We start from the raw sequence: 461,373 nt of genomic DNA, 5'->3' as shown, positions 1-461,373 counted from the left end.
CACCCCCCGGTGGGGAGGCCGGGACCACTCCCGCGCCCCCGGCTTCCCCGCCTGCTCGGCCCGGCGTACCCCAGGCGCCGCCGCCGGCCCCGTCGCCCGGAGACCGCCCCCAGGGTCTCCGGGCCCCAGGGCGTGTTCCCGGCGACGACGAACGGGCCGACGCAACCGACCGAACCGACCAGCCCGCAGGACGCCCCGACTCCGCGACAGCCCCGCCGACCCGCCACAGGAGACATCATGCGAACGAGACACCGGATCGCGCTCGTCGCGACAATCCTGCTCACCCTGTCGGCCTGCTCCGCCACGGATCAGACCGCCGAGACGCCCCCCGACCGAGCGGACTCGGCCGGCGCCTCCGCCGGGGCCGACGGCCCGCCGCCCACGGCGGAGGAACGCGCCGAAGCCGAGGAGGTGGCCGTGCGATTCCTCGACGCCGCGAACGCCGGTGACGAGGAGGCCGTGGCCGAGGTCTTCGCCGAGGACGCCCGATTCGACAGCGTGGGGCGGATCTACCCCTCGCGTGCCGACATCATGGACAGGTTCCTGGTCCCCGAGGTGCTCGACGTCGGCGGCAGCTACGAGGTCGTCGAGACCCGCTGGGAGGGCGATCGGCACGTCGTCCACTACGACTTCGAGACCGGCCGAGGCGGCCGGGAGTCCTTCACCTACGCCTATCTCGTCCGCGACGGCCTGATCCAGGACGTCGTCGGCCGTTACCTCTGATCGACATCTCTGATCGACGACAGGAGAGTTCAGTGACACAGCAGCGCAGACTGGGCACCGACGGGCCCGCCGTGTCCCCCATCGGATACGGGGCCATGGTCCTGCTGGACGGCATGTACGGGACCAACGACGACGCGAACTCCGCGAAGGTGCTCGCGCACGTGCTGGACCAGGACGGGCCGGTGCTCCTCGACACCGCCGACGCCTACGGGGCGAACGGCGAGAACGAACAGGTCCTCGGGCTGGCCCTGGCGGGCAGGCGGGACCGGGCCGTCGTCGGCACCAAGTGGGGGATCGTCTACGAGCCCTCCGCCACCGCGAACAAGGTCACGGCCACTTACGCCAACTCCATCACGGTGGACGCCCGGCCCGAGCGGGCGGGCGCGGCGATCGACGCCAGCCTGCGCAGGCTCGGCATCGACGCCGTCGATCTCTGGTACCTGCACTTCCCGGACCCCGGCGTGCCGGTGGTGGAGACCGTGGCCGCGATGGCGGAGCAGGTCACGGCGGGCAAGGCCGCGCATCTGGGGCTGTGCAACGTGACCGGCGAGCAGCTCAGGGCCGCCCACGCCGTGCACCCGATCGCCGCCGTGCAGGTCGAGTGGTCGCTGTGGACCCGCGACGTCGAGGCCGATCTGATCCCGGTGGCACGGGAACTGGGCGTCGGCATCGTGCCGTGGGGCCCGCTGGGCACCGGCTTCCTCGCGGGCAGCGCGGACACCATCGGCGCGGGCGACTTCCGCAACAACGCGCCGAGGTTCGCCCAGGACAACCTCACGGCGAACCGCGACCGGTTCGCGCCGTTGGCGGCCTTCGCCGAGCGCAAGGGGATCAGCCGGGCGCAGCTCGCGCTGGCCTGGCTGCTCGCCCAGGGCGAGGACGTCGTCCCGATCCCCGGCACGACCAAGCCCCACCACATCGACGACAACCTGGGCGCCGCGCACGTCAGCCTGAGTGCGGCCGAGCTGGCCGAGCTGGACGGGCTGGCGCCGAAGGGGCTCGCATCGGGCCCCTCCCTGCTGGACTTCGAGTCCGCAGCGCACTGAGGAATCGGCGGACGCGGGGCGAGGGCTTCCCTCGCCCCGCGTCCGTCTGCTCGCCCCCCGGGTTCCGATCGAATGATCGCCCGAGCACCGGCCGGGACACGCTCCGCCGCGGCGACGTCTCCCGTCGCGTCGAGCCGACGACACCCGCGAGTCGCCGAGTCGGCAGGTGCGCATTCTCTTTTCTGAGCTGATTCTCGCAGTACACGCAGTCGCCTCGAATCAGTGGTCTCACGCTTCTCCGGCTGCCATTCTTGATGAGGAGGAATCGCGATATCTGCGCATTCGAGCGCATCGTCGAGATCAGTTGAGAGGACCGTGAATGGACACTCGTCGAGTACGCGAGATCGTCACCGACTGGTATTCGGCCATCGGGGCGGGCGACACCGATCGAATCATGGCGGGACTGTCGCCGTCGATCGTTCTGGAACTGCCGCTGGATCAGTGGAACGCGGTGGTGCCCTATCTGGGCGTCCACGTCGGACGGCAGGAGGTCGCCGAGGCCTTCCGCATTCGGGCCGAGACCACGGAGGTGCTCGACTACGGCCTGCGCGGTCTGTTCGTCGACGGCGACACCGCCTGCGCCGTGGTGTACACCAAGGCCCGCCACACCAGGACCAAGGTGCTGTTCGAGATCGAGGACATGCACCGGCTCGTGGTCAACGACGCCGGGCTGATCAGCAGTTGGAAGGTCTACTTCGATGCCAACGGCGAGGTCGCGGCATTCAACGCCGACCGGGAGGCCCGGCTCGTCCAGGCCGTGCGGGACCGCGATGTGGCCCTCGTCGGCGAGCTGTTGCGGTTCGGGGGCGACACCGGCATCCGAGACGACCGAGGCCTGTCGCCCTTGATGATCGCGGCGGGTCAGGGCGATCTGACGGTCGTCCGCGCGCTGCTGGCGGGCGGTGCCGACGTGCTGGCCACCGACCCGGTCGGCCAGACGGCGCTGCATCGCGCCGCCGAGCACGGCGACGCCGACGTGGTCCGCGAGCTGCTGCGGTCCGGGGCGGTGCTCGACGCGGTCGTGGCCACCACCGGGCAGACGCCGCTGCACATCGCCGTCCGACACGGCAACCCCGACGCGGGCCAGGCTCTGCTCCGCCAGGGCGCCCGGCCGGGCCAGACCGACCACCTCGGACGTACGCCGCAGGATCTGGCCCTGGAGCTGCTCGGACCGGACAACGCGCTGACCAGAGACATGGTCGTCGCCCGCTGAGGTCGCGCTGTCACTGAGGTCGCGCCCGTCGGGCAGGCGGTCTGGGCCGTCGTCCAGGGCGGCGGCAGGCCCCGGCCGCGCCGCCCTCGGCCCGGTACAGCGGTGTCAGGCGTACTGGAGGTCGGCCACCGCGATCCGGTCGCTCTCGAAGGTGAAGCGGTACCGCGCCTGCCAGCCGTCGGAGCCAGCGGGCGCCCAGTGCACCAGGAGCTCCTGGCCGTCGGAGGTGGGCATGACCTCCAGAACCGCGAGGCTGCCGCCGATCACCTCCCGGTCCGCCCAGGCCCGGATGGCGTCGTGACCGGCGATGCGCCGAGTCACGTCGATCACCTCGCCGTCCGGGTCGAAGGCGTCGACGAGCCCGTCCAGGTCGCCCTCGGCCACCGCCGTGACATACGCGGCGGCGGGCGCGGCCACGTCGGCCGCGGCGCCGTCATCGGGGGATTCACTAGCGTCACCCGGCCCCGACTCCGCTGAGCCGCCTCGGTCGGGCGCGGCGTCGGTGGCGCCCGTGCAGCCCGCGAGCGTTCCCGCCGCGAGCAGCAGGGTCAGGGGCAGGGTCCACATCGGTCGTCCGGTCATCGCGGCCTCCGGCTGCTCGGTCGTCCTCGACTGCGCGCGCCACGACGGGCCCGTCGATCGCGGCAGGTGATCGGCCCAGGCTTGCATCGGCGATCCGCTGCGGTCCAAGACCTGTTGCCATGCGCGCGAGGCATCGCCGAGCCGCCCGCGCGGGCGAATCACACCGTCGCCGTCTCGCTCGATCCCGAGTCGCCTCGGCGCTCGGCGTCGCCCGATCCGAGCTGGGCGACCTACCAGATCGACGGTGCGGAGAAACCGCCGACAAGCCGCCGACCGCTTCGTCAAGTCGGCTTAATGGAAACCGACTATTGGCCTGTTCAGACCGTATCAGGTCACCATTGAAGAACAGTACATCGGCCGCAAGGAAAGGATGGTCGTGAGCGGAAGAATTGTCGTAGAAGACGTGTCACCGGCGATCGACGAAGGCCGTCATCCGAGTAAGGGAGTGGTCGGCGAACACATTCCGGTGCACGCGACGGTGTGGCGCGAAGGGCACGACGCCGCCGCCGCGACCATCGTCTGGGGCCGCCAGGGCGATCGGCTGTCCCGCCGCACGCGCATGCGGCTGGCCAACGCGGGCGAGGACCGCTGGAGCGGGACCGTCGTCCCCGACGAGCCGGGCCGGTGGAGCTTCCGGGTGGAGGGCTGGTCTGATCCGTGGTCGACCTGGCGCGCGGGGATCGAGGCGAAGCTGGCCGCCGGGCAGTCCGCCGAGGAACTGGCCAATGACCTGGAGATCGGCGCGCGGCTGGTGGATCGAGCGGCTCGGCGGCCGGACAGCGCGGCGGATCGCGTGGTCCTGCGGGCCGCGGCGATCCGGCTGCGACAGAGCGGGGCCTCGCCCGAGGAGCGGATCGCGCTCGCGCTGTCGGATGCGGTGGTGCGGGTGATGACGGAACAGCCCGTGCGGGACCTGGTGACCTCGGGCCGCGTGCACCACATCTGGGTGGACCGACCGCGCGCGGCAGTGGGTTCCTGGTACGAGTTCTTCCCTCGGTCGACCGGCGGGCACGATGCCGAGGGCAGGCCCGTCCACGGGACCTGGCAGACCGCGACCACCGAACTCGACCGCATCGCGGCCATGGGCTTCGACGTCGTCTACCTGCCGCCGATCCACCCCATCGGCCACGTACACCGCAAAGGACGCAACAACACCCTCACCCCCGAACCGACCGACGTCGGCTCGCCCTGGGCCATCGGATCACCCGACGGCGGACACGACACCATCCACCCCGACCTCGGCACGCTGGACGACTTCGATCAATTCGTAGCCCGCGCCACCGAACTGAACCTCGAAGTCGCCCTCGACCTCGCCCTCCAATGCGCCCCCGACCACCCCTGGGTCCGCGACCACCCCGAATGGTTCACCACCCGACCCGACGGCACCATCGCCTACGCCGAGAACCCACCCAAGAAATACCAGGACATCTACCCCCTCAACTTCGACAACGACCCCACCGGGCTATACCAAGAAATCCGCCGCGTCGTCATCCACTGGATCGACCACGGCATCCGCATCTTCCGGGTCGACAACCCCCACACCAAACCACCGGACTTCTGGAAACACCTCATCGCGGAACTCAAGACGACCCACCCCGACGTCCTGTTCCTCTCCGAAGCCTTCACCAAACCCGCCCGCATGTACGGACTCTCCCGACTCGGCTTCACCCAGCACTACACCTACTTCACCTGGCGCACCACCAAACACGAACTCACCGAATTCGGCAGCGATCTCGTCGCCCACGCCCACGAGGCGCGGCCCAACCTCTTCGTCAACACCCCCGACATCCTGCCTGCGGCCCTGCAGAGTGGTGAGCCCGCGATGTTCGCGCTGCGGGCCGCGCTGGCGGCGACGCTCGGCCCCAGCTGGGGCGTCTACGCAGGCTACGAGCTGTACGAGCACGAGCCGCTGCGGCCGGGCGCCGAGGAGTACCTGGACTCCGAGAAGTTCGAGCTCCGGCCACGCGACCATGCGGCGGCCGTCGAGCGGGGCCGCTCGCTAGAGCCGTGGCTGACAAGGCTCAACGAGATCCGACGGGCGCATCCGGCACTGGGCAGCCTGCGCACCCTGCATTTCCACGAGGTCGACAACGACGACCTGATCGCCTTCTCCAAGCGTGACCCGGCCAGTGGGGACACGGTCATCGTCGTGGTCAACCTCGATCCGACCGCAGCCCAGAAGGGCACGGTCCGGCTCGACCTCGCGGCGCTGGGTCTGGCTGCGGGCGCCGCCGAGGAGACCCGGTTCACCTGTCACGACGAGGTGAGCGGCGAGGTCTTCGACTGGGGCACGACCAACTTCGTCACGCTCGACCCGCCTCGCGGCGTCGCGCACATCCTGTCTGTGGGGGACCGATGAGCACCCGAGTGGCACCACGCATCATCACCGAGCCGAGCGCGGACGACTTCGCCTCGGCGCGAGTGCTGACGGTCGAGCCGGACTGGCACAAGCGGGCCGTGTTCTACGAGGTCCTGGTCCGGGCGTTCTCGGACTCCGACGGTGACGGCACCGGCGACCTGCGCGGTCTGGCCGACCGGCTCGACTACCTGGAATGGCTCGGGGTGGACTGCCTCTGGCTCCCCCCGTTCTACGCCTCACCGCTGCGCGACGGCGGCTACGACATCAGCGACTTCCGCGCGGTGCTCCCCGAATTCGGGACCGTGGAGGACTTCGTCCATCTCCTGGACGAGGCCCACCGCCGAGGGATCCGGGTGATCACCGACCTGGTCATGAACCACACCTCCGACCAGCATCCGTGGTTCCAGGAGTCCCGCCGCGATCCCGACGGGCCGTACGGGGACTTCTACGTGTGGAATGACGACGATCAGCGATACCCGGACGCGCGGGTCATCTTCGTCGACACCGAGGCCTCGAACTGGACCTACGACCCGGTCCGAGGCCAGTACTACTGGCACCGCTTCTTCCACCACCAGCCCGACCTCAACTACGACAACCCCGCCGTCGCCGAGGCGATGCTCGACGTGCTGCGGTTCTGGTTGGATCTGGGCATCGACGGATTCCGACTCGACGCGGTGCCGTATCTGTTCGAGCGGGACGGGACCAACGGCGAGAACCTGCCGGAGACGCACGACTTCCTCCGCCGCTGCCGCAAGGTCGTCGACGACGAATACCCGGGCCGGGTGTTACTGGCCGAGGCGAACCAGTGGCCCAGCGACGTCGTCGAGTACTTCGGCGACCCCGACGTGGGCGGGGACGAATGCCACATGGCCTTCCACTTCCCCCTCATGCCCCGCATCTTCATGGCCGTCCGCCGCGAGAGCCGCTTCCCCATCTCCGAGATCCTGGCGCAGACGCCCCCGATTCCCGAGGGAGCGCAATGGGGGATCTTCCTGCGCAATCATGACGAGCTGACCCTGGAGATGGTCAGCGACGAGGAACGCGACTACATGTACGCCGAGTACGCCACCGATCCTCGGATGAAGGCCAACATCGGCATCCGCCGCAGGCTGGCCCCGCTGCTCGACAACGACCGCAACCAGCTCGAGCTCTTCACCGCCATGCTCCTCTCCCTGCCCGGCTCCCCCGTCCTCTACTACGGCGACGAGATCGGCATGGGCGACAACATCTGGCTCGGCGACCGGGACGCGGTGCGCACGCCGATGCAGTGGGCGCCGGACCGCAATGCGGCCTTCTCCACCTCCGATCCGGCCCGGCTGTATCTGCCCACGATCGCCGACCCGGTGTACGGCTACCAGGCCGTCAACGTCGAGGCGCAGCAGAAGACGCCCTCCTCGCTGCTGCACTGGACGCGACACGTCATCGCGGTGCGCAAGGCGCATCCGGCGTTCGGCGTGGGTGACTTCACCGAGTTGAGCTGCTCGAATCCCACCGTGTTGGCGTATCGGCGTCGTGCGGTGGCCGCCGACGGCACCGAGGATCTGTTGGTGTGCGTCAACAACCTCTCCCGCTTCCCGCAGCCGGTGGAACTCGATCTGTCGGAGTACGCGGGGGCGCAGCCGATCGAGTTGACCGGCGGGGTGACGTTCCCGACGGTGGGTGAGCTGCCCTACATGCTCACGCTGCCGGGCCACGGTTTCTACTGGTTCGCCCTGCACCGGACGGAGGCGTCGCGATGAGCGAGACCACGAGTACGCCGTGGCCGCAGCACCTGGAGCAGGCGTTGGCGGGCTGGCTGCCCTGGCAGCGGTGGTTCGCGAGCAAGGGCACGCCGATCGAGCGGATCTCGGTGGCGAGCTGTGTGGAGCTGGTCGACGATCTCGACGAGGGCGGTCCGCGCGGTCTGCTGCTGGTCGCGGCCGTCCACTTCGTCGACGCCGAGGCGCCGGAGCTGTATCAGGTGCCGCTGGGCATCCGGCGGAGTCTGCCCGCCGAGCTGGAGTCCTCGGTGATCGCCGCGCTCGACGACGTCGTCGTCTATGACGCGCTGGACGACGCGAGTCTGTGCCGGGTGCTGCTGACGCTGATCGGTCGGGGCGCCGAGGTGGCGGGGGTGCGCTTCGTCGCCGAGCCGATCGCCGGGTTCAGCGCCGCGAACCGCAGCGGCCTGACCGCCCGGCGGATGACCTCGGAACAGTCCAACACCTCGGTGGTCTTCGCCGATCGCTACATCCTCAAGGTGTTCCGCAGGCTCGCCGAAGGCGTCAATCCCGATCTGGAGCTGCATCGGGCGCTGCGGCAGGTCCGGTCCTCACACCTCGCGACACTGCTCGGCTCGATCGAGGGCTCGATCGGGGGCAGGCCGGTGACCTATGCGATGTTGCAGACCTTCGCGGCGAACTCGGCGGAGGGCTGGTCGATGGCCACGGCCAGCGTGCGGGACCTGCTCGCCGTGCAGCCGTGCGCCCCGCCCGCCGCGGGCGGCGACTTCACCCCGGAGGCGTTCCGACTGGGCGCCGCTGTGGCCGAGGTGCACGCCGATCTGGCGACGGCGTTCGGCACCACCACCCTGCGCGGCGCCGAGCTGCGTGCGCTGAGCGAGGGCATGTCGACACGGCTGGCGGCGGCGTTGCCGCAGGTGCCCGCGCTGGCGCCCTATGCGGCCCTGCTGCGCCGCCGGTTCGCCGAGGTCGCCGACCTGCCCGGGGGCGTGCAGGTGCAGCGGGTGCACGGCGATCTGCATCTCGGGCAGGTGCTGCGGGCACCGACGCGCTGGCTGCTCATCGACTTCGAGGGCGAGCCGTCGGCGTCCATCGCGCAGCGGACGGAGACGCACTCTCCGCTGCGGGACGTCGCGGGCATGATGCGGTCCTTCGACTACGCCGCCCAGCATCACCTGCGGTCGGCGACCCCACAGCCGGGCACGTCGATCGAGGCGTTGCGCGATCGGGCCGCCGAGTGGGCCGCGCACAATCGCGCGGCGTTCTGTCGGGGCTACGCGGACGTCGCGGGCTTCGATCCGATCGATCAGCATGTGCTGCTCACCGCCTACGAGTTGGAGAAGGCCGTCTACGAGGCGGTGTACGAGACGCGGAGCAGGCCGGACTGGCTGGACATCCCGTTGCGGGCGGTCCGCGAGCTGACCGGGCTGATCGAGGCGCCGCGGTGATCGAGGGCTCGATGACCGACTGCCCGACCCCCCGAGACGCGCTGCTCGACGCGGGCGTCCCGAATGCGGATCGGCTCGATGAGCTGCTCGCCGGGACGCTGCGTGATCCCCGGCTGCTGCTGGGCGCGCATCCTCGGCCGGACGGCACGCTGGTGCGCAGCTGGCAGCCGGGTGCCGAGGAGGTGACGGTGGTCGGCGCCGACGGCAGGCGGACCGTCCTGGCGATGGCGCATCCGGCGGGCCTGTTCTCCGGGGTCGTCCCGGCCGGGTTCTTCCCCGGCCTGCGACGGGGCGGCTTCGGCAGCGGGCCGCCGGACTATCGGATCGAGGTCCGCCGGGCCGGTCGCACGGAGCTGCGCGAGGAGCCGTACCTGTTCGACACCGGCATCGGCGCGTTCGATCTGCACCTGATCAGCGAGGGCAGTCACGAGGGCCTGTGGCGGGTGCTCGGCGCGCACCCGCAGGCCCGCGTCGTCGGCGATCGATCCGTGCCGGGCACGTCGTTTGCGGTGTGGGCGCCCGGCGCCCGAGGCATCCGGGTGCGCGGCGACGTCGACCGCTGCGCAGGCCGGGCGACGCCAATGCGGGCGCTGGACGGCTCGGGCGTCTGGGAGCTGTTCGTGCCCGGTGTGGCCGAGGGCGCGGGCTACGACTTCGAGGTGCTGGGCGCCGACGGGGTCTGGCGGGCCAAGGCCGACCCGCTGGCCTTCTCGGCCGCGCCCCCGCCGGGGACGACCTCGGTGGTGCATCGGTCGCGCTTCACCTGGTCGGACGACGAGTGGCTGGCCCGGCGGGCGAGCAGGCCGTGGTGGCAGCAGCCGCTGAGCGTCTACGAGGTGCATCTGGGCTCGTGGCGGCCGGGGCTGGGCTATCGCGAGCTGGCCGCCCGGCTCGCCGACCATGTCACCGAGCTGGGCTTCACCCACGTCGAACTGCTGCCGATCGCCGAACACCCGTACGGCGGCTCGTGGGGCTATCAGGTCACCTCCTACTACGCCCCCACTGCCCGCTTCGGCGGCCCGGACGACTTCCGCTGGTTCGTCGACCACCTGCACTCCCGAGGCATCGGCGTGCTGCTGGACTGGGTGCCCGCCCACTTCCCCCGCGACGAGTGGGCGCTGGCCGGTTTCGACGGCACACCGCTGTACGAGCACGCCGATCCCCGGCGCGGCGAGCATCCGGACTGGGGAACGCTCATCTTCGACCACGGGCGGCCGCAGGTGCGGAACTTCCTCGTCGCCAACGCCCTGTACTGGGTGGAGGAGTTCCACGTCGACGGGCTCCGCGTCGACGCGGTGGCCTCCCTGCTGCACCTGGACTTCTCCCGCGAGGACGGCGAATGGGAGCCCAACGTGCACGGTGGGCGGGAGAATCTGGAGGCGGTGGCACTGCTGCGGGAGCTGACCGAGCGGATGGGCCGGGCCCATCCCGACGTGCTGCTCGCCGCCGAGGACTCCACCACCTGGCCGGGTGTCACCCGCCGCACCGACGAGGGCGGGCTGGGGTTCGGGCTGAAGTGGAATCTCGGCTGGATGCACGACACCCTGGACTATCTCGGCCTCGATCCGGTGGAACGGGCCGCGCAGCACGGCAGGCTGGCCTTCTCGTTGAGCTATGCCGACACCGAGAACTTCCTGTTGCCGCTCTCGCATGACGAGGTGGTGCACGGCAAGGGCTCGCTGTGGTCGAGGATGCCCGGCGACGACGCGGCGAAGGCGGCGGGCGTGCGGGCGCTGTTCGGCCTGATGTGGGCGCACCCCGGCCGCAAGCTGCTCTTCATGGGCGGCGAGTTCGGCCAGGTCCGCGAGTGGTCGGAGGCGGCGGGTCTGGACTGGGAGCTGCTCGACGACCCGAGGCACGAGGGGCTGCGGCGGCTGGTCGCCGAGTGCAACCGGCTGTACCGGGCGCTGCCCGCCCTCTACACCGGGGAGGACGCGGGGGCAGGCTTCAGCTGGCTGGACGCGACCGACGCGGTGAGCAACGTGCTCGCCTTCCTCCGCCACGGCGCCGACGGCTCGACGCTGGCGTGTGTGGCGAACCTGGCGGGCGTGGCGCATCGCGAGCATCGGGTGGGCCTGCCCGCCGCCGGGATCTGGCGGGAGCGGCTGAACACCGACGCCCGCGAGTTCGGCGGCGCGGGCACGGGCAACCGGGGCGCGGTGACGGCCGAGCCGATTCCCTGGCAGGGCAGACCAGCCTCGGCGGTGCTGCACCTGCCGGCCTCCGGGGTGGTGTGGCTGACGCCGGAGTGAGCGGGCGACGTCCCGGCCGGGCTGAAGCGGGCCGCAGGCCGGGGCGGGGCCGCAGCACGGGGCCGATCGGGCGTGGGCTGCCGATTCGGCTCGCGGAGATTCGGTCGGTGACCGGCGGCTGGAATTACTCGGCGAGCCGGAACGGCCCACGTCGCCGATGATCTGTGGCTGCACACGGTGCCGAATCCGGACTTCCGGACTGGAGCATCAATCCCACCAACGAGGTGCTACACGGCGGGCGGCGCGGGCCCGGTCGGGACGTACCAGGGCACCGTGTCTGACCCGCTACCCCGTTCAGCAGGTCGGCGGGGAGACGATCCTCGAACTGTGGGTTCCCGCCGAGGAGCTCGACGAGTTCAACGCCCACTTCGTGGGTGACGTTCAGGTGGTCCACGAGTTCCGTTGAGCGCGCGCCGCCTGCCGCGTCACGACGAGGCGGCCCGACGGGCGTTCGCCCCGGAACCGACGGTGCGCTGTGGCACCATCCCGAGTGTGAGCAGCACACCCGCCACCGCGCGGCACCTGCGCGAACTCGCCCGCCTCCGCCGTGTCCGCGACCGGATCGACCGGGAGTACGCGCAGCCGCTGGACGTCGAGGCGCTCGCCCGAGGCGTGCACATGTCGGCGGGGCACCTGAGCCGCCGGTTCCGGCTCGCCTACGGGGAGTCGCCGTACGGCTACCTCATGACGCGGCGCATCGAACGCGCCATGGCGCTGCTGCGGCGGGGCGACCGCAGCGTCACCGAGGTCTGTTTCGAGGTCGGCTGCTCCTCGCTGGGCACGTTCAGCAGTCGATTCACCGAACTGGTCGGCATGCCGCCCAGCGCCTACCGCCTCCACGCGGCGCGCGCGACGGCGGGAATGCCGTCGTGCGTGGTGCGGCAGGTGACCAGGCCGGTCAGGAATCGAGAAGCGCCGTCACCGAGCCGCACCTAGCCTGACCACCATGAACGTCACCATTCACGCAAGCTTCCTCCCGCACGACGACGCGGAGGCCGCGCTGGGCTTCTACCGCGACCTCCTCGGCTTCGAGGTGCGCAACGACGTCGGCTACGCCGGGATGCGCTGGCTCACCGTCGGCCCCGCCGACCAGCCCGACACGTCCATCGTGCTGACGCCGCCCGCGGTCGACCCCGGCATCACCGAGGAGGAGCGCCGCACCATCACCGAGATGATGGCCAAGGGCACCTACGCGGGCATCCTGTTGGCCACCGCCGACCTCGACGCGACCTTCACCCGGTTGCAGGAGAACGACGCCGACGTCGTCCAGGAGCCGACCGAACAGCCCTACGGCGTGCGTGACTGCGCCGTCCGCGACCCGGCGGGAAACCTGATCCGCATCCAGCAGCGGCAGTGAGCCTGCCGACGATCGCGGCCACGAACTGCACCGTCGGCGGCGGCAGGCGCAGAGAAGGAGACACGATGAGCACGGCCAAGCGGGCGACGGCGCAGTCTGCGCTGCACGTCGCCGACACCCACGAGGAGATCCGGGTGCACGGCGCGCGGGAGAACAACCTCGCCGACATCAGCGTCGAGATCCCGAAGCGCAGGCTGACGGTGTTCACCGGCGTGTCCGGCTCCGGCAAGAGCTCGCTGGTGTTCAACACGATCGCCGCGGAGTCGCAGCGGATGATCAACGAGACCTACAGCAGCTTCGTCCAGGGCTTCATGCCGACGCTGGCCCGGCCCGACGTCGACGTCCTCGAGGGGCTGACCACCGCAATCATCGTGGATCAGCAGCGGATGGGCGCCGACCCCCGCTCCACGGTTGGCACCGCCACCGACACGGGTGCGATGCTGCGCATCCTCTTCAGCAGGCTCGGTCAGCCGCACATCGGCTCGCCGCAAGCGTTCTCCTTCAACGTCGCCTCGGTCAGCGGCGCGGGAGCGGTCTCCTTCGAGCGCGGCGGCAAGACCGTCAAGGAACGGCGGGAGTTCAGCGTCCTGGGCGGCATGTGTCCGCGCTGCGAGGGCCGGGGCACGGTCTCCGACATCGACCTCACCGAGCTGTACGACGACTCGAAGTCGATCTCCGAGGGCGCGTTCACCATCCCCGGCTGGAAGTCGGACAGCTGGTGGACCGTGCGGACCTATGCCGAGTCGGGGCTGCTCGATCCGGACAAGCCGATCCGGGAGTACACGAAGAAGGAGCTGGCCGACTTCCTCTACCGGGAGCCGACCAAGGTGAAGGTCGAGGGCACGAACCTCACCTTCGAGGGCCTGATCCCCAAGATCCAGAAGTCCTTCCTGTCCAAGGACAAGGAGGCGATGCAGCCGCACATCAGGGCGTTCGTGGAGCGGGCCGTCACCTTCACCACCTGCCCCGAGTGCGACGGCACCCGGCTCACCGCGATCGCCCGATCGTCGAAGATCAAGGGCGTCGACATCGCCGAGCTGTGCGCGATGCAGATCAGCGACCTGGCCGACTGGGTCCGGGACCTCGACGAGCCGTCGGTGGCGCCGCTGCTCGTGACGCTGGGCGAGACGCTCGATTCGTTCGTGGAGATCGGACTGGGCTATCTCTCGCTCGATCGACCGGCGGGCACGCTCTCGGGCGGCGAGTCGCAGCGCGTGAAGATGATCCGACACCTCGGCTCCGCACTGACCGACGTGACCTACGTCTTCGACGAGCCCACCATCGGCCTGCACCCGCATGACATCCAGCGGATGAACGACCTGCTGCTGCGGCTGCGCGACAAGGGCAACACGGTGCTCGTCGTGGAGCACAAGCCGGAGACGATCGCGATCGCCGATCACGTCGTCGATCTCGGCCCCGGCGCGGGCACGGCGGGCGGCACCATCTGTTTCGAGGGCACCGTCGAGGACCTGCGGGCGTCCGACACCGTCACCGGCCGCCATCTCGACGACCGGGCCGCGCTCAAGGAGACCGTCCGCACCCCCACCGGCGCCCTGGAGATTCGAGGCGCGACGGCGAACAACCTGCGTGACGTCGACGTGGACATCCCGCTCGGCGTCCTGGTGGTCATCACCGGCGTCGCGGGTTCCGGCAAGAGTTCGCTGGTGCACGGGTCGCTGCCGAGGACGGCAGGCCCGGACGGCGCGGAGGTGGTGTCGATCGACCAGAGCCCGATCCGGGGCTCTCGGCGCAGCAATCCGGCGACCTACACCGGACTGCTCGACCCGATTCGCAAGGCCTTCGCGAAGGCCAACGACGTCAAGCCCGCACTGTTCAGCGCCAACTCCGAGGGCGCCTGCCCGAACTGCAACGGCGCGGGCGTGATCTACCTGGATCTGGGGATGATGGCGGGCGTCGCCACCACCTGCGAGGAGTGCGGCGGGAAGCGGTTCCAGGCGTCGGTGCTGGAGTACCACTTCGGCGGGCGGGACATCAGCGAGGTCCTGGCGATGCCGGTCACCGAGGCCGAGGAGTTCTTCGGCTCCGGGGAGGCGAGCATTCCTGCCGCGCACCGCATCCTGACGCGGCTGGTCGATGTCGGGCTGGGCTACCTCCGGCTCGGCCAGCCGCTGACCACGCTGTCCGGTGGCGAACGGCAGCGGCTCAAGCTGGCCACCCGACTGACCGAGAAGGGCGGCGTCTACGTCCTGGACGAGCCGACCACCGGCCTGCACCTGGCCGACGTCGAGCAGCTGCTCGCCCTGCTGGATCGGCTGGTCGACGCGGGCAAGTCGGTCATCGTCATCGAGCATCACCAGGCGGTCATGGCGCACGCCGACTGGATCATCGACCTCGGCCCCGGCGCGGGCCACGACGGCGGGCGGATCGTCTTCGAGGGCACGCCCGCCGACCTCGTCGCCGACCGCTCCACCCTCACCGGCGAGCACCTCGCGGCGTACGTGAGCGGTTGAGCCCGGGCCGCCTGTGGCGCGGCAGTGTCGTCTCCTCCGCCGTCTCGGCTCGTCGACTCGATCGCGAGCCGAGACGCGGTCGGCGACCGGCCGTGAGGCACCGCCCCACCAGCGACTCTGCCCGCGAGAACCGCGCGCCGTGATCGCGGGCGCTCGTCATTATGCTGACTTCGTGACATCACCAGCCGACCGAGCACACGCACTGCGGGCCGATGCCGCGCGCAATCGCGCTCGGGTGTTGCAGGTCGCCAGGGAGCAGTTGGCCGCAGGCGACGACTCCCTCCAGCTGAACACCATCGCCCGGCTCGCCGGAGTCGGCGTCGGAACCGTCTATCGGCACTTCTCCGACCGGCACGCCCTGGTGGAGGCGCTGTCGGCGGAGCGATTCCACGAGCTGGTGGCCGAGGCGCAGGCTGCGGCGGCCGAGGCGGATGCCGTCGCGGGCCTGCACCGCCTGCTGCGGTTCACGCTCGGCCGTCTCCCCACGAACCCCGGCTTCGCGGCCGTGCTCGAATCCGCCGACGACGTCGATCCGCAGACCTCGGCGATGAAGGCCGAGCTGGACCGCGCGGTCACGGAACTGCTCGATCGCGCCCGCCGCGTCGGCGCCGTGCGGCACGACATCGAGGCGGACGACGTGCGACGACTGGTGTGCGGCGTCGACCATGCCGTGCGTTCCGGCGGCGGCGATCCCCGGCACGCCGAGCTCTACCTCGACGTCCTGCTCGAGGGCCTGCGTCCCCCGCGCTGACGCGGCGGCCTCGTTCCGAGACCCGGACACTCGACCATAAGCGGATAGATATCCGATTGTGCTACCGTCGGCGACCGTAACCGGATAACTATCCGGACAGGCGTGCGACGGAAGGCGACACCATGGACCGAGGACGGGCAGTAGTGACGGCAGGCACCGGAGGAATCGGTCTCGAGACCGCGATGGGCCTGGCGGCAGCCGGGCACGCCGTCACCGTGGTCGGCCGAGACGCCAGACGCGGTGCTCTCGCGCTGGAGCGGATCGGCTCGGTCGCCACCTCGGCGAAGCCTCGCTTCGAAACGACCGACCTCGCCTCGCTCGACGACGTCCGAGCGCTGGCCGCCCGGCTCGCGGCAGCAGGTCCCTTAACGCTGCTGGTCAACAATGTCGGCGGGATGTTCACCGACCATCGGCAGACCGTCGACGGCATCGAGGCCTCGTTCGCCGTCAACCACCTCTCCCCATACCTGTTGACCGAACTCCTGCTGGAGCCACTGCACGCCGGCGGACCGAGCCGGATCGTGAACGTCAGCTCCGGCGCCATCCAGGCCGCCAAGCCCGTCTTCGACGCCGTCGAGCCGCCCGGCGCCTACTACGCCTTCCACTGGTACGGCCGGGCGAAGCTCGCCAATCTCGCCTACACCTGGGAACTGGCCGAACGCCTGCGCGGCACCGGAGTCTCGGTGTTCGCGGCCGACCCCGGCGGCGCCGCCACCGAGATGACCGACGGCACCCTGCTCTCCCCCGAGATCGTCTCTCCGGGACTGCGTCTGATGTGGCCGCTGGTCCGGCGGGTCTTCGAGCGCTCCACCTCCGGGCCTGCATCCGAGGCGTCGAGATCGTCCGTCTTCGCCGCCACCGACGCGTCCCTGGCCGGCCGGACCGGCCTGCTGATCGGGTCTCGATCTCGCCCCGTCCCGCCCGCGCGCAGGAGCACCGACCAGCGACTGATCAAGGACGTCCGCCTGCTCAGCAGACGGCTGGCGCCGCTGCGTCCCGCCTGACACCGAGTCGCCGGGCGAGGGCCTGTCCCCCGAGAGAGCTACGCGCAGGTGTCCTCCGGATGGTGACGATTCCGGGCCCCGGAATCCGTACCGTTTTCATCACTAGCAGTGCGGTACCGGAATTCACCGGGATACCGCCTGATTCTCCGTTCTCTCTTCTCAGGAGTGGCTTGATGATCCGCAATGGCAGGGCCTCCGCTCTGATCGCGCTGTTCGCCGTGGCCGGGGTAGGACTGGCCGGCTGCGGAGACTCCGCTCCCGAGGAAGCCGCGCCCGCCACGAACTCGTCCAGTTCGGACACCACGGAGCAGGCCGACGACGCGGCCCCGTTCACCGGCGTCCAGCAGATCGACGTCGACGGCAGTTCGGTGAACGTGTCCTGTTCCGGCACCCCGACCGACGGCAGGCCGGTCATCGTCCTGCTGCACGGGGGCGGTCACTCGCTGGACATGCTGGCCGATCTCCAGGACACCCTCGGCGAGACCGACCGAGCCTGCTCCTACGACCGGCTCGGCGCGGGTGCGAGCGATGCACCGAGCGAGCCACAGACCATCGAGAGCAGCGGCGTGGTCCTGACCGGCGTGCTCGACGAGGTCGCAGGCGACGCGCCCGTCGTGCTGGCCGGACATTCACTGGGCGGGCTGCTTTCCGCCAGGTACGCGCCCGATCACCAGGACCGGGTCGCCGGCCTCGTCCTGATGGACGCCACCTCGCCGACCCAGGCAGCCGACCTCGCCAGGGACGTCCCCGAATCCGCCGGCGGACCGGCCGCCGACCTTCGCGACCAGACCTTGGCCGTCATCGACGGCGAGAACCCGGAGATGCTCGCGTTCCCCGACGCAGACGTCCGGTCCGCAGGGGACATCCCGGTGGAGGTCGTCCAGCACGGCGTGCCGTATCTGGAGGAGGTGCCCGAGTACGGGGCGGCCATGGAGCAGGCCTGGGCCGAGGGCCAGGAGAAGTGGCTCGCCGTCTCCAGCAACAGCACCCTGAGCACGGCCGAGAACAGCGGGCACGAGATCTATCTCGACGAGCCCGAGGTCGCCGTCGAGGCGATCCGGCGGGTGGTCGAGGCCGCCGGGCAGCGCTGAGCCACGCACGGACGATCAGCACGAAGAGGGGGTCCGCACCGGACGGGGGATGCGGACGGCGGCGCCGGGTTCGATCCGGCGCCGCCGTCCCTTTCGTCGTGGCAGGGTGTCCGCGACGGACATCCGTGGCGGGTGTCGAGCGCGGTCGATCGGATGCGGTCCTCGCCCACGCAGCGGACAGGCGTCTGGAGCAGGCCGGGTTCCGCGAAGCCGAGCGACGCCCGCAGACCGACAGCCTCGACGGGAAGGCAGCCGAGAGACGGGGCTTGCAGGCGGCAGCGGTGGTGCGGAGACGGCCGCAGGCAGGAATCCGCCCGACACGCAGGCTTCGTCTGCCGGACAGTGCTGCCGCGTCAGGCGACCATGCCGTGGCGGTAGGCGTAGACGACCGCCTGGACCCGGTCTCGAAGTCCGAGTTTAGCGAGGATGCGGGAGACGAAGGTCTTGACGGTCTCCTGGCTGATCACCAGCGTCGCGGCGACCTCGCCGTTGGAGAGTCCGTCGGCGATGAGGCGCAGGACCTCCTGTTCGCGGGGCGTCAACGGGATGTCGGACGAGGTGTCGTCGACGGGGCGGATGCGCGCGGCGTACCGGCCGACGAGTTGTCGAGTCACCTCCGGGTCCAGCAGCGCCGCGCCCGTCGCCACGGTGCGGATGCCGTGCAGCAGTTGCGCAGGCGGCGCGTCCTTGAGCAGGAACCCGCTCGCCCCGCTGCGCAGCGCCTCGTAGACGTACTCGTCGAGGTTGAAGGTCGTCACCACGAGCACCTTGGCCGGTCGCTCCACACCGGCACCGGCCAGTAGGCGGGTCGCCGCAATGCCGTCGAGCACCGGCATCCGCACGTCCATCACGACGACGTCCGGGTGAAGCCGGTTCGCCAGTTCGACCGCGGCCTGCCCGTCCCCGCACTCGCCCACGATCTCCAGATCCGGCTGCGCGTCGATGATCGTCACCAGCCCGGTGCGGATCAACACCTGGTCGTCGCAGACCAGGACCCGGATCGGGGCGGTCACGACGGGCTCCCGGCGGGGATGCGGGCCCGCACGAGGAAGCCGCCCCCGGTCTGCGGCTCCGCATGGAAGTCGCCGCCGAGGACGTCGACCCGGTCGCGGAGACCCGCCAGACCCCGCCCGCTCCCGCCGGGGGACCCGGCCTGCGAGCCGGAACCGTCCGTGCCGACCTCCACGGTGATCTCGCCTTCTCCGTGGTGCAGCTGGACGGAGGTCCGGCTGCCGTGGGCGTACTTGAGGGCGTTGGTGAGGGCCTCCTGCACGACCCGATAGGCGACGAGGTCGGCACTGCCGGTCGAGACGGGCGGCGTGCCCTGCTCGAAGAACTCCACCGGCTGCCCGGCCCGGCGCGTCTGCTCCACGAGAGTGAGGACTCGGCCGACGGCAGGCGCCCTGGTCTCGGGGCCGTGGTCGGGATTGAGCAGGTCGAGCAGGTGCCGCAGATCCGTGATGGCGCGGCGGCCGGTGTCGGTGACAGCGGTCAGCGACTCGTCGAGGCGATCCGGCGCGGCGGTCAGATACCGCGCCGCCTCGGCCTGCACGACCATCGCCGTCACGTGATGGGTCACGACGTCGTGGAGTTCGCGAGCGATGCGGGTGCGTTCGGCGGTGCGGGTGTCCTCGGCGACACGGCGCCGCCGCTCGGCCTCCATGGCGCGGGTGGAGCGCAGCCACGCCCCGATACACCAGACGAAGACCAGCGCCAGGTAGAACGTCACGAACCCGGCCACCGACTCCCCGGTTCCGAGCTGGGAGAGCACGATCGCCAGCGGCAGATACCCCGCCACCGAGAAGAGGAGCGCGGTGGCGCGGCGTCGTCGTTCCAGGTGGACGCCCGTGCTCAGCACCGCGATGGCGAACGCGGTGCCCGCAAGCGTGTGGTAGCCGCCGAGCTGATCGACGGCGAAGCCCGCCGACACCAACAGCAGGCAGACTGCGGGCCGCTTCCGACGAATCGCGAGCGGAAGGCACTGAAGGGCGATCGCCACGACGGCCAGCGCGTCGAAGGGTCGGTCGGGCATTCCGCCGAGCTGGGTGCCGTGGTTGTGGAAGGAGGGCACGAACGACGTGGCGAGGAACAGTAGTCCCAGCGGGAGATCCCGAACCGAGACGTCGAGGCTGCGCCAGGATTCCAGGGCACGCCGGCGGTGATTCACGGACAGAGTGTAATCGGTAGCCACCCTCGTCCGGGTGAGCCTGCGGCGCCGCAGGGGGAGGGTGACAGACCGAGCAGGCCGGAGCGCTGAATGATCGCGATCTGCGACTGAGCATGCGGGCCGGCCGAGAAACCGTTGGGCCGGCCGGCACGGCAGTGTTTGAATCACGCTGTGTCGATCGTTCTGAGCACTCCGGAATCCGACGAGCTGGCCGAGGCCGTTCGTGTGCTGCGCGAGTGGCAGCACGACGGGGCGTCGGTGCCGTTGCATCCCGGCGACCTGGGCTGGTACTGGCGATTCGGAGCGGAGGCGACGGCCAAGGCGGTCCGAATCTGGCGTCGCGACGGGCGGATTCGCGCCCTCGGGCTGCTGGACGGTTCCGGTCTGGCGCGGTTGGGGATCGCACCGGGCGCAGCAGGCGACGAGGACCTGGCCCGCAGGCTGGCCGCCGACGTGTCGCAGCCCGAGCGCGGTGTCCTGCCGCAGGGAACCGCCTCCGTCGAGGCGCGCTGGCGAGGCGTGTTCCACGAGCTGCTGCTCGACGGCGGGTGGGAACTCAGCAAGCCGTGGACACCGCTCGTGCGTGACCTCGCGGAGCCGGTGGCGGACTGCGGCGTGCGCATCGAGACGACCGGCCCGGAGCAGGCCTCGGTGCGGGCCGCCGTGCAGCGCGCGGCGTTCAGCAGATCGACGTTCACCTCAGAGCGATGGCACGCGATGACCACCGGACCGCCGTACGCCGACGCCCGCTGCCTCATCGCGTACGACGATCACGGCGTCGCGGTGGCCACCGCAACGGTGTGGTCGGCCGGTGCGGGAAGGCCGGGTCTGCTCGAGCCGATGGGCGTGCACCGTGACCATCGGGGGCACGGCTACGGCAGGGCGATCACCGTGGCCTCGGCGGCCGCGCTGCGGGAGCTGGGCTCGTCGAGCGCGACCGTGTGCACGGCGACTGCCAACGTCGGCGGCGTCGCCACCTACCGCTCGGCAGGCTTTCGCCCGCTCCCCGACGTGCGGGACCTGCGCCGGAACGCCTAGGACGGCATTCGGCTGGCGCAGGTCGGCGGCGATGCGGAATCCGACATCGTGTCGCCGAGGACGGGGAGGCGGGCGGCGTCTCCGAATTTCGATTCCGCTACCAGGAGTCGGGCTAGGCGCGGATTGGGGCGCATTGGTGCGACTGACGTCGTTTCTCGTCATCGTCTCGCACCGAGGGGGATCGACGCCCTAGAACACACAGGTGCCGTCCTTGTAGCAGCCGTCAGCCTGGTAATCCACACTGGCCACCAGCGGCGACTCCCGCTTGATCCGCGCGGCCAACTCCTTGCCCCGCTCGATCCACGCCCGCTGGGCCTCCGGAGTCGGAAACTTTGAATCGGGCGGGTAGGACCTGTCGAGGATGGCCTGATACTCGTTGTCCCATGCGATGAGGTCTGCGACAAGATCGGGACCCAGCCGTAGATGTTCAGCCGCTTCCTCAACAGACCAGTTCGTTCCCGCACCTTTCCTCACATGGTAATAGAACGGCCCTTCGTAGAAGCCCGCAAGAAGAGCTACCTCGAATCCCATCCCCACTCCATTTCAGCAGTCTGGCCCCACTCAGAACACGCATGTTCCGTCCTCGAATGTTCCGTCAGCCTGGTAATCCACACTGGCCACCAGCGGCGACTCCCGCTTGATCCGCGCGGCCAACTCCTTGCCCCGCTCGATCCAAGCCCGCTCGGCCTCCGGAGTGGGAAACTTCGAATCAGGCGGATAGCTGTCATCGTAGATGGCTTGGAACTCGTCATCCCAAGCCCGCAGCGCAGTGACGAGCTCAGCGCTCAGCGCGAGGTCTTCGCCAGCCACCTCTACCGGGTGATTAATCCAATCACCATCGGGATCGACATAGAAGAATAGTCCCTCGAAGAACCCCGCGAGCATGACGATCTCGATAGCCATCGAGCACTCCCTTCCACACTCCACTCGGCAGCACTACTTGCTCAGAACACACATGTTGCTTCCTCGTAGTAGCCATCGACCTGGTAGTCCACATTCACCGCCAGCCGCGACTCCCCCTTGACCCTCGCCCCCAGATCTTTGCCATGCTCAACCAAGCATGTTCTGCCGACGGCGTGCGGAACTCGGAGTCCGACGGGTAACTGTCGTCGTAGATTGTTTGATATTCTGCATCCCAGGCCGTTAGATCGGCACCGAGCATCGCACTGGGGCCGAGATATCCACCCGCCTCCGCTACCGAATGGTTAGATCGAAGACCCCGCGCAACTAAGTAGCAGAACGGTCCTGCACTAAACCCTGCGATCAACCCTACTTGGATAGCCACAATGCCCCCTCCGTTTAGCTGCACCTTAAAAAACGCAGGTTCCCCTTTCGTAGTGACCGTGGGCCTGGTAGTCCACGCTCGCCACCAGCGGTGACTCCTGCTTGATTCGCGCGGCCAACACCTTGCCCCGCTCAATCCAAGCCCACTCGGCCTCCGGCGTGGAAAACTTTGAATCCGGAGGGTAATTGTCGTCGTAGATGGCCTGGTACTCCTCATCCCAGGCTGTGAGGTCCGCAACGAGCTGCGGACTGAGACTGAGGTCCTCGCCTGCTAGCTCGACGTCATGACTTGCCCATCGATCTTCTTCCGGATCATGATAGAAAAGCGGACCTTGAAAGAATCCAGCAAGAAGCGATACCTTGAGCGACACAATATCCATCCTTCAACCAGTCAAGGTGCAATTCATCCACGTCGACGCCCCATTGGATGAGACGTGACAATATATCCGTTGGAGGCAATGACGATCTTTATCAGCCGAGGACCCACCTCGGTGGGCACTTCATAGACTTCACCTCCATTTCCAGAGGTTCGAACGAGAGAACCGTTCTCAATCTCATTGAATATTACATCAAGCACACGCCTCTCCGGAATCCCCGACCCGGCGAATTCATCAATTCGCTCAGGCCTCAAGATGTGCGCCCTACCTGACGAATTCTCGTGACCTTCTTCCAGCCACACTAATCTGCCGTCGCGATGTCGTGTCATCCGGATAACCCTCTCTGGGCTGATCTTCGCCCCGCTCCGGCGGAGTTCGGCGATCCAGCCCGCGTAACGTACTTCGGGCGGCTCGGTCTCGTCAGTCGTCGCGCTCGCTGGCGGGTGGGACGGTACCGCCTCTTCCGTTGCCCGGCCTCGGAAATCTGCCGCAGTGGGTTCGCCAGCCCCGACCCCGGCGATGTCGTGGCAGTACGTATCGATGAGGGCCTGGGTCTGGGCGAAGAGGGCGTCGGCCGTGCGGACGTCCTCGCTGGACAGTCGGGCGAGGTCGGCGATGCCTGCGACCTCGGGTTGGGTCGAGCCGGCGGTGGCGGCGGCGAAGATCATGGCGCCGTCGACGATCGCGGCATCGGCCTGGGCGGTGGCAAGGCGGGCCGCAGTAAGTAAGGCATGGGCTTGCCGAAGCTGTGCGACCACGTCGGTGACGGACACGAATCGACCCCCTACTCTTCGTGACTGTCCCTATGGTGCCGCAGAGGCGAGACACGGGGAAAGCAGGGGTCGATCGACGATCCACGGCTCTGGCTGAGCGGAACGCCGAAGGCAGTCCGCCAAGGAACACGCTGAACCCGCCATCTGCGGCGGTTCAGCTCGTCCGGTTGCCCTTCGCCCTGGCCAGGAAGGCGTCGAAGGCAGCACGGTCTACCACCAGCGTCCCGCCCCCACGGTTCTTCGTGTCCCGGATGCCGACTAACCCGGGGGCATGGCCGACCTCGATGCAATCAGTTTGCTGACCGCTGCGACTGGACTTCCGCCAGCCGTCAAGATGCAGCGTCATCGCGTTGCCTTTCTCGGTGGTAGGGCAGGTACACGTCCCGGATGAGCCCGAGAGAGTCCTCCGAGCTCATCGCCTCCTTCAGCACGGTGTCGCGCGCCACGACGAAGTCCTCCACGTCCCGAACGTCGTCCACGAACGTGCTCGCCGACAAGTGTTCGAGATGGACGACAGGGGCGGAATCGGCGAACTCATACACCGAGAAGTTGCCGTTGAACGCGCCACTCGATCCCAGCGATGCAGGCAGCACGCGCACATCGACGTTGTCGCGGCTGCCCCATTCCAGCAGCCGACTCATCTGCTCTTCCATGATCGAATGACTGCCAGTGGGCATCCGGAGTGCCCACTCGGTGCAGACTGCAGTGAGGTGGAGCGGCAGCCCACCTGACCGAAGGATTTCCTGACGGCCCATCCGATACATGACCCGTGCTTCGATGATCTCGGCGGAGGCACCGCCGGCGCTGATGATCGCGCGAGCGTAGCCCATCGTCTGAAGTAGGCCAGGAACGATGAGTGGGGTGCTCACCATCAGCGTGACCGCTTCGCGTTCATAGTCCACGAGCGTCGCCAGTTGTCCGGGAACGCCCGCAGCACCCACGACCGTCCAGGGTGATCGGCCGATGTCCCGCGCCATGGTGAGGAGCTTGTCCCGCCGCGCCCCCGTGACGTTGAGGACCGCGAGCAGACTCGCCACGTCCTCCGCATCGGGCGGTTGTGCGCCAGTCTCGGCCCGAGCTAGTCGCGTGTGATGCCAGCCGACGAGTTGGGCTGCTGCCCGTTGCGACAGCTCAGCGGCCTTGCGTGCTTCCGCGATAGCGGTCCCGAGCGCTCGGGCGCGCGGTGATCGAGCCGCCTTCTTGGTGCGGGTCATGCGGCAAAGGCTAGATCAGCTCGCACAGCACCAACTACGCCTGATCAGGTGATTGACCCATGTGAGTCTGTGTCGAAATTATGAGTCTGTGCCAGAACAGGTCCTTGTGTTCACCGGAGAGGTTCCCATGCCCCATCTCTTCATGATCATCGGCCCACTCCTGATCGGTGCCGTCCTCGTCGCGTTCCGCTGGGCCGTGGCCGAGTCCCGTCGTGATCCGGCTCCGCCGCTCGGAACACGGCAGGTGCTGCGCGCGGCACGCCGTGGCGGGCCGTCGCGATCCGCAGTCCCCGTACGCGTGGCGGCGTGCGGCGCGGAGACGGTTCGCCGCGCCTCGGCATCGCAGCGGAATCTCGGCGGTGCGTCGTGATCGCGCTGCTCGTCCTCGGATCGGTGTTGGTGGCGGCGGGTGCCGCGCTGACGTGGTTCGGACATCGCCCCGCTCGCACCAGCCCGCGACCGGCCCATTCCGCTGAACGCACCCGGACCGGCGGGGTCTCGGCCGCCAGCATCCTCGCGCGGTGCGCGGCGGAGGCGGCCTCGGCGCAGCTGGCCTCGGGGTTTCGTCCGGGGTGGGCCTCTCCCGCTCTGGGAGTCGGGCGGTGATCGGCTCACGGTCGGTGGCCGCGCAGTGGATCGTCCACTGCGTCCGCCAGTCGACGTTCCTGACGGTGTCCCCGGCGGGCCGTTTCCTCCTGCTGACGGGCGATCGAGGCGACCGGCCCTCGATCACGGCGGAGCTCAGCCGCGCCGACGCGCGCAGTCTGCTCGCCGCGTTGGACGGCGGTCACGACGTCTCGCTGTCGGCGATGCACTACGGCGAGTCTCGGCAGGTCCGCGTGCTGCACGCCGCCGAGATCGTCGAGCTGTCCATCCTGGACTTCCACGATCTGCTCGGCCGTTGGCTGGTGGACGCGGCCCGCGTCGCCGACCTCGCCGAGCTGGTGCGCGCCGCGCTGACCGAGGCGGTGGCCTCATGACCGGCGGCCCGCTCGCCTCGGTGACGCAGCTGCGCCCCCGCCGACCCGGCCGACCGGCGAACCGCCTCGTCCCCCTCTCTACCGGGCCGGTGGAGTGGTTCGTCCGCTCGGTCTGTCAAGGCGACACCCATCACGGGCAGGTCGAATACCGAGTCGGCTCGATCCTGGTGCGGCCCGCCTGCGGCGAGCGGAGCTTCGCGGCGCTCAACTCGATCCCGATCCGCCAGTGCTACTACGACGACCAGGAATGTCGTCGCTGCCTGGCCCTGATCGACGTGCGCGGGCTGCGGTCGGCGGCCGCGCCATGACCGCCGCGAGCCTGCGGCGCAGTCGAAGCCGGCTCCGCCTCATCACCTCGTGGCCCGCCCGGCGCGCGGCGCGGGTGCGGCCGTATGTCCTCGCCGTCACCGGGGGTTCCGCCCCGACTCGTCCGTTCGGAGACCGAGCTTGACCGAGACCCCAGAGCCGCCCGACGCCCCAGAACAGCCCGACAGCCCCGAGCACCCCGCGACCTCGCCGAACTCGGCAGACGCAGCAGGCCCCACACCCTCCCGGCCTCCGACGCAGCACCACGAGGCCTGCCCCGCCCGCGCCACCGAGCCGATGCTCATCGAGCAGATCACGCTGCCGACCGTGGGCCTGATCTGCCAGCGGCACGCCGTGTTCGTCAACGCGGGCGAACCGGTCCCGGCCGAGGGCGCACGAGCCCTCGCGCTCTGCGGGGTTCCGCTCACTCTCGGCCCCGCGCCGCAGGAGATGCTGCCGGGCGTGCCTGCCGAGGTCGTGGACTGCGCGGACTGCCAGGCGATCATCTGGAACAAGCCCGACGCGCGCCCGGTGGACGTCCGGCAACGGCTGTGCATCCGCCGAGTCGGCACCGTGGACGTCCACCTCGTCGACGCCGCAGGCCTGACCGCCGTCACCATGACCGCCCTGTGCGGCGCCGTCTTCCACCTCGGCGACGCACTCGAACAGCTCGCACCGGGGGCGGGCGCCCCCTGCACCCGCTGCCTGCTCGCCTCGTAATCGACCGCGCATCGCCGACGACGTCCTCTTGTGTCAGCCGTCGCCCTGCGGTGACACGTCGGCTCAGCGCACCTGACATCGGCAGGCAGGCACCGGGACCCGGTGGGGCTTCGGGGGCTGCACGGAACGGGGCCGGGCAACACGCGGGCATGGGCCGAGCAGCGAGCCTCTCCGACTTGCTCAACGCGTAAGTCTCTGCTTACATATCTCCCCGTGGATCGATTCGAGGCACTCGGCGAGCCCAACCGACGCCGCATCGTCGAACTCGTCGCCGCGCAGGCCCGCAGCGCGGGCGAGATCGCCGCGCACTTCTCGATCAGCAGGCCCGCCGTCTCCCAACACCTCCGGGTGCTGGCCGAGACCGGCGTCCTCACCGTGACCGCTCAAGGGAGACAGCGGGTCTACTCGCTCGACCCGACCTCCCTCGACGAAGTCGAGAACTGGCTCGACGACCAGCGAGAACGCTGGGAACGGGCCCTCGACTCGCTGGAGGAGGCCATGGAAGAGGCCATGGACGCCGAACACCGAACCCCAGGAGGGACCGAGACATGACCACTCGACACACCGCCCGACGCGGCACCCTCGGCATCAGCGAGGACGGCACCTTCCGCATCCACCTCGAACGGCGGCTCCCGTACGCCCCCGCCCTGGTCTGGGAGTGGATCGTCGACCCGGATCGGCTCGCCCGCTGGCTGCCCGGCTGTCGGATCGACCCGGTGGTGGGCGGCGAGGTGCACTTCGACTTCGGCGAGGAGGGCGCCGCGACCGGCACGGTCCTGGAGGTCACCCCGCCAGGAGCCGAGGGCGGCCTCACCCACACCTGGGTGTGGGAGGGTGTTCCGGACTCGACGGTGCGCTGGACGGTGGCGGCAGGCGACGCAGGCGAGGGAAGCGTGCTGAGGCTCGTCCACAGCGAGGTGCTCCGTGAACCCGCCGCGGACTTCGCCGTGGGCTGGCACGTCATGCTCGACGCGCTGGAACTGATCATGGCAGGCGAACCCACCGACGCGGCATGGGGCGCGATGGAGGAGATCGCGGGTCTTTACCAGTCGAGTTGACCGTGCGACGGTAGATCATCGGCGTCGTCTCCGGGTTCGCCGGTGCGGGCGCGATGCCCAGGCATGGCGGTCCCCGCCGAGCGCTCCTGGAGGGTGCGCTCGGCGTCGTCGAGTCCGGGCGCCCTGGCGCGCTGTTCGACGCACCGGGAGTTCGGGGGCGCCGAGGTGCACGACGTGGTGCACCGGCCGACGAGTCCATCGGTCGGTGCGACGGCGCAGCGTCGGCGTCGGCGAGGGTCCGTTGTTCGCAGACAGGCGAGGCGCCTGTCCAGGAAGATCTGAGGTGTCGCGGTGCGGGTACTGGTGTACGGGGCGGGCGGAATCGGTCTGTACTTCGCGGCTCGGCTGTCCCTCGCGGGCATCCCGGTCACGCTCAAGGGCCGCACCGCCACCGTCGCCGCCGTGCGGCGGACGCCGATCACGATCCGCCACGGATCAGGTGTCGCCGTGGCGCCCGCCGTGCGGGTCGTCGACCGCCTCGAATCCGAGGAGAGCTTCGACGCGGTGATCCTGGCGGTCAAGGCCTGGCAGGTCGACGAGGCAGCCCACGAGATCGCGCCCGTGCTGGCCTCGGGCGGCCGGGTGATCACGACGCAGAACGGCGTCGACTCGCCCGCGCACGCCGGAGCCCACGTCGGCGAGGACAACGTCATCGCGGGCACCTGCGTGGTGATCGCGCAACGGCTGGACGCCTCCACCGTCGAGTACGTCGGCTCGGACGCGACCATGACCCTCGGCTACCTCGCAGGCGGCGAGGCCGACCAGCCCGCGCGGCAGACGATCGCCGCGCTCACCCAGGCGGGGATCACGGCGGGCTGGACCGAGGACATCCGACGGGCACTGTGGAAGAAGCTGGCGCTGATCTCCTCCTACGGCGGCGTCGGCGCGATCAGCGGCGCCACCGCAGGCGAGACCCGGGCCGTGCCGGAGTCCCGCGAACTGGTGACGACGGCGATGCGCGAGGCGTTCGCCGTGGCGCAGAGTCTCGGCGTGGCGCTGACGGACACCGATCTCGCCGACATCCTGCACACCTACCTGCACGTGTTCTCCCCGGAGACCACGGCCTCCATGCAGCGCGATCTCGCATCGGGCCTGCCCTCGGAACTGGCCGACCAGAACGGCGCGGTGGTCCGACACGGCAGGGAACAGGGCGTGGCGACGCCGGTCCAGGCGACCATCTACGCCAGCCAGCTCCCCCGCGAGACGGCGGCGCGGGGGCGGTGAGCGATGCGGACGGGTGCGGCGTGATCGCGGAATCGCCACGGCAGCTCGCATCCGCCCGTCAGCCCGCACCACACCTCCCGGGGCGCCCGGCCGATCGACACGCCTGATCAGTCAGACAGGCGAAGGAGGGCCGAGCCGTCGGGATCGTCGAGCCACAGCGTGTGTGCCGTGGGCGTGACGGTGAAGCCGAGTCGGGTGATCTCGGGTCGGCCGTGGCGGTTCCACCAGTCGACGACGTCGAGGTGTTCGGTCCACAGGGAGCGGGGGCCGTGCTCGACGACGTCGGCGGTCTGCCTGTCAGGGCTGGGCGAGACACGGGCCCACGAGCCGGATGCGGTGTGGCCAAGAAGGAGGCGGTCGCCGTCCCGGCGGTGCTGAACGACCTTCTGCACGCCGGGCAGGACAACCGATACAAGAAGGTCGACGGGGCGTTCGTCGAGGTCGCGGGTGAAGCGACCAGGATGACCGGGACGGTCGGGCGTCGCCGAGGCGACGAGGTCGCGGGCTGTCGGTGCGGTGTGGTCCGCAGCAGGGCGGATGTGCATGAAGGCTGCGTAGTCGAGAACCCGACCAGTGGCGGTGTGCTGCTCGTCGAGGCGGAGCAGGATCAGGCCGAGACCGAGGTTCGCGAGTATGAGGCCGCCTGCGCGGACCTGATCGAGCCAGGGCGGTGGGATGCGGTGCAGCCCGCAGGTCGTGATCAGCCGATCGAAGGGCGCGTGGTCGGGTGCGCCTGCTGCACCGTCCCCACAGAGCACCGTGGGGCGAAATCCTGCCGTGTCCAGTGCTTGCCGGGCGCCCGCGATGAGTCCGGGGTCGATGTCGATCGTGGTCACGGCGTCCTCGCCCAGTGCATGGCTGAGCAGGGCGGCGTTGTAGCCGGTGCCGGTGCCGATCTCGAGTACTCGGTGGCCGGGATGGGCGTCGAGAGCTTCGAGCATCAACGCCATCAACGAGGGCACGCTGCTGGACGAGGTCGGGGTCCCGCCGTCGTCGTGCTGGGTGAGCAGTGAGGCATCGGAGTAGGCGAGCCGCAAAGCGGCTCCCTCGGGATCGGCGTCGAGCACATAGTGGACGGTCGCGGAACCGGGCAAGGTGAACCGCTGAACGAATTCATGGCGGGGAACGGCTTCGAAAGCGGCAACCCATCGCGGAGAGGACAGCCTCTCTCGACTGACCAGCTCGGCGGTGAGCTGCCTGCGCAGCGTCGTGGCATCGGCGGGCGGGGCGGTCGTCACGGTGGGTCTCCCATGGTGAGTGCATCGGCCAGGGCCGACGGGATAGGAAGGCCGAGGGCGGTATGCAACCAGCCCCACTGGCCGTTCGGATTGATTTCGAGGAACACCCACTCATCGGCAGGGGTGACCACGAAATCCAGTGCGCCGAAGATCAGGTCGAAGTGCTGCATCAGCTCATGTATCCGCGTAGTGACGTCCCCTGGCGGGGTGATCACCGTGTAGGTATGTCCGGCGTGATCGGCCCGCCAGTCCTGCCGACCGATCTCGGAGTCCACGTCGATCCGCACCGCGAACAGCCGATCGCCGACCACGGTCACCCGTACCTCGAACGCCTTGGGCACCCGGGCCTGGAACAGATGAGCGGCCCGCTGGACGCCGTCGGTGATCTCCGCGGCGTTGACAGGCGTCGTGTAAAGGGCGGTCATGCGGCCTGACTCGGTCCCGGTGCCTCCGTGAAACGATTTGTAGACGGCCCCGTCAGGCTGGGCCGCGACGAACTCACGAGCCTCGATCGGATCATTGGTCACCAGCGATTCCGGCACGGTCAGCCCGAGCGCCGCCGCCACGACGAGCTGACCGGGCTTCACCCCGGCGACTGCGTTGCGATGCGGGTGATTGATCCAGCGGCACGGCAGCGCTGCGAGCAGGCCGCCGAACCCCATGCGGGACTCGACGACCGCCCACTGCTGCTCGGTATCGGTCATCCCCTTGTGCGGTGCGAAGCGACTCGGCTTGCGGTACCAGACACCACGCACCGCATCAAGGTCACAGACCCCTCCGCCCGTTCGTAACCGTCCGTCCCACCGGCCGTCGACGAGACGCGCATCGAGGGACAGCGACTCCGGGAAGTCTGCGAGATCGAATCGAAAAGCGAGCTCGCGACGCCGGTCCAACTCACGAAGCACGAGATCCACGGTCACGTCGAACTCGCGACTGATCACCATAACCGGCACGGTATTGCCACTTTCAATCAATCGACGGGCTCGACGTCAGTGAATTCCTGATTGTCTACCTTGGTGATCGTGGTGTTGTTCGTCGTTGCGGTCAACGGGGAGTCCACGAGCAGGCTGCCGTCGGAGAGCACGGCCATCTGGCGGTCCTGGTCGTAGCGGTGGTTCTCCACGACGGTGATCTCCTCGTCCAGCACGACAGTGGAGCACGCCAGGCCGAACGGCCGCAGGGCGCCTTCCGACGGCGTGTCCTGCGATACCGGAGGACGGAGCCGAGAAGCGGGCAACAGATCAGGCATCAGCAAATCCGAGTCGGTTGTGATCGACATTCTTCCTTCTCCTCCACTCGGGTGCGACAAGGAAGGCATCCGTATGGCCATGTCGCTGTCACGCGATCGTCAATGGGATGGGCGATGCCCACTTGATGCCATCGCCTCGACGCAGCACCTCTGTCATTGGAGGCGACGTTACGGGTGACGACACGCGCGATTTTGCCAAGAAGGCAAAACATATCCCGTTCACCCGAATGAGAATCACTGAGTGGGCGCGACTCCCATCCGCCACGCCAGACCACGTAGTTCCCGGCGGCCTGCTTCGCTCCGGGAAGATCGGAGCAGGCCGCTTACCGCCTCGCGGACGAACGGGTTGTTGCGCACCCGCTGCGGCGCGATCTCCTCGGCCCGTCGCAGCGCGCGGATCCCCTCGTCGCGGGTGGCCCGTTCCGTGATCAGCGCTCGTCCCAGGTCGGTCCAGTACATGCACTGACGTGCTCTGGCGGGCAGCGCCGCCGGATGCACCCCCCGAGCCAGTTCGGCGACCTTCCCGCCTGCCCCGAGCTCGGTCATCAGCGACACCCGCCAGATCCCGACGTTGTCGGACCCGAAGTACAGGAAACCGAAGTTCTCCGCTCCCTCAGGGAGTCGACCTGCCAACGCGGCAGCCTCATCGAGATGCGTCGAGACGACATCGGCCTTCTGCTGCGCGGCGGCCGCCAAGGCGGCGTTGAGGTGCAGCATTCCCGAGATCTGCACGGCGTTCGCATCTCTGACCACCACCGCGTCGACCGCCCGCACGCTCATCTCGTACTGGCGAGCCCTCCCCAGCGAGCCCGCCGCATGGCTTCGCAGCCAGCTCGCGAAAGCGGTCCACTCCGGTCTTCCCAGCTCGCGGGCACAGCCCTCGGCCAGCCTCGCGGCCAGTATCGGCAGGCCCCGCACACCGAGATTCTTCGTCAGCACCGCAGCCGAGTGGTAAGCGTGCAGCAGTCCGACGAGAATGTCACCACGATGCTCTGGTTGTTGCACGTAGGCAGCGTGCAACTCCGTCAGCAGCCCGGGAACGAGTTGCCCCTGGCCTGCATAGTCGGCGTCGCGCCGCAACACCGTGTTCAGATGATCGACAGACTTCTCGATCTGAGCCCATGGACGGGCTCGAACTCCCGGATCGGTACCCAGATCCAGTTCTCCGAGCACGATCTCCATCCTGGCGAGCGCTGCATGCGCCTCTGAGCTGACGGGGTCCGTCGGCTCGTACGGCTGTCCCGTGAGATCGGTGGGCGATACACGCAAGGCTTGAGCCAACGCCTCCAGGATCGACCGGCGATTCACCGTCCGCTCGCCCCGCTCCAGGCGAGAGAGATACCCGGCGGACATCCCTGCCAGTTCGGCGGTCACGGTGAGGTTGAGCCGTCGCCAACGCCGCACCTCACGAATGCGATGACCGATCAGCGCGTCCTGAACGTCCACGTCAGGCTCCTTCAATTCCCTTGAAGTCGAGACATCGGCGGGGTGGACGCACCGATGGTGGCGCTGTCGTCGAGTGTATCGCCGCAGGCAAAGCACCAAATCTGCGCAGAAGTCTTCGCCGTGCACCCGCATCAACGGATGCTCCTCGCTCGACCGGATTCGCCCGCCGACTGCCTACCTGCCCCCTACTCCCCCACCAACGCCAGCACCCCGAACCCCGCCAGCTCCGTCCGACCCGCACACCGCCCGCCGCGCAACAGATCGACGCAGGCAGGCAACTCCACCGATGCGGGGTCCGGACCGTGGTTGATCACGAACAGCACCCGGCCGCGGCGGGTCGCCGTCACCCCGGCGGGCAACCCGTCCAGGACTCCGGTCACCCCCGCATCGGTGCACACCTGCCGGGTCAACGCGGCCAAGGCGGTGGGATCGGGCTCCGTCGCCACATACCAGGCCGTGCCCGTGCCGAACTCGTGGCGCAGCACCACCGGCCTGCCCGCCCGGCGTCCCTCCGCGACCTCGGCCACCACCTCGGCGCCCTCCGGTCGTAGCTCCTCCAGCCAGTCGCGGGCCTCGAATCCGCCGAGCAGCGTCGAGGAGCACCGCACCGTCTCGCCCTCGGGAAGCGGATCAAACTCCTCGATCCGCAGCCCCAGCGCCTCCCGGAACGGCGCGGGATAACCGCCGAGGCGGATGTGGTCGTGTTCGTCGACGATGCCGGAGAAGTACCCGAGGACCAGGGTGCCGCCGCGCGCCACGAAGGACGTCAGGTTCGCCGCCGCGTCGTCGGTGACCAGGTAGAGGCTCGGCGCGATCACCAGCCGATAAGCGGACAGGTCGGCGTCGGGGGCCACCACGTCCACCGCGACGCCGAGCCGGGTCAGCGCCGCGTGGAAGCCTCGGAGTCGGCCGAGCACGTCGATGTCGGCCGTCGGGTGGGCGTCGAGCCGCACCGCCCACCAGCTGTCCCAGTCCAGCACCAGGGCCGCCTCGCACTCGACCTCGGCGTCCACCACCTCGTGCAGCTCCGCCAGCTCGGCCCCCAGCTCGCAGACCTCGCGGAAGATCCGACTGTCGGGGCCCGCATGGGGAACCATCCCCGAGTGGTACTTCTCCGCCCCGGCGCGGGAGGCCCGCCACTGGAAGAAGCAGACGGCGTCGGCGCCCCTGGCCACCGCGTGCAGCGACTCGGCCCGCAGCTGTCCCGGCGCCTTGGCGGCGTTGCGGCGCCGCCAGTTGACCGCGCTGGTCGCACCCTCCATCAGGAACCACGGGCCGCCCGCCAGGGAGCGCATCAGGTCGAAGCCCAGTCCCGACATCTCGTGCGCGGCCGGATTGGTCGGGTCCGGGTACCAGTCGTGAGAGACGACGTCCTCCCGCTCGGCCAGCGCCCGGTAGTCCAGCGGGGCGTCCAGGCCGAGGAAGTTCGTGGTGATCGGGATGTCCGGCGTCGCGGCGCGCAGCACGTCGCGCTGCACCTCGAAGCACTCCAGCAGCGCGGCGGAGGAGAAACGGCGGAAGTCCAGCTGCTGGGCCGGATTGATCAGGTACGGCGCCCGTCGCGGCGGCATGATCTCCGCCCAGTCCGAATAGCGCTGGCTCCAGAACACCGTGTGCCAGGCCTCGTTGAGCGCGGCCAGGTCATCGCCGTAGCGACTGCGCAGCCAGTGCCGGAAATGTGCTGCGCTGACGTCGCAGTGGCAGACCTCGCACAGCTCGTTGTCCACATGCCACATCGCCAGCGCCGGATGGCCACCGTACCGCTCGGCGAGGTCGGTCGCCAGTGACAGGGCATGCCTGCGGTAGATCGGCGAGGACGGGCAGAACTGGTTGCGGGAGCCGTACAGCAGCCGTCGGCCGTCGGCGTCGACCGGCAGCGTCTCCGGATGTCGATGGCCGAGCCAGGGCGGCGGGCTCGCGGTCGGCGTGGCCAGGTCCACCGCGATCCCGCCCGCGTGCAGCAGGTCCAACACCTCGTCGAGCCAGCCGAAGTCCCGCGCGCCCGGCGTCGGTTCCAGCCTGGCCCAGGAGAAGACGCCCACCGTCACCAGATTCACGCCGGCCCGGCGCATCAGCTCGACGTCCTCGCGCCACACCTCGCGCGGCCACTGCTCCGGGTTGTAGTCGCCCCCGAAGACCAGGCGTCCCCGGGTCACGTCCGCGATGTCGCTCATGCCACGCACTCCCTCTCGTCGCACCGTCGGTCTCGGCCGGGAGCCGCATGGTCGGCGCCCGCAGCCGGGTGGAGCCCGGCCACCGGCCGCGCCCCGGCGGCGTCACCGCCCGAAGCGCGACCGGCCCGGCGTCTCGGACCTCGTGGTCGAGAGGCTGGATTCGACCCGTGCCCGCTGCTGTCCGTCCGCCGCCTGGTCGTCGGCCCGTTCGCGGCGCCCCGGTCTGCTGCGATCGGTGCGGCAGGCAGCGGGTTCAGCAGCCGAGTTCGGCGGCCGCCTTCTGAGTGCCCGACACCCGCGCCTCGATCTTGGCGAACGCCGTGTCTCGCGAGGTCGAGACATCGTCGGCGTACGGCGCGAACCCGCAGTCGTCGCACGTGCCGAGCCGGTCGGGTGAGATGTACTGCGCGGCGCGCAACACTCGATCACGCACCTCCTCCGCCGTCTCCACCCGAGGGTCGATCGGGTCGACGACACCGACGAACACGCGCTGATCCGGTGACGATGCCTCGGCGACCGCGGCGAGCACCCGATCCGGGTCCGGCTCGCTCGCCAGCTGGAGGTAGAAGCGGCCCGCACGCAGCGAGAACAACTGCGGCAGCAGCTCGGCGTAGTCGACGTCGAGGCTGTGCGTGGAGTCCTGGTCGCCGCCGGGAGAGGTGTGCACGCCGATCCTGGCCCGTTCCTCGGGAGTGAACCGGTCGAGCACCGTGTTGTTCAGCGCCACGAAGTCGCGCAGCACCCCGCCGGACGGATCGAGTTTGAGCGAGAGCCTGCCCTCGGTGAAGTCCAGCTGCACGGAGTCCGCGCCCGCGTCGAGGCACTGACGGATGTCGCGCTCGGCCTCGTCCGCGAGGTCGGCGAGGAACTGCTCGCGCGGGTAGCCGTCGATGCCGTCGGCCGGGTAGAGCAGGCTCAGCGCGGACGGCGCGATCAACGACTGCTTGACCGGCACCGAGGCGACCTTCCGCGCCGCCTGGAGGTACCGCACGGCGTGGACGCCGTAGCGGAACGGGCCCGTGGTCAGCCGAGGCAGCATCCGCACGTGACCGTCGGCGAAGGGGATCACCACGCCGTCGGGCGCGAGTCCGTCGACGCCGTCCAGCGGGTACGTCATGAAGCTGGACTTGGTCTGCTCTCCGTCGGTCACCACGGGCGAGCCGATGGCGGCGAGGCGCTCGACGGTCTCCCGGACCGCGCGATCGGCCAGCGCGTCGAATTCAGCCTGGTCGATCGTCCCGGCGGCCAGATCACCTCTTCCACGCAACAGATAGTCGGGACGCGGGATGCTGCCGATCGGCTCGGTGGGCAGAGACAAGAGGTACTCCTCGGCTGACATGGTTCACGACGAACAGGAAGAGAGGCCCGCGTACGACGCGGACCTCACCTGTCCAGTCAATGGGCAGCCGGACTTCGCCGTCAAGGCGATACCGGGTGATGTCGTTAGCCCGTTCAGGACGATCAGGAAAGGATTCACCACGATGAAAACCTCAGTCTCAGCAACGGATTTCCTCGATCGGAGTAAGCCGCCACGGGCGTCCCTTTCGGACGCCTGTCACGTCGCCGCGCCGTCGACCGGCGGCTCGCCGTCGATCGGGCAACCGACGGGGCGGCGTCCCTCAATCCCACGTCGACCCCGCGTTCCAGGCCGGTCGGCACCGCTCTGCGGCGGACCCGCTCCGCGTCGCCGCCGCACGCGAACCCCATGCACCACACCGAGATCCCGAGCAGACGCGCTTCTCCCACCCAGTCGCGGGCACCTCGACATACCGGCCCCGTCTCACCCCTTGACCGCGCCGATGATGACGCCCTTGGTGAAGTGCCGCTGCACGAAGGGATAGACGAACAACACCGGCAGCACAGCCAGCACGACGACGGCCATCTTCACCGCCAGCGTCGGCAGCGGCCCGCCTGCCACCGAATCGATCGGCCCGGCGCCCGGAATAGGAATTCCCTCCAGGACATAGGTCCGCAGCACCAGCTGCAAGGGCCACTTGTCGTTGTCGCTGAGATACAGGAAGGCGTTGAAGAACGCGTTCCAGTAGCCGACGCCGTAGAACAGGGCGATCACCGCCGTGACCGCCTTGGACAGCGGCAGCACCAGCGAGACCAGAATGCGGAACTCGCCAGCCCCGTCGATGCGGGCGCTGTCGGTCAGCTCCTGCGGGATGCTCATGAAGAACGAGCGCATCACCACCAGGTTGAACGCGGCGACGGCGGTGGGCAGCACCAGAGAGGCGTAGGTGTCGAGCAGTCCGAAGGTCTGCACCGTCAGATAGGTCGGGATGAGTCCGGGGCCGAACAGGAAGGTCAGCAGCACGGCGAACAGCAGCGGTCGATGGGCGAAGGAGCCGCGCCGCGACAGCCCATAGGCCGCCAGCACCGTCAGCGTGGTGCTGAACAGCGTGCCGAAGAGGGTCAGTCCGGTGCTGACCAGCACCGATCTGGTCACCACTCCCCCGGAGAGGATCTCCTCGTACGCGGCGAAGGTGAAGCCGTCGGGCACCGCCACCAGCCCGCCCGCCCGCGTGATCGCCTCCTGCGGCGAGAGGCTGGTCAGCACGACGACGTACAGCGGGAACGCCACGGCGAGCACCACGAGGGTGATCACCACGGCCTTCGCCGTCCGCCCCAGCGGCGTGGGCTCCTCCTCCCAGGCGGGCCGCAGCGGATGGCGGCGACGACGCGGCGTGGTCGTCTCTGGTCTCTCGGCCATCGTGGTCATGAGCGCGAATACACCCCCTGCTGACCGAGCAGATGCGCGGCCTTGTTCGCCCCGAGGACCAGCAGCAGGCCGACGACTCCCTTGAACAGGCCCGCCGCGCCCGCGTAGGCGAAGTCGCCGTTGACCACGCCCTCGTAGTAGACGTAGGTGTCGAGCACCTCCGAGGCATTGACCCCGACGGCGCCGCGTTGCAGCAGGAACTGTTCGAAGCCGACCGACAGCGCATCGCCGAGGCGCATGATCAACAGCAGCACGATCACCGGTACCAGCGCGGGCAGCGTGACGTGCCACAGCCTGCGCCAGCGGTTCGCCCCGTCCACGGCCGCCGCCTCGTACAGATCGGCGTTCACCGTGCTCAGCGCGGCCAGGAAGATGATCATTCCCCAGCCCGCGTCCTTCCAGATCCCCTCGGCGGTGACCAGCAGGATGAAGGTGTCCGGATTGGTCATCAGGTCGATGACGCCGAGGTCGTTGCGCCGCAGGAAGTTGTTCACCACCCCGGCGCCGCCGAGCATCTGCTGGAACAGCGTGATGACCAGTACCCAGGAGAAGAAGTGCGGCAGGTACACCACGCTCTGGATGAACAGTTTCAGCCGGGCGCTGAGCAGGCTGTTGATCAGCAGCGCCAGCACGATCGGCACCGGGAAGAAGAAGACGAGCTGGAACGCGGTGATGCCCAGCGTGTTCGCCGTCGCCCGCCAGAAATCCGGGTCGCCGAACAGCCGCTCGAAATTGGCGAAGCCGACGAACGGACTCTCCAGGATGCCCACGAACGGCGAGTAGTCCTGGAAGGCGATCACGTTGCCGAGCAGCGGAAGGTAGTGGAACGCGCCCAGCACCAGGATCGTCGGTGCGACCATCAGCAGCAACGGCCAGTCGCGGCGGAATCGACGACGCCGGTCCGCCCGGCGCAGCGCGGCACGAGACGGTGGGACGGGCTCGCGGGGGCCTGCCTGCGTGGAGGCCCCCGCAGCGGGTTCTGCGGCGTGGAGGGTCATCGAGGCGCCGTTCTCAGCGTCCGGCGTCGTCGAGCGCCTGGGCGTAGAACTCGCGCATCTCGTCGCCGCCGTCGCGCCGCCAGCCCTCGATGACCGAGGGGAGTTCGCTCACCGGCCTGCGCCCGCGCAGCAGGTCCTGGAGCTGGTCGTCGAGCTGCTGGACCAGTCCGGTCAGGCGCGGCGGCTCTTCGATGCGCAGCCCGTCGGTGAGCTTGTCCACCTGGAACGGAGCGACTTCGGCCTCCCAGGCGTGCATCGCCTCGACGTAGCCGGGGTACTGCGACTGGTCGACGATGTAGGGCGGCTTGGCCAGGAAGCCGTAGGTGATGGTGATCTCGCGGGAGCCGAGGTCGGTGAGCGCGGGTGCACCGTCGGCGCCGCGTTCGCTGTGTTCGCCCTCGATGCCGTAGTTGACCAGGTAGTTCTCCTCCGAGCCGATCGGCGCGGCACAGAAGTCGAGGATGCGCAGCAGCTCCTCCACCCGCTCCCGAGGAAGGTCGGACCGGATGAAGGTCATCAGGTTGGCCGCCTCCTGGGTGTAGTAGACGGGTTCGCTGCCGTCGTGGGAGAACGCCGGGAACGGCCGCATGTCGAAGTTCGGATTGGCGGGAAGCTGCCGGGCCAGCGCCTCCTGCCAGGCGCCCATGCCGTCGCTGAACAGCCACAGCGCACCGCTCTCGAACAGCTCCTTCTCCTGTCCGGTGGTGCTCCCCGCGACGGTGGGGTGCACGTGGCCCTCCTCGAAGAGCCGGGCCATGAAGGCGACCGCCTCGGCGAAGGCCTCGGTCTCGGCCTCGTTGACGAGGTTGCCCGCCGAGTCCCGGCTCCACTCGGCCGGGACGCTGAACATGCGCTTGACCTCTAAGAAGATGTTGCCGCAGGCCCACCGCCCCGCGTCGGGATCGGTGATCTCGGTGCACAGCCGGTAGAGGTCGTCGGCGCTCTGCGGCGGCGCCAGTCCGGCCTGCTGGAAGAGGTCGTGGCGGTGATAGAGGGCCAGCGGGAACAGACCCGCCGGAGTCGGGACCGCGCGCAGTCCCTCGTTCCAGACGCAGTACGCCCAGGAACGGGTCGGCAGATTGGCCAGCCGCGGGTACGCGGCGACCGCATCGCCCTGGAGGTACTCGGTGAGGTCGGTGAAGGAACCGCCGACCGCCTCACCGAACCGCGCGGGCACGTCCCAGTCCGGGATCACGGTCAGCTCGGGCATCTCGCCGCCCGCCAGCTGCGCGTTGAGCCGGGCCGCGTAGTCGCTGCCGTTGACGACGCTGAAGTTCACCTCGGCGCCGAGTCGCTCGTTGACCGCCCGGTAGTAGGCGTTGTCCGACGGTGCCAGCGGCCAGTAGGCCGGGGTCATCGCCGTCACCTCGCCGCCCGTGCCCGGCGTCTCGGTGACCGCCCGGATCAACTCGCCCGGATAGCTGGTGTAACCGGGGACCGAGCCCTGCACGCCGGGCAGGTCGGGCGCGGCGTACTCGATCGGCGAGTACGAGGGCAGCAGTGCGGTCAGCCGGTCCTCGCTGGTGACCGAGCCGCCGGAGGTCGACCCGCCGCCGCCCGAGGAGCAGGCGCTCAACAACGGACCCGCCGCGGTGACGGCGGCGCCCGCGCCGAGGGCGGACAACAAGGTTCTCCGACTGATCCTGGCTTCGCTGAAGGCGTTCACGGAATCTCTCTCTCGTGTGGCGGCGGGGCGGAGGCGCAGGCAGCTCGCGGGCCGCCTGCGCCGGATGACGCCGAGATCACCCGTGAATCGGCACCTGCGCGCCCGCGCGCAGATACACCGGGATGCGGTGCAGCGGGGCGTCGGCAGTCAGGGTCTGCCCGCCCTCATGAACCTCGCCCGTCCAGGCGTCGGTCCAGGTATCGCCCGCCGGGAGGTAGACCGGCCTGGCCCGCTCGCCGAGCGCGTAGACCGGGGCCACCAGGACGTCGGGGCCGAAGAGGAACTGGTCGTCCACCGACCAGGCGGCCGGGTCGTCGGGGAAGTCGACGAACACCGGGCGCATCGGGGGCAGCCCGGTCTCGTGGGCGACGCGCATCTGGTCGAGCACGTAGGGCCGCAGGCGCTCCCGCAGGTCCAACGACGTCTTGATGAGTTCGTAGGCCTCGTCGCCGAAGCTCCACACCTCGTTGGGACCGCCGCTCATGGTCGGACCGAGGCCCATCCTCGGCGCGCGGTCGCCGTGCAGGCGGAACAGCGGGCAGAAGACGCCGTACTGGAACCAGCGGACCACCAGCTCCCGGAAGTACTCCGACTCGGGGTCGCCGCCGTGGAAGCCGCCGATGTCGGTGGTCCACCACGGGATGCCGCTGACCGCGACGTTCAACCCCGCCCGGATCTGCTCACCGAGGGACTCGAAGGTCGCCGCGATGTCGCCGGACCAGAGTGCGGCGCCGTACCGCTGGCTGCCTGCCCAGGCCGACCGACACAGCGAGACGATCTCGGTCTCGCCCTCGGCCCGCATGCCCTCGTAGAAGGCCCTGGCGTTCTCGGTCGGATAGCTGTTGAGCACCTCGAGGCCCGGCCCGGCGTGCAGGCGCAGGTTACCGGGCGTGCCGGGCTTGATCTCCGGTTCACAGGCGTCCAGCCACCAGACCCGGATGCCGTGCTCGTAGTAGTTCTCCCGCACCCGGTTCCACACGTACTCCCTGGCCTCGGGGTTGGTGGAGTCGTAGAACGACACCCCGATGCCGACGGGGGACTCCACGCCCTTGTCCGGCCAGTCCGCATGCACCGGCGGCCCCTGGTCGGTGGCGATGAACAGGCCCTTGTCGAGCATCTCCGGGTAGTTCTCGGCCAGCGGACTCACCGACGGCCAGATGGACACCATCAGCTTGACGCCGAGTTCGGACAGCTCGCGGACGGCGGCGGCGGGGTCCGGCCACTCCACCGGATCGAAGCGCCACTCGCCGAGGTGGGTCCAGTGGAAGAAGTCGCAGACGATCACCGAGAGCGGCAGGCCCCGCGTGTGGTACTCCCTCGCGATCGTGAGCAGCTCCTCCTGGCTGCGATAACGCAGCTTGCTCTGCCAGAATCCGGCGGCCCAGTCCGGCAGCATGGGTGACCTGCCGGTGGCCGCCGCGTAGTTGCGGAGCACGTCGGCGGGGCCGGGCCCGGTGGTGATCCAGTAGTCGATCTGCCGCGCGGAGTCCGCCACCCAGCGCGTGCCGGTGACGCCGAGCTCGACCCGTCCGACGGCCGGGTTGTTCCACAGCAGCCCGTAACCCCGATCGGACAGCAGGAACGGGATGGTGACCTCGGAGTTGCGCTGGATCAGCTCGACGACGGCGCCCTTCTGATCCAGCAGGCCGTGCTGGTGCTGGCCGAGGCCGAAGAGCCGTTCGCCCTGGTAGGCACGGAAGTTCTGCTCGATGCGGTGGTAGCCGTTGCCGACGCCTGCGAAGAGCCGAGGCCCCGGCCACCAGAAGTGGATCGGCTCCTCGGCGAGCAGCTCCTCCTCGGTGTCGGTGCGCAGGAATCGAAGCCTGCCCTTGACGTCGACGTCGACCCGGATGCCGCCGTTGATCAGGCTCGCGCCCTCGGCGTCGATCTTGCACTCCGTCTCGGCGGTCGGCCGTTCACCGAGCGCGCCGGGCAGATCGGAGTGCAGCACCGTGTGGCCGACCCGCACGCGGACGCTGTCCGCACCCCACGGCTCGATCCGCACCACCTGGTGGTCACCACGCCACTCCAGGCCGTCCGGGATCTCGCGAAACTCGCTCACGCGGCTCTCCTCCATCGTGTCGCGATCGGTTGTCGAAGCGATTCGACCGACGGCGCATGCGGGTCCTTCGCATACGGCGGGGTCGCACCGTCCATCGGTGCTCGGTGAGGTCCGGGGTGTCAGTCGACGCGCGGCCGACCGGTGCTGCGCCGCCCGGTGAGTCGAGGCGGCAGCAGGGTGACGGCAGGCGCCCGGTCGCCCGCGGTCTTGGTCATCAGCAGTTCCACGGCGTGCCGTCCGACGTCTGCCGAGGGGATCTGCACCGAGGTCAGCGGCGGGAACGGCAGTTCGGCGGCCTCGTCGGGGCAGATCGCCACCACCGACACGTCCTCGGGAACCCGGCGGTCGAGCCTGCGCAGCACGTCGAGCAGCGGTCCTAAGGCCGATTCGTTGTGCACCACGAGGCCGGTCAGTCCCGGCTGCTCGGCGAACAGCTCGCCGACGGTGGCGGCGACGGAGTCACGGTCGAGCTCGCAGGACCGCGTCGTGCTGGCGACGCCCCGACGCAGGGCGGCGCTGGTGAACCCGGCCATGGTGCGGTGCGCGTAGCCGGTGTCTCTCTCGTAGACGACCTTCGGCGCGCCCAGCAGCGCGACCTCGGTATGGCCCAGGTCGGCGAGGTGATCGACGCAGAGCGCCCCCGCCGCGACGAAGTCCAGGTCCACACAGGTCAGTCCGGTGGAGTCGGCGGGGAAGCCGATGAGCACCGAGGGCTGGTTCAGCTCGCGCAGCAGCGGCACCCGCTCGTCGTGCATCTCGACGTCCATCACGATCAACGCGTCGGCCATGGCGCTGCCCGCGACGCGACTGATGCCCTTGGCGCCCTGATCCGCCGTCACCAACAGGACGTCCTGATCGTGTTCGCGCGCCGAGGTCACCACCGACAGCACGAACTGCATGACGACGGGGACGTTCACCCCGGTGCGCAGCGGCAGGACGAGCGCGATCACGTTGGTCCGGTTGCTCGCCAGTGCTCTGGCCCCGGCGTGCGGGTGATAACCGAGCGCCCGGATGCTGTCCTGAACCCGCGACCGGGTGCCCGCCGAGATGGCCCGCCGTCCGGTGAGGACGTAGGACACCGTGCTGGGAGCCACTCCGGCGTGGCGGGCGACGTCAGCGATGGTGACCACGGTGGACCCCTGACTCTTGTCGTGAGTTACGTCACGCGAAACGGTTCGATTGCCAGGACGTTACGCCCGCGATTCGACACCGGGCAATACGCCGTTCAGCCGCAGACGATCATCCGCTAAACCGGCGTTGACCAGGCACGACACAGCGCACCGACCGGGCGGTCTCCCCGCCCGGTCGGTGTGGCCCGCTCGCCCGACTAGTCGATGGGTCGCTCCAGCGGTTCGATGCGCAGACCGGTCACCGTCGTGCCCTCGTCGACGAGGACCAGGTACAGATCGACGGGCTCCGGCGGTGCGGAGTCGGGTTCTCTGCCGGGGTGTCGGCCCTGACCCGCGAGCCGCCGGGACGGCAGCTCGGCGATCACGGCGGCGGCCCCGAGGCCGGTCGCCCCGGCGGCGACGGGCTGCGGGCCGCGCACCGGCCATTCCGCGTCGGCGACGACGTCGCGGAAGACCCGACGGTCTCCCTCGCCCGTCACGACGAGCTCGGCGAGCACCGCGCCGCCCACCGGATCGCCGATCCGCAGTTGGATCACCGAGGACTTCGTGTCGTCCCTGGCGGCGGACACCGTGCAGCGCAGCGGCCCCACCGGCAGCACCACCCGGTGGAACGCGGCCCAGGCACCGGACTCGGCGGCGTGCACGGCCGTGCCCTCGGTCCTGGTCTCGTCGACGAGGCGGATGCCGTGCACGGCATCGAAGTCGACGGCCCGCACCCGACGGCCCGCGAGGATCAGCGGCCCGACGACCTCGCCGAGCACGTCCAGTTCGGCGTGCGAGCGCAGGTCGGCGGAGGAGGCGCCGACGGAGAGTCGATGTCGGGAGGTCTCCACCACCATCCGGGAGCTGGTGACGTCGAAGAGTGCCAGGTCGCGGACGGACACGGGGAACTCGACCGTCTCGCTCTCGCCCGTCGCCAGGTGGAGCCGCTGGAACGCCCGCAGCGCCAGCACGGGCTGCACGGCGCGGGACTCCTCCTGTCGGGAGTAGAGCTGGACGACCTCGTCCCCCGACCGACGACCCACATTGGTCACCGTGACCCTGGCGGTGACCGTGTCGTCCGGGCAGGCCTGTGCCGCGTCGAGTTCCAGCGGTCCGTAGTGGAACTCGGTGTAGCTCAGCCCGTGCCCGAAGGGATAGAGCGGCCTGCCCCGGTAGTAGAGATAGGTGCTGCCCGAGGTGATGATGTCGTAGTCGAGTAGGTCGGGCAGGTCCGTCGTGGCCCGATACCAGGTCTGGGGCAGCCGACCGGCGGGCGAGTAGTCCCCGAAGAGCACCTCCGCCAGCGCCGTGCCCGCCTCCTGGCCGCCGTGGGCGGTCCAGAGCACGGCGGCCAGATTCCGATCCGCCCAGGGAATCGCCACCGGATAGCTGCTGACGATCACCAGCACGGTGCGGGGATTCGCGGCGCCGACCCGGCGCACCAGCTCCTCCTGCGCCGCGGGCAGCTCCAGCCGAACCCGATCCTCGGTCTCCCGGCCGTTGATGTGCGGATCGTTGCCGATGACGATCACCGCGACGTCGGCTCCCGAGGCCGTCTCCACGGCCGTCTCGACGCCGCGCCGGTCGACGTGGATCGTGAACGGCGTCGCGGCGGTCTGCTGGTCGCCCGCGCTCTGCCGGTCCTCGGTGTCCGGACGCCCCTCGGCGACGTCGGCCCGCAGCACCCCGTCGGCGTCGACCCGCACCCAGCGCGCGAGCGCTCGGTTGAACAGCCGGACCCGTCCCGAGCCCGCCTGCTGGATCTCGAAGGTCTCGTGCACCACCCATTCGCCGGGCATCACGCGGTCGTTGACCAGGCTGCCGTCCGCGCGCGCCGAGACGTACCGCCCGTTGGCCGCCGACCGCAGGGTCTGCACCCCCTCGCCCCAGTCGATCAGATCGAAGCGACAACGGTCGCCGTCGACGCCGGTCGCCTCGACCGCGTCGAGAAGCCGCAGCGCACCGCCCTCGGCGGCCGGGCCCGCGCCGACCAGCCTGCCGTCGGCCGCGACCAGGCTGATGCGGTCGACGCCCTCGTCGGTGACCACGTCGGCATCCGAGGCGGCGGCCAGCCCGCCCGCGGGCGTGACCTGATAGGGCAGGGTTCCGCTGTACCAGTCCTCGTAGAGCACGTCGGCGTGCGTGCCGATCACCGCGATCCGGCGGATGTCGGCCCGACGCAGCGGAAGCAGCTCGTCCTCGTTGCGCAGCAGGACGACGGCCTCCCTGGCCGCCTCCCTCGCCAGCTCCCGATGCGCGGGCGAGTCGATCACCGCATCGGTGATCAGGGCATAGGGGTTGATCGCGTCGGCCGCCCCGGCGCCTCCCCCGGCTCCAGAGTCCGATCCCGTCGTCACCGCCGCCGGTGCCGGATCGAACTCGCCGAGCCGCAGCCGCAGCAGCAGCAGGCGGCGCAAGGCCCGGTCCACGTCGGCCTCGGTGATGAGCCCGCGCCGCAGCGCCTCGCGCAGCTGCCCGGCGGTGAACTCGGAGTCGGTGTCATGGTCGGTGAAGCTGTCCACCCCGGCGAGCAGCGCCGCCGCGTGGCCGGTGGGCTGATCGGGGTGATAGCCCTGGACACCGGCGATGTTCGACGGCGCGTGCGCGTCACTGCACACCACGATCTCGTCGTCGGCCCAGCTGCGCAGCACCCCGAGCAGCTCGCCGTCGGTGTGCGCGGGCCTGCCGTTGACCAGGTTGTAGGACGGCATCACGCCGACGGCGGCTCCCGAGGCGATCGCGGCCCGGAACGCGGGCAGCTCGTATTCGTGCAGTACCCGGGCGCGCAGGTCGGAGGAGGTGGTGTCCCGATCGGTCTCGTTGTTGTAGCCGAGGAAGTGCTTCAGCGTCGGGGCGGTCTTCAGATAACGCGGATGATCGCCGCGCAGTCCGCTCGCGTAGGCCACCGAGAGGACGCCGGTGAGCAGCGGGTCTTCTGCGTAGCCCTCCTCGTTGCGTCCCCAGCGCGGATCGCGCAGCAGGTTGACCACCGGCGCCCACACGTTGAGGCCGCCGTTGACCGGGTCCCGGTGATGGAAGCCCCGGACCTCGTCGCCGGTCGCGGAACCGACCCGACGCAGCAACTCGGGATTCCAGGTGGCACCCAGCCCGACGGCCTGCGGGAAGACCGTCGCCGGGCCGACCCAGGCCAGGCCGTGCAGGGCCTCCATCCCCGTGTGGAAGGACGCCAGTCCCGCCGAGGGCACGGCGGGCTGGAACTGGTGGAGCATGAGCAGTCTCGTGTCGAGATCCAGCAGCGACAGCAGTGCGGCGATGCGGCGATCGGGGGGCAGCGCGGGGTCGAGGTGAGGTGGTGCGGCTGGCCTGCCTTCGGTCGAGTCGTCGGGCTGATCCGGGCTCACGGACGGACCTCCTCATTCGCCGACAGACGCCGGGGCGACTATCCGAGGCCCGTTCGACGATCGGTCGATCGCCCATCGAATATGGCGTCGAACAATTCGCGAGAATTCATCGAATTCCGATGTCGAAGCGCTTCGATTACACCCTCAAGTCAGCATCGGCTCATCATCGTTCTGCTTATAGAATGATCGGGATTCCGAAGTTCGCAGATCGGAACCCGACCGTCAAGATGTGAATCAGCGATGGAGCGGCAGGAGTCAGCCCAGGCGGGACACTGCGGCAGCCGCCGCCTGCGCCGCACCGTCGGTGTCGAGATGCCCGTCGGAGACGACGATCAGCAGTCGGCGCGCGAGCGTGTCGGCGGGGGCCAGTCGAATCGGCTCGTCGATGGCCAGTGAGGAGCCGATCCCCGGATAGTCGGCGATCCGGACGAACCAGGGATCGGCGGCGGTGCGGGCGTCGCCCGCCAGGAAGACCAGCGTGTAGCCCGCACCGTGGAGTCCGTGTCCGTGCACCGCCAGCCAGTCGGCCGTCGACTCGTGCACGCCGTTCTCCCCCGACGCCTCGGCGGTGAACACCGTGGGAGCGATGGTCGAGGCGGGCAGCCGCCAGAAGAAGCCGCCGTAGCCGCCGCCTGCCTTGCCGTTGGTCGCGGGACTGCCGAGTTCGATCTCGGCCTCGGTGGCGTTGGTCAGTGTGAAGGCGAAGTCGAGCACCCAGGCGTTCGACGTGTCCGCAGGCCGGACGGCGATCCGCCGCCGCTCGACGAGCTGGAGTCCGCCGGTCGGGCTCCGCCAGTGCAGCTCTTCCTCGATCTCTTCGGGGCGTCGGAGATCGGGCCTGGCGGCCAGCAGTCGACTGCGGTCGATGCGGCCGTGATCGGCCTGCCAGGTCGGACCGCCCTCGCGGAGGAAGGTCCGGCCGCCCCAGAAGTTCGTCTTCGCGACGTCCTGCAGGGCCACCGAGACCCCCAGGTGCCACGGGTGATCCTCGGGCGCCGAGTCGGTCACCACGACGCCTGCGGCGGTGCGCACGGGGTGCAGATACGGCCGAGGCCCCTGGGTCGTGCGCAGGCTCGGGTCGGACACCACGGAGCGGACGACCGGATCGGCGCCGAGCCACAGCTCGATCTCGGTGCTCGCCTCGGCGGGCGTTGCCTGCATGGACATCATCGACCTCACCTGGACGGAGCGGGCGGTGCCCGGTCCCTCGGAAAGCGCTTGCCGAAGGTAGGAGAAGACGCGCCGCACTGTCAACCGCGACGATCGTCGTCGTCGACGCGGCGAGCCCCGGCCGTTCGACCAGCTCAGGACGGCGACACCGCTGGACGGACCACGGCCGCGCGGACCCCGGCACGCCACGCCCGCCCGACACCGACCGGCGCCCACTGGCCTCACCAGGGGTGATGACCTGCACGATCAGCCGGGAGCGCTCCCACATCAACACCGCACCCTCCCGTCGTCCGACGCCACCGACGTCGTCGCCCCCGTCAGACAATGATCTACGCTCGTCTCGATTCGACGTCGAAACGCTGTCACCAGCATCGACGCCGAACGGTGAGATGGGAGTCACAACTCGATATTGACACCGGGGCAACGTGGGCGCAACCATCTCCCTAGCCGCGAGCGCTCGAAAATGGGAGCGCTCCCGGAATTCGGTCAGCGCCGATCGATTCGATGACGAGGGCCGAGCGCGTCGCCGGAGTACCTCCCCGCGAGGAAGGAACGAGCTAGTGCGCCGACCAGTCAGACGCCGTGGTGTCCCGCTTCTCGTCGCCGCCGTGACGATCCCGTTACTCGGGACGGCCGTGCCGCAGGCAGCAGCTCAGGAAGAGACAGAGCAGATCAGCAACGGCGACTTCGCCGAGGGAACAGCCCCCTGGTGGTGGACTCCCACCGCGCCCGCCGCCGTCGTCGACGGCGCGCTGTGTGCGGAGGTCGAGGGCGACACGATCAATCCGTGGGACGCCATCGTCGGCCACAGCGGAATCCACCTCCAGCCGGGCGAGTCCTACGCCCTGTCCTTCACCGCCTCCGCATCGGCTCCCGTCATCATCAACACCAACGTCCAGCTCTCCGTCGAGCCCTACACCCAGGAGCTGAGCGAACGGACCACGCTGGGCGCCGAACCCGTCGAGTTCTCCTACGCCTTCACCTCCGGCGCCGACACCGAGAACGCGCAGGTCGCCTTCCAGCTGGGCGGGGCCGCCGAGCCGTGGACCTTCTGCCTGGACGACGTGTCGCTGCGCGGCGGTGAGGCTCCGCCGCCGTATGAGCCGGACACCGGGCCGAGGGTCCGGGTGAATCAGGTCGGCTACCTGCCGTCGGGACCCAAGCAGGCCACGGTCGTGACCGATGCCGCCGAGGCACTGCCGTGGGAGCTGACCGACGCGGCCGGAGCGGTGGTCGCCGAGGGGCAGACCGTCCCGCAGGGCGTCGATCCCAGCTCCGATGAGGCCACCCACGGAATCGACTTCAGCGAGGTCACGGCGGAGGCCACCGGCCTGACGCTGAGCGCCGACGGCGAGACCAGCCATCCCTTCGACATCGACGCGGGCCTGTACGACACGTTGCGGACCGACGCACTGGCGTTCTTCTATCACCAGCGCAGCGGCATCGAGATCGAGGCGGAGCACGTCGGCGAGGACTACGCCCGCCCGGCGGGACATCTGGGCGTCGCCCCGAACCTCGGCGACATCGAGGTGCCGTGCCAGCCGGGAGTCTGCGACTACACACTGGACGTCAGCGGCGGCTGGTACGACGCGGGCGACCACGGCAAGTACGTGGTCAACGGCGGCATCTCGGCGGCGCAGGTGATGGGCGTCTACGAGCGGGCGCTGGTCGAGGGCGACACCGAGGCCGTCGCCGACGGCACCCTGTCGATCCCCGAGCAGGCCAACGGCGTGCCCGACGTACTGGACGAGGCGCGCTGGCAGCTGGAGTTCCTGCTGAGCATGCAGGTCCCGGCGGGTGAGGAACAGGCGGGCCTGGTCCACCACAAGATCCACGACGCGGCCTGGACCGGACTGCCGCTGCTGCCGCACCGCGACCCGCAGACCCGCGAGCTGCATCCCGTCTCCACCGCCGCCACCCTCAATCTGGCGGCGGCGGGCGCCCAGTGCGCCCGACTGTTCGCCGACTTCGATCAGGCCTTCGCGGATCGCTGCCTCGCCTCGGCCGAGACGGCCTGGGACGCGGCCAACGCCCACCCGATCCACTACGCCGACCCGCTCGACGGGATCGGCGGCGGCGCCTACAGCGACAGCGACGTCACCGACGAGTTCTACTGGGCGGCGGCCGAGCTGTACCTGACCACCGGCGCGGCGGACTACCTCGACGCGGTCACCTCCTCGGAGCACCACGGCGCGCAGGCCTTCACCGACTGGGGCTTCGGCTGGGCGGTGACCGGCCCGCTGGGACTGCTCAACCTGGCCACCGTGCCGAGTGATCTGCCCGCCGACCAGCTCGCCCTCGTGCGTGCGGCCGTCGTCGACGGCGCGAGCCGCTACGCCGAGACGGCGGCGAACGAGGTCTACGGCCTGCCGTACGCCCCGGAGGATCACGCCTACGTGTGGGGCTCCAACAGCCAGGTGCTCAACAACATGGTGGTGCTCGGGGTCGCCTACGACCTCACCGGCGACGCCGAGTTCCGCGACGCGGTCCTGACGGGCTGGGACTACCTGCTCGGCGGCAACCCGCTGAACGTCTCTTACGTGACCGGTTACGGCGAGTACGACGCCCGCAATCAGCACCACCGGTTCTGGGCGAACCAGCTCGACCCGTCGCTGCCCAACCCGCCCGCGGGCTCGGTGGCGGGTGGTCCGAACGTGAGCCTGGACGACCCGGTGGCCGCCGAGGCGCTGGCGGGCTGCGCGCCCGCGTTCTGCTACATCGACGACATCGAGTCGTGGTCGACCAACGAGGTGACCATCAACTGGAACGCCCCGCTCGCCTGGGTGGCGGCGTTCACCGCCGACGTGGCGGGCGCCGACGGCCCGCCCACCGAGCCGCCCGCCGGGACCTGCGACGTGTCCTACCTGGTGCAGAGCCAGTGGAACAACGGATTCACCACCCAGGTCTCCATCACCAACACCGGCGATGAGCCGGTGCAGGGCTGGGCACTGGACTGGACCTTCGACGGCGACCAGCGGGTGACGCACTCCTGGAACACCCAGCTAGTCCAGCGCGGCGCGGCGGTCTCGGCCGCCGACATCGGCTGGAACGCCACGATCGCCCCCGGCCGATCCGTGACCTTCGGCTTCAACGGCTCGTTCAGCGGCACCAACGGCACCCCCGGAGCGTTCACGCTTAACGGGGACGCCTGTGCCTGAGTACCGCTGACCACGACGGCGGGGTCCGGCGAACCAGGACGCCGGGCCCCGCCCCCCTTTACTTCTCTGGGTGCCTCGGTGCAGGACCGCCCGAGGCGTCGACGCCCGCAGAGTGCTCGGTCCACTCCGGGCGATCTCTTCCGAGAATCGGTCCCGGTCTCCGCAGACCTGCCCGGCCGGGTCGAAGATGCTCGCGGCGCCCCCGCAGTCTCGGCCGCCGGACCTCTCCTCCTCGGCGATCTCGGCTCGACGCGATGTCAACCGCCGACGGCCCACGGCCCGGCCGGCCTCAGGCCAGCAGGCCCTGCTCGTGCAGGTGGTCGAAGACGATCTTGTCCACGGCCGAGACCCGCTCGCGGTCGGCGTAGGACAGCAGCGCGATCTCCTCGATCTCCATGGACGCCGTCGGCGTGCCGACCGCCTCGGCCGTGTAGCAGGTGAGCCGCACCAGCACTCCGGCAGGCTTGCCGTGTGCCTGCGTTTCGAAGGTGCCGAGGCGTCGGGCGGTGTCCGGCACGATCTCGACGGCCAGCTCCTCCCGGACCTCGCGAACGAGGGTCTCGACGTCGGACTCGCCGGGCTCGCGTTTGCCGCCGGGGAAGTAGAAGACGTCCCGGCCCCTGGTCCTGGCGCTGAGGATCCGTCGGTCCGTCAGCCGAACCCACGCCACCTTGTCCACGGTCACGACTCGGCCCGCCCCGCAGACGCTCTCTCGGTCATCCTCATGGGTTCATCCTGCCCGGTGATGCACGGCGTCCACGGACCCGGCGGCAGCCGAGGTCGGACACTGTGCGGGGAGCCGCTGGAGAAGCCGAGAATGCCGGCCTGTTCAGCGCGGCGCGGCCATGCCGGGGTGCGCGATGGGGAGGCCTGCCAGTGTCGCCGAGCCGAGCAGCCGTCGATCGTAGGTGACGAAGGCCGTGAGTCTGTCGCCGAAGACGGCCTGCGCCGTCGCCAGATGGATCGCATCCAGAGATCGGAGTCCCGGGTCCGAATACGCGGCGGCCGTTGCCCGAACGACTTCGTCGATCTCATACACGGCGATCCTTCCGAGGACCGCTGGAACCGAACTCAGCAGTTGCGGCGCACGTCGCAGCAGTGCTCGTGGGATTTCGATCTCGGCGAGGGCCGACGAGACCAACACATCGCCCTGCCTCTCGGAAAGCCACGCCGTGAGATCCGCGCTCTCCTGCTCGCGATGAATGAGCTTGACCAGAGCCGCGGTATCCAGGTAGATCATCAGTAGCGCTCTTCGTCACGGAGTGAGCCGATGAGTTCACCTGCTTCGAAATCACCTTGTACCGGCCCGGGCGGCAGCGGGATAGGGCCGGCGAGACGAGGAGCACGCAGCCTCCCCAGCGCGAGAAGATCCTCATACCGTGACGCGAGGGCAGGAACTATGCGCGCGATCACCGTTCCGCGCTCGGTGACGTCCAAGGCCTCGCCGCGCTTGACCCGCGCCAGCACGCCTGCGGTGTCCTGATTCAACGTGCGAACGGGAATTTCAGCCATGACGACATGGTAGTACATCTCGTAGTACGAGCGTCGCGATCAAGCATCACCCGATAGTGCGGGATACCCCCTGGGCCTATGCTGCACGTTCGCAGGCCAGGGCCACGCCGCCTCGCCGTTCGCGCGGTTGCCATGCATACCCCTCGGGGGTAGGGTTCCGTGAGGATGGCAGGGGCGAGACGACCCCGTCGCACTGATCCACGCCGCACCGGTTCAGGCGACGCTCCGCCCGCGACCACCAGACGAGACGACACACCACACCCAGGCCGAGGAGACCGCGATGACCACCGAGCAGTTGAACACCAGCACCTACACCGTCACCGGCATGACCTGCGGGCACTGCGTCAGCTCGGTGCAGGAGGAGGTCGGGGAGCTGGCCGGGGTCACCGACGTCGCCGTCGACCTGCCCAGCGGCCAGGTCACCGTCACCAGTGTGACCGCGCTCGACGCCGAGGCCGTGCGGGCAGCCGTGCAGGAAGCCGGATATGAGGTGACCGCCTGAGATGAACGTCGCCACGCGCCTGGGCGCGTTCCTACTGGCCGTGGCCGCTGCGTTCGGCCTCGCCTACGCGGCGGGGCAGTTCGCTGGCCCCGTGGGCGAGGCCCCGCCGCCCGCCCACGAGGTCCCCGGCGGCGCGCCGCACGAAGTCCACGATCCCGGCCGCTGACGGCCGTCGAACCGCCGATTCACGGCACCGAGAGACTCCAGGGGAATGGTGATGGCCGCAGTCGCGCACGGCGAGCAGCAGACGACGGACGTCGAGAACGCGGGTGAAGAGCAGGACGCGCAGATCGAGCTGATCATCGGCGGCATGACCTGTGCCTCCTGCGCCGCCCGGATCGAGCGCAAGCTCAACCGGATGACGGGTGTGCAGGCCAGCGTGAACTACGCGACTGAGAAGGCACGGGTCCACTTCCCGGTCTCGCTCTCCCCTGACGAACTGATCGCGACCGTCGAGCAGGCGGGCTATACGGCCGCCGTCCCGCCGCCGCCCGCTCCCGCCGCCGCTGCGACCTCCCCCGATGAGCAGGAACCGAGGGCCGAGGATGCCAGGCTCGCGGTCCTGCGGCAGCGGATGCTGGTGAGCGCAGCGCTGTCGGTGCCGGTCATTCTGCTGGCGATGGTGCCTGCGCTGCAGTTCACCTACTGGCAGTGGGCCTCGCTGACGCTGGCCGCGCCGGTGGTCGCCTGGGGCGCGCTGCCGTTCCACCGGGCCGCCTGGACGAACCTGCGCCACGGCGCCGCCACCATGGACACGCTCATCTCGATGGGCACACTGGCGGCTCTCGCCTGGTCGGTGTACGCGCTGTTCTTCGGCACGGCGGGCGTGCCGGGCATGATCCACCCGTTCGAGCTGACCATCGAGCGCACCTCCGGCGCGGGGAACATCTACCTGGAGGTCGCCGCCGGGGTCACCACCTTCATCCTGATGGGTCGCTACTTCGAGGCCAGGGCGAAGCGACGCAGCGGAGCGGCCCTTCGGGCGCTGCTGGAGCTCGGCGCGAAGGACGTCGCGGTCCTGCGGGACGGCAGCGAGCTGCGGATTCCCGTCGATCAGCTCGCGGTCGGGGACCACTTCGTGGTGCGGCCGGGCGACAAGATCGCCACCGACGGCGTGATCACCGAGGGCTCCTCTGCCGTCGACCTCTCCATGATCACCGGCGAGTCCGTACCGGTGGAGGTCGTCGCGGGCGATGCCGTGACCGGCGCCACCGTCAACGCCGCAGGCAGGCTGGTCGTCCGGGCCGCCCGTGTCGGCGCGGACACGAAGCTCGCGCAGATGGCGCGGCTCGTCGAGGACGCTCAGACCGGCAAGGCCGAGGTGCAGCGGCTGGCCGACCGGATCTCCGCCGTCTTCGTGCCGATCGTGATCGTGCTGGCCGCCGCGACGCTGGGCTTCTGGCTGGGCGCGGGAGCGGGCGCGGCCGGGGCGTTCACCGCCGCCGTCGCCGTGCTGATCATCGCCTGCCCGTGCGCGCTCGGGCTGGCCACTCCGACGGCGCTGCTCGTGGGCACCGGCCGGGGCGCCCAGCTGGGCATCCTGATCAAGGGTCCGCAGATCCTGGAGTCGACCCGCCGGGTGGACACCGTGGTGATCGACAAGACCGGGACCGTCACGACCGGCCGGATGACCCTGGTCGACGTCGTCGCCGCGCCTGGTGAGGACGCGGACGAGGTGCTGGGGCTGGCGGGCGCGCTGGAGGACGCCTCCGAGCACCCGATCGCCGTGGCGATCACCGCAGGCGCCCGCGAGAAGACGGCCACGCTCCCCCCGGTCGCCGAGTTCGCCAACTCCGCAGGGCTGGGCGTGACCGGCCGGGTCGACGACCGCTCGGTCGTGGTCGGTCGGCCCGCGCTGCTCGCGGAGCGGTCGATGCCGCTGCCCGCCGAGCTGGTCGCCGCACAGGACGCCGCACAGCAGCGGGGACGCACCACGGTCGCCATCGGCTGGGACGGCCGGGCCCGGGGCCTGCTCATGGTGGCCGACACCGTCAAGCCGAACAGCGCGGCGGCCGTCCGAGAGCTGCGTGCCCTCGGGCTGACCCCGGTGCTGTTGACCGGCGACAACGAGACCTCGGCTCGGGCCGTCGCCGACGAGGTCGGCATCGAGCAGGTGCACGCCGAGGTGCTGCCCGCCGAGAAGGTCGAGGTGATCGCCCGCTTGCAGGCCGAGGGACGCGTGGTCGCCATGGTCGGCGACGGAGTCAACGACGCGGCAGCCCTGGCTAAGGCCGACCTCGGACTGGCGATGGGCACCGGAACGGACGTGGCCATCGAGGCGAGCGACCTGACCCTGGTCGGCGGCGACCTGATGTCGGCCGCCGACGCCATCCGCCTGGCCCGCCGCACCCTGAGCACCATCAAGGGCAATCTGTTCTGGGCCTTCGTCTACAACCTCGCCGCGCTGCCGCTGGCGGCAGCCGGGCTGCTGAACCCGATGATCGCGGGGGCGGCGATGGCCGTCAGCTCGGTGTTCGTGGTCAGCAACAGTCTCCGGTTGCGCGGCTTCAGCACGCTGCGGCCTACGGCGGACTCGCCCGCCGCGACGCGGCCGCGCTCCACGGCGTCGGCGGTCCGCTGACGCCGGAGTCCGGGTCGCCGACGCGGTGCAGATCCGATCACCGGCACCGCGGGCGGCGCGACTCGGACGAACCTCGTCGATCCGGTGGACCAGGGACGTCCGCCGAGGCAGCCCCGGGAGCCTCCGGCGGGTCGAAGCGGGCTTCTGCGAGGCCGTCAGCTCGGGTCGCCGCCCGACTGCTCGCCGCCATGGCGCGGATCGACTTGGGCCGGATCAGCCGTCCCCGGAACGGACCGACACCGGCTGTGCGGCGAGGCGTCCGCTCGCGGGCCGACGTCGATCCAGTTCCAGGGCGATGCCGACGAGTTCGAAACAGTCGAGCGCGTCCACCTCGGCGACGTCGAACCAGCGGGCCTGATCCGTGGAGCCGCCGACCTCGTGCCGCAGTTCGCCGCCGACGATGTGCACGGCGTAGAAGACCTGGAAGGCGTGGTGATCGACCGGCGCACCGCCGCGGACCACCTGCCGCCGTTGACTGTTCACGCCCAGTAGCGCGTCGACCTCGACCTGGTAGCCGGTCTCCTCCTCGACCTCCCGTCGAACCGCGTCGAGCGGGTCCTCGGCGTGGTCCAGCCCACCACCCGGCAGCGTCCACCGAACGCCGCTGCGCCCCACCCACCTGGCAAGCAGGATCCGATCACCCTGACGGCACACCGCGTAGGACCCGACTCGCACCTCGCGCGTCGCGGCGGAGTCATTCTCGACGACATCCATACGCACCCCCACTCTCGGCCGCGTTCGGTCGGTGGTCGCACGGCACCGTCCGCCCACGCCCGCTTCGGACGCTATCGAGGCGCGCCCTGCCGGACGTGACGATCCGCACCCGGCCCACCGGATCGGGGTAGGCCTGCGCCGATCCCGGCCGTCGGCGCCCGTGTTCGCGATCACGGTAGACCTCCGGAAGCCGACCTGCCGTGTCCTTGGTCACTCTGACTCGGCCGGGTGACGGAGAACACGAGGGCCGTGGCAGCCGGCTCAGGCTGCCATCGGCGGGATCGGGCGAACTTCGGGCCGGTAGAGTATGGGGACGACCGCGTCACGGACGTCCCGGACACGTCTCGACCCCGCAGTCCGCCTGCGGGAAGCACCGCCGAAGTGCTTCACTCCCTCGGCCGATGCCGCGTCCGGAATCGGGTTCATGAACGGTCTTGACGGCGCACACGACGACCGTCCGACGGCCGCTCACAACGCGGGCGAAGCACACGTTCCCGTAGGGCTGCTGGTCCGATCATCGGGTGACAGACCAACACCTTCTGTCAGGCATCCGAGGTGACGACGAGGAGACGACACGCGTATGACGGTCGGCGAGAACGGCGAGAACGGCAAGAACACTGCCACGAAGAACAGCACGTCGCGACCCGGGACCCGCCGGGCGAGCTGGGACGTGCTGCGGGCCGTCGCCATCGCGCTCGTGGTGGTGCAGCACGCCACCTGGGGCGGCCCGTTCCTCGTGCCGGAGCTGGAGGAACGCCCGGTCTTCCTGAGCCTCCAGGCGGGCGCCTCGATCCTGATGATCATCTCCGGGTACTTCATCTGCCAGACGCTCAGCTCCAGCGGCCCGAGGGCACTGTTGCAGAACCGGCTGGTCCGGGTGATCCCGCCGATGGTCGCCGCCGCCGTCCTCACTCACGTGATCGTCCATCTCTGGGGTCCGGAGTCGCTGGAGCGCAGCTTCGCCTCGCTGATCGGCACGATCCTGGTGTATCCGCCGGGCCTGATCGAGGGCATCAGCCGCACCGACGGCAGTTACTGGACCATTCCACTCCAGGTCACCGCGTTCCTGGTCACGGCACTGCTGTGGCCGCGCCGCTGGCGCCACGGCCTCCGGCTGCGGATGACGCTGGCCATCGCGGCGGTGGTGCCCGTCGCGCTGGAACTCGTCAAGAGCGCCGGGCCGGGACCGACCCTCACCCGAGGCATCGAGATCGCCGAGACCGTGGGCGCCGGGCGGGTGCACCTGCTGGCGGCGGGTGCGGCGTTGTGGCTGTGGGGCACGCATCGCTCCGGCAACGGCGTGCTCACCATCGTCGCGGCTGCGATCATGACTCAGTTCCTCACCTCGTCCGACGTCGCGGGCGCGGTCGCCATGGCCGTGGCGACCGTGGCCATCGGCGCGGCGGCGCGGGGACCGGACTGGGATCACCCGGTCCTGCGGCCGGTGGTCTGGCTGGCAGGCATCTCCTACGGCGTCTACCTGGTCAACCACAACATCGGTTACAGCGTGATGTACCGGCTGTCGGAGGCCGGGGTGCCGCCGATGGCGCAGTCCGCCGCGATGATCGTGTGCTCGGTGATGCTGGGCTGGCTGCTGACCAGGCTCGTAGAGGAGCCGATCGCCCGGCGATTCCGGTATCGCCGCAAGAAGGCGGCGGCCCCGGCGACGATCGAGACGAACAGTTCCGAAGCGCATCGGATCGACCCGCACGGCACGTCGATCGCGCACGACACCGTGGAGTCGGGAGCACGGTCCGATCCCGCCACGCGGCTCGTCGAGTCCGGCACGACCGCGCCCGCACACACCGTCTCGACGACAAGGGACGAGGCCGTCGACGCCGGCTCGCGGCAGGCTCCCGAGACCGAGGCGCTGCGGCAGGCAGGCGGCCGGGACTACGCCGCAGGCCCGGAGGACGGCTGCTCGGAGGATGAGCTGCCGTCGTCGGAGCGGGCGGCGCGTCGAGCCGACTCGGAGGCGGCGCTGTACCGCTGACCGGGGCGTCGGGCCGGGACGAACCGCAGCTCACGCACGACCGTCCACGCTGGGAAACCGCTGGTCCCGCCGCCGGACGGGTGCTCGGCGTACCGGTGATCTCGGATCGACCGACCGCCGAACGCCGCCACCTTTACCCACGACCAGCCCCGGAATCGGTCCAGCTCCCGAGGAGCCGCTGGTCGAACACACCCGCTCGTCGAGCATCGGTGCCCCGCCCGGCCCCCTGCCCCCACGATCGGCCACCACGTCGAGACGCACTGTGTAGGAGCGGTCAGACCACCCGCAGCGAGATCGTCGTGGTGTTTCGGGTGCCGAGCAGACTCTGCAGGCTGTGATGCAGCCATTGCATGGTCTCCAGCGCTCTCGCGTGATGCAGCGGACCGGCGTCGATCGGCACGCAGCCGATGCTCTGCACGAGCCGCACCATCGTCATCCGCGCCTCGGGATCGTCGGTGGCGATGAAGACGTCGAGCGACTCGTCCCCCGCGAGGGTGCCTGCGAAGGTGGTGTTGAAGGCCTTGACCACCGAGGTGCCCATCGGCGCGAGTGCGGCGATCCGCTCCGCCATCGAGAACCCGGCGGGACTGTGCAGCTCCACCAGCGGTCCGGCCGGATTGGTCGCGTCGACGACGATCTGTCCCGGCAGCTGCTCACCGTACTGCTCCATCAGGTCGGGCACGGCGGCGCCGGGCACGGCCAGGATCACGAGGTCGACCGCAGGCAGCGGATCGCCGATGGTGCTCGCGGTCACGACGCCCGCCCCCGCCGCGCCGAGCAGGGCTGCGAGGCGTTCGGCCCGGTCAGTCGTCCTGCCGAACACGACGACCTCGTGCTGACCGCGCAGCAGCCGATCACCGAGCCCACCCGCCAGGGCACCGGTTCCGACGATCGCGATCCGCATCGCCGACCTCCCGCTCCTGAGCCTTGTCGAGGGGCGCTTTCGCGCCATGCCAGCCAACCCTTGACGGCCGGAGCGCGCCCGACGAGCATCGAGAGTGCACCGCGTGGTTCACACCGTCTGTGAGCCGTGGGCGACGGTGCCGTGCCACGGGTGTGCCTGAAACTCATGCCGATGGCGGATGTCCGACAACGCATTCGCCACAGCGGCGCGGCCGTCGTCCACCGACTCAGTGGTTTTCAGTTCAACAGGCAGAAGACAGCCGGTTGACGCAGGATTGATCACCGGTGAGGCGACCGGTCGGCGCGGCCCCGTTGCGATCACCACGATCTCCAGCAGGCAGGATGAGACCGTCAACCCACCACGGAAGGGACGTCGCGGTGAGCGGACGACTGGTCGTCGACGAGGTGTCGCCAGTGATCAGCCTCGGTCGGTATCCGGCCAAGGCGGTGGTCGGCGAGCATGTTCCGGTGCAGGCCACCCTGTGGCGGGACGGGCACGATCGACAGGCCGCGAACGTCTCCTGGCGAGGTCCGGCCGACCGCGTCGCACGGCAGACCCGCATGGTGTTGACCGATCCCGGCTTGGACCGCTGGTCGGCGGTGATCCGACCCGATCAACCGGGCATGTGGACGTTCCGAGTGGACACCTGGTCTGATCCATGGGCGACCTGGCGCCATGCGGTGGAGACGAAGATCGGCGCTGGTCAGGGCGCCGCCGAGCTGGCCAACGACCTGGAGACCGGCGCCCGGCTGCTGGAACGGGTGGCCAGGAGACCGGGCAGTAGAGCCGTGCGCGCGGCGCTGACCACGGCGGTGTCGGCCCTGCGCGACGCGGGCAGACCGCTGCCGCAGCGGGTGGCACCCGCGTTCGACGAGCCCGCCGACACCGTGATGACCGAGCAGCCGGTGCGCGAACTGGTCACCAAGGGGGTCGTGCACCAGCTCTGGGTGGATCGGGAGCGGGCGCTGGTCGGTTCCTGGTATGAGTTCTTTCCTCGGTCGACCGGCGGGCACGACGAGCTGGGCAGACCGGTGCACGGAACGTTCCGCACCGCCGCCGCCGAGCTGGAGCGAGTCGCGGACCTCGGCTTCGACGTCGTCTATCTGCCGCCGATCCACCCCATCGGCCACGTACACCGCAAAGGACGCAACAACACCCTCACACCGGGACCCGACGACGTCGGATCGCCGTGGGCCATCGGATCACCCGACGGCGGACACGACGCCGTCCACCCCGACCTCGGCACGCTGGACGACTTCGATCGATTCGTGGCCCGCGCCACCGAATTGAACCTCGAGGTCGCCCTCGACCTCGCCCTCCAATGCGCCCCCGACCACCCCTGGGTCCGCGACCACCCCGAATGGTTCACCACCCGACCCGACGGCACCATCGCCTACGCCGAGAACCCACCCAAGAAATACCAGGACATCTACCCCCTCAACTTCGACAACGACCCCACCGGGCTATACCAGGAGATCCGTCGCGTCGTCATCCACTGGATCGACCACGGCATCCGCATCTTCCGGGTGGACAACCCCCACACCAAACCACCGGACTTCTGGGAACACCTCATCGCGGAACTCAAGACGACCCACCCCGACGTCCTGTTCCTCTCCGAAGCCTTCACCAGACCCGCCCGCATGTACGGACTCTCCCGACTCGGCTTCACCCAGCACTACACCTACTTCACCTGGCGCACCACCAAACACGAACTCACCGAATTCGGCAGCGATCTCGTCGCCCACGCCCACGAGGCGCGGCCCAACCTCTTCGTCAACACCCCCGACATCCTGCCGACCTCCCTGGCCCACGCGAGTTCGGCCGCGTTCGCGATCCGCGCGGCCCTCGCCGCCACGCTGGCGCCCACCTGGGGCGTCTACGCAGGCTTCGAACTCTTCGAGAACGAACCCGTCCGGCCCGGCTCCGAGGAATATCTGAACTCGGAGAAGTACGAACTGCGGCCCCGCGATCACACCAGGGCGCTGAGGGAGGGTCGATCGCTCGAACCCTGGCTGCACACCCTCAACGAGATCCGACGCCGGAATCGCGCGCTGGCAACACTGCGCACCCTGCGCTTCCATCACGTCGACAACGACGCGCTGATCGTCTACTCCAAGACCGATCCGGCCACCGGGGACGCCGTGATCGTGGTCGTCACCCTCGATCCCGCCGTGCCCCAGGAGGGCACCGTGTGGCTCGACCTGCCCGAGCTGGGCCTGGCATGGGACGACCGGTTCACCGCCCATGAGGAGGTCACCGGGGCACGCTGGGAATGGGGCCAGGCGAACTACGTGCGGCTCGACCCGCACAGCGCCGTCGCACACATCGTCTCGGTGCGACGACCGTGACCATCCCGGTCGTGCGGCCTCGATACCCTACGAGCGACGGCGGCGAGCGGCGGTCCGACGGTAGGGAGCCATGGTGACCGACGACAACGCCGCAGATCGCCGCGCCGGCCCCGCGCAACAGGAAGCAGGGATCGAAGACAGGCCCCGAAGAGTCTGTCTTCGATCCCTCTCCGTCGTGAGCGGGGATCGGCGTGGATGAGCTGCCAGGCGGAGGAGGGAGCCATGGCGGAGCCATGGTGACCGACGACAACGCCGCAGATCGCCGCGCCGGCCCCGCGCAACAGGAAGCAGGGATCGAAGACAGGCTCTAAGATCGTCGACACGCCACGAACTACCGGTGAGGCCGCTCGGTGTCGTTCGGTCGATCAGCAACCAGCGCGGGCCCGCCGCTCGCGCCGACACGACGGCCGTTCTTCCAGTGACCGAGGTGACGCCTGATGCCGACCACGCAGTCCTGTCCACCGCACCCGGAGGAGACCGGCCGACTGCTGTCGGGGGCCCACCACGATCCGCACTCGATCCTCGGCGCCCACCCGCATCCCGACGGGACGCTGATCCGCACGCTGCGGCCGCATGCCGACTCGGTGACCGTGGTGACGGCTGGCGAGCGCCACGTGCTGGCCTCCGTCCACGAGGACGGCCTCTTCTCCGGTGTGATCCCGGAGCCGCCCGGCGACTACCGGCTCGAGGTCGGCTACGGCACGCACACCGAGGTGGTCGACGACCCCTACCGCTGGATGCCGACCGTCGGTGAGCTGGATCTGCACCTCCTGGCCGAGGGCAGACACGAACGGCTCTGGGATGTGCTCGGCGCTCATCTCCAAAGCTATGAGACGTCGCTGGGCGTGGTGGAGGGCACCGCCTTCACCGTGTGGGCGCCCCGGGCCCAGGGCGTGCGGGTCTGCGGCGACTTCGACGGCTGGCACGGGGTGCGCACCCCGCTGCGCTCGCTGGGCTCGACCGGCGTGTGGGAGGTGTTCGTCCCCGGCGTCGAGCCGGGCACGCGGTACAAGTTCCGGCTGCTCGACGCCGACGGCCGCTGGCATGAGAAGGCCGACCCGATGGCCTTCGCCACCGAGGTGCCGCCCGCCACGGCGTCCATCGTGACGGTGTCCGACCACATCTGGCAGGACGACGACTGGGTGGCCCGGCGCGACGCCGCAGACCTGTCCCGAAGCCCGATCAGCGTCTACGAGGTGCATCTCGGCTCATGGCGGCGCGGGCTGGGGTACCGCGAGCTCGCCGAACAGCTCGCCGACCACGTCGTCGAACTGGGCTTCACCCACATCGAACTGCTACCCATCGCCGAACATCCCTACGGCGGATCCTGGGGCTACCAGGTCACGTCCTACTACGCCCCCACCGCCCGCTTCGGCTCGCCGGACGACCTCCGCCATCTGATCGACGTGCTTCATCAGCGGGGCATCGGCGTGATCGTCGACTGGGTGCCCGCGCACTTCCCCCGCGACGAGTGGGCGCTGGCCCGGTTCGACGGGACCCCCACCTACGAGCATCCCGATCCCCATCGGGGCGAGCATCCGGACTGGGGGACCTACGTCTTCGACTTCGGCAGGCCCGAGGTTCGGAACTTCCTCATCGCCAACGCGCTCTACTGGGCCGAGGAGTTCCACATCGACGGGCTCCGTGTCGACGCCGTCGCCTCGATGCTCTACCTCGACTACTCGCGGGAAGACGGCCAGTGGACGGCCAACGAGCACGGCGGCCGGGAGAACCTCGACGCCGTCCGGTTCCTTCAGGAACTCAACGCCACCGTCTACAAGCACCATCCGGGGATCATGATGGCGGCCGAGGAGTCCACCGCCTGGCCGGGCGTCACCCGCCGCACCGATCTCGACGGCCTCGGCTTCGGTTTCAAGTGGAACATGGGCTGGATGCACGACTCGCTGCGCTACGTCGCGCTCGATCCGGTGCACCGCGCGCATCACCACGACGAGCTGACGTTCTCCCTGATGTACGCCTGGAGCGAGAACTACCTGCTGCCGCTCTCGCATGACGAGGTGGTGCACGGCAAGGGCTCGCTGTGGTCGCGGATGCCCGGCGATGACTGGAACAAGGCGGCCAACCTGCGCAGCCTCTACACCTACATGTGGGCGCATCCCGGCAAGCAGCTGCTCTTCATGGGCGGCGAGTTCGGTCAGATCGCCGAGTGGTCCGAGTCGGACTCGCTGGACTGGCAGCTGCTGGACCAGCCCTTGCACGCCGGACTGCGGCGGCTGATCGGCGATCTCAACGCCGCCTACCGCGCGCACCCGGCCCTGTTCACCCGCGACACCTCGTCGACGGGCTTCTCCTGGCTGATCGCCGACGACGCGGCGAACAACGTGCTCGCCTTCCTCCGCCACGGCGAGGACGAGCAGGGCAGGCCCGTCGAACTGGCCTGCGTGGTGAACTTCGCGGGCATCCCTCGACACGACTACCGACTCGGCCTGCCGAAGGCGGGGCGATGGCGGGAGATCCTCAACACCGACGCCACGGCGTACGGCGGTTCCGGCGTCGGCAACGCGGGCGAGGTCGTCGCGGAGCCGGTGTCCTCGCACGGCAGGCCCGCCTCGGCGGTCTTGCAGCTGCCGCCCGCCGGGGCGATCTGGCTGGTGCCCGAACAGTGACGCCGAGTCGGGCGACGTGAGCCGCTCGGCGACCCTCGGCGGCCGACTTCCGGCGGCCGTGCTGGTGCTGCTCCTGGCGCTCGCGCTGGTCGCCGACGGCTCGGTGCAGTGGGGCACTGACCCCGAAGACCTCGCCGCCGGCGGCCTCGGGGCCGGCAGCGTTGCCGCCGAGGGCAACGACACCGGGTCAGGCTCAGCGGGACCCGGCACGACGGCGGCAGAAGCAGCAGGCGCCGAGGTAGATCGGCTGGCGGACGCTGCCGTCGAGGATCTGCTGGCGTACTGGGCGGAGACCTTCGAACCCGCCTTCGCTCTTCCCTGGGTGCCGCCGACCGGCGGGCTGCACGCCGCCGACGGCATCGCCGACGTCGGCCGGAAGGCGCCGCCGTGCCTCGCGAGGACCACCGAGATCGCGGGCTCCGCCTACTACTGTGAGTCGGCCGACGCGCTGGTCTGGGATCGCGGCGTCCTGCTGCCGGTGCTGGCCGAGGATCACGGCCCGGCCGGGGTGACCGTCGTCCTGGCCCACGAACTCGGGCACCGCGTGCACACCAGGCTCGGGGTGGACGACGCCGCGCGCCGCACCATGCCGGAGCGCTACCCCGTGCTGTTGAGCGAGGCGATGGCCGACTGCTACGCGGGGACGTACTTCCGCTGGGCGGTCGACGGCGGCGGCGCATCGGGCTTCACGACGGCCGAGGTAGATGACGCGTTGGCGGCGCTGGTGCGATTCCGGGACCCGATCGTCGTCGGCGAGCCTCCCGAGCGCACCCACGGCGGCGCGCTGGACCGGGTCCTGGCCTTCCACGAGGGATATTCACAGGGGGCGCGGCGCTGCGCCGCGTTGACGACGCAGGACCTCGCCCCACCGCCGCCCCGCCAGGATCGACCGTTGCGCAATCGGCCGCTCGCCGAGCTGAGTACCGAGGACCTCGGCACCTACTTCGCCGACCTGGCGATCCGGCACGGCGGCCACGGCCCAGCTCCCGTGGTCCGCACGGTGGCGGGCGATCCGGACTGCGGCACAGGCCAGGGCCCGGTGGCCTTCTGTCCGGCGGAGCCCGCCGTGGTGATCGGGATCGGAGCCGACGGCGACCTGGCCGAGGTGAACAGCAGGATCGGCGATCACGCCGCCGCCACGATGGTGGCGGGCAGGCACGCCCTGGCCGCCACGACCCGACTGGGACTGCCGATCGACGACCCGACGGCAGGTAGGCGGGCGGTGTGCCTGGTAGGCGCGTGGTCGGCGGCCGGGCCTGCGCAGGCAGACCGGACCGAAGCGGCGGCGGACGACGGGCAGGGTCGGCGGAGTGCGCATGTCGAGGAGCAGTGGTGGGGCGTGGGCGATCTCGACGAGGCCGTGCTCCTGCTGCTGGCCGACGACCAGCCCGCGCGCGATGTCACCGGGTTCGCGGGGGACGGCAGTGGTCTGCAACGGGTGCTCGATTTCGCGGCCGGCCGCCGCGACGGCGCCGCAGACTGTCTCCGACGCTGATCAGCGCATCGCGCGTCGGACCGCGCCGGGCGCCCTGTCCCAGGCACGGGATCGACGTCCACCGGCCGCCTCGAACGGAGCAGACGGATTACCTCACACGAGATTCTCCGGGCCAGTATGGTGCTCTCCGGGTGAGGTGTCTGGTCCGGTTCATCCCGTGCGGACGTCATCCAATCCGTGATGGTTCACGATCGGTCAGGACGTAGCGTGCGAGTGGCCCTCTCCCGACGAAACACCTCGGCACTGACGACGGGCGTCGCGTTGATCGCCGCCGTCAGTCTCCTGATCGGCTGCGGTCCGCAACGGGTGGCGGGTACCGCCGTCCCGTTCGGCGGGCTGGACCCGGCCACCGTCGCCGGGCTTCCGGTGACACACGGCCCCAGCGGCCCTCGCGAAGGCGCGCCCCGCATCGATCTCACCTACGAGAACGGTAACGGCGGCGAGATGGATCGGCTCGCGATGAGCGCGGTCGCCGACCTGTACGACTACTGGGCGACCGAGTACCCGGACACGTTCGACGGCCTGGCGTTCGAACCGGTGGCGAGGCTCGCGTCGTACGACGCCGAGCAGTCGCCCATCGTGATCTGCGGGATGGACACCAGCGGCGTGCCCAACGCGTTCTACTGTCCGCCGGAGGACGCCATCGCCTGGGATCGCGGTGTGCTGATGCCGATGCTCGATCAGCAGTTCGGCCCGATGGCGGTGGTCACCGTGCTCGCCCACGAGATGGGGCACGCGGTGCAGTACAAGTCCGGCAACATGACGGCGGACATGCCGACGATCCTGGCCGAGCAGCAGGCCGACTGCTACGCGGGCGGCTACTTCCGCTACATCGCCGACGGGGACTCGCCGTATTTCGAGGTGTCGACCGGTGAGGGACTCAATGCCATCCTCGCCGCGCTGTTCTCCATTCGCGACCAGGCAGGCACCGACTTCCGAGGTCCCCAGGCACACGGCAACGCCTTCGATCGCACCACCGCCTTCATCTTCGGCTTCAGCGACGGCGCGAGCCGCTGCGCGGAGATGGACGTCGAGGAGATGCAGCAGCGGATCACCCAGCTCGAATTCGCCGAGAGCGACGCGACCGGCCAGCTCGAGGTGAACGAACAGCACGTCGCGCTCGTGGAGCAGAGTCTCGCCGAGGTCTTCGCCGAGGAACTCGACCAGGCGCCCACGCTGGACCTCTCCGGGACGAACTGCGGCGAGACCGAGCCCGCCGCCTACTGCGTCGAGGGCAACAGCATCGGACTGGACATGCCGGAACTCGCGGCCATCGGCACCCCGCCGACCCCCGGCGGCGACCCCTCGGCGGCGGGCATCGGCGACTTCGCCGCGTTCGCCGAGATCGCCTCGCGATACACGATGGCCGTGCAGGAACAGGCCGGACTGTCGTTGGAGGGCCAGTCGGCCGGGCTGCGGACGGCGTGTCTGACCGGTTCCTGGGCGGGCATGCTGATGCCGAACCGCTCGCCCGACGCCACATCCTACGCAGGCCTGCGCATCTCCCCCGGCGACCTCGACGAGGCGGTGGCCGAGCTGCTCAGCCAGGACAGTCTCATCGCCGCCGACGTCGACGGCGCCAGCGTGCCCTCCGGCTTCGCCCGCGTCGAGGCCTTCCAGGTCGGCTTCGAAGAGGGCAACGACCCCTGCACGGAGCAGTTCGGCGACTGATCGGCCGAGCCCCTGCCCGGTTCTCCGACGGCGGCGAGGTCGCTGACGGGGCGATGTCGGATCATGAGCTCGGCAGCGGCCTGCCTCGGACGTCGCGGCCCCATGCGACAAGCCGGGCGAGTGTGGTCGATCAGCGGCGTGATCCACCGTGGGCTCGGCGGCAGGCGAGGCAGGCGCAGGCACGTCCGGCCCGTCACCGCCGGAGCCGCAGGCAGCCTCAGCCGGTCTCGGGGGCCCGCCGCTGCCGGGCGGCCTCGTACAGGGCGATGGAGGCCGAGGCGGCGGCGTTGAGAGAACTGGCCGAGCCGACCATCGGGATGCGGACCAGCTCGTCACAGCGGGCGGCCCATGCGGTGCTCATCCCGGTGGTCTCGTTGCCGATGACCAGCATCGTCGGGCCGCGCAGCTCCGCGTCGGCGATCTCGTGTGCACCGTCCTCGCTCGTCCCGATCACGCGCAGCTCAATGCCGCCCGCCCGCACCTGGTCCACCCAGGCTGCGGCGTGTTCGCCTGCGGCGACCCGCACGGCGGGCATCGCGAAGAAGGAGCCCGTGGTGGCCCGGATGGTCTTCGGGTCGTAGAGGTCCGCGGCATGCCCGGTGATCAGCACCCCGCAGGCACCCAGCGCGTCGGCGGAGCGGATCACCGTGCCGAGGTTGCCGGGACTGGTCGGCCGGTCGAAGGCGACGACGAGCATGTCCGGTCGGACGGGGATTCGCGTCAGGTCGTCGGCGGGGATCTCGGCCACCGCGATGAGCTCCGGCGGCTTGTCGTCCTTCTGCCCCAGCTCGGCCATCAGCTCCGGGGAGAGTTCTTGGACCAGCGCGACGGGGGCGGTGGCCAGGATCTCCGTCGCCCAGGCGGACAGTCGTCCCGAGACCCGCAGCAGCGATCGCAGCGGCCACTGCTGCTGCACGGCGATGCTGATCGGCCGCACGCCTTGAACGAGGAACTCCCCCAGCCGCTGACGCTTGTTCCGATTCGTCACCAGGGCCTGCCACTGCTGGAAGGCGGCGTTGCGCGTGGTGATGCGAAGCGTCTTGGTGGGCCGGGCCGTCACGCGGTCGACCCTAACAGCGCTGATCGACCGGAGCCCGCGCGGCGACCCCGCGCCGTGGAAAGGGGCGCGGGGCCTCGCGGCGACACCCGACTCAGGTCAGTACAGCGCGTTGGCCAGCGCACGGCGGGCGGCGATCACTCGCTCGTCGCCGACCGGATACAGCTCGAACAGCTCCACCAGGTGGCTGCGCACTCGGTTGCGGTCGTCTCCTGCGGAGCGACGCACCGTCTCGATCAGGCGTTTGAAGGCCGCCTCCGCGTCCTGGTCGGCCACCTCGGCATCCGCGGCGGCAAGCTGGGCGTCGATGTCGTCCGGTGCGGCATCGGCCCTGGCCACCGCAGATCGGTCGACGTTCTCGGCCCTCGCCAGGAAGCGCACCTGGATCAGCGCGGCCTTGACGTCCTCGTTCGCGGGTTCCACGTCGAGGATGCGCTGATAGGCGGCTTCTGCCTCGGCGTAGTCGCCGCGCTCGACCGCGTCCTCCGCCTCGACGATCCTCGGGTCCTCGGCGGGCTCCTCCGGTTCGGCGGCGTCCGGGCCCGCGGCCTCGGCGGCGGCGATCCCGGGCAGCTTGTCCCGCAGCGCGTCGAGCAGCTGGCTGATCCACTGGCGCAGCTGCGGCTCCGGCTGAACACCCGAGAAGGCGTCGACCGGCTGGCCGCCCGCGATGGCCACCACGGTGGGCACGGACTGGACGCCGAACACCTGGGCGATCCGCGGATTGGCGTCCACGTCGACCTTGGCCAGGATGAACGTGCCCTTGCCCTCGGCGGCCAGCTTCTCCAGGACCGGCGACAGCTGCTTGCACGGCTCACACCAGGTGGCCCACAGGTCGACGATGACCGGAACCTGCATCGACCGATCGACGACCTGTGCCTGGAACTCGGCCTCGGTGACATGGACGACGTACGGAGAGTCGGTGGCATCGCCGCCGTTTCCTGCGACACCCGCTCCACTGCCCGCACCGGGCGTCGCCGCAGGTGCGGCGCCTGCGGGCCGGGCGCCGGGACGCGTGGACTCGGCCCTGGCCTTGAGCGCGGAGAGATCCAGCGCGCCGGACAGGGCGGCGGACAGGGCGGCGGTCTTACGTGGGTCTGGCCTCGTCACATTCACCATCCTGACACGAACGGCCGCAGCCTCGCCGAGCCGGTGGCAGAGATCGCGAAGAAGCTCGCAGCACACCGGCTCGACGAGCGTGGTCAGAAGCGTGCGGGCTCGGTGTAGACGCCCCATTCGGCGCGCAGCGCGTCACAGATCTCGCCGAGCGTGGCCTCCACCCGGACGGCGGCCAGCATCGGTTCGATCATGTTCCCCGTCCCGCGCGCGGCCTGCACGAGATCGGCCAGCGCGCGGTCGACGGCGGGCGTGTCCCTGGCCGCGCGGCGCTCGCCGAGAATCCGGTTCTGCTCGCGCTCCACCTCGTGGCTGACCCGCAGGATCTCCAACTCGTCAGAGATGGAGCCGGTATGCCGGTTGACGCCGACCACCTGCTTCTCGCCCTTCTCGACGGCCTGCTGGTAGGCGAACGCCGAGTCGGCGATCTCGCCGGTGAACCAGCCGTCCTCGATGCCACGCAGGATGCCGGAGGTCATCTTGCCGATGGGATGCCGTCCCGAGGGCACCGCGATCGCTGCGAGGTCGCCGATGTGCTCGAACACCCGCTCGGCCTCGGCCTCGATGCGGTCGGTGAGCGCCTCGACGTACCAGGAACCGCCCAGCGGGTCGGCGACGTTCATGACCCCGGTCTCCTCGGCGATCACCTGTTGGGTGCGCAGCGCGATCTGCGCCGACTTCTCGCTCGGCAGGGCGAGCACTTCGTCCAGCGCGTTGGTGTGCAGGGAGTTCGTGCCGCCGAGCACGGCCGCCATGGCCTCCACTGCGGTGCGCACGATGTTGTTGTCCGGCTGCTGCGCGGTCAGCGACACCCCCGCCGTCTGGGTGTGGAATCGCAGCGACTGCGCCTTCGCCGTCTTCGCGCCGTAGACGTCGCGCAACCAGCGCGCCCAGATCCGGCGGGCGGCCCGGAACTTCGCGATCTCCTCGAAGAAGTCGATGTGGGCGTCGAAGAAGAAGCTCAGGCCGGGGGCGAAGGCATCGACGTCCAGGCCTCGGGACAGGCCCAGCTCGACGTAGCCGAACCCGTCCGCGAGGGTGAACGCGAGCTCCTGCGCGGCCGTCGCCCCGGCCTCGCGGATGTGGTAGCCCGAGACCGACAGGGGCTTGTAGGCGGGGATGTTCCCGGCGCAGTACTCCATGAGGTCGCCGATGAGCCGCAGGTGCGGCTCCGGGGAGAACAGCCACTCCTTCTGGGCGATGTACTCCTTGAAGATGTCGGTCTGAAGCGTGCCGTTGAGCCTGCGGATGTCGGCGCCCTGCCGCTCGGCCGACACCAGATACATGCAGAACACCGGCACGGCGGGCCCGGAGATGGTCATCGAGGTCGTGACCTCGTCGAGCGGGATGTCGGCGAAGAGGAGGTCCGTGTCGGCGGCGGAGTCGACGGCGACCCCGCAGTGTCCGACCTCGCCGAGCGACTTGGCGTCGTCGGAGTCGTGTCCCATCAGCGTGGGCATGTCGAAGGCGACCGACAGGCCGCCGCCGCCCTGCGCCAGGATCATCTTGTAGCGCTCGTTGGTCTGGGTGGCGTTGCCGAACCCCGCGAACTGGCGGATGGTCCACGGCTTGCCGCGATAGCCCGTCGGGTGCAGGCCCCGGGTGAAGGGGAACTCCCCCGGCCAGCCGATCCGCTCGAAGCCGGTCGGCTCCTCACCCGGCGCAGGCCCGTACAGCGGCTCGACCGGTGAGCCGGAGAGGGTGGTGAAGTCGGCGTCGCGCACGCGGCCCGCCGCCTCGGCCTCGGCGTAGCGCTTCTCCCACCGCTCACGGCCCGCCTCGGCCTCCCGGTGTCGGGCCTCGGTCCCGGTGTCCGCTCCCTGGCTGCCGGCAGCAGCGCCCGCCACGGGGCTGCCTGCCGCAGAACCCACGAGGGGGCTGCCCGCCACAGCGCGCTCCGCAGGGCTGCCCGCCGCAGTGTCCGCTGCTCGGCTGCCCGCCTCGGTGTCCTCTGCCTGGCTGCCCGCCTCGGTCCCCCTGCGACGCGACGTGCCGTCCTGCTCCATGACTGTCTCCCCGAAAGTGGCCGACGGTCGGCGGTGGCCGACGACCCCATAGTAGGACGTCCTACTATCGGATGGCCATCGAGACCTCGGCGCCCCGTCACCGCCTTCGATGCTGCGGTCTGAGGAGAGACGTCGCCTGCCGAGACGCGGCCCTGCCGAGAGACCCTCCCGAAGGCCGCCGCCCGGCGGACGCCTGCAAGGAGCCGTCAGTCCTGAGCGAGCCGCGCCTCCACCCGCTCCACCTTGGCCCGCAGCTGACCGACGTGCCCTGGTCGGATGTCGGCCTTGATGACCAGGCTCGCTCTCGGCGCAGCGGCCAGCACCGCGTCCGTCGCCCGGCGCACCACGTCCATCACCTCGTCCCACTCCCCCTCGATCAGCGTGAACATCGCGTTCGTCTCGTTGGGCAGACCCGACTCGCGGACGATCCGCACGGCGTCGGCGACGGCGTCGCTGACGCTCTCCGAACCACTGCCCGCCGGGCTGACACTGAATGCGATCAACATGTGACTCTCCTTCTCCGCACCGCGCTGCGGCGCTCACCGCCGGGACTCGACCCGTCGCCACCATCCGGTGACGCCCGTACCCGGACTGCCCGAGTAGATCGCGTCGCACCCGCCCGAGTACACCCGCACCGGACGATGATCTCGCCGGGCGCCCGTGGCGTGAACGGGTGCGACACCGGACACGCCGTGCCTGACCACCCCGAACGACACGCCGTGGCTCGGCGTGTCGAGTTCGCGAGTCGCCGAGCCAGGGCCTACACCGCCACTAGAGCTACCCGTCGGTACGGCCGTCACGCTGGCAGGGTTCGGACGCTGCTAGCGTCGATCCTCATGACCGGCCACCGACCACTTCCGTTCGACCCCATCGCCCGTGCGGCTCGACTCTGGTCCGACCGCATCGGCTCGTCGAGCACGATGGCCGCGGTGACCAGCGTGATGCGGGTCCAGCAGATCCTTCAGTCCGCCGCCGACGCGGCGCTGCGCCCGCTCAACCTGACCTTCGCGCGGTACGAGGCCCTCGTGCTGCTGTCGTTCTCCCGCCAGGGAGCGCTGCCCATGCGCGTCATGGGCGAGCGACTCCAACTACACCCCACCAGCGTGACCAACATCGTGGACCGACTGGAGAAGGACGACCTGGTCAAACGAACCCCGCACCCCACCGATCGCCGTACCACGCTGGTCGCCATCACCGAGACCGGCCGTGAGCGGATGCAGGCGGCCACCAGCGCCGTCACCGAGGTGCACTTCGGTCTGACCGGGTTGGACGACGCCGAACTGACGCAGCTCACCGGGCTGCTCGCCAAGGTCCGGCTGGCCGCGGGCGACTTCGACGCCGACGGCGAGGCCTGAGCCGCGAGCAGGCGCCCTGCCGACGTGGTCGGCGGGGCGCCACCGGCGCCGGGTGACGCCTTGACTCAGCTCGCGACCGAGGCCGCCTGCTGCGGAGTCTGCTCACCGAGGCGCCCGGTCCGTCGCGCCCACCGCTCGAAGACGACCGTGCCCAGAGGCGGCACACTGGCGATCAGCGCCCACACCGTCGTCTTCGTGTCCCACTTCAGCTCACGTCGGACCAGCACCACGGAGGCGACGTAGAGGACGAAGAACGCGCCATGGATCGGGCCGAAGACCTCCACGCCGATCTCGGTGTTGACCACGACGTACTTGAAGAACATGCCGATCAGCAGACCCGTCCACGACAGTGCCTCCGCGACGGCGACGAGGCGGAATCGGGCGGCTATCGTGGCGAACACGGTCTTCCTCCATCGATCGGCGGATCTCGAGCGGCGGATCTCGAGGCGTCGTCCGAGCCGCGCCGCGAAGACGACCGCCGAGCGTGCCCGGCTGCGGACGTCCGTCGCACCTGCGCACCTCGACGCGCTCGCCACTGTAGAACGGCACTCACCCCGCCGAGCGACCCCCTCTCGAAGGGGTCCGTCCGGTCCGGGACGGGAAGTCACCCGCAGGACGGGAGCGTGCTGACCGCGACCGTCAGCCCGACGGGCTTGAATGACCGGGTGACGCGGTGGGTGCTGCATATCGACATGGACGCGTTCTTCGCCGCCGTCGAACAGCTCACCCGACCCACCCTGCGCGGCCGGGCCGTGCTGGTCGGCGGGCCGGGCCCGCGCGGCACGGTCGCCGGGGCGAGCTACGAGTCGCGGCGGTACGGCGCGCGCTCGGCGATGCCGATGGCCCAGGCTCGCAGACTCTGCCCGGTCGCCACGGTGCTGCCGCCGAGGTTCGCGGTGTACAGCGCCGCCAGCGAACGCGTCTTCGCGCTGCTCCGCGACTTCTCCCCGGTGCTGGAGCGGATCTCGCTCGACGAGGCCTTCACCGAGCCGCCGGACCTCCAGGGAGCGACGGCGGCCGAGGTTGAGGCGGCCGTGCGCGCGCTGCGAGACCGCATCCGAGGCGAGTTGGGGCTCGTCGCCTCGGTCGGCGCGGCGAGCGGCAAGACCATGGCCAAGATCGCCTCCGATCTCGCCAAGCCGGACGGACTGCTGGTCGTCCCGCCCGGCGGGGAGCGCGCCACGCTGCGGGACCTGCCGGTGCGTGCGCTATGGGGCATCGGCCCGGTCTCCGAGGCGAAGCTGCACCGCATCGGCGTGCGGACACTCGGCGAGTTCGCCGCGCTGGACCTCGGGGACGTCACCGCCCTGCTCGGTCAGGCGATTGGCACCGAGTTGCACGCGCTCGCCCAGGGGCGGGACAGTCGCCCGGTCGCGGAGCGGGCGGAGACCAAGCAGGTCAGCGCGGAGACGACGTTCGACGAGAACCTGACCGATCCGGCACAGCTCGCGGACGAGGCGCGGTCGATGGCCGAGGCGGCGCACACCCGGCTGGTCAAGGCGCACCGCGCCGCCCGCACCGTGACGGTGAAGGTGCGCGACGCCGACTTCACAACCATCAGCCGCTCCGAGACGATCAACGCCGCCACGACCGATCGAGGGACGCTGACCGCGATGGCGCTGCGGCTGATCCGACTCGCGGTGCCGTTCGGGACCCAGGTGCGGCTGGTGGGCGTCTCCCTGTCCGGACTCAGCGCGGGAGAGCAGGAGCCGCTGTTCGAGCCGGTCAGCCCGACGACACGTCGGACCTTCGGCGGCTCGGCGGTGCCTGCGCCGTCGGGGGTGGAATGGGAGCCGGGACCCGACGATGCCGAGCCGCCCGACGTGACCGTCGCCGACGTGTCCGCCAGGGCCGAGCCCGTCCGGCCTGCCGGGCAGGCGGACCGTCATGACTCGACAGAGACGGGCGCGACGTCGGAGGTCGTCACCCAGGACTCGGCGGCGTCGGGCGACCACCATCCGGGCGGCAGGCCGGTCGCCGTCCCGCCGGGAGCGGCCGTCACCCGGCGGGCAGGCGACGACGTGTCGCATCCCGAGTTCGGGCACGGCTGGGTGCAGGGAGCGGGCGTGGGTCGGGTGACGGTCCGGTTCGAGACCCAGGCGACCGGCCCTGGGCCGGCCCGGACTTTCGCGCTGACCGATCCGCTGATCACGACGGCAGACCCACTGGACAGCCTCGGCCCCGCCTTCCGACCGGGATCGGCCTCAGCCCGGCCGTCACCGGAGGAGGAGTGAGGCAGGCGCTGTCCACCACCGTCCTGACCGCGGCGAGCCGTGCCGATCGCAGGCTGAACCGTCGACAGCCGCGCTACGCGGCCGAGCTGCCGAGGGCACCGCTCAGCCCCGCAGCTCCGTGATCAGCTCCTCGGCGGCCGAATAGGGATCGCTGCGGCCGTCGACGACCCGCCTGGCCAGCTTCTCCAGGGCGACTCCGCCCCGCAGTTCGCCCATCTCGGCGCGCAGCCGGGCAGCCGTGACGGCCTGGATCTCGTTCTCCGCCCGGCGCACCCGCCGCGCGTCCAGCTCGCCGTGCTCGACCATCCAGTCCCGATGGTCGGTGATGGCCGCGACGACCTCGTCCACACCCTCGCTCTTGGCCGCGACGGTGCGCACGATCGGGGTCCGCCAGCTCGGCCCCTCCTTCTCCCGCCTGCCCAGCGAGATCATGTACTTCAACTCGCGCACCGTCTGGTCGGCGCCCTCCCGATCGGCCTTGTTCACCACGAACACGTCGGCGACCTCGAGGATGCCCGCCTTGGCCGCCTGGATGCCGTCGCCCATGCCGGGAGCCAGCAGTACCAACGTCGTGTCGGCCAGCGAGACGACGTCCACCTCCGACTGCCCGACGCCGACCGTCTCGATGAGCACCACGTCGAAGCCCGCCGCGTCGAGCACCCGAAGGGCCTGCGGGGTCGACCACGCCAGCCCGCCCAGATGTCCTCGGGTGGCCATCGACCGGATGAAGACGCCGTCGTCGGTCGCATGCTCCTGCATCCGCACCCGGTCGCCGAGCAACGCACCTCCGGAGAACGGCGACGAGGGGTCGACCGCGAGCACCCCGACCCGCCGTCCCGAGGCGCGCAGCGCCTTGACCAGTGCCGATGTCGAGGTGGACTTGCCCACTCCCGGCGGCCCGGTCAGTCCGACGACCTGCGCCCCGCCGGTGTGGGGGGCGAGGGCGGCAGCCACCTCGGCCAGCGCGGGACTCCCGTCCTCCACCAGCGAGATCAGTCTGCCCAACGCTCGAGGCTGTCCGTCCCTGGCCCGCCGTACCAGCTCGGACACCGTCATTCCGCGCACCATGAGACGCCTACGCCTTCGGCACGCGCAGGAGCAGCGCGTCGCCCTGGCCGCCGCCACCGCACAGGCCCGCCGCACCGACGCCGCCCCCGCGCCTGCGCAGTTCCAAGGCGAGATGCAGGACGAGCCGCGCCCCGGACATCCCGATCGGATGGCCGAGCGCGATGGCACCGCCGTTGACGTTGACGCGGTCGGCAGGCACTCCCAGCGCCCGGCTCGACACGACGCCGACGGCCGCGAAGGCCTCGTTGATCTCCACCAGGTCGAGGTCGTTCGGGGCGATGCCCGCCTTCGAGCACGCCGCCGCGATGGCGTTCGACGGCTGTTCCTGGAGGCTGGTGTCCGGACCGGCGACCATGCCGTGCGCGCCGATCTCGGCGATCCACTCCAGTCCGAGTTCCTCAGCCTTGGCCTTGCTCATCACCACGACGGCGGCGGCGCCGTCGGAGATCTGCGACGAGGAGCCTGCGGTGATGGTGCCGTCGGCGGCGAACGCAGGTCGGAGCCGCGCCAGCGTGTCGACGGTGGTGTCGCCCCGAATGCCCTCGTCGGCGTCGAAGACCACCGCGCCGCCCTTACGCTGCGGGATCTCCACCGGAACGATCTCCTCGGCGAACACCCCGCGCCGCGCGGCGGCCTCGGCGGTCTGGTGGGACCGGGCGGCGAAGGCGTCCTGCTCGTCCCTGGTCAGCTCGTGGCGAGCGTTGTGCTTCTCGGTGGAGAGACCCATCGCGACCTGGTCGAACGCGCAGAACAACCCGTCGTGCGCCATGTGGTCGACGAGCTGGACGTCACCGAACTTGAAGCCCGACCGCGATCCCGGCAGCAGGTGGGGCGCCTGGCTCATCGACTCCTGGCCGCCCGCCACGATCACGTCACATTCACCCGCCCGGATGAGCTGGTCGGCCAGGGCGATGGCGTTCAGACCGGACAGGCAGACCTTGTTCACGGTCAGCGCGGGCACGGTCATCGGGATGCCCGCTGCTGCGGCGGCCTGCCGCGCCGGGATCTGTCCCGCACCGGCGGTGAGGACCTGGCCCATGATGACGTACTGCACCTGGTCGGGAGTCACCCGCGCCCGGTCGAGGGCCGCCTTCACGGCGACGCCGCCGAGTTCGGCGGCGGAGAAGTCCTTGAGCGATCCGAGCAGGCGGCCGATCGGCGTCCTAGCCCCGGCGACGATGACGGAACCGGTCACGACTGTCTCCTTGCGTGTGGGGGAGAGTTCGGCGAGCGGGATGCGGTGACATCGGCTCTGCTCGGACCCTACCCGGCTCTACCAGATCATCGGAGTCCCTGTCCGCGAGATCGTCCCGATGCCGCATTCGATCCGCCGTACCACTGCGCAGGTGCCCGTCGGGCAGCGGGCTGCGATGCGACGACGGCCGCCGAATCGACGCTGCCCAGGTCCTACGGTCGGGCCGAGCGGCAGGCGTTCTCGGCGCGAAGCCGGATCACACGGAAGGCGCAGTTCGGGGTATCGGCTCGGTTCGGTCGCAGACCAACGGCAGCGCGCCCCAGGCAGGACCGGCCGCCCCAGACAGGACCGACGCAGCCAGATCCGGGCGCGCGATCGCCCGCCATCCGACGGAGATCACACCGACCGTGCCGGAACCGGCAGGCAGGCGGGCGGCTCCGGTGGCGACGACGCGACCGGGTGCAGCCGACGCGACCGGGTGCGTGCGGGCGGCCGACGTGGCTGCCGAGCCCGGCGGCTCGCGACGTCAGCCGACGGCGCCGAGGCTCCGCCAGGCAGGAGTCAGCGGCCCGCCGAGCGAGGCCTGGTGTGCGCACCAGGCGGGAAAGGTGGGCGAGAGCAGATCCGCCGCCGCAGCCAGGATCGGGGCCTCCGCGAAGTCGTGGGTCACCGCCCCGACCGCAGCCCAGCCGGTGAGCAGCGCATCGCCGGGTATGCGTTCGGCCGCCTCGACGAGCCGCCGCGCCAGATCGGCGTCCTCGTGCAGCCGGTTGGCGTTGGAGGCGAGCAGATCGTGGGCGCGATGCACGTCGAGCAGCCTGCTCAGTTCGCGCAGCGGGTCCCGGTGATCGTCGACTCGCAGGTCCAGCGGGAGCACCTCGGCGCCGTCCGCGCTGCGGACCACCAGGCCCGCCGACTGCTGGCCTCGGACGTCGCCGCCTGCCTGCTGCCCGGCGCGCAGGGCGGCCAGCAGCCGCCGCGCCAGCGGACCGGTGGTGTCCAGGAACGTCTCGGACATCGCCTCGCACACGCTCGGCAACGCCAAGAGGTTGCCCTGCACGGCGTAGTGCTCCTCCGCGAGGCCGGTCGCGTGAGCGGGCGTCTCTCCGCCGGTCCAGCTGCCTGCGCCGTCCTTGCCGACAGCGCCACACTGCACCTCGGGACCCGGTTCGACGATCGTGACGGCCTGCTCCGGGTTCACCCCGGCCGCGATCTGGTCGATGATCAGCCGCTGCTCGGCGGTGCCGCCCGCCGCCAGCACCGCGACGGCCGCCACCCCCGGTTCCACGACGATCGCCCTGGCCCCGATCGCGAGCACGCAGCCCGCCACCGCGGCGCCCAGCTCACCGGTCGTCGAGTCTCTGGCAACGATCGAGAAGGTCACGGCGGAACCGTAGTTCACTCGCGCCCGTGGTGCGGGTGCGACAGGTACACCTCGGCCCGATCTCCAGGTCACGATCGGATCGACCCCGGCCGACGCCGAGTTCGCCTGCTCACCCGCGACACGAGCGCGAGCCGCCGCGAGGAGCGGGACGCGAAATCGACCGGCGGTCGCAGGACGGCGCGGCCGAACGGTGGGCCGTCCTGCCGACATCCCGATCCGCCCCCCTGAGCAGCAGACGACACCCCCTTCGCGGGCTCGGTTCCCCGGTCGGGCGTCATTAAGCTGGGTGACCATGCACAGCGAGATCTCGTCCTACGTCACGGCGATCGATCACGTCGGGATCGCGGTCCCCGATCTGGACGTCGCCATCGCCTTCCATCGAGAGCATTTCGGCCTCACTTCGGTGCACCAGGAGGTCAACGAGGCCCAGGGCGTGCGGGAGGCGATGCTGCGGGCTCCCGGCGACGACGGCGAGGGCACTGCGGTGCAGCTTCTCGCCCCGCTGACGGCGGAGTCGCCCATCGCGAAGTTCCTCGAACGCAGCGGTCCCGGGCTCCAGCAGTTGGCCTACCGGGTGACCGACGTCGCCGCCGTCGCGGAGCTCCTGCGCGCGAAGGGGCTCCGAGTCCTCTACGAGACGGCGCGCCGAGGGACGTCGAACAGCCTGGTCAACTTCGTGCATCCCAAGGACGCGGGAGGCGTGCTCGTCGAACTCGTCCAGCCCGCGGACCAGGTCGAGGCGGCCCACGATCCCGAGGCCTGACGCGCCCTTTCGAGATCCGCGCCGCTCCGCGCGACCGAAGGAGACGCCGGGACGACGACCGGCGGCGAGGAACGGACCGCCGCCCGGTTGACGCATTCCTGCGTGCGCCGCCGGGACGCTGTGGCTAGTCGTACCCACGCGGCTCGCCGCCACGGGGGTCGCCGCCGCCAGCAGGGGTTGACGCTGCGCAGATCAACGTCACCACATCGGGCGGTTCACTCCCACGATCGTGGAAGGCGGGGTGGCCGCTACCTCGGGGCGCAGGCGGCGGGCCGCAGCCGCAGATCGCCGTCTCGCGCCGCCAAGCCTTGTCCACACTCGCCGTCGTCGCCTCGTCCCGACCGCACCCCGAACGAAGGGTCACCGACGGCAGACGGGGCCGGTACGCCCGAAAGGATCACTCTCTGCATCCACTGTGGACCGTATCGTGCGATCGCGTCGAGTTCGACTAACGCGCGAGCGCCGAAACGGCAACCCGAACCGCGTCTCGTCAACAGGTCGGCGGACATGGTGAGCAGAATCGCGAAATCCGGGTAGACATTGACCAAGAGTCAACCCTGATTCACCGTACTGGGCAGGTAGCGTGACAACCATGGGCCTCGCTGACGACCGTGATCTTCTCCCGTTGGGCTCCGGCTTCGAGACAGTCCGGCGCGGCGGCTACAACCGTGCCCAGGTCGACGAACATCTGGAGCGACTAGACACCGACCTGCGCATCCTGGCAGCCGACCGCAACGCGGCTCTCTCGCAGGCCACCGACCTGGCCAGGCAGCTGGAGGGCACCCGCGCCGAGGTCGAGACGCTGCACGCTCAGGTGGAGCGACTGAGCCAGCCTCCGACCAGCCTCGAGGGAATGAGCGAACGGCTGCAGCGGATGCTGCGCCTCGCTCAGGAGGAGGCCAACGACATCCGCGCCCGCGCGGAGTCCGACGTCGCCGAGGTCAAGGCCAAGTCCGAGGCCGAGATCGCCGAGCTTCGCAATCATTACGATCGCCTGATCACCGAGAATGAGAATCGGCGTCAGGAGATGGAGTCGGAGCACCGCACCGTCCTGGAGAACGCGAACCGCGAGGCGGAACGCACAGTGACGGAGGCGAGGAACGAGGCGACCAGGCTGGTCGCCGACGCCGACCGCGCCAGGAAGGCCGCAGACGACGAGGCGGACGCCCGCCGGGTCAAGGTCGACGAGGACTTCGAGATCGCGATGTCCGCCCGCCGGACCGACGCGATGCGGGCACTGGCCGAGCAGGAGGCGCACAGCAAGGCCGAGGCGGAGCGCCGCGTGCGCGAGGCGACCCATGAGGCGAACCGGCGACTTCAGGAGGCCACGGGCGAGTCGCATCGCCGCGTCCGCGAGGCCACCGAGGAGTCCAACCGTCGGGTCAGCAAGGCACAGAACCAGGTCGAGACCCTGCGCAAGCACCGCGCCCGGCTCTCCGATCAGGTCAGGGCGATCAACGGCCTGCTCGCCGAGTCGCTGCCGCTGATCCAGCGGTTCGAGGAGGAGGCGGACGCACCGTGGCCGCACTTCGCCCCACCGCCGCCCGCCCCGCAGCAGCAGCCGCAGAACCAGCAGGCCGCCCAACAGCAGCCGAGCCAGGCTCCCTCGGCCCCGCCCGCCGCGGCGCCCGGCTTCGACCCGCCCACCCAGCAGCTCAGGCTGCCCGACGGCCCGCTCTCCGCGAGCTCCGGGCGCCCTAGCAAGGGTGCCGACTCCGAGCCGAGTGCGGGCGGGTACACGACCATCCTCGCGAAGCCGACGGTGAACGCGGAGTCCACCGAGATACTGCGCACCGACGGCGCGGCGTCGTCGAACGAGACCGAGCTGTCGGACGCCGCGGCGACGCCGGCGCCGGGCCCGCCCGCAGGTCAGGAGATCACGCTTCGCTGGTCGGAGTCCTCGGTCGGCGGCGGCACCCGGATTCAGGAGCCGGTGGGCGTCGAACCCGAGCGGACCGGCGAGCCCGCCGCCGAGTCGTCGGGACGAACCGACGAGAACGGGTCGGCTGCCGCCCCCTTCAGTCAGCATCAGGAAGAGCAGGCAACCGCCACGCTGCCTCGTCCCGACCGCAGCCAGACCTGAGAGCCTGTCTTTAATCCCCACTTTCCTGTTGCGCAGGGCCAGCGCGGCGATCTGCGGCGTAGTCGTCGGTCACCATGACACCGCCGTGGCTTCCTCCGGTCGCCGTGCAGCACAGCCACGCCGATCCCCGCGCACGACGGCGCGGGACCGAAGACCGGCACTGAGGCGTCTGCGGCGGGGCCGAGTCATCGGCCCCGCCGCTCGGCCAGCCACGGGAGCACTGCGGCGAGGAACGCGGTCGGGGCCTCCATCGGCACCAGATGCCCCGCATCCGGAACGATCTCCAACCGCCCGTGCGGGAGCAGCTCCACCAACCGCCGCGCCCCGTCGGGCGGGGAGAGTTCGTCCTGCTCGCCGACCACGATCAGCGTCGGCAGCCCGGAGTCCCGCAGCACTGCGGTGGAGTCCGGGCGGACGGCCATCGCACGCTGCGCCCAGGCGACCCCGGCGGCAGGCTGCTCCTCGATCAGCCTCCGGAGCCGGTCGACGACCGCCGGGCGGGTCTGATGGGTCGAGGCGGCCGCGAGTTTGGGCAGCATCGCGGCGGCGATCCAGTCGGCGGTTCCCTCGGTCTCCGCCCGCGCGGCCGCGTCGAGGCGTGCCGCGCGCGGCGCCTCCTGGTCGGCCTCCGACTTCGTGTCGACCAGCAGCAGACCCGCGACCCGTTCCGGTGCCAGTCGCAGGAGCGCCATCGCGGCGTAGCCGCCCATCGAGGCCCCGCCGACGATCGCTCGCTCGATCCCAAGCCGGTCCAGCAGGGCGACCACGTCGGCGGCGACGACCGCGAGGTCGGGAGCGGGCGTCTCGGCGTCCTCCTCGGCGAGCGGTGCGGTCCCCAGCCCGCGTTGGTCCGGGGTGATCAGTCGGACCTCCGCCGACAACGCGGCACGGACGTCGTCCCACATCCGCGAGTCGAGCGGGTAGGCGTGCAGAAGGACCAAGGGCAGGCGGTGATCGGCAGCTGTGGACATGAGAGCCATCCTGCCGGCGGGCTCGCCTGCGTCTCATCGAGAAAGACCGGCAGCACGCTGCAACGACACGACCGAGACCTCATACCGTGTGTCGGCGAGGTCCGGGTGGGGTGCGTCGGTTTCGCCGTCCCGGTGTCGTGATCGGACGGCCCGGACACGGCAGGCGCGCCCCGGTGGCCCGAGCAGGTTCGGTGATGGCACTTGGTTCCACTGTCGTCGTGCCATCGCGACGTACCGGGCGAGGGCGCGGGGTGAAGACCGACGGGCACCGACGACCGGCGGGTGGCCTCGGGCGGCCGGTCGCAACGCCGGAAGGAGGCCGGTTCGGCGGTGGCGGGCCGACGGCGAGTCCTGCCCCGGTGCCTGTGCTCACCAGACGGCCCGTCGCCACGGGCAGGCACGGCGATCACCTGATCGGACACCGTGGGACTCCGGCGATGCGTCCGCCGCAGACCGGGCCGCCGAGCGGCGTCGAGTGAGTCGGCCTGCGCCGCAGGCCCCCGGCACCGCCCCAGTGGGCTCAGCCCCGGTGGACGGCGAAGTGCACCGACTCGCACGGACCGTCCCAGCTGCGCGGCAGCGGTGTCGGTACCGTCGGCGCCACGATCGAGACGACTCCGTCGAGAACCTCATCCGCGCGGCCGACCCAGAGGTGGCGGGCGCCCGGATACGCGGTCACCTCGGCCTGGGGTACGACCGCAAGTCGTTCCCGTGCCTCGGCGGGCCGCAGATAATCGTCCAGCTCGGGCACCAGGGCGTGCAGGGGCCTGCCCCAGCTCGCCCAGGCCTGGAGATGCTCCGGACCGCTGAAGCGCAACGGCGGCGACAGCAGCACGGCGCCGCGTACTGCCGGATCGAGGCCGTACATCAGGGCGAGATCCGCGCCGAACGACCAGCCCAGTGCCCAGATGTCGGGCAGCTCGTGGCGGAGGGCCCAGGCCACGGCTGCGGCGACGTCGAGGCCTTCCCGTCTGCCGTGATCGAACTCGCCCTCGCTGCGCCCCGCTGCACTCGCGGTCCCGCGCGTGTTGAAGCGCAGCACGGCCAGATCGGCCAGTGCGGGCAGTCGCCAGGCGGCCTTGCGGTAGAGCTGCGAATCCATCATCCCGCCGTGGGTGGGCAGCGGATGCAGGCATAACAGCGTCGCCCGCGGGGGTCGATCCGCAGGCAGCGCCAGCTCGCCGACGAGGCTGAGGCCGTCGGCGGTGCGCAGAGTGATCGCCGTCCGCCTGCCGGGCAGCACGGTGCTCGATCGAATGGGAGTACTCATCGCCGTCGATACTGCCCGACGCCGCAGGCCAGGCAGCCTCACCCGGCCCCCGCCGGTCGCCGGAGCCGTTGCGCACGCACCGGGCGGCGACGGCCCTCCCGACGACGTGAGCAGGGGACGGCGGCAGTGACGTGTGTCTCGCCGAATCGCGTGCCCCCGGCGCGCTGGTCACCGACCTCATCGGCGGAACGGCTAGCCTGTGCCCCCGTGCCACGCCGTAACCAACCCCGCCGTGCGGGCTCCGCCGCAGCATCGAGCGAGTCCCGCACCATCGGGGCGACCCTCGGATCCGCCCATCGGGTGGCGGCACCCGACGGCGACTGGCTGGTCCGCACCGTTCCGGGCGCTCAGGCGGCCAAGATATATCGGTGCCCCGGCTGCGATCACGAGATCAGAGCGGGCATCTCACACGTCGTCGCCTGGCCCGCCGAGGATCACGGCGGCGTCGAGGATCGTCGGCACTGGCACACCGGGTGTTGGAACGCGCGGGGCAGGCGCGGCCCCACGGCGCGACGCCGCTGACTCCGGCCACCGTCTCCTCCCGAACCGGAACCGAGGCACCGGCACGAGGCCGGGCATCGCACCGGGCGAGCGGGACGAACCGATGGCGCGGACGAGTCGCCCGGCTCGGCAGCCGACGTGCGTACGCCGGTCGGGTCCTCGAACCGACGGCGACGCGAGATCAGCCCTCGAAGCGACGTGCCGCCAGGTCCGCCACGCGACGCAGTGCCTCGGCCGCATCCGGACCGACGGCCAGGACCCGCACGGTCGATCCGCCGCCCGCACCGAGGCCCATCAGCGCGAGCACGCTGGCGGCATCGGCGAGCCGCTCCCCGTACTGCACGGTCACCCGCGCGTCCAGCCCCGCCACGCGGCGCGCGAGCAGGGCAGCAGGTCGGGCATGCAGGCCGACGTCGTTGCGCAGCTCGACCTCGATCTCGCCGCCGGGAGTCTCCGAGGCGAGTACCGAATCCGAGCCGAGCGCGAGCGCCGACTCGGCCGATCCCGGCGACGACCCAGCCGCGTGCGCGAGCGCCTCGTCGCCTGCGGGCACCGCCGTCGTCTCGGCAACCCCCGTCGTCGCGACCGCCGTCGTCGCGACCGCCGGGTCGGCGGCGCCGAAGCCGGGATCGGCCAGCGGCCATTCCGCGTCCGCTGCGGCGGAGGACGCGGTCAACGCCACCGACTCCAGGTCCGCGCCGCCCTGGGCGGCGACGGCCGCCGCGACGGCGCCCTCGACGAAGGGTGCGTCGGCGACATAGGCCCGGCCTGGGTCGTCGAGCGCCTCCACGGCCAGTTCGGCCGTCATCTGGGCACTGCCGATGTCATAGAGGAGCACCACGCCTCGCCCCTGTTCGGCCCGGTCCACCGCAGCGGAGACCAGTTCGAGGTCGGAGCCCAGTTCGCCGCCGGGCAGGCCGCCCGCCGCCTCGATGCGGACGTCCGGTGCCATCTGGCCCGCCAGTTCGGCGAGGCCTGCGGCAAGCTGCCTGCTGTGCGAGACCAGCACCAGCCCGACGAGGGTCATGCGTCCTCCCCCGGTGCGATGCTCGGCCCGGTGGGCCCGCCTTGGTCGGTGCCCTCGGCCTGCCCGGCCGGGCGCCAGGACGCGGCGGAGGCGGCCAACGACGCCAGGATCAGCGCGGTCGACCGGGCGCCGGGGTCCAGATGTCCCGCGCTGCGCTCTCCCAGGTAGGAGGCGCGGCCCTTGCGAGCGATCAGCGGGACGGTGGCGTGCGCGCCGGCATCGGCAGCGGCCGAGGCCTCGGCGAGCACCTCGGCGATCGTCGCGCCGCGTTCACTCGCCGCCACGGCGGCCGACGCGGCGGGCTGCAACGCGTCCACCATCGTCTTGTCGCCGGGCTCGGCCCGGCCCCGCGCCACGACGCCCTCCACTGCGGCCGTCAGCGCGGCCGCGACGGCCGCCGCGTCCAGCACGGGACGGTCGCCGATCGCATTGCCCGCCCGCAGCAACGCCGTGCCGTACAAGGGTCCGGCCGCACCGCCGACAGTGGAGATCAGAGTGGAGGCGACCAGCCGTAGGACGGCGCGGGGAGTGTCGTCCTCCGCCGAGGTCAGCCGGTCGGCGACCATGTCGAAGCCGCGTCGCAGGTTCTCGCCGTGGTCACCGTCGCCGATCTCGCGATCCAGCATGACGAGTTCGTCTCGGTGTTCGCGCACGACCTCGGCCACTCGAAGCCATGCCGCCGCCGTGCCCGCCCCGTCGCAGCTCATCAACGCCCCCATCGCAGTGCAGGAGTGCTGACGGGTGCATCCCACCACTCGATCAGCTCATCGGTCAGGCGTAGCAGCGTCAGGCTGATGCCCTGCATCTCCAGGCTTGTCACGTACGGCCCGACCAGGCTGCGCTCCACGAGCAGGCCGCGCTCGGTCAGCAATGCGGCGGCGCTGCCATGGGCCAGGTACAGCTCGATGAGCGGGGTGCCGCCCATCGAGTTGCTGAACAGCAGCACCCGGTCGCCCTGCTGCCACTCCAGGTCGTCGAGCACCGGCTGCAACAGCTTCCGGACGAGGTCCTGAGCGGGAGCGAGCCGGGTCTTCTCTCGGCCGGGTTCGCCGTGGATGCCGATGCCGATCTCGATCTCGTCCTCGCCCAGGGTGAAGCTCGGCTCGCCCGCGTGCGGGACAGTGCAGGGAGTCAACGCCAGACCCATGGTCCGCACGCTCGCCACCACGGTCCTGGCCAGCCGTTCACAGGTGTCGAGGTCGGCGCCGGACTCGGCGGCGGCGCCCACGATCTTCTCGACCGGCAACGTGCCCGCGACGCCCCGACGACCTGCGGTGAACAGCGAGTCCCGCACCGCCACGTCGTCGTCGACGATCACGGTGCGGACGTCGACGCCGTCGGCCGCCAGCAACTCGGCAGCGGTCTCGAAGTTCAACACGTCGCCCGTGTAGTTCTTCACCAGCAGCAGTACGCCCGCACCGCCGTCGGCGGAGGCGACCGCCGCCTGGACCTGATCCGGCGTCGGCGAGGTGAACACGGGGCCGGGGCAGGCGGCGGTCAACATGCCCGGCCCGACGAATCCGCAGTGCAGGGGTTCGTGCCCGGAACCGCCGCCGGAGATCACGGCGACCCGGCCTCGGATCGGAGCATCGGCCCGGACGACATAGGCGGGGTCGGTGTGCACCCGCAGGTCGGGATGCGCCGCGGCCATGCCGTGCAGCGCCTCGGTCACGACGGTGGCAGGATCATTGATGATCTTCTTCACTGCCGTGCTCCCCCCAGACAGCCCGCCGAGTCGTCGGCCGCCCGTGCACCGCGAGCGAACCGCCGTCCGACGGCCGTGACACGCGACTTCGGGTGACCTGCCAGGACTCAGCGACCGTAACGCATCCGGACCAGGCGCAACAGCCGGCGGACGGTGCCGGACCTCCTGCCGAAGGTCAGAGCATTGATCAGCGGCCTGCCTCGTCGCCTGGTCACCGACTTGACCGTGGCGAACTCCCGCAGCCCGTCCGCGCCACGTACCCGACCGTAGCCGGAGGCGCCGACGCCGCCGAGCGGCAATGCGGGCACGGCGCCTGCGGTCCCGGCGCTGTTCACCGCGATCACACCCGCCCGCAGGCTCGCCGCGACCTCCTCCCCCCGGCTTCGGGAGAACACCGAGGCGCCGAGGCCGAACCGGGAGGCGTTGGCCAGCCGCACGGCCGTGTCCAGGTCGGGGACGCGGTTGATCACCAGCATCGGACCCCTGGTCGGCTCGGTGAGCACGGTGGAGTCCTCCGGCACGTCCAGCAGGACCACCGGTTCGACATAGGGCGGACGGAGCGACTCCAGTCCGCCCACCAGGCAGCGCGCGCCCTGGTCGATCGCCTCGGCGAGCTGTTCCCGGATGACGTCCACCTGGCTGGACTGCTGCACGGGCCCTAAGTCGGCGCCCGGCTGACCGCCGGGCCGCAGCCGGCGTGCCCGCTGCTCGACCAGGTCGACGAACCGGTCCGCGACCTCGTCGACCACGTACACCCGTTCCAGGGAGGTGCTGCTCTGCCCGGCATTGGACATCGCGCCCCACACGGCGGACTCGGCCGCGTCGACGAGATCCGCGTCGGAGTCGACCAGCATCACGTCCTTGCCGCCGCATTCCACGACCACCGGCGTCAGCGTCTGGGCACAGTCGATCAGCACCCGTCGGGCCGTGTCGGCCTTGCCGGTGAAGGAGATCTTGTCGACGCCTGCCGAACACAGGTTCGCACCGGTACTCCCGTCCCCCGTGATCACGCTGAGCACCGGGTGCTCCGGCACGATCTCCGCGAAGGCGACCGCGAGGGCGACCGCAACTCCCGGCGTCAGTTCGCTCGGCTTGAGCACCACGGTGTTGCCTGCCGAGAGCGCGCCCACCACCGAGCTCATCGGAGCGAACGCGGGCTGGCTCGCGGGACCGATGACGCCGACCACCCCCAGCGGCTGATATTCGACGGTGGAGGCGTGGTTGGTCATCAGCCTGCCGGTGGCCACTCGCCTGCGCCGCAGGATTCCCTCGGCGTTCTCCGCCGCCCACCGCAGGTGTTCGAGCACCATCAGCAGTTCCAGTCGGGCATCGTCCAGCGGCTTGCCGGTCTCGGCACAGATCAGGGCGGCCAGCTGCTCGATCTGTCCGAACAGAGCGACCCGCCAGCGGTCCAGCCGGGCTCGCCTGCCCGCGAACCCCAGCTCCCGCCACCAGGCCGAGGCGGTGCGGGCCTCGGCCACCACCGTGACGACCTCGGCGGGCGAGGTGAGTCGATGCCCGCCGACGACCTCTCCGGTGCGCGGGTCATAGGAGGTGAACTCGGCGGGTTCGGCGCACGCCCGGCGGTCACCGTCCTCGTGGGCCCGGCCGGGATCGGGGTCTGTTCCCCCCGATGAGGGGGGTGTGGGACCGGCGGGCTGATCGGTGTCGCTCTGTCGCATAAGCGTCCTCCCACCGGTGACGAAGTCGGATCAGAGCGAAGATTACGCCGCACGGTCGAGGCGATGCTCCCCCGACCAGCGCGGGTCGATGTCCGCCCGGCGATGCCTGCCGATGATCAGGCCGGGATGCGGTCCTTGACCACGCCTGCGATCTCGGTGGCCAGTGCGCAGGTGTCGACGCCCTCTTCCAGGATGTCGGACATCGACACCGTCACCACCTCGAAGTCGATGGTGTCGCCGAAGGGCGCGTGAGCCCAGGACACGTCGCACTCCGGGTACACGTTCTCATCGAGGACCCGGTAGGCGGTGGTGCCGTCCAGGTCGATCTCCTCGGCGTCGTCGCTGCCTGCCGGGTCGTAGTAGGTGTTGAAGTCGACCTCGAGTTCGACGCCGCCGCGCGACCAGGTGCAGTCGTGCAGGCCGTTGGAGTACTCCCGGTATCCCTCGCCGACCCAGCCGATGACCTCGTCGTCCTCGGCCGTCTCACACGCGTCCAGGCCTGCCAGCAGACCGGTGCCCTCGGCGTTGTGCGGCGGATCCTCACGGAGGAGTTCCACCGCGTGCTCGGCGAACTCCTTGCCGGTGGCGCAGACGTCGTCGACCTTGGCGTTCAGCTGGATCGTCAGCGACTTCGCGTTCTCCCCGTCGGTGGTGATGACGCGGACGAAGCAGACCCCGCCACCGTCACCGTCAACGGACTGGATGTGGGTCTTGAGGCCGCCGATCTCCTGGGTGGCCTGCTCGGCCTCGGAGAACACCGAGTCGCCGACGGTGAAGGTCAGCCCGACCGACTCGCCCTGCGCGTCGGAGCTGTAGAAGCCGCATCTGCTGTAGCCGCTGCGGAGGGCCTCGGGGGCCTCGCCGATGCCCGCGAACTCCTCCTCGTCGAGCAGCCCGCAGGGATCGACCGAGCGAAGAGCCGCCGGGCTGAACGCCTCGTCCTGGGTCTGTGGCTCGCCGCCGCCCTGATCAGTCTCGGTGTCGGGAGGGGGTAGGGCCACGTTCTCCCGCTCCCCAGCGGGCACGGTGGTCCGCTCGAAGGTGACCTTGGCGAGATCGGTGCTGCCCGCACAGCCCGCCGCCAGCAGCAGCACGGCCGGGATCAGGGCGAGTCGTAGACGGCGAAGACGGCGCACGGACAGCACGGTAGCGCCAGTCACCGGTCAGTGAGGTAGCAACAGACAATCCCTCAGACGGTCGTCGCCCTGCGGAGCGCAACCCTCACGGATTGTCGTCATCTCCGCGATCAATCAACCGAGGGTCCACCACGACGGGACGCAGTCTGGCCCACAGGGCGAAGAGCGCGGCCACCAACAGCATCGCCAGGCCTGCCCACAGATTGATGGCGACCCCCGCCGCCTTCGCCAGGTCCTCGTCCGTCGTGAAGCCGACGCCGAGCACGGTGAGCACCCCGCCGTAGAGGACGAACAGCAAGGCCAGGATCCACCGGAGGTCGAACAGCCCGGCGCCCCGATGGGCCTGTGCCGACCGCGCGTGGTGCTCGGCCATGGGCGTCCTCCTCACGAATAGTCGTCCGCTCGACGGACGCCGACGGTCAGCCGAAGATGACGTTCAGGATCGCGACCAGCACCAGGGCGCCGCCGCCCAGCAGCGCGGGAGAGCGGTACCAGCCCGCGTCCCGCCCGGTCGTGGAGTGCGTGCGATCGGCCTTGGGCGTCAGGCTCCAGACCAGCCCCACCAGCTCCGTCTCCGGCTTTGGGCGGGTCAGCATCGTGACGACCACGCTGACGACGACGTCGACGACGAACGCGGCACCCGCCCCGAGGAAGCTCGCGCCCTGACCCGGCAGGTCCCACACCCCCGTCTCCGCCAGGACCGAGACCGTGATGGCGGCTGCGGTGCCCGAGACGAGGCCGATCCAGCCTGCGGCCGGTGTCATCCGCTTCCAGAACATGGCCAAGATGAAGGTGGCGAACAATGGTGCGTTGAAGAAGGAGAAGAGCTGCTGAATGTAATCCATGATGTTGCTGTAGCCCGCTGCGATGAATGCAGTTCCGATCGCGATGATCGTACCCATCACCGTTGCTCGACGGCCGATCTTGAGATAGTAGCCGTCGGGTCGATCACGACGAATATAGGTCTGCCAGAGGTCATAGGTGAACACCGTGTTGAACGCGCTGATGTTGGCCGCCATGCCCGCCATGAACGCGGCGAGCAGACCGGTGATCGCCACCCCGAGGATGCCGTTGGGCAGGAGATCACGCATCAGGACCGACAGCGTGTCGTTATAGGTCAACTCGCTCTCGCCGCCCGCCTTCAACGTGGCGAGCTGCGGGGAGAGCACACCGGCGATCATGCCGGGGATCACCACCACGAACGGAATGAACATCTTCGGATACGCGCCGATCAACGGCGTACGACGGGCCGCCGACATGCTGGATGCCGACATGGCTCGCTGTACCTCGACGAAGTTCGTCGTCCAGTATCCGAAGGAGAGCACGAAACCGAGGCCGAACACGATTCCCAACGTGCTGAGGAAGGAGCTGCCGAAGCCCGTCAGCTCGGTTCCCGGCCAGGCGGCGAGCTGTTGCCGCCCCGCCTCGGCCGCGACCCGATCGGTCAACCCCTGCCAGCCGCCGACCTGGATGAGACCGACGATGGTCAGTGGCAACAGGGCGGCGACGATCACGAAGAACTGGAGGACCTCGTTGTAGACGGCCGCCGACAGGCCGCCGAGGGTGGTGTAGCTGAGCACCACCGCCGCCGCGACGACGACCGACACCCAGATGGGCCAGCCGAGCAACACGTTGATCACGAGCGCCAGGGCGAAGAGATTGACGCCCGCGATCAGCACCTGGGCGGCGGCGAAGCTGAGCGCGTTGACCAGATGAGCACCCTTGCCGAAACGACGGCGCAGATACTCGGGAACACTGCGCACCTTGGAGCCGTAGTAGAACGGCATCATGACGATGCCGAGGAACACCATCGCCGGAATGGCGCCGATCCAGTAGTAGTGCATCGTCGGCATCCCGTACTGGGCGCCGTTGGCCGACATTCCGATGATCTCGATCGCGCCGAGGTTCGCCGAGATGAACGCAAGTCCTGTCACCCACGCGGGTAGTGACCGACCGGAGAGGAAGAAGTCCAGACTGGTCGACACCGAACGCCGTGCGAGATAACCGATCAACAAGACGAGTACGAAGTAGACGGCGATCAGCGCGTAGTCCACCGGACCCGCATTCAGGCGCAGCGTCTCTTGCGCAAGAATCACCGAAGCCACCTCTCGACGGGTGAACACTCGACGCGCCCGGAACGTCGCAGGGCTGTCTCGCAGAAGACTAACCCGGAGCGAGATGAACCGCTCTGCCATCGGACGCGGCCGAGACCGGCTCGAGCGGAGCCGGTCTCGCACGCGCGCGTGCGACGTCAGTCTGGGTGTCGGTGGCGGCCGGAGAAGGCCGGTGTCAGAAGAGGCGGAACTCGTCCGGCTCGATGCCCCGCAGGGCGTCGTAGTCCAGGACGACGCAACGAATGCCTCGGTCCTCGGCCAGCGTCCTGGCCTGTGGCCGGATCTGCTGCGCCGCGAAGATGCCCCGCACCGGGGCGAGCAGTGGGTCGCGATTGAGCAGTTCGAGGTAGCGCGTGAGCTGTTCGACGCCGTCGATCTCGCCCCGCCGCTTGATCTCGACGGCCACCGAGGCGCCGCCCGCGTCGCGGCACATCAGGTCGACGGGACCGATCGCCGTCGGGAACTCCCGACGCACCAGGGTCCAGCCGTCGCCCAGGGTGGCGACGTGCTCGGCCAGCAACTCCTGGAGGTGGGCCTCCACGCCGTCCTTGACCAGCCCCGGTTCGACGCCCAGTTCGTGCCTGCTGTCGTGCAGCACCTCGTCGATGGTGATCACGACCCGCTCGCCCGCCTTGTTCTGCACGGTCCAGATGTCCGGGTCCTCGATCAGCCAGCAGGGCGGACTCATCCAGTTGAGCGGCTTGTAGGCCCGGTCGTCGGAGTGCACCGACACCGACCCGTCTGCCTTGATCAGAAGCAGCCGATTGGCCATCGGAAGATGGGCGGTGAGCCTGCCGACGTAGTCGACCTGACAGCGAGCGATGACGAGACGCACGCGGCACAGCGTAGAGAAGGCGATCGTTCGTCGGCCGACGCCCCGTCACACGGCGGCGACGCCAGCCGACGTGCGCTGGTCAGCCGCCGGTGTAGAGCAGCCGGTTCGGCGTGCCCTCGCCCGCGTCCGTGATCACGTCGCTGGTGGTCCACGAGAGGGTCACGGCGGCGACCTCGCCCGGCGTCGCGTCCGGGTCGGCCTCCAGATAGAGCGCCACCGCGCCCGCGACGTGCGGCGAGGCCATCGAGGTTCCGTTGATCGTGTTGATCGCGTCATCGGCGCCGATCCACGCCGAGGTGATGTCCACGCCGGGGGCGAACAGGTCGACGCACTCGCCGAGGTTGGAGAAGCTCGCCCGGACGTCCGCGTCGTCGGAGGCGGCCACGGTCAGCGCGGTAGGCGTCCTCGCGGGCGAGGCGTTGCAGGCGTCCTCATTGTCGTTGCCCGCCGCGACCACGTAGGTGATGCCGCTGGCGATCGACTCGGCGACCGCCGCGTCCAGCGCCTCCGAGACGCCGCCGCCCAGGCTCATGTTCGCCACCGAGGGCGCCTCGGCGTTCGCGGTGACCCACTCGATGCCCTGGAGCACGCCCTCGATGGTGCCCGAGCCCCCGCAGTCGAGGACCCGCACGCCCTGAATGGCGACCTCCTTGGCGACGCCGTATTCGGTGCCGCCGATCGTGCCCGCCACATGGGTGCCGTGGCCGTTGCAGTCCGCCCCGTCCCGACCGTCGCCGATCGCGTCGAAGGCGGCGACGGCCCGGCCGTCGAACTCGACGTGCGTCGGCTGGACACCGGTGTCGATCACGTAGGCGTTCACCGAGAGGGCCGTGTTGCCATAGGTGTAGGACTGGTCGAGCGGCAGCTCCCGCTGATCGATCCGGTCGAGACCCCACGTGGGGTCGAGCTGGGTGTCGGTGAGGGAGACGGTCTGGTTCTGTTCGACGAAGGCGACGGCCGGATCGGCGGCGAGCAGGCGGGCGGCGACCTGGTCGAGCTCGACGGAGAAGCCGCGCACGGAGTGCTCGAAGGTGTGCCGCAGCTTCCCGCCGTAGACGGCGATCAGGGAGTCGACGGCGGTGCGCACCGATTCGGGCGCCAGCGTGTCGGGCAGCACCACCAGGTAGCTGCCTCGGATCGCCGTCGGGCTGGCCGCCGCGCGGATACCGCCCCGCTCCTCGTCGAGGCCGGTGCCCGACCCGCCTGCCTCGGCCGCTGCGCCCGTCCCGGTCGGGATCGCCGACGCCGACGTCGTCCCCCCGCCTCCAGTGTCCGGGGCCGCCGTGCCGACCGACGCCGTGCCGATCATCAGCCCGACCGTCACCGCGCTCACACAGGCGGCCCAGCGCCGCCGATCGTGGTGCACCATCTGTCGTCTCCTCCCGAGCTGATCAACACGTCACCTCCTGCGTACCGGCAGCCGATCGCGACCACCAGCAACATCACGCCATGGCGACGATCGATCACCCGCCCGTGGAAACCCCGCCGGGGAACCACTCCCGGGTGCGGCATCATCTGTCGGCATGGAGACGGTGAGTTCCCGGCAGGTGTACGCCAATCCGTGGATGACGGTCCGCGAGGATGCGATCCGGCGACAGGACGGCTCGGCGGGCACGTACGGCGTCGTGGACAAGCCGAACTACGCGTTGATCATCCCGGCGGACGGGGACCGGCTGCACCTGGTCGAGCAGTTCCGCTATCCGCTCGGCCTCCGACGCTGGGAGTTCCCGCAGGGCACGGCGCCGGACCGTGCAGTGGTGGAGCAGGCGGTGCTCGCCGAGCGGGAGCTGCGGGAGGAGACGGGGCTTCGCGCGGCCAGCATGGTGGAGATCGGCCTGCTCGACGTGGCGCCGGGCCACTCCAGTCAGCGCGGGCGGGTGTATCTCGCGACCGAGCTGACCGAGGGCGAGGCGCAGCGCGAGCACGAGGAACAGGACATGCGAGGCGGGTGGTTCACCCGGACGGAGTTCGAACAGATGATCGCCGAAGGGCTGATCACCGATGCGCAATCGATCGCGGCGTACGCGCTGCTGCTGCTGCACGACCGGCGGGCAGGCGTAATGCCCGCATCGAGCGACGGGCTGCCGGTGAGCCGCACCGATCGACCGGAGTGAGCCGTCCCGACAACCGGTCAGAACACGGCGGTCGGGCACGGCACGCCTGCGGCAGCAGGCCGCGACGCGGTAGCGGACGCCGGACGCCGGACGCCGGACGCCGGACGCCGGACGCCGGACGCCGGACGCCGGACGCCGGGAAGAGTGTGTTCTCCCCGGCATCCGATCGGTCCGTCGACCGTCGTCTGATCAGCTCTCGGCGAGCACCGACTGGAGGAACTTCTGGGTCCGCTCCTGCTTGGGCTCGTCGAAGATCTCGGCAGGCGGCGCCGCTTCGATGATCCGGCCCGCGTCGAACATCAGCACGCGGTTGGAGACGTCCCTGGCGAACTTCATCGCGTGCGTCACGCACAGCATGGTGATGTCGCTGGACCTGGCGACGTCACGCAGCACGTCCAGCACCTCGGCCGCCAGCTCCGGGTCCAGCGCCGAGGTGACCTCGTCCAGCAGCAGGATGTCCGGGTCCATCGCCAGCGCACGGGCGATGGCCACCCGCTGCTGCTGCCCGCCGGAGAGCTGCGAGGGGTAGGCGGAGACCTTGTCGCCCAGCCCCACCATGTCCAGCAGTTCCCTGGCCCGCTCCTCGGCCTCGTCCTTGGACTTGCCCAGGACGTGCACCGGAGCCTCGGTGACGTTGCGCAGCACCCGCATGTTCGGAAACAGGTTGTACTGCTGGAACACCATGGTGATCCGGCCGCGCACCTTGCGGATGTGCGCCTCGCTCGCCGGGGCGAGGCTGCCGTTGCGCTCCTCGTGGAAGAGGTAGTCCTCGCCGACCTTGATGGTGCCGCTGTCCGGCTTGAGCAGGGTCATCAACATCCGCAGGATCGTCGTCTTGCCCGATCCGCTCGGCCCGATCAGCGTGACCCGCTCGCCCGCTCCCACGGAGAACGAGAGGTCGTCGAGCACCACGTTCTTGCCGAAGCGCTTGCTGATGTCGTCGAACCGGATGAAGTCGGCCTGCTTCGGGCCCTTCTCGGCCACGGCGCTGGTCGCCTCGGTCATCGGCTTGCTCCCCTTCTCATTCTTTCCGCCGGTCACGCGGCTCGGACCTGACCGAATCGGCGTTCCAGGATCCTGGCGAGCCAGGACATCACGAGTGCGGTCACCAGGTAGAGGATTCCGGCCATGGTGATCGGCTCCGCGTAGAGGAACGTCTCGGAGCCGATCGCACGGGCCACGGTCAGCATCTCGACCACGGTGATGGCGACGAGCGTCGGCGTGTCCTTGAACATCGCGATCACGTAGTTGGCCAGCGCAGGCATCGCCCGAGGCAGGGCCTGCGGCAGGATCACGCTGGTCCAGGTCCGCCTGACCGGCAGGTTCAGTGCTCGCGCCGCCTCCCACTGGCCGACGGGCACGCCGTCGATGCCCGAGCGGTAGACCTCCGACACGTACGTGGCGTAGTGCACGCCGAGTCCGATCGCGGCGGTCGTCAGGGTGGAGAAGCTGATGCCCACCTCGGGCAGCACGTAGAACAGGAAGAAGAGCTGCACCAGCAACGGGGTGGAGCGGATGAACTCGATGACGATCGACGCGGGAACACTGATCCACAGCTTCGTGCTGCGTCGCAGCAGAGCGAACCCGAGGCCGAGGACGAGCGCGATCAGATACCCGAGCACCGTCGCCTGCAACGCCACGACGAGCCCGTCCAACAGGGCAGGGACCGAGTCCCAGAACACGTCCCAGTTCCATCCGGTCATGCCGAGGCCTCCGTCCTGCGGAAGATGCGGGCGATCATGCCGGGCGGAACCGTCCGGCCGAGCGATGCGGCGGCCCGTCGTTCCAGAAAGCGCATCAACACGGTGAAGATCAACGCGATGACCCCGTAGGCGACCAGCAGGCCGCCGAACACGCCTGCGGTGTTCTGCGTCGAGGCCCGGACGAGCTGCGCGCCGAAGGTCAGGTCGGAGAGGTAGACGATCGACACCAGCGCGCTGGCCTTGAGCAGTTCGATGAGGTTGTTGCTGAAGGCGGGGATCATCGCGACGATCGCCTGCGGCAGCACGACCTTGCGGGTCCGCTGCCACGGGGTGAAGTTCAGGGCCGTGGCGGCCTCGAGCTGGCTCTGCGGGATCGCGCGGATCGCACCGCGCACCACCTCAGCGCCGTAGGCGCCGATGTTCAGTGCCAGGGCGAGGACGCCTGCGAACAACGGTGCCAGCTGGTAGCCGAACCGAGGCATCACGAAGATCAGCCAGAACAACACGATCAGGGCCGACATCCCGCGGAAGGTCTCGGTGTAGAGGAAACCCAGCGCGCGGAGGAACTTCTTCCTGCTCACCCGAGCGAGCCCGGCGGCGAACGCGAAGACGAGGCCGAGCAGGGCACCGAAGACCGTGAGCTGGAGGGTGACCACCAGCCCCTCGATCATGTATTGCCAGAGTCCCGGAGACAACGGGGCAACTCCTTCCGGTCAGGCCAACGGTGCCTGGCACAGTTCTTCGGCGGTCAGGTCCGTCATCTCGTCCTCGGTGAAGCCGAAGGGCTCCACGATCGGCAGGAGCAGACCCTCGCTCTTGAGGGTCGCCAGCTCACTGTTGAAGGACTCGACGATGTTCGCCTCGCCCAGCCGGAAGCCGAACCCGCCCGCACCGTTCTGGTCGACGCCGTCGACCGTCGGAATGAAGGGCGGCTCGGACAGCTCCAGCCCGGAGTCGGGTCTGCCGCCCAACGCCGAGCGCAACGAGAGGGTGGAGAGAAGGAAGGCGTCGGCCCGCCCGGCGGCGACGCCGTCGATGCCGGAGACCTGATCGGGGAAGACCACGATCTGATCCGAGGGGACGCCCACGCCGGTGGCGACCGACTCCTCCACGCCGCCGACGATCACGCCGAGCACGACGTCGGGATTGGCCACGACGTCCTCCAGCGTGGTGAGGCCCAAGGGATTGCCCTCGGGGACCAGGAAGGCGTAAGGCGCGTTGTAGTCGGGGTTGGTGAACAAGATCTGTTCACAGCGGGCGGGCGTGATGTACATGCCTGCGGAGATGACGTCGAACAGCCCGGCGTTGAGGCCGGGAATCAGCGAACTGAAGTCGGCGAGCTTCGGAACGAAGCTGTCGACCCCGAGTCGACGGAAGATCTCCTTGCCGACCTCGGCGGCCTGACCGGTCAGGTCGCCCTCGGAATCGATGTAGGCGAAGGGCGTCTCGTTGGCGAATCCCATCCGGACGTTGCCGCGATCACGCAACTGATCGAGCAGATCGCCACCACCGCCCGCAGTGGAGAGGTCGATCGAGCTGCACCCGGCGACGCCGACGCCGAGCCCGACCGCCAGAAGGCCGCCGGTGGCACCTCGTATGAAGTTTCGTCGGGTGACGTTCGCAGCTAGCACGGAAGGCCGCTCCCCCACTCGGTGACAGGACGATGCGAGTCGTCACGCTGCGGCGACTCGGCGTGTCGAACGTAGGCGGGACACCTGGTGCGGTCAAAGGTAGGCGCTGACCGTAACGCGTGGCGTTATACGAACGAGATAGGAAGTGACGGCGGTCATTCGGCCATCGGATCAAGTCGCAAACTGTGGGTTACCAGCGATTTCACCCGTTTGCCTGACACGATCGCCACCACTGTGCTATATGGGTCACTATTAGGTCACGATCGGCCGCGCGCTCGCCCCCGTGTCGGACCTCACGATTTCGTCCGGCGCCCCGAGCAGTGTGCGAGGAAGGCCGTTCACCAGCCGTAAAGCAGTATTAACACGATCGGGAAAGATCGGCGGGAATGTCGACAACGCTGCGCCGTCGAGTGATTAACCGACTACTGCGTGTTCGCAACAAAAACGGACGTTCCGGACCGCGAGACCGCCTTTTCCCGGAAATGCGCGCGAACCGCCGAGCAGGCGTGGCTTCGGGCTCACCCGAGCGAGTGAGCGGCCAGGGATGATCGGGGACACCGGATTCGAGCCGTGCCGAACGGGACGCTCTGCGGCCGCAGCACCACGGCCGTCGACGCCTGCGCCGAAAAGGCAGACCGCCGCTCCGGAGGCGGAGAGCACGAGAGAGCGCACGACGCCCGGCCCCGCACGACGAAGGGGCCGGGCGTGGACGGGCGTGGGCGGGCAGCGCAGCAGCAGGCAGCGCCCCGGTCGGGTCGCTGCCGCTGACTTCGACGGCGCGAGCGGCTCCGCTCGGGCTCAGCGCTCCGGCGGGGCCGACACTCGTTCCACCGAGGCGCCCAGCGCGACGAGGTTCTCGACGAACCTCGGGTAGCCCCGGTCGATGTGGAAGACGTCCCAGACCTCGGTGACGCCGTCGGCGCACAGTCCGGCGAGCACCAGGCCTGCCCCGGCCCGGATGTCCGAGGCCCATACCGGAGCGCTGGAGAGGCGTTCGACGCCCCGCACGACCGCGTGATGGCCGTCGGTCCGCGCGTCTGCCCCGAGCCGGACCATCTCTTCGACGAACCGGAACCGGGCCTCGAAGACGTTCTCGGTGATCATCGAGGTGCCCTCGGAGACCGCAGACAACACGATGGCCATCGGCTGGAGGTCGGTGGGGAAGCCGGGATAGGGCAGCGTCACGAAGTCCACCGACTGCGGCCGGGTGGCCATGACCACCCGGAAGCCGTCGGTCCTGGTCGTCACCTCGGCGCCCGCCGTGCGCAGCTTGTCCAGCACCAGTTCGAGATGCTGCGGGTTCACCCCGTGCACGTCGACGTCACCGCAGGTGGCGACGGCGGCGATGGCCCAGGTCGCTCCCACGATGCGGTCGCCGATGACCCGGTGCTCGGTGGGCTGCAACGCACTGACGCCGTGCACGGTCAGCGTCGAGGTGCCCGCACCCTCGATCTTGGCGCCCATCTGCTGGAGCATCAGGCAGAGGTCGACGATGTCCGGTTCCCTGGCGGCGTTGTCGATCACCGTCGTCCCGTCGGCCAGCACCGCAGCCATCAGGATGTTCTCGGTGGCGCCCACGCTCGGGAAGTCCAGCCAGATCTGCGCCCCGTGCAGGCCCTCGGCCTCGGCCACCACACAACCGTGCTCGATCTCGCTGGTGGCGCCGAGCTGACGCAGGCCGTTCTGATGCATGTCGAGCGGGCGCGATCCGATCGCGTCCCCGCCCGGCAGCGCCACCACGGCACGCCTGCACCGCCCGACCAGCGGCCCCAGGACGCACACCGATGCCCGCAGCTTGCTCATCGACGCGAAGTCGGCTCGATGGCTCGGCTCGGCGGGGGTGGTGATGGACACCGTGTCGCCCTCGATGGACACCTCACAGCCCAGCCCCCGGAGCACATCCGCCATCAGGGGGACGTCCAGGATCTCGGGACAGTTGGTGATGGTCGTGGTGCCCTCGGCCAACAGCGCAGCCGCCATCAGCTTCAACACGCTGTTCTTGGCTCCGACGACGTCGACCCTGCCGACTAGCCGGGCACCGCCCCGGACCTGGAAGTGCTCGCTCACAGACAAGCAGGGTAGAGGTCGACTCCTCGCCGTCGCCCCACGGGTTCGCTAGGCTGCCCGCATGTCGGTGCACCTGACCAAGATCTACACGCGAACGGGCGATGGCGGTATGACTCGCCTGGGCGATGCCTCCCAGGTGCACAAGACCGACGTGCGGCTGGCCGCCTACGCCGACGTCGACGAGGCGAACTCCGCCATCGGCGTGGCGTTGGCGCTGGGCAGTCCGAGCGAGTCGGTGGTGGCGGTGCTCCGCCAGGTCCAGAACGACCTGTTCGACGTCGGAGCCGACCTCTGCGCGCCGATCGTGCCCGATCCGAAGTATCCCCCGCTGCGGATCACGCAGGCCTACATCGATCGGCTGGAGGGCTGGTGCGACGAGTTCAACGCGGACCTGCCCAAGCTCGACTCCTTCATCCTGCCCGGCGGCACCCCGGCGGCGGCCCTGCTGCACGTGGCCCGCACCGTGACCCGGCGGGCGGAGCGCACGACCTGGGCACTGCTCGCGAGTGATGCGGCCGAGCAGACCAACGCCCTCACCGCCAAGTACCTGAACCGCCTCTCGGACCTGCTGTTCATCCTCTGTCGGGTGGCCAACCCCGACGGCGACGTGAAGTGGAAGCCGGGCGGCGACCAGTAACGGCGACGCCGCGCCCATGCGATCCGCCTGCTGGTGGACCTCGGGCTGCCCGGCAGCGGCGATGCCCGTCCCCAGCGGCAGGCGCGTCGGCGCAGTGGTCTCGTTCGGTGTCGCATCGGTCGCCACCGGCCGTGCCCGACGAGCGTCCGACCACGAAAGCCGCAGCCGTCTCGGACCTGTCGGTCGGACGGGCAGCACAGCCGGCTCACCAGAGGCGGCTACGACGACGGCAGCCGTCCTCATCCAGTCCCGCGCGAGTCAGACGGTGTGTCGCTGGACTGCCTCTCGCCCGTGCCGTCGGCCCGGGGATGCGGCGGCACGGCGCGGGCAGGGGTCACGGCGAGGGCAAGGGTGCCGAGGCGACTGCTCGGCTGACCGGACTTCGGAGCGACTCGGTGACGGCACGCCCACGCCCGACGGCGCACGCGGCTGCGGCGTCAGGTGAGTGCACGGCCTGCCGGTGGTGAGTGTCGACCATGCAGGCGAAAAGGTGGATCACACCGGACGGCTGATTCGCGGCTTGCTGCCCGACATGATCGGAGACACGAGAACGGGGCCGTGGTCGGACACGTGCCGGGTCGCGGGAGTCGACACTCGGCATCAGGCGGCGGGAGAGGCCGCCATACCGGGGTGATGCACCGCAGGCCTCGGACCGAGGCGAGGCGGAAGGCGGCGAGTCTCAGCCGGGAGACGTCAAGAGCGGGACGCTGCTCGGCAGTCAGGAAGCCCAGGGGACGCTGTGGCCGGGCGGCGCCGACTCCAGCCAGGACAGGAATCCGGTCAACGCGTCCTGCGTCATGGCCAGTTCGATCTCGCGCTCGTTGCCCGCACACCGCAGCACCGTCGAGCCGACGGGCATCGCGTAGGCCTCCGGCGCGGAGGGCGCCCGGCGGCTGGAGATCTCCAGGCCGGTGCGCTGGACCACCTGGTCCGGGCCGGAGCGCAGGCTCAGAACCCGGAACCAGAGGAAGTCGTCACCGCGATAGTGGCCCACCCCGAGGTGCCAGCCCCGAGGGCTGTCCTCCAGGCGCGTCCGCAACGCCACGTCGATCCCGCCCGCGCGCCGCAGCAGTCTGATTCTGCGGAGCACGAGTAAGCCCAGTACCAGTGCGGCAGCGAACAGGCCCACTCCGACGGCCTCGACGACCCACACGGCTCGGCCCCCGTCCCCGTCGCGCTGGGCTCAGGCTGCCTGTCCGGCTGCCCGCAGCCTCGCCTTGGCTCGACCCCGGATGTCGGCGTCCTCGCTCTCCAGATCGGCGCGAGCCTGCTCCACGTTCACCTCGGCGGCCAGGTCGGCGTCCTCGGCGAGCACGCTCACCCCGTCGCCGGTGACCGACAGGAAGCCCCCGTGCACCGCGGCGCGGAGGACGTCGCCGGAGGTGGTGGTGATGCGGACCAGGCCGCCCTCGGCAAGCTGGGCCAGCAGCGGTTCGTGATTGGGCAGGATGCCGATCTCGCCCTCGATGGTCTGGGCCACGACGAAGCTCGCCGTACCCGACCAGAGACGACGCTCTACCGCGACAAGCTGGACGGACATCTCTGCCACACGCATCTCCTTCGTCGGCTGCCTCCCCGCAGTCTAGACAACGGACTTCCAACCTTCTCCCCCCTCCCGGTGTCTCTACCTGTGACGTTCACTGAACGAACGAGGGAGTGATGAGTGAGACGACCCGAGGCGGAGTTCGAGGACTTCGTCAGGAGCAGATCGACCGCCCTGTTACGCACGGCATACCTGCTGTGCGGCGGTGACCGGGGCGCCGCCGAGGACCTCCTCCAGGACGTGTTGGAACGCATGTTTGTGCGCTGGTCACGGGTCACGGGCTCGCCGGAGGCCTACGCCAGGGCGGCTCTGGCCAACACCGCCGCCAACCGCTGGCGGCGGCTGTCCCGACGGGTCGCGGAGGTGCCCCTGTCGGAACGCGCCGATGAGGACGAGCACGCCGGGGCCGACGAGACGGTGTCCGACCGAGACGCGGTCTTGCAGGCGCTGCGGGAGCTGCCGCCGAGGATGCGTGCGGTGATCGTCCTGCGGTATTTCGAGGACCTCACCGAGGCCGAGACGGCCCGTGCGCTGGGCTGCGCGGTCGGAACGGTGAAGAGCCAGACCTCGCTCGGGTTGACGAGGCTGCGGCGGGTCTACGCCGAGAACGACCGGGAAGAGAACGACCCGCACGAGAACGACGCGGAATCACTGCGAGCGACACCGTTGAGGGGGGCATTCCGATGACCGAACCGACCAGGCTCACCGAACGGCTGGAGGAGATCGTCTCGGACGTCGAGGCCGACCCGAGCCTCGCGCACCGGGTGCTCTCTCGTGGCAGAGAACGCAGGAGGAAGCGACGGACCATCTTCGGCGCGGCGACGGCCCTCACGGTGGTGCTGGCGGCGGGCACGGCCCTGACGGGCTGGCTGCGCGAGCAAGAGGACGGTGCCGACCCGGTCATTCCCGCCCAGGGGAGGTTCGGCGAACCATCGCCGGTGCTCACCGAACGGCTGACCGGCGAGCCCCGAGGCGATCTCGCCGAGGATGCGGCATTCCTCGCCGAGGCGGAGGCGCTCTGGCGGGAGCAGGCAGCGGACGCGATCACCTGGCTCCGGTACCCCGACGGGCTCGTGCTGACCGGTGAGCCGAACGTCCATGCCGCCTTCGAGACCCCGGCGGGGCCGGTCGCCGTCATCACGCAGGCCATCACGAGAAACGACGTGGAGGCGATCAGCGGCGTGGTGGGGCCGGATGCCCAGGGCCGGACACGAGTGCTCAGCGCCAACCCGGACGGCGGGCGACTCCTGTCGAATTTCGTCGGGCCAGACTCGCGAGTACTCGTCGTCGTCGATGCCGACTGGGGACATGTCTCGCTGTCGGAACACATCGACATCGACCCCGCCACCGGCCTGCCCTCCCGCCACTGGCGGGAGGTCCCGCTCGACGATCACATCGGGATCGCGGAGCTGGACTCACCGAGCCCTCCAGAAGGTCTTGATCTGTCCCCGACGCCGGAGGGCAGCATGTTCGACGGCGGGCCCGCAGGCAGGGCCGTCCAACCCATGTTTCCCGAGGGCCGTCGTGGCGACCACGATGAGCCGATAGGTCACCAGACCACGTATCCCGGCCCGCTGCTCGCGGGCACCTCATCCGACGAGGACGGTCGCCCGCAGGCGATTATCGAGGTCGGCCAGATCGCCGATCGATCCCTGATCAGGAATCCGAGTAGGCGCCTCTTCGGTGCACTCACCGAGGCTGGCGTGATCGCCCCCCTAACTTCTAGCTTTTCCGAACTGGCCGCATTGGCGCTGCCCGACGGGCGAACTGCGCTGATCACCAACGTGAGCTATGGCCCCACCGCACCGCACCTCTACGCCGTGATCGTCGATGGAGCGGAGCACGAAGTCGTCTACGGCGGCCCGATCGACGTCGAGTCGCCGCTGCCGGTCGCCCTGCGGTTGCCCGATGACCAGGGCTGGGCGGTGTTCGACCATGAGTCGGAGCTGCGCTACCGCGACAGCCCCGACGCCGAGTGGCGGGACGCCCGGGCCGAACAGGGTGCGGCGCTGCTGCCGCCCACCGCCGTCCAGGTCGAGGTACGCGACGCCGACGGCGGCAGCGTGGTCGTCGATCTCGACGACTGACGCATCCGCCGGGCATCACCGACAGAACGAACGGGCCGGACCCCCATTGGGAGTCCGGCCCGTCTCGCGTGCTGTGCGGCTTACTTGGAGAGCTCCTGGTGCCTGCGCTCCAGGTCCTCCAGACCACCGATGGAGAGGAAGGCCTGCTCCGGAACGTGGTCGTACTCGCCCTTGGCGATCTTGTCGAAGGCCTCGATGGTGTCCTTCGTGTCGACGAAGGACCCCTCCTGGCCGGTGAACTTCTGCGCCACGAAGAAGTTCTGCGACAGGAACCGCTCGATGCGCCGCGCCCGGTTCACCGTCAGGCGGTCTTCCTCGGACAGCTCGTCGAGACCGAGGATCGCGATGATGTCCTGCAGCTCCTTGTTCTTCTGCAGAATCCGCTTGACCTCCTGGGCCACCCGGTAGTGCTCGTCGCCGACCACCGAAGGGTCCAGAATCCGCGAGGAGGACGTCAGAGGGTCGACCGCCGGGTAGATGCCCTTCTGCGAGATCGGCCGGGACAGCTCCGTGGTCGCGTCCAGGTGGGCGAAGGTCGTCGCCGGGGCCGGGTCGGTGTAGTCGTCCGCGGGCACGTAGATCGCCTGCATCGAGGTGATCGAGCGACCCCGCGTCGAGGTGATCCGCTCCTGGAGTTCACCCATCTCGTCGGCCAGCGTCGGCTGGTAACCCACGGCCGAGGGCATCCGGCCCAGCAGGGTGGACACCTCCGAACCCGCCTGGGTGAACCGGAAGATGTTGTCGATGAACAGCAGCACGTCCTGGTTCTGGACGTCCCGGAAGTACTCGGCCATGGTCAGCGCGGACAGCGCGACCCGCATACGCGTGCCGGGCGGCTCGTCCATCTGACCGAACACCAGCGCGGTGTCCGGGAGAACGCCCATCTCCTCCATCTCGAGGAAGAGGTCGGTGCCCTCACGGGTCCGCTCGCCGACGCCTGCGAACACCGAGGTGCCGCCGAAGTTGCGGGCGATACGGGTGATCATCTCCTGGATGAGCACCGTCTTGCCGACACCGGCACCGCCGAACAGGCCGATCTTACCGCCCTTGACGTACGGGGTCAGCAGGTCGATCACCTTCACGCCGGTGACCAGCACCTCGGTCTTGCCCTCGAGCTGGTCGAATGCCGGGGGCTTGCGGTGAATGCCCCAGCGCTCGACGTCGTCGGCGTGGCCGGGCTTGTCCAGGCACTCGCCGAGCGCGTTGAACACGTGACCCTTGACCGCGTCGCCGACCGGCACCGAGATGGCCGCGCCGGTGTCGCGCACCGGAGCGCCTCGGACCAGACCGTCGGCCTGCTGCATCGAGATCGTGCGAACCATGTTGTCGCCGAGGTGCTGTGCGACCTCGAGCGTCACGGTCTTCTTCATCTGCTCGAAGGTGATCTCCACCTTCAGAGCGTTGAACAGGGCGGGCACCTCGCCACGGGGGAACTCGACGTCGACGACCGGGCCGATCACCCGGACGACGCGACCGGTGCCAACAGCGGTAGCAGCCGTCATCTCACTCATCACTTCCTGCCGCGGCGAGCGCGTCAACGCCACCGACGATCTCGCTGATCTCCTGGGTGATCTGGGCCTGGCGGGCCTGGTTGGCCTGCGTCGACAACGCTGTGATCAGCTCGTTGGCGTTGTCGGTCGCCGCCTTCATCGCCGTCCGGCGTGATGCCGACTCCGATGCCGCCGCCTCCAGCATCGCGGCGAACAGCCGCGTGTTGATGTACTTCGGCAGCAGCGCGTCCATCAGCGTCTCGGCATCCGGCTCGAACTCGTACGAGGGAGGCGGGGCGGTCGAGGTCTCGCCCTCCTCGACGTACTCGACCTCCAGCGGCGCCAGCCGGTGGGCCACCGGCCGCTGGGTGAGCATCGACCGGAACTCGGTGTAGACGATGTGCAGCTCGTCCACGCCGAGGACGCCGTCGGAGCCCGCCGAGTCGTCCTCGTCGTCCGCGCCTGCCAAGAATGCCTCGACCAGCGTGTTGCCGACCTTGGCCGCGTCCGTGTACTCGGGACGCTCGGAGAAGCCGGTCCACGAGTCGGCGACCTCACGGCCCCGGAAGCTGAAGTACTTCAGCCCCTTGCGGCCGACCACGTAGAGCACCGGGGTCTTGCCCTGTTCCCGGAGCAGAGACTGCAGCTCCTCCGCCGCCCGGATCACGTTGGCGTTGTACCCGCCGCACAGACCCCGATCGCTGGTGACCACCAGCACGCCCGCGCGCTTGGGCTGCTTGCGCTCGACCAGCATCGGGTGGTCGAGCGTCGCGGCCCCCGCGAGGGCGGACAACACGCTGGTGATCTCGTCGGAGTAGGGACGGGCCGCCTGGACTCTCGCCTGGGCCTTGCTGATCCGTGAAGTGGCGATCAGCTCCTGCGCCTTGGTGATCTTCCTCATCGCCTGCGTCGAGCGAATCCGCTGACGCAGCTCACGTATCTGGGCAGCCATCCGTCACCACGTCACTTCTTGGCCGGAGCCGGTCGGTGAACCTTCACGGACTCCTGACCGACGTTCTCGGCTTCCATCGCCTCGGCCTCGGCCTCGCGCACCACGACCGACGAGCCGTCGGAGGCGGTGAACTGCTCCTTGAACTCGTTGATCGCCGCCGTGAGCCGCTCCTCGTTGTCCGAGGAGAGCTTCTTGGTCTCGACGATCTCGCCCAGGATGCCCTCGTGCTTGCGACGGAGGAAGTCGTGCAGCTCCGACTCGAAGCGACGCACGTCCGCGATCGGCACCGAGTCCAGGTAACCCTTGGTACCCGCGTAGATCGAGACGATCTGCTCCGCCACCGGCACCGGGGAGTAGGCGTCCTGCCGCAGCAGCTCCATGAGGCGGGAGCCTCGGTCGAGCTGTGCCTTGGAGGAGGCGTCCAGGTCGGAGGCGAAGGCCGAGAACGCCTCCAGCTCGCGGAACTGCGACAGGTCGATCCGCAGCGTTCCGACGACCGTCTTCATCGCCTTGGTCTGCGCGGCGCCGCCGACTCGGGAGACCGAGACACCCACGTTGATGGCGGGACGCTGACCGGCGTTGAACAGGTCGGACTCGAGGAAGACCTGACCGTCGGTGATGGAGATGACGTTGGTCGGGATGTAGGCCGACACGTCGTTGGCCTTGGTCTCGATGATCGGCAGACCGGTCATCGAGCCTGCGCCGAGCTCGTCGGAGAGCTTCGCGCACCGCTCCAGCAGCCGCGAGTGCAGGTAGAACACGTCACCGGGGTAGGCCTCACGGCCCGGCGGGCGACGCAGCAGCAGCGAGATGGCGCGGTAGGCCTCCGCCTGCTTGGTCAGGTCGTCGAACACGATCAGGACGTGCTTGCCCTGGTACATCCAGTGCTGGCCGAGGGCCGAGCCGACGTACGGGGCGATCCACTTGAAGCCCGCCGAGTCCGATGCCGGGGCGGCGACGATGGTGGTGTACTCTAGCGCGCCCGCCTCCTCCAGCGCGGCCTTGACGCCCGCGATGGTGGAGCCCTTCTGCCCGATCGCGACGTAGATGCAGCGCACCTGCTGCGTCGGGTCGCCGGTCGCCCAGTTGGCCTTCTGGTTGATGATCGTGTCGACGCAGACCGTGGTCTTGCCGGTCTTACGGTCGCCGATGATCAACTGTCGCTGGCCACGACCGATCGGGGTGATCGCGTCGATGGCCTTGATACCGGTCTGCATCGGCTCGCCGACCGGCTGCCGCTGCACGACCGAGGCGGCCTGCAGCTCCAGCGGGCGGGTGGTCTCGGCGACGATCTCGCCGAGTCCGTCGATGGGCGCACCCAGCGGGTCGATCACCCGGCCGAGGAAGTTGTCGCCCACGGGCACGGACAGCACCTGTCCGGTCCGCTTGACCTCCTGGCCTTCCTCGATGGTGTCGTAGTCACCGAGGATGACCGCGCCGATCTCCCTGGCCTCCAGGTTCAGCGCCACGCCGAGCACGCCGCCGGGGAACTCCAGCAGCTCGTTGGTCATCGCCGAGGGCAGGCCCTCGACATGGGCGATGCCATCGCTGGTGTCGACGACGACGCCGACCTCTTCCCGGTTGACCTCCGGGGAGTAGCTGGAGACGTACTTCTCGATCGCACTGCGGATCTCGTCCGACGAGATCGTCAGCTCCGCCATGTCGTTCCTGCTCTCGCTTCGTTCTCAGGCATTGTCGGGTTTGCGGTGGGTCGTGATCGAGGCGTCGTGGTCAGCCCGCGAGCCGACGACCGAGCGCGGCCAGCCGCCCTGCGGCGGTGCCGTCGATCACCTCGTCGCCGACTCGGATCAGCAGTCCACCGCCCACCGTCGGGTCCACCTCCAGGTGCAAAGCCACCTGACGTGCATAGATTCGGCTCAGCGTCGCGATCAGCCTGGTCTGCTGCGCCTCGGTGAGGGGCACGGCAGTCCGTACGTGGGCGACCGAGCGCTCTCGCCGGGCGGCAGCCGCACCGGCGAGCTCGTCGATCTCCTCGACCACGTCACCGCCGCGCAGGCGGTGCAACAGGTCTTCCACCAGCGCCAGGGTCACCGACTCGACCTTGTCGGCCAGCAGACCGCGCACCAGCGCGGTCTTGCCGCCGACGTTCCCAGCCGGATCGGCGAGCAGCTGTTCGAGATCGGACCTGCTCGCCACGATGCGACCGAGCCGGAACAGCTCGTCCTCCACCGCGTCGAGGCGTCCGTTCTTCTCCGCGCTGATCAGCAACGCGGTCCGGCCGAGCAGCACGATGCCGTGGACCAGCTCACGCGGGCTGGACCAGCGAGCGCCGACCGCAGCGGCCAGCACCGCGAACGACCGCTCGCCGACCTTCTCGCCGAGCACTGCCCGGATGAGGCCCTCGCGGGTGGCGGACTCGGCGGAGGCGTCCGCCACGGCCCGCCGCAGTCCGGCCTCGCGGCCGAGCAGGCGAGCCACCGCGCTCAGGTCCTCGCCCAGCCCGGCCGCCGCCTCGGCGGTCGCGCCGTCGAGTTCGGCGAACAGCCGTCGCTCGGCTTCGGCGAAGGCGTCTCGACTCGCGGCGTTGAGTATGGTCACCGCAATCTCACCGTCCTCATCTCTGGCTGGCCCGTGCGCTGTTCACGGCATTCGTTCACGACTTGGCCGGCGCCGACACGGAGTCCAGCTCGTCGAGGAACCGGTCCACGGTCCCCCGCTGCCGGGCCTCGTCCTCCAGGGACTCGCCGACCACTCGTCCGGCCAGGTCGACCGCGATGCGCCCCAGATCGCCCCGGAGCTCCGTGACGATCTGCGCCCGCTGCGCGTCGAGCTGAAGCTGACCCTGCGCGAGGATGCGCGCGGACTCCTCCTGAGCACGCTGCCGCATCTCCTCGACGATCTGCTCGCCCTCGGCCCGAGCGTCGTCCCGAATCCGGGCCGCCTCGGAACGCGCCTCGGCGAGCTGGGCCTTGTACTGCTCCAGCAGCTCCGCGGCCTCGGCCTGCGCGGCCTCCGCCTTGGCGATGCCGCCTTCGATCTTCGCCGAACGCTCGTCGAGCAGGGCGCCGAAGCGGGGCATCACGAACTTCCAGAAGAGGAAGGCGATGATGACGAAGCAGACCAGGGACCAGATGATGTCGTACGAGGCAGGCAGGAGCGGGTTCTGTGCCTCCGCCAACACTGCGTCAATAGCCACGTTGGTCACCTAACTCGTTGAGTGTCGGCTCAGCCGAGGCCGCCGAAGAGGATGCCCGCGACCAGGCCGAGCAGGCCGAGCAGCTCGACGAAGGCGATACCGAGGATCATGGTGGTACGCAGCTGGCCCGCGATCTCGGGCTGACGGGCCATGCTCTCGACGGTCTTCCCGACCAGGATGCCGATACCGAGGGCCGGGCCGAGCGTCGCGAGGCCGTAGCCGATGGTCGCGATGTTTCCGGTGATGCCGGCCTGACCTTCGGTCGTCTGGGCGAGGATGTCGACCGACTGCGCGAGGATGTCCACTTTCCTGTCTTCCCTTTCCTTTGGCCCCTCGACAGTCCTGCCGAGAGGTCGTTCCTGACTCCGCTCTGACGCTGCCCGCTCTTAGTGCTCGGCGTGCTGCGAGAGATCGATGTAGACCGCGGCGAGCAGAGTGAAGATGTAGGCCTGCAGGACGGCGACCATGATCTCAAAGAGGGTGAATGCGAAACCCATGGTCAGGGTGAGCAGGCCAGCAGGCGCGATCAAGGCGGAGCCCGCCTCGAAGAACAAAAAATGGGTGGCTGAGAAGAACAGCACCAGGATGATGTGACCGGCGAGCATGTTCGCCAGGAGTCGCACCGTGAGCGAGAACGGCCGGACCACGAAGGCCGAGGCGAACTCGATCGGGATCATGATCGGCGCCATCCACCCGGGGACCCCCGGCGGCATCACGGTGTTCTTCAGGAACGCTCCGCCGCCCTGGGCCTTGATGCCCGCGACGATGAAGACCACCCAGACGAAGAGGGCCATCACCAGTGGGAAGCCGATGAGACTGGTGGCGCCGATGTTGAGGAACGGGATGACTCCGGTGATGTTCATCCCGACGATGCCGAAGAACAAGATCATCAGCACCGGAAGGAACCGGCGTCCCTGGACCTTGCCGAGGATCTCCTCGGCGATCTGCAACCGGACGAAGTCCAGGCACCACTCGGCGAAGTTCTGCAGGCCACGCGGCACCAGCCTGGTGCGACGCAGCGCGAAGATGAAGAACAACGACAACGCCAGCACCACGAGCAGGCGGATCAGCATGATGCGGTTGATCTCGAAGATGGTGCCTTCGAACAGGACCGCAGCGGGGTAGAACTCCTCCAGGCCCGGCGCGTGGAACTCGGGCGCTCCGCCTGCGGCCAGCGTGGCGGCCAACACTTGCGCGTTCAGTGTGGTCTCCCTGGTCGGAGCCGGCTGTCGATCCAGCCCGGCCGAAACGGACGTCGATGATGGGGCACACCGGGGCCATGCTCAAGCAGAGTTACGAAGTGTCGGCCTGGAGCGTGTCCACAGTGAACCTGCGTGATCCGGACATCGCGGCTGCGATACGGACGTAGGTGACAGACCGAACAGGTGCCCTCACCCATTTGGGGAGAATGTCCGTTCGATCTCATCCTGAGGCGAACACTACCAATCGCCGGTCAGAACCTCGAACACCAGGGTCATCACGCTCACCTAACCTCCGTGGTCAGGCGCTCCTGTCACCCATTGGCGAGACGCCGGTCACATCCATTTCGTCACCTTCGGTGGCCTTTGCGGCACTCGATGGGTTCGGATCGACATACAGGGTCTTCGCTCGGAGCAACGCCCGCGTCTGCACGGCGAGGATGCCGACCACCGTCACCACGAGGACGGCGAACAGCACGCCCCGCGAGTAGAAGTCCTGGTCACGGATCAGGAAGAGCACCACGAAGAGGACCACCATCTTGCCGCCCCAGGAACCGAGGACGGCGGCGGCCATGGCCACCGGGGAGGCATTGGCGGTCGCGAGGGTGGCCACCAGCGTGACCAGCAGGAAGCCTGCGGCTATCGCGACACCCAGCACCGCGCCCCAGACACCCGACAGGTCGGCGACCAACCAGCCGATGCCCACTGCGGGCAGGGCGAGGATCAGCGCCGCGAACGAGGCCTGCCGCAGGGCCGAGCGCAGCGCTTCCGTCGTGGAGACAGCGGTCACCGGGGACTCCTCTTTCGTGCGGTCATTCACCCATTGTGCCCAATACGCCCACCGGCCCACACCACCGGCGGCCGGGAGCGGCCCGGCTTCGGCATCACCCGCCCGACGCCGACGACGTGGCGGGCGCTCGGGAATGGCGGATTCCGGTCGTCGTCACTGAACACGCCCTTCGGCGGCGAGTCGGCGCTGACCAGCGCCGACTCCATCAACCTTGCGTCGGGCCGCCGCGCGGCTGCCTGTGTCGAGGGGACGACTCCGACGACGTGACTCGCCCGCCGAGTCCGGCGCGGAGTGGAACATTCGGCGAACTCTTGTCGAACATCGACTCGCCCGCGTCACCCGCCGGAGCATCACACGGGCGTCGACCGACGGCCGGGCGGATAGGCAGCCGAGCGGTTCTCGGACGGCCGCCTGCGCCCGAACGAGACCCGGTGCGGTGCGCCGTCGACCGGGCTACCCGCAGGTGCACCGGCCGGGATTCCCGCGACCAGGCGTGGCCCGACCGGCCGCCGCCGGATCGGGCCCGATCCCCGCCTGGGCGCGTCCCGGCCGGACGCGCCACACGCCTCGCTCAGCTCGGCTGAGCCCGATCCCGACGCCGAGCCCGCAGCCTCGGGATCGCCGAGGTGATGACCACGATGATCAGCGCCGCGCCCATGCCCCAGCCGACCACGACGGGTTCGAACAGGGTCAACGCCACGGCGCCGAAGGCCAGCACGCCTGCCCACAAGTAGATGAGCAGCACCGCGCGCCGCTGCGAGTGACCGATCTCCAGCAGCCGATGATGCAGGTGCATCTTGTCGGCGCTGAACGGACTCTGGCCGCGTCGAGTCCGCCGGACCACGGCCATGATGAGGTCGAGCATCGGCAGGAAGAGCACCGCCGCCACCACCACCAGCGGCGAGAGCAGCGCCAGCGCGTCGGAGCCGCCGTACCGGGAGTAGTCGATCCGTCCCGAGGCCGTCGTGCTGGCCGCCACCAGCATCAGGCCGATCAGCATCGACCCGGAGTCGCCCATGAACAGCTTCGCGGGCTGGAAGTTGTAGGGCAGGAACCCGAGACACCCGCCCGCCAGCGTCGCGGCGATCAACGCGGGCGGATAGGCCACGACATCCTCGAGCAGGGTCATCGAGAAGGCCCAGATCGCCAGGGCGGAGATCAGGCCGATCCCCGCCGCGAGCCCGTCGAGGCCGTCGACGAAGTTCATCGCGTTGATCATCGCCACCGCGAGCAGGACGGTCAGGACGCCGCCCTGGTTGTCGCTGAGCGAGAGCAGCGATCCGACGCCGCCGTCGACCCCGCCCCAGGGCACCCAGAAGAAGAACCACTGGACACCGTAGAGCACCAGAATCCCCGCCGCGGTGACCTGGCCTGCGAGTTTCGTCAGCGAGTCGAGTTCGAAACGGTCGTCGAGTCCGCCGATCATCACGATCACCGCACCCGCGACGATCACCGCGATGATGTCGTTGGAGTACTCGAACGCTCGGCTGAGCACCGGCAGCCGGAAGGCGAGCAGCATCCCGGCGAGAACGCCGATGAAGATGGCGATCCCGCCCATCCTCGGCATCGGCTTGACGTGCACGTCACGTTGCCGAGGATGGGCGACCGCGCCGACCTTGATGGCGAAGAGCCGGATCACCCCGGTGATCAGGAAGGTCACCGCCGCCGCCGTCAGGCAGACCAGCAGGTATTCCCGAACAGGCAGTCCCACTGGGACGAAAGCGGACGGAACGCCCACGGAACTTCCTTGTCAGCTCAGGCGGGGCGCGGGTAGGCGGGGTGGGCGGCGACGAGTTCACCGACGGCGGAGGCGACCTCGGCCAGCTCGGCGTCTCCCGCCTGCGTGCCGGGCTCGGCCCGCATCGCGCGGGCGATCAGCGAGCCGATCTGGGCCATGTCGGCCTCGACCATGCCCTGGGTGGTGACCGACGGGGAGCCGACCCGGATGCCGGAGGCGGTCATCGGCTTCTCGGGGTCGTACGGAATGGCGTTCTTGTTCAGGGTGATGTTCGCGGCGTCGGCCCGCTGTTCGGCCTGGGCGCCGGTCACGCCGAGCCCTCGGAGGTCGATCAGGGCCAGGTGGGTGTCGGTGCCGCCGGAGACGGCCCGCATGCCCTCGGCCTCCAACGACTTGGCCAGCGCGCCCGCGTTGGTGACGACCTGCGCGGCGTAGGCCTCGAACTCCGGGGTGGCCGCCTCCTTGAGCGCCACCGCCTTGCCTGCGATGGAGTGCATCAGCGGCCCGCCCTGGTTGAACGGGAAGATGGCCTTGTCGATGGCCTTCGCGTGCTCCTCGCGGCTGAGGATCATGCCGCCGCGCGGTCCCCGCAGGACCTTGTGCGTGCTGAAGGTGACGACGTCGGCGTAGGGCACGGGCGACGGGATCGCCTTGCCTGCCACCAGTCCGATGAAGTGCGCCGCGTCGACCATCAGGATGGCGCCGACCTCGTCGGCGATCTCCCGGAACGCGGCGAAGTCGATCAGCCGGGCGTACGCGGTGGCGCCCGCGATGATGATCTTCGGCTGATGCTCCCTCGCCAGGTCGCGGACCTGGTCGTAGTCGATCAGCTCGGTGTCCTTGCGGACGCTGTAGGAGACCGGGTTGAACCACTTGCCCGAGAAGTTGACCTTCGAGCCGTGCGTCAGGTGCCCGCCCTGCTTGAGGTCCATCGCGAGGATGGTGTCGCCCGGCTTGGCGAAGGCCGCGTAGGCGGCGATGTTCGCGCTGGCACCGGAGTGCGGCTGCATGTTGACGTGCTCGGCGCCGAAGAGCTCCTTCGCGCGCTCGATGCCGATCAGCTCGGCCTTGTCGACCTCCGCGCAGCCGCCGTAGTAACGACGACCGGGGTAGCCCTCCGCGTACTTGTTCGACAGTGTCGAACCCAGTGCGGCCAGCACGGCCGGACTGGTCAGGTTCTCACTGGCGATGAGCTGGAGGCCGCCGCGCAGCCGGCCCAACTCACCCAGGACGACGTCGGCGATCTCCGGATCGGATGACTGGAGGGCACCGAAGTCCGGGCCCCAGAACGGCGTGCTCACTTCTGCTTGCTCCTCGCGCCTGGCTCAACGACGTGCGAATGCTTCGGCAACGCTACTCGGAGCGGCCGGCGCTGGGGAAACCGGCCGTTCAAGATCATTCGACCGCGATGTCGACGCCGAGTGCCTCGGAGATCTCCGCCGTCGAGACGGCGCCCTCCCGCAGCACCCTCGGCGATCCGCCGGTGAGATCGACGATCGTGGAGGCGACCGCGTGCTCGGCCGCTCCGCCGTCGAGATAGACCCGGACGTCGTCGCCGAGCTGATCGCGGGCGGCCTCCGCCGTCGTCGCGGGCGGGCGACCCGAGCGGTTCGCGCTGGAGACGGCCATCGGGCCGACGTCGCGAAGCAGTTCGAGCGCGACCGGGTGCAGCGGCATCCGCAGCATCACCGTGCCGCGAGTCCGGCCCAGGTCCCAGGCCAGTGACGGCGCGTGCGGCAACACCAGCGACAACCCGCCGGGCCAGAAGGCCTCGATCAGGGTGCGGGCCGAGCGCGGAACGGTCAGCACGAGGCCGTCGATGGTCGACCAGGAGCCGACCAGCACCGGGACGGGCATGTCCGGGCCCCGGCCCTTCGTACTGAGCAGGGAGCGCACGGCGTCCGCGTCGAAGGCGTCGCAGCCGATGCCGTAGAGCGTGTCGGTGGGCAGCACCACCAGTTGACCGGCGCGCACCGCGTCGGCGGCGGCGGCCAGCCCTGCCTGCCGGGTGTCCGAGCTGTTGCAGTCGTAGCTGATGCTCACCGGACGATCCTGGCACTCACCGGTCCGGGCGCGGTCAGGGGGCCGGAGCGAAGGGGTTCGGCGCGGCGCGGGGCCGGCGTGAGTCCGGTGTGGGGAACGGGTCCGGCAGCGCGGCGAGTCGGGCGTCGACGGTGCGCAGCGCGTGTCCGCGGAGGCCGGAGTCAGGTGCGGGTCGCCGGTTCGTGAATCCCGCGATCGCCGGGGTCGGCCGCGGTGAACCGACTCGCCTGCGGCCCGCCGCACGGGCTCACCGGAGAGCGGCAGCCGACGGGTGCGGACGAGGTGACGTCCGAGACCGAGGCGGGCCGAACACGCTGCCCGGGGGCGGCGGGTCCGTCTCGGTCTCGGACGTCTGCGATGCGGGTAAGACTCAGTCGTCGTCCCCGCCCCGGAGGAAGCGGCGTGCCGCACGCCTGCCTGCTCGGCGTTCATCGCGGTTGGCGGTCTTGTTCATCCGCTGTCGCTCATTGCGGCAGAAGCGATGCGGACAACCGGAACAACACGTGCGGCCGAACGGCGAGAAGCTGTCGGTCTCCCATCGGCAACGGGTGTCGGTCTCCTCCCGCGTCGGACGTGGCGGGAGGTCACAGGTGCCGAAGCGGTGATCATGAATCGGAGGGGCGGCGTGCTCGATGCAGCGCACCCACATCGGTTTCGTCCTGTCCGAACGGGACATCTCGTTCTTTCTCAGACCCGCCGCCCGTGCTCCCGGAGTCTCCAGGCGGGCGGCCAGGTATGGCATCGCACGGCGTCACGCTCCTTTCGGCTGTCGTGCGGTCTTCTACTGAGTCATCGCCTGCTGCGCATCCGTCGGCTCCGCCACGATCGGACGTCGCGTTCGATGTCCGATCGAGCGGCACCACCGCCCGACCCACCCGCCAGAGCCGTCTCCTCGGGCCCGGCCCCGACTGCGCAGAGCCGGTCAGGGTATCGAAGACGGGCGGACCAGGGCAAGATCGAGGCGCGAAGAACCGTCGAGATCGATCACCGCGTGCCGGTGCGGCGGGCCGTGGCGAAGCGCGGTCGCCCGGCGAGATCCGAGTGGGCGGCGACGTCGGTGAGCACCTTGCGCGCCGCGAGCAGCGCGGGAACGGACTCGCCATGGGTGTCGTCGTGCTCGATCGCCACTCCCCCGCCCGGCCGCAGCAGCCGCGCGGCCGTACTCACGACCGGCCGGATCACGTCCAGCCCGTCCGGGCCGCCGAACACCGCCTCGAAGGGATCGTGCTCGGAGACCTCCGGCTCGACCTGGGCCGCCAGCGGCACGTACGGCGGGTTGCACAACACCAGGTCGACCGTTCCGTCCAGATCGGCCAGCGTCGCGCGGTCGGTCACGTCGCCCGCGTGGAGCCGGATCGGGGTGTCCCCCTCGGCGGCCCGCGCATCGGCGTTCTTGCGCACCCAGGCCAACGCGCGCGGCTCCCGCTCCACCGCGTGCACGATCGCATCGGGCCGGGCGTTCGCCACGCCGAGCGCCAGTACGCCGGAACCGGTGCACAGATCGACCACGACCGGCCTGCTGACCCCGGCCAGCGCGGCGAGCCCCCATTCGAGCAGCAGCTCCGTCTCCGGGCGGGGAATGAAGACGCCCGGCCCGACACTCACGGTGATCGCGCCCGCCGGGGCCCAGCCGAGGAGATGCTGGAGCGGGATGCGCTCCGCCCGCCTGCGGACGAGTTCGTGCAGGTTCTCGATCACGTCCTCGTCGACCAGGGTCACCAACGCCAGCCTGCCTCGCGACACGCCCAGCACCTCCGAGGCCAACAGTTCCGCGTCGGTTCGCGGGCTGCCCACCCCCGCCGCTCGGAGAATCCGCTCGGCCTCCATCAACGCCATCCGCAACGGCTGTCTGCTCACAGTCCGTCAGCTTGCCATGTCGTGGCCGTCACGCATCTCACTCGTCTCCCGACGAGCAGGCCGGCCCGCGAAGCAGTCGAGGAACTCGCGATTCCATCCGGTCGTTCGGAAGCGGATCGAGCGGGGCTCGGCGCGGTGATGCGGGTCGGTGGCGGCGGCCGGTGGCGGCGCGACGATGCGGCGCCCTCTCGTCGCCGACATCGGGTCGTGCCCGGCCCGCACGTCGATGAACGTCTCGCCCCCTTCCGTTCAGGCAGGCCATCCGTCGGGCCGCCGCGATCCGGGCAGGCGACGAAGCCGGTGGCAGGGCGTCGACAGCTCAGGAATCAACGGCGTGGCCGGGTCAGCGAGCCTGCCCCGCCTGTTCCATCCGCTCTCGGCGATCAGCCTCGCCGAGGGCGTCCAGCACCTGGTCCAGCTCCCCCGCCAGCACCTGATCGAGATTGTGTGCCTTGAATCCCACCCGGTGATCGGAGATCCGGTTCTCGGGGAAGTTGTAGGTGCGCACCCGCTCCGAGCGGTCCACCGTGCGGACCTGGCTGCGCCGAGCCGCCGACGCGGAGGCGGCGGCCTCCTCCTCGGCCAACGCGAGCAGGCGGGCCCGCAGCACGTGCAGCGCGCGAGCCCTGTTCTGCAGCTGACTGCGCTCGTTCTGACACGAGGCGACCAGTCCGGTCGGCAGGTGGGTGATCCGCACCGCCGAGTCGGTGGTGTTCACGCTCTGCCCCCCGTGGCCGGAGGCCCGGAACACGTCGATCCGCAGATCCTTCTCCTCGATGTCGATCTCGATGTCCTCGACCTCGGGGAAGACCAGGACCCCGGCGGCCGAGGTGTGGATCCGCCCCTGCGACTCGGTCACGGGCACCCGCTGGACCCGGTGCACCCCGCCCTCGAACTTCAGTCGCGACCAGACGCCGTCCGGGCCGGTGCTCCCGCCCTTCACCGTGACCGTGACGTCCTTGTAGCCGCCGAGGTCGGAGATGTTGGCGTCGAGCACGTCGGTCCGCCAGCCCTGGCGTTCGGCGTAGCGCTGATACATGCGCAGCAGGTCGGCGGCGAAGAGCGCCGACTCCTCGCCGCCCTCCCCCGCTTTGATCTCCAGGACGATGTCGGAGGCGTCGTGCGGGTCGCGCGGCAGCAGCAGCTCGGTGAGGCGTTCGGCCAGGATCGGGATGCGGGCGGCCAGCTCCTCGGCTTCGGCGGCGAACGCCGGGTCCTCGAGGATCAGTTCGCGGGCGGCCGTCAGATCGACGCGGGTCTGCTCCAGCTCACGTGCCGTGCGGATCACCGGAGCGAGTTCGGCATGTCGTCTGCTCAGCCTGCGCAGCAGGGCGTGATCGGAATGCACCGCAGGGTCGGCGAGCCGCTCCTCCAGGTCGCCGAACTCGAAGGACAAGGCCTCCAGCGCCGAGGTGTCCATCCACCGATCCCTTTCGTTGGGCAGCCGACACGACAACGGCGCCCGACCACTGCTTCAGGCAGCGGTGCGGGCGCCGAAGGAGCGGCTACTTGGCGCGCTTTCCGTAACGAGCCTCGAACCGGGCGACGCGGCCGCCGGTGTCCAGGATCTTCTGCTTGCCCGTGTAGAACGGGTGGCAGTTGGAGCAGACCTCGACGGTGATCGAGTTGTTGGTGCTGCTGCTCCGCGTGGTGAAGCTGTTCCCACAACCACAGTTGACCTGGGTGGTGGAGTACTCGGGGTGGATGCCGCTCTTCACGTCTTGTCCCTTTCATCGTGGCCGCCGGGTCCCCGCTGCGGCGCTTCGCGCACAGCCTTCTCGACCAGGGGTGAACCGGTGCCGGACTCGACTGTTCAGTCTGCCAGATGTGCCGACCGCCCCCTGCAACGCCATCAGATGCGGACTTGTTCCGCGATCCCGGCGTCCCTGGTCGCCACGGGTGCCATCCAACGCGCGAGGACGACCGCCCGCCGAGACTCGGCGCCGCCAGGCATGCGGATTCGAGATCGAACCAGCATCCTGTCTCGGTGTTGTGTCGCGTGGCCGATCTGGTGACCGTGCGGTCGTGGCTTCTCCTGCCGCCGCTGTTCTTGGCGACGGTCGTCGGACTGGCCGGAGCGATCTGCGCGGTCGCAGGCACCGACGTCGCCCTGTCCAGCCCGATCCTGTTCGGGTCTGCGGCCGCGATAGCCATGGTGACCAGCGTCGACGTCGACTGGCACGGCATCCGTGCTCTGCGCTGGGCGGGGTGGGCGTACGTCGGAGTACTGCTGCTGCCCGCGTTGATGATCGACGGCATCGAGCTGCCCGTGCCGATCGCGCTGGCGATCGGGCTGGTCGGGGCGGGCTGCTGGGGTGCCTTCCGGGTCGGGTGTCGCTGATCGGACGGCCCGCGCGGAACCCGATCGCAGGCATCTCGACGGCCTGGCAGGTCAGGCGGCAGCCGATCCGCCGAAGCGCGCCCCGTCAGGCCTGCTCCGCCGCTCGTCATCGAGACGAAGGCCACGGACCGGGGTCCGGCCTCGGCCTGCGGGGGCGGTGAACGAGACGGCCCGGCCTCGTTGTCGAGACCGGGCCTGCTCGGCTAGCGGCAGGCGATCACTGATCGCCGTTGCCCGGTGTGCTCTTGGCCACCTGCATGAGGAACTCGATGTTGGTACGGGTCTTGCGGAGCTGCGTGAGCACCAGGTCGAGCGCCTGCTGGTCGTCCAGCGCGGCCAGCACCCGACGCAGCTTGTGCGTCACGGCCAGCTCGTCCGGCGAGAGCAGCAGCTCCTCCTTCCGCGTGCTCGACGCGTCGACGTCCACGGCCGGGAAGGTCCGCTTGTCGGCGAGCTTGCGGTCGAGCTTCAGCTCGGCGTTGCCGGTGCCCTTGAACTCCTCGAAGATCACCGTGTCACCGGTCGATCCCGTCTCCACGAGAGCGGTGGCGAAGATGGTGAGCGAGCCGCCGTTCTCGATGTTGCGCGCCGCACCCAGGAACCGCTTGGGCGGGTACAGCGCGGTGGAGTCGACACCACCGGAGAGGATCCGGCCCGAGGCGGGCGCGGCCAGGTTGTAGGCCCGGCCCAGTCGGGTGATCGAGTCCAGCAGCACGACGACGTCGAAGCCCAGCTCCACCAGCCGCTTGGCCCGCTCGATCGCCAGCTCCGCGACGGTGGTCTGGTCTGCGGGCGGCCGGTCGAACGTGGCCGCGATGACCTCGCCCTTGACCGAGCGCTGCATGTCGGTGACCTCTTCAGGCCGCTCGTCGACGAGCACGACCATCAGATGGCATTCGGGGTTGTTCGTGGTGATGGCGTTCGCGATGGCCTGAAGCACCATCGTCTTACCCGCCTTGGGCGGCGAGACGATGAGCGCCCGCTGGCCCTTGCCGACCGGCATCACCAGGTCGATCACCCGAGTCGTGAGCACGTGCGGCTCAGTCTCCAGCCGCAGCCGCTCGTTCGGGTACAGCGGCGTCATCTTGGTGAACTCGGGCCGGTTGCGGACCGCGTCCGGCTCCAGGCCGTTGATCGTGTCGACCCGGACCATCGGGTTGAACTTCTGCCGCTGCTGCTCGTTGTCGCGCGGCTGGCGCACCGCGCCGGTGATCGCGTCACCGCGACGCAGGCCGTACTTGCGCACCAGCGACAGCGAGACGTAGACGTCGTTCGATCCGGCCAGGTATCCCGAGGTGCGGACGAACGCGTAGTTCTCCAGCACGTCCAGGATTCCGGCGACCGGGAGCAGCACGTCGTCCTCGCGGACCTCGGGCTCGTTCGCGACACCGCCGCCGCCGCCGCTGCCACCCTCGGTGCGGGTGCGGCCACGCCTGCGGTCGCGGAAGCGCCTGCCGCGCCGCCTGCCGCCGCCTGCCTCGTCATCGTCGTCGTCGCGGTTGTCCCGCGAGTCCCTCGGCTCGCCACGGTCCCGGCCCTCGCCACGGTCGCGGCCCTCGCCGCGCTCCTGACGCTCGCCACGGTCCCGGTTCTCGCCGCGCTCGCGGCCCTCGCCACGGTCCCGACCCTCACCGCGGTCGCGGCCCTCGCCGCGCTCCTGACGCTCGCCACGGCCTCGGCCCTCGCCGCGCTCCTGGCGCTCGCCGCCACGGTCGTCGCGACCGTTGCGCTCGGCACGGTCCTCGCCCGTGGAACGGTCGCCTCGACCGTCGGTCTGCTCCTGGCTGCCTGCCGAGCGGGTCGACGAGCGACGACGGCGCCCGCGACGACCGCCCTCCTCCTCGGCCTCTCCGCCGGACTGGGCAGGGGCGTCCTCGGTCTTGGTCGGCTGCGGAGTCTCTGCCTTGGGAGTGGCAGGCTTCTCCGGGATCTCGACCGCCAACTGCGCAGGCGCCTCGGCCTGCGGCGCGGAAGTCCGCCGAGTGGAACCGCCCTGGCGTTCCCGGATTGCGGCGATCAGATCCCCCTTGCGCATTCCGGTCGTGTCGGAGATGCCCAGCTCGCCCGCGAGCTGGCGCAGCTCGGCCAGCACCATCCCGGACAGGCCGCCCCTACGACGGGCAGGCGTGCCATTCGACTGAGTCACGACATCCCCCTGACCTGCGACGTCCTGGCGTGAACTCGGCTCACCCGTCTCTGTCTGGCCCGCGGCTGATCCGGCGGTGGCCGCCTCGCCGCTCAACAATTCGGTGTTGCTCACTAATGTCCTTCCTGACCGGTCCGCGCCTCTCTACGCGGGCCAGCGGACCTGTCGCACTGCGGATGCAGGGCGACAGTGTGGGCGAAGGCGAAGATTCCTGACAGCGACCTGCCCTGGAGGTTCCGTACCTACGCGCACCCTGCTCGCTCGCTACCGGCGATTCCTGACGCTGACACCCCGTATCCACGAGGACGACGGGACCGCTTTCGCGGGCTCCCTCTGCCACCAGGGCGTTCGGGTACTCACCAGCGTTGACCTCGTATGAAGAGTGAAGAGACCAGCGTGAGGTGAGAGATGCGGCCCGAATACTGATGACTCGGGCACTGCACCGGCGCCCGTGCGCCCGGTGACTGATCTCCTTCGAGGGTAGACCGCTGACCAACCACATGCAACAACGGAACCGCCAGCGTGTCCCCCCGTAGTGTCCCCAACCCTACGGCACGTCGGAGTCCGTCCTGGTCGGGGGCCGGCTGCCGGGTCATTCGATCACGACCCGGACCCCGGTCGGATCGACCGCCACCGGGTGCACCGCAAAGCCTGCGACCTCGACCGACTCCGGCAGCACACCCGCCTCGGGAAACGCGAGCACCGACGGCCCCGCACCCGAGACGGCGGCGGGCACCCCCGCCGCTCGCAGCGCCGTCACCACGGCCATCGTGGCAGGCCAGGCCGCAGCCCGATAGGGCTGGTGCAGGCGGTCGTCGATGGCGGGCAGCAGCAGGTCCGGTCTGCTGGTCAGCGCCGTGACCGCCAGGGCGGCACGACCCAGCGCGAAGGCGGCGTCCGACAGCGGCACTCGCTCCGGGAGCAGACCCCGCGTCACCGCCGTCGTCGACTCGGTCGCAGGCACCAGGACGACAGGACTCAGGGTGTCGTGCGGCTCCAGCCGCGCAGCCCGGAACGGCCCCGTGTCCCCGTCGCGCCACGCGACCACCAGCCCGCCGAACAGGCTCGCCGCAGCGTTGTCGGCATGTCCCTCGAAGCGGGCGGCCAGGTCGAGCGCCCGCTCGTCCAATGGTCGGCCGACCAGCGCACAGCCCGCCGCCACCCCGGCCACCACCGCAGCGGCCGACGAACCCAGCCCCCTGGAGTGCGGGATCGTGTTGGCACAGCGGATGACCAGGCCGGGCACCGACTCGCCCGCCGCCTCCACCGCAGCGCGTAACGCCCGGAACAGCAGGTGACCGTCATCGGTGGGCACCTCGCCCGCCCCGGCCCCCTCGACCTCGATCACCAGACCGGCGGGTGCCGTCTCGACCGTCACGACGTCATGCCAGTCCAGGGCCAGCCCCAGCGCGTCGAAGCCGGACCCGAGGTTGGCAGTCGAGGCGGGCACCGTGACCCGCAGGCGCGTCACACCAGCTCCAAGGCCCTCGCCACGGCCGCCGGGTCCACCGGCAGGGGCTCGACCCGCACCGGCGTGCCCAGGGCCGTGTCCGGGTCCTTCAGTCCGTGTCCGGTCACCGTGCACACGACGACCGAGCCGGGCGGCACGCGCCCCTCGGCCACGCTGGCGAACAGCCCCGCCACCCCTGCCGCCGAGGCGGGCTCCACGAAGACGCCCTCCCGCCGCGCCAGCAGGTGATACGCCTCCAGGATCTGCTCGTCGGTCACCGCGCCGAACCGGCCGTTCGAGGCATCCCGCGCCGCCACCGCGCCCGCCCACGACGCCGGGCTGCCCACCCGGATGGCGGTGGCGATGGTCTCGGGCCTGGCGACCGGCTCGCCAGAGACCAGCGGGGCCGCGCCCGCCGCCTGGAAGCCGAACATCCTCGGCGTGGAGTCCACGACGCCGTCCTCGGCGTACTCGGCGTATCCCCGCCAGTAGGCCGTGATGTTGCCCGCGTTGCCCACGGGCAGGAAGTGCAGGTCGGGGGCGCGCCCCAGCTCGTCGCAGATCTCGAAGGCCGCCGTCTTCTGGCCCTCGATCCGCACCGGGTTCACGGAGTTGACCAGCGTGATCGGATGCTCGGAGGAGGTCTTGCGCGCGAGCTCAAGACAGTCGTCGAAGTTGCCGTCCACCTGGAGGATGCGGGCGCCGTAGGCGACGGCCTGCGCCATCTTGCCCAGGGCGATCTTGCCGCTGGGGACCAGCACCGCGCAGGTCAGGCCCGCCCGGGCGGAGTAGGCGGCGGCCGAGGCCGAGGTGTTCCCGGTGGAGGCGCAGATCACCGCCTTGCTGCCCTCGTGCAGCGCGTGGGTCATCGCCACCGTCATGCCTCGGTCCTTGAAGGAGCCGGTGGGGTTGGCCCCCTCGACCTTCAGGTAGACCGTCGCGCCGGAGCGCTCGCTCAGGTACGGCGCGGGCAGCAGCGGCGTCCCACCCTCGTGCAGGGTCACCGCCCGCGCACCCGCCGGGATCGAGACGCGGTCCCGGTAGGCCTCGATCACTCCGGGCCAGCCCGATCGCGCAGACTGCCGGGCCGCCACGGGATCGACCACCGAGGCGTCGTTGCCGCTCACGCTTCCTCACCCTCCACTCGCATCACGCTGACCACCTCGCGCACGGCGGGGAGACCGGCAAGCTTGTCCACTGTCGACCGCAGGGCCGCGTCGCTCGCGGTGTGCGTCACGAGCACCAGGCTGGCATCGTCGCTACGGCCCTCCTGCCGCACGACGGCGATGCTGACCTCGTGCTCGGCGAAGACCGTCGCGACCTGCGAGAGCACCCCGGTCTTGTCCGCCACGTCCAGGCTGACGTGGTATCTCGTCGGCGTCTGCCCCATCGGCCGTACCGGCAGGTCCGCATAGGCCGACTCGCGGGGGCCTCGACCGCCCGCCACCCGATTGCGGGCCACCGCGACCACGTCGCCGAGCACCGCGCTGGCGGTCTGCGCGCCGCCAGCGCCCTGCCCGTAGAACATGAGCTGTCCGGCCGCGTCCGCCTCGACGAAGACCGCGTTGAACGCGCCGCCGACCGAGGCGAGCGGGTGGTCCCGAGGGATCATCGCCGGGTGCACGCGCACCGAGACCGACTCGGTGCCCGTGCTGTCGACCACTCGTTCGCAGATGGCCAGCAGTTTCACCGTGCGACCCAGCGTCCGCGCCGCAGCGACGTCGGCGGCGCTGAGCCCGCTGATGCCCTCCCGGTGCACGTCCTCGGCTCGCACTCGGGTGTGGAAGGCGAGGGACGCCAGGATCGCGGCCTTCGCCGCCGCGTCGAACCCGTCGACGTCGGCGGTCGGGTCCGCCTCGGCGTAGCCGAGCCGACCCGCCTCGTCGAGCGTCTCGGCATAGCCCGCGCCGGTGGCGTCCATGGCGGAGAGCACGTAGTTGGTGGTGCCGTTGACGATGCCCATCACCCTGGCGATCCGATCGCCCGCCAGCGACTCGCGCAGCGGGCGCAGCAGCGGGATCGCCCCGGCCACCGAGGCCTCGAAGTAGAGGTCGGCGCCGGAGGCGTCGGCCGCCGCATACAGCTCGGGCCCGTGCTCGGCGAGCAGCGCCTTGTTCGCGGTGACCACCGAGGTGCCCGCCTTCAGCGCCCGCAGCAGGAGGCTGCGGGCGGGCTCGATCCCGCCGATGACCTCCACGACCAGGTCGGGACCGCTGTCCACCAGCGCCTCGGCGTCGGTCGTCAGCAGTTCGGGGGCGACGTCGGGATGCCGGTGCGGCCTGCGCACCGCGACGCCGGTCACCACCAGCGGTCGGCCCACCCGCGCCGTCAGGTCCGCCGCCTGGTCGGCCAGCAGCCTGACGACCTCGCTGCCCACCGTTCCGCAGCCCAGCATCGCGATGGTGATCGGAGCACCGTTCTGATCGTGCACGTCAGGACACCTCCAGCCGCAGCAGATCGTCCTCGGTCTCCCGACGCAACAGCACCCGGTCGGTGCCGTCGAGCACGGCGACCACCGGCGGACGAAGCACCCGGTTGTAGCCGTTGGCCATCACATAGCAGTACGCGCCGGTGGCACCCAGCGCGATCAGGTCGCCGGGGGCGAGGTCGTCGGGCAGCCAGCAGTCGCGGACCACCACGTCGCCGGACTCGCAGTGCTTGCCGACCACCCGGCAGAGCGTGCCGGGGCCCTCCGCGCCGCGCGAGACCAGCCTGCAGTCGTAGACCGCGTCGTAGAGGGCGGTACGGATGTTGTCGCTCATCCCGCCGTCGACGCTCACGTACCGCCTGCGGGTGTCGTGTCCCAGCTCGACGTCCTTGATCGTGCCGACCTCGTAGACCGTCACGGTGCCCGGCCCGACGATGGCCCGCCCCGGCTCCACCGCGATCTTGGGCACCCGCAGGCCTGCCTGGACGCACTCCCGCGCGACGATGTCCCGTAGCTGACGAGCCACCTCGGCGATGGGCGGCGGGTCGTCGTCGACGGTGTAGGCGATGCCGAGCCCGCCGCCGAGGTCGATGGTCTCCACCGAGGCCAGTGCCGCCGCGCCGTGCTCGGCCACCAGGTCGGCGAGCAGGCCCACCACCCGATGGGCGGCCACCTCGAAGCCCGCGACGTCGAAGATCTGCGAGCCGATGTGACTGTGCAGTCCGATTAGTCGAAGCGTGTCGCCCTTGAGGATGCGGCGCACCGCCTCCGCCGCATGGCCCGCCGCCACCGAGAAGCCGAACTTCTGGTCCTCGTGGGCGGTGGCGATGAACTCGTGGGTGTGCGCCTCGACGCCGACGGTGACCCGCACCATGACCGGCTGGACGCGACCGAGCCGACGGGCGATCTCCTGAAGTCGGACGATCTCGTGGAAGGAGTCGACCACGACGACGCCGACGCCCGCGCGGACCGCCGCCTCCAGCTCCGCGACGGACTTGTTGTTGCCGTGCAGGGCGATCCGCTCCGCCGGGAAGTCGGCGCGCAGGGCGACGGCCAGTTCTCCGCCGCTGCACACGTCGAGGCTGAGCCCCTCCTCGTCGACCCAGCGGGCGACGGTGGTGGAGAGGAAGGCCTTGGAGGCGTAGTGCACGAGTGTCGCGTCGCCGAACGCCGAGGCGTACTCGGCGCAGCGAGACCGGAAGTCGGCCTCGTCCATCACGAACAGCGGGGTGCCGTGCCGGGCGACGAGGTCGCGGACGTCCACGCCCGCGAACCGCACGGCGCCGTCGGCCCCTCGTGCCGCGTGACGCGGCCACACCAGGGGGTGCAGCTCGTCGAGCTGCGTGTTCCCCTCGGGGCGGGGGCCCGCCGTGTTCGTGGGAAGCAGCACGTCGGCGTGCCGGGGGCCAGCGGGGTGCGCTCGCATCATCACATCCGTTCCGGAGCGCTCATGCGCAAGAGGGCAAGACCGTTGTTCAGCACCTGGCGACTCGCCGCGCAGAGCAGCGCGCAGGCGGCGTGCTCTGCCGAGGGCCGCTCGTCGCCGCTGGGCAGCAGTCGCCCGGCGTCGGCGAGGCGTCGGACGTCGTCGGCCAGGTCCTCCAGGTATCGGGCCACCCGGTCGGGTCGGGCAGGCAGGGCATCGGCCACGACCGAGGGGAACTCGCTCAGCCTACGGGTGAGGGTGACGTCCTCCGGCCGACCGTCGGCGTGCTCGGCGTGCCCGGCGGCCCGCTCGGCCGAGCCGGGCAGGGCGACGCCCAGCAGGGCCGCGCCGCGCAGCAGCATCGTCAGCCGCGCGTGGGCATACTGCACCCGAAAGAGTGGATTCCGGTCGGTGCGGCCACGCCATCGCTCGGGGTCGAACCGCACCGAGGTGTGCGGCCGAGCCCGCGCGACCAGGTACCGGGCGGCGGCCGCGCCGACCATCGTCGAGCGCTCGGCCGCGCCCACCGACACGCCCGCCTGATCCACGACGCGCACGGTGTCGGCATGGGCGTCGAGGTCGAGACCGCCGTCGGCGGGAAGACCGTGCCCGGCGCCCGCCAGCAGGACGTGATGCAGCACGTCGGGGCCGGTCGGCTGCTCGATGGCGATGTTCACGAAGCCGGGACCAGCGGCGGCCGCCCCGCGCACGCCCGGTGCCCGGGCGAGTCCGTCCGCGAGCAGTCCGGCGAGTTCGCGGGCAGGCAGCCCCACCGGACCGGCCGCGCGCAACGCGAACGTGGTCGCGTACTCGCCGTCCGTGTCCGACACGGCGTCTCGGCGGCGGACCACGACCGGAGCGGGCAGCAGCGAGACGTCCAGGCCCCGGTCGGACAGCACGTCCGCCGCGACGACCCGGACCAGCTCGGCCAGCTCCTCGGCGCTCACCTGGTGGATTCTAGAGTCGGGTATTCCCTGCTCATCATGCCCTTACCCTGCTCCCAGTCCGTGGGATGGGCGCAGGAGGAGTCCCCGCCCCGCGTGACGCAGATCGCTCCCGCCGACGGCATTGGTCCATCTAGCTGACTCTGTGCTGACGAGACATCCCTACACTGGCGCCCGGCAACGTCAGCATTGTGCGCGGTACGGAGACGAGGTCCGGCAGGGATGGCCAGCGGAAAGAGTGCGAAGGCACTACGAAACGCCCGAGCAGCAGTGGTGACCCAGAAGCAGCGGCCGTGGGGCACCGTGGCAGCGGTCTTCGCCGTCGTCGTCTTCGCGGCGGGTGTCTTCTTCTACGTCTACAACCGGTACGACGCCACGGCGGACATCCGGGCGTTCACCCCGACGGCGGAGAATCAAGATCCGTCCACCGACATCGAGGGCATCGTGGTGGAGGAGTTCGAGGCACAGCAGCACGTGCTCTCGCCCCAGCGCGTCGCCTACGAGTCGTCGCCGCCCTTCGGCGGACCGCACGACCAGATCTGGGCGGGCTGCGACGGGGTCGTCTACGAGGAGGCCGTGCGCACCGAGCACATGGTCCACTCGCTCGAGCACGGCGCGGTGTGGATCGCCTACAACCCTGACCAGGTGGAGGGCGAGCAGCTCGACCTGCTCGTCGACCGGGTCGAGAACCAGCCCGCGATGATGCTGTCGCCGTACCCGGACCTCGACAGCCCGATCTCCCTCCAGGCGTGGGGCCACCAGCTCAAGCTGGACGACGCCGAGGACGAGCGGATCGATCAGTTCATCATGGCGCTGCAGCTCAACGCCTACACGTACCCGGAGGTCGGCGCGACCTGCCAGGCCAACCCCGGCGCCTTCGACATCGACGCCCCGCCCGCCTTCGACGCGAGCGAGCCCGGCCCCGACTCGATGCCGATGAACGGCAACCCCGAGGACTTCGGCGGCTTCACCGGCGAGGGCGACCAGGACATGGGCGACATCGACCCGAACGCCCCCGTCGACCCGGACGCTCCGGTGGACCCGGACGCGCCCGCGCAGGACGGTGAGAACGGTGCCGACGCCGAGGAGACCGAGGGCGATCAGCCCGAGGACGCCGAGGAGCCTGCCGGCGACGGCTCCAGCAGCGACTGAGGGCCGTCCGCACCGTGACCGAACGCATCCCAGAGGGTGACGAGTCGTCCGCCGAGACCGGATCTCGGCGGACGACCGACCCCGAGTCGACCGGTTCCGCAGCCGTCGGCGAGTCCGACGCGCAGGCGGGTGTCGGTGCCGCCGCGGCCGCTGCGGGCACCGAGTCCGTAGGAGCGGGCGCCGAGGACACCGGACCGGCCGAGACCGGGCAGGCAGGGGAGGACACGGGGGAATCCGCCTCCTCGACGAACTGGGTGCGTGTCCTCGTCGCTTCGGCGGCGGTGCTCACCCTGCTGCTGCTCGGTGCCGCAGCGGGCATGCTCATCGGCCTGCCCGGCTCGGGGAACAGCGCGGCGCCGCCGGAGAACTCGGTGGACGTCGGCTTCGCCCAGGACATGACGGTGCACCATCGCCAGGCCACCACGATGGCGACCCTGTACCGCGTCAACGGCGAGGACATCGGCATCGACACGCTCGCCTTCGACATCGACACCAATCAGCGGACGCAGATCGGCTGGATGCAGGGCTGGCTCAACCTGTGGGACCGACCGTTGACCCCCACCGAGGGCTACATGGCCTGGATGCGCGACGACGCGGGCCACGGACACGGCGGTGACGCAGGGGCCTCGGCCGAACAGGCGATGCCGGGCATGGCGAGCCCGGACGAGCTGGAGCGCCTGCGCTCACTGCGCGGCGCCGAACTGGACGTCTACTTCCTCCAGCTGATGCTGCGGCACCACGAGGGCGGCGTGGAGATGGCGGCCTATGCTGCCGAACGGGCCGCGATACCCCAGGTGCGCAATCTGGCAAGCAACATCCTGAACCATCAGACGGCGGAGACGCAGAAGATGGTCGGCATGCTGGCCGAACTCGGGGCCGAACCGCTGCCCTTCGAAGGCTGAGCCGACCGCGTCCCGCTGTTCACAGACGGTGACGCGGCCAGGCGTCGGGCGGACCGTCCTCGTCGAACCCCTGCCGCCTCGCGGGCCGTGAATCGTGCGGTCTGCCGTGTGGTGTGGCCGGCCACCCCACCCGTCGACCACACGCCGCGCTTCGCCCCGGCGGAGGCTCGACGCACGGGCTCGGACTCAGCGGCCTGCCGGTTCGACGGCGGCGGGCCTGAGCGGCGCGAGCGGCCGCAGCGGCCCGCCGAGGCCGCCGACCGCCGACCTTCCGTCGGCGCCCGGCCTCGCTTCGTGAGACCGAGAAGGCCTGGGAACGCCTCCGCCGGGCCGGTCGCTGCCGCGCCGGGCGCGCCTGCGCTCGCGACCTGGCATCGCGCCTGCACCGGCCGTCGGTGCCCTCGTGTTCACCCGCACCCGGGTCTCCGCCGATCTCCTCGACTCCGGACGCGCGCCGACCCTCCCGCGACCGCTGCCACCGGGTCCCCGGCATCCGCTCCACAGCCGTCTCTCGTATCCGCGGACCCAGAGCTGTCACAGCCGGGCTCGCCGTCCTGTCAAGAAGGGTGCAGACATTCCCCGACGAGGCGGTCGTCGCCTCCCTAGGAGACCAGGATGAAGATCGTGGTGATCGGTGCGGGCTACTCGGGCACGGCTGCGGCGAACCGGCTGGCCAAGAAGCTGCCGAAGGCCGAGGTCACGGTGATCAACCCTCGACCTGACTTCGTCGAGCGAGTCCGGCTTCATCAGCGGGTCGCGGGGACGGCCGCCGCCGCGACGCCCCTGACGACGATGCTCCGGACGGGGATCACGTCGCTGGTCGGCGCGGTCGACAAGGTCGGTGCAGGCAGCGTGACCCTCGATGACGGCAGGAGTCTCGACTACGACTACGCGGTCCTCGCCGTCGGCAGCACGGTGCAGCCGTTGCCGGGAACGGTTCCGGTCGGTACCTGGGAGGGGGCGGAGCGGGCACGTGAGGCGCTGGCCACGCTGGGCGCCGGCAGCACGGTCGCGGTGGTCGGCGGCGGCCCGACGGGCATCGAGACGGCGGCGGAGATCGCGGCCGCGCGGCCTGATCTCCGGGTGCGGCTCGTCGGGTCGTCGGTCGCCGGGTCCTTCTCGCCAGGGCCGCAAGCACGAGTCCGTGCCGGACTGGAGCGGCTGACCGTCGAGATCGTGGACGACGAGGTCACGAAGGTGACCGACGGCGTCGTGCACCTGCGGTCGGGCGAGACCTTCGCCGCCGATCTGACCCTGTGGGCGATCGTGAGCGGCGTACCCGATCTGGCGGCCCGCAGCGGTCTCGCGGTCGACGAATCGGGCCGGGCGATCGTGGACGAGTCCCTGCGCAGCGTCACCGACGAGCGGATTCTCGTGGTGGGCGACTGCGCGGCGGCGACGGGCGGCCGGATGGCCTGTCAGGTCGCCGGACCGCAGGGTGCGCACGCGGCCGACACCGTGGCGCTCCTGGCAGGCGGGCGCGCGCCCGCTCCGTACTCGGCGCGCTACCTCGGGCGGGGCGTCTCCCTGGGCCGGAAGGACGCGGTCGGCCAGTTCACCCGGCGCGACGACACTCTCTTGCGCGCCTATGTCGCCGGGGGTCCCGCCGTGGTGATCAAGGAGATGGGGACTCGAGGCGCGAAGTTCTCGGCCCGCGCGGGGATCGGCTCCTGAATGGGCGGCGACCGACGGCAGCCGATGCCGGACGAGCGAGGGCCGCGACCGGTGATCGCGGGGCATCGTCTGGCCGGGAAGCGGCTGCGGCATCAGATCCGACGGCTCGGCACCGCGCGAGCGCCGCGTGTGCCGAGGTTCCGACGGCGGCCGGTCACCGAGGGCCGCTCTGCCGCCGCGCGCGGTGCGGCGCGGCAGGCGATCCTGCCCAGGCCCGCCGGTCCGGCCGACTCGTCGAACAGTGAGCAGGAGGTCACGGCATGACCGATCACGAGCGACTGCTCGACGAGCTGCGGCCCGGCGCATTCGCGATCGCCTACCGGATGCTCGGCAGCGTCTCCGAGGCTGAAGACGTGGTGCAGGAGGCGCTGCTGCGGGTGCATCAGGCGCTGGAGGGGGGCGAGTCGATCGCGGTGCCTCGGGCCTTCGTGGCGACCGTGACCACCCGGCTGGCGATCAACGAGCTGCGCTCGGCGCGGGCCCGTCGGGAGCGCTATGTCGGCGAATGGCTGCCAGAGCCGATCATCACCGACGGCCGGGACGACCCGGCTCGGCACGCCGAGACGGCCGACTCCCTGTCGCTGGCCCTGCTGGTGCTGTTGGAGAGTCTCTCCCCGGAGCAGCGCGCCGTGCTGCTGCTGCACGACGTGTTCGGCTACGGCTACCCGGAGATCGCGGTGATCGTCGGGAAGAGCGAGGGCAACGTGCGGCAGCTCGCCAGCCGCGCCAGGCGCCACGTCCGGCAGCGCAGTCCTCGGTTCCAGCCGACGCGGGAGCAGCGCGAGGAACTGGCCCGACGATTCTTCGCGGCGGTCGAACAGGGCGACCTCGCAGGCCTGGAGACGTTGCTGGCTCACGACGTGGAGCTGACGGGCGACGGCGGCGGCAAGGTCCCGAGCCTCGCGCGGTCGTTGCGTGGACGCGCCCGCGTCGCACGCACGCTGGTGGTCAACTGGGGCCGGCTGGGTGCCCTGATTCCCGAGGTGTCCCTGCACCCCGTCGAGGTGAACGGCGGGGCGGGCGCCCGGCTGCACCGGGGGCGGGAACTGCTCGGGGTCTGGGCGCTCGACATCGCCGACGGGCAGATCACCGGCATCCGCTCGATCGCCAACCCCGACAAGCTGGCGCACCTCGGGCCGGTCGCCGACCTCAACTCGATTCTGCGACCGGGGAGAACCCGGCAGGAGAGCTGACGGCGCTCTCCTCGGTCCATGACCGACGGCCGAAGCCGGGCGGCGATTCCTGGCTTCGGCCTCGGCGGGCGGCTACCAGGTCAGTTCCTGGCAGCGGACGGCGCTGGCGGTGGACTCGATCTGCAGGGTGGCGTGCTCGATCCGATACGTCTCGGCCAGCATCCGCTGTGCCGAGGTCAGCACGGCGTCGGGATCGGAGCCCGCCGTGCCCTCCGCCACGATCAGATGGGCGGCGAGCACCTCCATCCCGGAGGTGAGCGTCCAGACGTGCAGGTCGTGCACTTCGGCGACCCCCGGCAGGTCCTTCAGCCGCCGCGTCAACTCGGCGACGTCGAGGCCCTCCGGAGCCTGCTGGACGAGGATGCGCAGCGCCTGGGCGGCCAGCCGCAGCGTGCGGGGCACGACGAAGAGCGCGATCCCGATGGCCACGATCGGGTCGGCCAGCGCCCAGCCGAAGAGCACCGTCACCGCGCCGCCGAGGAGGACGCCGATGGAGGCGACCGTGTCCGCGAGGACCTCGAGGTAGGCGCCCCGCATGTTGATGCTCTCCGATGCCCCCGAGCGCAGGAGCTGGAAGGCGATCAGGTTGGCGACGAGTCCGGCGCCCGCCGCCATCATCACGGGGCCGCCCGCCACCTCCGGCGGATCGGCGAAGCGACCGACGGCCTCCACGAGGATGAAACAGGCGACGACCAGCAGCAGGACGGCGTTCGCCAACGCGGCGAGCACCTCCAGCCGATAGAGCCCGAAGGTGCGGGAGGAGCCTGCGGCCTTGCGTGCCGAGGCTCGCGATGCCGCGATCGCGGCCAGCGCCATCCCGATGCCCAGGACGTCGGTGAGCATGTGGCCCGCGTCGGAGAGCAGCGCCAACGAGGACGTCGCCAGGCCCACCACCACCTCGACGACGAGGAAGACGAGCAGGACGAAGAACGCCAGGGCGAGCCGTTTCATCTGCCGTCCCGATGCGCTGACTGCCGGCACTCCGTGCCCGTGACCGTGTCCCATGACCACCTCCGCCCAGAACATATAGTGACATGCGCATGAATGCAAAGATCCTCGATTCGACTCCCAGTCCGTGGACCGATGCGGCCGGGCGCCACGGGTGGGCGGGCGCTCACTCGGCGACTCGATCGCAGCCCGACGGCAGCGGCGCCGCCCCTCGTCACCGACCAGGGGGCGACTCGGCACCCTCGCCGAGATCAGCGCCCACGAGCAGGCCGCCGCGATCGACGAGGACGCCGACTCCGCGAACCGGCCGTCTCCGCCCGCCGGCGCAGCGCGGCCGCCGCCGAAGCCGTCCGACCGGCACTGACCAGCGCGATCATCGACCCGCCCCGTCGACCATGGGCCCGGGAAAATCGCCTGTCGGCGTGCGCTAGGATTACTCCCGTCGCCACGGCGACACGCCGTCGTAGCTCAGGGGATAGAGCACTGCCCTCCGGAGGCAGGTGTCGCAGGTTCGAATCCTGCCGACGGCACACTCGTCACATCCGATGAAGGCCCGCGAGCAGCGAAGTCACGCTCGCGGGCCTTTGTCGTGTTCGCTGCGAATCCTCGGGGCTCAAGCAGGTCGTCTGCCCGACGATCCGATCGGCCGCCTGCTCGCCGGGCGTGTCGCCTGCGGCCCGCCGGACGGCCGGGTGCGCGACGGCAGAGCAGATCTCGTCGCAGCAGGTCGGCAGGGTGGGCGCCGATCAAGGCGGCGGCTCGACCGGCGCCAGAACGCACGGCGCGGGCGGCCTCGCCTGCCGTCGCTCGCGACGCGGCACCCACGCGGGATCGGCTCGCAGGCCTGAGACCGACGCGGCCCGGCGGACTCAGCGAATCTCGCGCCCGCCGAGGATCACCCTCGTCGGGGTCCGCAGGAGTTCGACGTCCTCGCGGGGATCATGCTCCAGCCAGATGAGGTCGGCACGATCCCCGGCACGCAGCCGGGGAAGATCGAACACCTCGCGCGCGGTCCAGGACGCGGCACCGATGGCGTCCGCCACCGGCAGTCCCGCCTCGATCAGCCAGCGGATCTCGTCGACGAGCGCCCCGACCGGCAGGTCGGTGCCCGCGAGCACGGTGACGCCCTCCTCCCGCGCCCGGCGGACGAGACCGGGATGTGCGGCGAAGCCATCGGCGTACCAGCGCCGCATCGCCGAGGGGACGGCGTCGTCGGTCATCGCCGAGGCCAAGGCGGCGAAGACGCCGCCGGTCGGCACGAGCGCCCCGCCGCGTGCCGCCAGATCGGGCAGGACCGACCACGGGAGATGCATTCCGTGCTCGATCGTGTCGGCCCCGGCGTCCACGGCGTCGCGGCCGGCTGCGGCGCTCTGGGCATGCACCGCGACCCGTGCTCCTCGACCGTGGACGGCGACGACGGCTGCCGTCAGCGCCGTCGCCGAGAAGGTCGGTCCGTACCCTCCCTCGTCGTCGAACCAGTCAGCGATGATCTTGCTCCAGCCGTGGCCCGCCTCGGCGACGCACGCGGCAGGCAGTTCCTCGTCGGAGACACGGCGTCCCCAGCCGGGTATGAAGCGATCCGGTGCGGCGACCGGCACCCCGGCCGTGAGGACCAGCGGACCGCCGGGCCTCGCGAGTGCGTCGGCGGGAAGCGGCTGCGGGCTCCCCAGCACCCGGACGGCGCCGACGCCCGTCCTGGCCAGCTCTTGCAGGTCACGCTCGAGCACGTCGAGGTCCAAGGGCCCGCCGACCTCGGCCACCCCGATGTGGAGGTGGGAGTCCATGAGCGCGGGGAGCATCCAGCCGCCTGTGGCGACCGTCCGAGCGTCGTCGACCGGCTCCCGGCTGATCGCCCCGTTGTCGATCCACAGATCGGTCTCCCGGTCTTCCGGGAGCAGGCGGGCGCGCAGATGCAGCGCCGCCGTGTCCGCAGAGAGATGCCCCGTGCTCGTCACCATCGTCCTCTCGCCGCGTGCATCGTCGGCAAGCGTGACATAAGGGTCGTCTCCCGCCGGGGGTGCTCCCATGCCGCCCGTTCCGGCGCGGATGCCCCGACGAGGCGAGGTGGTACACCGCCCCGCACCCGACCGCGAACCCGGGAACCCGGGAACCCGGGAACCCGGGAACAGGACGGTCTCCCGATGGGCATTGCCGAGCCGGCCTGCACCGGGTCGATCTGCCGAGGCGGTGCCTTGATGTCGTCGCGACGATGCGGGCGGCGGCCGAGGTGTCGGTGGGCGGCGGCATCCGCAGCGAGGTCGACATCCTGCGGGTGGCGACCCCCGGCGCGAGCCGTGCGCCGATCGGCAGGCGATCCAGCCGGGGACGGGCTGGTCGACGACGAGCCGGGTAGCCCCGGTCCGCGATCCGGCGCCTCGATGGAGCAGGCCGCCCTGGCGACGGACCTCCGCCAGGCGGCCGCCGTTCGTGACGTGGACGTCGACGAACGGCGGCCGCTCTTCGGCAGGAGCCCTGCACCGGCTGAGCCGGTGGTGGATGCGGAGCCGAGGCCGTCTCGTCAGGCACCCGGCCGGGGCGACGCGCCGACGAACCGGTCTCGGCGGCGGGCGGTCGCCCGCCTGCGGTCAGCCCCGCCTCGGCCGGCCCGCCAGCGATCAGCCCGCCGCGGCCGGTTCGTCCGCCGGGTCGCGAACCTCCTCGACGATCAACGGGTAGACCCCGTTCTCGTCATGGACCTCGGCACCGGTCACCGGCGGGTTGAACACGCAGACCGTGCGCATCAACGTCGTCGGACGAAGCTGATGGCGTTCGTTGCCGTCCAGCAGATAGAGCGTGCCCGGGGCCAACTGGTGGACGATGCCGGTCTCCTTGTCGAGCAGTTCGCCCTCGCCTTCGACAACGAACACGGCCTCGATGTGGTTCGCGTACCAGAAGTCGTTCACCGTCCCCGGATACAGCGTGGTCTCGTGGACCGAGAAGCCCACGCCCTCCTTGGCCAGCACGATGCGCTTGCTCCGCCAGTTCGGCGTCTTGACGTCTCGGTCGCCGTCCTCGATCTCGGCCACGGAACGCACGATCACGACTGCCTCCACTCTCGTCCACCGGACTCGTCCGCCGGTCGTCTCACGGGATCGTCACCAGCCGCAGCCCGTCGGCCTCGGCAGCCCGGTGCCGCTCCACCTGCAGGTCGGCCAGCGCCAGCGCCGTGACCCTCGGCGGCACCCGGCCGTGATCCCAGTCGGCCACCAACGGGGCGATCCTGGCAAGCATCTCCTGTCGCAGCACCGAGAACGACAACGCGGCGTCCGCGTCCACTCGCCCAAGGAGCAGCCACCACGCCCAGGCCGCCGCACCGGCGTTCGCCACGAAGTCCGGCATGACGGGGATGCCCCGCTCGGTGAGCCTGTGCTCGGCGGCGGGCGTGGTGGCGACGTTGGCCGCCTCCACGACGACCCCGGCGGCCACCGCGTCGGCCGTCTCCTCGGTGATGGCGTAGGACACGGCCGCCGGGACGAGCAGGTCGACCTCGGCGCTCAACACGGCCTCCCTCGGAAGCCGGGTCACGCTCTCGGGCACCTTGGTCCGGTCGATCTCGCCGAAGCGGTCGCGGGCGTCGAGCAGGGCGGGGACGTCCAGCCCGGCCGGGTCGAGCAGCGCCCCGACCGCGTCGGCGACCATCACGACCCGCATTCCGGCCTCGTGCAGGTACCAGGCGGCACCGCCGCCCATCGTTCCCACGCCCTGGACGGCCACCGTCGTGTCGGAGTTGTGCCAGCCGCGCGCCGCCGCCACGCCGAGACAGCTCTGCGCGACGCCGTAACCGCCCACCACGTCGCCGAGCAGATAGCCGCCCGGCACCGGCGAGTTCAGTCCCGCCCGGACCCGGCGCAGGGTCAGCTCGGGATTGGCGGACCGGCGGATCGCGGCGTGATAGGACTGGTCCAGCCCGACCTCGCCGAACACCTCGTCGATCAGGTGCTGCGGGACGCCGAGGTCCTCCGCAGTGACCCAGTGGTCGTCGAGCCAGGGGCGCATGGCCTGGACGAAACGGCGCAGCACGCCCTTGGCCCTGGGGTCCTTCGGGTCGCAGTCGATCCCGCCCTTCGCACCGCCCACCGGCAGGTCGAACACCGCGGCCTTGATCGCCATGCCCCTGGCCAGGTCCTCCACCTCGGACAGGGTGCAGCCCGCGCGCATCCTGGTGCCGCCGGTGGCCAGGCCGGACACCAGCGTGTGCACCACCAGGTATCCGCGAACCCCGGTATCGCGGTCTGTCCATGTCACCCGAACCAGCGGGTCGTCGTCGATGAGAGCCACCAGCCGAACCTCCTCCCGTGTGCCGTGCAGCCGCCGAACGCCGTCGGGCGTCCGGCTGAGGCCGATGAGGGATGCGTGCACCGGCGGCGCCATCCGCGCCGCCGCACGCCGCTGCGCCCGAAACGGGCTGTCACAGCCTGAATGAGAAGACCCGAAGCAGACAGAGCCAGGCACGCAGACCACCACTGATCGTCATGGAACGCACCTCCACACTCCGCCGCCGGGACGTCACCGAAAGCTAGCTCCGGTAGCGATTTATTGTCAACAATCTGACGATCCTTCGACCGGTAGTGGCGAGATCGGCCGAGCCGGAGTCGCACGTCACGGGCTCGGCCGAGCCGTCTGCCGCGCGGAGATCACCCACTCGGCCGTATGAGAACCTGCGGCTGCGACCGGGCTGACGCGGCGCCCGGCCCGGCACCCGAGGCCCGACGAGTCGTCGCGCACGCCGCCACCGCTTCGGCGCAGCCACTCAGTCCATCGGAATCGCCGATGGCATTCATCCCGATTCATCGTTTGTCTCGATGATGACGGGTCCGCAGAATGGCCGCATGACGAGAGACATCCAGCGCTACGTCGCATTCAGTCGGCAGCCCGACGGCGGGAACCCGGCCGGGGTGCTCCTCGACGCCGACGGACTCGACGAGCAGGACATGCTGCGCATCGCCGCCGAGATCGGCTACTCGGAGACGGCGTTCCTGACCCGCCGGGGCGACCGTCGTCATCTGATCCGCTACTTCAGCCCGCTTGCCGAGGTCGCCTTCTGCGGGCACGCGACGATCGCGTCGGCCGTCGCGCTCGGCGAGTCGATCGGGCCGGGCCCGCTGGTGTTCGACACGCAGGCAGGCGAGATTCCCGTGGAGGTCCGCAGCGAGTCGGACGGCGGCCTCCTGGCCACGCTGACCAGCGTCCCGACCTTCGCGGAGCCGCTCGAACCCGAGCCGGTGACGCGGGCACTGGACCTGCTCGGCTGGGCAGCGTCGGATCTGGACCCCGACTTCCCGCCGACGGCGGCCTTCGGCGGCAACCGACATCTGATGCTCGCCGCCGGGAGCAGGCAGCGGCTCGCCGACCTGGACTACGACTTCGACGGCCTCGCCGAGCTGATGCACGAGCACGGCTGGACCACGGTGAACCTGTTCTGGGCGGAGTCGCCGACCCGCTTCCACGCCCGGAACCCCTTCCCGATCGGGGGCGTCGTGGAGGACCCGGCGACCGGCGCCGCCGCAGCCGCGTTCGGCGGACTGCTGCATGCCCTGGGTCGAGTGCGGGAGCCGCTACAGGTCCGCATCCGCCAGGGCGAGGACATGGGGAGGCCGAGCGAGCTGCTCCTCGACCTCGAACCGGGCGACCGGCGGGTGCGGATCTCCGGCACGGCGACGTCGATCGGCTGACTCGGCCGACGCCGCCGCCCGAGACGCTGCGCCCGGCCGGGTTCGGCCGACCAGGACACGGGAGCGAACACGGCCGAGGCGAGGCTCCGCAGGCGTCAGACGGACGCCGACGGCCTGCCGCGCCCCGAGTCGATGACCCCGGCCGGTCTACGGCCGGGGGTCGTCGGCGGCTCGCTCAGTGCCCGATCAGGTCGAGTCGTCGTAGCGGTTCTGGCTCGGCGGCGTCTCGCTGGGTCGCAGATCCACCTCGGAGGGAGTGTCCGGGTCCAGTTCGGCGAGGCCCGCCGCAGCCAGCTTGCGTGCCTTGCGTTTGTCGTGCACGCGGGCGAGCTGGCTGGCGATGCCGAACAGCAGCACCAGCGCGGAGGCCAGGACCACCATCGACAGCGGGTCCTGGCCCGGCGTCGCGAAGGCCGCGAAGACGAACAGGCCGAAGACGATGCCCCGCCACCACTTCTTGAGCTTGGCGTAGGGCAGCACGCCCGCCCGGTTGAGCATGACGACCAGCAGCGGCAGCTCGAAGCTGATACCGAAGATCATCAGCAGCAGCAGGATGAAGCCGACGTAGGCGCCGCCGGTGAGGGCGGTGAAGAAGTTCCCGGCGCCGAAGCTGGCCATGAAGTACAGGCCTTCCGGCGCGACCAGGTAGGCCAGGACCGCGCCGGTGATGAACAGGACGCTCGCGCAGGCGACGAAGATGCCCGCGAACTTGCGTTCCTTGGCATAGAGGCCCGGCGTGATGAACGCCCAGATCTGGTAGAGCCAGACCGGCGAGGACAGCACGGCACCGGAGGCGAACGCGAGTTGGAAACGCAGCCCGACGACCTCGAAGGCCGTGGTCTGCATCAGCTGACAGGTGCCGTCGTTGGCCTCGAACCGCATGTCCGTCGGCAGCGAGCAGTACGGCCCGGTGATCAGCGAGGACAGCGTCGGGATCGGCCCCGGCCCGAAGTCGAACCAGATGAAGCCGATGATCGCGCCCACCAGCACTGCGGCGAAGGCCAGCGCCAGCCGATATCGCAGCTCGTAGAGGTGCTCGATGAGCGGCATCGTGCCGTCGGGGTTGCTTCGCCCACGGCTTCCACGTCGGCCGAACCGAAGCACCTTCAACCAGCGCAGCGACCGAATCCATCGGACCACGACCAGGCGACCTGCCTTCTCTCTGATGTGCAGCAGCCGGTCTGGAGCGACCGACGGTTTCCCGCTCCGGCGTCACTGCCGGGCGAGACGACTCAGCGCTTGTCGTCCTGGACGGGCTGAGCCGCCTGGAGGGGCTGGGCCGCCGGGACGGGCTGGGCCGCCTGCACCTGCTGCACGGGGGCATTCTCGACGGCGGGCGTCTCGGCCGTGCCGTCGTTGCGGAATCCCTTCGTCTCGGCCTTGAGGATTCGGGCCGACTGGCCGAGCGACCGTGCCATCTGCGGCAGCTTCGTCGCGCCGAACAGCAGCACCAGTACTCCGGCGATGATCAACAACTCGGTTGCGCCCAGACCGAACATTCGCGGGCCTCCCATCAGTGGCTGGGGCCGATCGTACGCAGCCGACCCCGGCGATAGCGAGAGCGGTGGCCCATCGTTGTCCGTGACTTCTTCTCGGGTCCACCGCCTCGTCGGCCCGTCCGGACCACGCGACCGTCGGGCACCGAGCCCGACGCCGGGTCATCGGTGCCCGCCGACGGGGCGGGGCCGGGGCGATCCGGGTCCGAGACGATCGACGGCAGCGCATCGATGCAGATCGGCGGCGAGCCGATGAGCACCTCGTGCCGGACGCCGACCTGCCCCGTCATGACGGGCGGAGATCCGCGATGCGGCGGGCCCTCGGCGCGGGTCCGGCGAACCGTCGGTCGGCGGGCCCGGCACCTGCTCACCGCGATCTTGACCGTGTACCACCCCGATTCACCGGGTACCGCAGTAAAAGACCCCTTCTCACGTTCGTCAGGAGAGCACCGATGAGCACCGCAGCACGGCCCGCCGCGTCACCGACCACCCGGCTGGGCAAGAAATCGCCCGCCGGCGACGTCGTCCTCGATTACCTGCGCAGACAGGAGGCCGCGTTGCTCGAGAACGAACAGGCCTTCCACCGGGGCGAGCCGGACGCCGTGCACCGGATGCGAGTCGCGACCCGACGGATGCGCAGCGCATTCCAGTCCTTCGGCGCGGTCGTCGATCGCGCCGAGACCAGGAAGCTGACCGACGAGCTGAAGTGGCTGGCCGGTGTCCTGGGGCAGTCGCGCGACGCCGAGGTGGTGACCGCGAGGCTGCGCACCCGGCTCGAAGACACCGCCCCGGAGCTGCTGTTGGGCGAGATCGACCGACAGCTCACCCGGCGGACGGCCCGCAGACAGGCCACGGCGGACGAGACGGTGACGGCGGTGCTGGCAGGCTCGCGGTACCGGGCGCTGACCGAGTCGGCGCGGCTGCTGCTCGAACGGCCGCCGCTCACCCCGGCCGCCGAGCAGTGGGCGGCCGAGGTGCTGCCCGCGCTGGTGGCCCGCAGCTGGCGCAAGCTCGACCGCGCCGCGCGCACGGCACTCGCGACGCCGGTCGAGCCGTCGGAATCGGCCGGGGCGGCCGCCGCCGGTTCGAGCGGTGCTCCCTCGACGGTGCCCGTGTCGAACGGCGCGCGGGCTGCGGCGCTGCACGAGGTCCGCAAGCTCGCCAAGCGCACGCGCTACGCGGCCGAGGTGGCCCGCCCCGCCGCAAGGCGGAAGGCCCGCAGACTGGGCAAGGCCCTGCACCGACTCCAGCACACACTGGGCGCCCACCAGGACACCGTGCTCAGCCGCGCGATGCTGCGGGATCTGGGAGCACAGGCACAGACGCAGGGACGGAACGGATTCACCTTCGGCCTCTGGTACGGCCGGGACCAGGAGATCGCCCGGCGCATCGAGGAGGACTTCCCCGGGCACTGGCAGCACGCCGCGCGCCCCCGGCTGCGGCGGTGGACGAGCTGACCCGCGCCACCCGGCGACGCGACGGGACCGACGGGCCCCGCCGTGGCGGCGGGACCGATGCCGCACTACGCCCGGCGCCGCCGGCTCGCCGTGATCCGATGAGATACCGACGGGCTCGGCGCCTCGGTCATCGCACCGCGAGGCGGTAGTCCCCGGTGGCACAGCCGGTGATCCGCCAGCCGCCTGCGACCGCCCGTATCAGCACGTCCCGCACGCCGTCGGCCTGCACGACCGGCTCGGCGCGACCCGGCACCCAGACGTCGAGGACGCAGCTCGACGCCGTCTGCTGATTGCTGCCCGCCAACTCCATCGTGCGTCGGGCCGGATCGGAGACCAGCCGATGCAGCCTGCCCGGCGCCGCCCGCGGATAGCTTCTGCCCAGTACCTCCGCGACCTCGGTGTCGGTCTCGGCGCCGCCGGAGTCGCAGCCTGCCGCGCCAGCGGTCGCGCTCCTCGGCGGCACGGGTCCCGACTGCTGCCCGCAGTCGGGGGCGGCCCGCCAGAAGGCGCCGCCGAGTCGATGCCGATCCGCGACGACGGCCTGACCACGCAGGAGGTCCCCGTCCCCCGCCGCATCCGCCGCCGCGCCCCACTCGCTGATCCAGAGTGCGGCGCCGTGGTCGGCGACCAGCCGTTCGGCCAAGGCCAGTCCTCGTCCGAGCCGGAGAGCCCCGGCCTCAGCGCTGCGGCCCGGCCCGGCCGCCGCCCGTGACGGCGGAGCGAACACCAGCCGAGGATCGTCGGTGAAACCGGGCGGCGGCGGGACGTCGACCCCGACGGCGGCCCAGCCGGCGCTCGGCTCGACGAACACCGGGTGCGGGAAGCCGCCCGCCACCGACTCCTCCGCCGTCCGCACCGCCCGCACCGCGCGGTCGTAGAAGCGGCCGAGCAGGAGACCCGAGGTCAGTGGGGGTCCGTCGCCGATCCGGGGATCGTCGAGCAGGTGGAATCCCGCCACCGCCGAGTTCGTCGCGAACTCGCCTGCGAGGCGGCCCCACAGGTTCACCAGTCGCGTCTGGCTGCCGTCGTCGTCGTAGGCGAAGTCGGTCGGGTCGACGAGCCGGGCGCCTGCGGGATCGGGGGATGCGCAGGGCCCGACGTCCGCCGAGGACACGCCGGGACCCGTGGGTTCGCGATCGGGCTCGCCGGGGCAGGGCGTGGCAGGCCGAATCAGGTCGGCGTGCAGCGCGAGGACTGTGTAGACCTCATGCCGCGCGGCCTGATCCACCAGCGCGCGGATCTCGGCGAGATACGCCTCGTCGACGTGCCCCGGCTCCGGCTCCAGGCGATGCCAGGAGACCCCGACGCGGATGACGCCTGCGCCCCGGGCCGCCAGCGCCGCCAGGCTGCCCTCGCCGACACCTGCCGCGCCTGCGAGCAGATCCGAGACGTTGACACCGCGCAGAAGCACCGCCCTGCCGTCGGCGGTGCCGAGCACGGCGGGCTCGCCGGGGTGGACGGTGAGCCGGGGCAGGCCGGTGCCCTGCGGCAGTCCCGGCTCGGCCAGCAGCAGGTCGTCTCGGCCGATCCGACTCGGCTCGGTCGGACTCAGTGCCAGCGGCGCGGCGAGGATCAGGACGAAGGCCAGCGATGCCAGGGTGGGCAGGCCTCGGACGCGTCGCAGGGCGATCAGCCTGCCCGCCGAGGTCGGCCTGCCCGAGATCGGCCGCCAGAAGGCGCTGAGCACCACCGCACCTGCGGCCACCCCGCCGACGACGAGCCCGTAGGAGAGGCCGTCGGCCTGCCGGATCAGCACCAGCGAGATCCACCACCGATCACCGCCGAGGCGGTCCGCCGGACTCGGCGTGCCGAGCAACGCCAGAAGCTGAGCCAGCCCGAGCACCGAGGCCCCAAGCGTCGTGGCGATCCAGCCGGCCAGGAATGCCGACCTCGCACGCCGCCTCGCACCGATGTGCCGGACGAGCACCGCGAACACCGCGACCGAGGCGGCGGTGAGGATCGTCAGCCCGACGAGATAGCCCACGACGCCCGCTGCCCGGCTCGGCGCAAGGAGCCGCAGGCCGTGGTCATAGGTGAATCCGAGGGAGGAACCCGCCCACCAGTGGCCGCCCAGCCACGGGCCGACCAGGCCGGTGAAGCCGACGAGAGCGAGTCCGTAGACGATCACCATCCGCCGGTCGGCCCGCCGGACCACCGGGTTCTCGGTGTCCGCCGTTCGGCCGTTCTTCCGCCTGCGATGGAGCAGGGCTGCGGTCAACGCCGAAGGCCAGCAGCACAGCAGGGCCGTGACCCCGGTGAATCCGCTCGCCCAGGCGAGGTGCCCGAGCGTCTCGGCGAAGGACAACGCACCCATGCCTGCCGGTGAGGCGAGCAGCGGTGCGACGGCGAGCAGATCGGCGGCGGTCCTGCCGATCATCGCGGCGAGCACCGTGGCGCCCCAGACGAGCAGGAAGATCCACCACCACGGCGCGCGGGGTCCGGCGTCGCGTAAGACGATCGAGGTCGACGCCGCCGTGCCCAGCAGGAGCACGGGTAGCAGGAGCAGGAACGGGGCGACGTCGCGCAGCCCGCCGACGGCGAGCGGACCGCCCTGCGGCGGAGTGTGCAGCGCGATCAGTCCGGTCGGGTCGATGATCACGCCCGCGCCGATGATCAGCATGAGGACCGCGACCGACGCGAGGACCGGAGTGCGGTTCATCCGGCCGAGTCCCGACATGCGCATGCTGTGTGCCTCCACGGCGCCGATGTCGGCAGGGCGCACAGCGAGCAGTGGCTCGTGCCGCCCCGCCGACGAGCCCTCGGGCGAACCGGCGGGCGCCGCCCCGTGTCGACCTCGGGTGTCGACCGCCCCGCGCCGACCGACACGAACGGTCCCGACAGGTCGACGGTCCGCCATCGGACCCTACGGCCACACCGAGCTCGACAGCGCCGAAGTCACCGGATCGTTGGCAGACCGGGGTAGGGCGACCGGTCTGCGTCCGGTGCGCTGCGGCAAGGGCTGGGCGGCGGTCCTCGCCGTGCTGCTGCGGCGTCGACGCTGGCATTCCGCCGTCGGGGAGTCCGCCCCGCGCGGTGCCTCGCTCCGGTTCGACTGCGTCATCCTCGGCGCCGCGGGCCCTGCTGCGGGCCCCATGACCGGGATGGACGCCTCGAGCATCGACTGCGAGTCCCTCCCCGGACCGACGCAGGCGGGTGCTCGTGGTCGCCGACCTCGGCACGCCGGGGCGAGGGCTCCGGTTCGACCGACTCCCCCGGCCCGGCTATGACCGGGTGGCCGATCAGGCCGGACCGCCGACACCGAATGAACCGCCCGACCGCCACACCGCCGGCGGAGCGCCGGCCAGCACCCGCCGGTCGAGCGGACCATCCCTCGAAACGGCGGAACGCATCTCACCAGGCGGAACAGTGTGGCGTCCTTATGGGTTAGCTGCATCACGTTCGAGATGAACGCGAGTCAAGGTCGTGTTGGACCGCCGGGGGTATGCGCTCTCCCCAGACCCCCTGTACTCGTCTGGAGAATTCGTTGAGCTTCACCGGTCAACTCACCGACACGACTCGAACCGCCCCGTCCGTGCCGTCGCGCTGGCGACTCGCCCTCATCCTCGGCGCGATCACCGCCGTCGGACCGTTGTCCATCGACATGTACCTGCCCGCGTTCCCGGACATCAGCGTCGAGTTCGACTCGACCGCGGCCCAGGTGCAGTTGACCCTCACCGCCTGTCTGATCGGCCTGGCGTTCGGCCAGCTGCTGGCCGGTCCGCTCAGCGACGCGCTGGGCCGACGCAGGCCGCTGCTGGTCGGCGTCGCCGTCTACCTGATCGCCTCCCTGCTCTGCGCCTTCGCGCCCTCGACCACGGTGCTCGTGGTGCTCCGCTTCGTGCAGGGCATGGCGGGGGCGGCCGGGCTCGTCATCGCCAGGGCGATCATCCGCGACCTGTACACCGGCGTGGCCGCAGCGAAGTTCTTCTCGATGCTGATGCTGGTCACCGGCGCCGCACCGATCCTGGCTCCGATGATCGGCAGTCAGCTGCTGAGCTTCACGTCCTGGCGCGGCGTCTTCATCATCCTCGCCGTGTACGGCGTGGTGATGGGCATCGCCGCACTGGTCAGCCTGCCCGACACCCTGCCGAGGGAGCAGCGGCGCCGAGGCGGAGTGAAGGACACCCTCGGCAGCTTCGGCCGCCTGTTCCAGGACCGCTCCTTCGTCGGCTACGCGCTGGCGGGCGGCCTGAGCTTCGCAACGATCTTCGCCTACGTGTCGGCGTCCCCGTTCGTCCTTCAGGTGGTCTACGAGGTCTCGCCGCAGGTCTACGGCCTGCTGTTCGCGCTGAACTCGGTGGGCATCCTGATCTTCGGACAGATCAACGGCTGGCTCGTCGGCCGGGTCGCGCCCCGCACCCTGCTCAACATCGGCATGGCCGCCTCGGTCACGGCCAGCCTCGCGCTGCTGTTCCTGGTGAGCACCGGCCTGTTCGGCCTGCCCGGGGTGATGGTCGCGCTGTTCGTCGGCGTCTCCAGCCTCGGCCTGGTCATGCCCAACGCGACGACGCTCGCCCTCGCGGAGTACCCCAACGCCGCAGGCGCGGCATCGGCGCTGCTGGGGACGTTGCAGTTCCTGCTCGGCGCGCTGGCGGCTCCGCTGGTCAGCCTCGGCGGCGAGAACACTGCGCTGCCGATGGCGGTGGTCATGGCAGCGGTCTCACTCGGCGCGCTGGTCATCTACCGCACGATGACCCGTCCCATCCCGGCCGAGGAGCAGGAACTCGCGGCCGTGATCAACGAGGAGACCGGGGCGGAGGCCGCCGCCACCAGCGTCCGCTGATTCGCTCGCTCGTGTCACCGCGTCCCTGATCGGGTTCTCCCGGTCAGGGGCGCGCTGTCGATACAGTCGGCTCCGTGCGGATTTGTGTGTTCTGCGGATCGTCTGACGGCCGAGGCCGGGTCTATCTCGACGCGGCGCGCACGCTGGGACGGCTGATCTCCCGACGTGGCGACGTACTCGTCTACGGCGGGGCCGCCGTCGGCGTGATGGGCGCCGTCGCCGATGCGAGCCTGGACGCGGGCGGCCGAGTGGTCGGGGTGATCCCCCGTCAGCTCGTGGAACGCGAGATCGCCCATCCGAGACTGACGACGCTCCATGTCGTCGCCGACATGCATGAGCGCAAGGCCATGATGGCCGCGAACGCGGATGCCTTCATCGCGATGCCGGGCGGGGCGGGCACGCTGGAGGAACTGTTCGAGATCTGGACCTGGGCACAGCTCGGCCTGCACGCCAAGCCGATCGGCCTGCTCGACGTGAACGGCTATTACGAGCCGCTGCGGGCGATGATCGATCACATGACCACCGAGGGCTTCCTCCAGGAGCGGCACAGCAGGGCGCTGCTGATCGACTCCGACGCCGAGCGGCTGCTCGACAGGTTCGCCGACTACCGGGCGCCGGGCCCGAAATGGGCTCCCCACGAAGCCGCGGAGGCCGCCGACTTGTTCGGGATCACCGAGAAGTGACCCTCACGGGGTGAGCGGGATACGCTCGGTGATCATTCCCGCAGGCGATGCGTGAGGTGATCCGATGGCGAGCGACGACGGGCTCGACACGACGTCGATGCCGCACCACTCCGACGACCACGCTTCCGACCGACCGGGCTCCGGCGGGGCGGACTCGGCGGGACCGGACGCCGAACCCGACGGGGTGCTGTCCCTCCCCTTCCCCGACGCCTTCGGGCTGGACCCGTCCCCGACCTGGGCCGCCCTGCGCTCGAACCGGCCGATCGTCCGAGTCCGGACACTGACCGGCGACGAGGTCTGGCTGGTGACCCGCTATGCCGACGTCCGCACCGTGCTCGGCGACCCGCGGTTCTCCCGCGCGCTGACGGTGCGGCCGGGGGCGCCTCGGACCGCCGTGGCCACGCCGAGGCCGCAGGCCATGACGGCGATGGACCCGCCGGAGCACACCAGGCTGCGCAAGCTGGTCACCAAGGCCTTCACCCATCGGCGCATGCAGCAGATGCGGCCCTGGATCGCCGAGACCGCCGAGAGACTGGCCGACCGGTTGGCGGATCAGCCGCAGCCGGTGGACGCCAGAGCGCATTTCGCGCTCCCGCTCCCCATCGCGGTCATCTGCGAGTTGCTCGGCGTCCCTGCCGACGACCGGCCGCTGTTCCAACGCTGGTCCGAGCAGGTCTACAGCATGGAACTCGCGCAGCGGAGTCAGGTGGAGGCGGACTACGGCAGCCTGGAGGCCTACATCGGCGAGCTGGTCGCCACGAAGCGCCGGGCCCTCACCACCGATCAGGCTCCCGCCGACCTGCTGGCGGAGCTGATCCTCGTGCGGGACGAACGAGACGCGCTCTCCGAGGACGAACTCGTCTCGCTCGGCCTCACGCTGTTGGTCGCCGGGCACGAGACGACGGCGAACCAGATCGGCAGCTTCCTGATCACGCTGCTGCGCGAGCCCGCCCGATGGCAGCGGCTCGTGTCGGCTCCGGAGGACATCCCGACCGCCGTCGAGGAGCTGCTGCGGTTCAACCGGCTCGGCGAGACCGGGCAGTACCGCGTGGCGGCCGAGGACGTCGAGCTGGCCGGGGTGCGGATTCGCGCGGGCGACGGGGTGATCGCGGCCATCGGCTCGGCCGATCGCGACGCTGCGGCCTTCGACGCGCCGGACGAGCTGCGGCTGGCACGGACGGACAATCCACACCTGGCATTCGGGCACGGCGTGCACCACTGCCTCGGTGCGCCGCTCGCCCGTGTCGAACTCCAGGAGAGCCTGCGAGTGCTCACCGCGCGGTTCCCGACGATGCGCCTCGCGGTGGCGCCGGAGGAGCTGCGCTGGCGACGCGTCTTGATCAGCGGAGTCGCCGAACTACCGGTGTCGCTGTGACTCTCCGGATTTACTACCGGACGGGAATGATGCAAATACTCCTTTCGGGTGAAACCGTGGCGGCCAGAAGTCGGTAGTCGGTTGGTGCGTTCACTCGTCGCAACAATGCCTACCAGGCCGTACCGTGAAATCACTCTCCTTCCTGGAGTCGAAGTCGGACGTCGGTTCTCGACGTCCGAATCCCCAAGGCGGGACAGGGACCGCGCCCTTCCCTGTCCCGCCCGTTCACCGCAGGCGGCGGCCGAACCCCGGGCAGGCCGACGACCGAGGTCACTCGCCCCGAGCTCCTCCCGGCCCGTCGTCAGCCGGTCGCGAACCGATAGCCGGCATCAGCCGGGTGAGCACCCCGGGCCGCGCCGTCGCCGCCGTACCCCGCACCGGATCCTTCGCTCGCGGCATGCGACCTCGTATCGCGCCTGGTCATCGCGGGCGGCGCAGCCCGGCCAGCACGAGGGTGATGACATCGTCGGCCTCGGCCCGCCAGTTCGGGCGGTCATGGGCCGCACCGATGCCGTGCAGCGCCATCATCACGGCACCGGCGTCCACGTCGTCGCGAACGGCGCCGTCCTGCACGGCGGCGGCCACCAGGTCGGTGACCGCCTGCTCCAGCGCCCGGCTGCCCTCGGCGAGGGCGCCCGAGCGATCGGCCATGATCGTGGCCAGCGTCCGAGCCAGGCCCTCGTGGGTGTCTATGTGGTCGACCATGCCGCGTAGGAAGGTCGCCAAGGCCTCCGTCGCGGGCAGCGTGGTCTGTAGCAGGCGGGCGCGGTCGCACAGCACGGCGACCTCCCCTCGGTAGACCGCCTCGGCCAGGGCCTCCCTTGTGGGGAAGTGGCGGTACAGCGTGCCGGTGCCCACCCCGGCCAGGCGGGCGAAGTCATCGAAGCGCAGGTCGAAGAAGTCGCCTGCGTCGAAGACCTCTCGCGCCTTGGCGATCAGGACATCGCGGTTGCGTCGGGCGTCGGCCCGCAGCGGCTTGTCGGCGGTCATGCGCTACCTCGCGGTTGACAAATGGAGATAATCTCCATATTTTGGAAAGTGGAGATCGTCTCCAATTCGATCGTACCCCACGAGGTGCAGCGTGAAGATCCTGATGTTCGGCCGAGGCGTGATCGCCACCCTCTACGGCTGGGCCCTGGAACAGGCGGGACATGACGTCGAGTTCTACGTCCGGCCGGGCCGCGCGGCGACGTACGGAGACGCAGTGGACCTCGACCTGCTCGATGCGCGGCGCCGGGTGTGGGGGCAGCGCGTCGTCGAGAAGTGGCCGGTGCGCTACCGCGAGGCACTGGAGCCGGACCACTCCTTCGACCTGATCGTGCTCAGCGTGCCGCACCACCGCCTCGCAGAGGCGACGGCCTTCTTGTCCCCACGTGTCGGCCACGCCACGGTGCTGGTCTTCGGCAACATCTGGACCGAGCCGCCTGCCGCGATCGGCACACTCCCTGTCGACCAGATCGCCTGGGGCTTTCCCCAGGCCGGTGGCGGTTTCGACGCGGACGGCGTGCTCCGTGGGGCGCTGCGGCCGTCGGTCGTCTTCGGCACCCTCGGCCGACCCCCGACCGACCGGGAGCGGGCCGTGCGCCAGGCCTTTCGCGAGGCCGGGCTCCGGATTCAGGAGCAGCCTGACTTCCGAGACTGGCTCTGGGTCCATTTCGCATTGGGTGCAGGCCTGCTCTCGCAAGGCCTGCGGCGGGGTTCCCTGTCCAGACTGGTCGGGGCGACGAGCGACCTGCGCGAGGGGCTGCTGGCCGGCCGCGAGCTGCTGCCGCTCCTCCAGGCGCGCGGCCTCGACCTGCGACGTCACCGGGGCAGTGTGCTGCTGTTCCGGGCGCCCACCTGGCTGACGGCCCCCGCGCTCGCCTGGCTGACTGCTCATGTCGCGCTCGTGCGCGTGAGTTTCTCGGCTCAGTCCGCCCCCGACGCCGAGGAGCCGCGTGCGGTCTGCCGGGACACCCTGGCCGAAGCACGACGGTTGAACATCTCGGTACCGCGCCTGGAAGCGGTGGAGCCGAGCTTCGCGCGGGAGGGGACGGGGCAGGTTTGAAATACCGATGTCCCGGTGGTCCTTTGCGGCTCCTCGGTCCGCCGAGTCCCAGAACCGAACCCGGTCGCACTGGTCGACCAGCTGCCGTTCACACACGGCTTTTCGCTGTCCAGCCTCTCTCGCCTGTCCGTGACGTCGTGGAAGGAAAAAGTCATGACCACCGCCGAGAAGCACGAGTTCCCCATGGCCCGTACGTGCCCGTTCGCGCCGCCGCCTGCGTACGAGGAGATCCGCGAAGAAGAGCCGGTCTCGCGGGTTCGCCTGCCCGACGGCGGGTGGGCCTGGGTGGTCAGCAGGCACGAAGACGTGCGAACCGTGTTGAACGACCGGCGGTTCAGCGCCGACCGGCAGCATCCGGACTTCCCAGCGCTGGTCGAGGGCGAGGCGGCGTCCCGGCGGCCGGACGAGGAGCGCTTCCTGATCGCCATGGACCCGCCAGAGCACGGGCCTGCGCGCAAGGCCGTACTCGGCGAGTTCACGGTGCGCCGGTTGGAGGCGCTGCGGCCGAGGATCCAGGAGATCGTCGACGAGCGGATCGACATGCTGCTGGCCGGGCCGCAGCCCGGTGACCTGGTGGACGCGCTGTCGCTGCCGGTCCCGTCGCTGGTGATCTGCGAGATGCTGGGTGTGCCCTACGCCGACCATGAGTTCTTCCAGGAGAACACGGTGAAGGTGATCAAGCAGTCGACGCCGCCCGAGGAGCGGTGGGCGGCGATGGGGGCCATCCAGGGCTATATGGCCGACCTCATCGCGGAGAAGGAGAAGAACCCGCCGGACGACCTGCTCGGGCGGCAGATCGTCACGTTGCGCGCGAACGGCACCTACCGGCGGACGGCACTGACAAGCATGGGCTTGCTGCTGCTCGTGGCAGGCCACGAGACGACGGCGAACATGATCTCGCTGTCGACCCTGGCGTTCCTGCGCAACCCGGAGCAGCTCGCGATGATCAAGGCCGACCCGAGCAGAACGCTCAGCGCGGTCGAGGAGATGCTGCGGTACTTCACGATCATCGACGTGGCGACGGCCCGGCTGTGCGTCGAGGACGTCGAGGTCGGCGGGCAGCTGATCCGCGCAGGCGAAGGCGTGCTGGCGCTCGGCTATTCGGCCAACCGGGACCCGAGGGCGTTCGAGAATCCGGACGAACTCGACATCGAGCGCGGCGCCCGCCACCACGTCGCGTTCGGGTTCGGGCCGCACCAGTGCCTGGGCCAGAACCTGGCCCGGATGGAACTCCAGATCGTGTTCGACACGCTGTTCCGCCGTGTCCCCACGCTGGAGCAGGCGATGGACATCGACGAGCTGCCGTTCAAGGACGACGCGAACATCTATGGCCTGTACCAGCTCCCGGTGACCTGGTAGCGGACGAACTGCCATCCCCGTCGCAGGAGGCGAGGGCCATGAAGATCATCGTGGACACCAGCAGGTGCGTCGGTGCCGGACAGTGTGTGCTCACGGAGCCCGCGCTGTTCGACCAGAGCGAGGACGACGGCACCATCATCGTGCTGAACGAGACGCCGGAGGGCGAGCTGGTCGAGAAGGCCCGCGAAGCGGCGCACGTGTGCCCTGGCCAGGCCCTCTCCCTGGAGGAGTGAGTCGATCCGTGGATGGCCTCACAGCCTGAACGGATCACGCTGATCGGGGTGGGACGCCGAACGGCGCGTCGTCGCTCGAACAGGGCGAACTCGCACGATGCGGCACCAGGCCGTCACTGCCGTGTGACAGTGTGCCTCGGCCGACCGGGATCACGCCGGCGTCGTGGCAGGCGTGTCGGCGGAACTGGTCGTCCAGTTCGGCATTTCGCCGGGCACGTTCGAGGCTCACCGCCGGATGGGCGCCCGCGCAGGCGAACACCTCGGCAAGGCCGCGGAATCGGGAGCGACGACAGGCGACCCTGCCGCCGCATCCCGACCACACCCCACAGGCGCGCTCCTACCGCGAACACGCGGGCGCGTCTCGCGTGATCAGCCTGCGGTGATCCCGTAGGACCGCAGCATCGTCTGCTCCACGGTGTTGCCCGCCGCGTCGGCCGCGCTCGCCCGCAGCGAGACGAAGCCGTCCTCGGCCGGGTGGGTGAGCAGCGCCGTCGCGCCGTCCTCGGTCGAGGTCACCTCGACGGCCGTCCAGGTGGCACCGTCGTCGTAGGAGACCTCCAGGCTCAGCTCGGTCAGCTGGTCGTCCGCCACGCCGTTCACGGTCAGCTCCAGCGGATACTCGACGCCCGCGGGCGCCTGCCCGAGCTCGTCGACCTCGCCGCTGAAGCCGACGCCCAGCAGCGGCAGGCCTTCGGGCAGCTCGCCGTCGACCGTGCCGGAGGCGAAGGTCCACGACGCGTCGATCTCGGTGCCGTACACCGACCAGGGCAGCGCGCGAGTACCGGTGACGTCCAGGGTGAACACCTCGTCGCCCGAGGGCACCGCGAACAGTGCATTGCCGATCCCCGGCTGGGTCCCGATGACCTCACTGCCGTGCGACAGCGTGGTGGTGCCGACGATGGAGGTCTCCGCCATCGAGAAGTAGCTCACGGGATCGCCGCTGGGATCGAACACTCCGGGGTTGACGAGGATCTCGTCACCGAACCGCTGCCCGGCGGGCACCGTCTCGGTTCCGACCCCGACGCCCAGCGGTGCGCTGTTCCACGTCGCCGTGCTGTCCCCCGGCTCGTACCTGTTCTCCTTGGAGTAGTCCTCGATCGCCTCGACATCCGAGAAGGTGAGGAACTCGGTCCAGTCGATGTCGCCGGTGCTGAAGAGTTCGAGCCGCTGGGTGGGCACCTCGATCGGGAAGCTCAGCCCGAAGGTGAAGCCGTCCTGCGGAAGAATTCCCATCGCGCCTCGAGAACCCGACGCCGGGACGCCCTGCGCGTGGTAGTCGGTCTGTACGCGAGCCAGATCGGCATCGCTCACCGCGAAGGTCGGCGACTCCGGAATCCCCGACTCCTCCAGAACGAGGTTGTACCCGTAGGGCTCGGCCGTACCCTCCGGTGAGCCGAGCGACGGGCGGTAGACGAAGCGCAGCCCGCTGTCGCCGGGGTCGGTCGGCACCGCGAACGGGTCCAGAACGCCACCGAAGCCGGCCATGCCGATGCTGGTCTGTCCGACGAACAGTTCAGTGACGGTGCCTTCGATGACGGTCTCTCGGTCGGTCTCCACGGCCACCGGGACGCCCTGGGTGCCGTCGAGGGTGATCGACGCGTCCGAGGTGAGATCGATGTCCAGCTCGGCCACGGCGGTCATCGAGCCGCCGACGACCTCGCCGTCCTCCTCCACGTACTCGTCGAGGACCGCGACCACGTCGTACTCGCCTGCCGGAAGGCGGGCGGTGATGTTGCCCTCGGCGTCGGAGTCGACCAGGGTGCTGTCGCCGGTCTCGCGGTTGGCGGCGACGATGAAGGGGAACTCGACTGGGGTGCCGGACTGGGTCGTGGCCTCGATGGACAGGTCGTAGCTTTCGGGCTCGAGGAAGGCGCCCGCCGCCGTTGAGACCGTGGTGTCGCCGTCGGTGCTGGTGGCCAGGACCGAGCCGCTGAGGAAGCCGAGCTGTGCATTGGCCGAGGGGTCTACGGTCAGCTCGACGGTGGTCTCGCCGCCTGCGGGCACGGTGATCTGCTCGGCGCTCAGGCTGAACAGCCCGTCCGGCGCGGGTGTGCCGTCGGCTCCCGCCGCGTCGAACGTCAGGTCGAAGGCGGCGTCTTCGGTTCCGGTGTTGGTGTAGGTGAGTTCCCGAGTCGCCGGCTCCTGGTCATGCGGGTACGGGAACGCCCCCAGGCTGAGTGAGGAGGGCGAGGCGAGGACCTCGGCCGACACCGCAGCGGCGAGGTCGAGCCTGCCGGAGCCTTGTCCGGTGACGCCGATGCCGTCCAACGGAACGGAGGAGCCCGTCAGGGCGGCCTTCAACTCGTCGGCCTGCCACTCGGGGTGTTGGGCGGCGAGCACGGCGGCAGCACCCGCGACGTGCGGAGACGCCATCGAGGTGCCGCTCAACGACGTGTAAGGATCGTTATCGGTCGTGCCGCCCGCACGGGCGGAGATGATGTCCGAGCCGGGCGCGGCGATATCGGGCTTGATCGCCTTGTCACCGAACCTCGGGCCCCGACTGGAGAAATCGCTGAGCTCGTCGGTCTTGGTGACGCTGGCGACGGCCAGCGCGGCATCAGCCGCAGCCGGCGAGCTCACCGACTCCTCGGCGCCGAAGTTGCCCGCCGCGATCACATACAGCGTGCCACTCTGCTCGGTGAGGGCGTTCACCGCGACCGACAACGGGTCAGTGCCATCAGTCGGCCCGCCCCCGAGACTGAGGTTCGCCGCGTCCACGCCCTGCTCGGCCGCCCACTCCATACCCGCGATGATCGCGTCATCGGCGCAGAAGCCGTCGTCAGTACAGACCTTGCCCACCAACAGGCTCGCGTCCGGGGCCACACCCCGGTGCGCACCGTCAGAAGCCGCACCAGTGCCCGCGACCGTGGCCGCGACATGCGTGCCGTGGCCGTTGCCATCGTGCGGACCGTCAGGGTTGCCGGTGAAGTCCTCCGCCTCGACCACCACACCTTGAAGGTCCGGATGCTCGGCGTCATAACCACTGTCGAGCACCGCCACCGTCGCACCCGCACCGGAGTAACCGGCCTCCCACGCCTCCGGAGCACCGATCTGCGCGTTGCTCTCCTCGTCGAAGACCTCAGCCCGACCGTTCAACCACACCCGGTCAACCCCGCCCGCGAACGTGGTCTGCTCCGCACCGAGCACCTCCCAGACCTCCGCAGCGGAACCCGACTCGGTCTCCACCACCACGCCGCCCACACTCGGCAACTCCCGCACGACCTCCGCACCCACCGCAGACAACGGATCGGCAAGCGGACGATCGACACCCGACTCGTACGACACGATCAACGGAAGCGGACCCGCATCACCGAAACCCTGCTCGAGAAGACCGGTGACATCGAAGAGTCGTTCGTCGAGCCTGCCCGTCTGGACCAGACCGAGCGCGTCCGCCGGAATGACGGAGAGTGTGTCGCCGCTCGCGATCCGGTGGAAGGCGATGTTCTCCCGTCCATCACCGGGCAGCACCGTGACGGACGGCAGGCCGTCCGACGTCCTGGCGACCCGAAGCTGGTCGCCGGTGATCAGCGTGAGGACCTCGGACTCCGCATTCGCGAGGGGGCTCGTGTCCGCTCCCCCGCCGCCCGCGACCTCCTCGGCCCCCGCCTGCACCGCGCCCGCGGCAAGACTGGAAGTCAAGGCAAGTCCTAACACCACTGCGGGTACTTTTCTGCGCCTCATCGCCACCGTCCTCTCAATCGACCGTTCGGCCGCCGCTACTTGGCCCTTTCGGCGGAGAACCGTTCCCGACGGACTCGACCGATAATCGGAAATTAACGAACCGATCACAAATATAGTCGCCATTTCGTATGCCGAAGCAAACCAGTGATTCAGATCACTTCTGATATGAGATAAGCAACCGGCAGCCCGGAAAGGAGTCGGAACAACCCTGAAACAGCACAGTGCCCGGCCGACGAGGTCGACCGGGCACTGATTGCGACGGGGTCGGCTCAGGCGCCGGCGACCTCCGGCGACGAGCCGGTGGACTCGGCGTCCGCCTCGGCGTCGACGGCGTCGGCGGTCTGCTCGCCCGCCTCCGACTCGGCCTGCGGCGCAGGCTCGTCGAGGTCGCCCAGCAGTCGGCGGGCCTCCTCCAACTCGGCTTGAAGCTGCTCCACCTTGGCACGCTGCTGCTCACGCGCGGCGTCGAGCACCGGCTGCACCGCAGCGTCGGCCTCGGGGTGCAGGATCTTCACGGCCTGCGCCACGGCGCCCATGCTGACCGTCGTCGGCTTGAGCGCCTTCTTCGTGCCGACGGTCACCTCTGCCGTCCACAGCCCTTCGGCGGTGGAATTGAGGACGATCGTCGCCGCGGCACCCGGCTTCGCTCGCTTGCCTGCGGCAGGCTTACGAGTCGCGGTCGGCTCGGTCACTGAATCTCCGTTCTCCGTACTGGGTCGAGGCTTGGCACCCCGGCTCGTCGGCGCAGGCGGGGGCTCGGGCGTCCAGACCGGTTCGATCGGGCCGGGGACCGAAGGCTGTTCGGCCTGCGGGGTCTCCGGCGAGTCCGGCTTGCGCGGCTTGCGGGCGGGCTTGGTGAGCGTCACCTCGCCTGCGGAGAACGAGAGCACGTCCTGTGACCCGGTGGGACGAACCTGGATGAACTCCCCCTCGGCAGGCTCGTCGAGAGCCGTCACCTTGCCGGATCGCCCGGACTCGACGCCGACGGCGCGGGAGGTGAACCACACCATGGGTGGGCGCCCCGCCGCGAGTTCCGTCGCTAAGTATTCAAGGTCCTGCTCGGACAGCACTCGGGGCATCGCCTCTCCTTGATCAACAATTAGCCCTATCAGGTTGCCTTATCGCACCGACAGGAACGTCACGTGGTCCGCCGGAGACAGCGATGCTCCGTCCAGACCAGTGACTGATGGACCGTTCAGCCCACACCCCGCCGTGCGAACGGGGCATCGCCGTCGGACGATAGGCCCATGCGGAAAGCGAGCCATCAGGCCGACGGGGTGCAGGCCTCCTCTCATCTCGTCGCCGAGTACACATCGGACGGCGAGGACTGGACCATCACCGTCTCGAACGGGGTCGAGACCCGCAGCGCACACGCAGCAGGCATCCTCGCCGCACGGGAGGCCACCGACCGACTTGCCGGGGAGCTCCACGCAGGCGAAGGAAGCCCCACCATCGTGCATCTGCTGGACGGAGACGCACTGGCGTTCACCTCCGCGTATCTCACCGCCCGACACGTCTCCCCCAGACCCGACCAGCCACGGGCCGCCGAGGCCTCGCCCGAGAACTCGGTCGCGGCAGACGCCGGGGCCGACGTCGCAGGCGAGGAGAAGACCGCCGACGAGGCACCGCGCAAGAAGAAGAGCACCGCATCGCGGCGACGTCGCGGCACCCGCACCGCCACCGTATCCACCGAGGACACGGAACAGGGCTCAGCGACCGGCAGCGCCGCCGATACCTCGGGGTCGGACGACGTCGAGCGACCGGAGGCCGACTCGGCGTGAGGAGACGATGGCGTTCGGGGGCCGCTGCACCCCCGAACGCCGCTCATCCGATGTCAGCGAAAGAGCCTGCGCAGAATGGCGAACACGACCAGGGCCGCGATCACCATCAGCGAGATGCGGACCTTGGGATTGTCGAACTTCGCGAGCACGCTGGTCTGCGCGGTCTCGACGAACCGCTTGGGATGGGCACGGGTGCCCAGCTCGTCCAGGGTCTCGGCCAGCGCGTCGCGGGCCTGCTCGATGTCGCGTTCGATCTCTTGGGGATGGCGGGCCACGTCTCCTCCTCGCGCTGATGCGGTGCGGACAACGTTAGATCACCAGCTCGCATGCCACGACGGGGCGGTTGACAGCCTCATCCGCACGGTGTTTTATAACGCCGTTACCAAATGTGGGCGGGTACGCCTCGATCACCAGAGGGAATGACGACCATGACTGCGACACTCCAGCCGCACACCCGGATCATCGCGGGTCTGGTGCTGCTCACCGTGGTCGGCATCGCCGTCGGCGGCTGGTTCATGACCCGCATCGCCCAGGGGCGGGTCCCGATGACCGACTTCCAGAAGTCCTTCGCCCACGCCGGACACGGCCACGCGGGCGTGCTGGTGATCCTGAGCCTGGTCGGCCTGCTCTACGCGGACATGATGACCGGCGCACTCGGCTGGGCCGCCCGACTCGGCCTTCCCCTCGCCGCGGCACTGATGTCCGGCGGCTTCTTCGCCTCCTCGGCGGGACGGGGTCGCACCAGCCCGAACAAGGCCGTCGTGCTGCTCTGGGCCGGAGCGCTCTGTCTGGTCGTCGGAGTCGTCAGCCTCGGCATCGGGCTGCCGACCGGATCGAGCTCCTGATCAGGGCGAGCGTCGCGGGGGCATCGGGCGCGGGTAGGCTCGAACCGCTGCATGAGCCGTTCGGCGGCCCATGCTTCGGGGCCGTGGCCCAATTGGCAGAGGCACACGGTTTAGGTCCGTGCCAGTGTGGGTTCGAGTCCCACCGGCCCCACCGATGCAGTCATGGTGCGAACCACTCCTTTCGGGGCCGTTTCCGCTGTAGAGCGGTTACGGCCTCGTTTGCACTGCGGAGTGGTGGGATGCGGAACACGGGCTTGAGCGTGTCGGGTCCGGTGATGGTGACCTTGGCGACGAGGGCTTCGATGAGGGCTCTGGTCTGGTGATGGCCGCCTTCGGTGATCACGCCGCCGAGGTGATCGGCGACCTCGGCCGGCGCGGCGGCGTCGGGTCCGTCGTCATTCTGGCGGCTCGGTACCCGACTCCGATCGCAGATTCAGTTCCGGGATCGTCTGTTGAAAGTACTGGCCGACACTGGTGCGGACCTACTGGCGCTGGAAGCGGTGCCAGATATGGACGGGGAGAGGCGGCGGCCGTCGCCGGGCTCGGTTGACCGGCACCACCCGGCCCGGCAGGGATGCGCGCCGCGAGGAGATCGCCTCAGCTCGAACACGGGAGGAAAGCCCGCTACAGCTCGTGGTTGGCAGACAGTGCCATTCGCTCGGGCTCTCCACAGCTCCTGTCGGGTGGGCGGGGTGCGCCTGCGCGCCTCAGACCTGGGCGGAGCCGCCGTCCACGGCAAGCTCGGAGCCGTTGACATAGCTGGACGCATCCGAGGCGAGGAAGACGGCTGCCGCGGCGATCTCTTCGGGCTCGGCCAACCGGCCGAGTGGAACCGACGCCCCAGCGGCGGCGACCGCCTCAGCTGAGATCAGGTCGACCAAACCCTGCGTGCGGGTACCGCCGGGGGAGAGCATGTTGATCCGGTACCGACGTTCCCCGGCCTCGTGGGCGAACCCGCGAACCAGGTTACGGATCGCGGCCTTGGTCGCCCCGTACACGGGCAGGAACGGCTGGGGCCGCGAGACCGCCGTCGATCCAGTGAGGATGATCGACGCCCCCGACGAGAGCAGCGGCAGCGCCTTCTGCACGGTGAACAGCGAACCCTTGACGTTGGTGGTGAACATGGCGTCGAACTGCTCCTCGGTGATCTCGCCCAAGGGCGCCACGATCCCGATCCCGGCGTTGGCGACCAGAACATCGATTCGACCCGCCTGCTCGGCGACCGTCGCATAGAGCGCGTCGAGGTCCTCGAGCCTGCCCACGTCACAGCGGACCCCGGTCACCCCGGGACCGAGTTCGGCCTCGACCTCGTCGAGCTGCGGCTGGCGACGGCCTGCGACGAACACCCGGGCACCCTCGTCGAGGTAAGCCCGCGCAATCGCCCGTCCGATACCCGCGTTCCCCCCGGTCACGACCGCGACCTTGCCCTCCAGGACCTTCATGGCAGCTTCCCACTTCCCTGTTATTGACCGACCAGTCCATAAAACTTCATGTGGACTGATCGGTCAAGAACTCGGTCGGTGATCTACCTCATGCCATTCCGAGAACACTCAAGACTGAGGCAGTAGACCGTCGAGCAGGGTGTCGGCCATGATCAACAAAGCGGCCGGATCCTGACCCACTCGGCCGAGGACGATCAGTCCGAGCTGACCCGACAGCACCGCATGGGCGGCGCCGTCCGGGTCGACATGAGGCGCGATGTCGCCCTCGCGCTGCGCTCGCCGTATCGCGTCGACCAGCACAGAAGTGGTCGCGGCGTAGCTGCGCCGAGCCTCGGCCGCCACCTCGGAGGTGCTCACGGAGAGCTCCATCGCGGTATTGGCGAGCAGGCAACCCCGACGTGCCTGTTCGCCGCCAGGATCACGTACGGGGCCGGTCACGAAACCGCGAATCACATCGATGGCGTGGTCGGCCTGCTCCAGCCACGTACGCAGCATCCGATCATTGGCCTCGTCGTACTCGCGCAGCACGCGCAGGAACAAGCTCCGCTTGTCTCCGAACGCCCCGTACAGACTCCCCTTGCCCAGTCCGCTGGCTGCCAGGAGATCTTCGAGTGATGTGCCTGCGTACCCGTTGTCCCAGAACGTCGCCTGCACGGCCGCCAAGACGCGCTCTTCATCGAACTGGCGTGGACGCGGCATGCGCCCAGGCTACCTATAGTGGACCGCCCGGTCCATCATTGCGCCACGAGGCGACATCAGCCACGCTGCCCACCGGCCACCGCTCACCGCGCGCGCCCGGTGGTCTTCCACAGTTCCCGGTGGCCGTCGTGAGTAGTCCGTCCACGATCAGCGACCAGACTGCCGCCGTCGTCGCGTCCGCACCGAACCGGGAGTGGATCGGCTCGGAGGTACTGGACGTACTCCGGTGCGGCATAGCGTGGCGAGATGAGTCAGCAAGAGCCGATCGGCGTCCTGGTGCGTCGCTGGAGAGAACGACGCAGACGTTCCCAGCTGGATCTCTCGATTGCGGCGGACGTCTCCACCAGGCACCTGAGCTTCATCGAGGCCGGCCGGTCACAGCCGAGCCGCGCCATGATCGAGCGGTTGTGCGACGAGTTGGACGTGCCGCTTCGCGAACGCAATGGCTTCTCCACGATGCCTCGCGCGTTCCCCGCACAACGAAGGCAGACGTACTCGAGCTCGGAGGCAGACTTCCCATGACATCGTTCGGTCGCGTGGCGCAGGTGCGGGCTTCGGACAGCCTGGCTGACTGGATTCGCACCCACGGGCATTCGGTGTCCACGCTCGACCTCGACGCTCCGCTGGAGGACCTCGGCCCGTTGGCGGAGATCGTCGGATCGGCGCGCGTGGTGGGGCTGGGCGAGAGCTCCCACCACGTCGAGGAGTTCTACCAGTGCGCCATCGGATGCTGCGCTTCCTCGTCGAGCGGTGCGGCTTCACCGTCGTCGCGGTGGAAGCGCCGCACGCGCTGGTCACGCCGGGGTCGCCTCTGGCGACTTCACCTCAGCCGGCGATTTCCCCTTTCAGGAGGCGCCGCTCGCAGCGCTGGAACATGACACGATCGAATCGGCCTTCCCTGCCTCGCAGGCATGGACGCTCGTCGATCTGCCCCCGTCCACCGCAGTCTCGGATGCCGAGGCCTATCCCCGGATGCGCACGGCGGACTATTTCTGCGACCAACCTGCCTTCCACTGTTTCGACGCGCTGGTCTGCGTCGCCGAGACTCACGGAACGCGGCACACCCGCCCGGTCTGACCGGGAGTCCTCGCCGTCGTGTCGCAGGCTTCGGCACTGCTGCCGCGAGGAGCCCGCGCCGAGGTCGGCGCGTCCCACTTGATCGTCACCCGGCGGCTTGGCCGACCGGTGCTACGGTGAGCGGTCACTCACCTTGACGACAGGACCCGATCCCGATGGAGACCACAGAGCGAATCCTCGACGCCGCAGCGCGAGTCATGCGAGAGGAAGGCCTCGCGAAGACGACCACGAAGGAGATCGCACGGGCGGCGGGATGTTCGGAGGCGCTGCTGTATAAGCACTTCGCCGACAAGCAGGAGATCTTCGTGCGGGTGCTCACCGAACGGATGCCGCCCATCGCCATGGACCCGGGCATGGTGGGGCAGGGCAGCGTCACCGGCAATCTCCGGGTGATCGTCGAGGGGCTGCTCCGCTTCTATGCGCAGAGCTTCCCGATCGCCGCGTCGATCTTCAGCAGTCCCAGCCTGCTCGCCGCGCACCGGGAGAGCATGAACGCGCGTCAGAAGGGGCCGCACCTGGCCGCCGCAGCGGTGCGGTCCTATCTCGACGCCGAGATCGCCGCCGGTCGGGTGTCGTCCACGGTCGACACCGACGCCGTCGCGGTGACGCTCACCGGAGCGGCGATGTTCGAGGCCTTCCTCGCGGCGTTCGCCGGCCACGACGAGCCTGCCGAGGTTCCCGCGCTCGCCCGCCGGGTGGTCGCGGTCGTCGCCCCGGCCCTCGCAGGCTGACGCACGACGCCCTCGGCCTCCGCACGCCGCAGTCCCGAGTCCTTCGGCCGGCAGCAGTCCCGAGTCCGTCGGCCCGCAGCAGCATCGGCGGCGCCGCCCGAGGAGCGATGCCGGGTCGCATACTCGACTTCCGGCCTGCACCTGTGCCCGGCGCAGCCGCCGTCCGACGACAGACCGACCGCACCGACCGTGAGGAAGACACCATGCCCGCTGGCCAGGAGTCGCGCGCGTCCGCAGAGGCCGTGCCGTTTCGCATCCACATCGAGGAGGACGTCCTCCACGATCTGCACACTCGGCTGGCCATGGTCCGCTGGCCGAGGATGACGCCGTCGACCGACTGGGCGGACGGTGTCGACTCCGCCTACCTGCGTCGGCTGGTCGACTACTGGCGCTCCGGCTACGACTGGCGGTCTCAGGAGAGCTTACTGAACCGCTATCAGCAGTACACGATGCTGATCGACGGCCTCCGGGTCCACTACGTCCACCACCGCGCGCGCAACGGGTCCGGGATCCCCCTGCTCCTCGGGCACGGGTGGCCCAGCACCTTCGCCGAGTACCTCCCGCTCGTCCGCATCCTCACGGAGCCGAAGTCGGTCGGCCTGCCCGGTCCGGCCTTCGACGTCATCGTGCCGTCGCTCCCGGGATACGGATTCTCGGACCGACCCGACCGCCGGGACGTGAACTATCGCTTCGTCGCCGACCTCTGGCATCGACTCATGCGCAATCTCGGCTATCAGCGCTTCGGGGTGGGCGGGGATGACTTCGGCGCCGGCGTCGCAACGCTGCTCGCCCTCGAGCATCCCGAGTCGGTCATCGGGGTGCATCTCACCCATCCGGAGATCACGCCCTACCTCGGCCCCGGTGCGCCGCCGCTCACCGATGCCGAGACGGCCTACCGCGAGGAGGCGCGACTGTTCTACCAGACCGACAGCGGATTCCACGCCATCCAGGCCACCAGACCGACCACGCTTGCCTACGGCCTTGACGACTCCCCGGTGGGGCTGGCCGCGTGGATCGTCGACAAGTGGCATGCGTGGACCGATCACCGCGAGAACTTCGAGAGCTACCTCTCGCGTGATCTGTTGCTGACCACGATCATGATCTACTGGGCCACCGGAACGCTGAGCACCTCGATCCGGGACTACTCCGACAACACCGCGTTCCCACCGGCCCTGACGCAGACCAGCAGGGTGACGACGCCGACTGCCTTCGCCCTCTTTCGCAACTACCGCCGCTCCCCCGGCGTCCCGCCGCGCGAGTGGCTCGAGCGGCTGTACGACGTCACCCGCTATCAGGTGTTCGATCGCGGTGGCCATTTCGCCCCGGTGGAGGTTCCGAAACCGGTTGCCGAGGACATCGTCCGGTTCTTCGCGGAGCTGTAGACGTCGGCGCGACCCCGCCCGCGCATCGGGGAGTCGGGGAGAGCCCTGTTCACCGTGGAGACGTCGCGACGCCGTACGGCCGTCTCCTGCCTGAGGCGCCGAACGGGTCGGGCCAGCTGCGCCGCTGAGGTCGGCCTCCCCAGCATCGACGCGGTCCTGAGCAGAACGCCGACTTCCTCAGGTGGCGCATTCGGGCCCGGTCGTCGGCTCAGTGCGCTGCCGGTCCACCCGGTGCAGAGGTCCGCGGCATAGGGCCGATCAACGAAGGCTGGGTTCCAGGACGTCCAGCAACGCGTCGGCAAGGGCGTCGATCTGCGCGGCGGCGGCCACATAGGCCGGGTCGCCCCGGCCTGCCGGATCTGCCAGATCGATCTCCGATGCGGACAACGGCAGGGGCGGCGACGCGAGCAGGCCCGCCAGGTCGGTCCCCGGCGACGCGGTCTGCGCCCTGGCGATGAACTCGGCCCACACGACGATGCGTCCCGCGATGTCGGGGTCGGCGGCGGACTCGGCACCGCCGTCGGGTCCCGACGCCACGAACTCGGCGAACACCAGGTCTCGATGGGCGACGGTGGCGCAGAGGATCAGATCCGCTGCCCGCACCAGTTCCGCCGTCGCCTGGACGGCCGGGCGGTCGCCGACCACGATTCCCCTGGCTCCAAGCACCGCCACGGCGGGCGGGGCGATCGTCGACTCGGCACGGACACCGGCGGAGGACACCTCGAGGGGGACTCCTCTGGCGTGGGCCTTGGCCGAGGTGATCGCCTCCGCCATCGGAGATCGACAGGTGTTTCCGGTGCAGAGGAAGAGGATGTGCATCCTCGGAACGATATTCGAGCAGGTCCGAAGGGCGAATGACCGTCAACGACCGAGGGATTCGCCGAAGGGCGGGCCGTCGGTGGGCTGCACCGTCTGCCGAGCGGCTCGGGCGGCGCTCCGCCTATCGGAGTCGACCTACGGTGGGCTCCGATAGGCGGGGACGTCGTTCTCGACGAGCCGAGCAGGAGGGTGGCTCGCCGCCGTGCAGCACGGTCGTAGCAGGGTGGTGACCGGGTGGTCAGGGACCGGCAGTGCGGGGTCCGCGATCAGCGGACTCGGCAGACGTCGGGTGCAGGGACACCGCAGTGCCAAGACACCGCAGTTCGGCGACTCGGCACGACCGTGCCTGCGCAACGGCGGGCCTACACGATCACGGCCCGGGCGGAACCGAACCTCAGCAGTACAGGGCCTCACCTGGCGTGGTGCCCAGGATCGCGGTGAAGTTCCGATAGGCGCTGACCCTGGCCTCCACCTGAGCGGGGTTGCCGCCGTTGCACTCGATGCTGCCGTTGATGCTGCGAATGGTCTCGCCGAAGCCGTGACCGTTCACGATGGACTCATGGGCGGGCCGGTGACCCGCGCCGCTCTGGGTGTTCCAGAACCAGAGGCCGGTCTGCCAGGCCACCGCAGGGTCGTTCTGGACCAGCCAGGGATTGTTGAGCAGATCGAGGCCGAGCGCGTCGCCCGCCGCCTTGTAGTTGTAGTTCCAGCTGAGCTGGATCGGCCCCTTGCCGTAGTAGGCCGCCTGGCCTGCCGGGCAGCCGAACGGCTGGCTCCAGTCGCAGTAGTGCGGGTAGTTGGCCTCGTTCTGCTCGACGATGTGGACGAGTCCGCCCGTCTCGTGATTGACGTTGGCCAGGAACGCCGCAGCCTCCCGTCGCCGGGTCGTCTCGTCGCCGGTGTTGGTGAATCCGGGATAAGAGCCGAGGGCGGCGGTCAGCCCGCTGTAGGTGTAGAAGGGATTCCGGTTCGGGAACATCTGATTGAACTGAGCCTCGCTCACCACGAACGACTGCTCCACCGTCGTCGAACTCGTCTCGGGCGACGGCGCCGCCGCGGAGGCGACGACCGTCGGCACGGCGACGGTCAGCGCACCCGCGAGGGCTAAGGAGGCCAGTGAGGCCATGAGGCGCTTCCTCGGCATGTGATCGCTCCTTCGTTGGACTGCGAAGCACACCCGGTGGGCGCCGATGCGAACCGCCATGCCGAGTGCGTCGCTGGAGGTAGCCGGATGGAACGACTACCAGGGAACCGGATTGGTCTACACCAGTCAAGGAAAGAACGAGATTAAACCGAATCCGGTGATCTCTTCACCGCCGGGCGGTCCTGCTGCCGGGTCGAGCGGTGCAGGCGATCCGTCGCGCCCGCCGCGGCGTCGCCTGGGCTGTGCTGATTCACCGTCAGTCGACGAGCGCGACGTAGAGCGGGCTGCCCAGCAACACGGTTGCGGCGCCCTGCCCGGCTGCCGTCCGCTGCGTGCTTGGGCCGTGCAACAGCCGTTTCGCAACGAATTCGACGTGTTGGGTGGGACCGTCGAGCAGCGCGTTCGCCCGCTCGACAAGCTCCAACGCCGCCCGATTGCCCGCCGGCAGAGGATCGCCTGCCGCCGTGTCCAGTGAGTCGTCTGCCACTGTGACGCCGAGGTCGTCGACAAGGGTCCTGGCACGCCGGGTGCCGTACCGCACGACCTTCCCGAGCGCGTCCAACATGGTCGGTCCGCTGGAGTCCGAGAATCCGGCGTCGTTCGGGGCGGAGGCGGAGCCGAGCACGTGGCCGATCGAGCCGCCCAGCCCGAGGACCGTGTGCTGAGTGCGCCCGCCGAAATAGACCAACGGCGTCCCGTTCTCGGTGAAGTGCGCTCCCCACTGCATGGGCAGCAGGCCCCAGAGAAACTGGCCGGGTTCGTCGACCGTGCCGAGGTCGCCGTGTTCCTGCAGGTGCCGAACCACCCGCTCCACCCGTGCCACGCGATCCGAGCCCGCCGATTCGGAACTGCGCTTGGCGCCGAGCACGGTGAGATTCATGCTGAACTCGGCCGTCCGGCGCCCGGTGAATCTCGGGTCGATCTGCGACAGCAGCATGTCCACCTTGGTGTCGCTGATGTAGAGGTAGTAGCGCAGGGACATGCGAGCTCCTTCATCGCGACTCCCGGACCGACGCCGCCTGCCGCGTGCACGCCCGTGACCGGGGTCCGAGCGAGAACGGAACTCGACACGGTCGGCCGTGCCGTGTTCCATCGGGCTGCACCTCGCCGGCGAGACGTCGTGATCAAGGCTAACGGCCGACGACCGACGGCGAGGACGTCCTCGATGCGACGGCGCCAGACCGGGGAGCACGACCTCGGCTGTCGCCGCAGAACGGCGGCAGCCGGGCGGCACGACCCGGCCCGCACAGCGAGGTGCGGACACCCGCCGGTGAGTCCAGCCGACTGATTCTGTCTCTCGGTAGCTCCTTGTGACCCAAGATCACCCGTCCGGCGGAACTGCGATGCTTCTTTTCGGCCCTATTGTGATCTCCTTCAGTCCGGGGGGAACGCGAAGAATGCCGAACGAGGGGGACTCGGCCGAGCAGACCGCAGCAGGCGTGGGCAAGCACGACCCCACAGCACCCGACCCGAGTGCGCCGCAGCCGGTCGAGCCGCCGACGACCGAACGTGCGCACGAAGTCGGGTCCCGTGGCCTCGCGTCACCTGGTGCCGAGCAGGCTTCCGCCGCCGACCCGCGCTCCACCATGGACGAGAATGCTGCGGCCCTGTCACCGGACGGGTCGCCACCTGCAGTGCCTCGGCCGCCCGTGTCCCCACCGGACGGGTCTACGCCGACCACCGCGACAGGCACCCCCGCCGAGCTGGCCTCCGCCGAGGACGACGCCGCCGACGCCGCCGACGCCGACGCCGCCAAGACGACCCTCCGACACCGCGCGGCGCGTGGCGCGTGGCGTCCGATCGTGGATTCACGGCGCCGGACGCGGACTCCGCAAGGCCACCCCGTACGGGATCATCGCGTTCCTCGCGGCCTCCGCCGTCGCACCGATCGCGGCGCCCGCGTTGGAGACGACCGAGGAGTTCTCCGCCGCGCTGGATCAGCTCGGCAGCATGGGCAGCGGCTACCTCGGCGATGTCCTCGCCGACACCGCAGGAAAGATGCGTGACCGGGGCGGAGTGAGCGGAGACGAGGAACCGCCGCCGTCGGAGGCTGCCTGGCGCGAGGCCATCGCCGAAGCCGTCGCCCCGTTGCTCGCCGCCACCGACGACCAGGGCCGGGCGATCCGCGCGGAGATCACCGGCCTGCTGCGCTCGGTGGACGCCGTGCCGGTCGCCTTGGCCGAGGCCACCGGCGACCTGCATCGCGAGCTGACCACCGCGATGACCCTGGTCGGCGGACGATTCGATGAGCTGAGCTGGCTGCTCACCGAGACACAGCGACTGCTCGCCGAGCTGGTCGTCGCCCAACGCCAGCAGACCGACCTCGCGATGCGCACGCTCTTCGAGGTGACCGAGAGCCGCCGACGCGCGCTCGCGCCCCGCCGCCGATCGACGACGGCGGGCTCCCCAGCATCAGAGCCGAGCGCCCGTCCCTCGGTGCCGATCGGACCCGAGGCGTCTGACACCGACGGCGACGAGCCTCCGAGCCCGACGCGACCAGAACACCCGCCCGACACGAGCACCGACGGTCCGGCGCCGTTCCCCGGCCTGAACAGCTTCCGTACCGAGGACGCCGATTGGTTCTTCGGTCGCGACGAGCTGGTCACGCTGCTGTTGAGCAGGCTGGCCGAGCAGCTGGACGGCGGCGGACCGCTGCTGGTGGTCGGCGACTCCGGCGCGGGAAAGTCCTCGCTGCTCGCCGCCGGGCTGCTGCCTGCGGTTGCCGACGGCGGGCTTCCGACCGAGGGCGCGGAGAGCTGGCCGTGGCTCCGGATGACGCCGGGCCGGTCACCGCTGACCGAGCTGGTCGGCCGGACGGCGGCGCTGGCGCAGGTCTCAGCGGTGCAGGCGATCGGCGATGTACGGGCGGCACCGACGGCGTTCGGCGCACTGGCCGTGCAGGCCGCCGCGACGTCGGGTCGAGCGGACGCCAGGCTGGTGATCGTGGTCGATCAGCTCGAAGAGCTGTTCACCCAGTGCACCGATCAAGCCGAGCGCTCGGCCTTCGTCACCGCGCTGACCAGCGCGGGCTCGGCACTGGTCGTGACGGCCGTCCGGGCCGACTTCCTCCCGGACTGCCTGCGGATCGACCGCCTGGCCACGCTGCTCAGCGAGGGCCACGTCTCGGTCTCGGCCATGCGGCCCGCCGGACTTCGCAGCGCGATCGTCGAGCCCGCCGCCCGCGCCGACATCACGCTGGAACCGGGACTGGTCGAGCTGCTGCTCACCGAACTCGTCGGCGACCACGGCACGCAGCCTGCGGCGGGCGCGCTGCCGCTCCTGGCACACAGCCTGCGCACGACCTGGCTTCGCGGCGGCGGTCGCCGGATGACCGTTGCGGACTATCAGGCCGCAGGCGGTATTCACGGGGCGGTGGCCGAGACTGCCGAACGCATCCATCAGGATCTCGACGAGACGGGCCGCCGCACGCTGCGCACGACCATGCTCGGCCTGGTCTCCCTCGCCGAAGGCGACCGGCCGGTCCGTCGTCGGGCGCCGCGCGCCGCCGTTCCCGAGTGGCTGCTGAGCCGACTGGTCGCCGCGCGACTGGTCACCGCAGGCGACGAGAGCGTGGAGTTCGCCCACGAGATCCTGCTCTGGGCATGGCCGCGCCTGGCGGGCTGGGTCCGGGAGGATCGGGCCGGGCTGGTGATCCGCCGCAGACTCGACGACTCGGCGCGGTACTGGGCAGAGTCCGGTGAGGACCCGAGCGGGCTCTACCGCGCGGGCAGGCTGGCTGCCGCCCGCGAGTGGGCCGAGGGTCGGGACGACCTCACCGAGGAGGAACGTCGCTTCCTCGATGCAAGCACGGCCGGGGAGCAGGCCGAGCGCCTCGCCGAGCTGCGCGTCACACGCAGGCTTCGAGGTCTGGTCACCGGACTCGCCGTGCTGTTGGTGATCGCGGTGGCCGCCGGTGGGATCGCCTGGCGGTCGAACCTGGAGAGCGAGGCGCAGCGGCGGATCGGGCTGTCCCGACAGTTCGCAGCGCAGACCATGGCGGCCCTGGAGACCAATCCTCGCCAGTCGATGCTGTTCGCACTGGCCGCCCTACGGGCCGCCCCGACGGTGGAGGCGCGGGGCGCGCTGCTCGCCGCGCGGCGGACCGACTACGCGGGACGCTACGGCGCCGATGAGGCGGAGTCCGCCCGGACGGTGGCGGTGTCCGCAGAGAGCCGGCGGATCGCCGTCGGCGGGCAAGGCGGATTCGACGTCTATGACGCCGACACCAGGGAACGGGTCGACGCGGACTGGGACTGTCACACCGCCGACGTCTACGGCACGGCCTTCTCGGCGGACGGGGGCCTGTTGGCCACCGGATCGCTGGAGCCGGACGGCATCTGCCTCTGGGACACGACGACGAACACCCTGCTGCGTCGACTCCCCGGTTACGGCGTGCTGGACGTGCGCCTCGACGGTGCAGTGATCGCCTCGGCAGGCGGCGAGGCAGGCGACCGGCTGACGGTCTGGGACGCGCAGTCCGGCGAGGTGCTGGCCGAACTGCCGATCAGCGCGCCGCCCGCGAGCATCGCGTTCTCCCCCGACGGTCAGCGGCTCGCGGTGGGCTTCGGTGACGGAACGGCACTGTTATGGGAGATGGAAACGGGTGTCGACCCCGTTCTACTCGACGGTCACGCCCCGCCAGAGGGCACTCAGGACCCGGTCGGGCACATGGTGACCGTCGACTACGCCCGCAATACGGGAATGTTGGCCACGATGGGACCGGACGGCCTGATCCTGCTGCGGGACGGAATGACCGGCGAGGTGGTCGACGAGCTGCGCGAGTCCTCGGGAACCGGTGGACCGTTCGCCTTCAGCCCGGACGGCTCGACGCTGGCCACGGCCGTCGGCAGCACCGTGCGGCTCTGGTCGATCCGGTCGCGGACCTGGGAGCCGGTGGAGCTACAGTTCGCCACCGCCTGGGACGTCGGCTGGTTGAGTGACAGCGATCTGATTGTCACTACCCTCGATCAGGGGACGTTCCGGCGTAACGTCACGCCACGAGTGCTGAGCGGCGGCGATGAGCCGCTGACCGTCGGCGACTTCTCCCCCGACGGCGATCTCCTGGCGGCCGGGGACGCGGCGGGCACCGTGCGGTTCTGGAATCCGGACGACGGAACGCTCGTGCACGAGTCGGCGGCGGAGGGCGGCCCGGCCGTCGTCGCCTACGACCCGAGCGGGGGCGGCCACGCGGTGGGCCGGGCCGACGGAACGATCGCGCTGCACGGGCCCGACGGTGTCGAGTACGACCGCTGGAGCACCGAACCGGCCCAGCCGGTGGCCGAACTCCGCTTCTCGCCGGACGGAACGCGCCTCGTCGCGATCACCGACGACCGGTCCACCCCGGATCTGACCGACGACACGCCGAGACTGTGGATGTGGCGGGTCGGGGACGAGGACCCCGAGCCGCAGGTTCGCGAGCTGTCGTGGGTCGCCGCCGTCCGGTTCAATCGCGACGGCACCGAGCTGATCGTCTCCGATGACGTCACCTTCGACGAGGACAGAGCCGACGGTCCGCCGATGCGGATCGACGTGCTGTGGGCAGCCGACCTCACTCCCCGACACACCGTCATGGCGGACGAGTCGTCCGTCAGCGACCTCGCCGTCTCCCCGACAACGGACTCGGTGATCAGCACCCACAGCGACGGCAGGCTGCGGGAGTGGTCACTGGACGACGGCACGCTGCTGCGCACCTTCGCCGAGCACCCCGTCCCCGTCCGAGGCCTCGCGATCTCGGCGACCACCGAACTGATCGCGACGATCTCACCCGACGACCGGGCGATCCGACTGTGGGACCTGACCTCGGGTGACCTGTTCGCCACCCTGACCGGTCATCAGAACGGCATCAATCAGGTGATCCTCGTCGAGGACGGCATCGGCGGGGTGACCCTGGCGGGCCTGGGCGAGGCAGGCGCGGTGAGCCTCTGGCGGCTGGACGTCGACGACGCGGTGGCCGAGGTCTGCGCCGCGCTCGCGGGCCCGGACCTGGCCGAGGAGTGGGCGGCTCTCGACGTCCCCGAACCGCCCTGCCCCTGATCGCAAGGCCTGCCCTCGGGCCTGCAACCGGGCGTCCCGACACCGGCCGGGTGGCTGCTCGCCACCGGCCTGCGAAGCCGAGCCGGATCGGCCCGCGCGTCGTCACGGACACGCGGGCCGGGGCCGCCGCCTCAGTCCATCGACGACGCCGCCGTCGGCACCGCGTTGTCCGCGATCACCGAGGCGTACCGCCGTCCGCTGCCCTTCACGATGCGCTGCTGGGTTTGATAGTCCACATAGACCAGCCCGAACCGCTGGCTGTACCCCGCCGCCCACTCGAAGTTGTCCAGCAGCGACCAGGCCAGATAGCCCCGCACGTCCGCGCCCGCCTCGATGGCGGCGTGCACGGCACGCAGGTGCTCCAGCAGATAGTGCTCGCGGTCGGGGTCGACCACGCTGCCGTCGGCCTCGATCCGGTCCGGCCAGGCCGAGCCGTTCTCGGTGACCATCAACGGCACCTCGGGATAGTCCCTGCTCAGCCGCACCAGCAGGTCGGTGAGCGCGGCGGGCTCCTGCTCCCAGTCGAACCCGGTGAGTGCGCCGCGCGGCGGCAGGTGGCGCACGCCGCGCAGGCCCGGCATTCCGCCGGAGACCACCGCGGGATCGGCCGGGGCAACCCGACTGGGGCTGTAGTAGTTGATGCCGAGCAGGTCCAGCGGCGCGGCGATCAACTCCGCGTCGCCCGGCTGCACCACCGTGTCCCAGTCCCCGAGCCAGCTCACGTCGGCGAGCACGTCCGACGGGTAGGAGCCGCGCAGCAGCGGGTCGAGGAAGAACCGGTTCTGGAGCCCGTCGACCCGCCGGACCGCCTCCCGATGCGCCTCGTCGTCCTCGTCGACGCGGACGGCCGCGAGGTTGAGCACGATGGACAGGCGATGCCGCTCACTCATCGAGGCCCGCAGCGTCGACGCGGCCAGGCCGTGCCCGAGCAGCAGATGATGGGCGGCGGTCAGCGCGCCCCTGGCGTCGGTCCGCCCCGGCGCGTGCAGCCCGGTGAAGTGTCCGAGATAGGCGGAGCACCACGGCTCGTTGAGCGTCGTCCAGTCCTGGATTCGATCCCCGAGCCGGGCGAAGACCTGGCCTGCGTAGTCGGCGAAGCGGTAGGCGGTGTCGCGATTCTCCCAGCCCCCGGTCTCCTGCAACGCCTGCGGCAGGTCCCAGTGGTAGAGGGTGAGCATCGGGTCGATGCCCGCCCCCAGCAGCTCGTCCACCAGTCGGTCGTAGAAGTCGAGTCCGCGCGGCTCCAGCGTGCGACCGTCCGGCTGCACCCTCGGCCAGGCGACGGAGAAGCGGTAGACGTCGATGCCCAGCTCCCGCATCAACGCCACGTCCTGGGGATACCGGTGGTAGTGATCGCAGGCCCGCGCGCCGCTGTCGCCCGCGTGGACCCGCCCCGGCTCGGCGGCGAAGACGTCCCAGATGGACGGGCCCCTACCGTCCTCGGTCGCGGCGCCCTCGACCTGGTAGGAGGCGGTCGCGGTTCCCCAGCGGAAGTCCGAGGGAAAGATCAGCGATCCGGCGGTCGTGACGGCACCGGAGGTCTCGACTCGGCCCGCTGAGTCCGTTACGGCCATGTTCTTCCTCATCCCTTCACAGCGCCTTGCATGACTCCGCCGACGATGTAGCGGGCCAGCAGGATGAACAGCACGACGACCGGGAGGACGCCCAGCGTCGCCCCGGTCAGCATCAGCGAATAGTCGGTGAAGTACCCGCTGGCCAGATTGGACAGCACGATCTGCACCGTCGGACTCTCGTTCGGATCGAGCACGACCAGCGGCCAGAAGAAGTCGTTCCAGGCCGTCATGAACGTCAACATCGCCAGCACGGCGGCCTGCGGACGCACGGCGGGCAGCGCCACCGTCCAGAAGGTCCGCAGCACCGAGCAGCCGTCGACCCTGGCCGCCTCGATCAGCTCGTACGGCACGGTCTCCTCGCAGGCCTGGCGCATCCAGAAGACACCGAAAGCGCTGACCAGCGCCGGGACGATCACCGCTTCGAGCCTGCCGTACCAGCCCAGCTCGCTCATCAGCATGTACAGCGGGATGATGCCCAGCTGCGTGGGCACCATCATCGTTCCGACGACGAGCACGAACAGCCAGCGGCTGCCGGGGAAGCGCAGCCGGGCGAAGGCGAAGCCCGCCAACGCGGACAGGAACACGTTCGACGCCGCGACCGTGGTCGCCACGATCAGCGAGTTCTGAATCGCCAGCCAGAAGTCCACCGTGTCGAAGACCCGGCTGATGTTCGCCAGCAGGTTGCCGCCCGGCAGCATCGGCGGCGCGGCCTGGGCGACCGCGCTGTTGTCCCGGCTCGCCACGACGAACGACCAGTACAACGGGAAAATCGAGGCCACCGCCACGGCGGACAGCACGCCGTAGACGAGCAGGCCCGGCCTGCCGCTGCGCCGCCGAGAGTCCCCGGGGCGCGGCCGCGCACGGCGTACGGGCGGGGTGGGGGTCATCGTCGACATCGTCACGCCCCTTCAGTCCTTGGACGCGATGCGTCGACTCAGTCGGTAGTTGAACACTGCGAAGACCAGCACGATCAGGAACAGCGCCCAAGCGATGGTGGAGCCGTAGCCCGCGTCGCCCAGTCGGACGCCCTCCTCGTAGAGGTACATGGTCACCGTCTGGAACTCGCGGGAGTTGCCGCCGACGCCCGCCGTCCCCTTCGGGTCGAAGAGCTGCGGCTCGGCGAAGAGCTGCAGCCCGTAGATGGTGGACACCAGCACCGTGAAGATGATCGTGGGGCGGATGCTGGGCACGGTGATCGCCCAGAAGGTCCGCCACCGGGACGCCCCGTCGATCTCGGCCTGCTCGTACAGCTCGCGCGGGACCGACTGCATCGCGGCGAGGTAGATCAACGCGTTGTAGCCGGTCCACCGCCACATGACCATCACGCTGATCGCCAGATGGGAGGCCCAGGTGCCGGAGCGCCAGTTGATCGGCTCGATGCCGACCCAGCCGAGCACGTGGTTGATCACGCCGTAATCGCGCCCGAAGAGCTGCGCGAAGACCAGCGCTACTGCCACCACCGACACCACGTTGGGCAGCAGGACCCCGGCCCGCCAGAAAGTCCGGCCCCGCAGGCGCCGATCCAGCAGCGCGGCCAGGCCGAGCGCGGCCAACAGCTGCGGCACCGTGGAGATCACGAAGATGCTCAGCGTGTTGAACAGCGCGTTCCAGAAGTTCGGGTCGGCGAGCAGCCGGGTGAAGTTGCCGAACCCGACGAAGCCCTGATCACCCAGGACCACGTGCCAGTCGTGCAGCGACACCCAGCCGGTGTAGAGCAGCGGGAACAGCCCGAAGCCGAGGAACACCGCGAAGAAGGGCAGGATCAACAGGTACGGCGTGCCCTTGAGGTCCCAGCGGGCGAGCCGGGTCCGCCACGACTCCCGCTCCCGGCCGGGCTCGCCGCCCGCCGGGGACGGCGTGTCCGGCGGCGAGGTCGACGCAACCACCATCAGTTCTCCCGATCAGCGTGTTGGAGAGGTGTCTCAGCCCAGGTCTCGCTCGGACTGCTCCACCGCGTCGGCGAAGGCCTCGTCGGCGCTCTGCACGCCTTCCTCGACCCGGCCGAGCGCCTCCTGGAATCGGCTGCGCACCGAGAAGTCCTGGGTGCCCCGGTAGTTGGGCTGGAGGCTGTCGGCGGAGGACGCGAAGATCTCGCCGACCGGGGCCTCGTTGAAGTACTCGTTCACGTCGCCGAGCACCTCGGGGTCGTGGTAGACCTCGGGCTGGCTGGGCAGGATGCCCTTCTCCAGGAACAGCGTCTTCTGCTGCTCGGGGGCCGTCAGCCACTCGGCGACCCGGTAGGCCAGCTCGGTGTTCTCGCCCTGCGCCGGGATGGTCAGGATCGAGCCGCCCCAGTTGCCGCCGCCGCCGGGCACCGAGGCGATGTCCCAGACTCCGGCGTTCTGCTCGCCCGCCGCGCTCTCGATCTGGGCGAGCATCCAGGCCGGGCACGCCATCGTCGCGAAGCCGCCCTGCGCCAGGCCGACGTTCCACTCCTGGGTGAACGGCTTGATCTGCGCGGTCTGACCGTCCTCGGCCAGGCTGCCCGCCAGGGCGAAGGCGTCGCGGATCACGGGGTTCTCATCGGCGATGTAGCTGTCGTCGGCGGCGGCGAAGTAGCCCTCCGGCGCCTGGTTGATCATGCTGCCGTAGACGTTCTCTGCCGAGTCGGCGAAGGCGACGTCGGGGGTCGCCGCGCTGAAGTCGTCGGCGACCGAGGCGAAGTCCGCCCAGGTCGGCCAGAGCGCGGAGACCTCGTCGCGGTCGGTCGGCAGGCCTGCCGCCTCGAACAGGTCGGTGCGATAACACATCGCGAGCGGGCCTGCGTCGGTGCCGAGTCCCAGCACGAACTCGCCGCCGTCGGCGACGCCCTGCTCCCACTTCCACTCGGCCCAGCGGTCCTGGATGTCGGAGGCGCCGAGCGCGCCGAGTTCGACGAACAGCTCATGGGACTCCCGGTACTGGGGGATCCAGCCCTCCTCGATGGCGACGATGTCCGCCGCACCGCGACCGCCCGCGAGCTGGGTCTGCAGCTGCTGGTGGTGGGCGTCGAACTCGGACACCCTCGTCTCCAGCGTGATGTCGGGGAACGCCTCGGCGAAGTCGGCCTGGAGCGCGTCGTAGCCGAAGTCCCCGAACGTCGCGACGACGATCGTGTCCGCGTCACCCGCTGCCTGACCTCCGCCGCAGCCCGCGAGCAGGGTCGCCGCCGCAGCGGTCAACGCCGTCGCCGCGACCCGAGCCGGTCGAATGCCTCCCATGACGTCCTCCTTGACGTGTGTGACCGCTCACCCAGGGGTGAGAGCGCTCTCACAGTCATGCATCGGGGGATCACTGTCAAGAGTCGAGGAGGTCGTCGAATTCGATCCGTGATCTGTTCCGGGCGCGACGTGGTCCGGGGGCGGGAGCCCGTGGTGCGGCGACGCTCGACGGGGCGTGCTGCGGGGGCGACCGACGCGGCGGACTGCCCTGCGGCGCGCGACGACGGACCGGCATCCGGCATCCGGCATCCGGCATCCGGCATCCGGCGAGCGTCGGGGATGGCGGGGCGATCTGGTCGCCCCGCCCTGCGGCCTGCTACAACTCGGTCAGCAGCCGCCGCATCGTCTCGATCTCGTCGACCTGCGTGACGAGGACGTCTTGGGCCATCGCGACCACCAGCACGTCCGCTCCCTCGGCGAGGACCTCCTCGGCCATCGTCACCGCGCCCTCGTGATGCACGATCATCAGCTCGAAGAACAGCCGGTCGAACGCGGTGCCGTCGGACGCGGCCAGTTCCGCGATCTCCTCCTCGGTGGCCATGCCCGGCATGTCGGCATGGTCCGAGGACTCCGGGTCGACGCCGTCGGCAGCCTCGTCGGCGGACCCGCCGTGACCGTCCCCGTGTCCCTCGTGTCCGTCCGAGGTGGGATGCGCCGCAGCATCGGAGTCGCCCTGCTGATCCAGCCAGCCCTCGAGCGCCCCGATCTCCGCACCCTGGGCGTCGGAGATCCGGCTTGCGAGGCTGCGCAGCTGCTCGTGATCGCTGCGATCGGGCACCAGTGCGGTCAGCTCTCCCGCCTGCTCGTGGTGCGGGATCATCATCCGCACGAAATGCTCGTCGGCCGCGTTGGCCGCAGGCTGCCCGCCTGCGTCGGCCAGGTCCGCATCGGACGCGTCTCGGGGCTCGTCACCGGGGGCGCCGGGCATGATCACCGGCGCGCCGTCGCCCGTCGATGCCGTCTCCGCCTGCGGATCGGCCGTGCAGCCCGTCAGGCCGACGACGATCAACCCCGCCACCGACAGTCGCGACAGGACGTGTGAGAGACGCACTGTTCACCCCTTCCGACCGATCTCGACACCGATCCCGACTCCGGGCCGTCGCGATCTCCGCCAGCGTCCCAGAGCCTGAAAACCGACTCCGAGTAACTATTGCCACCGATCCCGTGACGGCCATACTGCAAGGACCCATGTTTTCTCCAGGCCACGCGCAGCACAAGTGAGGGAGCAGCTGGTGAGACCAGTCCTACGAAGAAACTCCCGCCGCCACGCACGCAGAGCCGGTGTTCTCGTCGGGGCGATCGCCCTACTGGCGACGTCCGTCCTGACGGTCCCCGGGGCCGCCGCACAGTCCACCGAGGACCCCTCGCCCGACGGCCCGCCCACGCCTGCCGTGGCCGAGCAGATCGAGCAGGCCCCCGGCGACGGCGTCTCGCACAGCAGCAACATCCGCAGGCTGGCATCCCTGCCCAAGGAGCCGCCGTTCGACAACACGGCGGCCTTCAACTCAGACATCGCCTTCCAGGACAGGTACGCATACGTCGGGAACTATGACGGCTTCGTCGTCTACGACATCCGCAATCCCCGGAAGCCCAGGATCGCCACCCAGGTCTACTGCCCCGGCGGCCAGGGTGACGTGTCGGTGAGCGGCGACCTGCTCTACTACTCGGTCGACTATCCCCGCAGCAACAACACCTGCGACAGCGAGCCGAGCAACGCAGCGAACCCCGACGCCTGGGAGGGCATCCGGGTCTTCGACATCAGCAAGCCGACCCGGCCGAAGTACGTCGCCGACGTGGCGACCGACTGCGGTTCGCACACCCACACGCTGGTCCCCGACCACGAGGGCGACGCCGACTACCTGTACATCTCCTCGTACGCGCCGTCGGTGAACTTCCCGAACTGCGCCCCGCCCCACGACAAGATCTCCATCGTGAAGGTGCCGCTGGACGACCCGTCGGCGACCGAGGTCGTCGCCGAGCCCGTGCTGTTCCCGGAGGGCGGGAACCCCGGCCCGCCCGAGGGAGCCCGCGCCACCACCGGCTGCCACGACATCACCGCCTACCCGGAGAAGGACCTCGCGGCGGGCGCCTGCATGGGTGACGGCATCCTGCTCGACATCTCCGATCGGGAGGCTCCCGTCGTCATCGAGCAGGTTCGCGACGACGTCAACTTCGCGTTCTGGCACTCGGCGACGTTCAACAACGAGGGCACCAAGGTCGTGTTCACCGACGAGCTGGGCGGTGGCGGCGCCGCCACCTGCAACGCCGAGATCGGCGAGACGCGCGGCGCGAACGGCATCTACGACGTCACCGGGTCCGGCACCGATCTGAGCCTGGAGTTCCGCAGCTACTACAAGATCCCCCGGCACCAGGGCGCGACGGAGAACTGCGTGGCGCACAACGGCTCGCTGATCCCGACGCGCAACGGCGACTACATGGTGCAGGCCTGGTACCAGGGCGGGGTCTCCGTGTGGGACTTCACCGACTCGGCCAACCCGGAGGAGATCGGCTACTTCGACCGCGAGGCCTTCGACCCGGAGACCCTCCGGACGGCGGGCTCCTGGTCGGCGTACTACTACAACGGCTACATCTACTCCAGCGACATCCAGATGGGACTGGACGTGCTGGAGGTCAAGGACCGCAGGCTCAACGACGCCAAGCGGGTCCGCTACGACGAGTTCAACCCGCAGACCCAGCCGAGCTACCGGCGCTGAGTCCGCCCGGCGGCGTGGCCTCGACCCGAGGGCTCGGGTCGAGGCCACGCCGTCTCTCGTCCGGCGTGGGCTCACGGGCGCGCTCCTCGGCGACGGCCGCGTCGACGAGGTGATGGCCGCCGCCGCAGCAGGCCGGGCAGGCAGCAGGCCGACGACCCAGCGGCGCCGAGGATCGCTGCTGCTCGCGGCCGACGTCGCTGAAGCCCCGGCTTGGACGGCATCCTGCGGCAGCGTTCCTGCGTCGACGCGGGCGAACGTGATCGCAGGTCAGGGCGGCGTGATCCCCGGCCGAGGCGCCGGGCCGTCCCTGCGTCGGACCACCGAGTGTGCGCGGCGGTCGACGTCGGCGTTCGACGCGCAGGCAGCAGGCTAGCCAGTACCGATCGGCATCGTCGTCGGCACTCGCCGCAGCCGCCAGGACCCGCCGCGTCGGACCACCCCCGATCAGCGCCGCCGAATCCCGGTGAGCAGGCTGAGGATCGCGCCCAGGGCGGTGCACCCCATCGCCAGGCTCAGCGGCGACAGCGTGCCAGGACTGATCAACACCGACACCGCCCACCAGAGGAGCAGCAGCAGGCCCGCCGCCAACGGCGTCCCGACGAGCAGGACGCGCGCGTCCCGCACCATGACCCGCGACGAGGACGCCGCCGCGCGTCCGTCCAGCACGATCGGCCAGGCCACGACGACGATCGCCCCCGCGAGCAGGAGTCCGAGCACCCCGTCGAACCGGCTCGAATCCGGGCTGGACTGGATCATCAGCGCCAGCGTGCCGAGCCCTTGGACCAGCCAGACCCGCCGCAGCAGGGTCGGCACGCCCGCCGTCCGAGTCGGTCGTGCCGGTCGAGTCGACGAGGGGGACGCGGCGGGTCCTGTCCGGCCCGGCGCGGTTCGGCCTGCCTCGCCACGGGTCGCCCCATCCCGAGGACCGGCGGCCGTCCCGCCGCTCGACGGTCCGTCCGCCGCCTGCCGGTCCTGATCGCGACGGTCGCCGCGCAGGGTCGAGAGCACACGCCGCCAGCCGGTGCCGCCGTCGGCCGCATCGGCGGGCGGCTCGGCGGCGGTGCTCGTCGCAGCGTCGTCCCGAGCGGGCCGCCTGCCCACCGGTTTCGCGCCCCGGCGCGGACCGCCGCCGCGTCCCGCAGGCCCGCGACGCTCCTCGGCGATCCGGAGGTTCGCCTCGATGTCGGCCTGCTGATCGGGATCGAGCGGAAAGCCGAGGGCGCGCCGATAGGCCGCGGCGGCACCGGGCCGGTCGCCGCCTCGCAGCAGGGCGTCGCCGAGCACCTCGTGCGTCCTGGGCTCTTCCGGGGCGAGATCCACCGCCCGCGCGGCCGAGGTCGCCGCCTGCTCGTACAGGCCCCGATCCCCGCCCCAGATCAGCGCCTCGGCCAACGCCACGTGACACCGCCACTGCGAGGGCTCGCGCCGGACGGCCTTGCGGGCGGCCTCGGCGGCCTCCGCGTGCCTGCCGAGATCGCAGAGCGCGAGGGAGCCCAGCAGATGCGGCCAGTGGTGGGTCGGGTCGACCACCGAGGCACGCCGCGCGAACTGCTCGGCCTCATCGGCATTCCCCGAATGCAGGCAGGCCGCCGAGAGTTGACACAGGGCCGACGCGTGGTTGGGAGCGGCCGCGACCACCGGCCGCAGTAGTCGAATCGCGGCCGTGTGTCTGCCCGCCTCGCTGAGAACGGCGGCACGGCGAACGGTCGCGTCCGCGTCCACGTCAGACATCGATCCCGCCACCCGCAGCCCCAGTCCGGTCCAGAATGCGATGACCCCTCATACCCAGGGGCGGGGCCTCACCGATGGTCACACCCCGTTATTACCACGTCACCATGATCACGTGACAGCGCCGCAGGACACGAGGCGTTCTCGTCTCGATGAAAAAAGCGGTTGCCGTCGCACGGCGGTGCTCCCACACTCACCGCGTGATCCTCAGCCCGCAACGGGCCGCCTGCCCGGACCGCACTCCCGTCTCCCCTCGGCCACGACGATGTCGGGGCGGCACCCGGCACGGCATCGCATCCGTCGGAACCACACCGGACGGAGCCGCGCAGTGAGCGACGAGATCGTGCGACCGATGCTGGCGAGCGACGTGCCCATGCTGGTCGCGGTCAGCACGGCGGCGGGCCGGCTGTTCGCCGAACACGGCATCGTCCTGCCCGAGGACGATCCGGCGGCGACCATCGCCGAGGCCGACGACGTCCTGGTGGCCGACCTGCCGTCGGCCGGGCCGGTCGGCTTCGCCGCAACGACCGTGCTCGACGGCGACTGGCATCTCGCGGAGCTGGCCGTGCATCCCGCCTACGGCCGACGCGGGATCGGCGGCTCGCTGCTCCGGGCCACGGTCGACCGGGCTCGACGGCGCGGCTTCGACCGGGTCAGCCTCACCACCTTCGCCGACCTGGCGTTCAACGCGCCCTGGTACGCGCATCGCGGCTTCCGCGTGCTCGCCGAGCGCGACCACGGCCCCGAACTCGCCGCCCAACGGCAGCTGGAGATCGAAGCGGGGATCACGGTGGCCCCGAGGGTGGTCATGGTTCACGACCTGCGCTGACGCGACGGCGCCGCAGAACCCCGCTCAGCTCGACGCGGCAGACGAGGCGGGCGGACTCGGCAGCTCCGCCGAGGCGGCGGGCTCGGACGGCTCCACCACCGACACGGCCTGCGCGGCCGGGGCACCAGCGGCCGGGGCACCAACGGCGGGGGCACCAACGGCAGGGGCAGGCGTCGGCGCGAGGACCTCTTCCGGCGTCGACGTCGCGGCGACCGGGCGAGCCTCCCGCCCGGCGGCCGCTCCCGCGCCGACTCCCTCCGCTGCCGTCGCACCCGTCCCCGCTCCCCCGGCGGCCCGAGGCGCGGGCGGTATGCCGAGCAGCACGCCGACCACCACGACCACTCCGGCGATCAGCTCCACCGTCGTGGGGACCTCCCGCAGGACCAGCCAGGCCGTGGCGATCCCCACCACCGGCACCAGCAGCGAGAAGGGCGCGACCACCCCGGCGGGATGTCTGCTCATCAGGGTCGTCCAGATCCCGGTGCCCACCACCGTCGCCAGTCCCACGACGTAGGCCAGGCCCGCCAGCGCGAGCAGCCCGCCGGGCTCGCCGACGGTGCGCAGGGCGTCCCAGCCCGCGGTCGGGCCCTCGAACAGCAGCGACAGCGTGAACATCGGAATCGGCGGCACCACCGACATCCAGAGGGTCAGCCGCAGCGGGCTCTCCGGGCGGGCCTGCCTGCTGCACAGATTGCCGAACGCCCAGCCCAGTGCACCGCAGAGGGTCAGCAGCACGGGCAGCAGGGCGGCGAACTGCGCCCGCTGCCAGCCGATCACCGCCATCCCGGCGACGGCGAGCAGGATGCCGCCGACCTGGCGAGCGGTGATCCGCTCCCGCAACAGCAGGCCGCCGAGCAGGACGGTGAACGGGGCCGACGCCTGAAGCACCAGGGACGCCAGCCCCGTCGGCATCCCGACGTCCATGCCGATGAACAGGAAGGCGAACTGCACGGTGCCGAAGCCGAGCCCGTACCCGACCAGCCAGTACCAGCGAACCCCCGGCCTACGGACGAACAGCATCGTCGGCACCGCCAGCACCGCGAAGCGCAGCCCGCCGAAGAACAGCGGCGGGAAGTGATCAAGGCCGTAGCGGATGGCGAGGAAGTTGAGCCCCCACAGCAGGGCCACGATCAAGGCCAGTCCCCGGTCACGCATCGGCATGGCACCCAGCCTGCTTTCCCGACGGCGGGAATACCACCGAGAAAGCCGCTGTCACCTGTGTCTTTGCCGACACGGGCCGGTGCCCCGGCCGGCCGCAGTGCCGTCTCGACCGAGTCCATCAGCCGCTGCTTCGCCGAGGCCGTCACGGCGAGCCGGTCGATCACGACCTCGATGTCGCGCTTCTCCTGCTTCTCCAGCTTGGGCGGATCGGTGAGCGAGCGCACCGCGCCGTCGACCCGGACTGGCGACCGCAGGCAGCACCCCGCCAGAAGCGCCCGATCGGGACATCGGGAGCCAGCCTCGTCGCGCGGGCGAACGCCCGTTCTCAGAGCCTGTCTTTGATCCCCCTGGAGTCGTGAGCGGGGATCAGCGTGGCTGAGCTGCCAGGCGGAGGAAAGAGACATAACGGAGTGTCGACTGACGACAACGCCGCAGATCGCCGCGCCGGCCCCGCGCAACTCCGAAAGTGGGGATTGAAGACAGGCTCTCAGCCCGGCCGGTCGCGACGCAGGAGCGTGGCGGCGGCGCGGACCCTGGGATCGGCCAGCAGTTCCTCGATCGTCACCGGCAGCGGCAGGCGCCAGTTCGGGTACTCGTCGACCGTGCCCGGCAGGTTCGGCTGCCTCGGCTCGCCGATCAGGTCATACGGCGCGGCGAGCAGCAGCCTGGCCGGTGTCCTGGCGAGCAGGGCATGCATCGCCAGGATGATCTCCGCCTCGCTCCGCTCATCGTCGCGCAGGCCCTCGCCGGGCGCTCCGGCCGAACCGAGGCCCGCCCCGGTCGAGACCGAGCCACGCGCGGGCAGCACGCCCTCGTCGGTCAGATAGGCCACGAACTCGGCCCGTTCGGCGGCAGCCCGGACGCGCTCGGTCTCGACATCGGAGGTGAGGACCCCGAGTTCGGCCCGCACCCGCACGTGCTCCCCCCGCAGGAAGCCCGCCGCCGTCGGGAGATCGTGGGTGGAGACGCTGGCAGCGGCGAACTCGCCCCAACGGTTCACCGGGAGCAGCGTTCCGGTCGGCAGGTCGGGATCGTCCTCATCCGCTCGTTGGAACCACAGCACCGAGGAGGACAGGATCTCGCGCTCGTGCAGGGCCTCGGTGACGCCGTCGGGGACGGTGCCGAGGTCCTCGCCGATCACCACCGCACCCGCGCGGGTGGCCTCCAGGGCGAGGATGCCCAGCATCGCGTCGGCGTCGTAGCGGACGTAGGTCCCCCGATCAGCGGTCTCGCCCGGCGGGACCCACCACAGTCGCCAGAGCCCGAGGACGTGATCGATGCGGATGCCGTCGGCCCGACTCAGCACGGCGCGCAGCATGTCGCGGTAGGGGGCGTAGCCCTGTTCCGCCAGCCGGTCCGGACGCCACGGCGGCAGTCCCCACCGCTGTCCCTGTTGATTGAAGTCGTCCGGCGGAGCGCCGACCGAGACCTCGGTGGCGAGCACGTCTTGGAGCGCCCAGGAATCCGCCCCGTCCGGCGTGACGCCGACGGCGAGGTCGGCGATCACGCCCACCCGCATCCCCGCGTCCCGGCCCGCCCGATGGGCCGCGTCGAGCTGATCGACGCAGCAACGCTGCAACCAGGCGTGAAAGCCCACTCGGTCGGCCAGTGCACGCCGTGCGTCGTCGACGGCGGGCGAGCGAGGATCGCGTAGGTCGGCGGGCCAGTCGCGCCAGTCGGCGCCGTGTCGTTCCGCCAGTGCCGCGAAGGTGGCGAAGTCCCGGAGCGCGGGCTGCTCGGTGAGGTCGAGCGGCGCGGCCGATGGCCACAGCAGCTCCAAGGCGGCCTGTTTGGCCTGCCAGACTGCGTCGTAGTCGATGCGCTCGCCGCCCGCCGGGATCGCGAGTGCGTCGATCACCTCGCGTAGCCCCTGCCCGGCAGCCTGGTACTCGGGCAGTTCGGCGATCCGCAGGTAGAGCGGGTTGGCGAAGCGCCTGCTCGACGGCGAATAGGGCGAGGCCTGGACGGGCGTGGTCAGCGCGGGGGCGTGCAGCGGGTTGAGCAGCACCACGTCGGCGCCCAGCTCGGTCGCGGACCGGCCCAACAGCTCCCGCAGGTCGCCGTAGTCGCCGATGCCCCAGGACTCGGCGGAGTGCAGGGCGTAGAGCTGGACCATCCAGCCCCACGCGCGCGGCACCTGCGGAACCGAGCGGGGCGCGACGACCAGCGTGGTGAGTTCGTCCCCGGTGCGCAGCCGGTGCCAGCCGATCGGCAGGTCCGTGGGCAGTCGATCGACGACCGCCCTGGCCCCGCCGTCCTCGAGCTCGATCACGGCGGGGCCGGTGAGTCCAGCCGACTCGCCCTGTCGCAGCACGATGGTGGCGGGCATCCGGGAGCGCCGCTCGGCCGCCGCCGCGAGTGCGGCACGCACCGCGACCGGGGTGCTCGCATCCACCCCGAGCCTGCCGAGCACCGCGACGACCACCTCGGTGGGGACGTCGATGCGCTGGTGCCGCCAGTCCTCGTACCAGGTGGCGACGCCGTGTTCCTCGGCCAAGGCGGCCAGTTCCTCGTTCACCCGTGCACCACCGATTCCGCTTCCGCCGCTCGACCCGACACGGGCGAGTCGTCCCGCCTGCCCGCACGATCGCCGGGCCGTCTTCTTGATCGTCGCCCACCAGGTCCGGAGCCCACAAGCTCATCGGTGTGGAACCACTCCATGCGAGGATGTTCCCGCGGAGGGGCCCGGCACCGCTGCGGCTCAGGTGGGCGAGGGCTCGGCCTGCGGTCGGGAGAAGAACGTCGCGCCGCCGCTGGCCACGATGACCAGGCCGATGGCCACCACTTCCAGGATCGAGAGCCGCTGGCCCAGCACGAGGAAGCCGGCCAGCGCCGCCATCGCGGGCCCGAGGCTCATCAAGACGCCGAAGACGCGCGCCGGGATTCGGCGCAGCGCGTGCATCTCCACCGAGTACGGCAGCACGGAGGACAGCAGCGCGACGGCGAGTGCGACGGCCAAGGTCGACGGGACGAACAGCGCCGTCCCCGCCGAGGCGATGCCCAGCGGCAGTGCGATCACCGCGGCGACGCACATGGCCAGTGCCAACCCCTGCACACCGGGGAATCGTCGGCCCGCCTGCGCGCTCAGCAGGATGTAGCACGCCCAGCCCGCGCCTGCCCCGAGCGAGAAGAGGACGCCGACCGGATCGAGTCGGTCGAAGCCGCCGCTGCTCAGCAGGATGACGCCCGCACCCGCCAGCAGCACCCAGGCCACGTCGCGGAGACGCCGCGAGAGCACGACCGCGAGACCGAGCGGGCCGAGGAACTCCAGCGTGACGGCCGGGCCGAGCGGCATCCGCGCCATGGCCTCGTAGATGCCGATGTTCATCGTGGCGAGGGCGAGGCCCAGTCCGACGACCGAGATCAGGTCACCTCGGGTGCGACCCCGAAGTCTCGGTCGGGTGATCGCCAACAGGACCAGGGCGGCCAGCGTCAGTCGGAGCGCCACCGTGCCCACCGGGCCGAGAAGGACGAACAGCGAGACGGCCACCGCCGCGCCGAACTGGACGGAGAAGCCACCGGTCATCACCAGCAGCAGGGCGGCGGGCCTGCCGCCCGCCGGAGATCCCGAACCGCCCGATGCCCCCGCCGTCGGTGTTCCGTTCGTCAGCTCGCCCACGGGCGAGACGGTAGCCCTACCCGCGCCGGGGGCAGGGAGCGCGACGTCGGCGGTCACGCGGCGGAAATGGCGGATCACCCCGAGGGACGGCCTCGCTACCGTCCCCCGCTCGGGTGATTTCGCTTGATCCGATCGGGGCGTCCCGAGGCCCGACCGGATCGACGATCGCCACCGACCCCACCCGGTGACCTCCGTGCAGGGCGCAGGCGGTCGACGACGGAAGACGACACGCCTGTGACGACGTCCCGCGACCTCGTCCGCCTGCGCAGGCAGGTCGTCCGGTGCAGGCGGGAGAGGGCATGGGCGGCCCGACTCCGGTCGGTCCGGTGCGCCGCCGCTCCCGCGACCCCGAAGGTCGAGCCAGCCGCCCAGAGATCATCAGTCGACGAGCCTTGCCACTTCCGTGGCGGAAAAACTCACACAGAGCAAACATTCGGGCCGCCGTCAGGCGACGAATACGCGAAAACGAGTGAGTCATACGTCACAACCGACGCCTGGCATCGCTGTTCGGTGCGTCGACTCAATGAGAAGGTCGACAGCGCCCCGAGCAACTGTCGTCACAGGATCGGGCTCGTGGAGTCTCCCTCGGGAGAGCCTGCGAAGGCACAACAGCGAAGACATAGCCGGTGACGGCGGAATGTGGGGTCGTGGTGGTCCGCAACCAATGGTCGGTGAACTGCCGAGATGTGGCGGGCAGAAAGCGGGATCTGACCGTTTTCGTCAATGACGGCCAGATCGTCATCGTGGCGCCCCCCGGCGAGACGGCGGTTCTGGCGCCGTTAGAGGTCGGCAGGCTCAGAGCCGCGTTGCGTGACGCGGTGGTCACCGCGTCCGTAGCCTCTAGGGAATGAGCGGAACCGACACCGACGACCGGCCCGTCCGGTCTATCAGGATCGCCGACACCGCGGACATCGCGGGCTTCTTGGCGCTGTTGGACGACGCCGTCAAGTGGCTGTGCGAACACGGTTCCGAGGGGCAGTGGGGCTCGACGCCGTTCTCCGCACGGGAGAGCGCGGTAGACCGCGTCACGACGTGGGTACGCAGCGGCCGAGTACACCTCGCCGAGCAGGACGGGACTCTGCTCGGCGCCATCGCGCTCGGCCCGGCTCCCGACTACGTTCCGCCGACGACGGTGCCCGAGGTCTACGTGGTCGCTCTCGTGTCCGGACGTGACCCGGCCGCCAGAGGCATCGGCGGCCGACTGCTGGAACTGGCGCGGGAGTTCGCCGTCGAGCAGGGTGTCGACCGCGTACGCCTGGACTGCTGGGCGGGCGGCGAGGGACGCCTGATCAAGTACTACCAGGATCGCGGATTCGAGCCGGTGGAGACCTTCGACCACCACGGCTGGCCCGGCCAGATCCTCGAACAGCGTCTGGTCAGTCGATGACGAGCGCTCCGGCGGGCGGCGGGCGGCCGCGATGAGCCGGTCGGACACCCCGAACAGCGTCTGGACCGGCCTGCGCGGCATCCGCACTCTGATCGACAACGGAGTGCTCCGCCCGATGCGCCCCGATCGACTGATCCGGATGCTCGCCGCCATGTGGCGGTGGAACACCAGTCTGCCGCTCGGCTATGCGACGGGCGCCGTTCGGCACCCGGACCGGCCTGCGGTGATCGACGAGCACGGCGCCGTCAGCTATGCGGAGCTGAGCGAGCGCACCACCCGGCTGGCCAACGGGCTGGCGGGCCAGGGAGTGCGGGAGGGCTCCTGGCTGGGCGTGCTGTGCGGCAATCACCGCGCACTGGTCGAGACACTGGTGGCGGGCAGCAAGCTCGGGGCGAAGATCCTCCTGCTCACCGATGCCCTGTCCCCGGCCCAGGTCGCGCGGTTCCTCGATGACCAGCAGGTCGACACCGTCGTCATCGATCATGAGTTCCGCCCGAGGCTACGGGCCGTCGACCGTGCGCTGACGACGATCATCGCGTGGTCGGAGACACCGGTCTCGGCGATCACCATCGAGCAGCTGATCATCGACTCGACGTCGACACCGCGAGCGCGGCGACAGGACCCGGAGGACGTCGTCGTCCTCACCTCCACCAGCCACGGACTGGCCACCGCCGTCCCGAGCCGAACACCCTCACGCATCACGCCCGCCGCGACGGTGTTCGGCCGCATCCCGCTGGAGGCGGGCGAGCGGACCCTCATGGCGGCGCCGCTCTCCCATACCTGGGGCATGTCGGCGCTGCACTTGACCGTGGTCCTCGGCGCGACGCTGATCCTGCTGCGCGAGCCCGACGCCGCCTCGATGCTGTCCACGCTGCGCCGCTATCGCTGCACCTCGATGTTCACCCGGCCCTCGATGCTGCACGGGCTGGTCGAGGCCGGTCCGCCGCCGGAGGGCCTGCCCGCCCTGCGCGCGGTCGTCTCCACCGGGGCGCAGCTGCCCGGCGAGCTCGCGGCCCGGTTCCGGGACGAGTTCGGCCCGGTGCTGCACAACCTCTACGGCACGACCGAGCTGTCCTGGGTCAGCATCGCCACCCCCGCCGACCTGCGCCGCGCCCCCGGCACCGTCGGACGGCCGCCGCGCGACATCCGGGTGACGATCCGCGACGAACAGGGGACGCTGCTGCCGCCGGGCGAGTCCGGACGAATCTTCGTCGAGGGCGCGGGATGGGAATTGCAGCGCGAGCAGGACACCATCGCCCAGTCGTTCGGCCCGGCGGGCCGGGCGTTCACCGGCGACCTCGGGCATCTTGACGCGACGGGACTGCTGTTCGTCGACGGCAGCGCCTCCGACACTCATTCGACGGATCATGAGTGAGCCGCGCGGCGATAAGGCAGGGTGAGGCCGTGACTTCGACAGAGACGGGCGCCGGGAACGCGACACCGCTGCGTGAGGTGCGGCTGCGCCCACCCGAGCACCGCGTCAGCAGCAAGGCGATCATCTGGTGGACGCTGCGTTGCGTCTTCGGTTGGATCGTCGTGATCGCGCCGCTGCTCGTCGGCCACTTCCTGTGGACGGACCCGCCGATCCCGCTGGACCTGACCTCGGCTGTCGCGGGTGCGGTCGCCGTGCTGCACGTCGCCGTCATGCCGACGTGGCGGTATCGGGTGCACCGCTGGGAGCTCAGCGAGCACGCCGTCTACACGCAGAGCGGCTGGCTGAACCAGGAGTGGCGGGTCGCCCCCGCCTCACGGATCCAGACCGTCGACACCGAACGCGGGCCGCTCCAACAGCTCCTCGGCCTCTCGACCGTCACCGTGACCACCGCCTCGGCGGCCGGACCGCTCCAGATCACCGGGCTGGACCGGGACCAGGGCATCCGCATCGTCGAAGAGCTGACCGCCACCACCGAGGCGAATCCGGGTGACGCGACGTGACCAGCGGTGACACCGAAGGCCCTGTCGTCCGCGCAGGCCGTGAACCCGAGTCCCCGACGAACGGCGGCGTTCCGAGTCCGCCGACACCGACACCGACCCCGCAGAACGGCAGCCAGGTCGAACCGCGCGTCGGGGCGGGACAGGACAGCGGCGATCCGGACCCCGAATCGGCGACCCCCGCAGCCGGCAGCCGCTCGGCGGGCCCGCAGGCAGCCGAGACGCCGAGGGACCAGTTGGTGCCCGCGGCCGAACCTCCGCTCGCCCCCGCAGGCGGAGCGTTCTCCTTCGCGCCGTACCCGTACCCGGCAGGCGAGTTCGCGGGCCACCCCGGCTCCGCTGCGCCGCCCCCGCCCGAGGCGGAGCTGATCGCGGCGGAGCAGTCGGATCAGCGGCTCGACGCGCGCGTGATCGCGGTCAAGCCCCTCAACGAGGCGTTGGGTCTGCTTCCCGTGCTGCTGCTGGCCCTGGTGGTCCAGGGCGCCGATCGCTGGCAGTTCCGGGTCGCCGCGGTGATCGCGGGTCTGCTGCTGGTCAACGGTCTGATCCGCTGGCTCACCACGCGGTACCGGATCAGTGAGGACCAGGTGCTGCTGCGCACCGGCTGGCTCTTCCGCACACGTCGCGCAGTTCCCCGCGACCGCATCCGCACCGTCGACCTCACCGCGAAGCTGATGCACCGCATCTTCGGCCTCACCACGGTGAAGATCGGCACCGGCGGCCGTAAGGGTGCGGGGCTGAGCGACGAGATGACGTTGGACTCGGTGTCGCGGGCCGAGGCGGAGCGGCTGCGTCAGGTGCTGCTGCACCGTGCGCCCGCACCCGTCACCGCCGATGCGGACGCAGGCGCGGAGCCCGGCGACACCGGGGCAGGCCTCGCAGGCCGGGTCCAGGCCGAGCAGCCCGGCACCGTGCTGTCCCGCCTCGACCCGCGCTGGCTGCGCTTCGCCCCGCTCACCCTCGCGGGTCTCACCGCCGTCGGCGTGCTGGCAGGCCTGAGCATGCAGTGGATCCAGGAGCTGTCCCTCGACGAGGTCGGGCTGATCCGCGACGGGTTGACCTGGCTGGACGACCTGCCCGTCGGGCTGCTCGTCGGCGGGATCATCCTCGCGCTGCTGTTGATCAGCACGATCCTCTCGCTGGTCGTCTACGCCATCCGTTATTGGAACTACGTCCTCACCCGCGAGACGGACGGCACCATCCGCGTGCGACGCGGGCTGTTGACCACGCGCGCGGTCTCCCTGGAGGAGAAGCGGCTGCGCGGCGTGGAGCTACAGGAGCCGCTGCTGCTTCGAGGCGCGCACGCCGGGCAGGTCAACGCAGTCGCCGTCGGCATCAGCGCGGTCTCCCCGGACAGCAGCCAGCTGCTCCCGCCCGCGCCGGTGAGCGAGGCCCACCGAGTCGCGGCCGGGGTGTCTCGTCAGGACCGTTCCCCCACGCAGACCGCGCTGAGCAGGCACCCCGCCGCCGCACTCTCCCGCCGCCTGGTCCGCGCCGTGGTCCCCGCGCTGCTGCTGGCCTGCGGCCTGTGGGCGCTGACGCTGCTCGGCTCCTGGCCGTCCTGGCCCGCCTGGGTCGCCACGGCGCTGGTGCCGGTGGCGGTGTTCCTCGGCGTGGATCGCTACCGAAGCCTGGGGCACTCGCTGGACTCGCGTTACCTCGTCACGCGCCACGGCTCGCTGAGCCGCAACACCGTGGCGCTGGAACGCGACGGCATCATCGGCTGGAACATCAGCCGGTCGGTGTTCCAACGCTCCGCAGGCCTGGTCACCCTCACCGCGACCACGGCGGCGGGCGGCAACGCCTACTCGGTGATCGACGTCGGCGAACCCGTGGCGCTCGGCGTCGCCGACGAGGCGGTCCCCGATCTGCTGCAGCCGTTCCTGATCGGCGCGAAGTCGCCGGGCGGCGGCGCCGCGACACACCAGCAGCCCGTCGGGACGGCGCAGGTCGAGCACCTAAACTCGTCGTCGTGAATGACCGGTTGGTATGGATCGACTGCGAGATGACCGGCCTCGACCTGAAGTCCGACGCACTGATAGAGATCGCCGCGCTCGTCACGGACGCCGATCTGAACGTGCTCGGCGAGGGCGTGGACATCGTGATCAGGACCGAGGAGTCCGCACTGGACGGGATGCCGGAGGTGGTCCGGCAGATGCACTCCCGCTCCGGTCTCACCGAGGAGGTCCGACGCTCCACCGTGACGATGGCCGAGGCGGAACGCCGGGTGCTGGAGTTCGTCCGCGAGTACGTCCCGGATGCCCGCACCGCGCCGCTCGCGGGCAACTCGATCGGCACCGACCGAGGCTTCATCGCCCGCGACATGCCCGAGCTGGACGCCCACCTGCACTACCGGATGGTGGACGTCTCCTCGGTCAAGGAGCTGTGCAGACGCTGGTACCCGCGCATCTACTTCGCGCAGCCGGAGAAGGGCCTGGCGCACCGGGCGCTGGCCGACATCAGAGAGTCGATCCGCGAGCTGCGGTACTACCGGCAGACGGCGTTCGTCGCCCAGCCGGGGCCGACGACCGAGCAGGTGCAGGCCGTCGCCACCCGGCTGCTCGGCGAGACCGCCGAGGTCGGCGGCACGGCGCTCGCGCAGGAGAAGGCGAGCGGAGACGCCTGATCACCGGCGCGAACGACGGGTCGAGCCGCTAAAGGGGAACCCGTTTCCGATGCCGAGTACGGACACGCTAAGCTGTGCCACGTCACGGCGGCTGCGACCGTCGGATCGTGGTGGGTGTAGCTCAGCTGGTAGAGCACCGGGTTGTGGTCCCGGGGGCCGCGGGTTCAAGTCCCGTCACTCACCCCAGCCGGACGAGGTCCGAGCCTGTCGATTGAGGGATTCTCCTTGATCGAGGCTCGGGCCTCGTTCTCGTTTCGGGGCGTTCTCCGTTCCGGCGCGCGTGCGTGTCGGCTTTGGATCCCGGCACCGCATCGGGTGTCGACCGGCCGGGCCGTCCGCGTCGTCGTCCTGGCGACAGGGTGCCGTTCTCCGCTGGACGGCACGCTGTCCGGCACGGGCGGGCACACTCCCCGCATCCCGCGCGGCGCAGGCGGGCAGGCAGCCGTTTCAACGATGTTCTCCTGGTCCGGTTCGACCAGTCGGGCCCGATCCCCGCCGCGATGCGTGGTGCCTGCGGTCGGCTCCCGGCCCACGCGATCAGCGGCATCGGCGCCAGCAAGGGCGGCTCACCGAGCCTGCGGAGGTCCACCGGCCGGACCGACGATCGTGACGTCTCGAGCTCAGGCACTCCGCCCGAACAGCAGGTCCAACTGCGCATCGAACACGGCCAGCGCCGTCTCCGGCGAACAGTCGCCGCTGAGCGCCTGCATCCCGAGCCCTTCGACCAACGCCGTCAATGCCCTGGCCGCGTGGGCTGGCTCGAGGTCCGCCCGCACCTGCCCTGCCGCCTGCGCGGCACGGAGATGATCGGCAACCAGCAGCTGAAGGCGGGCGTTGTCCGTCCGCACGGCGGCCCCGATCTCCGGGCGGCCTGCGGCATACGCCAAGAACGCCAACGCCACCCGCCCCTCGGTCCGCCGTGCTTCGTCGAGCGGCAGCAGCTGCACCAGGAGTCGTCTGACCAACTCGGTGACCGGCGCGTCGCCGCCGGGGGCGTCAGCGGTGAGACGAACGGCGACCTTCTCCCGGATCACCTCCATGGCGAAGGTCATCATCTCGTCCTTGCTCCGGAAGTAGTGCTGAACCATGCCGGAGGTCACGCCCGCCTCCGCCGCCACGTGCCGAAGGCTCACCGCCTCGACCCCCCGTTCGGCCGCGACGCGCATCAGCGCGTCGGCGATCAGCGTGCGCCGCTGGTGATGGTCGACCTGCTTGGGCACGGGCACATGGTGCCACATTGACAACGGTCGTCGCCGCTTTTACATTGCAGTCGAAATGCAAAAATCACAGTGAGGCGACCACCATGCCGCTGCCGACCCTGCCCTTCGACCGCCTCCACCCGCTGGCTCCCCCGCCCGCCTACGCCGACCTCCGTGACCGGGCACCGATCGCCGCCGTCACCGCAGAAGACGGGCAGCCTGCCTGGCTCGTCACGTCATACGACGCGGCGTCCACGGTCCTCGGGGATCCCCGATTCGGCGTCTCCCGACCCGGCGATCCCCGGTCGGAGGACGCCACCCTGCTGACCGACGGAGAACCGCACGCCCGACTCCGTCGCCTCGTCGGAAAGACCTTCACCCGACGTCGGATCGCCGCCCTCCGCCCGCGCGTCGAGGCGCACGCCGCCGCACTGGCCGACCGACTCGCCCACGGCGACCAGCCTGCCGACCTCGTCGCCGACTTCGCCGCGCCGCTGTCGATCACCGTCATCAGCGAACTCCTCGGCGTCGACATCGCCGAGCGGGACCGCTTCCGCAGGCTCGCCGATGCGGCAGGCGCCGCAGACTTCCTCTCCGCCGAAGGCGACCGGGAGGCCGCACAGCAGGCCTGGCGCGAGTTCGGCGAGTACGTCGGGGGCCTCGTCGCCGCGAAACGCGAGGAGCAGGCGGACGATCTGCTGAGCGCTCTGATCACCGCGCACGAACGCGACGACGACCAGCTCACCGATGGCGAGCTGACCACGCTGGCCCTCACGATTCTGGCCTCCGGGTATCTGACCGCGACGAACTCCGTCTCGGTCGGTGCGCTCGTGTTGATCGACGAAGGACGGCTCGCGGCGTTCCCCATCGAGCCTGCGGCGATCGACGCGGTGGTCGAGGAGGTCGTGCGGCTTCAGATCGCCCTGATCGGCGAGGTCTTTCCGCGCTGGGCGCACGAGGCCGTCGAGTTGGGCGGCGTGACGATCCGAGCGGGTGACCGAGTCCTCGTCCGGTTGGGGGCGGCCAACCGCGACCCCGCCAGGTTCGACCAGCCCGACAGCTTCCGCCCCGGCCGGAGCGCAGGTCACCTCGCCTTCGGCCGTGGACCGCATCACTGCCTCGGCGCAGCCCTCGCCCGGCTTGAGATCGGCGCCGCGCTCCACGCGCTCGCGCAGCGCCTCCCCACGCTCGCGCTCCGGGGCAGCATCGACGATGTCAGCTGGTCACGCAGTCATGCCGATGCAGGCCCGACGGCCGTCCACGTCATCTGGTGAGGAGGCTCGTGCCCCGCCGACGCGGCCGGTGCCCCTGGCGACGGACGGCCTGATTCTCAGGTCGGGTCGTCCGGTCCGGATCGGTCGGCCCGTCCGCCGCCGAGCCCGCCGAGGGATGGCACCCACGGCGCGGGCGAACAACTCGTCGTCGAAGCGGGCCTCGTCCAGGTGTCCTGAGGCGTCCAGCGTCGGGTACCGCGACGCGGCCCACGAGGAGGCGCTGCGCCTCGGCTGCCCCCGGCAGGCAGGCCCGCCTCCGTCGGCATCACCGCACCGACGGCGAGCCCGCCCGGCTGATCTACGACGTCGGCGCTGCACTCCGACTCGGGACGCTGGGTTCGCGCCCGCGCCTCGGGCAATCGGGCAGGGTCGGCGCCGGGTGGGCAGGCAGACGCCGACGGCGGGCCCGAAGCGCCTCAGCAGAGACGTCGGACCCGCCGTCCGGGAAGGGTCGAGACGATCGGGTCAGCGGCGGCCGCCCGCGCTCCACTCGTCCCAGGAGATCTGCCAGTCGTTGTAACCGCCACGTCCCCCGTCGCCGGGCAGCTCCTGCCCGCCGGAGTTCTCGATGATCACCACGTCACCGCTCTTGACGTTGTCGTAGAACCACTTGGCGTCCTCGGTGGAGAGGTTGATGCAGCCGTGGCTGTCGTTGGCCTGACCCAACAGGCCGTTCCACGGCGCCGCGTGCACGAACTCGCCGTTGTTGGCGATCCGGGTGGCCCACTGGACGTCGGTGACGTAGCCGCCCGAGGCGACGTCGAGGCCGTAGGTCGAGGAGTCCATCGTGTACTGCGCGTGCTTCGAGGTGGCGACGTGCACGCCGTCCCAGGACTGGAACGGCGCCTTGCCCAGCGAGGTGGGCATCGTCCGGACGACCTCGCCGTTGATCTCGACGGTGAGCTGATGGGTGGCGCCGTCGGCGCGGGCGATGAAGGAGTCGCCGACGGTCAGCGTCGACTGGCGGCTCTCCTTGCCGTAGACGCCGTTGCCGAAGTGCTTGCCGTAGACGTCGGCGTCGATGGTGATGACCGTGCCGGGCTCCCAGTACTCCTGGGGACGCCAGTGCACCCGCGTGTCCTCGAACCAGTAGAAGGCGCCCTCGACCTCGGGTTCCGTGGTGATGGAGATCGCCGCCTCCACCGCGGCCTTGTCCTGGATCGGCGTCCCGTCGAAGTAGAAGGCCAGCGGATGTCCAACCCCGATGGTCGCCCCCGGCAGCGGCGAGAAGCCGACGTAGGCCTCGGCGCTCGGCGTGGCGGTGGTGAACTCCGAGGTCTCGGTGACGGTCTCGCCGTCGGCGTTCTCCCCCGTGGCGGTGAGCGTGTAGGCCCGGCCGTACCCGAGCGGCTCGGCCAGGGACCAGCTCAGCCCGTCCTCGGCGAGTTCCCCCGCGACGGCATCGCCGTCCGGATTGGTCATGACGACCTCGGTGAGGACCCCGTCCTCGGCGGTCACCTCGATCGGATCCCCCGGCGCGACGTCGGTGCCCGCATCAGCGGGCAGGGAGAGCGTCACCGGCGGAGCAGGCGGCGCACTGGACGACTCCGGGCTCCCCGCGCCACCGGCACTCCCACCGGCCTCCGAGGTGCATGCCGTGACCAACAGCGCGACGAGTCCGGCGGCGACGGCTAACGCAGGCCTCCGCACCGCACGCAGCCCGCCCTGGTCGCCGGAACGAAGCGTTCTACTCACTGTTTCCCCCATGCCGCCATCGGGCGGCTCGATCCCTAGCCTGAACGGGGGTATGAGTCACAACCGCCCCCAGTCGGACCGGTGCCCCCCGAAACCTCTTTGCCCAGATAGACGCCGCAACACCACGCCTGGTTGCATCCCCAAGCCAATCGATGCCAAGGCTCTCCTGTCAGCCTAATGGGGGAGCCCGTCAACCTCGATCGACTTCGCTCGTCCGAGCCGGCGGCCACCCCGCACGGCACCCGGTCGTCCGACCGGCCTCCTCGTGTCGCCACCTGTGTCGAGCCGTCGGGCCGGGGGTCGGATTTCAGGGTCCGACGGGGCCTGTGTTACTGTTCTGCCGCGCCGCACGGAGAGCATCCTGCGGGGCGAAGAGAGATGAATACGCGGCATTAGCTCAATTGGCAGAGCAGCTGACTCTTAATCAGCGGGTTCGGGGTTCAAGTCCCTGATGCCGCACTAAGGTCAAGATCCCGTTGACCAGTGCGTATGTCGTAAATCTAGATCACCTTAGCGCCGGTCTGCCGGGCACCTGTCCAATAGGGTGTCCAATAGGTCGGCGCTAACGTGCGTCTATGGCCAGAACGAAGCGCGTCAAGGACCTGACCGGCATCCGGGCGCGAGGCTCGCGGTACCAGGTGCGAGTGTTCACCGGCTACGACCCGAACATCGGCAAGGCGATCATGGTCACCCGGTCCGCCAAGACCGAAGACGAGGCGATCAAGATCCGGGACCGCTTCCTGGGCGCGAGGCGCGGGACCACAAGAGATCCAACCCCGGGGCAACGTTCGATCAGTTCTTAGACGAGTGGCTGCGCAGTCACGAGGTGGAGAAGACCACCGCGAGCGCCTACACGCTGCTGGCGACCCGCCCCACGTTGGGCCGGACGACGCTCCCGCGAATGATGCAGCTCGGCCCTAAGGTGTTCGAGGACCTCTCGGCGGAGTTGAAGCGCTGCCGCCACCGATGCAACAAGACCAAGGGGGATGTCCAGGATCCGAAAAGAACACTCGTCAGCCGAGCCTGGTCACGACCGACGTTGTCGTCACCCCGCCTGAACCCTCGCCTACCGCGAGAAGCGTGAAGATGGCCACGCCGCCGAGTATCACGCAGAAGACGCCGACCGCCGCGACCGTCTGATACAGCGGACGATGCCGCCTCGCGCCGTTGCGAATGCCCAGGAAGCCGATCAGCACAGCGGCCAGACCAGGAATCGGCGACAGCGGAAACGCGACCACCAGCAGAATCACGGCGAAGAGGGCGGAGAGTGCGCCCACCACGGCCAGCCACGGGCCCACGGTGCTTGCGGATTCGGGACCCGCCGAAGCCGACATGTCGACAAAGCTAGCAGAGGACGATCGATGAGATCGATCTTCGACGGCCCTACTCACCCGCTCGCACCACCGCCTGCCGGTACCGGCACACCGACCCGCTCGGCCCCGCCCACCGCCTAAAATCCAGTGGTGAGCCCTTCGCCGCTTCGGATCGTCGCCCTGTTGTTCCCGGACGTCACCCAGCTCGACCTCACTGGACCCGCGCAGGTCTTCTCCCGACTGCCGGACACCGAGGTGCATCTCGCCTGGCATGACACCCGGCCGGTGGTCACCGACTGCGGCTGGTCGATCGTGCCGACGACAACCTTGGCGGACTGCCCGCAGGCCGACGTCCTCTTCGTGCCCGGCGGCAAGGGCGCCTTCGACCTCTTCGACGACAAGGTCGCGCTGGACTTCCTGCGCAGGCAGGCTGCGGGCGCGTCCTGGGTCACCTCGGTGTGCACCGGCTCTTTCACCTTGGCGGCGGCGGGGCTGCTCACGGGTCGCCGCGCGACCAGCCACTGGTCGGCGCTGCCGATGCTCGCCGAACTCGGGGCGATCCCGACCAGCGAGCGGGTGGTGATCGACGGGAATCGGATCACCGGTGCAGGCGTCACCTCCGGGATCGACTTCGCGCTCGTGCTGGCGGCGAGGATCTTCGGGGACGACGTGGCGAAGCGGGTCCAACTGCGGTTGGAGTACGACCCGGCGCCGCCGTTCGACGCGGGTTCGCCCGCGACGGCGGACCCGGAGTTGGTGGCGGCGACCATCGGCAGGGTGGACGAGGCACGGCTGCAGGCAGTCCGCCGGGCGGCGGCCCGACTCGGCGAGTCAGCTCGGTGACGAGACCGCCTCGGCATCCGTCTCCGCGCCGAGACAGAACTCGTTGTCCTCGGGATCACCGAGGACGATCCAGTCGTCCGTCCTGCTCAGCACACGCGCCCCGAGTTTGATCAGTCGATCGGCCCCGGCACTCAGGTCGTCACACCGCAGGTCCAGGTGCAGTCGATTCTTCGCGATCTTGGGCTCGGGAACGAGTTGAAAAAACAGCCTCGGTCCCCCGTCGGCCCTCGGCTCGACGAGGACCAGCGGATCGTCCTCCGGGTCGTCGATGCCCTCGGCGCGCAGGCGCGCGAGTTCCTCCTCGTCGTAGGGGGCGACCTCGTAGTCGTCCAGAGCGGCGGCCCAGAATCGGGCCAGCGCGGCCGGACGAGCGCAGTCGACGACGATGTCATGCAGTCGGATCACGTCGGCGATTCTGCTACATGGAATCGACGCCGCCCACTGCATTTCGCCGGTCCCCTGCCGCCCGGTCCCCTACAGTCCGACGCATGTCACAGTCGGAGATCAGGCCACCACTGTCGGTGCGGCGCCCACGCCTGTTCCTGTGGCTCGGTCTGGGCGGCCTGTTGGCGACCGGAATCCTGCTGCTGTACGTGAACCTGCTGTTCGTGGTGGCCGCCGCAATGTCCTGTGCCGAGCCTGCGAACTGCTCGGTGCCGCGGAACGTCTTCCTGCTCTACGGGCCGACTGCGACGCTGCTGGCAGGCCTCATCACCGGTGGGATCGGCGGGGAACGCGCGATCCGCGCGGGCAGGCCCGTCGTAGGCTGGGTCGGGTGGCCCTGGCTGTTCTACGCGGCGGTCTTCCTGGTGGCCCTGATGGTCTCGTTGTGACCAGGCGCTGATCGTCGCCCGTGAACGGCGAAGCAGGCAACCCGCCGACCCCGCCGCCGCGAGCCCGTGGCTACAGGTTCTTCTCGATGTTCTCCAGGTACCGGTCCATCGGGTGATCTTTGAGCGCGTCGCTGCCCGGCAGCAGCAGCTCGTCGGTGTGACCCCCCACCTTGTCCGCGATGCCGCCCCACAACGACAGCTGCTCGTGCAGCGCCCCGGTTCGATCGAAGTATCGGGCGGCCTTGACGTGCCGGAACACCGGCTCGGGCGGCAGCTGGGGGACGATGTCGTTGTTGTTGACGAAGCGGAAGGTTCGTCCCTCCAGCGCCTCGTCGTAGGCATGCGCGAGCCGCGGATCACAGGTGCGGGGCTGGCCGAAGGTATAGACGCCGTCGGGGGTCAGGTTGGGGTCCTCGAAGTACAGGGTCGCCGCCGCCAGCATCGCCAGCGCACCGCCGAGGCTGTGGCCGGTCAGCCAGATGCTCTGGTCGTTGGTGCGGAGTTCCTTGATGCCTTGGCACACCAGGGGAAGAACCGTCGCCAAGGCCTGGTCGAAGCCCAGGTGCACCAGGCCCCGGTCGGCAGGCCCAGGAGCGACGGGAGTGGTCGCGTCGGTGAGCCAGTCCTTGATCTGCGTGATCTCGGTGCCCCGAAAGGCGAGGATGATCATGTGATCGCTGGCGGCCAGGTACGCCTGTGTGTCGTCGAGCGGCACCGGCAGATCCCGCACGACGTGCAGGAAGCGGAACCGGTCGAAGCCCCAGCGCGCCGTCTCCGCCCGGATCTCCTCCTCCCCCGAATAGGCGAGCTTCGCGGCCTTGCCCAGCCAGTAGGCGTGGTCGAGCTGGTAGCCGGTCACGCGGTGATCGAGAGCGGAGACAGTCATCGGTCGCCTCTTCCGTGGGGGCGTGAGTTCCGCTGCCGCACGGGCGAAGGCGACATACGGGCCGGGCGCGAGCCGCTGGTCACCGAAGCCGGCCCGGACTCGATCGCGAGCGATCACGATCTCCCCGTGGCGCACAGCCGAGATCAGGTCCGTCGGGCGGCAGGGGTTCTGGACAGTGCGACGGTAAGACCGCCGCCGGTCATGATCCAGTTCGACCACCTCATCCAGCGACATCCGGTCGAGTGAGGATGCCGAGGGCGGCGATGCGGTGCGCGGCGATCATCGCGAGGTCGCAGGCGTGCTGCGCAGGTCGGCCCGTCGACACGAGGCCGTCACCCGGCAGGACGGCGATCCGACCGGCCTGACACGACCGGGTGGGGAGAGCCCGGTCAGGCTCTCCCCACCCGTGGTGGTGCGATCGGACGCCGAAGCGTCAGCTACACGCGGAGTTGTTCAACGAGAACGCGGCCGGTGCGACGTGCGCCCCGCTCAGCGTGCCCTGGAAGCCGAAGCTCACCGAGCCGCCTGCCGGGATGCTCCCGTTCCACCCGCTTCCGCTGGCGGTGACCTGACTGCCCTGCTGGGTGACCGAGGCGTTCCAGGCGCTGGTCACCTGCTGACCGCTCGGGTTCGTCCAGACCAGCGACCAGCTCGGCAGCGCGGTGCTGCTGGTGTTGGTCACGGTCACCTGGGCGACGTAGCCCGCGTTCCACTGCGACTGGACGCTGTAGCTCACGCTGCAGCCGGTGACCGGGCCGGGGTCACCGGGGTCACCGGGGTCGCCGGGGTCGCCCGGGTCGCCGGGGCCGGAGCCGAGCGGCGGGTGGGCATTGGCCAGCAGCTCCTGGAACTGAGCGGAGAACCAGTGTCCGGAGATCGGCGCGTCGGGCAGTGCACCCGAGGGGTTGTTCTGGTTACGCGGGTTCCCCTCGTAAGTGGGGTCGCACATCCGGTCGAAGCCCTTGCCCTCGTCGTTCGGGATCTCCTCGCTGGAGCCGTCGGACTCTCCCGGTGGCTTGGCCCAGACGTAGGCGTCGATGCCTGCGGCGGGCGAGGCGGTGGGCCGCTCGCCGAGGCCCGCACCGGCCTGGTTGCACCAGTTCCCGGGGTTGATCCGGCGGTCGTAGCGTCCGCCGTCGACGTAGGCGTCGGCGCTGGTCTCGGGGCCAGGTCCGGTCGGTCGCTCGCTGCCGCCCCAGCCGTTGCGGGAGGTGTCGATCAGCATGCCGATGTCGGAGTTGAAGCCCGCCGAGATCGCCTCCTGCCGGAATGCCTGAGCGAAGCTCAGCTCATCGACGTAGTTGTTCCAGTCGATCCAGCTGGACTCACCCCGGATCGGCTGACCGTTGATGGTGTCGCCGATGGAGAAGTTCTCCTCCTCCAGTGCCGAGAAGTTGGCGGTGTTGGCGATGAAGCCGTGCACGTCGTCGGGGGTGGCGCCATTGGCGTTCGCCGCCTCGAAGAACAGGTCGGCGGAAGCCCCGAAGTTGTCCTCCCAGCCGATCCAGCCGTGGTGGCCCGCGTCGACGTAGTTGTAGACGTTCGGGATCGCGCCGAGCTGGGCCAGGGCGTAGCCGACGCCGTTGACATAATTGCCGTTGGCGAGCATCTCGTCGCACTCGGGCGTCGCGGTCTCACGTCCGCCGACGTTGGTGACCAGGTTCGGCAGCGAGTCGATCTCGATGATCGTCGCGATGCGCAGGCTCGAGTAGGCCGGGTCGGCCAGGATCTCCGCGATCGGGTCGATGTACTCCGACTCGTATCGGGGCAGCTCGTCGGGGCCCAGCTCGCCGTTGGAGGCGAGCGCGGCGCAGTCTCGCCCCGGCAGGTTGTAGATGATGACCTGGAACAGGTCCGCGCCCTGGGAGACGGCCTCGTCCAGGTGGTCGCGCAGCCCGTAGTCACCCGTCGTCGGGCTGCCGTTGCCCTCGATGGCGCTGATCCGGTCCATCCACACGGCGGTGGGCTGGTCAGCGACGGCCGAGCCGCCGGGCTCGGCGGCGGCGTTGGCCGCCCAGATCGGGTTCACATAGACCTGAGCGCCGTCGTACGGATTGTCGACCCGCTGCTGCGCAGGTGCCGGATCGTTCTCCGCACCGATGGCCGTCTGACCGACGGCGAGTAAGAGTCCAGAGGCGAGAACCATCGCCGACGCTGCGGCGGTGCCGCGACGGCGACGTGATTCCCTCGCCTTGCTTGGGGAGTCATATCTCATTTCGGCTCCTTGCTTGTTACCTCACGACACCCTTGTCCGAGGCGGTAAGCGCTTCGCGACGGACCATTGGGAGCGCTCCCAGAACGGACTGTACCAATGCGGTAACAGGCTGAAAAGAGGGCGTAACGCGAAAACTGTGTTCTGGATCACCGATGCGACTCCGACCACGTTCGCTTCGACGAAGGAAACACCAGGTAGGGACGCCGGGAACTCGCCGAGAGGTCGGCCGAGAAATTCGTTCAAGGATCACGCAGATCACCGGACGGCGACACGGGGCATCGGCGGCGCCCTTGTCCAGGACGGGCGGGAACACTCTCGATCACGCTCCGACCGCCGGAGCTTCCCCGTCGATACGTGCGCTGACCTGCATTGAGAGCGTCGGATGTCGAGAATCAGGCCCCGCTGTGCATGATCACCATTCGGGGCCGTCGAACCCCGTCGACCGAGGCCCCTTTTCGCGCGAGCGGTCTTCGATCCGATATCGACGTCCCGCATTCCCCCGACGAGGAACGCCCAGGCAGCGGGGTTGTCGAATCGTCGATTCGAAGCGATTCACCCCACGCGGCGGGCGGCGAGGACCTCGGTGCGCACCCCCGACGGGCCACGATCATCGCGTCCTCGCACCGCCTGAACATGGGAACGCTCCCATGTAATTCGGCGAGCTGCGGATGCCGGGGCCGGATCGGCTCGCCCCGCTTCGATCAGGTCCGCGAGGCCAGCGCGGCGGCGACCGCGTCGAGGATGTGCGCCCACGGCAGATCCCGCTCCGGCTCCTCGGCGGGCTCGGCCAGGGGGAACACCTTCGGGCCCTCGACCAAACCGACGCCCGCGTTGCGCAGTGCGGCCAGATGCCCAGGCCAGGCCGGGTGTCTGGCGTGCGCGGCGTTGACGCGTGGGAAGACCACCACCGGCACCCGAGGATCACCCACGGCCTCGCCGACCTGCGTGAGCGCCTGGTTGTCGCCGATGCCCAGCGCGAGTTTGGCGACCGTGTTGGCGGAGGCGGGCGCCAGCACGTAGCAGTCGACCGGCGGATGCGGTCTGGCCGTGCCGGGCAGCCGGGACTCCGATCGCACCGGGAGTCCGGTCACGGCGGCCATGGCCTCGACCTCGCCGACGGCATTCAGCCAGCGGGCTGCGGTGGGGGTGAGCGTGACGCCGACCCGCCAGCCGCTGGCCAGCGCGGGCTCGACGAGTCCGGCGCGCAGTCGCTCCAGGCCGCCCGCCGCCGAGGCCACGATGCCGATCATCGGCGGTCGGGCTGCGCCGGGCGAGGTCGTCACGCCTGTCGTCATCGCCTGCCGCTCCGATCTCGATCAGCCGGGATTCCGCCGCCGTTCGCCGAGAAGTGCGCCCGGCAACCGCTGGCCGGTCGGCCCCGGCCGGGGTGACGCGAGGACGCGCCGCCTGGCGGGAGGCTAGCAGCAGTCGACACCGCGAATGCCGTCGAGATCAGCCGAGGCTCGGTCCGAGCGCGGGGCCTCGCCTAGGGCAGCACAGCCGCCCTGACCAGGCAGGACACCGACACCGGTCGCGCTCCATCGAGGCCGCGTCCGTCAGCCCGACGAGACGATGCGGCCCCCGCGCCACGTCGTCGCCGACGGCAGCCGCCGCAGCCGTCCGTCCGCTGGAGGTCATCGATCGGGCACGCCGTCCTGTTCGCTCCTCTCGCCTAACCGGTCGAGAAGCCAGTCATGGAAGCCCCCGATGTGGTGTTCGACCGGGACGAGCACCCCGCCTCGGGCATAGGCCCTGGAGGCCATCGCGGGCTGACAGCGTTCGCAGGCCTCGAAGTCCTGCCGGTTGACCCGGTCGAACAGCTCCACCGACGCCGAGGTGTCCGCGCCGGCGGCCACCACGTCGGGGGCGTAGAGCCAGTCGCACTCCACCAGGGTGCGATCCACGGCCAGCGGATACATCCGATGCAGGATCACGTGATCCGGCACCAGATTCAGGAACACCTGCGGCCGCACCGTCGCGGCGTAGTAGCGGCGGTCCTGGTCCGCCGCGATCCCCGGCAGCCGCGCGAAGCCCGGCCTGCCGTCGATGGTGAAGCCCTCGGCCTCCTCGGCGAACGCGGCGCCGTGTCCCACGTAGTACTGCGCGGCGTAGCCCTCCGCGAACTCCGGGAGGACGTCGGTCAGCTCGGGGTGAATCGTGGCGCAGTGATAGCACTCCATGAAGTTCTCGACGATCAGCTTCCAGTTCGCCCGCACGTCGTAGGAGATCCGCCTGCCCAGCGACAGGCTCTCCACCTGGTACCGCTCCACCGCTGCCGGGTCGCCGAGTCGCTCGGTCACGGCGTCGATCACCGTGTCCTCGAAGGACGGCGGCGCCGAGCCCAGGCACACCCACAGGTAGCCGAGCCAGTGCCGCAGGGCGACCGAGATCAGGCCGTACTCCGTGCGATCCACCGCGCCGAGCGAACTCAGGTTGGGCGCGGCCGTCAGTCGTCCGTCCAGCCCGTAGGTCCAGGCGTGATAGGGACACTGGAGGCTGCGCCGGACCGTTCCCGACTCCTCGACGCACAACCGGGCGCCCCGGTGCCGACAGATGTTGAGGAAGGCGCGCTGCACACCGTCGCGTCCCAGCACGAGGAGCACGCTCTCCCTGCCGACCTGCACGGTGCGGAAGTCGCCGGGAGCACGCAGGTCGGCCGCGCGGGCGGCGCAGATCCACCCGGCCTCGAAGATGCGCTGCTGTTCTCGTTCGAAGACGGCGGGATCGGTGTAGTAGCGGCCGGGCAGGGTGGCGACGAGTCCGGTGGGGCCGTCGGTGGTCGTCATGATCGTTCACCTCTCGGATGCCGAGTCGAGCCGGATGCCTGGGCGGCGCAGGCCGGGCCTGCGGCGGGGAGGTCGATGTCTGGCTGCGGAGTGCGATCGCAGGGCAGGCCTCGGTGCCTGCGGGGCCGGGGCCCGCATCGCGACGGGCGCGTGGGCGAGATCGGCCGGTTCTCGGTATGGGCGCGCGGTCGGTCACACCGAGGAACCGAGGCTCGACGTCGCACCGCAGGCTCGGATCACGAACCCGCTGCTGACGCGCGCCGCAGGCGGCGGACTGCTCACCCCCTGGCGGTCATCGGCGCATCCGGGTGCCCTCCGGGTCGAAGAGGGGTTCGGCGGCGACCTCGTAGGGGAGTCGCTCGCCGAAGTACTCGACGTCGACCGGCAGTCCGGGCTTCGCGTGCTCGGCGGGCAGCCAGGCGTAGGCGATGCCCAGCCCCAGCGTGTGGCCGTAGCCTGCGCTGGTGACGTGGCCGACCGGCCTGCCGTCGACGAACACCGGTTCGGCACCCAGGACGGTGGCCGCCGGGTCCGGGGTGACCAGCGCGCAGAGTCGACGGACAGGCGGCGAATCCCGCCGAGCCTCGATGACGTCGCGACCGACGAAGTAGCCCTTGTCCAGGCGTACCGCGAAGTCGACGCCTGCCTCATACGGGTCGTGCTCGCCTGTCATGTCCAGCCCCCAGGACCGGTAGCCCTTCTCCAGTCGCATGCTGTCGAAGGCGCCTCGGCCCGCAGCGATCAGTCCGTGCGGACGGCCCGCCTCCCACAGCGTGTCCCAGAGCAGCCTGCCCAGATCGGCCGTGGTGTACAGCTCCCAACCGAGTTCGCCCACATAGGACAGTCGCATCGCCGTGACGGGCACTCCGCCGACGTGGATCTCCCGTGCCCGGTAGTAGCGCAGACCCCGGTGCGAGACGTCGTCGTCGGTGAGCCCGCTCAACACCTCTCGCGCGCTCGGGCCCCACAGGCCGAGACAGCAGGTACCGGGGGTGATGTCGCGGACCTGCACCGAACCGTCGCCGGGCAGGTGACGTCGTAGCCAGTCGAGGTCCAGCGGGCCGTTGGCGCCGAGTTGGAAACGTTCTTCGCCCAGCCGGGCCACCGTGAGGTCGCTGCGAATGCCGCCGTCGTCGCCGAGCAGCAGCGTGTAGGTGATCGAGCCGATCCGCCGGATGACGTCGTTGCTGGTCATGGTCTGGAGGAAGTCGGCAGCACCAGGGCCGGTCACCTCGAGACGAGTCAGCGGCGTCATGTCGAACAGCGCCGCCCGACGTCGGGCGTGCCGGGCCTCGGCGCCGACGATCGGCGACCAGTGCCGCGCCGCCCACTCTCCCGGCGCGGCGACCTCGGCGAGTTCGGGAAGATTCTCGTTCTCGGCGTACCACTGCGGCCGTTCCCAGCCTCTGACCTCGGTGAATCGGGCGCCGAGTCGTTCCTGTCGTTCGTAGAACGGGCTGGCGCGCAGGGTGCGCGGCACCTCGATCGGCCGGTGCGGATGAACGATGTCGTAGACCTCGCCGAAGCTCTGCGCGCTGCGCACCCGGACGTACTCGGGCGTGGTCTGCACCCGCTCGAAGCGGTTGAGATCGCAGCCGTGCAGGTCCAGGGCGGGTTGTCCGTCCACCAGCCATTCCGCCATGGCCCGCGCGACGCCCGCCGAATGCGTGATCCACACCGCCTCGGCGAACCAGCAGCCTTCCAGCGAGGGATGCTCGCCGAGCAGCGGCATCCCGTCGGCGGTGAAGGAGAACAGCCCGTTGATGCCCTCGTCCACCTTGGCATCGCCCAGGACGGGAAGCAGTTCCTGCGCGGCCGACCACGAGGGTTCGAAGTCCTCGGAGGTGAACTCCAGCACCGAGGGCATCCGCGTGACGGCCTCGCCGACGTGCAGGATCGCGGCGGCATCGCCGTGGCCAGGCGGGGCAGAGCCGCCGTGGCCATTCGCGGCAGAGCCGCCGTCGCCACTCGCGGTAGCACCGCCGATGTCCCACGCCGAGATCGGCATGGGTCGATGGCCGTAGGCCCCGATGCCGAGCCGGTCGCCGTGCGTACGGAAGTAGAGCCCGGCCCCCTGATGTCGCAGCATCGGCAGCTCCGCACTGTCGATCTGCCGACCGGCGGTTCGCCGGAGCGCGGGCAGCGTCGTGGTCTTGGCGTACTGGTGGGCCATCGGCGTGAGCGGGATCGACAGGTCGACCAACGCGCCGATCCTCGGGCCCCACATTCCCGCGCAGCACACCACGACGTCGGCGCGGAATCGCTCGTCCTCGGTGCGCACCGCGCTGACCCGACCGCCTACGCGGTCGATCCCGATCACGCGCCTGCCTGCCAGGAAGCGGGCCCCTCGCTCCGCGGCTCGGTCGGCCTGCGCGCGGGCCGCTGCGACCGGGACGGCGAGTCCGTCGGAGGGGATGTGCAGTCCGCCGAGGAGCCGTTGCGCGTCGAGCAGCGGGTGCAGTCGGGCGGCCTCCTCGGGGTCGACCAGCATCGAGGGAACTCCCCAGGAGGTCGCCCACCCGTGTCGACGGTGCAGGTCGGCCCAGCGCTGTGGGGTGCGGGCCACCTCCAGGCCGCCCACCGATCGGAAACAGGGCGCATCCCCCGCCGACCTCGCCGTCGGATCGGTCAGTGCGCGGTACTTCTCGACGGTGTACCGCGCGAACCGGGTCATCGTCTGGTTCCCGGTGGTCTGGAACACCAGGCCGGGAGCGTGGGACGACGACCCGCCGGTCTCGAACAGCGGGCCCTGCTCGAGCACGGTGACATCGGTCCAGCCACGTTCGGTGAGCTCGTCGGCGAGCGCGCAGCCGACGATTCCCGCGCCGATGACGACCACCCTCGGGGATGCGGCCACCTCGGAACCTCCTACGGATTCGACAACGAGACGCCTACGGTCTCCAGCGGAGCGAGGCGAGAGGGACGAGACCCCGACCGGGGTCGCCGAGACGGGGGATCAGCGCGGCAGGAGAGTCCACACTGGCCGGACGGGCCGAATCACCGCTGCTCCGCGGTGGGCCGGGCGGCTGGCGGGCGTGTCCGGACCGAGCGAGCCATCGTTCATCCGACCCCGTCCTTCCACACCGCAACCGCCCCATCTGTTGCACAGCACGAAGTGTGTCGCTCAATACGCAACAAAATCCTCGCCCCGTCGGGCAGTGTCAATAGGCCGTTTCGGCGTCGCCGAGGGTGCATGCCGAACAGGCCAGGTCCGCGTGTCGAGCGGGTGAGGAGGGCGTCGAGACTCCGGTGGGTATGCGCGGTTCTCGCCCGAAGTCGCCTGCGGCGGAAACGGCCTCGCCGCTCGCGGGAAGCCTCGGCCGCTCGATCGGCGGCGCGCTGGTTCTAGTCGCCGAGGTAGCCGAGCCGGTGGGACAGCTCCCCGGCGGCGGCGATGAGCTGCGGCGCGACCTGCCGGATACGCCTGCGCGACAGCCGGTAGGAGGGCCCGGAGGCGCTGATCGCGGCGAGCACCGCGCCGTCGGGTCCTCGAACCGGTGCGGCCAGCGCGTTGAGGCCCAGTTCCAGTTCCTCGAAACAGGCGGTGTAGCCGTCGCGAAGCACCTGGTCCAGCTCGGCCCGGAGATCGGCGACGTCGGTGACGGTCCTGGGCGTGTAGCTCTCCAGCTCCTCCCCCAGCAGTGCCTCGCGCTGCCGGTCGGGCAGGTGCGCGAGGAGCACCTTCCCGCTGGAGGTGGCGTGCAGCGGGGTGCGCTGGCCGACCCAGTTGTGCGTGGTGACCGACGCGGCGCCGCGCACCTGGCTGATGTTGATGGCCACTCCGCTGTCGGGCACGGCGACGTTCACCGTCTCGCCGAGCTGTTCGGCCAGCGACTGGCACACCGTCTGGCCGAGCTGGGCGAGGTCCATCCGGCCGGTGGCGGCGCCCGCCAGTCGGACGATGCCGAAGCCGATCACGTACTTGCCGCGCTGCCCGAGCTGCTCGACGAGGCCGCGCTGCTCCAGGACGGTGAGCAGTCGGGAGGCCGTCGACTTGTGGACACCGAGTTCGGCGGCGATCTCGGTGATGCCGGACTCGCCGTTCTTCGCGAGCAGTTCCAGCACGCTGATCGCCCGATCCACCGACTGCACCAGGTTTCCGCCGGTCTTGGCCGATGCCCTGTCCCGTCCGTTCACCGCCGTGTCATCGCCCATGGCGCCAACCGTAGCCGCCGGGAACAGCCCCCTCGGACAACCCGAGCGGCGTATTGACGACGCCGGAACACGCGCCGCACAGTGTTGCGTACTCCACACCATGTTCCGCTCTGCGCAACTGGAGGCCGCCGTGATCCCCGTCTGCACTCTGGCCGAACTCCCGCCCGGCGAATCCGTCCGCGTCCTCGCGCCCCGACCCGTCGCGGTCTTCAACGCCGACGGCGAGTTGTACGCGATCGACGACACCTGCTCCCATCAGGACGCCGCCCTGTCCGACGGCTGGTTGGAGGGCTGCCTCATCGAGTGTCCGCTCCATGCCGCGATGTTCGACCTGCGCACCGGAATGCCGACGGGTCCGCCCGCCCGGCGGCCGGTGCGAACCTACCCGGTGGTCCTCGTCGGCGACATGATCCACGTCGACACCTCGGTGCGGGAGCCGGTCGCATGAGAGCCGTGACGGTCGTCGGCGCGGGGCTGGCAGGCTGGCACGCCGTCCGGGAGCTGCGCGACCAGGGCTTCGACGGGACGATCACCGTGATCGGCGCGGAGCCGCAGCGGCCCTACGACCGGCCGCCGCTGTCCAAGCGGTTCCTGCGCGGCGAGATCGACGAGGCGGAACTGGCGCTGGCCGACGAGGCGGAGCTGGCCGAGGTCGACGCGCACTGGCGCACCGGTCGCCGGGCCGTGCGACTCGACCGACACACCAGGACGGTCGAGTTGGACGACGGCACGCTGATCGCCTCCGACGGCGTGGTGATCGCGACCGGTGCGCTGGCCAGGACGCTGCCAGGACTGACCGACGTCGCCGGGGTGCACACCCTGCGCACGCTGGCCGATGCGCGGGCGCTGCGTACGGCGTTGACCGAGGGCACGCCGAGGACGGTGGTGATCGGCGCGGGCTTCGTCGGCGCCGAGGTGGCGGCCACCTGCCACGCGCTCGGCCTGCCGGTCACGGTGGTGGAGGCGCTGGACGTGCCGCTGGCGCGGGTGCTCGGTCCGACGGTGGGCGCGATCTGCGGTGAGCTGCATCGGGATCACGGGGTGACGATGCACTGCGGCTTCGGCGTCGCCGGGCTGCGGACCGAGCCGAACCGGGGCGACGGCGCCGGCGGAGACACGGACCGAACGGGCTCGACGCGGGTCACGGCCGTCCTGGGCCGCGACGGCCGGGAGCTGGCCGCCGACGTGGTCGTGATCGGGATCGGTTCCCGGCCTGCGGTCGACTGGCTGGCGGGCTCCGGGGTGGACATCGCCGACGGGGTCGGCTGCGATGCCGGAGGCGCCACCGCGCTGCCCGGCGTGGTCGCGCTCGGCGACGTCGCGCGCTACGCCGATCCGGCGGGCGGCTCGCGGCGGCACGAGCACTGGACGGCGGCCGTGGAACAGGCGCCCGTCGCGGTGCGGACGCTGCTGACCGGTCGGTCGCGCGGCGAGAGCGGCACCGATCCGGTGCCCAACCGGGTGCCGTACTTCTGGTCCGACCAGTACTCGACCCGCATCCAGCTCGCCGGGCACCCCGACGCCGACGACGATCTGGCGGTGGTCGAGGGCTCGTTCGCCGACCGGGACTTCGTCTCCGTCTATCGCAGGCAGGGCAGGCTCACCGGCGTCGTCGCGATGAACCGGGGCCGATGCTTTACTCGGCTGCGGCGCGAGTTGCGGGCCGAGGTCGAGCGGGCCGTCGAGTCGTCGCCTGCGGCCTCGACGTGACGGCCCGCTCCTGATCGCGCGTCGGGTGTGCCGGGCGCGATCGGGATCGACGGCCGCCGCCCCGGCCGGACCGCACTCGGCAGCGCCCGCACTCACGGCAGATGTTGGATTCTCCATGCCCGGATTACGTCGAAGACCAGAATGTGCCGTCCGAATATCGCGAGCCTGCGCGCCCTGGGCGGGCGACTATAGGTGCCGAGCTGTCACCTGTGTTCGTTCGATCTGAGGATGAGAATGTCGTCTCGGTTAGACTCCAAGGTCATCATCATCACCGGTGCCACGTCGGGGATGGGGAAGGCGGTGGCGGAACGCGTCGCGACCGAGGGCGCCACCGTCGTACTCGCCGCTCGCGGTGCGGACGTAGGCGAACATTTCGCCGCCGAGATCCGATCCCGGGGCGGGAAGGCCCTGTTCGTGCCGACCGATGTGACGGTGGAGGATTCGGTCGCCGCTCTGGTCAGGACGACGGTCGAGCGATTCGGTCGAGTGGACGGCGCGTTCAACAATGCGGGCGGAATCACCGTGATGGCACCGGTGCAGGACCTCGACGAGGCCGCCTGGCGAGCCGAACTCGACCTCAATCTGACGAGCGTGTTCTACGGAATCAAGCATGAGGTGCCTGCCATCCTCGCCTCGGGTGGTGGGGCCATCCTGAACAACGCCTCCAACCTCGGGGTGGTCGGGATGGCCGCCCTCGCGCCCTATGTCGCGGCCAAGCACGGGATCGTCGGTCTGACCAGGGCCGCCGCATTGGAGAACGCCGCACACGGTCTCCGGGTGAACGCGCTGCTCACCGGCGGTGTGGACACCCCGGCCTACCGCAGTAGCACTGGTGCGACGCAGCAGGGTCGGGAGATGATCGCCGGTCTGCACCCGGTCGGTCGCGTCGCCCAGCCCGAGGAGATCGCCGCCTTCGCCGCCTTCCTGCTGAGCGATGAGGCGAGCTTCGTCACGGGCGCGGCGCTTGCCGTCGACGGCGGCTTCACCACTCGCTGATCCCGGAATCGCCCGTCAGGACTGCGCTGTCCGGCCCTGACCGGCGATCACCACCGCAGCGCCGGAGACGTCGTCAACGACGTGGACCGGCGGCGGGCGCGGTCCGCTGCTTCCGGCCGCGCCTATTCCCGCCCGGACATTACCAGTAGGGCTCATCACTATTCGGAACACCGTCGCCGGAACGGGGCCGATCACGACGGCATGAAGAAGCCGCCACGGATGGTTCGGCATCCGGTCGGACGGGTGAGCGGCAGGCAGCTCTCGAATCGAAGATCGCCGATTCTGCTTCGGCCGTTCGGGATCAGAAACGTGCCAATGAATGCAATGAGCCGTTCGGCCGGATAGCCGTCGACTGGTTTCGCGACGACCAGGAGAATACCTGTCGCGAAACAGTCGGGCGTCCCATTCTGCAGACTGCCTCCGGGACCGCGCCCCGTTCCCGGCAGGACAGACGCCTGCTGACCGGCCGCCCCTGCATGCCCCACGCGGGCGAGCGATCAGACTCCGCGCGGGAGAAAACCACTGGACGCCGTCGGTATGGTGGACCACATGACATGCTCCGGCGCTCGCACGTTGCGCTTGTACTTCCACTGAAGCTCCTCGTCGGAGCTGTGACGTCGCCTGATCAGCCGCCGCGTCCCGGGCCTTGACGGTCCCGGCGCCGTGCCGGGCGACGTCCTCGGTGCAGCCGACCCGAGTCGGCACGACAAGCACACCCCGCAGGCCGCTCCCCGCTGAGCTGTTGCCCGCCCGGCTGCTCTCTCGCCGGACCGTTCTCCGCTGATCCGCAGCCGTTTGCGCTGCGTACGGCGGGTCGTCCCGTGCTGAGCAAGCCGTCCGCGCCGCGTCCCGCGCCGGTCACGGTGCCACGCGGCCGGATTCGTCGTGCCGCCCGCAGCTCCCCTCGGTGATCTCGTCTCTTCTCGCACCGAAGGTGGATTCACCATGCGCACCAACCGCCAGAGAACCACTGTGCTGACCAGCACCGATCCCGGAGAAGCCGCCGAGGCGGCAGCCGGGGAGATCCCAGCGACCCCCACCGCCGCCAACGGGCGGGTCTTCCAACTCGCGCTGCGCGACGCCGTGCGGGCGCCGGGCGGGCGAACGCTGCTCGACGGCGTCACCGTGTCCGTCGCCGCAGGCGAGCGAGCGGGCGTGATCGGCGAGAACGGCTCCGGGAAGTCCACGCTGCTGCGCCTGATCGCGGGGCTGGACCGGCCGGATGGTGGGGAGGTGACCGTCACCGCGCCCGGCGGCCTCGGCTACCTCGGTCAGGTCCCGGACCTGCCGCCGTCCGACACCGTGCAGAACGCGATCGACCATGCCCTGGCCGACATCCGCGACCTGGAACGCCGGATGCGGGATGCCGAACGGGCCCTCTCCGACGCCCCGGCGGAGGAACTGCCCGACCGACTCGTCCGCTACGGCGATCTCGTCGAGGCCTTCGAGCTGCGGGACGGCTACGCCGCCGACGCCCGCGTCGACGCCGCGATGGACGGGCTCGGGCTCGCAGGAATCGGCAGGCACAGGCTGCTCGGCTCGCTCTCCGGCGGCGAGCAGTCCCGGCTGGGCCTGGCCTGTCTGCTGGCGGCATCGCCGGAGCTGCTGCTGCTCGACGAGCCGACCAACCATCTCGACGCGGGCGCGCTCACCTGGTTGGAAGACCGGCTGCGCGGGCATCGGGGAACCGTCGTCGTGGTCTCCCACGACCGGGTCTTCCTCGATCGGGTGGTCACGACACTGCTTGCCGTGGACGCCGAACGGCACGTCGTCGAGCGACACGGCGGCGGCTATGCGGGCTACCTGCGGGACAAGCAGGCCGAACGCGATCGGTGGGAGCAGGCCCATCGCGACTGGCTGGCGGAGATCGAACGACAGACGGCGTTGGCGTCGTCGGCGGCGAACGTCCTGGCGGCGGGACCTCGGCGCGACACGGAGAAGTCGTCGCAGCGGCATCAGCGCTCGGTGGAGAAGCAGATCTCCGCGCGGGTGCGGCAGGCGAAGGAGCGGGTGCGACGACTCAAGGAGTCACCGGTCCCGCGTCCGCCCGCGCCGCTGCGCTTCCGCGCCACACTGCGCGGCGGCGGCGAGGACGGCTCGCGATCTCCGCTGGTCACGGCCGATCAGGTCCTGGTCGGGGACCGACTCGACGTGGCGTCCTTCGACGTGCGCGGCGGAGATCGGGTACTCATCACCGGCCCGAACGGCGCGGGCAAGAGCACGCTGCTCCGGGTGCTCGCCGGTGACCTCGAACCGGATCGGGGACGGGTGCGCAGGCCGAAGCGGCTGGGCTGGCTTCCGCAGGACGACCCGATCGGCGACCCCGATCGCACGCTGGCGGAGGCCTTCGCGGCCGGGCTGCCGGGCCCGTCGACGGAGCATCGGGGCGGGCTGACGGCCTCCGGTCTGTTCCGTTCCGGCGAACTCGACACACCGCTGAGCGGGCTCTCCATCGGGCAGCGCAGGCGGCTGTCACTGGCGAGGCTGTTCCGCCGCGAGGTGGACCTGCTGTTGCTGGACGAGCCGACCAACCACCTCTCCCCCGCGCTGGTCGAGCAGCTGGAGGAGGCGCTGGCCCAGTACGCGGGTGCCGTGGTGATCGTCTCGCACGACCGGATGCTGCGCTCCCGCTTCACCGGTCGCGTCGTCACGATGCGGGCGGGCAGGCTGGTCGACTGAGCTAAGAGCCTGCCTTTGATCCCCACTTTCGGAGTTGCGCGGGGCCAACGCGGCGATCTGCGGCGTTGTCGTCAGCTGATCCCCGCTCACGACTCCAGGAGGATCAAAGACAGGCTCTCAGGGTGCGGGGTCGGCGGCGGTGGTTCGTGGATCTCGGGTGCTCTGCCGGAGTCGGGCCACGGCAGAGCACCCGAGAGGTTCGGGCTGCGGCCCGAGCCACCGGGTGGGCGCCGGTGTCCGGGGATGCCCGGGCCGCCTGTCGACTGCGGACGGATACACAGCCGACAGCCTCGGCAGCGGCGCGGGCGCCAGGCGGGATGGCCGCCCGCGCCGCCGGTGGTCCGAACCGCGCGGGGTCCGCGTCGGGGGAGGTTCGGACCGCCCCGGCCGGGCGGGCGACGCCCGGATCGGGGAGTTCACGGCTCTGCTGCTTCTAGGTGATCCCTGCGTCGCATCTGAAGCGCTGCCACCGTGCGAGACTCGGCCGTGGCCACGCCGTCCGGTCGCTCATCGCGGGGCCGCCGATGCCAGGTGCGGGATCGGTGCGGCGGGGGTGGTGGTGAGTCCGAGGCAGAGCGGGCAGCGTTGCTCGTCGTAGTAACAGACGCGCAAGGGCCGCCGGTTCATCGCGCGAAACTCGACCGCCGGCGCGCACACCGGCCGGATCAGATCGGAGCCGTTCCAGTCGGCCGGGGCCAGATGGGTGTCCCCGGTGCGCACGCTCCGCACGAACCAGGCCGTCGCCGTCACGACGGAACCGCCGGAAAGCAGACGGCGCAACGCAACAAGCGAAGCCACTCGGCCACCGACACGATCGCCGCCCCGCAGACCGCGACGTCGAGTGAGCTGTAGTCCTCGTCCCGCCGATGCTCCAGGCGGCGGAACCGCCCGCCCCACCTCGGCGGATGGTCCGCCGAGGGTTCCTTCGGCCGAGGCGCGGCCGGGTCGGCGGCGGGAGAATCGGAAGAAGAGGAGCCGCCCCGTTCGGCGGGTTCCCCGCTCCGAATCGGTGCCGTCGGGGAGCCGAGGTCGGGCCTGCACCCCTCGGTGCGAGGCGGCCGGCAGGCCTGGACGGTGGCGGAGGCACCTGCGCCGCCCGTCATCGGTGCACCAGCTGAAGGCGGCGGCGATCGTGGATGAAGTAGCGGACCCGCGAGGCACGGGAGTACACCGCAGGCTGCGGCGCCCGCAGCTCGACACCGCCGAGCACCACCGAGATCAAGGCACAGCACGGCACCGGCCGAGGACGGCGAAGCAGCCCGTGCAGCCACTGACCCACCGCGCGCCTCACGTGAGGCTCCCCGAGAAGGCGTGCACCCAACCCGCAGGCACGGCGGGGACCGGAGTGGAGAGCCGGATCTGCGTCGAGTCGACGGCCACGGTCCGGCTCGACGGGATCGGCGGCGCCGAGTACTGCGCGGCTCGGCGCCGGGACGGCGACTCGCGCCGGGCGGGGGCCTCGGCCTCGACTTCAGCAGACGCCGCCTCCGCCCGGACCCTGGCGATCACGTGAGCAGCGCGCAGCCGCTCCTCGACGGCGCGAATCCGCCGCCAGTCCTTTCGCGACGGTGGACGTCGACGCGGATGCGACTCCCGCCACCGCCGCCAGGCGAGGTCGAAGACGCCGAAGACGAGCAGGGACGCACCGACGGCGGTCAACGTGGCGAACAGATGATCATCGATGAACCTCACCGCGCCGATCCCAACGCACCCACCGGGCCAGCAGATAGATCTTGTGTTGGACGATCCGCCGTTAGGCTCTCGGCGGGATGAGTCACGACGGTTGCCACGTCGTAGCTCCTCTCGTTGTGGAGGGGCCGGAGGCTTGGAGGTGTCCGGCCCCTTCGCTGTTCCTGGAGTTCCGCCAGCATGGACGACCCATATCCGAGGATCAAGGTAGCCGAAGGGAAAATTTTCGATTTAGCCCAGACGGACTAACCTGGTCGAGTCACGCCTACCCCGTAGAGTCAGGCGGCCAAGGGCCGAGCGACGTCGAGAACAGGAGGACAGATGGCAGAGGACTTCCGCGCAGGGGTCCGCATGCGCCGGATCGGCCGTGAGCTGCGGAAGTGGCGGAACGAAGGCGACCTCAAGCTTGCCGACGTGACCAAGCGACTCCGCTGGTCAACGTCGAAACTGAGCAAGATCGAAAACGCTGCGCAGACGATCACTGTCATCGACGTGCTCGCGTTGGCGCTCGTGTACTCGGTGCCCGAGGCCGAGCGCGACCGCCTCAGCAACGCAGTGCTGACAGCCCAAGAGCCTGGGTGGTGGCAGCAATACGGTGACGACGTCCTGTACGAGGCAACCCAAGACTTCGTAGAACTCGAAGCCGACGCAGCAGCAGAGCGCACCTTTACCGCGCAGCTCGTCCCCGGCTTGTTCCAGACCGAGAGCTACGTTGCCGCGCTCGGCCGCGCATGGGTACCCCAACCATCTGCAACGACGGTCGCCAACCGCACTGAAGTGCGACGAACACGACAGTCACGGCTGACCGGAGATCGCAGTCTGTCCGTGGAGGCCGTCATCTGGGAACCCGCGCTGCGTCAAGGCGTCGGCGGACCGGACGTGATGCGCGAGCAGCTCACCCATCTCGGCAAGCTGTCGCAACTGCCGAACGTCTCCATCCAGGTTCTACCACTTGGAACGGGTGCGTTTCCAGCGATGGGTAGTGGCTTCGAACTCCTGTCGTTCACCGAGCCGCATCTCGATGACGTGGTCTATGAAGAACACCTCACACACGGCATCTACCTGGAAGAACCCGAAGAGGTAAGTGCGTATAGCCTGAACTTCGAGGGGTTGAAGGCGACAGCACTTGACCCTGAGCGGAGCCGGCGGCTGATCGCCGATGCGGCCCGCGCATGAACCATCAGACAAGGGGACCGATGATGACCGCTACCTCGGACCTGTCACACGCAAGGTGGCGCAAGAGCAGCCGCAGCAACAACGGCGGAGGCGGCTGCGTCGAGGTCGCTCATGCATTAAGCCTGGTCGGCATCCGTGACACCAAGAACCGCGAGGGCGGAACACTCGCCGTCGCGCCGGCAGCCTTCGGCTCGCTAGTGACCGCGATCAAAGACGGCCGACTGCGCTGATCACCTGCCTCCAGGACCCCGGCCGCACACAGCGACCGGGGTTCCTGCGCCTCACCGTGCCGAGTCTCGCGGTCCCGTCACCAGTCGAGTCCAAGTCCACAGTGGACTGAATCGGCATCCCGCCGGCCCCAAACCCGCTTGACGACCCGACCCCCTCCTGCGGCACCATGGCCGGACACACACAGTGAGGAGTCGAGCATTGTCGGTCACCGACGTCGTCGCCCGGCTTCGCCAGGCACACGCGCTGCTCACCGAAGCCCGCCACGCCACCACCCAAGCCGACGCAGCCATCACCGACGGCGCCACCCTCTTCGCCAACGCCACGGCCGGCTCCACCCAGCCCGAAGTCGGACACATCAACCACCTCGCCACCGCCTCCAGCACCGAAGTCCGAGCCGCCAACGCCCTCTTCGCACAAGCCCAAGACCTCATCGACGCCTACTGCCACGACATCGCCGGCCACGGCATCGGCGATCACGGCAACACATCCTCCACCTCACCCCGCAACGGACCCAGTGCACACGTCGAAGCGCAGGCGACTCCATCGCTCAACACAGCGACCGAGGACCCAGAGACCAGCTACGCCGGCTGGATCGCCGAACTCCGCCGTACCGGAACAAAAATCAGCCCAGAACGCATCATCCGGATGGCGCGCCATAGAGACGGGCACCTGGTATGGCTAGAGGAGGGGACCGAGGGTTCGTCTGGCTTAGCACACATACTTCGGCCGAAACGTCAGAACGATTTCGAAGAAACGGGGACACCGGCGAAACAAGTGGCTGACCTGATAATATCTGCAATAGAACGGGGATCACTGGCGGGGTACTGCGGAAAAGACGCCGAAGTCTACGACGTAGACTTCGGCGGCAAAAAACGACGGGTTGCGATTGTCATATCCAAGAATGGATATATCGTCACCTCCTATCCAATGAACCTAGAAGACAGGGTTCGACCGAATAAACGAAGGGCATGAATTTCATGACTGTCGACGTTGCACTACTCGCAGGATACGACGAAGGCCCGTTCTATTATTTCTCCGGAAAAGGTAGGCGATCTAACCATTCCATTGAAGAGGCCGCCGCTGAGCTGTCACTCGGCATCGACATAGTTGCCGACCTCACCGCCTGGAACGACGAATATCAGGACACTCTTGATCAAGATTACCCGCCCGACTCCAAATTCCCCACCCCCGAGGCCGAGCAAGCCTGGCGAGAAAAAGGAAAGGAACTAGCGGTCCGCATCAAGCAAGAGTCCCCAGTCGTCGCCAGCGTGGACTACCAGGCGAATGGATTCTACAAAGACGGTACGTGCGTGTTCTAGACAAGACCCGCGACCGAACCCCTGCCAGCATCGTCAATCCGGGATTCTCCCAGCGTAAGCCGTGCTGACACAGAAGAGAAGGGCAAGACACCTGACTAATGAACATCGTGAGAACCAAGCCGCCAAACAAGAGTGCAAGCTACAAGAAAGCAGCTTACTAGCTGCCGGAAGCATCTCCATGCTAGCAGGCTTCTTCGAAGGACCGCTGTTCTACCTCGACGGCGACGGCGATTGGATGAACCATTCACCGAAACAAGCCGGGAAGGACCTGCGCCTCAGCGCAGAACTCATTTCCGACATCACTACCTGGGACGATGAATACCAAGCAATCTACGACGACAACTACCCGCCGGATTCGAGATTCCCCACCCCGGCGACCAAAGCCGCCTGGATCGAGAAGGGCAGGCAACTCGCAGTCCGAATCAAACAGGAATCCCCGCTCGTCACCAGTGTGGACTACCAAGCCAACGGATCGATCAAGAACGGCGAATGCATGATCTGAACAACGTATGGACCGCGTCAAGGAAAGCCGATCAGCCTCAGCCATCAGCTTCGACACCAGAAGGGGCACGTCCGAGACCACCCACCGCGGCGTCTCAAGCCCGTCAACCGAGCCGAGGCCGGGCCCGAGCCCGGCCTCGCCCCTCACCTCACCCCAATCCCCACCACGCCTGCGCCGCCGCCTCCAGGGTCGGCTCGGCCGGGGCGGGCAGGCGCCGTAGATACCAGGGCAGCGTTCCGGAGCAGTGCAGCAGCGCATAGGCGAGCAGTCGCCGCGAGGTCTCCGGCGTCAGCCGGTCCGCGCCATAGCCGTAGGCCGTGAGCAGGGTGCGTAACGCGGTGGAGTCGCCCGCGGTGACGAACAGGCCCACCGAGGCGAAGTCGTACTCCGACGCGCCGCGCATCGCGGGCTCGAAGTCGAACAGTCCCGACAGCTCCCAGCCCTCGTCCCCCGGCGTCACCAGCAGGTGCTCGCCCATCACCTCGCAGTGCAGCAGAGCCGACGTCGCCTCGGTGTGCAGGTCGACCGAGTCCAGGAACTCCGGGATCTGCTCGGCCCACGCGGGTGCGAGCCCGGATTCGAGCTGCCGCTCCAGGCAGTTCGCGCGCTGATCCTCGATGAACTCCGCCCAGTCGGCCGGGCCGAGTTCGTCGACGGCCGGGGTGTTGACGGCGTGCAGCTCGGCGAGGGCGGTGCCCAGATTCTCGGCCACCGACGCCCGGTTGTCCGGCGGCAGCCGTCGCCACACTCGCGCCAGGCTGGTGCCGCGCAGCCTGCTCATCAGGAGGTACGTCCAGCCCTCGAACTCGCCCACCCATTCCGGGACGGGCGTGGGGATCGACAGTCTGCCGTCGATCGCGTCGAGCACCGAACTCTCGATGCCCGCCTCCTCGGCGTAGACGCCGGGGTAGAGCTTGAGGACTCGGTTCGCCCCGATCGCATAGACGGGCAGCGAGCCGTCGTCGAAGCGGTCGACCTCCTCCCCGTCCAGTCCGAGTTCGGCGCACAGGGCGTCGACACCTGGGCGAATGAGGTCGTCGTCGTCCGCGATCGCGTCGTACTGATCTTCGGTCTCGGCGACGGGCAGGAGCGTTCCCGGGGGCATGTCGCAGACCGTAAGCCATCCGCCCCACATTCCCGGATGAATTCTTGAACTCGCCATCGGACGACGGGCCCGCAGCGGAGTGGGCTCGACGCCCCAAAACGGTCTTCCCGAGCCGGTAGCGGCCGTGACCAGGCCCGCCGCCCGGCGGGGAAGAGCGGACGGACACTGCGGGTTGAAGCAGGGGTGAGGACCGAGGAAGCGGCTGCCGACGTCGACGTGGTGGTGATCGGCGCGGGTCAGGCCGGGCTGTCCACCGGCTTCCACCTGCGCCGGACCGGCCATCGGCCCGAAACCGGTTACGTGCTGCTGGACGCGCCGCCCGGTCCTGGCGGCGCCTGGCAGTTCCGGTGGCCGACGCTGCGGATGGCCACCGTGCATGGCGTCCACGACCTGCCCGGCCTGCCCATGGGGCCGGTGGACGAGACCGCGCGCGCCGCGACGGTGGTGCCTGCCTACTTCGCGGACTACGAGAAGCACTTCGCGCTGCCCGTGCATCGCCCGGTGCAGGTCCGCTCGGTGCGTCCAGAAGACGACGATCCGCAGGGCAGGCTGCGGGTGGAGACCGACCGGGGCGAGTACTCGGCACGGGCGGTGATCAACGCGACGGGCACCTGGACCCGCCCGTTCTGGCCGAGCGTGCCCGGTCAGGCCGACTTCCGTGGTCGACAGCTGCACACCGTGGACTACCAGGGCCCCGCCGAGTTCGCCGGAGCGCGGGTGGTCGTCGTCGGCGGCGGCTCCTCCGCGATCCAGCTGCTGGCCGAGATCGCAGGCGTCGCCGAGACGACCTGGGTGACGCGTCGACCGCCGGTCTTCCACGAGGGCCCCTTCACCCACGAGCACGGCCGGGCGGCGGTCGCGCTGGTCGACGAGGCCGTGCGGGCGGGCCGTCCGCCGGAGAGCGTGGTGGGTGTGACCGGTCTGCTGCTGACCCCGGAGGTGCGGCAGATGCAGGAGGCAGGCCTGTTGAATCGGCTGCCGATGTTCGACAGTCTGTCGCAGGACGGCCCGGTGTGGGACGACGGGCGGGCGGTGTCCGCCGACGTGATCCTGTATGCCACCGGATTCCGGGCCGCGCTGGACCACCTGCGTCCTTTGCGACTACGGGAGCCCGGCGGCGGCATCGTCGTGGAGAACACCCGCGTCCCCGCCGAGCCGCGCGTCCAACTGGTGGGATACGGCCCCTCCGCCTCCACCGTCGGGGCGACGCGCGCCGGTCGGTTCGCCGTCCGCGACGTCAACCGGCTGCTGGGCCGGGCCCCGCTGGGCAGCTCGGCGGTGCGCTGAGGCGCCGCAGCCGAGGCCCGGCATCGGAGCTCGGATCGGCGGAGCAGGTCGGGCCGTCGAACGACGTCGGGGTCGGCTGACATCGGCCGGCGTGTCGGCGACGACGGCGGCCCGGCGTGGCAATGCTCGGATGGGCAGAACGCGCCTGACGAGCCCGCTGTTCGGCTGATCCACTGCCGCTGAACGGGGGAACAAAGCCGTCCGGCAGATCACGAATCATCGAAATTGCGGATCGCGCCGCCGTTCTTGGCGTCGTGATCAGTGTTTCCTATTCCGCCCGTCGGCGTTATCGTCGGCCGATCCGCGGGCCTGCCATATCGGGCCTGTCGAGAATGCACCGAGTTTGACAGGATCGGCGGCGCCGGGGCCGCGACAGACACGATGCCCGCACGCGATCGACCCGGTTCGGCAGGCATGAGGAGGCACGATGTCGGAGCCGATCAGGCACCGTGGCCGTGGCCGCCTGCCCTGGCTGCTGCTCGCCACCGTCCTCGTCACCGCGCTGCTCGCGTGGGCGGCCGTCGACCGCTTCCCGAGTCTGCTCGGCGGACCGGACTGCTCGGACTCGGTGACGCTGACCGTGATGGCCGCGCCGTCCGTGGCGCCGCTGCTCGACGAGGTGACGACCGAGCCGAGGACGGACGAGAACGACGACTGCTATCACGTCGACGTGCGCTCCGTCGACTCCGCCGAGGCCGTGGAGGTGCTCGCCGATCCTCGGGAGGCGGCCGAGTACGCGGCCTGGCTCCCGGAGTCCAGCATGTGGTTGCGGCGGGCACGGGCGAACGGTGCCACCGAGGTGCCCGACTCCGGCGGCTCGATCGCGTCCTCGCCGGTGGTTCTCGCGCTGCCGCCCGACGCGGCGGCCGAGCATGGCGACGACCCCTCGTGGTCGGCGCTGCTGGGTCCGGAGGCGGGCGAGCCGAGCGTCTGGACGGCCGATCCCTCGCGCAGTGCCACCGCGACCTCGATGTTGTGGAGCGTGCGCAGACTGGCGAGGGACGCCGAGGACCCGGTGGCGGCGGCGACCGGCCGCTTCCGGCTGCTCGCCGAAGAGCTGGCCGCCGACGAGGACGAGCTGTACCAGCGGCTCGCCGACACCGACGAGCTGCCCGCCGCACTCACGACGAGCGAGCAGCGGCTCCTCCAGTACCGGGCCGACGCACCCGAGGTCGAGCTGCGGGCCGCCTACCCCGAGCGGGACGCGCCCTCCCTGGACTTCCCGTTCGTCCCGCTGCTCGACGCCACCCAGCGCGAATGGACGGCGGCGGGCGCGCTGGGCTCGGTGCTGCGGTCCGCCGAGACCGTGCGGCTGCTGGGCGACCACCGACTGCGCACGCCGGGCGGCGAGGCCATCGGCGAGCAGGACGCGCCGGAGTCGATCCCGCCCGTCTCACAGCCGGACACATCGGACGTCAACGAGACGCTCGGCATGTGGGCGGGTGCCTCCCGCAGCGGTCGGCTCCTGGCCGCACTGGACGTGTCCGGCTCGATGAACGACGACGTCCCCGGCACCGGTCGGACCAGGATGGAACTGGCGATCGGCGCAACGGAGCAGGGCATCGGGATGCTGCTGCCCACGACCCGACTCGGCCTGTGGACCTTCTCGACCCGGCTCGACGGCGACCTGGACTACCGCGAGGTCCTGCCCGTGCTGCCGGTTCGGGAGCACACCGAGGGCAGTGGGCTGGACGACCTGCGGTCGATCACCGCGCAGCCCGGCGGCGGCACCGGGCTCTACGACACGACACTGGCCGCCTACGAGGCGGCCAGACAGGGTTGGGAGCCCGGGCGGACCAACACCGTCGTCGTCCTCACCGACGGCCGCGACGAGGACTCCGAGAGCATCGGACTTCCCCGGCTGCTCTCCTCGCTGCGCGATCTGCAAGACCCGACCGCGCCGCTGCCGATCGTGCTGATCGGCATCGGGCCGGACATCGACGTCGATGCGCTGCAACAGATCGCCGACGTCACGGGCGGCCGGGTCTTCACCGCCGACGACCCGGCCGACATGGGCGAGATCTTCCTCGGCGCCCTGGGCAGCCAGCTCTGTCAGCCGCCGGGATGTGAACCGGGCTGAGCGGGGGGCAGCGCGGAGCCTGCGGCGGGCAGGCCGAGGACCGTTGATCACGACTGCGCGGAGTCGACGCCTCGGCGCGATCGGCGAGACGGGTGCGCCGAGGGAAGGCAACGGAACCGGGCGGGCCGGACGCCCGGCCCGTCAGCAGGGCTCCGAGGCGCGCTGCCCCGCTGTGCTCCGGCCTGCGCGCACCGACCCGGCGACGTGTTCGGCCTCCACTGCGCAGGTCTGGTTCGAGAGGCCCGAGACTCGCCGAGTACTCGACGTCGCGCGAGGAGAGCATCGCCCCTCGTCCTCGCCTGCCCGGTTCCACCAGCTCGGCAGGCCCGGAGCCTCCGCCCGCGACAGCCCCGCGACGACCTGCGGGCAGCCGAACAGTCCGGTGCTGCGACGGACCGTCTCCACAGCCGAGGCGGGAGACCGCCTGCGGCGCGGCACGAGTCGGCGGCGACTCGTCGCGCGGCAGGCGAGACCGCTCATTCGACGCCGCAGCGCTGCGCGTCGCTGATCCCTGCGTTCCTGCTGCGCGGGCCCGCACGGCGATCCGCGGCGTCGTCGGTCGCCATGCCCCCACCGTGGCTGCCTCCTGCCGCCGGGCGGTTCCTCCACGTTGGCCCCGCTCACGACTCCAGCGCCGATCAGCGACCGGCGCTAAGCAGTCCGGCTCGCAGGCATCGATCCCGGCATTGATCGCACTTTCGAGTAGAAAATTGCCGTCCACCCGAACTAGCGCCGAATGGTCGCTATAGTCCGGCCGTCAATCAGCCGAGACCATGAGGTTTCTTCGTGACCATTCCCGTTGTACCGGCGGAGGTATTGTGGTTCCGCCGTTTCCTGCCGATCACCGCGCCCCGCGTCCGGCTTTTCTGTTTCGCGCATGCGGGCGGCGCCGCCAGTGCTTTCCGAGGCTGGCCGCAGGGCCTTTCCCGAGACGTCGAGATGCTCGCCGTCCGCTATCCCGGCAGACAGGACCGGCTCGGTGAGCCCGGCGCCGAGCGGATGGACGATCTCGTCGAGCCGATCGTCGCCGCGATGGCGCCGTTCCGGACGGAGCCGATCGCCCTGTTCGGTCACAGCATGGGCGCCGCCGTGGCCTACGAGGTCGCCGTGCGGCTGGAACAGCTCGGCACGCCCGCCCTCGTGTTGTTCGTGTCCGGATACCCCGCACCGCTGCATCACGACGCCCGGCCCTTCGCGCCGCAGGACGACCGGACGATGCTCGCCGAGATCCGGGCCATCGGGGGGCCGCAGCTGGCCGACCTCGATCCGACCCTGTTGGAGTTGATGCTGCCCGCGCTGCGCGCCGACTGGAACGTGTTGACCACCTATCGCCCCACGCGGGGCCGACCGCTGTCCACCCCGGTCGTGGCCTACGCCGCATCGGACGACGCGCTGGCGCCGATCGACAGGGTCGTGGACTGGGCGGAGGTCACCACCGCGATGTTCGCGCACCGCACGTTCGTCGGCGGACACTTCTACCTGGTCGATCAGGAGTCGGAGCTGACGAGCGACCTCACCCGACATCTCGCCTCGACGGGCCGGTCGGCCCGACGCTAGCGGGGCGCAGGCGTCACCGATCCGCCCCGTCCTCTCCAGCGGGGTGGACGGGCGCCTTCGTCCAGGAAGGCCTAGACCGGCCCGGCCGTGTCGGCCGGGTCGTCGACGCCGAACACCGGTCCCGGCCAGTGCGCGATCACATGATCGCGGCACTCGGCCGGGGTACCCTCCGCCATGCTGACCAGCCAGCCCGGCGGCGTCGGCGCGCGGACCGGCCAGAGCGCATGCCTGCCCTCGTCGTCCACCAGCACCCGGACCCGCGACGCCGGATCGGCGAAGAAGTCGGTCATCGTCTGAACACCTCATTCGTTCTCGGCCCGGCCCTCGCACGCAGCTGCTCCGTACTCGATCCGCCCGTACTCGGCCCGCGCACACATCGGCTCACTCAGTCTCGGCTCGGCAACGGCTGCTCGGCCGCCGCGATGGCCGCGATCACCCCGGCGACCGTCGGCAGGTCGAACACCATGCGCACCACCAACCGCACCCCGAGCCGGTCGCGGACCGAAGACGCCATCCGCAGCACCAGCAGCGAGTCGCCGCCGAGCTCGAAGAAGCCGTCGTCGACGCCGATCTGGTCGATGCCGAGCACCGTTCGCCAGCATTCGGCCACCGCTCGTTCCAGCTCGGTGGCGGGCTCGCGGAACGGCGTGGTCAGCATCGGACGCGGCTGGAGACTGCTGCGGCCGAGCGCGCACGGCATTCCCGAGTCGTTCCCAGCCACTCCGCCGTCCCGAGGATCGGAGGTCGGCCGTAGATCGCCGAGGTCCCGGCCGTTCCCGTCCTTCGCCGAGCCGTTCACCGTCGTCCGGCGCTCCGCTCGATCCACGGCGGCGGAGGCGCCGGTGCCGTTCGACCCGTCCCGGCGATCCGGTGCCGCGAGGGGCGCATCCACCGAATCGCCGGTCAGGGCCTCGCCCGTCGCGTGACGGACGACCCGGTCCAGCCAGTGTCGTCGCCGTGCGAACGGGTAGCGGGTGAGGGGGACTCGCCTGCCAGGCGGCAGCACGCCCGCCCAGTCGACCGCCACTCCCTCGGTCCACAGTCGTCCGAGTGCGCCCAGCAGCACGGCCGAGTCCGGGCGCTCCTCCTCGCGGCTCTTCGCGGCCTGGACGACGACCGTCTCCGATCCGAGGCACTCCGTGGCCAGCCTGCCCAGCCCTCGGCCGGGGCCGACCTCGATCAGGATCGGGTCGTCCTGCCCGGCCAACGTGGCCAGACCGTCGGCGAAGCGCACCGTGCCGCGCAGGTGGCCGAGCCAGTAGCCCACGTCGGTCGCCTGCTCCTCGGTGATCCACTCGCCCGTCACGTTGGAGACGTACGGCACGGTCGGGGCGCCCAGCGTCACCCGGCCCAATGCCGCCTCGTAGTCGGGCAGGATCGCGTCGAGCAGCCAGGAGTGCGCGGCGCCCGCCACGTCGAGCCGCCGATTCCCGACGCCCGCCAGGTCGAGCCTGGCGCGCAGATCGGCGACGTCCTCGGCGGGACCGGACACCGAGCAGACCTGTGGCGCGTTGATCGCCGCCAACGACAGTCGCTCGGTGAGATACGGCGTCAGCTCCGCCTCGCCGAGGAACACGCTGAGGGTGGCGCCGCCCGCCCGCCTGATCAGTCGTTCGCGCTCCACCATCAGCGGCAGGACGTCCTCCAGCGAGATCACCCCGCTCAGGCACGCGGCGGTGTACTCGCCGAGCGAGTGTCCGAGCAGGGCGGTCGGGGTGATGCCGGCGGCCATGAGCAGCCGCGCGACCGCGTACTGGGTGCTCAGCAGCCCGGCCAGCACGCCGGGCACGAGGCCCCGCTCGCCTCGGTGGAGTACGGCGCGGAGATCCCGGTCGAGCACCGGCCGCAGGATCTCCGCACAGCGGTCCAACTCGGCGCGGAAGACCGGCTGCGTCTCGTAGAGCTCTCGTCCCATCCCGTCGTACTGGGCGCCGCCGCCGCCGAAGAGCAGGACGACGGGGCGGGCGCCTGCCGGGGCGAGCTGCGGTGCGAGGGGCAGTCGGAGGCGATGGACCGCGCTGTCCCGGTCGTGACACACCACCGTCCGCCGGTAGGGCAGGGCACGCCTGCCGACGCGCAGGGTGTGCCCGACGTCGTGGACGTCGAGTCCGGGCCGGGCGGCCAGATGGTCCGCGAGGTCGGCGCTCATCCGCTCCAGATCGCCTCGGGTCCGGGCCGACAGGGGTAGCACCGTCCATTCCGGAGCCGCCTCGCCCGTGCTGCTCGGCGGGGCTTGTTCCAGGATGACATGCGCGTTCGTGCCGCCGACGCCGAAGGAGCTGACGGCCGCCCGGCGCGGCCCGGTGCCCGGCCAGTCGATCGGCTCGGTGTTGACGTGGAAGGGACTGCTCTCGAAGTCGATCGTCGGGTTGGGCTGGGTGAAGTTCGGATGCGGCGGGATCAGGCCGTGCTCCAGCGTGAGCACCGTCTTGATCAGCCCGGTGACTCCGGCGGCGGCGTCCAGGTGACCGACGTTGGCCTTCACCGAGCCCAGCGCACAGAAGCCTCGGCGATCGGTGCCCCGTCGGAAGGCCTCGCTCAGCGCGGCGACCTCGATGGGGTCGCCGACGAACGTGCCGGTGCCGTGCGCCTCCACATAGCCGATGTCGGCGGCGTCGATCTCGGCGTTCGCCTGCGCGGCCAGGATCGCGGCGGTCTGGCCCGCCCGACTCGGCGCGGTGAAGCTCGCCTTGCCGGAACCATCGTTGTTGATCGCGGTGCCCTTGATCACGGCGCGGATGTGGTCGCCGTCGGCGAGCGCGTCGGTCAGGCGCCGCAGCACCACGACGCCGACGCCGTCGCCGCCGATGAAGCCCGCGGCATCCCGGTCGAACGGTCTGCATCGGCCGTCCGGCGAGTAGGCGCCCTGCTCGACGTACCGATAGCCCAGCTTGTCGGGGATCACGGTGACGCCGCCCGCCAGCGCCGTGTCGCACTGAAGGTTCAGCAGGTCCTGGCAGGCGAGGTGGACGGCGACGAGCGAGGTGGAGCACGCCGTCTGCACGGCGAAGGCGGGCCCGGTCAGGTTCAGCGCGTAGGAGACGCGGTTCGCCAGCGTGTCGGGCAGGTTGGCGACCTTGGCCACCATGCTGGTCATCGAGAACTCGCCGCCGTAACGCGGGTAGACATGCGACAGGTAGTACTCGTTCTGGCTGGAGCCGGCGTAGACGCCGATCGGGCCTGCCGGGCGGTCCGGGTCGTGGCCTGCGTCCTCCAAGGCGTGCTGGCAGGTCTCCAGGAAGACGCGCTGCTGCGGATCGAGCATCGCCGCGTCGGTGGGCAGGAAGCCGAAGAACTCGGCGTCGAAGCGATCGGCGTCCGGCATGGACAGCGCGACCCGGACATGGGTGTCGTCGGTCAGCAGCGCCGGATCGCCCCCGGCGGCGAGGAACTCCTCGTCGCTGATCGGGCGCACGGCCTCGCGGCCCGCGACGAGATTCGCCCAGAACTCGTCCAGGTCCTGCGCGCCGGGGAACCGGCCCGCCATCCCGATGATCGCGACGTCCCATTCGCGAGCGCCTGCGAAACCATCAGCCATCGTGCGGTGCTCCTCTTCGTGTCCTGACCGAGTTCCTCGCGGCGATGGTGTGACGGCGGCGGGCCGCCACATCGGATTCCGGGCGGGCCGCCACATCGGATTCCGGGCGGGCCGCCACATCAGACTCCTGGCCAGCCGCCACCTCGCACTCCGCGGCCGCAGCAGGCTCCGCGCCGTCTGCAACCGGCTCCGACTCCGGGCAGACCGCCATGAAGCCCGCGAAACCCGCCCCCGGCCCCGGCTCCGGACCGGGCGCCGACTCCGCGCCTGCCCGGGCCGCCGGGCCTGCCGGGCTCGTGGGCCGCCCTCGCCCGTCCCACGGCGCCGCTTGCCTCGGGGTCGAGTGCCCCGGGGCGGACTCCGCCCCGTCGGCAAGGAGTCGGGCCTGCTCGGCCACCGTCGGATGCGCGTACAGATCGGCGAGCGGGATGTCACGGCCTACGAGGTCGACGAGGGCCGTGTGCAGTCGGGTCATCGACAGCGAGTGCCCGCCGAGGTCGAAGAAGTTGTCCTGCGAGCCGATCATCGAGCGGCCGAGCACCTCCCGCCACACCGAGGCGACCCGCTTCTCCAGCCCGCCGCGTGGCGGGACGAATCGCGTCGAGACCGGCTCGGCGGGCAGGCTCCTGGCGGCCAGTGCACGTCGATCGACCTTCCCCGAGGTGGTGCGCGGCAGGTCAACGAGGAATTCGCAGCGCCAGGGCACCAGATGTCGGGGCAGCGTCCTGGCACAGTGTTCGCGCACGGCGTCCGAGGTGGGCGACGCCCCCGCCACCGGCCGCAGGTAGGCGTGCAGCCGGGGATCGCCGGGATGGTCCTCGCGGACGACGACGGCGGCCGAGGCGACCTCGGGATGGTCGACGAGCACCGACTCGATCTCACCGAGTTCGATGCGGACGCCCCGGATCTTGACCTGCGAGTCCGTCCGCCCCGTCACGTGCAGCCTGCCGTCGGCATCCCAACAGGCCAGGTCACCGGTCCGGTACATCCGGGCGCCGACCGGGCCGAACGGATCGGGCAGGAAGCGCAGCGACGTCAACGAGGGCTGGTTCAGATAGCCCCTGGCCACGCCGGGGCCAGCGAGATACACCTCGCCCACCGTTCCCGGCGGCACCAGCCGCAGCGAGGCGTCCAGGACCAGCACTCGCATTCCCGGCACGGGGCGGCCCACCGCAGGCCGGTCCGTCTCGGCCAGCGGATCGCTCATCGTCGCGCACACCGTGACCTCGGTCGGGCCGTAGGCGTTGATCAGCACGCGAGTGCCTGCCCACTGCCGTACCAGGTCCGGCGGACACGCCTCACCGCCGACCACCAGCGTCCGGACGTCGGCGAGGCCGTCGGGAGGCAGCGCCGCCACCGTCGACGGCGACAGCACCACGTGGGTGACGCGCTGCTCGGCGAGGAGCCGGGTCAGTTCCGGTCCCGGCCGCAGCCGGTGCGCGGGCGCGCAGACCAGTGCGGCGCCGTTGGTGATCGCCTGGAGCAGCTCCCAGACGGCGGCGTCGAATCCCGGCGAGGCGAACCGCAGGACCCGATCCCCCGGCTCCACCGTCCAGCCGATGCGCCGGGTGGCGGCGAGCGCGGCGAGGCCTCGATGCTCGACGACGACGCCCTTGGGGACGCCGGTCGAGCCCGAGGTGTAGATCAGATAGGCGGCATCGGCCGGGGCCGACGGCGCGAGGCGGTCGGCGTCCTCCAGCGGCTCGGCGGTCAGCGCCGCAAGCTCGGACCGCACTTCGGCCGAGTCCTGATCGAGCAGCGTCCAGCTTCGGTCCACGTCGTCGCGCCGAGCGGTGGCGCCCGCCTGATCGGTGATCAGCAGCATCGGCCTCGCATCGGACAACATGGTGCGGATTCGATCGGGGGGCAGCTCGCCGTCGATCGGCAGGAAGGCACCGCCCGCCACGATCACCGCGAGCGTCGCGACCACCGAGTCGGGCGTGCGAGGCAGCGCGACAGCCACGACTCGTTCCGGTCCGACGCCTCGGGACACCAGCAGCCTGGCGAGTCGGTTGACTCGCGCGCTCAGCTCGGTGTAGCTCCATTCCCGATTCTCGAAGACGACGGCGGGCGCGGCGGGCGTGGCGGCGGTCTGCTCGGCGAACAGCGCGGCAAGGGTTCGCTCCGGCGGAGGCGGGCTGCCCGCGCCCCAGCGCAGCAGCGTCGTTCGCTCATCGTCCCGGACCCGAGGAATCGCCGCGATCGGCCGGGCGGCGTCGAGAGCGACGAACTCGGCCAGGTAGTCCGCCAGCCGACGGCCCAGCGCGGCGAGGTCCGGTTCGGCACCGTGGCCGGGGTCGCCGAGAAGATCGATGTCGATGCCGCCGTCGGGGCCGTCGTGGACGTCGATGCTCAGGCCTGCCTGGCGCCCGCCGGACTCGAACTGATGCAGGCTCGCGACTTCACCGGCGAAACGGAGCGGCCTGCCGACCCGGTTGATGTTCACCGTCACGCCGTAGAGCGGTCGATGGTCGGCGGAATCACGCATCGCCCGCAGCTCGCGTTGCGGAAGCCGCTGATGCAGCACCACGTCCCTGGCCTCGGCGGCCACCTGGCGGATGAGTTCGGCGGGGGTCTGCCACGGCGGCATCGGAATCCGCAGCGGCAGGATGTCGGCCGTCATGCCCGGCACGCTCAGGGCCAGACCGCCGGTACGGCCCTTGACGGCCAGGCCGAGCGTCACCTCCTGCGGACCGTTCGGCGGCGTCAGGAAGCCCGCGAGTGCGGAGAGCAGGAACACGCTCCACCCGGTGCCGGATCGACGCGCCGCCGCCGACAACCGGGCGGTGTCCTCGGGAGACCACCGCAGCCGCCATCGGCTCCGTGACGCGGAATCCGGCAGCGCGGAGCAGGCTGCCGACGCCGCCGGGAGGGCGGGCGGGGTGATGGGCGGAGGTCCGGCAAGGACCGAGGTGCGGTGCTGGGCCGACGAGCACGAGTCGGACGGTGCCCGTTCGCTCCGATCGGTCTCCTCGGCGTCGACCGGGACCGACGCCGTGGAGACCGACGCCGTCGAGGTCGGCACGACGGGCACGGTGTCGGCAGGCACGGTGAACGGGACGACGGGTGCGAACAGCGGGAAGTCGGTGATCGGGTTCGATCCGGGCAGGGTCGACCCTGGCAGGGAGACCGATCCCCGGGATGTCCCGGGCACCTGCGGCGCAGGCTGAAGGGGGATGACGGCGGCCTCCCCCGCACCGGCTTCGACGACGACCGCCGAGGGCAGGATGCGCTCCGGCGTCGCCCCGTCCGACGAGCGCGGACCCGTCGCGCGATGCGGCACCACCGCGGAAGCACCGGGAGCGACCCCCTCCGCGCCGCGTCCGCGCCGCGCGGCGCCGAAGACGACGGCCTCGCCGCCCGTCTCGGCGGCCTTGGCAAGCCGATCCGTCCAGAACTCGTGATCGCGCCCCGCCGCAGCGGAGCCTCGGTAGGCGGTCTCCTCGGCGAGCAGGGCGGCCAGCGGTCCGAACGGCGTCGCGGGCAGCGGCGTGCCCGCGACCAAGGCCGAGTACACCGAGGCGACCCGCCGCAGCAGCAGGGCGCTGCTGTAGCCGTCGAGCAGCAGGTGATGCACGTTCTGGTACCAGAGCACCCGATCGGCGGACAGGATGAACACCGCGAACCCGAACAGCCGGTCGCGCAGCGGATCACGCGGCACCGCCAGGTCCTCGTGCATCCACCGCACCGCCGTGGCCGCCGGATCGGGCTCGCCGCTGGAGCCGTATCGCGGCTCGCCGCTGGGACCACGTAGCGGCTCGCCGCTGACGTCCCTGATCACCAGCCACTCCCGCACGACGCGGTCGAGCTCGTCCGCGTCGCCGACCATCTGTCGGATCTCGCCGTCCTGCTCGGTGAAACGGACCCGCAGGCACTCCGTCTCACGCACCGCCGTCCGCAGCGCCGTCACGAACTCCGCGAGACGCAGCCGACCGGGGATCTCCAGACATCCGCCGGTGTTGTAGGCCGGATCGGCGGGATTCAGTCGCTGTGCCAGCCAGATCTCGTTCTGGGCGACGGTGAGGGGAAGCGCCTGCTCGGCAGGCGTTCCTGCTTCGGCCGCCGATGCATCGAGTGACGAACCGTCCTGTCTGGTCAGGCAGCCGAGAGCCGAGGCAGGATGCGCCGCGTCGGCGGGTGGTGCGGCCCGCGATGTCGCACCGACGGACTGGGGCGGGTCGATCGCGTCAGTCATGCCGATCGACCATCCGCCGGGCCGAGCACCAGGCCTGCGGGCCCGGACTGCAGAAAGGCGGGCGTCGGGCCCACCGGCACCTCGTCGACCGGGAACAGCGCCGGGTTGAAAGCCTCGTGCACGAACAACACGGGCTGGTCGTCCAGCAGGATCAGGTACTCACGGAAGGCACAGCGTCCTGTGGCCCGGCCGGGCCAGCGCGTGCGACCACGCGCCCTGAACTCGCGTCGTTGGGCGAGGCCCAGACCGTCAAGCCCGATCCCGATCGGAGTCTGCGCACTGGTCAGCGCCGTCGCCACGTCCTCCGGCAGACCGACCGGCGCGACGGTGCAGTTCAGCGAGAGCAACCGCTCCCCCACGTCGAACAGGGCGGAGCGGCGCAGGATCACCTCGGCCCGTTCGGCGGTGGCACGCAGCACCGAGGCGACGTCGGCGGGCACCAGCAACCGATCGACGATCCGCTGCTCCAGCAGCCGTAGCGAGATGGTCGCGCCCGAAAGCTCCGTCAGAAGTGCCGTCGTCGAACCGCGATGCTCCAGTATTCGCCTGGTGATCGCGGCGCCGAAGGCCCCGGACACACCGTCGACGGGATCGTCGATCAGGTCGTCCGCCGAGACGATCGGCGTCCCGCCTGCTGCCTGCCGCTGTGGAGTTCCAGCGGCTCGCCGCTCCGGCGTTCCAGCGGCTCGCCGCTCCGGCGTTGCAGCGGCTCGCCGCTGTGGAGCCCCAGCGGCCTGCCGCTCCGGAGCCCCAGCGGCCTGCCGCTGTGGGGTCATCGCATCGCTACCCGTCGCTGCGGACACGGTGGCACTCCCTGCTGGTCACGAGTGAGGACGGAAATCGGACGTGGATCTCACCAGCAGCGAGCCGGTGAGATCCGAGGCACGGACCCGGTCCAGGGCCGAGCAGACGGCGACGAGCCCGGCGAGGTGTCCCAGCAGCTCGCGCTCCGAGTCGCCGGGTGCGGGCAGCAGGCCGGTGGTGTTCCCCGCCGGACGGGGCCGACGGCCGGGAAGAGCGGTGGCCTGCTCGTCGTCGGGAACGGCACCGTCGGTGACCACGGCATCGTGATCGCGTGGTCGACGGAGCAGCAACGCGACGCCGACATCGTCCGCAGGCAGCGATTCACCTCGGTCCGCAGCCGCCCACTGCCGGTGGACGGCGCGCGTGCGCTCGGTCGGCGCCAACTCGACGCCGATCAGCAGAACCTGTTCGACTCCGTCGTCGTCCAGCTGCAGATCGGCACTCGCCAGCGCCTCCGCGGTGAAATCGCGGCGCAGCGAGAGACAGGAGACCGGGCCGCTGATGCCGTGTTCGATGCCGACCATGCCGACGCCCGCGCTGTGCACCGACTCGTAGAAGAACAACGGATTATGCGGCAGGCCGCGAAGCTGGCGGCGGGTGTGCTGGTCGACGGTGGTCGAGTCGCCGAACAAGGTGGCGAGCACGATCCCGGTGGCACCGCCGTCGATCGGCGCCCGAGCAGCCGCCGCCCTGAGGAGCCGCCGGGCGGTCTCGGCCACCAGCGGGGAGAACCGGGACATCGCGAAGCCGGGCAACGGCGGCAGCGCCCGTTCGGCCGCACCGGGCAGACCGGCGGCGGCCGCCCCCCAGGGCAGCAGGCAGGCGGCCTCGACGACCTCGAGAACTCCCTGCGGGACAGGCGCATCGGTGACCGGTGCGGAGCTGGCGGGACCGGAGCCCGTCGCGGCGGTCACGGCCTGCCCACCAGGATCGCGGTGTTCAGCCCGCCGACCGCCGAGTTCACCGTGAGCACCCGGCGAAGCGCGATCCGGCGGGGTCCCTCCGGCACGTAGTCCAGGTCGCACGCCGGATCGGGATCGCCGTAGCCCACGGTCGGCGGCACCATGCCCTCCCGCAACGCCAGCAGCGCGATGACCAGCTCGACCGCTCCGGTGGCCTCCAGCAGGTGACCCGTGCTGCCCTTGGTGGAGCTGACCGGGACCGAGGAGGCGTGTGATCCCAGCACTCGATGCAGGGCGGCCGTCTCCGCAACGTCGTTGGACCGGGTCGCGGTGCCGTGGGCGTTGACATAGTCGACCTGTTCGGGGCCGACGCCTGCGAGACACAACGCCGAGGCCGCTGAGGCCGCCGCCCCTCCCCCGGTCGGATCGGGCCGGACCAGATGATGCGCGTCGGCGGACATCCCCCAGCCCTCCAGGCGTCCCAACGGCTCCGCGCCCCGACGTCGAGCCCTGGTCTCGGACTCCAGCACGAGCATGGCGGCGCCGTCTCCCAGCAGCAGACCGGCGCGGTCCGTGGAGAAGGGGTGCATCCGAGGAGCTTTCGTCAGGGCCTTGGCGGCGTCGAAGTTCCGGAAGGCGTGCGGGCCGACGAGGGAGGCGCCGCCGCAGACCACGGTGTGGGCTCGACCGCTGCGGATCAGGGCAGCGCCGTGGACGATCGCATTGGTCGACGCGACGCAGGCGTTGACGAAGGCACGGGTCGGCCCGGTCAGGCCCAGGCGGCGGGCGACGTCCTCGGCGAGATGCGCGGGCACGCAGTCGGACAGGCCGAGGGCGCCGCCCTCGTCGGTCGTCTCGCCGTCGGTGTCCCAAGGGCAGGTGGCGGTCTCCTGCGAGGCCCGGGCCTCGGCCTTGTCGAAGCCGGACCAGAAGTCGGTGTGTGCGACGTCGTCGCCTGCCGTTCCGAGCAGCAACGCGGCATCCAGCGGACCCTGCAGACCCGCACCGGCCAGGGCGTCCCGTGCACAGGCGAGCACCACGGACCGCTGTCCGGGGGAGCCGCCCGACCACGCCGCGAGTCGCGTCGAGTCCGGCCCGTCCGCCGGGTAGATCGCGGCGTGGCTCGCTCGAGACCGACTGACGTCGAACCGCCGGACGGGGCCGAAGGCGGCTCGACCGGCGAAGACGCCGCCCAGCAGCGCATCGAGACCGAACCCGAAGGCGGTGAAGACGCCTAAGCCGGTCACCACGACCTTCTCACCAGACACTCCGTGCCTCCGAGACTGATCGCCCGGCCCGGTTGAGGTACTCGTGCAGCCCCGCGACGGAGGTGAACTCGGTCAGCTCCTCATCGCGCGGATCGATCCAGACTCCGTGCCGTTCCTCCAGCACGTATAGGAACCAGACCAGCGAGAACGAGTCGAGCACCAGCTCGTGGGCGTTCGCGTCGACGTCCTCCGTCGCACCGGGCACGCCCGCCTCCGTCAGCAGTGCACGCAGGACCTCCATGCTGATCACGTGACGGCCCCGGAAGGCTGCGCCGCCGAGCGCCGGTCGACGATGAACTGGACGAGGGCGCCGATGGTGCCGGGCGGGTCCTGATAGAACTCCTCGTCGTCCAGCCCGACGCCGAACCGCGCCTCGGCCTGCACGACCAGCTCGACCAGGAACAAGGACTCCAGTTCCAGCGGAGTGTCGTCGGTGACGTCCTGCCCGATCTCCAGGTGCAGCACGTCACGCAGCACCTCGACGACGAAGTCACGTACCTCTGTCTTCACTCACTTCTCCTGTCGGTTCAGTCAACGACCCTGGGGCGGGCGGCATGCAGCAGGTCACGGTCACGAATGAGCTTTCCGGTGGCGGTGCGCGGCAGCGCCGGACCGAGGTGCACGCGTTTGGGCACCTTCACGTGGCTCAGGCGCTCTCGGCACCAGGACAACAGGTCCGCCGTGCTCAACACGCCCGAGACGCCGACGTGAGCCTCGATCACCTCGTGGTAGGTCACGACGGCCTCGTTGACCTGCTCGTGCTCGTGCAGAACCGCCTCGATCTCGGTCAGGTCGACCTTGAGTCCGCCGATGGCGATCACCGAGTCGGTCCGGCCGAGGATGCGCAGCGCGCCCGTCTCGGCGTCCTGATCGGCGCGGTCGAAGGTGCGCAGCCAGCCGTCGACGACCCGCACGATGCCGTCGGACCGCACATAGGGGGTCTCGTCGATGGCGATGAACAACTCGCCGCCCGAGCAGCGCACCGTGATCCCCGGCAGCGGGACACCGACGGCCTGCGGGCCGAGCCGCCCGGTCAGGTCGGCGGCGATGACGCCGACCTCGGTCATTCCGTAGACCTGACCCAGCCGGATGCCGAGCCTGCGCTCGACCAGATCGAAGACGCCGCGATCGAGCACGTCGCCCGCGCACACCGCACCCCGCAGGCTCGGCAGCGGGGGCGGGTCGAACACCGAGGCGAGGAGTTCGAAGTGGGTGGGGACGCCGAGGATCATCGCGACGTCCTGCCGGGCGGCCAGATCCAGCAGCTCGCGCGGTCGGACGCTGAAGGTGAGCACGAGCGTCGCGTTCACCCGCAGCGAGTGCAGCACCCCGACGATCAGCCCGAAGGAGTGCGACATCGATCCGAGCAACAGGACTCGTTCGCCCGCAGCGGGCGCGCCTGCCAGCAGGGCGATGCGGTCCAGCTCGGTCTGGAGCGACGCCGCGGTCCTGCCGATGATCTTGGGTCGTCCGGTGGACCCGGAACTGCTCTGCACCAGACAGTGCGGCCCCTGCGCAGGCCGACCGCCGCCGGTCGATCGGGTCAGCACCTCGCGGGTCGCCCGGAACACCGCCCTAATCTCGCCTGCGGTGTCCGAGTGCAGTTCGAACTGCGGTTCGTACCGACGGAACAGGCGATCGACCTCGGCGGGTTTGGCGCGTGAATCGACCAACAGGACCTGGGCGCCGCAGCGCCAGAGCCCGAACAGAACGTAGAACAACGTGCAACTGGGCCCGATGCGCAGGGCCACCGTAGTGCCGGGGCCGATTCCGTCCCGCTGAAAGAGATCCGTGAATTCCTCGACCCGGGCGATCAGATCGCCCCTGGTCACGTTCTCATCGCCGTGAATCCACACCACGTCGTCGGCCGCGCCGTCGATCAGTTCGGCAATCCAGGTGGACAGGGCCTCCCAGTCCGCCGGTCTGTCGTCTATCGTCACGATCATCCGATCTCGCCACACGGTGACCCGACCGAGTCGATCGAGTCTTGAATAATCGTCATGCTGATTTCAGGATCGGCACGGCAGCCGATCCGACACGATTTCTCGGATCGAGCAGATTTCGCCGTCGAATACGGCCAGGTGACGTCCCGCCGGTTCGACGGCGGCAGCTCCAGTGGCGACCAGGACGTCAGCAGACCACGGCGCGGCGCGGCGAGAGCAGGAAGATCAGGTCCGGCCTGCCGCCACCGACAGTCGCCTCGCCTCGTCGCGCTCGGCGGTCACGGGATCGACGACGAATTCGAGCAGCCCCAGCTCTCCGACGTCCCCTCGGGACCGCAGGCTCAGCCCTGCCTCGGCGGCGAGCCGCGCGAACTGATCGGCAGACCGCTCCAGACTGCCGAAGAGCAGCAGCATACGGAGGTCCATCGCGGCGAACGCGGCGTCGGCCGCCCGGCTCGGCGACTCGTCCGACCTGATCCGCTCGACCACCAGCAGCCTGCCGCCCCGGCCCGCCGCCTCGGCACAGCGACGCAGGATGGCGACCGCCTCGGCGTCCGGCCAGTCGTGCAGGACCTGCGCGAGGACGTACAGGTCACCGCCGTCGGGCAGCCGTTCGAAGAAGCTGCCCTCGACCACCGTGCAGCGATCGACGAGCCCGGCCGCCGCGAGTCGCTGCCGCGCGGCCAGCGCGGTGGCGGGCAGATCGACGAGCACGCCGCGCATCGTGGGATGGATCCGCAGCAACGTGCTGATCAGCGTCCCGTCGCCGCCGCCGACGTCGACGACCTTCGACACGCCGGACCAGTCATGCCGTTCCGCCAGCTCCTGACCCCACTCGCCTGCCAGTTCGGCGAGATAGGAGCCGAACGACTCCGACAGCGCAGGACTCGATTCGAAGTCACGCCACACGGAACAGCCGAAAGTCTTCGGATAGGCGGCCTCACCGGTGCGGATCGACTCCAGCAGACCGGAGTAGGCCGTCTCCATCCGCCCACCCGCGCCGTCCAGGTCGAGCCACTTTCGTGCGGCCCCGCCCATCATCTCGCGAGCGACCTCGGTGAGCGCGAGATCGCCTGCGGCCGATTCCACGAACACACCGCGGCACACGAGCAGACGGAGCAGCCGGGCCAACGCCACCTCGTCCGCAGAGACCCGCGCCGCCAACTCGCTCACGGTGGTGACGCCCTGGTCGACGAGTTCGGGAAGCCGCAGCGTGACGGCCACCCGAATTGCCCAAGGAGTGAGCAGATCGGCCAGGTCCGACAGGGTCTTCGGCCGATCGTGTTCGAAATCGATCACAGACAAGACTCTAACAGCGGGCTCGACACCCAAATGGCCGTATTACCTGAAGGTGTCGGAAATGATTGCCCCGCCGTGGGAATTACACCCTAAGTGAGGATTCAATGGAGCATTTTCCCATCAAGAGACAGACGGCTTAGCGCCGCTCACTCAGGCAGCCGTTCACTCGATAAGAGGGATAAACAAGCACACACGGCGACGAGTCGGGGATGCCGTTCCGCGCGGCGCCACCCGACGGCGAGATCGCGACGGAACGCCGGGCCACTCTCGACCTCGGCGTTCCCCGTCCGGCGGCGTCTTCGGCCCGCGAACCCGAGGGCGGGCGATCGGGCGCGGCCGAACCTGCCCGCGAAACCCGACCCGAGCGGCAGCGCAGCCGGACGCGACCACCGCCGGTGGTCCGCTCCGACTCCGCTTGTGCCGTCTTCGATTCAGCGCGTGGAACTGATCCGGGCGGCGCCGAGCACCAGATCACCCGAGTCGGCGTCCGGGCGGTACAGGACGGCGACCTGGCCCGGCGCCACGCCGCGCACACCCTCGTTCAGCCGCAGCCGCAGCGCATCGCCCTCTTGGTCGACGACGGCCGAGGCCGTGCCACCGTGGGCCCGGATCTGCACCACGCACTCGGCGGGGCCGCCCTCGGGGCGTCCGCCCGGCCAGACCGGCGCGTCGGTGATGATCTCCCGGACCTCCAGCCGCTCGGCGGCGCCGACCCGCACGGTGCGCGAGACCGGCTCGACCGACAGCACGTACCGAGCGCGGCCGTCCGACGCAGGCGTGCGCAGGCCGAGGCCCTTGCGCTGACCGACGGTGAAGCCGTGCACCCCGCCGTGCGTGCCGAGCACCTCGCCCGTCTCGTCATCGACCAGTGCCCCGTCGGTCGAGCCGATCCGCGAGTCGAGGAACCGGCGCGTGTCGCCGTCGGGGATGAAACAGATGTCATGGCTGTCGGGCTTCTTGGCCACCGTCAGGCCGCGCCGCTCCGCCTCGGCGCGGATCTCCGACTTGGGCGTGTCGCCGACCGGGAACATCGCGTGCCGAAGCTGGTCGCCGGTGAGCGAGGCGAGCACATAGGACTGATCCTTGTCCGCGTCCACCGCGCGCCGCAGCTCCACCCGGCCGTCGTCGTCGACGGCGAGCCGTGCGTAGTGCCCGGTGCACACGGCGTCGAAGCCGAGTCCGAGCGCCTTCTCCAGCAGTGCCTCGAACTTGATGCGCTCGTTGCAGCGCATGCACGGGTTCGGCGTGCGACCTGCCGCGTACTCGGCGACGAAGTCCTCGATGACGTCCTCGGTGAACCGCTCGGCGAAGTCCCAGACGTAGAACGGGATGCCCAGCAGGTCGGCCGCGCGGCGCGCGTCGTGCGCGTCCTCGATGGTGCAGCAGCCGCGTGAGCCGGTCCGCAGCGTCCCCGGCTTCGCCGACAACGCCAGATGTACGCCGACGACGTCGTGTCCCGCCTCGACCGCCCTGGCCGCCGCCACGGCGGAGTCGACGCCGCCGCTCATCGCCGCGAGTATCCGCGCCACCTCACACCTCCGCCGACACGGTACGTGCCGAATAAGTCGAGTCTGTGGAATCGGTCGAGCCGACGGCACTGCCGTTGCCCGCCGGTCTCCCGTTGCCTGCCGGGGCGCCCGCCGAAGCAGGCGAGTCGCCGCGGCCCCCCTCGGGCCTGCGCCGCCGGAGCGCACCGCTGCCCCTCGCCCTGTCGACCACCGAGCCGATCACCGCGCCGAGTTCCAGGACGTCGTCGAGCGTGGAGGCGTGCCCGAGCGAGAAGCGCAGCGACCCCCTGGCCGCCGCACGATCCGCACCCATCGCGAGCAGCACGTGACTCGCCTCCGCGACGCCTGCGGTGCAGGCCGAGCCGGTCGAGCACTCGATCCCCTTGGCGTCCAGCAGCATCAGCAGGCCGTCGCCCTCGCAGCCGGGGAAGGTGAAGTGCGCGATGCCCGGCAGCGCCGCCGCCGACGGCGCCCCGGCGGCCGTCCGCACGCCTGCGGCCCCGTTGACCACCGCGTCGGGCACGGCGTCGAGGACCCTGGTGACGAGTTCGTCCCGCAGTCCGGTGATCCGGGCCGCCGTCTCCGTCTGCTGCGCCGCCGACTCCTCGACCGCCGCGCTCAGCGCGATCACGGCGGGCACGTCCAGCGTTCCGGAGCGGACGTCGCGTTCCTGCCCGCCGCCGTGGAGTAAGGGGGTGCAGGAGACGTCTCGGCGCAGCAGGAGCGCTCCGACACCGATCGGCCCGCCGAGCTTGTGCCCGGTGAGTGTCAACGCGCCGGCACCGCTGGCGCCGAAGTCGACCGGCAGCATCCCGACCGCCTGCACGGCGTCGGTGTGCAGCGGGACGTCGTACTCGGCCGCGATCTCGGCGAGCTGCTCGATCGGGTTGATCGTGCCGACCTCGTTGTTCGCCCACATCACCGTGACGAGGGCGACGGTCTCGGGCTCCGAGCCGATCGCGGCGCGCAGCGCGGCAGGCTCGACGCGACCCGTCTCGTCGACGGGGAGCCAGTCGACCTCGGCGCCCTCGTGATCGGCCAGCCACTGCACGGCGTCCAGCACCGCATGATGTTCGGTCGGCGAGGCGAGCACCCGGCGGCGGCGGGCATCCTGATCACGCCGCGCCCAGTAGATCCCCTTGACGGCCAGGTTGTCGCTCTCGGTGCCGCTGGCGGTGAGGATGATCTCCGAAGGGCGGGCGCCGAGGGCGGCGGCGAGCCGCTCCCGGCACTCCTCCACTCGCCGTCTGGCACGTCGTCCGGACGCATGCAACGAGGACGCGTTGCCCAGCACGGTCAACGCCTCGGTCATCGCGAGAACGGCCGATCGCCGCATCGGAGTGGTGGCCGCGTGGTCGAGGTAAGCCATGGTCTCACCAGCGTAACCGCGAGGGTCGGAAGGCGTGGCGCCGCCAGACTCTCCGTGGTTCGGCTGTGAACGGCGTCTCACTTCGTCGGCGGCGGGCATGGGCGGACGGCCCGGCCACGCCTCGGCCGAACCGTCTCGCCCAGAACCAGGCCTGGCGGGTGGATCAGCTCCGCCAGGCGTCATCCCCAGCCTGCGGGCCTGGTCAGGCCTTGCGCCGGGTGACCTCTTCCGTCAGCTGCGGCGCGACCGAGAAGAGGTCGCCCACCACACCGAAGTCGGCGATCTCGAAGATCGGCGCCTCGGCGTCCTTGTTGACCGCCACGATGGTCTTCGACGTCTGCATCCCGGCCCGGTGCTGGATGGCACCGGAGATGCCCAGCGCGATGTAGAGCTGCGGGGACACCGACTTGCCGGTCTGGCCGACCTGGAACTGACCGGGGTAGTACCCGGAGTCCACGGCGGCACGCGAGGCGCCGACCGCGGCACCGAGGACGTCGGCGAGCTGCTCGACGACGGCGAAGCTCTCGGCACTGCCGACACCGCGACCGCCTGCGACGACCACCGACGCATCGGTCAGCTCGGGGCGGTCGCCACCCACGACCGGCTCCTGGCCGGTGATGCGGGTGATGAGCCTGGCGTCTCGCTCGGGGACCTCGACGGACTCCTCGGCCGCAGCACCCTCGGCGGCCTCGGCCTCCACCGCGCCGGGACGGACGCTGAGCACGGGGACGCCGGTGGTGACCTTGGACTTCACCACGTAGGCGCCGCCGAAGGCCGCCTGAGTGGCGACGCCGTCCGCATCGACGCCGTCGATCTCCACCAGCACACCGGAGCCGGTGCGCACGGCCAGCCGACCGGCGATCTCCTTACCGGTGATCGACGCGCTGACCAGTACCGCAGCAGGTGCGGACCGCTCGATGAGCACCGCCAGCGCATCCACCGAGGGGGTGATGAGCTGGGTGTCGGCGGCGCCCGACTCGGCGGCGTAGACCTTCGCCGCGCCGTAGCCTGCCAGCGCCTGACCGGCCTTGGCGGCGACGCCGGGAGCGCCGACCACGACGGCGGAGGGCTCACCGAGCCCGCGCGCCAGGGTCAGCAGCTCGAAGGTGCTCTTCTTGACCTCGCCGTCGGCGTGGTCGACGAGGACCAGGACCTCGGACATGACGTTGCCTTCCTCTCGTCGTCAGCCGTCAGATGAGCTTCTGGCCGACCAGGTACTCGGCGATCTGCGTGCCGCCTTGTCCCTCGTCCTCCACGCGCTCGCCCGCGCCGCGCGGCGGCTTGGGTGCGGACTCCACGACGGTGGTCCAGGAGCCGCCCAGGCCCACCTCGGCCGGGTCGATGCCGAGATCGGCCAGCGTCAGCGTGGTCGTCGGCTTCTTCTTCGCCGCCATGATCCCCTTGAACGAGGGGTAGCGAGGCTCGTTGATCTTCTCGCCGACGCTCACCAGCGCGGGCAGCTCCGCCTCGAGGTGCGTGATGCCCTCGTCGGTCTCCCGCTCCACCCGGATGGTCTGCCCGTCGATCTCGACCTTCCGGGCGTGGGTGAGCTGCGGCAGGCCGAGCAGCTCGGCCAGCATCGCGGGCACGGCGCCGCCACGGCCGTCGGTGGCCTCGTTGCCCGCCACGACCAGGTCGACGTCGGCCACGGTGCCGATCGCCTTGGCCAGCACCGTCGCGGTCCGGATCATGTCCGTCCCGTGCAGGGCTGCATCCGAGACGTGCACGGCCTTGTGCGCGCCCATCGCCAAGCCCTTGCGCAGTGCCTCGGTGGCGCGGTCCGGTCCCATGGACAGGACGGTGACCTCCCCGCCGTGGGCCTCCTGGAGGAGCAGCGCCTCCTCGACGGCACGTTCGTTGATCTCGTCGATCACCGCGTCCGCCGAGTCACGGTCCAACGTGTGGTCGGCGTCGTTGAGCTTGCGCTCGGAGTAGGTGTCGGGCACCTGCTTTACCAGCACGACAATGTTCATGGGTCCTCGTCGACCTCCTGCGGAATCGGGGTTCGCCCGGCGGATCATCGCCATGACCCTGCCAGGTCCATGCCCCAGCGGCACGGTGGTGTCAGCCACAACCGACACCAATGTTACTTGCGAGTAGCCTCTCCCGACCCGCAGCGGACGACAACCGCCGGGTGACCGTCGTCACCCGGCGATCGAAGAACCGCCCACGGCGGGAAGACCTGCTCGAGAGAGGATCGCGCACTCCGACCGACGCCCGCGCGGCGCACCCGAGGAGCGGCGGCGCCCGGCGCCCTTCCGGCGACGCGAGGCAACCGCTTGCCGACGCTGAGTAGCCGAGATCGGCGGCCTCTTCTAATCTCGGACGTGCTCGATTCCGCTTGTCGAAGCCCAGCCGAAAGGCAGTCGATCACATGCTTGTGTGCGCCACCTGCAACGGGACCGGGACCGTGATCGACAGAGATCGCAGGCCGGTCGAATGCCCGTTCTGCCAGGGGACGGGCAGCAACTGACTCAGTAGAAGTCCGCATCGCCCTCGTCGCCGTTCCACGGCGCCTGCGGCGGGGTCTCGTAGACGTGATCCCTGGCCCATTGGGCACATCGACCGCAGCGCGCCACGATCGGGTCAAGATCGCTGGCCGCGGGGACCATCACCCGACCACAGACCGGGACGTAACCCGCAGGATTAGCGGGCTGGCCGATCTGCGAGGCCTTGATCCCGTGCTGAACCGGTTGGTCGAGTGCACGCACCCACCACAACGGATACTCGGTCTGGCTCGGGCGAGCTCGACGTTGCCATTCCACGGTCTCGCCCGACCGCCCGAGCCATCGTCGAAGCCCATCGAACATCGCGGCCATCATCCCCCCGATCTGTGAGCAGGCTAACAAGCGGGATTCCTCGGGGAGACGGGAACCGAGGCGCCCGACGATCTCGATCGAGTGTCATTCGGGCGACGAAAGAGTGGGTGGGAATCGGAAAGCGACCAGTGCTCGCCGATCTCGGCGCTTCTTCTCGGGACGAGGACCGCCTCTTCCGGATTCGTCGCTCTCCCGCCGCCTCAGGTCTGCGATGTTCCGCTGCGGGCGCCGTCCGGAACGACCGCCTGCCGTGGTCGCCTGCCGGGGCCGGCTCGCAGGCGACGGGCGGGCGAGGGAGTTCGCCCACCTGGGACCGGCGTCCGGCGCCGTCTCGACGCGGCGCGGGACCGACTTCGCTGCGGCTCAGGGCGGCGGCGGGTCGGCGGCGGTGACCATCCGGCCGGGCGACTACTCGGCCTCGGCGACGTCCGGGCCGTAGGCATGGAGGAAGGTGCGGACCGCCGTCCGCGCAACGGCCGACAGCTCCGCGTCGGGGAGACGACGAGTACCCAGCCTGGCCCGGCCCTCCAACGGCCCGGTGAGCAGTGCGCTGAACTGCTCGGCGGCCTCGACGGGGTCGCATCGGCGCAGCCTGCCTGCAAGGGAGAGCCTGGCCAGCCGATCGGCCAGCGCATCGGTCACTCGGTCGGTGGCACGGCCCCGGACGATGTCGATCAGGTCGGGGAACTGGGCGAGTTCGGCGTAGAGCAGCCTGCGCAGCGCCCAGGAACGATCGTCGCAGTAGCAGCGGACCAGGTGTTCGCCGACGTCCTCCAACAGCACGCGGACGTCGTCACCGTGGTCGAGCAGTCGCTCGACGGCGGCAAGGTTCTGTGCCATCGCTCGATCGGCGTCGGCGGCGATCGCCGCCCGGAAGAGGCTCTCCTTGTCGCCGAAGTGGTTGTAGACGGTCGGCTTCGCCACCCCCGCCTCGGCCGCGATCACACTCACGCCTGCGTGGGCATACCCCTCACGGGCGAACACCGTGAACGCGGCCGCCAGGATCGCCTGCCGCTTGTCGATGCGTCCCCGTGCGGCGCCGTGCCCCGACGCGGCCGAGGTCGTCGCTCCGGTCACGCCGAAACCTTAGCGTCGGCGACGACTGACTGAACCATCGAGTTCATCCTGATGAACCGCCGCACGCCCTCCGCGCCTCAATCCGGCTATAGTGAACTCGTGAGTTCATTTTTACAAACCGACGGGTACATTGGTGCCTCGGCCGCCAAGACGCTCGTCGTCACCGGCGGCACGGACGGCCTCGGCAGGGCGGTCGCACTCCACTACCTGGCCAGGGGAGCGGAGGTCGTGATCATCGGCCGGGACGCGGCGAAGGGCGCGGCGCTGCTCGCCGAGGCCGCGCGGCGCGGCGCACCGGGTCGTGCGCACTTCATCGCCGCAGACCTGAGCCTCATCGCGGAGACCAGGAGCGCGATCGAGGAGGTCCGCTCGCTGGTCGACTCGATCGACGCGCTGGTGTTGTGCGCGCGGCACTTCCACTCGACGAGGACGGTCACCACAGAGGGCTTCGAGAGCAACCTCGCCCTGTTCTATCTGAGCCGGTTCGTGGCGAGCCACGACATGGTCGACCTGCTCGACGCGGCGCCCGAACCGGTGATCCTCAACGTGGCGGGCCCGACCGGCACCGGCGCCGCCGAGATCCGCTGGGACGACCTCGGTCTGGAACACGGTTACGACGGCAGGACGGCGATGCAGCACGGCGGCCCGCTCAACGACCTGCTCGGCGTCGGATTCACGCTGCGCCAGCCGACGTCGAAGGTGCGCTACGTACTCCTGCACCCCGGCATCGTCGACACTGGATTCTCCGGGCAGTACGACGCGGCGGACGCGGCCCACGTCGCCGCGATCCGCGACATCGCCGCGCCGGTCGAGCAAGCCGTCCAACCGATCCTCGCCGTCCTGGACCAGCCGCCCGCCGCGCCGCTCAGCGCCGTCGTCCAGGGCGTGCCGATCAGCATCGAAGGACCGGCGTTCGACGTCGAGGACGCGAAACGGCTCTACGCCGAGACCGAGCGGCTGCTGTCGCGATGACCGCCGCCTTCGTAGCAGCGGGCCGCCGTTCGGTGCAGGCAGTCGCACCCGACGCGCCGCCCTCCCCCCGTCTCGGACCGTTCCCCCGAACGCCCGCCCGCCCCGCCCGGTCGCGTAGGCCGCGGCTCCCCCGATCTGGAGAACCGACATGATGCAGCCCGTGACGCAGGAGAGCCTGCGCCGCCTGCTGGACACGCCCGTCTTCGGGATCGTCGCGACGATCCAGCCCGACGGCACCGCGCAGCAGTCCGTGGTCTGGGTCGGCCGTGACGGCGACGACGTGCTCTTCTTTCTCGCCGTCGACAGCCGCAAGGCGAAGAACCTCCGTCACGATCCTCGGGTGAGCGTGCTGCTGAACCCCGCCGACGCCCCGCACACCTACGCGGTGATCCGAGGCATCGCGACCTTCGAACCGGACCGCACCCGCGCGCTGCGCGACGAGCTGGCGACGAAGTACGTCGGCGTCCCCTACGCGGAGCACGTCGCGCGGACGCCGACGGCCTCCTACGAGGGCGCGATGACGACCGTGCGGGTGACTCCGGACAAGATCCTCGGGCGTCTCTGAGTCACTCACTCGGCACCCTGCCGGGCCGCGCCCCGCGTCGCACCGAGGGCGGCCCGGCAGGCCGACGGAAAGGTGTCGTCTGGGTCCGGCCCGGGCCCGCCACCCGGCCAGGCGACCCGCGATGACGAGCGAACCGACGACCTCGCGCTGTTCCGCTCGACGTATCTGCCGTCCCTCGTCTCGGAAGAGGTGCTCGCGGACAACCACCGGCCGCTGTCCTACCGAAGCCTGATACCGCTGGCACACGATGCGCGCAGGCCGATGTTCGATCTGCGCGCCGCCGACGGAGCCATCGGCAGCACGCAGAGCTATGTGCAGAAGTGCCTCCGCGACGTCAATCAGCTGGCCAGGACCCTCGTCGCGCGGGTGGAGGAGGTCACCGGACGGCCCGTCGGCATCCAGAGCGAATGACGTTTCCACGACAGGACATGGCCGACCCGGAGTCTCACTCACCGCCGACGGAACTGCCCGCCCTCGCCCCCACCGCAGCCGGATAGGGTGCGTCGATGTCCGCCGATCACGCCCTCGTGTCGCTGCCGCTCACCGGGGAGCGCACTCTGCCGGGCATCGCCAGGGAGAACTACTGGTTCCGCCGTCATGAGGCGGCGTATCTCGCTCTGCTGCCGCACTGTCGTGGAGCCCGGGTGCTGGACGCGGGCTGCGGCGAGGGTTATGGCGCCGCGATGCTGGCCTCGGTGGCCGAGGTGGTCGTGGCGGTGGACCTCGACGCCCCGGCGGTCGCGCACGTCGGGCGGGCCTATCCCGGGGTCGGTGCCGTCCGGGCGGAGCTGACCACGCTGCCCGCCGCGACGGCGAGTGTGGACGTCGTGGCGAACCTCCAGGTCATCGAGCATCTGTGGGATCAGCCCGCGTTCATGGCCGAGTGTCGCCGGGTGCTGCGACCGGGCGGACTGCTGCTGCTCACCACGCCGAACCGCCTGACGTTCTCCCCGGACGGCACCACGAACCCCTTCCACACCCGCGAGCTCGACCCTGCCGAGCTGGCCGAACTGCTGTCGGACGCCGGTCTCGTCGTGGACCGGCTCGCGGGCCTGCGACACGGCCCCGCTCTACACGAGCGGGAGCGACGCCGGGGCGGCTCGCTGATCGAGGAGCAGATCCGGCTGGCGGTCGAGGGGCGGGACTGGCCTGCCGAGCTGGCCGCCGAGGTCGACGCCGTGCGCGCCGAGGACTTCGTCATCACCGACACCGACGTGGACACCAGCCTGGATCTCGTGGCCGTGGGACGGCGACCGTGACCGGCATCCGGTCCGGCGAACCACTCGGCGAGTTCAGTCTCGTCCTGCACACCCACCTGCCGTGGCTGGCCCGGCACGGCAGCTGGCCGGTCGGCGAGGAATGGCTCTACCAGGCGTGGGCCGACTCCTATCTGCCGCTGGTGGAGCTGCTGGAGCGGCTGGCCACAGCGGGGCTCCGCGACCAGCTCGCGCTCGGCCTCACCCCGGTGCTCGCCGCCCAGCTGGACGATCCGTACAGCCTGCGCGGGCTGCACGACTGGCTCGGCAACCGGGTGCTGCGCACCAGACACGCGGCCGTCCGCTGGCAGCAGGGCAGGCCCGAGCTGCGCGAACTGGCCGCCGCCGAGCATCGACGCGCGACCCGAGCCCTGGAGCTGTTCGAGACCCGCTGGCGGCACGGCGCCTCGCCGTTGCTGCGGCCGCTGGTCGACGCAGGCGTGCTCGAGCTGCTGGGCGGTCCCGCGACGCATCCGTTCCAACCACTCCTGCACCCCCGACTGCGGGCCGAGGCCCTGCGGGTGGGGCTGGCCGACGGGGCACTGCGCCTCGGCAGTCGGAGCACTGGGATCTGGGCGCCGGAATGCGGCTTCGACCCCGGTATGGAGACCGGCTACGCCGACGCCGGGGTGACGCACTTCCTCGTCGACTCCCCCGCGCTGGCGGGCCGCACCTCGGCGGCGCGGCCGGTGTGGGGCTCCGACGTCGTCTGCTTCGGCCGGGACGGCGAGATCGCCGAGCGGGTGTGGTCGCCGAAGGTCGGTTATCCGGGTCACCCCGCCTATCGGGACTTCCACACCTACGACCATCCGACCGGGCTCAAGCCCGCCAGGGTCACCGGCCGCACCGTCGCACCGGAGGACAAGCAGCCCTATCGGCCCGATCTCGCGGCGGCGGCGGTGGCGGAGCATGTCGCGGACTTCGTCGACGCGGTCGTCACGCGGCTGCGGGAGCACCGCGACTCGGACGGCCGACCCGGCCTGGTGGTCGCGGCCTTCGACACCGAGCTGTTCGGTCACTGGTGGCACGAGGGCCCTGCCTGGCTGGCGGGCGTCCTGCGTGCTCTGCCCGAGGCCGGGGTCACGGTGACCACGCCCCGCCGCGTGCTCGCCGCAGGCCGGGTCGGCACTCCGGTGGAGCTGCCCGCCTCGTCCTGGGGCGCGGGCAAGGACTGGCGGGTGTGGAACGGCCCCGCCGTGGCGGACCTGGTGGCGACCAATGAGCGCCTCCAGCATCGGCTGCTCGCCGTGGTCGACGGGCACCGCTTCGGCGCGGGGCGGGATCGGGTGCTCGACCAGCTCTGGCAGGAGGCCCTGCTGGCCTGCTCCAGCGACTGGGCCTTCATGGTCACCCGCGACTCGGCGGCCGACTACGCGCGGGCCCGTGCGGCCGAGCACACCGCCGCGTTCGACCGGCTGGCCGACCTGCTGGCGGCGGGCGACCGTGCCGCGGCCGAGACGGAGGCGGGCAGGCTGCGGGTGATCGACGCGCCCTTCGGCGGACTGGACGCGCGCGGTCTGCTTCGCGGGCGCGGCACGGCGCGCTGATCAGGCGGTTTCCGAATGAACCCGACCCGACCACGGTTCCTGCCCGCATCGCCACGCGGGCAGGAACCGTGGTCGGCAGGCTCGATGCCCGGCCGCGATCACAAAACGCCGGTGCCCTGGGTGGACTGATCCACGCTGTAGTGCGAGCCCTCGGCCTGCCTGGCCGCGCGCATCCCCTTGACGTCGACGGGGCGGACGGCCGCCGGAGTGTCCGGCGCGGACCGTGCTCGCAACCGGTCCTTGACGACGATGCCCACCACGCTGACGACCAGGAAGACCGCCAGCGCCAGCAGCACCCATCCGAACGGCTCCATGTCGACTCCCCCAGTCAAGTCAGCTCGCTACCACCGTGGTTCCACCGTACCGACCGGGTGATCCTGAACGTGGGTTTGCGAGGATCTGTGGATGCGGGTCCTGATGTTGTCCTGGGAGTACCCACCGGTGGTGGTCGGCGGGCTCGGCAGGCACGTCCATGCCCTGGCGGAGCAGCTGGCCGCGCAGGGACACGAGGTGATCCTGCTGTGCAGACAGCCCACCGGCACCGACGCGAGCACTCATCCGACCGAGGTGGAGAACAGGGCGAAGGTGCGGGTAGTGCGCGTCGCCGAGGACCCGGCCCACCTGTCCTTCGAACACGACCTGGTGGCCTGGACCCTGGCGATGGGCCACGCGATGGTCCGGGCCGGACACGCGCTGCTGCGCGGCTGGCGACCCGACGTGGTGCACGCGCATGACTGGCTGGTGGCTCATCCCGCCATCGCGCTGGCCGAGGCCGCCGAGGTGCCGCTGGTCACGACGCTGCACGCGACCGAGGCCGGTCGCCACAGCGGCTGGCTGTCTCAGCCGCTCAACCAGCAGATCCACTCCATCGAGTGGTGGCTGGCCAATCGGGCCGATCAGCTGATCACCTGCTCCGTCGCGATGCGCCACGAGACCGCCCAGCTCTTCGATGTCGAGCCTGCCGAGATCGCCGTGCTGCACAACGGGATCAGCCCGAACCCCTGGCGAGTGTCACCCGCCAAGGTGGCCGAGGCGCGGGCCTCGGTGCAGGCGAAGGACGCCCCGCTGCTGTTGTTCTTCGGCCGGATCGAATGGGAGAAGGGCGCGCAGGACGCCGTGGCCGCGCTGCCCGCGATCCGCCGCAGTCATCCCGGAGCAGTGTTGGCAATCGCCGGTCAGGGCGGCTACCAGGACCGACTCGTCGACGAGGCTCGCAGACACCGGGTACGCCGGGCCGTGCGACTCACCGGCCAGCTGCCCGATCAGGAGCTGGCCGCGCTGCTGGCCGCCGCCGACGTCGTGGTGCTGCCCAGCCGATACGAGCCCTTCGGCATCGTGGCGCTGGAGGCGGCGGCAGCGGGTGCCCCGCTGGTGGCGTCCACTGCGGGCGGCCTCGGCGAGGTGGTTCGCGACGGCGAGACGGGGTTGTCCTTCGCACCCGGCGACGTCGCGGGGCTGACGGCCGGGGTGCGTCGAGTGCTGGCCGATCCCGCGAGTGCGGCCCGGCGGGCCTCGGCCGCACGAGACCGGCTGAGCACCGACTTCGCCTGGCCCGCCATCGCCGCCGCGACGGCGGACGTCTACGCCGCCAGCGCGCTCACCCTCGCGGCCGCACGCCCCAGGCCTGCCTCGCCGCCGCAGGTCGATCATCCGGGGGCGGATCGGGGACGGGACCTGCCCCGACCCAAGATTCCCTCTGGCAACCTGTTGCTCGGGTGACGCACGGCCGTAGACCAACACCCTGCGTCACGACGGTTACGCGGCCGATGGTCGTCGATCGACGACGGTGCGAGGATGAGCCGTGCGCTACCGACTGCTCGGCCCGCTGGAGTTCCGCACGGGCGTCGAGTGGGTCAGTCCTGGCTCACCCCAGCAGCGACTGACTCTCGCCGTCCTGTTGCTGCACGCACCCCACACCGTCTCCTCCGCAGCCCTGCTCGGCGAGCTGTGGCCGGAGCAGCCACCCCAGGACGGCGCGGCGGCCGTACGGCGCGACGTCGACGAGGTCCGCGGGCTCCTCGCCGAGCACGGCGGCGATCCGATCCGCCAGGACCAGGACGGATACCGCATCGACCTCGGTCCCGACGACGTGGACGTCACCGTGTTCACCGCCGACGTCGACGCGGGCGTTCAGGCGATGCGCTCCGGGCATTTCCGGGAGGCGATCGACTCCTTCGATCGGGCGAGGACCCTGTGGCGCGACACCCCGTTCTCCGACGTGCCCGCCTCGCCGCTGATCCTCGCCGAGCGCCCCCGCGTGCTGGCGACGATGCGACGATGCCAGCTCGGCCTGATCGACGCGCGGCTGGCCACCGGCGATCTCGGCGAACTCGGCGGTGAGATCGACGCCGAGCTGACGAGGCACCCGCTCAGCGAGGACCTGTGGATTCGCAAGGCACTGCTGTGCAACCAGCTCGGCAGCCGCGCCGACGCGATGGACGTCTTTCATCAGGCGCACGCGACCCTGGCCACCGAGCTCGGGATCGAGCCTGGCGAGGAGATGCGGCGGGTCTATGTCGGCGTCCTCGACGGCGAGCCGCCCGCCGCGCTGCTGCGCATCCTGGGGGTGAGCGCCCCGACGTCGGCGGTGAGCGCTGCGCCTGCCGTGCCGCCGCGTCCCGACGCCTTCCTCTCCGAGCTGCCGCCCGTCTCGCCCTATTTCGAAGGGCGGGCCGAGGAGATCGCCGTCCTCGGCGACCTGTTGGACACCACCGATCCTCGGGCCGCCACGGTGGTGACGGTCAACGGAATGGCAGGCTCGGGGAAGACCACACTGGCCGTGCGCGGATGTCGAGCCGCGGCCGAGCAGTATCCGGACGGGCAGCTCTTCATCGACCTGCGTGGGCATTCCGGCGACGAGCCGTTGAGCCCGCTCGCCGCCGTGGGCCGGGTCCTGTACGCGCTGGGCGTGTCGGGCGAGGAGATACCCGGTGAACTCCACGCGGCGACCGCCCGCTACCGCGCGATCTCGGCGGGCCGACGGCTGCTGATCCTCGCCGACGACGCCAGGGACGCGGCGCAGGTGAGCCCGCTGGTGCCGGACAGTGCGGGCCCCCGGCTGGTCGTCACCAGTCGAGGCAGACTCGACGGGCTCGCGGCGCCGAACGGTGTCCGGACCGTGCCGCTAGACCCGCTGGCCGAACCCGATGCGCGGACCCTGCTGACCGAGGTCATCGGGCCGGAGTCGGCGGATCGCCCTGATCTGCTGGACACACTGGTCCGGCTCGGGGGCGGGCTGCCGTTGTCGCTGCGCATCCTGGGGGCGCAGCTGCGGCAGGCCCCGGAACGACGCTTCGCGGAACTGACGGATCGACTGGCGTCCGGCAGGCTGCTGACGGCCCTGGAGATCCAGGGTGATCCAGCAGCGTCCGTCCGCACCGTCCTGGATCAGTCGTATGCGACGCTCCCCGAGGAGACCCGTCGGTCGTTTCGGTGGTTGAGCTGGCTGCCAGGCCCGGAGATCGACGCCCGAGCGGCGGCCGTGGTCCTCGACGGGGACGTCGAGAGCGCCGACCGACTGCTGGCCCGGCTCGACGCAGATCAGCTTCTCCAGCAGCACGGCGCCGGGCGCTATCGCCTGCATGACGCGGTCCGCGAGTTCGCGGAGGAACGCAGCGACCACGAGGACTCGGAGCGGGATCGGTCGGTCGCGGTGCGCCGGGTGCTGCGCTGGCAGCTGGGCCGGGCCTGGACGGCGATCGGACAGGACCGCGCGTTCTGCCCGACAGGCCTCGACGAGGAGCTGGCCGACTTCGACCCGGCCGCCTTCGCCCTGCCTGCGGGCTGGACCACGCTGCGGTGGTGGGACCTCGAACGCGCCACCATCGCCGCAGCGGCCAGAACCGCGATGCATCGGGGCCTCCACCGGGTCTGTTGGATGCTCAGCTACTGCCTCACCAGCTATCTCCAGCAGCGGCTTCGCCTCACCGAGTGGCAGGAGACCTCGGAACTGGGCACCTCGGCGGCGCAGGCCGCCGACGATCGGGAGGGCCGGGCCTGGCTGAAGAACGCCGAGGGCAAGCTGCTCGCCCAGCTCCATCGGCTGCCCGAGTCGATCGAGGCCCTGACCGAGAGCGTGCGGACCTTCGGCGAACTGGGCCATGTCGAGGCGGAGCTGATGGTCGTCGGCAACCTCGGGATCGTGCACTCGCTGCACGGAGACGACGCGCTCGGCGTGGAGCTGCTGGAACGGGCGGTGGCGCAGAGCGAACAGCTCGACGCACCACAGCGCCTGCACGTCGGACTGAACAACCTGACCATGGGCTATCTCCAGACGGGTCGCGCCGACGAGGCCGTCGCCACCGGCAGGCGCAGCCTGGAGGTGCTGGTCGGCCTGGACTACCCCCTGTTGAACGATGACCGCGGGCGGGCCCTGGACTCGCTCGGGCAGGCCTATCGACGCGCGGGACTGCTCCATGAGGCGGTGCGGGCGCATGCGGCGGCGCTGCGGGACTTCGAGATCGCGGACAACTCCGTCGACCGGATCGTGTGCCTGCACAACCTCGGCGAATGCCAACGACTGCTCGGCAACCACGACAGCGCGGTGGCGATGTTCTCCCTCGCGCTGGACTACCAGCGCATCGCCGACGACGACTGGAGCATCGCCCGCGCCCTCGGCAGGCTCGGCACGGAGCTGATCGAGGCGGGCCGGGCCTGGGAGGCTCGCGCGCCCCTCACCGAGGCGGCCGAACTGCTGCGCAGGCTCGACGTCGGCCGCGCCGACGAGCTCACCAGGCTGGTGAGCACCGGCGATCTCGCGGGCCGGGCGGACGCCCTCGCCGAACTGTTCGCGGTCCGGCGGTCCTGATCGGGGCCGGCCGGCCGGTTCAGGGCGCAGGCCCGCGATTCGAGAGGTCGGTTCACGATCTCGCCGGTCGCCTCGGGGCTGCTCGCGCACGGCGCCGACGGCGGGCGCTCGTCCGTACCTGCCGCACGCCTGGTCGGCAGGCTACGAGTGGGCGGCGAGGCGTTCGGGCCTGCGGGGCCGTGTCCTGGTCACCAGGAGCGGCTGTTCGTGCCGAGCCGGGCGGCAGGACACGCGGCCGATCCCGACGGGTCCGCCCCCGACCGGGCCTCGCCCATCGGGTTTCCCCGTGATCAGCCGACGAGGACCCGCACCGGATCTTCGAGAACGTCGCGAGAGCGGCACGAGATCCGTGACCGGTCTGCGGTGCGTTCAGCGCTGGTCAGCGGTGCTCTCGGCGGTGCCTGCCGAGTCGGAGGCACCCGCCGACGTCGGGTCCTCCGAGGACATCGGGCTCATCGACGCAGGCGCGGATGCGGTGGCGGGCACGGCGGCGGTGCTCGTCGCAGGCGCGGCGGCGGCCGGCTCCGCGGCGGGAGGCTCCTCGGCGTCATGGCGAACGGCGACGGGCCGCCGTCCGGCGGCCGCCTCCGCCTTGCGGGTGATGTCGGCCAGCGCGGCGGCCTGGCGGGCGCGGGCATCGGCGTTGGCGACGAAGTCGGCGTGGCGGTCCCGGACGACCCTGGCGGGCGCCCCGACGGCGACCGCGAAGTCCGGAACCTCGCCCCGCACCACGGCATGAGCCCCCAGCACCACGCCCCGGCCGACTCGGCTGCCGCGCAGCACCGTCACCTTGGTGCCCAGCCAGCAGTCCGGTCCGATGCGCACCGGGGTCTTGACGATGCCCTGGTCCTTGATCGGTCGGTCGACGTCAGAGATGACATGGTCGAAGTCGCACACGTAGACCCAGTCCGCGACCAGCGTCGCCCCGCCGATCTCGACGTCCAGGTAGCAGTTCACCGTGTTCTGTCTGCCGAAGACCGCCTTGTCCCCGATCCGGAGCGAGCCCTCGTGGCAGCGGATGGCGTTGCCGTCGCCGATGTGCACCCAGCGGCCGATCTCCAACCTGCCGAGACCGGGCTCGCAGTCGATCTCGACGTTCCTGCCGAGGAACACCATGCCGCGCAGGACGATGTGCGGCCGGGTCAGGCGCAGCCGCAGCAGCCGCCAGTATCGCACCAGGTACCAGGGGGTGTAGGCGCGATTCCGCAGCACCCAGCGCAGCGATTCCCTGGTGAGGAAGCGAGCCTGCCTCGGGTCCGGGCGCAGCCAGGACCGCAGGCCGATCAGCAGATTCGACATACCGCTCACCGGTCCAGAAGCTAGCACCCGAGGCGGAGCGGGACGAGGAACGATCAATTCGACGGCGTTCCGCCCGGCCCGCCGCCCGAGCACCCCGCCGCCCGATCGCCTCGGCCACGGCGCGGTCGGGATCGGCGCGGTCGGGATCGGCGCGGTCGGGATCGGCGCGGTCGGGATCGGCGCGGTCGGGATCGGCGCGGTCGGGATCGGCGCGGTCGGGATCGGCGCGGTCGGGATCGGCGCGGTCGGGATCGGCGCGGTCGGGATCGGCGCGGTCGGGATCGGCGCGGTCGGGATCGGCGGGAGTTCACCCGACGCCGCGCCGCCGGTCGCCCCTGTCGGCGGCGACCGGCGGCGCGGCGACTTCAGCGGGGCAGAGTCGGCGTCCGAGGCCTCAGGCCCGGTCTGATCGAGCGGCCTTCCGACCGGTGATCAGGACGTTGTAGAAGACGTCGCGCGGCAGCAGGCCTGCCAGCCGTTGGTCCAACCAGGACAGTCGTTGCCAGGTGCGATAGGCGAACATCGCCCAGCCGAAGCCCAGCTTGCCCTGCGGAACCGCCGCTTCGAAGGTCCGCACCGGCCAGCCGAACAGCGCTGCGGCGAACTCCTCCGTCCTGGCGTGCACGCGCACCGCGCCCGCCGCCCGAGCGGTCTGCTCCAGCTCGGACGGGACGAAGGTGTGCAGGTCGACGACCGCCTCCAGGGCTGCGGCGCGGGAGGACTCGTCGAGCTCCTGCTGCGGGCGCCGCCAGGCCGCCAGCGCGGGCAGCCGGGTGATCCTGGTCGTCAGCCACCAGGTGGCCCGGCCGAGCCTGCGCGCGTAGTAGTCACCGATCCGGGTGGGGTCGCCCGCGAAGACGAACCGGCCGCCGGGCTTGAGCACCCGCAGCACCTCCCGCATCGCCGCCTCGACGTCGGGGATGTGGTGCAGGACCGCATGCCCCACCACCAGGTCGAATGTGTCGTCCGGGTAGGGGATGCGCTCCGCGTCGCCGACCCGCCCGTCCACGTCGAGGCCGAGGTTCTCCGCGTTGCGCAGCGCCGCCTTCACCATGCCGGGCGACAGGTCCGTCACCGAGCCCTTCTCGACGATCCCGCCCTGCATCAGGTTGAGCAGGAAGAAGCCCGTGCCGGAGCCCAGTTCCAGCGCTCGACCGTAGGGCTTCGCAGGCACGCCCGCCGCGTAGTGGAACCGGCCGACGGCGTAGTCGACGCAGCGATCGTCATAGGAGATCGACCACTTCTCGTCGTAGGTCTCGGCCTCCCAGTCGTGATAGAGGACGTTCGCCAGCTTCGGATCGGCGTAGGCGGCCTTGACCTCGGCCTCGGTGGCGTGCGGGTTGGGCGCTGGATCGGTCGGGACGCGACCGTCGGTGCCCGTCGGCTCGTGGCGCGGGACGTCGTGCGCCGTGACGTCGTCGACCTCGTCGAGACGAGTGGTGCCCTGCCGTTTGATGCCGGGTCGTCGCATCGGTGTCTCGCTCATCTCAACGGCCCTCGAACTTCGCCTTGCCGGGGCCGTTCTCGACGAACGAGCGCATCCCGGTCTTCTGGTCCTCGGTGGCGAACATCGCCGCGAACAGCCTGCTCTCCAGCGCGAGTCCGCTGGCCAGGTCGGTCTGCAACCCGGTGTCGATGGCGGTCTTCGCTGCGGAGAGCGCCTGCGCGGCACCATGAGTGAAGCGATCCGCCCAGCTCAACGCGGTGGCGTAGACGTCGTCCGGTGCCACGACCTCGTCGACGACGCCGAGCGTCAGCGCCTCGGCGGCCTCGACGAACCGACCGGTGAAGATGATGTCCTTGGCCTTGGCCGGGCCGACGAGCCTGGCCAGTCGCTGTGTGCCGCCCGCACCCGGCAGCACGCCGAGCAGGACCTCGGGCTGACCGACCTTGACGTTGTCGCCCGCGATGCGGCGATCCGCGCACAATGCCAGTTCGAGGCCGCCGCCCAGCGCGTAGCCGGTGACGGCGGCGACCACGGGCTTGGGGATCTCCGCCACCGCGCGGAACGCGGAGGAGAGCTGCGGCGCGCGGTCGGCCATCTGCGCGTAGGTGAGATCGGCCATCTCCTTGATGTCCGCCCCGGCGGCGAACACCTTGGGTCCGCCGTAGATCACCACGGCCCGGATGTCGGCGCGGACCGACGCCTCGGTGGCGACGGCGCGGATCTCCTCCTGCATCTGGATGTTCAAGGCGTTCATCGGCGGCCGGTCCAATCGGATCGTGCCGATTCCCGCGTCCACTTCCAGCCTGACGAACTCGCCCACGCCCGCGTCCTCCTCGACATCATCGTGGCGCTCCGGCGGCGCCGCCGACAGTCGAAGATCGACCGTCGCGCACGCAGGTTACCGCGCGGTAGACCGCCCAGGCGGTCAGCTGCCGGGGCGTCGCCAGGCGAAGAAGCGATCACCGGAGCGCTGGAGGACGAGGTCCTGGCCGAAGGTCGCCGACAGGTTCTCCTCGGTGATGACGTCCGCCAGCAGTCCCTGCGCGACGACCCCGCCCTCGCGCAGCAGCAGCGCGTGGGTGAAGCCGGGCGGGATCTCCTCGACGTGGTGGGTGACCAGCACGAGAGCGGGCGAGTCCGGATCGGAGGCCAGCATCGTCAGCCGAGCGACCAGGTCCTCTCGTCCGCCGAGGTCCAGACCGGCGGCGGGCTCGTCGAGGAGCAGCATCTCGGGGTCGGTCATCAATGCCCTGGCGATGAGGGTCCGCTTGCGCTCCCCCTCCGACAAGGTGCCGAATCTGCGGTCGGCCAACGCGCCCATGCCCAGCGAGCCGAGCAGCTCGGTCGCCCGGTCGAGATCGAGGGCGTCGTAGTCCTCTCGCCACCGGCCGAGCACCGCGTAGCCTGCACTGACCACGACGTCGCGCACCACCTCGTCCGGCGGGATGCGGGCGGCCTGCGCGGCCGAGCACAGCCCGATCCTCGGCCGGAGCTCGAAGACGTCGACGCCGCCGAGCCGCTCACCGAGCAGGTGCACCGTGCCGCTGCTGGGATGCAGCTCCGCTCCTGCCAGCCGCAGCATGGTGGTCTTGCCCGCGCCATTGGGCCCGAGGATCACCCACCGCTCGTCGACCTCGACGCGCCAGTCGATGTCCCGGACCAGATTCGTCGGTCCGCGCCGAACTCCGACTCCGTCCATGCGGATCACCAGGTCCGTGGTGTCCGCCGCCTCGTGGCCGCCGCTGTGCGGCCGTCCGTCTGTCGTGCCCTGCAAGCCCCGGTCGGTCACCAGGCCATTCTGACCGTCGCCGCCGGTCGGGCCTGCACCGGGAGTGTCGTCGTGCGTTAATCGTGTGGTTTTCGTCAAGACGGCCCCGGTGTCCAGCGGAGTTGTCTACTGTCCGCCCTGGCAGCTGCTCAACGACGCTGAGGGGACGGGATGAGCGAACAGACTGACCGGCGTGCCGCGCTGGAGGCACGCAACGCGGCGATGCGGGAGCAGGTGGCGAATCTGACCACCCAGTTCCAGCAGCAGATGTCGGATCTGAAGGACGCGCAGTCCAGGGCCATGGCCGTGACCGGCGAAGCGGTGTCGCCCGACGGACTGGTCACCGCCGTCGTCGACGCAGCGGGCACGATCACCCGCCTGGACTTCGCGGTGACGGCGTTCAACCGCAGCACCCCGGAGAAGCTCTCGCGCACCGTGGTGGAGACGATCGTCCGCGCCACCGCGCGCGCCAGGACCGAGGTCAACGAGGCGATGACGGCGACCCAGCAGGGGCCGAGCATGGATCTCGGCGACCTGATCGAGGGCGCGCCCGCCCTGCGGGATCTGCTGCCCACCATGCCGCCGCCGCCCACCCCGCCCAGCGCGGCGCCGCCCGCGCCGCCGCGCAGGCCGCGTCCGCCGGAAGACGACGACGAGGACTTCGGCGGCGGCTCGTTCATGCGCTGAGCCGTCGCGTCGGTGCGACCACACGGACCAGGGTCCGCGTGCGCCACGACATCGGTGATTCGCGCGGCCGTGACTCACCGAGACCCGCAGCACCGAGTCATGCCGTCCCCCAGCCGGGCGTCCCCAGTCGGACGTCCTTAGTCCGGACGTCGACCGGTGCACCGCTATCCGTCTCATCGAGAAGGACACCGCCATGGGAAATGACAACATGGAAGTCGATCCGCCTGCGCTGCGCGCACGGTCGCCGCAGTTCGACGCGGCCGCGGACCAGTTGGAGGGCGCCGGAACGTCCATTGACGGCATCGTCTCGACAGAGGGAGAGTGTTGGGGCGGTGACGAGTCCGGCATGACCTTCGCCACCGACTATGTCCCCGCTGCGCAGGCCGCCCAGGAGAACATCTCCGCGTTGGTGGAGGCGCTGCGCGGAATCAAGCTCCAGCTCGACGCCGCCGCCGACACCTGGGAGTCGATCGACCAGGACGCGGCCGACGGCTTCAGCCAGATGGCGTGAGGGGTTGACATGGGCATCGAGATTCCCGAATGGGTGCAGTGGCTGACCCCCATCGTGGTGGGCGCGAGTTGGCCGGAGGGCGACGAGACGGCGCTGCGCAGGCTCGGCGAGGGCTGGACGAGCACGGCCGCCGAGGTCGGCTCGGTCGCGGAGGCGGCGGAGGCGGCCGGACAGGCCGCGCTGTCCACGATGGAGGGCGACACGGCCGACGCCTTCCGCGAGTTCTGGGGCCAGTACGTCGTCAATGATCCGCAGTTCCTGCCGAAACTTCAGGAGCTGTGCGACGAACTCGGCGCGGCGTGTGACAACGCGGCCTTGGAAGTCGAGTACACGAAGCTGAGCATCATCGCCGCGCTGGTAATGCTGGCCGCCTCGATCGCCAGCATGGTCGCGGCCGCGTTCGTAACCCTCGGCGCAAGTTCGGCCGGAATTCCGATCGCACAGGCCGCGACGCGGTCGGTGGTTCAGATTCTCTTCCGAGAACTCGTCAGGCAACTGGCAATCAACCTGGGCGTCGACATCGCAATCCAGGGCAGCCAGATGCTCGCTGGGAACCGAGATTCCTGGGATACCGGCAAGACGGTGAGCGCAGGTATCACCGGGCTGGCTTCGGGGATCGCTGGCGGCCTCGGCGACGCATTCCTACCGACAGCAGCAGTCGGCAGCTTCACCGACGCGGCCATCCAGGGCGCCACGAACGGAGCGATCACCGGCGCCGGTGCAAACCTCCTCGACCGAGGAATCAACGATTTTCGCAACGGGGAGGCCTCCTCCTTCGGCGACTACTTGCAATCGGGTGCCCAGGGCGCAACTGTCGGCGGTACGAACGGAGCCGTCTCCGGTGCGAACGGCCACGCTCAGAACCTCTGGGACGGCAACCCAGGCGGCCGCACTGGAGACCGTCCACTCGACGTCACCCCGCCGAACTACCCCGTCTCACCCGGTGATTACAACGACCAGCAGTTCTCGAGCCAGCCGGCACCGAGTGACGTGCCATGGTTCGGGCCGCCCGGAACGGCTCCGCCCACCATGCCTGAGATGCAGAACGACGGAGGCTCCGTCCCGATGCCGGAGGTACAAGAGCCAGGCACTTCCGGCACGCAACACGCCTGAGCGGAACGAGGACGCCGCTCGCATTCACATCCCGCGATGCGGTGTTCCTCTTCACACTTGGGTTTTTACTGTTCACCGTGTGACGAGTCATCATCCCGCTCCGTAGACAGGAGAGGACATCACCCCGGTGCCGTTGTTTCCCCGTACGGTCCCGAGCGAGGCCGCCGAGCGTGATCAGGCGACGTTGCAACGGCGTTGGGACCAAATACGTCCGCGACTCATGCTCGCCCTTCTCATACTGCCGATCGGCCAGGTCGTGTTGTTCGGTGGCCTGATGATCGGCTGGGTCGTGCTGCCTGGCGTATTGCTGACCCTCGTTCCGACGGCAGGCGTGATACTGGTGGTCCGACAACTGAGGCGTGGACCGAAGCTGATCACACCGTCGGAGTGGACGGCGAGCGTTGCTCTCAATGCCATCTTGTCCATCCCGATCGTCCTCCTGCCCTTGACCGGCACAGCGGCACAGCAGTACTCCGCAGGGTTCCGAGGAGCACTCGTCCTCGCCATCGTCTTGATTCCCGTCATCTGCCGGCTACTCGTCTGGCAGGCACGCCGCATCCTCATGGCTGAACCGCTGCGGCTTGTCGCGGCCAGTGACTTCGTCTTGGACTACCGACTGCGCTCCAATCGGTGGTTCGCCACCATCACCCTGGACAAGGACCGGCTGCACTGGGAGGCATGGCGAAACTCACTCGCGCGAAGTTACGGGGTCGCGGTCAACAAGGTCGACGTGAGCAGTTCCATCCCCTTGGCCGCGGTGCGAGATGTGAGTCTCCGCATCGTGCACGACACCGAGGGGGGACGTGTCTGGATGCGTGGCCATCTGTGGCGATTGAGGATTCGTCCCGGCCCTGCGCTGGTTCTGCACACCCACTCCGGTGAATGGGTACTGCCGATGACTCGACCCGAAGCGCTGAAGCCGGTACTGCTGGCACGAGCCGAGCACATCCGCGCCAGGATCAAGCAGGGGACGTCACGACCGGAGTTCCGTCCGCATAGGCCTGAACCGGAAGCGAGCTCGTAGGCGAGTCCGGTGTGCCGGCGACCTCGACGATCTTGTTGATCCATCCCGCAGAGACACGCGCACCTGTAACGCGCAGGCCCTGCCAGACCAGCCGAAGAGAGGTCGTCAGCTCGGTGTCACTGATTCCCAGCACGGTGCCCGGCGCCGTGCCAGAAGCCAACCGGGCCGCGCTGCGACGGCGCTGGAACCAGGTGCGCCCGATGTTGATCCTCGGGCTGCTCGTACTGCCCGTCGGTCAGCTGACGATATTCGGCTGGGTGTTCATCGACGGCATGGGTCTCGGCTCCATCTTCCTCATGATCTTGCCTGGGTTCTCGACAGCGTTCGTACTCTGGCAGCTCGCACGCAAGAACACCCTGCTGACGCCGTCCGAGTGGAAATACAGCACGCTGATCAACGCAATCCTGTCCATTCCCTTCCTGCTGATCCCCCTGCTAGGCCCGGCCCGTGTCGAGTACATTGCGGGCATCCGAGGTCCGCTCATTCTCACGGCAGTCCTACTTCCTCCGGTGTGCCTGCTGCTCGTCCTGCAGGCCAGACGCATCCTCGTCGCGGCGCCCGTCTCCGTCGTCGCAGGCAGCGACTTCGTACTGACCTATCCGCTCCGTTCCGAGCGGTGGTCCGCCTCGGTCATCCTCGACAAGGATCGGCTGCGCTGGGAAGCGACCACCAACGAAGTGGGCAACGGGTATGGATCACACGGCTCCCGAGTCGACGTCACCGGAGCGTTTCCGCTCTCCGCCGTCCTCGACACCAGCGTCCGCATCGTCCGCGAGGACGACGACCACCGATCCTGGATGCGCGGTCAACTCTGGAAACTGCACTGTCCATTGGGCCCGGCGCTGGTACTCCACGCCAAGGACGGCGAGTGGTTGATGCCGATGAACGCACCCGATCGGCTCGCACCCATCGTCCTCGCCCGAGCCGAGCACCTCCGCGCCGAACGCGCCCGCGCCAGAAGAGAGGGCGGGACCAAGGCCTTCTGACGAGGCGGATACTCGACCATCAGAAGCACGTGGACCGCCCCGACCGAAGAGAGGTCGTCACCGCAGTGTCGCTGATCCCCCGCACGACTCCCGGCGCCGTCCCCGAGCACAACCGCGAAGCGCTGCAACAGCGCTGGGATCGCATCCGCCCGATGCTGCTGCTCGGGCTCCTCGTGCTGCCCGCCGGTCAACTGGTCGTCTTCGTGGGAATCTTCCTCGATCACCTGGGACCACGAGGTGCTGCCACCGCGCTCCTGCCCGGCGTCCCGCTGGCGATCGTGCTGACGCAGCTCATCCGGAACAGGCTGCTGCTGTCGCCGTCCGAGTGGCGGTCCAGCACCGTGCTGACCGGTGTGTTCACCGTCCCCTTCCTGGCGTTCCCCGTCTTCGGCGGAGATCCTGTCGACTACCTCGCAGGCTTCCGAGGCGCGCTCGTCGTCATCGCGGTGCTGCTTCCCGTGGTGTGTCTGATTCTCATGGTCCGCGCGGGCCGAATCCTGATCGAGTCGCCCGCGACCGTCGTCGGAGCCTCCGACTTTCACCTGGTCCATCGGATTCGATGCAGGCGGTGGTCTGCGGACGTCACGCTGGATGAGGGCCTGCTGCGCTGGCAGGCGCTGCGCGGCTCGCTGAGCAAGCGGAATCACCGCAGGCAGATCGACGTGGAGGGTTCGCTGCCCCTCACCGAGGTACTGGACACCGGTGTCCGCATCGTTCGCGACACCGACCGCGGCCGGGTCTGGATGCGCGGCCGGTTCGAGAGTCTGCGGTGTCCGGCGGGCGCGGCCCTCGTCCTGCACACCGGCGACGGCGAATGGCTCCTGCCGATCACCGAGGCCGACAAGCTCGGGCCGATCCTGCTCGCCCGCGCGAATCACCTCCGCGCCACGGCGGCTTCCGGTGATCCGGCTGTCCCCGGTCGACCGCCTGAACAGCTCGCCTGAGGCTGCCGCCGGACCGACAGCGAGCCTGAGCCCCGCCGCCTGCCACGCCCGCAGGCCGTTCAACGGTCGCCGACCTCGCGCCCGACGTACCCCTACCCCTTCCTCACCGCGACAGGCCGCCCGCCCGTCGCCCGCCCGCGCGAACTCGGTTACCTCGCCCCCGCCGCCCCGGCTACCCTCACCGACGACCGGGACCGAGGCGAAGGAGTCGACGTGACGCAGACCAGGCACGTCGAGCTGCCGACGCGGTCGGGCGGGCCCTTCCCGCTGGGCGCGCACCTGACCCCCGACGGAGTACGGTTCGCGCTGGCCTCCGCTGTCGCCGATGCCGTCGAGGTGTGCCTGGTCGACTCCGACGACGCGGGCGGGCTGGTCGAACGCCGGGTCGAGCTGACGCAGCGGACCTACGGCGTGTGGCACGGCATCGTCCCCGGTGTGGCCCCCGGCAGCCGCTACGGATTCCGCGTGCACGGCCCGTACGAGCCTGCCAGGGGCCTGCGCTGCAATCCGAGGAAGCTGCTGGTCGACCCGTACGCCCGACAGATCAGCGGCAGCCTGACCGACGTCGATGTCGCACTGGGCTACCGCGACGATCCGATGACGGGCAGGCCGGACCACGTCGACTCGTTGGGCAGTGTGCCGCTCTCGGTGGTCACGGCTCCGACGGCACCGCTGCGGGACGTGCGGCCGGAGGTGCCCTGGGAGGAGACGGTCGTCTACGAGCTGCACGTTCGCGGATTCACTCGCAGCCATCCCGACATTCCGGAGCACCTGCGCGGCACCTACCTCGGCGTGGCCCACCCGGCCGCGCTGGATCACCTGTCCCGACTCGGCGTCACGGCGGTCGAACTGCTTCCGGTGCACGCCGCGTCCTCGGAGGCGGGCCTGCTGCGCCGAGGCGCGCAGAACTACTGGGGCTACTCGACTCTCGGGTTCCATGCGCCGCATGCAGGCTATGCGAGCGTGCCGGGCCGTGAGGTCGCGGAGTTCCGCACGATGGTGACGGCCCTGCACGCGGCAGGGATCGAGGTGCTGCTCGACGTCGTCTACAACCACACCTGCGAGGGCGGCCTCGACGGGCCGACACTGAGCTTCCGGGGCATCGACGCCCCTGCCTACTACCTTCAAGACGCCGAAGGCCGGCCGGTGGACATCACCGGTTGCGGCAACACGATCGACGCGGCATCGCCGACGGTGATCCGGCTGGTGACGGACTCGCTGCGGTACTGGGCGGAGGACCTCGGCGTGGACGGGTTCCGCTTCGACCTGGCCAGCGCGCTCGGCCGGGGTCGGGGCGGTCCGTTCGACCCGGACGGCGGACTGTTGACGGCCATCGCCTGTGATCCGGTGCTGTCTCGGCGCAAGCTCATCGCCGAGCCGTGGGACGCGACCGGCGAGGGTTACCGGGTCGGCGGCTTCGGCGTGCAGTGGTCGGAGTGGAACGGCCGCTACCGCGACACCGTCCGCGACTTCTGGCGCGGCGCCACGGGCGTGGCAGACCTGGCCTACCGGCTCGCGGGCTCTTCTGACCTGTATCACGACGGCGGGCGCAGGCCGTGGGCCTCGGTCAATCTGATCACCGCCCACGACGGCTTCACCCTGCGCGACCTGGTCTCCTATGAGCGCAAGCACAACGAGGCCAACGGCGAGGACAACCGGGACGGCACCGACGACAACCGGTCGTGGAACTGCGGAGTCGAAGGCGAGACGACGGACCCGTCGGTGACGACGCTGCGAGCCCGCCAGGCACGCAACCTGCTGGCCACCCTGCTGCTGTCCACCGGGACGCCGATGCTGACCGCGGGCGACGAGCTGTGGCGGACGCAGGGCGGCAACAACAACGCCTACTGCCTCGACGACGAGACGTCCTGGCTCGCCTGGCCGGGTGCCCGGACCGGGTCGATGAACGGCGAAGCCGTCGCCGTGGGCGGCCCGCAGGAACGCACGGCGCGGGAGCTGCTCGACTTCACCCGCACGCTGATCGCCGTGCGCCGCGAGTGCCCCGCCCTGCGGCAGGCCGAGTTCTTCGAGGGCCGCACCACGCCCAGCGGAGCGCCCGATCTGGCCTGGCTGCGTGCCGACGGCGAGGAGATGACCGAGATCGACTGGTTCGACCCCGATCGCCGCACCCTGGGGATGTGGATCGACGGCGGCGACTGCCGATCACACACCAGGTCGGGACTGCCGGTGAACGACCATTCGTGGCTGCTCGTGCTGCACGCGGGCGGCGACGAGGTCCGGCTCACCCTGCCCGGTCTCGTCTTCGGTGCCCGGTACACGCCCGTGTTGACCACCGGCACCCCCGACGGAAGGCCCTCGGACGCCACGTCGCTGCCGGCAGGCGACTCCCTCGCCCTCCCCGGCCACACGCTGCTGCTCTTCCGCGCCGACGCCGTGCGCGCCGACGGCTGAGGCGGCAGACCAGGGCTCGGCGTCCCACCCGGTGGGCAGCTGCGCCGGTTCGCCCCCGGGAAGCTCGGCCCGTCCTGGTGGATCGGTCATCCACCTGTCGTTCGAAGAACAGCAGGAAGCTCCGCGGTCGCTTCAATCAACGGCAGGCCTGATCCTCCTCATGCCGGGCTCCCGCAGCCTGCCGTCTCACCCAGTGAGCAGTGCGTGACCACGGCGTCCGGGCGTGCCACCATCAACGTCATGTTCCGCTCGCTGTTGACGTGGTCCGACCGCCCGGTCGACCTCCAGCGAGTCTCTTCGAGCACCTGTAGTCGGGGAGAGGACGAGACCTCCCGCTGACCGGCGTGTCCCAGGCATCCACGACCGCCCCTGCCGTCGCGTGCGCCCTGCCGAGGTCCGTTCGCCTCCCCCGCCGCCGTGTCCCGAGCGCGGGAGTCCGTCTGAGGCGGCCCCGTCTCGGCAGCCCGTCACCACGCCGAGGAGCATCCGATGACCAGCACGCTGCCCGAACTGTCTCCGCTGCCGACGCTGTCCGACTCCCCCGCCGCGCCGGAGTCGCTCGCGCTGCCCGAGTTCGACGTGCATCCGGGTTTCGACCATCAGGAACTGCGCGCGCACATCCCGGCCGCACGTCTGTTGTGGACGCCCACCGAGCTGCGCGATCTCACCATCACGGTGGCTCGCGAACTCGCGACACCGCTGCATGAGCTGGCCGAGTACGTCCCAGAGCAACGCTGGTGGGCGCGGCTGGCGCTGACCAGGGGCGTCGAGCTGTGGTTGTTGACCTGGCTGCCCGCGCAGGGGACGGAGCCGCACGACCATGCAGGCGCGGCGGGCTCGTTCACCGTGCTCAGCGGCGAGCTGACCGAGCACTACGTCTATGCGCCCGGCCCGGTCCGCACCCGTACACACCACAGCGGGGCGGGGATCGGCTTCGGCCCGCGCCGCGCCCATCAGGTGCTCAACCTCAGCGCGGGGCCTGCGGCCACCGTGCACGCCTACTCCCCGCCGCTGCTGCCCACCCGCGAGTACGCCGAGCTCAGCCAGGTCCCGGCCGAGCTGCCCAGCGTGGCCAGGGCGACGTCGTGAGCATCGACGATCGACTGGCCGCCGCCAGGACGGGCCTGCGCAGGCACGATCCGCAGGAGGCCGCCGCATTGCAGCGCGACGGCGCCCTGTTGATCGACATCCGGCCGAGGGACGATCGGGCGGCCGACGGCGAGATCCCCGACTCCATCCCGGTGGAGCGGATCGTGCTGGAGTGGCGGCTCGATCCGGCGAGTGCGCACCGGCTGCCGCAGGTGGACGCCGAGCGGCCGGTGGTCCTGCTCTGCAATGAGGGATATGCCTCCAGCCTGGCGGCACGGGATCTGAGCGAACTGGGGCTGCGGCACGTCGGGGACCTGATCGGCGGCTTCCGCGCCTGGCGGGCGGCGGGACTGCCGGTCGTCGACGGGGGCGGGCCCGCCGTGCCCTGACGCAGGCACGAACGGCACCGGCCCGGGCCGATGCGGCCTGGAGTCGGTGTCGGCGGGAGCCTTCACCCACGCAGGCCCGTGCCGACCAGACGCAGCACCGATTCCTGGCGCACTGACGGCGGGCGCGCGGGCTCGTCTCGGCGCCGACGGTGTGCCGAGCGGCATGGTCCGGGCGGCGGCGGAGCGGGTGGGGCTCGCCGCCGCCGGACCTGCTCGGCCTGTCTTCGGCCGGGCGGGCCGCCGGGAGCCCGCGCGCGGCGGGAAGGTCGGCCGGCCTTCTTGCAGTCGGTGATCTCGATGCGCGCGTAGCGGCACGGGTCCCCGGCGGGGCTCCACGAGATCAGTCCCGGTCGAGGGCGGCGCAGCGGCGTCGGGCATCGTGTGTGCGTGCGACTCCTGCGGTTTCTGCGACGCCCGGCGCTGCTCCTGCTCGTCGCGAGCGTGCTCGCGGTGATCGTGATCGAGACGAGCCTGACCGGTCTGCCCATGGCCCTGCTCGGCATCCTGACGGCGCTGCTCGGTGCGGCGGCGGGCGTGATCGTCGCGCAGCTCGTGCTTCAGCTTGGGATGCTCACCGGCGGCCTGCTCACCAGGGCGGCGATCACCCGCGTGATCATCGGGGTCGGCCCTCGGCTGCACGCGTGGACCGCGGCTCGCCGGACGGTGGTGCTGCGCGCGGTCCCGCTCTTCCTCTCGGTGAGCGTGGCCGCAGGCCGGGAACCGGTCCGCCTGCGCATGTGGGGCACCGGAGCCTGGGCCGCGCTGCTGGGCCTGGCGAGCACCGCCGCCTCCTGGCTGGTGTTGTCGGCGGATTCCCTCGGTCGCGGGGTGGCCGTCGGTGTGACGGCGACGGTGCTGGCGTCGCTGGTGCCGCGCCGGGACAGCAGCGTGACGTCCATCGGCTGGCTAGTGCTCAGCCTGCCCAGGATCGGTGCCGCCGAGGTCGCGGAGATGTCCGCGAGCGTCTTGGCCGGGCAGATCACCGAGGCCCTGAACGCGGGCAGGCTGGCCGACGCACGGGCCGCGCTGGCCGAGATGACCGACCGACACGGCGACAGCTGGGCCACCGCCGCCTGCCGGATCGCAGTGTGGGAGGCGGAGGGGAACTACCGCGAGGCGGTCGGCCTGGCCATGCGGCTGAGCGCCGACGAGTCCATCGAGCTGCGCCGTCGGACCGCGACACTGGTGGGCCTCGCGGGTCTGGTGGTCTCGGCGGTCGAGGCGGACCAGCTGCCCGCCGCAGCGGCACTGCCCGCAGGCGGCCATGCCCTGGAGCAGGCCGAGAAGCTGGGCTTCCCCGCGTACAAGCTGCACGGAACGAAGGCCGCCTTCGCCCTGCTCGAAGGCAAGACCGCCGAGGCCATCCGGCTCGCGCTCCTCGCCGAGGACTTCAGCCACGGGCCGCTGGCCCGCGCCGACAACTTCGCCACCCTCGCCCGCGCCAGGATGGCCGCAGGCGACAACCGATCCGCCCGCGAGGCCTTGGCGCAGGCGGAGGAGCACGCCGCCTGGTGGCCGCGAGTGGTCGCCTTGCGGACTCGGCTGGACATCGCCTGAGCAGCGGCCGCGCCTGCGCCTGCACGTCCGTCCCCGTCTACCGACGCGATCGGTCTTCGCGGAACGCTCAGCGCCGCAGTCGATTGAGGAGCGCGACCAGCACGGCCCGTTCCCGAGGCGGCAGCGAGGCCGCGCCGTGGCCGTCGGCCGTCGCCGTGCGCAGGGTGTCGATGGCCGCTTCGAGGAATTCGATGCCGTAGTCGGTGAGTGCCAGTCGTTTCTCGTTGCCTCGGCCGGTGACGGTGAGGTAGCCGCGGTCGGCGAGGCGGATCACGCTGTGGTCGAGGCTGCGGGGTGGCAGGTCGAGTGCGGTGTTGGCGATGGCCTTGCGCATCGGTCGGGGTGAGCGGGCCAGCAGGCGGAGAAGTCGGTAGTCGTAGACGGAGATGCCGTGGCAGTTCCGGAGCGCGTCGGCGGGTTGCACGGTCCAGCGTTGGACGGCGGCGATCAGCGTCTCCCACATCACCCAGGGTTCGGCGGCCACCGTGCCCGCGCCGACGGCGACGTCGAGCGGGACGGGGCGCGGAGTGGGCATCGGCGGGCGCGCGTCGCACGGCCTTCCCGGCGGCGCGGCCACTGACGCGGCCGCCGACGAACCGCCGCCCTGGGCGCCGAGCGCCCGCCTGCCGGACAGGGTGGAATCAGTCGAACTGGTGGCGGACATTCGCCGTTCTCTCCTCGGGATGGTCGGGTGCAGGGGTGGTCGGTGTCGGCTCGTTCTCAGCCTGCTGGCGCGAGCCCTTCCGCAGAAGGTCCGGTCATCCGGGTCGGGTGTCCGGCAGGCAGGCAGAAGGCCGGCGGCAGAGCATTCGGGTCATCAGCAGGTGCACGGGAGTCAGCACTGGTCGGGACGACCGGCCTCACCGGAGTCGCCCGGCTGTCGCGGTCCCGGAGCTGCGAGGGGTCGTGCGTCCCCGAGGCGATCGAAGGACGAGACTGCGGGATGGCCGCCGATCGGCGCCGCGTCCACATCGCGGGCCGCCGCGACCCGTGAGCCGATCGACGTCCGACGTGCGGAGGGTGGACCGGCGTCGGCAGGTCGGTCGGGGCGGGATCGTCCGGAGCCGCAGGGTCCCGGAGCGGAGCCGACGTACCGATCCGTCGCCCGCTCGGCACATGACCAGCACGGGCGGAGCCCGATCAGCCGAAGACCGTCCACATCGCACTGCTGGGCAGGCCCCACCCGCAGCCGCTCCCCACATGCCGCCGTCACAGCGGTGCCGTCCACGGGCCGGGCGCCGAGGACCAGATGGCGGTCAAGCCACAGCCCGGCCGAGGGCGCCGCGTCCAGGGTGAACCATGTCGGGTCGTCGGCGCTCACGCGGACACCGCCGTCAGCGGTCGCGGGGCAGGCGTCCGGGTGGTGCTGTGTCCCAGGCACAGCGGGCAGCGTTGGTCGTCGTAGAAGCACACCCGCATCGGTCGCCGGTTCATCGCCCGGAACTCCACTTCTGGCGCGCAGACGGGGCGGATCAGGTCGTAGCCGTTCCAGGCTGCGCTCCAGAGGTGCGTGTCGCCGGAGCGCACTGTGCGGACGAACCAGGCCATGCCGGTCACGGTCCCTCCACCGGGAAGCACGTCGGGCACCGCAGCAGGCGTACCCACTCCTCCACCGACACCAGCACTGCCCCGCACACCGCCACGTCGACCGTCTGGTACGACTCGTCCCGGCGGTGCTCCAGCCGACGGAACCGTCCCGCCCACCGCTGCGGCGGCTGAGGGAGCGGCCGACGTCCTTCGCTCGGCGACATCGAGTCGCCGCCCCGCTGCGGTCCCGCGTTCGTCGCCCACACGACGAGCCCGGTCACGTCAGAGTCCCGGTGAGCACCCGCGTCCATCCCGGCGGCGGATCGACAGGCCGACAGGCATTCCCGAAGGCAGCCTGCCGACATTGACGGGCGACCACGTCGAGCCGACAGCGCACGGCGGCTCGCCTCGCCCGCAGCTCGGCATCAGCCCGATCGCGCGACCGCCCAGCCACGGTTCGCGCGTCGGCGGCCCGCTGTTCGGCGGCCCGAACGCGTGCCCAGTCACGACGGGACGGCGGCCGCCGAGCGGGATGCGCCGCCCGCCACCAGCGCCAGACCACGTCCACTGTCGGCAGGCCGATGCACAGGACGAGGAGCACGGGCGTAGAGGGCGTCGGCGGCGGGGGTTGTCATGAGGACCATCCCGAGGACCCCGTGAGGAGCGTCCGAAGCTCGCTTTCGTCGGCAGAAGTCCTTCGGCAGGCGGCGTCTTCGGCAAGCCCAGCAAATTCCGGACTGTCAGGCATTCCCTTGGTCATCGCACCTCACATCGAAGTCATGGATCAATCAGGAGTCGGGATGCGGACTGTTCTCGCCTTATCGGCTGAATGTCACTTTCAGCGATCTACTCGTCACGTCTACTATCGAGTTCGATACCCGAAGATTCGAGGAGATCCGGGAACCACGCATGACATGCGCATGACCATGCATCGGAGGTCGGTCAGACATGGAGCGTTTCGGGGACGTACTGGCCCGACTACGTAGGCAGGCAGGCCTTACACAGGCCGAGCTGGCCGACGCAGCACACTGGAGTCAAAGTCAGATCAGCCGAGCCGAGTCCCACAAGTGCACGCCCGATGCACGGACGGTTCAACGGCTGGACGAGATCCTTGCCGGCAACGGTGCGCTAACCGCCTTCTTCGTCGCCACCGAGACAAAGAAGGGGCAGATGCCGATGTCCATCAAGCCGTGGGGAATCACCGATATCGTGCGGAGACTTCATCGCAGCGATGTCGGCGTCCACACGCTCGACCAGCTCGCGCTCGCCACGGAGCAGATGTGCTGCGACTACGCCTGGCGCGACGCGCGGGAACTTCATAGCGAGGCCATAGGGTGGCTCTCCTACGCGAGTTCGCTGCTGGACGGGCCGACCAGCCTGCGGGAACATCGCGAGGTCCTGCTCATCAGTGGCTGGCTGATGCTCCTCCTCGGCTGCCTCGAGTACGACCTCGGCCTGGCTCGGCAGGCCGACCTCACCCGCGCGGCGGCGCTGGAGATCGGCAGGGAGATCGGGCACGGCGAGATCATCGCCTGGTCGTTCGAACTCAGTGCCTGGTTCGCCCTAACTCAGGGCAGGCTGCGGACGGTGTCCGATTACGCGGCGGCGGGCACCCGCGCAGCACCGAACTCCTCGGTCGCCGTCCAGCTCGCCGCTCAGTCGGCCAAGGCTCAGGCCCGCATGGGCGACATCCAGGCCGTGCGTCGCGAACTCGACGACGGCTTCCGGCTCCTCGGCAGGCACGATCACCCCACTCGACCGGAGAATCACTTCGTCATCGACCCGACGAAATGGGACTTCTACGCCATGGACTGCTATCGCCTCGTCGGCGACGACACCCGTGCGGCCGACCATGCCCACGAGGTTCTCCGGCTCTCGCGGCTGCCCCATGGGGCAGAGCGCAGTCCCATGCGCGCCACAGAAGCCCGGTTCACCCTCGGCATCGGCTCGCTGCGCGACGGCGACCTCGACGGCGCCCACGCCTGGACCCGAGCCGCCGTCGAGGTAGATCGACGTTCACTGCTGCCCTTCACGATGCTCGCGCAGGAGATGCATGCCGAGACCCGCCGCCTCTACCCACGAGATCCCGCCGCCGCAGAACTCCGGGACTATCTGACCGATACCCGGGCCGCGCTGCCGAGCTGACTACCCAGCACGAAGAAGGCCCGTGGTACGGGATCGGAACGATTTGATCGCCGTCGCCGATGAGGCGGATCATCACCGCATGGGAGCTGTGAACTCGTGAGAGAGACGATCCCTAATCCAGCCTGCACGGGATGGCGGACCTGCCAACGCTGTTCAACTGCCCCCTGAGAATGGGAACCGTGTGACGCCTCCGTCCCGCCGATCACGCTCCGGCCCGACTGTGCACTGTGGCAGAGTCCGCCGAACGCAGGTCGATGACGGCCCGCCCAGACGAGACGAGGTGTCGGACGTGCACGAGCAGTCAGAGTGGGACCTGAGCTTCTTCCCGCCGCCGGTGGACTTCGACGAGCTTCGCACCGAGTCGGATTTTGCCGTGGTGACCGTCAGCGGCGCCGAGATCGTGGAATGCGAGCGCAGCATGACCGACGGGATCGTGTCCGCGATCAGCCTGCGCCTCTCGCTTCCTGACCAGGAGATTCTGGTGCAGTCCTGCGCGGACGACCGGAGCGAGTCGGACATCGGTGCAGTGGCGGCGAGCTTCCTCAGCGGCCCCGGCCGCGCCAGAGTGCGGCCGTCGCGGACCGCTGTCGAGGAGAGGTCGCACGCGTCGCCACGAGTCAACGGCAAGCCGAAGAAGGCGACGCTGCTGCACTCGCGCGCCGCCACCTGCCTCACGTTCCACCACTCCGGACTGTTCGTGATCGTCGCCGCCGCCCGGTCCACACCGGTCCCCGTGCAGGACCTGCCCTTCACCGTCGCCACCGGCCAGGCCCCCGGCATCGATCTATCAATAGGCTGACGCCGAGCCGGGCATGCGCCGTCCGGGACTGCATCAGCCCTGCCCGTGCACCGTCGCGAGCGAGTTCGGTGCGCCGCCACGCACGACGTTCGACGACGGCCGGGAATCCCGGAGTTGCCGGGACGACGACCGGCAGGCCGCCGAGACCCCGGCGAAGTCGTCACCGAGAAACTCGCTGGCCTCGCCGACGAGCAGCCGACTACGTTGCCGCGCATGATCGAATTCGGTGATCCGGCATTCTTCGATCGTTATGCGGCCGACTACGACCAGGGAACGAATCCCGACCCGACTCTAGGCCGTGGAGTTCCTGGCCGGTCTCGTTCCCGACGGCGGGCGGGTCCTGGAACTGGCCGTCGGCACCGGGCGGATCGCGCTTCCGCTGGCGGCGCGGGGCATCGCCGTGGAGGGCATCGAGGGCTCGCCCGCGATGGTCGAGCGCCTGCGGGCGAAGCCGGGCGGCGCGGCCGTCCCGACGACCGTCGGCGACATGGCCGAGGTCGCGGTGACCGGCCCGTTCCAGCTGTCCTATCTGGTGTTCAACACGCTGTTCAACCTGGTCACCCAACAACGTCAGCTCGACTGTTTCCATAATGTCGCGAAGGTCCTGGCACCCGGCGGCCTCTTCGTCCTCGAGTGCTTCATCCAGGACGTGAGCGAGTTCGACCGAGGCCAGCGCGTCGCCACCCGCGCACTGACCGAGGACTCGGTGAAGCTGGAGTACCAGCTGCACGACCCGGTGGAGCAGACCGTCACCTATCAGCGCGTCCGCATCGGCGCCGACGGCATCACGCTGAGCCCGTTGCGGCTGCGCTACTGCTGGCCGAGCGAGCTCGACCTGATGGCCCGCCTCGCCGGAATGCGACTCCGCGAGCGATACGACCACTGGGACCGCAGCCCGTTCACCACGGCCAGCAGGCGGCACGTCTCGGTCTACGAGCGGATCTGACGGCGGCGCCGAGCCACACACCCGGAGTTCGCCGCCGTCGTCCAGATCAGTCCGCCAGCACCACGCGCCCGAATTCGGCCGGGGTGGACAGCAGGCGATGCCGGGGCAGCACCCGCACCGTGTAGCCGGACGGGCCCGCGTGGGGCAGCGGGACCTCGGCGCGGTAGTCGACGCCGCCGAGGTGATCCATGGAGCGGGTGACGACGTCACTCAACTCGCCCGCCTCGTCGGCGCGGCCCACCACCGCCTGCACGTCCACCTCGGCCGGGTCCAGGCCGCCCAACTCCACCCGCGCTCGCACGGTTGCAGGCGTGCCCAGCGAGGGCGCGGGCTCGCCGTCGGCGGTCAGTGTGCTGTCGACGATCCTGATGTGCGGCCAGGCGGCCTGGAGCCGAGCGCGATAGCCCGCCAGCTCCCTGGCGCCCTGGTATCCGTCGGCTCGCATCGCCGAGGCAGCCCGCGCCGCAGGCAGGTAGCAGGACTCGACGTACTCGCGGACCATCCGGGAGGCCTGCACCTTGGAGCCCAGACCCGCCAGCGTGTGCCGCACCATCGACATCCAGCGCTGCGGGACGCCGTCGGTGCCGCGCTCGTAGAACAGCGGGGTGACCCCGGACTCGAGCAGCCCGTACAGCGCCTGCGACTCCAGGTCGTCGCGCCGCACCGGGTCGGTGACGCCGTCGGCGGTGGGGATCGCCCAGCCGTTGCGGCCGTCGTAGAACTCGTCCCACCAGCCGTCGCGGATCGACAGGTTGAGTCCGCCGTTGAGCGCGGACTTCATCCCGGAGGTCCCGCAGGCCTCCAGCGGGCGCAGCGGGTTGTTCAGCCACACGTCGCAGCCCCAGTAGAGGTAGCGGGCCATCGACATGTCGTAGTCGGGCAGGAAGACGATGCGATGCCGGACATCGGCCTCGTCGGCGAAGCGGACGATCTGCTGGATCAACGCCTTGCCGCCGTCGTCGGCCGGGTGGGACTTGCCTGCGACGACGAGTTGCACGGGGCGCTTCGGGTCGAGCAGCAGTTTCCGCAGGCGGTCCTGATCGCGCAGCATCAGGGTCAGCCGCTTGTAGGTGGGCACCCGGCGGGCGAAGCCGATGGTGAGGATCTCGGGATCGAAGACCGAGTCGGTCCAGTCGAGTTCCAACTCGGCGGCGCCGCGCTCGATCCAGGCCGCGCGCACCCGGCGGCGGACCTCGTCGACGAGCCGACCGCGCAACGTGGAGCGCAGCTCCCACAGTCGGGCGTCGCTGACCGGCTCGAACCCGTGGGCGCCCTCGCCGTGCTCGACGCCCTGCTCCGGGTCGCCCAGCAGGTCGATCATCTCGCGGGACGACCAGGTGGGCCCGTGGACGCCGTTGGTGACCGAGGTGATCGGCACCTCCGCGGAGTCGAAGCCCGGCCACAGGCCGCGGAACATCTTCCGGCTGACCTCGCCGTGCAGGGCGGAGACGCCGTTGGCCCGCTGCGCCAGGCGCAGGCCCATGTTCGCCATGTTGAACATGTTGGCGTTGTCCTCGGCACCGAGCGCCAGCACGCGGTGGGTGGGGACGCCGGGCAGGAGGTCCTGTTCGTGACCGTCGCCGAAGTAGTGACGCACCAGGTCGACGGGAAAGCGGTCGATTCCCGCGGGCACCGGGGTGTGGGTGGTGAAGACCGTGCCCGCCCGCACGGAGGCCAGGGCCTGATCGAAGTCCAGGCCGTCGCCCGCGACCAGTTCGCGAACCCGTTCCAGGCCGAGGAAGCCCGCGTGGCCCTCGTTGGTGTGGAACACCTCCGGCTGCGTCGTGCCGACGAGTCCGCAGTAGGCGCGCACGGCGCGGACCCCGCCGACGCCCGCGAGGATCTCCTGCTTGATGCGGTGGTCCTGGTCGCCGCCGTAGAGCCGGTCGGTGATCCCGCGCAGGTCGGGATCGTTGCCCTCGACGTCGGAATCAAGCAGCAGCAACGGGATGCGACCCACCTGCGCACGCCAGATCTTGGCCCGCAGCACCCGGCCGCGCGGCATTCCGACGTGGACGAGGATCGGCGCCCCGGAGGGATCGGTGACCAGGTCCAGTGGCAGACCGCGCGGGTCGATCACCGGATAGTGCTCCAGCTGCCAGCCGTCCCGCGAGAGTGCCTGGCCGAAGTAACCGGCCCGGTAGAGCAGACCGACCGCGACCAGCGGCAGGCCGAGGTCCGATGCCGCCTTCAGGTGGTCGCCCGCCAGCACGCCGAGGCCGCCCGAGTAGTTGGGCAGCGCCTCGGTGACACCGAACTCCATGGAGAAGTAGCCGATGCCTGCGGGCAGCCCCTCGATCTCGCCCGCTCTGCGCTGGTACCAGCGGTCGTCGTCGCAGTAGCGCGCGAGGTCGTCCTCGGCGGCGGCGACCCGCGCCAGGAAGTCGTCGTCCTCGGCGAGGACGTTCCAGCGTTCGACCGACACCTCCCCCAGCAGCCGCAGCGGGTCGCCCTTGACGCGGGCCCACGCCTGCGGATCGACCTCGGCGAAGAGGTCCTGAGTCGGCGGGTGCCAGGTCCACCGCAGATTGGTGGCCAGGGTGCTCAGGGCGGCGAGCGGCCGGGGCAACTGGGCCCGCACGGTGAAGCGGCGCACTGCTCTCACGCCAGCGGACCTTACGGGACACGCGGCACGCGGCGGGAGGTCGGACACGCGCCGGGAGCGCCGTGTCGATCACGCCGGAAACAGGAAAGCGTTTACCAACCGTGATGATGTCAATCCGTTACCTGCATCGTCACCTTCTCGACACATTCGCGTGAGTGACGTCCCCCGAAAATCACTCTTCTCGGCTAATCAGTCGCCGTCCGCTCGCATGACCCACCGAACGGGGAAACGATGGTGTCTTCGGCCCGGCTCGGAGTGGGGGAAGGCACGAGTAGTCAGGATGTAAAGCGATGGGTCTGAGATTCTTCCTGGTCAGCGCGATCGCGATGATCGCCTCCGCGATCGTGGGGATACTGCTGGGGGCGGTGCTGTCGACGCTGCACGCCGATGTCCAAGGTTCCAATCGGTCACTCGGTCCACCGTCCGCATGGTCGGTCAGCGACTCCCTCGGCAGCGACGTCCGGGATTCGAACGACGCCGGTTCCGCAGGCCACCGCACGACCCCGACGAACGGCCTCGGCCGGACGGGCTAGCGTCGGCGGCCATGAGCGAACAGACACGCCTGGCCGAGGGAGACGAGGCCCCGGACTTCACCCTCACCGACTCCGAGGGCAACCCGGTCTCACTGCGCGACCATCGAGGCTCCTCGGTGATCGTCTACTTCTACCCGGCGGCCAACACGCCGGGCTGCACCAAGCAGGCCTGCGACTTCCGCGACAACCTCGGTGACCTGAACGAGGCCGGTCTGACGGTGCTGGGCATCTCGCCGGACCCGGTCGCGAAGCTGCACGGCTTCCGCGAGGACCAGGGCCTGACCTTCCCGCTGCTGTCCGACCCGGACAAGACCGTCCTGACCAGGTGGGGCGCCTTCGGCGAGAAGAAGCTGTACGGCAAGACCGTGACCGGGGTGATCCGCTCGACCTTCGTCGTCGACGAGTCCGGCCGGATCACCAAGGCCATGTACAACGTCAAGGCCACCGGTCACGTCGCCAAGCTGCGTCGCGACCTGGGCCTGGCCGCGTCGGCCTGACGCCCGAGCACGCCGCCTTTCGGGCGGGAGCGCGTCGGTGTGCCGGGGACGCTGCCCCGGCACACCGGATCGGCGGCACGGCGCCGAAGCGTTCTACTCGCCCTGATCGGTGGTGAGAGACCGCAGGCGCGGCAGCAGGGCGCGCAGCGCGCGGCCCCGATGCGAGGCCGCGTCCTTCTCCTCGGGCGTCAGCTCGGCCGAGGTCCGGGACTCCCCGGCGGGCAGGAAGACCGGGTCGTAACCGAAGCCGTTCTCCCCGCGCGGCGCCCGCGCGATGCGGCCTGCCCACTCCCCTCGGACGAGGTACTCCGAGTCGGCCCCGTCGCCGGGCAGGGCCAGCGCGGCCACCGCGACGAAGGCCGCGCCACGGCGCTCGTCGGGCAGGTCGGCCAGCTGCGCGAGGACCAGTTCGAGGTTCGCGGCGTCCTCGCCGTGGCCGCCGCTCCAGCGAGCCGACAGCACACCGGGCATTCCGTTGAGCGCGTCGACCGCCAGTCCGGAGTCGTCGGCCACCGTCGGCAGCCCGCTGGCCTCGGCCCCCGCCCTCGCCTTGATCAGCGCGTTCTCCTCGAAGGTCGCGCCGGTCTCCGGCACCTCCGGGTACTCGGGAACATCGCCGAGGCCGACGACCTCGATGCCCGCCACTCCTTCGGCGAGCAGGATGCGCCGCAGCTCACGCAGCTTCTTCTCGTTGCGCGAGGCGAGCAGCAGCCGCACCGACCGGGCCGTCATCGGTTGACCTTCGGCGGGAGTTCGCCGGGGTAGGGCGCGGCGAGCGCCTCGTTCTGCAGATCGTTCAGCCGGGCGCAGCCCGCCAGCGCGACGTCGAGCATCGTGTCCAGGGTCGTGCGGGCGAACGTGCCGCCCTCGCCGGTGCCCTGCACCTCGATCAGGGTGCCCGCGTCGGTGGCGACGACGTTCATGTCCACCTCGGCCCTGGAGTCCTCCTCATAGGGCAGGTCCAGGCGCACCTGCCCGTCCACCACCCCGACGCTGACCGCGGCGACCGCACAGGACAGGGGCTTGGGATCGGCCAGCAGCCCGCCCGCCTCCAGCCAGGTGATCGCGTCGGCCAAGGCGACGTAGGCGCCGCTGATCGCTGCGGTGCGGGTGCCGCCGTCGGCCTGGATGACGTCGCAGTCCAACGCGATCGTGTTCTCCCCGAGCGCGGCGAGGTCGACGCAGGCCCGCAGGGACCGCCCGATCAGCCTGCTGATCTCGTGGGTGCGGCCGCCGACCCGACCCTTCACCGACTCACGGCCGGAGCGGGTGTGTGTGGCCGAGGGGAGCATCGCGTACTCCGCGGTCACCCACCCGAGGCCGGAGCCCGCTCGCCACCTCGGCACACCCGCCTGGACGCTGGCCGCGCACAGGACCTTGGTACGGCCGAACTCGACCAGCACCGATCCGGCGGGCCACTCCTGGTAGCCACGGGTGAAACGGACATCCCTGAGCGCGTCGTTCTCTCGACCATCTGCACGTACCACCCGGTCACCCTACCCATCGAGCGGTCCCGATTCGATCGGCGTGTCGCCGGGCTTCACTCGACGGCACCGCGTCCGGTCCAGGGCGCCGCTCGGCCGCACGCACCGACCGCCATCGAACTGACCGGCCATGACGGGGGCCGCGACGGTAAGCCGAGCCGACGTCGCGGCTCAGTCGCGCCGGGTCTGCCACGCCGAGACCGGTGGCGGCGCCCCGGCCCAACTCGTCACCCGATCGACGAGCTCACGGTCCGCACTCGGACGGACACCGCGAGCTAGCCTCGGTGACCATGGCGGAGTTCACCCTGTTCCAGAACGGCGAGCGGGTGACGGAGCCCCTCACGGAAGGCGATCTCGGCGCCCGGCTGGCCGACCCGGGCATGGCGGACTGGCTGGACCTGCCCGCGCCCGATCCCGCGCTGATCGATCGCATCGGCGAGGCTCTGGGGCTGCATGAGCTGGCCGTGGAGGACGCGGGCGACGAGCGGCAGCGGCCGAAGCTGGACCGCTACGACTCCCATCTCTTCCTCACCGTGCACCGCGTGGTGCTCGACGAGCAGGACGACCTGCTGGTGTCGGAGCTGGCCGTGTTCGTGACCCCGCACGCGCTGGTGACCGTGCACAAGGACACGAACCTCCACCCGACCGACGTGGCGCGGCGGTGGGCGGCGGCAGGCCGAGAACGGGGCATCGCCTACCTGCTGTACGCGCTGCTGGACGCCGTCGTGGACAGCCACTTCGACGCGGCGCAGGCGTTGGAGGACGAGGTCGAGGAGCTGGAGGACCTCCTCTTCGCGGAGCCTGCTCAGCTGCACACCGTGCAGCGGCGATCACTGCGGCTGCGCAAGAACCTCCTGCGGCTGAGCCGGGTGGCGGCGCCGATGCGGGAGGTGCTGCTCGGGCTGATGCACCGCGACATCGGGCTGATCGACGAGCGGCTGATGCCCTACTACCAGGACGTCTACGACCACGTGCTGCGGGTGACGGAGTGGGTCGAGGGGATGCGCGAGCTTGCCTCCGGAGTGCGGGAGACCCAGCTCGCCCTCCAGGGCAATCGGCTCAACGTGGTGATGAAGAAGGTCACCAGCTGGGCGGCGATCATCGCCGTCCCGACGGCGATCACCAGCTACTTCGGCCAGAATCTGCCCTATCCCGGTTACGGCGATCATGCCGGGCTCATCGGCTCCTACGTCGCGATCCTCGGCTCCTCAGTCGTCCTGTACCTGCTGTTCCGACGCCGAGGCTGGCTGTGATCGGCAGGCGGAACAGCCCGAGACAGGGAGACACGGGCCGCGCCCGGCCTTCGGCGAATTCGAGGCGAGTCCGCCGCGGCGGTCAGACCTCGTGTCGATGTCCCGCGACGGCCCGCAACGTCGGGCCCGCGAACGCCTCGGCCGCCTCCCCCACGACCTCGTCGGCGTCGAACCAGCTCGCCACGTGGGTGACCAGCAGCCGCCGAGACCCGGCTGCGCGAGCCAGCTCCCCCGCCTGTCTGCCGGACAGGTGGAGGTCGGGCACCGCGTCGGGGTGGTCGGGCCAGGTGGCCTCGGCGAGGACCAGGTCGGCGTCGGCGGCCAGTTCGCGCAGCTGCGGGCACGGCCCGGTGTCGCCGGTGTAGGCCAGCACCCGCCCCTCATGTCGGATGCGGAAGCCGTAGGCCTCGCACGGGTGCGCGACCGGGAACGCGGTCACCTCGAAGGGCCCGATGCGCCGGGTTCCCTCGCTGAGCGGCTCGAAGTCGTAGACGTCGGAGAGATCGGTCTCGGCCCGTTCGGCCGCCGAGGGGGCGTACGCCGCACCGAGCCGGTCGGCCGCCTCCGAGGGAGCGTGCAGGGGCAGCCGGTGCAGGCGGGGGTCGTACGGCGGGCGTGGGTGATAACGCCGCAGCACCGTGAGCGCGCTGACGTCCGCGCAGTGGTCCGGGTGCAGGTGCGAGAGGAGCAGCGCGTCGAGGGTGAAGGGATCCCGGTGGCCCTGGAGCGCGGCGAACGTGCCGTTGCCGAGGTCGACGACGAGACTCGCGCCCTCGGCCTCGATCAGGTAGCCGGAGGAGGCGGCGCCGGGGCCGGGTGTGCTGCCGGAGCAGCCGAGGATGGTCAACAACACCCGTCCAGCCTGCCCGTCCCGGCGCCGGGACACCAGAGCGAAACGAGTCGCGGCGGCCGCCGAGGAACAGCGGGCCGGGTTCGCGAACGAACTCCCGGCCCTGCTCAGACCGTCGTTGGACCGGCCCCGGCCGCCTGCCCTCGGCTCGGGCTCTGGGTTCGGGCGCCGGGTTCAGGCGAAGGCGGGCCCCAGGAAGCGGCGGGCCAGCCGTTGGAAGGAGATCGCGTCGCCGGTCGCCGCGAACTCGCGATCTACGGGCTCGTCCGGGTCGGCCTCGCGCAGCAGATCGGTCTCGGTGAGCACCCGCACCACGTCCTTGGCGGTCTCCTCCGCGCTGGACACCAGGGTGACGTCCGGCCCCATCGCGATCTGGAGCACGCCGGTGAGCAGCGGATAGTGCGTGCAGCCGAGCACCAGGGTGTCGACGTCGGCGGCCTGCAACGGCTCCAGATACCCCTGCGCAAGACCGAGCACCTGCCTGCCCGAGGTGATGCCGCGCTCCACGAAGTCGACGAAACGGGGACACGCGACGCCGTGCACCGTGATGTCGCGGGCGGCGGCGAAGGCGTCCGGGTAGGCGCCGGACCGGATGGTGGCCGCCGTGCCGATCACGCCGACCCGCCCCGACCTGGTGGTGGCGACCGCGCGCCGAACCGCCGGGAGCACGACCTCCACGACCGGGACGGGGTATCGCTCCCTCGCGTCGCGCAGGCAGGCCGCCGAGGCGGTGTTGCAGGCCACGACCAGGATCTTCACCCCGTCCGCCACCAGCCTGTCCGCGACCGCCAACGCGTGTTCGCGCACCTCGTCGATCCGCAACGGGCCGTACGGGCTGTTGGCCGTGTCGCCCACATAGCGAAGCCGCTCGGCAGGCAGCTGATCGGCGATGGCCCGCGCCACGGTCAAGCCGCCGACGCCGGAGTCGAAGACCCCGATGGGCGCATCGCGGTCGGGCATCTCAGCTCAGCCCGGGAGTCAGGGTCGGCCTGCTCTGCTGCTTGGCCAGGGACTTCGCCACCAGCCAGGCCGCCAACGCACCGCCGAGGGCGCCGAACAGGTGGCCCTGCCAGGAGATGCCGGGCTGGCCGGGCAGGACGCCCCAGAGGATTCCGCCGTAGAAGAAGAACAAGACGATGGCTACGCCGATCTGCGGCAGGCTTCTGCTGAACACGCCGCGCACCAGCAGGAAGGCCAGCCAGCCGAACACGACGCCGGAGGCGCCGATGTGCAGGGTTCCCATGCCGCCCGCCAGCCAGACGCCCATGCCGCCGACCAGCCAGATCAGCGAGGTCACCGCGAGCCACTGACCGACGCCGCCGGACATCGCCAGGAAACCGAAGATCAGGAAGGGCAGCGAGTTGCCCATCAGGTGCGCCCAGTCGCCGTGCAGGAACGGCGCCCACAGCACCCCGCCCAGGCCGGAGAAGTCCAGGGGCCTGATGCCGTGGCCGTTGAGTCCGCCGGGCGACAGCGGGGTGCTCGTCAGCACGTTGATCAGGTGTACCACCCACAACGTCGCCGTGAACCCGACCATGACGATCGCCGCCTGCTTCGGCTGCGGCGGGAGGACCCGCTTGGCAGGCGGGCGAGGCGGCTTGGCATGAGCGAGAGCATCCACGAGAACGAGCCTACGCACGATCGCGACCCCTGCATCGGGGTCGGCCCTGAGAAGCCCCGGATCGTCTCCGATCCGTTTCCTGCCTGCAGCGGCTCGTCTCCGGACGGATCGGCGGCTGGACCGACGCGGTCAGTGCGGGGCGTCACAGGCCTCCGTCGACGCCTTCCGCAGCGCGCACCGCAGGCGACCAGGACGGCTCCCCGCGCGCCGTGACGACGAGCACGTCTCTCGAGCGACGTCGTCCGATGCCGCGACGTGTGGGCGCAGGCAGCCCATGATCGGCCCCCATCGTCGGCGCCGACGGGGCGACTGATATCGATTGCGGGTGAACAGTCGATCCGGTCGACGGCGGAAGCCCCCGTGCAGGGGGTCCGCACCGACCAGCCGACCCCGGCCGGCCGTCAGGACATCCCAAAGGAGCCAGTCGCCGTGGTGAATCATGCGAGCTGCGAGGTGGCCGTCGAGCAGGCCGCCGCCGAGGGCGCCTGCCCGACCTGGGACATCACCGCCGAGTCGCTGCTCTGGGTGGACACGCCGAACGCCCGCGTGCACCGCTATCAGCCCATCACCGGCGTCGACGTCACCATGGACCTGCCGCAGCGGGTCGGCGCCGTGCGCCCGAGGGTGCGGGGCGGTCTGGTGGCGAGTCTGCGAGACGGCATCGCCCTGATCGACTCGGACGACACCCGACGCTGGCTCGTCTACTGGGCCCGTCCGGATGCCGAACCCGGGATGGCATCGGTCGACCCGGCGGGCAGGCTGTGGGCGGGCAGCCACGCCGCAGCGGCCGATGCGACCCGGTGGCCCGCGACGGCACGGTCCGCGAACGACGAGGCCCCCGCGCCGATGTCCGCTCTCGACCCCGCCACCGCACCGGCCGGGGCCGCAGGCCGGGGCTGGCTGGCCAGGATCGAGCCCGACGGGGCCGCGTCCACGCCGCTGAATCCGGCCGCCGAGATCACCGGGCTCGGCTGGAGTCCCGACGAGCGGTCGATGTACGTCGTCGAGCGCGGCACGCGGCGCGTCGACGTGCTCACCTTCGATCGGCCGACGGGCGCAGGCACGGACCGGCGGCCGTTATTCGAGGTCGCGGACGGTCCTGGCGAGCCGAGCGGGCTCTGCGTCGACGCCGCAGGCTGTCTGTGGGTGACGATCCGAGGCGGCGCGGCGATCCACCGTTACACGCCTGCGGGAGCCCTGGACCGTCGGATCGAGCTGCCCGCCGTCGAGCCGACCGGCTGCTGCTTCGGCGGGTTCGGCTTCACCGACCTCTACGTCACCACCGCGACGCCCGCGACGGATTCCGGGCTCGAGCAGGACGGCAGGCTGCTGGTGCTGCCGGACCTCGACGTCGGGCTGCCCGACACCCTGTTCCTCGGCTGAGCCCCTTCGGCGACGGAGTGAGCGGTGGGAGCCGAGGCCCGTGACGGGTCAGGCCGACGAGGCCGGTCGCCTGCTGTCGCCCGGCACGCAGGCCGCCATGCGATCCCGGTCGGGCCCGCGCGGGATCGGGTCGCGGTTCGTTTCGACGATCCGCCGCTCAGCGGAGGCGGTGCCGTCCCGAGTCGAGGCGTCGCCGTCCCGACTCGGGCTCCGTCAGGCCCAGAGCTGGCTGTCGAGGCGCTCGGCCGCGTCCTCGAGATCCCCCGTGTAGACGCCGGTGGAGAGGTACTTCCAGCCCGCGTCGGCCACCACGAACACCACGTCCGCGGTCTGACCCGCCCCGGCGGCCTTCTCCGCGACGCCCAGCGCGGCGTGCAGGACGGCCCCGGTGGAGATGCCCGCGAAGATGCCCTCGGTCGAGAGCAGCTCGCGGGTGCGGCGCAGCGCGTCGAAGGAGCCGACCGAGTAGCGGCCGGTCAGCACGTCGGGGTCGTACAGCTCCGGCACGAAGCCCTCGTCGAGGTTGCGCAGTCCGTAGACCAGCTCCCCGTAGCGCGGCTCGGCGGCGATGATCTGCACGTCCGGCTTGTGCTCCCGCAGGTAACGGCCGACGCCGACCAGCGTCCCGGTGGTGCCGAGGCCTGCCACGAAGTGCGTCACCTCGGGCAGATCGCGCAAGATCTCCGGCCCGGTGCCCCGGTAGTGCGCCTCGGCGTTGGCCGGATTCCCGTACTGGTAGAGCATCACCCAGTCCGGGTGCTCCTCGGCGATCTTGCGCGCGGTGGCCACGGCCTGATTGGAGCCGCCCGCCGCCGCCGAGAAGATGATCTCCGCGCCGTAGGCCTTGAGCAGCTGCCTGCGCTCCACCGACGTGTTCTCCGGCAGCACGCAGACCAGTCGGTATCCCTTGAGCGAGGCCGCCATGGCCAGCGCGATCCCGGTGTTGCCCGAGGTCGGCTCCAGCACGGTGTCACCGGGCCGCAGCCTGCCGTCCCGCTCCGCCGCCTCGATCATGGCCAGCGCGGGCCGGTCCTTGATCGAGCCGGTCGGATTGCGGTCCTCCAGCTTCGCCCAGAGGCGGACCGACGGCCCCGGCGACAGGTGCGGCAGCCCGACCAGCGGGGTGTCGCCGAGCGCGTCGAGCAGCGAGTCGTACCGAGCCATCAGTCAGTCCTCACCGGGCCCCTTCTCGACAGCGTGATCAGCGCATCCCGCCTGCGACGGCGGGCAGGATCGTGATGTTGTCGCCGTCCTTGACCGCCGCGCCGAGCCCGCCGGAGAACCGGACGTCCTCGTCGTTGACGTAGACGTTGACGAAGCGGTGCAGGGCCCCCTCCTTGACCAGGCGGCCCTTGAGTCCCGAGTAGCGGTTGTCCAGGTCGTCGATGATCTCCTGAAGCGTGGCGCCGTCGGCAGGCACCGACTTCTCACCCTCGGTGTGGGTGCGCAGGATGGTGGGGATGGACACGGTCACTGCCATGGTGAGACTCCTGTCGTGGCGGAAGGAAGGTTCCAGCGTGATCCGGGCACACGCCGTAGGCGGCGTGGCGCGAGGAGATCAGCGACAGTCGGGCACGTCGTCGGCGCCCGTGTGCGAGAACATGTAGGACTCGACGACCTCGACCGGCTCTTCGGTGATCTGACCGTCGACGATCCGGTAGGAGCGCAGCTCGTGCTCCTCGGGGTGCCTGGTCGACACCAGCACGTAGTGCGCCTCGGGTTCGCCCGCGTAGGACACGTCGGTGCGCGACGGGTAGGCCTCGGTGGCGGTGTGCGAGTGGTAGATGACCACCGGCTCCTCATCCGCCTGATCCATGGCCCGCCAGACCTGGAAGTGCTCCGTGGAGTCGAAGCGGTAGAAGGTGGGCGAACGCTCGGCGTTGACCATCTCCACCAGCCGCTCGGGCCGATCCGAGCCCGCCGGGCCCACGATGACGCCGCATGCCTCGTCGGGATGGTCCCGCCGAGCATGCGCGACCATCGCGTCCACGAGGTCGCGTCGGATCACCAGCACGCCGCCAATCCTACGTGTCACGTCCAGCAGGTCCAGTGGCCTGGGCTGTGACGTCGGCGGCGAGGGGGCGGCGGGCCGGGCGCTCGCACGGCACCGTGCCGTCGGGGCGCGGAGCGGCCGCCGAGGCGGGTTCGCCGATGCCGGTTCACCGAGGCTGGTTCAGCCGAGGCGCTGCGGAGCGAGGCGGATGAGTTCGGCCAGTTCCGGGGCAGTCGAACGACGATCGACGGCGCAGCGGATCAGCGAGCGACGGCGGACGGGTAACGCTCCCGATAGGCCTGACGACCGGCGAGCCCGGTGGCCGTCAGCACGCCGCGCACCACCGCCCTCGCGAAGACGTCGGCCGCGGCCTGGGCGAGTTCGTCCACCGCGACGACCCGCGCCGCCGGTGCGGCTGCGGGCCTGTCTCCGGTGGCCAGGACGAAGACGGCATCGCCGTCGAAGATCGAGTGCGCGGGCCGGATCGCCCTGGCGATGCCGTCGTGCGACACCGTGGCCACCCGCCTGCACTCGGCCTTGGTCAGCTCCGCGTCGGTGGCGACCACGCCGATGACGGTGTTGAGCGGACGACGGCCCTGCTGCGGCGCGGCCCGCCGCACCTCTCCCCTGTCCGGGTCCATCAGCCCGAGCCCGCTGCGGGTGCCGGAGTCGTCGTACCAGGGCAGCCCGGTGGCCGGATCGATCACCTCGCCCATCGGATTGACCGCGACGAGCGCACCGACGGTCGTCCCGTCGGCGAGGACGGTGCTGGCGGTGCCGATACCGCCTTTCAGCGTCCCGGCGCTCGCCCCGGTGCCCGCGCCGACGGAACCCTCGGCAGGCCGATCGCCGGTCGCCCGTGCACAGGCCTGGTAGCCGAAATCGGCCGTTGGCCGCAGCCCCCACTCACCGAGATCGAGATCGAAGAGCACGGCGGCGGGCACGATCGGCACCACCCGGCCCGGCTCGGCCGACACCGACAGCCCGTGCCCGCGTTCGGCCAACCAGCTCAGCACGCCGTCGGCCGAGGCGAGGCCGAACGCGCTGCCTCCGCTGAGGCACACGCCCTGCACCTCGTTGACCAGGTTCGACGGGTCGAGCAGGTCGGTCTCCCTGGTGCCGGGACCACCGCCGCGCACGTCCACGCCGCCCACCGCTCCATTCGGAACCAGCACGACGGAGCAACCGGTGGCCCAGCCGTCGTCCGAGCGGCCGTACTGCCCGACGAGCAGCCCGCCGACGTCGGTGATCGCGTCCAGCGGGCCGGGGTTCGGGTCGGGGCGCATGCGGCTTTAGTCGACGGTGAGGCCGTGGACGAGGGTGTCCTGAACGACGGTCAGCCAGTGATAGACGCTCAGATGCGGCTGGCGGGGGTCGTCCTCCGGCAACTCCTCCGGCATGTCGTCACTGACCTCGAGCACGGTGCCCAGCGCGAGGCGGACGTCGTTCAGCGCGGCCAGCCAGGCCGAGGCCTGCTCGTCGTCGAGCCTGATCCGACCCCCGTCGGGCGGGCAGGTGGCCAGGACCACTCCGGCGACGCCCGTCTTGAGGTCGACGACCTCCGGCTCGTGCATCGAGCGCAGCGCGGCGGCCGAGTCGGCCTCGCCGGGCGTCAGCTCCTCGCCCTCTGGCGGTCGGTGGAAGTCCGGCAGCAGCCTGCGCAGCACCCGTTCGTCCGGGGGCGTGCTGGGGCCGGTGCGAATCCCGGTCAGCGCGGACAGCTCGTCCTGCGGGGCTTCTTCGGCGCGCGCGGTCAGCATCTCGCGCAGCTGGCCGACCAGGCCGCGCAGAATGGCCGCCTCCTGCTGGGAGAACTCGGCCACGATGGCGTCGCCTCGACGCCACCAGCCGTTCACGAGTCCCGCTGCATGGTCGCCCAGAGGCCTGCGGCGTGCAGCTTCGCCACATCACCCTCGACTTTCTCCTTGGACCCGGAGGAGACCACCGCACGGCCCTTCTGGTGCACGTCCAGCATCAGCTTGGTGGCCTTGTCGCGGTTGTAGCCGAAAAGCTTCTGAAAGACGTAGGTCACATACGACATGAGGTTGACCGGATCGTTCCAGACTATGGTCATCCAGGGCTTGTCCTCCGCGCCGAGCGTCTCGGCGCTCGGGTCGACCTGGGTCTGTTCCAGTTCGACTGGCGTGCTCATTCCTCCATGGTGTCACGTCCGAAAAGAGGTCGAGCGCGTACCTGCGCTCGCGCGCGAGTACATCCCTCGTGTAGTGCACTCGCAACGTACGCTCCGCCCATGAACGCTGGCCTGGGGAAACCGAGCACCGGAATGCTCACCGACCGTTACGAGCTGACGATGCTCGCGGGTGCACTACACGACGGCACGGCCGCACGACGCTGTTCCTTCGAGGTCTTCGCCAGGAGTCTGCCCGGCGGGCGCCGTTACGGCGTGGTCGCGGGGGTCGGCAGGCTGCTGGACGCCCTCGCCGAGTTCCGGTTCGGGCCCGACGAGCTGCGGGTCCTCCGGGAGAACGCCCTGGTGGACGAGGACACGCTGGCCTGGCTGGCCGACTACCGCTTCCAGGGCGAGATCGACGGCTATCCGGAGGGCGAGCTGTACTTTCCTGGTTCGCCGGTACTCACCGTCACCTCCGACTTCGCGGACGCGGTGCTGCTGGAGACGCTGGCCCTCTCCGTGCTGAACCACGACTGCGCGGTGGCCTCGGCCGCCGCCAGGATGGCCAGTGCGGCGAACGGGCGCAGGCTCATCGAGATGGGTTCTCGACGCACCCACGAAGAGTCGGCGGTGGCCGCCGCCCGCGCCGCCTACCTGGCTGGCTTCACCGCGACCTCCAACCTCGAGGCGGGCAGGCGGTACGGCATTCCGACCGCCGGGACCTCGGCGCACGCCTTCATGCTGCTGCACGACTCGGAGGCGGCGGCGTTCCGGACGCAGGTCGACGTCCTGGGCGTCGACACCACGCTGCTGGTGGACACCTACGACATCACCGAGGGCATCGCGACGGCCATCGAGGTCGCGGGGCCGGGGCTCGGCGCGATCCGCATCGACTCCGGGGAGGTCGGCGTGCTGGCCAGGCAGGCCCGTGAGCAGCTCGACTCACTCGGCGCGACGGGGACTCGCATCCTGGTGTCCGGCGACCTCGACGAGTACGCCATCGCGGCACTGCGGGCCGACCCGGTGGACGGCTACGGAGTAGGCACCTCGGTGGTCACCGGCTCGGGGGCGCCTGCGGCGGGCATGGTCTACAAGCTGGTCGAGGTCGACGGCAGGCCGGTCGCCAAGCGCAGTCAGAACAAGGCTTCGATCGGCGGGCGCAAGGCCGCGCTGCGCAGGCATCGGCCCACCGGGACGGCCGTGGAGGAGGTCGTCTACCGGGTGCACCCGGACGCCGAGGTCCCCGCGCTGGGTGAGCACGACCGCAGGCTCCAGATCCCGCTGTGGCGTGAGGGGGCCCGCGTGCCGGGACTGCCGACGCTGGAGGAAGGGCGCGAGCGGCTACGCCAGGCGCTCGTCAGCGTCCCGTGGGAGGGCCTGACCCTGTCGCGCGGCGAGCCGGTGCTGCCGACGACGTTCGTGGGGTGACCGTCCCGGCCGGTCGCCGGCCGGAGCGCCACGTCGGTGCCGTGCACAGCGTGCCCCCGGAGTGCCGTGCGCAGTGTGCTCATCCAGACCGTCACCGACGTTGAAGTCACGGTGGTGGGCGACGACGGCGGGCTCGGCGTCCCTGCCGCCCGAGGGCTGCCGGCCGGGTGAGTGGCGGGCAGGCGTGGTCGGCGGCCTGGTGCGGCCGGTAGGGCCGGCATGCCCGGTCGGCATGCCCGGTCGGCATGCCCGGTCGGCATGAAGAAACCCGGCCGATCGGCGTGATCTGCGCAGGCCGGTCTCGTTCGTCGGGCGTGACGGCGCGGACGTCGACGCTCGCGCCGGACTCCGGCACCGATCCACGTGGAGCCGCCGGGCACCGGACGTCGACGACGGGCTGAGCTGTGGACTGCGGTACAGAGCTAGCCGCGCCGGGTCGCCGAGGCCACCAGCGAGGCGGCTACCGAGCGGGCCCGGCGCGGCGCGTCGGGGACGCTGCCGGTGGCGTGGCTGACCAGCGCACCCTCGTGCAGGAGCAGGATCAGACCGGCGAGGTCCTCGGGCTCGGCGAGATCGGCGGCGACGGCGAGATCCGTCAGGAAGTCCAGCAGCCAGCGCTTGTGCTCCAGAACCGCGAGGTGGCCGGGGTGATCGGCCGAGGGCAGCTCGGCGAGCGCATTGACGAAGGCGCAACCGCGCGGATCCGCGCGGTCCATCCACTCCTGGAGGGCGTCGAAGCTCGCGAGCAGCGCCTCCTTGGGCGAATCGGCGTGCTCGGCGACTCGCGCGGTCAGGAATTCACGCCACCGCCGATCCCGTTCTCGCAGGTAACGGGCCACTAGGGCGTCCTTGGAGCCGAAGCAGGCATAGAGGGTCTTCTTCGTGACGCCTGCAGCCGAGGCGAGCATGTCGACGCCGACGGCGTGGATGCCACGCCGATAGAAGAGGTTCGAGGCGACTTCGAGGAGCAGTCGACCGGCCGGGGTCAGAGGCTCGTCTGCGCTTCTCATACTCGCCATGCCGTGACTATACCGACCGGTGAGTTGACAGGGAGACCACAGCATGATGCCGTGGGTATACCCACCGATCGGTATACCAAGGAGGAATCATGCGTGCAGTGCAGCTCACCGGCTTCGGCGGACCGGAGCGACTCGTCTACCGCGAAGATGTCCCCGACCCGGTGGCGGGCGCAGGCGAGGTCCGCGTGCGCGTCGGCGCCGCCGCGATCAACAACACCGACATCTGGACCCGCGAGGGTGCCTACGGCACGGCGGACGACCCAGCCGCCACGACGGGCTGGCGACGCGAGCCGCTGGTCTTCCCCCGCATCCAGGGTGCCGATGTCGTGGGCCGGATCGACCAGGTGGGGCCGGATGTCGACGCGGGCCGGATCGGGGAGCGAGTCCTGATCGATCCGATGCTCTACGAGGGCGACGAGCGGGCGCTGGTCACCACCGACTACCTCGGGTCCGAGCGCGACGGCGGCTTCGCGGAGCTGGTCACCGTGCCCGCGACCAACGCCCACCCGGTGGAGAGCCCGCTCAGCGACGTCGAGCTGGCCTCCTTCCCGACGTCCTCCGTCACGGCCCTGCGCATGCTCGACCGGGCCGGGGTGACCGGAGCGGACACCGTGCTGATCACCGGCGCCTCCGGCGGAGTCGGCGTCGCCGCCGTCCAGCTCGTGAAGGCCAGGGGCGGCCGGGTGATCGCGGTGGTCGGCGCGGGCAAGGAGCAGCAGGCACGCGACCTCGGCGCCGATGAGGTCATCGTCCGGGGCCATGCCGACCTCGACGAGGAGGTCAGGTCCCTCGACCAGGGCGGCGACGGGCAGGTCGACGTGGTCGTCGACGTCGTCGGCGGCGCGGCGTTCTCCGCGCTGCTGCGGAGCCTGCGGCCGCTCGGGAGATACGTCGTGGCGGGCGCCATGGCGGGACCGGTCGTCGAGGCGGATCTGCGCACCATCTACCTGCGGCAGCTCCAGATCGTCGGCTCGTCCTTCGGCACCCACGATCAGTTCCGCGCCCTGCTGGGCCACATCACCGCAGGCGAGATCCGCCCGTCGGTCGCCGCGACCTACCCGCTCCGCGAGCTTCGGCGGGCACAGGCCGACTTCGTCGCCAAGCGGCACGTCGGCAAGCTCGTGATCCTGCCGCAGGCGGAGTGACCGGCCACGCCGAGTCGGCCGCGACCGTCGAGAACGGTCGCGGCCGACGAGGCCGGCTCCGATCCGCTGCGGTATCCGCCCACGGCGAATCGTCCCCGCGCACGCGGGGACGGCTCCGCAATGTCGATGTCTGCACCCCACCGGCCGTCGGCTCCGCAGGCGGCGACCGCTCCCCCGCAGGACGCGGGCAAAACGGCAGCTGGTGTGGGCCAGGCGGGCGCACCGCAGGCAGCCCCCTGCGCGTCCATCCGGCCGAATCGTCCGGCCCTGATCAGCCGATCATGATGCGGCCGAGCAGAGTAATCGACGTCAATTCGCTGCACTCGAACGCGGCCCGACGCACGATGATCCACGGCAGCGGGGCGGCGCGGTCACCGCGCACGGGGCAGGGGGCCCCGGACGTCGACCGCTGTCCGACTGAAGGGATCACGGGGGACATGCGAAAGATCGCGCGATCAATGGGTTCGATGCTGGCCGTGGTGGGCGTTCTGCTGACGACGGGCGGCGTCGCTGCGGCATCGGCGAGTGAGCCGAGCGAGGGGCCGAGCCTTGCCGCGGCCTCCTGCTCGGGAACGGTCAGCTACTCCGAGACGCTGCCCAGCGGCCTCGGGGAGTTGACGATCTACTACAACAGCTCCGAGGGCGGGACCAACAGCGCCTGCTTCTACCACCGGGGCTCGACCTATGGCGTGGCGGCGCCGACCTCCGTGCAGATCCACCGGTGCATGGAGAGCAGCGGCGAAGGACGGCCCTGCACGATCGACGTCTCCTCTCGCACGGACTCCGGTAATTTCCAGTACTACGCGGGGCCCGTCGGGGTCAACAAGACGTCGAACCGCTGTGTCTCCGCCGTCGGCCACATCGCCCTGGGCGGCCGGGTCTACGGGCTCGACAGCGGCAGGCAGGGCTGCTGAGGTCCGGCTGAGGACGGCGCGGGGAGGCAGGGAGGCTCCGTCCGACCCGGCCTCCCCGCGCGCCGCCTGGCCCTTCGGCAGGATCGGCACGGTCGTCGAACACGCAGGTCTCGCACCGTGCTCTCGCGCGTCGTCGCTGGTCGAGTGACGACGGGTGTGCCTCCGACGTTCCGCGTCGCGTGGTGCGGGACGTCGGTCCACCATCCGGGTGTCCTGCGTCCCCTACTCACGTGACAGGCCCCCGACAGAGGACTGAATGGATACAGCGGACGGGCCGTCGCGCCGAAGGGTGCGACTATCCTTCTGGCTTAGGCCGACTCGGGGGTGGACGTGACCAGAGCACTGATCGTGGTGGACGTGCAGAACGACTTCTGTGAGGGCGGATCACTCGGGGTGGCAGGCGGGGCCTCGGTGGCGGCGGCGATCTCCCGGCACATCGCAGGCTCGGAGTACGACCACGTGATCGCCACTCGGGACTACCACGTCGACCCCGGCGACCACTTCTCCGACGAGCCGGACTTCGTGAACTCCTGGCCCGTGCACTGCGTGGCGGGCACCCCCGGCGCGTCCTTCCATCCCTCGCTCGACATCGCCGCCGTGGAGGCGGTGTTCTCGAAGGGTGCCCACGCGGCGGCGTACTCCGGCTTCGAGGGCTTCGACCCGGACGGCCGCACGCTGGCGGCATGGCTGCGGGAGCGATCGGTCGACACCGTCGAGGTGGTGGGCCTGGCGACCGACCATTGCGTCCGGGCCACCGCGCTGGACGCCCACGACGAGGGCCTGCACACCACCGTCCTGCTCGACCTCACCGCAGGCGTCACCGTCCCGTCCGTGCAGCGGGCGATCGAACAGCTGCGCGGCGCGGGCGTCGGCCTCGTCGGCACCCCGGCGGGTCCGGCCGCCTGATCTCCGGTCGGGCCGAAGAGGTCGCCGCGCCACTCGCGAGATCAGCAGCGGTCGGCCCGTCAGCCGCGAGGGAGAGACGTCTCGCAGTCGGCGACCCGGCGTCGCGGAAGGAGGCCTGCGGCTCGACGCCCGGACTCCCGCGTGCCCGGCACCGTCGATCGACGGCCTGACGAAGGCCACCGGACCCGTCGGAATCGTTGCGCCTTCGGCAGTTCAGGCCGCCGGGGATCGGCCGCCCAGGACGACGACCAGAGTCCTCGGCGGGCCCGCCAGAACCGGCTCGCGCCGCCGCGCGTGCTCCGGGCTCGAGACGATCTCGACCTCGGTCGAGACCTCGCGGCAGCGCGCTCGAGGCCGGGTCGAGCCGACACGTGTCCGTCACCACAGGGGTATGGCGCGGGCGGCCTGCCCGATTAGGGTCGGCAGTCGATCTGTCCAATGCCTGGTCAGTCGCTGGGAGGTTCACGTGTCCACTGTCGCAACGTCCGCATCGATCGCTCGGCCGCGAGTACTCGCTGATCTGGTGCCCGGTGCACTGGCCCGCGATCTCGCCCTGGTCGCGGCAGGCGCGGCACTGATCGGGCTCAGCGCCCAGGTGGTGCTGCCGATCCCCGGAACGCCGGTCCCCTTCACCGGCCAGACCTTCGGCGCGCTGCTGGTGGGCTCCGCGCTCGGCTGGCAGCGCGGCGCGTTGACGATGCTGCTGTACCTGGTCGTCGGCGCGATGGGCATGCCGTGGTTCGAGGGCGGCTCGTCCGGGCTGAGCGGAGTGACCGTCGGCTACCTGTTCGGCATGCTGCTGGCCGCCACGCTGGTCGGCGCGCTCGCGGGCCGAGGCGGTGACCGCACGGTGCTGCGGACCACCGGGACGATGGCGCTCGGAAACCTCGTCATCTACGCGGTCGGCGTGCCGGGCCTGATGATCATCGGCGGCATGAGCCTGCCCGCGGCCCTGGCCGCAGGTGTGGTGCCCTTCCTGATCGGCGATGCGATCAAGATCGCGCTAGCGGCGGGCGTGCTGCCCGCGAGCTGGGCACTGGTGAACCGTTTCCAGCGCTAGACCGACACGGGCCTCGGTGCCTGGGCTGTGCCGATGAGCGCTGCGGCGCACGGCGCGGCGAGACAGGCATCGAGGTCTGCGCTGCCGACGTCCCGGATCGTTCCGAGGCGTCGGCGTCGGCGTGGCGAACGGCCGGCCCACCGCTCCCCCTGGCCGTGGCAGGCTCACCTCGGCGGAACGCAGGTCGGCGCACCGGGAGCCGACCAGGAGTCCCGAGCGGCCCCATGGTCGGCCCGCCGCCAAGGCCCGCAGCCCGCGCGCCCCCGTCAGATCGCGGAGTCTCGACATCGCCCGAGTCCGGCAGGCCGGGCGCCACCGGAACCGCTCGACGCAGGTCAGGGCGGGACGTCGACCGGAGGCCGGTCGGCGACACAGCGGATCGTCTTCCCGCAGCGTCACCTGACGGTACGACCATCGAGGGAAATGCACCGGGCGCCCTCACCGTTTCATGATCACGGCGAGTACGGTCCGGTTACATGTCCACCCTGTCGCCGGACGCCCGGTCGATTGTCGCCGCCGCTCGCGAGGCCGCCCTCGCCCACCTCGCCCGCCTCGAAGCCGCCGAGAGTCTCCTGGTGGCCGCGCATGTGACCGGTTCGGCCGTCCTCGCCGACTACTATCCCGGCCGCTCTGACCTCGATCTCCTCGTAGAGGTGTCCCGCACGCCCACCGAGGCCGATCTCGACGTGATCAACACCGCCCACCAGGGCCTCGGTCTCTCCGTCCAGGCGACCTACCTGCCCGCAGGCGGCCTGACGAGCACCCCCGACGCGGCGGGCGACGGCCCCTGGGTCAAGGAAGGCGAACTGCACACCGACGAACGGTGCTTCCAGCTCAACCCGGTGACCTGGCTGGAACTCGCCCGCTACAGCGTCACCGTGCACGGCGAGGCGCCGACCCCGACCGTCGACGTCCCCGCCGCCGCCGAGTTCTGCCGGACCAATCTCCGGGAATACTGGGCGCCGCTGCTGGACCAGGCCGAGGCGCTGATCGAGGGCCGCGAGCCCGACGAGCCCGCCGTGCCGGAACCGGTCATCTGGCTGGCCTTCGGTCCGCCCCGGCTGCTGCACACCATCCGCACGGGCGAGGTGATCAGCAAGACCGAGGCGGGCAACACGGCCGCGGCGGAGTGGCCGGACCTCGCCGAACCGCTACTCGAGCTGGTCGCGGCGCGAGCCGGGACGCCGATCGCCGTCACCGTCGCGCACGGCCGAGCCGTCGTCGAGTCCGGCAGGCGGGTCCTCGCCGAGGTGTGATCGCGTCCGCGAGCCGGGGCGCGGCCGGGTAAGGCACCCGTCTCGGCCGCACCCCGGCGCCGCCTGCCTCGCCACGCGGCGGAGCAGGCACGATCACGGCCGATTCCGACTCCCGCCCGGCCGCCCGCGACAACCCTCACCTGCGCCCGGCCGCGACGGCATAGCCGGGTACCGTCCTGATCCGTGCCCGACGCCGTCACCACCACCGCGCTACCCGATGTCGCCACCCTGCTGGCCGAGGCCGTCGGATCACTCGGCGGCAGCGAACGCCCTGGTCAGGTACGGATGGCCGAGGCGGTGGCGGAGAGCATTCGCGGCGGCGCGCATCTGGCCGTGCAGGCGGGCACCGGCACCGGAAAGTCGCTGGCCTACCTGGTCCCCGCGATCAGGCATGCCATCGAGGCCGACTCGACGGTGGTGATCTCCACCGCGACGATCGCCCTACAGCGACAGCTCGTCGACCGCGACCTGCCCCGACTGGCGAAGGTCCTGACGCCGCTGGTGAACCGCGAGCCGAGCTTCGCCATCCTCAAAGGACGCCGCAACTACCTCTGCCTGCATCGCATCCACTCCGGAGCGCCGGAGGACCCGCAGGACACCGCCTTGTTCGACCCCTTCGAGGTCTCCGCGATGGGCAGGCAGGTCAAGCGCCTGCACGAGTGGTCGTCGGAGACGGAGACCGGCGACCGCGACGAACTGGTGCCCGGCGTCACCGATCAGGCCTGGCGGCAGGTCTCGGTGACGGCCAAGGAATGCCTCGGGATGTCCCGCTGCCCGGTCGGCGTCGACTGCTTCGCCGAGCGCGCCAGGGCACAGGCGGGCCGGGCGGACGTCGTCGTCACCAACCACGCGCTGCTCGCGATCGACGCCATGGGCGACGCACCGGTGCTGCCAGAGCATGACGTGGTGATCGTCGACGAGGCGCACGACCTGGTGGACCGAGTCACCTCGGCAGCCACCGCCGAGATCACCTCGGCCTCGGTGGTCGCCGCCGCGCGACGCTGCGGCAGGCAGGTCGACCAGCAGGTGGTGGATCGGCTCATCGAGGCGGGCGAGGGCCTCTCGATGGTGTTCGAGGACTCGCAGCACGGCAGGCTGGAGGCGCTGCCGCCCGCGCTGGGGGCCGCGCTGGCGACGGTGCGGGACGGGGCACACGCGTGCATCACCGCGCTGGGCACCGAACGGCGCGAGGACGTGGACGGCGCCACCGAGCGCAGGCTCGCACTGGCCCTGCTCGACGACGTCCACGACACCGCCGAACGTCTTCTGGAGGCCTTCGACGGTGCGGAGGCCGAGCGGCACGACGTCGTCTGGCTGGCCGGGGGGCCACGTGATCCACACGACGCGACGCCCACCACGGTCCGGGTGGCGCCGCTGGGCGTCGGCGGCCTGCTGCGGGAACGACTCTTCGGGCCGCGCACGGTGGTGCTGACCTCCGCGACCCTCGCACTGGGCGGCTCCTTCGACACCCTGGCCCGCCAGTGGGGCCTGCCGCCCACCGGACCGCAGGCCGCGCGCGCCGCCGGAACGGCGACGTCGACCCCGCCGCCGTCCGACGCCGCCGACACGCCCTGGCAGGGCATGGACGTCGGTTCGCCGTTCCAGCACTCCAAGAGCGGCATCCTCTACATCGCCCGTCACCTGCCCCCGCCGGGACGGACCGGCCTCCACGAGGACTACCTGACCGAACTCGCGGAGCTGGTCGAGGCCGCAGGCGGCCGAACCCTCGGGCTGTTCTCCTCCATGCGGGCCGCCAAACAGGCCACCGAGGCGCTGCGGGACCGACTAGACGTCCCGCTGCTGTGCCAGGGTGAGGACAGCACCTCGCTACTCGTGTCGAAGTTCGCCGAGGACGCGAGCACCTGTCTGTTCGGCACGCTCTCGCTCTGGCAGGGCGTCGACGTGCCCGGCTCGGCCCTGCAACTGGTCGTGATGGACCGGATTCCCTTCCCCCGCCCGGACGATCCGTTGGCCTCGGCACGACAGCGCGCGGTCGCGGCGAGCGGCGGCAACGGGTTCATCACCGTCGCGGGCACGCACGCGGCCCTGCTGCTCGCCCAGGGCGCGGGCAGGCTGCTGCGCTCGGCGAACGATCGCGGCGTGATCGCGATCCTGGACCCCCGGCTGATGACGGCCCGCTACGGCAGCTTCCTGCGGGCGTCGCTGCCGCCGTTCTGGACGACCACCGACCCCGAGGTCGTCCGCGCCGCCCTGCGTCGCATCGACGACTGACCCCGGTCGGCGGACGACGAACGACTCGGCGGCGGGGAGGCCCACCCGGACCCCCGGCCGCCGTGATCGCTGCCCGGCTCAGTAGTCGAGCGGGACCCGGCGCAGCACGCCCTCGGCGGCGTCGGCCTCCTCCACCTCGGCCCTGGTGACGCCCAAGACGAACAGCACCGCGTCCAGGAACGGCGCGGACAGCGCCGTGTCGGCCACCGCCCGCAGGGCGGGCTTGGCGTTGAACGCGATGCCGAGCCCGGCGGCGGAGAGCATGTCGATGTCGTTGGCCCCGTCGCCGACCGCGACGCACTGCGCGAGCGGAATGCCGAAGGAGTCCGCGAACCGGCGCAGCGCGGTCTCCTTGCCCGCCCGGTCGACCACCTCGCCCAGCACCCGGCCGGTGAGCCGACCGTCGACGATCTCCAGCTCGTTGGCGGCATGGAAGTCGAGTCCGAGATCGTCGACGAGATACTGCACTACCTGCGAGAAGCCGCCGGAGACCACGCCGCAGCGGAAGCCGAGCCGCTTGAGGGTGCGCACGGTGGTGCGCGCGCCGGGCGTCAGCTCCAGCAGCTCCGCCACCTCGGCGAGCACGGTGGCGGGCAGGCCTTCGAGCGCGGCGACGCGACGATGCAACGACTCGGTGAAGTCGACCTCGCCGCGCATCGCCGCCTCGGTGACCGCACGCACCTCGGCCTCCCGGCCTGCCTTGGCCGCGAGCATCTCGATGACCTCACCCTGGATCAGGGTCGAGTCGACGTCGAAGACCACCAGCCGCTTGGCCCGCCGCGCCAGCCCCGCGCGCTCCACCGCGATGTCGACCCCGGCCTTGGTCGCCACCCGGGTCATCGCCGAGACCAGCCGGGCGTCGGACTGCGCATCGCCGCCGTCCGCCGCGACGAGCAGTTCCAGACCGGTGACGGGGTAGTCGGCGACGCGCCGGATCGAGTCGATGTTCACGCCCTCGGCGGCCAGTCCCCTCGCGACCATGGTGAAGGCTCGGGCGCTCAGCGGACTGCCCAGCACGACCAGCGCGTGGGTGGGGACATGGCGGGCATGTTCCGCCTGTGCGCCGCCGATCACCACCTCGACCTGCATTCCTACGCTGGCCATCGCCTGTTCGACGGACTCCTGTAGGCCCTCCGGATCGTGCTGGGTGTCCACCAGCACTCCCAGCACCAGCCTGCCTCGGATGACGACCTGGTCGACGTCCAGGACGTCGACGCCGTGCCGGGTCAACGCGGCGAAGAGCACCGAGGTGACCCCCGGCTTGTCCAGGCCGGTCACGGTCATCAGCACTGAGGTCGATCCTGTCGCTGTCACTGTCGTTCCCGCTCCTCCTGGCCGACGTCAGAACCGGCCGCTGAAATCGATCGAGCCCCGTGCCCGGCGGGAAGGCCGGAACACGGGGCTCGACGAAGAGACTGCTCGACGCGGTACGCGAGAGCCGACGGGACTACTTGTCCCGAGGGTCGTCGGTCTTCTGGTCTTCCGGCTCCAGAGCATGGGTGAGCCGTTCAGAAGGCGCGGGCGAGCCGTCGATCTCCCCAGGGGGGCCGTGCTTGCCGCCGGTATGCGCCTCGATGCGCATCCGCTCCACCATATGTGGATAGTGCAGCTCGAAGGCAGGGCGTTCGGACCGAATCCTTGGCAGTTCGGTGAAGTTGTGCCGAGGCGGCGGGCAGCTCGTCGCCCATTCCAGCGAGTTGCCGTAACCCCACGGGTCGTCGACGGTGACGATCTCGCCGTAGCGGTAGCTCTTGAACACGTTCCACAGGAACGGCAGCGTCGAGGCGCCCAGGACGAACGCGGCCACCGTCGAGATGATGTTCAGCGTGGTGAAGCCGTCTTCCGGCAGGTAGTCGCCGTACCGGCGGACCATGCCCTCGTTGCCCAGCCAGTGCTGCACCAGGAAGGTGCCGTGGAAGCCGAGGAAGGTCAGCCAGAAGTGCAGCTTGCCCAGCGGCTCGTCCATCATCCGGCCCACCATCTTCGGGAACCAGAAGTAGATGCCCGCGAAGACGGCGAACACGATCGTGCCGTAGAGGACGTAGTGGAAGTGCGCCACCACGAAGTACGTGTCCGAGACGTGGAAGTCGATCGGCGGGGAGGCCAGCAGCACGCCGGACAGACCGCCGAAGAGGAAGGTCACCAGGAAGCCGACGCTGAACAGCATCGGAGTCTCGAAGGTGAGCTGGCCTCGCCACATCGTGCCGATCCAGTTGAAGAACTTGACTCCGGTCGGCACGGCGATCAGGAACGTGGTGAAGGCGAAGAAGGGCAGCAGCACCGCGCCGGTGGCGTACATGTGGTGTGCCCACACCGTCACCGACAGGGCCGCGATCGCCAGCGTCGCGAAGACCAGGCCCTTGTAACCGAACAGCGGCTTGCGGCTGAACACCGGGAAGATCTCGGAGACGATGCCGAAGAACGGCAGCGCCACGATGTAGACCTCTGGATGGCCGAAGAACCAGAAGAGGTGCTGCCAGAGGATCACGCCGCCGTTGGCCGGGTCGAAGACGTGGGCGCCCAGATGCCGATCGGCCATCAGCCCCAACAGAGCTGCGGTCAGGATCGGGAACGCCATCAGCACCAGGAGACTGGTGACCAGGATGTTCCACGTGAAGATCGGCATCCGGAACATCGTCATGCCGGGCGCACGCAGACAGACCACCGTGGTGATCATGTTGACCGCGCCGAGGATGGTGCCCAGACCACTCACCAGCAGCCCGGCGATCCACAGGTCGGCACCGAGGCCGGGCGAGTGGATGGCACTGGACAGCGGCGTGTAGGCGAACCAGCCGAAGTCGGCGGCGCCACCGGGGGTCAGGAACCCGCCGATCACGATCAATCCGCCGAACAGGTACAGCCAGTAGGAGAAGGCGTTGAGTCGAGGGAACGCCACGTCCGGCGAACCGATCTGCAGCGGCAGGATGAAGTTCGCGAAGCCGAAGAGGATCGGCGTGGCGAACAGCAGCAGCATGATCGTGCCGTGCATGGTGAAAAGCTGGTTGTACTGCTCCAACGAGAGGAACTGCATACCGGGAACCGCAAGCTCGGTACGCATCAACATCGCCATCGCGCCGCCGACCATGAAGAAGCCGAACGAGGTGACGAGGTAGTAGATGCCGATCTGCTTGTGGTCGGTGGTACGCAACGACCTCAGCAGGAAGGAGCCCTTCGGCGCCTTGCGCGCCGGATACGGGCGTGTCGCAATCGGCTGGGGAGCGACGGCCGTCACGGTGCCTCCTGCACTGGCCTGGTAGACCTGTCTTCACCTGCGTCAGCGGACCGGATGGACCGCACACGCTCGTGTCGGATCGTAAACCGCTGCCTCACGGCCGGCGCACTCGGGCCGTAGCCGGCCTAGTCATCGGCGTCCGTTCCCGCCCGGATCACCCGCCGCCGTCCCCTCTCGCCTGCCCGCCGCGTGGTGTCGATCACCGGTCCGACGAGCCGTGCAGGACAACCGGGCCCGGCTACGGCGGCGGATCGACGTCGGGGCCTCGCTCCCCCGGGGGGGGCGGCTTCGCCGGAACGGCCGCGGCGAGCCTCGGTCGAAGAACCGTCATCGCGTTGCGCGCCGGACTCGGTCCCGCCTTGCCTGTATCGTTCCCGCCCGGCGGAATCCAGGTACGGGCTCGCGTTAAACATCGGCCGAATGCCGGGGCAATACCGACGAACGGGTGATTTAGCTCCTTCGGCGCGGACTCTCGACACGTCGTTCAAGATCGGTATGCTGATCAATCGTTTTCATCGTGAATCGAGGTGTTCGATGACTTCCTTACCTGGTGGCCTGCCGAAAGTCGTGGACGTGGAGAAGCCCAGCGCGGCGCGGGTCTACGACTACTACCTCGGCGGCAACTGCAATTTCGCGGCCGACCGCGAGCTGGCCAAGAAGGTGGCCACCGCGCTGCCCGGTGTCAACGAGGTGGCCAGAATCAACCGGGCCTTCCTGGGCCGAGTGGTGCGATACTGCGTCAAAGCGGGCATCCGACAGTTCCTGGACATCGGCTCCGGGGTGCCGACGGTCGGCAACGTGCACGAGGTCGCGCAGCAGGTGGAGCCGCGCAGCAGGGTCGTCTACGTCGACAACGAGCCGGTCGCGGTCGCACACAGCGAGATGATCCTGGAGGACGTCGACCTCGCCGAGGTCGTGCACGCCGATCTCCGAGATCCCGCGAGCATCCTCGAGTCCCCCCACACACCAGAGCGTTGATCGACTTCGATCAGCCGGTGGCGGTGTTGATGGTGGCGCTGCTGCACTTCATTCCCGACTCGGATCGGCCGCTGGACGTCATCGCGGCGTATCGGGATCGGATGGCGCCCGGCAGCATGCTCGCGATCTCGCACGTCACAGACGAGTCGCTCACCGAGGGAATGCACCGCCTGGTGGAATACTACGCGAGCAGCACGAATCCGGTCACGATGCGAAAGCATGATCAGGTGAAATCGCTGTTCTCGGGCTTGGAACTCGTGGCGCCCGGCCTCGTCTGGGCACCCGAGTGGCAGCCGGAAGACCCGACGTCCGTCGGCCCGCACCCGGAGAACTCCGGTATACACGCTGGTGTCGGATTGAAGACCTGACGAGCAGAACAGCACCGCCTCGCCTGTCGCCCGACGAGTCGGCATCAACCGCATGTTCACGGTGGAGAAGCAACCAGGTGGATTCCCCACAGGCTCTTGATTTCGTCCGGCGTTGGGCCTCCGCCATGACGCGGACGACCTATGTCCCGCTGGAACGCGCGGACATCGAGCGGCAGCTCCACACGTTCTTGAACCGGCTCGTCGGGGCGCTGGCAGCGGAGCCCTTCAGCACGGTCGTCGCGACCGACATGGGTCGTCTGCTGGTGGAGGGACACTTCACCGGCCCGGACAGTCTCGGCAGCACCACCGCGCTGCTCGGCCCGCAGCTGTTGGACGAGCCTCGGCTGCGCGGGGTCGATCGACTGCCGCACAAGGTGGTGGCACTCCTCGGCGAACTCGCCGCCGGGTACTCCGTCGCCCTGCGCGATCAGGTGCTCGACCGGCAGGAGCAGCTCAACCGTGCCCTGCTCAGCGCGAAGAACAAGGCAGAGCGGGACCTGCGGGCCAGCGAGACCAGGCTGCGGGAGATCTTCGCAGGCTCCGCGCTGGGCATCGTCATCAGCGACGTGCACAACGAGATCGAAGAGGTCAACGAGGCCTTCGCGACCATGCTGGGTTCTCCGCAGGAGGCGCTGACCGAGCTGAACCTGCTGGACCTGATCCATCCGGAAGAGATCGACACCGTGCGCGAGTACTACGCACGGCTGCTCGCGGGCGAGGTCCCTCGGATTCAGGAGTACGCCAGGTTCACCGATCCCTCTGGCGAGCCGGTGTGGGGCCGGATCTCGGCCACACTTCTGTTCGACTTCCAGGGCGGCCCGCGCGGCCTGGTCACCATGGTCGAGGACGTGACCGATCAGAACCTCCTCCAGGAGGAGTTCAGTCGCCAGACCCTGCACGACGTGCTGACCGCGCTGCCCAACCGGCAGTACCTGGTGAGCCATCTGGAGCGGGTCCTGGCGCGCGCGAAACCGGACGCGCTGATCACGCTATGCCATGTCGGACTCGACGGACTGACCGTGATCAACCACGGCCTCGGCCACACCGCGGGCGACTTCCTGCTGCGGGAGGTGGGCAGCCGCCTGACCTCGGCGGTCCGCGGGGAACGCGCGATGGTGGCACGACTGGGCGGCGACGAGTTCGCGATCCTGATCGAGAACACCGACGAGACGCCGGACGCGGGCGCGCTGAGCGCGGCGATCTCCTCGGAGCTGACCGAGCCCGCCTACTACCGCGAGAACGGCCTGGCCGTGTCGGCCTGCATCGGCATCGTCCAGCGGATCGCCAGACAGATCGTGACCACCGAACTGCTGCGCGACGCGGACATCACGCTGCATCGCACGAAGTCCGTCGGCAACGGGCAGTGGAGCCTGTTCGACTCCCGGCAGGACGAGGTGCATCGCGAGCACTACCGACTCGCGGCCTCGATGCCGGGCGCGTTGGAGATGGGCGAGGTCCGCGTCGAGTACCAGCCGATGGCGCGGGTGGCCGACGGTGAGGTGGTCGGCGTCGAGGCGCTGGTCACCTGGGACCATCCCGAGGTCGGCACGCTGGACCACGCGCAGTGCCTCAGCCTCGCCAACGAGACGGGACTGATCGGACAGCTCGGCGGCTGGCTGCTCGACGAGGCATGCAGGCAGGGACTCCGCTGGCAGCGGGAGTTCGATGACGCGCCGCCGCTGGTGATCAACCTCACCACCGACCAGGCCTGCGATCCCGATCTGCTGCGCCGGGTGCGGCGGCTGCTCGACGAGACGCAGTACGAACCGGCGAAGCTCTGGCTCGGCTTCCCGGCGGGCGCCGTCTCCCGGAGTGATCGCGAGGGCGGGGAGAACGCCGCGCTGCTGCGCGAACTGGGCATCGTGATCCTGATCAGCGACTTCGGCACAAGCTATCTCGACCTGCACTGTCTCAGGCTGCTTCCCGACGCGCCGGTGCGGATCTCCAATCGCCTGCTGGCCGAGCTGACCGCCGACCCGTGCGAGGACTCCGTGACCAGCGAGGCCGTCACCGCAGTGGTCAAGCTGGTGCATCGCGCGGGCCGCACGGCCATGGTCGGCGAGATCCGCACCGCAGAGCAGGCCGAATGGATCATCGAGCTGAAGGCCGACGTCGCCCAGGGTCCATACCTGGTGGCCTGCACCGATGCTGAGACGCTCACGCAGGCGCTGCGCGACCAACGGCGCGGCTGAGTTCGCAGGACGCGGCGGCAGCGACGGAAAGGCCGCGATCGAGGCCGAGGACCCCGCTGCACCGGGCAGGCGCGCCGACGCCTGTCCGATCCCCCGACCCCGACACCGCTCCCTGCGGACGACGGACGAGCGCTCGGAGGCTGCCTCTCGGCGTTCGAGCAGCGTTGCGGTGGAGTGCTCCCCTGGCTCGCCGGTGTCGACGCGGACGGCCGACCACGGTTCAGGCAGCCGAGTCGACGAGGTGCCTGCCGAACCACCGCACGCACGACAACGGCCCCCAGGACGATGTCCTGGGGGCCGCGTCTGCTGGTAGCGGGGACAGGATTCGAACCTGCGACCTCTGGGTTATGAGCCCAGCGAGCTACCGAGCTGCTCCACCCCGCGCCGTGTCAGATCCGGTTCCATTTTCTCGAACCGCTTCTCTCTGACAGGGAGAAAGTTAGCACGCCGGGAGAACCCCGAAATCAGGGGGGTCCCTTAAGCCGATCTCCGGGAGGATCGGCGCGCTCCTCAGCCCGCTGATCAGCCGTTATTCCACTCCGCGCCGAAGACGGCGCGTCGAGCGGCGGCCGGGCCGTCACTCTCGCACTCGGCGACGCGGAGGCCGCGGAGGCGTCGACGGCCGCTCGGCCCGCCGACTGAACGGAACGGGCCTGCTCGTACGGTGCCGTCATCGAACTAGTCGAGGGGGACACCGCCGTGACCGACGCCCTGACCGATCGACTGACGACCGGAGTGGGCGTGATCACGCTCGCCCTCGGCGCGGCCCTCACCGTCGCGCCCGAGCGGACCGCCGCGATCCTGCGGCTGGGCGGCAGCCGGACGGCGGCCCGGTCCATCGGCGTGGCAGACCTGGCGATCGGCTGGGGGTTGCTGCGATCCCGCCGCCGCGCCCCCTGGATGGCCGCCAGAGCGGCGCTCAACCTCGTGCTTGCCACCCGGTACCGCGCGGAGGCGAACCGGCAGGACGGCCTCGCAGGAGCGCAGGCCGGGGCGGTCGGCATGAGCGCGCTGACCGTCTTCGACGGCACGCTGGCCCTCCGGCTGGCGCGCGCGTCCGTCGACCGTTCCGCCTCGTCTGAGCGCCCCTCTCGGCCGCGCTGAGGCAGGACGGGCGCAGCCGGGTCGGGCCACACCGGCCTCGGAGGCCCGGCCGGGCACCGGACGACACCGCCCCCGCCGCGCCCGAGGCCTGCCAGACGGGCAGACCGGGCACGACGGGGGCAGTGGTTCGGCTCTGGCGCGGTGGAGCCACCGCGACGAACTCACATGTTGATCATGTGACCGGCCAGGCCGTGGACGGCCTCCTTGACCGCCTCGCCGAGGGTCGGGTGCGCGTGCACGTTGCGGGAGATCTCATGCACGGTGAGGTCCCACTGCTGAGCCAGGGTCAGCTCCGGCAGCAGCTCGGTGGCCTCCGGGCCGATGATGTGAGCGCCCAGCAGCTCGCCGTGGGTCGCGTCGCTGAGGATCTTGACGAAGCCCGCGGTCTCGCCGAGGCCGTGCGACTTGCCGTTGGCGGTGAAGGGGAACTTCGCCACCTGGACGTCGAAGCCCTTCTCCCTGGCCTGCGCCTCGGTCCAGCCGAAGCTGGCGATCTGCGGCTGGCAGTAGGTGGCCCTCGGGATCATCACGAAGTCGAGTTCCATCGTCTCGGCGCCGCCGATGGTCTCCGCCGCGATGACGCCCATCGACTCGGCGGCGTGCGCCAGCATCAGCTTGGCGGTGACGTCGCCGATCGCGAAGATGTGCGGCACGTTGGTCCGGCCCCGGCCGTCGATGTCGATGGCCCCGCGCTCGGTCAGCGCCACACCGGTGTTCTCCAGGCCGTAGCCGCCTGTCCTCGGCTGGAAGCCGATGGCCTGCATGACCTTGTCGGCCTCCAGGGTGCGCTGCTCCCCGTTGGTGGAGACGACGACCTTGACCGAGTCGCCGGAGTCGTCGATCGACTCCACTCGGGTGGAGGTCAGCACCTCGATGCCCAGCCGCTTGTAGCGCTTGCCCAGCTCGGTGGAGACCTCGACGTCCTCCAACGGAACCACGCGATCGAGGAACTCCACGATCGTGACCTTGACGCCGTAGTTGTGCAGCACATACGCGAACTCGACGCCGATGGCGCCCGCGCCCGCGATGATGATGCTCGCCGGCAGGGTGTCGCTGAGGATCTGCTCCTCGTAGGTCACGACCCGCTCGCTCAGCGAGGTGCCGGGCAGCAGCCGGGTGGTGGCGCCCGCCGCGATGATGCAGTTGTCGAAGGTGACCGTCTCGGTGCCGCCGTCGGTCAGACTCACCTCGAGGGTGTTCGCGTCGGTGAAGCTGCCCCGACCCTTGAACTGGGTGATCGAGTTCTTCTTCATCAGGAAGTGGACGCCCTTGACGCGCCCGTCCGCGACCTTGCGGCTCCGCGTGTAGGCGGCGCCGTAGTCGAAGTCGACCTCACCGGTCGTGGTGATGCCGAACGTCTTGGCCTCGTGCTTGAAGATGTGCGCGAGCTCGGCGTTGCGCAGCAGGGCCTTCGACGGGATGCAGCCGACGTTGAGGCAGACCCCGCCCCAGTAGCGCTCCTCGATGATCGCCGTCTTGAGTCCCAGCTGAGCAGCCCGGATCGCGGCGACGTAACCGCCTGGCCCCGCGCCCAGGACCACAACGTCAAAGTGCGTGCTCATGCCTACGACCCTCTCCTGTCCACCGATTCGCCGGCTGCCCTGGCACCCTCGTCGACTCTCGTCGACGCTCGGCTCAGCCGGAAACGACGTGGTCGCGACGGTCTCGGACTTCTCCTCGCACCTCGCGCCCTCCGTCTTCTTACCCCTACCGCCGAGGCGGCCGAGGTGAACTCCTCGACCGTCGTCCCGGTGCGTCCACCCTATGAAGCCTCCGCCGGGCACGCCGGGCCGGGTGGACTCAAGGGACACCGCCGCCCGGCACGCGCCCCGGCGAGCGCCTGTTCACGCGAGCGCCTGACTGCACAACGCACGACAGACCCGCCGTCATCCCGCCGCCGCGCACCGTGCGGCGGCGGCGACCATGGGTGACGGGCGGCGACTGCGCGCGGGCACCGCCGCCGAGTCCGGCCAGGTGTCGGGGGCGAAGGACACGGCAGACCTGCGCGGTGCGCGGGTGCGATCTGTCGGTCGGTCGGCGCACGATCGGGGCCGGACGGCTCCTCGATCAGCTGCGAGGCCCGCCGGCCGGTCGCCGATCCCGCCGGACCGCACGATGGTTGCACGGTCGACCATCCACCCGAATGGACGTAGGAACCCGAGATCTCCGATTCGATACTGAGCCGATGAGGAGACCGATGACACACCTGCGGTCGAGATTTCCGACGATGATGCTCTCCGCCGCCGTGGTGACCTCCGCCGCCCTCGGATCGACGGCCCTCGGCCCGGAGGCACTAGCCGCTCCGACGACGCCGGACCCACGAACGGAGGTGCTCGCGCCCGACGACTCGCCTGCCTCGGAACAGGTCGCCACAGGCCGGGCCGCCGACCCGGTCCGAACAACCGGCCGGGGACCCCACCTCGACCCCGTGCTGGTCGACGGGGTGACGGCGCCGGTGTACTCCTACGCGGACGCGATCCGCGAGACCGTGTGGGTAGACCTCGGCATGGACCTCGATCGCGACGGCAGGAACGACCGGGTGGCCGCCGACGTGATCCGCCCCGCCGAGCCTGCGGCCCTCGGCGAGCAGATCCCGTCGATCGTGAACGTCAGCCCGTACTTCACCTGCTGCGGTCGAGGCAACGAGGCCCAGTTCAAGACCTACGACTCCGACGGCGTTCCCATCGGCTTCCCGCTCTACTACGACAACTACTTCGTGCCGCGCGGCTACGCCGTCGTCCTGGTCGACGACACCGGCAGCAACCGCTCCTCCGGCTGTCCGGACACCGGCGGAGAAGCCTCGATCTCCGCGGGCGCGGCCGTCGTCGACTGGCTGAACGGCCGGGCGGCAGGCTTCGAGGCTCCCTTCGGCGGCGCCGAGGTGACCGCGTCCTGGTCCGGCGGCGCGGTCGGCATGATCGGCAAGTCCGCCGACGGGGCGGCGGCCAACGGCGCGGCCACGACCGGAGTCGACGGACTGCGCACCGTCGTGCCGATCGGCGGGGTCAGCTCGTACTACCCGATCTGGAACTCCCACGGCACCTGGTCCGGGTACCCGCAGTCCAGCGGGCCGCCCGATCGGCTCAACCCGCGCGCCCAGGTGTTGTGCGCACCGCTGACCGAGGAACTGGAGGAGTTGGGCGGCACCGACGGCGACTGGAACGACTTCTGGATCGAGCGGGACTACACGCTGGCCGCCGATCAAGTGCGGGCGAGCGTGTTCGCGGTGCACGGCTTCCACGACGTCAACGTGGCGCCCAGCCAGTTCGGCCGCTGGTGGGACGCCCTCGCCGAGGCAGGCGTCGAGCGGAAGGCCTGGCTCAATCAGGCCGGGCACGTCGACGGGTTCGACCTCGACCGCGCCGAGTTCGTGGCCACCCTGCACCGCTGGTTCGACCACCATCTCTTCGACGTGGACAACGGCATCGACACCGAGCCGATGATCCGCATCGAGCACGCCCCGGACGAGTGGGCCGACGAGGCGGACTGGCCGCCCGCGAGCACGCGGCTGCACACGCTGTGGCCCGCGCTCGGCGACGGGACCGGCGCGGACTCGCTGGTGACGACCGGTCCCGAGCCTGCGGCGATCCGGACCTTCGTGGACGACCCCGAGCGGAGCAGGCACGATCGGGCGCTCGACCCGGAGGAGCAGGCGGGCGACCGGCTGGTGTTCCTCGGCGAGCCGCTGGCCGAGGAGACCCGGGTGTCCGGAACGGCGTCGGTGACCGTGCGGGTGCGCTCCTCCACGCCGCTGGCCAGGGTGAGCGCCGCGCTGGTCGACTACGGCCCGGCGACGATCCGGGATCACGCGGGGCCTGGGCAGGGCATCCGCACCCTGGAGACCAGGTCGTGCTGGGGAGAGGGCACCGAGGCCGACAGCGCCTGCTATCTCGACACCGAGACCACGACGACGCGGGTCGATCACCAGATCATCGCGTCGGCCGCCGCCGACGTCGGTCGCTTCGAGAGTCCTCGCTACCGGGTGCCGCTGCGTCCGGACCGGTCCTACTCGCGGACCTTCGAACTGTCCACCACCGACCACGTGATCCCCGCCGGACATCGGCTGGCACTGATCATCGCGGGCACCGACGCCGCCGACACGATCCTGCCCGGCGAACGGCCGGAGATGACGCTGGAGCTGGCGGGCACCTCGGTGTCGATCCCGGTCGTCCAGGACTGGGCAACCGGGGGCGGCGGCACCGAGGGCAGCCGAATCGAGAAACGAGACACCGGGCGGTGAACCCGGTCAGACAGCGCGCGCAGAGCCGAGTCGGCGCGCACCGACCGGTCGACGCCCCGATACAGGGCTGAAACCCTGCGTCGAGCGTGACGTCGGCGCCCCGAATGCACCGACGTCACGCTCGACGTGCCGCCTGGGTCCGTCCGCCGGACCCGTTCGCAGGTGATCGACGATCAGCCGACCGCCAGGGCGGTGATACGGGTGGACTGTGCTGAGGAGAAGTTGTCGTCGCTGACCAGCAGCAACGTCCGCTCTCCCCCGGGCAGGATGGGGCCCCAGGTGATGCCCTCGATGTTGTCCAGCGTCGCGCCCACCTCGCCGAGGTCGACGAGCAGGCGCTTCGACGCGGGCCGGAAGTCGCCGTCCGCGAGCGAGTGTCGATTCAGGACGTCGGTGGCCCAGGCCGTGGAGAACTCGTAGACGCGGACGCTGGTCCCCGCGTCGCTGACGTAGGCGCGTTCCACCGCCAGGAACCGGGTGGGGTCGACGGCGTCGTACGCGAGGAGTGAGGAGAGGCCGTTGCTTCCCCTGGCTCCCGGCCCCGGCTCGGTGAACACCGGGTCGAGCGGATAGGCGTACTGGGCCCGCGCGGGCCCGCTCCGGTCGTGCACGGTGATCCGGGTGACGGCGCCCTGGTCGGGCGTGGGAGGCGGGCCGTCCTGCTCCAGCGGAGACTCCAGGGCCGAGACGAGCAGGCCGCCGCCCGCCGCGAAGGTCAGGCCTTCGAAGGTGTCGTTCACCCGAGGACCCGACTCGCCGAAGGTCATCTTCTCCTGCGGGGCCGTCGGCACGTCCCGGAGGTAATCGCCGTCGGCGGTGGACAGCCGGATCGCCGGGTCCATCAGCACTGTCGCCGGGTCCTGGGGGGTCTGCCCCGGCAGCACGTTGCGCTGTCCCTCGGAGGTCCAGGCGACGTCACCGGTCCACGGGTCGATGCGCAGTTCCTCCGGATCGACCGTGCCCAGGGCGTTGCGCTCGGCCACCGGGTGCTCGTGCTGCTCGACGCGCCATTCGTCGATCGTCGGGTAGAACCGACCATCAGGGCGACGGAAGGACGTGACGTCGATCAGCTCGACGCCGTGCAGGCCGTCGGCGTCCAGCTCGATCTCGGCGGTGTAGTAGCGAGCCGGGCTGTGGTCCGACCAGTCGTCACTCAGCAAGGCGTACTGCCCGGTGCGACGGTCGTGGTCGATCGAGGAGAGTCCGCCGACGACGGTGTCCTGGAAGATCAGCCGATGGGCGATCGTCTGTTCGCCGAGCAGTCGGACCGTCGGCTCCTGTGCGACGGCGGCGGACTGCGGCACGAGCAGAGTCGTCGCCACGATCGCCGCGAGGATCGAGGCCGACATACGAGAGGACATGGCGAGCATAGGACTCGATCGAAGTTGATCTCGTCCAGCTCAGCCGCCGATCTTGACCCGTTCGAGCTAAGCCAATCGCCCGATCGAAGCTACTCGACCCCCTGCGCGCGGCGGGCGAGGAAGTCGCCGACGAGCCGCGTGCCCGGTGCGACGCGGGCACCGCCGCCGGGGACCGGATCGACGTCGTCGGCCTTGATCTCGGCTCCGCATTCCGAGCAGCGGACGGTGGGAATGAAGGCGTGTCCGCAGTCGTGGTGTCGGAAGGTGATCGGCGGTTCGGTCAGCCCCGCCCATCGATCGCCCCAGGCGGTGAGCGCCAGCAGGATCGGCACGAGGTCGCGCCCCGCCTCGGTGAGGCTGTAGCCGTGACGCACCGGTCGCTCCTGGTAGGGCGTGCGCTCGACCACTCCGGCGTCGACCAGCGCGGTCAGTCGCATGGTGAGCAGGTTGCGGGAGATCCCGAGGTCGCCGACCAGCTCGTCGAAGCGGCGCGCGCCCAGGAAGAGATCCCGCAGGATCAGCGGCGACCACCAGTCGCCGACGAGGTCCAGCGACCGGGCGAGAGAACAGTGCATCTCGGCGAAGCTTGTCTGACGCATCCTCGACATCCTAGTCAGTTGTTCTATTGAACTTTATCTGTCTACGGTGGGCTCGCACGGTGAACAGACTGGAGGTGTCCTGGTGTACCACCGCTTCGTGGCACGTCGCGTACGTCGGATCTTCGCCATGATCAGCGCCGGTGACTGGCAGCCGATGGTCGACGGGATGGCGCCGAGCTTCACCTACCGATTCCACGGCGAGCACGCCCTCGCCGGCAGCCGCCATACCACTGGGGCGCTGCGCGCCTGGTGGGAGCGATGCTTCCGGCTGATGCCGGACCCGACGTTCCGGGTCGAGGAGGTGCTCGTGACGGGTCCGCCCTGGTCGACCCGTGTCGCGACGGTGCTCACCGTCACGGCCGACCTCGCCGACGGCTCGCGCTATGAGAACGTCGTCCATCAGTTCGTCCGGATGCGCTGGGGCCGGATCACCGAGGTCCGCACGCTGGAGGACACCCTCGTCCTGCAACGGGCGCTCGATCGGCTGGCCGCCTCGGGATTCGCGGAGGCGCACGCCGCACCGATCACCGACTGACGATCCGAACAGCCGCCTGCGGCACCGACAGGCAGCCGGATCGGAAGCCGCACGGCATCGACCAGAGACTCTCGCCGCCCCGACGGCGATACGCCCGATCCCTGCCCCCGACTCGGCTTCCGATCCGGACCTCCCCCGCCCCCTACCCTCGGACGGCGTGCCCGCCCGGCGCTCCCACCGCCGGATCGGTCACCACCATCCGCTCCGGCTCGTCGTCGGCGGCCTCCATCGCCAGCACGACGAGCACGGCGTCCAACAGGACGATCACCTGGTCACCGACCCGACGGCCCCGCTCCTCCACGGCCAGGCCGATCAGGGCCAGCGTGCCCGCCCGCTGACGCTGCCGCCGCTGCTCACGGTCCTCCCCGCCCAGCGGGCCCTCACGCTCGTCGAGCGCCCGCCAGGCCGCGACGGCTCGATCCGCCGAGGCGCGGGGCAGCCGGACCTCGATCCTGGGCAGCGTGGTCCCGACCAGGCCCGCCCCGAGCTCCGCGAGAGCCAGCGAGTCCCGGCGATACCGCCTGCGCCGTGGCGTGTCGTCCTCCACTGTCGTCTCCCTTCTCGTGCGACGAGCCCGGTGCGGGCCCGAGTCGTCGTCAGTCGTCAGTCGTCAGCGAGCGCGTGCATGGGCGAGCTCTTGGCCGCCTTGGCCGCCGGGATCAGCGCCGAGAGCAGTGCCATCCCCAACATCGCCACCAGCACAAGCCCGAGCTGGTCGAACGGAATGCTCGGCTCGGCACCCAACTGCGGGTCCGCAAGCGTGATCAACATCGCGTAGCCGGTGCCCAGGAGGATGCCGAGGACGGTGGCGTAGCCGCCGAGGATCGCGGCCTCCCAGCTGAGCATCGCCCGCAGGCCGCCGCCACGAAGGCCGAGCGCCCGGAGGAGTCCGTGCTCCTGAGTCCGTTCCACCACCGACAGCGACAGCGTGGTGGCGACCCCGACCATGGCGACCAGGACCGTGATGCCCACCAGCCCGAGGGCGACCAGGCGCAGGGTGTCGATGATCTCCTGGAACATCTCCCTCTCGTCGCCTGGGAAGGACAAGTGGATCATCGGGTCCACCGGTACCAGGCCCTCGACGGCGGCGCGGAAGTCCGCCTGCTCGACGCCGGGTGCCGGATTCGCCAACAGCACCACCGGCGATGCGTCCGGATCGATCCTGGCGATGTCGTCCGGGTGCACCACGACGACGCCCATCGTGCCGGTGTTCTCGTAGAGCGCGGCCACCTCGACGGTGACGTCCCCGCCGTCGGTGGTGATGGTCATGCTGTCACCGACGGTGAGTCCCAGATCAGCCGCCGTCTCGGTGTACAGCCCGACCTGACCCGCGCCCCAGCCGTCGAAGCTGCCCTCGGCGGGAGCACGCACCACATCCGGCAGGCTCGTGAGGTCCAGGCCTCGGACCGTCAGGTCCGTCGCCGTCGTACCTCCGACGGTGAGGTCGCTCAGCGTCTGGGTGACCTCGACGAGCTCCCCCACCGCCGGATCGTTCCGCAGCGACTCGACCACCTCTGACGTGATCGCCGACGGCTCCTCATAGTCGGTGTAGCTGGAGATCGTCACGTCGGCGGGGCGAGCAGCCGCGAGGCTGTTCTCCGCGCCCGTCTGCATATTGGACAGCGAGACCAGGACTGCCGTGACCAACGTGACGCCCAGGGCGAAGACCGCGGCCGTGGTGGCGGAGCGGCGCGGGACCCGCAGCGTATTGCGGACCGCCAGCCGGCCCGAGATGCCGCCGATTTTGGTCAGCGGCTTCTCCAGCAGACCGACCACGCCACGCAACACGGCGGGGCCGAAGGCGAGGAAGCCCACGAACAGGGCGCAGCCAGAGGCTGCCGCTGCGAGGATGCCGAGCTGGGCGGCATCCGGCATCACGATCGGCACCGCCGCGAACCCGGCCGCCCCGAGGACCGCGAGTACGGCGAACACCATGCGGAGCCTGCCGATGCCCGTTCCGCTGTCGCTGAGCGCGGCGACGTTCATCGCCGCGACCGGAGGAATGCGGGAACCCCGGATCGCGGGCACGGCGGCGGCGGTGACCGCGACCGCGACGGCCAGCACCAGGCACCACACCAGGCCGATCGGCGAGACCACGAGGGAGATCTGATTGCCGGTGAGAGCCCCGGCGATCGCCAGACCCCCGTAGCCGAGTCCGACCGCCGCCGCGACACCGGCCGCGCCTGCGACCAGGCCCGACAACGCGGCCTCCACCAGCAGGGCGCGCAGGATGTGGCCGGGCTGGGCGCCGACGCAACGCAGCAGCGCGGTGCGCCGACGGTTACGGACCAGCAGGATGCGGAACGTCGAGGCGACGATGATCGCTGCGGCGAACAACGCGATGAACAGGAACACCGACAGCAGCATGAACACCTGGTCGGCGCCCGCGTCGGCGTTGGCCAGGTCACTGGCGCGGCGCTCGGCGCCGCTCTGAACGCTCGCGGCGTCCCCGAGAACCTCGCTCATGGCCGCCACTGCGGTGGCCGGGTCGGTGCTTGCGACGAGGATCTCGTCCCAGAACTGGGAACCGAGCCATTCCCGGACGGAATCCGGGTCACCGATCGCGACGAGGTCAAAGGCGTTGGCGGACTCGGCAATGCCGCTGACGGTGAGCGTCAGCTCCTGAGTGGACTGGTTCCCATCGAGCGTCTCCAGGGTGAAGATCAGGGGGACGGTGTCACCCACCCCGGCCGACATCGTCTCGGCACTGGCCGAGGAGAGAACGACCTCACCGGGTCCGGCAGGCGCCTGCCCGTCGACGATCTCGGTGTCGGCGAGCGGACCGTCGAAGATGCCGCTGGTCGCGATGATCATCTGCCTGTTGGGAGCGGTGGCGAACCCGGTTATCGCAGGCACGGTCTCGGTCACCTCGGGCAGGGCCTGGACCTGGTCGAAGTGTTCGCTCGTCAGTCCGTCCGCGTATTGGAAGTCCGGGCTGGCGATGGCGTCGACGTTCTCGGACACCGAGGTGAATCCCGAGGTGAACTCGGTGCGCAGCGTGTCGGTGAATAACACGGTCCCGGCGGTGAACAACGTCGCGACGCCGATCGCGACGCCGGTCAACAGGATGCGCGACGGCCGATGCCGGATCTGGGCGATGGATGCCTTGATCAGTCCCATTCGTCTCACCGGCTCACGTCGTCGAGAGCGGCGAGGACCTGCTGGCGGCTGGGCTCGCGGAGTTCGCCCGCGATCCGGCCGTCGGCCAGCAGCACCACCCGGTCGGCCTCGGCGGCGGCGGCCGGGTCGTGCGTGACCATCACCACGGTCTGACCGAACTCCTTGGTGGAGCGGCGGAGGAAGGCGAGCACCTCACGACCGGTGGAGGTGTCGAGGTTGCCCGTCGGCTCGTCGGCGAAGACGACGTCGGGACGGTTGGCCAGCGCGCGGGCGATGGCGACCCGCTGCTGCTGGCCGCCGGACAGCTCCGACGGGTGGTGACGCAGTCGATCCTGGATGCCGAGGACCTTGATCACCGTGTCGACCCACTCCCGGTCGGGCTTGCGGCCCGCGATGCTCAGCGGCAGCAGGATGTTGTCCTGGGCCGACAGCTCGTTGAGCAGGTTGAACTTCTGGAACACGAAGCCGATGCGGTCGCGGCGCAGGTCGGTGAGCTGGCGCTCGGACAACGCGGTGATGTCGGTGCCCCCCAGGACGATCGTGCCCGAGGTGGGCCGGTCCAGACCCGCCATGCAGTGCATGAGAGTCGACTTGCCCGAACCGGACGGGCCCATCACGGCGGTGAACTCGCCCTGGTTGATGCCCGTGCTCACCGCGCGCAGTGCATGGACCTGGTTGTCCTGGGTGCCATAGACCTTGCTGACGGCATGGGTCGTCACGATGGTCGCGGTGGCGGTCGTCGTCGTCGACATGTCGGTATGCCTGTGTCCTCTCTTGGTTCGGGGCAGTTCGTGGGTGTTCGTCAGTGCCGGAATGTCAGTCGTCCTGGTTGTTCGCGAAGCAGTCGATGCTGCCGTCTTCGCCCGCGGTCTGCTCGTCGATCACCTCGTCGTCGACGAGGATGCGGCAGACCGTGCCGGGCTCGGCGTCGGAGACCCGGAGATCGTTGAAGCCGAATCCGACGGACTCCGCCATGGACCAGGGCAGGTCCTGCTCGGTGAGCGTCGGATCCTCGCCACCGGCGAAGCCGTGGCCGATCATCGCCGTGCCGGAGCCCTGAACCTCCATCTGGACGTCGTAGGTCGCGCCGACCAGCCCGCAGCCCGCGAGCAGCAGCCCGGTCGAAGCGAGCGCGGCTCCCCACGCGGCTGTGGTGAGGCGGCTCCGCACGTGGTCCTCCTTGATCAGAAGTGCTCTGTCTCGGAAAGCAGCATGCGGGGCGCGGCCCGGTGCGTAGATCGGCCGATCGGCCGGGATGTGCGCGTCGGGTCAGCCGAAAGTCCTAGCCGATCGGCGGGGGCTCATCGCCGTGGCGACAGGACCCGGCGGCCGGACCGAGCGGACGACACGGCACGGCGGCGCACTCGAGGCGCAGGTCAGCATGGGTGCTTGTCTACGGGAGCCGCCCAGGAAGCCCTGACGCGTGGGGTCGCATCGCCACCCCGCGCATCGCGGTCCTCGACCGCCACTGTTCCTGCCGCCGCCGCACCGCGCAACATCCTCGGCTGATCGGCGGCCGCTCCGGGCGAAGGCGCTCGATCACCCCGGAGCCCGCCGCTCGGTTCGAGGCTCGGGCGCAGGCTTCCGCGATCAGTCCGTGCTCTGCGCGTTGGCCCCACACCAGAGTTCCTCGTCCCCGGCGGCGGCCACGGCGCGGTCGACTTCGACGCCGTTGACGGAGATCGTGCACTCCATGCCCTCGGCGGGATCGGTCACCCGCAGATCGCTCTGGCCGAATCCGATGTTCGCGGCCTTCCGCCACGACGCGGCCGGTTGGTACTCGTACACCCACTCGGTCCCGGCGAAGTGGTAGTAGATCGCCGACGGCTGGTCGGGCCCGTCGACGTGCATCTCGATGGTGAAGACCTGCCCGGAGAGCCCGCAGCCGCTCAGCAGCCCGACGAGCGGGGCCCCGAGCAGCAGCGCGGCGAGCATCGGCACGAGGCGGCGCCTGCCACGGCGATCGGCGGGCGACGGGCGAGCGGACATGACGCTCCCGGAGGTGTTCGGGGACGGCGGTCGTCGACGATGCTCGCAGCAGGCCCGTGCCGCGCGCACGCCGGCCCGGCGCGGTCTGCCCTCCCCTGCGGGCGCGGGCCGTTCTTCGTCGCGGCGATGCCGACGGAGCGACGCGCGCCGCCTCGGCCGAAGGTCTGATTCGCCGGGCCTGCCTGAGCATTAGGGTCGGCGCCCATGAGGCTCCCGCGCCCGCAGGACAGGTGGTTGCGCCGTCGCACGATCGCGATATCGGTGTTCGCAGCCATGATGTACGCGATCGAGGTGTCCCTGCTGGCGCCGGACGTCTCCAGCGTGGCGCTGGCCGCGATGCCGGTGGTGCTGCTCGGCCTGATCGTCTTCGCGGCCCGGTCTGGGAGGCACCCGCAGGCGGCTCTCGTCGGCGCGGGCCTGTCGCTGGCGGCCACTGCGGTGATCCACTCGACGATCCTGCAACGCACCTTCGGCACCGTGGAACTGCTGTTGCTGCTGGTGCTCGTCGTCGGCGCCGCCCGGCACGGCTCCCGACGGTCGGCGATGGCGGTCGCCTTGGCGGCCTCGGTCGCCTCGGCCGTGCTGCTGCTGCGCTCGGTGGCCTTGTGGTGGAACACGGCCGAGCTGGGACTGCTGCTGATCCTGGTGACAGTGGCCGCGATGTTCCTCGGCCTGCACCTGCGGGAGGAGGATCTGCGCCGGACGGCCACCGCCGAGCAGGTCCGCCGCGCCGAACGACTCGACCTCGCGGGTGACCTGCACGATCACGTCGCGCATTACGTGACCGCGATGGTGGTGCAGGCACAGGCGGGCCACGAGATCGTCGAAGGCGACCCGGCGACCGGCAGGCAGCTCTTCGCCAACATCGAATCCATCGGACAGGAGGGGCTGACCGCGATGAGTCGCATGGTGGGGCTGCTGCGCGAGGGCGCGGCGGCCGAGGAGACCCGCACCGTGCCGCAGGGCCTGACCGCCGTGCACGAACTCGCCGCCCGGAACTCCGCCACCGGCCCGCAGACGAGCGTGGAGGTGCGGCCCGGCGTCGATCCGGGAAACTGGTCCGCCGAGCTGAGCCGGTCGGTGCAGCGACTGGTGCAGGAGGGCCTGACCAACGTCCGCAAGCACGCCCACCACGCCACCTCGGTGCGGGTGGTGGTCGACGCCGAGGGTGACGACGTCGTCGTCCGGGTGCGCGACGACGGGACGAAGTCCGGCCGCGTCCGCTTTCGTTCCAGCGGCTTCGGGCTGATCGGGCTCCAGGAACGGGTCTCGATGCTCGGCGGGACGCTGTCCAGCGCGGCCCAGCCGGAGGGCGGCTGGGAACTGCGCGCGACCCTGCCTCGCACGGCCAAGGCGGTCCGATGAGCATTCGCGTGGTGATCGCCGACGATCAGGCCATGATCAGGACCGGCTTCCGACTCATCATGGAGGCGCAGGAGGACATCACTGTGGTCGGGGAGGCTGCCGACGGGGTGGAGGCGCTCACCCTCGTACGCGAGCTGCGGCCCGACGTCTGCCTGATGGACGTGCGCATGCCCGGCCTCGACGGCATCGACGCGACCCGGCGCATCGCCGCGGAACCGGGCACGCGAGACACGAAGGTCGTCGTGGTCACGACCTTCGACCTCGACGAATACGTCTACGGGGCGCTGCGGGCGGGCGCGGTGGGGTTCGTGCTGAAGAAGTCCGGGCCTCGGGTGCTGGTGGACGCGGTGCGCGCGGCGGTGGACGGCGCGGCGCTGCTGTCGCCGACGGTGACGGTGCGACTGCTGGACGCCTTCGCGCGGCCCGGCCCGGACCGGACGCCCGAGTTGATCGAGCCGCTGACCCCACGGGAGCGGGAGGTGGTGCTGCTGGTCGCACGGGGCGCGACGAACACCGAGATCGCTGAGGGACTGTTCATCTCGATGGGGACCGTGAAGAGCCATCTGACGCGCATCCAGCAGAAGCTGTCCGCCCGCAACCGGGTGGAGATCGCGGCGTGGGCCTGGGAGCACGGGCTGGTGGCGTGAGCGGGCGTCAGCCCGCGAACCGAAGACACAGTGCGGGCGCCAGCCCCCGGAACCGAACACACAGCGCGGGCGCCAGCCCCCGGAACCGAACACACAGCGCGGGCGCCAGCCCCCGGAACCGAACACACAGCGCGGGCGCCAGCCCCCGGAACCGAACACACAGCGCGGGCGCCAGCCCCCGGAACCGAACACACAGCGCGGGCGCCAGCCCCCGAACCGACCAACAGCGGCGCAGGACGCCGAGAGCGAAGACGCGCTCTTCGTGGCCCGGCGACGAGCGGTGCGCCTCGCGGTCTGCCGCGCCGACCTCGCGCGGTGCCTGCCCGCCTCCTCAGCTGACGACCTGGGCGAGGACGGTGCGGAACAGCTCGCGGTCCACTGTCGCGGCGTCCTCGGCGAGCCAGCCGCCGATCTCCTCCAGGAACCACTCCGGGTTCATCGGCGCGGCGGTGTCGTCCAGCGGTTCGTCGGTGGTGATCCGGCCGGTTCGGCTGGGGTAGAGCAGCAACGCCCCCCGCACCTCGACGTCGGGGAGCATCGTGCGGTACGCCGCCACCGCCTCGGGTAACCGGATCGAGCCGCCCCGGAAGACGTGGCCGTTACGCCAGAGCGTGCCGTCCTCGTCGGCGACGTAGTGGCCGGGCAGCCACTTCTTCGACTCGATGAGCACCAGCCTTCGTCCACAGAGGACTGCGTGATCGACGTCGGCGAACACCGATCCCGGCCAGGCCAGCCCGTGGAAGATCCGCGCGCCGGGCAGCCGGGTCAGGTATCGGTCGAGCAGGTCCGCGGTCAGCTGTCGGCCGATGTCCTCCCGCTCGTCGCCGGTCTTGCCGAACACGCGCTCGGTGCCGAACTCCGAGACGAAGTCCTCGTCGAGGCGGTTGGCGGCGACCTGCCTGCGGACGGCGCGGATCGTCATGGTCACGGCGCCGGACACCAGCAGCAGCCAGGCCACCAGGGTCACCGGAGCGCCGAGCAGCATCGGAGCGACCGTCACCAGGACGAGCACACAGGACAGCGGCAGCAGCAGCGGTGCATGGCCGAGTCCGGTGGACGGCAGGTACCGCACGGCCCGACGGACGTCGAGCGTGTCCCACCAGGGGATGCCGCGCGGATCGATTCTCGGCGACGGCGGCACGTAGTCGGGGTCCTCGCCGAGGTCCCACTTCCGGGTGCTCCGGTTGCGCCCCAGCCACGGCGTTCGCCGCAGCGGAGCCGCGTGCTCGGTGGCGACGTGCGGCCGGGAGGCCGGCAGGCGGCGCAGGGTGGACGACCGGTCATACTCGGCTCGCAGCACCGGGTCGTACAGCGTCTCGTAGGCCTCGGTGAGCAGCCGGAAGGCGCCGGAGGTGCCGCCCGCGTCGGGGTGCATGGTCTTGGCCAGCTGCCGATAGGCCGTCTTGATGTCCGCAGCCGACGCGCTGCGGCGCACGCCGAGCAGCTCGTAGTGGTCGACCATGTACCCGACTCCGATCGCCGTCGATACCCGCACGAATCCGCCCCGCGCGCCCGCCGACTCCACCGAGGATGCCGCCGACGAGACGCCGGGGGCCGTCGTGTCACGACGATGATCACATCACCGCCGTTCGGGTGACGAGCGCGGTCAGCCGAGCCTGCTGGGGACTCGGGATCAGCCCAGGCCAGGTCGGGTCGGCCGCCTCGACTGCCCCGAGCGAGCGCTAAGCGACGGTCTGGGTACCGATTCTCCTGTACCGGGTGGAGATTCTGTCACTTTCGGGGCCGCCCCGACTACGGTAGGCGCATGAGTCAGCGGATCGGTTCGCGCGAGCTGCGCCGAGACGAGGCCGAGATCATCCGTCGGGTCGAAGCGGGCGAAAGCTTCACCGTCACACAGGCAGGCAGACCGGTGGCCGATCTCGTTCCGCATCGCCCCGGCGGACGGCCCGCGACGACGGACCGGACGCTGGGCGCGGTACAGGCCGAGTTCCGCAGCCTGCCGCCCGTGGACGCGTCCCGCTGGGACCGGGATCGACGACGCTCCGACTCCCGATTCGGCGCGGACGACCCGCTGGAGAACCCCTGGGATCGCGGGACGAGGCACGGCTCCGCCGTCACCGCCCGGCCCGCCCGACACCCCGGCGAGGGCTCCGGCGAGCGTGCCGACGCGGGGAGCGCCGAGGGATCGCCTGCCGACACCGTCGCCCCTGCGACGGGTCTCGCCGCCGTGGTCGGCCGAGGGACTGCCGACTCCGCCGGTCGCCGGAACGACCGCAGCGCGCCGGGCGGCTCGTACCCCCGATGACGACTCCGACGACGCCTGCACGAGTGCTGCTCGACACCTCGGTGATCATCGACCTGGACCGCATCGAGCTCGGCGAGCTGGCCTCGGCACGGCCGCTGGTCAGCTCGGTCAGCGTCGCGGAACTGGCCTACGCGTTGGGCACCACCGACCTGGTGGAGCGACACGCGCGGGTCGAGCGCTACCACGCCGCGCTGCGGCGGATCGACGTGCTGCCCTTCGACACGGCCGCCGCCAAGCTGTACGGCGTGCTGGCCACTCTGGTGCGCGAGACCGGCCGGAAGTCCGTCCCCCGTCGGGTCGACCTCCAGATCGCGGCCACCGCAGCGGCCCGCTCCCTGCCGCTGCTCACCCGCAACCCGAAGGACTTCGCGGCTCTGCACCGACTGATCCGGGTCATCCCGATCTGACCGGCGGCCCGCCTCGCGGCACCGCGACGGGACACCCGGACCGCCTGCCGCCTGCCGCGTCGCCGTGGCACTGCACCGCCCGCCACGACGAACTCCGGCGATCAGCCCGCCGGAGCAGCCAGCCACGCGTCGATCTCCCGGTGCAGGCGTGTCCTGGTGGTCGTCGGGGCGAACGAGGCGTCCACCCCGGCCCGCGCCAGCTCGGCCAGCGTCGCGTCGTCGTAGCCGAAGGCGTCCCGCACCCGCCGGTACTCCTGCGTCAGGTCCGCGCCGGTGACGTCGGGGATGTCGGTGTTGAGCGTGACCGCCAGGCCCGCCGCCCGCAGGCGATCAGGGCACGGGCAGCATCGGAGGCATGGGGTTCGGGCACCTCGGCGAGGCTAGGTCGCACCCGAGCCACCGGCAATCGATTTCCGGGCTGATCGGCTGCCACGGGTCGGCACAGGTCGACGCCGCCGACGAGCCGCCCCCGAAGCCTCGACACCACGAGCACCGTCGCCACGACGAACCTCGGGATGCTCGCCGTCCTCCCGGCCCCACCGTCCTCGGGACGAACTCACGCTGCCCGTCTCCGCCGAGGCCCTTGGACACCCGACCCGCCGACAGCCGCACCGCCGCGCGCGAACGCCGCCGGGGCACCGAGATCGCCTGCCTCGGCGCCGATCCGCCCGGCCGTGATCGACGACGGGATGTCCGATTCGCCGCGCTTACACTGTGCCGATGGCGGTGTGGGAGACGACGAGGGCGGTGCGACGCGCCAAGGACGTCATCGACCGGGACTTCGCGGCCCCGCTCGACCTCGATCGGCTCGCTGCGGTCGCCGGGTACTCGCGGCACCATCTCTCCCGACGGTTCCGGGCGATCTTCGGCGAGACGCCGATCGCCTATCTCACCCGCAGGCGCATCGAGCGGGCCGCCTACCTGCTTCGGGCGGCGAACCTGACCGTCACCGAGGTCTGCTTCCACGTCGGCTTCGCGAGCCTCGGCTCGTTCAGTTCCCGCTTCCACCAGCTGATGGGTCGGTCGCCCAGCGAGTACCAGCGGCATCATCGGGCGCGATCAACCGACATCGTCATCCCCGGCTGCTTCGTGCTGGCCTGGTCGCGGCCCGGCCCGGACGCCTGATCACTCTGGGAGAAGCACCGCAGGCCGGGCCTGCCTACGGTCGAGTGACACCGATCGAAACAAGGAGCGAAGACGATGTCGCAACGCCTGACCCACACCTGCCTCTACGTGCTCGACCAGGATTCCGCGAAGAAGTTCTACACCGAGCGGCTGGGATTCGAGGTGCGCGCCGACGTCGTCATGGGTGGCGAGTTCGAGGGCGCGGGCCAGGGGTTCCGCTGGTTGACCGTCGGGCCGCACGATCAGCCCGACGTCGAGATCATCCTCGCGGACGCAGGCATGGGACACGACGATCAGACCCGGGATCAGCTGCGCGACCTCATCGCCAAGGGCGCGTTGTCGGCGGGATCGCTGGCGACGGACGACTGCCGAGGCGACTTCGAACGCCTGCGCGCGAACGGCGTCGAATTCCTTCAGGAGCCTGCCGACCGCCCCTACGGCATCGAGGCGGTCTTCCGGGACGACTCGGGGAACTGGTTCAGCTTGAATCAGACGTTCGGCTGACTCCGCTCTCCCGTCCCGGCCGACCGCGCCCACCGGTGGTTGCGAGACCGACCCGCCCGTCGCGGCGGGTCGCCTCGCGGCCTTCTTCGCGGCCGACCCTGACCAGGCAGGCCTGCCACACCCGGTATCTCCACGACCGCACCGAGGGCAGCCGCGAGTCCTGACGATCACCCTGCCATCGGCCGCACGGGGCGAACCGGCTCCCGCAGGTTTGGCACGGGAATACGCTGTGGCCGTGGCGGCACCTCGATCGCACGAAGCGACGACGACGGCTCCCTGCCCGGCGTCCATGGTCGGACGGCCGGGATCGATCTCGGGCGGGGGCAGCGCGGGCGGACCGGGTGCCAGACGGGCAGCCGGGACGGGGTCGGGCGACGGCTCGACGACCGCCGAGAAGGTCGGGGCAGGCGGCGCGACACCGCAGGTCGACGGGACTCGACTCGGCCCCGAGCCCGTCCCTCCACGCCACCCGTCCGACGACGGTGTGGACCCGGCCGCCGTGGAGGTCTGGGAACGTCATCTCGCGACGCTTCCGGTGCGCCGCTCCCGGCAGGACGCCCTGCGGGCGCGGCGCCGCCGGGGCTACGAACGCGCGGCCCTCGGCTGGGGGCTCGGCACCGTCCCCCGTCAGTCCGTCGGGCCGGTCTCCTTCGAGTCGGAGGCCGTCCGCATCGTGGAGATCGCCCTGGTCCTGGCTCCGGTGCTGCTCCAGACCAGCGCGTACGCGCGGGAGCTGTTCATCGCCGACGGAGTCCGCCAACAACAGGAACTGGATCGGCGGATCGCCCTGCGCATCGAACGGCAGGCGGTCCTCACTCGGGAGACCGCACCCGTGCAGTTCGAGGCGTTCATCGACGAGCCCGTCCTGCTGCGTCCGGTCGGCGGTCTGCGGATCATGGCGGAGCAGCTGCGACACGTCGTCGCGATGGCCCGTCGTCCCAACGTCCGCGTGCGGGTCGTCCCGTCGGCGGCGGGCGGCCCGGTGCGGCTGGACGGCGGCCTCCTCATCCTGGACTTCCCGCTGCGCTCCACCGTCGTGCACCTCGAGCACGGCAGGCTGCACGGCCTGCTGGACCGTGCCGAGGACACCGCCGTGTTCAGCGCCATACTGCCCGTCCTGGCCGCGACGGCGCTGGCCCCGGCGGAGTCCCTCGCGCTGCTGACCCGGCTGGCCGAGGAGCTGGAGGATCGATCGTCCTGAGCGCCGGCGTCGCCTGCGTCGCGGGCCGGAGTTCGCGACGCGCCGGGACGATCGACGTCCGGTCCTCCTCGCAGGTCCGGTGTTCCGGCGCCGATCGCTCGGAGCCGCCGGATCAGGGCGCGAGCGCCGAGCCGATGTCGACGCCGAGCTCAGGTGCACAGTGCGCGAGGAAGGCAGGCCAGATGCTGCCGGTACGGGCGCGCACCCAGGCCATGATCACCCCGGCGATCCCGGTGGCCAGGACGGCCGCGATGTCCACGCTGAGCCCCTCGGCCGGATCGAAGAGCACGCCGTGCCCCAGCCCGAAGCCCAGGCTGGTCAGCACCAGGCCCCAGCCGACCTGCGCACCGAAGAGCCGCCACGGCGTGCCGAGCACGCGATCCAGGACGGCGAGCATGGCGCCGCGCCAGATCAGCTCCTCGGTCAGGTTCGGCACGGTCGCGTCGAACAGCACCCGTTCCACGCTCGGACTCGGCACCGAGCCCGGCTCCGTGAACCCGCCGAGCACCATCAGACCTGCGGGCAGCAGGAAAGCGGCGATGATCAGGATCGACACCGGGCGCAGCGAACCGGGTTCCAGCCGCCATCGGAGCCCCGCCTCGGTCGTGGCCCAGCGACGCAGCACGAGGAACAGCAGGCAGACCCAGGCCAGATCCAGGAGCTTGCCCTGCCAGTTCCACTCCAGATCGGCGAAGAAACCGATCCTCGGCAGAGCGGTCGACAGCGCGGTGAGCGCCAGGAACGCGCCTGCGACCGCCGACGCGAGCAGGGCACCCGGCGCACGCCTGCCCACGAGATAGGCGACCGGCGCCAACAGGGCCAGCAGGATGACGGCCCACAGGACGGCGGCCGACATCTCCTGCCAGACCTCGCCCGGCCCGACCAGCACGACCGCCAGCGCGGCCACGAGCACCACGGGGGCGAGCACGGGCAGCACCCAGCGGGCGGTCTCTGTGGGACGCGGCAGCGGTTCCTCGAGAGACTTCGACCCGGTCATTCCGGCATCCAAGCAGGTCCGACCGCCGGCCCGGCGCTGACGGTTCCTCGACCGGCAGCCGAGGACACCGCGGCCGGTGGGGCGGGCGCCGGGTTCGGGGGGCCGCCGACCGCAGGCGGGCGCTCGGCCGTCGGCGGGAGGCCGTCGGAGCCTCGGGCGGCGGCCCGCCCAAGGCCAGACTGTGCCGAGTCCACTGTCGGCCGGGAATCCTGCGGCTGAGCCGCTCCCTGCGGGCCGCTCCCGGTGAGCCGCTCCCCGAGAACGAGGCCGCTCCCGACGAGGCTGCTCCGCAGGAGCTTCTCCACCTGGTGTCGCTGCACGTGGCTGCTGCTGCCGGGCCTGCGCCCGCTCCGATTCGCACTCACGCGGCGGGTCGGGACGGCACGACCCCCGTCCCACCACCGCGTTCACACGATGGAGTCAGAAAGCGACCAGCCCGCGCCGCCTGCGGACCCAAGGGCATCCCCGCCACGAAGATCATCACGGTGATCGACGCATCACGCCGGCGGACGTGATCGAAGGAGAGGAGTCAGGCTGTGAATCCCCGCACTCGTGACCTCGCGGTGCCGCACTCGTTGGCGGCCACCGCCGCCGACCGCACGGACGGAGAACTGGTCCTGAAGGGAATCCAGCTGGAGTGGACGGTCGGTGGGAACAGCGGCGGAGACTGGCCGCCGCCCGTCGACTGGAACGACGGCCGGGCCCCCTATCCGCACCTCTACGAGGTGTGGCTCAACGGCGGCGCGATCAAGCAGACGGCGGTCCTGTTCTGGGCCGACTGGGCACCGAGCTGGCAGGCCGCCCGGACACACTGGGTCTGCCTGGGCACCGATCCCGATCCGGAGTACCGCGTGACGATCCGCGCCAGGCTGGCCGACGGCACCTGGAGCCCGTTCACCGACGAGGTCGTCGTCACCACGGGCGACGCCCGCGCCTACTCCGCCGTGGCTCCCGCCGTGATCCTCGTCCAGGCACCGGTCCCCGCACCGGATCGGCACGGCAGCCTGGACCACCCCGTGAGCCGCGCCGTCCTTCTCGTCCGCAAGGACGACTCGGCGGCGGCCCGTCGGCGCGCGCGCGAGCTGAACACCGCCGCCGGACAGGCGGTGACGCCCCCGGCAACGGCGATGCTGGCTGATCCGCCGTGGAACGGCTCCTATCTGGAATATCGGAAGTTCTTCCGGGGTGGGGACGTGGCCTCGGCGGGCAACCCGCTGTACACCGGCCTGGACGAGGCGGGCGAGCGGCCGAGGACGATCCTGTCCGCCGCCGACGCCGAGCACTCCTTCACCTACCGCCGCAGCGCGCACCACGTCGACCCGACCTGGACGCACCAGTGGTTCATCACCAGAGACGACTGGAACCCGGAGGGGGCGGTGTCCTGGGACGATCTGGAGCCTGTGCCGTTCATGACCGAGGTCCACGGCGACCCCGGCACCACCCACCACGCCACCGAGGCGGTGCCCGAGAAGAAGACCGGCAGGCATGTGATCGTCACCGTCTGGGGCGGCCACGGCGGGCCCGGCCTTCCGGACGGCAGGCTCGCGGGCGAGTTCTTCGTGTCCTGTTCCGACGTCGAGTTCGTCTAGTCCCGCCGCACGGCATCCGGCCGTGACATGGCGAGCGAGGACGCGATCCGGCCCAGCGTGGTGCCGGTCGCAGCGGCCCCGCTCCGCCACGGCCCCGCCCGCAGGTGCGGAGCGAACCACCGAACCCGGCCCGCCCCGCAGCAGCCGCAGCCCCCGCTCAGCTCATCGGTAACCGGCCGGGTCCACGGTCACGCCCTTGTTCTCGGGCTGCTGCGTCTCGGCGTAGTAGGCGGCGAAGTCGGGACGAGAGCCGTCGACATCGGTGAATCCGTAGATCTTCGCCAGCTGCCAGCTGGCCAACGACTGCCCCGCCCACCGTGCGACGTCCGGGTCCGCGGCCAGCGCGGCGGCCGCCCGCCCCACGTACGCCGGGCTCTCCGACAACGCGAAGAAGGGATCCTTGGCGATGGCGTCGCGCCAGGTCCGTTCGGTGACGCCGAAGTGGTCGAGCATGAACTCCGAACGCAGGAAGCCGGGGGTGAGAGCCAGCGCGGTGACGCCGTGCGGGCGCAGCTCGGCTGCTTGCGCCTGCGCGATGCGGATCACCGAGGACTTGACCAGGTCGTAGAAGAACGAGCCGCGATACTCGGAGTCGGCAAGCCCGTCGGTGATCTCGATGACGAGGCCCCGGCCCCGGGCGACCAGCAGCGGCAGCGCGTGCCAGCTGGTGATGACATGGGTGTCCACCGCGAGCCGCTGGAGCCGGAGACCGGTCTCCAGGGACTGCTCCCACAGCGGCTTTCCCCAGACGGTGAGCGGGTCGCCGCCCCAGACGTTGTTCACCAGGACGTCCAGCCTGCCGTCGTTCTCGGTCTCGATCCTGGCGACGAGGTCCCGGACCTGATCCGACTCCAGGTGGTCCACCGGCACGGCGATGCCCCGGCCGCCCGCCGCGGTGACCAGCTCGGCGGTCTCCTCGATGGTCTCGGGCCGCGCCATCGGCGAGTTGCCCGGCGCGGTGGTGCGACCGGTGACGTACACCGTGGCGCCCGCCGCGCCGAGCTGAGTCGCGATCCCACGCCCGCCGCCTCGGGTGGCCCCGGCGACCAGGGCGATCTGTCCTTCGAGCGGTTTGATCACTGCTTCGTCTCCTCGGCACGTCGTCGGTACGGGTCGAGCAGCATGGTCAGGTCGCGGCGCACGGCATCGGCGAGACGGCCCGTCCTGGTCATCGCCCAGGTGATCTGCGTGCCGTTGCGGACGGAGTCCAGCGCAGCCGCCAGCGCATCGACGTCGATGTCCTCGCTGATCGCCCCCGCCGCGACGGCGGTGCGCAACAGCCGGGCCAGCTCCGCCTGTACCGCGCGGGCGTAGTCCCCGAGCAGCGTGCGGAACTCCTCGTCGGCCAGCTCCAGATGCAGGAACGCCAGGTGGTTGGCGAACTCGTCCGGACTGCGATCCGGCCCGACGGTGGCCGCCACCGCCCGGATGACGCCCTCCACCGGATCGTCCGGTGCCTCGGCGAAGGCCGCACGCATCGGCACGTGAAATGCCCGCTGGGCCAGCCCCGAGCCGATGAACGCCAGCAGCAGGCCGCGCTTGCTGCCGTACCGCTGCACCAGCACCCCGGTGGACACCTCGGCGTCGCGCGCGACCTCGGCCAGCGTCAGCCGCACGGGACCCACCCGCCCGACCGCCGAGGCCACCGCCGCCATGATCCGTTCCTCGCTCACCGTGCGCGGCCTGCCCGCCATCTGCCCTCCCCAATTAATAACTGCTCGTTCATTATTAAATGGAGCGGGCGGAGCGGTCAAGCCGGAGCGCAGCACGACACGACGAGCGAGCAGCGTCGTTCCGATGCGTGATCGATCCGATACTCGACGTCACAATCGCCGGGCGCTAAGTTCGAGTGCGGGGAAGGTCGAGCGGGAGGGGGCGCAGTGGGGGCGATGGTGCCGGTGCAACGCATCTACGCGAAGATGAGATTTCGGCAAGTCGTCGAGGAGCTCCACACCGCCGAGTTCGAGAAGTTCTTCCATCGCCTCATGGAGCTGAGTGCACCGGACTATGTGCCGGTCCGAACGCACGGCAACATCGGCGACCGAGGTGCTGATGGCCTCAGTCTGCACGAGGGAAGTCTCTACGCCTGCTACGGTCCCGAGGTGTTCAACGCGGAGGAGGTCAGGTCGAAGTTTCGCAAGGACCTGAACAGTGCCGTCACACACCGATCAGGCCAGTTCTCCACCTTCGTCTTCGTGCACAACGATCGCCGACGAGGAATACATCCCGAGATCAGCAAGATGATTCAGCAGGCGCAGCTCGACCACCACCCGGTCAAATTCCAGCAACTAGGACCGGACAAACTGTGGTACAAAGCCATGGTCCTCGATGTCGTCGCGATCGAAGAGCTGCTCGACTGCCAGATCCCGATCGAGAACCTCGTCTTCGGCATCAGCGACCTCGCACCACTGATCGAGCATCTTCGGAGCAACCGACCACAACCGGATCAGTTTCGCCGAGTCGAGCCGCCGCCTGCCGCGAAGATCGAATTCAACGAACTCGGCGATGAGGTCCGCGAATTCCTCGTGATAGGGCTGCGAAGCACCCACCTGATCAGCGCATACTTTCAGGGCCGCCTTGACGCCTACGCAGAGGACCAGGTAGCCGCAGGCTTCACCGCCTACTACGACGAGGCCCGCCGCGAGCTCGAGCACCGCGACTCCGAGAAAATCATCGCGCGCCTTCAGGAACACATCCACGGGAACAAGATTCCCACGCCGAGTACCTCGCTGGCAGGCTGGGGAATACTCGCGTACTTCTTCGAACGCTGCCACATCTTCGAGACGCCGCCTGCAGACTGGTCAGGTTCGACCGCAGAACAGGCAGCCACATGATCCTGCCGACCAAGGGAATAGCGCCGGATCGGGCATTGGTCACCGTCGGTGCCCAGATCCTCCGCCAGCTCGACGCCCCGCTCACCGTCAGCCAGACCTGGAGCAGGCTGCGCGAGTGGCGGGCGGCCAACCATCACCCCGCTCCGATCTCCTTCGGTTGGTTCGTCCTCTCGCTCGACGTGCTCTTCGCCCTGGGTGTAGTCGAGTTCCGGGACGATCTACTCACCAAGAGGAGGGTCGACGATGCTGCGGCACCTCAGCGCCGACTATCCTGAGTTCAAGTCGCTACGCTTCCAGCCTGGTCTGAACCTGCTGGTAGCCGATACCACCCCGCAGTCGACAGAGACCGACAGCAGGAACGGCGCAGGCAAGTCCAGCATGGTGGAACTGTTGCACTTTCTCCTCGGGTCGCGAACCGATCGCAACCACGTTGCGCTGCACAAGAGGCTGAGTGGCGTCATCTTCGAGTTGGGCATCGACTGGCCGCATCTGAATTCACCGCTCGTCGTCCGCCGCACCGGAAGTCAGCCGGACCATGTACTCCTCGAACCAGACATATCCAGCGCTCGCGCGGGCCAGCTGTTCGATCTCACCACCGGCCGAATCAAAATTGCGGAGTGGAATCAGCTGATCGAGGCCGAACTGTTCCACCTGCCTGCCGAGCACCCCGGCGTGAGCGGGCGAACGCTACTATCCTTTCTCATTCGCCGGGTCTCCACGCACGGCTTCAACGATCCGATCAAGGCGGTCTCCCGCCAGAGTGACACCGAGGCAAGCACCAACCTCTCCTACCTGCTCGGACTCGACTGGAGACTCGCGAGCCGGTATCACGAGCTCAAGGATCGGGAGACGACGCGGACGCAGCTCAAGAAGGCCGTCGACGATCCGGTCTGGGGCCGAATCGTCGGGAAGCCCGCAGAACTGCGCGGTCAGATCACCGTCACCGAATCCCGCATCCGCGATCTGGAACAGCAGATCCGAGATTTCCGGGTGGTCCCGCAGTACGAGGAGTTGAAGAAGTCGGCAGACGCGCTGACTCGCCGAATCCAACAGATCGGCATCGATGACGCCATCGATCAGCAGAACCTGGATCAACTCGAAGCGGCGCTCACCGAGGACGTCGATGTCGAGATCGACTACCTGGAGACCGTCTATTCGGAGGTGGGCATCGTCTTCGACGGCCAGATCCGCGAGCGGTTCTCCGACGTCCGGAGCTTCCACGAAGCGGTGGTCCGGAATCGCAGAACGTATCTGAGTCAGGAACTGGGGACGATTCGGGCCCGGCTGGCGAGCAGGCGAGCGGAGCGTGCTGCCCTGGGCGAGGAACAGCGCCACATCCTGCGGAGACTGAACGAGGGTGGCGCATTGGAGGCGTTGAACCTGCTCCAACAGGCCTCGGCCAAGGAAGAGGCCGACCTAGGTTCGCTCCGACACCGGCTGGCGGCTGCGGAGACGCTGGAGGCAAGTAAACGGGAGATCACAGCGCAACGCGACGCGCTCACTCAGGAGATCGCGGATGACCTCGCTGAGCGCAGCGAGCAGACCACCCAGGCGACGCTGCTGTTCTACGAATACGCCCAGCGGCTCTACAGCGACGTCCGAGGCGCGTACCTCGTGATCGAGCCAGGGCGCAGCAGCCTGAAGATCAACCCGAGGATCGATGACGACGCGAGCCGCGCCATCCTCAACATGAAGATCTTCTGTTTTGATCTCGCCGTCGCCGTGGTAGCACACCGAGCAGGCCGGGGGCCTGATTTCCTCGTTCACGACAGCCACCTGTTCGACGGCGTCGACGATCGACAGATCGCCGCAGCCCTGGGCCTCGCCGCAGAAGTCGCCCGACACGAAGGCATGCAGTACGTGGCGAGCATCAATTCGGACGACCTGGCGAAGGCGGAGAATCGCGGATTCGCGCCGGCGGCCTACGTGGTCGATCCGAGGCTCCGGGACTCCTACGAGGACGGCGGGCTCTTCGGCTTCCGCTTCTGAACGTGGTCGTCCGGCACCCAGGGGCATCGACCAGGCGGACTGATGCCAGGACCTCGGACAAGTGCGGGCTACTCTCTCGCCGACTCGACCCGACCGATGGCCGGGACAGCGGGACCGGGCTCGCACCACCGCCCGCCATCGGCCTGGGAGGAGCCATACGCTCTATCAGCCCGCTCCACTCTAGTTGAAATGACAACTAAATTTGATCGACACTGAAACGATCACGCCGACAAGATCGTCCGGTGCGGTGCGTCTGTCTCTCGCGGGTGGCTCGGCGGGGCCGGGTCAGGCCCGGTAACGACCGCAGCAGGCAGCGAAAACATGGGGCGCCGTCCCCCAGCGACAGCCTGTCGAGCGGCTCCCCCGCCGGGAAGACCTGTCCGCAGAGCGCAACCAGGACCTCCGGCGCATCCTGGGCGGAGTCGAGTTCGACGATGTGCACCGCTACGGCACCGACCCGCCGAACGAAGGCCCGCACCACGGATTCGGCGCCGACCGATGCCGTCGCCGGTTCGAGGTCGGCCCGGCATCCTGCATCGGCGACGGCCTGACAGTCCGCACAATCGGCCACGTGGGTGGCCGGAATGCCCGGCAGCACCTCGGCGGGCGCCGGGCCGATGGTCACTCGTGCCCGACACAGGGTCTCGGCCACGTCGCCGTCGAGGGGGACCGAGTCGCCGACGTCCAGGAACACCAGATGTCGATCCAGGATCAATCCGACGACGGGAAGCGCGTCCTGGCTGCGCAGCATCGGCTGGTCAGTCACCTCCCGCTCGCCCGTCATCCCCTGCCCCCGGTGACCGCGCGGACATAGGGCCGCACCCGCGCCGCCCGCAACCGATGCACGACCGCCACGGCGGTCCACGTCGTGAGGGTCCTCATCGGACGACCGCCAGGTGGCGTGGCCGGGTGGTGCGGGGCTCCGGTGCGGCGGCCAGGCAGACCGGGCACCGCTGCTCGTCGTAGTAGGGCACGGCGACGGGCTCGCGGTTCAGCGCGGTGAACACCGTCGTCGAATCACACACCGGACGGATACGGACGCGGCCGTCGGCGGTCCAGTATTCGGCCTCGGCGCGATGGGTCCCCCCGTCCTCGACGGCACGGACGAACCAGGGGCCGCCCGTCATCGTCGGCCGCCGCAGGCGGTCTCGGCGGCGGGCGCGACATGGCCGGACAGGGCAGTCGCCCTACGCGGGGCGTCGGCAGCCGAGCCGAGCCCGACGAGGACATCGGCAGCACCTCGGACGGCGGTGTCGGACCTGTTCGGGGTGTCGATGCCGTTCGGGGTGTCCATGCCGTTCGTAGCGCGGGCGGCGGTCAGCGCCCGGCGCAGTGCGTCGGCCAGCTCGGCGACACGATCGGCGTAGACGAACCAGCGGCCCAGCACCGCGGCTCGGCTGCGGATGGAGATCTCCACCCCGTCCGGACGGGGCCGGACCTGAAGCCGCCGGGTGCCGGTGACGCCGTTGATCGCGGGCAGGTCGATCGTCCGCCCGGACTTCAGGGAGTCGAGCACGTCGACCGCGTCCGTCGCGCTGATCGCGGCCCGCACGGGGTCGGCCCCCGGGCGGACTCCTTCGACGAGCACGCCGTGCCCGCCCGTGGTGACGAACATGTTGCCACTCCGAGTATCGGTATCAAGAAACGATGCATCCAGCCGGGTCATAACCGCACCGCCATCGCCAGTCGCTCCTCGGTCAACCGGGCCAGGATCGACGCGAGAGCGACGCTGCGGACGTGTGCGCTTCGAACAGGCGGCGGGCGATATCCCCAGAATGCGAGGGGAAATCCTGCGGCGAGCAGGAGTACGCCGAGGGCGATCAGGCCGATCACGCGGTGTCACCTCCCTGCGGCGAAAGGCGGTCAGAGGAGGCGGAACCGAAGAGGAGCCGCTCGGTCTTCCCCCCGCGCATGCCGGGCGCACTACGAAGCAGACGCGGCGGCCCCGGCTCGTCGTCCCTCCTGCGGCCAGTGTCGATGACGCCCCGCGCCACGAAGGCCACGAGGGAGTGCAGGTCGCCGCTCAAGGCTTGTCGCGGCATGAGTAGCCTCCTTTCCAGTCTGGCCGGAGCCAACTCCGACCAGCGAAAACGCTATCTTTGCCAAAATATCGCTTATTTGCCAAAGTTTTTCAACGGCTCAACCGGGTGAAAGTCGACCGCTGGAGGCGGACATGGCGTCCAAAGCACTTGCTCGCGCGATCGGCGCTGAGCTACGCGAGCTTCGCAAGAAGCACAGCCTCACCCTGGCCGAAGTAGGGAGGGCGATCGGGTACTCGCCGACCACCATGAGTCACACCGAGACCGGCAAACGTCTCGCCAGCCCCGAGGACGTCGCATCGATCCTCACCGTTTTCAGCGTCACCGGCCGCGAACGCGAGCGCATCGTGCAGATGGCACGAGACGCCCTGCAACCCCGCTGGCTGGAGGTCGGTATCGACGGCCTGCTGCCGCAGATCACGGCGATGGCCGAGTTCGAGTCGACAGCTGAGCGGATCACTACGGTCACACCGCTGTTGGTGCCTGGGCTGCTCCAGACCGCCGATTACGCCCGCGCCATCATGCGTGGAGCCCGGGTGCCGAAATCACAGGTCGAGGGCCGCGTGGCATTGCGGATGGGCAGGCAGGCCATCTTGGACAGGACGGCGATCACCTATCACGCGATCATCGACGAGGGTGTCCTGCTACGTCGGCTGGGAGGCTTCGAGGTCATGGCCGCGCAGCTCCAACACCTGCTGACGATGGCCGACCGGCCGAACATCACCATTCAGGTGGTCCGGCTCGACGTCGAATGGCACGACGGGTTGGAAGGTTCCTTTGTGGTGCTGGAGTTTCCGAAGACACATCCGGTCGTGCACCTCGAACACCGCGCGTCGGGGCTGTTCCTCGACGAAGACGACGCCGAGGATGTGGCCGAGTACATCGAGGCCGCAGCTAAAGTTCGTGATGTGGCGCTCAGCGCCACCGCCTCAGCAGAGCTGATCAGGCATCGCCTCACGGAGATGGAGCACGGACATGACGACGGTACGCCTCACGGCGTGGCGTAAGGCGTCGCGTAGTGGCAGCACATCCGATTGCGTCGAAATCGGCTATGCCCCCGGCTTAGTCGGCATCCGCGACACCAAGAACCGCGACGGCGGCACCCTGCTCGTCGATCACTCCGCCTTCACGACGTTCCTCGGCGCGGTCAAGACCAGCAGAATCGGCTGAGAAGTACCCCGGCGTCGAGTGACGGCCACCGCATTCGGCGCCGCCCGTTCCGACCCGGAGCAGGCCGGCGGACCCCGGCAGCCGAGATCGTCAGCCTGGTGTTCGCCCAGGGACAGGCCCCTGCCCGACTGCACGGCGGCGAAGGTCCGGTCTCTCCGGGGCCAAGGCGATGGCGCGCGCCGTGCAGCCGGGTTCGGCGCCGAAGGCCCGCCCCGGCCGAGGACCGTGCCGGGGAAGGCGCTGCGCACCGAAGTCCTGTCTCGCCCAGTAGCACCGCACCGACCACGCCGCCGATCACGGATTCGCCGCGCGAACCCGCTCGAACCGCCGTCGCCGCGCAGGCGAACGGGAACCGTCCGCGAACCGCTCTCAGGCCCGCCGCATCGCCCGCACGCCGACCACCAGGCCGACTGCGGCCACCGACCCGGCCGCGACCGCGCCCGCGCCCACCGTCGTGGAGAGGATCTCGCCGCCGAACAGGGCCCGCTGCGCCTCGACGACGTAGGACAGCGGGTTGAAGCCTGCGACGGCCTGTAGCCAGCCGGGACCGTCGTCGACCGGCAGCAGCATCCCGCCGAGCAGCATCAACGGGAACAGCAGCGTCTGCTGCACGGTCCAGAACATCCACTCCTGATTCCGCGCGGCCAGGGCCAGTGCGAACGACAGCGCACCGAGCCCGACGCAGAAGACCCCGAGGATCACCAGGCCGACCAGCACGCCCAGCAGGTTCGGCCGGAAGCCGAGTGGGAACGCGACGAGGAGGATGATCGCCGCCTGCGCGAAGACCGGCACGATCTCCTTGAGCGACCGGCCGATGATCAGCGCGGGCCTGCGCAGCGGCGAGACGAGCAGTCGCTCGTGCGAGCCGGTCTGGATCTCGAACTGGAGGTTCGATCCGGTGGTGGAGGTGCCAAACAAACAGGACATCACGATGACGCCGGGGACGAACCAGGCGAGGGCCGCCACGTCGCCGCCGACGTCCTCCGGGAGCAGCGGCATGAACAGCGCCAGGAAGAACAGCGGCTGCACGAGAGAGACGAGGATCGAGAAGGGACTGCGCAGCACGGGACGCAGTTCGCGGCTGAAGACGGTGACGACGTCACCGAGCAGAGTGGTGTTCATGCCGCACTTCCCTGTCGGGCCGGGACGTCGGTGGCCTCGACGGACGAGCCGTCCTCCCGGAGGCTGCGACCGGTCAGATTGAGGAACACGTCGTCGAGGGTGGGGCGCGCGACCTCCACGGCGGACACCGTCAGCCCCGCGTCATTCATGCCGCGCAGCAGCATCGGGGCCAGCCCCGTTCCGCCCACGGCCTCGACGACGAGCAACGGGCCGAGACATTCGATGCGCGCCGGGCCCAGGAGACGTCGGGCGTGCGCGGCGGCCTGCGCGGCCGTCGGAGCGTCGGCGAACTCGAGGGTGATCCGATCGCCCGCGTGCTCCGCCTTGAGCCGCGCGGGAGTGTCGTCGGCGATGACCAGGCCGTGGTCGATGACGATGATTCGATCGGCGAGTTGATCCGCCTCCTCCAGGTAGTGCGTGGTGAGCACGACGGTGGTGCCGTGCCGGGCTCGCAGATCGAGGATGTGCTGTCGGAGATTCGCCCGATTCTGCGGGTCGAGTCCGGTGGAGGGCTCGTCCAGGAACAACAGCGTGGGCGAGTGGATCAGACCCAGCGCGATGTCCAGCCGCCGCCGCTGACCACCGGACAGCGAGGAGACCACCCGGTCGGCGACCGCCGAGAGATCGAGGGAGTCGATGAGTTCCGCGGCGCGGCGGCGGGCCGCCGGGATCGGCAGGCCATACGCCCGGCCCTGGCTGATCAGCTCGTCGCGGCCCCGCTGACTGTGCGCGGCACCGTTGCCCTGCCCGATGTAACCGATCCGCCTGCGCACCGCCCGTGGCTCGGCGGCCACGTCGAACCCGGCGACCTCGGCGTGTCCCGAGGTGGGCGGCAACAGGGAGGTGAGCATCCGCAGAGTGGTCGACTTGCCCGCACCGTTGGGGCCGAGCAGCGCGACCGTCTCACCCGCCTCGATGTGGAGGTCCACGCCGCGCACCGCTTCGACGGTCTGCTTGTTGACGCTGAAATGCCTGGTCAAGCCCCGTGTTCGGACCATCGTGCTGTTCATGCGGCCAGATTAGGATCGACTGCGGTCAGCTTCTGGCCTCGGTGCGCCCCGGCGTCGATGTCGATTCGGACCACGGGCTCGACCACCCGGCCGAGCAGGCGGTGATCATCGACGACTCGATGTTCGAGCAGCAGGCCTGCCACGCACCGGAAGGCGTTTCCGGCACCGCCCGCTCGCCTGCTCCAGGAGCGCGGGCCGCTTCTCCCCGGAGCGCCCGCTAGGGTCGTCCATTCGCCTTGCCGCCGTCGTCCCACGGTGGACTCTCGGTTCGTTCCGCAGGTCGGCTCCGCCGTCCGAACCCGCTGCGGGCTCCCCGGCCACGACGTCCGCAGCCTCCGCCCACTCCCGTCCAGAGATCGGAGCCCGCCACGATGTCCGTGCCCTCTCCCGCCGCCGACGCCGCGCCTCCGATGGCGAGCGACGAACGCATCCCGATCTCGGCCTTCGACCAGCCGGATCGAACCATGCTCATCGCGGCGATCCGAGACCACTGCGCCCCGCTGCTCGGCCGTCACAAGGTCGTCGCCGATCGCTCGATGCCCCATGGCGAGGCGGTGGTCGTCGAGCTGGCGGCCGAGGACGAACGACGCTGGATCGCGAAGAGCATCCTGCGTCCGTCGCGGTATCGGAAGGAACTGGCGGCCCTGCGGACGCTGGCGCCGATCCTCGGGGAGCACGCCCCGCAACTCATCCACCAGGACGACGCCCTGCGGCTGATCGTGATGACGCGCGTGCCCGGCGAACCGATGCCCGCCGATCCGGCGCACCAGGACCCGGCGTCCTACGAGCAGGCGGGCAGGCTCAGCAGGCTGTTGCACGACAGCGCCCCGCCGGTCGCCGCCCCGGCCTACGCGGCCGAACTCACCGCGAGCCTCGACCGCTGGGCGGGGGCAGGCTCCCGAGCAGGCCTGCTGAGCCGGGCCGAGATCGACTTCGTCGCCGACCGGATCGCTGAACTGGCCCGACTGCCACCACCGATGACGGTGCCCTGTCACCTCGACTACCAGCCGAGGAACTGGCTGGTAGACGCGGCAGGCGTCCTGCGCGTGATCGACTTCGGCGCCGTCGGTCTCGACCGGTGGCTCCAGGAAACCAGCCGCATGACGCATCGCCAGTGGCGGGAGCGCCCCGAGCTGGGGGATGCGTTCTACGCGGGCTACGGCAGGCGGCCCACCGAGGAGGAACTGCACGTCCAACGCTGCCGGGACGCCCACGGCGCGTTGACCACCATCGTCTGGGCGCACGAACACGACGATCCCGGCTTCGAGGCCGAGGGCAGGCGGCTGCTCGACGAGCTCCGCGCCGAGGGCTGAGACCGAAGACGTCGGGCGGCACCGCTTTCTACCCTGGCGACATCGGTGCACCGGTGCTGTTCCTGCGCAGCACGCCGTGGCACCTCTCGGACTTCGACGTCATCCTTCGGATCGGTCGCGCATGCTGCACGAGGAGATGCGGCGGGGTCGCCCGCTGTCGGTCTAGCTGTCACCGCTTCGTCCTGCTCGCTCGGTCGCCCTGAGCGGCGCGGCGGAGGCGTGGGACGCCGCGCCCTCGCGCCGTCACGGAGGATCGAGTGGCGTTCCGGTCGGCGGCAGACCAGCCTGAGAAGTCACCCGAACCGGTCGGGCAGGCCGCCCCTCGCCGACGGCGGCCGTACTCCGGCGAGCCGTCGCACTGAAGCACCTCGCGCACTGACACGGGCAGGCCGCTCGCCTATCGACCGCTGCGCGGGCAGGCGGGAGGCCGCGTCAGACGTCCGCGCGCAACGCCTGCTCGACGAAGCCGTGCACGTTGCCCATCATCCGCGCGAGGAGTTCGTCCTCGGTAAGACTCTCCCTGGTCTGGCGCATGTCGGGTTTGCGCTTGCCGCGCAGATAAAGCGGGCAGGCCAGGTCGGCGCAGACGTAGGTGCCGACGGTGTTCCCCAGCCTGCCTGCCGCGCCTGCCCGCCGCGCCGAGAAGAGCGCGATGTCGCTCAGACTGTGCACGGTGAGACAGAAGGCGCACATGTTGGACCGGAGTCCGCTGCGGCGGGCAGGCGCCGCCCGCAGTGCCAGCCCGATCGTCTCCTCGCCCTGCGGCACCACGAGATACGCGCGTTCCCTCGCCTTGGCGTCCCGCCAGCCGAGGAAGTCCTGAACCTCCCAGGCGATCTCGTCGAACCGCGACGGCAGGGACAGCGACTTCGCCTCCCCCTTCGAGCAGTTCACGAACGACTTCCTGATCTCGTCCTGGGAGAGGGCCTTCATCACCGTGTCCTCATTGCGCAGCCGTTCGCCGCGACGGCCGTGCGGAGTCGCCGCAGGGCAGCCGCAGGCGGACGAGGCCGGGTGCCCCGTCTGTCTTCTAGCGGACCGTAGGCCGGCAGCGTCGGCCGTGCCCACCGGTTTTCCGCCTGCCGCCCGCTGTCGGCCTTGCTCGGGTGTGGTGGCCGCTCACCCTCGGTCGCCGACCCCGGAACGCGCGGCGACAGGCCTGCGGGCTGGTGCCGCCTGGCTGGCCGACACCCCCACCGGGATCGACAGATCGACCGGCACGACGCCGTCCATCGCCAGAACCGCGACGGTGTGCATGACAGCAAGATAGTCATCCGCCGGGATTCGGCCAAGGCGTGGCGGCGGCATCATCCGGCGGCGGACAGGTCTGCGCGGGGCTGCGTCGGGCTGATCGACGTCCCCCTCCGTGCTGGTGGCGCAATCGTGCGACGGCCGGCGCGGGGATCGGGCAGGAGCGGCGTGGTCTGCGGTCCCGGAGCGCGTCGACGACAGAACCACGTCGGCAACGGATCACCGCTGCACCGCGCGATGTCGAGGCGTGGTGGCGGCCGAGGCCTTGCTCGTGTCGATGGCGCATCGTCGTCTGAACGGCCGAGCCTCGGCCGCGGACAGTCGAGGCTCAGCTCACAAAAGAGCCGGACGGGTGAAATTGCGGCGCCGTCGCTGGTCAATCGACCGTCACTGCCCCGAACGGCGGCACCACTACACCATCCGGCCTATTGATCGGCAGCGGTGAGAGCGTTCTCATAGGGGCGCCGGCAGGTCCGATGCGGTTCCGTGACCGAGGAGTGATCGCGACTTGATGAGCACAGGAGGCGGTTCGGCGGCGCGCCCTCCCCAGCGCGCCCCCGCCCGAGCCGCCCGCACCACGCGGAGACCCCGCAGCTCGGCGCCCGGCGGAAGACCGGCACCAAGACCGGATCTCGCCCGCGACCTCGACACGGCGTGATCACCGCGAGAAGACCTGCCCGGCAGCCCCGGCAAGTCCAGCACAGCTCCCCCGCCCGCCGTCCCCCTGACGTCGGCGGGCGGGGAGACCCGGCCTCAGGGCCGGAGATCAGGAGAGATTCGCATGGCGACCAGGAGACTGTTCCTCGGCGGCCTCGCCGCGTCAGCGCTCGGCGGAATCGCCCTCGCCTCCGAACTGCGACCCCGCAGCACCGAACCGACCACCGCAGGCGTGCGCAGACTCGCCGTCGACGCCCACACGCTGCCGCTCACGATCGTCAACAACACCGGCAACTGGGACAACGCCTCGATCCACATCTACATCGTCGGCGTCGACCGCATCACCGGCAGGCAGTCCCGCATCACGCCAGAGGGCGCGATCGTTCCCGTCTCCCTCGCCGACAACGGCCCGGACGGCTACGCCGACTACTCGATCCCCCTGGAGAGCAGCGGAAACACCACGATCAACCTGTCCAGCATGTCCGGCCGGGTCTACTTCTCCCTCGGCGAGAAGCTGAAGTTCCGCGTCAATCCCGGCGACGCACTCGTCTACCCGGCAGGCTGGGTCTCGGCCGACCCGAACTACGAGGTCATGCACGACTGCATGGAGTTCACGTTCGACGACACCGGGATGTACTGCAACACCACCATGGTCGACATGTTCAGCGTCCCGCTGGCCATCGACCTCACCGGCGAGCAGTCGCAGACCACCGGCACGCTCGTCGACGGCGGCCGCGCCGGAATCTTCTCGGGCGTGGGACAGGACCCCGACTTCGCCCAGCTGGTCGTCGACGACCTCCGGGTGATCGCGCCGGGCCACGGCATCAACTCGGGCCTGTTCGACGCGAACTACTTCGACCCCTACATCGACCAGGTGTGGAGCAAATACTCATCGGAGAACCTGACCGTCAACGCCAACAACCGCACCTTCACCGGCCGGGTCAACGGCGACGTCTTCGAGTTCGACGGCGGCGTCTCCGCATTCAGCAGGCCGACGACCTCCGACGTGCTGTACTGCAACGGCGCACTGGACGCCCCGAACGACGGCGTCACCGGCCCGGTGGCCGCCGTCCTCGGCTCCGGCCTCAACCGCTCGACGCTGCACGACAACCCGGTGGCCCCCAGCACCGATGCGTCGTCGTTCTACCGCACGCCCGTGTCCAACCACTATTCGCGGGTTCTGCACGAGAACGCCGTGGACGGCCGCTCCTACGGCTTCCCCTTCGACGACGTCGCGGAGTTCGCCTCCTACGTCCAAGACCACGCCCCGACCGGCATCACGGTGACGCTGACGCCGTTCTGATCGGCGCGGGCGCCGCCGCAATCGGGCTCTGATCCGATGCCGATGCTCCGCCTGGGGAGTCCGACGCTCCCCGGGCGGGGTCGCATCGCTCGCGGCGTGGGACGTCGGTGGAACGTTTTAGTGAACGATGCTGAAATGATGCGCTGGCAGCGGCTTCGAGGATCATCGTCACATTTTATGTTCGACTTGGAGGACTATTAGACATTCTTATCTGAGATCTCCCAGGACAGGCACTCACCTGACCACAGGACAAGACGCGCGGTGCGGAAATCTAACGTGATCCCATTCCACTCGTCAACAGAATTGACAACTATCGAAATTTTCAGTATTTCGCCGAGGCCGCATTCTCCGATTCCGATTATGGGTTCATAGCTCCACTTATCGTCAGGCCAGCACCACCCAGGCAGCAGCGGCCATCGACCTTCCGATATGCCCATCTGCCAATCTGTACCACAATAAAGGAGAACCGAATCCTCCTGGTCAAGCAAGAACTCCACAGCCTCGAACGACGAAGATATGCCACACCTAGCGAGATACGTGATACCGAACGCCGACGTAATACGTTGCCCAACCCTCAGAAAATCAGAAACCCGCTGCTCAATCATTTGCCGACCATCCCCGATAATCCTCGGCCTGCTCAAACCACCTATTTGGCTTACTCATGGGAAACATCGTGACAAACTGCCCGCTGCTCTTTGTCACGAGAAGATCACTTCCTCGACGATAGAAGAAATAATCACTTCCCCCACCAATAAATGGATTCCAATCGCCTTGCCGCACCTCATCGCAAGACCCGCGAACCTCCGTGATCTTATTACGGAACCACTGCCGCGAAGAACTATCACCGGGGTTAAGTCCGTAGTCCTGAGCATGTTTTCCCCACTTCTTACCGAACTGACCCTCGTCGATCGAAAGCTCAGGTCCGCATTCCGAATTATGAACAAGAGCCGAGGATCTTCCTGCCAGCACATAGTACGTGTGCAGCCTGTCGACAGTGAGGTTATGCACCTGCCGTGGCGCGCTGTAGGTGTCGACGGCGGTGACCGCTGCATCCCGGTGGTCGGCCGTCTCGAAGCGGTGGCCCGGCTCCAGGTCCTCGGCGTTGACCCAGGCGTTCAGGTCCGCGACCCAGAACGGGTGCTCGGCCGTCGCGGTGATCGTGTCCGTGCTGCCGTCTTCGGTGACGATGGTGACGTCGACCAGCTGCTTGACGCCGTCACCGACGATCGTCGCGGTCACCAGCTGAGGACTGGTTTCACCTGTGGTCGGGTCCGTCGCCAGGACCTCGTCGCCGACCCCGACCTCCTCGATCGGCTTCGTCGACCCGTCCGCCATGAGCACCCCCCGTGTCCAATCACTACTCGCGGGTGCTGCACGAAAACGCCGTGGACGGCCGCTCCTACGGCTTCCCCTTCGACGACGTCGCGGAGTTCGCCTCCTATGTCCAGGACCACGCCCCGACCGGCATCACGGTGACACTGACGCCGTTCTGATCGGCGCGGGCGCCGCCGCAATCGGGCTCTGATCCGATGCCGATGCTCCGCCTGGGGAGTCCGAAGCTCCCCGAGCGGGGTCGCATCGCTCGCGGTGTGGGACGTCGTCGTCCAGTCTGAGCCCAACGGCTCGGAATCACACCGTCCGCCCCGATGCCATCCGGCGTGGCGAGTCTTGCCCTCGAAGCGGCTATCAGCCCTTATTCGAGATCAAGACAGACCATAGATCTTCGGCTGCGAGAAGATGACTACCCGGCGGAGTCTCAGCGACGACGTAAAGGTTCACGTGAGATCCGGCCACGCGATAACGCCGATACCCATGCTGCGATTGACATTCCTCCAACGAGTAGCCCCCACCTCGCTCGATTTCGTTGCGCACTGGGCCGAGATGAACAGCGCCCTCAACCTCTCGAAACGATACGTCCAGAGCGGCGGGAATCAATCCATCGCTGCCGTGCACTAGCCGATGAACCTGTATACCGATCGTCTCGCAGGATCCGGATAAGAAGTTGAACTCGAGAATACCGTAGTCCAACCGCAGAGACTTTTTCGTCCGGCCCGCGACGCTCTCGTTCCCCAGCACATCACGTATCCGCTCCGCTGAGACGCCGAGGCCAAGGCCGGCAACCTTCCCCGTCAGCGCCGCCTCTGCGAGGAACTCGACTACCCTCACTCAACCCTCCCCGCGGCCTTGATGACATGGGTCCTGGAGAACCCAATCACGAGCAGTCGCTAGGCAGGATTCGAGATCACCAGGCGACGCCAGGTGGCCACCTCGCGTCCGAACTTGACCCGTTTCCGCGTTCGCCAGATCCTCCTCGAATTCCCCGGTATCCCATAGCACCACCTGGGCCATGAAGTTACCGCCATCAAGGATCCAGCTCACCGACGTCAGCTCACCCTCATTAGGGAATGTCTCAATCTCTGAAATATCCCGCAGAGCCTCTATCTTATGGATTTCCTCTCGGATCCACTCCTGTGCCCGTTGCAACAGCGCACCACCTAGGAACATCCCCATCCTCCCAGCTTGATGTTCTTCGCCTCAGGGAGTTGAGGAACAGGGTTCCCCTTCTTCTGCGCCAGACGAGCAAATATGGTATCAGAATCTGACATCTTGAAGTCCCCCGGCCTGCCGCCAGGAATAAGTGAAGATTGTGGCACGTCGAATTCTGCGTAAACGGATCCCGGACGTGCTGATATGTATGCGTCACGACTTGCCGGATACACAACGTAGGTGAAACCACCCCCACCACGTTGAACCATTCCGGTCTCCATCATCGCCTGATGCTCTGCCCCAGACATCCAACGTCCAACAGTCACCATCCCGTCGTCTGGGGAGTGGCCACCGCTGTTGTGAACGAGGACTGGTGTCTGCCCAGCGAGTAGATAGTACGTGTGCAGTCGACCGACGGTGAGGTTGTGTACCTGCCGTGGCGCGTCGTAGGCATCGACGACAGAGACCGAGGCATCCCGGTGATCCGCCGTCTCGAAGCGGTGGCCCGGCTCCAGGTCCTCGGCGTTGACCCAGGCGTCCAGGTCCGCGACCCAGAACGGGTGCTCGGCCGTCGCGGTGATCGTGTCCGTGCTGCCGTCTTCGGTGACGATGGTGACGTCGACCAGCTGCTTGACGCCGTCGCCGACGATCGTTGCCGTCACCAGCTGAACGCTGGTCTCGCCCGTGGTCGGGTCCGTTGCCAGGACCTCGTCACCGACCCCGACGTCCTCGATCGGCTTCGTCGACCCGTCCGCCATGAGCACCTCGGTGCCCGCAGCGAAGCTGTTCGACGTATCGCAGGAGCCGGCATCGGTGAGGTTCGTCGGATCGGTGTAGGAGACCTCCGACGGAGCCTGATCGTGCACGGAGATGTTCGTGATCACCGGCCCCGAGGAATCGAGAAGATCACGCTGCAACTGCTCGTAGGACGCAGCCACGTCCTCCACTCGGTCCGACAGATCCCCGACCGCCCACGCAGGTAACGACGGCGACGTCGACACCGACGGTTCAGGACCGTCGCCGTACCACGGGTCGTCCCAGCCGTCCGGCAACGCCACCGGGTTCTCGATTGCGTTCTCGCGGTTCAGTCGGCGTGCCTCGATTGCCGGGTCCGGGGGCGGCGGTACATAGTAGGTCCAGGTCCCACCGCCGGAGCCGGAACCAGGCCCGGAGAGGTACCAGAATCCAGATCCGCCGCCGCTGCCGGAACTCCAGTTCATCCCAGCCCAGAAACTCGTGAACCAGTGTCCCCACCCGCCACCATTGTTGCCAGACGCTGCACACGTCGGGAAGCAGTTGTTGTTCGCCTGGTCATACCACCCGTTGGTTGAAGGCGGAGCCGCGCTGGCCGAACCGGGAACCTTCCGGTTCGTCATTGAATCCCAGGCGTTACTGATCCCGTCCACAATCGAATTTCCTGCGTCGGCACACTTCCTGGGATTCCTCGCGCAGTACTTCGCCGCTTGTTTCGCGGCTTCGATGGCAAGCCACACAGCCCAAGGTAGGTGCCCATCCGGGTCAACGAAGTTCGTCGGCGCCCCCGCCCCGTAGGTGTACCGGTTCGTCAGGATCGACGGGCTGCTCGGGAGGTCGATGTCGTCCCGAGACAGGAACGCGGCACTCGCGGGGTCGTACCAGCGGGCGCCCATGTTGGTCATGCCGGTGTCAGGGTCGGTCCAGTCGCCCTGGAACCCGATGATCCCGGTCGATCCGGCCGTGTCGACGACCTGACCGAAGGGGTCGTAGGCGCGGGAGCCGGTCAGGGCAGCGCCGGTGACCGGCAGTCCGCCGATCACGTCCCCGTGCCGGTCCGAGACCGCCAACGCCACCGCGTCCGCATCAGACCAGGCCAACAACTCGTCGTCTGGGCCCCGGCCGAAGACCGAAGCGCCGTCGGACACCGGCTCGATGCTGAGCCCGGCATAGGAGAACCCGCCCACGCCGTTGCGGGCGACCACCCGGTCCAGCGCGTCGTAGTCGTACGTCGTGCCGCCTCGGGCGATCAGCCGGTCGAAGGCGTCGAAGGAGAACTCCTCCACCAACCCGGAGCTGTCCCGACCGGCCACGGTGCCTCGGGCGGTGTGCTCATAGGTGTAGTCGCCGTCGGAGAGCAGGCGGTTGCGCTCGTCATAAGCGGCCGTCTTGTCCCCGACCGCGATCCGGTTCCCAGCGCCATCCCAGTCGTACTCGGTCGTCTCGCCCGCAGGCGAAGCCCACGACGTCAACCGCCCTGCCAGGTCGTAGCCGTAGGTGTTCTCCCCCGCCCCTGCGGTCCCCGAGGTCGTCTTCGACGTCAGCCGGTCGGCCAGATCGAAGCCGTACTCGATCGCGGTGATCTCCGCCCCGCCCGCGTCGGTGAGGACGTCCCCGGTCTGCCTGCCGAACTCGTCATAGATCAGCGCACGAACCCGGCCGTCGCCGTAGTCGATGCTCGACAGCTGCCCGGCCTCGTCATAACCCAGTTCCTGCCCCACGCCGGTGAGCCCGTCGGCCACCGATGCCAGCCTGCCGTCGTCGTAGGAGAACGTCGCCTGCCCGGCATCGTCGATCCGAGACACCGGCCTGCCCGAGGCGTCGTAGCCGAACTGCGCCACCCCGCCCGGCCCGCCCGCCGTGACCAGGTTCCCTCGGTCGTCGTAGCCGTAGGTGTTCAACCCCGCAGGCGTTCCCGCTGCGGTCACGCGCCCCAGCGCGTCGTAGTCCAGGACTCGCTCACCGGTCGGCGCTTCCGCTCCAGAGCCGTTCTCCCGCACCAGGTTGCCCAGGGCGTCGAACACCCGATCACGAGTCACCCCACCCGGCGAGACCATCCGCACCGGATCACCCACGACGTCGTACGCCGTGGTCCAGGTGCGATCCGCCGCCGCCGGATGAGCCTCGGTGGCAGGCTCGATCACCGACTCCACCAGCCCGAGACTGTTGTAACCGGTGTAGGTGGCATGACCCCGGCCGTCGGTGAACCGCGTCGGATTCCCCGCCGCGTCATAACCCAACGACGTCGTGATCGACTCGCCCTCGGCGACCGGCTCGGTCTGCTCGACCACCCGACCCAACGCGTCGTAGACAAACGTGCTCGTCGCCCCCACCGGATCGGTCACACCGGTCTGGTTGCCCGCCGCGTCATGGGTGAAGGAGGTCTCGCGCAGCCGCGCGTTGCTCTCCGGGTCCCGGCTCGTCTCGGTCAGGATCCGCCCCGCCTGGTCGTAGCGGGCCAGGGTGACCCGGCCTGCTCCGTCCACGGCCCGCAGCGGCCGTCCGAGTGCGTCGTACCCGGTCTCGGTGCGCACGCCTGCCGCGTCGATCGTGCGGATCGGCTGATACAGGACGTCGTACTCGTAAGTCGTGGTGTCGCCGCTCGGATCGGTGGTGCTGAGCAGGTTGCCGACGTCGTCGTAGCGAAGGTCGGTGGTGAAGGCCCCGGTGGTCGGATGCCGTTCCAAGGCGGTGTGCGTGATCTGCCTGCCGAGATCGTCGTAGGTCGCCTCGACCCTCGCCCCGGTCGGGTCGGTGGCCGAGAGGAGCTCGCCGACGCGGGTGTAGGTGTACTGCCACACCCCCGGCTCCGCGCCGTCGACGCGGGGCGGGTCGTGCACCTCGGTCAGTCGGGACAGCTGGTCGTAGACGAACCTGGTCGAGTTCCCCGCCCCGTCCGTCACGGACAGCACGTTGGACAGCGCGTCGTAGCTGGTCTCGGTCGACAACCGGATCGGCTCGTCGGAACCCGGCGGAAGGTAGGACGGCGACGAAAGCCGGATCTCCCGGCCTAGATCGTCATAGTCGAACTCGGTGATCTCCCCGTTGGGATCGCGCTGGGCGACGACCTCGCCGAAGGCGTTGTACCCGGTGACCGCCGTCGGCCTGATCGTCTCTGCGGGCGCCCCCGGCTTCTCGACCGGGACCGGCGGCGCCGTCACCGACACCAGCCTGCCCACCTCGTCGTAGGCGAGATCGGTGGTGAATGCGGCCGGATCGGCGTCCTGGACCGCGCCACGCGGGTCCGTCTCGGTGATGAGGAGACCGCGTTGGTCGAACGCCCGCCGAGTGGTCAGCCGTTCGCCGTCGTTGACGACGGTCTCGGTGACCGGCCTGCCCGCCTCGTCGTACTCGAACTCGGTGACGTGCGGCGAGGCCGCCCCGAGGCCGGGAACGTTGGAGTTGACGCCTGCGTGGGTCACGGAGGTGACGTTGCCGACGGGGTCATGGGTGAAGGCCGAGGAACGGCGGGGGCCTGCGGTATCGGTCCGGGTGATCCGGCCGACCGCGTCCACGGTGATCTCGGTGTCGAGGCCTTCGGCGTCGACCTGCCCGATCAGGTTTCCGGCCGCGTCATAGGTGTTCTCCTGGGCGACGATGTCCCGCTCGCCGCCGTCGGGGTCGGCGACGTCCAGGTGCGTGACGCGGCGTAGGAGACCGTCGTAGAAGTACTCGAAGTGGGTGAGCCTGCCCATGGCATCGCTGTGGTAGGCACGGCGGCCGCTCCGGTCGTAGGTGTTCGCCTCCAGGACCAGGTAGTCCTGGGGCTGCTCCTCGACGTCCTCGGGGTCGCCGTTCCATCCGCGCAGGCGCACCTCGGCGATCTGGTTCGTCGGCGTGTAGGCGTATTCGAAGCGGTTGCCTGCGGCGTCGACGGTCCAGGTGTTGTTGCCGAAGTGGTCGTACCCATAGCTGGTCTCGCCGCCCTCGGGGTCGGTGACCCGCTCCGCGCGGCCCTGCTCGTTGAAGTCGACCGTGCTGACGCGCGGATCGCCCTCGGGGCCGTCCTGGGTCGCGACGCGAACCGTGTTGCCGTCGGCGTCGTAGGCCGTGGTGGTGTGCAGCAGGTGACCGGTGTCGTGCACCGCATTCGTGGTCGCAGGCGCGATCGTCTCCACCGGGCGCGACAGCGCGTCGTAGGCCGTCGTGGTGGTGACCCCGTCGGGGAACGAGTCGGAGAACTCCGTCTCCACGACCGTCCGGCCCAGGGCGTCGTAGGTATAGCGGGTGCGCAGACCGCTCGGCAGCGTGACCTCGGCCAGGTCGCCCGAGGAGTAGTACGCCCGGCTGGTGACCGCTCCGTTCGCATCGGTGCTGGCGAGCAGCATTCCGGCCGGGACGTTGCCGCCGCCGATCGCGGCCTCGCCGCCTTCGCTGTAGGTGTGGCGGGTGGTTCCGCCGTCCGGGGCGACCTCGGTGATCAGCTCGCCGTCGTTGTCGTAGGTGTAGGTGGTGCGGAAGCGGTCGTCGTCCGCGCCGCTGGATCGCCCGTCACGAACGGCGATGAGCCGGTCGTTGCGCGGGTCCATCATCTGCCCCGGATTGAGGAAGTAGCTGTACCGCGTCGTGTGGCAGTCCGCGTTGGAGGTCCGACAGGTGCGGGTGGACAGCCGGTTTCCTCGTTCGTCGTTGGTGAAGGTGACCTGCTGGCCGAGTTCGTCGGTGATGGTCTGTTGGAAACCGGACTCGTCGTAGGTCAGCGTGCGCACGCCCTGGCCCTGGACGGGCTGGGCGTTGCCCCAGTCGTCTCCCGGACGCACCGGGATGCTGCAGAACCCCTCCTCGGTGAGGTCGCAGTCCGGCGGGTCCACCGGTTCCGCGTCCGGCGGCAGGTCCTCCTCGCGGACGGTCAGGCCGACCGGCGAGACGTAGCGCAGTGCTCGGCCGTGGAGCGGGTCGAAGTCGTAGTGGTGCTGACGACCGGCGGGATCGGCCAGGTCGGTGCTGCGGATCGGATTGTCAGTGCTGCCGCCGTAGTGGGGCACCCCGAGACGCCAGGTCCCGCCGTCCCGATCGGTGTACTCGGAGACCCGCTCGTTGACGTCGTCATAGGTGATCTGTCCGGCGATCCGGCCGCTCGGCAGCGTCAGTTCGACGAGCTGGGCCGAGGTGGCTGCGGCGGCGTAGTGCGCCTGGACGGCGGGCAGGCCGAGCGGGCGCTGGTAGAGGGCGACCTCGTCGATGTCGCCCTCGAAATACCACGGTGACTGCCCGGGCCAGCCGGGCCAGTCGTCGTCGCCGACCTGGTAGGAGACGCCGAGCTGGCCGTGGGTGTGGAACATGTCGATCTCGCCGTCGCGGCTGCCGACCTCCGCCCCGTCCAGGTAGAGGGTCTGCGTCGCCAGCGAACCGGAGAGCACCGCGTGATGCCATTCGCCGTCGTTCACCGTCTCGGTGGTGCCGATGGGCTCGGCCTCGCCCTGCCACCACTGCCCGTACAGGCGCCCGTCGGTGCCGACGTACAGCGCAGGCAGCGATCCACCGGGGGAGCTGCCGAACTCCCTGGTCTGGAAGCCGACCAGCGGTCCGCTGTCGGTGGTCCGGAACCACAGTTCGATCGCGAGGTCTCGACTCTTCCTCACCGCGCCCGCCGGGAGCGCCACCCGGGAGGCGGTGCCGTCGAAGCGCGCGGCCGTCTCGCCGGTGCCGCTCAACGCTCCTGGCACCCCGAGTTCGACGCCGTGGTGCGTTCCGTCGTCCTCCCCGAGGTGCAGGCCGACCTGGCTCGTCGCCACCGCTCCGCCCGGTTCGCCCAGCCGCCAGTACGAGTCTGGTCTGGAGTCCAGCACGGTGGTCCGGTAGTGGGAGCCTTCGGTGTAGTCGTAGCGGGTGCAGCCGTCGGTGGGATCGCAGACCTCGACCAGCCGGTCACCGTCGTAGGCGTAGGTCCATCGGAGTGCCTCGCCGTCGACCGCGTCGGTCGTCACCGAGGTCACATGCCCGTCTGCCCAGGTGAAGTGCAGGGAGCGGCCGCCCGGCCTGCTCGATGCCGTCTGGAGTAGACCGGCCGAGTCGTAACCGAGGTTCATTGCGCGGAAGTGCGCGTCGAGGATGCTGGTCAGCCGACCGGCGTCGTTGAACCGATAGGTGGTCCGAGACTTGTCGAACAGCGCCCAGCCGCCCTCCGGCACGGCGCTGAGGCTGGCGTATCTGCCCTGTGGCGCGGAGAAGGTCCCGGTCGGGTTCCGACCGAACCGCACCTGCTGGCCGTCGGGGTAGGTGACGACGACGTTGCCCGAGCCGTCCGCGTCGGGCACCACCCGCATGTCATAGGTGCTCGCCCAGCCGGAACCGAAGGCCAGGTCCCGACGCGGATCGAGACTGTTGTACGTCCGCAGCACATTGAGCGCAGGCCCGGCGGTGCGGACCGACACGTCCATCGCGGAGGAGAAGTAGTTGCCGACCTGCGCGTCGAAGTCGCGGACGTTCGCGCTGTACGGGGCGTTGCCCAGGTGCGCGGTGATCTCCGGCTGCGGCACGGCCGTGATCAGCGTGCTGTCCCCGACGGCCTCGCTCTCCGTCGCGCCGTCGCCTGCGAAGGCCTTCCAGGTGTACTCCTGCGACCAGCGCAGCAGTCCCTCGGGCACCGTCCAGGTCTGGCTGTCCTGCCAGCCCGAGTCGTGGCACGCGCCGTCTCCGCAGATCTCGAACTTGAAGTCCAGCGACGCGTCCGGGGGCGCGTCAACGTCGATCGCCGCCGCCCACAGCTGCGGCGTCAGCGTCGGCGCGAGATGGCCGTTGTGCGGATACTGCGCGGTCAACACCGGGGGGATCTCGAAGGTGCGCAGCGCCAGCCGGGCCGGGGGCACCTGGTGATCGGTGAAGAAGGTACTGCCGGTCCGGCGCATCGTGAAGTCGAGCCAGTAATCCCCCGGTTCTAGGGGATTGATGTTCGCCTCCAGCGTCACCGACGATCCGCGCGGCACGTCGCCCGTCAACCTGGCGGCGGGCCGGGTGCTGATGATCGAGCCGTTGGCCCGGAAGAGCCGGTATTCGAGTGCATAGGTCGACGGGGTCCAGGTCTGGGCGCCTCGGTTGGTGACCTCGAGCTGGATCGTCCCGCCCTGGGTCCGCGTCACCGGCGGCTCGGGAACGGCCTCGACGAAGCGATAGTCGGCGTCGTACGGGCTGTGGGTGATCGACAGCCGAGGCGGGTTCGCGGTGCGATGCGAGGTGAAGCGCTTCCAGCCGAACACATCGGACTCGGAGGCCCGCACCGTCAGACCGTGATTCGGTCGAGAACCCGACACCCAGCCCTGGATCAGGTCCGTCCCGCCGGAGCCGAGACTGATTCCCGCCCAGCTGTTCGGGCAGTTGGAGGTGGTCGACCCGCTGACGATATGGCCGTAGGCGAAGTTCGCGCTGCCCAACGACGAGCCGTGCGCCGGGCCGGGATAGCCGAGGGAGTCTCCCGAGGACCACGGTGCCGTCACGCCGTGCACCGTCACCCGTCGAGGCTGGCAGGAGTACGAGTGGAAGTTGTGCAGGTTGAGCCGGGCGCCCAGGATGCGGTGATTCCGCAGCCGTGTCTCCACGCCACCGAACTTGAGGTATCCGGCGCTCTGGATTCGGTCCACGCCAGAGCCGACCGTGCCGACCTTGATCTCGTCGTTCGCCTCTTTCCAGGTGGACCCGCTGCCGTCGCGCATCACCGACACACTGTCGGTGCTGCCCGCTCCGTCGTGGTCGGCCAGCGTCTCGACGGACGCGGTCACGATCACGGGGAACTCGCGGGCCGGATCAGCCAGCCACTCAGAGTCGACGACGACCCGAAGAGCCTGCTCCCCCGCCTCGCCCTCGACGAGTTCGATCTCCGAGGTGCCGGGGTCCCGATAGTCGCCGGAGCGGTCGTCCCGGTTCGCATCCGTGGTGGTCGGCACGGCGATGAGCGCCTGCTCAGCACCAGCCTCATCGGCGAGCACGGCCGATCCGTCGACGAGCGAGGCCGTCAGGTCCGAGGTGCGCAGGGGCAGCACCACGTCCTGTGCCGCCTCGGCACTGTGGAGGATCAGCCGTTGAGTCACCCCGCCGGGCCGGGACTCGATCTCGACGTCGACACCCGGCCGGACCTCGGCATAGGCGACCAGATCGCCGTCGGCCACGCCTGCGACCGCGTCGGCCTGCTCGAGCGCCAGCCCGACCGTGCCGCCGTCCGCGACGGTGAACTCCGAGATCGTTCCCGACGCCTCCGGAGCGATCCGGATGTCGACCGAGTCGGCGGAGTTGCGCCAGCCGCCGCCCTCGACCTCCACCAACGTCGGATCGACGGGCTGCCATGAGCCCTGCTCGTCGAGGAAGTTCACCGGCTCCTGGCTGAACTCGGTGGTCAAGGTCCCGTCGGCGTTGGCGAAGGTGCGCTCCAGCTCGGCCCGTTCGTCGGGGAGCTCCCGGCTCGTCTCCGGATCGAAACCGGCGGCCTCGGGCGCGGTGGCCGCCACCGGTTCCGCGGTGTTGGGCTCGGCTTCGGGAGTCGGAGGCATCTCGAGCTGCGGATGGTCGGCCAACGCCGATCGAGGCCAGAGGTCGTCGTCGTCCCGCTCGCCCTCCTGAGTCGGCAGGTCCGCCGCCATGCCCCAGGCCTGCTCCGGAGACGGGATGGACGCCGGGTCCACCATCGACCGCAGCAGCTCCTGCTGCTCGCGGAGCGCCAGCTCCGACGCGGCAGGGCCGATCAGCCCGGCGAACAGTCCGACCGCCGTCGCCATCGCGATACCGATGACGACAGGCGACCGCCGCCGCGTCGTAGGAGCCGAACGCGCAGCGTCGAACCCAGACAAGATTACCCCCGCACAGCCGTGACCGAACGATCATCGAGCCCACCTCGAGATCGCCGCAGCAAACAATGCGGGAGCGCTGGACGGAGCACAAGACTCACCTCGACACCAACGGCACCGATCACTCTTTCGGCCCATCCGGGACATTTCCTACGTGATCGAGGTCACGGAAGCTGGATCTTTCGGCATGGTGGCGCATTTGATACCGGAAATAACTCTTCGACTTCGCCAGCCATCGTGTGAACAGAAAACATCGACCAGAGTTCGGCGACCCCGTAGTAGCGTCTGACACAGACCGAATCTCAGGATTCTCAATGGCCATGACGATGCAGCCACAGCAGCCAAGGGGATACGACAGGGTGACCAGAACCAGGACAAGAAAGAATGCACTTCTCGGCACTGGACTTGCGGCAGCATTACTTGTCGTCAGCGTGCCAATCACCGGCAAACAGGCAGTCGCGCAGGACGAGCCCGTACTTCGCTGTTCATCGAGCGTGCCCGTATTCGACATCAACCAAGCCGGGCAGCTTCGACTCAACGGCCATCGCGACGCGATCGCAGGCGCGGAGGACTGGGACGCCGCTCGACACATCGGCAACGAGTGGCTGGGAAACACACTGGCCGGTCCGGACGGCCGCATGTTCGAGATCGAGGGCGACGGCCTGCTCCGCGTCTACCAGTGGTTGGGCAACGGCTGGGAGCGCTATGGGGAAGACCAGGCCTACTCGCGAGACGTCCAGACCGATCTCGGCGGCTACATCGGCGAAGAATGGCGGGACAGGATCACCGTCGACTCGCAGGGCGCCTTCTATTTCATCCGAAGCGACAATACACTGCATCGGATGACGCTGGACGAGAATCTCAATCGCAGCCTGGAGATCATCGACACCGGCTGGCTCGAGTTCGATCTGATCGCCGCCGCAGGCGACGGAGTGATCTACGCTCGAACCGAAGTCGGAAATCTTTACCGATACCATTATGACGCGGACTCACAACGCTGGTTGCAACGACGCCAATACATGGGACCCGGCTGGGAACGGTATCAGCGGGTGGTCTCCCCAGGCGGAGACGTCCTTTATGGAACGGATGTCAACACAGGAAATCTTCGGTGGCGCCGATACCTCCCGCACTCAGGGGGCGCCATCGACCATCGCACCGTCCACACCGGAATCGCGTGGACGAGCAATCTCGACACCGCCATCACCAGTAACGCCTGTGAATGGTCGGTGACGCCCAGCGTCAACCGACCTGTGGTGACCCCGATCGAACAACCACGCAGCACCCTCTTCGAAAGCTCGGACGGTCACCTCCAGTTCTCTTTCGTGGATCGCGAGCGGCGACTGCATCATGGCGACATGCCGGACCCGACGAGCGGCACTGCACGGTGGACGTCGTTCCTCGGGAATACGTCCTTCAACGGTGTCCCGGCCATCGGGCAGAAGGGAGCCAACAGCAGGCTCTTCATCCTGGGACAGCAGCTCGACAGCAGCTTCCGCAGCGTTTCGGAGATCGGCAGGGGCGCGGGCTGGACCGAGCCTGCACCCGAGGGAGGTCTCACTCCAGCTGCCGCGACGATCGCGCACGACTCGGACGGCAACCCCGTTGCCTTCGCCGTCGACGACACCGGCAGGCTGTGGAGTTCGACCCTGACCGGCCTGACCTATCTCAGCGGCTGGCGAGAGATTCCGGTAACGCCCGCACTCGCTGCGGAGCCCCCGACGATCACCCAGCTCGGCGCGGATCTGCACTTCGTCGTGCGCACCGACACCGGTGAACTCGTCGAGAATCGCAGGCGGGGCGACACGTGGCAGAACGCGACCTGGACCGCGCTGGGCAAGACCACCAGCAGCCCGCCTGCGGCGGTCGCCAGGACCGACGGCAGCGTCACCGTCTTCGCCGTCGAGGACGACGGCCAGTTGTCCATGCGGGAGGCAGGAGGCGACTGGAGGGTTCTGTCCGGTATTCACGTCACCGGGCCGCCCGCCGCGACCATCAGTCCCTGGGGAACGTTGGAGCTCCTGGCTCGCGGCACCGACGGTTACATCCACGCCACCGGACAGGTGGCGCCCGGCAGCACCGATTTCCGCCCCTGGTGGGAGACGTCCCCAGTGGAGTCCGCGACAGATCCGAGTCTGATCTCCATGTCGGGCGGGCTGCTCGTCGGTTCCTTCCGCGACCGGACGGGCACCTTCTATACCTTGGCCGCCGCAGCGATGGCACGGACCGCGACCGACGACGACCGCGTGCCGAACTACGTCAGCACGCCCGTTCACCGGCCCTGAACACGGCGGTCTCAGCCGACGAAGAACCACCCGACGGTTGCGCTGACGGCGGCTGCGTCGGCAGGGAGTGATCGGGGAGAACAGCGCGGCCGCTGATCTCTCGGCAACGGCAGCCGACCTGCGCCGCCGAGGGCACCCCTTCCCTGGTCGGGAGGGGTGCCCTTCAGTCGTTCATCGAACAGCGTGGTCGGCGCCGACGGGGTGAGCGGCACCCTCCCGGGCAGGCTGACGGCGTGAGTGACCACGACGTCAGGTCGGACATCCACTCCGCCGTCAAGGCGACGCCCGGCACGCCCACCGTTCGGCCGTACCGAAACGAGAACTCGGCGCGGCGACGTCCCCGGCTGCCCCGCTCGGCTGGTGCGACGATGTCGCCAGAACGCGACCGGCCACGCCACCCGCAGGACAAGCTCCGGGCGCAGGACTCGCCGAAACTCCGCCTCGCCGCAGCCCGCCCGCTCAACCCTGGTGGTCCGACACCCATCGCTCGACGTCGGCGGAGCGGATCGGCAGCTCCGCCGACAGGATGTCGGGCGCGTCGGCGGTGACCAGCAGGTCGTCCTCCACCCGCACGCCGATGCCGCGCAGCTCCGGCGGCACTGCGGTGTCGTCGGGGTGGAAGTACAAGCCGGGTTCGACCGTCAGCACCATCCGTTCCGCCAGCGTGCCGTCGTGGTAGGCCGAGGGCCGGGCGTTCGGGGAGTCGTGAACGTCGATCCCCAGGTAGTGGCCGATCCCGCAGACGATGAAGCGGCGATGCTGCTGTCCGGCCGGGTCCAGGGCCTCGTCGACGGACACCGACAGCAGTCCCCAGTCGTGCAGGCCCTCGGCGAGCACCCGCAGCGCCGTGTCGTGGAAGGCCAGGTAGTCCCGCCCGGGTCGGACCTCCTCGATCGCCGCGAGGTGCGAGGCCACGACCAGGTCGTACACCTGTCGCTGCGCAGCAGTGAAGCGGCCCGCCGCCGGGAAGGTCCTGGTGACGTCGGCGGTGTAGCAGGACCGCACCTCCACGCCCGCGTCCAGCAGCACCAGGTGATCCGGCCGGACCTCCCCGTCGCAGCGGACCCAGTGCAGCACCGGGGCGTGCGGGCCTGCAGCGACGATGGTGGCGTAGCCGGGTCCGTTGCCCGCGCTGCGGGCGCTGCGATCGAAGGTGCCCTGCAGCCAGCGTTCGCCGCCGCCTTCGATCGCCCTGGGCAGCTCCGCCGCCACGTCGCCGAACGCGGCGATGGTGGCGTCCACGGCCCCGCGAAGCTGTTCGATCTCCCAGTCGTCCTTGATCCGACGCAGCTCCGAACAGGCCCGGCGCAGCTCGCCGCCGCCGCGCCCGTCGGCGAGGGCGTCGAGCAGTGGATCGACGCCCGTGGCGACCAGCGTGGGCGGGCTCATGCCGCGCAGGGCGCTCGCCAGCCGGTCCAGCGGCAGGCAGGTCAGGCCCAGCGCCTCGCTCCACTCGGCCAGACCCGGCTGCGGGCCGTTCCACAGCGCACCGTGGTGCGGGTCAGCGAAGAAGTCCGCCGCCTCGGGCCCGGCAGGCTCGTTCAGGTACAGCACCGCGTCGTGTCCGCCCGCGGTCGGTGTGATCACCAGCACCGCGCCCTCGGCGTCGCAGCCGGTCAGCCAGACGAAGTCACTATCCGGGCGGAACTCGTGGTAGGTGTCGTTGGCCCGCAACGGCGCCCGGCCCGCCGCCAGCGCCAGCCGCCTGCTGGGCAGCTCCTCGGCCAGTCGGCGCCGATGCTCGGCCGAGGCCGCCGCCGTCCCGGCAGGGAGGTCGGGCCGGGTGGGCTGGGCGGACCAGCCCTTCTTGATGTCGCCGAGGAACCCCGCTGCCTCGCTGAGTCGCACCCGCTTGCGCGCCATGATCCACCTTTCTGCCATGCGATACCGGGATTCTGCGGGTCCGCAGCCGCCCGCGAGCCCGTCCCGGCGATGTCGCCGCACCCGAGTCTGACCGACGCGGCGCCGACAAGCGTCTCGCGTGGGGAATCGAGCACCGACGCGACGGGCCTGTCTCCGGCGACGAGGAGCGGCGGAGCCATGAGACGCCCGGCCGGCGTCCGTCGATGACGAGTCCCAAGACTCCCGGAGTCATGGTGCGCGTGGTTGCGGACCGAGCTTCCGGACTCGGCCGGCGCGAGCATCGCGGCCCCGACCGGCAGCCCGTCCTCGACTCATCCCGGAATCCCTTCGGCCGCACCTGCGACCGCCGCCGACCCGGGTACCACGGCCGGATGGGCAGCACGGCGGGCAGGCTGCGTACGCCACCGTCCTCGACGGCCTGCCGCGAGCCCGGGTCCGAGGGCGGTGGACGGCGACCTCGTGGTGGCGGTGTTCACGGAAGGGCTGTTCGTCTCACGAACGGATGCGGACGATCAGGCGGCAGTCCGCGCGGGCCCACGGAGGAGCTCACCCTCGTGGTGCTTGCCCCGGTACGGCAGGCGCAACGCGGTGGACAGCTCGTTCACGGGACTGCCGCTGCATCGGTGACGCGGCAGAGGGTCGACGGGCTGGGCCTGCGCCGCGCTCGAATCGTGATCCACGAACTCCGTCGCCCGCACGGTGGGGATGGACACTTCCGGCGGCAGGCGGGCGTTGTTCGGCCTGCGGCCATCTGCGGGTCACTCGGGCGAGGCAGTGTGCGGGACGCTCGCTCGACCCTGGGAGACGGACGTGAACGACCCGCACAGCACCGCAGGCCTCGACTCTGCTCGCACAAACCCCGACGCGAACTCCCCCGCAGCCCAGGACGCAGGCGGCAGGCAGTCAGCCGCGACCGGTGCACCTGACCGGCAGCCCGGCCTCGGCAGGCGGGCCCTCCTCCAGGCTGCGGTGGCCGTCCCCGTCGCGGGTGCGGCCGTGGGACTTCCCACCGCCTGGCAGCCCGCAGCCGCACATGCCGAGGACGGCCCTGACCGAGACGTGACCACGAGCCGAGCAGGCGGTTCCGAGAATCCACGCTTCCGCATCGCCGTCATGCCCGACACCCAGTACCTCTTCGACGAAGACAGCTCGGATCCGACTCCGATGCGCGAGGCCTTCCGGCATCTGGTGAAGCGCAGGCGCGAGGACGACATCGTCTTCGTCGCTCATCTCGGCGACGTCACCGAGCACGGCAGCGAGCACGAGATCGACCTGGCCGACCGGGCGTTCCGCGAGCTCGACCGTAAGCTGCCCTACAGCGTGCTGGCGGGAAACCACGACGTGGACGGCAGCACCGACGACCAGCGCGGCGATTCGCCGTATCTCGACGCGTTCGGCCCGCATCGCCTCCGCCGGACGTCGACCTTCCTCGGTGCCTCCCCCGGCGGCTACAACCATGCCCACGTGCTGCGGGCCGGTGACCGGGAGTGGCTGATCCTCGCGCTGGACTGGCGAGTCTCCGATGCGGGGCTGGCCTGGGCACGCACCCTGCTGGACGAGCACCCCACGCTGCCCACGATCCTCACCACCCACGACCTCGCCTCGGCGGGCGAGGACGGCGTCGCGCGCCTGTCCGATCACGGCACGCGGCTGTGGGAGGGACTGATCCGGGACCACGACCAGGTGTTCCTCACCCTCAACGGGCATTACTGGCCGTCGGGGCGCACCGTGCTGCGCAATGACGCGGGCAACGACGTGCACGTGCACATCGCCAACTACCAGGACGTCTACTACGGCGGAGCCGGCCTGCTGCGGCTCTACACGTTCGACCTGGTCCGCAACACGATCGACGTCGAGACGTTCTCGCCGTGGCTGCTCGGGATCGACGCGGACGAGCGGACCCCGCTGGAGGCCGAGACGGTCGAGCGGACCGGCGAGGTCGACCGGTTCAGTCTGTCGATCGACTTCGAGGCGCGGTTCGCGGGCTTCGCCCCGGTTCCGCCGCCCGCGTCGCGTCCGGCGGAGGCGGTGATGCCGAGAGGCACCGTCGCGTACTGGCGGTTCGACGAGCCTGGACTGGCAGGCGCGGGCGCGGCGGCCGACGGGGAGCCGGTCGACCGTGACACGGTGGCGCGCGACCTCACCGGCAACGGAAACGACCTGGTGGCGACGCGACTGCACGACGGCCCCGCCGAGGTCCTGACCTTCTCCGGCGAGCACCACCCGAACCAGCCCGCCCACGCGAGTCTGCGCTTCGACGGCGGGAAGAACCCGGATCGCGGGGCGGTGCTGCGGGCCGTGGCGGACGCGCCGATCAACGGCATGACCTTCGAATCCGGCTACACCATCGAACTCTTCGCCAGGCTGCCCGATCCGTTCGAGGGCGATCACTCGTTCATGGGTCTGCTGAGCTGGGAGGGTCGCGCCGGGGACGCAGGCAAGACCAGTGGCTGGTCACAGGACGAGCCAACGTGCAGCCTGAATCTGTCCGGTGAGCGGTTCCTCCAGTACGTCGTCTACCCGACCGATCGGGACGCCGACCCGACCTCGTGGAGCCATGCCCTGCCGGTGGGCCGGTGGATGCACATCGCCGTCGTCAACGACGGACGACAGACCGTGGTGTACGTGGACGGGTCGCGGATCGCCCGCAACCCCACCCAGCGGTCGAAGGGCATCGCCACGCTGGGCAGACCGTTCGCCATCGGCGGCACCCAGTTCGCCGAGCAGTACAGCCACGGCTTCTACGGCTGGATCGGCGACGTCCGCATCTCCTCCCGCGCCCTGCGCAGCAAGGAGTTCCTCACCGCAGAGGGTCGGTGACGCCGATCGGCGCTGCGTCGCCCGCACGGTTCGGGGGCCGCTGCGGGCGACGCCGCCGTCGGCGCCCGCTGCGGGCGGCGGTATCGCCCCACGGGCATCGGGATCGGCCGTCACTGACGGTACGGCAGGCATCCCCCGTTCTCGGGACGACGTCGGCCCCGCCGATGTCTACGCTGACGGACATGACGCAGGCGGAGTCCCAGGGCGTTGCGGACACCCGGTCCAATCGCGAACGCATGGCTGCGGGTGATCCGTACGTCTTCGACGACGAGCTGGCGGAATTGAGCGATCGGGCGATCAGCCTGGTCGCTCGCTTCAGCGAGGTCTGCCCGCACGATCCGGGCGCCGGGCAGGAGATCCTCGTCGAGCTGCTCGGCGCGATCGGCGAGGGCACCGGCATCCGGGCGCCGCTGTACTGCGACTACGGCTTCAACCTGCGTATCGGGGCGCGCAGCTTCGCGAACTTCGGGCTCGTCGCCCTGGACGTCGCCACGATCACCATCGGCGACGACGTGCAGCTCGGCCCGAACGTGCAGCTCCTCACGCCGACGCACCCCGTCGCCCCGGAGCCGCGACGGCAGAAGATCGAGGCCGCCAAGCCGATCACCATCGGCGACAACGTGTGGCTCGGCGGCGGCGTCATCGTGCTGGCGGGTGTGACCATCGGGGAGAACACCGTCGTCGGCGCGGGTGCGGTCGTCACCAAGGACCTGCCCCCGAACGTGGTCGCGGTCGGCAACCCGGCGAAGGTGATCCGCTCAGTGTGAGAGGACTCTGCGGCGGCTTCCCCGCCCGTCGCCGACGCCGCGATGCCTTCGCCTGCACGTACGGGGCTGCTCGGCGGTGCAGCGCCCGTCAACGCCACGGCCCCCGGAGCGAGGACCGGCCGTCGCAGCAGCCTGAGTGATCGGTCTCGAGACCACGGCGCGGCGGTCATGACGGCTCCGGCCGACACGGGCCGAGACATCGCATTCGAATCACGGTGGGGGTTTCTCCCGCGAACCAGCCCCGCGAGAACCCGGTCCGGGGCAGAATCCCTCGCAACGCGGCGCCACGGCAGTAGGCGCCCGCACCACCGCGACATCGGCTGTGCCCGGCCACGGGTCATCACCCGTCGGCACGCACCCGCCCCGGTTGAGCACTGTCGCGATTCACTTCCCTTCTCCTAGGAGGCCGAGATGCGTGGCTCTGTACGCGCGTTCCTCGCCGTGCTGTTACTGGCGTTGTTCCCCGTCTTCGTCGTCGCGCTCGGCGTCGGCGGCGTCGTCGCGGGCATCGTCGTCGGCGGACGCGGCGGGATCTACCTGGCTATCGTGAGCCTCGGGCTCATGGTGGCGCTGGGCTTCGCCCTGGTCCAGGCACTACGCACGCGACTCACACCGCCGGACGGACCGAGGATGACCCGTCAGGAGCAGCCCGCGCTCTGGCAGGTGGTCGACGAACTCGCCGCGCGCGCCCAGACCCGCCCGCCGGACGAGATCATCCTGGTTCCGGAGATCAACGCTGCCGTGCAGGAGGACGCGCGCGGTCTCGGTCTGCGTGCCGGCAGGCGGTACATGATGATCGGGCTGCCGCTGCTGGCCGGGCTGAACGTCTCCGAGCTGCGGTCGGTGCTCGCCCACGAACTCGGCCATTACGGCGGCGGCCACACCAGGATGCTCGCGATCAGCTACCGGGGCGCCGAGACGCTGAGCAGGACGGTGTCTCGTCTCGACTCCGGACCGGCCCGGTGGGTGCTCAACGGGTACGCGTGGCTGTACCGGGTGATCTCGCAGTCGGCTCGACGCACTCAGGAACTCCAGGCGGACGCCTACTCGGTGGCGGCGGCGGGGCAGCGAACGGCGATCGACGCCCTGCGCAAGATCGCGACGATGAGCCTGTTCTGGAACGCCTTCGGCGAGCGATTCCTCCACCTGCCCGTCCTCTCGAAGCGCACTCCCGACATCCTGCTCGGCTTCCGCACCTTCCTGGATCATCCCGAGCAGCAGCGGATCATGGCCGAGGTCGAGCCGCAGGTTCTGGACACCGAGCCGAGTTCCGTGTTCGACAGTCACCCGACGATCCGCCGCCGGATCGCCGCGATCCAGGCGCTGCCGGACAATCCGGCGCCGCCCGACGCGCGTCCGGCATGGGCGATCGTGCTGAACCCGGCGCAGGTGCTGCCCGCCGCCGAGGGAGCGCTGTACATCAACGGGGAGATCGGCCCGCGCGCGAGCTGGGCGGACATCGTCCGGGTCGGTGCGGCCGAGTCGGCGTTCAAGGGCGCCGAGACGCTCGCGCGGGCGGCCCACGAATCCGGCGCAGCGCCCAGCGGCACCCTCGGCGAGATTCTGCAGGCGGTGGGACGCGGCGAGACGCCTCGCCTGCTCGGGCCGCTGCTGCGGGACGGCGTCGATCCTCATGAGGCCGCCGATGCCATGCGCAGCGCGATGACGGAGCTGCTCGGTGACGTCGTCGTGGCGGCGCTGGTCAGTCAGGGCCGGGCCCGACACGAGTTGAACTGGGGCGGTCCGTGGCGGGTCATCGGCCCGGCGGGCGAGCTGTCGCCGGACGATCTCATCGGTCCGGCCGTCGCCAACCCCGCACTGGTCGGGCAGCTCGTCGCGAAGCTGAACCAGCTGGGCGTTCCGCTGGACTTCGTGCGCAGGCCCGCACCGCCGGACCCCGCCCGACAGGCGCAGGCAGGCGTGCCTCGGTTGACGGCCGTGGCACCCGCGATCATGGCGTTCAAGAAGATGTGGGACGGCTTCGTGACCGACGCCGGCCTGCTGCTGATCCCGTTGAAGGCAGGCGGGTTGGCCAGTCAGAGTCTCGCCGGAGCCATGGGACAGGCGGGGCAGGCGGGGCGCAAGCGACTCAACGATCTGCTGGCGAACGGCCCGGAGGCGTTGTTCGCCAGGCCGGACGCGCGGTGGCTCCGGACGCAGGACATCCTCGGGGGCGAACGGAAGTCGCTCATGACCGGCGGCGGCAAGTTCGTAATACAGCTCACCGACGGCACCTCCGTCACCGTGCGCACCGACGTCGACGAGGTGTACGAGGTGCTCACGGAGTTCGTAGAGTCGCTTCCGCAGCACACCCAGGAGCCTGCCGGGCGCTGAGAACGAATCCCGGCTCGCCGCCTGCGCGTGACTCGAAGCGGGCTCGGACGCTGGCCAGGGTCCGCTCGGATGAGCGGGTCGGCTGCCGCAGGCGGCGAGCTCGGTCCGGGGCCCTCAGCCGGTGAGGTCGAGTGCGGCGAGGGACTCGGCCGACAGCGCGACCTCGTCGCCCTCCCGGGCCACCGCGCTGGAGCCTTCGACCTCGTAGTAGCCCTGGGTGGTGTCGACCAGGACGTGGCGTCCGTCCTCGAAAGCCGTCAGCAGGAGGACGTACTCCTCCCCTTCGACGAGGTCGGCGGACATCGGGGTGCCGCCGTCCGGGCAGAGGAAACAGTCATCGGGCGGCGCGACGGAACCCGAGGTCGCTCGGCGACGTCTCTTTCGTAGCCCGAGACTCGAGACCCCAGGAGGTCGCGCGGCCCATGACCGGCGTCGACGTCGTCTCCGCACGCCGATGAGGCTGCCGATCAGGGTGCACCGGGCCCGGTCGGGACCGGAGGAGATCCGCGTCATCCGGCCCGCGTCGCCGCCGACCCGCACCGTGCTCGTCGATCACGACCGACATCTGCACGTCTACCTCGATCAGGCGGGCGCCCGACTGCTCGGCGGGCTGTGGCTGCTCGCCGCGCGCTCGGCCCGCTCGCTGATCCACCTGCCGCTCCGGGGTGGTCCCCGGCCTGCGGCGCACGGCGAGCCGGGCAGACGGCTCGATCTGGTGCTGCTGCATCACTCGCGACAGTTCCGGCCGTCCCGTTGGCGGCGGGTGCGGGCGAAGCTCGACACCGGCCTGCCGCAGACCGCGAGCCTGCCGGAGGCAGCGCGGCTCGGCGAGGTCGCGGTCGATCATGCGGCGCGGCACCATCGGGAGAACCGGGACCGGTTCCGCCAACGGATTCATGCCGAGACGTTGTTCCTCATCGGAAGCGCACCGGTGTTCCGGGAGACCGCCGGACGCTTTCTCGATGTCGCCGAACACGGGCCGCGCCACGCCTCGACGCATCCAGGGCGGCCAGGCCTGCGCACCGCGTTCCACTCGACGGACGGCACGCTGGCCGACGGCCGCGAGATCCACGTCGAGTACTGCGCGGAGTGGGAGCCGTCCGGCTCGACCGGGTGAGGACACCGAAGTCAGCCAGGCCGGGTGTCGGCCTCGCCGGTACGCCAGGAGCGGCGGAGCCGACGAGGTGCGCCACGAACAACGTGAAGCCTCGATCCACCCGACGTCGATCCCCGCGCGCGGCGAGGTGCTCGAGCTGGCAGCCTTGGATCTGCGCCGCGATCTGCTTCCGCCAGGCCTCGACACGCTGATGCCCTGCCCTCGGCGCGGCTACCGTCCGGCCGCCGCCTCCGTCAACCGGACCCGCCGCAGGAGCTGGGCGTTCAACGCCACCACGATCGTCGACAGGCTCATCGCCACCGCACCGAGGGCGGGTGGCAGCACGAAGCCGACGCCCGCGAGGACGCCCGCGGCCAGCGGCACCGTGATCAGGTTGTACGCGGTGGCCCAGGCGAGGTTCTGCCACATCTTGCGGTAGCTCGCCATGGACAGTCTGCGCACGGCGAGCACCGCACGCGGATCGTCGGAGGCGAGCACCACCCCGGCCGACTCGACGGCCACGTCCGTGCCCGCCCCGATGGCGATGCCGACATCGGCCCTGGCCAGTGCGGGCGCGTCGTTGACACCGTCGCCGACCATCGCCACCCGATGCCCGCGTTGCTGCAACTCCACGACGGCGCCGTCCTTGTCGGCGGGCAGCACCTCGGCGAACACCTCGTCGACGCCCAGTTCGCCCGCGACCGCCTCCGCGACGCCGCGTGTGTCCCCGGTGATCATCACGACCCGGACGCCCTCGGCATGCAGGGCCGCGACGGCCTCCCGTGACTCGGGTCGGATCTCGTCGGCCAGCGCCACCGCACCGATCACCACACCGTCTCGGAGCACGTGCAGGACGCCTGCGCCGCGCCCGGTCCACTCGTCGGTCGCCGCAGTCAGGTCGGGGGGCGGCTCGATGTCGTGTTCCCGCAGCAGGGCCGGGCCGCCGACGGCGATGGTCGCGCCGTCCACCACGGCCTGCACACCTCGGCCGGTGAGCGAGCGGAAGTCCTGCGCGGCGGGCACCTCGCCCGACTCACGAGCCGCCGCGACGACGGCCCTGGCCAGGGGATGCTCGGAGTCCAGCTCCGCCGACGCAGCCAGGGCGAGCAGCTCCGCCCGCGAGACGCCCGCGACCGGGACGACCTCCGTGACGGCGGGACTCCCCTTGGTCAGGGTGCCCGTCTTGTCGAACAGCACCGCGTCCACGGTCCGCATCCGCTCCAGCGCCAGTCGGTCCTTGACCAGGATGCCCGCCTTGGCCGACATCGCCGTGGAGATCGCGATCACCAGCGGAATGGCCAGGCCGAGGGCATGCGGGCAGGCGATGACCAGGACCGTGACGGTGCGCTCCACGGCCGTGGTCGCCTCGCCGATCAGCGACCACACCACGAAGGTGAGGATGCCCGCGCCGAGCGCGAACCAGAACAACGCCGCCGCGGCGCGATCGGCCAGCGCCTGCGCGCGGGACCGCGAGGACTGCGCCTGTTCGACCAGCCGCGCGATGCCCGCCAACGCCGTGTCCTCGCCGACGGCGGAGACCCGGACGCGCAGGGCGGAGTCCGTCGCCACCGTGCCCGCGACCACCCGCTCCCCGGCCGCCCGACGCACGGTCGCGGACTCGCCGGTGATCATCGACTCGTCGACGTCGGCGGCGCCGTCGATCACCACGCCGTCGGCGGGTACCCGGCCGCCGGAGCGCACCAGCACCAGATCTCCGACGGCCAGGTCGGTCAGCGCGACGGGGTGCATCGTGCCGTCTGCCTCGATGCGCTCCGCGCTGTCGGGGAGGAGTTCCGCGAGGGCTCCCAGCGCCCCGGTGGCCTGGCCCAGCGCCCGCATCTCCAGCCAGTGTCCGAGCAGCATGATCACCACCAGCAGGACCAGCTCCCACCAGAAGTCCAGGTCGAGACCGCCGATGCCCAGGGTGGTCAGCCCGCTGGCCACGAAGGCGACGGAGATCGCCAGGGCGACGAGCGTCATCATCCCCGGCTGCCGAGCCCGCAGCTCGGTGACGGCGCCGGTCAGGAACGGGCTGCCTCCATAGACGAAGACGAGCGTGCCGAGCACCGGCGGCATCCAGGTCGCGCCCGGCGCGACCTCATAACCCAGCAGCTCGGCCACCAGGTGGCTGGCGAAGACCACCGGCACCGAGAGGACCAGACTCAGCCAGAACCGGTCGCGGAAGGCGGCGGCGTGGTCGCCGTGGCCGGAGCCGCCGTGATCGGAGCCGTGCTGACCCGAGCCGTGGTGGCCGTCAGCGGCGCGATGGTCCGTGGCGACGCCGCGCATCCCGCCGTCGTCAGGTTCCGCATCGCCTACTCGTCGGCTCGCCGCGCCGCCCCGGTGCTCGCTCACGTCGTCGCGCGCTGCCGGACGTCGATCGCTCTGGTGACGCTCGCTCATCACTGCCTCCCTCGCCCCAGACCAACATACCCCCTAGGGGTATGTTGGGCTTACGCCTGACGCGGATCTCTCACTCTGGCGGCACCGCCCGGCCGCCTGGCGCAGACACGGCAGCCAGGCGACCGGGGACGAATCACACCCGTCATCACGGTCAGCCTGACGGCCTGGGGCGATTCGCGCAGCCCGAGATCGTCTTCGTCGCGCCGCCGGACGACGATCCGGGCACCGACTCTGCGTCCCGGTCCGCCGCGTCGGCGCGGCACGGCGCAGGCCCGAGCAGCGACACCGGGCCGGAGTGCTCAGCGGCGCGAACACAGGAGCACGGTCACGTCAGATCGGCAGTCTCGTGCGGGCAGGTCGGACGCCGCTCACGCAGGCCGACCCGGCGCCGCTCGACGACCGAGCAGCGGCCGCCGAACCGGGCCGGGAACGAGAGCACCCGGTGGCGGGATTCGGCGTCATCGCGGTACCCGCCACTTCGCGGCGAATCGACCGGCAGGCCGGTGCCGAGCGCGCCTGTGCGAGGAACGGCACGCCTGCGGCAGGCGCGGACCTCACTCCGGACGCGGCCGATCGCGGATGAGACCCGTTCGATCACGGGCAGGGACCGGCGAGCCCCGATACGCCGGTGACCTGCGGATTCGACCAGGAAGAAGAGTCAGGAACGCACCAGCCGGGCAACGGCCTCGCTGGCCTCACGGACCTTCTCGGTGGCCGTGTCGCCGCCCTCGGCAATCGCCTCGGCGACGCAGTGCTTGAGATGCTCGTCGATCAGGCCGATGGACACCGATTGAAGCGCCTTGGTGGCGGCGGAGATCTGGGTGAGCACGTCGATGCAGTACTCGTCGGCCTCCACCATTCGCTGTAGCCCGCGAATCTGACCCTCGATCCGACGCAGTCGCTTGAGGTAGCCGTCCTTACCTTCGGTGTATCCACGCATGTCCATCTCCTCGTTCGGGGCACCTCGATCCGAGGATACCCCGTACCGGTACTTTGAGGCCGCGACTTCCACCCCCGTCACCAGCGACGATGTACCCAAGGGGGGTACCGCATCGGACGGCGTTCCCGGCGGCGCACAGGCTGGGACCGCCTTCGTGGCCGACGGGGCAGGAGAGCCTCGGCCCTGCGACGGGGAATACCGCTCCGGGGTACCGCAGGCTGCGGACGGCGACGAGGACGAGGCCGGACCGTCGACCTGCTGCGACCGGTCGACCACTGTCCGCAGCGGTCCGCCCGGGTGCCTCGGTCAGGAAGGCGCATCCGCCCGCGAAGGGCCTGCCGACGGCACCGGACCGCGAACCGGTTCCCGCCGCGCTCGCTCAGGCGATCGTGGCGCAGGCATGTCGGAACAGCTGGTTGTCGTCGGTTGGTTGTCGTCGGTCTGCCGCCCCGATCACGGGGCAGGCAGGAGCGACGACGGCTGTCCTCGTCCACGGCACGGGCGGCGATCGCGCGCGGTTGCGCGCCGGGACGCTGCCGTCACGCAGGTTCCGGAGGCGGCCCCGACCCACCGGCGGAGCTGCTGCCTCGACAGGCAGGCCGCCGAGTCCGTTCCACGTCGCGGACCACCTCGCCTCTCGGCGCGGGAGGCGAGGCCCATACCGGACCTGCTCAGTCCCAGGTCCGCGTGGTCGAGGCAGGCGGCAGGGTGGTGGGCGCGGGACGCAGACCGTCGGTGAGCAGGGTCAGGTAGCGCCTGCGATCGGCGCCGTCCACGTCGTCGGGGTGCACCACGGCGAGAATCATGACGATGACGGCGGCCACGTCTCTGGCCTCCAGCTCCGGCCGGACGAGCCCGGCCGCCACGGCACGCTGCACGAGCCTGCTGATCAACCGGACACAGCGGTCGAACACCCGCACGTCGATCGAGTCGGCCTCGCGAGCCAGCGCGAGGATCACCTCGCGCCCCGCCAGCACGTCGACGGTGGCGTGGAGGAAGCCCACCAGGTCCTGCCACGGGTCGTCGGTCTCCACTGCGGCGGGCTCGACCTCCGTGAGGAGGTGGGTGAAGACGGCACGCACCAGCTGATCGCGACTGCGGAAGCGGCGGTAGACCGTCGCCACGCCCACACCCGCGCGGCGCGCGACCTCCTCCAGCGTCACGGCGGGCCCGGCCTCCTCGAAGGCCCGACCCGCCGCCACGACGATGCGTTCATAGTTCCGTGCCGCATCGGCCCGGAGTACCTGCTCGTGCGGCACCGGCATCCGCGCACGTTAACAGCTCGACGCCCGCCGGGCGGACCACCGAATCCCTGGGACGGCGCGAGAGCAGCCGCCCCGATTCGCCCCGAGCGGCCGCCCGCCACGGCCCGCGCCCGGGGCGGTGCGGTGTGCACCGCCGGCGACCTCGGGGGCTCGGCGTCCCTCGCCGAGGCAGGACCCTCCGCGTCGGGTGAGCGATGGAGACTCGGTGGTCGGCACAGCCGTCCCGACGCCGAGGACCGGCCGACGGGGTCACGCCTGCGCGGTGCCCCGCGTCCGCACCACGGCCCGCCGACGTGCGCTCACCAGGTGACGGGCAGCGATCGCACGCCGTAGACCGCATGGGACGCCCGGAACTCGATCTCCTCGGCGGGGAGCGCGACCGCGAGGTCGGGGAACCGTCGCAGCAGGGCGGGGAAGGCGATGCGCAGCTCCATCCGGGCGAGCGGCGCCCCGAGACAGTGATGCAGGCCGTGGCCGAAGGCGACGTGGCCGGGCGCCCCTCTGGTGATGTCGAACCGATCGGGGTCGTCGATGAGCGCCGGGTCGCGATTGGCCGACGACAACGCCAGGACCACCTGCTCGCCTGCCGGGATGGTGTGGCCTGCGATCGTGACCTCGGTCGTCGTCGTCCTCGGCGCGCCTGCATGCACGACCGTCAGCCAGCGCAGCAACTCCTCGACCGCAGCGTCCACTTGCCCCGGATCGTCGCGCACCATGGCCGCCTGCGCCGGATTCCGCAGCAGCGCCAGCGTGCCGAGCCCGAGCATGTTCGCCGTCGTCTCGTGCCCGGCGACCAGCAGGATCGTGGCGATGCCCGTCAGCTCGGCCGAGGTGAGCTCGGCACCGTGTTCCCGCACCAGCATGCCCAGCAGGTCCTCGCCGGGCTCCCGCCGAGCGGCCTCGACGAGGTGTCCGAGGTACTCCCGCGTCTCCAGCTCCGCCGTCTTGCGCTCCTCGATCGAGGCCGACAGATCGAGCATGAGACTGCTGCGCTGCTGGAACTCCGCGCGATCGGAGTACGGCACGCCCAGCAGCTCGCAGATGACCAGTGAGGGCACCGGCAGGGCGACGTACTCCACCACGTCCGCAGGACGGCCCGCCCGTTCCAGGTCGTCCAGCGCCGCGTCCACGATCTCGAGGACCCGAGGCTCCAGCCTGCGCATCCTGCGCATGGTGAACTCCGGGGTGAGCATCCGCCGCAGTCGACTGTGGTCGGGCGGGTCGAGGGCGAGCAGGTTCCCCGCCCGCAGCGCCGCCAGTTCCTCCTCGCTGTAACCGGGCCCGTCGGACGGAGTCGGCGGCTGCAACTGGGCGTTGCTGAACCGGGTCGTGTCGGCGAGCGCCTCCCGCACGTCCTCGAACCTGGTCACCAGATACAGCGGCGGCGCAAACGACGTCACCAGGCGTCGCACGCCCTCGGTCTCCCGCGAGCGGCCGAGCTCCTCGACCGGGTCGAACTGCACCCGTCGCATGTGCAGTGGCATCTCCGGCGCTCCGGCCATCGCCCCTACCCTTCCCCTGCCCTGGTGATCTCCGCATCGACGTTACCAGTTAATCGACAGTCGACTATCACTTCAGCGGACGGCAAGGGAAGGAGAGGGCCGACCAGTGCAGGACGGGTCCACAGTGGATCGATGACGACGATCCGGGCGTCGGCCGGGCGTCATGCGCCCGCGAGCAGAGCCGCCCGATGGGCCCGCGCCCAGGACTCGAAGTCGGTCGGCGGACGCCCCCAGCAGGCGTTCGACGTCGTCGGTCACGACGGCGTTGTGCCCGGTCCGCACCCAGGCGACGCCGGTCATCGCGATGTCCGCAGCGGCGGTGGAGCGGCCCGCCGCGAACAACTGCTCGCGTGCCGCCGCCAACGGCAGGTCGACGGTGGAGATCGGCCGGTCCAGGAGTCGGCTGAGGATCTCGGCCTGTTCGTCGAGAGTCAGCAGCTGCGGACCGGTCAGGGTGTAGGTCTGCCCGGCGTGCCCCTCCCCCGTGAGCACCTCGGCCGCGACGGCGGCCACGTCGACGGGATCGATGACGCCCTGGCGGGCGCCTGCCGCCGGGTCGGGGATCGGCCCGCCCGCCGCGATCACGGGAGCGGAGTACAACAGATTGGTCGCGAAGGTGGAGGGACGGAGCAGTGTCCACGGAAGACTCGACGCCGCAGCGCATGGACGTGCCCGGCTGAACCGCGTCGCGGCGGGACGAGCGACGGACGCGCCGTCCTCGATGCCGCCCCGCCGACCCCCGAGGTGCTCGTGTCGATCGGCGGGGACGCCGACGTCTGCCGTCGCGTCGGCCCGGCGAAGGCCGCCTGCCCCTCGCCGGAGTCGACGGGAGATCGGTCTCTCCCGGTTGCGGTTTCACGCCCCGTCGCCAGACCGGCGCGGGGCGGCAGGCGTGGCGCGGACTCGGACTCGGACTCGGACTCGGACTCGGACTCGGATCGAGGCGACACCCCATCGCCGCAGGCGCGCACCTGCCCGGGAATCCCGGTCGTGCTCAACACCGCTCCGGCACGCCGCACCAGCCGGTGAGGGCGTCGCGCAGGTCCTCGGCCGTCGCGGGCCCCGCCGAGTCGGCCGCCCAGGCGACATACCCGTCCGGCCGGATCAGGATCACGCGGGCAGGCGCCGCCGCCTCGGGGGCGTCCCCGGCATCGCGGTCGCCGCACCCGATGACGGCGCTGACCGCCTCCACCCGGCCTGCCCACTGCGCCGCGACCTCGAGCAGCTCGGCGTGCCCCGCGAGGTCCAGCAGCACCGGCCTGCCGTCGCGCAGCAGCGCGGCAACGCTCGTCGCGGTGTCGCCGCGCCGCAGGACGAGGTCCGGCATCCAGCGCCCGACCAGCGGGTGCGAGCCGTCGCCGAGGCGGGTGTCGTAGCGAATGTCGGCGCCTGCCATCAGATCGGCGATCCGCCGGACGTTCGTCTCGTCGTCGAGCAGCTCCCCGAACAGCTCCCGCAGCGCGGTGACGTTCGGGCCCGCCGCGAGCAGCGCCGTCTGGGCGCGCGTGTGCATGACGACCCGACGTCCCACCGGATGGCGTTCGCTCTCATAGGTGTCGAGCAGCCCGGCCGGGGCCCGGCCGTCGATCTCGGCCGCCAGCTTCCAGCCGAGGTTCAGCGCGTCCTGCATCCCCAGGTTCAGGCCTGGGCCGCCGACGGAGGAGTGCACATGCGCCGCATCGCCCACCAGGAACACCCGACCCTGCCGGTAGTGCTCGGCCTGCCGGGAGTTCGCGCTGGTCGACCGTTCCAGGATCGACGGCACTCCGTCGGCGGGCTCGCTCATGGGAACGTCGCCGCCGAGCACGCGCCGCGCCGCGTCCCGCAGCTCCTCGATCGGCATGACGGTGCCGGCCGGCACCGGCCTGGCGGCCGACTCGTATACGGTGACGCGGTACAGCCCCGGCTGGAACATGCCGTAGGCGAACATCCCGGTCTCGGTGCGGGTGAAGGTCCTGGGCTGCAGCCTGCCCACTCCGGCGATCTCCAGCTCACCCGACTCGGGGACGGCGACCGGCGGGGCGATGACGACCTGCCCGCTGCGCTGGACGAAGCCGCTGTCGGTGATGCCGGGGAAGTCGATGCCGCTCAGTCTGCGGACGGCGCTGCGTCCGCCGTCGGCGCCGACCAGGAATCGCGCGGCGATCTCGTGGCGGCCGTCGGGCCCGTCGATCTCGGCGATCACGCGCTCGGCGTCCTGGCGCAGAGCGATCAGCTCATGACCGCGCCGGATCTCCACGCCCAGCTCCCCCGCGCGCTCGGTCAACACCTCCTCCATCCGACGCTGCGGAATCGGCAGGGCGAAGAGGTCGTGGTCATCCATCGTGGACAGATCTAACGGCATGGCGCCGAACTGGAAGCCGGGCAGCCGGAACGGCGATCGGTCGTGGCCGCTGAACCGCCCGGCAAGGCCTCGATAGTCCAGCGCCTGCACGACCCGGCCGATGAGGCCGTTGGCCTTCGGCCTGCTCGACGGCTCGGTCAGGCGCTCCACCACGATCGGGCGCACGCCCGCCTGCGCCAGCTCGCAGGCGAGCAGCAGACCGTTGGGCCCGGCGCCGACGATCAAAACGTCCGACAGCGAGTCGCGTGCGGTCAGCTCGTCTGGCTCGGTCTCGTCGCGGGCAGTCGCATTGATGGTCATCGGGATGCCTCCTTGCTTCGCCCTGCCGAATCAGGGCATGGCGAGATCGCCGCCCGGACGGGGCGTCCGGGCGGTAGGGGTCAGAGCTGCGTGTTCCGGGGGCGAGGTGTGCGCCGAACTCGGCGTCGGCGAGGAGAGGCAGCCTGTGGCGAGGCTGGTCAGGGTGGCGGGGCGCGCTGCCTAGCGGCCGGGCTCCGGCAGGCCCGCCGTGATCTCGGCGAGCGCGGCGCGCAGCAGCCCGCCGAGCGGAACGGGCGGATCGGCTCGCAGCCAGTGGCGCGTGGCGACGTCGATCGCCGAGCCGATCGCGGCAGACACCAGTGTCGGATACATGTCCTTGTCGGGGTCGGTGCCGGTGCGCTCGCCGATCGCCAGCGCCCGTTCCCGGTCGGCGGCGGCGCTCGCCTTCAGGAACGCGCCCTGCAACGCGGGCTCGCCGACCAGCAGCGCGACCCCGGCGGTCCACTCCGGATCGGGACTCCGCTGCTCGTCGCCTGCGTGGGCGTGGACGGCGTGGACGGCGTGGATGACGGCGTCCCACAACGGTTCCTCGGCCGGGCGCTCGCGGAGGAGATCGGCCATGCGTGCCGCCCGGTCGAAATGCCGCCAGACGACGGCCTCGGCCTTGCCCTCGAAGTAGTTGTTGAACGTGCGCGGCGACACCCCCGCCTCGGCGGCGATGTCCTCGATCAGGACCGCGTCCAGGCCGCGTTCCACCGTCAGCCGAAGCGCGGCCCAGCTCAGCGTCTCCCGAGTCTGCTGCTTCTTGCGCTCGCGCAGTCCTGGGCCGGTGTCCCGCGACGTGGTCATGACGGAAGCCTAACCATAATCTTGCGGGCTGCGCAATATTGCCCGGTCCGCAATTTTGCCTAAGGCGCAGAATTGTCGCGGCGGTCGCGCGCGGACGCCCGGCGCCTGCGCCCGCCTTGCGCGGGAGATCAGGCGGCCTGCGGACCTCGGACCGGTCCGCGCCGAGGCGGCAGGACCTCGTCGATCAACTACACGTCGATCGACGCCGCGGTGATCAACGCCGCCACCCCGCCGACCACGGCCTCGTGACCGGCAGAGATCGAGTACGACCTGTCCGGCCCGACCAGAGGACCGACCCCCGCCGAGTTTTCATGACACGGTGGACAGGATTGAATGGACGAAGATCCGGGCGCTCACCGCCGGTCGACGAGCAAGGGGTGACATGGGGTGTCGTGACTGCCGGTTCTGTACGGAGCCGGGCATCGTCCAGGGTGGCCGAAAGCTGGCCTTAGGCCTGCTGTACCTGGTGACCTTGGGGGTCGCGTGGCTGCTGCTGGCGATGGTCCGCGTCTTCCAGCAGCGGTGTCCGCAGTGCAGACACCGGCTCAAGTTCCACGCCCGCAGAGCCGACGGATCGTTCCGCGACTAGGCAGCGGGCGCAGGTCACCCGGCGTCACGAGCCGGTCTACTCAGGCGATGTCCAGCAGAGACCGGAACGGCGCCGGTCGACTGTCTGAATGAATGGGGCGAATCCGCTCCCGCCTCCACGACGCCGGGCCCTGGAGCGGACCACGGGTGGCGATCTGCTCACGTCGCCCGTTCTCGATGCTCAGCCAGACCTGATCGGCAAGGCTGCCGTACCGGGCCAGGGACACCCGTTCGCATCTTCGAGCACGAGGCGCGATCGTTCTCACACCCGGATTCACCCCCGCTCCTGCCAACCCAAGCCCAGTTCCGCCTCAGCAGGAACGGCTGTCTGGTGGGCTGGTCATGTCCGCTCGGAACGGATCGGCCCCGATCCGAGGGGCACCGACGGGCGGGCGGATCGGACACATCCGGCGCTCGGACGTCCGGCTGCCGGCTATGCTCCATCCGGCCAGGCGGGCACGGCACGGCGTGGGAGGCGAGCTGATCATGTCGATCGAGGTCCTGCGGCTGCGCTGCCGAGGCCACGCCGCCGTCCGGGGAACCCACGCCAAGACGCTGGAGTTCTCGACGGACGCCGACATCACCGCCAGGGCGACCTGCGTCATCGGGGTGGCCGCCGAGTCCGTCGGGCCCGCCGAGTCCGCGGTGGCCGGGCCGCTGCGGATCACCATCTCCGCAGGCGGCGTCGAGGCCGTCGTGCACGCCACGGGGAACTCACTGTGGCAGCCCGGGTCGTCAGCGGTGGTGCGGCGCAGTTCGGAGCGACTCCCCGACACCCTGGCCACCGATGCGGATCTCTCGGCGGCGGGACTGCCGCGCGAGCTGATGCGGCAGGCGGCGGAGCCGACGGCCGAGATCGACGTGCTGGTCGAGCGCGCACCGGGGCCGCCGGGCGGGGTCCTGGTCCGGTTCCGCGCGGGGCCCGGCCGAGAGCATCGACTGGCCGTGGAGTGCGCCGCCGCCGATCTGGTGATCGCCGAGGACGCTGCGGCTCGCGCGGTCGTCGCCGCGCACGGCGCCCGAGCCGGGCGAGCGGCCGAGGCTGCGGCCTGCCTCGCGGCGGGCGGCCGAGTGCTCGCCGTGTCCACATCGGACGTCACCGATCCGTCGGTGACGGCAGTCCTCGCCGCGCCGATCCGTCCTGCCGTGGAGGTGCTCGGGCTGCCGCCGGAGCTGGCCGTCTCGGCGGTCTCACCGCAGACGACGCCGGTGTTGTCGGCAGGCCGACTCCCGCCTCGCGAGGTGTCTCGGCTGGTCGCCGCGCATCCCGGCACCGCCGTCGTCTTCGGCGCACCGGCCGCCGAGCTGCCCCGAGTGCTGGCGGAGGTCGACCGGCAGGCGGGGCCCCGGCGGGTGGCCGTGGTGAGCGCGACGCCTGCGGGCGCCGAGCGACCGTGGTGGGGGCCCGCCACCGAGCTTCGGGCTCCGGAGCGGGGCGACGTGCTGTGTCGGGTGGACGCCGAGCAGGACACCGACCTGCTCCCCCGGGTGGACCCGACCAGCCTGGTCAACGCACTGTTGGCCGACTCGGTCTCCGCAAGGACCATCGCCCTCGCCCTCGCCGCGCAGCCGGGCTGGTCGCGCCGGAGTGCCTACGACTTCGTCCTCGCACTCAACGAACGTCCCTCGCGCTGAGCGGCGCAACCCGATCGGGGCCGACATGGCCCGGCCTGCGCCCACGATGATGGGCAGGCCTGCACGCGGGGCACACCATGCGAAGGCTGCACTATTGTGCGGCCTTCCGCACAATAGTGCGGACGCCGCACTGTCTGACCGAGGCGACCGGGAGGGCCGATGGAGCTGAGCCGCCCGTTCGCCACGATCACGGCCACTCTCGACGGCGACATCCTGGCAGTGCTGGCCCGGCATCGAGTCACGTTCACGACCGGGCAGCTGCACCGCGCGCTCCCGCAGTTCTCCCAAGCGGGGATCCGCAAGGTGTTGAGACGATTGACCGAGCAGGGCACCGTGCACACAGCGAGGATCGGCAGCGCTTACGCCTGTCGCCTCAATCGTGATCATCTCGCGGCGGAGACGTCATCGCGCTCGCTCGGCTTCGCGAGACGTTCCTCGAACGTCTCGGGAATCGCCTGACGTCGTGGTCGACCCCGCCCCGCTACGCTGCGATCTTCGGCTCGGCGGCCCGAGGTTCGATGGTGCCGACGAGCGACGTCGATCCGCTGCTGATCCGACCCGACGACGTGGACGATGATCGCTGGGAGGGCCAGGTCGACGACCTCGCCGCCGAGGTGACCAGGTGGATCGGCAACGACGTCCGGCCCCTGGAGTTCACGGTCGCGGAGCTGGCACATCGCGGGAGCGACGAGCCGGTGCTCCGCGACGTGCTCCGCGAGGGCGTCACTGTTGCCGGGGCCCGCGGCTGGCTGGCAGCCAGACTGGCAGGACGAGAGGATGACAAGGCCTCGAACAACACCGGGGCGGCCCGACTCGATCATGCACCGTCGCCCCCGCCCGCGTCCCTCGCGTTGATCACACCGCGCAGCGCCAGGACGTCGAGCTGATCGCGGGAGGAGTTGAGTCGCCTGGTCCACGAGGTGGCCAGTGCGTCGATCTCCTCGGCATCGAGGTAGTCGGCCTCGTCGAGCCGCCACCGCTGGGCGGCGAGCACCGGGGCCAGGTCACGCAGTGCGGAGGCGGGCGTCGGCTCCGGATGCGTCCCGACCTCCGGCACGGCGGGCCGCCAGGCATGCAGGTTCAGGGTGATCAGGAACTCGGCGTTCGGCACGCAGACGGCCGCCAGGTCACGCAGCATCGTCAGGTCGGAGCCGAGCATGCCGCGCAGCAGGCTGCCCCAGGGCATCAGGACGTGCACCTCGGTGACGCTGTGCAGTTCGGCGGGCAGTCGTTCCACGCCTGCCCACACGTACAGCAGGTTGGACACGCCGCCCTTGGCGGGCTTCGCCGCCGCCTTGGCCGCGATCCGGCGCAGGTTGTCCTTCGCCGCGTCGAGACCGACCACCAGCTCGGCGGGTCGGCGGCGGGCGACGTGGTAGGCGTGCTTGCCATCGCCGGTGCCCACGTCCAAAACGACGCCCTCGTGTCGTGACACCAGCTCGTCGAAGTCGGCCGCACTGGTGTCGACGACCTGTTTCCCGGTGACACGACGCATGGCCGGTGAGCCTAGCGCCGCAATCGGACGTGCAGCCGCACCCGGCGTACGAACGGAATGAGGCCCGCGCGTCGGCGGCAGACGCCGGGCGCGCGCCCGGTGGTGGTCGCACGGCTCGACCCCGCCGCGTGGGGCGGCTCTACGTCGGCGCATCGGCGGCAGGGCTGCTGATCAACACCGGCACGGGCTTCGTGCCGAGGCATGGGGCCGCCGTCGGCGCGCCGGGCGCCTGCGGCGTCGCGTCCGGCTGGGGACGAGAGTAGTGAGCCGATTTCACTGAACACTCCTTTTATCTGTTGAGGAACACTCCGGCTCGACTATGACGCGCGCCTTCCGCAGTCGGTTCCCAGCAGTTTCGGACAACACGACGGGCGACCCGAGCACGAACCGTCGGTAACCATTCGGCAATAAACAGTATGGCCACCGGCAATCCATGCTTCACCGCTTCGACGAGAGGTGCACGGAGCGCAATCGGGGGCGCCCGAATAAGACGTCCACCAGGCGGCCACACAGGACCGGAGACGATCACGTCGACCACCTCTTCCCCCCTAGCACAGAAGCCACTAGCTGTCCAGGACAGCTACCATTGTTGAAGATCCAGTGGACCTCACTAAGCGTATCCTTGACCGGCTACTCGACTACCCGGAAGACATCTGCGGCGGCGGCTCGCCCGGGTGCACACTGGTAACTCCTTGGCTGGCGAGCAGCTGGTCAGAACAGCACTAGGAACACTTGACCTCGGCCAATCGTGTGTTAGGCTCCCGCCGGGAAGCGACCGGCCATCTGGGGGCATCAACGGCGTTCTATGAATCGTGCTGAATACCGTCGGCGACCCATTTCCTGCACCCGATCAGTGGCCGGTCTACGATCGCCGACTTCCCTACGACGTCCCACTCGACTCGCCAGCTGGGGGTAACGGCATGGCTTATTCGGGTCACCGCGAAGCATTGCGAATACTCAGATCCTTATTAGACGAGAGTAGCACCCACAACGGTCGATTGGCACTCGTCACCGGAGGTCCGGCGAGTGGCAAGACCGAATTACTGCATCGACTGTCACGGTACGCAAGTGAATCCGGTGCACTCGTACTCAGCGCCACCGGATCACGCGCCGAATGCGTCCTGCAGATGGGTGTGGTCGAGCAGCTCTTCTACAGTTCCGACGTACCGCCGGAGGTCACCGACCAGGTATCGCGACTCGTCACTGCCGAGACGCTCACCGTCGAGGATGTCGGGCCTGACATCCGGTCGATCCACCACACCGGGGCTCGTATCCTCCAGGAGATCTGCGCCGCACTGCTGAAACTGGCGCGCAGGCGCCCCGTCGTCGTCTGCATCGACGACGTCCAGTTCGCTGACAGCTCTTCCTTACAACTTCTCCTCTATCTGCGCCGCCGAATGCAGTCCGCATCGATCCTGCTCGTGTTGAACGAATGGGAGTACCTGCAGACGACGTTGCCGCTCTTCTATGCCGATCTCACCCGTCGCAGGCATCACCGAATCAGGCTCGGGCCGTTGTCGATCGAGGAGATCACCGATCTACTGGGCGAGTCGATGTCCGCGACGAACGCCGGCCGCCTCGCGCCCGCTTACGCGGACCTCACCGGCGGCAACCCGATGCTGCTCAATGCGCTGTTGGAGGACTACGAGAGCGGCGAGTCCTCGGCATCGACCGCCGACGACGATCCGCAGCCGGTGGTGGGTGCCGCCTTCGCGAGGGCCGTCCAGGCCTGTCTGCACCGCTGGGACCCCGATCTGCTCGGGGTGGCGCGCGCGGTGGCCGTGCTCGGTACCCAGGCCACCCCCGCGCTGATCGGCAGGCTGGCGGGGCTGATCCCGGAGACCGCCGGTCGCATCGTCGAGATCCTGACCTCGGCGGGCTTGTTGCAGGACGGTGCCTTCCGACACCCGGCCGCGACCAAGGCGGTGTTGGACGGCCTGCCCTCGGTGGAGCGTCCCCTCCTGCATCTGCACGCAGCCGAGCTGCTGCACCAGGACGGCGCCGCGGCGCCGAAGGTCGCCGCGCACCTCATCGCGGCGGACGAGGTCGACGCGGACTGGTCGGTCGGCGTCCTGCGCGACGCCGCCGAACAGGCACTCATCGGCGACGAGGTACACATCGCGGTGCGGTGCCTCGACCTGGCGTTGCGCAGCACCGAGCACGAGGACGAGCGGCTCAAGATCTCGGTGTCGCTGATCAGGGCGCTGTGGAGCGTGAATCCGTCGGCGGCCGCGCTGCACCTCGCCGAGCTGCTTCCCGCGCTGGAGGACGGCAGGCTCGCGACGCGCGATGCAGTGACCGTGGTGCGGCACGCGGTGTGGAACGGCAACCGCACGACGGCGGCGAAGGCATTGGACACGCTGCTCGCCGCACCTGGCGGGATCGACGCGCAGACGTCGGCGGAGCTGCGCATCGCATACGAGTGGGTCTTCGGCTCGGCCCAGGACGTCTTCGGCGCGCTCAGCACGACGTCGCCGCCCGCGGGCGAGGACCCGCTCGTCGACACGACGCGGATGCTGGCCACCGTCTGGGCGCACGGCGGGGACGGCGCAGCCGTCGCCAGCGCCGAGCACATCCTGCAGAGCTGCCGCTTCGGCGGCATGGCACTGGAGATCGCGGCAACGGCGATCCAGACCCTGGTCTACGGCGGGCAGCCGGATCGCGCAGCCTGGTGGTGCCGACGCCTCGCCTCGGAGGCCGATCGTCGGGGCGAGGTCACGTGGCAGGCCGTCCTGGGCGCACTGCACGCGGACATCCTGCTCCGGCGCGGCGACGCCGTCACAGCAGTCGAACACGCCGAGGCCGCGTTCCACCGGCTGCCCCCGCGCGGCTGGGGCGTCCAGATCGGCTATCCGCTGGGGACTCTGGTGCTGGCCGCGACCGCTCTGGAGCAGCACGAGAGGGCTGCGGAGGCGCTGCGGCATCGGGTCGGGGAATCGACGTTCACCACGCAGTGGGGACTGCGTTACCTGCATGCCAGAGGCCACCATCACCTGGCCGCCGGGCGGGTGCTGGCCGCGATCAACGACTTCCAGCGCTGCGGCCGACTGATGAAGGAATGGGACATCGACTTCCCCATGCTGGTGCCGTGGCGCAGCGGCCTTGCGGAGGCCAACCTCCAGCTCAGCAGGCCCAGGGTGGCTCGTGATCTCGTCAGGCAGCAGCTCGAGCGCGTCGGGACCGTCGACGAGCGGACCAGGGGGATCTCGCTGCGGACCTTGGCGGCCAGCAGCGAACCCGCGCAGCGCAACGCACTGCTGCGTCAGGCGATCGACTGTCTGCGCAGCTCCGGCGACCGGTTGACACTCGCCAGGGCATTGCGCGACCTCAACCAGCTGCGCCAGGCGGGCGACTCGGACCCGGCCCGTGGCCGGCCACGCGCGGAGGCGACCGAAGCGGGCATCGGCCGCCTGCCCGCGCCCACGGGCACGCACACCGGTGATCAGGACGTCGGAGCCGCGAGGACGGGTCGGGATGCCGAGGTCATCGGACTGCACTCCCTCAGCGAATCGGAGCGCCGGGTCGCTGAGCTGGCGGCGATCGGACACACGAACCGCGAGATCAGCGATCAGCTCTACGTCACGGTCAGCACCGTCGAACAGCATCTGACCCGGGTCTACCGCAAGCTCGGCGTGAAGAGCAGGAACGACCTGCCCGCCGTGACGAACGCGGCCGCCACGAGGTGACGTCTGATCGCGCTCGCGCCGGACGACCCGGCGTCGAGTGACGCAGATCGGACACCGACACGAGGCGCGGGCCTGCACAACCGGGCCCCTCCCCGAACTCCGGCGGCACACCGGATCGATCGACATCGGTCACCGCCGCCGACCATGCCCCCGCACCTGCGTACTCGCCTCGGGATCGGACGCCCGAGACAGCATCAGGGACTACAAGGAGTGTCATATGTCAACCACATCGTCGTGCCGGATCTGCGGAGATACGGTCAACGAGTTCATCGACTTCGGGAAGCAGCCGGCATCTGACGCGTTCGTGACGCCGGGCGAGGAGGCACAGGAGTTCTTCTTCCGGCTCGCCGTGGGGATCTGCCAGACGTGCGACATGGTGCAGCTCATGGAGGAGGTCCCCAGGGAGAAGATGTTCCACGAGGACTACCCATACCTGTCCTCGGGATCGACCGTGATGCGGGCGCACTTCGAAGGCCTTGCGCAGCGTTTCCTGAACACCGAGCTGACCGGCGACGACCCGTTCATCGTGGAACTCGGCTCCAATGACGGGACGATGCTGCACACCATCGCCACGGCAGGCGTCCGGCACCTCGGCGTCGAACCGTCCGGCGGAGTCGCCGAACTGGCCGCCACCAAGGGCATCCGGGTGCGCAAGGCCTTCTTCGAGGAGTCGACCGCCACGTCCATCCGTACCTCGGACGGGCCTGCGGACGTCATCTACGCCGCCAACACCCTGTGTCACATCCCCTACATGGAGTCGATCCTCCGGGGTGTGACGACGCTGCTCGCGCCGAACGGCGTCTTCGTCTTCGAAGACCCCTACTTCGCCGAGATCGTCGAGCGGGCCTCCTTCGATCAGATCTACGACGAGCACTTCTACTTCTTCACCGCCCGCTCGGTCGACGAGATGGCCCGGCGGCACGGCCTCGAACTCGTCGACGTCGAGCGGCTCGCCGTCCACGGCGGCGAGGTCCGCTACACCCTGGCCCGGCCGGGAGCACGGCAGCGGACCTCGGCGGTGACCGAACTGCTCGCGGCGGAGGAGGCCGCGAAGCTGACCGATCTCGCGACGCTGACCGACTTCCGGACTCGGGTCGAGAAGAACCGGGACGACCTGCTCACGTTCCTGCGGGAGCAGCGGGACAAGGGCAACCGGGTCGTCGGCTACGGGGCGACGGCGAAGAGCGCGACGGTGACCAACTACCTCGGCATCGGGCCGGACCTGGTCTCCTTCGTCTGCGACACGACGCCCGCCAAGCAGGGGAAGCTGACGCCGGGGGCGCACCTGCCGGTTCGGCCGCCGTCGGCCTTCCACGAGGACTACCCGCAGTACGCGCTGTTGTTCGCCTGGAACCACGCCGAGGAGATCATGGCCAAGGAACAGGCGTTCCGCGACTCCGGCGGACAGTGGATCCTCTACGTCCCGACCGTGCACCTTGTCTGAGCACGCGGGCGGCTCCATGGTCGACACGGCAGCACTCGTCGACACGGCAGCACGGCACGACATCGACGGCACCGAGACGGCGAACCCGGCTCGGCGCATCGCGGTGCTGGGCGCCTCCGGCTTCATCGGCTCGGCCGTGGCGGCGGCGCTGGCCCGCCGCCCGGCCCGGCTGCGGCTGCTGGCCAGGGGGCCGAGCCCGGTGCCGCCGGAAGCCGTGGACGCGGAGGTGATCACCGCCGATCTCACCGACACCGGGGCGTTGGCCGAGGCAGTGGCGGACGCGGACGTCGTGCTCAATCTGCTGCTCTACACGGGCGGCGGGACGTGGCGGGCCGCCGAGGCGGACCCGCACAGCGAGCGGACCAACGTCGGAGTGACCCGTGATCTCGTACGCATCCTCCGGTCGAACCCGCGACCGGGACCGCCGCCGATCGTCGTGGTGCCGGGCTCGACCTCACAGCTCGGTGCAGGCGGCTCGGGTCTCGTCGACGGCACCGAGGTGGACGAGCCTGCGACGGTCTACGACCGGCAGAAGTCGGCCGCCGAGAAGGTGTTGACGGACGCCACCGCCGATGGCGTGCTCCGAGGCGTGTCGCTGCGCCTGCCCACGGTGTTCGGCGCCGCCCCGCACGCCGCCGACCGGGGCGTGGTGACGGCGATGGCTCGACGCGCGTTGGCGGGCGAGCCGCTGACCGTGTGGGACGGCGGCGAGACCGAACGGGACCTGCTCCACGTCCGGGACGCCGCCGAGGCCGTCCTGGCCTGCGTCGATCATGCCGACGCGCTCTCGGGCACGCACTGGCTGATCGGGACCGGACGAGGCACGACCGTCCGCGCACTGTTCACCGCAATCGCTGCGGTGGTCGCCGAGCAGACCGGTCGCCCTGCGGTGGACGTCGTGTCGGTGCCCGCCCCCGTGCACGCGACGGAGATGGACTTTCGCAGCATCATCGCCGACCCGACCCGATTCCGGACGGTGACGGGCTGGCAGGCGGGAGTCGAGCTGCGCGCGGCGCTGAAGCACACGGTGGCTGCTCTGATCGAGGAGACCGCGCACGAGGAGTCCCTCTCGCCGCGGTCCTGATCCGGCAAGGCCGAACCAGGAACCGCTCGACAGGCAGCAAACAGCCGGCCACGGTCGACGTGCCGCTCCCGTCCTCCAGCCCGACAAGGCCGCCGACCGCGGCAGACCGGGCGGCACGTCGACCGAGCACCGCAACAGGTCCGCCGCACCCCGGCCCGCCCAACGGGCGAACGGTCTCGGCCCGCCGAACAGGCGAGAAACCGCCCTCGGCGAACACGCGAAGACCCCGGCCGCCGCCGGGAAAGGCGGCAGCCGGGGTCTCGTCAGGTCCGACCGGAACCGGGTGTCGGCGGTGTGATCGCCTCAGCTCACGACCAGGTTCCGGCGGCGGAACACCGTGATGGCGATGACCATCATCACCACGGCCATCGCCAACAGGACGCCCAGTTCGAGCATCACCTGCCCGACTCCGGTGCCGGGCGTGGTCAGGGTGAGCAGCGCGTCCATCGCCCAGGCGTGCGGGAAGACGTAGCCGACCGCGTTGAGCGCGTCGGGCGCGACCTCCCTCGGCCAGAAGCAGCCGCCGAGCATGCCGAGGATGATGCCGATGGGCGGCCCGATCGCGGGCGGATGCGAACTCGACTTCGCCAGGCTGCCGACCAGCATCGCCGCGCCCGTGGCTACCAGGCAGAACGCTCCGACGATCGCGATGACCGCCAGCGGATCGCCCCAGCTGGTGCCGAACATCAGGCTGCTCACCACGGTGATGAGCAGGGCCTGCGCCACCGCGACGAGCAGCCTGCTGACGGCCTCGCCGAGCAGGACGGCCCGCTGACTGACCGGGGCGGCCAGGGTGCGCCGCGTCATGCCCAGCCTGCGGCTCTCCACGAGTGCCGCCGCCACCGCCATCGAGTTGATGAAGGTGAACAGCAGCAGGTTGGCGGGCGCGGTGTAGGCGAAGCCGGTGGGCGTGCCGTCCCCGGAGCCGGAGGTGCTCACCGTGACGGCGACCGCCTCCTCCTGCGCGGCACGGACGTCGGCGGCGGCCTGCTCAGGGGACGAACCCGCCGAGGTGGCTGCCCGCGTGGCCTCCAGCACCGCCGACACCTTGCCGAGCGAGGCGTCGATGGCGCTGCGGGCGGCCATTCCAGTGCCGTTCATCTGGGTCATGACCAGGTCGAGTTCGGTGGAGCCGCTGGGAATCACCAGTCCCGCCGCGAGTGAGCCCTGCCGGACGGCGTCGCCCAGCGCATCCGCGCTCTCGACGTCCTCGACGGCCAGCGAGGAGTTGTTCCGCAGCTCCGCGAGGATCGCCTCGCCCGTCTCGTCGACGTCCTGGGCGACGACGCCGACCGGGATCTGTGCTCCCGAGGAGCTGCCGCCCATGGCGAGTCCGACGAAGATGATGGCGATGAACGGCATCACCACCATGAAGAACAGACCCATCCGGTCGCGGGTCTGGCGGCGAAGGTTGGCGGCGACCAGCGCGCCGACGGCACGCAGCGTCATCCGAAGAGTCCTTTCCGAAAGCGGAGCGCGGCGAGCGCACCCGTGACCAGCGCGATCCCGCCGATCACGGCGAGAGGAACCGCGACCGCGCCGATGCCGCCGCCGGAGACGGCGAGTTCGGACAGGCCGGTGGACGCCCACCCGTTCGGCGTGATCAGCGCCAGCGTCTGGAGGACGTCCGGCAGGTTGTAGAGCGGGACGAGGCTGCCGCCCAGAACCGCGAAGACGAAGGCGATGCCCAGGTTGAAGCCGTCGGCCTGTGCGTCGGTCTTGGCGCCGCTGGCGATGAGCATCGTGATCGCCGTCGCCGCGAGCGCGTGTGCGGCGCACAGCGCGAACACGGCGAGTGGATCACCCCAGCTCGTCCCGAACAACAGCACCGACGAGCCCCACGTGACGCACATGCTGGTCAACGCGAGGCCGAAGCCGACGAGCCCCTTCCCCGCCACGGCCGTCCACGGTGGAACCGGTGCCGCCCTGATGCGGCTGAGCGTCCCGTTCTGCCGCTCGGTGAGCAGACTCCGCGCGGAGGTGCCCACGACGAGGAAGGCGAACAGCACGGCCATGCCCGACCCGTAGTAGACCGAGGAGTCGATGCTGCCCCCGGTCATCGGGTCGCTGTTCAAGGTCAGCGCGGGGCCTTCGGCGCCGTTGGCCTCGACGAACTCCCCGACCTCGTCACTGGGCACGCCCGCGTCCAGCGAGGCCCGCACCGCCAGGGTGCGTGCCTCGACGAGTGCCGAGATCCGGTCGACCATGCTCGTGGCGACGACGCCCGCCAACGGCGCGGCCTCGGAGGTCATGACGTCGACCTCGCCGCCTCGGCCGTCGCCGACGCTGTCGCTGAAGCCGGGGGGGAACACGATCGCGGCGCCGATCGCGCCCTCGTCCAGTGCGGTGCGAGCCTCGTCCTCGGCGTCGAAGGCCTCTAACGTGAGGATGCCCTCGAGTTCCTCGGAGTCCAGCGCCTCGCTCTGGACGCTGGCCGGGAACTCGCCGCCGTCGAGGTCGACGATGCCGATCGTGGCCCGCAGCGGCGGATCGTCGCCGCCGAGGGCGAAGCCGAACATCGAGGCCAACGCCACCGGGGCGACCAGGGCGATCAACAGCGCCGTGCCGTCACGAAGCCGGGTGCGCAGCTCGTGGCCGCTGACCACCAGCAGTGCTCTCAGCATGATCAGTCCCTCAGCTTGCTGCCGGTCAGGTGCAGGAAGGCCGCTTCGAGGTCGGGTTCGACCACCTCGACGCCGGTGACGGCCGCCGAGCCCTCGACGGCGCCGATCAGCGACGGCAGCAGGTGTCTGCCGTCCTTGGCGACCAGCCGGACGGTCGAGCCGTCGACCACGACGGCCTCGGTGACGCCCTCCACGGTCCGCAGCTTCTCCGCCGCAGTGGTGAGGTCGCCGTCCAGCACCAGCTCCACGCGGTCGGCGGTGCCGAGCCGGGAGACCAGCTCCTTACGGGTGCCCTCGGCCACCAGCCTGCCTCGGTCGATGACGCCGACCCGGTGGCTGATCCGCTCGACCTCCTCCATGTAGTGGGAGATGTAGAGCAGGCTCATGCCCTGCTGGACGAGGAGTTCCACGCCGTCGAGGATCGCCTTGCGACTCTGCGGGTCCACGCCGACCGTCGGCTCGTCGAGCACGAGGATCTTGGGCTCGTGCAGCAGCGCGGCGCCGATGTTGATCCGCCGCTTCATACCGCCGGAATAGCCGCTGATCTTCTCGTCGGCGCGGTCGGTCAGCGTGACCAGTTCCAGGACCTCGTCGATGCGTCTGCGCAGGTCACGTCGGGACAGGCCGTAGAGCCTGCCGAAGTAGCGCAGGTTCTCCCGGCCGGTGAGCTCGGGGAACAGCGCGATCTCCTGCGGCACGTACCCGATGTGCGCCTTGGCCTTCATCGGGTCGCCCGCCAGGTCGGCACCGCAGATCCGCACGGTTCCCTTGTCGGGTCGCAGCAGGCCGACCAGCATGGACACCGTCGTGCTCTTGCCTGCCCCGTTGGGGCCGAGCAGGCCGTACGCCTGCGCGGGCTCGATCTGGAAGCCCACGTCGTCCACGGCGAGGTTGTCGCCGTAGCGCTTCTCCAGACCCTCGCACACCAGGGTGGGAGTCATCGGGCGCCTCCTGAGGAACAGCCCTCGATGTGCTCGGGCGAGGTGCGGTCCACGACGTTGTTCTCGAAGTACTGGCGTTCGAGGCCGTCACTGACGTCGACGTCCAGCGGCTCGTTGCCGGTGATGCGGTTCCACAGCACCTTGTTGTCCGCGACCTCGCCGCCGCCCCACTCCGTGGAGGAGGCCATCGCCACCGCGCCGCCGATGACCGAGGGCCCGCTGGGTCGGTGATCGACGATGCGGTTGCCGACGACCGTGGTGCGACAGGCGCCGATCAGACCGACGCCGACCCCGGAGATCGGCGGACCCGCCGCGCCGAGCCCCTCGGGCTCGACGCCTGCCGACAGGCCGTTGTCATACAGGTCGTTGTCGGCTACGAGGTTGTCGGTCGCGCCACCGGGCGGCTCACCGGGGTAGGCCTGGTTGAGCACCAGGACGCCTGCGGCGTTGCCGTGACTGCGGTTGCGTCGTACCTGGGCGAACGAGGCGTTGTCGACGAAGATCCCGAAGGCGTTGTCGAAGGTGTCGTTGTCCTCGATCAGCGCGTCGGAGCGGGAGCAGAAGCTGAGGGCGATGCCGCCGTATCGGCTGCCGGACGCGGTGCAGCGCAGCACGCGCACGCCGCCGGACTCGCGGACGTAGACGCCCCAGAGTTCGTTGTCCCGCACCACGAGGTCCTCGAAGTCGAGGTCGGAGGTGGTGTGCGCGTACACGCCCGCGCCGCTGAAGCCCTGCACGGTCAGGCCGCGCAGCGTGATGCCGGTGACGCCCTCGGCGTGGATGACGATGCCGCTGGAGACCTCCGTGGTGGCATCCGTCAGCTCGGGTATCCCGTCGGGAGCCGTCCCGCCGGGAATCAGGACGGTCCGCTCGGCGCCGTCGCCGACGAGTGTCACCCCGCTGTGTCTGATCAACAGATGTTCGGCGTAGGTACCCTCGGTGAGTCGGACGGTGGCGCCCGCCCCCGCGCTGTCGAGCGCTTGCTGGATGGATTCGCCCGGTCTCACGACCGTCTCAGCAGGGGCTTGAGCTAAGGACATCCTGGTGCTCCCTTCTTGGTCATCGTCTTCGCGGAAGTCGTCACCACGGCCAGTGCGACGAGCACGCTCTCGTCCAGGCCCCAGCGGGCGGCGCCGGTGACGCTCAACCCGCCCTGACCGGGTGCCAGCCGCGCCAGTGCGGCGGTGCGGCTCGCGCCGCGCACGGCGTAGGTGTCGGTGGTGGTCAGTGCGAACCCGGTGGCCGCGCCGAGGCCTGCCGCCGCCTCGTCGAGCAGCGCAGTGACCTCGTCGTCGATCTCCTCGGCCTGCGCGGGGACCGCAGGGGCAGGCGGCGGGACGGACCCGACGGCAGACGCTCGTTCGAAGTCATGCCAGCTGAATCCGTCCGGACGGCCGCCGACCGCCTTGATCAGGCATTCCTTGACGGCGAAGTCGGGGGCGGCGTCGGCGGCGCCCGTGTGCAGCTTTCGCTCGGACGGCGTGGCGACCTGTCGGAGGTAGACGTCGCCGAGGTCTGAGAGCATGCGTCTCAGTCGGCCTCTCTCCACTATGTCCACCCCGAGCAGTACCGCCACCGTCGTCACGCAGGCACGCTCGCGAACTTTGTCATGAACCGCGCTAGATGAGAAGAATACTCATCTCCGCGTTCGAGCATCGGGATATGACCGCAGTCCTCGATGAGGACCATGTCGCTGGTGGGATGGGCCTCGACGACGTCGACCCAGGCGTCGACCGGCGTCATCCGATCGTGTCTGCCCCATAGGTACAGCGACGGGCAGCGCACCGTCTCCAACGCGGCCTGCACCGGATAGGACCGCGTCGCACGAAGGCTGCGGGCCATGCTCAGCATCGAGTTCGGCTGCTCCAGCAGCGTTCCCGTCTCCGCGAGCTGCTCGTCGCTGAAGTGGCGTCCGGAATGGAACAACGCCGCCATCATCCGCGCCTCGAACTCGGGTCCGCTGGGCTTGACCCCGGCTCGACGGTCCATGCTGAGTCCTACGTCCGGGTCGGCGGTCAGGCCGGGCGCACCGCTGACCACGATGCCGCGCACCCGGTCGGGGAACCGCAGGGCCAGATCGATCGCGACGAGCCCGCCCAGCGAGTTGGCGCAGACCACGAGGTCCTCGACGCCTGCCGCGTCACAGACCGCCAGCATCGCGTCGCCGAGCCGCTCGATCGACCCCGCGACCTTGCTGTCCACCGCGCAGACGGGCTGATTGGTGCGCAGGACCGACCAGCCCGCGTCCGACAGCGCCTGATACGGGTGATCCCAGATCCAGCCACCGGCGAACAGGGCGGAGACGAACACTGCGGTAGGCCCGGCACCGCCGTCAAGCCGGTGGTCTGCGGTGAACAACGTCATGAAGCGCTCCAGTCACAGTAGGGGTTCTGGCTCCGGGGCCCATCCGCAGTCGCACGCGGCGGCACCGGGCTCGACGCCGTGCATCGTGACGACCGAGTCGCACTCCGGGCACCGCGCGTACTCCCGGATCGCGGTGGGCTCCCAGATGCTGGTCAGCGCCCGCGTGCAGAGTCCGCTCTTGAAGAACCGGCGCATCGCCCGTTGATGCGGTCTGGCGTGCACGGCCCGCACCGACTCCGCCCGGTCGAAGGCCGTCAGGGTGAACTTCCGGCGGCCGATGTCGAAGGTCGAGGCGCCCAGGAAGCCCTGGGAGGCCCGCAGCGACTTGACGACCTCCACGCTCAGCAGATCGACGTCGGCGGCCTCCGCGTCGTCGCGGATCTCCAGCCAGGTCAGGGCGAGCACGCCCGGCGGCGTCGTGCGCCCCACCGAGGTCCGGGAGCTGACGCCGAACTCCCGATCACCGTCGGCGGCAGGGGTGAACCGAGCCTCGAAGCCCAGGGCGGCGGCCACGGCGAGCCGGTCGAAGGTCCGCACCACGTGCGCCCCGTCGGCGTCGGCGGTGACCACGTCGGTGCCGCGCACCGCGACGGCGCCGCCGGTGGCGGGCATCCCGAGGTATGAGGAGCGGTGATCGGCGGTGAGCCGCCAGGAGACCAGGACGACCTCCGCCGAGGGGACCAGCTGCTCGATCTCGATCCGCAGTCCGGCGAACCGCGCGAGCACCTGCTCGGCGTGGGCGAGAAGCGCGTCGCCGGCGATCGGCTCCTCGGTGTCCGGGTCGCTGAACGAGGCGACGGAGTCCGCGACGGCCGAGGCGTCACCGGTCTGCCAGGCCGCCAGGTGCGCTCGAACGATCTCGATGAGTTCCACGTTCACGCCGCCTCGCAATGGTGGTCTTCCGGTAAGGGCGCCGAGGCGATGGCCACCGACAGCGCCGTGTCGCGGGTGTGGCTGATCGACACCCGGATCTGCTCTCCGCCGCGCTCCGCCGCTCGGCGGGCGAGATCGCCGCTGAGCCGGACCCTCGGCGGATGGCCGTGCAGGCACGCGGCGGTCGCCGCGCACATCGGCGACGGCTGCGGAAGCACCTCCGCCTGACCGAGGTGCTCTGCCGTCTCCGCCACGGCCAGCAGGCGCAGCACCGCGTACTTCGCCGCCAGCCTGCCCGCCCAGTGCTCCAGGGTGCGGCCCGCGCCGGAACGCAGCCGCTCGGCGCGGGTGAACACCTCGTCGATCGACACCGGCTCGCCCCGGCCGGGTGCCCGGTCGGACGGACTCGCCGCACCCCGTCCGGCATCCGCGCCGTCCGGTGCGACGGGCTCTGTATCAGCGGGCCGTCGAGCCGACAGGCCCACGAGGAGCTGCTGCGGCTCGGTCAGCCCCGCGAAACGGACGACGGCCGAGCCCGCCCGGTTCATGCGGCCCCGGCCTTGACGAGCCTGCGTGCCGCCGACGGGTCGGCCATGCTGACGCAGCGGGTCGGGGTGCCGCGCAGCAGGGCGGTGAGGGTCTTGCTGTCACCGACCTCGACGCAGGTGGCGCCCTCGATCCTGGTCATCGTCTCCGCCCACCGCACCCGGCGGGTGAGCTGCTCGATCAGACAGTCCCGCACGACGTCGAGGTCGGTGGTCGGTTCGGCGGTCGCATTGGGGATCACCGGGATGCGCGGCGCGGCCATCGGCTCCGCGCGCACCGCATCGGCCCACCGCTGCGCGACGGGTGCCATCAGCGGCGAGTGGAAGGCGTCGCTGACCTCCAGCGGGCGGACCTTCCCCGGGCTGTCCACTGCGGTCACGAATCGCTCGATCGCCGCGCGGGAGCCCGACACGACCACGTTCTCCTGCGCGTTCTCCAGCCCCACCACCAGCGGTTCGTCGGGAGTGGACGCCTCGGCGACCAGCGCCTCCACCTCCGCCTGCTGCATCCCCCGCACGGCGGTCATCCCGCCGAGGCCGCCGCACTCGGCCATCAGCCGCGCCCGCGTGGAGACCAGCCGGAGCGTGCCCGCCAGATCGAGCACCCCGGCCGCGTGCAGCGCGCTGATCTCCCCGACGCTGTGCCCGGCGACGATCTCGGGCTCGTGGCCCTCCTCCGCCAGCACCGCCAGGGCCGCCAGATTGCACACCGTGACGGCGGGCTGGGCGTTCTCGGTCGCGATCAGCGCGCTCGTCGGCCCGGACGCGCAGAGGGCCGAGACCGGCGCGGGCAGGAGTTCGTCGGCCCTGGCGAACACGTCGGCCGCGACCTTCCTGGCCCGCAGCCGCGCCCCCATTCCCACGCGGAGCGTGCCCTGACCGGGAAAGAGAAACGCGAGCATGATCTGACCTCCTGACTCTGGAGAACCTCGGCACTCTCTACAGCCGCCGGCGGCGCCGCGTCGCCCCACTGGCCTGCTGGGTGCCCAGGAAGCCGAGGAGGAGTTCGTTGACCCGCTCGGGGGCGTCCAGCGGAATCCAGTGGCTGGCGCCCTCGATGCGCTCGTAGCGCCACGGTCCCTTGACGTGCCTGCCCGACTCGGCCATGCCCTCCTCCAGCAGGGCCTTGTCACCGCTGGACCAGATGCCCAGCGTCGGCGACAGCACCGGCGGGAAGTTGCCCTGCGGCTCCAGTTCGGCGGCGGGCGATCGGTTGGCGCGGTACCAGTTCAGCCCCGCGGTCAGCGCGCCCGGCTTGGCCAGTTCCCGCAGGTAGCGCGCGTGGTCGCCCTCGCCGCCGATGATCTGCTTGAACAGTCGCCATCCGTTGCGCCGCAGCAGCTGCTCGCTGACGCCGGGGAACTGGTAGTAGAGCATGTACCAGGACAGCTCCCGCTGCGCGATCGACGGAGTCAGCGAGGTCGCCGGGTGGCCCACCGACAGCACGGCGAGGTGGTCGACCCGCCGAGGCATGAGGAAGGCGTACATCCACGCCACCGCGGCGCCCCAGTCGTGGCCGACGACGTGGGCCTTCTGGATGTCCAGCGCCTGGGTCAGCGCGACCACGTCGTTGATGATGGTGCGCAGGGTGTAGGCCTCGATCTCCTGCGGCTTGCTCGACTCGCCGAACCCGCGCAGATCGGGCGCGATGACCCGGTATCCCGCGTCGAGAAGGGCCGGAATCTGATTCCGCCACAGGTAGGAGGAGTCGGGAAAGCCGTGCAGCAGCAGCACGGGATCGCCATGGCCCTCGTCGACGAACGCGATGTCGACGCCGTTGACGTGCAGCTTCTTGTTGGTCACACCGTCTCCCTCAGCAGCCGCTCGGCGAAGAACTCGCTGAACCCGAACTCCGGCACGTTCTCCGGGCCGACCATGTTCAGCAGGCCGGTGACCTGGAAGGCGTCGTTCTCGGTCATCAGCCTGCGGGCCCGCCTGCGCCGTTCTACGGCGTGCGGCCCGAACTCCACCTGTAGCTTCGTCATGATCTTCGCGCCGTAGTGCAGTCGCTCCATCCGGGCGTTGCGCTCGGAGATGAACGGCTCGAAGGCCTCCTGCGACCAGTCGTCGCCACCGGTCAGCACCTCACACACCATCCGCGCATCCCGCAGGCTCGTGGAGAGCCCGGTGCCGAGGATGGTGTCGCTGGTTCCGGCCTCGTCGCCGATGAGCACCACGCCCTCGGCCAACGGCTTCTGGTCGGTGATGCTCACCACCGACGGCCACACCACCAACGGCCCGGCCTGTTTCGCTGCCTGAACCGCTTTACCGCCGTCGGGCAGTGCGGCGAGGTCATAGGCGGCAAGGAAACGCTCGACGCGGTCTGCACCGCGATACTTCTCCTGGTCGCCCGTGGCGAAGTTCAGGTAGAGCCGCGCCCGGCCGTAGCCCTGCGGGAACACCATGAACATGACGTCGCCCTCGGTGCCCATCGCCTGCACGTCGACCGGCCAGTCGTCCAAGCCCTCCACGAGCATTCCGGCGCCCCAGTGGTGGACCTCGGTGGTGGTGCTGACGCCGATCTGCCTGCCGACCGCACAGGCCCGGCCGCTGGCGCCGAGCACCATGCGGGCCCGGACCTCGTGCTCGCCCTCGCTGGTGCGGTATCGCACCGACGGCTCCCGGCCTGCCGTGACCTCGATCTTGGACGCGCCCATCACCACCTGCGCACCCAGGCGCACGGCCTGCTCCGTCACGGCCTCGCAGACGCCCCAGTGCGGGAAGGACTGCGGGCCGCCGACCTCCGGCAGGAAGCGGGTCATGTCCACGGCCATCGCGTCGTCGGGGTGCACGACCTCGTCCCACTGGACCCACTCGCGGATCTCCCAGGCACCGCCCGCCGCGAAGGCGTCGTCGACCCCGAGGAGCTGGGTCTCGCGAATCCCCCATGGCGCGAGCCACTCGCCACGCACCAGGTCCGTGTAGGTCTTCTGCTTCTCCAGCATCAGGACCGACAGACCGTGCGCGGCCAGGTTGCTCGCCGAGGCCGATCCGGCGATGCCGCCGCCGATCACGACCACGTCGACGTCGTCGTGGGTCACTTCCCCCACCCCTCCCAGAACGTGCGCTGGCCGGCGTCGATGCGCTCCGCCGGTCGGAAATTCGTGCCGAGCGTGTACGCGACGGGCACCATGCAGACCTGCGTCACGCCGGACGGGATGCCGAGCAGCTCCGCCGCCTGCCGCGCGAAGGGCAGGTGCATGCAGGTGATCGTGCTGCCGAGCCCTCGGCTGCGCAGGGCCAGTTGCAGGGACCAGATCGCCGGAAAGATCGAGCCGTAGAACGTGCTCGCCCGCAGCTGTCCGAGCCGCACCTGGTGAGCCGGATCGTCGGCGGGCTTGTGCGCGTTGAGGCGTTCCCACTCGGCGTCGATCGTCGCGGCATCCGGCGGCCTGCCCACGACACAGGGCAGGATCAGCGCGGGCACCCTGGCGACGGCCGCAGGCAGCGCGGCGGCCGACTCCTCGTTGCGGCGGGCCTGCGGCGAGTTCCGCCGCCTGCCCGACTTCGTGGAGATCTCGGCCTTGTGGAACCGCCAGGCCCGGCGGAACAGCTCGGCCAGCGACTCCTTGGTCTCCGGATCGGTGATCACCAGCCAACGCCAGTTCTGCGCGTTGTCGGCGGTCGGCGCCTGCACCGCCAGGCGCAGCGACTCCTCGATCAGCTCCCTCGGCACCGGGGTGTCCAGGTCCAGCCTGCGCCGGACCGACCGGGTGGTGCTCAGGAGTCGGTCGGTCTCGGCGAGGTCGAACGGCGCCGAGTTCACGGCTTCCCCAGCAGGATCGTGCCCCGCAGCGAACCAGGCGCCGAGGTCAGCGCGAGCGCCGAGGTCACCTCGCCCGCCATCTCCGGCTTGGTCACATAGCGGTCCATGGCGCCGAATCGAGGGCTGGTGAGCCCGACCAGCGCGGGTGCGACGCCGTCGCGGACGGCCATGGCGGCCACCGCGAGGTTCATCGCGCCGGACGCGGCCTGGCAGTCTCCGGTCTGGCCGACCGGGCTGGTGAGCAGCCCGTCGGGAACGGCGTCGAACAGCACGGCCGCCTCGTCGGCGTCGGCGCTGCCGCCGGTGCCTGCGCCGACCACCAGACCGACGTCGGCGACGGACAGACCGTCGAGGCTGCGCCTGATCAGCTCGCCGTCGCCGTCGGCTCCGTCACTCGCCGCGTGGCGGGTGCCGAGGATCTCGGCGTAGGGCCTGCCGCCTCGGGCCCGGCAGTGTTCGGCGGACTCCACCACGAAGGCCACCGCGCCGGAGCCGGGAATCGTGCCGTCGTGATCCCGGCCGTAGGGCGTGGTGCCGGGTGCCTCGGGGGCAGGCTCCGCCGTCTCGTCGGCGGCCACGACCAGCACGACCTCGGCCTTGCCCGACCGGATCGTCTCGACCGCGCAGTCCAGTGCGATCGAGGCGGAGGCGCCGCCGTTGCAGATGGTGGTGGTGGGTCCGCGCAGACCGAGGGTCTGGCAGACCGCGCCGCCCGTGGCGTTGAGCACGACGTTGGAGAAGCTCAGCACCGAGGGCTTGTTCGGGTTGGCCGCGACGCTCTCGTCGAACCCGCCGGTGCTCTCCACGGAGCCCGCCGCGGTCGCGAAGATCACGCCGATGTCCTCCATGGCAGCCCTCGGCAGCTTCAGGGCGGCGTCCTCCCAGGCCAGCCGCGAGGCGGCGATGGCGAGGCGGGACAGGTCGTTCATGTGCCGCCACAGGGAACGCGGCGCGAAGGTCCGCCCGGTCAGCGACGGGACCTGCCCGGCGGCCTGTCTGCCGGTGGCGATCGCCTCGGCGAGGTCCGCGACGCCGATGCCCAGTCCGCTCACCGGTCCGAGACCGCTGATGACGACCGGCGTTCGCGGCAGCTCCTCGTACTCCCGTTCGCCACGCGGGGTGGTGAGCACCAGCGAGACGTTGTTCCCGCCGAACGCGTAGTTGTTGGAGACCACCGTGTCGATCGGGAAGGACCGCGCGGTGTTCGGCACGAAGTCCAACGGCGGCGGGCCCGACTCGGCGGGCGCGGTCGCCGGGTCGGCTGCCGCGTTCTCGGTCGCGTCGTTCTCCGGAGCCTCGTCGAAGCCGATGGTGGGCGGGGCCGTCCCGTGCCGCAGCGCGAGCACGCTGGCCACCGCCTCCACGGCGCCCGCCGCACCGAGGGTGTGCCCGAGGAACGACTTGATGCTGCTGGTCGGCACCTGTCCGGCACGATCGCCGAACACGGTGCGCATGACCTTGATCTCCATCGAGTCATTGGCGGGCGTGCCGGTGCCGTGCCCGGAGACGTAGCTGACGTCCTCGGCCGTCATGCCCGCGTCCGCGAACGCCCGACGCATCGCGCTGGCACCGCCGCGACCGGTGGGATCGGGAGCGGTCGCGTGGTAGGCGTCGGCCGAGAGCCCGTAGCCCGCGACCTCGGCCAGCGGCGTCCCGCCCCGAGCCAGCACCCGATCCAGCGGCTCGACCACCAGGAAGGCGGCGCCCTCGCCGAGGTTCAGGCCGTCGGAGGTGCTGTAGGGCCTGCACGGCCCGGTGCTCAGCGCCTGAAGACCGGCGAACCCGGCGTAGGTGCCGAACAGCAGGGGGTCGACGCCGCCCGCCAGCACGACGTCGGCCTCCCCGGTGAGGATCTTGTCCCTGGCCAGGCCCACCGCGTTGCCGCCTGCCGCACAGGCGGTCGACACCAGGATGCGCGGTCCGCGAGCGCCGAGTCGGCCCGCGACCACGTCGCCGGTGCGGTGCATCGGCTGGTATCGGCCCTCGGCGTCCGGCGTCGCCTGACACTTGCCGAGCACGATGCCGAAGCGGTCGCCGTCCACGACGTCGGACGCCAGCCCGGCGCCCGCGACGGCCTGCCGCGCCGCGACCAGGGCCAGTTGAGCGGTCCGATCGAGGTCGGCGTCGCCCGCCGGGAGTTGATCAGTGATCCACTCGGTGGGGACCTGCCCGGCGAAGCGGGCGTCGAAAGCCGCGTAGGCCCCGTCCGAGATCGGCGTGATGCCGCTGTCCCCGGAGGTCAGCCGCGCCCAGAACTCGACCGGATCACGGCCGATGGCACAGATGACACCGAGTCCGGTGATGACGACTGGTCGCAGCGCCATGCTCGTGTTCCTCCTAGACGATCAAGCGATCAGACGATCGGAATGCTCCAGCTCTTGGGCGAGACGTACGGGCTGGTCAGCGTCTCGATCTCCGCGTCGCCCGCCGTCAGGTCCAGCCCGGCGGCCGCGAGATCGGACTCGACCCTGGCGAGCCCGAGCGCGGCCCCGAGGCCGACGCTGTACACGGCGTGCACGACCTCGCCGATGTCCTGCCCGGCGGCCAGCACCCGCGTGCCCGGCGCGGGAACGGCGTCGCCGCCCCGGAAGCCGATGGTCCGGGGGCCGCTCTGCTCGGCGAAGGCCGCGAGCACGGCGTCCCGCCCGACGAAGGACTCCTTGGTGATGTCCACGAGCCAGCCCGCGCCGACCTCCAGGACCCCGGTGCCCGCAGGCGCCTCGTGGCGGACCACCGGCTGGCGGACCTCCAGCATCGCCAGCTCCAGCACGTCCTGCCCGGCGGGGACCGCGTGCTCACAGGCCTGCGTCCACAGCTTCTTGGCGGTCTCGTGCGCGGCGACGACCTTGTAGCCGTACTCGCCGCTGGAACCGGTGCGGCCGAACAGGATGTCGGCGCCGTCCCACTGGGTGTCCACGACGCTGTCCAGCGGAAGCGCGGCCAGCTCGCTGTCGATCAGCCTGCCGATGACGCCCCAGGAGTACGGGCCCTCGACGGCGATGACGGTCAGCTCGTCGGAGCGGTCGACGATCTCGACCTCGTCCGCGTTCTGCGACCGGAGGTACTCGATCAGCCGAGTGCCCGCGCCGCAGGAGCTCTCCAGGATCGCGCCGTCCTCTCGGCCCCAGACCACGACCTGATCGACGATCGCGCCCGTCTCATCGAGGATCAGGCTCGTGGTGGAGCGCTCGGACGTCAGGTACTCGACGTCGCGGGCCAGCACGCGCTGGAGGAAGTCGCCTGCCGAGGAGCCGCGCACCTGCACGAGCCGCGACCCGCCGAGGTCCAGCACGGCGGCCCGGCCGCGGATCGCCTCGTACTCGGCCTCGGTCGTCGTGTAGCGCAGCGGGACGGAGGCCTCCAGCACCTGGCCGTAGACGGTTCCCTCAGGATGAACCGGGGTGAGTGCGGATTCCATTCGTCACACCTTTCTCAACGTGTTGTTGGCGCCGGGGTCGGTGATCGTGATGACGCCCTCGGCGGCGACCTGGTCGTCCGTCCTGGCCACGACGCGGTACTCGCCGACACCGCGCGCGCCTGCGGTGCGCACGGCGGAGAGCACGATCCGGTCGCCGGGCACGATCCGCTTCTTGAAGCGCATCGACCGGACTCCGGTGAGATAACTGATCTTTCCCGCGCCTGCCAGCGAGAAGACGACGCCCGCCAGCTGGGCCATCGCCTCGATGACGACGATGCCGGGCAGGATCGCCTCGTCCGGGAAGTGTCCTTGGAACCAGAACTCGGTCCCGGCGACGTTCTTGATCGCCACGCCCTCGACGCCGGGCTCGACCTTCTCGATCCGGTCCAGCAGCAGCATCGGCCACCGGTGCGGGATCAGTTCCTTGATCTGGTCGTTGCTGAGATTGGTGAGCGTCTTGGGCTTCTCGGCGCTCGGCGCCGAACTCGCCTCCGGGCTCGCGGCGGAACTCGTCTCCGGAGTCACGTCCGGCTCCACGTCGGTGCTCGTCATGCCACGGCTGCCTGCGCCGTCCGCAGCGCAGGGTTGACGGAGTCGGCGAGCCTGGAGACCGAGCCGAACACGGACATGTCGCTGTCGTAGAGCGCCACACCGAACTCGGCCTCGATGGCGACGTAGAGCTCCAGGACGTCGAGGCTGTCCAGTTCGAGGCCCCGGCCGAACAGCGGCTGGTCGTCGCTGATCCACTCTGGCTCGATCGGCAGGTCCAGCCGCGACACGATCATCTTCTTGATCTGGGCACAGGTCTGCTTCCGCTCGCCTGCACGCGCCCGCAACTCGTCGATGGTCATCTTCTCTCCTTGCCGGTCGTTTCGGGTGACGCTCCGCTAGCCGAGCCCGCCGCCGTTGGCGACGAGCACCGCCCCGGTGACGTAGGAGGCGTTCTCGGAAGCCAGGAAGCTCACGAGTCGCGCGATCTCGTCCGGGCGTCCCATCCGGCCGAGTCGGATTCGGGACTCGTACTGCTTGCGGATGGGGCCGGACAGCGCGCGGGTCATGTCCGTGGCGACGAAGCCGGGCGCGACCACGTTCGCCCGCACGCCGTGCGGGGCGGCCTCGTAGGCCAGCGCCTTGGTGAAGGAGATGATCGCCCCCTTCGACGCCACGTAGTTCGTCTGTCCGGGGAACCCGCCGTCCAGGCCGCTGGAGGAGGACAGCGTCACGATCGCGCCGCTGCGCTGGTGCTGCATGATGCGCAGCCCCTCACGGCAGGACAGGAAGGTGCCGGTGACGTTGACGTCCATCGGCTCGCGGAACTGCGCGAGGCTCATGGCGACCAGGTGTCGGTCTCGGGTGATCCCGGCGCTGGTCACCAGCACGTCGAGCCTGCCGTGCACCGATCGGACGGTCTGGAACATCTCGCGGACCGCGGTCTCGTCGGTGACGTCGGCGCAGATCGCCGTGGCCTTGCCGCCCGCCTCCTCGATCTCGGCGACGGTCTCCTTCGCATCGCTCTCGGAGCGGGCGTAGTTCACCAGGACGTGGGCGCCCTCGCTTGCCAGGTCGAGTGCGGCGGCGCGGCCGATCCCGCGTGAACCGCCGGTCACCAAGGCCACCGAGCCTTCGGGGAAAAGCATCCTCGTCTCCAGCCGTCGGCGGTTCGTCACATTCACGGACAGGCGGGGGCGTCGTCGTCCTCACCGTGGCTCCGTCGATGGGATGCACCGCACCGGATTCACCTCGAACGCGTCTGGCGGCGCGGACCCCGGTCGTGCAGGGGCAGCGATGCCCTCGACCAGCGCGTTCGCAGGCTCGTAGTTCTCAAGCGTCATGTCCGCCTCGCTTGAGACCGAACGCTAGCCGGGCCGGTTATCACGGTCTTCTCGTTTCGATACTCGGCGATTGACCAGCGAGATCGCAGCGGCGATCCTCAGCCGCATGACAGAGAACGAGGTCGAGGTCCTGATCGTCGGCGGCGGGCCCGTCGGCCTTGCCACCTCGATCGAGCTCTCCCGGCACGGGGTCTCCTCGTTGCTCGTCGAGAAGCACGAGGGGACGTCGATCTTCCCGAAGGCGCGGCTCGTGTCCACCAGGACGATGGAGATCGTCCGGTCCTGGGGCGTGCAGTCCGCGGTGGAGGAGGCCGGGCTGCCGCGCGACGACAGCCTCGCGCTGGGCATCGGCCCGACACTGACGTCGCCCGACTTCCGCCGCGAGGTCGCGCGCATCCACGAGGACGCGCCCCAGAGCCCCACCTACAACTACATCTGCGCCCAGGACGGCTTCGAGGTCATCCTCCGCGAGCTGGCCGAGTCGCTGCCCGGGGGCGAGGTCCGCTTCGCCACCCGGATGACGCGGCTGGCGGTCGACGACGACGGCGTCACCGCCACGATCGCCGACGCCGACGGAGAACGGCAGGTCCGCGCCCGCTACGTCGTGGCCGCTGACGGCAGCCGCAGCGGCGTCCGCGAGTCACTGGGCGTCGCCGTGACCGGCCCGCCGCCGTTGAGCCACATGGTCAGCGTCCTGTTCGACGCCGACCTCGGCACCCTGCTGCACGATCGCCTCGGCGCGCTGTACTTCGTCTACGGCGAGGTCTACTGCGCGGTGGAGTCGGTGGACAACAGACGGCGGTGGACCCTGCAGACCGGCTACGAGCCCGACCAGGGCGAGAGCGCGAGCGACTTCACCCACGAGAGCTGCATCGAACTGGTGCGGGCCGCCGTCGGCGTCGCCGACCTCCCCGTGCGGATCGTCGGGATGCTGCCCTGGATTCAGCAGGCCGTGGTCGCCGAGGAGTTCCGCAGCGGTCGGGTGTTCCTGGTCGGCGACGCGGCACACGTGGCCACGCCGCAGGGCGGCTTCGGGATGAACTGCGGCATCCAGGACGCGCACAACCTGGCGTGGAAGCTGGCCTCGGTCCTGCGCGGCGAGGCAGGGGACGCCCTGTTGGACACCTACTCGACCGAGCGCCGCCCGGTCGCGGACTGGACGGTTCAGGAGAGCCTGCGCAACGCGCTCATCACCATCGACATGATGGAGGACCGCCTCACGATGCAGGAGGCGGGCGACCTTCAGGCGCATCGGCGCCGTGCGGAGGGCCTCGTGCTGGGCTACCGGTACGAATCGCCCGCCGTCATCGCGGACGGAACGCAGGCCCCGGCACCGGAAGACCCGTACGAGACCTATCTGCCGACCGCCCGGCCCGGCCATCGTGCGCCCCACGTCTGGCTCTCGCACCGGGGACGACAGGTGTCCACGCTGGACCTGTTGGGCACCTCGCTCACCCTGCTGAGCCCGGCGGGCAGCGGTTGGGACGTCGCCGCAGCACAGGCGGCCGACCGGCTGGACGTCCCGCTGGACGTGCTGCTGATCTCGCCGGACGATCCGGCCTTCCCGACCTCACCGACCTGGGCGAAGGAGTACGGGCTCACCGACACCGGCGCGGTGCTCATCCGCCCGGACGGCCACGTCGCCTGGCGCTGCGCCGAGGGCGTCCCCGCCGCCGACGACCTGGTCAAGGCCGTCGACGCGGTGCTCTGCCGGGGGTGATCGGGCCTGCTGAACACGCAGCCCGAACGGTGATCACGGCTTCAGCCCCTGCCGGGCGCGGGTGGTGGCCCGCAGTTCCTGATAGCTCGACGCGAAGTTCATCCACCAGCCACGCGCATCGGATGCCGTGATCGCCTGAGCAAGCTGTTTCGCGGACTCGGTACGCAGCGCCTGGATCGACGTGTCCTGCCAGGGCTCGGTGGCGTACCCCTGCGTCGCGTACTCCCTCGCCTGCAACAAGGTCTCGATCTTGTCGGCATCGTGGGCGACCTTGGACTCCAAGGGTCTCGGTGTCTTCGTACTCTGCGGTCAGCCCCTGGAAGACGGTCGCGAGTTCAGCCGGCAGTGCTGCCGTCTGATGGGCCGTCACAGCCTGTGGGACGGCAGTGGTGACGTAGGCCCGGCCGACGGAGGGCACATCGCCGATGCGAGTCTCGGGTACGTCGTGCATGAGGCACAGAGCTGCGGTTCTCCCAGGATCGGCGCCTTCCATCGCCGCGAGCGCCATTCCGATGATGCCGACTCGGAAGGAGTGCTCGGCCACGCTCTCCGGCTGCTGGATGCCGAGAAGCTGCCAGCCGGAGCGAGGCAGGTTCTTCAGGTGTCCGGCCTCATGCAGGAAGGCGCCCAGACCGACCAGCGGATGCACTTGGCCCTCGGGGACCGGCAGGCTTGCCTGTCCAGTCACATACACACCGCCTCCGGGTCGACTCTGCACGAAACCCTCGTCCCGCACCGTGCGAATCGCCGAGCTGACCGTTGCTCCGGTGACACCGAAGAACTTCGCCAATTCGTCCCCAGTCGGTAGTTGCGCCTCTGGTTCGAGCTCGCCGGAGAGGATCGCCGCGCGGATGATCGCCGCAATCTTGACGGAGGGGCTCCGAGGGTCGTCCGGGTCGAGTGGCTGCATGACATGAGCCTATCCGCCTGATCAGAGCCGAATATTCTGATCGGCGGACCACTCGATCCCTCCGAGATTCTGCCGACTTCGATCGCAGCCGCCATGCGATCACGCGGTTGCCCGACGGGATCAGACCATTGATCACAGCCCCGCGACTTCAACCATTCGGTCCGCCGCTCGATGATGTGGGCCGCGCGATCCACGTCGCCAGAGGTCGCGCGACGCATGAGGTAGCCCATCAGTGCCCTACCTCGTAGGTGAGAGTCCACTTGTTTGACGGGAAGATGCTTACCATGTGCCGCATGGGAGTTCCGTCCGCGCGTCGCGACGTCCGGCGGTGTTGGACGACCGGGAGGCTGGCGGGGATGTCGAGTGCGGCCATCTCCCGAGGGTGAGGACGTCCGCTTGAGAAAGGTTGCCCGCCTTGCGCAGCCGTGCCAGGTTCACGGCGAGCGGCACGTTCAGGTCTCCTCAGTCGGGGCGGCCGGGTGCCCGGCGTCGCACAGAACGGGACGGCCGTCGCCTCTGAGCGCAGCCATGCCGACGCTTATCGTCCGGTGCAGTGCGGTCTTCACCAGTTGCGCCGCGTCGTGGAGCGTGTACAAGCCTGCGGACCTGATCTCCGAGTCGTTCGACTGGATCGGGGCGACGTCGGAGTCGTCGATCTGCCCACCGTCGAAGATGAATGCCATCCCTTCGGGCATTGCACCGGACGCGGGAACGTGGTTGATGACCAGCAGCCCGCCCAGCCTGCGTGACCAGCCAAGTTCCTCATGAACTTCTCTGGCCGCCGTGGCCCATGGTGATTCCTCGGCTTCCACGGCGCCGCCGGGGATCTCCCACTCGGTCTTATATGTGGTCTCGACGAGCAGGACACGTCCATCGGCGTGATGGAACAGGACTCCGGCCGACATGCGCCGTCGATGCAAGGCGCGGATGTAGTCCTCGTAGTCCAGCAACTCCACGCACGGGAGATTACCGGCGTTGACCAATCCACAGTCCCTGCCTCACAGGCAATGAACGCCGACCTTCACCCGAGAAAGCCGCCTCTCACGCTCTTCTGTCGGACCTTCCCCTGCCGGCCCTTGTGGTTGCGACCCAGACAACCAGCGGCGGACTGTTCCCATGCTCGCCGCACTCGCAGGCAGGGGTGCCATGCTGACCTTGAACGCTACGGAGCCCCGAGCGATCCAGGGTTCCGCACCCGCGCGCCACGCCCCTAGGCGAAGCTCGGCCGCGTCCGCCTGCCGCCGAGATCCAGTTGCAGGTCCTCCAGCTCCTCGCGATGCAGCGGCAGCGACGGGGCCAGCTCCTCCAGGGATCTCGGTGGATGGGAGGACAGGCGCGCCGCCGCCATGCGCAGCGCCATCGGGAAGCCGCGAGAACTGAGCGCGAGCCTGCCCGCCGCCGACGGCTCGGCCGCCACCCTGGCTCGGCCCACGAGCATGACGAGCAGTTCCCGGGACTCCTCCGGGCGCAGGGGGCCGACGAAGCTGCGGAACGCGCCCTGCCGCGCCACCAGGTCGTCCAGGGCGTCGCGACTCGTGATGATCACTCGACAGTGGATGCCGCCCGGCAGCAGCGGCAACACCTGGTCGGCGTCGCTCGCACCGTCCAGGACGACGAGCAGCCTGCGGTGGGCGGTCATGGAACGGAACAGCGCCGTCTTCTCGACCAGGTCGGCCGGGATGGCCCGGTCCGGCACGCCGAGGCCGCGTAGGAACCGGTCCAGCACGATGCTCGGCCGCAGGCTCGACGCCGGATCGCCGTCGCCCAGGTCGGCGAACAGCTGACCGTCGGGGAAGAGGTCGAGAGTGCGATGCGCCCACCGCAGTGCCAGTGCCGTCTTGCCGACGCCCGAGGGCCCGGCGAGGATCACCGGCGAGGGCGAGGCCGTCTCGGCGCGCGGAGCAAGGGCGGCGTCCAACTCCCGCTCCGCCTCGACCCGGCCCGCGAAGGGCAGCGCCTGGGGCGGCAGTTGGGAGGGGACGACGAACTGTCGGTCCTGGCCGGGGGCGCTGACGGGCGACGGGGTCAGGTCGGCTGCGTCGCGCAGGATGCGCTCGTGCAGCTGTCGCAACTCGGGGCCGGGTTCGAGGCCGATCTGCTCGATGAGCTGACGTCGCGCGTCGTGATAGGTGCGCAGTGCCTCCGCCCGCCTGCCCGCCCGGTACTGGGCCAGCATCAGCTGCACGCGGGCCCGTTCCCGCAACGGATGCTCCGTGACCACCGGAGTCAGCTCCGCGATGACCTTCTGATGAGCACCCAGCTCCAGCTCCATCTCGACGCAGCTCTCCACCGCGTCGAGATGGGCCTCCTCCAGCCCGGCCGCCTCGCAGCGCATCCCGTGGACGCCCTCGAAGGCGACGCCGCGACGCAGGGACAACGCGTCGCGCAGGATCGAGACCGCCTGCTGCCTGCCGCCTGCGGAGGCCTCCCGGCGGGCTGCGGTCACCAGCGCCCGGAATCGGGCCCAGTCGATCGCGTCGGGATCGGCGTTGAGCGTGTAGCCGGGGTTGGCGGTGGTGATCACGTCGTCCCGGCTCGTGGCCCGACCGCCCGCCTGCTGGCCGAGGGCACGGCGAAGCCTGGACACGCAGGTGGCGATCTGAGCGCGGGCGCTCTTGGGCGGAGCGCCCGCCCACACGGCGTCGATGAGTCTGCCGACGCTGACGACCCGATTGGCCTCCAGCACGAGCATCGACAGCACCGCGCGCTCCCGCGCACCGTCGAAGCGCACCGCCTCGCCGTCGCGCAGGACGGTGAGCGGCCCCATGATCCGAAACTCGATCACGCCCGCCATCAGACCGTCCGTGCCAGGTACTTCTCGATCTCGTCCGCCGCCCGGGGCGCTCCGCCCGCCGCGCGGATCTGCTCGCGCATCTGCTGCGTGCTGCGTCGGATCGACTCGTCGGCCGCGACGTCGAGCACGGCCGTGATCAGCCGGTCGGCCGTGACGTCCTCGGGCTGCATGGTGCGGCCGAGGCTCAGCTCCGCCAGCCGGTTCGCGGTCACGCCGTCGATGGAGGAGGTCGGGACGACGACCATCGGGGTGCCTGCGTGCAGGGCCTCCATCACCGTGCCCATGCCGCCGTGGGTGACGGCGACCTCGGCGTGCTCGAGGACCGCGACGTGCGGGACCCAGCGGTGCACCTCGACGTTGGGCGGCAGCGGTCCCAGTTCCGCCGGGTCCATCCCGCCCGCCACGGTGATCACCGCATGCCAGGGCACCCCGGTGAAGGCTCGCACGCACTCGCGGAAGAAGTCGGCATGCTCGTTGAAGACGGCGCCGAAGGAGATCAGCACCACCGGCAGGCCGCTCGAGGGCGGGCTCCACTCGCCGAAGAAGGCCCGCTGCCCCAGGCAGGGGCCGACGAAGGCGAAGCGCTCGTCGAAGGTGTCGCCCTCGATCTGGAAGGACTGCGGAATGTTCACCACGCTGAAGTCGGGGACCTCCCACCACAGTTCCTGCGGCGAACCCTCGATCCCGTGGGTGTCCATCAGCGCGGCGATCCTGGCGAGCTGCTCGCCCACCCAGTCGGGCATGGACTGCTCGGCGCCGTCGGAGTTGTAGATCGAGTTGATGTAGGAGTAATTGCCGTTGGAGGCGAACATCGGGATGAGCTGTACGGCCGGGATGCTCCACTTCCTGGCGAGGATCCGGCCCGCGTAGAGCATGGAGATGTCGTAGGCGATGGCGTCCGGCCGGTCGTCGACCAGCCGGTCACCCGCCCGATCCAGCATCGCGGCGCTCTCGCTGAGCAGCAGCGTCATCAGGTAGAGCGGGTCGTAGGCGACGTCGGTGAAGTTGGCCTGCCGATAGCGGGAGTCGTAGACCAGTGCGGTGGCGCCCGCCTCCGTCACGAGGTCCACCATCGTCTCGCCTGTCAGATAGGTGACGCGGTGGCCTCTCTCGACCAGGGCGGTCACCACGGCGAGGTTCGGGAGCACGTGTCCGTGGTCCGGGTGGCTCATGAACAGGAAGTGCTGCCCCATCTCGATCACTCCGTTCTCCGGGCATCACGCTCCGGACCTCTGGTGCCCGCGACGACCGACATACGCGGCCTCGTCCTGGTGTCCGCACGACGCGCACCGGGCCGTCGCAGGCTTCGCAGCAGCCGACCGCCCGCACTGACCGATTTCTTCGGATGCCGAACCGCCTCGACGTCGACGAGTGTCACGCTAAATGACGAGATCCGACGGTGGACACCCCTAGATCAGATTCGAAGGACGCCGTTGGAGAAATCGAATGCCGAACCACCGGCGGCCATTGGTGACGGCGCTCACATCTCCTGATCAAGGGTGGCCCACCCGCAGCCACGGGACCGTCACCAGCTCAGATGTCCACCCTGGTCCCGACGAGCTCCCTGTTTCGAAGGGCGCGGACGCTATCCCGCCGACGCGGCCCACACAAGCGGAATCGACCAGGTCTGGGGCCGACCGCCGGCCGAGGACGGCTAGGGGTTGCTCGGGTTTTCCGGCGCCCATTATGTTCCCTGCGAATAACAGGAAAGGGGCCACCATGACGACTCGAGTGTGGGATTATCTACCGGAATACGAGAACGAGCGCGCCGAGATACTCGATGCCGTCGAGACGGTGTTCGGCTCCGGTCAACTGGTCCTCGGCGCCAGTGTGCGGGGCTTCGAGGCGGAGTTCGCCGCCTACCACGGCGTCGAACACTGCGTCAGCCTCGACAACGGGACCAACGCGGTCCGCCTCGCGCTCCAGGCATTGGGCGTCGGCCCCGGCGACGAGGTCATCACCGTGTCCAACACCGCGGCGCCGACCGTGGTCGCGATCGACGCCGTCGGCGCCGTTCCGGTCTTCGTCGACGTCCGACGCGACGACTTCCTCATGGACGTCGAGCAGGTGGCGGCGGCGATCACCCCGCGCACCCGGTGTCTGCTGCCCGTCCATCTCTACGGCCAGTGCGTCGACATGGCCCCGCTGGAGCGCATCGCCGCCGAGCACGGGCTGGTGATCCTGGAGGACTGCGCGCAGGCCCACGGCGCCCGCCACCACGGACGGCTCGCCGGGACCATGGGCAAGGCGGCCGCGTTCTCCTTCTATCCCACCAAGGTCCTCGGCGCCTACGGCGACGGCGGAGCGGCCGTCACCTCGGATGCGATCGTCGACCGCAATCTGCGGCGCGCTCGGTACTACGGCATGGACGACGTCTACTACGTCGTCGAGACCCCCGGCAGCAACAGCAGGCTGGACGAGGTGCACGCCGAGATCCTGCGCCGCAAGCTGCCCAGGCTGGACGACTACGTCGCCCGACGGCGGGCGGTGGCCGAGCGCTACGCCGAGGGCCTGGCCGACACCGACCTGGTGCTGCCCTCGGTGGCGGCGGGCAACGAGCACGTCTACTACGTCTACGTGGTCCGGCACCCGCGACGCGACGACATCATCGCGCGGCTGAAGGAACGCGACATCCACCTCAACATCAGCTACCCCTGGCCGGTGCACACCATGACCGGCTTCGCCCACCTCGGCTACGAGCGCGGCGCACTGCCGGTCACCGAGGAGCTGGCGGGCGAGATCTTCTCGCTGCCGATGTATCCCTCGCTGTCGCAGAAGGTGCAGGACGAGGTGATCAGTACGCTCCGCGAGGTCCTGGAGATGCTGTAGCCAGACTCCGCAGGCACACGACCAGGCTGCGTGCCTGCACGTTGAGATAGAAGCTGTGCCGCATCAACTCGGCGAGCTGGTGCAGGGTGAGCCACCGATAGTCACCCTGCGCCGGCAGGGCCTCGAGGTCGGTCTCCACCACGAGGTAGCGGTTGCGGGCGCCGAAGAAGCGTCCGCCTTCCTCGGAGAGGATCGTGTCGAACCTGATCCTCTCCGGTGCCGCGTCGAGGACCTCGTCGAGGAACGGCGGGCGGGCGGCGGCGGGCAGCACGTCGTAGTTCTGCGGCACGCACTGCACCGTGGGCGCCAGCTCCGTCACATCGGTGTATCCGGGTTCGGTGCGCGCGTGCATCAGCACGTGCAGCACCCCGTCGATCGGCTTCACCAGGAACGCGACCACCCCGGTGCCGATCTGCTCGATCATCGGCTGAGTCCAGCTCGCGATCTCCCGGCCGCCCGCGTCGACGCCGACCCCGATGACGTCGAAGAACCGGCCCGTCTCATGGAAGATCCTGGCACCGTCGTGCTGCCATCCGCGTAGCTCGGCCAGCGGACCCCGCTCGGCGTGCAGATCGGTGCGGATGCGCGTGTCGGTGATCCAGCTCAACACGTCACCGGTCGTGTGCAGGCCGCGCTCGGCCACCCGAGACCGCGCCAAGGCCGACTCGAAGTCGGTGCTCGCCCCGACGGCCGAGGTCAGGCAGGCCGTCTGCTCCGCCGGGGCGTTGTCCGAGACGACGACGTCGACGCCCGCGAACGGCAGGCAGGCCAGCACGGTCCTGGCGTCCATGTTCACCAGGTCGGGAACTCTGAGCAGCTCGTAGACCTGGCCGAGGGTCAGCCAGCAGAAGCCGTCCTCCAGGGTGAGGTCGTCGGCGGCAGCGCCGTTCTCAGGCACCTGGACGATCATGTTGCGATTGCGTTTGCGGTAGAACCACGAGCCCTGTTCCGACTGGCGGGTGTCGGCGATGACGTCGGCGGCGGCCGGGTTGCGGAAGTAGTCCAGGTAGGGGACCGAGCGTCCGCCGTGGACTCGCGTGTAGTTGCTCTTGGTCGCCTGCACGGTCGGCGACAGCTGGAGACCGTTGTGGTTGCCCGGTTCGTGCTTGGCCTGCATCAGGCAGTGCGGCACGCCGTCGAAGTCCTTGATCAGGATGCCGAGGATGCCCACCTCGGGCTGGTTGATGATCGGCTGCGACCACTGCGGCACCGGGCCGCTGGTGACCCGGACGTCCAGGCTCTCGACGCTGAAGAACTTCCCGCTGTGGTGCCGGATGATGCCCGTGGCCTCGTCCTGCGCCCACCCGGTCAGCTCGGCCAGCCCGAGCCGCTCCACCGTCATGTGCGTGCGGTCGGCCACCCCGGCGAACCATCGATGAAACTCCGTGACGTCCGCGAACTGGACTCCCCCGATGCTCAGCGGCTCGGCGATCCTCGCTCGCGCCGACGGACGAGAAGGGGCTGACATGAGGGCTCCTTAGCGGTTCGACAGCGGTGCGACGTCGATGCCACGACGTCGCAACGCGACCCGGAGGCAGGCGGCCCGGCGCGGGTCACGACGATCAGGGCGAACAGCGGACACGGTCGTCGACGCGACACCAGACGAGGACGAGGTGCCCACGCCCGCGCGCGGACGTCGCGACATCACGACACGCGATAGCCCTGCTGGATCTCCAGACACGCGGCGTGATCGGGCAGCAGGCCCTGTGCCCGGGCCTCGGCCAACGACAGGGCAGCGCGGTCCCGCTCGGACTGGATCACGGGCAGCCGCTCGGGCAGCTCCAGTCCGATCTCGGGATCGAACGGCGACAGGGCGAGTTCGTTGCCCGGCGAATAGTTCTCGGACAACAGATAGTGGATCAGCGTGTCGTCCTCCAGCGCCACGAAGGCGTGGCCCACGCCCGGTGGGAAGTACACGCCTCGGTAGTCCGTGGAGTTCAGCGCGACGGTGTCCCACCGACCGAAGGTCGGCGAGCCGAGCCGGAGATCGACGACGAAGTCCAGCGCGCTGCCCTGCGGACAGTGGACGTATTTCGCCGTGCCCGGCGGTGTCCTGGTGAAGTGGATGCCGCGCAGCACGCCCCGGCGGGACCGGCTCTGACTGACCTGCGCGATCGGGAACAGCGGATGACCGAGCGCCGCCACGAACGCGGGCTCCTGATAGTGCGAGACGAACTCGCCTCGTTCGTCGGGGAAGACGTCGGGACTGAACTCGAAGGCTCCCTCGACGGTGAGTTCCCGCGCCTTCATGCGACCGTCACCGAATCCGACGAGCCGGGCACGGATTCCTCCTTCGCAGGCACGGATTCCTCCTTTCGCGCGGGCAGGCCCGAGACTCGGGCCGTCCACCACGGCGACGGGCGGTCGGCGACGGCACGGCGCCGTCGAGCCACCGGCGAACGCCGGATGATCCTTCGCCCGGAAGTGTGCTCAGCCCCGGTGAGGCAGGTCAACGAACTAGGGGGCGCCCGGCGAGAAGTCTGGGGTGGGGTTGGCCGGGTGCCGGGCAGGCGGGTCGATAGGGGTCGGCGGTCTGCAGACGGAACACCTCACCACGATGCGGGCGCACTCGGCCTGCCACTCCGCAGTGGAGCACGACGTCCTCATCCGACGGGGCATCGGCGGCCCGCCGAGGACCAGGCTCGACCCGGCCGCCCGGCTCCGCGTCCGACTGTGCTGCCACCGCACCGAACTCGACGGCGATCCGCCGCCTGCGGTCGCTGCCGTCCTCAACGCGGTGATTCAGCGCGAGAGGATCAGGCGGCGGCCCGGCCGGTCATCCTCGCGGCGACGACCCGGCGAGACTGCGTATCGCCTCGACCAGCTCTCCGGCCCTCGGCGCCGCCGCTGCGTCGACCAGCCACTGCGACATGGCGCCGTTGATCAGGGTCAGGGCCAACGAGCCGGTCGTGCGGGCCTGCTCCTGCGTCACGACGTCTGGTGCCACCCCGAGCACCATGGCGGCCAGGTCACTGCGGACCTTGACGAAGGTCGCCGCCAGCTGCTCGCGCACGTCGGGGGCGAATTCGGCCTGGGCAAGGGCCTGAGTGCTCGCCACCATCATCGACCGCTGTTCAGGAGCGGTCGCCAGCAGGCCGGTCAGGAAAGCCTCGAGGCGGGACTCCGGCGTGGTGCCCGGCAGGAACGCGGCGGCGCCCTCGATGGAGCTGCCCCACTCGGTGAACGTCTCCATGACGGCCGCGTTGAGCAGCGCGTCCTTGGTGCCGAAGTGGTACCCGATGGAGGCGAGGTTCGCTCCGGTGACGGCGACGATGTCCCGCGCGGTCGTGTGGGCGTAGCCCTTCTCGATCAGGCACTGACGCGCCCCGGCCAACAGGTCGTCTCGCTGTCCCATGCGGGCATGGTACCGGCACGAGTCACACAAACGTCTCACACATGCGTTCTATACAAACGTCTTGTACGTTTGTATAGAACGTGCGTATGCTCGGCATACCGGTGATCACCCCGGCGACACCGAAGACCTGAGGGCGTCATCCGCGCCTTCGGTTGCCGGGCTTGCGCTGATCGCCGTGCGCCCAAAGCAGCAGGCCGACGAAAGGACCGCCCAGCCATGACCGATATCGACGTCCCCGTCCCGCCGACCCCTTCGGTAACGGTGGACTGGACCAACCCGACCTCCGTGTCGAAGACCGTGCTCACCACCCACATCTGGACCGCACCGCCGATGCGGCGCGACTCGCCGATTCATGATCGAGTCTTCGAAGCGCTTCGTGAGTTGCGAGCCGACTACGTGCGCTTCCTGCCCTGGTTCACGCATCCGACGCTCTCGGTGCCCGCGCTGGAGCCGCCCACCGAGGCGGGCACGTCGTGGAACTTCGGCAACCTCGACCCCTTCGTCGAGGACTTCGTCAAGGCGAGCGAAGGCCGCCCGGTCGTCGCGAACTTCGCGACCATCCCGGGCTGGATGCTCACCACTCCTCCCGAGTACTCCACCGACCCCGACACCATCCACTGGGAGTACGAGAACAGCAGCGGATTACGAGACGAGACGTTCACCGAGGTCGCGGACTACTTCTTCCGCGTCGCGAGCTGGTACATCGCTGGCGGATTCACCGACGAGAACGGGGTCCGCCACGAGTCCGGCCACCGCTATCGGTTCGCCTACTGGGAGGTGCTCTGCGAGCCCGACTGGAACCTTGGGATATCGCCGGAGACCTACACCCGCCTCTATGACGCCGTCGTAGAGCGGCTACGGCCGCTGGACCCGGAGATGCGGTTCGTCGGTCTGTCTTTGAGCCATGTGCACCACGACCCGGAGTACTTCTGGTACTTCCTGGACCCGGTGAACCACCGGTCCGGCATCCCGCTCGACGCCGTCTCCTACCACTTCTACGCCACGCCGCAGATCATCAATCCGTTCTCCCCCGAGGGCAACGCGGGCGAGGAGACCTGGAACAGCACGTTCTTCGCCCAGGTCGACGCCTTCCTCGATCAGGTCAGGTTCATCGACTCGATCCGAATCCGACTGTCCCCGAACACGAAGACATTCCTGAACGAGATCGGCACCTACCTCGCCGATCTGATGAACCCCGACCCGCAGATCCCGGACTGGTACTGGACGCTCAGCGGATCGGTGCACGCCTATCTCTGGGCCCGCTGCGTGGAGCTGGGCATCGACCTCGTCGGGGTCGCCGAGTTCATGGACTACCCGAGCATGATCCCCGGCGTGACGCTCGTCGACTGGGACACCGGCGAGCCCAATGCCCGTTACCAGGTCACGAAACTGCTTCTGGACCACTTCGGGCCCGGTGACACGCACGTCGAGGCGAGGGCGGGCTACCCGCAGTTCGTCGACGCACGATTGTTCGTGCAGGCCGTCCACACCACGGAGGGCGAACGCAAGATCTTGATCATCAACAAGGGTGCCGCCGAGGTGGCCCTGGACCTCGACGAGGCGAGCGGGACGCTGTCCTTCGTGGACGTCACCACGGGATCGAGGCCGCCGGTGTCCCGGCCGGTGCAGGCGGGCCGACTCACCGTCGGCCCGCACGCGACTGCGGTGTTCACCCTCGCCGCCGAGTGAGCCGAGGCGGGCCCTGGGGGTGCCCGCCTCGCCACGTCGGCAGGGATGCCGGAGCCCGGAACAGGACGTAACCGCTGTTCCAGGGCTCCGGCGACCCGCCTCGTCTCGGTGATCAGTCACCGGACGGCAGCGAGTTCTCCTTGTCATCGTTCTGCGGCTTGTGCCTGCCTGCCTGGTCGGTGACCGCAGCGCCGATGTCGCCGACGTCCTCCCGGACCCGGCTGCCGTAGGGGTTGGGGGCACCCTCGGGGGTGTGGTTGCCCACCCGCCAGTTGAGGTCGTTCTCCAAGACCTCCCGCGCGTGCGCAGGGTTGTTCGCAGGCGTGCTGTAGCCGCCCTCGCCTCGGGTCGACGCCGACAGGGCGTCGGTCCGGCCCGCCATGCCGCCCTGCGCTCCGCCGACGCTGCCGGTGATCGCACCGCCGACGATGTTGCGGGGGTCCCACTGGCCCTGCGTCACGCCCTGGCCGACGAAGTCGACGGCACCGCCGACCGCGCCGCCCGCAGCCCCGGACGCCGCACCCTGCAACGCCGCCCCGCCGAAGCTCCGGCTGGCGCCCGAGGGGATGAAGCCGCTGACGGCGCCGCCCGCGGTCTGGCCGATGCCCGCGACGACACCGTTGACGACGTGGTTGCCGAAGTTGCTGTTGTCGAACGTGGAGCGGTCGCCCCTGGCCATCTGGAAGGCCTGGATGCCGTAGTCGGTGACCAGGTTGGTGGCCACGCTGAGCAGGATGTTCTGCAACAGCTTGATCAGGATCTGTCGGATGGTGAACTGCGTGGCGAGCTGGGCGACCGGAATGCCTGCCGAGGCGGTGCCGAAACTCGCCGCAGCCGCCGCGAGCAGCGCGATGATCTGAATCGCCAACGCGGCCAGCGCGACGTAGATGCTGATCTTGGCGTGCTCGACCTCCAACGCCATCTCGTCGCAGCCGGTGGACAGCTGCTCGGACAGCTCGGTGAGCTGCCCGAGGTGCTCCGCGAACTCGTCCCAGTAGGCCTGGAACTGTTCGGCGGTATCCCCCTGCATCGTCCCGACGGCGGCCGAAGCAGCCGAACCGGCGGTCTCCAGCACCGAGGCGACGTCGGTGCCCGCCGTGGACCAGGCCGCGCCCAGCTCGCGGAGCTTGTCCTCGTCGCTCTCCGGCCAGTCCGCGCCGAGCGCGACCGAGGCCACCCACTGCAACGACTCGGGTAGTTCCATTCCCATGACTTGCTCCTGAGATCAGTCAGTAGCCCAGGCCCTCAGCCTGTCGGCTGAATGCCTGTTCGGCGGCGAGGTCGTCGGCATCCCACTGCTCGGCCGAGGCGTCGAGATTCACCTTGATGTCGTCGAGTCCCTCGGCGAACGTAGTGAAGGCGTTGGTGCCCTCCGTCGCCGCAGGCACGTAGGCCTCACCGAAGGCCGTTCCCGACTCGTCGCCGCCCCACGCGCCCGTGGCGGCGGACATGCTCGCCTCCAGCCGCTCCAACGCGTCGCGGAGCTGGTCCGCAGCCGAGGAGAACTGCGGAGACGCCGATCGCAGCGCCGTCGTATCCGCTCGGTATCCGTCACTCACCAGTTCCCCCTCTGAAAGATGGAGCCGCCGCCGTCGTCGTCATCGGGCTCGTCGTCCGCAGGCCGCCGTCGCGGTGCCGACCGGGGCGGTTCGCCGGGCGGCTGCGGCCGACCGGGGGCGGGCCCGTGGCCGGGCGGCGGAGCGGGCTGGCCGAAGGGCCCGGGCGGCGGAGCGTGCGGCGGGCCGTGGTGCGGCGGGCTGTGCGGCGCGAATCCCGGCGGCGGCGCCGCGTTCGGCGGCCCCGGAGTCCGAAAGCCACCAGGCGGCGGCCCCGACCGGTCCGTCGGTGCCGGGGCGCCCTGGCCGGGCTGTTCCTCGGGAGGCTGCAGTGGTCGAGTCGCCGTCTCGAACAGGCTGCGCAGCGACGGCATGCCCTCGACCACGTCGCCCAGGTCCACCACCGGTGCCTGCGCGAGACTGCCAAATGCGCCGCTGACCTGGGCCTGGGCTCCGGCCTTGGCGGCGGCGAAGGTGTCCGAGATGGAGCGGGCGAGCCGCTCAGGAGTGCTGCGGGCGAAGGCGGTCGGCGCGAGTCGCAGCTCCGCCATCCCGCCCGTCGCGTCGACCGTGATGCTGACGAGCCCGTCCGGCGAGGTCGCGGCCCCGCGCGCCGCCGAGGCCTGCTCCTGCGCGGCCTGCAACTGTTCGGTCTGACTGGCGAGCTGCTCGGTCAGGACGGCGGCCTGTTCCTTGAGCGTCGCCATCCGTCCTTCCAGCTCGGCTCGTCGCTCCGACGGACTAGACATGCACACCACCATGAGAATCGTCGACGGACGTCCGAGCACACCGGAACGACGTCCGCTTCGCCTTGCCGGACCGCACCGAGGACGACGGTCGACAACGTCGACGACGGCGCGCCGACTCTGAGGATCTCCACCGCGTGGTTCCGGCGGCAGGTCAGGCCTGCATACCGGGCTCAAGGCTAATCCGCCGACGCACCGAAGAATGCGGGCCGACCGACCGTCATTCGCCCGAACGCGTCACACCTCGGCGCCTCGCCGGAACCACGACGAGGAACGAGAGATCGGCCGAGCAGACACTCGAGGAGTCGACGACCGCCGCACTCGCGGGCGGCCATGTAGTGCTGTTCGAGGGGGGTGGATCGATGCGCGGCGATCGGATGGGTCAGACCGGAATCCGTCCCGGGAGACATCCGGGGGCCGCGAGGAGGAGATCACCGTTTCGACATCGCAGCACCGCTCGCGCTGAGTACGCTGACCCGTCGCCATCCGGTGTCGATTCTTGGAGGGACAGTGACGCAGCAGGCGGCCTCCGGCCGATTGATCGGCGGGCGGTTTCGGCTGGTCGCCGATCTCGGTTCCGGCGGGTTCGGCCGGGTGTGGCAGGCGCGCGACGAGGTCTTGCACACGGATGTGGCGATCAAGGAGCTGCGGCTCCCTCGAGAGGTCACCGCCGCCGAACACACCGAACGTGCGGCCCGGGCCGCACGCGAGGCTCGCAACGCCGCCCGATTACGCGACCACCCCAACATCGTCGCCGTGCACGATGTCGTCCTCGAAGACGACATCCCGTGGATCGTCATGCGACTGGTCGACGGCAGCTCGTTGGAGGAACATCTCGTCCGGCATGGGCCGCTGTCGGTGGAGGACACCGCGAACGTCGCGACTGCGCTGCTTCGGGCGCTGCGGGCGGCCCATCAGGCGGGCATCGTGCACCGCGACGTCAAACCGGGCAACGTGATGATCACGACCGAGGGCGAGGTCCTGCTCGCCGACTTCGGGATCTCGGTCCACCACACCGACACGGCGTTGACGGCTACCGGAGCATTCCTCGGCTCCTCGGAGTACCTGGCCCCGGAACGGTGGCACGGCAAGGAGGCGACGGCGGCCAGCGATCTGTTCTCGCTCGGGGTGACGCTGTACCAGGCCGTCGAGGGCATCTCCCCCTTTCGCCGCGACACACCGGCCGCCACGCTGACGGCCGTCCTGTTCGGCGAGATTCCGCCGCCCCGGCTGGCAGGCAGGCTCACGCCGCTGCTGACTCGGCTGATGAGCAAGGAGCCCGACGAACGACCGTCGATCGCCGAGGCGCTGGCCGTCGTCGACCCGTCTTCCGCCGACGGGCGGCCCGGCGAGTCCGGCGCCGCGCCGAGGACCGCTCGTCACACCCGAGTCCTCACGAAGGTGGAGCAAGCGGCGCGGAAGAAGGAGGCCGCCGAGGAGCAGCCCGCAGCGGCCGAACGGCCTGCGGCAGCAGACGGGCGGCCCGCTGCCGAACAGCCCTCGACAGGCACGCCTGCCGACCAGGGGCACTCGGGGCGGTCGACGCCGCGCGTGGCGAAGCAGCAGCGATGGCAGGGCACGGGCTACGTCGTGCTCATGACGTTCGTCGTCCTCGCAGGCGCCTACAGCCTCCTCGTCCGCTACCCGGAGGTCTTCATCTATGCCTGGGACTTCATCTCGAACACGGCTGTGGCCGACAGTCAGCGTGCAGGGTTCCTGCTCATGATCCCCATCGTGTGGATCTGTTATCGCACCGCCCGGTTCGGCTCCCGCATCGCCGAGACCGTGCCGGAGGGAGGCGGGGCGACGGTGACCACCATCGTCCGCATCATCGGCTTCGCCGCAGGGGGCACCGCCGCGTTCTGCGCGATCTCCGGCGCGGCGTTCCTGATCGGCATCGCCTTCTCGGCCCTCGCCTATCTCGTGATCGTCCTCATCGCGGCAGGCTGGGAACGGGAGGCGAAGCACTCACGCTGACCGTCCTTCCTGGCGCTCGGCCCGTGCCCGGTGCGGGCGGTGTCCGACTCCCGCACGTCCGCCCACATCGACAGCCCCGGACTGCGGCGCCGCCGGATTCTTCGGTAGTTCGGCAGGCAGGGCTCCCCTGCGACCCCTGCCGGCCGGAGCCTTTCGGCTCCCGCCTACAGGTGACGCGGCAGGCCAGCGCCCGGCCGCCATCACCATGCGACGACGGGCAGGCCCGTCAGCACAGCGCCGCCAGCTCGGTTCCGGGGGACGCCAGGAGATCACCCGCGCGGCAGGAGCGCGGATCGCGCCCGTCGTCATCGGACGAAGTGCGGCCCCGCCTTGGTCATCCTGAGTGGAACCTCCCGCGCTCCCCGACCGCGATCACGACAGGTGTTCGATGATCCGATTCGCGGCATCGGTGGCCATCCGGCGCATCGCCTCGGCCGTCTGCGCTCCGACGTGCGGCGTGATGATCACCGTCGGCTCCTGCCGCAACGGGTGATCCGCCGGAAGCGGCTCGACCACCGTGACATCGAGGCCCGCACCCGCCAGATGGCCCCGTCGCAGCGCGGTGAGCAGCGCCGCCTCGTCGAGGGTGCCGCCCCGCGAGGTATTGAGCACCACGCCGCCCTTCGGCATGGCCAGCAGCTCGTCGAGGCCGATCAGCGAGCGGGTCTCGGGGGTGAGCGGCACGTGCAGGCTCACCGCATCGGAGGCGGCGAGCAGCTCCGCCAGCGTCGCGGGCTCGGCACCGTCCGCCGCGATGTCCTCCGCCGAGCGCATCGGGTCGAAGGCGAGCACCCGCATCCCGAACCCGTGGCGGGCGATGTGCGCGACGCTCGCCGCGATACGCCCGAAGCCGATCAGGCCCAGCGTCGAGCCTGCCAGCTCGCGCCCCTGGATCGAGGCTCGGACGTCGCCCTCGCCTCGGACGGCGATCCCGATGCCCCGCCGTACGGCGAGCAGCAGCGCGATGGTGTGCTCGGCGACGGATCGGGTGTTGGCGGTCGGCGTGGTGGTGACCGTGATCCCCCGCTGCCCGGCCGTCACGAGGTCCACCGTGTCGAGGCCGACGCCGTGGCGGGCGACGATGCTCAACGCGGGCGCTCGGCGCATCATCTCGCCGTCGACACGCGCCGTGCGGAGCAGGATTCCGACGACGCGGTCCGCGATCTCCTCGAACGTCGTCGCCTCCTCGCCGTAACCGAGGCGGACGTCGGCGTGCTCCCGCAGCAGTACCAGCGCGTCATCGTGGACGGGCCGGGGAATCCAGACGATCGGCGACTCAGCCACGGGGCACGAGTCCCTGGTTCGCGGTGCGTCGCTGCGCCTCGCCCTCGATCAGCTCCCGCGCGATCCGCACGACGTCGGCACGCTGCTCTGCGGGCACGATCGCGACACCGTCGTCGTCGCCGACCACCCAGTCGCCGGGTCGGACCGGCACGCCGCCGACGGCGATGGTCCCGCCGATCCGGTACGGCCCGGTCTTCCAGGGTCCGGCCGGGGTGACCGCCCGCGCGAAGACCGGCACGCCCAACTCGGCAAGCTCGGTCACGTCGCGGGCCGCGCCGTCCAGGACGATGCCCCCGATCTCCAGCGCCCGCGCCTTCTGCACCACCAGTTCGCCGATCAGCGCCCGTGTCTCGTCGCCGCCGCCGTTGACGATCAGGATCTCGCCGCGCCGGATGGTCTCGAACGCGGCGTGCAGACCCTTGTTGTCGCCGGGGCGGGTCCACACGGTGAAGGCGGGTCCGGACAGCGCCGCGCCGGGCCACAACGGCCGGATGCCGTGGGCGACCCCGAACCGTTCCATGGCGTCGGACAGGGTGGCGACCGGCAGGTCGGCCGGGGACGGATAGCCGTTGATCGAGTTCACGATCCTCCTTCTCGTCGTGCGGTGACGGCGGCGTCGGCGCAGATCAGCACGGGCCGCGCAGGCCTGCCTCGGCCGGGCCGTCACCTCGTCAGTGCAGGGCGGGCGGCAGTCCGGTGCGGGCGATGTCCTCGGCGCAGGCGCGGACCGCGGCCACGAAACCGGGGATCTTGTCCTCGGTGAACCGGATGGTGGGTCCGCCGAGGGCGAGCACCGCCCGTCGGGCGGGTGCGTCGGCGCCTGCGGCCGGATCGGCGGGAATCGGCACCGCGAGTCCGGTGTTGCCCGGCTCGCGCCGCCCGTGCGAGATGCTCCAGCCGTTCGCGAGGGCCGACTCGACGCCGCGCCGGATGGTGTCGGCATCGCTCTGCGACTCCGGTGACCGGGCCGTCCGCTCGATCAGCTCGTCACGCTCGGCAGGCGGCTCGAGGCCGAACAGGACCAGGGCTGCGGAGCCGCCCCACATCGGCAGTTCGTCGCCCGTCTGCACGACGTGACGCAGCATGTTCGGACTGGGTGCCTGGCCGACCACCACTCTGTGCAGGCCCCGGCGCACGTAGAGGCTCACCGTCTCGCCGGTCGCGGCGGCCAGCTCCCGCATCCGCACGAGGCTCGCCGCAGGCAGCGTCCACGCGGCATCGGCGAAGGCGGCCAGGCCGATCATGCGGGTGCCCACCCTGACCTGCCCGTCGGCACCGAACTCCAGCATGCCCTCGGCCTGCAGGGTCTCGACCAGCCGCAGCACGGTGGTCCTCGGCAGGCCGGTCTCACGGACGATCTCGGCGACGCCGAGCGACATCCGGTCGACCGAGAACGCCCCCAGCACCCGAAACGCCCGGCTGACGGCGCGAATGCCGCCGCCGTCGCCCTCCGGAGCGTCGGCTCCACCGGACCTCATCCCCAGCCCCTCCTCGTCGAGACGCGACATGGTTGCACGCAACCAACGGTGACTATACCATCAGGCGGTCATAAGTGTCCGCCAGGTGGACATCGTGTGTTCAACCCAGGTCACAAGGGAGTGATCATGCCGAGCAGACGCCAGGCTCTCTCGGTCCTCGGGGTGGTCAGCACCCTCGTGCTGACCGGATTCGCCGCCGTCGACGCGAGCCAGTCGACCTCCGGGGCGACGCCGAGGTCGAACCTCCGGGTCATGGCACCCGCAGCTCCCGGCGGCGGTTGGGACCTCGCCTCCCGCGAGTTCCAACAGGCCCTGCGCGGCGGCGCCGTCGTCAACAACGTCCAGGTCATCAACGTGCCGGGCGCGGGAGGGACCATCGGTCTCTCGCAGTTCGTCGAAATCGGCGCCGACCCGACGCAGCTGATGATGACCGGCACCGTGATGGAAGGTGCCATCAACGTCAACGGGTCCTCGGTCGACCTGCTGGACACCACGCCGATCGCCCGCCTCGCCGAGGACTACGAGGTGATCGTCGTCCCGGCCGACTCGCCGTACGAGACTCTCGAAGACTTCCTCGAGGTATGGCGCGAGAACCCGCAAGGTCACGCGGTCGGCGGCGGCGGACTCGGCGGCACCGACCACCTGTTGACCGGGCTCGTCGCCCGCGAGGCGGACGTCGACCCCGAGCAGGTCAATTACGTGGCCTACGCGGGCGGCGGCGAGGTGCTCACCGCCCTGCTGTCGCGGACCGTCGAGATCGGGGTCAGCGGCTACAACGACTTCCGCGACCAGATCGAGGCGGGCAACGTCCGGGCGCTCGCCGTGTCGGCGGAGGAGCCGGTCGAGGGGATCGACACCCCGACCTTCATCGAACAGGGCATCGACGTCGCTCTCCCCAACTGGCGCGGCCTGGTCGCCCCGCCCGGCATCACCGACGAACAGCGTCGGGAGCTCATCGCGGTCGTCGACGAGGCCGTCCAGACCCAGGAGTGGGCCGACGCGCTGGACCGGAACAAGTGGGAGGACAGCTTCCTCTCCGGTGAGGACTTCACCGAGTTCATCCGCGAGGACCAGGCCAGGGTCGATGCGATCATCGAGGAGCTGGGACTGTGAATCGGACCGCCGCAGACTTCCTGCGCCGCCGCACCGGGCTGATCATCCCGCTGCTGCTGCTGATCATCGGCATCGTGCTCGGCGTCGGTACGGTCACCATGGACGTGCCGGCCAACACCGCATCGCCGGGTCCGCAGCTGTTCCCGGTGATCATCGCGATCGCCTGCGTGGTGTTCGCCGTCCTGCTCACGATCGACGTCCTGCGCCGTCCCGAACCCGCGCAGGTCTCCGAGCCGACGCAGGCCGCCGACGTCCCGCCGGTCGCGCACGCCGTGCACGCCGACGATGACGCCGCCGTGGACACGGCGGACGAGGAGCCGACTCGGGTGCGGAGCAACCACCGCGCCCTGGCCGGTGCCGTCGCGACCGTCGTCGTCTTCATCATCCTGCTGAACCCGCTGGGCTGGCTGCTCTCGGGCGCGCTGCTGTTCTGGGGCATCGCCCGGGCGCTGGGCAGCCGCCGCGTGGTGTTCGACATCTTCCTCTCGCTGGCGATCTCCTCGATCGTCCAGCTCGCCTTCTCCGCAGGCCTCGGCCTCAATCTGCCCCCCGGCATCCTGGCGGGAGTTCTCTGATGGAGTCACTGGTCAATCTCGGTGAGGGCTTCCTCACCGTGCTCACCCCGATGAACATGCTCTGGGTGTTCATCGGCGCCGTCCTCGGCACCGCCGTCGGCGTGCTGCCCGGTCTCGGCTCGGCGATGGCGGTGGCGCTGCTGCTGCCGGTCACGTTCTCGCTGGACCCGATCGGCGCGTTCATCATGTTCTCGGGCGTGCTCTTCGGTGGTCTCTTCGGCGACTCGATCGCGGGCATCCTGATGAACACGCCCGGCAACAGCACGGCGATCGCCGGGTCGATCGAGGGCCATCGGATGGCCAAGAGCGGACGTGCCTCCCAGGCCCTGGCGACCTCGGCGATCGGCGCGTTCATCGGCGGCATCGTCGCCTCGATCCTGGTGGTCTTCTTCGCGCCGGGGCTCGCCCAGCTGGCCACGCTGTTCGGCCCGGCCGAGTATCTCGCCCTGGCGATCTTCGCCTTCGTCGCGATCTCGGCCGTCGTCAGCGAGTCGGTGATCCGAGGACTCGCCGCGCTCGTCATCGGCCTGGCCATCTCCGTGGTCGGCATCGACGGCGCATCCGGAGCGGCCCGGTTCACCGGCGGGCTGCCCGAGCTGTTCGACGGCATCGACATCGTCGTGATCACCGTCGGCCTGCTCGCGCTCGGCGAGGTGTTCAACGTCGCCGCCCGCCGGGGCACCAAGGAGGACACCCGGCTGCTCCCCTCCACCGGCAGGCTCTGGCTGTCGCGGCGGGAGTTCCGGCTGGCATTGCCCGCCTGGTTCCGGGGCACGGCGATCGGCGTGCCGTTCGGCATCATCCCGGTCGGCGGCTCCGAGGTGCCGACCTTCCTCTCCTACGGCGCCGAACGGAAGCTGGACTCCCGGCGGCAGAAACCGATGTTCGGCAAGGGCGCGATCCAGGGCGTCGCCGGTCCCGAGGCCGCCGGGAACGCGACGGCGGGCACCGCGATGGGCGCGCTGCTCGCCCTGGGCCTGCCGACGTCGGCGACCGCGGCGATCCTGCTGGCGGCGTTCCGTCAGTACGGTCTTCAGCCGGGACCGCTGCTGTTCGAGCGGGCCAGCGAGCTGGTCTGGGCGCTGCTGGCCAGCTTCTTCATCGGCATGGTCGTGCTGCTCATCCTCAACCTGCCCTTCGCACCCCTGTGGGCCAAGCTGTTGAAGGTGCCCCGCCACTACCTCTACGCCGGGATCACGGTGTTCGCGATGCTGGGCGTGTACGCCACCAGCAGCAAGGTCCTGGATCTCGTGCTGGTCCTGGCCATCGGCCTGTTGGGCTTCGCGATGCGCCGGTACGGGCTGCCCGTCGCGCCCGTGCTCATCGCCGTGATCCTCGGACCGCTCGCCGAGACCGAGTACCGGCGAGCGATGGCCGTGAGCGAGGGCGACCCGGCGGCGCTGGTCTCCAGCCCGATCTCGATCACCCTGTACAGCCTGCTCGCGCTCGTCGTCGTCGGCCTGCTCATCCAGCGTGTTCGGCGACGTCGTCAAGAGAAAGCACTGGTATGAACGACGATTCGTCCGGGACTCCGCCCGAGGCCGGGTCCGGCCCGCTCGCCGGAGTCCGGGTCCTCGACCTGACCAACGTCCTCGCCGGGCCGTACGCCTGCTACCAGCTGGCGCTGCTCGGCGCGGACGTGGTCAAGGTCGAGATCCCCGAGGGCGGTGATCTCGCCCGCAGGCTGGGCGCCTCGGCGGAGCTGAACCGGCAGGAGCTCGGCGCCTCGTTCCTGGCCCAGAACGCGCAGAAGCGCTCGATCACGCTCAATCTCAAGTCGGAGTCCGGCCGGGAGGTGCTGCGCAGACTCGTCGCGAACGCGGACGTGCTGTGCGAGAACTTCCGGCCGGGCGTGCTCGACCGGCTCGGCTTCGGCTGGTCCGAGCTGAAGCGGATCAATCCGCGCCTGGTCTACTGCGCCATCTCCGGCTTCGGTCAGACGGGCCCGTTGCGCGCCAAGCCCGCCTACGACCAGATCATCCAGGGCGTCTCGGGGATGATGAGCGTGACCGGCACCGCCGACACCGCCCCGCTGCGGGCGGGCTATCCCATCGCCGACACCCTGGGCGGCCTGGCGGCGGCCTTCGCGATCTCCTCCGCGCTGCTCGGCCGCGCACGCACCGGCACCGGCTGCATGATCGACGTCTCCATGCTGGAGACCGCCGTCACCGCCATGGGCTGGGTCGCCTCCAATCACCTGATCGCCGATCAGCAGGCCCGCCCGCTCGGCAACGACAACGGCACGGCGGCGCCCTCCGGCACCTTCCGCACCGCCGACGGCGAACTCAACATCGCCGCCAACAAGCAGCAGCAGTTCGAACTGCTCTGTCGGATCATCGGTCGTCCCGAACTGGCGACCGATCCGCGCTTCGCCGAACGCGAGGCGCGCAAGACGCATCGGGCCGCCCTGACCGCCGAACTCGAGGCGGCCCTCACCACCCGCTCCGCCGCGCACTGGGAGGAGGCACTCAGCACGGCGGGCGTGCCCGCAGCCGCCGTGCTGACCGTGCCGGAGATGCTGGAGAGTCCGCAGATCCGCGCCCGCGAGCTGGTCCACGAGCTGCCGTTTCCCGGCGAGGCAGGAGCGGGCCCGCTGCGGGTCCTCGGGCACGGCATCCACCTCGACGGCAGCCCGAGCAGGCCCGTGCTGCCCCCGCCGACGCTCGGCCAGCACACCGAGGACATCCTCGTCGAGCTCGGCTACGCCCCCGACGAGATCGCCCGGCTGCACCAGGAGGACGCCGTATGACCGAGGTCCCCGGCATCGCCGACACCACCGCGTGGTGGTCGACCGCCGTCACCCGCATCGCCCCGGGCGAGATCGAGCTGCGCGGCTACCCGATCGAACAGCTCATCGGCAGGCTCGACTTCGTGAGCACCATCTGGCTGCTGACGAAGGGAGCGCTGCCGACCGAGACGCAGTCGCGGCTGCTCCAGGCGGCGCTGGTCGCCAGCGTGGACCACGGCCCGCAGGCTCCCTCGATCGCGAGCGCGCGGATGGCCGTGACCTGCGGAGTCGGGATCAACTCGGCCATCGCCAACGGCGTCAACGTGCTCGGCGACACCCACGGCGGTGCGGGTCAGCAGTGCGTCGCCGTGCTGCACGGCATCGCCGCCACCGTGGCGGAGACGGGACGCGACGTCGACGAGGTCGCGGCCGAGGTCGTCGCGGAGCACCGAGCGAGGAAGGCGTACGTCCCCGGTTTCGGCCATCGCTTCCACCCGCGCGACCCGCGCCGCGACGTACTGCTCGGACTCGTCGAGGAGGCAGTCACCGCCGGACAGCTCAGCGGCGAGTACCTACGGGCCGGGGTCGCGATCGAGAGTGCCCTGGCGACCGGAACACGCAGACCACCGATGAACATCGACGGCGTCACCGCCATCGTCTACGCCGAACTCGGCGTCGAACCCGAACTGGCGCGAGGATTCTTCGTACTGGCCCGCTCCGTCGGCATCCTGGCCCACGCCTGGGAAGAGACCGGCACGGGCCGCCGGGTCAAGGGCCCACTGCCGCCCCCACTGCTCGCCGACTACACAGGCGAGCCGACACGCGAATACCCGGAGGGCTGAGCGGACCGACGCCCGGAGTCGGTGCGGCGGCGCGGTGTGTCCGCGCGGTCGCAGGCTTGCGGCGGAGGGCGTGGCGGTGCCGTGGCGGCGGCCCCGCCACGTGGCGAACGGCGTCGTCAGCTTCGCCGGGCAGGCGGCGGTGTGGTGTCAGCCGAGCCAACCCTGTTCGGCGACGATGACGAAGAGGCTTGGCCGCCGCAAGCCGTTCGACATGACACCGCTGTTCGCACGGGACGGGAGAGTGGTGGAGCCGGTCTCCCGCTCGGCGTGTCGTGCGCGCGGGCTCAGCGACCCGCATATCTCGGTGGTCGGGGAGCATCCCATCCTGCGTACGCACGTCGAGACCTGGGCCGCAGTCCACCGGCAGACCTGTAGCCCGCATCTGTCACTGGACCTCATCCGACGCGCACGAACCGACCTCACATGACTGCCGGCCGGACGATCGACGTCGGCGACAACTTCTTCGACCTCGGCGGCGACTCGGTCAGCGCGAACCGGGTGGCGGCCATCTGATCGATCACGTCGTCCCACACGACCCCCGGCGCGAGCCGCGAGGAGATCGGCCGCGACCAGAGCTGCGTCGTCGTCGAGATCCGCGACATCAAGGACCGCGACGGCGGCACGCTCTCACCGAGTGTGTTCACCGCGCTGGTGACGAGGGCACGGCGATTCTGGCAAAGGGCCGTGTCGAAAGTCCGATGTATATGGTCAGGCCTGTAGGTGAAGCGTCCATCCGGAGGTGTTCTGGCCGACGCCGGGGGCGAGGCGGGGCGGTGTAGGTCTCGGGGGCGGGGCGGCTGGCGGTCTCCAGAGGCCGGTGCTGCGGCCGGTCACCTACACGCTGGATCGCAGCGCGAGCCGCAACTCCCGGGCCCCAGAGGTGTGGGGGTGACGCCGGACGAGGTCGAGACCGATATGGCGAATCGCCGGGCGGCCGGTCAATTCGGTGGGGGCCTCGTGGTAGGCGGCCAGCAGCGCGGCGGCGGTCTGCTCGGGACGGCCGTGCATCCACCAAGCGCGGGCCAGGTCGGTGTGCAGGCGGCTCCGGCGCTCCGCAGTGGCGAAATGCTCGGGCCTCAGCCCGCGAGCGGCGTCCAACGCCTGGCTGGAGTCCCCGGCGGCCCGGTGTACCCCGATCTTGTAGAGCTGGACTTGGGCCGGGGTGACCGCGTTGCCGCCAACGATGACCGGACGGTCGAGCCCGCACACGGCATCCTCGGCCGCGCCGATCAGGTCGACGGCTTGATCCTGGTCGCCGTTGGTGGCCGCGGAATATGCTGCGGTGCACAAGATCTGGGTGAGGACGGCGCGCTCCGCGGGAACGGTCAACCCGGTGGCCTGCACAGCACCGATCGCGCCGAGCGTGACCCGTTGAGCTATGCGGGGCCGACCCTCGTGACGCAGCACCACGCCGATCGCGCGTGCCGACAAGGCTAGCGCGAGCGGAGAGTCTGCGCGGCGGGCGTGGTTCATGGCGCGGTCGGCGGTCAGGCGGCTGACCTGGTGCTGCCCGAGCTTGGTCAAGGTGTGGGTCGCGAGGTTGTAGCAGGCCGCGACCGTTGCTTGGGAGCGTGAATCCTGGTGGACGTCGGCCAGCTCGTGCGCGGCGGCCAGCAGGCCCGGCAGTCCCGCGACCAGAGCGGTGTACTGCGCCCGGTCGAACAGGGCCTGACTGACGGCCATGCTGGCGGTCACAGTGGACTCGGTGACCTGGCCGCGCGCAGCGGGCAGGGCGACCAGGGCATCATCGAGGCGGGCCAGCACGGCGTACGGGACGGCCAGACCGGCGGCGGCGGTCAAGAACTGTCTGCGCTGCACGTGCCCACCGCTTCCATCGATGTGCTGTTGATCGTCGACAGTAGCGAGTCCCAGCCGCGACGGCGCGATGCCATACCGGGACGCGACCGCGCGCAGCTCCTCGATGTCCAGCCGCCGCAGGTTGTGCTCGATGCGGGAGAGCGTCGAGCTGGAGAACCCGATCAGTCGGCCCGCCTGTTCCAGCGTAAGCCGTAGGCGCAGGCGCTCGGCACGCAGGACGTCCCCCACGGTGTCATCGGCCACGACACGATCATCACCCCCGCGCCGCTACTACGGGAGCCCCGTTCGGGTCAAGAGCGTGCCCACGATCGGTGCGGGCGCACCCACACTCCGCAATCACGATCGTCGGCACCGGTCGCCGACCGTCTACTAGACACCAGCACATAAAGGAGAGCCACTGTGGACCTGACCGAGACCGTCGCCGCCGAGGTCGAGCGGCGCCTCGACGTCCGACTGGACCGCTCGACGAGCGCGACCGGGGCGTGGGCGGAGTCCGCCGGGCATCGCACCGACCGCGGCACCTGGGTGCGGGTGACCTCGCGCGGAACCGGCTGGATCCAGCCCCAATCCTGGGTCGGCGCGGAGGCCGCCTCCGTTATCTCTGGTGTGCCGAAGCCCGGCTGGGTGCAGTCCGCGACCTGGCGCGATCCGGATGGCACCACGGTGTGGCGTGCCGAGGAGATGGAACTGGTCGGCGAGTCGGTGATCGCCACCGGCGGTGCCACCCTCGCCGCCGACCCTGGACTACCAGACGCCTGGTGGGCGGAGCTGCGCGCCGCGCTGACCGCGCTGGGCGGGTTCACCACGTTCCGCGTGTCGGGCCGTCAGGAGCTGATCACCCGGCGCATCAGCCAGGTACTCGGCGAGGACGTCCACCAGATCGACACCACGGTCACCGACTGGACCACCTCTCACGGTGACCTGCACTGGGGCAACCTCACCGGACCCCGCCTGGTGATTCTCGATTGGACGGATTGGGGACTGGCCCCGCGTGGCAACGACGCCGCCTGTCTCTGGGCCACCGCGCTCGCCGTCCCGGCGGTCGCCGACCGAGTCCTCGCTGAATTCGCTGCGGATCTCGATACTCGCTCCGGCCGGATCGCCCGTCTCTGGGTGACCTGCAATCTGCTGCGCCTGGCCGCCACGCGCGCCGACGCGCACCCCTTGGCCGAGCCAGCCCGCAAGGCCGCAGGCGAGCTCATCATCGACCTGTCCTGACCCCGACACCAGGGAAGGGGGTGAACCCCGTGGAGATCACCGTCGAGAACCTGATCAGCGTCACCGGCCGCACCGCACTCAGCGGCGACGGCGCCACCGGAGACAGCGGCGAGAACAAGGACGGCTGACCAGACCCGTCCCGCACCCCAGGTCGGGGCGGGCTGCCCAAGCGGCGCCCGCCCCGACCGCTCCCAGCCCGACAGCCAACGGAGAGGATGCGTCGTCATGGATCATCGGCTTGTGCACGGCATCGAGCACGCCTTCGGTTGGGCCGGCCCAGACCGGCTCGGCCGCGAGTTCGCCCGCGGTACCCTCCCCGACCCCGAACTGTGCGCGCGGCTCCTCACTCCGGCTCGACTGCTCGACCTCATCTCCCGCCGTGAACTGCACAACCCGCAGCTGCGGATGCTGCGAAACGGCGCTGACCTGCACCCGCGCGAGTACTTGGCCCAGCACCCGAGCAGCCGCGGCCACCGGATCTCCATGGCCGCCATGCCCCGCATCGGGCACTACCTGGAGCAGGGCGCCACTCTCGTCTTGGACGACCTGGCCCCACTGGACGCCACCCTGGAGGTCGCTTGCCGAGCCCTGAGTTGGTGGAGCGGCGAGCACACCCGGGTCAACATGTACCTGACCACCCAGGAAGCGTCTGGGTGGGGCATCCACTGGGACAGCCATGACGTCCTGGTCGTACAGCTCGACGGCACCAAGAGCTGGGAGGTGCGCGGCCCAACCCGACCCGCGCCGATGGAACGTGACGCCGAACCGAATCTCGAACCTAGCGGCGAGATCGTATGGAGCGGCACCCTTCGTACCGGGGACGTCATGCACATCCCACGCGGTTGGTGGCATCAAGCCACCCGCACTGGACGCGGGAACGGGCACAGCCTGCATGCCACCTTCGGCCTCACGCAACGCACCGGTGTCGACTACCTCGCCTGGATCGCCGACCAAGCCCGCGCCACCGGCGAGCTCCGTGTCGACCTCGGCCAACGGCCCGACACCGACCAGCACCAGCGGCTCGCGGCAGTCGCCGCCGACCTGCTGCACAGGCGCAGCCCGGCGGACTTCCTCGCCACCCGCCACCGCGAGGACACCCGCACCCGGCACACCACCGCGTTCGGGATCTTCGGCCCACCCCGCGCCGTGGTGTGCGTGACCAACTTCCCGCCGGAACTAACGGTCGACGACGACATCGTGACCGTGCAGGCGGCGGGCAAGAAGATCACCGTCCCGGCCGTCGCGTTGCCCGCGCTGCGCCCCCTGCTCAGCGGCAACCCGGCCGACCTGGCCGATCTCGCCTCCCACACCGGCGTCGACACCGCCGCCCTCGCCGCAGCGTTCACCGGTGCCGGGGTCTGCGCTGACCTCACCGCGGATCTGGCCACCGGCTACGACGGCACGACTACCACCAGCCAACCGGCCACAGCGGTCAACGCCTGACAGCCCTCCCCGCAGCCACTGACCGGTCAGAACAAGGTCGGCGCTTCCTCATGGCCAGGATCAAGTGGGCCGGTGAGCCGGAGGCGATCTACCTGGACGGTCGGACGTGCCGGTCGGTGGCCGGGGAGCGTCCTATCCTGCGCACAGCGTCGCGGCCGGGAGGAAGGCGTACGTCCCCGGGTTCCGCCATCGCTTCCACCCGCGAGACCCGCGCCGCGACGTACTGCTCGGACTCGTCGAGGACGCGGTCACCGCCGGACGCCCACCGCGCTCGATCGAGGCCTTCATCGCCGAGCATCACGATGAACTGCGCGTACGGGTTCCCCGTCCGCAATGGCCATCCGATCAGGATCGAACGTGACACAGGCGCGCAGGCCGGGCGGCGAGCAGGCCGTGGTCACGCACCGACATGTCGAAGGCGGACGCCGGTCCGCCGTGGCCCCGATCCGAAAACTCGACTCGCCGTGCGCCGTCACCGTGCTCCCGGCAGACGGACCGCGCGATACCCGCTGAATCCCCCTCACCAGCTCGAATCGGTTCGATCCCACAGCTGACCCAGTCCGGTCGCTGGTCTGTTCGGAGTAGCCCGAGCCGCCGTCCGGCGGGCATCCATCTTGTGGTGTCCGAGTTGTTGCGAAGCCAAGAGACTGGGAATGCAGTCGCAATCCCCTGCCCTCTCGAGACTTCGAGGTGACGAGTCAATGCGCCTGAATCGCCTAGTTCCCACGATGGTCGGAGCCGCCACCGCGCTCTTATCCGTCATCGGACTGAGCACCACCACCATCGCCGCCGAACCGGCCACCGCCGCAGGCGGTGAAGTCCCCGCCGTCGCTCCCGTCTCCGCCGTCGCGGCTCCCGAGACCGACGGCGCGCAGACGTTCATCATCGACGGCGAGTTCGCCACCGACGCGCCGTGGGCGGCGCGGATGTTCAGCAACGGTTCTCCCGTCTGCTCGGCGACCATCATCGCCCCCGAGTGGATCCTGACCGCGACGCACTGCGTCGGCTCGCCCAGCGCGACGACCTTCCGGGTCGGCAGCCTGGACGCGAACGGCGGCGGGACGGTGGTCGGCGTCGCCGAGACCGTCGCGCACCCGGTCGCCGACATCACGCTGGTACGCATCGACCAGGCGGTCGACGCGGTGTACGCACCACTGGGGACGGTGGGCGACGCCAGGGTCGACGACACCGTGCAGCTCTACGGCTGGGGCGCGACCTGCACCGGCAACGAGTCGGGCTGCCAGTCTCAGTACCTCAAGTACGCCGACACCCGCGTGCACACGCTCGACGCGCAGGACTGGCTCGGCGGCGACGCCATCGGCGTCACCAGGATCAACGGCATCGCGGCGGGCGGCGACTCCGGCGGCCCGATGTTCGCGACCAGCCCGGTCGACGGCGGCTACTACCAGGTGGGCGTCGCCTCGACCAGTGACCGCGCCACCGTCTCCTTCTACACCGACATCACCCGGTACCGGGACTGGATCAGCTCCGTCGCGGGCGTCTGAGTCGCCCGACCACCGGACCGGAGGCTGGGCGCCCCCGACCGTCACCGCCGACGGCCCCTGCCCACGCCGAAGGCCGCGCCGCGAGCAGCGTTGCTCGCGGCGCGGGGTCCGGCTAGACCAGCTCGTCGTCCCGGTTCTTGATCTCGGCCTGCTCGCGTGCCGCGCGGCGGCGCAGGATCAGCGCCCGGATCGCGGGCAGCAGGGCCACCAGGACGAAGGCCGCGAGCAGGGTTCCGGAGATCGGCCGGGTGACGAAACCGGTCGGGTCGCCGTCGAAGATCAGCAGCGACCGCCGCAGCGAGTCCTCCAGCAGCGAGCCGAGCACGAAGGCCAGGACCAGCGGGCCGGGGTCGAAACCGCATTTCTTCATCAGGTAGCCCAGCGCGCCGAAGACGATCACCAGGATGATGTCGAACGGATCGTTGCGCACCGTGTACACGCCGACCAGCGTGATCAGCACCGTGATGGGCGCCAGGATCGTCGGCCGTACTCGCAGGATCTTCACGAACAGCCCGATCAGCGGGATGCTCATGATCAGCAACAGGATGTTGCCGATGTACATCGAGTTGACCACGCCCCAGAACAGCTCGGGTTCCTCCGAGACCAGTCGTGGTCCCGGCGTCACGCCCTGGATGAGCAGCGCACCGAAGATCACCGCCATCGTCGCGTTCGCCGGAATGCCCAGCGACAGCAGCGGGATGAACGACGAGGTCGCGGCGGCATTGTTGGCGGTCTCCGGCCCGGCGACGCCCTCCACCGCCCCCTTGCCGAACCGCTCCGGGCGCTTGGCCCGGCGCTTCTCCACCGCGTAGGCGGCCATCGAGGCGATCGTGGCACCGCCGCCGGGCAGGATGCCGAGCACGAAGCCCAGTACCGAGCCGCGACCGATCGCGCCGGAGGACTGCCGCAGGTCCGACCGCGAGGGCCACACGTTGGCGACCTTCGACGGTGCCCGCGTGGCGCGGTGCCGCTCCTCCAGGTTGTAGAGGATCTCGCCGAGGCCGAACAGGCCCATGGCGATCGGTACGAAGTCCAGGCCGTCGGCCAACGACAGGTTGTCGAAGGTGAACCGCTCCACTCCGGTGAAGCCGTCCCGCCCGATGGTGGCCAGCAGAAGGCCGACGCAGGCGGCGATCACGGCCTTGAGCCGGTTGCCCCCGCCGATCGTGGAGACCAGCAGGATGCCCAGCAGCGCCAGTGCGGTGTACTCCGGCGGCCCGAAGTCCAGGGCGAAGCCGGTGACCACCGGGGCGAGCAGCGACAGGGCCACGATGGAGACGGTGCCGCCGATGAAGGAGCCGATCGCCGCGATGCCCAGCGCGGTGCCCGCCTTGCCCTGGCGAGCCAGCGCATGGCCGTCGAAGACGGTCACCACCGAGGAGGCCTCGCCGGGCAACCGCAGCAGCACCGAGGTGATCGTCCCGCCGTACTGGGCACCGTAGAAGATGCCCGCGAGCATGATGATCGAGGTCACCGGCTCGATGCCGAGGGTGACGGGCAGCAGGATGGCGATGGTGGCGGCGGGGCCGAGGCCGGGCAGCACGCCGACCAGCATCCCGACGACCACGCCGATCAGGCAGTAGAGCAGGTTGATCGGCTCTAGGACGACGCCGAAGCCGTCCAAGACCGGTGACAGGTCCACGGACACTCCTAGAACAGGTGCGGAATGGGAACGGAGAGGGCCACCACGAAGATCAGATAGAAGGCGACGGTCACGGCGATGCTGGTGATGATCGAGGTGCGCCAGCTCTCGCGTCCGAGGAATCGAACCCAGACGAAGGTGAGCAGGGCAGCCGGGATCTCGAAGCCGATGGTCTCGATGACGGCGACGAAGCCGACCATGGTCGCCAGGCCCGCGAGCACCAGCAGTGCGGTGCGGGAGAACCGCTCGCCGTCGGTGGCCTTCGGTGCCATCGCGACCAGAGCGGCGGAGAGGACGACCAACACGACGCTCACCAGCATCGGCCACATGCCGGAGCTGGGTGCGCTGGCCGTGCCCACCCCGAGCGACACCGAGCCGATCAGCATGGCCACGCCGAGCAGGAACACGGCGACGGCGGTGACGAGCCTGCCCGCCAAGCCGATGGGCGGCGGGCGGTACTCCTCTTCCGCCTCCTCGACGGCCGCGACCGCCTCGCCGAGGCTCGTTCCGACCAGCGTCTCCCCGGCGGGCGATTCGGCGGCCTGCCGCTGTTCGGCCGCCGTGCGCGTCGTGGGCGTGGGGGTCACGTCCGCCTTCGCCGGGCCGCCCGTCGTGTCCGTCACGCGCGAAGCGCCGCGATCCGCCTCATCGAGGGGACCGGTCACTGGTTACCGCCCATGTCGATGTCGAACTCCTCGACCATGTCCTCGTAGGTGGTCAGGTTCGTGCTCCACTGCTCACGCAGTTCCTCGCCGTCGACCTCGTTCGGCGTGAGCTGGTTGTCGGTGTTGAACCGCTGGTAGTTCTCGGAGTCGAAGACCGTCTGGAACGAGGCGCGCAGGGCGTCGATGACCTCTTGCGGGGTGTCCTTCGGCGCGAAGACGGCCCGCGACTGCTGCACCTCGACGTCGTAGCCCTCCTCCACGGCGGTGGGGGTGTCCGGCAGGTAGGACGGCCGCTCCTGCGCGAAGGTGACGATCGGGTTCAGCTCGCCTGCCCGGATCTGCTCCATGGCCTCGCCGAGCTGGATCGACCCGACGTCGACCTGGCCGCCGAGCACTGCGGTCAGCGTGGGCGAGCCGCCGTCGAAGGGCACGGCGGTGGCGGTGACGTCCGCCTGTGCGAACAGGGCGGCCTGGGAGAGCTGGCTGCCGGTGCCGACGCCCGTGGTGCCGTAGGTGATCGTCCGGCCCGCGTCGACCAGGTCGTCGACGGTGGCGAAGTCCGAGGACGCCGCGCTCACCAGGATGTAGTCGTCCTGGGACAGGCCGGTGATGATCTCGTAGTCGGCGATGTCGACGGCCTCGCTCTCGGAGACCGCGAGCGGCGTGATGTAGGCGAGGCTGCCGTTGAAGATCATCAGGGTGTGCCCGTCGGCCGCGTCCCCTGCCAGCTCTTGGGCCGCCAGGGTGCCGTTGGCGCCGGGCTTGTTCTCGACGGTGATCGCCACGCCCAGATCCTCGGTAGCTCCGTCGGCCAGCGCACGGGCGATGAGGTCGGTGCTGCCGCCGGGCTCCTGACCGACGTAGATGCTGATCGGGTTGCCGTCGGGGAAGTCGGCGCCTTCTCCGGAAGCGCCCCCGAGGTTGCCGCCACAAGCGGACAGGGAGACGGTCAGAGCCAGCCCGAGGCCGGTCACCGCCCACCGGCGCTGGCCGATGCTTCTGGTCATGTCGTCTCTCCTCTTCGAGAAGCCGGCAGTCCGGCAGCCGGTGCTGTGAGTGGCGTCACGAGCGCCTGGACGGGGGAAGAGTAGGAACCTGGTGTCATACCTGTCCAGATCCGATGCGGTATGGATCGATACTCTCGCGGCATGAGGAGCACCCGAGGCGACTCCGGTGATCGACGAGGGTGACGCGGGCGTCGCAGCTCGGACACGAGCCAGCGGCGGACCGGCGACGCGGCGGGAGACTCGCACCGGGCCCGGTCGCCGTCGGCTCGCTGGATCGTCTCGGCGGGCCCGGCATCGACGAGGCGGCATCGCACACCCGGAAATCGCCTGGTCATCACCAGCGCGGGCGGGCGTTCCCCCAGTGCCGGATCGCGTCGCCCAGCGCCGTCGTCGCTGGTCGGCGCCTCGCGATGCCGCCAGAGACCGCGTCGTTCCGCCCGGGGAAACTCACGCGCGGACCGGTGCGGCGACGGCTCGACCCACGGCACTCTCGACGGGCTCGGCCCGGCTGGCCGACGCGCCTGCCGCCGTCGATTCCGCCGCGATCCTGGGCCGCCGAGCGGGGGTGGGCCTGCTCGATGGGGAGACCGCCCGAGGGCTCGCCCAGGGGTCGGCGGACCGCGCGGGACACCGGCCGAGACGATGCGGGCCGACGAGCCCGCCGGGTATCGGTTGAGTCTCGACCAGGCCGCGACGACCGTTACCGAGCAGGCCGAGCCACGTCGGCCGCGAGGTCGCACGCCGGCGAGTCGGCTCTCGACGAGCGGCCGAGCCGGGCTGCGGCGGCCGCCGCCGTCGCCTTGATGCCCTGACGGCATCGAGTTATGCGAAAAGGCTTCTAGACAGGCATCGGTCGGCCTTCCTACGGTGACCGGGACCACCGGCCGCGCGCGGCGTCGACCCGAGTGCCGCACGGAGCCGTCGGACCAAGGACGCCCACCCCGTGCCGCTGCTCCCTCCGGACGACCTCGCAGTCCGGCGATCTGCCCACCCGCAACCGAGGAGGAGACCGTCATGACCGGCCGAACCCCCACCGTGGCTCGCGTCCAGGCGGTTCCCGTCGCCGGACACGACAGCATGCTGCTGAACCTGAGCGGCGCCCACGGCCCGTTCTTCACTCGCAACATCGCGATCGTGACCGACAGCGAAGGCCGGGTGGGCGTCGGCGAGGTGCCCGGTGGCGAGGCGATCCGACAGACCATCGAGGACGCGGGCGAGCTGCTCGTCGGACAGCCCGTCGCCCGGCTCGGACGCCTGCTCCGGTCCGTCGCCGAGACCTTCGCGGCCCGCGACGCGGGCGGGCGGGGACAGCAGACGTTCGACCTGCGCACCACGGTGCACGCGGTGACGGCACTGGAGTCCGGCCTGCTGGACCTGCTCGGGCAGCACCTCGGCGTCCCGGTCGCCGAGCTGCTCGGCGACGGACAGCAGCGCGAGGCCGTCCCGATGCTCGGTTACCTCTTCTATGTGGGAAATCGACGCTCCGCAGCCGAGCTGCCCTATGTCGCCGAGGCCGAGCCTGCCGACGAGTGGGAGCGGCTGCGCCGTGCGGAGGCGCTCACCCCGGAGTCGGTGGTGGCGCTCGCCGAGGCGGCCCGGGCCCGTTACGGCTTCACCGACTTCAAGCTCAAGGGCGGCGTGCTGCCCGCAGAGCAGGAGATCGAGGCGGTGCGCGCGCTGGCCGGACGGTTCCCGGACGCGCGGATCACACTGGACCCCAACGGCGGCTGGCTGCTGGCCGACGCCGTCGAGCTGTGCCGCGACCTGCATGACGTGCTCGCCTACGCCGAGGACCCGGTGGGACCGGAGGGCGGCTTCTCCGGCCGCGAGACGATGGCGGAGTTCCGCCGAGCCACCGGACTGCGCACCGCCACCAACATGATCGCGACCGACTGGCGACAGCTGGCCCACGCCGTCCGCGCGGGCGCGGTCGACATCCCGCTGGCCGACCCGCACTTCTGGACCATGCGTGGCTCGGTGCGCGTCGCCCAGCTCTGCGCCGACTTCGGCCTCACCTGGGGTTCGCACTCCAACAATCACTTCGACGTGTCGCTGGCGATGTTCACCCACGTCGGGGCCGCCGCGCCGGGCGAGATCACGGCGCTGGACACCCACTGGATCTGGCAGGACGGTCAGGCACTGACCCGAGACCCGCTGCGCATCTCCGGCGGGCAGATCACGGTGCCCACCGCCCCAGGGCTCGGCATCGAACTCGACACCGACGCGCTGGCCGCCGCACACGAGCTGTACCGGGAGCACGGACTCGGCGCCCGCGACGACTCCGTGGCGATGCAGTACCTGGTGCCCGGCTGGGAGTTCGATCCCAAGCGGCCGTGCCTGGACCGCTGACCACACACCAGTCCGTCCCCTCGACGTTCTCGGACGAAGGAGTCCCATTCCATGACCAGCACCGCGAGGGAAGGCGCCGCCCCCGCCGTCCTCGATCGGATTACCTCGGTGACCTTGTCCTCGGTGACCCTGCCGCTGCCCGGCGGCATCAGCGACGCGAAGGTGCTCACCGGCAGACAGCGGCCGATGACCGAGGTCGCGTTTCTCTTCGCCGAGATCCGCACCGAGGGCGGCGCGGAGGGGATCGGCTTCAGCTACTCCAAGCGGGCGGGCGGGCCCGCTCAGTTCGCGCACGCCCGTGAGGTCGCGCCCGACCTGATCGGCGAGGACCCCAGCGACATCGGTCGACTGTGGACGAAGCTCGTGTGGTCGGGTGCCTCCGTCGGGCGCAGCGGCGCCGCCACCCAGGCGCTGGCCGCCTTCGACGTCGCGCTGTGGGACCTCAAGGCCAAGCGCGCCGGACTCCCCCTGGCGAAGCTGCTCGGCGCCCACCGCGACTCGGTGCGCTGCTACAACACCTCGGGCGGATTCCTGCACGAGTCCATCGATCAGGTGATGGACAACGCCACCCGCACCCTGGAGGCGGGCGTCGGCGGCATCAAGATCAAGGTCGGGCAGCCCGACTGGGCCGAGGACCTGCGGCGGGTCGCCGCCGTCCGGGAGCACATCGGCGACACGGTGCCGCTGATGGTCGACGCCAACCAGCAGTGGGACCGGCCCACCGCCATGCGGGTCGGCCGCGCGCTGGAGGAGTTCGGCCTCGTCTGGATCGAGGAGCCGCTCGACGCCTACGACGCCGAGGGACACGCCGCCCTCGCCCGGTCGCTGACCACCGCCGTCGCCACGGGCGAGATGCTCACCAGCGTCGCGGAGCACTACGAGCTGATCCGCCACGGCGCGGTCGACATCCTCCAGCCGGATGCCCCGCGCATCGGCGGCATCACCCAGTTCCTCAAGCTCGCGACGCTGGCCGAGCACCGCAACCTCCAGATCGCGCCGCACTTCGCCATGGAGATCCACGTCCATCTGGCGACGGCCTACCCGAACGAGCCGTGGGTGGAGCACTTCGACTGGTTGTACCCGCTGTTCAACGAGCGGCTGGAGACCACCGGCGGGCGGATGCACCTGTCCGACCGCCCCGGACTCGGCATCACCCTCAGCGAGCAGGCCCGCGCCTGGACCGTCGACCGAGTGGAGATCGACGCACCGTACTGAGCGCGTCGGGCGGCGCCCTCGCCCCGAAGTGCGCGTCGGGTACCGCAGGGCGCCGCCACGCCGGTCGCCCGGCGTCCGACGACCGGCACGCAGGCCCGGTTCGGCGGTTCGCGCGGACCGGCCGCCGCTGTGCCCGGGCCTCGGTCGCGCCGCCGACCCGCTGCCCGGCACAGGATGGACACGTCTCGATCCGTCGAGGCCGCAGGAGGAGGAGTCACAGTGCCGGACACCGACGATCACGACGTCGTCCTCATCGGCGCGGGGATCATGAGCACCACCCTCGGTGTCCTGCTCGCCCGCCTCCAACCGGACTGGCGCATCACGGTGGTGGAGCGGCTGCCCGATGCCGGTCTGGAGAGCTCCCACGCCTGGAACAACGCGGGCACCGGCCACGCGGGGCTCTGCGAGTTCAACTACACGCCACGCAGGCCAGACGGCTCCGTCGATCCCGAGGGCGCGCTGCGGATCGCCGAGCAGTTCCGCACCTCGCTGTGCTTCTGGGCGCAGCTGGTCGAGGAGGGCCTGCTCGACTCCCCCGGCGACTTCGTCCGCTCGGTGCCGCATCTCGGCTTCGGCCGGGGCGCCGAGGGGGTGGCGTATCTGCGGGCCAGGTTCGAGGCGGTGCGCGGCCATCCGCTGTTCGCCGATCTGGCCTTCTCCGACGACCGTGCGGTCCTCGCCTCCTGGCTGCCGCTGGTGTTCCGGGACCGGTCCGCGCGGGAACCGGTCGCGGCGACCCGCTCCGCCCAGGGCACCGACGTCGACTTCGGCGTCCTCGCGCGCGGGCTGCTCGCCGCCCTGCGGAGGCAGGGTGCGACGGTCCGGCTGAACCACGAGGTGCAGGCCCTCCACCGGCACGGCGAACGGTGGCACCTGGCCGTCCGGGACCGGGTGACCGACCGGCGTCGGGGCCTGCGAGCCCGCTTCGTCTTCGTCGGCGCGGGCGGCGCCACGCTGCCGCTGCTCCAGTCGGCGCGGGTGCCCGAGGTGCGCGGGCTCGGCGCCTTCCCGATCAGCGGCCGGTTCCTACGCGCGTCCCGACCGGAGCTGGTCGCCGCGCACACCGCCAAGCTCTACGGCCACGCCGCGCCGGGCGCGCCTGCGCTCTCGGTGCCCCACCTGGACCGCCGAGTGGTGGACGGGCAGGAGCACCTGCTGTTCGGTCCCTTCGCCGCGTTCTCTCCGCGCTTCCTCCGCGAGGGCAGGCTCACCGACCTCGTCCGTTCGGTCCGCGTCGACAATCTGTCGACGCTGGCGGCCTCGGCGCGGGACAACCGGGACCTGATGGCCTATCTCCTCCGGCAGCTGACTCAGTCGCCCGCCGACCGGCTGGCCGCGCTGCGCGAGTTCGTGCCCACCGCCCGCGCCGAGGACTGGGAACTCGTCACCGCAGGCCAACGTGTCCAGCTGTTGAAGACCGTCGGCGGCCGAGGCACCATGGTCGGCTACGGCGCCGAGACCCTCGTCTCGGCGGGCGGATCGCTGGCCGCCCTGTTGGGCGCCTCCCCCGGTGCCTCGGCGTCGGCCTCGGCGATGATCGACGTGCTGGCGACCTGCTTCCCGGAGCGGATGTCGGACTGGGGGCCGCGACTACGCGAGGTGGCGCCGTCGGCGAGCCCGGTGCTCGGATCGGACCAGGCCTCGGCAGCAGAGCGACTCGCGCAGGCTCGTCGAACCCTCGGACTCGTCCCCGTCTCCGCCGTCGCAGCCGAGGACGACCCTGCTCGGCGAGGATGCCCGGCCCCGGGACGAGGCCCCGTCGCCCGACGGGACGACCCGGCGCACCGATCGGAGAGCCCCGTGAGCAACGCCGTCGACCGAGATCTCCTCGTCCGGCTGCACGAGGCCGTCGGCTCGGCGGGCCTGGTCACCGACCCCGACCGGATGCGCGGTCACCTCACCGACTGGCGCGACGCCTACCGGGGCCGCGCCGCCGCCGTCGTCCGCCCCGGCAGCGCCGAGGAGGTCTCGCGTGTGGTGGGCCTGTGCCACCGGGCAGGCGTCGCCGTGGTCCCCCAGGGCGGCAACACCGGGCTGTGCGGCGGCTCCGTCCCGGACTCCTCCGGCGCCCAGATCGCGCTCTCGCTGACCCGGCTGCGGCGCGTCCGCGAGGTCGATCCGGCCAACCAGACCATCACCGTCGAGGCGGGGGTGGTCCTGGAGAACGTGCAGCGGGCCGCGCGGGAGGCGGGGCTGCTGTTCCCGCTGTCGCTGGGCGCCCAGGGCAACTGCACCATCGGCGGCAACCTCGCGACCAACGCGGGCGGGACGGCCGTGCTCCGCTACGGGACGATGCGGGACCTCACGCTCGGGCTGGAGGTGGTGCTGCCCGACGGCCGGGTGTGGGACGGCCTGCGCGGGCTGCGCAAGGACAACACCGGGTACGACCTCAAGCACCTGTTCATCGGCTCCGAGGGCACCCTCGGTGTGATCACCGCCGCCGTCCTCACCCTCTTCCCGGCGATCCGCAGCCGCGCCACCGCCTGGGTCGCCCTGCCCGATCCGCAGGCCGCCGTCGACCTGATCGGCGTCCTGCGGGCCACCGCAGGACCCCGGCTGACCGGCTGCGAGCTGATGTCCGCGCAGAGCCTGGAGTTCGTGCTGCGGCACGTGCCGGGAACGCGGGACCCGTTCACCGGCGCGCATCCCTGGTACGCCCTGGTCGAGCTGAGCGACCCGATGGCCGATGCAGGCCTCGACGCGACGCTCGAGACCGCGCTGGGCGCGGCGTTCGACCGGGAGCTGCTGCTCGACGCCGTCGTCGCCGAGGGCTCGGCACGGATCGCCGCGCTCTGGAACCTGCGGGAGGGGATCTCCGAGGCGCAGAACCAGGAGGGCCCCAGCCTCAAACACGACGTGACCGTCCCCATCGGCAGCATCCCGGCCTTCGTCCGGGAGACCGACGAGGCGCTGCGAGCGGCCGTGCCGGGCATCCGGATCGTGACCTACGGGCATGTCGGCGACGGCAACCTGCACTACAACCTGAGCGGGCCGCTCGGCATGGAACCGGACGTCTTCCGCGCCCGCGCCGAGGAACTCGCCCGGATCGTCTACGACTCGACCGCGCGTTTCGCGGGCAGCATCAGCGCGGAGCACGGCCTCGGTCAGTCCAAACGCGACCTCCTCGCCGACTACAAGCCCGCCGTGGAGATCGAGTTGATGCGCGGGGTCAAGCGACTTCTCGATCCGGCGGGGCTGATGAATCCCGGCAAGGTGCTGCCCGCCGAGTGACCCGAGGACGCGGCGGCGCCCGGACCGCCGGCGGCGGTCGGGACGGGGTGGCTGCCGGACCGAAGCGGCGGTCGAGACGGGCGGCTCTGCCTGACCGGCAGGCAGGCGGGCAGGGCGCGCGGCCTGGCCGCCGATGGCGACCTGACGACCGGCGACCCGGGGCAGCCGAGGCAGCACAGCCGACCGGCCCCGCCGGGGACTCACCCCGGACGTTCGGGCTCCGGGCCACCGATCTCGATGCGCTCGCCCGGCCGGACGACGCGGCCTCGGCTCGGCTGGACCGGTCGCCGACTCCGCTCGGCCTCGGGGCCACGACGCTTCGGCCCCGACAAGCAGCCGCACTCAAGTATTCAGGTAGCCTTAGTAAGCATCCTGAAAAGGTTTCCGAAGTACCTGTCCGCTGTCCGCTGTCCGCTGTCCGCTGTCCGCTGTCCGCTGTCCGCTGTCCGCTGTCCGCTGTCCGCTGTCCGCTGTCCGCTGTCCGCCACACCGGCCGTCTGGGAAGGACGATCGCGCAATGACCGAGTCACCGACGTCGGCTCCGCCCGCCCCCCTGCCCCAGCTGATCAGCGGGCTGTTCGACTGGGTGGCGGCCGGACTGGCCGCGCACCTGAGCAGTCAGGGTTTCACCGATCTGCGGCCGACCCATGTCGTCAACGTCCTCCGGCACCTCGACTGCGGCGGCACCAGGCCGACCGTCCTGGCCGACCGGGCAGGCATGACTCCCCAGGCGATCAGCGAACTGGTCGCGCATCTCGAACGGGCGGGCTACGTCCGCCGGGTGCCCGACCCCTCCGACGGTCGGGCCCGGATCGTCGTCTACGCCGACCGAGGTGAGGCAGCGGGCGACGCCGCAGCCCGGTACTTCGCCGAGCTGGAGACCCACGGCGCCCGCCTGGTCGGCGCCCAACGATTCGACGACGTCAAGACCGCGTTGGAACAGATCCTGAGTTCGGGACACGTCGACGCGACCGGGAGCACGACGTGACGCCGGGGCGGAGACGATCCGATCGGCTCGTGGCCTGCTGGGACGGCCTGGCCGCAGGCTACGACCGGCGCAGTGCGACGGTGGAGCAGAAGTACCTCGGCGACAGCAGGCCGTGGGTCTGCGGTCGCGCCCTCGGTGCCACGCTGGAGATCGCCGTGGGCACCGGGCTGAACTTCCCGCACTACCCCGCCGAGGTCGAGCTGACCGGCATCGAGTGGAGCCCCGCGATGCTCGACATCGCCCGGCGTCGCGCCGAGTCCGCGGGCCGCCGCACCGACCTCCGGGTCGCGGACGCCACCCGGCTGCCCTTCCCACCGGACTCCTTCGACACGGTGGTGAGCACGTTCGCGATGTGCTGCATCCCCGATCACCGGCTCGCGCTGGCGGAGGCCGTCCGGGTCCTGCGCCCCGGCGGGCGGCTGCTGCTCGCCGACCACGTCGCGGCGTCCGCGTGGCCGCTGCGGCTGCTGCAACACCTCGTCGAACTCGTCAGCATCCCCACCCAGGGCGAGCACTACACCCGCCGCCCGGTCCGCGATCTCGGCGCACTGGGGCTGACGGTCGTCGAGACCCGCCGAACGACCTTCGGCGCGATCGAACGGGTGCACGCCCACAAGCCCGCCGACTGATCCCGGCGCGCCCGACGTCGCGACACTCACCACCCGCCGAGGCCGCTCCTCGCCCACGCAGCAGGGGACCACGCCCCGCGCGCGGCCGCAGGGCGGCAACGCGGCGCACCGGCCGTCGGCGAGAGGCGGCCCCGCAGCACGTCGGTAGGGGTGCGGCCGCCCGCCGAGTCACCGCGCGCCCACGCAGGCAGGCCGGGGAAGCGACTCGACGCTCGTGCCGAGGGCGAACGCGTCGTGCAGGAGCCCCGCGAGCGTGGTCAGCTGCGGCGCCGCGCGGTCGGTCCGCCACACCAGGCCCAACTGCGAGGGCTCGGCCAACCCGTCGACCGGCAGGTAGCGCACGTCCTCGCGGCGGGTGCGCTCGGCCAGCGGACGGCAGACCAGCATGGCGTGGTCGCCACCTGCCACCAGGGCGAGACCCTCCTGGATGGTGGCGATGCCCGTGGTGGAACGGATCGGCATGCCTGCGGGCGTAGCGGGCGGCACGCGGGCGTTCAGCCAGTAGTCGGGCGCGTCACCCCGGCGATAGAGGACGTCCAGACTCGCCAAGTCCTCGACGTGCACCTCGTCTCCGACGGCGAGCGGATGGGACGCGGCCACCGCGAGCAGCTGGTCCTGCGGCGGGAAGCGGTAGCCGACGGTCAGCGCGGGCTCGCGCACCGGCAGTTCGACCACGACGGCGTCGAGCCGACCGTCCAGCAGGTCCGAGAACGGCGAACCGAGCGGGATCTCGCTCAGCAGGACCGTCACCTCGTGCTGCGCGCGCAGCCTGCGAAACGCGACGGTGATCTCCTCGTAGACGCTGCCGTGGAAGCCGATGCGCAGCTCGCACAGCGCACCACGCCTGGCGCGTTCCCGAGCACGGCTGAACACGGTGTCCAGCGCGGCGTAGGCCGGGCCGACCTCCTCGACGAACTGCGCGCCGAACCGGGTCAGGGCCACGCGTCGGCTGGTCCGTTCGACGAGTCGCGCCCCGACCCTGGACTCCAGGGCGGAGATCAACTGGCTCACCCGGCTCTGCGAACAGCCCAACCGGGCCGCCGTGCGGCCGAAGTGCAACTCCTCGGCCAGCGCGAGCAGGCACTCGATCTGCTGGACCTGCACCTGATTCATCGCTTTCCCCTCCCCGCCCATCGATCACCCTGACTGATCGAACGTTGAACAGATCGTCGTTGTTCGCCGCCGAGGCCCGCAGTTGACTGACGTCATGGGTTTGTCAACGCCGGTCGACACCACCGGAGCGAGTTCGGCACGTACCACCGGTCGGCAGTGGGCGGCGGTCGCCGTGCTCGGCCTGAGCACGTTCATCGTGGTGACCTCCGAGATGCTGCCGATCGGCGTGCTGACCCCGATGGCGGAGGGCCTGCGCATCTCGCCGGGCACCACCGGATACAGCCTGACCATCACGGGCCTGGTCACCGCCGTCACCGCGCCGCTGGTCCCTCGGCTGCTCGGCGGGCTCGACCGACGCATGGTGCTCGCCGTCGCGATGGTGGTGCTGGCCCTCGGCAACGTGCTGACCGCCGCCGCGCAGGGCTTCGGGCTGCTGGTGGTCTCCCGCATCATCCTCGGGTTCGGCATGGGCGTGGTGTGGGGGCTGGCCTCGGCCGTCGCGACCCGGCTCGTGGCGCCCCGCGACGTCGCGCTGGCGGTGTCCTTCGCCGTCGGCGGCGTCGCGGCGGCCTCTGTCATCGGCGTGCCGCTCGGCACGATCGTGGGCAACGCCTTCGGCTGGCGGGCCGCGTTCGCGGCCCTGGCGGCGACCGCCGTGCTCCTCGCCGCCGCACTGCTGCCTGCCCTGCCGCGACTCCCCCAGCCCACCCCGGTGCACGACTCGACGTCCGCCTCGGCTCCGGAGCCGCTGTTGCGCAGTGCCCCGGTGCTCGCGGGTCTGATCCTGATCGTCTTCCTGGTCACCGCGCACTTCGCCGCCTACACCTACGTGCGCCCGGTCCTGGAGGAACGCACCGCATTGACGCCGTCGGCCGTGGCGCTGCTCCTGCTCGTCTACGGCGTCTTCGGGCTGGCGGGAAACTTCGCCACAGGCGCCCTGGCCGCCCGCCGGGCCCGCGCCACGGTGCTGAGCCTGGCGGTGGGCATCACCGCGTCGATCGCGCTGCTCGCACTCTTCGGCACCGTCGCCTGGCTCGCCGGGCTGGCAATCGCCCTGTGGGGGCTGGCCTACGGCGGATTGTCGGTGGGCGGGCAGATCTGGATGACGCAGGCCGCGCCGGACCGGATCGAACACGTCACCGGGCTCTACGTCGGCGTCTTCACCGGCGCCGTCGCGCTGGGCGCCTTCCTCGGCGGCACCGTCGTCGAAGCGGCGGGCGTCGTCGGGCTGTTGTGGGGCGCGGCAGGCTGCGCCGTGATCGCGCTGCTCGTGGCGCTGTTCGGCCCGGGACCGACTCCCCGGCCGCGTGCCAAGGCGGCGGCCCGGGCTGCGGAGGCGTGATCATGACCCCGTCCGCCGAGAACCCCGCCGCACGGCCCGCCCGCAGGCCGATCATGCTGCTCAACGCCGCCTACCTCCCGAGCAGCCACGACTGGCGCACCGAGGCGGGCCGCGCCCACTCGCCCTTCGACGTCGAGACCTTCCTCCGCGAGGCACGCCGGGCCGGGGCCGCAGGCTTCGACGCGTTCTTCGAGCACGCTCGGTTCACCGGCACCCCGGAGGACATCGCCGAGCAGCTGCGTCGCTGGTTCGACGAGGGCGGCGTGGACGGTTTCCAGATCATCCTCGGCAACGACTTCCCCGCGGTGTGCGACACCGTCCTGCCTCGGCTGCTGCACCGACCGGGCTGGGGGCTCGATCCACGGTGCCCCGACAAGGCCGCCGCCGGCGGTTCTCCCACGGTGGGCGCAGGCGCGTCCCGGCCGCCGCGCGGTACGGGCGACGGGCACAGACCGGGTCTCGCGGGGGCACCGATGCCGGTCGGTCGGCGCGCCTACCGCATCGGCCGGGGGCGGCCGGGCCGGTCAGGCACTCGCCCCGGACACCGACTCCGAGAACGCGCGCCACTGCTCGTCGGACCGGTCGAGGGCATCGGCCGCTGCCGAGGCGTACTGCGTCGCGTCGGACCCGAGCAGCAGGCGAACCGGGGCGTCGGCTCGATTCGCCAGCTCACGGACGGCCGCGGCGACCCTGGCAGGCTCGGCGACGTCGAGGGAGGCGGACCGCAGCATGGCGACGAGACTGCCGACCGTCTGCTGATACGGCTCGCTGATCGGCGGGATGGTCATCGACGAACCGGCCCAGTCGGTCCGCATCCCGCCCGGCTCCAGGACGGTGACCTTGATGCCCAGCGGCGCCACCTCCTGAGCCAGGACGGTGGAGAAGCCGCCGACCGCCCATTTGGCGCTCTGATAGGCGGCCAGGCCGACCGTGCCGATCCGGCCGCCGAGCGAGGAGACCTGGAAGACGTGCCCGGAGCCCTGCGCACGCAGGATCGGAAGCACCGCCCTGCTGACATACACGACGCCGAAGAAGTTGGCGTCGATCTGCGCCCGGAAGTCCTCCAGGGTCACGTCCTCGACGGCGGCCACGTCGCCGTAGCCCGCGTTGTTGACCACGACGTCGTAGCGGCCGAACGCAGCGAAGCCCGCCTGCACGGCCCGCTCCACGTCGACGCTGCTGGTGACGTCCAGCGCCACCGGCAACACCCGGTCGCCGTGGCGGGCCACGAGATCGTCCAGCTGTTCCGGCCTCCTGGCCGTGGCGACGACCCGATCACCGGCGCCGAGGGCCTCCTCGACGATCGCGCGGCCGAGGCCTCGGGAGCTGCCGGTGACGAACCAGACCTTCGACATGGGTGCTTCCTTCCCTGATGACACCGATGAGCTGCCGGCACCGATTTACGTACCGGAAGTCTCTTACGCGAATCACCGTAAGGGACCGTCGGTACGGTGTCAACAGACCATCGGTACCGTAAAGTCGCCGCCATGATGGCCTTCCAGCGCGCCCGCAGCGAAGAGAACCGCGAGATCCGCAGGCAGGCGATCCTGGACACGGCCACGCAGATGCTCGGCCAGATGTCGGTCAACGACATCAGCCTCAACGAGCTGAGCCGCCGCAGCCTGCTCGCCAAGTCGGCGATCCTGCGGTACTTCGAGTCCCGCGAGGCGGTCCTGCTCGAACTGCTGGATCGAGCCTGGACGCGGTGGACGGCCGAACTCGCCGACCAGCTGCCGACCGGAGACCCCGCCGAGAAGCCCGTTCGGCAACGCTGCGACGAACTCGCGAGCACGCTCACCCGCAGCCTGGGCCTGCGACCCGAGCTGTGCGACCTGCTCAGCGCGCAGGCGGGCGTCCTCGAACACAACGTCTCCCCCGAGGTCGCACGCCGGTACAAGAAGGCCGCCGTCACCAATGTCGCCGCCCTTGCCGACCTGACGCACGCGCAACTCCCCGAACTCGGCGAGACCACCGGCACGCTGTGCGGGCAGATCATCATGGCCGCAGGCGCCGTCTGGGTCAGCTGCCTGCCGTCCGCCAGCATGCTCGCCGCCTACGAGATCGATCCCGAACTCGCGAAGTTTCGGCTGCCCTTCGAGTCGACGCTCCACACCATGCTGACCACCCTGATCACCGGATCGCTCGCCCTGGCCCCCTCCGAGGGCGACGTCGACTGACGCCGCCCGACCGCGCAGCGACACCATCCGCGACGGCGCCGACCGGCATCGGCGGATCTCCGGGTTCTCGTGACTTCTGGATCGTCGTGTTCTCTGGATCGTCGTGTTTTCTGGGGCGCCCTCGGGACAACCCGCGACGGCCGCCGAACGGCGCCGGAGAAATCGAGTCGCCCCGGTCTGCCGATGCAGGGAAGACTGTCCGCGTGACCGCGCTTCCCCTGGTTCCGCCGTCCGAGGCTCCGTCGTACGGAGCCGTGCGGCTACGAGCCTTCGACGAGCGTGACGTGGCCATGCTCCAAGACCTGTCGACCGATCCGTACGTGCCGGACACCGGCACGCTGCCGGGCGACGCCGGGCGCGCGGAGGCCCTCGCGTACATCGAACGGCAGATCGGCAGGCTGGACAGCGGGGCCGGTTATTCCTTCTGCGTGGCGGCGAAGGACACCGACGAGGCGCTGGGCACCGCCGGGCTGAACCTCGGGCAGCTCGCCGCCGGTCGGGCGTCGGCGGGCTACTCCGTCGCACCTCGGCATCGGGGGCGCGGACTCGCGGGCCAGGCGCTCATCGCGCTGACCCGCTTCGCCTGGTCCGTCTCGGGGCTGCATCGCGTCGAGCTGTATATCGAACCGTGGAATCGCGCGTCCTGGCGTACGGCCGAACTCGCGGGCTACGTCCGCGAGGGGCTGCTGCGGAGCCATCAGGAGATCGGCGGCAGGCGGGTGGACATGTACCTGTATGCCGCGATCGGGCAGCCCGAGGGGCACCGGACCGCCTCGGCCGCGAACACCGGCTGAGGATCCGACGTGGTCGGCACACGGACAGCGCAGGCACACCACCGACGACCCGCGACGGACGCTGTCGCCCACGCGCGTCCGTCCGAGAAAGGACACTCGTGATCGACTCGGGTCTGGACGGCGTCGTCGTCCTGGTCACCGGTGGAGCAGGCGGCATCGGCGCCGCGATCTCCCGCGCCTTCGCTGAGCAGGGAGCGCACGTGGCAGTGCAGTACTTCGACGGGCCGGAACCGCCCGCAAGTCTCCGGTGGGAGCACGCGAGCCCGGCGAAGAACGACGCCGAACGGCTCGTCTCCTCGTCGGTCGGCGGCGTCGCCGTCGGCGCGGATCTGGCCTCAGCGGACGCCGCGCCGAGGTTGTTCGACTCTGTCGAGCAGCTGCTCGGCCCCGTCGGCGTCCTCGTCAACAACGCCGCGCACTGCGAGAGCCCGGACACCTTCGCCGAGCTGACCTCGGCCGGACTCGACCGGCATTACCGGGTGAACGCGGTGGCCCCGGCGATGCTGATCGCGGAACTCGCCCGACGAAGCGGAGGCAGACGTGCCTGCGCCGTGAACATCTCCACCGACGCCGCGCGCGCGTTCCCCGGCCAGATCGGTTACGGCTCCTCGAAGGCAGCGTTGGAGGCGGTGACCAGGGCGGCGGCGCTAGACCTCGGACCACAGGGCATCAGAGTCAACGCCGTCGCGCCCGGCCCGGTGCAGACCGGCTGGATGAGCGAGGAGCTGGTCCGCGACGCCACCGACATGATCCCGCTGCGGCGCGTCGGCACCCCGGCGGACATCGCCGACGCATGCGTGTTCCTGGCCTCCGAGCAGGCACGCTGGATCACCGGCCAAGTGATCCAGGTCGCGGGCGGGCACGCCTTGTAGCCGGGAGGGTCGGCGCTCCGTGAGGTCGCCTGCGAGCACCGGATGTCGCGCGGCAGGCACGACCGGCCGGACCCGCCTGCCTGCCCTGCGACGGGCTGCGCAGCCTGCGAAAGGCCGGGGCAGGCGGGTGGAGTGCGAGAGACATGTCACGATCCGACGGCCCGGCGAGATTCGCTCGGCGAGGAGGTGCGCGGCCGGTGCCACCAGGCCTGCGGCGGAGATCCGTCGGACACGGTCCGGCCGGGCGCTCGACGATCGACGACGGACCGGCCGGGCCAGGGCAACCGTTCGATGCTCCGGTCCGTCGGGCCGCCGCCGTCATCGGGTCCGCCTGGTCAGAACTCCCGAAATCGGCCGGGTGCCTCGGGGTGGACCGTGTCCACGACGAAGGCGCCCACGCGTTCACCATTCTGGGAATGCGCACCGGTGGTAGTCGCCTCCGTGGGTGCGAAGACCCGATGCCGTTCGCCGGACGCATACAGTGCGTCGGCGAACCGCGATGCCCCGGTGTTGCCCTCCCGCCCCGTCTTACACGCCATGAGGATGAGCGGGTGTCCGGTTCCTGTCATGGTGTTCTGATAGGCGCTGGTGCCGGTGACGATCTTTCGATAGTCCTCCGGTGAGACCATGAGGTTCTCCATTTCACCGTGGCGCCCGGTCGGAGCCTGGACCGTGAACTGACGCCCGTTCGAGTGCGATATCACGGCGAACGGGCGGTATCCTGCGGCCACGTCGCCTGCCCACGGAGCAGGCCGCCGATGCAGGTCGTTGGTCCAGGTGGGATGCTCCCAATACTCCCGCTTCCAGGAAGTTCGGCCTTGCGACCAGCTCTGCCACGTGTACGAGTCCTGTGGCTTGCTCGGGAAACCGACTCCGATCGTTCGGCCGTGTCTGTCCCGCAGTGTCTCGTGCCGCACGCTGCCTGCATAGAACTCCCGCCGGACCGGGCGCCCGTCTGGTCCAATGGCGACGCCGCGAACGACGTCCGGGTCCTGCCTGGCGGATGAGCCCGATGAGCTCGTGTAGTGCCGCGATCCGATGGGATATCCGTAAGGATCGACCAGGCGGTTGGTGAACTGCATGGAACTGCTGCTGATCGTGGAGCCGTTGCCGCCTGCCGAGCGTGGGGCGGGGCCGCTGTCGGGAAGTCCTCGGGTGCCGGTGGGGGTGATGGCGGGTGCGCCTCGGGCGCCGGGTGCGTCGTCGAGTCCTCGGGCGCCTGCGGTGGGAGTGATGTCGGGGGCGCGGCCGCTGCCGGGATCGGCGGAGAGCAGCGGTCCCGAGTCTCCGCCACTTCGGGCGGTGGTCGGGGTGGTGGTGGGTGCGTCGAGTGCGCGGGCGGTGTGGCTGTCGCCGGGCTTGATGGCCTTGAGGCCTCGGGCGGCGGTGGCGAAGTCGTCGCCGAGTGTGCCGAGCAGCGGCTTGAGCCGGTTCAGGGAGGTGGTGAGCTTGGTGATGAGCTGGGCGATGGTCGCAGCGGTCTGAGCGACCTTGGCGACGACCTTGGGAACCACCCAGATCAGCCCGATGCCGAGGGTGAACAGGACCTGTAACGCCCACGAGACCATCGAGCCCACGACGTCGGCGATGATGTCACGGACGGCATCCCGCACGGCCGAGACGACCTCGCCCGCTTTCTGGATGCCGTCGGCCGCACCCTGGGCGGCGGTGCCTGCGGCCAGGATCAGGTTCGCGGTGTCGGTGGCGCGTTCGCGGTAGGCGTCGGCGGCCGCACCCGTCCAGGTGGCGGTGTCGTTGTTGATCAACGCGCCCAGCTCGAACGATACCGCGCCGACCTCGCCCGCGACGTTGGACCAGGTCTCGGCGTGGGAGCGGATCTCGTCGGGATTCCCCGCCAACGCGTCCAAGGCGTCCGACAACGGACCGACGTGTTCGATGAGCCACCCCACCCCGTTGGAGATGATCGTCGCGAACGGGTCCAACGCGGACAGCACCAGATCCGCCACCCCCAGACCGGCCTCCAACCAGTCCCCACTCTGCACGGCCTCGGTCGTGGTGTTCACCGACGCCACCAATGACAACCCCGACGTCGACGACGACGAATCCACCACATCCGCCACTAACGGATTACTCACCAACAACCCCTCTCACCACACACCCGCCCACCACCGACACACCCGTCGGCGAATGCACCGGTGTCGCACACGTGCTCGACCTGCCGGGCGAGCATCGGAATCAGATTTCGATGGAGTCGGGAGACCCATGGCAGTCCCCACTCCGGTCGACTCGCAGTCGGTATGCCCACTTCGCCGCAGTAGCTCGAATCAGTGGACAACCGTCGTCGGGCCCCGACGTCTCCGGGGTCCGACCCCCGACAATCTCCTGGTTCTTTCGACGCCGACCTCGAAGCAGTTCACCGGCGCGCCAGGTTTCGTCGTCGAGGACATCACCGCCACCGATCATGCCTTATCCGAGAATGACGAGCGACACCGTATCGGCGGCGCACCAGGAGCTGCCCGAAAGAACACCACGGGATGCCCTTTCCTCGACATTCCAGCATTCGAGAAACCCGGGGTCCCCATCGATGGAATCAAACGCAGCGATATTCGACGACCGCTGCACATATACGGCGGCATTCATCCGGCTGGCACACCGAAGAACGATCGCATCCGGTGCGGCACCCGATGCCTCGGCAGGCCCCGTCGGGCGTCGCCAGGCTAGTAGAACCGCCTGAATTCGCCGCGTCCCGTCCCGTCCGCCTTCACCGAGATGAAGGCTTGGCCACCGGGCAGGAGGTTGATACTCGCCTCGTTGTTGGGGGCGTAGATGGGCCGGTTGTCGCCGGCTTCGCGTGCTGCTCGGGTGTACCTCTGCGCAGCATCCATATCTGGCGCACCCGTGTCACACGACACCATGACAAGCGGATTGATATTGGGTGCCATGTTGCTCTGGTAGGCCCGGTGACTGGTCAGGATCTTATGGTACGACTCCGGTGAGACCCAGAGGTCTTCCAACTCGCCGTGGCGGCCGGTCGGGGCTTGGACCTTATATTTGTGTCCGTTCGAGTGTGTCAGTGCGACGAACGGGCCGGGATAACTGGGATTGCCTGCCCACGGAGCCCAATGATTCTCATACCATCCGTCTCGGGACGTTTCGAGGTATTCCCGCTCCCACCTCGGAAGTTCCGCCTTCGCCCAGTCCCGCTCGTAAGCCATCGTCGCTCGGTTGGTGGAGAACGAGACTCCCAGTATTCGGCCGTTCCTGTCCCGCAATGTCTTCGAGGTCACGTCCTCGGGGCGGAAGTACTTCCTCGTCGCGGTCCCGTCGGAATGCAGGACGAGGCCGGCCGCATACCGGTCCCGGCCCGACTGCGCGGCGGAGGGTCGTGAAGAGCTCGAGGATTCGCCCAGCCCCGGCATGTACGAGTAGCGATCCGACATGGTGACGGAGTTCTGCATGAAGTTCGGTGGGAGCGGGTGGCGGACGCCGTCGCGCGGGGGCGCGATGCCGCCGTCGGGCAGGCTTCGGGTGCCGGTGGGGCTGATGTCGGGCGCGCCTCGGGTGCCGGTCGCTCCGTCGGGGCTGCTGCCTGAGATGTCGGGTCGTGGGCTGCCTGCGGGGTTGTTGTCGGCGGTGATGGGGGGTCCGGTGTCGGGGGTGGTGTTGGGGGTGTTGGTCGGGGTGGTGGTGGGTGCGTCGAGTGCGCGGGGGGTGTGGTTGTCGCCGGGTTTGATGGCCTTGAGGCCTCGGGCGGCGGTGGCGAAGTCGTCGCCGAGTGTGCCGAGCAGCGGCTTGAGCCGGTTCAGGGAGGTGGTGAGCTTGGTGATGAGCTGGGCGATGGTCGCAGCGGTCTGAGCGACCTTGGCGACGACCTTGGGAACCACCCAGATCAGCCCGATGCCGAGGGTGAACAGGACCTGTAACGCCCACGAGACCATCGAGCCCACGACGTCGGCGATGATGTCACGGACCGCGTCACGCACGGCCGAGACGACCTCGCCCGCTTTCTGGATGCCCTCGGCGGCGCCGCCCGCGGCTGCTCCGGCGGCGAGGATCAGGTTGGCGGTGTCGGCGGCCCGGTCGCGGTAGGCGTCGGCGGCCGCACCCGTCCAGGTGGAGACGTCGGATTGGATGAGGTTCCCGAGTTCGGTGGCGACGGAGTTGACCTCGCCCGCGACGTTGGACCAGGTGTCGGCGCGGGAGCGGATCTCGTCGGGATTCCCCGCCAACGCGTCCAAGGCGTCCGACAACGGCCCGACGTGTTCGATGAGCCACCCCACCCCGTTGGAGATGATCGTCGCGAACGGGTCCAACGCGGACAGCACCAGATCTGCCACCCCCAGACCGGCCTCCAACCAGTCCCCGTTCTGAATAGCGGTGTTGGTCGAGTTCACCGACTCCACCAGCCACAGACCCGACGTCGACGACGTCGAATCCACCACATCAGCCACCAAAGGATTACTCATCGTCCGTCTCTCTTGTGATATTCGTCCAGCCGTCGAGCGGACCGGCCTGGTGGTGAGCTCGAACGCGGTGTCGCCGCGCCTACTCGACGTGCGGCGGGAGGGAGTTCATCTCGACCTCGTCGGGCAGCGAACCGCCCCAGACGCCCACGTGTCCGGGCCGAGGTCTGGACGAGTCCGTACCCGAGTCCCTGTCCGGTAGCCGACGTCGTTCCTCGGCCGACTTGTGCTGCGAGGCAGGTCCGGCCTGCGGAGCGTCCGGCGGCGGGCCGTCGCAGAAGACGTCGGCAAGCAGGCGCATGGCCGCCGGGCCGTCCGGGTTGATCAACACATCGGTCGCCGCAGGCAGGAGACCCACCAGCTCCGCCGCCGACACCCGACGCCACAACGGCGCCTCGACGCGAGCCCGGTTCACCGCGGCGGTCACGACGACGACACAGGGCACGTCATCCGGCGACGACCCCACCAGCGGGCTCCCGTCCTCGGACACCGGCGTCTCCAGCACCGCGCTCCACAACAACGGCACGATCTGACCGGCCGCATCCACGTCCCCGCCCAACGCCAGCCGGATCGCTGCGTCGGCAGGGTCGGTGGGAACCCTCGGCCCGGAGGGCAGAAAGCCCGGATTGGGCTCGAACAACCCCAGGCCACCCTCCGCGTCGAGCGGCCAGGCCCCCACGATCGCCTCCGGCGGCGGCGTCTCACCTTCGCGATAACGCCACTCCTCGGACGTCAACATCACCCAGTCCTGCCGATCAGCCGCCGTCGCCTGGGGTGCGTGATCATTCACTGTGTCGTGCTTCTTCCTCGTCGGTGTGCCGCGCCTCGCCGTCGACACGGCCGGGACGAAACGGATCTCCTCGATGGATCAGTAGCCCTCACGGAGCGCGTCGAGCCTGCTCTTCTGGCCCACACGCGCTACCCGAACAGGGCTGACGGACCAAGGAGCGTCGTGAGCAGAT

General features: G+C 70.3%; 394 protein-coding genes, 5 tRNA genes and 5 pseudogenes. 174 read left to right on the top strand and 230 right to left on the bottom strand.

The window, feature by feature from the left end:
* The first annotated feature begins 237 nt into the window (after positions 1-237).
* From UA74_RS07645 to UA74_RS07635, 3 genes are all read left to right on the top strand, one after another.
* Positions 238-723 (top strand): nuclear transport factor 2 family protein, encoded by a 486-nt coding sequence (locus UA74_RS07645; protein ID WP_075739651.1) that lies wholly within the window; start codon positions 238-240, stop codon positions 721-723.
* A 32-nt stretch (positions 724-755) separates the two neighbouring features.
* Positions 756-1,769: an aldo/keto reductase gene (locus UA74_RS07640; RefSeq protein ID WP_075739650.1), complete on the top strand. Its 1,014-nt coding sequence runs from the start codon at positions 756-758 to the stop codon at positions 1,767-1,769.
* A 319-nt stretch (positions 1,770-2,088) separates the two neighbouring features.
* A complete protein-coding gene (locus UA74_RS07635) occupies positions 2,089-2,982 on the top strand; it encodes an ankyrin repeat domain-containing protein (protein WP_075739649.1) in 894 nt (297 codons plus the stop codon).
* A gap of 105 nt (positions 2,983-3,087) precedes the next feature.
* Here UA74_RS07635 and UA74_RS07630 read toward each other — a convergent pair whose 3' ends face one another.
* Positions 3,088-3,564, bottom strand: a complete 477-nt coding sequence (locus tag UA74_RS07630) for a nuclear transport factor 2 family protein (protein WP_198042959.1) — start codon at positions 3,562-3,564, stop codon at positions 3,088-3,090.
* 376 nt (positions 3,565-3,940) lie between these two features.
* Between UA74_RS07630 and UA74_RS07625 the strand changes: the two genes are divergently transcribed.
* The 10 genes from UA74_RS07625 to UA74_RS07575 all read left to right on the top strand — a co-directional run bounded on the left by UA74_RS07625 (position 3,941) and on the right by UA74_RS07575 (position 18,018).
* The gene (locus tag UA74_RS07625) at positions 3,941-5,923 is read left to right on the top strand and encodes a maltotransferase domain-containing protein (RefSeq protein WP_075766023.1); all 1,983 of its coding nucleotides are present in this window, start codon (positions 3,941-3,943) and stop codon (positions 5,921-5,923) included.
* Positions 5,920-7,662, top strand: a complete 1,743-nt coding sequence (treS, locus tag UA74_RS07620; RefSeq protein ID WP_075739647.1) for a maltose alpha-D-glucosyltransferase — start codon at positions 5,920-5,922, stop codon at positions 7,660-7,662. The genes UA74_RS07625 and treS overlap by 4 nt, the downstream gene beginning before the upstream one ends.
* Positions 7,659-9,092, top strand: coding sequence for a maltokinase N-terminal cap-like domain-containing protein (locus tag UA74_RS07615; RefSeq protein WP_075739646.1), 1,434 nt, complete (start codon positions 7,659-7,661; stop codon positions 9,090-9,092). Before treS ends, UA74_RS07615 begins: the two co-directional genes overlap by 4 nt.
* Positions 9,093-9,103: 11 nt before the next feature.
* Positions 9,104-11,344, top strand: a complete 2,241-nt coding sequence (glgB, locus tag UA74_RS07610; RefSeq protein WP_075743524.1) for a 1,4-alpha-glucan branching protein GlgB — start codon at positions 9,104-9,106, stop codon at positions 11,342-11,344.
* 492 nt (positions 11,345-11,836) lie between these two features.
* Positions 11,837-12,280: a helix-turn-helix transcriptional regulator gene (locus UA74_RS07600; RefSeq protein ID WP_075743523.1), complete on the top strand. Its 444-nt coding sequence runs from the start codon at positions 11,837-11,839 to the stop codon at positions 12,278-12,280.
* Between the two features lie 10 nt (positions 12,281-12,290).
* On the top strand, positions 12,291-12,701 hold the full coding sequence (locus UA74_RS07595; RefSeq protein ID WP_075764117.1) for a VOC family protein: 411 nt from the start codon (positions 12,291-12,293) through the stop codon (positions 12,699-12,701).
* A 65-nt stretch (positions 12,702-12,766) separates the two neighbouring features.
* A complete protein-coding gene (locus tag UA74_RS07590) occupies positions 12,767-15,172 on the top strand; it encodes an ATP-binding cassette domain-containing protein (protein WP_075766021.1) in 2,406 nt (801 codons plus the stop codon).
* A 172-nt stretch (positions 15,173-15,344) separates the two neighbouring features.
* On the top strand, positions 15,345-15,923 hold the full coding sequence (locus UA74_RS07585) for a TetR/AcrR family transcriptional regulator (RefSeq protein ID WP_075743522.1): 579 nt from the start codon (positions 15,345-15,347) through the stop codon (positions 15,921-15,923).
* Between the two features lie 122 nt (positions 15,924-16,045).
* A complete protein-coding gene (locus tag UA74_RS07580; RefSeq protein WP_075739642.1) occupies positions 16,046-16,927 on the top strand; it encodes an SDR family NAD(P)-dependent oxidoreductase in 882 nt (293 codons plus the stop codon).
* 173 nt (positions 16,928-17,100) lie between these two features.
* Positions 17,101-18,018: an alpha/beta fold hydrolase gene (locus UA74_RS07575; protein WP_075739641.1), complete on the top strand. Its 918-nt coding sequence runs from the start codon at positions 17,101-17,103 to the stop codon at positions 18,016-18,018.
* Between the two features lie 353 nt (positions 18,019-18,371).
* Here UA74_RS07575 and UA74_RS07570 read toward each other — a convergent pair whose 3' ends face one another.
* Both UA74_RS07570 and UA74_RS07565 read right to left on the bottom strand, forming a co-directional pair.
* Positions 18,372-19,031 (bottom strand): response regulator, encoded by a 660-nt coding sequence (locus UA74_RS07570; protein ID WP_075739640.1) that lies wholly within the window; start codon positions 19,029-19,031, stop codon positions 18,372-18,374.
* Complete coding sequence (locus UA74_RS07565; protein ID WP_075739639.1) at positions 19,028-20,185, bottom strand: sensor histidine kinase; 1,158 nt, start codon at positions 20,183-20,185, stop codon at positions 19,028-19,030. The genes UA74_RS07570 and UA74_RS07565 overlap by 4 nt, the downstream gene beginning before the upstream one ends.
* 171 nt (positions 20,186-20,356) lie before the next feature.
* Here UA74_RS07565 and UA74_RS07560 point away from each other — a divergent pair, with 171 nt between their 5' ends.
* A complete protein-coding gene (locus UA74_RS07560) occupies positions 20,357-21,223 on the top strand; it encodes a GNAT family N-acetyltransferase (RefSeq protein WP_075739638.1) in 867 nt (288 codons plus the stop codon).
* A gap of 189 nt (positions 21,224-21,412) precedes the next feature.
* On the opposite strand, the gene UA74_RS07555 is transcribed toward UA74_RS07560, so the two are convergent.
* The 6 genes from UA74_RS07555 to UA74_RS07530 all read right to left on the bottom strand — a co-directional run bounded on the left by UA74_RS07555 (position 21,413) and on the right by UA74_RS07530 (position 24,871).
* Entirely contained in the window at positions 21,413-21,754 is a 342-nt protein-coding gene (locus UA74_RS07555) for a hypothetical protein (RefSeq protein WP_075764115.1), read from the bottom strand.
* A gap of 30 nt (positions 21,755-21,784) precedes the next feature.
* Positions 21,785-22,126, bottom strand: coding sequence for a hypothetical protein (locus UA74_RS07550; RefSeq protein WP_075764113.1), 342 nt, complete (start codon positions 22,124-22,126; stop codon positions 21,785-21,787).
* A gap of 407 nt (positions 22,127-22,533) precedes the next feature.
* Entirely contained in the window at positions 22,534-22,878 is a 345-nt protein-coding gene (locus UA74_RS07545; RefSeq protein ID WP_157442186.1) for a hypothetical protein, read from the bottom strand.
* 32 nt (positions 22,879-22,910) lie between these two features.
* Entirely contained in the window at positions 22,911-23,657 is a 747-nt protein-coding gene (locus tag UA74_RS31610) for a hypothetical protein (RefSeq protein WP_157442185.1), read from the bottom strand.
* Between the two features lie 154 nt (positions 23,658-23,811).
* Positions 23,812-24,003 (bottom strand): DUF397 domain-containing protein, encoded by a 192-nt coding sequence (locus UA74_RS07535; protein ID WP_075764107.1) that lies wholly within the window; start codon positions 24,001-24,003, stop codon positions 23,812-23,814.
* The gene (locus tag UA74_RS07530; protein WP_075764105.1) at positions 23,987-24,871 is read right to left on the bottom strand and encodes a helix-turn-helix domain-containing protein; all 885 of its coding nucleotides are present in this window, start codon (positions 24,869-24,871) and stop codon (positions 23,987-23,989) included. The genes UA74_RS07535 and UA74_RS07530 overlap by 17 nt, the downstream gene beginning before the upstream one ends.
* Before the next feature lie 127 nt (positions 24,872-24,998).
* Between UA74_RS07530 and UA74_RS07525 the strand changes: the two genes are divergently transcribed.
* The 7 genes from UA74_RS07525 to UA74_RS07490 all read left to right on the top strand — a co-directional run bounded on the left by UA74_RS07525 (position 24,999) and on the right by UA74_RS07490 (position 29,159).
* Positions 24,999-25,241: a hypothetical protein gene (locus UA74_RS07525; RefSeq protein WP_075739634.1), complete on the top strand. Its 243-nt coding sequence runs from the start codon at positions 24,999-25,001 to the stop codon at positions 25,239-25,241.
* 232 nt (positions 25,242-25,473) lie between these two features.
* The gene (locus UA74_RS07515; RefSeq protein WP_075764101.1) at positions 25,474-25,851 is read left to right on the top strand and encodes a hypothetical protein; all 378 of its coding nucleotides are present in this window, start codon (positions 25,474-25,476) and stop codon (positions 25,849-25,851) included.
* The gene (locus UA74_RS07510) at positions 25,848-26,159 is read left to right on the top strand and encodes a hypothetical protein (protein ID WP_075739631.1); all 312 of its coding nucleotides are present in this window, start codon (positions 25,848-25,850) and stop codon (positions 26,157-26,159) included. The genes UA74_RS07515 and UA74_RS07510 overlap by 4 nt, the downstream gene beginning before the upstream one ends.
* Positions 26,160-26,298: 139 nt before the next feature.
* Entirely contained in the window at positions 26,299-26,877 is a 579-nt protein-coding gene (locus UA74_RS07505; RefSeq protein WP_157434048.1) for a hypothetical protein, read from the top strand.
* Between the two features lie 213 nt (positions 26,878-27,090).
* A complete protein-coding gene (locus UA74_RS07500) occupies positions 27,091-27,429 on the top strand; it encodes an ArsR/SmtB family transcription factor (protein WP_075739629.1) in 339 nt (112 codons plus the stop codon).
* Positions 27,426-27,935, top strand: a complete 510-nt coding sequence (locus tag UA74_RS07495) for an SRPBCC domain-containing protein (protein ID WP_075764099.1) — start codon at positions 27,426-27,428, stop codon at positions 27,933-27,935. The genes UA74_RS07500 and UA74_RS07495 overlap by 4 nt, the downstream gene beginning before the upstream one ends.
* Positions 27,936-28,226: 291 nt before the next feature.
* Positions 28,227-29,159, top strand: a complete 933-nt coding sequence (locus UA74_RS07490) for a ketopantoate reductase family protein (protein ID WP_075739627.1) — start codon at positions 28,227-28,229, stop codon at positions 29,157-29,159.
* A 107-nt stretch (positions 29,160-29,266) separates the two neighbouring features.
* On the opposite strand, the gene UA74_RS07485 is transcribed toward UA74_RS07490, so the two are convergent.
* The 13 genes from UA74_RS07485 to UA74_RS07425 form a co-directional block, all read right to left on the bottom strand.
* Entirely contained in the window at positions 29,267-30,397 is a 1,131-nt protein-coding gene (locus tag UA74_RS07485) for a methyltransferase domain-containing protein (RefSeq protein ID WP_075739626.1), read from the bottom strand.
* Complete coding sequence (gene tgmB / locus UA74_RS07480; RefSeq protein ID WP_083683004.1) at positions 30,394-31,341, bottom strand: ATP-grasp ribosomal peptide maturase; 948 nt, start codon at positions 31,339-31,341, stop codon at positions 30,394-30,396. The genes UA74_RS07485 and tgmB overlap by 4 nt, the downstream gene beginning before the upstream one ends.
* A gap of 26 nt (positions 31,342-31,367) precedes the next feature.
* Complete coding sequence (tgmA, locus tag UA74_RS07475; RefSeq protein WP_075764095.1) at positions 31,368-31,646, bottom strand: putative ATP-grasp-modified RiPP; 279 nt, start codon at positions 31,644-31,646, stop codon at positions 31,368-31,370.
* A gap of 234 nt (positions 31,647-31,880) precedes the next feature.
* Positions 31,881-33,092, bottom strand: a complete 1,212-nt coding sequence (locus UA74_RS07470; RefSeq protein WP_075739623.1) for a helix-turn-helix domain-containing protein — start codon at positions 33,090-33,092, stop codon at positions 31,881-31,883.
* Positions 33,093-33,277: 185 nt separating this feature from the next.
* Positions 33,278-35,266 (bottom strand): beta-galactosidase, encoded by a 1,989-nt coding sequence (locus UA74_RS07465; RefSeq protein WP_075764093.1) that lies wholly within the window; start codon positions 35,264-35,266, stop codon positions 33,278-33,280.
* A gap of 253 nt (positions 35,267-35,519) precedes the next feature.
* On the bottom strand, positions 35,520-36,584 hold the full coding sequence (locus UA74_RS07460; RefSeq protein ID WP_075743520.1) for a cobalamin-independent methionine synthase II family protein: 1,065 nt from the start codon (positions 36,582-36,584) through the stop codon (positions 35,520-35,522).
* A 462-nt stretch (positions 36,585-37,046) separates the two neighbouring features.
* Complete coding sequence (locus tag UA74_RS07455) at positions 37,047-37,982, bottom strand: carbohydrate ABC transporter permease (protein ID WP_198042957.1); 936 nt, start codon at positions 37,980-37,982, stop codon at positions 37,047-37,049.
* Positions 37,983-37,987: 5 nt separating this feature from the next.
* Positions 37,988-38,989 (bottom strand): ABC transporter permease, encoded by a 1,002-nt coding sequence (locus UA74_RS07450; RefSeq protein WP_083683002.1) that lies wholly within the window; start codon positions 38,987-38,989, stop codon positions 37,988-37,990.
* 13 nt (positions 38,990-39,002) lie between these two features.
* Positions 39,003-40,655: an extracellular solute-binding protein gene (locus tag UA74_RS07445; protein WP_075739619.1), complete on the bottom strand. Its 1,653-nt coding sequence runs from the start codon at positions 40,653-40,655 to the stop codon at positions 39,003-39,005.
* Between the two features lie 76 nt (positions 40,656-40,731).
* Positions 40,732-42,717: a glycoside hydrolase family 31 protein gene (locus UA74_RS07440; RefSeq protein WP_232237666.1), complete on the bottom strand. Its 1,986-nt coding sequence runs from the start codon at positions 42,715-42,717 to the stop codon at positions 40,732-40,734.
* A 119-nt stretch (positions 42,718-42,836) separates the two neighbouring features.
* Positions 42,837-43,847, bottom strand: a complete 1,011-nt coding sequence (locus UA74_RS07435; protein ID WP_075739617.1) for a LacI family DNA-binding transcriptional regulator — start codon at positions 43,845-43,847, stop codon at positions 42,837-42,839.
* Positions 43,848-44,044: 197 nt separating this feature from the next.
* Complete coding sequence (locus tag UA74_RS07430; protein ID WP_075764091.1) at positions 44,045-47,191, bottom strand: glycoside hydrolase family 3 C-terminal domain-containing protein; 3,147 nt, start codon at positions 47,189-47,191, stop codon at positions 44,045-44,047.
* Between the two features lie 255 nt (positions 47,192-47,446).
* A complete protein-coding gene (locus UA74_RS07425; protein ID WP_198042956.1) occupies positions 47,447-48,361 on the bottom strand; it encodes a DUF6807 domain-containing protein in 915 nt (304 codons plus the stop codon).
* A gap of 608 nt (positions 48,362-48,969) precedes the next feature.
* Between UA74_RS07425 and UA74_RS07420 the strand changes: the two genes are divergently transcribed.
* Positions 48,970-51,519 carry a glycoside hydrolase family 9 protein gene (locus UA74_RS07420; protein ID WP_198042955.1) on the top strand — a complete coding sequence of 850 codons (2,550 nt, stop codon included), beginning with the start codon at positions 48,970-48,972 and terminating at the stop codon, positions 51,517-51,519.
* A gap of 289 nt (positions 51,520-51,808) precedes the next feature.
* Here UA74_RS07420 and UA74_RS07415 read toward each other — a convergent pair whose 3' ends face one another.
* The 3 genes from UA74_RS07415 to UA74_RS07405 form a co-directional block, all read right to left on the bottom strand.
* Complete coding sequence (locus tag UA74_RS07415; protein ID WP_157442184.1) at positions 51,809-52,204, bottom strand: NUDIX hydrolase; 396 nt, start codon at positions 52,202-52,204, stop codon at positions 51,809-51,811.
* A gap of 144 nt (positions 52,205-52,348) precedes the next feature.
* Positions 52,349-52,759, bottom strand: coding sequence for a type II toxin-antitoxin system VapC family toxin (locus UA74_RS07410; RefSeq protein WP_075764087.1), 411 nt, complete (start codon positions 52,757-52,759; stop codon positions 52,349-52,351).
* Positions 52,759-53,031, bottom strand: coding sequence for a type II toxin-antitoxin system Phd/YefM family antitoxin (locus UA74_RS07405; RefSeq protein ID WP_075743517.1), 273 nt, complete (start codon positions 53,029-53,031; stop codon positions 52,759-52,761). Before UA74_RS07405 ends, UA74_RS07410 begins: the two co-directional genes overlap by 1 nt.
* A 295-nt stretch (positions 53,032-53,326) precedes the next feature.
* On the opposite strand from UA74_RS07405, the gene UA74_RS07400 reads away from it, so the two are divergent.
* From UA74_RS07400 to UA74_RS07395, 3 genes are all read left to right on the top strand, one after another.
* Positions 53,327-53,533, top strand: coding sequence for a heavy-metal-associated domain-containing protein (locus UA74_RS07400; RefSeq protein ID WP_075766013.1), 207 nt, complete (start codon positions 53,327-53,329; stop codon positions 53,531-53,533).
* Between the two features lies 1 nt (position 53,534).
* Positions 53,535-53,699 carry a hypothetical protein gene (locus tag UA74_RS31605; RefSeq protein ID WP_157434045.1) on the top strand — a complete coding sequence of 55 codons (165 nt, stop codon included), beginning with the start codon at positions 53,535-53,537 and terminating at the stop codon, positions 53,697-53,699.
* Between the two features lie 144 nt (positions 53,700-53,843).
* On the top strand, positions 53,844-56,114 hold the full coding sequence (locus UA74_RS07395) for a heavy metal translocating P-type ATPase (protein ID WP_075766011.1): 2,271 nt from the start codon (positions 53,844-53,846) through the stop codon (positions 56,112-56,114).
* A 213-nt stretch (positions 56,115-56,327) separates the two neighbouring features.
* Here UA74_RS07395 and UA74_RS07390 read toward each other — a convergent pair whose 3' ends face one another.
* Positions 56,328-56,828 carry an NUDIX hydrolase gene (locus UA74_RS07390; protein WP_075739612.1) on the bottom strand — a complete coding sequence of 167 codons (501 nt, stop codon included), beginning with the start codon at positions 56,826-56,828 and terminating at the stop codon, positions 56,328-56,330.
* Positions 56,829-57,408: 580 nt separating this feature from the next.
* On the opposite strand from UA74_RS07390, the gene UA74_RS07385 reads away from it, so the two are divergent.
* Positions 57,409-58,821 (top strand): acyltransferase family protein, encoded by a 1,413-nt coding sequence (locus UA74_RS07385; RefSeq protein ID WP_075764085.1) that lies wholly within the window; start codon positions 57,409-57,411, stop codon positions 58,819-58,821.
* A 274-nt stretch (positions 58,822-59,095) separates the two neighbouring features.
* On the opposite strand, the gene UA74_RS07380 is transcribed toward UA74_RS07385, so the two are convergent.
* Together UA74_RS07380 and UA74_RS31600 are read right to left on the bottom strand one after the other, a co-directional pair.
* Entirely contained in the window at positions 59,096-59,725 is a 630-nt protein-coding gene (locus UA74_RS07380; RefSeq protein WP_075764083.1) for an NADPH-dependent F420 reductase, read from the bottom strand.
* Positions 59,726-59,833: 108 nt separating this feature from the next.
* Positions 59,834-60,079: a hypothetical protein gene (locus UA74_RS31600; RefSeq protein WP_157434044.1), complete on the bottom strand. Its 246-nt coding sequence runs from the start codon at positions 60,077-60,079 to the stop codon at positions 59,834-59,836.
* Between the two features lie 23 nt (positions 60,080-60,102).
* Here UA74_RS31600 and UA74_RS07375 point away from each other — a divergent pair, with 23 nt between their 5' ends.
* From UA74_RS07375 to UA74_RS07360, 4 genes are all read left to right on the top strand, one after another.
* Positions 60,103-62,073 carry a maltotransferase domain-containing protein gene (locus UA74_RS07375; RefSeq protein ID WP_075764081.1) on the top strand — a complete coding sequence of 657 codons (1,971 nt, stop codon included), beginning with the start codon at positions 60,103-60,105 and terminating at the stop codon, positions 62,071-62,073.
* Between the two features lie 437 nt (positions 62,074-62,510).
* Positions 62,511-64,700 (top strand): 1,4-alpha-glucan branching protein GlgB, encoded by a 2,190-nt coding sequence (glgB, locus tag UA74_RS07370; RefSeq protein ID WP_075739608.1) that lies wholly within the window; start codon positions 62,511-62,513, stop codon positions 64,698-64,700.
* A gap of 16 nt (positions 64,701-64,716) precedes the next feature.
* Complete coding sequence (locus tag UA74_RS07365; protein ID WP_075739607.1) at positions 64,717-66,195, top strand: neutral zinc metallopeptidase; 1,479 nt, start codon at positions 64,717-64,719, stop codon at positions 66,193-66,195.
* A 207-nt stretch (positions 66,196-66,402) separates the two neighbouring features.
* On the top strand, positions 66,403-67,866 hold the full coding sequence (locus UA74_RS07360; protein ID WP_232237665.1) for a neutral zinc metallopeptidase: 1,464 nt from the start codon (positions 66,403-66,405) through the stop codon (positions 67,864-67,866).
* A 217-nt stretch (positions 67,867-68,083) separates the two neighbouring features.
* On the opposite strand, the gene UA74_RS07355 is transcribed toward UA74_RS07360, so the two are convergent.
* From UA74_RS07355 to UA74_RS07340, 4 genes are all read right to left on the bottom strand, one after another.
* Positions 68,084-68,926 carry a TrmH family RNA methyltransferase gene (locus UA74_RS07355; protein ID WP_075764079.1) on the bottom strand — a complete coding sequence of 281 codons (843 nt, stop codon included), beginning with the start codon at positions 68,924-68,926 and terminating at the stop codon, positions 68,084-68,086.
* A gap of 96 nt (positions 68,927-69,022) precedes the next feature.
* Positions 69,023-70,042 (bottom strand): tetratricopeptide repeat protein, encoded by a 1,020-nt coding sequence (locus UA74_RS07350; protein ID WP_198042953.1) that lies wholly within the window; start codon positions 70,040-70,042, stop codon positions 69,023-69,025.
* 83 nt (positions 70,043-70,125) lie between these two features.
* Positions 70,126-72,045, bottom strand: a complete 1,920-nt coding sequence (locus UA74_RS07345) for an acyl-CoA mutase large subunit family protein (protein ID WP_232237664.1) — start codon at positions 72,043-72,045, stop codon at positions 70,126-70,128.
* A gap of 206 nt (positions 72,046-72,251) precedes the next feature.
* Positions 72,252-72,551: an MTH1187 family thiamine-binding protein gene (locus UA74_RS07340; protein ID WP_075739604.1), complete on the bottom strand. Its 300-nt coding sequence runs from the start codon at positions 72,549-72,551 to the stop codon at positions 72,252-72,254.
* 330 nt (positions 72,552-72,881) lie between these two features.
* Here UA74_RS07340 and UA74_RS07335 point away from each other — a divergent pair, with 330 nt between their 5' ends.
* Positions 72,882-73,400, top strand: coding sequence for a MarR family winged helix-turn-helix transcriptional regulator (locus tag UA74_RS07335; RefSeq protein WP_075739603.1), 519 nt, complete (start codon positions 72,882-72,884; stop codon positions 73,398-73,400).
* Between the two features lie 65 nt (positions 73,401-73,465).
* Here the strand turns inward: UA74_RS07335 and UA74_RS33380 are convergent, their stop codons facing one another.
* Positions 73,466-73,801: a DUF3817 domain-containing protein gene (locus UA74_RS33380; protein WP_075743513.1), complete on the bottom strand. Its 336-nt coding sequence runs from the start codon at positions 73,799-73,801 to the stop codon at positions 73,466-73,468.
* A 222-nt stretch (positions 73,802-74,023) separates the two neighbouring features.
* Between UA74_RS33380 and UA74_RS07325 the strand changes: the two genes are divergently transcribed.
* Entirely contained in the window at positions 74,024-75,634 is a 1,611-nt protein-coding gene (locus UA74_RS07325) for a DNA polymerase IV (RefSeq protein ID WP_449688196.1), read from the top strand.
* A 102-nt stretch (positions 75,635-75,736) separates the two neighbouring features.
* Here the strand turns inward: UA74_RS07325 and meaB are convergent, their stop codons facing one another.
* From meaB to UA74_RS07310, 3 genes are all read right to left on the bottom strand, one after another.
* A complete protein-coding gene (gene meaB, locus UA74_RS07320) occupies positions 75,737-76,690 on the bottom strand; it encodes a methylmalonyl Co-A mutase-associated GTPase MeaB (RefSeq protein ID WP_404799964.1) in 954 nt (317 codons plus the stop codon).
* A 19-nt stretch (positions 76,691-76,709) separates the two neighbouring features.
* Entirely contained in the window at positions 76,710-77,897 is a 1,188-nt protein-coding gene (locus UA74_RS07315; protein ID WP_075739601.1) for an acetyl-CoA C-acetyltransferase, read from the bottom strand.
* A 526-nt stretch (positions 77,898-78,423) separates the two neighbouring features.
* Complete coding sequence (locus tag UA74_RS07310; RefSeq protein WP_198042952.1) at positions 78,424-79,281, bottom strand: DUF1028 domain-containing protein; 858 nt, start codon at positions 79,279-79,281, stop codon at positions 78,424-78,426.
* A 292-nt stretch (positions 79,282-79,573) separates the two neighbouring features.
* Between UA74_RS07310 and mce the strand changes: the two genes are divergently transcribed.
* On the top strand, positions 79,574-80,044 hold the full coding sequence (gene mce, locus UA74_RS07305; RefSeq protein ID WP_075739599.1) for a methylmalonyl-CoA epimerase: 471 nt from the start codon (positions 79,574-79,576) through the stop codon (positions 80,042-80,044).
* Positions 80,045-80,636: 592 nt separating this feature from the next.
* On the top strand, positions 80,637-82,127 hold the full coding sequence (locus UA74_RS34170) for a coiled-coil domain-containing protein (RefSeq protein WP_075739598.1): 1,491 nt from the start codon (positions 80,637-80,639) through the stop codon (positions 82,125-82,127).
* 185 nt (positions 82,128-82,312) lie between these two features.
* On the opposite strand, the gene UA74_RS07295 is transcribed toward UA74_RS34170, so the two are convergent.
* Together UA74_RS07295 and UA74_RS07290 are read right to left on the bottom strand one after the other, a co-directional pair.
* Entirely contained in the window at positions 82,313-83,098 is a 786-nt protein-coding gene (locus UA74_RS07295) for an alpha/beta fold hydrolase (protein ID WP_157434042.1), read from the bottom strand.
* Between the two features lie 520 nt (positions 83,099-83,618).
* Entirely contained in the window at positions 83,619-84,368 is a 750-nt protein-coding gene (locus UA74_RS07290) for an alpha/beta hydrolase (RefSeq protein WP_075739596.1), read from the bottom strand.
* Between the two features lie 207 nt (positions 84,369-84,575).
* Between UA74_RS07290 and UA74_RS07285 the strand changes: the two genes are divergently transcribed.
* Positions 84,576-84,890, top strand: a complete 315-nt coding sequence (locus tag UA74_RS07285; protein WP_075739595.1) for a hypothetical protein — start codon at positions 84,576-84,578, stop codon at positions 84,888-84,890.
* Between the two features lie 160 nt (positions 84,891-85,050).
* Here UA74_RS07285 and dhaM read toward each other — a convergent pair whose 3' ends face one another.
* From dhaM to UA74_RS07240, 9 genes are all read right to left on the bottom strand, one after another.
* A complete protein-coding gene (gene dhaM / locus UA74_RS07280) occupies positions 85,051-85,896 on the bottom strand; it encodes a dihydroxyacetone kinase phosphoryl donor subunit DhaM (protein WP_075739594.1) in 846 nt (281 codons plus the stop codon).
* A complete protein-coding gene (gene dhaL, locus UA74_RS07275; protein WP_075739593.1) occupies positions 85,893-86,603 on the bottom strand; it encodes a dihydroxyacetone kinase subunit DhaL in 711 nt (236 codons plus the stop codon). Before dhaL ends, dhaM begins: the two co-directional genes overlap by 4 nt.
* Positions 86,603-87,601, bottom strand: a complete 999-nt coding sequence (gene dhaK / locus UA74_RS07270; RefSeq protein WP_075764077.1) for a dihydroxyacetone kinase subunit DhaK — start codon at positions 87,599-87,601, stop codon at positions 86,603-86,605. The genes dhaL and dhaK overlap by 1 nt, the downstream gene beginning before the upstream one ends.
* Before the next feature lie 107 nt (positions 87,602-87,708).
* Positions 87,709-89,283 (bottom strand): aldehyde dehydrogenase family protein, encoded by a 1,575-nt coding sequence (locus UA74_RS07265; protein WP_083682998.1) that lies wholly within the window; start codon positions 89,281-89,283, stop codon positions 87,709-87,711.
* Between the two features lie 116 nt (positions 89,284-89,399).
* Positions 89,400-90,419: a DUF3558 domain-containing protein gene (locus tag UA74_RS07260; RefSeq protein ID WP_198042951.1), complete on the bottom strand. Its 1,020-nt coding sequence runs from the start codon at positions 90,417-90,419 to the stop codon at positions 89,400-89,402.
* 85 nt (positions 90,420-90,504) lie between these two features.
* Positions 90,505-90,792, bottom strand: coding sequence for a hypothetical protein (locus UA74_RS07255; protein WP_075739590.1), 288 nt, complete (start codon positions 90,790-90,792; stop codon positions 90,505-90,507).
* A gap of 46 nt (positions 90,793-90,838) precedes the next feature.
* A complete protein-coding gene (locus UA74_RS07250) occupies positions 90,839-92,512 on the bottom strand; it encodes a sodium:solute symporter family protein (RefSeq protein ID WP_232237813.1) in 1,674 nt (557 codons plus the stop codon).
* A gap of 196 nt (positions 92,513-92,708) precedes the next feature.
* Positions 92,709-93,368, bottom strand: a complete 660-nt coding sequence (nucS, locus tag UA74_RS07245; protein ID WP_075739589.1) for an endonuclease NucS — start codon at positions 93,366-93,368, stop codon at positions 92,709-92,711.
* Between the two features lie 79 nt (positions 93,369-93,447).
* Positions 93,448-94,737: a S8 family peptidase gene (locus tag UA74_RS07240; protein WP_232237663.1), complete on the bottom strand. Its 1,290-nt coding sequence runs from the start codon at positions 94,735-94,737 to the stop codon at positions 93,448-93,450.
* Between the two features lie 154 nt (positions 94,738-94,891).
* On the opposite strand from UA74_RS07240, the gene UA74_RS07235 reads away from it, so the two are divergent.
* Positions 94,892-95,482, top strand: a complete 591-nt coding sequence (locus tag UA74_RS07235; protein WP_083682996.1) for an NUDIX domain-containing protein — start codon at positions 94,892-94,894, stop codon at positions 95,480-95,482.
* Positions 95,483-95,671: 189 nt separating this feature from the next.
* On the opposite strand, the gene ehuA is transcribed toward UA74_RS07235, so the two are convergent.
* From ehuA to murA, 5 genes are all read right to left on the bottom strand, one after another.
* Positions 95,672-96,487, bottom strand: coding sequence for an ectoine/hydroxyectoine ABC transporter ATP-binding protein EhuA (ehuA, locus tag UA74_RS07230; RefSeq protein WP_075743510.1), 816 nt, complete (start codon positions 96,485-96,487; stop codon positions 95,672-95,674).
* A 32-nt stretch (positions 96,488-96,519) separates the two neighbouring features.
* The gene (gene ehuD, locus UA74_RS07225) at positions 96,520-97,185 is read right to left on the bottom strand and encodes an ectoine/hydroxyectoine ABC transporter permease subunit EhuD (RefSeq protein ID WP_075739587.1); all 666 of its coding nucleotides are present in this window, start codon (positions 97,183-97,185) and stop codon (positions 96,520-96,522) included.
* Positions 97,182-97,880, bottom strand: coding sequence for an ectoine/hydroxyectoine ABC transporter permease subunit EhuC (ehuC, locus tag UA74_RS07220; RefSeq protein WP_198042950.1), 699 nt, complete (start codon positions 97,878-97,880; stop codon positions 97,182-97,184). The genes ehuD and ehuC overlap by 4 nt, the downstream gene beginning before the upstream one ends.
* Before the next feature lie 18 nt (positions 97,881-97,898).
* The gene (gene ehuB, locus UA74_RS07215) at positions 97,899-98,816 is read right to left on the bottom strand and encodes an ectoine/hydroxyectoine ABC transporter substrate-binding protein EhuB (RefSeq protein ID WP_075743509.1); all 918 of its coding nucleotides are present in this window, start codon (positions 98,814-98,816) and stop codon (positions 97,899-97,901) included.
* A gap of 798 nt (positions 98,817-99,614) precedes the next feature.
* Positions 99,615-100,883, bottom strand: coding sequence for a UDP-N-acetylglucosamine 1-carboxyvinyltransferase (murA, locus tag UA74_RS07210; protein WP_075739585.1), 1,269 nt, complete (start codon positions 100,881-100,883; stop codon positions 99,615-99,617).
* Positions 100,884-100,944: 61 nt separating this feature from the next.
* Between murA and UA74_RS07205 the strand changes: the two genes are divergently transcribed.
* Positions 100,945-101,520 carry a cob(I)yrinic acid a,c-diamide adenosyltransferase gene (locus UA74_RS07205; protein WP_075739584.1) on the top strand — a complete coding sequence of 192 codons (576 nt, stop codon included), beginning with the start codon at positions 100,945-100,947 and terminating at the stop codon, positions 101,518-101,520.
* Positions 101,521-102,238: 718 nt separating this feature from the next.
* Here UA74_RS07205 and UA74_RS07195 read toward each other — a convergent pair.
* Both UA74_RS07195 and UA74_RS07190 read right to left on the bottom strand, forming a co-directional pair.
* A complete protein-coding gene (locus UA74_RS07195) occupies positions 102,239-102,673 on the bottom strand; it encodes a DUF2550 domain-containing protein (protein WP_232237662.1) in 435 nt (144 codons plus the stop codon).
* A gap of 30 nt (positions 102,674-102,703) precedes the next feature.
* Positions 102,704-103,069: a F0F1 ATP synthase subunit epsilon gene (locus UA74_RS07190; RefSeq protein ID WP_075766007.1), complete on the bottom strand. Its 366-nt coding sequence runs from the start codon at positions 103,067-103,069 to the stop codon at positions 102,704-102,706.
* A 114-nt stretch (positions 103,070-103,183) separates the two neighbouring features.
* On the opposite strand from UA74_RS07190, the gene UA74_RS07185 reads away from it, so the two are divergent.
* Positions 103,184-103,750 (top strand): SigE family RNA polymerase sigma factor, encoded by a 567-nt coding sequence (locus tag UA74_RS07185; protein ID WP_075739582.1) that lies wholly within the window; start codon positions 103,184-103,186, stop codon positions 103,748-103,750.
* Positions 103,747-105,150 (top strand): hypothetical protein, encoded by a 1,404-nt coding sequence (locus tag UA74_RS07180; protein WP_075764071.1) that lies wholly within the window; start codon positions 103,747-103,749, stop codon positions 105,148-105,150. Before UA74_RS07185 ends, UA74_RS07180 begins: the two co-directional genes overlap by 4 nt.
* A gap of 80 nt (positions 105,151-105,230) precedes the next feature.
* Here the strand turns inward: UA74_RS07180 and atpD are convergent, their stop codons facing one another.
* The 14 genes from atpD to rpmE all read right to left on the bottom strand — a co-directional run bounded on the left by atpD (position 105,231) and on the right by rpmE (position 120,094).
* A complete protein-coding gene (gene atpD, locus UA74_RS07175) occupies positions 105,231-106,652 on the bottom strand; it encodes a F0F1 ATP synthase subunit beta (protein WP_075739580.1) in 1,422 nt (473 codons plus the stop codon).
* A 1-nt stretch (position 106,653) separates the two neighbouring features.
* Entirely contained in the window at positions 106,654-107,592 is a 939-nt protein-coding gene (locus UA74_RS07170) for a F0F1 ATP synthase subunit gamma (protein ID WP_075739579.1), read from the bottom strand.
* 11 nt (positions 107,593-107,603) lie between these two features.
* The gene (atpA, locus tag UA74_RS07165; protein WP_075739578.1) at positions 107,604-109,253 is read right to left on the bottom strand and encodes a F0F1 ATP synthase subunit alpha; all 1,650 of its coding nucleotides are present in this window, start codon (positions 109,251-109,253) and stop codon (positions 107,604-107,606) included.
* A 70-nt stretch (positions 109,254-109,323) separates the two neighbouring features.
* Positions 109,324-110,151: a F0F1 ATP synthase subunit delta gene (locus UA74_RS07160; protein WP_075739577.1), complete on the bottom strand. Its 828-nt coding sequence runs from the start codon at positions 110,149-110,151 to the stop codon at positions 109,324-109,326.
* Positions 110,152-110,206: 55 nt separating this feature from the next.
* Entirely contained in the window at positions 110,207-110,749 is a 543-nt protein-coding gene (locus tag UA74_RS07155; RefSeq protein WP_232237661.1) for a F0F1 ATP synthase subunit B, read from the bottom strand.
* Positions 110,750-110,778: 29 nt separating this feature from the next.
* Complete coding sequence (gene atpE / locus UA74_RS07150) at positions 110,779-111,054, bottom strand: ATP synthase F0 subunit C (protein ID WP_245856601.1); 276 nt, start codon at positions 111,052-111,054, stop codon at positions 110,779-110,781.
* A gap of 81 nt (positions 111,055-111,135) precedes the next feature.
* The gene (gene atpB / locus UA74_RS07145) at positions 111,136-111,939 is read right to left on the bottom strand and encodes a F0F1 ATP synthase subunit A (protein ID WP_083682994.1); all 804 of its coding nucleotides are present in this window, start codon (positions 111,937-111,939) and stop codon (positions 111,136-111,138) included.
* Between the two features lie 310 nt (positions 111,940-112,249).
* Positions 112,250-112,738 carry a hypothetical protein gene (locus tag UA74_RS07140; protein WP_075739574.1) on the bottom strand — a complete coding sequence of 163 codons (489 nt, stop codon included), beginning with the start codon at positions 112,736-112,738 and terminating at the stop codon, positions 112,250-112,252.
* A 571-nt stretch (positions 112,739-113,309) separates the two neighbouring features.
* The gene (locus tag UA74_RS07135; protein WP_075739573.1) at positions 113,310-114,476 is read right to left on the bottom strand and encodes a glycosyltransferase family 4 protein; all 1,167 of its coding nucleotides are present in this window, start codon (positions 114,474-114,476) and stop codon (positions 113,310-113,312) included.
* A 17-nt stretch (positions 114,477-114,493) separates the two neighbouring features.
* Positions 114,494-115,777 (bottom strand): serine hydroxymethyltransferase, encoded by a 1,284-nt coding sequence (locus UA74_RS07130; RefSeq protein WP_075764069.1) that lies wholly within the window; start codon positions 115,775-115,777, stop codon positions 114,494-114,496.
* A gap of 94 nt (positions 115,778-115,871) precedes the next feature.
* Entirely contained in the window at positions 115,872-116,519 is a 648-nt protein-coding gene (locus tag UA74_RS07125; RefSeq protein WP_075739571.1) for an L-threonylcarbamoyladenylate synthase, read from the bottom strand.
* 984 nt (positions 116,520-117,503) lie between these two features.
* Entirely contained in the window at positions 117,504-118,376 is an 873-nt protein-coding gene (gene prmC, locus UA74_RS07115) for a peptide chain release factor N(5)-glutamine methyltransferase (protein ID WP_075739569.1), read from the bottom strand.
* A 343-nt stretch (positions 118,377-118,719) separates the two neighbouring features.
* Entirely contained in the window at positions 118,720-119,796 is a 1,077-nt protein-coding gene (gene prfA / locus UA74_RS07105; RefSeq protein ID WP_075739567.1) for a peptide chain release factor 1, read from the bottom strand.
* An 85-nt stretch (positions 119,797-119,881) separates the two neighbouring features.
* Positions 119,882-120,094, bottom strand: coding sequence for a 50S ribosomal protein L31 (rpmE, locus tag UA74_RS07100; RefSeq protein WP_075739566.1), 213 nt, complete (start codon positions 120,092-120,094; stop codon positions 119,882-119,884).
* A gap of 269 nt (positions 120,095-120,363) precedes the next feature.
* Here rpmE and UA74_RS07095 point away from each other — a divergent pair, with 269 nt between their 5' ends.
* A complete protein-coding gene (locus UA74_RS07095; RefSeq protein ID WP_157434041.1) occupies positions 120,364-120,717 on the top strand; it encodes a hypothetical protein in 354 nt (117 codons plus the stop codon).
* A 217-nt stretch (positions 120,718-120,934) separates the two neighbouring features.
* Here the strand turns inward: UA74_RS07095 and rho are convergent, their stop codons facing one another.
* The 6 genes from rho to UA74_RS07065 form a co-directional block, all read right to left on the bottom strand.
* Complete coding sequence (gene rho, locus UA74_RS07090) at positions 120,935-122,977, bottom strand: transcription termination factor Rho (protein ID WP_075739564.1); 2,043 nt, start codon at positions 122,975-122,977, stop codon at positions 120,935-120,937.
* Between the two features lie 478 nt (positions 122,978-123,455).
* A complete protein-coding gene (gene thrB, locus UA74_RS07085) occupies positions 123,456-124,334 on the bottom strand; it encodes a homoserine kinase (RefSeq protein WP_075739563.1) in 879 nt (292 codons plus the stop codon).
* Positions 124,331-125,407: a threonine synthase gene (gene thrC / locus UA74_RS07080; RefSeq protein ID WP_075743505.1), complete on the bottom strand. Its 1,077-nt coding sequence runs from the start codon at positions 125,405-125,407 to the stop codon at positions 124,331-124,333. The genes thrB and thrC overlap by 4 nt, the downstream gene beginning before the upstream one ends.
* Positions 125,408-125,436: 29 nt before the next feature.
* Positions 125,437-126,744 carry a homoserine dehydrogenase gene (locus UA74_RS07075; protein WP_257787502.1) on the bottom strand — a complete coding sequence of 436 codons (1,308 nt, stop codon included), beginning with the start codon at positions 126,742-126,744 and terminating at the stop codon, positions 125,437-125,439.
* 1 nt (position 126,745) lies between these two features.
* A complete protein-coding gene (lysA, locus tag UA74_RS07070; protein WP_075739562.1) occupies positions 126,746-128,167 on the bottom strand; it encodes a diaminopimelate decarboxylase in 1,422 nt (473 codons plus the stop codon).
* Between the two features lie 2 nt (positions 128,168-128,169).
* Positions 128,170-129,114 carry a DALR anticodon-binding domain-containing protein gene (locus UA74_RS07065; protein WP_075739561.1) on the bottom strand — a complete coding sequence of 315 codons (945 nt, stop codon included), beginning with the start codon at positions 129,112-129,114 and terminating at the stop codon, positions 128,170-128,172.
* Positions 129,115-129,384: 270 nt separating this feature from the next.
* On the opposite strand from UA74_RS07065, the gene UA74_RS07060 reads away from it, so the two are divergent.
* The 4 genes from UA74_RS07060 (at position 129,385) to sigJ (ending at position 134,032) form a co-directional block, all read left to right on the top strand.
* Positions 129,385-130,263, top strand: coding sequence for a DUF3105 domain-containing protein (locus tag UA74_RS07060; RefSeq protein ID WP_404799963.1), 879 nt, complete (start codon positions 129,385-129,387; stop codon positions 130,261-130,263).
* 14 nt (positions 130,264-130,277) lie between these two features.
* Entirely contained in the window at positions 130,278-131,165 is an 888-nt protein-coding gene (locus UA74_RS07055) for a DUF305 domain-containing protein (RefSeq protein ID WP_318533291.1), read from the top strand.
* A gap of 615 nt (positions 131,166-131,780) precedes the next feature.
* Entirely contained in the window at positions 131,781-132,839 is a 1,059-nt protein-coding gene (locus UA74_RS07050) for an NAD(P)/FAD-dependent oxidoreductase (protein WP_075739559.1), read from the top strand.
* A gap of 260 nt (positions 132,840-133,099) precedes the next feature.
* Positions 133,100-134,032: an RNA polymerase sigma factor SigJ gene (sigJ, locus tag UA74_RS07040; protein WP_075739557.1), complete on the top strand. Its 933-nt coding sequence runs from the start codon at positions 133,100-133,102 to the stop codon at positions 134,030-134,032.
* Between the two features lie 72 nt (positions 134,033-134,104).
* On the opposite strand, the gene UA74_RS07035 is transcribed toward sigJ, so the two are convergent.
* Positions 134,105-135,037, bottom strand: coding sequence for a cation diffusion facilitator family transporter (locus UA74_RS07035; RefSeq protein ID WP_075743502.1), 933 nt, complete (start codon positions 135,035-135,037; stop codon positions 134,105-134,107).
* Positions 135,038-135,437: 400 nt separating this feature from the next.
* Here UA74_RS07035 and UA74_RS07025 point away from each other — a divergent pair.
* Positions 135,438-135,510, top strand: a tRNA-Arg gene (locus tag UA74_RS07025).
* A 339-nt stretch (positions 135,511-135,849) separates the two neighbouring features.
* Here the strand turns inward: UA74_RS07025 and UA74_RS07020 are convergent.
* From UA74_RS07020 to UA74_RS07010, 3 genes are all read right to left on the bottom strand, one after another.
* Positions 135,850-136,938, bottom strand: coding sequence for an amidohydrolase family protein (locus UA74_RS07020; RefSeq protein ID WP_075739555.1), 1,089 nt, complete (start codon positions 136,936-136,938; stop codon positions 135,850-135,852).
* Between the two features lie 657 nt (positions 136,939-137,595).
* The gene (locus tag UA74_RS07015; RefSeq protein WP_075743501.1) at positions 137,596-138,021 is read right to left on the bottom strand and encodes an ectoine synthase; all 426 of its coding nucleotides are present in this window, start codon (positions 138,019-138,021) and stop codon (positions 137,596-137,598) included.
* A gap of 43 nt (positions 138,022-138,064) precedes the next feature.
* Positions 138,065-139,258, bottom strand: coding sequence for a Glu/Leu/Phe/Val dehydrogenase dimerization domain-containing protein (locus UA74_RS07010; RefSeq protein WP_075743500.1), 1,194 nt, complete (start codon positions 139,256-139,258; stop codon positions 138,065-138,067).
* A gap of 551 nt (positions 139,259-139,809) precedes the next feature.
* On the opposite strand from UA74_RS07010, the gene UA74_RS07005 reads away from it, so the two are divergent.
* Positions 139,810-140,652 carry a PhzF family phenazine biosynthesis isomerase gene (locus tag UA74_RS07005; RefSeq protein WP_075739554.1) on the top strand — a complete coding sequence of 281 codons (843 nt, stop codon included), beginning with the start codon at positions 139,810-139,812 and terminating at the stop codon, positions 140,650-140,652.
* 186 nt (positions 140,653-140,838) lie between these two features.
* On the opposite strand, the gene tatC is transcribed toward UA74_RS07005, so the two are convergent.
* Complete coding sequence (gene tatC, locus UA74_RS07000; RefSeq protein WP_083682991.1) at positions 140,839-141,702, bottom strand: twin-arginine translocase subunit TatC; 864 nt, start codon at positions 141,700-141,702, stop codon at positions 140,839-140,841.
* 182 nt (positions 141,703-141,884) lie between these two features.
* A complete protein-coding gene (gene tatA, locus UA74_RS06995) occupies positions 141,885-142,151 on the bottom strand; it encodes a Sec-independent protein translocase subunit TatA (protein ID WP_075739553.1) in 267 nt (88 codons plus the stop codon).
* A 449-nt stretch (positions 142,152-142,600) separates the two neighbouring features.
* On the opposite strand from tatA, the gene UA74_RS06985 reads away from it, so the two are divergent.
* Complete coding sequence (locus tag UA74_RS06985; RefSeq protein ID WP_075739551.1) at positions 142,601-143,605, top strand: CHAD domain-containing protein; 1,005 nt, start codon at positions 142,601-142,603, stop codon at positions 143,603-143,605.
* Positions 143,606-143,732: 127 nt separating this feature from the next.
* Here UA74_RS06985 and UA74_RS06980 read toward each other — a convergent pair whose 3' ends face one another.
* Positions 143,733-146,288, bottom strand: coding sequence for a cellulase family glycosylhydrolase (locus tag UA74_RS06980; protein ID WP_198042948.1), 2,556 nt, complete (start codon positions 146,286-146,288; stop codon positions 143,733-143,735).
* An 801-nt stretch (positions 146,289-147,089) separates the two neighbouring features.
* Here UA74_RS06980 and UA74_RS06970 point away from each other — a divergent pair.
* The 3 genes from UA74_RS06970 to UA74_RS06960 all read left to right on the top strand — a co-directional run bounded on the left by UA74_RS06970 (position 147,090) and on the right by UA74_RS06960 (position 150,446).
* Entirely contained in the window at positions 147,090-148,388 is a 1,299-nt protein-coding gene (locus UA74_RS06970) for a Bcr/CflA family multidrug efflux MFS transporter (RefSeq protein WP_075764063.1), read from the top strand.
* Between the two features lie 74 nt (positions 148,389-148,462).
* Positions 148,463-149,071: an LOG family protein gene (locus tag UA74_RS06965; protein WP_075739548.1), complete on the top strand. Its 609-nt coding sequence runs from the start codon at positions 148,463-148,465 to the stop codon at positions 149,069-149,071.
* 64 nt (positions 149,072-149,135) lie between these two features.
* Positions 149,136-150,446, top strand: a complete 1,311-nt coding sequence (locus UA74_RS06960; protein WP_232237660.1) for a cytochrome P450 — start codon at positions 149,136-149,138, stop codon at positions 150,444-150,446.
* A gap of 420 nt (positions 150,447-150,866) precedes the next feature.
* Here the strand turns inward: UA74_RS06960 and UA74_RS06955 are convergent, their stop codons facing one another.
* Complete coding sequence (locus UA74_RS06955; RefSeq protein WP_075739547.1) at positions 150,867-151,436, bottom strand: TetR/AcrR family transcriptional regulator; 570 nt, start codon at positions 151,434-151,436, stop codon at positions 150,867-150,869.
* Positions 151,437-151,527: 91 nt separating this feature from the next.
* Here UA74_RS06955 and UA74_RS06950 point away from each other — a divergent pair, with 91 nt between their 5' ends.
* The 3 genes from UA74_RS06950 to UA74_RS06940 all read left to right on the top strand — a co-directional run bounded on the left by UA74_RS06950 (position 151,528) and on the right by UA74_RS06940 (position 154,085).
* Positions 151,528-152,493 (top strand): ketopantoate reductase family protein, encoded by a 966-nt coding sequence (locus UA74_RS06950; RefSeq protein ID WP_075739546.1) that lies wholly within the window; start codon positions 151,528-151,530, stop codon positions 152,491-152,493.
* A 153-nt stretch (positions 152,494-152,646) separates the two neighbouring features.
* The gene (locus tag UA74_RS06945) at positions 152,647-153,852 is read left to right on the top strand and encodes a cytochrome P450 (RefSeq protein ID WP_075764061.1); all 1,206 of its coding nucleotides are present in this window, start codon (positions 152,647-152,649) and stop codon (positions 153,850-153,852) included.
* A gap of 38 nt (positions 153,853-153,890) precedes the next feature.
* On the top strand, positions 153,891-154,085 hold the full coding sequence (locus UA74_RS06940) for a ferredoxin (RefSeq protein ID WP_075739544.1): 195 nt from the start codon (positions 153,891-153,893) through the stop codon (positions 154,083-154,085).
* A gap of 369 nt (positions 154,086-154,454) precedes the next feature.
* On the opposite strand, the gene UA74_RS06930 is transcribed toward UA74_RS06940, so the two are convergent.
* Both UA74_RS06930 and UA74_RS06925 read right to left on the bottom strand, forming a co-directional pair.
* Complete coding sequence (locus tag UA74_RS06930; RefSeq protein ID WP_157434038.1) at positions 154,455-157,724, bottom strand: S8 family peptidase; 3,270 nt, start codon at positions 157,722-157,724, stop codon at positions 154,455-154,457.
* 311 nt (positions 157,725-158,035) lie between these two features.
* Entirely contained in the window at positions 158,036-158,845 is an 810-nt protein-coding gene (locus UA74_RS06925; RefSeq protein WP_198042947.1) for a DUF6319 family protein, read from the bottom strand.
* Between the two features lie 168 nt (positions 158,846-159,013).
* Here UA74_RS06925 and UA74_RS06920 point away from each other — a divergent pair, with 168 nt between their 5' ends.
* Positions 159,014-159,547: a hypothetical protein gene (locus tag UA74_RS06920; protein ID WP_075739540.1), complete on the top strand. Its 534-nt coding sequence runs from the start codon at positions 159,014-159,016 to the stop codon at positions 159,545-159,547.
* Between the two features lie 53 nt (positions 159,548-159,600).
* Here the strand turns inward: UA74_RS06920 and UA74_RS06915 are convergent, their stop codons facing one another.
* The gene (locus tag UA74_RS06915; protein ID WP_075739539.1) at positions 159,601-159,822 is read right to left on the bottom strand and encodes a DUF3618 domain-containing protein; all 222 of its coding nucleotides are present in this window, start codon (positions 159,820-159,822) and stop codon (positions 159,601-159,603) included.
* A gap of 153 nt (positions 159,823-159,975) precedes the next feature.
* Here UA74_RS06915 and UA74_RS06910 point away from each other — a divergent pair, with 153 nt between their 5' ends.
* Both UA74_RS06910 and UA74_RS06905 read left to right on the top strand, forming a co-directional pair.
* On the top strand, positions 159,976-160,392 hold the full coding sequence (locus tag UA74_RS06910) for a hypothetical protein (RefSeq protein ID WP_157442181.1): 417 nt from the start codon (positions 159,976-159,978) through the stop codon (positions 160,390-160,392).
* Positions 160,393-160,469: 77 nt separating this feature from the next.
* Positions 160,470-160,543 (top strand) — tRNA-Leu (locus tag UA74_RS06905).
* 556 nt (positions 160,544-161,099) lie between these two features.
* Here the strand turns inward: UA74_RS06905 and UA74_RS06900 are convergent.
* On the bottom strand, positions 161,100-161,834 hold the full coding sequence (locus UA74_RS06900) for an SDR family NAD(P)-dependent oxidoreductase (protein ID WP_075764057.1): 735 nt from the start codon (positions 161,832-161,834) through the stop codon (positions 161,100-161,102).
* A 108-nt stretch (positions 161,835-161,942) separates the two neighbouring features.
* The gene (locus tag UA74_RS06895; protein WP_075764055.1) at positions 161,943-162,533 is read right to left on the bottom strand and encodes a TetR/AcrR family transcriptional regulator; all 591 of its coding nucleotides are present in this window, start codon (positions 162,531-162,533) and stop codon (positions 161,943-161,945) included.
* A 246-nt stretch (positions 162,534-162,779) separates the two neighbouring features.
* Between UA74_RS06895 and UA74_RS06890 the strand changes: the two are divergent.
* From UA74_RS06890 to UA74_RS06875, 3 genes and pseudogenes are all read left to right on the top strand, one after another.
* A pseudogene (locus UA74_RS06890) lies at positions 162,780-162,977 on the top strand (helix-turn-helix domain-containing protein); the annotation flags it as partial.
* Positions 162,978-163,765: 788 nt separating this feature from the next.
* Entirely contained in the window at positions 163,766-164,341 is a 576-nt protein-coding gene (locus UA74_RS06880; RefSeq protein WP_075739534.1) for a TetR/AcrR family transcriptional regulator, read from the top strand.
* 203 nt (positions 164,342-164,544) lie between these two features.
* The gene (locus tag UA74_RS06875) at positions 164,545-165,723 is read left to right on the top strand and encodes an epoxide hydrolase family protein (protein WP_075743497.1); all 1,179 of its coding nucleotides are present in this window, start codon (positions 164,545-164,547) and stop codon (positions 165,721-165,723) included.
* Between the two features lie 258 nt (positions 165,724-165,981).
* Here the strand turns inward: UA74_RS06875 and UA74_RS06870 are convergent, their stop codons facing one another.
* The 3 genes from UA74_RS06870 to UA74_RS06860 all read right to left on the bottom strand — a co-directional run bounded on the left by UA74_RS06870 (position 165,982) and on the right by UA74_RS06860 (position 168,668).
* The gene (locus UA74_RS06870; protein ID WP_075764053.1) at positions 165,982-166,542 is read right to left on the bottom strand and encodes an arsenate reductase/protein-tyrosine-phosphatase family protein; all 561 of its coding nucleotides are present in this window, start codon (positions 166,540-166,542) and stop codon (positions 165,982-165,984) included.
* A 394-nt stretch (positions 166,543-166,936) separates the two neighbouring features.
* Positions 166,937-167,686 carry a chitinase gene (locus UA74_RS06865; RefSeq protein WP_083683939.1) on the bottom strand — a complete coding sequence of 250 codons (750 nt, stop codon included), beginning with the start codon at positions 167,684-167,686 and terminating at the stop codon, positions 166,937-166,939.
* A 256-nt stretch (positions 167,687-167,942) separates the two neighbouring features.
* On the bottom strand, positions 167,943-168,668 hold the full coding sequence (locus UA74_RS06860; protein WP_075764051.1) for a DUF7019 family protein: 726 nt from the start codon (positions 168,666-168,668) through the stop codon (positions 167,943-167,945).
* 800 nt (positions 168,669-169,468) lie between these two features.
* Between UA74_RS06860 and UA74_RS06855 the strand changes: the two genes are divergently transcribed.
* Entirely contained in the window at positions 169,469-173,719 is a 4,251-nt protein-coding gene (locus UA74_RS06855; protein ID WP_075764049.1) for an AAA family ATPase, read from the top strand.
* Positions 173,720-173,850: 131 nt separating this feature from the next.
* Here UA74_RS06855 and UA74_RS06850 read toward each other — a convergent pair whose 3' ends face one another.
* The 5 genes from UA74_RS06850 to UA74_RS06830 form a co-directional block, all read right to left on the bottom strand.
* Positions 173,851-175,293 (bottom strand): GH1 family beta-glucosidase, encoded by a 1,443-nt coding sequence (locus UA74_RS06850; RefSeq protein ID WP_075743496.1) that lies wholly within the window; start codon positions 175,291-175,293, stop codon positions 173,851-173,853.
* Positions 175,294-175,301: 8 nt separating this feature from the next.
* Positions 175,302-176,189: a carbohydrate ABC transporter permease gene (locus tag UA74_RS06845; RefSeq protein ID WP_083683938.1), complete on the bottom strand. Its 888-nt coding sequence runs from the start codon at positions 176,187-176,189 to the stop codon at positions 175,302-175,304.
* A gap of 12 nt (positions 176,190-176,201) precedes the next feature.
* Positions 176,202-177,182: a carbohydrate ABC transporter permease gene (locus tag UA74_RS06840; protein ID WP_083682986.1), complete on the bottom strand. Its 981-nt coding sequence runs from the start codon at positions 177,180-177,182 to the stop codon at positions 176,202-176,204.
* A gap of 33 nt (positions 177,183-177,215) precedes the next feature.
* Complete coding sequence (locus UA74_RS06835; RefSeq protein ID WP_075739529.1) at positions 177,216-178,493, bottom strand: ABC transporter substrate-binding protein; 1,278 nt, start codon at positions 178,491-178,493, stop codon at positions 177,216-177,218.
* 316 nt (positions 178,494-178,809) lie between these two features.
* Entirely contained in the window at positions 178,810-179,544 is a 735-nt protein-coding gene (locus UA74_RS06830; protein WP_083682985.1) for a DUF305 domain-containing protein, read from the bottom strand.
* Positions 179,545-179,725: 181 nt separating this feature from the next.
* On the opposite strand from UA74_RS06830, the gene UA74_RS06825 reads away from it, so the two are divergent.
* Positions 179,726-181,207 carry an LVIVD repeat-containing protein gene (locus UA74_RS06825; RefSeq protein ID WP_404799962.1) on the top strand — a complete coding sequence of 494 codons (1,482 nt, stop codon included), beginning with the start codon at positions 179,726-179,728 and terminating at the stop codon, positions 181,205-181,207.
* Between the two features lie 112 nt (positions 181,208-181,319).
* Positions 181,320-181,580: a hypothetical protein gene (locus UA74_RS06820; protein ID WP_075739527.1), complete on the top strand. Its 261-nt coding sequence runs from the start codon at positions 181,320-181,322 to the stop codon at positions 181,578-181,580.
* A gap of 71 nt (positions 181,581-181,651) precedes the next feature.
* Here UA74_RS06820 and UA74_RS06815 read toward each other — a convergent pair whose 3' ends face one another.
* Entirely contained in the window at positions 181,652-182,938 is a 1,287-nt protein-coding gene (locus UA74_RS06815; RefSeq protein WP_157434036.1) for a tetratricopeptide repeat protein, read from the bottom strand.
* A 325-nt stretch (positions 182,939-183,263) separates the two neighbouring features.
* Between UA74_RS06815 and UA74_RS06810 the strand changes: the two genes are divergently transcribed.
* On the top strand, positions 183,264-183,764 hold the full coding sequence (locus tag UA74_RS06810; RefSeq protein ID WP_232237659.1) for a GNAT family N-acetyltransferase: 501 nt from the start codon (positions 183,264-183,266) through the stop codon (positions 183,762-183,764).
* A gap of 312 nt (positions 183,765-184,076) precedes the next feature.
* On the opposite strand, the pseudogene UA74_RS06805 reads toward UA74_RS06810, so the two are convergent.
* The 4 genes and pseudogenes from UA74_RS06805 to UA74_RS06795 all read right to left on the bottom strand — a co-directional run.
* Positions 184,077-184,925, bottom strand: a pseudogene (locus UA74_RS06805) (EamA family transporter); the annotation flags it as partial.
* 86 nt (positions 184,926-185,011) lie between these two features.
* Positions 185,012-185,167: pseudogene (locus UA74_RS33370) on the bottom strand (hypothetical protein); the annotation flags it as partial.
* Positions 185,168-185,412: 245 nt separating this feature from the next.
* A complete protein-coding gene (malQ, locus tag UA74_RS06800) occupies positions 185,413-187,443 on the bottom strand; it encodes a 4-alpha-glucanotransferase (protein ID WP_075739524.1) in 2,031 nt (676 codons plus the stop codon).
* 183 nt (positions 187,444-187,626) lie between these two features.
* Entirely contained in the window at positions 187,627-188,544 is a 918-nt protein-coding gene (locus tag UA74_RS06795; RefSeq protein WP_232237658.1) for an EamA family transporter, read from the bottom strand.
* A 647-nt stretch (positions 188,545-189,191) separates the two neighbouring features.
* On the opposite strand from UA74_RS06795, the gene UA74_RS06790 reads away from it, so the two are divergent.
* The 7 genes from UA74_RS06790 (at position 189,192) to UA74_RS06760 (ending at position 194,675) form a co-directional block, all read left to right on the top strand.
* Positions 189,192-189,395: a hypothetical protein gene (locus UA74_RS06790; RefSeq protein WP_157442179.1), complete on the top strand. Its 204-nt coding sequence runs from the start codon at positions 189,192-189,194 to the stop codon at positions 189,393-189,395.
* Positions 189,392-189,931: a GNAT family N-acetyltransferase gene (locus tag UA74_RS06785; RefSeq protein WP_075764043.1), complete on the top strand. Its 540-nt coding sequence runs from the start codon at positions 189,392-189,394 to the stop codon at positions 189,929-189,931. Before UA74_RS06790 ends, UA74_RS06785 begins: the two co-directional genes overlap by 4 nt.
* A 31-nt stretch (positions 189,932-189,962) precedes the next feature.
* Entirely contained in the window at positions 189,963-191,306 is a 1,344-nt protein-coding gene (locus UA74_RS06780; RefSeq protein WP_075739520.1) for an AMP-binding protein, read from the top strand.
* Between the two features lie 29 nt (positions 191,307-191,335).
* Positions 191,336-191,866, top strand: a complete 531-nt coding sequence (locus UA74_RS06775) for a PH domain-containing protein (RefSeq protein WP_232237657.1) — start codon at positions 191,336-191,338, stop codon at positions 191,864-191,866.
* Entirely contained in the window at positions 191,863-193,839 is a 1,977-nt protein-coding gene (locus tag UA74_RS06770; RefSeq protein ID WP_075739519.1) for a PH domain-containing protein, read from the top strand. The genes UA74_RS06775 and UA74_RS06770 overlap by 4 nt, the downstream gene beginning before the upstream one ends.
* The gene (orn, locus tag UA74_RS06765; protein WP_075739518.1) at positions 193,836-194,489 is read left to right on the top strand and encodes an oligoribonuclease; all 654 of its coding nucleotides are present in this window, start codon (positions 193,836-193,838) and stop codon (positions 194,487-194,489) included. Before UA74_RS06770 ends, orn begins: the two co-directional genes overlap by 4 nt.
* 110 nt (positions 194,490-194,599) lie before the next feature.
* Positions 194,600-194,675 (top strand) — tRNA-His (locus tag UA74_RS06760).
* A gap of 434 nt (positions 194,676-195,109) precedes the next feature.
* Here the strand turns inward: UA74_RS06760 and UA74_RS06755 are convergent.
* Positions 195,110-195,709, bottom strand: coding sequence for a TetR/AcrR family transcriptional regulator (locus tag UA74_RS06755; RefSeq protein ID WP_075743489.1), 600 nt, complete (start codon positions 195,707-195,709; stop codon positions 195,110-195,112).
* Positions 195,710-195,792: 83 nt separating this feature from the next.
* Between UA74_RS06755 and UA74_RS06750 the strand changes: the two genes are divergently transcribed.
* Positions 195,793-196,962: a cytochrome P450 gene (locus UA74_RS06750; protein WP_075764041.1), complete on the top strand. Its 1,170-nt coding sequence runs from the start codon at positions 195,793-195,795 to the stop codon at positions 196,960-196,962.
* A gap of 465 nt (positions 196,963-197,427) precedes the next feature.
* On the opposite strand, the gene UA74_RS06745 is transcribed toward UA74_RS06750, so the two are convergent.
* Positions 197,428-198,657 (bottom strand): L,D-transpeptidase, encoded by a 1,230-nt coding sequence (locus UA74_RS06745; RefSeq protein WP_232237656.1) that lies wholly within the window; start codon positions 198,655-198,657, stop codon positions 197,428-197,430.
* Between the two features lie 386 nt (positions 198,658-199,043).
* On the opposite strand from UA74_RS06745, the gene UA74_RS06740 reads away from it, so the two are divergent.
* Both UA74_RS06740 and UA74_RS06735 read left to right on the top strand, forming a co-directional pair.
* Positions 199,044-199,116, top strand: a tRNA-Lys gene (locus UA74_RS06740).
* A 116-nt stretch (positions 199,117-199,232) separates the two neighbouring features.
* Entirely contained in the window at positions 199,233-199,460 is a 228-nt protein-coding gene (locus UA74_RS06735) for a hypothetical protein (RefSeq protein ID WP_075739515.1), read from the top strand.
* Positions 199,461-199,670: 210 nt separating this feature from the next.
* On the opposite strand, the gene UA74_RS06730 is transcribed toward UA74_RS06735, so the two are convergent.
* On the bottom strand, positions 199,671-199,991 hold the full coding sequence (locus tag UA74_RS06730; protein ID WP_075764039.1) for a hypothetical protein: 321 nt from the start codon (positions 199,989-199,991) through the stop codon (positions 199,671-199,673).
* Positions 199,992-200,120: 129 nt separating this feature from the next.
* Between UA74_RS06730 and UA74_RS06725 the strand changes: the two genes are divergently transcribed.
* Positions 200,121-200,813 (top strand): DJ-1/PfpI family protein, encoded by a 693-nt coding sequence (locus tag UA74_RS06725; protein ID WP_075743488.1) that lies wholly within the window; start codon positions 200,121-200,123, stop codon positions 200,811-200,813.
* Here UA74_RS06725 and UA74_RS06720 read toward each other — a convergent pair.
* Positions 200,802-201,218, bottom strand: coding sequence for a VOC family protein (locus UA74_RS06720; protein ID WP_075739513.1), 417 nt, complete (start codon positions 201,216-201,218; stop codon positions 200,802-200,804). The genes UA74_RS06725 and UA74_RS06720 overlap by 12 nt on opposite strands.
* Before the next feature lie 83 nt (positions 201,219-201,301).
* Here UA74_RS06720 and UA74_RS06715 point away from each other — a divergent pair, with 83 nt between their 5' ends.
* On the top strand, positions 201,302-201,646 hold the full coding sequence (locus UA74_RS06715) for a hypothetical protein (RefSeq protein WP_075739512.1): 345 nt from the start codon (positions 201,302-201,304) through the stop codon (positions 201,644-201,646).
* Between the two features lie 70 nt (positions 201,647-201,716).
* Here the strand turns inward: UA74_RS06715 and UA74_RS06710 are convergent, their stop codons facing one another.
* The 6 genes from UA74_RS06710 to UA74_RS06680 form a co-directional block, all read right to left on the bottom strand.
* Complete coding sequence (locus tag UA74_RS06710; protein ID WP_075743487.1) at positions 201,717-202,532, bottom strand: lipase family protein; 816 nt, start codon at positions 202,530-202,532, stop codon at positions 201,717-201,719.
* Between the two features lie 433 nt (positions 202,533-202,965).
* Positions 202,966-204,747, bottom strand: coding sequence for a glycoside hydrolase family 6 protein (locus tag UA74_RS06700; protein ID WP_083682982.1), 1,782 nt, complete (start codon positions 204,745-204,747; stop codon positions 202,966-202,968).
* A 701-nt stretch (positions 204,748-205,448) separates the two neighbouring features.
* Positions 205,449-206,042: a flavoprotein gene (locus UA74_RS06695; RefSeq protein ID WP_232237655.1), complete on the bottom strand. Its 594-nt coding sequence runs from the start codon at positions 206,040-206,042 to the stop codon at positions 205,449-205,451.
* A 339-nt stretch (positions 206,043-206,381) separates the two neighbouring features.
* Complete coding sequence (locus tag UA74_RS06690) at positions 206,382-207,533, bottom strand: aromatic ring-hydroxylating oxygenase subunit alpha (protein ID WP_075739511.1); 1,152 nt, start codon at positions 207,531-207,533, stop codon at positions 206,382-206,384.
* 292 nt (positions 207,534-207,825) lie between these two features.
* Positions 207,826-210,390 (bottom strand): GcvT family protein, encoded by a 2,565-nt coding sequence (locus UA74_RS06685; RefSeq protein ID WP_075739510.1) that lies wholly within the window; start codon positions 210,388-210,390, stop codon positions 207,826-207,828.
* Between the two features lie 488 nt (positions 210,391-210,878).
* On the bottom strand, positions 210,879-211,688 hold the full coding sequence (locus UA74_RS06680) for an IclR family transcriptional regulator (RefSeq protein ID WP_083682981.1): 810 nt from the start codon (positions 211,686-211,688) through the stop codon (positions 210,879-210,881).
* Positions 211,689-211,818: 130 nt separating this feature from the next.
* Between UA74_RS06680 and UA74_RS06675 the strand changes: the two genes are divergently transcribed.
* The 4 genes from UA74_RS06675 to abc-f all read left to right on the top strand — a co-directional run bounded on the left by UA74_RS06675 (position 211,819) and on the right by abc-f (position 217,073).
* The gene (locus UA74_RS06675) at positions 211,819-212,136 is read left to right on the top strand and encodes a bifunctional 3-phenylpropionate/cinnamic acid dioxygenase ferredoxin subunit (RefSeq protein ID WP_075766005.1); all 318 of its coding nucleotides are present in this window, start codon (positions 211,819-211,821) and stop codon (positions 212,134-212,136) included.
* The gene (locus UA74_RS06670; protein WP_075764037.1) at positions 212,133-213,398 is read left to right on the top strand and encodes an NAD(P)/FAD-dependent oxidoreductase; all 1,266 of its coding nucleotides are present in this window, start codon (positions 212,133-212,135) and stop codon (positions 213,396-213,398) included. Before UA74_RS06675 ends, UA74_RS06670 begins: the two co-directional genes overlap by 4 nt.
* A 234-nt stretch (positions 213,399-213,632) precedes the next feature.
* The gene (locus tag UA74_RS06665) at positions 213,633-214,394 is read left to right on the top strand and encodes an SDR family NAD(P)-dependent oxidoreductase (protein ID WP_075739508.1); all 762 of its coding nucleotides are present in this window, start codon (positions 213,633-213,635) and stop codon (positions 214,392-214,394) included.
* A 945-nt stretch (positions 214,395-215,339) separates the two neighbouring features.
* Positions 215,340-217,073, top strand: coding sequence for a ribosomal protection-like ABC-F family protein (gene abc-f, locus UA74_RS06660; RefSeq protein WP_083682980.1), 1,734 nt, complete (start codon positions 215,340-215,342; stop codon positions 217,071-217,073).
* 507 nt (positions 217,074-217,580) lie between these two features.
* Here the strand turns inward: abc-f and UA74_RS06655 are convergent.
* The 3 genes from UA74_RS06655 to UA74_RS06640 all read right to left on the bottom strand — a co-directional run bounded on the left by UA74_RS06655 (position 217,581) and on the right by UA74_RS06640 (position 218,765).
* Entirely contained in the window at positions 217,581-217,871 is a 291-nt protein-coding gene (locus UA74_RS06655) for a hypothetical protein (RefSeq protein WP_157434032.1), read from the bottom strand.
* 301 nt (positions 217,872-218,172) lie between these two features.
* Positions 218,173-218,364 carry a hypothetical protein gene (locus UA74_RS06645; RefSeq protein ID WP_157434031.1) on the bottom strand — a complete coding sequence of 64 codons (192 nt, stop codon included), beginning with the start codon at positions 218,362-218,364 and terminating at the stop codon, positions 218,173-218,175.
* Entirely contained in the window at positions 218,361-218,765 is a 405-nt protein-coding gene (locus UA74_RS06640; protein WP_075739504.1) for a hypothetical protein, read from the bottom strand. Before UA74_RS06640 ends, UA74_RS06645 begins: the two co-directional genes overlap by 4 nt.
* Before the next feature lie 318 nt (positions 218,766-219,083).
* Here UA74_RS06640 and UA74_RS06635 point away from each other — a divergent pair, with 318 nt between their 5' ends.
* The 5 genes from UA74_RS06635 to UA74_RS06620 all read left to right on the top strand — a co-directional run bounded on the left by UA74_RS06635 (position 219,084) and on the right by UA74_RS06620 (position 221,990).
* Complete coding sequence (locus UA74_RS06635; RefSeq protein WP_075739503.1) at positions 219,084-219,938, top strand: helix-turn-helix domain-containing protein; 855 nt, start codon at positions 219,084-219,086, stop codon at positions 219,936-219,938.
* 20 nt (positions 219,939-219,958) lie between these two features.
* Entirely contained in the window at positions 219,959-220,168 is a 210-nt protein-coding gene (locus UA74_RS06630) for a DUF397 domain-containing protein (protein ID WP_318533290.1), read from the top strand.
* Positions 220,169-220,367: 199 nt separating this feature from the next.
* A complete protein-coding gene (locus UA74_RS31580; RefSeq protein WP_157442178.1) occupies positions 220,368-221,141 on the top strand; it encodes a hypothetical protein in 774 nt (257 codons plus the stop codon).
* Complete coding sequence (locus UA74_RS31575; RefSeq protein ID WP_157442177.1) at positions 221,138-221,488, top strand: hypothetical protein; 351 nt, start codon at positions 221,138-221,140, stop codon at positions 221,486-221,488. The genes UA74_RS31580 and UA74_RS31575 overlap by 4 nt, the downstream gene beginning before the upstream one ends.
* Positions 221,489-221,549: 61 nt before the next feature.
* Positions 221,550-221,990, top strand: a complete 441-nt coding sequence (locus tag UA74_RS06620; protein WP_157442176.1) for a hypothetical protein — start codon at positions 221,550-221,552, stop codon at positions 221,988-221,990.
* Positions 221,991-222,138: 148 nt separating this feature from the next.
* Here the strand turns inward: UA74_RS06620 and UA74_RS06615 are convergent, their stop codons facing one another.
* Positions 222,139-223,095 carry a phosphotransferase family protein gene (locus UA74_RS06615; RefSeq protein WP_075766001.1) on the bottom strand — a complete coding sequence of 319 codons (957 nt, stop codon included), beginning with the start codon at positions 223,093-223,095 and terminating at the stop codon, positions 222,139-222,141.
* A 183-nt stretch (positions 223,096-223,278) separates the two neighbouring features.
* On the opposite strand from UA74_RS06615, the gene UA74_RS06610 reads away from it, so the two are divergent.
* The 3 genes from UA74_RS06610 to UA74_RS06600 all read left to right on the top strand — a co-directional run bounded on the left by UA74_RS06610 (position 223,279) and on the right by UA74_RS06600 (position 228,019).
* Positions 223,279-224,382, top strand: a complete 1,104-nt coding sequence (locus tag UA74_RS06610) for an NAD(P)-binding domain-containing protein (protein ID WP_075739497.1) — start codon at positions 223,279-223,281, stop codon at positions 224,380-224,382.
* Between the two features lie 427 nt (positions 224,383-224,809).
* On the top strand, positions 224,810-226,462 hold the full coding sequence (locus UA74_RS06605; protein WP_075764031.1) for a substrate-binding domain-containing protein: 1,653 nt from the start codon (positions 224,810-224,812) through the stop codon (positions 226,460-226,462).
* 786 nt (positions 226,463-227,248) lie between these two features.
* Complete coding sequence (locus tag UA74_RS06600; RefSeq protein ID WP_083682979.1) at positions 227,249-228,019, top strand: thioesterase II family protein; 771 nt, start codon at positions 227,249-227,251, stop codon at positions 228,017-228,019.
* A gap of 71 nt (positions 228,020-228,090) precedes the next feature.
* On the opposite strand, the gene UA74_RS06595 is transcribed toward UA74_RS06600, so the two are convergent.
* The 16 genes from UA74_RS06595 to UA74_RS06515 form a co-directional block, all read right to left on the bottom strand.
* A complete protein-coding gene (locus UA74_RS06595) occupies positions 228,091-228,309 on the bottom strand; it encodes an MbtH family NRPS accessory protein (protein ID WP_075739495.1) in 219 nt (72 codons plus the stop codon).
* Positions 228,310-228,404: 95 nt separating this feature from the next.
* Entirely contained in the window at positions 228,405-231,557 is a 3,153-nt protein-coding gene (locus UA74_RS06590; protein WP_075739494.1) for a type I polyketide synthase, read from the bottom strand.
* On the bottom strand, positions 231,550-235,752 hold the full coding sequence (locus UA74_RS06585) for a non-ribosomal peptide synthetase (protein ID WP_075764029.1): 4,203 nt from the start codon (positions 235,750-235,752) through the stop codon (positions 231,550-231,552). Before UA74_RS06585 ends, UA74_RS06590 begins: the two co-directional genes overlap by 8 nt.
* The gene (locus UA74_RS06580) at positions 235,749-236,555 is read right to left on the bottom strand and encodes a hypothetical protein (RefSeq protein ID WP_157442175.1); all 807 of its coding nucleotides are present in this window, start codon (positions 236,553-236,555) and stop codon (positions 235,749-235,751) included. The genes UA74_RS06585 and UA74_RS06580 overlap by 4 nt, the downstream gene beginning before the upstream one ends.
* Positions 236,556-236,573: 18 nt before the next feature.
* The gene (locus tag UA74_RS06575; RefSeq protein WP_075739491.1) at positions 236,574-237,470 is read right to left on the bottom strand and encodes a hypothetical protein; all 897 of its coding nucleotides are present in this window, start codon (positions 237,468-237,470) and stop codon (positions 236,574-236,576) included.
* Positions 237,467-238,726, bottom strand: coding sequence for a beta-ketoacyl-[acyl-carrier-protein] synthase family protein (locus UA74_RS06570; RefSeq protein ID WP_075739490.1), 1,260 nt, complete (start codon positions 238,724-238,726; stop codon positions 237,467-237,469). The genes UA74_RS06575 and UA74_RS06570 overlap by 4 nt, the downstream gene beginning before the upstream one ends.
* Positions 238,716-238,967: a hypothetical protein gene (locus UA74_RS06565; protein WP_075743481.1), complete on the bottom strand. Its 252-nt coding sequence runs from the start codon at positions 238,965-238,967 to the stop codon at positions 238,716-238,718. The genes UA74_RS06570 and UA74_RS06565 overlap by 11 nt, the downstream gene beginning before the upstream one ends.
* Before the next feature lie 5 nt (positions 238,968-238,972).
* Entirely contained in the window at positions 238,973-239,236 is a 264-nt protein-coding gene (locus UA74_RS06560; protein WP_075739489.1) for an acyl carrier protein, read from the bottom strand.
* A 17-nt stretch (positions 239,237-239,253) separates the two neighbouring features.
* A complete protein-coding gene (locus tag UA74_RS06555; RefSeq protein WP_083682976.1) occupies positions 239,254-240,672 on the bottom strand; it encodes a class I adenylate-forming enzyme family protein in 1,419 nt (472 codons plus the stop codon).
* Positions 240,673-240,894: 222 nt separating this feature from the next.
* Positions 240,895-241,968, bottom strand: a complete 1,074-nt coding sequence (locus tag UA74_RS06550) for a methyltransferase (RefSeq protein ID WP_083682975.1) — start codon at positions 241,966-241,968, stop codon at positions 240,895-240,897.
* 431 nt (positions 241,969-242,399) lie between these two features.
* Positions 242,400-243,497 (bottom strand): tRNA 2-thiouridine(34) synthase MnmA, encoded by a 1,098-nt coding sequence (gene mnmA / locus UA74_RS06545; RefSeq protein WP_257787501.1) that lies wholly within the window; start codon positions 243,495-243,497, stop codon positions 242,400-242,402.
* 1 nt (position 243,498) lies between these two features.
* A complete protein-coding gene (locus UA74_RS06540; protein WP_083682974.1) occupies positions 243,499-244,845 on the bottom strand; it encodes a cysteine desulfurase family protein in 1,347 nt (448 codons plus the stop codon).
* A gap of 202 nt (positions 244,846-245,047) precedes the next feature.
* Positions 245,048-246,007, bottom strand: coding sequence for an electron transfer flavoprotein subunit alpha/FixB family protein (locus UA74_RS06535; protein WP_075739487.1), 960 nt, complete (start codon positions 246,005-246,007; stop codon positions 245,048-245,050).
* 28 nt (positions 246,008-246,035) lie between these two features.
* Positions 246,036-246,818, bottom strand: a complete 783-nt coding sequence (locus UA74_RS06530) for an electron transfer flavoprotein subunit beta/FixA family protein (RefSeq protein WP_075739486.1) — start codon at positions 246,816-246,818, stop codon at positions 246,036-246,038.
* A 501-nt stretch (positions 246,819-247,319) separates the two neighbouring features.
* Positions 247,320-247,655 carry a hypothetical protein gene (locus UA74_RS06525; protein ID WP_157434028.1) on the bottom strand — a complete coding sequence of 112 codons (336 nt, stop codon included), beginning with the start codon at positions 247,653-247,655 and terminating at the stop codon, positions 247,320-247,322.
* Between the two features lie 417 nt (positions 247,656-248,072).
* Positions 248,073-248,741 carry a TetR/AcrR family transcriptional regulator gene (locus UA74_RS06515; RefSeq protein ID WP_075739483.1) on the bottom strand — a complete coding sequence of 223 codons (669 nt, stop codon included), beginning with the start codon at positions 248,739-248,741 and terminating at the stop codon, positions 248,073-248,075.
* Between the two features lie 99 nt (positions 248,742-248,840).
* Here UA74_RS06515 and UA74_RS06510 point away from each other — a divergent pair, with 99 nt between their 5' ends.
* From UA74_RS06510 to UA74_RS06490, 5 genes are all read left to right on the top strand, one after another.
* Positions 248,841-249,713 (top strand): SDR family NAD(P)-dependent oxidoreductase, encoded by an 873-nt coding sequence (locus UA74_RS06510; RefSeq protein WP_232237654.1) that lies wholly within the window; start codon positions 248,841-248,843, stop codon positions 249,711-249,713.
* Positions 249,714-249,861: 148 nt separating this feature from the next.
* Positions 249,862-250,278 (top strand): PPOX class F420-dependent oxidoreductase, encoded by a 417-nt coding sequence (locus UA74_RS06505; RefSeq protein ID WP_198042946.1) that lies wholly within the window; start codon positions 249,862-249,864, stop codon positions 250,276-250,278.
* A 72-nt stretch (positions 250,279-250,350) separates the two neighbouring features.
* Positions 250,351-250,689: a hypothetical protein gene (locus tag UA74_RS32695; protein ID WP_075764027.1), complete on the top strand. Its 339-nt coding sequence runs from the start codon at positions 250,351-250,353 to the stop codon at positions 250,687-250,689.
* Positions 250,690-250,784: 95 nt separating this feature from the next.
* Positions 250,785-251,537 (top strand): class I SAM-dependent methyltransferase, encoded by a 753-nt coding sequence (locus tag UA74_RS06495; RefSeq protein WP_075764025.1) that lies wholly within the window; start codon positions 250,785-250,787, stop codon positions 251,535-251,537.
* A complete protein-coding gene (locus UA74_RS06490) occupies positions 251,534-253,081 on the top strand; it encodes a 1,4-alpha-glucan branching protein domain-containing protein (protein WP_075739480.1) in 1,548 nt (515 codons plus the stop codon). The genes UA74_RS06495 and UA74_RS06490 overlap by 4 nt, the downstream gene beginning before the upstream one ends.
* 98 nt (positions 253,082-253,179) lie before the next feature.
* On the opposite strand, the gene UA74_RS06485 is transcribed toward UA74_RS06490, so the two are convergent.
* On the bottom strand, positions 253,180-253,395 hold the full coding sequence (locus tag UA74_RS06485) for a hypothetical protein (RefSeq protein WP_075739479.1): 216 nt from the start codon (positions 253,393-253,395) through the stop codon (positions 253,180-253,182).
* Between the two features lie 91 nt (positions 253,396-253,486).
* On the opposite strand from UA74_RS06485, the gene UA74_RS06480 reads away from it, so the two are divergent.
* Positions 253,487-254,800 carry a glycosyltransferase family 4 protein gene (locus tag UA74_RS06480; protein ID WP_075764023.1) on the top strand — a complete coding sequence of 438 codons (1,314 nt, stop codon included), beginning with the start codon at positions 253,487-253,489 and terminating at the stop codon, positions 254,798-254,800.
* A gap of 82 nt (positions 254,801-254,882) precedes the next feature.
* Positions 254,883-257,888: an AfsR/SARP family transcriptional regulator gene (locus UA74_RS06475; protein ID WP_075764021.1), complete on the top strand. Its 3,006-nt coding sequence runs from the start codon at positions 254,883-254,885 to the stop codon at positions 257,886-257,888.
* 579 nt (positions 257,889-258,467) lie between these two features.
* Here the strand turns inward: UA74_RS06475 and UA74_RS06470 are convergent.
* The 4 genes and pseudogenes from UA74_RS06470 to UA74_RS06455 form a co-directional block, all read right to left on the bottom strand.
* A pseudogene (locus UA74_RS06470) lies at positions 258,468-259,187 on the bottom strand (acyltransferase); the annotation flags it as partial.
* A gap of 394 nt (positions 259,188-259,581) precedes the next feature.
* Positions 259,582-260,673, bottom strand: coding sequence for a class I SAM-dependent methyltransferase (locus UA74_RS06465; RefSeq protein WP_232237653.1), 1,092 nt, complete (start codon positions 260,671-260,673; stop codon positions 259,582-259,584).
* Position 260,674: 1 nt separating this feature from the next.
* Positions 260,675-261,454 (bottom strand): enoyl-CoA hydratase/isomerase family protein, encoded by a 780-nt coding sequence (locus tag UA74_RS06460; RefSeq protein ID WP_075739476.1) that lies wholly within the window; start codon positions 261,452-261,454, stop codon positions 260,675-260,677.
* Positions 261,455-261,559: 105 nt separating this feature from the next.
* A complete protein-coding gene (locus tag UA74_RS06455; protein ID WP_075743475.1) occupies positions 261,560-262,333 on the bottom strand; it encodes an ABC transporter ATP-binding protein in 774 nt (257 codons plus the stop codon).
* Between the two features lie 240 nt (positions 262,334-262,573).
* On the opposite strand from UA74_RS06455, the gene UA74_RS06450 reads away from it, so the two are divergent.
* The 10 genes from UA74_RS06450 (at position 262,574) to UA74_RS06405 (ending at position 273,114) form a co-directional block, all read left to right on the top strand.
* Positions 262,574-263,089, top strand: coding sequence for a YbaB/EbfC family nucleoid-associated protein (locus UA74_RS06450; protein WP_075739475.1), 516 nt, complete (start codon positions 262,574-262,576; stop codon positions 263,087-263,089).
* Between the two features lie 193 nt (positions 263,090-263,282).
* On the top strand, positions 263,283-263,600 hold the full coding sequence (locus UA74_RS06445; RefSeq protein WP_083682972.1) for a WXG100 family type VII secretion target: 318 nt from the start codon (positions 263,283-263,285) through the stop codon (positions 263,598-263,600).
* A gap of 9 nt (positions 263,601-263,609) precedes the next feature.
* Entirely contained in the window at positions 263,610-264,713 is a 1,104-nt protein-coding gene (locus tag UA74_RS06440) for a WXG100-like domain-containing protein (protein WP_075739473.1), read from the top strand.
* Positions 264,714-264,840: 127 nt separating this feature from the next.
* Positions 264,841-265,737, top strand: a complete 897-nt coding sequence (locus tag UA74_RS06435; RefSeq protein ID WP_157434026.1) for a hypothetical protein — start codon at positions 264,841-264,843, stop codon at positions 265,735-265,737.
* A gap of 113 nt (positions 265,738-265,850) precedes the next feature.
* Entirely contained in the window at positions 265,851-266,723 is an 873-nt protein-coding gene (locus UA74_RS06430) for a hypothetical protein (RefSeq protein ID WP_075739471.1), read from the top strand.
* Between the two features lie 29 nt (positions 266,724-266,752).
* On the top strand, positions 266,753-267,667 hold the full coding sequence (locus tag UA74_RS06425; RefSeq protein ID WP_075764019.1) for a hypothetical protein: 915 nt from the start codon (positions 266,753-266,755) through the stop codon (positions 267,665-267,667).
* Positions 267,668-267,880: 213 nt separating this feature from the next.
* The gene (glgX, locus tag UA74_RS06420; protein WP_075764017.1) at positions 267,881-270,079 is read left to right on the top strand and encodes a glycogen debranching protein GlgX; all 2,199 of its coding nucleotides are present in this window, start codon (positions 267,881-267,883) and stop codon (positions 270,077-270,079) included.
* 489 nt (positions 270,080-270,568) lie between these two features.
* Positions 270,569-271,168: a cysteine dioxygenase gene (locus UA74_RS06415; protein ID WP_083682971.1), complete on the top strand. Its 600-nt coding sequence runs from the start codon at positions 270,569-270,571 to the stop codon at positions 271,166-271,168.
* On the top strand, positions 271,165-271,557 hold the full coding sequence (locus UA74_RS06410) for a rhodanese-like domain-containing protein (RefSeq protein ID WP_075739468.1): 393 nt from the start codon (positions 271,165-271,167) through the stop codon (positions 271,555-271,557). Before UA74_RS06415 ends, UA74_RS06410 begins: the two co-directional genes overlap by 4 nt.
* 387 nt (positions 271,558-271,944) lie before the next feature.
* Positions 271,945-273,114, top strand: coding sequence for a hypothetical protein (locus UA74_RS06405; RefSeq protein WP_083682970.1), 1,170 nt, complete (start codon positions 271,945-271,947; stop codon positions 273,112-273,114).
* A 67-nt stretch (positions 273,115-273,181) separates the two neighbouring features.
* Here the strand turns inward: UA74_RS06405 and UA74_RS06400 are convergent, their stop codons facing one another.
* The 4 genes from UA74_RS06400 to UA74_RS33975 form a co-directional block, all read right to left on the bottom strand.
* Complete coding sequence (locus UA74_RS06400) at positions 273,182-273,778, bottom strand: hypothetical protein (protein WP_075764015.1); 597 nt, start codon at positions 273,776-273,778, stop codon at positions 273,182-273,184.
* A 653-nt stretch (positions 273,779-274,431) separates the two neighbouring features.
* Positions 274,432-274,671: a hypothetical protein gene (locus UA74_RS06390; RefSeq protein WP_075764011.1), complete on the bottom strand. Its 240-nt coding sequence runs from the start codon at positions 274,669-274,671 to the stop codon at positions 274,432-274,434.
* A complete protein-coding gene (locus UA74_RS06385; RefSeq protein WP_157442174.1) occupies positions 274,668-274,922 on the bottom strand; it encodes a hypothetical protein in 255 nt (84 codons plus the stop codon). Before UA74_RS06385 ends, UA74_RS06390 begins: the two co-directional genes overlap by 4 nt.
* A 222-nt stretch (positions 274,923-275,144) precedes the next feature.
* Entirely contained in the window at positions 275,145-275,276 is a 132-nt protein-coding gene (locus tag UA74_RS33975) for a hypothetical protein (RefSeq protein ID WP_257787500.1), read from the bottom strand.
* A 313-nt stretch (positions 275,277-275,589) separates the two neighbouring features.
* Between UA74_RS33975 and UA74_RS06380 the strand changes: the two genes are divergently transcribed.
* The 3 genes from UA74_RS06380 to UA74_RS06370 all read left to right on the top strand — a co-directional run bounded on the left by UA74_RS06380 (position 275,590) and on the right by UA74_RS06370 (position 278,531).
* Positions 275,590-276,786 carry a helix-turn-helix domain-containing protein gene (locus UA74_RS06380; RefSeq protein WP_075764007.1) on the top strand — a complete coding sequence of 399 codons (1,197 nt, stop codon included), beginning with the start codon at positions 275,590-275,592 and terminating at the stop codon, positions 276,784-276,786.
* 289 nt (positions 276,787-277,075) lie between these two features.
* Positions 277,076-277,585 (top strand): hypothetical protein, encoded by a 510-nt coding sequence (locus tag UA74_RS06375; RefSeq protein ID WP_157434023.1) that lies wholly within the window; start codon positions 277,076-277,078, stop codon positions 277,583-277,585.
* Positions 277,586-277,883: 298 nt separating this feature from the next.
* Positions 277,884-278,531, top strand: a complete 648-nt coding sequence (locus UA74_RS06370) for a class I SAM-dependent DNA methyltransferase (RefSeq protein ID WP_198042945.1) — start codon at positions 277,884-277,886, stop codon at positions 278,529-278,531.
* 46 nt (positions 278,532-278,577) lie between these two features.
* Here UA74_RS06370 and glgP read toward each other — a convergent pair whose 3' ends face one another.
* Positions 278,578-281,136, bottom strand: a complete 2,559-nt coding sequence (gene glgP / locus UA74_RS06365; protein WP_075764005.1) for an alpha-glucan family phosphorylase — start codon at positions 281,134-281,136, stop codon at positions 278,578-278,580.
* 290 nt (positions 281,137-281,426) lie between these two features.
* Here glgP and UA74_RS06360 point away from each other — a divergent pair, with 290 nt between their 5' ends.
* Both UA74_RS06360 and bcp read left to right on the top strand, forming a co-directional pair.
* Complete coding sequence (locus UA74_RS06360) at positions 281,427-281,669, top strand: hypothetical protein (RefSeq protein ID WP_075739459.1); 243 nt, start codon at positions 281,427-281,429, stop codon at positions 281,667-281,669.
* An 11-nt stretch (positions 281,670-281,680) separates the two neighbouring features.
* Positions 281,681-282,166: a thioredoxin-dependent thiol peroxidase gene (gene bcp / locus UA74_RS06355; RefSeq protein WP_075739458.1), complete on the top strand. Its 486-nt coding sequence runs from the start codon at positions 281,681-281,683 to the stop codon at positions 282,164-282,166.
* Positions 282,167-282,259: 93 nt separating this feature from the next.
* Here the strand turns inward: bcp and rdgB are convergent, their stop codons facing one another.
* Entirely contained in the window at positions 282,260-282,898 is a 639-nt protein-coding gene (gene rdgB, locus UA74_RS06350) for an RdgB/HAM1 family non-canonical purine NTP pyrophosphatase (protein ID WP_075764003.1), read from the bottom strand.
* Complete coding sequence (gene rph, locus UA74_RS06345; RefSeq protein WP_075739456.1) at positions 282,895-283,653, bottom strand: ribonuclease PH; 759 nt, start codon at positions 283,651-283,653, stop codon at positions 282,895-282,897. The genes rdgB and rph overlap by 4 nt, the downstream gene beginning before the upstream one ends.
* A 287-nt stretch (positions 283,654-283,940) precedes the next feature.
* Between rph and UA74_RS06340 the strand changes: the two genes are divergently transcribed.
* On the top strand, positions 283,941-284,903 hold the full coding sequence (locus UA74_RS06340; RefSeq protein WP_075764001.1) for a magnesium transporter CorA family protein: 963 nt from the start codon (positions 283,941-283,943) through the stop codon (positions 284,901-284,903).
* A gap of 82 nt (positions 284,904-284,985) precedes the next feature.
* Here the strand turns inward: UA74_RS06340 and UA74_RS06335 are convergent, their stop codons facing one another.
* From UA74_RS06335 to UA74_RS06325, 3 genes are all read right to left on the bottom strand, one after another.
* Complete coding sequence (locus tag UA74_RS06335; protein WP_075763999.1) at positions 284,986-285,756, bottom strand: MBL fold metallo-hydrolase; 771 nt, start codon at positions 285,754-285,756, stop codon at positions 284,986-284,988.
* Positions 285,757-285,927: 171 nt separating this feature from the next.
* Complete coding sequence (murI, locus tag UA74_RS06330) at positions 285,928-286,713, bottom strand: glutamate racemase (protein WP_075739454.1); 786 nt, start codon at positions 286,711-286,713, stop codon at positions 285,928-285,930.
* A gap of 1 nt (position 286,714) precedes the next feature.
* Positions 286,715-287,374 carry a rhomboid family intramembrane serine protease gene (locus tag UA74_RS06325; RefSeq protein WP_075739453.1) on the bottom strand — a complete coding sequence of 220 codons (660 nt, stop codon included), beginning with the start codon at positions 287,372-287,374 and terminating at the stop codon, positions 286,715-286,717.
* A 429-nt stretch (positions 287,375-287,803) separates the two neighbouring features.
* Here UA74_RS06325 and UA74_RS06320 point away from each other — a divergent pair, with 429 nt between their 5' ends.
* Positions 287,804-288,757 carry an SMP-30/gluconolactonase/LRE family protein gene (locus tag UA74_RS06320; protein WP_075765995.1) on the top strand — a complete coding sequence of 318 codons (954 nt, stop codon included), beginning with the start codon at positions 287,804-287,806 and terminating at the stop codon, positions 288,755-288,757.
* 213 nt (positions 288,758-288,970) lie between these two features.
* On the opposite strand, the gene UA74_RS06315 is transcribed toward UA74_RS06320, so the two are convergent.
* From UA74_RS06315 to clpS, 6 genes are all read right to left on the bottom strand, one after another.
* Positions 288,971-289,921, bottom strand: a complete 951-nt coding sequence (locus UA74_RS06315) for a PLP-dependent cysteine synthase family protein (protein WP_075739452.1) — start codon at positions 289,919-289,921, stop codon at positions 288,971-288,973.
* Between the two features lie 37 nt (positions 289,922-289,958).
* Entirely contained in the window at positions 289,959-290,237 is a 279-nt protein-coding gene (locus UA74_RS06310; protein WP_075739451.1) for a MoaD/ThiS family protein, read from the bottom strand.
* 78 nt (positions 290,238-290,315) lie between these two features.
* Positions 290,316-290,771: a Mov34/MPN/PAD-1 family protein gene (locus UA74_RS06305; RefSeq protein WP_075739450.1), complete on the bottom strand. Its 456-nt coding sequence runs from the start codon at positions 290,769-290,771 to the stop codon at positions 290,316-290,318.
* Between the two features lie 239 nt (positions 290,772-291,010).
* Complete coding sequence (locus tag UA74_RS06300) at positions 291,011-292,036, bottom strand: P1 family peptidase (protein WP_075763998.1); 1,026 nt, start codon at positions 292,034-292,036, stop codon at positions 291,011-291,013.
* 6 nt (positions 292,037-292,042) lie between these two features.
* A complete protein-coding gene (locus tag UA74_RS06295) occupies positions 292,043-292,606 on the bottom strand; it encodes a DUF2017 domain-containing protein (protein WP_075763996.1) in 564 nt (187 codons plus the stop codon).
* Entirely contained in the window at positions 292,603-292,902 is a 300-nt protein-coding gene (gene clpS / locus UA74_RS06290; RefSeq protein WP_075739447.1) for an ATP-dependent Clp protease adapter ClpS, read from the bottom strand. Before clpS ends, UA74_RS06295 begins: the two co-directional genes overlap by 4 nt.
* 99 nt (positions 292,903-293,001) lie before the next feature.
* Between clpS and UA74_RS06285 the strand changes: the two genes are divergently transcribed.
* Positions 293,002-294,309, top strand: a complete 1,308-nt coding sequence (locus tag UA74_RS06285) for a nicotinate phosphoribosyltransferase (RefSeq protein WP_075763994.1) — start codon at positions 293,002-293,004, stop codon at positions 294,307-294,309.
* 422 nt (positions 294,310-294,731) lie between these two features.
* On the opposite strand, the gene UA74_RS06280 is transcribed toward UA74_RS06285, so the two are convergent.
* Positions 294,732-295,328: a TetR/AcrR family transcriptional regulator gene (locus UA74_RS06280; protein ID WP_232237652.1), complete on the bottom strand. Its 597-nt coding sequence runs from the start codon at positions 295,326-295,328 to the stop codon at positions 294,732-294,734.
* Between the two features lie 89 nt (positions 295,329-295,417).
* Here UA74_RS06280 and UA74_RS06275 point away from each other — a divergent pair, with 89 nt between their 5' ends.
* From UA74_RS06275 to UA74_RS06250, 6 genes are all read left to right on the top strand, one after another.
* A complete protein-coding gene (locus UA74_RS06275) occupies positions 295,418-296,473 on the top strand; it encodes an alcohol dehydrogenase family protein (protein ID WP_075763992.1) in 1,056 nt (351 codons plus the stop codon).
* A gap of 437 nt (positions 296,474-296,910) precedes the next feature.
* Positions 296,911-297,387, top strand: coding sequence for a hypothetical protein (locus UA74_RS06270; protein WP_075763990.1), 477 nt, complete (start codon positions 296,911-296,913; stop codon positions 297,385-297,387).
* 330 nt (positions 297,388-297,717) lie between these two features.
* Positions 297,718-298,293 (top strand): isochorismatase family protein, encoded by a 576-nt coding sequence (locus tag UA74_RS06265; protein ID WP_075743470.1) that lies wholly within the window; start codon positions 297,718-297,720, stop codon positions 298,291-298,293.
* Positions 298,294-298,759: 466 nt separating this feature from the next.
* On the top strand, positions 298,760-299,353 hold the full coding sequence (locus UA74_RS06260; protein WP_075763988.1) for a biotin transporter BioY: 594 nt from the start codon (positions 298,760-298,762) through the stop codon (positions 299,351-299,353).
* A 476-nt stretch (positions 299,354-299,829) separates the two neighbouring features.
* Entirely contained in the window at positions 299,830-300,609 is a 780-nt protein-coding gene (locus UA74_RS06255) for a hypothetical protein (protein WP_075763986.1), read from the top strand.
* A gap of 183 nt (positions 300,610-300,792) precedes the next feature.
* On the top strand, positions 300,793-302,841 hold the full coding sequence (locus UA74_RS06250; RefSeq protein WP_075739440.1) for an ATP-dependent DNA helicase: 2,049 nt from the start codon (positions 300,793-300,795) through the stop codon (positions 302,839-302,841).
* Between the two features lie 78 nt (positions 302,842-302,919).
* On the opposite strand, the gene serB is transcribed toward UA74_RS06250, so the two are convergent.
* Positions 302,920-304,125, bottom strand: a complete 1,206-nt coding sequence (gene serB, locus UA74_RS06245) for a phosphoserine phosphatase SerB (RefSeq protein WP_198043071.1) — start codon at positions 304,123-304,125, stop codon at positions 302,920-302,922.
* Positions 304,126-304,288: 163 nt separating this feature from the next.
* Positions 304,289-306,073 (bottom strand): aa3-type cytochrome oxidase subunit I, encoded by a 1,785-nt coding sequence (ctaD, locus tag UA74_RS06240; protein WP_075739438.1) that lies wholly within the window; start codon positions 306,071-306,073, stop codon positions 304,289-304,291.
* A 534-nt stretch (positions 306,074-306,607) separates the two neighbouring features.
* Here ctaD and UA74_RS34165 point away from each other — a divergent pair.
* The 3 genes from UA74_RS34165 (at position 306,608) to UA74_RS06230 (ending at position 309,611) form a co-directional block, all read left to right on the top strand.
* The gene (locus UA74_RS34165; RefSeq protein WP_232237651.1) at positions 306,608-307,051 is read left to right on the top strand and encodes an SAM-dependent methyltransferase; all 444 of its coding nucleotides are present in this window, start codon (positions 306,608-306,610) and stop codon (positions 307,049-307,051) included.
* The gene (locus tag UA74_RS34160; RefSeq protein ID WP_232237650.1) at positions 307,048-307,419 is read left to right on the top strand and encodes an SAM-dependent methyltransferase; all 372 of its coding nucleotides are present in this window, start codon (positions 307,048-307,050) and stop codon (positions 307,417-307,419) included. The genes UA74_RS34165 and UA74_RS34160 overlap by 4 nt, the downstream gene beginning before the upstream one ends.
* Positions 307,420-307,496: 77 nt before the next feature.
* The gene (locus UA74_RS06230; protein WP_157442173.1) at positions 307,497-309,611 is read left to right on the top strand and encodes a putative bifunctional diguanylate cyclase/phosphodiesterase; all 2,115 of its coding nucleotides are present in this window, start codon (positions 307,497-307,499) and stop codon (positions 309,609-309,611) included.
* Positions 309,612-309,918: 307 nt separating this feature from the next.
* On the opposite strand, the gene UA74_RS06225 is transcribed toward UA74_RS06230, so the two are convergent.
* Positions 309,919-309,995, bottom strand: a tRNA-Met gene (locus UA74_RS06225).
* Positions 309,996-310,310: 315 nt separating this feature from the next.
* Here UA74_RS06225 and UA74_RS06220 point away from each other — a divergent pair.
* A complete protein-coding gene (locus UA74_RS06220; RefSeq protein WP_075739436.1) occupies positions 310,311-310,715 on the top strand; it encodes a hypothetical protein in 405 nt (134 codons plus the stop codon).
* 161 nt (positions 310,716-310,876) lie between these two features.
* Here the strand turns inward: UA74_RS06220 and lpdA are convergent, their stop codons facing one another.
* Positions 310,877-312,277: a dihydrolipoyl dehydrogenase gene (lpdA, locus tag UA74_RS06215; RefSeq protein ID WP_075739435.1), complete on the bottom strand. Its 1,401-nt coding sequence runs from the start codon at positions 312,275-312,277 to the stop codon at positions 310,877-310,879.
* Positions 312,278-312,912: 635 nt separating this feature from the next.
* Between lpdA and UA74_RS06210 the strand changes: the two genes are divergently transcribed.
* The gene (locus tag UA74_RS06210) at positions 312,913-314,955 is read left to right on the top strand and encodes a CocE/NonD family hydrolase (protein ID WP_198042944.1); all 2,043 of its coding nucleotides are present in this window, start codon (positions 312,913-312,915) and stop codon (positions 314,953-314,955) included.
* 173 nt (positions 314,956-315,128) lie between these two features.
* On the opposite strand, the gene UA74_RS06205 is transcribed toward UA74_RS06210, so the two are convergent.
* The gene (locus tag UA74_RS06205; RefSeq protein ID WP_075743468.1) at positions 315,129-316,316 is read right to left on the bottom strand and encodes an esterase-like activity of phytase family protein; all 1,188 of its coding nucleotides are present in this window, start codon (positions 316,314-316,316) and stop codon (positions 315,129-315,131) included.
* A gap of 89 nt (positions 316,317-316,405) precedes the next feature.
* Entirely contained in the window at positions 316,406-316,915 is a 510-nt protein-coding gene (locus tag UA74_RS06200; protein ID WP_075739433.1) for a winged helix-turn-helix transcriptional regulator, read from the bottom strand.
* A gap of 97 nt (positions 316,916-317,012) precedes the next feature.
* Here UA74_RS06200 and UA74_RS06195 point away from each other — a divergent pair, with 97 nt between their 5' ends.
* Positions 317,013-317,450 carry a nuclear transport factor 2 family protein gene (locus UA74_RS06195; RefSeq protein WP_198042943.1) on the top strand — a complete coding sequence of 146 codons (438 nt, stop codon included), beginning with the start codon at positions 317,013-317,015 and terminating at the stop codon, positions 317,448-317,450.
* A gap of 142 nt (positions 317,451-317,592) precedes the next feature.
* On the opposite strand, the gene UA74_RS32690 is transcribed toward UA74_RS06195, so the two are convergent.
* From UA74_RS32690 to UA74_RS06170, 5 genes are all read right to left on the bottom strand, one after another.
* Complete coding sequence (locus UA74_RS32690) at positions 317,593-317,997, bottom strand: hypothetical protein (protein WP_075739432.1); 405 nt, start codon at positions 317,995-317,997, stop codon at positions 317,593-317,595.
* Between the two features lie 56 nt (positions 317,998-318,053).
* A complete protein-coding gene (locus UA74_RS06185; protein ID WP_075739431.1) occupies positions 318,054-320,570 on the bottom strand; it encodes an ABC transporter permease in 2,517 nt (838 codons plus the stop codon).
* A 5-nt stretch (positions 320,571-320,575) separates the two neighbouring features.
* Complete coding sequence (locus tag UA74_RS06180; RefSeq protein ID WP_075739430.1) at positions 320,576-321,322, bottom strand: ABC transporter ATP-binding protein; 747 nt, start codon at positions 321,320-321,322, stop codon at positions 320,576-320,578.
* Between the two features lie 64 nt (positions 321,323-321,386).
* Positions 321,387-321,740: a hypothetical protein gene (locus UA74_RS06175; RefSeq protein ID WP_075739429.1), complete on the bottom strand. Its 354-nt coding sequence runs from the start codon at positions 321,738-321,740 to the stop codon at positions 321,387-321,389.
* A gap of 420 nt (positions 321,741-322,160) precedes the next feature.
* The gene (locus UA74_RS06170) at positions 322,161-322,559 is read right to left on the bottom strand and encodes a hypothetical protein (protein WP_075739428.1); all 399 of its coding nucleotides are present in this window, start codon (positions 322,557-322,559) and stop codon (positions 322,161-322,163) included.
* A 204-nt stretch (positions 322,560-322,763) separates the two neighbouring features.
* On the opposite strand from UA74_RS06170, the gene UA74_RS06165 reads away from it, so the two are divergent.
* Together UA74_RS06165 and UA74_RS06160 are read left to right on the top strand one after the other, a co-directional pair.
* Entirely contained in the window at positions 322,764-323,924 is a 1,161-nt protein-coding gene (locus UA74_RS06165; protein ID WP_157434020.1) for a sensor histidine kinase, read from the top strand.
* Positions 323,921-324,571 (top strand): response regulator, encoded by a 651-nt coding sequence (locus tag UA74_RS06160; RefSeq protein ID WP_075739426.1) that lies wholly within the window; start codon positions 323,921-323,923, stop codon positions 324,569-324,571. Before UA74_RS06165 ends, UA74_RS06160 begins: the two co-directional genes overlap by 4 nt.
* Positions 324,572-324,902: 331 nt before the next feature.
* Here the strand turns inward: UA74_RS06160 and UA74_RS06155 are convergent, their stop codons facing one another.
* A complete protein-coding gene (locus UA74_RS06155; protein WP_318533289.1) occupies positions 324,903-326,066 on the bottom strand; it encodes a J domain-containing protein in 1,164 nt (387 codons plus the stop codon).
* A 270-nt stretch (positions 326,067-326,336) separates the two neighbouring features.
* On the opposite strand from UA74_RS06155, the gene UA74_RS06150 reads away from it, so the two are divergent.
* Entirely contained in the window at positions 326,337-326,837 is a 501-nt protein-coding gene (locus UA74_RS06150; RefSeq protein WP_075739424.1) for a type II toxin-antitoxin system Phd/YefM family antitoxin, read from the top strand.
* Complete coding sequence (locus UA74_RS06145; RefSeq protein WP_075739423.1) at positions 326,834-327,244, top strand: PIN domain-containing protein; 411 nt, start codon at positions 326,834-326,836, stop codon at positions 327,242-327,244. The genes UA74_RS06150 and UA74_RS06145 overlap by 4 nt, the downstream gene beginning before the upstream one ends.
* A 101-nt stretch (positions 327,245-327,345) precedes the next feature.
* On the opposite strand, the gene UA74_RS06140 is transcribed toward UA74_RS06145, so the two are convergent.
* Complete coding sequence (locus UA74_RS06140) at positions 327,346-327,570, bottom strand: amidohydrolase family protein (RefSeq protein ID WP_083682965.1); 225 nt, start codon at positions 327,568-327,570, stop codon at positions 327,346-327,348.
* A gap of 394 nt (positions 327,571-327,964) precedes the next feature.
* On the opposite strand from UA74_RS06140, the gene UA74_RS06135 reads away from it, so the two are divergent.
* The 3 genes from UA74_RS06135 to UA74_RS06125 all read left to right on the top strand — a co-directional run bounded on the left by UA74_RS06135 (position 327,965) and on the right by UA74_RS06125 (position 330,074).
* The gene (locus UA74_RS06135) at positions 327,965-328,369 is read left to right on the top strand and encodes a helix-turn-helix transcriptional regulator (protein WP_075739422.1); all 405 of its coding nucleotides are present in this window, start codon (positions 327,965-327,967) and stop codon (positions 328,367-328,369) included.
* A 75-nt stretch (positions 328,370-328,444) separates the two neighbouring features.
* On the top strand, positions 328,445-328,873 hold the full coding sequence (locus UA74_RS06130; RefSeq protein WP_075739421.1) for a VOC family protein: 429 nt from the start codon (positions 328,445-328,447) through the stop codon (positions 328,871-328,873).
* A gap of 235 nt (positions 328,874-329,108) precedes the next feature.
* A complete protein-coding gene (locus UA74_RS06125) occupies positions 329,109-330,074 on the top strand; it encodes a DUF5753 domain-containing protein (RefSeq protein WP_157434019.1) in 966 nt (321 codons plus the stop codon).
* Between the two features lie 112 nt (positions 330,075-330,186).
* On the opposite strand, the gene UA74_RS06120 is transcribed toward UA74_RS06125, so the two are convergent.
* Entirely contained in the window at positions 330,187-331,071 is an 885-nt protein-coding gene (locus UA74_RS06120; RefSeq protein WP_075739419.1) for a CPBP family intramembrane glutamic endopeptidase, read from the bottom strand.
* 536 nt (positions 331,072-331,607) lie between these two features.
* Between UA74_RS06120 and UA74_RS06115 the strand changes: the two genes are divergently transcribed.
* The gene (locus UA74_RS06115) at positions 331,608-332,660 is read left to right on the top strand and encodes a lytic polysaccharide monooxygenase auxiliary activity family 9 protein (RefSeq protein ID WP_075739418.1); all 1,053 of its coding nucleotides are present in this window, start codon (positions 331,608-331,610) and stop codon (positions 332,658-332,660) included.
* 162 nt (positions 332,661-332,822) lie between these two features.
* Here UA74_RS06115 and UA74_RS06110 read toward each other — a convergent pair whose 3' ends face one another.
* On the bottom strand, positions 332,823-333,740 hold the full coding sequence (locus tag UA74_RS06110) for an SDR family oxidoreductase (RefSeq protein WP_075739417.1): 918 nt from the start codon (positions 333,738-333,740) through the stop codon (positions 332,823-332,825).
* A complete protein-coding gene (locus UA74_RS06105; protein WP_157442172.1) occupies positions 333,737-334,429 on the bottom strand; it encodes a TetR/AcrR family transcriptional regulator in 693 nt (230 codons plus the stop codon). Before UA74_RS06105 ends, UA74_RS06110 begins: the two co-directional genes overlap by 4 nt.
* A gap of 120 nt (positions 334,430-334,549) precedes the next feature.
* Here UA74_RS06105 and UA74_RS06100 point away from each other — a divergent pair, with 120 nt between their 5' ends.
* From UA74_RS06100 to UA74_RS06090, 3 genes are read left to right on the top strand one after another with little or no spacing between them, the layout of a single operon-like run.
* Complete coding sequence (locus tag UA74_RS06100; RefSeq protein WP_083682964.1) at positions 334,550-335,494, top strand: ABC-three component system protein; 945 nt, start codon at positions 334,550-334,552, stop codon at positions 335,492-335,494.
* Positions 335,491-335,769 (top strand): ABC-three component system middle component 6, encoded by a 279-nt coding sequence (locus UA74_RS06095; protein WP_075739415.1) that lies wholly within the window; start codon positions 335,491-335,493, stop codon positions 335,767-335,769. The genes UA74_RS06100 and UA74_RS06095 overlap by 4 nt, the downstream gene beginning before the upstream one ends.
* Positions 335,738-337,483 (top strand): ABC-three component system protein, encoded by a 1,746-nt coding sequence (locus UA74_RS06090; RefSeq protein ID WP_075739414.1) that lies wholly within the window; start codon positions 335,738-335,740, stop codon positions 337,481-337,483. Before UA74_RS06095 ends, UA74_RS06090 begins: the two co-directional genes overlap by 32 nt.
* A gap of 196 nt (positions 337,484-337,679) precedes the next feature.
* Here the strand turns inward: UA74_RS06090 and UA74_RS06085 are convergent, their stop codons facing one another.
* From UA74_RS06085 to UA74_RS31565, 4 genes are all read right to left on the bottom strand, one after another.
* The gene (locus UA74_RS06085; protein WP_157434017.1) at positions 337,680-338,249 is read right to left on the bottom strand and encodes a hypothetical protein; all 570 of its coding nucleotides are present in this window, start codon (positions 338,247-338,249) and stop codon (positions 337,680-337,682) included.
* 112 nt (positions 338,250-338,361) lie between these two features.
* Positions 338,362-338,610: a hypothetical protein gene (locus tag UA74_RS06080; RefSeq protein ID WP_075739412.1), complete on the bottom strand. Its 249-nt coding sequence runs from the start codon at positions 338,608-338,610 to the stop codon at positions 338,362-338,364.
* The gene (locus UA74_RS06075) at positions 338,607-339,098 is read right to left on the bottom strand and encodes a hypothetical protein (protein WP_075739411.1); all 492 of its coding nucleotides are present in this window, start codon (positions 339,096-339,098) and stop codon (positions 338,607-338,609) included. Before UA74_RS06075 ends, UA74_RS06080 begins: the two co-directional genes overlap by 4 nt.
* A 47-nt stretch (positions 339,099-339,145) precedes the next feature.
* Entirely contained in the window at positions 339,146-339,316 is a 171-nt protein-coding gene (locus tag UA74_RS31565; RefSeq protein ID WP_157442170.1) for a hypothetical protein, read from the bottom strand.
* Between the two features lie 340 nt (positions 339,317-339,656).
* Here UA74_RS31565 and UA74_RS06065 point away from each other — a divergent pair, with 340 nt between their 5' ends.
* Together UA74_RS06065 and UA74_RS06060 are read left to right on the top strand one after the other, a co-directional pair.
* Complete coding sequence (locus UA74_RS06065) at positions 339,657-340,529, top strand: helix-turn-helix domain-containing protein (RefSeq protein WP_075739409.1); 873 nt, start codon at positions 339,657-339,659, stop codon at positions 340,527-340,529.
* Complete coding sequence (locus UA74_RS06060) at positions 340,498-340,692, top strand: DUF397 domain-containing protein (protein WP_075739408.1); 195 nt, start codon at positions 340,498-340,500, stop codon at positions 340,690-340,692. Before UA74_RS06065 ends, UA74_RS06060 begins: the two co-directional genes overlap by 32 nt.
* A gap of 369 nt (positions 340,693-341,061) precedes the next feature.
* Here UA74_RS06060 and UA74_RS06055 read toward each other — a convergent pair whose 3' ends face one another.
* From UA74_RS06055 to UA74_RS31560, 3 genes are read right to left on the bottom strand one after another with little or no spacing between them, the layout of a single operon-like run.
* Entirely contained in the window at positions 341,062-341,814 is a 753-nt protein-coding gene (locus UA74_RS06055) for an ABC transporter permease (RefSeq protein WP_075739407.1), read from the bottom strand.
* A complete protein-coding gene (locus UA74_RS06050) occupies positions 341,811-342,824 on the bottom strand; it encodes an ABC transporter ATP-binding protein (protein ID WP_318533288.1) in 1,014 nt (337 codons plus the stop codon). The genes UA74_RS06055 and UA74_RS06050 overlap by 4 nt, the downstream gene beginning before the upstream one ends.
* Entirely contained in the window at positions 342,821-342,967 is a 147-nt protein-coding gene (locus UA74_RS31560) for a hypothetical protein (protein WP_157434015.1), read from the bottom strand. Before UA74_RS31560 ends, UA74_RS06050 begins: the two co-directional genes overlap by 4 nt.
* A 228-nt stretch (positions 342,968-343,195) precedes the next feature.
* On the opposite strand from UA74_RS31560, the gene UA74_RS06045 reads away from it, so the two are divergent.
* A complete protein-coding gene (locus UA74_RS06045) occupies positions 343,196-344,137 on the top strand; it encodes an aminoglycoside phosphotransferase family protein (protein ID WP_083682963.1) in 942 nt (313 codons plus the stop codon).
* A 432-nt stretch (positions 344,138-344,569) separates the two neighbouring features.
* Here the strand turns inward: UA74_RS06045 and UA74_RS06040 are convergent, their stop codons facing one another.
* Both UA74_RS06040 and UA74_RS31555 read right to left on the bottom strand, forming a co-directional pair.
* A complete protein-coding gene (locus tag UA74_RS06040; protein ID WP_075739405.1) occupies positions 344,570-345,070 on the bottom strand; it encodes an FBP domain-containing protein in 501 nt (166 codons plus the stop codon).
* A 186-nt stretch (positions 345,071-345,256) separates the two neighbouring features.
* A complete protein-coding gene (locus UA74_RS31555) occupies positions 345,257-345,394 on the bottom strand; it encodes a hypothetical protein (RefSeq protein WP_157434014.1) in 138 nt (45 codons plus the stop codon).
* 775 nt (positions 345,395-346,169) lie between these two features.
* Here UA74_RS31555 and UA74_RS06035 point away from each other — a divergent pair.
* On the top strand, positions 346,170-347,348 hold the full coding sequence (locus tag UA74_RS06035; RefSeq protein ID WP_075763976.1) for a glycoside hydrolase family 64 protein: 1,179 nt from the start codon (positions 346,170-346,172) through the stop codon (positions 347,346-347,348).
* 597 nt (positions 347,349-347,945) lie between these two features.
* Here the strand turns inward: UA74_RS06035 and UA74_RS32685 are convergent.
* Entirely contained in the window at positions 347,946-348,683 is a 738-nt protein-coding gene (locus UA74_RS32685) for a polymorphic toxin-type HINT domain-containing protein (RefSeq protein WP_232237807.1), read from the bottom strand.
* An 11-nt stretch (positions 348,684-348,694) separates the two neighbouring features.
* Here UA74_RS32685 and UA74_RS06020 point away from each other — a divergent pair, with 11 nt between their 5' ends.
* A complete protein-coding gene (locus tag UA74_RS06020) occupies positions 348,695-348,841 on the top strand; it encodes a beta-1,3-glucanase family protein (RefSeq protein WP_083682962.1) in 147 nt (48 codons plus the stop codon).
* 193 nt (positions 348,842-349,034) lie between these two features.
* Here UA74_RS06020 and UA74_RS31545 read toward each other — a convergent pair whose 3' ends face one another.
* Together UA74_RS31545 and UA74_RS06015 are read right to left on the bottom strand one after the other, a co-directional pair.
* A complete protein-coding gene (locus UA74_RS31545; RefSeq protein ID WP_157434013.1) occupies positions 349,035-349,514 on the bottom strand; it encodes a hypothetical protein in 480 nt (159 codons plus the stop codon).
* Positions 349,515-349,843: 329 nt separating this feature from the next.
* Positions 349,844-359,293, bottom strand: a complete 9,450-nt coding sequence (locus UA74_RS06015; protein ID WP_075763974.1) for a TreTu family toxin — start codon at positions 359,291-359,293, stop codon at positions 349,844-349,846.
* Between the two features lie 563 nt (positions 359,294-359,856).
* On the opposite strand from UA74_RS06015, the gene UA74_RS06010 reads away from it, so the two are divergent.
* The gene (locus UA74_RS06010) at positions 359,857-361,644 is read left to right on the top strand and encodes a tachylectin-related carbohydrate-binding protein (protein ID WP_075739401.1); all 1,788 of its coding nucleotides are present in this window, start codon (positions 359,857-359,859) and stop codon (positions 361,642-361,644) included.
* 459 nt (positions 361,645-362,103) lie between these two features.
* Here the strand turns inward: UA74_RS06010 and UA74_RS06000 are convergent, their stop codons facing one another.
* Positions 362,104-363,525 carry an aminopeptidase P family protein gene (locus UA74_RS06000; RefSeq protein WP_075739399.1) on the bottom strand — a complete coding sequence of 474 codons (1,422 nt, stop codon included), beginning with the start codon at positions 363,523-363,525 and terminating at the stop codon, positions 362,104-362,106.
* Between the two features lie 792 nt (positions 363,526-364,317).
* On the opposite strand from UA74_RS06000, the gene UA74_RS05990 reads away from it, so the two are divergent.
* The 3 genes from UA74_RS05990 to UA74_RS05980 all read left to right on the top strand — a co-directional run bounded on the left by UA74_RS05990 (position 364,318) and on the right by UA74_RS05980 (position 369,428).
* Positions 364,318-366,327: a LamG-like jellyroll fold domain-containing protein gene (locus UA74_RS05990; protein WP_232237649.1), complete on the top strand. Its 2,010-nt coding sequence runs from the start codon at positions 364,318-364,320 to the stop codon at positions 366,325-366,327.
* A gap of 182 nt (positions 366,328-366,509) precedes the next feature.
* Positions 366,510-367,094: a sugar O-acetyltransferase gene (locus UA74_RS05985; RefSeq protein ID WP_075739397.1), complete on the top strand. Its 585-nt coding sequence runs from the start codon at positions 366,510-366,512 to the stop codon at positions 367,092-367,094.
* 411 nt (positions 367,095-367,505) lie between these two features.
* Complete coding sequence (locus UA74_RS05980; RefSeq protein WP_075739396.1) at positions 367,506-369,428, top strand: M48 family metallopeptidase; 1,923 nt, start codon at positions 367,506-367,508, stop codon at positions 369,426-369,428.
* A 114-nt stretch (positions 369,429-369,542) separates the two neighbouring features.
* Here the strand turns inward: UA74_RS05980 and UA74_RS05975 are convergent, their stop codons facing one another.
* A complete protein-coding gene (locus UA74_RS05975) occupies positions 369,543-369,731 on the bottom strand; it encodes a hypothetical protein (RefSeq protein ID WP_075739395.1) in 189 nt (62 codons plus the stop codon).
* Between the two features lie 151 nt (positions 369,732-369,882).
* Here UA74_RS05975 and UA74_RS05970 point away from each other — a divergent pair, with 151 nt between their 5' ends.
* On the top strand, positions 369,883-370,545 hold the full coding sequence (locus UA74_RS05970) for a hypothetical protein (protein WP_075739394.1): 663 nt from the start codon (positions 369,883-369,885) through the stop codon (positions 370,543-370,545).
* Between the two features lie 210 nt (positions 370,546-370,755).
* Here UA74_RS05970 and UA74_RS05965 read toward each other — a convergent pair whose 3' ends face one another.
* The 7 genes from UA74_RS05965 to UA74_RS05925 all read right to left on the bottom strand — a co-directional run bounded on the left by UA74_RS05965 (position 370,756) and on the right by UA74_RS05925 (position 380,088).
* On the bottom strand, positions 370,756-372,927 hold the full coding sequence (locus UA74_RS05965; RefSeq protein WP_232237648.1) for a heavy metal translocating P-type ATPase: 2,172 nt from the start codon (positions 372,925-372,927) through the stop codon (positions 370,756-370,758).
* Positions 372,928-373,585: 658 nt separating this feature from the next.
* Positions 373,586-373,867, bottom strand: a complete 282-nt coding sequence (locus UA74_RS05955; RefSeq protein ID WP_075743462.1) for a metal-sensitive transcriptional regulator — start codon at positions 373,865-373,867, stop codon at positions 373,586-373,588.
* A 671-nt stretch (positions 373,868-374,538) separates the two neighbouring features.
* Positions 374,539-375,132 (bottom strand): TetR/AcrR family transcriptional regulator, encoded by a 594-nt coding sequence (locus UA74_RS05950; RefSeq protein WP_075739391.1) that lies wholly within the window; start codon positions 375,130-375,132, stop codon positions 374,539-374,541.
* Between the two features lie 299 nt (positions 375,133-375,431).
* The gene (locus UA74_RS05945; protein ID WP_232237647.1) at positions 375,432-376,616 is read right to left on the bottom strand and encodes a cytochrome P450; all 1,185 of its coding nucleotides are present in this window, start codon (positions 376,614-376,616) and stop codon (positions 375,432-375,434) included.
* A gap of 90 nt (positions 376,617-376,706) precedes the next feature.
* Entirely contained in the window at positions 376,707-377,234 is a 528-nt protein-coding gene (locus tag UA74_RS05940) for a Rossmann-fold NAD(P)-binding domain-containing protein (protein WP_075739389.1), read from the bottom strand.
* 394 nt (positions 377,235-377,628) lie between these two features.
* Positions 377,629-379,278 (bottom strand): FAD-dependent monooxygenase, encoded by a 1,650-nt coding sequence (locus tag UA74_RS05930; protein ID WP_157434012.1) that lies wholly within the window; start codon positions 379,276-379,278, stop codon positions 377,629-377,631.
* A gap of 180 nt (positions 379,279-379,458) precedes the next feature.
* Complete coding sequence (locus tag UA74_RS05925) at positions 379,459-380,088, bottom strand: acyl-CoA-like ligand-binding transcription factor (RefSeq protein WP_075739387.1); 630 nt, start codon at positions 380,086-380,088, stop codon at positions 379,459-379,461.
* 319 nt (positions 380,089-380,407) lie between these two features.
* Here UA74_RS05925 and UA74_RS05920 point away from each other — a divergent pair, with 319 nt between their 5' ends.
* The 4 genes from UA74_RS05920 (at position 380,408) to UA74_RS33345 (ending at position 383,198) form a co-directional block, all read left to right on the top strand.
* Positions 380,408-380,677: a hypothetical protein gene (locus UA74_RS05920; protein WP_198042942.1), complete on the top strand. Its 270-nt coding sequence runs from the start codon at positions 380,408-380,410 to the stop codon at positions 380,675-380,677.
* Positions 380,678-381,162: 485 nt separating this feature from the next.
* Positions 381,163-382,311, top strand: a complete 1,149-nt coding sequence (locus tag UA74_RS05910; protein ID WP_198042941.1) for a DUF371 domain-containing protein — start codon at positions 381,163-381,165, stop codon at positions 382,309-382,311.
* Between the two features lie 159 nt (positions 382,312-382,470).
* Positions 382,471-382,770: a hypothetical protein gene (locus UA74_RS33350; RefSeq protein WP_075739383.1), complete on the top strand. Its 300-nt coding sequence runs from the start codon at positions 382,471-382,473 to the stop codon at positions 382,768-382,770.
* A 59-nt stretch (positions 382,771-382,829) separates the two neighbouring features.
* A complete protein-coding gene (locus UA74_RS33345) occupies positions 382,830-383,198 on the top strand; it encodes a hypothetical protein (protein WP_075739382.1) in 369 nt (122 codons plus the stop codon).
* On the opposite strand, the gene kamB is transcribed toward UA74_RS33345, so the two are convergent.
* Positions 383,129-383,806 (bottom strand): 16S rRNA (adenine(1408)-N(1))-methyltransferase KamB, encoded by a 678-nt coding sequence (kamB, locus tag UA74_RS05895; RefSeq protein WP_075739381.1) that lies wholly within the window; start codon positions 383,804-383,806, stop codon positions 383,129-383,131. The genes UA74_RS33345 and kamB overlap by 70 nt on opposite strands.
* A gap of 920 nt (positions 383,807-384,726) precedes the next feature.
* Between kamB and UA74_RS05890 the strand changes: the two genes are divergently transcribed.
* The 3 genes from UA74_RS05890 (at position 384,727) to UA74_RS05880 (ending at position 390,020) form a co-directional block, all read left to right on the top strand.
* Positions 384,727-387,492 carry an AAA family ATPase gene (locus UA74_RS05890; protein ID WP_075739380.1) on the top strand — a complete coding sequence of 922 codons (2,766 nt, stop codon included), beginning with the start codon at positions 384,727-384,729 and terminating at the stop codon, positions 387,490-387,492.
* Positions 387,493-387,709: 217 nt separating this feature from the next.
* Positions 387,710-388,936 (top strand): class I SAM-dependent methyltransferase, encoded by a 1,227-nt coding sequence (locus UA74_RS05885; RefSeq protein WP_075739379.1) that lies wholly within the window; start codon positions 387,710-387,712, stop codon positions 388,934-388,936.
* Entirely contained in the window at positions 388,929-390,020 is a 1,092-nt protein-coding gene (locus UA74_RS05880) for an NAD-dependent epimerase/dehydratase family protein (protein WP_232237646.1), read from the top strand. Before UA74_RS05885 ends, UA74_RS05880 begins: the two co-directional genes overlap by 8 nt.
* Positions 390,021-390,323: 303 nt before the next feature.
* Here UA74_RS05880 and UA74_RS05875 read toward each other — a convergent pair whose 3' ends face one another.
* From UA74_RS05875 to UA74_RS05795, 17 genes are read right to left on the bottom strand one after another with little or no spacing between them, the layout of a single operon-like run.
* On the bottom strand, positions 390,324-391,469 hold the full coding sequence (locus UA74_RS05875) for an ABC transporter permease (protein WP_075739378.1): 1,146 nt from the start codon (positions 391,467-391,469) through the stop codon (positions 390,324-390,326).
* Entirely contained in the window at positions 391,466-392,644 is a 1,179-nt protein-coding gene (locus UA74_RS05870) for an ABC transporter permease (RefSeq protein WP_075739377.1), read from the bottom strand. Before UA74_RS05870 ends, UA74_RS05875 begins: the two co-directional genes overlap by 4 nt.
* A 2-nt stretch (positions 392,645-392,646) precedes the next feature.
* The gene (locus UA74_RS05865) at positions 392,647-393,585 is read right to left on the bottom strand and encodes an ABC transporter ATP-binding protein (protein WP_075739376.1); all 939 of its coding nucleotides are present in this window, start codon (positions 393,583-393,585) and stop codon (positions 392,647-392,649) included.
* Entirely contained in the window at positions 393,582-394,592 is a 1,011-nt protein-coding gene (locus UA74_RS05860; protein WP_232237645.1) for a right-handed parallel beta-helix repeat-containing protein, read from the bottom strand. The genes UA74_RS05865 and UA74_RS05860 overlap by 4 nt, the downstream gene beginning before the upstream one ends.
* A gap of 23 nt (positions 394,593-394,615) precedes the next feature.
* Positions 394,616-395,170, bottom strand: coding sequence for a 4'-phosphopantetheinyl transferase superfamily protein (locus tag UA74_RS05855; protein ID WP_075739374.1), 555 nt, complete (start codon positions 395,168-395,170; stop codon positions 394,616-394,618).
* Positions 395,167-395,949, bottom strand: coding sequence for an alpha/beta fold hydrolase (locus tag UA74_RS05850; RefSeq protein WP_075739373.1), 783 nt, complete (start codon positions 395,947-395,949; stop codon positions 395,167-395,169). The genes UA74_RS05855 and UA74_RS05850 overlap by 4 nt, the downstream gene beginning before the upstream one ends.
* Before the next feature lie 12 nt (positions 395,950-395,961).
* Positions 395,962-396,828, bottom strand: coding sequence for an ester cyclase (locus UA74_RS05845; RefSeq protein ID WP_232237644.1), 867 nt, complete (start codon positions 396,826-396,828; stop codon positions 395,962-395,964).
* Complete coding sequence (locus UA74_RS05840; protein ID WP_075739372.1) at positions 396,825-397,370, bottom strand: holo-ACP synthase; 546 nt, start codon at positions 397,368-397,370, stop codon at positions 396,825-396,827. Before UA74_RS05840 ends, UA74_RS05845 begins: the two co-directional genes overlap by 4 nt.
* Positions 397,367-398,269 (bottom strand): ACP S-malonyltransferase, encoded by a 903-nt coding sequence (locus tag UA74_RS05835; protein ID WP_075739371.1) that lies wholly within the window; start codon positions 398,267-398,269, stop codon positions 397,367-397,369. Before UA74_RS05835 ends, UA74_RS05840 begins: the two co-directional genes overlap by 4 nt.
* 37 nt (positions 398,270-398,306) lie before the next feature.
* Positions 398,307-399,170: an alpha/beta fold hydrolase gene (locus tag UA74_RS05830; RefSeq protein ID WP_075739370.1), complete on the bottom strand. Its 864-nt coding sequence runs from the start codon at positions 399,168-399,170 to the stop codon at positions 398,307-398,309.
* Positions 399,167-400,408: an NAD(P)/FAD-dependent oxidoreductase gene (locus UA74_RS05825; RefSeq protein WP_075743458.1), complete on the bottom strand. Its 1,242-nt coding sequence runs from the start codon at positions 400,406-400,408 to the stop codon at positions 399,167-399,169. The genes UA74_RS05830 and UA74_RS05825 overlap by 4 nt, the downstream gene beginning before the upstream one ends.
* Positions 400,405-401,133, bottom strand: coding sequence for a nitroreductase family protein (locus UA74_RS05820; RefSeq protein WP_075739369.1), 729 nt, complete (start codon positions 401,131-401,133; stop codon positions 400,405-400,407). The genes UA74_RS05825 and UA74_RS05820 overlap by 4 nt, the downstream gene beginning before the upstream one ends.
* Positions 401,130-403,457 (bottom strand): beta-ketoacyl-[acyl-carrier-protein] synthase family protein, encoded by a 2,328-nt coding sequence (locus UA74_RS05815; protein ID WP_075739368.1) that lies wholly within the window; start codon positions 403,455-403,457, stop codon positions 401,130-401,132. The genes UA74_RS05820 and UA74_RS05815 overlap by 4 nt, the downstream gene beginning before the upstream one ends.
* Before the next feature lie 29 nt (positions 403,458-403,486).
* Positions 403,487-404,551 (bottom strand): glycine cleavage T C-terminal barrel domain-containing protein, encoded by a 1,065-nt coding sequence (locus tag UA74_RS05810; protein WP_075739367.1) that lies wholly within the window; start codon positions 404,549-404,551, stop codon positions 403,487-403,489.
* A gap of 3 nt (positions 404,552-404,554) precedes the next feature.
* Positions 404,555-405,103 (bottom strand): 3-hydroxyacyl-ACP dehydratase FabZ, encoded by a 549-nt coding sequence (fabZ, locus tag UA74_RS05805; protein WP_083682955.1) that lies wholly within the window; start codon positions 405,101-405,103, stop codon positions 404,555-404,557.
* Positions 405,100-405,402, bottom strand: a complete 303-nt coding sequence (locus UA74_RS05800) for an acyl carrier protein (protein WP_075739366.1) — start codon at positions 405,400-405,402, stop codon at positions 405,100-405,102. The genes fabZ and UA74_RS05800 overlap by 4 nt, the downstream gene beginning before the upstream one ends.
* Before the next feature lie 36 nt (positions 405,403-405,438).
* Positions 405,439-406,188 (bottom strand): 3-oxoacyl-ACP reductase family protein, encoded by a 750-nt coding sequence (locus tag UA74_RS05795; protein ID WP_075743456.1) that lies wholly within the window; start codon positions 406,186-406,188, stop codon positions 405,439-405,441.
* A 301-nt stretch (positions 406,189-406,489) separates the two neighbouring features.
* On the opposite strand from UA74_RS05795, the gene UA74_RS05790 reads away from it, so the two are divergent.
* Positions 406,490-408,103, top strand: a complete 1,614-nt coding sequence (locus tag UA74_RS05790; RefSeq protein ID WP_083683932.1) for an FAD-dependent monooxygenase — start codon at positions 406,490-406,492, stop codon at positions 408,101-408,103.
* A 33-nt stretch (positions 408,104-408,136) separates the two neighbouring features.
* Here UA74_RS05790 and UA74_RS33340 read toward each other — a convergent pair whose 3' ends face one another.
* From UA74_RS33340 to UA74_RS05770, 5 genes and pseudogenes are all read right to left on the bottom strand, one after another.
* Positions 408,137-408,385 (bottom strand): hypothetical protein, encoded by a 249-nt coding sequence (locus UA74_RS33340; RefSeq protein WP_232237643.1) that lies wholly within the window; start codon positions 408,383-408,385, stop codon positions 408,137-408,139.
* Between the two features lie 13 nt (positions 408,386-408,398).
* Positions 408,399-409,013: pseudogene (locus UA74_RS34240) on the bottom strand (HD domain-containing protein); the annotation flags it as partial.
* Positions 409,014-409,465: 452 nt separating this feature from the next.
* Positions 409,466-409,969 carry an NUDIX domain-containing protein gene (locus UA74_RS05780; protein WP_075739365.1) on the bottom strand — a complete coding sequence of 168 codons (504 nt, stop codon included), beginning with the start codon at positions 409,967-409,969 and terminating at the stop codon, positions 409,466-409,468.
* Between the two features lie 254 nt (positions 409,970-410,223).
* Positions 410,224-411,807 carry an AfsR/SARP family transcriptional regulator gene (locus tag UA74_RS05775; protein ID WP_075763966.1) on the bottom strand — a complete coding sequence of 528 codons (1,584 nt, stop codon included), beginning with the start codon at positions 411,805-411,807 and terminating at the stop codon, positions 410,224-410,226.
* Complete coding sequence (locus UA74_RS05770; protein WP_075743454.1) at positions 411,807-413,000, bottom strand: macrolide family glycosyltransferase; 1,194 nt, start codon at positions 412,998-413,000, stop codon at positions 411,807-411,809. The genes UA74_RS05775 and UA74_RS05770 overlap by 1 nt, the downstream gene beginning before the upstream one ends.
* 526 nt (positions 413,001-413,526) lie before the next feature.
* Here UA74_RS05770 and UA74_RS05765 point away from each other — a divergent pair.
* Positions 413,527-414,636, top strand: coding sequence for a DegT/DnrJ/EryC1/StrS family aminotransferase (locus UA74_RS05765; protein ID WP_075739363.1), 1,110 nt, complete (start codon positions 413,527-413,529; stop codon positions 414,634-414,636).
* Here the strand turns inward: UA74_RS05765 and UA74_RS05760 are convergent.
* From UA74_RS05760 to UA74_RS05750, 3 genes are all read right to left on the bottom strand, one after another.
* Positions 414,602-416,104, bottom strand: a complete 1,503-nt coding sequence (locus UA74_RS05760; protein WP_075739362.1) for an NDP-hexose 2,3-dehydratase family protein — start codon at positions 416,102-416,104, stop codon at positions 414,602-414,604. The two genes, UA74_RS05765 and UA74_RS05760, sit on opposite strands and share 35 nt — an antisense overlap.
* Positions 416,105-416,280: 176 nt before the next feature.
* Positions 416,281-416,886 carry a dTDP-4-dehydrorhamnose 3,5-epimerase family protein gene (locus UA74_RS05755; protein ID WP_075739361.1) on the bottom strand — a complete coding sequence of 202 codons (606 nt, stop codon included), beginning with the start codon at positions 416,884-416,886 and terminating at the stop codon, positions 416,281-416,283.
* A 526-nt stretch (positions 416,887-417,412) separates the two neighbouring features.
* Positions 417,413-417,991 carry a TetR/AcrR family transcriptional regulator gene (locus UA74_RS05750; protein ID WP_075739360.1) on the bottom strand — a complete coding sequence of 193 codons (579 nt, stop codon included), beginning with the start codon at positions 417,989-417,991 and terminating at the stop codon, positions 417,413-417,415.
* Between the two features lie 216 nt (positions 417,992-418,207).
* Here UA74_RS05750 and UA74_RS05745 point away from each other — a divergent pair, with 216 nt between their 5' ends.
* Positions 418,208-419,680 (top strand): hypothetical protein, encoded by a 1,473-nt coding sequence (locus UA74_RS05745; protein WP_157434011.1) that lies wholly within the window; start codon positions 418,208-418,210, stop codon positions 419,678-419,680.
* Between the two features lie 112 nt (positions 419,681-419,792).
* Here the strand turns inward: UA74_RS05745 and UA74_RS05740 are convergent, their stop codons facing one another.
* Genes UA74_RS05740 through UA74_RS34100 form a run of 3 tightly spaced genes read right to left on the bottom strand, consistent with a single transcriptional unit; the run spans position 419,793 to position 421,985 of the window.
* Positions 419,793-420,890 (bottom strand): WXG100 family type VII secretion target, encoded by a 1,098-nt coding sequence (locus tag UA74_RS05740; RefSeq protein WP_157434010.1) that lies wholly within the window; start codon positions 420,888-420,890, stop codon positions 419,793-419,795.
* A gap of 19 nt (positions 420,891-420,909) precedes the next feature.
* Entirely contained in the window at positions 420,910-421,239 is a 330-nt protein-coding gene (locus UA74_RS05735; protein WP_075739358.1) for a WXG100 family type VII secretion target, read from the bottom strand.
* Positions 421,236-421,985 carry a YbaB/EbfC family nucleoid-associated protein gene (locus UA74_RS34100; RefSeq protein WP_198042940.1) on the bottom strand — a complete coding sequence of 250 codons (750 nt, stop codon included), beginning with the start codon at positions 421,983-421,985 and terminating at the stop codon, positions 421,236-421,238. The genes UA74_RS05735 and UA74_RS34100 overlap by 4 nt, the downstream gene beginning before the upstream one ends.
* A gap of 507 nt (positions 421,986-422,492) precedes the next feature.
* On the opposite strand from UA74_RS34100, the gene UA74_RS05720 reads away from it, so the two are divergent.
* Positions 422,493-423,959, top strand: coding sequence for a serine/threonine-protein kinase (locus UA74_RS05720; RefSeq protein ID WP_075739355.1), 1,467 nt, complete (start codon positions 422,493-422,495; stop codon positions 423,957-423,959).
* Between the two features lie 372 nt (positions 423,960-424,331).
* Here the strand turns inward: UA74_RS05720 and UA74_RS05715 are convergent, their stop codons facing one another.
* The 3 genes from UA74_RS05715 to UA74_RS05705 all read right to left on the bottom strand — a co-directional run bounded on the left by UA74_RS05715 (position 424,332) and on the right by UA74_RS05705 (position 426,721).
* Positions 424,332-425,243: an NAD(P)-dependent oxidoreductase gene (locus UA74_RS05715; protein ID WP_232237642.1), complete on the bottom strand. Its 912-nt coding sequence runs from the start codon at positions 425,241-425,243 to the stop codon at positions 424,332-424,334.
* On the bottom strand, positions 425,236-425,826 hold the full coding sequence (locus UA74_RS05710) for an RraA family protein (protein WP_232237641.1): 591 nt from the start codon (positions 425,824-425,826) through the stop codon (positions 425,236-425,238). Before UA74_RS05710 ends, UA74_RS05715 begins: the two co-directional genes overlap by 8 nt.
* A gap of 88 nt (positions 425,827-425,914) precedes the next feature.
* Positions 425,915-426,721 carry an IclR family transcriptional regulator gene (locus UA74_RS05705; RefSeq protein ID WP_075739354.1) on the bottom strand — a complete coding sequence of 269 codons (807 nt, stop codon included), beginning with the start codon at positions 426,719-426,721 and terminating at the stop codon, positions 425,915-425,917.
* 126 nt (positions 426,722-426,847) lie between these two features.
* Here UA74_RS05705 and UA74_RS05700 point away from each other — a divergent pair, with 126 nt between their 5' ends.
* From UA74_RS05700 to UA74_RS31540, 6 genes are all read left to right on the top strand, one after another.
* On the top strand, positions 426,848-427,834 hold the full coding sequence (locus tag UA74_RS05700; protein ID WP_075743450.1) for a Bug family tripartite tricarboxylate transporter substrate binding protein: 987 nt from the start codon (positions 426,848-426,850) through the stop codon (positions 427,832-427,834).
* The gene (locus tag UA74_RS05695) at positions 427,831-428,409 is read left to right on the top strand and encodes a tripartite tricarboxylate transporter TctB family protein (protein ID WP_075739353.1); all 579 of its coding nucleotides are present in this window, start codon (positions 427,831-427,833) and stop codon (positions 428,407-428,409) included. The genes UA74_RS05700 and UA74_RS05695 overlap by 4 nt, the downstream gene beginning before the upstream one ends.
* Positions 428,409-429,920 carry a tripartite tricarboxylate transporter permease gene (locus UA74_RS05690; RefSeq protein ID WP_075739352.1) on the top strand — a complete coding sequence of 504 codons (1,512 nt, stop codon included), beginning with the start codon at positions 428,409-428,411 and terminating at the stop codon, positions 429,918-429,920. The genes UA74_RS05695 and UA74_RS05690 overlap by 1 nt, the downstream gene beginning before the upstream one ends.
* Positions 429,917-431,158 carry a CaiB/BaiF CoA transferase family protein gene (locus UA74_RS05685; RefSeq protein ID WP_075739351.1) on the top strand — a complete coding sequence of 414 codons (1,242 nt, stop codon included), beginning with the start codon at positions 429,917-429,919 and terminating at the stop codon, positions 431,156-431,158. The genes UA74_RS05690 and UA74_RS05685 overlap by 4 nt, the downstream gene beginning before the upstream one ends.
* Positions 431,155-431,979, top strand: coding sequence for a citryl-CoA lyase (locus UA74_RS05680; RefSeq protein WP_075739350.1), 825 nt, complete (start codon positions 431,155-431,157; stop codon positions 431,977-431,979). The genes UA74_RS05685 and UA74_RS05680 overlap by 4 nt, the downstream gene beginning before the upstream one ends.
* Before the next feature lie 423 nt (positions 431,980-432,402).
* On the top strand, positions 432,403-432,492 hold the full coding sequence (locus UA74_RS31540) for a phosphopantetheine-binding protein (protein ID WP_157434009.1): 90 nt from the start codon (positions 432,403-432,405) through the stop codon (positions 432,490-432,492).
* Positions 432,493-432,813: 321 nt separating this feature from the next.
* Here UA74_RS31540 and UA74_RS05665 read toward each other — a convergent pair whose 3' ends face one another.
* Positions 432,814-434,040 carry a helix-turn-helix domain-containing protein gene (locus UA74_RS05665; protein WP_075739347.1) on the bottom strand — a complete coding sequence of 409 codons (1,227 nt, stop codon included), beginning with the start codon at positions 434,038-434,040 and terminating at the stop codon, positions 432,814-432,816.
* Between the two features lie 156 nt (positions 434,041-434,196).
* Between UA74_RS05665 and UA74_RS05660 the strand changes: the two genes are divergently transcribed.
* From UA74_RS05660 to UA74_RS05640, 3 genes are all read left to right on the top strand, one after another.
* Entirely contained in the window at positions 434,197-435,015 is an 819-nt protein-coding gene (locus tag UA74_RS05660) for a hypothetical protein (RefSeq protein WP_075739346.1), read from the top strand.
* A gap of 225 nt (positions 435,016-435,240) precedes the next feature.
* Positions 435,241-436,458, top strand: coding sequence for a JmjC domain-containing protein (locus tag UA74_RS05655; RefSeq protein WP_075739345.1), 1,218 nt, complete (start codon positions 435,241-435,243; stop codon positions 436,456-436,458).
* A gap of 701 nt (positions 436,459-437,159) precedes the next feature.
* The gene (locus tag UA74_RS05640) at positions 437,160-437,963 is read left to right on the top strand and encodes a S1 family peptidase (RefSeq protein ID WP_075739342.1); all 804 of its coding nucleotides are present in this window, start codon (positions 437,160-437,162) and stop codon (positions 437,961-437,963) included.
* A 112-nt stretch (positions 437,964-438,075) separates the two neighbouring features.
* Here UA74_RS05640 and UA74_RS05635 read toward each other — a convergent pair whose 3' ends face one another.
* The 3 genes from UA74_RS05635 to UA74_RS05625 are packed head-to-tail and all read right to left on the bottom strand — an operon-like array spanning position 438,076 to position 441,277.
* A complete protein-coding gene (locus UA74_RS05635) occupies positions 438,076-439,605 on the bottom strand; it encodes a tripartite tricarboxylate transporter permease (protein WP_075743449.1) in 1,530 nt (509 codons plus the stop codon).
* An 8-nt stretch (positions 439,606-439,613) separates the two neighbouring features.
* On the bottom strand, positions 439,614-440,228 hold the full coding sequence (locus UA74_RS05630) for a tripartite tricarboxylate transporter TctB family protein (protein WP_083683931.1): 615 nt from the start codon (positions 440,226-440,228) through the stop codon (positions 439,614-439,616).
* 38 nt (positions 440,229-440,266) lie between these two features.
* Positions 440,267-441,277, bottom strand: coding sequence for a tripartite tricarboxylate transporter substrate binding protein (locus tag UA74_RS05625; RefSeq protein ID WP_075739341.1), 1,011 nt, complete (start codon positions 441,275-441,277; stop codon positions 440,267-440,269).
* A 1,014-nt stretch (positions 441,278-442,291) separates the two neighbouring features.
* Here UA74_RS05625 and UA74_RS05620 point away from each other — a divergent pair.
* The 5 genes from UA74_RS05620 (at position 442,292) to UA74_RS05595 (ending at position 449,689) form a co-directional block, all read left to right on the top strand.
* The gene (locus UA74_RS05620) at positions 442,292-443,626 is read left to right on the top strand and encodes an enolase C-terminal domain-like protein (protein ID WP_075739340.1); all 1,335 of its coding nucleotides are present in this window, start codon (positions 442,292-442,294) and stop codon (positions 443,624-443,626) included.
* Positions 443,627-443,677: 51 nt separating this feature from the next.
* A complete protein-coding gene (locus tag UA74_RS05615; protein ID WP_075763962.1) occupies positions 443,678-444,841 on the top strand; it encodes an L-talarate/galactarate dehydratase in 1,164 nt (387 codons plus the stop codon).
* A gap of 219 nt (positions 444,842-445,060) precedes the next feature.
* On the top strand, positions 445,061-448,072 hold the full coding sequence (gene mqo / locus UA74_RS30600) for a malate dehydrogenase (quinone) (RefSeq protein WP_232237640.1): 3,012 nt from the start codon (positions 445,061-445,063) through the stop codon (positions 448,070-448,072).
* A gap of 517 nt (positions 448,073-448,589) precedes the next feature.
* On the top strand, positions 448,590-449,060 hold the full coding sequence (locus tag UA74_RS05600) for a MarR family winged helix-turn-helix transcriptional regulator (RefSeq protein WP_083682950.1): 471 nt from the start codon (positions 448,590-448,592) through the stop codon (positions 449,058-449,060).
* 29 nt (positions 449,061-449,089) lie between these two features.
* A complete protein-coding gene (locus UA74_RS05595; RefSeq protein ID WP_075739338.1) occupies positions 449,090-449,689 on the top strand; it encodes a class I SAM-dependent methyltransferase in 600 nt (199 codons plus the stop codon).
* A gap of 168 nt (positions 449,690-449,857) precedes the next feature.
* Here UA74_RS05595 and UA74_RS05590 read toward each other — a convergent pair whose 3' ends face one another.
* Entirely contained in the window at positions 449,858-450,802 is a 945-nt protein-coding gene (locus UA74_RS05590; RefSeq protein ID WP_075739337.1) for a LysR family transcriptional regulator, read from the bottom strand.
* A 94-nt stretch (positions 450,803-450,896) separates the two neighbouring features.
* On the opposite strand from UA74_RS05590, the gene UA74_RS05585 reads away from it, so the two are divergent.
* Complete coding sequence (locus tag UA74_RS05585; RefSeq protein WP_075763960.1) at positions 450,897-452,144, top strand: MFS transporter; 1,248 nt, start codon at positions 450,897-450,899, stop codon at positions 452,142-452,144.
* Positions 452,145-452,668: 524 nt separating this feature from the next.
* Here the strand turns inward: UA74_RS05585 and UA74_RS05580 are convergent.
* Positions 452,669-453,499 (bottom strand): SDR family NAD(P)-dependent oxidoreductase, encoded by an 831-nt coding sequence (locus UA74_RS05580; protein ID WP_075763958.1) that lies wholly within the window; start codon positions 453,497-453,499, stop codon positions 452,669-452,671.
* Between the two features lie 132 nt (positions 453,500-453,631).
* Between UA74_RS05580 and UA74_RS05575 the strand changes: the two genes are divergently transcribed.
* From UA74_RS05575 to UA74_RS05565, 3 genes are all read left to right on the top strand, one after another.
* Positions 453,632-454,321, top strand: a complete 690-nt coding sequence (locus UA74_RS05575; RefSeq protein ID WP_075739333.1) for a TetR/AcrR family transcriptional regulator — start codon at positions 453,632-453,634, stop codon at positions 454,319-454,321.
* Positions 454,322-454,524: 203 nt separating this feature from the next.
* Entirely contained in the window at positions 454,525-455,115 is a 591-nt protein-coding gene (locus UA74_RS05570) for a GNAT family N-acetyltransferase (RefSeq protein WP_075739332.1), read from the top strand.
* A gap of 98 nt (positions 455,116-455,213) precedes the next feature.
* Entirely contained in the window at positions 455,214-455,987 is a 774-nt protein-coding gene (locus UA74_RS05565) for an SDR family NAD(P)-dependent oxidoreductase (RefSeq protein ID WP_075739331.1), read from the top strand.
* A gap of 335 nt (positions 455,988-456,322) precedes the next feature.
* On the opposite strand, the gene UA74_RS05560 is transcribed toward UA74_RS05565, so the two are convergent.
* From UA74_RS05560 to UA74_RS05550, 3 genes are all read right to left on the bottom strand, one after another.
* The gene (locus UA74_RS05560; RefSeq protein WP_157434008.1) at positions 456,323-458,083 is read right to left on the bottom strand and encodes a WXG100 family type VII secretion target; all 1,761 of its coding nucleotides are present in this window, start codon (positions 458,081-458,083) and stop codon (positions 456,323-456,325) included.
* 582 nt (positions 458,084-458,665) lie between these two features.
* Positions 458,666-460,414, bottom strand: coding sequence for a WXG100 family type VII secretion target (locus tag UA74_RS05555; RefSeq protein WP_157442169.1), 1,749 nt, complete (start codon positions 460,412-460,414; stop codon positions 458,666-458,668).
* 79 nt (positions 460,415-460,493) lie between these two features.
* Positions 460,494-461,201 (bottom strand): type VII secretion system-associated protein, encoded by a 708-nt coding sequence (locus UA74_RS05550; RefSeq protein WP_075739328.1) that lies wholly within the window; start codon positions 461,199-461,201, stop codon positions 460,494-460,496.
* Between the last annotated feature and the right edge of the window lie 172 nt (positions 461,202-461,373).

Origin of the sequence: Actinoalloteichus fjordicus (assembly GCF_001941625.1) — a bacterium.
In the GTDB taxonomy this organism is placed as follows: domain Bacteria; phylum Actinomycetota; class Actinomycetes; order Mycobacteriales; family Pseudonocardiaceae; genus Actinoalloteichus_A; species Actinoalloteichus_A fjordicus.
Note: the sequence above shows the minus strand (reverse complement) of the source record. Positions and strands in the feature narration are given on the sequence as shown.

Excerpts from the sequence above, each read along its gene's own strand:
- UA74_RS07645 (WP_075739651.1), top strand. The coding sequence starts at position 238 with ATGCGAACGAGACACCGGATCGCGCTCGTCGCGACAATCCTGCTCACC.
- UA74_RS07635 (WP_075739649.1), top strand. The coding sequence starts at position 2,089 with ATGGACACTCGTCGAGTACGCGAGATCGTCACCGACTGGTATTCGGCC.
- UA74_RS07630 (WP_198042959.1), bottom strand. The coding sequence starts at position 3,564 with ATGACCGGACGACCGATGTGGACCCTGCCCCTGACCCTGCTGCTCGCG.
- treS (WP_075739647.1), top strand. The coding sequence starts at position 5,920 with ATGAGCACCCGAGTGGCACCACGCATCATCACCGAGCCGAGCGCGGAC.
- UA74_RS07615 (WP_075739646.1), top strand. The coding sequence starts at position 7,659 with ATGAGCGAGACCACGAGTACGCCGTGGCCGCAGCACCTGGAGCAGGCG.
- glgB (WP_075743524.1), top strand. The coding sequence starts at position 9,104 with ATGACCGACTGCCCGACCCCCCGAGACGCGCTGCTCGACGCGGGCGTC.
- UA74_RS07595 (WP_075764117.1), top strand. The coding sequence starts at position 12,291 with ATGAACGTCACCATTCACGCAAGCTTCCTCCCGCACGACGACGCGGAG.
- UA74_RS07590 (WP_075766021.1), top strand. The coding sequence starts at position 12,767 with ATGAGCACGGCCAAGCGGGCGACGGCGCAGTCTGCGCTGCACGTCGCC.
- UA74_RS07580 (WP_075739642.1), top strand. The coding sequence starts at position 16,046 with ATGGACCGAGGACGGGCAGTAGTGACGGCAGGCACCGGAGGAATCGGT.
- UA74_RS07575 (WP_075739641.1), top strand. The coding sequence starts at position 17,101 with ATGATCCGCAATGGCAGGGCCTCCGCTCTGATCGCGCTGTTCGCCGTG.
- UA74_RS07555 (WP_075764115.1), bottom strand. The coding sequence starts at position 21,754 with ATGGGATTCGAGGTAGCTCTTCTTGCGGGCTTCTACGAAGGGCCGTTC.
- UA74_RS07550 (WP_075764113.1), bottom strand. The coding sequence starts at position 22,126 with ATGGCTATCGAGATCGTCATGCTCGCGGGGTTCTTCGAGGGACTATTC.
- UA74_RS07535 (WP_075764107.1), bottom strand. The coding sequence starts at position 24,003 with ATGACGCTGCATCTTGACGGCTGGCGGAAGTCCAGTCGCAGCGGTCAG.
- UA74_RS07530 (WP_075764105.1), bottom strand. The coding sequence starts at position 24,871 with ATGACCCGCACCAAGAAGGCGGCTCGATCACCGCGCGCCCGAGCGCTC.
- UA74_RS07525 (WP_075739634.1), top strand. The coding sequence starts at position 24,999 with ATGCCCCATCTCTTCATGATCATCGGCCCACTCCTGATCGGTGCCGTC.
- UA74_RS07510 (WP_075739631.1), top strand. The coding sequence starts at position 25,848 with ATGACCGGCGGCCCGCTCGCCTCGGTGACGCAGCTGCGCCCCCGCCGA.
- UA74_RS07495 (WP_075764099.1), top strand. The coding sequence starts at position 27,426 with ATGACCACTCGACACACCGCCCGACGCGGCACCCTCGGCATCAGCGAG.
- tgmB (WP_083683004.1), bottom strand. The coding sequence starts at position 31,341 with ATGGTGATCAGTCGCGAGTTCGACGTGACCGTGGATCTCGTGCTTCGT.
- tgmA (WP_075764095.1), bottom strand. The coding sequence starts at position 31,646 with ATGCCTGATCTGTTGCCCGCTTCTCGGCTCCGTCCTCCGGTATCGCAG.
- UA74_RS07465 (WP_075764093.1), bottom strand. The coding sequence starts at position 35,266 with ATGAGCGACATCGCGGACGTGACCCGGGGACGCCTGGTCTTCGGGGGC.
- UA74_RS07455 (WP_198042957.1), bottom strand. The coding sequence starts at position 37,982 with ATGGCCGAGAGACCAGAGACGACCACGCCGCGTCGTCGCCGCCATCCG.
- UA74_RS07450 (WP_083683002.1), bottom strand. The coding sequence starts at position 38,989 with ATGACCCTCCACGCCGCAGAACCCGCTGCGGGGGCCTCCACGCAGGCA.
- UA74_RS07425 (WP_198042956.1), bottom strand. The coding sequence starts at position 48,361 with ATGATGTCCATGCAGGCAACGCCCGCCGAGGCGAGCACCGAGATCGAG.
- UA74_RS07410 (WP_075764087.1), bottom strand. The coding sequence starts at position 52,759 with ATGATCTACCTGGATACCGCGGCTCTGGTCAAGCTCATTCATCGCGAG.
- UA74_RS07405 (WP_075743517.1), bottom strand. The coding sequence starts at position 53,031 with ATGGCTGAAATTCCCGTTCGCACGTTGAATCAGGACACCGCAGGCGTG.
- UA74_RS31605 (WP_157434045.1), top strand. The coding sequence starts at position 53,535 with ATGAACGTCGCCACGCGCCTGGGCGCGTTCCTACTGGCCGTGGCCGCT.
- UA74_RS07395 (WP_075766011.1), top strand. The coding sequence starts at position 53,844 with ATGACCTGTGCCTCCTGCGCCGCCCGGATCGAGCGCAAGCTCAACCGG.
- UA74_RS07390 (WP_075739612.1), bottom strand. The coding sequence starts at position 56,828 with ATGGATGTCGTCGAGAATGACTCCGCCGCGACGCGCGAGGTGCGAGTC.
- UA74_RS07385 (WP_075764085.1), top strand. The coding sequence starts at position 57,409 with ATGACGGTCGGCGAGAACGGCGAGAACGGCAAGAACACTGCCACGAAG.
- UA74_RS07380 (WP_075764083.1), bottom strand. The coding sequence starts at position 59,725 with ATGCGGATCGCGATCGTCGGAACCGGTGCCCTGGCGGGTGGGCTCGGT.
- glgB (WP_075739608.1), top strand. The coding sequence starts at position 62,511 with ATGCCGACCACGCAGTCCTGTCCACCGCACCCGGAGGAGACCGGCCGA.
- UA74_RS07350 (WP_198042953.1), bottom strand. The coding sequence starts at position 70,042 with ATGGTGAATGTGACGAGGCCAGACCCACGTAAGACCGCCGCCCTGTCC.
- UA74_RS07345 (WP_232237664.1), bottom strand. The coding sequence starts at position 72,045 with ATGGAGCAGGACGGCACGTCGCGTCGCAGGGGGACCGAGGCGGGCAGC.
- UA74_RS07340 (WP_075739604.1), bottom strand. The coding sequence starts at position 72,551 with ATGTTGATCGCATTCAGTGTCAGCCCGGCGGGCAGTGGTTCGGAGAGC.
- UA74_RS07335 (WP_075739603.1), top strand. The coding sequence starts at position 72,882 with ATGACCGGCCACCGACCACTTCCGTTCGACCCCATCGCCCGTGCGGCT.
- meaB (WP_404799964.1), bottom strand. The coding sequence starts at position 76,690 with ATGACGGTGTCCGAGCTGGTACGGCGGGCCAGGGACGGACAGCCTCGA.
- mce (WP_075739599.1), top strand. The coding sequence starts at position 79,574 with ATGCACAGCGAGATCTCGTCCTACGTCACGGCGATCGATCACGTCGGG.
- UA74_RS34170 (WP_075739598.1), top strand. The coding sequence starts at position 80,637 with ATGGGCCTCGCTGACGACCGTGATCTTCTCCCGTTGGGCTCCGGCTTC.
- UA74_RS07295 (WP_157434042.1), bottom strand. The coding sequence starts at position 83,098 with ATGTCCACAGCTGCCGATCACCGCCTGCCCTTGGTCCTTCTGCACGCC.
- UA74_RS07290 (WP_075739596.1), bottom strand. The coding sequence starts at position 84,368 with ATGAGTACTCCCATTCGATCGAGCACCGTGCTGCCCGGCAGGCGGACG.
- dhaM (WP_075739594.1), bottom strand. The coding sequence starts at position 85,896 with ATGACCCTCGTCGGGCTGGTGCTGGTCTCGCACAGCAGGCAGCTTGCC.
- dhaL (WP_075739593.1), bottom strand. The coding sequence starts at position 86,603 with ATGAGCTGCGACGGGGCGGGCACGGCGGCGGCATGGCTTCGAGTGGCC.
- UA74_RS07265 (WP_083682998.1), bottom strand. The coding sequence starts at position 89,283 with ATGCGACAGAGCGACACCGATCAGCCCGCCGGTCCCACACCCCCCTCA.
- UA74_RS07255 (WP_075739590.1), bottom strand. The coding sequence starts at position 90,792 with ATGGCCGAGCACCACGCGCGGTCGGCACAGGCCCATCGGGGCGCCGGG.
- UA74_RS07240 (WP_232237663.1), bottom strand. The coding sequence starts at position 94,737 with ATGGTGCACCACGATCGGCGGCGCTGGGCCGCCTGTGTGAGCGCGGTG.
- UA74_RS07235 (WP_083682996.1), top strand. The coding sequence starts at position 94,892 with ATGGAGACGGTGAGTTCCCGGCAGGTGTACGCCAATCCGTGGATGACG.
- ehuA (WP_075743510.1), bottom strand. The coding sequence starts at position 96,487 with ATGACCGAGGCGACCAGCGCCGTGGCCGAGAAGGGCCCGAAGCAGGCC.
- ehuD (WP_075739587.1), bottom strand. The coding sequence starts at position 97,185 with ATGACCGGATGGAACTGGGACGTGTTCTGGGACTCGGTCCCTGCCCTG.
- UA74_RS07205 (WP_075739584.1), top strand. The coding sequence starts at position 100,945 with ATGTCGGTGCACCTGACCAAGATCTACACGCGAACGGGCGATGGCGGT.
- UA74_RS07180 (WP_075764071.1), top strand. The coding sequence starts at position 103,747 with ATGACCGAACCGACCAGGCTCACCGAACGGCTGGAGGAGATCGTCTCG.
- atpD (WP_075739580.1), bottom strand. The coding sequence starts at position 106,652 with ATGACGGCTGCTACCGCTGTTGGCACCGGTCGCGTCGTCCGGGTGATC.
- UA74_RS07170 (WP_075739579.1), bottom strand. The coding sequence starts at position 107,592 with ATGGCTGCCCAGATACGTGAGCTGCGTCAGCGGATTCGCTCGACGCAG.
- atpA (WP_075739578.1), bottom strand. The coding sequence starts at position 109,253 with ATGGCGGAGCTGACGATCTCGTCGGACGAGATCCGCAGTGCGATCGAG.
- prfA (WP_075739567.1), bottom strand. The coding sequence starts at position 119,796 with ATGGACACCTCGGCGCTGGAGGCCTTGTCCTTCGAGTTCGGCGACCTG.
- lysA (WP_075739562.1), bottom strand. The coding sequence starts at position 128,167 with ATGCGAGCGCACCCCGCTGGCCCCCGGCACGCCGACGTGCTGCTTCCC.
- UA74_RS07050 (WP_075739559.1), top strand. The coding sequence starts at position 131,781 with ATGAAGATCGTGGTGATCGGTGCGGGCTACTCGGGCACGGCTGCGGCG.
- sigJ (WP_075739557.1), top strand. The coding sequence starts at position 133,100 with ATGACCGATCACGAGCGACTGCTCGACGAGCTGCGGCCCGGCGCATTC.
- UA74_RS07035 (WP_075743502.1), bottom strand. The coding sequence starts at position 135,037 with ATGGGACACGGTCACGGGCACGGAGTGCCGGCAGTCAGCGCATCGGGA.
- UA74_RS07020 (WP_075739555.1), bottom strand. The coding sequence starts at position 136,938 with ATGGTGACGAGCACGGGGCATCTCTCTGCGGACACGGCGGCGCTGCAT.
- UA74_RS07005 (WP_075739554.1), top strand. The coding sequence starts at position 139,810 with ATGACGAGAGACATCCAGCGCTACGTCGCATTCAGTCGGCAGCCCGAC.
- tatC (WP_083682991.1), bottom strand. The coding sequence starts at position 141,702 with ATGCCGCTCATCGAGCACCTCTACGAGCTGCGATATCGGCTGGCGCTG.
- tatA (WP_075739553.1), bottom strand. The coding sequence starts at position 142,151 with ATGTTCGGTCTGGGCGCAACCGAGTTGTTGATCATCGCCGGAGTACTG.
- UA74_RS06985 (WP_075739551.1), top strand. The coding sequence starts at position 142,601 with ATGAGCACCGCAGCACGGCCCGCCGCGTCACCGACCACCCGGCTGGGC.
- UA74_RS06980 (WP_198042948.1), bottom strand. The coding sequence starts at position 146,288 with ATGCGCATGTCGGGACTCGGCCGGATGAACCGCACTCCGGTCCTCGCG.
- UA74_RS06960 (WP_232237660.1), top strand. The coding sequence starts at position 149,136 with ATGGCGAGCGACGACGGGCTCGACACGACGTCGATGCCGCACCACTCC.
- UA74_RS06955 (WP_075739547.1), bottom strand. The coding sequence starts at position 151,436 with ATGACCGCCGACAAGCCGCTGCGGGCCGACGCCCGACGCAACCGCGAT.
- UA74_RS06945 (WP_075764061.1), top strand. The coding sequence starts at position 152,647 with ATGACCACCGCCGAGAAGCACGAGTTCCCCATGGCCCGTACGTGCCCG.
- UA74_RS06940 (WP_075739544.1), top strand. The coding sequence starts at position 153,891 with ATGAAGATCATCGTGGACACCAGCAGGTGCGTCGGTGCCGGACAGTGT.
- UA74_RS06925 (WP_198042947.1), bottom strand. The coding sequence starts at position 158,845 with ATGCCCCGAGTGCTGTCCGAGCAGGACCTTGAATACTTAGCGACGGAA.
- UA74_RS06920 (WP_075739540.1), top strand. The coding sequence starts at position 159,014 with ATGCGGAAAGCGAGCCATCAGGCCGACGGGGTGCAGGCCTCCTCTCAT.
- UA74_RS06910 (WP_157442181.1), top strand. The coding sequence starts at position 159,976 with ATGACTGCGACACTCCAGCCGCACACCCGGATCATCGCGGGTCTGGTG.
- UA74_RS06900 (WP_075764057.1), bottom strand. The coding sequence starts at position 161,834 with ATGAAGGTCCTGGAGGGCAAGGTCGCGGTCGTGACCGGGGGGAACGCG.
- UA74_RS06895 (WP_075764055.1), bottom strand. The coding sequence starts at position 162,533 with ATGCCGCGTCCACGCCAGTTCGATGAAGAGCGCGTCTTGGCGGCCGTG.
- UA74_RS06880 (WP_075739534.1), top strand. The coding sequence starts at position 163,766 with ATGGAGACCACAGAGCGAATCCTCGACGCCGCAGCGCGAGTCATGCGA.
- UA74_RS06875 (WP_075743497.1), top strand. The coding sequence starts at position 164,545 with ATGCCCGCTGGCCAGGAGTCGCGCGCGTCCGCAGAGGCCGTGCCGTTT.
- UA74_RS06870 (WP_075764053.1), bottom strand. The coding sequence starts at position 166,542 with ATGCACATCCTCTTCCTCTGCACCGGAAACACCTGTCGATCTCCGATG.
- UA74_RS06865 (WP_083683939.1), bottom strand. The coding sequence starts at position 167,686 with ATGCCGAGGAAGCGCCTCATGGCCTCACTGGCCTCCTTAGCCCTCGCG.
- UA74_RS06860 (WP_075764051.1), bottom strand. The coding sequence starts at position 168,668 with ATGTCCCTGCGCTACTACCTCTACATCAGCGACACCAAGGTGGACATG.
- UA74_RS06850 (WP_075743496.1), bottom strand. The coding sequence starts at position 175,293 with ATGGCCGTAACGGACTCAGCGGGCCGAGTCGAGACCTCCGGTGCCGTC.
- UA74_RS06845 (WP_083683938.1), bottom strand. The coding sequence starts at position 176,189 with ATGTCGACGATGACCCCCACCCCGCCCGTACGCCGTGCGCGGCCGCGC.
- UA74_RS06840 (WP_083682986.1), bottom strand. The coding sequence starts at position 177,182 with ATGGTGGTTGCGTCGACCTCGCCGCCGGACACGCCGTCCCCGGCGGGC.
- UA74_RS06835 (WP_075739529.1), bottom strand. The coding sequence starts at position 178,493 with ATGGGAGGCATTCGACCGGCTCGGGTCGCGGCGACGGCGTTGACCGCT.
- UA74_RS06820 (WP_075739527.1), top strand. The coding sequence starts at position 181,320 with ATGGCCGCCGCCGCAGCAGGCCGGGCAGGCAGCAGGCCGACGACCCAG.
- UA74_RS06815 (WP_157434036.1), bottom strand. The coding sequence starts at position 182,938 with ATGTCTGACGTGGACGCGGACGCGACCGTTCGCCGTGCCGCCGTTCTC.
- UA74_RS06785 (WP_075764043.1), top strand. The coding sequence starts at position 189,392 with ATGAGCGGAACCGACACCGACGACCGGCCCGTCCGGTCTATCAGGATC.
- UA74_RS06780 (WP_075739520.1), top strand. The coding sequence starts at position 189,963 with ATGAGCCGGTCGGACACCCCGAACAGCGTCTGGACCGGCCTGCGCGGC.
- UA74_RS06750 (WP_075764041.1), top strand. The coding sequence starts at position 195,793 with ATGCCGCTGCCGACCCTGCCCTTCGACCGCCTCCACCCGCTGGCTCCC.
- UA74_RS06735 (WP_075739515.1), top strand. The coding sequence starts at position 199,233 with ATGGCCAGAACGAAGCGCGTCAAGGACCTGACCGGCATCCGGGCGCGA.
- UA74_RS06730 (WP_075764039.1), bottom strand. The coding sequence starts at position 199,991 with ATGTCGGCTTCGGCGGGTCCCGAATCCGCAAGCACCGTGGGCCCGTGG.
- UA74_RS06715 (WP_075739512.1), top strand. The coding sequence starts at position 201,302 with ATGTCACAGTCGGAGATCAGGCCACCACTGTCGGTGCGGCGCCCACGC.
- UA74_RS06710 (WP_075743487.1), bottom strand. The coding sequence starts at position 202,532 with ATGACTGTCTCCGCTCTCGATCACCGCGTGACCGGCTACCAGCTCGAC.
- UA74_RS06700 (WP_083682982.1), bottom strand. The coding sequence starts at position 204,747 with ATGAGATATGACTCCCCAAGCAAGGCGAGGGAATCACGTCGCCGTCGC.
- UA74_RS06695 (WP_232237655.1), bottom strand. The coding sequence starts at position 206,042 with ATGACGACAGGCGTGACGACCTCGCCCGGCGCAGCCCGACCGCCGATG.
- UA74_RS06690 (WP_075739511.1), bottom strand. The coding sequence starts at position 207,533 with ATGACGACCACCGACGGCCCCACCGGACTCGTCGCCACCCTGCCCGGC.
- UA74_RS06680 (WP_083682981.1), bottom strand. The coding sequence starts at position 211,688 with ATGGGCGATGACACGGCGGTGAACGGACGGGACAGGGCATCGGCCAAG.
- UA74_RS06670 (WP_075764037.1), top strand. The coding sequence starts at position 212,133 with ATGAGAGCCGTGACGGTCGTCGGCGCGGGGCTGGCAGGCTGGCACGCC.
- UA74_RS06665 (WP_075739508.1), top strand. The coding sequence starts at position 213,633 with ATGTCGTCTCGGTTAGACTCCAAGGTCATCATCATCACCGGTGCCACG.
- abc-f (WP_083682980.1), top strand. The coding sequence starts at position 215,340 with ATGCGCACCAACCGCCAGAGAACCACTGTGCTGACCAGCACCGATCCC.
- UA74_RS06635 (WP_075739503.1), top strand. The coding sequence starts at position 219,084 with ATGGCAGAGGACTTCCGCGCAGGGGTCCGCATGCGCCGGATCGGCCGT.
- UA74_RS06630 (WP_318533290.1), top strand. The coding sequence starts at position 219,959 with ATGATGACCGCTACCTCGGACCTGTCACACGCAAGGTGGCGCAAGAGC.
- UA74_RS31575 (WP_157442177.1), top strand. The coding sequence starts at position 221,138 with ATGAATTTCATGACTGTCGACGTTGCACTACTCGCAGGATACGACGAA.
- UA74_RS06615 (WP_075766001.1), bottom strand. The coding sequence starts at position 223,095 with ATGCCCCCGGGAACGCTCCTGCCCGTCGCCGAGACCGAAGATCAGTAC.
- UA74_RS06605 (WP_075764031.1), top strand. The coding sequence starts at position 224,810 with ATGTCGGAGCCGATCAGGCACCGTGGCCGTGGCCGCCTGCCCTGGCTG.
- UA74_RS06595 (WP_075739495.1), bottom strand. The coding sequence starts at position 228,309 with ATGACCGACTTCTTCGCCGATCCGGCGTCGCGGGTCCGGGTGCTGGTG.
- UA74_RS06590 (WP_075739494.1), bottom strand. The coding sequence starts at position 231,557 with ATGGCTGATGGTTTCGCAGGCGCTCGCGAATGGGACGTCGCGATCATC.
- UA74_RS06585 (WP_075764029.1), bottom strand. The coding sequence starts at position 235,752 with ATGACTGACGCGATCGACCCGCCCCAGTCCGTCGGTGCGACATCGCGG.
- UA74_RS06565 (WP_075743481.1), bottom strand. The coding sequence starts at position 238,967 with ATGGAGGTCCTGCGTGCACTGCTGACGGAGGCGGGCGTGCCCGGTGCG.
- UA74_RS06555 (WP_083682976.1), bottom strand. The coding sequence starts at position 240,672 with ATGATCGTGACGATAGACGACAGACCGGCGGACTGGGAGGCCCTGTCC.
- UA74_RS06540 (WP_083682974.1), bottom strand. The coding sequence starts at position 244,845 with ATGGCTTACCTCGACCACGCGGCCACCACTCCGATGCGGCGATCGGCC.
- UA74_RS06535 (WP_075739487.1), bottom strand. The coding sequence starts at position 246,007 with ATGTCCGAGGTCCTGGTCCTCGTCGACCACGCCGACGGCGAGGTCAAG.
- UA74_RS06530 (WP_075739486.1), bottom strand. The coding sequence starts at position 246,818 with ATGAACATTGTCGTGCTGGTAAAGCAGGTGCCCGACACCTACTCCGAG.
- UA74_RS06525 (WP_157434028.1), bottom strand. The coding sequence starts at position 247,655 with ATGTTCGATGGGCTTCGACGATGGCTCGGGCGGTCGGGCGAGACCGTG.
- UA74_RS06505 (WP_198042946.1), top strand. The coding sequence starts at position 249,862 with ATGATGCAGCCCGTGACGCAGGAGAGCCTGCGCCGCCTGCTGGACACG.
- UA74_RS06495 (WP_075764025.1), top strand. The coding sequence starts at position 250,785 with ATGTCCGCCGATCACGCCCTCGTGTCGCTGCCGCTCACCGGGGAGCGC.
- UA74_RS06485 (WP_075739479.1), bottom strand. The coding sequence starts at position 253,395 with ATGGAGCCGTTCGGATGGGTGCTGCTGGCGCTGGCGGTCTTCCTGGTC.
- UA74_RS06480 (WP_075764023.1), top strand. The coding sequence starts at position 253,487 with ATGCGGGTCCTGATGTTGTCCTGGGAGTACCCACCGGTGGTGGTCGGC.
- UA74_RS06465 (WP_232237653.1), bottom strand. The coding sequence starts at position 260,673 with ATGAGCGAGACACCGATGCGACGACCCGGCATCAAACGGCAGGGCACC.
- UA74_RS06455 (WP_075743475.1), bottom strand. The coding sequence starts at position 262,333 with ATGGACGGAGTCGGAGTTCGGCGCGGACCGACGAATCTGGTCCGGGAC.
- UA74_RS06450 (WP_075739475.1), top strand. The coding sequence starts at position 262,574 with ATGAGCGAACAGACTGACCGGCGTGCCGCGCTGGAGGCACGCAACGCG.
- UA74_RS06445 (WP_083682972.1), top strand. The coding sequence starts at position 263,283 with ATGGGAAATGACAACATGGAAGTCGATCCGCCTGCGCTGCGCGCACGG.
- UA74_RS06440 (WP_075739473.1), top strand. The coding sequence starts at position 263,610 with ATGGGCATCGAGATTCCCGAATGGGTGCAGTGGCTGACCCCCATCGTG.
- UA74_RS06415 (WP_083682971.1), top strand. The coding sequence starts at position 270,569 with ATGACCAGCACGCTGCCCGAACTGTCTCCGCTGCCGACGCTGTCCGAC.
- UA74_RS06400 (WP_075764015.1), bottom strand. The coding sequence starts at position 273,778 with ATGTCCGCCACCAGTTCGACTGATTCCACCCTGTCCGGCAGGCGGGCG.
- UA74_RS33975 (WP_257787500.1), bottom strand. The coding sequence starts at position 275,276 with ATGACAACCCCCGCCGCCGACGCCCTCTACGCCCGTGCTCCTCGTCCT.
- UA74_RS06380 (WP_075764007.1), top strand. The coding sequence starts at position 275,590 with ATGGAGCGTTTCGGGGACGTACTGGCCCGACTACGTAGGCAGGCAGGC.
- UA74_RS06360 (WP_075739459.1), top strand. The coding sequence starts at position 281,427 with ATGGGTCTGAGATTCTTCCTGGTCAGCGCGATCGCGATGATCGCCTCC.
- bcp (WP_075739458.1), top strand. The coding sequence starts at position 281,681 with ATGAGCGAACAGACACGCCTGGCCGAGGGAGACGAGGCCCCGGACTTC.
- rdgB (WP_075764003.1), bottom strand. The coding sequence starts at position 282,898 with ATGACGGCCCGGTCGGTGCGGCTGCTGCTCGCCTCGCGCAACGAGAAG.
- UA74_RS06340 (WP_075764001.1), top strand. The coding sequence starts at position 283,941 with ATGGCGGAGTTCACCCTGTTCCAGAACGGCGAGCGGGTGACGGAGCCC.
- murI (WP_075739454.1), bottom strand. The coding sequence starts at position 286,713 with ATGCCCGACCGCGATGCGCCCATCGGGGTCTTCGACTCCGGCGTCGGC.
- UA74_RS06315 (WP_075739452.1), bottom strand. The coding sequence starts at position 289,921 with ATGGCTCGGTACGACTCGCTGCTCGACGCGCTCGGCGACACCCCGCTG.
- UA74_RS06310 (WP_075739451.1), bottom strand. The coding sequence starts at position 290,237 with ATGGCAGTGACCGTGTCCATCCCCACCATCCTGCGCACCCACACCGAG.
- UA74_RS06300 (WP_075763998.1), bottom strand. The coding sequence starts at position 292,036 with ATGCGCCCCGACCCGAACCCCGGCCCGCTGGACGCGATCACCGACGTC.
- clpS (WP_075739447.1), bottom strand. The coding sequence starts at position 292,902 with ATGAGCACGCCAGTCGAACTGGAACAGACCCAGGTCGACCCGAGCGCC.
- UA74_RS06285 (WP_075763994.1), top strand. The coding sequence starts at position 293,002 with ATGAACGCTGGCCTGGGGAAACCGAGCACCGGAATGCTCACCGACCGT.
- UA74_RS06280 (WP_232237652.1), bottom strand. The coding sequence starts at position 295,328 with ATGGCGAGTATGAGAAGCGCAGACGAGCCTCTGACCCCGGCCGGTCGA.
- UA74_RS06275 (WP_075763992.1), top strand. The coding sequence starts at position 295,418 with ATGCGTGCAGTGCAGCTCACCGGCTTCGGCGGACCGGAGCGACTCGTC.
- UA74_RS06270 (WP_075763990.1), top strand. The coding sequence starts at position 296,911 with ATGCGAAAGATCGCGCGATCAATGGGTTCGATGCTGGCCGTGGTGGGC.
- UA74_RS06255 (WP_075763986.1), top strand. The coding sequence starts at position 299,830 with ATGTCCACCCTGTCGCCGGACGCCCGGTCGATTGTCGCCGCCGCTCGC.
- serB (WP_198043071.1), bottom strand. The coding sequence starts at position 304,125 with ATGACCGTGACCGGCCTGGACAAGCCGGGGGTCACCTCGGTGCTCTTC.
- UA74_RS34165 (WP_232237651.1), top strand. The coding sequence starts at position 306,608 with ATGACTTCCTTACCTGGTGGCCTGCCGAAAGTCGTGGACGTGGAGAAG.
- lpdA (WP_075739435.1), bottom strand. The coding sequence starts at position 312,277 with ATGAGCACGCACTTTGACGTTGTGGTCCTGGGCGCGGGGCCAGGCGGT.
- UA74_RS06210 (WP_198042944.1), top strand. The coding sequence starts at position 312,913 with ATGACACACCTGCGGTCGAGATTTCCGACGATGATGCTCTCCGCCGCC.
- UA74_RS06205 (WP_075743468.1), bottom strand. The coding sequence starts at position 316,316 with ATGTCCTCTCGTATGTCGGCCTCGATCCTCGCGGCGATCGTGGCGACG.
- UA74_RS06200 (WP_075739433.1), bottom strand. The coding sequence starts at position 316,915 with ATGCGTCAGACAAGCTTCGCCGAGATGCACTGTTCTCTCGCCCGGTCG.
- UA74_RS06185 (WP_075739431.1), bottom strand. The coding sequence starts at position 320,570 with ATGGGACTGATCAAGGCATCCATCGCCCAGATCCGGCATCGGCCGTCG.
- UA74_RS06180 (WP_075739430.1), bottom strand. The coding sequence starts at position 321,322 with ATGTCGACGACGACGACCGCCACCGCGACCATCGTGACGACCCATGCC.
- UA74_RS06170 (WP_075739428.1), bottom strand. The coding sequence starts at position 322,559 with ATGTCCGCTCGCCCGTCGCCCGCCGATCGCCGTGGCAGGCGCCGCCTC.
- UA74_RS06165 (WP_157434020.1), top strand. The coding sequence starts at position 322,764 with ATGAGGCTCCCGCGCCCGCAGGACAGGTGGTTGCGCCGTCGCACGATC.
- UA74_RS06160 (WP_075739426.1), top strand. The coding sequence starts at position 323,921 with ATGAGCATTCGCGTGGTGATCGCCGACGATCAGGCCATGATCAGGACC.
- UA74_RS06150 (WP_075739424.1), top strand. The coding sequence starts at position 326,337 with ATGAGTCAGCGGATCGGTTCGCGCGAGCTGCGCCGAGACGAGGCCGAG.
- UA74_RS06145 (WP_075739423.1), top strand. The coding sequence starts at position 326,834 with ATGACGACTCCGACGACGCCTGCACGAGTGCTGCTCGACACCTCGGTG.
- UA74_RS06135 (WP_075739422.1), top strand. The coding sequence starts at position 327,965 with ATGGCGGTGTGGGAGACGACGAGGGCGGTGCGACGCGCCAAGGACGTC.
- UA74_RS06130 (WP_075739421.1), top strand. The coding sequence starts at position 328,445 with ATGTCGCAACGCCTGACCCACACCTGCCTCTACGTGCTCGACCAGGAT.
- UA74_RS06120 (WP_075739419.1), bottom strand. The coding sequence starts at position 331,071 with ATGACCGGGTCGAAGTCTCTCGAGGAACCGCTGCCGCGTCCCACAGAG.
- UA74_RS06100 (WP_083682964.1), top strand. The coding sequence starts at position 334,550 with ATGGTGCCGGTGCAACGCATCTACGCGAAGATGAGATTTCGGCAAGTC.
- UA74_RS06095 (WP_075739415.1), top strand. The coding sequence starts at position 335,491 with ATGATCCTGCCGACCAAGGGAATAGCGCCGGATCGGGCATTGGTCACC.
- UA74_RS06090 (WP_075739414.1), top strand. The coding sequence starts at position 335,738 with ATGCTGCGGCACCTCAGCGCCGACTATCCTGAGTTCAAGTCGCTACGC.
- UA74_RS06080 (WP_075739412.1), bottom strand. The coding sequence starts at position 338,610 with ATGACGGGCGGCCCCTGGTTCGTCCGTGCCGTCGAGGACGGGGGGACC.
- UA74_RS06075 (WP_075739411.1), bottom strand. The coding sequence starts at position 339,098 with ATGTTCGTCACCACGGGCGGGCACGGCGTGCTCGTCGAAGGAGTCCGC.
- UA74_RS06065 (WP_075739409.1), top strand. The coding sequence starts at position 339,657 with ATGGCGTCCAAAGCACTTGCTCGCGCGATCGGCGCTGAGCTACGCGAG.
- UA74_RS06060 (WP_075739408.1), top strand. The coding sequence starts at position 340,498 with ATGACGACGGTACGCCTCACGGCGTGGCGTAAGGCGTCGCGTAGTGGC.
- UA74_RS06055 (WP_075739407.1), bottom strand. The coding sequence starts at position 341,814 with ATGAACACCACTCTGCTCGGTGACGTCGTCACCGTCTTCAGCCGCGAA.
- UA74_RS06050 (WP_318533288.1), bottom strand. The coding sequence starts at position 342,824 with ATGAACAGCACGATGGTCCGAACACGGGGCTTGACCAGGCATTTCAGC.
- UA74_RS06045 (WP_083682963.1), top strand. The coding sequence starts at position 343,196 with ATGTCCGTGCCCTCTCCCGCCGCCGACGCCGCGCCTCCGATGGCGAGC.
- UA74_RS06040 (WP_075739405.1), bottom strand. The coding sequence starts at position 345,070 with ATGAAGGCCCTCTCCCAGGACGAGATCAGGAAGTCGTTCGTGAACTGC.
- UA74_RS31555 (WP_157434014.1), bottom strand. The coding sequence starts at position 345,394 with ATGCACACCGTCGCGGTTCTGGCGATGGACGGCGTCGTGCCGGTCGAT.
- UA74_RS06035 (WP_075763976.1), top strand. The coding sequence starts at position 346,170 with ATGGCGACCAGGAGACTGTTCCTCGGCGGCCTCGCCGCGTCAGCGCTC.
- UA74_RS32685 (WP_232237807.1), bottom strand. The coding sequence starts at position 348,683 with ATGGCGGACGGGTCGACGAAGCCGATCGAGGAGGTCGGGGTCGGCGAC.
- UA74_RS06015 (WP_075763974.1), bottom strand. The coding sequence starts at position 359,293 with ATGGCGACGGCGGTCGGACTGTTCGCCGGGCTGATCGGCCCTGCCGCG.
- UA74_RS06000 (WP_075739399.1), bottom strand. The coding sequence starts at position 363,525 with ATGGCAGAAAGGTGGATCATGGCGCGCAAGCGGGTGCGACTCAGCGAG.
- UA74_RS05985 (WP_075739397.1), top strand. The coding sequence starts at position 366,510 with ATGACGCAGGCGGAGTCCCAGGGCGTTGCGGACACCCGGTCCAATCGC.
- UA74_RS05980 (WP_075739396.1), top strand. The coding sequence starts at position 367,506 with ATGCGTGGCTCTGTACGCGCGTTCCTCGCCGTGCTGTTACTGGCGTTG.
- UA74_RS05975 (WP_075739395.1), bottom strand. The coding sequence starts at position 369,731 with ATGTCCGCCGACCTCGTCGAAGGGGAGGAGTACGTCCTCCTGCTGACG.
- UA74_RS05970 (WP_075739394.1), top strand. The coding sequence starts at position 369,883 with ATGAGGCTGCCGATCAGGGTGCACCGGGCCCGGTCGGGACCGGAGGAG.
- UA74_RS05965 (WP_232237648.1), bottom strand. The coding sequence starts at position 372,927 with ATGAGCGAGCGTCACCAGAGCGATCGACGTCCGGCAGCGCGCGACGAC.
- UA74_RS05955 (WP_075743462.1), bottom strand. The coding sequence starts at position 373,867 with ATGCGTGGATACACCGAAGGTAAGGACGGCTACCTCAAGCGACTGCGT.
- UA74_RS05950 (WP_075739391.1), bottom strand. The coding sequence starts at position 375,132 with ATGCCGGTGCCGCACGAGCAGGTACTCCGGGCCGATGCGGCACGGAAC.
- UA74_RS05945 (WP_232237647.1), bottom strand. The coding sequence starts at position 376,616 with ATGCCACTGCACATGCGACGGGTGCAGTTCGACCCGGTCGAGGAGCTC.
- UA74_RS05930 (WP_157434012.1), bottom strand. The coding sequence starts at position 379,278 with ATGACCATCAATGCGACTGCCCGCGACGAGACCGAGCCAGACGAGCTG.
- UA74_RS05925 (WP_075739387.1), bottom strand. The coding sequence starts at position 380,088 with ATGACCACGTCGCGGGACACCGGCCCAGGACTGCGCGAGCGCAAGAAG.
- UA74_RS05910 (WP_198042941.1), top strand. The coding sequence starts at position 381,163 with ATGTCGATCGAGGTCCTGCGGCTGCGCTGCCGAGGCCACGCCGCCGTC.
- UA74_RS33350 (WP_075739383.1), top strand. The coding sequence starts at position 382,471 with ATGGAGCTGAGCCGCCCGTTCGCCACGATCACGGCCACTCTCGACGGC.
- UA74_RS33345 (WP_075739382.1), top strand. The coding sequence starts at position 382,830 with ATGGTGCCGACGAGCGACGTCGATCCGCTGCTGATCCGACCCGACGAC.
- kamB (WP_075739381.1), bottom strand. The coding sequence starts at position 383,806 with ATGCGTCGTGTCACCGGGAAACAGGTCGTCGACACCAGTGCGGCCGAC.
- UA74_RS05890 (WP_075739380.1), top strand. The coding sequence starts at position 384,727 with ATGGCTTATTCGGGTCACCGCGAAGCATTGCGAATACTCAGATCCTTA.
- UA74_RS05885 (WP_075739379.1), top strand. The coding sequence starts at position 387,710 with ATGTCAACCACATCGTCGTGCCGGATCTGCGGAGATACGGTCAACGAG.
- UA74_RS05875 (WP_075739378.1), bottom strand. The coding sequence starts at position 391,469 with ATGACGCTGCGTGCCGTCGGCGCGCTGGTCGCCGCCAACCTTCGCCGC.
- UA74_RS05870 (WP_075739377.1), bottom strand. The coding sequence starts at position 392,644 with ATGCTGAGAGCACTGCTGGTGGTCAGCGGCCACGAGCTGCGCACCCGG.
- UA74_RS05865 (WP_075739376.1), bottom strand. The coding sequence starts at position 393,585 with ATGACTCCCACCCTGGTGTGCGAGGGTCTGGAGAAGCGCTACGGCGAC.
- UA74_RS05850 (WP_075739373.1), bottom strand. The coding sequence starts at position 395,949 with ATGACGTTGTTCACCGCAGACCACCGGCTTGACGGCGGTGCCGGGCCT.
- UA74_RS05840 (WP_075739372.1), bottom strand. The coding sequence starts at position 397,370 with ATGAACCGGGCGGGCTCGGCCGTCGTCCGTTTCGCGGGGCTGACCGAG.
- UA74_RS05835 (WP_075739371.1), bottom strand. The coding sequence starts at position 398,269 with ATGCTCGCGTTTCTCTTTCCCGGTCAGGGCACGCTCCGCGTGGGAATG.
- UA74_RS05815 (WP_075739368.1), bottom strand. The coding sequence starts at position 403,457 with ATGGCGCTGCGACCAGTCGTCATCACCGGACTCGGTGTCATCTGTGCC.
- UA74_RS05810 (WP_075739367.1), bottom strand. The coding sequence starts at position 404,551 with ATGGAATCCGCACTCACCCCGGTTCATCCTGAGGGAACCGTCTACGGC.
- fabZ (WP_083682955.1), bottom strand. The coding sequence starts at position 405,103 with ATGACGAGCACCGACGTGGAGCCGGACGTGACTCCGGAGACGAGTTCC.
- UA74_RS05800 (WP_075739366.1), bottom strand. The coding sequence starts at position 405,402 with ATGACCATCGACGAGTTGCGGGCGCGTGCAGGCGAGCGGAAGCAGACC.
- UA74_RS05795 (WP_075743456.1), bottom strand. The coding sequence starts at position 406,188 with ATGCTTTTCCCCGAAGGCTCGGTGGCCTTGGTGACCGGCGGTTCACGC.
- UA74_RS05790 (WP_083683932.1), top strand. The coding sequence starts at position 406,490 with ATGACAGAGAACGAGGTCGAGGTCCTGATCGTCGGCGGCGGGCCCGTC.
- UA74_RS05775 (WP_075763966.1), bottom strand. The coding sequence starts at position 411,807 with ATGGCGGGCGTGATCGAGTTTCGGATCATGGGGCCGCTCACCGTCCTG.
- UA74_RS05770 (WP_075743454.1), bottom strand. The coding sequence starts at position 413,000 with ATGGGGCAGCACTTCCTGTTCATGAGCCACCCGGACCACGGACACGTG.
- UA74_RS05765 (WP_075739363.1), top strand. The coding sequence starts at position 413,527 with ATGACGACTCGAGTGTGGGATTATCTACCGGAATACGAGAACGAGCGC.
- UA74_RS05760 (WP_075739362.1), bottom strand. The coding sequence starts at position 416,104 with ATGTCAGCCCCTTCTCGTCCGTCGGCGCGAGCGAGGATCGCCGAGCCG.
- UA74_RS05755 (WP_075739361.1), bottom strand. The coding sequence starts at position 416,886 with ATGAAGGCGCGGGAACTCACCGTCGAGGGAGCCTTCGAGTTCAGTCCC.
- UA74_RS05750 (WP_075739360.1), bottom strand. The coding sequence starts at position 417,991 with ATGGGACAGCGAGACGACCTGTTGGCCGGGGCGCGTCAGTGCCTGATC.
- UA74_RS05745 (WP_157434011.1), top strand. The coding sequence starts at position 418,208 with ATGACCGATATCGACGTCCCCGTCCCGCCGACCCCTTCGGTAACGGTG.
- UA74_RS05740 (WP_157434010.1), bottom strand. The coding sequence starts at position 420,890 with ATGGGAATGGAACTACCCGAGTCGTTGCAGTGGGTGGCCTCGGTCGCG.
- UA74_RS34100 (WP_198042940.1), bottom strand. The coding sequence starts at position 421,985 with ATGTCTAGTCCGTCGGAGCGACGAGCCGAGCTGGAAGGACGGATGGCG.
- UA74_RS05705 (WP_075739354.1), bottom strand. The coding sequence starts at position 426,721 with ATGAGGTCCGGTGGAGCCGACGCTCCGGAGGGCGACGGCGGCGGCATT.
- UA74_RS05700 (WP_075743450.1), top strand. The coding sequence starts at position 426,848 with ATGCCGAGCAGACGCCAGGCTCTCTCGGTCCTCGGGGTGGTCAGCACC.
- UA74_RS05690 (WP_075739352.1), top strand. The coding sequence starts at position 428,409 with ATGGAGTCACTGGTCAATCTCGGTGAGGGCTTCCTCACCGTGCTCACC.
- UA74_RS05685 (WP_075739351.1), top strand. The coding sequence starts at position 429,917 with ATGAACGACGATTCGTCCGGGACTCCGCCCGAGGCCGGGTCCGGCCCG.
- UA74_RS05680 (WP_075739350.1), top strand. The coding sequence starts at position 431,155 with ATGACCGAGGTCCCCGGCATCGCCGACACCACCGCGTGGTGGTCGACC.
- UA74_RS31540 (WP_157434009.1), top strand. The coding sequence starts at position 432,403 with ATGACTGCCGGCCGGACGATCGACGTCGGCGACAACTTCTTCGACCTC.
- UA74_RS05655 (WP_075739345.1), top strand. The coding sequence starts at position 435,241 with ATGGATCATCGGCTTGTGCACGGCATCGAGCACGCCTTCGGTTGGGCC.
- UA74_RS05640 (WP_075739342.1), top strand. The coding sequence starts at position 437,160 with ATGCGCCTGAATCGCCTAGTTCCCACGATGGTCGGAGCCGCCACCGCG.
- UA74_RS05625 (WP_075739341.1), bottom strand. The coding sequence starts at position 441,277 with ATGACCAGAAGCATCGGCCAGCGCCGGTGGGCGGTGACCGGCCTCGGG.
- UA74_RS05620 (WP_075739340.1), top strand. The coding sequence starts at position 442,292 with ATGACCGGCCGAACCCCCACCGTGGCTCGCGTCCAGGCGGTTCCCGTC.
- UA74_RS05615 (WP_075763962.1), top strand. The coding sequence starts at position 443,678 with ATGACCAGCACCGCGAGGGAAGGCGCCGCCCCCGCCGTCCTCGATCGG.
- UA74_RS05600 (WP_083682950.1), top strand. The coding sequence starts at position 448,590 with ATGACCGAGTCACCGACGTCGGCTCCGCCCGCCCCCCTGCCCCAGCTG.
- UA74_RS05590 (WP_075739337.1), bottom strand. The coding sequence starts at position 450,802 with ATGAATCAGGTGCAGGTCCAGCAGATCGAGTGCCTGCTCGCGCTGGCC.
- UA74_RS05585 (WP_075763960.1), top strand. The coding sequence starts at position 450,897 with ATGGGTTTGTCAACGCCGGTCGACACCACCGGAGCGAGTTCGGCACGT.
- UA74_RS05580 (WP_075763958.1), bottom strand. The coding sequence starts at position 453,499 with ATGTCGAAGGTCTGGTTCGTCACCGGCAGCTCCCGAGGCCTCGGCCGC.
- UA74_RS05575 (WP_075739333.1), top strand. The coding sequence starts at position 453,632 with ATGATGGCCTTCCAGCGCGCCCGCAGCGAAGAGAACCGCGAGATCCGC.
- UA74_RS05555 (WP_157442169.1), bottom strand. The coding sequence starts at position 460,414 with ATGAGTAATCCTTTGGTGGCTGATGTGGTGGATTCGACGTCGTCGACG.